Annotated in this window: 450 protein-coding genes, 2 pseudogenes and 1 riboswitch (2 of these 453 only partly in view); of the genes and pseudogenes, 239 read left to right on the top strand and 213 right to left on the bottom strand. The window is 46.7% G+C overall.

The window, feature by feature from the left end:
• Both ACXAC1_RS05235 and rpmE read right to left on the bottom strand, forming a co-directional pair.
• Positions 1-288 carry the 5' end (the start) of a thermonuclease family protein gene (locus ACXAC1_RS05235; RefSeq protein ID WP_133560955.1) on the bottom strand. It extends 480 nt beyond the left edge of the window, so only the first 288 of its 768 coding nucleotides appear in the window; its start codon is at positions 286-288; its stop codon lies off the left edge, out of view.
• A 16-nt stretch (positions 289-304) separates the two neighbouring features.
• The gene (rpmE, locus tag ACXAC1_RS05240; RefSeq protein ID WP_067332970.1) at positions 305-520 is read right to left on the bottom strand and encodes a 50S ribosomal protein L31; all 216 of its coding nucleotides are present in this window, start codon (positions 518-520) and stop codon (positions 305-307) included.
• A gap of 267 nt (positions 521-787) precedes the next feature.
• On the opposite strand from rpmE, the gene ACXAC1_RS05245 reads away from it, so the two are divergent.
• The 6 genes from ACXAC1_RS05245 to ACXAC1_RS05270 all read left to right on the top strand — a co-directional run bounded on the left by ACXAC1_RS05245 (position 788) and on the right by ACXAC1_RS05270 (position 6,709).
• Positions 788-3,028, top strand: a complete 2,241-nt coding sequence (locus ACXAC1_RS05245) for a primosomal protein N' (RefSeq protein WP_475059552.1) — start codon at positions 788-790, stop codon at positions 3,026-3,028.
• A gap of 29 nt (positions 3,029-3,057) precedes the next feature.
• Positions 3,058-3,681 carry an SPOR domain-containing protein gene (locus tag ACXAC1_RS05250; RefSeq protein WP_475059554.1) on the top strand — a complete coding sequence of 208 codons (624 nt, stop codon included), beginning with the start codon at positions 3,058-3,060 and terminating at the stop codon, positions 3,679-3,681.
• Positions 3,682-3,769: 88 nt separating this feature from the next.
• A complete protein-coding gene (gene hslV / locus ACXAC1_RS05255) occupies positions 3,770-4,321 on the top strand; it encodes an ATP-dependent protease subunit HslV (RefSeq protein ID WP_475059556.1) in 552 nt (183 codons plus the stop codon).
• Positions 4,322-4,340: 19 nt separating this feature from the next.
• A complete protein-coding gene (hslU, locus tag ACXAC1_RS05260) occupies positions 4,341-5,663 on the top strand; it encodes an ATP-dependent protease ATPase subunit HslU (protein ID WP_475059559.1) in 1,323 nt (440 codons plus the stop codon).
• A 28-nt stretch (positions 5,664-5,691) separates the two neighbouring features.
• A complete protein-coding gene (locus tag ACXAC1_RS05265) occupies positions 5,692-6,072 on the top strand; it encodes a gamma-butyrobetaine hydroxylase family protein (protein WP_475059561.1) in 381 nt (126 codons plus the stop codon).
• Positions 6,073-6,091: 19 nt separating this feature from the next.
• On the top strand, positions 6,092-6,709 hold the full coding sequence (locus tag ACXAC1_RS05270; RefSeq protein ID WP_475059563.1) for a ubiquinone biosynthesis accessory factor UbiJ: 618 nt from the start codon (positions 6,092-6,094) through the stop codon (positions 6,707-6,709).
• A 1,034-nt stretch (positions 6,710-7,743) separates the two neighbouring features.
• Here ACXAC1_RS05270 and ACXAC1_RS05275 read toward each other — a convergent pair.
• Complete coding sequence (locus tag ACXAC1_RS05275; protein WP_475059566.1) at positions 7,744-10,254, bottom strand: putative bifunctional diguanylate cyclase/phosphodiesterase; 2,511 nt, start codon at positions 10,252-10,254, stop codon at positions 7,744-7,746.
• A gap of 142 nt (positions 10,255-10,396) precedes the next feature.
• Between ACXAC1_RS05275 and ACXAC1_RS05280 the strand changes: the two genes are divergently transcribed.
• A complete protein-coding gene (locus tag ACXAC1_RS05280; protein WP_475059568.1) occupies positions 10,397-11,200 on the top strand; it encodes a substrate-binding periplasmic protein in 804 nt (267 codons plus the stop codon).
• 91 nt (positions 11,201-11,291) lie between these two features.
• On the opposite strand, the gene argS is transcribed toward ACXAC1_RS05280, so the two are convergent.
• Both argS and ilvA read right to left on the bottom strand, forming a co-directional pair.
• Positions 11,292-13,025, bottom strand: a complete 1,734-nt coding sequence (gene argS / locus ACXAC1_RS05285) for an arginine--tRNA ligase (RefSeq protein WP_199461995.1) — start codon at positions 13,023-13,025, stop codon at positions 11,292-11,294.
• A 260-nt stretch (positions 13,026-13,285) separates the two neighbouring features.
• Complete coding sequence (gene ilvA, locus ACXAC1_RS05290; protein ID WP_475059571.1) at positions 13,286-14,791, bottom strand: threonine ammonia-lyase, biosynthetic; 1,506 nt, start codon at positions 14,789-14,791, stop codon at positions 13,286-13,288.
• Between the two features lie 252 nt (positions 14,792-15,043).
• Between ilvA and rpiA the strand changes: the two genes are divergently transcribed.
• Positions 15,044-15,715, top strand: coding sequence for a ribose-5-phosphate isomerase RpiA (gene rpiA / locus ACXAC1_RS05295; RefSeq protein WP_228190032.1), 672 nt, complete (start codon positions 15,044-15,046; stop codon positions 15,713-15,715).
• Positions 15,716-15,821: 106 nt separating this feature from the next.
• On the opposite strand, the gene ACXAC1_RS05300 is transcribed toward rpiA, so the two are convergent.
• On the bottom strand, positions 15,822-16,781 hold the full coding sequence (locus ACXAC1_RS05300) for a zinc transporter ZntB (RefSeq protein WP_475059573.1): 960 nt from the start codon (positions 16,779-16,781) through the stop codon (positions 15,822-15,824).
• A 124-nt stretch (positions 16,782-16,905) separates the two neighbouring features.
• On the opposite strand from ACXAC1_RS05300, the gene ACXAC1_RS05305 reads away from it, so the two are divergent.
• Complete coding sequence (locus ACXAC1_RS05305; RefSeq protein ID WP_475059575.1) at positions 16,906-17,865, top strand: class 1 fructose-bisphosphatase; 960 nt, start codon at positions 16,906-16,908, stop codon at positions 17,863-17,865.
• A gap of 77 nt (positions 17,866-17,942) precedes the next feature.
• On the opposite strand, the gene ACXAC1_RS05310 is transcribed toward ACXAC1_RS05305, so the two are convergent.
• From ACXAC1_RS05310 to ACXAC1_RS05355, 10 genes are all read right to left on the bottom strand, one after another.
• Entirely contained in the window at positions 17,943-18,260 is a 318-nt protein-coding gene (locus tag ACXAC1_RS05310; protein WP_475059578.1) for a hypothetical protein, read from the bottom strand.
• Positions 18,261-18,409: 149 nt separating this feature from the next.
• Positions 18,410-19,384 (bottom strand): alpha/beta hydrolase family protein, encoded by a 975-nt coding sequence (locus ACXAC1_RS05315; protein ID WP_475059580.1) that lies wholly within the window; start codon positions 19,382-19,384, stop codon positions 18,410-18,412.
• A gap of 78 nt (positions 19,385-19,462) precedes the next feature.
• The gene (locus ACXAC1_RS05320; protein ID WP_475059582.1) at positions 19,463-22,603 is read right to left on the bottom strand and encodes an efflux RND transporter permease subunit; all 3,141 of its coding nucleotides are present in this window, start codon (positions 22,601-22,603) and stop codon (positions 19,463-19,465) included.
• A complete protein-coding gene (locus tag ACXAC1_RS05325) occupies positions 22,603-23,802 on the bottom strand; it encodes an efflux RND transporter periplasmic adaptor subunit (protein WP_475059584.1) in 1,200 nt (399 codons plus the stop codon). The genes ACXAC1_RS05320 and ACXAC1_RS05325 overlap by 1 nt, the downstream gene beginning before the upstream one ends.
• Entirely contained in the window at positions 23,792-24,568 is a 777-nt protein-coding gene (locus ACXAC1_RS05330; RefSeq protein WP_475059586.1) for a MipA/OmpV family protein, read from the bottom strand. The genes ACXAC1_RS05325 and ACXAC1_RS05330 overlap by 11 nt, the downstream gene beginning before the upstream one ends.
• A gap of 148 nt (positions 24,569-24,716) precedes the next feature.
• A complete protein-coding gene (locus ACXAC1_RS05335; RefSeq protein ID WP_475059588.1) occupies positions 24,717-26,012 on the bottom strand; it encodes a sensor histidine kinase in 1,296 nt (431 codons plus the stop codon).
• Entirely contained in the window at positions 26,009-26,677 is a 669-nt protein-coding gene (locus tag ACXAC1_RS05340) for a response regulator transcription factor (RefSeq protein WP_475059590.1), read from the bottom strand. Before ACXAC1_RS05340 ends, ACXAC1_RS05335 begins: the two co-directional genes overlap by 4 nt.
• A gap of 138 nt (positions 26,678-26,815) precedes the next feature.
• Positions 26,816-28,069: a hypothetical protein gene (locus ACXAC1_RS05345; RefSeq protein WP_475059593.1), complete on the bottom strand. Its 1,254-nt coding sequence runs from the start codon at positions 28,067-28,069 to the stop codon at positions 26,816-26,818.
• Positions 28,047-28,508: a hypothetical protein gene (locus ACXAC1_RS05350; protein ID WP_475059595.1), complete on the bottom strand. Its 462-nt coding sequence runs from the start codon at positions 28,506-28,508 to the stop codon at positions 28,047-28,049. Before ACXAC1_RS05350 ends, ACXAC1_RS05345 begins: the two co-directional genes overlap by 23 nt.
• Positions 28,501-29,421 carry a glycosyltransferase family 2 protein gene (locus ACXAC1_RS05355; protein ID WP_475059598.1) on the bottom strand — a complete coding sequence of 307 codons (921 nt, stop codon included), beginning with the start codon at positions 29,419-29,421 and terminating at the stop codon, positions 28,501-28,503. The genes ACXAC1_RS05350 and ACXAC1_RS05355 overlap by 8 nt, the downstream gene beginning before the upstream one ends.
• A gap of 293 nt (positions 29,422-29,714) precedes the next feature.
• Here ACXAC1_RS05355 and ACXAC1_RS05360 point away from each other — a divergent pair, with 293 nt between their 5' ends.
• The 3 genes from ACXAC1_RS05360 to ACXAC1_RS05370 all read left to right on the top strand — a co-directional run bounded on the left by ACXAC1_RS05360 (position 29,715) and on the right by ACXAC1_RS05370 (position 32,177).
• A complete protein-coding gene (locus ACXAC1_RS05360; protein WP_475059600.1) occupies positions 29,715-30,713 on the top strand; it encodes a branched-chain amino acid aminotransferase in 999 nt (332 codons plus the stop codon).
• 146 nt (positions 30,714-30,859) lie between these two features.
• Positions 30,860-31,693: a glutathione-dependent disulfide-bond oxidoreductase gene (gene yghU, locus ACXAC1_RS05365; RefSeq protein ID WP_475063779.1), complete on the top strand. Its 834-nt coding sequence runs from the start codon at positions 30,860-30,862 to the stop codon at positions 31,691-31,693.
• Positions 31,694-31,823: 130 nt separating this feature from the next.
• Positions 31,824-32,177 (top strand): FlxA-like family protein, encoded by a 354-nt coding sequence (locus ACXAC1_RS05370; RefSeq protein ID WP_475059603.1) that lies wholly within the window; start codon positions 31,824-31,826, stop codon positions 32,175-32,177.
• Positions 32,178-32,182: 5 nt separating this feature from the next.
• Here the strand turns inward: ACXAC1_RS05370 and ACXAC1_RS05375 are convergent, their stop codons facing one another.
• Positions 32,183-32,695 carry a M48 metallopeptidase family protein gene (locus ACXAC1_RS05375; RefSeq protein ID WP_475059606.1) on the bottom strand — a complete coding sequence of 171 codons (513 nt, stop codon included), beginning with the start codon at positions 32,693-32,695 and terminating at the stop codon, positions 32,183-32,185.
• Positions 32,696-32,907: 212 nt separating this feature from the next.
• Here ACXAC1_RS05375 and ACXAC1_RS05380 point away from each other — a divergent pair, with 212 nt between their 5' ends.
• Entirely contained in the window at positions 32,908-33,657 is a 750-nt protein-coding gene (locus ACXAC1_RS05380) for a DUF481 domain-containing protein (RefSeq protein ID WP_475059608.1), read from the top strand.
• Between the two features lie 51 nt (positions 33,658-33,708).
• On the opposite strand, the gene ACXAC1_RS05385 is transcribed toward ACXAC1_RS05380, so the two are convergent.
• Both ACXAC1_RS05385 and ACXAC1_RS05390 read right to left on the bottom strand, forming a co-directional pair.
• Positions 33,709-35,694: a methyl-accepting chemotaxis protein gene (locus ACXAC1_RS05385; RefSeq protein WP_475059610.1), complete on the bottom strand. Its 1,986-nt coding sequence runs from the start codon at positions 35,692-35,694 to the stop codon at positions 33,709-33,711.
• Between the two features lie 102 nt (positions 35,695-35,796).
• Positions 35,797-36,615: a helix-turn-helix domain-containing protein gene (locus ACXAC1_RS05390; RefSeq protein ID WP_475059613.1), complete on the bottom strand. Its 819-nt coding sequence runs from the start codon at positions 36,613-36,615 to the stop codon at positions 35,797-35,799.
• 126 nt (positions 36,616-36,741) lie between these two features.
• Between ACXAC1_RS05390 and ACXAC1_RS05395 the strand changes: the two genes are divergently transcribed.
• A complete protein-coding gene (locus ACXAC1_RS05395) occupies positions 36,742-37,872 on the top strand; it encodes a Gfo/Idh/MocA family protein (protein ID WP_475059616.1) in 1,131 nt (376 codons plus the stop codon).
• A gap of 123 nt (positions 37,873-37,995) precedes the next feature.
• Here the strand turns inward: ACXAC1_RS05395 and ACXAC1_RS05400 are convergent, their stop codons facing one another.
• The gene (locus tag ACXAC1_RS05400) at positions 37,996-39,039 is read right to left on the bottom strand and encodes a hypothetical protein (protein WP_475059619.1); all 1,044 of its coding nucleotides are present in this window, start codon (positions 39,037-39,039) and stop codon (positions 37,996-37,998) included.
• A gap of 144 nt (positions 39,040-39,183) precedes the next feature.
• Here ACXAC1_RS05400 and ACXAC1_RS05405 point away from each other — a divergent pair, with 144 nt between their 5' ends.
• Positions 39,184-39,897, top strand: coding sequence for a helix-turn-helix domain-containing protein (locus ACXAC1_RS05405; RefSeq protein ID WP_475059621.1), 714 nt, complete (start codon positions 39,184-39,186; stop codon positions 39,895-39,897).
• A 96-nt stretch (positions 39,898-39,993) separates the two neighbouring features.
• Entirely contained in the window at positions 39,994-40,932 is a 939-nt protein-coding gene (locus ACXAC1_RS05410) for a DMT family transporter (protein WP_475059624.1), read from the top strand.
• Positions 40,933-40,939: 7 nt separating this feature from the next.
• Here ACXAC1_RS05410 and ACXAC1_RS05415 read toward each other — a convergent pair whose 3' ends face one another.
• A complete protein-coding gene (locus ACXAC1_RS05415; protein ID WP_475059627.1) occupies positions 40,940-41,743 on the bottom strand; it encodes an AraC family transcriptional regulator in 804 nt (267 codons plus the stop codon).
• A gap of 151 nt (positions 41,744-41,894) precedes the next feature.
• On the opposite strand from ACXAC1_RS05415, the gene lhpI reads away from it, so the two are divergent.
• Positions 41,895-42,848, top strand: a complete 954-nt coding sequence (gene lhpI, locus ACXAC1_RS05420; RefSeq protein ID WP_475059630.1) for a bifunctional Delta(1)-pyrroline-2-carboxylate/Delta(1)-piperideine-2-carboxylate reductase — start codon at positions 41,895-41,897, stop codon at positions 42,846-42,848.
• Positions 42,849-42,868: 20 nt separating this feature from the next.
• The gene (locus tag ACXAC1_RS05425) at positions 42,869-44,161 is read left to right on the top strand and encodes an NAD(P)/FAD-dependent oxidoreductase (protein ID WP_475059632.1); all 1,293 of its coding nucleotides are present in this window, start codon (positions 42,869-42,871) and stop codon (positions 44,159-44,161) included.
• On the opposite strand, the gene ACXAC1_RS05430 is transcribed toward ACXAC1_RS05425, so the two are convergent.
• The gene (locus ACXAC1_RS05430) at positions 44,121-44,612 is read right to left on the bottom strand and encodes a hypothetical protein (RefSeq protein ID WP_273106034.1); all 492 of its coding nucleotides are present in this window, start codon (positions 44,610-44,612) and stop codon (positions 44,121-44,123) included. The two genes, ACXAC1_RS05425 and ACXAC1_RS05430, sit on opposite strands and share 41 nt — an antisense overlap.
• Positions 44,613-44,820: 208 nt before the next feature.
• Between ACXAC1_RS05430 and ACXAC1_RS05435 the strand changes: the two genes are divergently transcribed.
• The gene (locus ACXAC1_RS05435) at positions 44,821-45,594 is read left to right on the top strand and encodes a pyrroline-5-carboxylate reductase (RefSeq protein WP_475059634.1); all 774 of its coding nucleotides are present in this window, start codon (positions 44,821-44,823) and stop codon (positions 45,592-45,594) included.
• A gap of 108 nt (positions 45,595-45,702) precedes the next feature.
• Entirely contained in the window at positions 45,703-45,846 is a 144-nt protein-coding gene (locus ACXAC1_RS05440; RefSeq protein ID WP_475059636.1) for a hypothetical protein, read from the top strand.
• 1 nt (position 45,847) lies between these two features.
• Here the strand turns inward: ACXAC1_RS05440 and ACXAC1_RS05445 are convergent, their stop codons facing one another.
• Positions 45,848-46,435: a 4'-phosphopantetheinyl transferase family protein gene (locus ACXAC1_RS05445; protein ID WP_475059639.1), complete on the bottom strand. Its 588-nt coding sequence runs from the start codon at positions 46,433-46,435 to the stop codon at positions 45,848-45,850.
• A 43-nt stretch (positions 46,436-46,478) separates the two neighbouring features.
• Entirely contained in the window at positions 46,479-46,916 is a 438-nt protein-coding gene (locus ACXAC1_RS05450) for an excinuclease ATPase subunit (protein WP_475059641.1), read from the bottom strand.
• Positions 46,917-47,103: 187 nt separating this feature from the next.
• Here ACXAC1_RS05450 and ACXAC1_RS05455 point away from each other — a divergent pair, with 187 nt between their 5' ends.
• From ACXAC1_RS05455 to ACXAC1_RS05535, 17 genes are read left to right on the top strand one after another with little or no spacing between them, the layout of a single operon-like run.
• The gene (locus ACXAC1_RS05455) at positions 47,104-47,829 is read left to right on the top strand and encodes a beta-ketoacyl synthase chain length factor (RefSeq protein ID WP_475059643.1); all 726 of its coding nucleotides are present in this window, start codon (positions 47,104-47,106) and stop codon (positions 47,827-47,829) included.
• Between the two features lie 12 nt (positions 47,830-47,841).
• On the top strand, positions 47,842-48,609 hold the full coding sequence (locus tag ACXAC1_RS05460; protein WP_475059645.1) for a lysophospholipid acyltransferase family protein: 768 nt from the start codon (positions 47,842-47,844) through the stop codon (positions 48,607-48,609).
• Entirely contained in the window at positions 48,602-48,868 is a 267-nt protein-coding gene (locus ACXAC1_RS05465) for a phosphopantetheine-binding protein (protein WP_475059647.1), read from the top strand. The genes ACXAC1_RS05460 and ACXAC1_RS05465 overlap by 8 nt, the downstream gene beginning before the upstream one ends.
• Before the next feature lie 5 nt (positions 48,869-48,873).
• On the top strand, positions 48,874-49,119 hold the full coding sequence (locus tag ACXAC1_RS05470; protein WP_475059650.1) for an acyl carrier protein: 246 nt from the start codon (positions 48,874-48,876) through the stop codon (positions 49,117-49,119).
• Positions 49,119-49,658 carry a COG4648 family protein gene (locus tag ACXAC1_RS05475; RefSeq protein ID WP_475059653.1) on the top strand — a complete coding sequence of 180 codons (540 nt, stop codon included), beginning with the start codon at positions 49,119-49,121 and terminating at the stop codon, positions 49,656-49,658. Before ACXAC1_RS05470 ends, ACXAC1_RS05475 begins: the two co-directional genes overlap by 1 nt.
• A 6-nt stretch (positions 49,659-49,664) precedes the next feature.
• A complete protein-coding gene (locus tag ACXAC1_RS05480) occupies positions 49,665-51,341 on the top strand; it encodes an ApeI family dehydratase (protein WP_475059655.1) in 1,677 nt (558 codons plus the stop codon).
• Positions 51,319-52,089, top strand: a complete 771-nt coding sequence (locus ACXAC1_RS05485; RefSeq protein ID WP_475059658.1) for a glycosyltransferase family 2 protein — start codon at positions 51,319-51,321, stop codon at positions 52,087-52,089. Before ACXAC1_RS05480 ends, ACXAC1_RS05485 begins: the two co-directional genes overlap by 23 nt.
• Positions 52,082-53,041 (top strand): lipid A biosynthesis acyltransferase, encoded by a 960-nt coding sequence (locus tag ACXAC1_RS05490; protein ID WP_475059660.1) that lies wholly within the window; start codon positions 52,082-52,084, stop codon positions 53,039-53,041. Before ACXAC1_RS05485 ends, ACXAC1_RS05490 begins: the two co-directional genes overlap by 8 nt.
• A 5-nt stretch (positions 53,042-53,046) precedes the next feature.
• The gene (locus ACXAC1_RS05495; protein WP_475059662.1) at positions 53,047-53,454 is read left to right on the top strand and encodes an acyl-CoA thioesterase; all 408 of its coding nucleotides are present in this window, start codon (positions 53,047-53,049) and stop codon (positions 53,452-53,454) included.
• The gene (locus tag ACXAC1_RS05500) at positions 53,451-54,017 is read left to right on the top strand and encodes a LolA family protein (RefSeq protein ID WP_475059664.1); all 567 of its coding nucleotides are present in this window, start codon (positions 53,451-53,453) and stop codon (positions 54,015-54,017) included. The genes ACXAC1_RS05495 and ACXAC1_RS05500 overlap by 4 nt, the downstream gene beginning before the upstream one ends.
• A gap of 2 nt (positions 54,018-54,019) precedes the next feature.
• Positions 54,020-56,314, top strand: a complete 2,295-nt coding sequence (locus tag ACXAC1_RS05505; protein WP_475059667.1) for an MMPL family transporter — start codon at positions 54,020-54,022, stop codon at positions 56,312-56,314.
• A complete protein-coding gene (locus tag ACXAC1_RS05510) occupies positions 56,307-57,545 on the top strand; it encodes an NAD(P)/FAD-dependent oxidoreductase (protein ID WP_475059669.1) in 1,239 nt (412 codons plus the stop codon). The genes ACXAC1_RS05505 and ACXAC1_RS05510 overlap by 8 nt, the downstream gene beginning before the upstream one ends.
• Positions 57,533-58,090, top strand: coding sequence for a DUF3261 domain-containing protein (locus ACXAC1_RS05515; RefSeq protein ID WP_475059671.1), 558 nt, complete (start codon positions 57,533-57,535; stop codon positions 58,088-58,090). The genes ACXAC1_RS05510 and ACXAC1_RS05515 overlap by 13 nt, the downstream gene beginning before the upstream one ends.
• The gene (locus tag ACXAC1_RS05520) at positions 58,087-59,253 is read left to right on the top strand and encodes a beta-ketoacyl-[acyl-carrier-protein] synthase family protein (RefSeq protein ID WP_475059673.1); all 1,167 of its coding nucleotides are present in this window, start codon (positions 58,087-58,089) and stop codon (positions 59,251-59,253) included. The genes ACXAC1_RS05515 and ACXAC1_RS05520 overlap by 4 nt, the downstream gene beginning before the upstream one ends.
• Entirely contained in the window at positions 59,253-59,696 is a 444-nt protein-coding gene (locus ACXAC1_RS05525; protein WP_475059676.1) for a hotdog family protein, read from the top strand. The genes ACXAC1_RS05520 and ACXAC1_RS05525 overlap by 1 nt, the downstream gene beginning before the upstream one ends.
• 1 nt (position 59,697) lies before the next feature.
• Positions 59,698-60,423, top strand: coding sequence for a 3-oxoacyl-ACP reductase FabG (gene fabG, locus ACXAC1_RS05530; protein WP_475059678.1), 726 nt, complete (start codon positions 59,698-59,700; stop codon positions 60,421-60,423).
• On the top strand, positions 60,423-61,646 hold the full coding sequence (locus ACXAC1_RS05535; RefSeq protein ID WP_475059680.1) for a beta-ketoacyl-ACP synthase: 1,224 nt from the start codon (positions 60,423-60,425) through the stop codon (positions 61,644-61,646). The genes fabG and ACXAC1_RS05535 overlap by 1 nt, the downstream gene beginning before the upstream one ends.
• 61 nt (positions 61,647-61,707) lie before the next feature.
• On the opposite strand, the gene ACXAC1_RS05540 is transcribed toward ACXAC1_RS05535, so the two are convergent.
• Positions 61,708-62,361: a glutathione S-transferase family protein gene (locus tag ACXAC1_RS05540; RefSeq protein ID WP_475059683.1), complete on the bottom strand. Its 654-nt coding sequence runs from the start codon at positions 62,359-62,361 to the stop codon at positions 61,708-61,710.
• Positions 62,362-62,477: 116 nt separating this feature from the next.
• Here ACXAC1_RS05540 and ACXAC1_RS05545 point away from each other — a divergent pair, with 116 nt between their 5' ends.
• Positions 62,478-63,356, top strand: coding sequence for a LysR family transcriptional regulator (locus ACXAC1_RS05545; RefSeq protein WP_475059685.1), 879 nt, complete (start codon positions 62,478-62,480; stop codon positions 63,354-63,356).
• Here ACXAC1_RS05545 and ACXAC1_RS05550 read toward each other — a convergent pair.
• Positions 63,322-64,221: a LysR family transcriptional regulator gene (locus tag ACXAC1_RS05550; protein WP_475059687.1), complete on the bottom strand. Its 900-nt coding sequence runs from the start codon at positions 64,219-64,221 to the stop codon at positions 63,322-63,324. The genes ACXAC1_RS05545 and ACXAC1_RS05550 overlap by 35 nt on opposite strands.
• A 111-nt stretch (positions 64,222-64,332) precedes the next feature.
• Here ACXAC1_RS05550 and ACXAC1_RS05555 point away from each other — a divergent pair, with 111 nt between their 5' ends.
• A complete protein-coding gene (locus tag ACXAC1_RS05555; protein WP_475059689.1) occupies positions 64,333-65,058 on the top strand; it encodes a sulfite exporter TauE/SafE family protein in 726 nt (241 codons plus the stop codon).
• 347 nt (positions 65,059-65,405) lie between these two features.
• Entirely contained in the window at positions 65,406-67,298 is a 1,893-nt protein-coding gene (locus ACXAC1_RS05560) for a hypothetical protein (RefSeq protein ID WP_475059692.1), read from the top strand.
• Between the two features lie 55 nt (positions 67,299-67,353).
• Here ACXAC1_RS05560 and rarD read toward each other — a convergent pair whose 3' ends face one another.
• The 4 genes from rarD to ACXAC1_RS05580 all read right to left on the bottom strand — a co-directional run bounded on the left by rarD (position 67,354) and on the right by ACXAC1_RS05580 (position 72,290).
• Positions 67,354-68,256: an EamA family transporter RarD gene (gene rarD, locus ACXAC1_RS05565; protein ID WP_475059694.1), complete on the bottom strand. Its 903-nt coding sequence runs from the start codon at positions 68,254-68,256 to the stop codon at positions 67,354-67,356.
• A 117-nt stretch (positions 68,257-68,373) separates the two neighbouring features.
• A complete protein-coding gene (locus tag ACXAC1_RS05570) occupies positions 68,374-70,725 on the bottom strand; it encodes an ATP-binding protein (protein WP_475059697.1) in 2,352 nt (783 codons plus the stop codon).
• On the bottom strand, positions 70,726-71,562 hold the full coding sequence (locus ACXAC1_RS05575; protein WP_475059699.1) for a substrate-binding periplasmic protein: 837 nt from the start codon (positions 71,560-71,562) through the stop codon (positions 70,726-70,728).
• Positions 71,559-72,290, bottom strand: coding sequence for a response regulator (locus ACXAC1_RS05580; protein ID WP_475059701.1), 732 nt, complete (start codon positions 72,288-72,290; stop codon positions 71,559-71,561). Before ACXAC1_RS05580 ends, ACXAC1_RS05575 begins: the two co-directional genes overlap by 4 nt.
• A 730-nt stretch (positions 72,291-73,020) precedes the next feature.
• Between ACXAC1_RS05580 and nhaC the strand changes: the two genes are divergently transcribed.
• Complete coding sequence (nhaC, locus tag ACXAC1_RS05585) at positions 73,021-74,541, top strand: Na+/H+ antiporter NhaC (protein WP_475059704.1); 1,521 nt, start codon at positions 73,021-73,023, stop codon at positions 74,539-74,541.
• Positions 74,542-74,634: 93 nt separating this feature from the next.
• Here the strand turns inward: nhaC and ACXAC1_RS05590 are convergent, their stop codons facing one another.
• The 11 genes from ACXAC1_RS05590 to ACXAC1_RS05640 form a co-directional block, all read right to left on the bottom strand.
• Positions 74,635-75,951 (bottom strand): Na+/H+ antiporter NhaC family protein, encoded by a 1,317-nt coding sequence (locus ACXAC1_RS05590; RefSeq protein ID WP_475059706.1) that lies wholly within the window; start codon positions 75,949-75,951, stop codon positions 74,635-74,637.
• Between the two features lie 226 nt (positions 75,952-76,177).
• Positions 76,178-78,514, bottom strand: a complete 2,337-nt coding sequence (locus tag ACXAC1_RS05595; protein ID WP_475059709.1) for a glucose/quinate/shikimate family membrane-bound PQQ-dependent dehydrogenase — start codon at positions 78,512-78,514, stop codon at positions 76,178-76,180.
• A gap of 238 nt (positions 78,515-78,752) precedes the next feature.
• Complete coding sequence (locus tag ACXAC1_RS05600; RefSeq protein ID WP_475059711.1) at positions 78,753-80,072, bottom strand: hypothetical protein; 1,320 nt, start codon at positions 80,070-80,072, stop codon at positions 78,753-78,755.
• Between the two features lie 36 nt (positions 80,073-80,108).
• Positions 80,109-81,167 (bottom strand): methyltransferase, encoded by a 1,059-nt coding sequence (locus tag ACXAC1_RS05605; protein ID WP_475059713.1) that lies wholly within the window; start codon positions 81,165-81,167, stop codon positions 80,109-80,111.
• Positions 81,157-81,756, bottom strand: a complete 600-nt coding sequence (locus ACXAC1_RS05610; RefSeq protein ID WP_475059715.1) for a gamma-glutamylcyclotransferase family protein — start codon at positions 81,754-81,756, stop codon at positions 81,157-81,159. Before ACXAC1_RS05610 ends, ACXAC1_RS05605 begins: the two co-directional genes overlap by 11 nt.
• Before the next feature lie 108 nt (positions 81,757-81,864).
• Positions 81,865-82,410 (bottom strand): copper chaperone PCu(A)C, encoded by a 546-nt coding sequence (locus ACXAC1_RS05615; protein ID WP_475059718.1) that lies wholly within the window; start codon positions 82,408-82,410, stop codon positions 81,865-81,867.
• Positions 82,411-82,449: 39 nt separating this feature from the next.
• A complete protein-coding gene (locus ACXAC1_RS05620; RefSeq protein WP_475059720.1) occupies positions 82,450-82,848 on the bottom strand; it encodes a hypothetical protein in 399 nt (132 codons plus the stop codon).
• Between the two features lie 108 nt (positions 82,849-82,956).
• Complete coding sequence (locus ACXAC1_RS05625) at positions 82,957-84,486, bottom strand: DHA2 family efflux MFS transporter permease subunit (RefSeq protein WP_475059722.1); 1,530 nt, start codon at positions 84,484-84,486, stop codon at positions 82,957-82,959.
• A 12-nt stretch (positions 84,487-84,498) separates the two neighbouring features.
• Positions 84,499-85,563, bottom strand: coding sequence for an HlyD family secretion protein (locus tag ACXAC1_RS05630; RefSeq protein ID WP_475059725.1), 1,065 nt, complete (start codon positions 85,561-85,563; stop codon positions 84,499-84,501).
• 40 nt (positions 85,564-85,603) lie between these two features.
• Positions 85,604-86,014 (bottom strand): MarR family winged helix-turn-helix transcriptional regulator, encoded by a 411-nt coding sequence (locus ACXAC1_RS05635; protein ID WP_475059727.1) that lies wholly within the window; start codon positions 86,012-86,014, stop codon positions 85,604-85,606.
• A gap of 199 nt (positions 86,015-86,213) precedes the next feature.
• Positions 86,214-86,627: a GNAT family acetyltransferase gene (locus ACXAC1_RS05640; protein WP_133561066.1), complete on the bottom strand. Its 414-nt coding sequence runs from the start codon at positions 86,625-86,627 to the stop codon at positions 86,214-86,216.
• A gap of 200 nt (positions 86,628-86,827) precedes the next feature.
• On the opposite strand from ACXAC1_RS05640, the gene ACXAC1_RS05645 reads away from it, so the two are divergent.
• Positions 86,828-88,126, top strand: coding sequence for an MFS transporter (locus ACXAC1_RS05645; RefSeq protein WP_475059729.1), 1,299 nt, complete (start codon positions 86,828-86,830; stop codon positions 88,124-88,126).
• A 59-nt stretch (positions 88,127-88,185) separates the two neighbouring features.
• On the opposite strand, the gene ACXAC1_RS05650 is transcribed toward ACXAC1_RS05645, so the two are convergent.
• Together ACXAC1_RS05650 and ACXAC1_RS05655 are read right to left on the bottom strand one after the other, a co-directional pair.
• A complete protein-coding gene (locus tag ACXAC1_RS05650) occupies positions 88,186-88,968 on the bottom strand; it encodes a sulfite exporter TauE/SafE family protein (protein ID WP_475059732.1) in 783 nt (260 codons plus the stop codon).
• An 80-nt stretch (positions 88,969-89,048) separates the two neighbouring features.
• Positions 89,049-90,449 (bottom strand): M20 family metallopeptidase, encoded by a 1,401-nt coding sequence (locus ACXAC1_RS05655; protein WP_475059734.1) that lies wholly within the window; start codon positions 90,447-90,449, stop codon positions 89,049-89,051.
• 127 nt (positions 90,450-90,576) lie between these two features.
• Between ACXAC1_RS05655 and ACXAC1_RS05660 the strand changes: the two genes are divergently transcribed.
• Positions 90,577-91,494, top strand: coding sequence for a LysR family transcriptional regulator (locus ACXAC1_RS05660; RefSeq protein ID WP_475059736.1), 918 nt, complete (start codon positions 90,577-90,579; stop codon positions 91,492-91,494).
• Between the two features lie 99 nt (positions 91,495-91,593).
• Positions 91,594-92,082: a hypothetical protein gene (locus tag ACXAC1_RS05665; protein ID WP_475059739.1), complete on the top strand. Its 489-nt coding sequence runs from the start codon at positions 91,594-91,596 to the stop codon at positions 92,080-92,082.
• Between the two features lie 18 nt (positions 92,083-92,100).
• Here the strand turns inward: ACXAC1_RS05665 and ACXAC1_RS05670 are convergent, their stop codons facing one another.
• Entirely contained in the window at positions 92,101-92,853 is a 753-nt protein-coding gene (locus tag ACXAC1_RS05670) for a sulfite exporter TauE/SafE family protein (RefSeq protein WP_133561078.1), read from the bottom strand.
• A complete protein-coding gene (locus ACXAC1_RS05675) occupies positions 92,850-93,317 on the bottom strand; it encodes an Lrp/AsnC family transcriptional regulator (RefSeq protein WP_475059741.1) in 468 nt (155 codons plus the stop codon). Before ACXAC1_RS05675 ends, ACXAC1_RS05670 begins: the two co-directional genes overlap by 4 nt.
• A 126-nt stretch (positions 93,318-93,443) precedes the next feature.
• On the opposite strand from ACXAC1_RS05675, the gene ACXAC1_RS05680 reads away from it, so the two are divergent.
• A complete protein-coding gene (locus ACXAC1_RS05680; protein WP_475059744.1) occupies positions 93,444-94,670 on the top strand; it encodes an aminotransferase class V-fold PLP-dependent enzyme in 1,227 nt (408 codons plus the stop codon).
• On the opposite strand, the gene ACXAC1_RS05685 is transcribed toward ACXAC1_RS05680, so the two are convergent.
• The 5 genes from ACXAC1_RS05685 to ACXAC1_RS05705 all read right to left on the bottom strand — a co-directional run bounded on the left by ACXAC1_RS05685 (position 94,671) and on the right by ACXAC1_RS05705 (position 97,311).
• Positions 94,671-94,907, bottom strand: a complete 237-nt coding sequence (locus tag ACXAC1_RS05685; protein ID WP_475059746.1) for a helix-hairpin-helix domain-containing protein — start codon at positions 94,905-94,907, stop codon at positions 94,671-94,673.
• Positions 94,908-94,920: 13 nt separating this feature from the next.
• Positions 94,921-95,628 (bottom strand): hypothetical protein, encoded by a 708-nt coding sequence (locus tag ACXAC1_RS05690; protein ID WP_475059748.1) that lies wholly within the window; start codon positions 95,626-95,628, stop codon positions 94,921-94,923.
• A gap of 14 nt (positions 95,629-95,642) precedes the next feature.
• A complete protein-coding gene (locus tag ACXAC1_RS05695; RefSeq protein ID WP_475059751.1) occupies positions 95,643-96,065 on the bottom strand; it encodes a GNAT family N-acetyltransferase in 423 nt (140 codons plus the stop codon).
• A gap of 355 nt (positions 96,066-96,420) precedes the next feature.
• The gene (locus ACXAC1_RS05700) at positions 96,421-96,933 is read right to left on the bottom strand and encodes an outer membrane beta-barrel protein (protein WP_475059753.1); all 513 of its coding nucleotides are present in this window, start codon (positions 96,931-96,933) and stop codon (positions 96,421-96,423) included.
• 177 nt (positions 96,934-97,110) lie between these two features.
• Positions 97,111-97,311 (bottom strand): hypothetical protein, encoded by a 201-nt coding sequence (locus tag ACXAC1_RS05705; protein ID WP_475059755.1) that lies wholly within the window; start codon positions 97,309-97,311, stop codon positions 97,111-97,113.
• A 113-nt stretch (positions 97,312-97,424) separates the two neighbouring features.
• Between ACXAC1_RS05705 and ACXAC1_RS05710 the strand changes: the two genes are divergently transcribed.
• Both ACXAC1_RS05710 and ACXAC1_RS05715 read left to right on the top strand, forming a co-directional pair.
• Entirely contained in the window at positions 97,425-99,050 is a 1,626-nt protein-coding gene (locus ACXAC1_RS05710; protein WP_475059758.1) for a methyl-accepting chemotaxis protein, read from the top strand.
• An 86-nt stretch (positions 99,051-99,136) separates the two neighbouring features.
• A complete protein-coding gene (locus ACXAC1_RS05715) occupies positions 99,137-99,949 on the top strand; it encodes a MurR/RpiR family transcriptional regulator (protein ID WP_228190072.1) in 813 nt (270 codons plus the stop codon).
• A gap of 13 nt (positions 99,950-99,962) precedes the next feature.
• Here ACXAC1_RS05715 and ACXAC1_RS05720 read toward each other — a convergent pair whose 3' ends face one another.
• The 8 genes from ACXAC1_RS05720 to ACXAC1_RS05755 all read right to left on the bottom strand — a co-directional run bounded on the left by ACXAC1_RS05720 (position 99,963) and on the right by ACXAC1_RS05755 (position 105,472).
• Positions 99,963-100,172 carry a hypothetical protein gene (locus ACXAC1_RS05720; RefSeq protein WP_475059760.1) on the bottom strand — a complete coding sequence of 70 codons (210 nt, stop codon included), beginning with the start codon at positions 100,170-100,172 and terminating at the stop codon, positions 99,963-99,965.
• A 131-nt stretch (positions 100,173-100,303) separates the two neighbouring features.
• Positions 100,304-101,293 (bottom strand): isopenicillin N synthase family dioxygenase, encoded by a 990-nt coding sequence (locus ACXAC1_RS05725; RefSeq protein WP_475059762.1) that lies wholly within the window; start codon positions 101,291-101,293, stop codon positions 100,304-100,306.
• 85 nt (positions 101,294-101,378) lie between these two features.
• Positions 101,379-101,858, bottom strand: coding sequence for a nucleoside deaminase (locus ACXAC1_RS05730; protein ID WP_475059765.1), 480 nt, complete (start codon positions 101,856-101,858; stop codon positions 101,379-101,381).
• 23 nt (positions 101,859-101,881) lie between these two features.
• Positions 101,882-102,673 carry an ABC transporter permease gene (locus ACXAC1_RS05735; protein ID WP_475059767.1) on the bottom strand — a complete coding sequence of 264 codons (792 nt, stop codon included), beginning with the start codon at positions 102,671-102,673 and terminating at the stop codon, positions 101,882-101,884.
• Positions 102,651-103,442: an ABC transporter ATP-binding protein gene (locus ACXAC1_RS05740; RefSeq protein ID WP_475059770.1), complete on the bottom strand. Its 792-nt coding sequence runs from the start codon at positions 103,440-103,442 to the stop codon at positions 102,651-102,653. The genes ACXAC1_RS05735 and ACXAC1_RS05740 overlap by 23 nt, the downstream gene beginning before the upstream one ends.
• A 4-nt stretch (positions 103,443-103,446) precedes the next feature.
• The gene (locus tag ACXAC1_RS05745) at positions 103,447-104,430 is read right to left on the bottom strand and encodes an ABC transporter substrate-binding protein (RefSeq protein ID WP_475059773.1); all 984 of its coding nucleotides are present in this window, start codon (positions 104,428-104,430) and stop codon (positions 103,447-103,449) included.
• Between the two features lie 259 nt (positions 104,431-104,689).
• Positions 104,690-105,118: a DUF1294 domain-containing protein gene (locus ACXAC1_RS05750; protein ID WP_475059775.1), complete on the bottom strand. Its 429-nt coding sequence runs from the start codon at positions 105,116-105,118 to the stop codon at positions 104,690-104,692.
• 15 nt (positions 105,119-105,133) lie between these two features.
• Positions 105,134-105,472: a hypothetical protein gene (locus tag ACXAC1_RS05755; RefSeq protein WP_475059778.1), complete on the bottom strand. Its 339-nt coding sequence runs from the start codon at positions 105,470-105,472 to the stop codon at positions 105,134-105,136.
• Between the two features lie 193 nt (positions 105,473-105,665).
• Between ACXAC1_RS05755 and ACXAC1_RS05760 the strand changes: the two genes are divergently transcribed.
• Positions 105,666-105,935: a type II toxin-antitoxin system Phd/YefM family antitoxin gene (locus ACXAC1_RS05760; RefSeq protein ID WP_475059780.1), complete on the top strand. Its 270-nt coding sequence runs from the start codon at positions 105,666-105,668 to the stop codon at positions 105,933-105,935.
• Entirely contained in the window at positions 105,936-106,229 is a 294-nt protein-coding gene (locus tag ACXAC1_RS05765; RefSeq protein ID WP_475059783.1) for a type II toxin-antitoxin system RelE/ParE family toxin, read from the top strand. It begins immediately after the preceding gene.
• A 91-nt stretch (positions 106,230-106,320) separates the two neighbouring features.
• On the opposite strand, the gene ACXAC1_RS05770 is transcribed toward ACXAC1_RS05765, so the two are convergent.
• The 6 genes from ACXAC1_RS05770 to uraH form a co-directional block, all read right to left on the bottom strand.
• On the bottom strand, positions 106,321-106,755 hold the full coding sequence (locus ACXAC1_RS05770; RefSeq protein WP_475059785.1) for a hypothetical protein: 435 nt from the start codon (positions 106,753-106,755) through the stop codon (positions 106,321-106,323).
• A 117-nt stretch (positions 106,756-106,872) separates the two neighbouring features.
• Positions 106,873-107,948 (bottom strand): IS3 family transposase gene (locus ACXAC1_RS05775; protein ID WP_475058452.1). Its coding sequence is split into 2 segments (ribosomal slippage): positions 106,873-107,687 and positions 107,687-107,948, totalling 1,077 coding nucleotides; the frame shifts between segments, so codons are not numbered across the junction.
• A gap of 66 nt (positions 107,949-108,014) precedes the next feature.
• On the bottom strand, positions 108,015-108,920 hold the full coding sequence (locus ACXAC1_RS05780; protein WP_475059787.1) for a hypothetical protein: 906 nt from the start codon (positions 108,918-108,920) through the stop codon (positions 108,015-108,017).
• A gap of 595 nt (positions 108,921-109,515) precedes the next feature.
• Positions 109,516-110,538, bottom strand: coding sequence for an IS110 family RNA-guided transposase (locus ACXAC1_RS05785; RefSeq protein ID WP_475059105.1), 1,023 nt, complete (start codon positions 110,536-110,538; stop codon positions 109,516-109,518).
• A 186-nt stretch (positions 110,539-110,724) separates the two neighbouring features.
• Positions 110,725-111,879 (bottom strand): FAD-dependent urate hydroxylase HpxO, encoded by a 1,155-nt coding sequence (gene hpxO, locus ACXAC1_RS05790; protein ID WP_475059790.1) that lies wholly within the window; start codon positions 111,877-111,879, stop codon positions 110,725-110,727.
• Positions 111,880-112,077: 198 nt separating this feature from the next.
• Positions 112,078-112,434: a hydroxyisourate hydrolase gene (uraH, locus tag ACXAC1_RS05795; RefSeq protein ID WP_475059792.1), complete on the bottom strand. Its 357-nt coding sequence runs from the start codon at positions 112,432-112,434 to the stop codon at positions 112,078-112,080.
• A 169-nt stretch (positions 112,435-112,603) separates the two neighbouring features.
• Here uraH and uraD point away from each other — a divergent pair, with 169 nt between their 5' ends.
• The 7 genes from uraD to ACXAC1_RS05830 all read left to right on the top strand — a co-directional run bounded on the left by uraD (position 112,604) and on the right by ACXAC1_RS05830 (position 119,976).
• On the top strand, positions 112,604-113,146 hold the full coding sequence (gene uraD / locus ACXAC1_RS05800; RefSeq protein ID WP_475059795.1) for a 2-oxo-4-hydroxy-4-carboxy-5-ureidoimidazoline decarboxylase: 543 nt from the start codon (positions 112,604-112,606) through the stop codon (positions 113,144-113,146).
• Between the two features lie 79 nt (positions 113,147-113,225).
• Complete coding sequence (locus ACXAC1_RS05805) at positions 113,226-114,398, top strand: amidase (RefSeq protein WP_475059797.1); 1,173 nt, start codon at positions 113,226-113,228, stop codon at positions 114,396-114,398.
• A 3-nt stretch (positions 114,399-114,401) separates the two neighbouring features.
• Positions 114,402-115,988, top strand: coding sequence for a gamma-glutamyltransferase family protein (locus ACXAC1_RS05810; protein WP_475059799.1), 1,587 nt, complete (start codon positions 114,402-114,404; stop codon positions 115,986-115,988).
• 284 nt (positions 115,989-116,272) lie between these two features.
• Positions 116,273-117,091 (top strand): sulfite exporter TauE/SafE family protein, encoded by an 819-nt coding sequence (locus ACXAC1_RS05815; protein ID WP_475059802.1) that lies wholly within the window; start codon positions 116,273-116,275, stop codon positions 117,089-117,091.
• Between the two features lie 10 nt (positions 117,092-117,101).
• On the top strand, positions 117,102-118,352 hold the full coding sequence (locus ACXAC1_RS05820) for a pyridoxal-phosphate-dependent aminotransferase family protein (protein ID WP_475059804.1): 1,251 nt from the start codon (positions 117,102-117,104) through the stop codon (positions 118,350-118,352).
• Positions 118,349-119,575: an allantoate amidohydrolase gene (locus ACXAC1_RS05825; RefSeq protein ID WP_475059807.1), complete on the top strand. Its 1,227-nt coding sequence runs from the start codon at positions 118,349-118,351 to the stop codon at positions 119,573-119,575. The genes ACXAC1_RS05820 and ACXAC1_RS05825 overlap by 4 nt, the downstream gene beginning before the upstream one ends.
• A gap of 35 nt (positions 119,576-119,610) precedes the next feature.
• Entirely contained in the window at positions 119,611-119,976 is a 366-nt protein-coding gene (locus tag ACXAC1_RS05830) for an AraC family ligand binding domain-containing protein (RefSeq protein WP_475059809.1), read from the top strand.
• Positions 119,977-120,033: 57 nt separating this feature from the next.
• On the opposite strand, the gene ACXAC1_RS05835 is transcribed toward ACXAC1_RS05830, so the two are convergent.
• Both ACXAC1_RS05835 and ACXAC1_RS05840 read right to left on the bottom strand, forming a co-directional pair.
• Positions 120,034-120,318, bottom strand: coding sequence for an addiction module antidote protein (locus ACXAC1_RS05835; RefSeq protein WP_475059812.1), 285 nt, complete (start codon positions 120,316-120,318; stop codon positions 120,034-120,036).
• Positions 120,315-120,620 (bottom strand): type II toxin-antitoxin system RelE/ParE family toxin, encoded by a 306-nt coding sequence (locus ACXAC1_RS05840; protein ID WP_475059814.1) that lies wholly within the window; start codon positions 120,618-120,620, stop codon positions 120,315-120,317. Before ACXAC1_RS05840 ends, ACXAC1_RS05835 begins: the two co-directional genes overlap by 4 nt.
• A 128-nt stretch (positions 120,621-120,748) precedes the next feature.
• Between ACXAC1_RS05840 and ACXAC1_RS05845 the strand changes: the two genes are divergently transcribed.
• The 4 genes from ACXAC1_RS05845 (at position 120,749) to ACXAC1_RS05860 (ending at position 122,736) form a co-directional block, all read left to right on the top strand.
• A complete protein-coding gene (locus ACXAC1_RS05845; RefSeq protein ID WP_475059816.1) occupies positions 120,749-121,630 on the top strand; it encodes a hypothetical protein in 882 nt (293 codons plus the stop codon).
• 123 nt (positions 121,631-121,753) lie between these two features.
• Positions 121,754-121,996: a nucleotidyltransferase domain-containing protein gene (locus ACXAC1_RS05850; RefSeq protein ID WP_475059819.1), complete on the top strand. Its 243-nt coding sequence runs from the start codon at positions 121,754-121,756 to the stop codon at positions 121,994-121,996.
• A complete protein-coding gene (locus ACXAC1_RS05855; protein ID WP_475063780.1) occupies positions 121,986-122,090 on the top strand; it encodes a hypothetical protein in 105 nt (34 codons plus the stop codon). Before ACXAC1_RS05850 ends, ACXAC1_RS05855 begins: the two co-directional genes overlap by 11 nt.
• 76 nt (positions 122,091-122,166) lie before the next feature.
• Positions 122,167-122,736, top strand: coding sequence for a hypothetical protein (locus ACXAC1_RS05860; protein WP_475059821.1), 570 nt, complete (start codon positions 122,167-122,169; stop codon positions 122,734-122,736).
• A gap of 16 nt (positions 122,737-122,752) precedes the next feature.
• Here ACXAC1_RS05860 and ACXAC1_RS05865 read toward each other — a convergent pair whose 3' ends face one another.
• The 3 genes from ACXAC1_RS05865 to ACXAC1_RS05875 all read right to left on the bottom strand — a co-directional run bounded on the left by ACXAC1_RS05865 (position 122,753) and on the right by ACXAC1_RS05875 (position 125,182).
• Complete coding sequence (locus ACXAC1_RS05865; protein WP_475059823.1) at positions 122,753-123,511, bottom strand: EAL domain-containing protein; 759 nt, start codon at positions 123,509-123,511, stop codon at positions 122,753-122,755.
• Between the two features lie 106 nt (positions 123,512-123,617).
• Entirely contained in the window at positions 123,618-124,043 is a 426-nt protein-coding gene (locus ACXAC1_RS05870; protein ID WP_475059826.1) for a hypothetical protein, read from the bottom strand.
• Positions 124,044-124,282: 239 nt separating this feature from the next.
• Positions 124,283-125,182: a LysR family transcriptional regulator gene (locus ACXAC1_RS05875; protein WP_475059828.1), complete on the bottom strand. Its 900-nt coding sequence runs from the start codon at positions 125,180-125,182 to the stop codon at positions 124,283-124,285.
• A gap of 59 nt (positions 125,183-125,241) precedes the next feature.
• Here ACXAC1_RS05875 and ACXAC1_RS05880 point away from each other — a divergent pair, with 59 nt between their 5' ends.
• The 3 genes from ACXAC1_RS05880 to ACXAC1_RS05890 all read left to right on the top strand — a co-directional run bounded on the left by ACXAC1_RS05880 (position 125,242) and on the right by ACXAC1_RS05890 (position 126,664).
• A complete protein-coding gene (locus ACXAC1_RS05880) occupies positions 125,242-125,952 on the top strand; it encodes a carboxymuconolactone decarboxylase family protein (RefSeq protein ID WP_475059830.1) in 711 nt (236 codons plus the stop codon).
• A gap of 189 nt (positions 125,953-126,141) precedes the next feature.
• Positions 126,142-126,390, top strand: coding sequence for a type II toxin-antitoxin system Phd/YefM family antitoxin (locus ACXAC1_RS05885; protein WP_475059833.1), 249 nt, complete (start codon positions 126,142-126,144; stop codon positions 126,388-126,390).
• Positions 126,380-126,664 carry a type II toxin-antitoxin system RelE family toxin gene (locus ACXAC1_RS05890; RefSeq protein WP_475059836.1) on the top strand — a complete coding sequence of 95 codons (285 nt, stop codon included), beginning with the start codon at positions 126,380-126,382 and terminating at the stop codon, positions 126,662-126,664. The genes ACXAC1_RS05885 and ACXAC1_RS05890 overlap by 11 nt, the downstream gene beginning before the upstream one ends.
• A 12-nt stretch (positions 126,665-126,676) precedes the next feature.
• Here the strand turns inward: ACXAC1_RS05890 and ACXAC1_RS05895 are convergent, their stop codons facing one another.
• From ACXAC1_RS05895 to ACXAC1_RS05925, 7 genes are all read right to left on the bottom strand, one after another.
• Positions 126,677-127,462: a hypothetical protein gene (locus ACXAC1_RS05895; protein ID WP_475059839.1), complete on the bottom strand. Its 786-nt coding sequence runs from the start codon at positions 127,460-127,462 to the stop codon at positions 126,677-126,679.
• A gap of 42 nt (positions 127,463-127,504) precedes the next feature.
• The gene (arsJ, locus tag ACXAC1_RS05900) at positions 127,505-128,728 is read right to left on the bottom strand and encodes an organoarsenical effux MFS transporter ArsJ (RefSeq protein WP_475059841.1); all 1,224 of its coding nucleotides are present in this window, start codon (positions 128,726-128,728) and stop codon (positions 127,505-127,507) included.
• 207 nt (positions 128,729-128,935) lie between these two features.
• Entirely contained in the window at positions 128,936-129,952 is a 1,017-nt protein-coding gene (locus tag ACXAC1_RS05905; RefSeq protein ID WP_475063782.1) for an ArsJ-associated glyceraldehyde-3-phosphate dehydrogenase, read from the bottom strand.
• A 28-nt stretch (positions 129,953-129,980) separates the two neighbouring features.
• Complete coding sequence (gene arsB / locus ACXAC1_RS05910; RefSeq protein ID WP_475059843.1) at positions 129,981-131,000, bottom strand: ACR3 family arsenite efflux transporter; 1,020 nt, start codon at positions 130,998-131,000, stop codon at positions 129,981-129,983.
• Positions 131,001-131,012: 12 nt separating this feature from the next.
• On the bottom strand, positions 131,013-131,384 hold the full coding sequence (locus tag ACXAC1_RS05915; protein WP_228190094.1) for a metalloregulator ArsR/SmtB family transcription factor: 372 nt from the start codon (positions 131,382-131,384) through the stop codon (positions 131,013-131,015).
• A gap of 125 nt (positions 131,385-131,509) precedes the next feature.
• A complete protein-coding gene (locus ACXAC1_RS05920) occupies positions 131,510-132,442 on the bottom strand; it encodes a LysR family transcriptional regulator (protein WP_475059846.1) in 933 nt (310 codons plus the stop codon).
• A 96-nt stretch (positions 132,443-132,538) separates the two neighbouring features.
• Complete coding sequence (locus ACXAC1_RS05925; protein WP_475059849.1) at positions 132,539-133,627, bottom strand: NADH:flavin oxidoreductase/NADH oxidase; 1,089 nt, start codon at positions 133,625-133,627, stop codon at positions 132,539-132,541.
• Between the two features lie 331 nt (positions 133,628-133,958).
• Between ACXAC1_RS05925 and ACXAC1_RS05930 the strand changes: the two genes are divergently transcribed.
• The 7 genes from ACXAC1_RS05930 to ACXAC1_RS05960 all read left to right on the top strand — a co-directional run bounded on the left by ACXAC1_RS05930 (position 133,959) and on the right by ACXAC1_RS05960 (position 136,797).
• Positions 133,959-134,519 carry a hypothetical protein gene (locus tag ACXAC1_RS05930; RefSeq protein WP_475059851.1) on the top strand — a complete coding sequence of 187 codons (561 nt, stop codon included), beginning with the start codon at positions 133,959-133,961 and terminating at the stop codon, positions 134,517-134,519.
• Positions 134,520-134,592: 73 nt separating this feature from the next.
• Entirely contained in the window at positions 134,593-134,838 is a 246-nt protein-coding gene (locus ACXAC1_RS05935; protein WP_475059854.1) for a hypothetical protein, read from the top strand.
• Positions 134,835-135,326, top strand: coding sequence for a hypothetical protein (locus tag ACXAC1_RS05940; RefSeq protein WP_475059859.1), 492 nt, complete (start codon positions 134,835-134,837; stop codon positions 135,324-135,326). The genes ACXAC1_RS05935 and ACXAC1_RS05940 overlap by 4 nt, the downstream gene beginning before the upstream one ends.
• A gap of 101 nt (positions 135,327-135,427) precedes the next feature.
• Positions 135,428-135,760 (top strand): DMT family transporter, encoded by a 333-nt coding sequence (locus tag ACXAC1_RS05945; RefSeq protein ID WP_133561143.1) that lies wholly within the window; start codon positions 135,428-135,430, stop codon positions 135,758-135,760.
• 102 nt (positions 135,761-135,862) lie between these two features.
• A complete protein-coding gene (locus ACXAC1_RS05950) occupies positions 135,863-136,051 on the top strand; it encodes an EamA family transporter (RefSeq protein WP_475063784.1) in 189 nt (62 codons plus the stop codon).
• A 26-nt stretch (positions 136,052-136,077) separates the two neighbouring features.
• Entirely contained in the window at positions 136,078-136,422 is a 345-nt protein-coding gene (locus ACXAC1_RS05955) for a DUF6404 family protein (protein ID WP_133561147.1), read from the top strand.
• 21 nt (positions 136,423-136,443) lie between these two features.
• Positions 136,444-136,797 (top strand): putative quinol monooxygenase, encoded by a 354-nt coding sequence (locus ACXAC1_RS05960; protein ID WP_475059861.1) that lies wholly within the window; start codon positions 136,444-136,446, stop codon positions 136,795-136,797.
• Positions 136,798-136,799: 2 nt separating this feature from the next.
• On the opposite strand, the gene ACXAC1_RS05965 is transcribed toward ACXAC1_RS05960, so the two are convergent.
• From ACXAC1_RS05965 to ACXAC1_RS05985, 5 genes are all read right to left on the bottom strand, one after another.
• On the bottom strand, positions 136,800-137,678 hold the full coding sequence (locus ACXAC1_RS05965; RefSeq protein ID WP_475059864.1) for a diguanylate cyclase: 879 nt from the start codon (positions 137,676-137,678) through the stop codon (positions 136,800-136,802).
• 391 nt (positions 137,679-138,069) lie between these two features.
• A complete protein-coding gene (locus ACXAC1_RS05970) occupies positions 138,070-139,452 on the bottom strand; it encodes an ABC transporter ATP-binding protein (RefSeq protein ID WP_475059867.1) in 1,383 nt (460 codons plus the stop codon).
• Positions 139,449-140,237: an ABC transporter permease gene (locus ACXAC1_RS05975; protein WP_475059869.1), complete on the bottom strand. Its 789-nt coding sequence runs from the start codon at positions 140,235-140,237 to the stop codon at positions 139,449-139,451. Before ACXAC1_RS05975 ends, ACXAC1_RS05970 begins: the two co-directional genes overlap by 4 nt.
• On the bottom strand, positions 140,237-141,172 hold the full coding sequence (locus ACXAC1_RS05980) for an ABC transporter permease (protein WP_475059872.1): 936 nt from the start codon (positions 141,170-141,172) through the stop codon (positions 140,237-140,239). Before ACXAC1_RS05980 ends, ACXAC1_RS05975 begins: the two co-directional genes overlap by 1 nt.
• Positions 141,172-142,710, bottom strand: a complete 1,539-nt coding sequence (locus tag ACXAC1_RS05985) for an ABC transporter substrate-binding protein (RefSeq protein WP_475059874.1) — start codon at positions 142,708-142,710, stop codon at positions 141,172-141,174. Before ACXAC1_RS05985 ends, ACXAC1_RS05980 begins: the two co-directional genes overlap by 1 nt.
• Before the next feature lie 335 nt (positions 142,711-143,045).
• Here ACXAC1_RS05985 and ACXAC1_RS05990 point away from each other — a divergent pair, with 335 nt between their 5' ends.
• From ACXAC1_RS05990 to cyoE, 6 genes are all read left to right on the top strand, one after another.
• Complete coding sequence (locus ACXAC1_RS05990) at positions 143,046-143,405, top strand: hypothetical protein (RefSeq protein ID WP_475059877.1); 360 nt, start codon at positions 143,046-143,048, stop codon at positions 143,403-143,405.
• A 158-nt stretch (positions 143,406-143,563) separates the two neighbouring features.
• The gene (gene cyoA / locus ACXAC1_RS05995) at positions 143,564-144,526 is read left to right on the top strand and encodes a ubiquinol oxidase subunit II (protein WP_475059880.1); all 963 of its coding nucleotides are present in this window, start codon (positions 143,564-143,566) and stop codon (positions 144,524-144,526) included.
• Positions 144,526-146,502: a cytochrome o ubiquinol oxidase subunit I gene (cyoB, locus tag ACXAC1_RS06000; RefSeq protein WP_475059883.1), complete on the top strand. Its 1,977-nt coding sequence runs from the start codon at positions 144,526-144,528 to the stop codon at positions 146,500-146,502. The genes cyoA and cyoB overlap by 1 nt, the downstream gene beginning before the upstream one ends.
• Positions 146,503-146,504: 2 nt before the next feature.
• On the top strand, positions 146,505-147,113 hold the full coding sequence (gene cyoC / locus ACXAC1_RS06005; protein WP_475059886.1) for a cytochrome o ubiquinol oxidase subunit III: 609 nt from the start codon (positions 146,505-146,507) through the stop codon (positions 147,111-147,113).
• Complete coding sequence (cyoD, locus tag ACXAC1_RS06010) at positions 147,114-147,437, top strand: cytochrome o ubiquinol oxidase subunit IV (RefSeq protein ID WP_199461859.1); 324 nt, start codon at positions 147,114-147,116, stop codon at positions 147,435-147,437.
• 12 nt (positions 147,438-147,449) lie between these two features.
• Positions 147,450-148,385, top strand: a complete 936-nt coding sequence (cyoE, locus tag ACXAC1_RS06015) for a heme o synthase (RefSeq protein WP_475059888.1) — start codon at positions 147,450-147,452, stop codon at positions 148,383-148,385.
• 93 nt (positions 148,386-148,478) lie between these two features.
• Here cyoE and ACXAC1_RS06020 read toward each other — a convergent pair whose 3' ends face one another.
• Both ACXAC1_RS06020 and ACXAC1_RS06025 read right to left on the bottom strand, forming a co-directional pair.
• Complete coding sequence (locus ACXAC1_RS06020; RefSeq protein ID WP_475059891.1) at positions 148,479-149,471, bottom strand: NADP-dependent oxidoreductase; 993 nt, start codon at positions 149,469-149,471, stop codon at positions 148,479-148,481.
• A 297-nt stretch (positions 149,472-149,768) separates the two neighbouring features.
• The gene (locus ACXAC1_RS06025; RefSeq protein WP_475059893.1) at positions 149,769-150,779 is read right to left on the bottom strand and encodes a LacI family DNA-binding transcriptional regulator; all 1,011 of its coding nucleotides are present in this window, start codon (positions 150,777-150,779) and stop codon (positions 149,769-149,771) included.
• Between the two features lie 232 nt (positions 150,780-151,011).
• Between ACXAC1_RS06025 and ACXAC1_RS06030 the strand changes: the two genes are divergently transcribed.
• From ACXAC1_RS06030 to ACXAC1_RS06040, 3 genes are all read left to right on the top strand, one after another.
• Positions 151,012-151,950, top strand: coding sequence for a sugar ABC transporter substrate-binding protein (locus tag ACXAC1_RS06030; RefSeq protein WP_475059895.1), 939 nt, complete (start codon positions 151,012-151,014; stop codon positions 151,948-151,950).
• 150 nt (positions 151,951-152,100) lie between these two features.
• Positions 152,101-152,889, top strand: coding sequence for a TIM barrel protein (locus ACXAC1_RS06035; protein ID WP_475059898.1), 789 nt, complete (start codon positions 152,101-152,103; stop codon positions 152,887-152,889).
• Positions 152,890-152,956: 67 nt separating this feature from the next.
• Complete coding sequence (locus ACXAC1_RS06040; protein WP_475059900.1) at positions 152,957-153,973, top strand: Gfo/Idh/MocA family oxidoreductase; 1,017 nt, start codon at positions 152,957-152,959, stop codon at positions 153,971-153,973.
• A 201-nt stretch (positions 153,974-154,174) separates the two neighbouring features.
• Here ACXAC1_RS06040 and dld read toward each other — a convergent pair whose 3' ends face one another.
• On the bottom strand, positions 154,175-155,890 hold the full coding sequence (dld, locus tag ACXAC1_RS06045; protein WP_475059902.1) for a D-lactate dehydrogenase: 1,716 nt from the start codon (positions 155,888-155,890) through the stop codon (positions 154,175-154,177).
• A 244-nt stretch (positions 155,891-156,134) separates the two neighbouring features.
• On the opposite strand from dld, the gene ACXAC1_RS06050 reads away from it, so the two are divergent.
• Positions 156,135-157,331, top strand: a complete 1,197-nt coding sequence (locus ACXAC1_RS06050; RefSeq protein ID WP_475059905.1) for a putative manganese transporter — start codon at positions 156,135-156,137, stop codon at positions 157,329-157,331.
• An 80-nt stretch (positions 157,332-157,411) separates the two neighbouring features.
• On the opposite strand, the gene ACXAC1_RS06055 is transcribed toward ACXAC1_RS06050, so the two are convergent.
• Entirely contained in the window at positions 157,412-158,851 is a 1,440-nt protein-coding gene (locus ACXAC1_RS06055; RefSeq protein ID WP_475059907.1) for an NCS1 family nucleobase:cation symporter-1, read from the bottom strand.
• 280 nt (positions 158,852-159,131) lie between these two features.
• Between ACXAC1_RS06055 and ACXAC1_RS06060 the strand changes: the two genes are divergently transcribed.
• The 4 genes from ACXAC1_RS06060 to ACXAC1_RS06075 all read left to right on the top strand — a co-directional run bounded on the left by ACXAC1_RS06060 (position 159,132) and on the right by ACXAC1_RS06075 (position 162,242).
• Positions 159,132-159,797: a GntR family transcriptional regulator gene (locus ACXAC1_RS06060; protein ID WP_475059909.1), complete on the top strand. Its 666-nt coding sequence runs from the start codon at positions 159,132-159,134 to the stop codon at positions 159,795-159,797.
• Positions 159,798-159,801: 4 nt separating this feature from the next.
• Complete coding sequence (locus ACXAC1_RS06065; RefSeq protein ID WP_475059911.1) at positions 159,802-160,533, top strand: aspartate/glutamate racemase family protein; 732 nt, start codon at positions 159,802-159,804, stop codon at positions 160,531-160,533.
• Positions 160,534-160,549: 16 nt separating this feature from the next.
• Positions 160,550-161,479 (top strand): allantoinase PuuE, encoded by a 930-nt coding sequence (gene puuE / locus ACXAC1_RS06070; protein ID WP_475059913.1) that lies wholly within the window; start codon positions 160,550-160,552, stop codon positions 161,477-161,479.
• 127 nt (positions 161,480-161,606) lie between these two features.
• On the top strand, positions 161,607-162,242 hold the full coding sequence (locus tag ACXAC1_RS06075; protein WP_475059915.1) for a methyltransferase family protein: 636 nt from the start codon (positions 161,607-161,609) through the stop codon (positions 162,240-162,242).
• Between the two features lie 2 nt (positions 162,243-162,244).
• Here the strand turns inward: ACXAC1_RS06075 and ACXAC1_RS06080 are convergent, their stop codons facing one another.
• The gene (locus ACXAC1_RS06080; RefSeq protein WP_475059917.1) at positions 162,245-163,606 is read right to left on the bottom strand and encodes a formimidoylglutamate deiminase; all 1,362 of its coding nucleotides are present in this window, start codon (positions 163,604-163,606) and stop codon (positions 162,245-162,247) included.
• Between the two features lie 113 nt (positions 163,607-163,719).
• Between ACXAC1_RS06080 and hutC the strand changes: the two genes are divergently transcribed.
• From hutC to ACXAC1_RS06110, 6 genes are all read left to right on the top strand, one after another.
• Positions 163,720-164,475, top strand: a complete 756-nt coding sequence (hutC, locus tag ACXAC1_RS06085) for a histidine utilization repressor (protein WP_133561189.1) — start codon at positions 163,720-163,722, stop codon at positions 164,473-164,475.
• A 113-nt stretch (positions 164,476-164,588) separates the two neighbouring features.
• Positions 164,589-166,268, top strand: a complete 1,680-nt coding sequence (gene hutU / locus ACXAC1_RS06090; RefSeq protein WP_475059920.1) for a urocanate hydratase — start codon at positions 164,589-164,591, stop codon at positions 166,266-166,268.
• Positions 166,269-166,286: 18 nt separating this feature from the next.
• Positions 166,287-167,825: a histidine ammonia-lyase gene (gene hutH, locus ACXAC1_RS06095; RefSeq protein WP_475059922.1), complete on the top strand. Its 1,539-nt coding sequence runs from the start codon at positions 166,287-166,289 to the stop codon at positions 167,823-167,825.
• A 24-nt stretch (positions 167,826-167,849) separates the two neighbouring features.
• Positions 167,850-169,079, top strand: coding sequence for an imidazolonepropionase (gene hutI, locus ACXAC1_RS06100; protein ID WP_475059925.1), 1,230 nt, complete (start codon positions 167,850-167,852; stop codon positions 169,077-169,079).
• Complete coding sequence (gene hutG, locus ACXAC1_RS06105) at positions 169,076-169,885, top strand: N-formylglutamate deformylase (RefSeq protein WP_475059926.1); 810 nt, start codon at positions 169,076-169,078, stop codon at positions 169,883-169,885. Before hutI ends, hutG begins: the two co-directional genes overlap by 4 nt.
• 24 nt (positions 169,886-169,909) lie before the next feature.
• On the top strand, positions 169,910-170,386 hold the full coding sequence (locus ACXAC1_RS06110; RefSeq protein WP_475059929.1) for a GNAT family N-acetyltransferase: 477 nt from the start codon (positions 169,910-169,912) through the stop codon (positions 170,384-170,386).
• A 35-nt stretch (positions 170,387-170,421) separates the two neighbouring features.
• Here ACXAC1_RS06110 and ACXAC1_RS06115 read toward each other — a convergent pair whose 3' ends face one another.
• On the bottom strand, positions 170,422-171,309 hold the full coding sequence (locus ACXAC1_RS06115) for a DMT family transporter (protein ID WP_475059932.1): 888 nt from the start codon (positions 171,307-171,309) through the stop codon (positions 170,422-170,424).
• A 132-nt stretch (positions 171,310-171,441) separates the two neighbouring features.
• Positions 171,442-172,275 (bottom strand): helix-turn-helix domain-containing protein, encoded by an 834-nt coding sequence (locus tag ACXAC1_RS06120; protein WP_475059935.1) that lies wholly within the window; start codon positions 172,273-172,275, stop codon positions 171,442-171,444.
• Between the two features lie 216 nt (positions 172,276-172,491).
• Here ACXAC1_RS06120 and ACXAC1_RS06125 point away from each other — a divergent pair, with 216 nt between their 5' ends.
• From ACXAC1_RS06125 to ACXAC1_RS06140, 4 genes are read left to right on the top strand one after another with little or no spacing between them, the layout of a single operon-like run.
• Positions 172,492-173,631 carry a tyramine oxidase subunit B gene (locus tag ACXAC1_RS06125; protein WP_475059937.1) on the top strand — a complete coding sequence of 380 codons (1,140 nt, stop codon included), beginning with the start codon at positions 172,492-172,494 and terminating at the stop codon, positions 173,629-173,631.
• 22 nt (positions 173,632-173,653) lie between these two features.
• Complete coding sequence (locus ACXAC1_RS06130) at positions 173,654-174,076, top strand: RidA family protein (protein WP_475059940.1); 423 nt, start codon at positions 173,654-173,656, stop codon at positions 174,074-174,076.
• Between the two features lie 51 nt (positions 174,077-174,127).
• The gene (locus ACXAC1_RS06135) at positions 174,128-175,420 is read left to right on the top strand and encodes an NAD(P)/FAD-dependent oxidoreductase (RefSeq protein WP_475059943.1); all 1,293 of its coding nucleotides are present in this window, start codon (positions 174,128-174,130) and stop codon (positions 175,418-175,420) included.
• Positions 175,421-175,458: 38 nt separating this feature from the next.
• Complete coding sequence (locus ACXAC1_RS06140) at positions 175,459-176,850, top strand: APC family permease (protein ID WP_475059945.1); 1,392 nt, start codon at positions 175,459-175,461, stop codon at positions 176,848-176,850.
• Positions 176,851-176,925: 75 nt separating this feature from the next.
• Here ACXAC1_RS06140 and ACXAC1_RS06145 read toward each other — a convergent pair whose 3' ends face one another.
• The 3 genes from ACXAC1_RS06145 to ACXAC1_RS06155 all read right to left on the bottom strand — a co-directional run bounded on the left by ACXAC1_RS06145 (position 176,926) and on the right by ACXAC1_RS06155 (position 179,926).
• Entirely contained in the window at positions 176,926-178,092 is a 1,167-nt protein-coding gene (locus ACXAC1_RS06145; protein ID WP_475059948.1) for a cupin domain-containing carboxymuconolactone decarboxylase family protein, read from the bottom strand.
• Positions 178,093-178,224: 132 nt separating this feature from the next.
• Positions 178,225-178,821 (bottom strand): HD domain-containing protein, encoded by a 597-nt coding sequence (locus ACXAC1_RS06150; protein WP_475059950.1) that lies wholly within the window; start codon positions 178,819-178,821, stop codon positions 178,225-178,227.
• A gap of 43 nt (positions 178,822-178,864) precedes the next feature.
• The gene (locus tag ACXAC1_RS06155; protein ID WP_475059953.1) at positions 178,865-179,926 is read right to left on the bottom strand and encodes an NAD(P)H-dependent flavin oxidoreductase; all 1,062 of its coding nucleotides are present in this window, start codon (positions 179,924-179,926) and stop codon (positions 178,865-178,867) included.
• A gap of 150 nt (positions 179,927-180,076) precedes the next feature.
• On the opposite strand from ACXAC1_RS06155, the gene ACXAC1_RS06160 reads away from it, so the two are divergent.
• Positions 180,077-180,973, top strand: a complete 897-nt coding sequence (locus ACXAC1_RS06160; RefSeq protein ID WP_475059955.1) for an aldo/keto reductase — start codon at positions 180,077-180,079, stop codon at positions 180,971-180,973.
• 28 nt (positions 180,974-181,001) lie between these two features.
• Positions 181,002-181,754 (top strand): sporulation protein, encoded by a 753-nt coding sequence (locus ACXAC1_RS06165; RefSeq protein WP_475059957.1) that lies wholly within the window; start codon positions 181,002-181,004, stop codon positions 181,752-181,754.
• A gap of 1 nt (position 181,755) precedes the next feature.
• Here the strand turns inward: ACXAC1_RS06165 and ACXAC1_RS06170 are convergent, their stop codons facing one another.
• From ACXAC1_RS06170 to urtA, 15 genes are all read right to left on the bottom strand, one after another.
• The gene (locus ACXAC1_RS06170; RefSeq protein WP_475059960.1) at positions 181,756-182,670 is read right to left on the bottom strand and encodes a response regulator; all 915 of its coding nucleotides are present in this window, start codon (positions 182,668-182,670) and stop codon (positions 181,756-181,758) included.
• Positions 182,671-182,686: 16 nt separating this feature from the next.
• The gene (locus tag ACXAC1_RS06175) at positions 182,687-186,151 is read right to left on the bottom strand and encodes a hybrid sensor histidine kinase/response regulator (protein ID WP_475059963.1); all 3,465 of its coding nucleotides are present in this window, start codon (positions 186,149-186,151) and stop codon (positions 182,687-182,689) included.
• 97 nt (positions 186,152-186,248) lie between these two features.
• A complete protein-coding gene (locus ACXAC1_RS06180; protein WP_475059965.1) occupies positions 186,249-186,833 on the bottom strand; it encodes a HupE/UreJ family protein in 585 nt (194 codons plus the stop codon).
• Between the two features lie 41 nt (positions 186,834-186,874).
• Positions 186,875-187,522 carry an urease accessory protein UreG gene (gene ureG, locus ACXAC1_RS06185; RefSeq protein WP_199461832.1) on the bottom strand — a complete coding sequence of 216 codons (648 nt, stop codon included), beginning with the start codon at positions 187,520-187,522 and terminating at the stop codon, positions 186,875-186,877.
• Between the two features lie 85 nt (positions 187,523-187,607).
• A complete protein-coding gene (locus tag ACXAC1_RS06190) occupies positions 187,608-188,285 on the bottom strand; it encodes an urease accessory protein UreF (protein WP_475063786.1) in 678 nt (225 codons plus the stop codon).
• Positions 188,266-188,709 carry an urease accessory protein UreE gene (gene ureE, locus ACXAC1_RS06195; RefSeq protein ID WP_199461830.1) on the bottom strand — a complete coding sequence of 148 codons (444 nt, stop codon included), beginning with the start codon at positions 188,707-188,709 and terminating at the stop codon, positions 188,266-188,268. The genes ACXAC1_RS06190 and ureE overlap by 20 nt, the downstream gene beginning before the upstream one ends.
• Positions 188,710-188,739: 30 nt before the next feature.
• Positions 188,740-190,446, bottom strand: coding sequence for an urease subunit alpha (ureC, locus tag ACXAC1_RS06200; protein WP_475059967.1), 1,707 nt, complete (start codon positions 190,444-190,446; stop codon positions 188,740-188,742).
• Positions 190,446-190,766, bottom strand: coding sequence for an urease subunit beta (locus ACXAC1_RS06205; protein ID WP_228190133.1), 321 nt, complete (start codon positions 190,764-190,766; stop codon positions 190,446-190,448). The genes ureC and ACXAC1_RS06205 overlap by 1 nt, the downstream gene beginning before the upstream one ends.
• A 14-nt stretch (positions 190,767-190,780) precedes the next feature.
• Positions 190,781-191,083 (bottom strand): urease subunit gamma, encoded by a 303-nt coding sequence (locus ACXAC1_RS06210; protein ID WP_055463059.1) that lies wholly within the window; start codon positions 191,081-191,083, stop codon positions 190,781-190,783.
• Between the two features lie 58 nt (positions 191,084-191,141).
• Complete coding sequence (locus ACXAC1_RS06215) at positions 191,142-192,023, bottom strand: urease accessory protein UreD (RefSeq protein WP_475059969.1); 882 nt, start codon at positions 192,021-192,023, stop codon at positions 191,142-191,144.
• 26 nt (positions 192,024-192,049) lie between these two features.
• On the bottom strand, positions 192,050-192,739 hold the full coding sequence (urtE, locus tag ACXAC1_RS06220; protein ID WP_475059972.1) for an urea ABC transporter ATP-binding subunit UrtE: 690 nt from the start codon (positions 192,737-192,739) through the stop codon (positions 192,050-192,052).
• Between the two features lie 2 nt (positions 192,740-192,741).
• On the bottom strand, positions 192,742-193,599 hold the full coding sequence (gene urtD / locus ACXAC1_RS06225; protein ID WP_475059974.1) for an urea ABC transporter ATP-binding protein UrtD: 858 nt from the start codon (positions 193,597-193,599) through the stop codon (positions 192,742-192,744).
• Positions 193,596-194,729 (bottom strand): urea ABC transporter permease subunit UrtC, encoded by a 1,134-nt coding sequence (gene urtC / locus ACXAC1_RS06230; protein WP_475059976.1) that lies wholly within the window; start codon positions 194,727-194,729, stop codon positions 193,596-193,598. Before urtC ends, urtD begins: the two co-directional genes overlap by 4 nt.
• Positions 194,726-196,285, bottom strand: coding sequence for an urea ABC transporter permease subunit UrtB (gene urtB / locus ACXAC1_RS06235; RefSeq protein WP_475063788.1), 1,560 nt, complete (start codon positions 196,283-196,285; stop codon positions 194,726-194,728). The genes urtC and urtB overlap by 4 nt, the downstream gene beginning before the upstream one ends.
• A 123-nt stretch (positions 196,286-196,408) precedes the next feature.
• Positions 196,409-197,695 (bottom strand): urea ABC transporter substrate-binding protein, encoded by a 1,287-nt coding sequence (urtA, locus tag ACXAC1_RS06240; RefSeq protein ID WP_475059978.1) that lies wholly within the window; start codon positions 197,693-197,695, stop codon positions 196,409-196,411.
• 424 nt (positions 197,696-198,119) lie between these two features.
• Here urtA and ACXAC1_RS06245 point away from each other — a divergent pair, with 424 nt between their 5' ends.
• On the top strand, positions 198,120-199,823 hold the full coding sequence (locus ACXAC1_RS06245; protein ID WP_475063789.1) for a cache domain-containing protein: 1,704 nt from the start codon (positions 198,120-198,122) through the stop codon (positions 199,821-199,823).
• A 105-nt stretch (positions 199,824-199,928) separates the two neighbouring features.
• Complete coding sequence (locus tag ACXAC1_RS06250) at positions 199,929-201,260, top strand: IS4 family transposase (RefSeq protein ID WP_475059980.1); 1,332 nt, start codon at positions 199,929-199,931, stop codon at positions 201,258-201,260.
• 54 nt (positions 201,261-201,314) lie between these two features.
• Here the strand turns inward: ACXAC1_RS06250 and ACXAC1_RS06255 are convergent, their stop codons facing one another.
• Both ACXAC1_RS06255 and ACXAC1_RS06260 read right to left on the bottom strand, forming a co-directional pair.
• Complete coding sequence (locus tag ACXAC1_RS06255) at positions 201,315-201,650, bottom strand: zinc ribbon domain-containing protein YjdM (protein ID WP_228190154.1); 336 nt, start codon at positions 201,648-201,650, stop codon at positions 201,315-201,317.
• 84 nt (positions 201,651-201,734) lie between these two features.
• Entirely contained in the window at positions 201,735-201,923 is a 189-nt protein-coding gene (locus tag ACXAC1_RS06260) for a CopG family transcriptional regulator (protein WP_475059982.1), read from the bottom strand.
• 223 nt (positions 201,924-202,146) lie between these two features.
• Here ACXAC1_RS06260 and ACXAC1_RS06265 point away from each other — a divergent pair, with 223 nt between their 5' ends.
• The 3 genes from ACXAC1_RS06265 to map all read left to right on the top strand — a co-directional run bounded on the left by ACXAC1_RS06265 (position 202,147) and on the right by map (position 204,270).
• Entirely contained in the window at positions 202,147-203,184 is a 1,038-nt protein-coding gene (locus ACXAC1_RS06265; RefSeq protein ID WP_475059984.1) for a CobW family GTP-binding protein, read from the top strand.
• An 85-nt stretch (positions 203,185-203,269) separates the two neighbouring features.
• The gene (locus tag ACXAC1_RS06270) at positions 203,270-203,491 is read left to right on the top strand and encodes a ParD-like family protein (RefSeq protein ID WP_133561274.1); all 222 of its coding nucleotides are present in this window, start codon (positions 203,270-203,272) and stop codon (positions 203,489-203,491) included.
• Positions 203,488-204,270 carry a type I methionyl aminopeptidase gene (gene map / locus ACXAC1_RS06275; RefSeq protein ID WP_475059987.1) on the top strand — a complete coding sequence of 261 codons (783 nt, stop codon included), beginning with the start codon at positions 203,488-203,490 and terminating at the stop codon, positions 204,268-204,270. Before ACXAC1_RS06270 ends, map begins: the two co-directional genes overlap by 4 nt.
• A 55-nt stretch (positions 204,271-204,325) precedes the next feature.
• Here map and ACXAC1_RS06280 read toward each other — a convergent pair whose 3' ends face one another.
• On the bottom strand, positions 204,326-204,643 hold the full coding sequence (locus tag ACXAC1_RS06280; RefSeq protein ID WP_475059989.1) for an antibiotic biosynthesis monooxygenase family protein: 318 nt from the start codon (positions 204,641-204,643) through the stop codon (positions 204,326-204,328).
• Between the two features lie 148 nt (positions 204,644-204,791).
• Here ACXAC1_RS06280 and ACXAC1_RS06285 point away from each other — a divergent pair, with 148 nt between their 5' ends.
• Together ACXAC1_RS06285 and ACXAC1_RS06290 are read left to right on the top strand one after the other, a co-directional pair.
• A complete protein-coding gene (locus tag ACXAC1_RS06285) occupies positions 204,792-205,196 on the top strand; it encodes a DUF6088 family protein (RefSeq protein ID WP_475059992.1) in 405 nt (134 codons plus the stop codon).
• Positions 205,177-206,223 carry a nucleotidyl transferase AbiEii/AbiGii toxin family protein gene (locus tag ACXAC1_RS06290; protein ID WP_475059994.1) on the top strand — a complete coding sequence of 349 codons (1,047 nt, stop codon included), beginning with the start codon at positions 205,177-205,179 and terminating at the stop codon, positions 206,221-206,223. Before ACXAC1_RS06285 ends, ACXAC1_RS06290 begins: the two co-directional genes overlap by 20 nt.
• Here the strand turns inward: ACXAC1_RS06290 and ACXAC1_RS06295 are convergent.
• Both ACXAC1_RS06295 and ACXAC1_RS06300 read right to left on the bottom strand, forming a co-directional pair.
• The gene (locus tag ACXAC1_RS06295; RefSeq protein WP_475059996.1) at positions 206,209-207,072 is read right to left on the bottom strand and encodes a hypothetical protein; all 864 of its coding nucleotides are present in this window, start codon (positions 207,070-207,072) and stop codon (positions 206,209-206,211) included. The genes ACXAC1_RS06290 and ACXAC1_RS06295 overlap by 15 nt on opposite strands.
• A gap of 158 nt (positions 207,073-207,230) precedes the next feature.
• Complete coding sequence (locus tag ACXAC1_RS06300; protein WP_475059998.1) at positions 207,231-208,115, bottom strand: EamA family transporter; 885 nt, start codon at positions 208,113-208,115, stop codon at positions 207,231-207,233.
• 145 nt (positions 208,116-208,260) lie between these two features.
• Here ACXAC1_RS06300 and ACXAC1_RS06305 point away from each other — a divergent pair, with 145 nt between their 5' ends.
• Positions 208,261-209,670, top strand: a complete 1,410-nt coding sequence (locus ACXAC1_RS06305; protein ID WP_475060001.1) for an aminotransferase-like domain-containing protein — start codon at positions 208,261-208,263, stop codon at positions 209,668-209,670.
• A gap of 37 nt (positions 209,671-209,707) precedes the next feature.
• On the opposite strand, the gene ACXAC1_RS06310 is transcribed toward ACXAC1_RS06305, so the two are convergent.
• The 3 genes from ACXAC1_RS06310 to ACXAC1_RS06320 all read right to left on the bottom strand — a co-directional run bounded on the left by ACXAC1_RS06310 (position 209,708) and on the right by ACXAC1_RS06320 (position 211,968).
• Entirely contained in the window at positions 209,708-210,721 is a 1,014-nt protein-coding gene (locus ACXAC1_RS06310; protein ID WP_475060003.1) for a hypothetical protein, read from the bottom strand.
• Between the two features lie 7 nt (positions 210,722-210,728).
• The gene (locus tag ACXAC1_RS06315) at positions 210,729-211,241 is read right to left on the bottom strand and encodes a hypothetical protein (protein WP_475060005.1); all 513 of its coding nucleotides are present in this window, start codon (positions 211,239-211,241) and stop codon (positions 210,729-210,731) included.
• A gap of 133 nt (positions 211,242-211,374) precedes the next feature.
• Complete coding sequence (locus tag ACXAC1_RS06320) at positions 211,375-211,968, bottom strand: hypothetical protein (protein WP_475060008.1); 594 nt, start codon at positions 211,966-211,968, stop codon at positions 211,375-211,377.
• A gap of 197 nt (positions 211,969-212,165) precedes the next feature.
• Here ACXAC1_RS06320 and ACXAC1_RS06325 point away from each other — a divergent pair, with 197 nt between their 5' ends.
• The gene (locus tag ACXAC1_RS06325) at positions 212,166-213,518 is read left to right on the top strand and encodes a multicopper oxidase family protein (protein ID WP_475060009.1); all 1,353 of its coding nucleotides are present in this window, start codon (positions 212,166-212,168) and stop codon (positions 213,516-213,518) included.
• On the opposite strand, the gene ACXAC1_RS06330 is transcribed toward ACXAC1_RS06325, so the two are convergent.
• Positions 213,513-214,400: a LysR family transcriptional regulator gene (locus tag ACXAC1_RS06330; protein WP_475060011.1), complete on the bottom strand. Its 888-nt coding sequence runs from the start codon at positions 214,398-214,400 to the stop codon at positions 213,513-213,515. The two genes, ACXAC1_RS06325 and ACXAC1_RS06330, sit on opposite strands and share 6 nt — an antisense overlap.
• 117 nt (positions 214,401-214,517) lie before the next feature.
• Between ACXAC1_RS06330 and ACXAC1_RS06335 the strand changes: the two genes are divergently transcribed.
• The 5 genes from ACXAC1_RS06335 (at position 214,518) to ACXAC1_RS06355 (ending at position 218,878) form a co-directional block, all read left to right on the top strand.
• A complete protein-coding gene (locus ACXAC1_RS06335) occupies positions 214,518-215,936 on the top strand; it encodes a coniferyl aldehyde dehydrogenase (RefSeq protein ID WP_475060013.1) in 1,419 nt (472 codons plus the stop codon).
• 34 nt (positions 215,937-215,970) lie between these two features.
• Positions 215,971-216,648 carry a type 1 glutamine amidotransferase domain-containing protein gene (locus ACXAC1_RS06340; protein ID WP_475060016.1) on the top strand — a complete coding sequence of 226 codons (678 nt, stop codon included), beginning with the start codon at positions 215,971-215,973 and terminating at the stop codon, positions 216,646-216,648.
• Positions 216,649-216,723: 75 nt separating this feature from the next.
• A complete protein-coding gene (locus ACXAC1_RS06345) occupies positions 216,724-217,629 on the top strand; it encodes an efflux RND transporter periplasmic adaptor subunit (RefSeq protein ID WP_475060018.1) in 906 nt (301 codons plus the stop codon).
• Positions 217,629-218,639 (top strand): DUF2955 domain-containing protein, encoded by a 1,011-nt coding sequence (locus ACXAC1_RS06350; protein ID WP_475060021.1) that lies wholly within the window; start codon positions 217,629-217,631, stop codon positions 218,637-218,639. The genes ACXAC1_RS06345 and ACXAC1_RS06350 overlap by 1 nt, the downstream gene beginning before the upstream one ends.
• A gap of 62 nt (positions 218,640-218,701) precedes the next feature.
• Entirely contained in the window at positions 218,702-218,878 is a 177-nt protein-coding gene (locus ACXAC1_RS06355) for a DUF6435 family protein (protein WP_475060023.1), read from the top strand.
• Between the two features lie 28 nt (positions 218,879-218,906).
• Here the strand turns inward: ACXAC1_RS06355 and ACXAC1_RS06360 are convergent, their stop codons facing one another.
• Complete coding sequence (locus ACXAC1_RS06360; protein WP_475060025.1) at positions 218,907-219,800, bottom strand: LysR family transcriptional regulator; 894 nt, start codon at positions 219,798-219,800, stop codon at positions 218,907-218,909.
• A 116-nt stretch (positions 219,801-219,916) separates the two neighbouring features.
• Between ACXAC1_RS06360 and ACXAC1_RS06365 the strand changes: the two genes are divergently transcribed.
• Positions 219,917-221,047, top strand: a complete 1,131-nt coding sequence (locus ACXAC1_RS06365) for a TauD/TfdA family dioxygenase (protein ID WP_475060028.1) — start codon at positions 219,917-219,919, stop codon at positions 221,045-221,047.
• Between the two features lie 107 nt (positions 221,048-221,154).
• A complete protein-coding gene (locus tag ACXAC1_RS06370; RefSeq protein ID WP_475060030.1) occupies positions 221,155-222,891 on the top strand; it encodes a BCCT family transporter in 1,737 nt (578 codons plus the stop codon).
• A 455-nt stretch (positions 222,892-223,346) separates the two neighbouring features.
• Here ACXAC1_RS06370 and ACXAC1_RS06375 read toward each other — a convergent pair whose 3' ends face one another.
• Positions 223,347-224,138 carry an AraC family transcriptional regulator gene (locus tag ACXAC1_RS06375; protein ID WP_475060036.1) on the bottom strand — a complete coding sequence of 264 codons (792 nt, stop codon included), beginning with the start codon at positions 224,136-224,138 and terminating at the stop codon, positions 223,347-223,349.
• 56 nt (positions 224,139-224,194) lie between these two features.
• On the opposite strand from ACXAC1_RS06375, the gene ACXAC1_RS06380 reads away from it, so the two are divergent.
• Positions 224,195-225,067 (top strand): sulfite exporter TauE/SafE family protein, encoded by an 873-nt coding sequence (locus tag ACXAC1_RS06380; protein WP_475060038.1) that lies wholly within the window; start codon positions 224,195-224,197, stop codon positions 225,065-225,067.
• A gap of 214 nt (positions 225,068-225,281) precedes the next feature.
• Here the strand turns inward: ACXAC1_RS06380 and ACXAC1_RS06385 are convergent, their stop codons facing one another.
• From ACXAC1_RS06385 to ACXAC1_RS06395, 3 genes are all read right to left on the bottom strand, one after another.
• Positions 225,282-225,701 carry a VOC family protein gene (locus ACXAC1_RS06385; RefSeq protein WP_475060041.1) on the bottom strand — a complete coding sequence of 140 codons (420 nt, stop codon included), beginning with the start codon at positions 225,699-225,701 and terminating at the stop codon, positions 225,282-225,284.
• Between the two features lie 65 nt (positions 225,702-225,766).
• Positions 225,767-226,186: a helix-turn-helix domain-containing protein gene (locus ACXAC1_RS06390; protein WP_475060043.1), complete on the bottom strand. Its 420-nt coding sequence runs from the start codon at positions 226,184-226,186 to the stop codon at positions 225,767-225,769.
• An 85-nt stretch (positions 226,187-226,271) separates the two neighbouring features.
• Complete coding sequence (locus ACXAC1_RS06395; RefSeq protein ID WP_475060045.1) at positions 226,272-226,508, bottom strand: helix-hairpin-helix domain-containing protein; 237 nt, start codon at positions 226,506-226,508, stop codon at positions 226,272-226,274.
• A 248-nt stretch (positions 226,509-226,756) separates the two neighbouring features.
• On the opposite strand from ACXAC1_RS06395, the gene ACXAC1_RS06400 reads away from it, so the two are divergent.
• Positions 226,757-227,035 carry a type II toxin-antitoxin system RelB/DinJ family antitoxin gene (locus ACXAC1_RS06400; RefSeq protein WP_475060047.1) on the top strand — a complete coding sequence of 93 codons (279 nt, stop codon included), beginning with the start codon at positions 226,757-226,759 and terminating at the stop codon, positions 227,033-227,035.
• Complete coding sequence (locus tag ACXAC1_RS06405) at positions 227,028-227,297, top strand: type II toxin-antitoxin system YafQ family toxin (protein WP_475060050.1); 270 nt, start codon at positions 227,028-227,030, stop codon at positions 227,295-227,297. The genes ACXAC1_RS06400 and ACXAC1_RS06405 overlap by 8 nt, the downstream gene beginning before the upstream one ends.
• A gap of 125 nt (positions 227,298-227,422) precedes the next feature.
• On the opposite strand, the gene ACXAC1_RS06410 is transcribed toward ACXAC1_RS06405, so the two are convergent.
• Entirely contained in the window at positions 227,423-227,845 is a 423-nt protein-coding gene (locus ACXAC1_RS06410; RefSeq protein ID WP_475060052.1) for a UPF0158 family protein, read from the bottom strand.
• Positions 227,846-228,037: 192 nt separating this feature from the next.
• Positions 228,038-228,139: riboswitch (TPP riboswitch) on the top strand.
• A gap of 91 nt (positions 228,140-228,230) precedes the next feature.
• On the opposite strand from ACXAC1_RS06410, the gene thiD reads away from it, so the two are divergent.
• The 8 genes from thiD to ACXAC1_RS06450 all read left to right on the top strand — a co-directional run bounded on the left by thiD (position 228,231) and on the right by ACXAC1_RS06450 (position 234,290).
• Positions 228,231-229,040 (top strand): bifunctional hydroxymethylpyrimidine kinase/phosphomethylpyrimidine kinase, encoded by an 810-nt coding sequence (gene thiD, locus ACXAC1_RS06415; protein ID WP_475060054.1) that lies wholly within the window; start codon positions 228,231-228,233, stop codon positions 229,038-229,040.
• On the top strand, positions 229,003-229,791 hold the full coding sequence (locus ACXAC1_RS06420; RefSeq protein WP_475060056.1) for an ABC transporter ATP-binding protein: 789 nt from the start codon (positions 229,003-229,005) through the stop codon (positions 229,789-229,791). Before thiD ends, ACXAC1_RS06420 begins: the two co-directional genes overlap by 38 nt.
• Entirely contained in the window at positions 229,784-230,524 is a 741-nt protein-coding gene (locus tag ACXAC1_RS06425) for an ABC transporter permease (protein ID WP_475060058.1), read from the top strand. The genes ACXAC1_RS06420 and ACXAC1_RS06425 overlap by 8 nt, the downstream gene beginning before the upstream one ends.
• A 15-nt stretch (positions 230,525-230,539) precedes the next feature.
• Positions 230,540-231,490, top strand: a complete 951-nt coding sequence (locus ACXAC1_RS06430) for an ABC transporter substrate-binding protein (RefSeq protein WP_475060060.1) — start codon at positions 230,540-230,542, stop codon at positions 231,488-231,490.
• Between the two features lie 8 nt (positions 231,491-231,498).
• Positions 231,499-232,173: a thiaminase II gene (tenA, locus tag ACXAC1_RS06435; protein ID WP_475060063.1), complete on the top strand. Its 675-nt coding sequence runs from the start codon at positions 231,499-231,501 to the stop codon at positions 232,171-232,173.
• Complete coding sequence (gene thiM, locus ACXAC1_RS06440) at positions 232,170-232,964, top strand: hydroxyethylthiazole kinase (RefSeq protein WP_475060065.1); 795 nt, start codon at positions 232,170-232,172, stop codon at positions 232,962-232,964. Before tenA ends, thiM begins: the two co-directional genes overlap by 4 nt.
• A gap of 19 nt (positions 232,965-232,983) precedes the next feature.
• On the top strand, positions 232,984-233,604 hold the full coding sequence (thiE, locus tag ACXAC1_RS06445; protein WP_475060068.1) for a thiamine phosphate synthase: 621 nt from the start codon (positions 232,984-232,986) through the stop codon (positions 233,602-233,604).
• Positions 233,605-233,705: 101 nt separating this feature from the next.
• Positions 233,706-234,290, top strand: coding sequence for a hypothetical protein (locus ACXAC1_RS06450; RefSeq protein WP_475060071.1), 585 nt, complete (start codon positions 233,706-233,708; stop codon positions 234,288-234,290).
• A gap of 42 nt (positions 234,291-234,332) precedes the next feature.
• Here the strand turns inward: ACXAC1_RS06450 and fabA are convergent, their stop codons facing one another.
• From fabA to ACXAC1_RS06490, 8 genes are all read right to left on the bottom strand, one after another.
• The gene (gene fabA, locus ACXAC1_RS06455; RefSeq protein ID WP_475060073.1) at positions 234,333-234,827 is read right to left on the bottom strand and encodes a bifunctional 3-hydroxydecanoyl-ACP dehydratase/trans-2-decenoyl-ACP isomerase; all 495 of its coding nucleotides are present in this window, start codon (positions 234,825-234,827) and stop codon (positions 234,333-234,335) included.
• 38 nt (positions 234,828-234,865) lie between these two features.
• Positions 234,866-235,699 carry a helix-turn-helix domain-containing protein gene (locus tag ACXAC1_RS06460; RefSeq protein ID WP_475060076.1) on the bottom strand — a complete coding sequence of 278 codons (834 nt, stop codon included), beginning with the start codon at positions 235,697-235,699 and terminating at the stop codon, positions 234,866-234,868.
• 32 nt (positions 235,700-235,731) lie between these two features.
• Positions 235,732-236,037 carry a type II toxin-antitoxin system RelE/ParE family toxin gene (locus ACXAC1_RS06465; RefSeq protein ID WP_475060078.1) on the bottom strand — a complete coding sequence of 102 codons (306 nt, stop codon included), beginning with the start codon at positions 236,035-236,037 and terminating at the stop codon, positions 235,732-235,734.
• Positions 236,025-236,282 (bottom strand): type II toxin-antitoxin system Phd/YefM family antitoxin, encoded by a 258-nt coding sequence (locus tag ACXAC1_RS06470; RefSeq protein WP_475060081.1) that lies wholly within the window; start codon positions 236,280-236,282, stop codon positions 236,025-236,027. The genes ACXAC1_RS06465 and ACXAC1_RS06470 overlap by 13 nt, the downstream gene beginning before the upstream one ends.
• Before the next feature lie 126 nt (positions 236,283-236,408).
• Positions 236,409-236,918 (bottom strand): lipocalin family protein, encoded by a 510-nt coding sequence (locus tag ACXAC1_RS06475; protein ID WP_475060084.1) that lies wholly within the window; start codon positions 236,916-236,918, stop codon positions 236,409-236,411.
• 335 nt (positions 236,919-237,253) lie between these two features.
• On the bottom strand, positions 237,254-237,673 hold the full coding sequence (locus ACXAC1_RS06480; RefSeq protein ID WP_475060087.1) for a hypothetical protein: 420 nt from the start codon (positions 237,671-237,673) through the stop codon (positions 237,254-237,256).
• Between the two features lie 66 nt (positions 237,674-237,739).
• On the bottom strand, positions 237,740-239,152 hold the full coding sequence (gene pdxR, locus ACXAC1_RS06485) for a MocR-like pyridoxine biosynthesis transcription factor PdxR (RefSeq protein ID WP_475060089.1): 1,413 nt from the start codon (positions 239,150-239,152) through the stop codon (positions 237,740-237,742).
• 16 nt (positions 239,153-239,168) lie between these two features.
• Entirely contained in the window at positions 239,169-240,077 is a 909-nt protein-coding gene (locus ACXAC1_RS06490) for a choline sulfate utilization transcriptional regulator (protein ID WP_475060091.1), read from the bottom strand.
• A gap of 137 nt (positions 240,078-240,214) precedes the next feature.
• Here ACXAC1_RS06490 and betC point away from each other — a divergent pair, with 137 nt between their 5' ends.
• From betC to ACXAC1_RS06515, 5 genes are all read left to right on the top strand, one after another.
• Positions 240,215-241,741: a choline-sulfatase gene (betC, locus tag ACXAC1_RS06495; RefSeq protein ID WP_475060094.1), complete on the top strand. Its 1,527-nt coding sequence runs from the start codon at positions 240,215-240,217 to the stop codon at positions 241,739-241,741.
• Between the two features lie 109 nt (positions 241,742-241,850).
• Positions 241,851-242,792, top strand: coding sequence for a choline ABC transporter substrate-binding protein (gene choX, locus ACXAC1_RS06500; protein ID WP_475060096.1), 942 nt, complete (start codon positions 241,851-241,853; stop codon positions 242,790-242,792).
• A gap of 177 nt (positions 242,793-242,969) precedes the next feature.
• The gene (locus tag ACXAC1_RS06505) at positions 242,970-243,617 is read left to right on the top strand and encodes a pyridoxamine 5'-phosphate oxidase family protein (RefSeq protein WP_475060098.1); all 648 of its coding nucleotides are present in this window, start codon (positions 242,970-242,972) and stop codon (positions 243,615-243,617) included.
• Positions 243,618-243,841: 224 nt separating this feature from the next.
• The gene (locus ACXAC1_RS06510) at positions 243,842-245,581 is read left to right on the top strand and encodes a potassium/proton antiporter (protein WP_475060100.1); all 1,740 of its coding nucleotides are present in this window, start codon (positions 243,842-243,844) and stop codon (positions 245,579-245,581) included.
• Between the two features lie 186 nt (positions 245,582-245,767).
• Positions 245,768-247,177 (top strand): alanine/glycine:cation symporter family protein, encoded by a 1,410-nt coding sequence (locus ACXAC1_RS06515; RefSeq protein ID WP_475060103.1) that lies wholly within the window; start codon positions 245,768-245,770, stop codon positions 247,175-247,177.
• A 102-nt stretch (positions 247,178-247,279) separates the two neighbouring features.
• Here the strand turns inward: ACXAC1_RS06515 and ACXAC1_RS06520 are convergent, their stop codons facing one another.
• Both ACXAC1_RS06520 and ACXAC1_RS06525 read right to left on the bottom strand, forming a co-directional pair.
• Positions 247,280-247,576, bottom strand: coding sequence for a HigA family addiction module antitoxin (locus ACXAC1_RS06520; protein WP_273103622.1), 297 nt, complete (start codon positions 247,574-247,576; stop codon positions 247,280-247,282).
• On the bottom strand, positions 247,576-247,941 hold the full coding sequence (locus ACXAC1_RS06525) for a type II toxin-antitoxin system RelE/ParE family toxin (RefSeq protein WP_475060105.1): 366 nt from the start codon (positions 247,939-247,941) through the stop codon (positions 247,576-247,578). The genes ACXAC1_RS06520 and ACXAC1_RS06525 overlap by 1 nt, the downstream gene beginning before the upstream one ends.
• Before the next feature lie 226 nt (positions 247,942-248,167).
• Between ACXAC1_RS06525 and srmL the strand changes: the two genes are divergently transcribed.
• The gene (gene srmL / locus ACXAC1_RS06530; RefSeq protein WP_475060107.1) at positions 248,168-249,325 is read left to right on the top strand and encodes a PheS-related mystery ligase SrmL; all 1,158 of its coding nucleotides are present in this window, start codon (positions 248,168-248,170) and stop codon (positions 249,323-249,325) included.
• Positions 249,326-249,602: 277 nt separating this feature from the next.
• Here the strand turns inward: srmL and ACXAC1_RS06535 are convergent, their stop codons facing one another.
• The 6 genes from ACXAC1_RS06535 to ACXAC1_RS06560 all read right to left on the bottom strand — a co-directional run bounded on the left by ACXAC1_RS06535 (position 249,603) and on the right by ACXAC1_RS06560 (position 255,296).
• On the bottom strand, positions 249,603-250,124 hold the full coding sequence (locus ACXAC1_RS06535; RefSeq protein ID WP_475060110.1) for a hypothetical protein: 522 nt from the start codon (positions 250,122-250,124) through the stop codon (positions 249,603-249,605).
• A gap of 9 nt (positions 250,125-250,133) precedes the next feature.
• Positions 250,134-250,865, bottom strand: a complete 732-nt coding sequence (locus ACXAC1_RS06540) for a hypothetical protein (RefSeq protein ID WP_475060112.1) — start codon at positions 250,863-250,865, stop codon at positions 250,134-250,136.
• Positions 250,866-251,013: 148 nt separating this feature from the next.
• Positions 251,014-251,910: a hypothetical protein gene (locus ACXAC1_RS06545; protein WP_475060114.1), complete on the bottom strand. Its 897-nt coding sequence runs from the start codon at positions 251,908-251,910 to the stop codon at positions 251,014-251,016.
• Between the two features lie 78 nt (positions 251,911-251,988).
• The gene (locus ACXAC1_RS06550; RefSeq protein WP_475060116.1) at positions 251,989-252,618 is read right to left on the bottom strand and encodes a hypothetical protein; all 630 of its coding nucleotides are present in this window, start codon (positions 252,616-252,618) and stop codon (positions 251,989-251,991) included.
• 720 nt (positions 252,619-253,338) lie between these two features.
• Positions 253,339-254,337, bottom strand: a complete 999-nt coding sequence (locus tag ACXAC1_RS06555) for an AraC family transcriptional regulator (protein ID WP_475060118.1) — start codon at positions 254,335-254,337, stop codon at positions 253,339-253,341.
• Complete coding sequence (locus ACXAC1_RS06560) at positions 254,337-255,296, bottom strand: hypothetical protein (protein WP_475060120.1); 960 nt, start codon at positions 255,294-255,296, stop codon at positions 254,337-254,339. Before ACXAC1_RS06560 ends, ACXAC1_RS06555 begins: the two co-directional genes overlap by 1 nt.
• Positions 255,297-255,601: 305 nt before the next feature.
• Between ACXAC1_RS06560 and ACXAC1_RS06565 the strand changes: the two genes are divergently transcribed.
• The gene (locus tag ACXAC1_RS06565) at positions 255,602-257,611 is read left to right on the top strand and encodes a phytase (RefSeq protein ID WP_475060123.1); all 2,010 of its coding nucleotides are present in this window, start codon (positions 255,602-255,604) and stop codon (positions 257,609-257,611) included.
• A 135-nt stretch (positions 257,612-257,746) separates the two neighbouring features.
• Here the strand turns inward: ACXAC1_RS06565 and ACXAC1_RS06570 are convergent, their stop codons facing one another.
• The 5 genes from ACXAC1_RS06570 to ilvC form a co-directional block, all read right to left on the bottom strand.
• A complete protein-coding gene (locus tag ACXAC1_RS06570) occupies positions 257,747-258,139 on the bottom strand; it encodes a DUF2306 domain-containing protein (protein WP_475060125.1) in 393 nt (130 codons plus the stop codon).
• Positions 258,140-258,266: 127 nt separating this feature from the next.
• Positions 258,267-258,863 carry a class I SAM-dependent methyltransferase gene (locus ACXAC1_RS06575; protein WP_475060128.1) on the bottom strand — a complete coding sequence of 199 codons (597 nt, stop codon included), beginning with the start codon at positions 258,861-258,863 and terminating at the stop codon, positions 258,267-258,269.
• A 98-nt stretch (positions 258,864-258,961) separates the two neighbouring features.
• Positions 258,962-259,408 carry a GyrI-like domain-containing protein gene (locus ACXAC1_RS06580; RefSeq protein WP_475060130.1) on the bottom strand — a complete coding sequence of 149 codons (447 nt, stop codon included), beginning with the start codon at positions 259,406-259,408 and terminating at the stop codon, positions 258,962-258,964.
• Between the two features lie 641 nt (positions 259,409-260,049).
• Positions 260,050-261,492, bottom strand: coding sequence for a molybdate ABC transporter ATP-binding protein ModF (modF, locus tag ACXAC1_RS06585; protein WP_475060132.1), 1,443 nt, complete (start codon positions 261,490-261,492; stop codon positions 260,050-260,052).
• Positions 261,493-261,600: 108 nt separating this feature from the next.
• Positions 261,601-263,073 carry a ketol-acid reductoisomerase gene (gene ilvC, locus ACXAC1_RS06590; protein WP_475060134.1) on the bottom strand — a complete coding sequence of 491 codons (1,473 nt, stop codon included), beginning with the start codon at positions 263,071-263,073 and terminating at the stop codon, positions 261,601-261,603.
• 202 nt (positions 263,074-263,275) lie between these two features.
• Between ilvC and ilvY the strand changes: the two genes are divergently transcribed.
• The 5 genes and pseudogenes from ilvY to ACXAC1_RS06615 all read left to right on the top strand — a co-directional run bounded on the left by ilvY (position 263,276) and on the right by ACXAC1_RS06615 (position 266,581).
• Complete coding sequence (gene ilvY / locus ACXAC1_RS06595) at positions 263,276-264,151, top strand: HTH-type transcriptional activator IlvY (protein ID WP_475063791.1); 876 nt, start codon at positions 263,276-263,278, stop codon at positions 264,149-264,151.
• 282 nt (positions 264,152-264,433) lie between these two features.
• Positions 264,434-264,676 carry a type II toxin-antitoxin system ParD family antitoxin gene (locus ACXAC1_RS06600; protein ID WP_475060136.1) on the top strand — a complete coding sequence of 81 codons (243 nt, stop codon included), beginning with the start codon at positions 264,434-264,436 and terminating at the stop codon, positions 264,674-264,676.
• The gene (locus tag ACXAC1_RS06605) at positions 264,673-264,972 is read left to right on the top strand and encodes a type II toxin-antitoxin system RelE/ParE family toxin (protein WP_475060139.1); all 300 of its coding nucleotides are present in this window, start codon (positions 264,673-264,675) and stop codon (positions 264,970-264,972) included. The genes ACXAC1_RS06600 and ACXAC1_RS06605 overlap by 4 nt, the downstream gene beginning before the upstream one ends.
• Positions 264,969-265,208 (top strand): annotated as a pseudogene (locus tag ACXAC1_RS06610) (HTH-type transcriptional activator IlvY); the annotation flags it as partial. The gene ACXAC1_RS06605 and the pseudogene ACXAC1_RS06610, both read left to right, overlap by 4 nt.
• 41 nt (positions 265,209-265,249) lie before the next feature.
• Positions 265,250-266,581: an IS4 family transposase gene (locus ACXAC1_RS06615; RefSeq protein ID WP_475059980.1), complete on the top strand. Its 1,332-nt coding sequence runs from the start codon at positions 265,250-265,252 to the stop codon at positions 266,579-266,581.
• A gap of 257 nt (positions 266,582-266,838) precedes the next feature.
• On the opposite strand, the gene ACXAC1_RS06620 is transcribed toward ACXAC1_RS06615, so the two are convergent.
• The 4 genes from ACXAC1_RS06620 to ACXAC1_RS06635 all read right to left on the bottom strand — a co-directional run bounded on the left by ACXAC1_RS06620 (position 266,839) and on the right by ACXAC1_RS06635 (position 270,100).
• A complete protein-coding gene (locus tag ACXAC1_RS06620; RefSeq protein WP_475060142.1) occupies positions 266,839-267,558 on the bottom strand; it encodes a hypothetical protein in 720 nt (239 codons plus the stop codon).
• A complete protein-coding gene (locus tag ACXAC1_RS06625) occupies positions 267,555-267,935 on the bottom strand; it encodes a hypothetical protein (protein WP_475060144.1) in 381 nt (126 codons plus the stop codon). Before ACXAC1_RS06625 ends, ACXAC1_RS06620 begins: the two co-directional genes overlap by 4 nt.
• Before the next feature lie 74 nt (positions 267,936-268,009).
• Positions 268,010-268,828, bottom strand: a complete 819-nt coding sequence (locus tag ACXAC1_RS06630; RefSeq protein WP_475060146.1) for a hypothetical protein — start codon at positions 268,826-268,828, stop codon at positions 268,010-268,012.
• A 333-nt stretch (positions 268,829-269,161) separates the two neighbouring features.
• Complete coding sequence (locus ACXAC1_RS06635; protein ID WP_475060149.1) at positions 269,162-270,100, bottom strand: NYN domain-containing protein; 939 nt, start codon at positions 270,098-270,100, stop codon at positions 269,162-269,164.
• Between the two features lie 299 nt (positions 270,101-270,399).
• Here ACXAC1_RS06635 and ACXAC1_RS06640 point away from each other — a divergent pair, with 299 nt between their 5' ends.
• Positions 270,400-270,651, top strand: coding sequence for a type II toxin-antitoxin system Phd/YefM family antitoxin (locus ACXAC1_RS06640; RefSeq protein WP_475060152.1), 252 nt, complete (start codon positions 270,400-270,402; stop codon positions 270,649-270,651).
• A gap of 411 nt (positions 270,652-271,062) precedes the next feature.
• On the opposite strand, the gene ACXAC1_RS06645 is transcribed toward ACXAC1_RS06640, so the two are convergent.
• Together ACXAC1_RS06645 and ACXAC1_RS06650 are read right to left on the bottom strand one after the other, a co-directional pair.
• Positions 271,063-272,184 carry an extracellular solute-binding protein gene (locus ACXAC1_RS06645; protein WP_475060155.1) on the bottom strand — a complete coding sequence of 374 codons (1,122 nt, stop codon included), beginning with the start codon at positions 272,182-272,184 and terminating at the stop codon, positions 271,063-271,065.
• A gap of 83 nt (positions 272,185-272,267) precedes the next feature.
• Positions 272,268-273,611 (bottom strand): glutamine synthetase family protein, encoded by a 1,344-nt coding sequence (locus ACXAC1_RS06650; protein WP_475060158.1) that lies wholly within the window; start codon positions 273,609-273,611, stop codon positions 272,268-272,270.
• 213 nt (positions 273,612-273,824) lie between these two features.
• On the opposite strand from ACXAC1_RS06650, the gene ACXAC1_RS06655 reads away from it, so the two are divergent.
• The 4 genes from ACXAC1_RS06655 (at position 273,825) to ACXAC1_RS06670 (ending at position 279,511) form a co-directional block, all read left to right on the top strand.
• Positions 273,825-275,102, top strand: coding sequence for an NAD(P)/FAD-dependent oxidoreductase (locus ACXAC1_RS06655; protein WP_475060160.1), 1,278 nt, complete (start codon positions 273,825-273,827; stop codon positions 275,100-275,102).
• 68 nt (positions 275,103-275,170) lie between these two features.
• On the top strand, positions 275,171-275,824 hold the full coding sequence (locus tag ACXAC1_RS06660; protein WP_475060162.1) for a TetR/AcrR family transcriptional regulator: 654 nt from the start codon (positions 275,171-275,173) through the stop codon (positions 275,822-275,824).
• A 180-nt stretch (positions 275,825-276,004) separates the two neighbouring features.
• Positions 276,005-277,876, top strand: coding sequence for a methyl-accepting chemotaxis protein (locus tag ACXAC1_RS06665; protein ID WP_475060165.1), 1,872 nt, complete (start codon positions 276,005-276,007; stop codon positions 277,874-277,876).
• Between the two features lie 147 nt (positions 277,877-278,023).
• Positions 278,024-279,511 carry a Na+/H+ antiporter NhaC family protein gene (locus ACXAC1_RS06670; protein ID WP_475060167.1) on the top strand — a complete coding sequence of 496 codons (1,488 nt, stop codon included), beginning with the start codon at positions 278,024-278,026 and terminating at the stop codon, positions 279,509-279,511.
• Between the two features lie 81 nt (positions 279,512-279,592).
• Here ACXAC1_RS06670 and ACXAC1_RS06675 read toward each other — a convergent pair whose 3' ends face one another.
• Complete coding sequence (locus ACXAC1_RS06675) at positions 279,593-280,552, bottom strand: hypothetical protein (protein WP_475060169.1); 960 nt, start codon at positions 280,550-280,552, stop codon at positions 279,593-279,595.
• Positions 280,553-280,680: 128 nt separating this feature from the next.
• Between ACXAC1_RS06675 and ACXAC1_RS06680 the strand changes: the two genes are divergently transcribed.
• Positions 280,681-281,145, top strand: a complete 465-nt coding sequence (locus ACXAC1_RS06680; protein ID WP_475060171.1) for an Lrp/AsnC family transcriptional regulator — start codon at positions 280,681-280,683, stop codon at positions 281,143-281,145.
• A gap of 15 nt (positions 281,146-281,160) precedes the next feature.
• Here the strand turns inward: ACXAC1_RS06680 and ACXAC1_RS06685 are convergent, their stop codons facing one another.
• On the bottom strand, positions 281,161-281,376 hold the full coding sequence (locus ACXAC1_RS06685; protein ID WP_228190215.1) for a hypothetical protein: 216 nt from the start codon (positions 281,374-281,376) through the stop codon (positions 281,161-281,163).
• Between the two features lie 498 nt (positions 281,377-281,874).
• On the opposite strand from ACXAC1_RS06685, the gene ACXAC1_RS06690 reads away from it, so the two are divergent.
• Together ACXAC1_RS06690 and ACXAC1_RS06695 are read left to right on the top strand one after the other, a co-directional pair.
• Positions 281,875-282,135 (top strand): hypothetical protein, encoded by a 261-nt coding sequence (locus ACXAC1_RS06690; protein ID WP_475060174.1) that lies wholly within the window; start codon positions 281,875-281,877, stop codon positions 282,133-282,135.
• 57 nt (positions 282,136-282,192) lie between these two features.
• Positions 282,193-282,462 carry a hypothetical protein gene (locus ACXAC1_RS06695; RefSeq protein WP_475060176.1) on the top strand — a complete coding sequence of 90 codons (270 nt, stop codon included), beginning with the start codon at positions 282,193-282,195 and terminating at the stop codon, positions 282,460-282,462.
• A gap of 91 nt (positions 282,463-282,553) precedes the next feature.
• Here ACXAC1_RS06695 and ACXAC1_RS06700 read toward each other — a convergent pair whose 3' ends face one another.
• The 6 genes from ACXAC1_RS06700 to ACXAC1_RS06725 form a co-directional block, all read right to left on the bottom strand.
• A complete protein-coding gene (locus ACXAC1_RS06700) occupies positions 282,554-283,264 on the bottom strand; it encodes a glutamine amidotransferase-related protein (RefSeq protein ID WP_475060178.1) in 711 nt (236 codons plus the stop codon).
• 26 nt (positions 283,265-283,290) lie between these two features.
• Complete coding sequence (locus tag ACXAC1_RS06705; RefSeq protein ID WP_133561428.1) at positions 283,291-284,100, bottom strand: ABC transporter permease subunit; 810 nt, start codon at positions 284,098-284,100, stop codon at positions 283,291-283,293.
• The gene (locus ACXAC1_RS06710; RefSeq protein WP_475060180.1) at positions 284,100-285,038 is read right to left on the bottom strand and encodes an ABC transporter permease subunit; all 939 of its coding nucleotides are present in this window, start codon (positions 285,036-285,038) and stop codon (positions 284,100-284,102) included. The genes ACXAC1_RS06705 and ACXAC1_RS06710 overlap by 1 nt, the downstream gene beginning before the upstream one ends.
• The gene (locus ACXAC1_RS06715) at positions 285,035-286,189 is read right to left on the bottom strand and encodes an ABC transporter ATP-binding protein (protein WP_475060182.1); all 1,155 of its coding nucleotides are present in this window, start codon (positions 286,187-286,189) and stop codon (positions 285,035-285,037) included. The genes ACXAC1_RS06710 and ACXAC1_RS06715 overlap by 4 nt, the downstream gene beginning before the upstream one ends.
• Positions 286,190-286,259: 70 nt before the next feature.
• The gene (locus tag ACXAC1_RS06720; protein ID WP_475060184.1) at positions 286,260-287,351 is read right to left on the bottom strand and encodes a polyamine ABC transporter substrate-binding protein; all 1,092 of its coding nucleotides are present in this window, start codon (positions 287,349-287,351) and stop codon (positions 286,260-286,262) included.
• 120 nt (positions 287,352-287,471) lie between these two features.
• Positions 287,472-288,806 (bottom strand): glutamine synthetase family protein, encoded by a 1,335-nt coding sequence (locus tag ACXAC1_RS06725; RefSeq protein WP_475063793.1) that lies wholly within the window; start codon positions 288,804-288,806, stop codon positions 287,472-287,474.
• A 569-nt stretch (positions 288,807-289,375) separates the two neighbouring features.
• Between ACXAC1_RS06725 and ACXAC1_RS06730 the strand changes: the two genes are divergently transcribed.
• Entirely contained in the window at positions 289,376-290,194 is an 819-nt protein-coding gene (locus ACXAC1_RS06730; protein WP_475060187.1) for a LuxR C-terminal-related transcriptional regulator, read from the top strand.
• A gap of 34 nt (positions 290,195-290,228) precedes the next feature.
• On the opposite strand, the gene ACXAC1_RS06735 is transcribed toward ACXAC1_RS06730, so the two are convergent.
• A complete protein-coding gene (locus ACXAC1_RS06735) occupies positions 290,229-290,885 on the bottom strand; it encodes a nitroreductase family protein (RefSeq protein ID WP_475060189.1) in 657 nt (218 codons plus the stop codon).
• Between the two features lie 160 nt (positions 290,886-291,045).
• On the opposite strand from ACXAC1_RS06735, the gene ACXAC1_RS06740 reads away from it, so the two are divergent.
• On the top strand, positions 291,046-291,993 hold the full coding sequence (locus tag ACXAC1_RS06740; RefSeq protein ID WP_475060191.1) for a substrate binding domain-containing protein: 948 nt from the start codon (positions 291,046-291,048) through the stop codon (positions 291,991-291,993).
• Positions 291,994-292,056: 63 nt separating this feature from the next.
• On the opposite strand, the gene ACXAC1_RS06745 is transcribed toward ACXAC1_RS06740, so the two are convergent.
• Both ACXAC1_RS06745 and ACXAC1_RS06750 read right to left on the bottom strand, forming a co-directional pair.
• Positions 292,057-293,340: an NAD(P)/FAD-dependent oxidoreductase gene (locus tag ACXAC1_RS06745; protein ID WP_475060194.1), complete on the bottom strand. Its 1,284-nt coding sequence runs from the start codon at positions 293,338-293,340 to the stop codon at positions 292,057-292,059.
• Between the two features lie 107 nt (positions 293,341-293,447).
• The gene (locus ACXAC1_RS06750) at positions 293,448-294,938 is read right to left on the bottom strand and encodes an aldehyde dehydrogenase (protein ID WP_475060197.1); all 1,491 of its coding nucleotides are present in this window, start codon (positions 294,936-294,938) and stop codon (positions 293,448-293,450) included.
• A gap of 213 nt (positions 294,939-295,151) precedes the next feature.
• Here ACXAC1_RS06750 and aguB point away from each other — a divergent pair, with 213 nt between their 5' ends.
• The 4 genes from aguB to ACXAC1_RS06770 all read left to right on the top strand — a co-directional run bounded on the left by aguB (position 295,152) and on the right by ACXAC1_RS06770 (position 297,854).
• Positions 295,152-296,039 (top strand): N-carbamoylputrescine amidase, encoded by an 888-nt coding sequence (aguB, locus tag ACXAC1_RS06755; RefSeq protein ID WP_475060200.1) that lies wholly within the window; start codon positions 295,152-295,154, stop codon positions 296,037-296,039.
• Between the two features lie 13 nt (positions 296,040-296,052).
• Positions 296,053-297,126 carry an agmatine deiminase gene (aguA, locus tag ACXAC1_RS06760; RefSeq protein ID WP_475060202.1) on the top strand — a complete coding sequence of 358 codons (1,074 nt, stop codon included), beginning with the start codon at positions 296,053-296,055 and terminating at the stop codon, positions 297,124-297,126.
• 132 nt (positions 297,127-297,258) lie between these two features.
• On the top strand, positions 297,259-297,582 hold the full coding sequence (locus ACXAC1_RS06765; RefSeq protein ID WP_475060204.1) for a type II toxin-antitoxin system RelE/ParE family toxin: 324 nt from the start codon (positions 297,259-297,261) through the stop codon (positions 297,580-297,582).
• Positions 297,579-297,854, top strand: a complete 276-nt coding sequence (locus ACXAC1_RS06770) for a helix-turn-helix domain-containing protein (RefSeq protein ID WP_228191935.1) — start codon at positions 297,579-297,581, stop codon at positions 297,852-297,854. Before ACXAC1_RS06765 ends, ACXAC1_RS06770 begins: the two co-directional genes overlap by 4 nt.
• A 146-nt stretch (positions 297,855-298,000) precedes the next feature.
• Here ACXAC1_RS06770 and ACXAC1_RS06775 read toward each other — a convergent pair whose 3' ends face one another.
• Entirely contained in the window at positions 298,001-298,213 is a 213-nt protein-coding gene (locus ACXAC1_RS06775; RefSeq protein ID WP_475060207.1) for a DUF2798 domain-containing protein, read from the bottom strand.
• 108 nt (positions 298,214-298,321) lie between these two features.
• On the opposite strand from ACXAC1_RS06775, the gene ACXAC1_RS06780 reads away from it, so the two are divergent.
• Both ACXAC1_RS06780 and ACXAC1_RS06785 read left to right on the top strand, forming a co-directional pair.
• The gene (locus tag ACXAC1_RS06780) at positions 298,322-299,206 is read left to right on the top strand and encodes a LysR family transcriptional regulator (RefSeq protein ID WP_475060209.1); all 885 of its coding nucleotides are present in this window, start codon (positions 298,322-298,324) and stop codon (positions 299,204-299,206) included.
• 43 nt (positions 299,207-299,249) lie between these two features.
• A complete protein-coding gene (locus ACXAC1_RS06785) occupies positions 299,250-300,059 on the top strand; it encodes a TSUP family transporter (protein WP_475060212.1) in 810 nt (269 codons plus the stop codon).
• A 93-nt stretch (positions 300,060-300,152) separates the two neighbouring features.
• Here ACXAC1_RS06785 and ACXAC1_RS06790 read toward each other — a convergent pair whose 3' ends face one another.
• From ACXAC1_RS06790 to ACXAC1_RS06825, 8 genes are all read right to left on the bottom strand, one after another.
• The gene (locus ACXAC1_RS06790; RefSeq protein WP_475060214.1) at positions 300,153-302,225 is read right to left on the bottom strand and encodes an SWIM zinc finger family protein; all 2,073 of its coding nucleotides are present in this window, start codon (positions 302,223-302,225) and stop codon (positions 300,153-300,155) included.
• On the bottom strand, positions 302,209-306,066 hold the full coding sequence (locus tag ACXAC1_RS06795) for a type I restriction endonuclease subunit R, EcoR124 family (protein ID WP_475060216.1): 3,858 nt from the start codon (positions 306,064-306,066) through the stop codon (positions 302,209-302,211). The genes ACXAC1_RS06790 and ACXAC1_RS06795 overlap by 17 nt, the downstream gene beginning before the upstream one ends.
• Before the next feature lie 4 nt (positions 306,067-306,070).
• On the bottom strand, positions 306,071-306,490 hold the full coding sequence (locus tag ACXAC1_RS06800) for a nucleotidyltransferase substrate binding protein (RefSeq protein WP_475060218.1): 420 nt from the start codon (positions 306,488-306,490) through the stop codon (positions 306,071-306,073).
• Positions 306,491-306,510: 20 nt separating this feature from the next.
• Positions 306,511-307,188 carry a DUF4276 family protein gene (locus ACXAC1_RS06805; RefSeq protein ID WP_475060220.1) on the bottom strand — a complete coding sequence of 226 codons (678 nt, stop codon included), beginning with the start codon at positions 307,186-307,188 and terminating at the stop codon, positions 306,511-306,513.
• A complete protein-coding gene (locus ACXAC1_RS06810) occupies positions 307,181-308,287 on the bottom strand; it encodes an AAA family ATPase (RefSeq protein ID WP_475060222.1) in 1,107 nt (368 codons plus the stop codon). The genes ACXAC1_RS06805 and ACXAC1_RS06810 overlap by 8 nt, the downstream gene beginning before the upstream one ends.
• Positions 308,288-308,399: 112 nt before the next feature.
• Positions 308,400-309,248: a hypothetical protein gene (locus tag ACXAC1_RS06815; protein WP_475060225.1), complete on the bottom strand. Its 849-nt coding sequence runs from the start codon at positions 309,246-309,248 to the stop codon at positions 308,400-308,402.
• Positions 309,249-309,262: 14 nt separating this feature from the next.
• The gene (locus tag ACXAC1_RS06820) at positions 309,263-310,549 is read right to left on the bottom strand and encodes a restriction endonuclease subunit S (RefSeq protein WP_475060228.1); all 1,287 of its coding nucleotides are present in this window, start codon (positions 310,547-310,549) and stop codon (positions 309,263-309,265) included.
• Positions 310,546-312,153 (bottom strand): type I restriction-modification system subunit M, encoded by a 1,608-nt coding sequence (locus tag ACXAC1_RS06825; RefSeq protein ID WP_475060230.1) that lies wholly within the window; start codon positions 312,151-312,153, stop codon positions 310,546-310,548. Before ACXAC1_RS06825 ends, ACXAC1_RS06820 begins: the two co-directional genes overlap by 4 nt.
• Before the next feature lie 193 nt (positions 312,154-312,346).
• On the opposite strand from ACXAC1_RS06825, the gene ACXAC1_RS06830 reads away from it, so the two are divergent.
• Positions 312,347-313,372 (top strand): type IV toxin-antitoxin system AbiEi family antitoxin, encoded by a 1,026-nt coding sequence (locus ACXAC1_RS06830; RefSeq protein WP_475060232.1) that lies wholly within the window; start codon positions 312,347-312,349, stop codon positions 313,370-313,372.
• Positions 313,338-314,183 (top strand): hypothetical protein, encoded by an 846-nt coding sequence (locus tag ACXAC1_RS06835; protein WP_475060235.1) that lies wholly within the window; start codon positions 313,338-313,340, stop codon positions 314,181-314,183. Before ACXAC1_RS06830 ends, ACXAC1_RS06835 begins: the two co-directional genes overlap by 35 nt.
• Here the strand turns inward: ACXAC1_RS06835 and ACXAC1_RS06840 are convergent.
• The gene (locus ACXAC1_RS06840; protein ID WP_475060237.1) at positions 314,173-316,983 is read right to left on the bottom strand and encodes an FAD-binding and (Fe-S)-binding domain-containing protein; all 2,811 of its coding nucleotides are present in this window, start codon (positions 316,981-316,983) and stop codon (positions 314,173-314,175) included. The genes ACXAC1_RS06835 and ACXAC1_RS06840 overlap by 11 nt on opposite strands.
• 301 nt (positions 316,984-317,284) lie before the next feature.
• Between ACXAC1_RS06840 and ACXAC1_RS06845 the strand changes: the two genes are divergently transcribed.
• Positions 317,285-318,058 carry an FCD domain-containing protein gene (locus tag ACXAC1_RS06845; RefSeq protein ID WP_133561458.1) on the top strand — a complete coding sequence of 258 codons (774 nt, stop codon included), beginning with the start codon at positions 317,285-317,287 and terminating at the stop codon, positions 318,056-318,058.
• Here the strand turns inward: ACXAC1_RS06845 and ACXAC1_RS06850 are convergent.
• Positions 318,048-319,334: an MATE family efflux transporter gene (locus tag ACXAC1_RS06850; RefSeq protein WP_475063795.1), complete on the bottom strand. Its 1,287-nt coding sequence runs from the start codon at positions 319,332-319,334 to the stop codon at positions 318,048-318,050. The genes ACXAC1_RS06845 and ACXAC1_RS06850 overlap by 11 nt on opposite strands.
• A gap of 392 nt (positions 319,335-319,726) precedes the next feature.
• Here ACXAC1_RS06850 and ACXAC1_RS06855 point away from each other — a divergent pair, with 392 nt between their 5' ends.
• Positions 319,727-319,924, top strand: a complete 198-nt coding sequence (locus tag ACXAC1_RS06855) for a hypothetical protein (protein WP_133561460.1) — start codon at positions 319,727-319,729, stop codon at positions 319,922-319,924.
• On the top strand, positions 319,917-320,357 hold the full coding sequence (locus tag ACXAC1_RS06860) for a globin domain-containing protein (RefSeq protein WP_475060239.1): 441 nt from the start codon (positions 319,917-319,919) through the stop codon (positions 320,355-320,357). Before ACXAC1_RS06855 ends, ACXAC1_RS06860 begins: the two co-directional genes overlap by 8 nt.
• Positions 320,358-320,368: 11 nt before the next feature.
• Here the strand turns inward: ACXAC1_RS06860 and norR are convergent, their stop codons facing one another.
• Positions 320,369-321,943 (bottom strand): nitric oxide reductase transcriptional regulator NorR, encoded by a 1,575-nt coding sequence (gene norR / locus ACXAC1_RS06865; RefSeq protein WP_475060241.1) that lies wholly within the window; start codon positions 321,941-321,943, stop codon positions 320,369-320,371.
• A 217-nt stretch (positions 321,944-322,160) separates the two neighbouring features.
• On the opposite strand from norR, the gene hmpA reads away from it, so the two are divergent.
• Positions 322,161-323,354 carry an NO-inducible flavohemoprotein gene (hmpA, locus tag ACXAC1_RS06870; RefSeq protein WP_475060243.1) on the top strand — a complete coding sequence of 398 codons (1,194 nt, stop codon included), beginning with the start codon at positions 322,161-322,163 and terminating at the stop codon, positions 323,352-323,354.
• Positions 323,355-323,538: 184 nt separating this feature from the next.
• Here the strand turns inward: hmpA and ACXAC1_RS06875 are convergent, their stop codons facing one another.
• From ACXAC1_RS06875 to ACXAC1_RS06890, 4 genes are all read right to left on the bottom strand, one after another.
• Positions 323,539-324,696: a GNAT family N-acetyltransferase gene (locus tag ACXAC1_RS06875; RefSeq protein ID WP_475060245.1), complete on the bottom strand. Its 1,158-nt coding sequence runs from the start codon at positions 324,694-324,696 to the stop codon at positions 323,539-323,541.
• Positions 324,697-324,870: 174 nt separating this feature from the next.
• Positions 324,871-325,671, bottom strand: a complete 801-nt coding sequence (gene aroE / locus ACXAC1_RS06880; protein WP_475060248.1) for a shikimate dehydrogenase — start codon at positions 325,669-325,671, stop codon at positions 324,871-324,873.
• Between the two features lie 43 nt (positions 325,672-325,714).
• A complete protein-coding gene (hemF, locus tag ACXAC1_RS06885) occupies positions 325,715-326,647 on the bottom strand; it encodes an oxygen-dependent coproporphyrinogen oxidase (protein ID WP_280524918.1) in 933 nt (310 codons plus the stop codon).
• Between the two features lie 84 nt (positions 326,648-326,731).
• Entirely contained in the window at positions 326,732-327,334 is a 603-nt protein-coding gene (locus ACXAC1_RS06890) for a TetR/AcrR family transcriptional regulator (protein WP_133561473.1), read from the bottom strand.
• 262 nt (positions 327,335-327,596) lie between these two features.
• Here ACXAC1_RS06890 and ACXAC1_RS06895 point away from each other — a divergent pair, with 262 nt between their 5' ends.
• The 4 genes from ACXAC1_RS06895 to ACXAC1_RS06910 all read left to right on the top strand — a co-directional run bounded on the left by ACXAC1_RS06895 (position 327,597) and on the right by ACXAC1_RS06910 (position 331,880).
• Positions 327,597-328,556 (top strand): dihydrodipicolinate synthase family protein, encoded by a 960-nt coding sequence (locus tag ACXAC1_RS06895; RefSeq protein ID WP_475060250.1) that lies wholly within the window; start codon positions 327,597-327,599, stop codon positions 328,554-328,556.
• A complete protein-coding gene (locus ACXAC1_RS06900) occupies positions 328,547-329,491 on the top strand; it encodes a 4-hydroxyproline epimerase (RefSeq protein ID WP_475060253.1) in 945 nt (314 codons plus the stop codon). The genes ACXAC1_RS06895 and ACXAC1_RS06900 overlap by 10 nt, the downstream gene beginning before the upstream one ends.
• A 51-nt stretch (positions 329,492-329,542) precedes the next feature.
• A complete protein-coding gene (locus tag ACXAC1_RS06905; protein ID WP_475060255.1) occupies positions 329,543-330,796 on the top strand; it encodes an NAD(P)/FAD-dependent oxidoreductase in 1,254 nt (417 codons plus the stop codon).
• A gap of 67 nt (positions 330,797-330,863) precedes the next feature.
• Entirely contained in the window at positions 330,864-331,880 is a 1,017-nt protein-coding gene (locus ACXAC1_RS06910; RefSeq protein ID WP_475060258.1) for an Ldh family oxidoreductase, read from the top strand.
• 116 nt (positions 331,881-331,996) lie between these two features.
• On the opposite strand, the gene ACXAC1_RS06915 is transcribed toward ACXAC1_RS06910, so the two are convergent.
• Genes ACXAC1_RS06915 through ACXAC1_RS06925 form a run of 3 tightly spaced genes read right to left on the bottom strand, consistent with a single transcriptional unit; the run spans position 331,997 to position 334,810 of the window.
• Positions 331,997-332,971, bottom strand: coding sequence for a TRAP transporter substrate-binding protein (locus ACXAC1_RS06915; RefSeq protein WP_475060260.1), 975 nt, complete (start codon positions 332,969-332,971; stop codon positions 331,997-331,999).
• 12 nt (positions 332,972-332,983) lie between these two features.
• The gene (locus tag ACXAC1_RS06920; RefSeq protein ID WP_475060262.1) at positions 332,984-333,514 is read right to left on the bottom strand and encodes a TRAP transporter small permease; all 531 of its coding nucleotides are present in this window, start codon (positions 333,512-333,514) and stop codon (positions 332,984-332,986) included.
• Between the two features lie 9 nt (positions 333,515-333,523).
• A complete protein-coding gene (locus ACXAC1_RS06925) occupies positions 333,524-334,810 on the bottom strand; it encodes a TRAP transporter large permease (RefSeq protein ID WP_475060265.1) in 1,287 nt (428 codons plus the stop codon).
• Between the two features lie 166 nt (positions 334,811-334,976).
• Here ACXAC1_RS06925 and ACXAC1_RS06930 point away from each other — a divergent pair, with 166 nt between their 5' ends.
• From ACXAC1_RS06930 to ACXAC1_RS06950, 5 genes are all read left to right on the top strand, one after another.
• On the top strand, positions 334,977-335,714 hold the full coding sequence (locus tag ACXAC1_RS06930) for a TetR/AcrR family transcriptional regulator (RefSeq protein ID WP_475060267.1): 738 nt from the start codon (positions 334,977-334,979) through the stop codon (positions 335,712-335,714).
• Between the two features lie 12 nt (positions 335,715-335,726).
• Entirely contained in the window at positions 335,727-336,074 is a 348-nt protein-coding gene (locus tag ACXAC1_RS06935; RefSeq protein WP_475060270.1) for a RidA family protein, read from the top strand.
• A 32-nt stretch (positions 336,075-336,106) separates the two neighbouring features.
• Positions 336,107-337,357: an NAD(P)/FAD-dependent oxidoreductase gene (locus ACXAC1_RS06940; protein ID WP_475060272.1), complete on the top strand. Its 1,251-nt coding sequence runs from the start codon at positions 336,107-336,109 to the stop codon at positions 337,355-337,357.
• A 1-nt stretch (position 337,358) separates the two neighbouring features.
• Positions 337,359-337,955: a YitT family protein gene (locus ACXAC1_RS06945; protein ID WP_475060274.1), complete on the top strand. Its 597-nt coding sequence runs from the start codon at positions 337,359-337,361 to the stop codon at positions 337,953-337,955.
• Positions 337,956-338,066: 111 nt separating this feature from the next.
• The gene (locus ACXAC1_RS06950; protein WP_475060276.1) at positions 338,067-339,581 is read left to right on the top strand and encodes an amidase; all 1,515 of its coding nucleotides are present in this window, start codon (positions 338,067-338,069) and stop codon (positions 339,579-339,581) included.
• An 89-nt stretch (positions 339,582-339,670) separates the two neighbouring features.
• Here the strand turns inward: ACXAC1_RS06950 and ACXAC1_RS06955 are convergent, their stop codons facing one another.
• A complete protein-coding gene (locus tag ACXAC1_RS06955) occupies positions 339,671-340,543 on the bottom strand; it encodes an NAD(P)-dependent oxidoreductase (RefSeq protein WP_475060279.1) in 873 nt (290 codons plus the stop codon).
• A gap of 163 nt (positions 340,544-340,706) precedes the next feature.
• On the opposite strand from ACXAC1_RS06955, the gene ACXAC1_RS06960 reads away from it, so the two are divergent.
• Positions 340,707-342,050, top strand: a complete 1,344-nt coding sequence (locus ACXAC1_RS06960; RefSeq protein WP_475060281.1) for an aminotransferase-like domain-containing protein — start codon at positions 340,707-340,709, stop codon at positions 342,048-342,050.
• A 65-nt stretch (positions 342,051-342,115) separates the two neighbouring features.
• Here the strand turns inward: ACXAC1_RS06960 and ACXAC1_RS06965 are convergent, their stop codons facing one another.
• The gene (locus ACXAC1_RS06965) at positions 342,116-343,630 is read right to left on the bottom strand and encodes an aldehyde dehydrogenase (NADP(+)) (RefSeq protein WP_475060283.1); all 1,515 of its coding nucleotides are present in this window, start codon (positions 343,628-343,630) and stop codon (positions 342,116-342,118) included.
• A 166-nt stretch (positions 343,631-343,796) separates the two neighbouring features.
• The gene (locus ACXAC1_RS06970; protein ID WP_475060285.1) at positions 343,797-344,471 is read right to left on the bottom strand and encodes a GntR family transcriptional regulator; all 675 of its coding nucleotides are present in this window, start codon (positions 344,469-344,471) and stop codon (positions 343,797-343,799) included.
• Between the two features lie 289 nt (positions 344,472-344,760).
• Here ACXAC1_RS06970 and ACXAC1_RS06975 point away from each other — a divergent pair, with 289 nt between their 5' ends.
• From ACXAC1_RS06975 to ACXAC1_RS06995, 5 genes are all read left to right on the top strand, one after another.
• Positions 344,761-346,230, top strand: a complete 1,470-nt coding sequence (locus ACXAC1_RS06975; protein WP_475060288.1) for an NAD-dependent succinate-semialdehyde dehydrogenase — start codon at positions 344,761-344,763, stop codon at positions 346,228-346,230.
• A gap of 253 nt (positions 346,231-346,483) precedes the next feature.
• Positions 346,484-347,950 (top strand): NAD-dependent succinate-semialdehyde dehydrogenase, encoded by a 1,467-nt coding sequence (locus ACXAC1_RS06980; protein WP_199463211.1) that lies wholly within the window; start codon positions 346,484-346,486, stop codon positions 347,948-347,950.
• 87 nt (positions 347,951-348,037) lie between these two features.
• The gene (gene gabT / locus ACXAC1_RS06985) at positions 348,038-349,315 is read left to right on the top strand and encodes a 4-aminobutyrate--2-oxoglutarate transaminase (RefSeq protein WP_475060291.1); all 1,278 of its coding nucleotides are present in this window, start codon (positions 348,038-348,040) and stop codon (positions 349,313-349,315) included.
• Between the two features lie 229 nt (positions 349,316-349,544).
• Entirely contained in the window at positions 349,545-349,724 is a 180-nt protein-coding gene (locus ACXAC1_RS06990; protein WP_475060293.1) for a YhfG family protein, read from the top strand.
• Positions 349,724-350,323 (top strand): putative adenosine monophosphate-protein transferase Fic, encoded by a 600-nt coding sequence (locus ACXAC1_RS06995; protein ID WP_475060295.1) that lies wholly within the window; start codon positions 349,724-349,726, stop codon positions 350,321-350,323. Before ACXAC1_RS06990 ends, ACXAC1_RS06995 begins: the two co-directional genes overlap by 1 nt.
• A gap of 17 nt (positions 350,324-350,340) precedes the next feature.
• Here the strand turns inward: ACXAC1_RS06995 and ACXAC1_RS07000 are convergent, their stop codons facing one another.
• Together ACXAC1_RS07000 and ACXAC1_RS07005 are read right to left on the bottom strand one after the other, a co-directional pair.
• A complete protein-coding gene (locus ACXAC1_RS07000; RefSeq protein WP_475060297.1) occupies positions 350,341-352,836 on the bottom strand; it encodes a KAP family P-loop NTPase fold protein in 2,496 nt (831 codons plus the stop codon).
• A gap of 40 nt (positions 352,837-352,876) precedes the next feature.
• Positions 352,877-353,827, bottom strand: coding sequence for a LysR family transcriptional regulator (locus tag ACXAC1_RS07005; protein WP_475060299.1), 951 nt, complete (start codon positions 353,825-353,827; stop codon positions 352,877-352,879).
• Positions 353,828-354,203: 376 nt separating this feature from the next.
• Between ACXAC1_RS07005 and ACXAC1_RS07010 the strand changes: the two genes are divergently transcribed.
• From ACXAC1_RS07010 to ACXAC1_RS07025, 4 genes are all read left to right on the top strand, one after another.
• Positions 354,204-356,090, top strand: a complete 1,887-nt coding sequence (locus ACXAC1_RS07010; protein WP_475060301.1) for a methyl-accepting chemotaxis protein — start codon at positions 354,204-354,206, stop codon at positions 356,088-356,090.
• 428 nt (positions 356,091-356,518) lie between these two features.
• Entirely contained in the window at positions 356,519-357,544 is a 1,026-nt protein-coding gene (locus ACXAC1_RS07015; RefSeq protein WP_475060303.1) for a TRAP transporter substrate-binding protein, read from the top strand.
• 68 nt (positions 357,545-357,612) lie between these two features.
• On the top strand, positions 357,613-358,164 hold the full coding sequence (locus ACXAC1_RS07020) for a TRAP transporter small permease subunit (protein ID WP_133561503.1): 552 nt from the start codon (positions 357,613-357,615) through the stop codon (positions 358,162-358,164).
• Positions 358,164-359,483: a TRAP transporter large permease gene (locus tag ACXAC1_RS07025; protein ID WP_211342159.1), complete on the top strand. Its 1,320-nt coding sequence runs from the start codon at positions 358,164-358,166 to the stop codon at positions 359,481-359,483. Before ACXAC1_RS07020 ends, ACXAC1_RS07025 begins: the two co-directional genes overlap by 1 nt.
• Positions 359,484-359,550: 67 nt before the next feature.
• On the opposite strand, the gene ACXAC1_RS07030 is transcribed toward ACXAC1_RS07025, so the two are convergent.
• From ACXAC1_RS07030 to ACXAC1_RS07040, 3 genes are read right to left on the bottom strand one after another with little or no spacing between them, the layout of a single operon-like run.
• Entirely contained in the window at positions 359,551-360,942 is a 1,392-nt protein-coding gene (locus ACXAC1_RS07030) for a DHA2 family efflux MFS transporter permease subunit (protein WP_475060306.1), read from the bottom strand.
• Positions 360,939-362,198, bottom strand: a complete 1,260-nt coding sequence (locus ACXAC1_RS07035) for a cytochrome P450, cyclodipeptide synthase-associated (protein WP_475060308.1) — start codon at positions 362,196-362,198, stop codon at positions 360,939-360,941. Before ACXAC1_RS07035 ends, ACXAC1_RS07030 begins: the two co-directional genes overlap by 4 nt.
• A gap of 13 nt (positions 362,199-362,211) precedes the next feature.
• Positions 362,212-362,976 (bottom strand): tRNA-dependent cyclodipeptide synthase, encoded by a 765-nt coding sequence (locus tag ACXAC1_RS07040; RefSeq protein WP_475060311.1) that lies wholly within the window; start codon positions 362,974-362,976, stop codon positions 362,212-362,214.
• Positions 362,977-363,092: 116 nt separating this feature from the next.
• Here ACXAC1_RS07040 and ACXAC1_RS07045 point away from each other — a divergent pair, with 116 nt between their 5' ends.
• Positions 363,093-363,920, top strand: a complete 828-nt coding sequence (locus ACXAC1_RS07045; protein WP_475060313.1) for an AraC family transcriptional regulator — start codon at positions 363,093-363,095, stop codon at positions 363,918-363,920.
• Between the two features lie 32 nt (positions 363,921-363,952).
• On the opposite strand, the gene fabF is transcribed toward ACXAC1_RS07045, so the two are convergent.
• Complete coding sequence (gene fabF, locus ACXAC1_RS07050; protein WP_475060315.1) at positions 363,953-365,227, bottom strand: beta-ketoacyl-ACP synthase II; 1,275 nt, start codon at positions 365,225-365,227, stop codon at positions 363,953-363,955.
• A 91-nt stretch (positions 365,228-365,318) separates the two neighbouring features.
• Here fabF and ACXAC1_RS07055 point away from each other — a divergent pair, with 91 nt between their 5' ends.
• Entirely contained in the window at positions 365,319-365,927 is a 609-nt protein-coding gene (locus ACXAC1_RS07055) for a TetR/AcrR family transcriptional regulator (protein WP_228190664.1), read from the top strand.
• Here ACXAC1_RS07055 and cysQ read toward each other — a convergent pair.
• Positions 365,924-366,769, bottom strand: coding sequence for a 3'(2'),5'-bisphosphate nucleotidase CysQ (gene cysQ, locus ACXAC1_RS07060; protein ID WP_475060318.1), 846 nt, complete (start codon positions 366,767-366,769; stop codon positions 365,924-365,926). The two genes, ACXAC1_RS07055 and cysQ, sit on opposite strands and share 4 nt — an antisense overlap.
• A gap of 45 nt (positions 366,770-366,814) precedes the next feature.
• Here cysQ and ACXAC1_RS07065 point away from each other — a divergent pair, with 45 nt between their 5' ends.
• On the top strand, positions 366,815-367,234 hold the full coding sequence (locus tag ACXAC1_RS07065) for an RNA-binding S4 domain-containing protein (RefSeq protein ID WP_475060320.1): 420 nt from the start codon (positions 366,815-366,817) through the stop codon (positions 367,232-367,234).
• A gap of 9 nt (positions 367,235-367,243) precedes the next feature.
• On the opposite strand, the gene dprA is transcribed toward ACXAC1_RS07065, so the two are convergent.
• Positions 367,244-368,506: a DNA-processing protein DprA gene (gene dprA / locus ACXAC1_RS07070; RefSeq protein WP_475060322.1), complete on the bottom strand. Its 1,263-nt coding sequence runs from the start codon at positions 368,504-368,506 to the stop codon at positions 367,244-367,246.
• Positions 368,507-368,724: 218 nt separating this feature from the next.
• Here dprA and def point away from each other — a divergent pair, with 218 nt between their 5' ends.
• The 6 genes from def to ybaK all read left to right on the top strand — a co-directional run bounded on the left by def (position 368,725) and on the right by ybaK (position 375,235).
• Positions 368,725-369,231 (top strand): peptide deformylase, encoded by a 507-nt coding sequence (gene def / locus ACXAC1_RS07075; protein ID WP_133561515.1) that lies wholly within the window; start codon positions 368,725-368,727, stop codon positions 369,229-369,231.
• A 141-nt stretch (positions 369,232-369,372) separates the two neighbouring features.
• Positions 369,373-370,359, top strand: a complete 987-nt coding sequence (gene fmt / locus ACXAC1_RS07080) for a methionyl-tRNA formyltransferase (protein ID WP_475060325.1) — start codon at positions 369,373-369,375, stop codon at positions 370,357-370,359.
• A complete protein-coding gene (gene rsmB, locus ACXAC1_RS07085) occupies positions 370,356-371,675 on the top strand; it encodes a 16S rRNA (cytosine(967)-C(5))-methyltransferase RsmB (RefSeq protein WP_475060327.1) in 1,320 nt (439 codons plus the stop codon). Before fmt ends, rsmB begins: the two co-directional genes overlap by 4 nt.
• 182 nt (positions 371,676-371,857) lie before the next feature.
• Positions 371,858-373,231, top strand: coding sequence for a Trk system potassium transporter TrkA (trkA, locus tag ACXAC1_RS07090; RefSeq protein WP_228190668.1), 1,374 nt, complete (start codon positions 371,858-371,860; stop codon positions 373,229-373,231).
• Positions 373,232-373,301: 70 nt separating this feature from the next.
• On the top strand, positions 373,302-374,750 hold the full coding sequence (locus ACXAC1_RS07095; protein ID WP_475060330.1) for a TrkH family potassium uptake protein: 1,449 nt from the start codon (positions 373,302-373,304) through the stop codon (positions 374,748-374,750).
• A 14-nt stretch (positions 374,751-374,764) separates the two neighbouring features.
• Positions 374,765-375,235 (top strand): Cys-tRNA(Pro) deacylase, encoded by a 471-nt coding sequence (ybaK, locus tag ACXAC1_RS07100; protein ID WP_475060332.1) that lies wholly within the window; start codon positions 374,765-374,767, stop codon positions 375,233-375,235.
• A 90-nt stretch (positions 375,236-375,325) separates the two neighbouring features.
• On the opposite strand, the gene ACXAC1_RS07105 is transcribed toward ybaK, so the two are convergent.
• A complete protein-coding gene (locus tag ACXAC1_RS07105) occupies positions 375,326-376,228 on the bottom strand; it encodes a lysophospholipid acyltransferase family protein (RefSeq protein ID WP_475060335.1) in 903 nt (300 codons plus the stop codon).
• 154 nt (positions 376,229-376,382) lie between these two features.
• Here ACXAC1_RS07105 and gmhB point away from each other — a divergent pair, with 154 nt between their 5' ends.
• A complete protein-coding gene (gene gmhB / locus ACXAC1_RS07110) occupies positions 376,383-376,940 on the top strand; it encodes a D-glycero-beta-D-manno-heptose 1,7-bisphosphate 7-phosphatase (RefSeq protein ID WP_475060337.1) in 558 nt (185 codons plus the stop codon).
• Positions 376,941-376,997: 57 nt separating this feature from the next.
• Here gmhB and ACXAC1_RS07115 read toward each other — a convergent pair whose 3' ends face one another.
• A complete protein-coding gene (locus tag ACXAC1_RS07115; protein ID WP_475060340.1) occupies positions 376,998-377,396 on the bottom strand; it encodes a winged helix-turn-helix transcriptional regulator in 399 nt (132 codons plus the stop codon).
• 86 nt (positions 377,397-377,482) lie between these two features.
• On the opposite strand from ACXAC1_RS07115, the gene ACXAC1_RS07120 reads away from it, so the two are divergent.
• From ACXAC1_RS07120 to ACXAC1_RS07135, 4 genes are all read left to right on the top strand, one after another.
• Positions 377,483-378,337 (top strand): SDR family oxidoreductase, encoded by an 855-nt coding sequence (locus tag ACXAC1_RS07120; RefSeq protein WP_475060342.1) that lies wholly within the window; start codon positions 377,483-377,485, stop codon positions 378,335-378,337.
• A 99-nt stretch (positions 378,338-378,436) separates the two neighbouring features.
• A complete protein-coding gene (locus tag ACXAC1_RS07125) occupies positions 378,437-379,327 on the top strand; it encodes an AraC family transcriptional regulator (RefSeq protein WP_475060345.1) in 891 nt (296 codons plus the stop codon).
• A gap of 105 nt (positions 379,328-379,432) precedes the next feature.
• Entirely contained in the window at positions 379,433-381,574 is a 2,142-nt protein-coding gene (locus tag ACXAC1_RS07130) for a TonB-dependent siderophore receptor (protein WP_475060347.1), read from the top strand.
• 22 nt (positions 381,575-381,596) lie between these two features.
• Entirely contained in the window at positions 381,597-382,322 is a 726-nt protein-coding gene (locus ACXAC1_RS07135) for a (2Fe-2S)-binding protein (protein ID WP_475060350.1), read from the top strand.
• A gap of 82 nt (positions 382,323-382,404) precedes the next feature.
• On the opposite strand, the gene gyrB is transcribed toward ACXAC1_RS07135, so the two are convergent.
• From gyrB to dnaA, 4 genes are read right to left on the bottom strand one after another with little or no spacing between them, the layout of a single operon-like run.
• The gene (gyrB, locus tag ACXAC1_RS07140) at positions 382,405-384,828 is read right to left on the bottom strand and encodes a DNA topoisomerase (ATP-hydrolyzing) subunit B (protein WP_475060352.1); all 2,424 of its coding nucleotides are present in this window, start codon (positions 384,826-384,828) and stop codon (positions 382,405-382,407) included.
• Positions 384,829-385,923: a DNA replication/repair protein RecF gene (recF, locus tag ACXAC1_RS07145; protein WP_475060354.1), complete on the bottom strand. Its 1,095-nt coding sequence runs from the start codon at positions 385,921-385,923 to the stop codon at positions 384,829-384,831. It lies immediately after the preceding gene.
• 51 nt (positions 385,924-385,974) lie between these two features.
• Positions 385,975-387,072, bottom strand: a complete 1,098-nt coding sequence (dnaN, locus tag ACXAC1_RS07150) for a DNA polymerase III subunit beta (protein WP_199463185.1) — start codon at positions 387,070-387,072, stop codon at positions 385,975-385,977.
• A 33-nt stretch (positions 387,073-387,105) separates the two neighbouring features.
• A complete protein-coding gene (dnaA, locus tag ACXAC1_RS07155) occupies positions 387,106-388,656 on the bottom strand; it encodes a chromosomal replication initiator protein DnaA (protein ID WP_475060356.1) in 1,551 nt (516 codons plus the stop codon).
• Between the two features lie 529 nt (positions 388,657-389,185).
• Here dnaA and rpmH point away from each other — a divergent pair.
• The 4 genes from rpmH (at position 389,186) to mnmE (ending at position 392,954) form a co-directional block, all read left to right on the top strand.
• Complete coding sequence (gene rpmH, locus ACXAC1_RS07160) at positions 389,186-389,320, top strand: 50S ribosomal protein L34 (RefSeq protein WP_133561550.1); 135 nt, start codon at positions 389,186-389,188, stop codon at positions 389,318-389,320.
• 18 nt (positions 389,321-389,338) lie between these two features.
• Positions 389,339-389,722, top strand: coding sequence for a ribonuclease P protein component (rnpA, locus tag ACXAC1_RS07165; protein WP_323133257.1), 384 nt, complete (start codon positions 389,339-389,341; stop codon positions 389,720-389,722).
• A gap of 95 nt (positions 389,723-389,817) precedes the next feature.
• On the top strand, positions 389,818-391,473 hold the full coding sequence (gene yidC / locus ACXAC1_RS07170) for a membrane protein insertase YidC (protein ID WP_475060358.1): 1,656 nt from the start codon (positions 389,818-389,820) through the stop codon (positions 391,471-391,473).
• Positions 391,474-391,574: 101 nt separating this feature from the next.
• Positions 391,575-392,954 carry a tRNA uridine-5-carboxymethylaminomethyl(34) synthesis GTPase MnmE gene (gene mnmE / locus ACXAC1_RS07175; protein WP_199463181.1) on the top strand — a complete coding sequence of 460 codons (1,380 nt, stop codon included), beginning with the start codon at positions 391,575-391,577 and terminating at the stop codon, positions 392,952-392,954.
• 78 nt (positions 392,955-393,032) lie between these two features.
• On the opposite strand, the gene acuI is transcribed toward mnmE, so the two are convergent.
• Together acuI and acuR are read right to left on the bottom strand one after the other, a co-directional pair.
• Positions 393,033-394,010, bottom strand: a complete 978-nt coding sequence (gene acuI / locus ACXAC1_RS07180; protein ID WP_475060360.1) for an acrylyl-CoA reductase (NADPH) — start codon at positions 394,008-394,010, stop codon at positions 393,033-393,035.
• Between the two features lie 45 nt (positions 394,011-394,055).
• Positions 394,056-394,682, bottom strand: a complete 627-nt coding sequence (acuR, locus tag ACXAC1_RS07185) for an acrylate utilization transcriptional regulator AcuR (protein WP_133561557.1) — start codon at positions 394,680-394,682, stop codon at positions 394,056-394,058.
• A 696-nt stretch (positions 394,683-395,378) separates the two neighbouring features.
• On the opposite strand from acuR, the gene mnmG reads away from it, so the two are divergent.
• The 15 genes from mnmG to ACXAC1_RS07260 all read left to right on the top strand — a co-directional run bounded on the left by mnmG (position 395,379) and on the right by ACXAC1_RS07260 (position 409,542).
• The gene (mnmG, locus tag ACXAC1_RS07190; protein WP_475060362.1) at positions 395,379-397,268 is read left to right on the top strand and encodes a tRNA uridine-5-carboxymethylaminomethyl(34) synthesis enzyme MnmG; all 1,890 of its coding nucleotides are present in this window, start codon (positions 395,379-395,381) and stop codon (positions 397,266-397,268) included.
• A 37-nt stretch (positions 397,269-397,305) separates the two neighbouring features.
• Positions 397,306-397,932, top strand: coding sequence for a 16S rRNA (guanine(527)-N(7))-methyltransferase RsmG (gene rsmG, locus ACXAC1_RS07195; RefSeq protein ID WP_228190683.1), 627 nt, complete (start codon positions 397,306-397,308; stop codon positions 397,930-397,932).
• A 6-nt stretch (positions 397,933-397,938) separates the two neighbouring features.
• A complete protein-coding gene (locus tag ACXAC1_RS07200; protein WP_475060364.1) occupies positions 397,939-398,712 on the top strand; it encodes a ParA family protein in 774 nt (257 codons plus the stop codon).
• 28 nt (positions 398,713-398,740) lie between these two features.
• Positions 398,741-399,634 (top strand): ParB/RepB/Spo0J family partition protein, encoded by an 894-nt coding sequence (locus ACXAC1_RS07205; RefSeq protein WP_133561565.1) that lies wholly within the window; start codon positions 398,741-398,743, stop codon positions 399,632-399,634.
• Between the two features lie 180 nt (positions 399,635-399,814).
• A complete protein-coding gene (locus ACXAC1_RS07210) occupies positions 399,815-400,219 on the top strand; it encodes an ATP synthase subunit I (protein WP_133561567.1) in 405 nt (134 codons plus the stop codon).
• A gap of 48 nt (positions 400,220-400,267) precedes the next feature.
• Positions 400,268-401,089, top strand: a complete 822-nt coding sequence (atpB, locus tag ACXAC1_RS07215; RefSeq protein WP_133561569.1) for a F0F1 ATP synthase subunit A — start codon at positions 400,268-400,270, stop codon at positions 401,087-401,089.
• A gap of 66 nt (positions 401,090-401,155) precedes the next feature.
• Complete coding sequence (atpE, locus tag ACXAC1_RS07220; RefSeq protein WP_055462623.1) at positions 401,156-401,413, top strand: F0F1 ATP synthase subunit C; 258 nt, start codon at positions 401,156-401,158, stop codon at positions 401,411-401,413.
• Between the two features lie 60 nt (positions 401,414-401,473).
• On the top strand, positions 401,474-401,944 hold the full coding sequence (locus tag ACXAC1_RS07225) for a F0F1 ATP synthase subunit B (protein WP_133561571.1): 471 nt from the start codon (positions 401,474-401,476) through the stop codon (positions 401,942-401,944).
• Positions 401,945-401,955: 11 nt separating this feature from the next.
• On the top strand, positions 401,956-402,492 hold the full coding sequence (locus ACXAC1_RS07230) for a F0F1 ATP synthase subunit delta (RefSeq protein WP_133561573.1): 537 nt from the start codon (positions 401,956-401,958) through the stop codon (positions 402,490-402,492).
• A 36-nt stretch (positions 402,493-402,528) separates the two neighbouring features.
• Positions 402,529-404,073 (top strand): F0F1 ATP synthase subunit alpha, encoded by a 1,545-nt coding sequence (gene atpA, locus ACXAC1_RS07235; RefSeq protein ID WP_133561575.1) that lies wholly within the window; start codon positions 402,529-402,531, stop codon positions 404,071-404,073.
• A gap of 78 nt (positions 404,074-404,151) precedes the next feature.
• Positions 404,152-405,012, top strand: coding sequence for a F0F1 ATP synthase subunit gamma (atpG, locus tag ACXAC1_RS07240; protein ID WP_133561577.1), 861 nt, complete (start codon positions 404,152-404,154; stop codon positions 405,010-405,012).
• 28 nt (positions 405,013-405,040) lie between these two features.
• On the top strand, positions 405,041-406,417 hold the full coding sequence (gene atpD / locus ACXAC1_RS07245; protein ID WP_475060367.1) for a F0F1 ATP synthase subunit beta: 1,377 nt from the start codon (positions 405,041-405,043) through the stop codon (positions 406,415-406,417).
• A 60-nt stretch (positions 406,418-406,477) separates the two neighbouring features.
• Complete coding sequence (locus ACXAC1_RS07250) at positions 406,478-406,897, top strand: F0F1 ATP synthase subunit epsilon (protein WP_133561581.1); 420 nt, start codon at positions 406,478-406,480, stop codon at positions 406,895-406,897.
• A 175-nt stretch (positions 406,898-407,072) separates the two neighbouring features.
• Positions 407,073-407,510 carry a F0F1 ATP synthase subunit epsilon gene (locus ACXAC1_RS07255; RefSeq protein ID WP_475060370.1) on the top strand — a complete coding sequence of 146 codons (438 nt, stop codon included), beginning with the start codon at positions 407,073-407,075 and terminating at the stop codon, positions 407,508-407,510.
• 94 nt (positions 407,511-407,604) lie between these two features.
• Entirely contained in the window at positions 407,605-409,542 is a 1,938-nt protein-coding gene (locus ACXAC1_RS07260) for a propionyl-CoA synthetase (RefSeq protein WP_475060372.1), read from the top strand.
• Between the two features lie 89 nt (positions 409,543-409,631).
• On the opposite strand, the gene ACXAC1_RS07265 is transcribed toward ACXAC1_RS07260, so the two are convergent.
• Entirely contained in the window at positions 409,632-410,372 is a 741-nt protein-coding gene (locus ACXAC1_RS07265; protein WP_475060374.1) for a TrmB family transcriptional regulator, read from the bottom strand.
• A 221-nt stretch (positions 410,373-410,593) separates the two neighbouring features.
• Here ACXAC1_RS07265 and tcdA point away from each other — a divergent pair, with 221 nt between their 5' ends.
• The 3 genes from tcdA to ACXAC1_RS07280 are packed head-to-tail and all read left to right on the top strand — an operon-like array spanning position 410,594 to position 412,918.
• A complete protein-coding gene (gene tcdA, locus ACXAC1_RS07270) occupies positions 410,594-411,379 on the top strand; it encodes a tRNA cyclic N6-threonylcarbamoyladenosine(37) synthase TcdA (RefSeq protein ID WP_475060376.1) in 786 nt (261 codons plus the stop codon).
• Positions 411,380-411,418: 39 nt separating this feature from the next.
• Positions 411,419-412,276 (top strand): AraC family transcriptional regulator, encoded by an 858-nt coding sequence (locus tag ACXAC1_RS07275; RefSeq protein WP_475060378.1) that lies wholly within the window; start codon positions 411,419-411,421, stop codon positions 412,274-412,276.
• Positions 412,277-412,327: 51 nt separating this feature from the next.
• Positions 412,328-412,918 carry a LysE family translocator gene (locus ACXAC1_RS07280; protein ID WP_475060381.1) on the top strand — a complete coding sequence of 197 codons (591 nt, stop codon included), beginning with the start codon at positions 412,328-412,330 and terminating at the stop codon, positions 412,916-412,918.
• Positions 412,919-413,820: 902 nt separating this feature from the next.
• On the opposite strand, the gene ACXAC1_RS07285 is transcribed toward ACXAC1_RS07280, so the two are convergent.
• The 4 genes from ACXAC1_RS07285 to ACXAC1_RS07300 all read right to left on the bottom strand — a co-directional run bounded on the left by ACXAC1_RS07285 (position 413,821) and on the right by ACXAC1_RS07300 (position 417,110).
• On the bottom strand, positions 413,821-414,594 hold the full coding sequence (locus ACXAC1_RS07285) for a hypothetical protein (RefSeq protein ID WP_475060383.1): 774 nt from the start codon (positions 414,592-414,594) through the stop codon (positions 413,821-413,823).
• 17 nt (positions 414,595-414,611) lie between these two features.
• Positions 414,612-415,328 carry a tetratricopeptide repeat protein gene (locus ACXAC1_RS07290; RefSeq protein ID WP_475060385.1) on the bottom strand — a complete coding sequence of 239 codons (717 nt, stop codon included), beginning with the start codon at positions 415,326-415,328 and terminating at the stop codon, positions 414,612-414,614.
• A gap of 179 nt (positions 415,329-415,507) precedes the next feature.
• On the bottom strand, positions 415,508-415,900 hold the full coding sequence (locus ACXAC1_RS07295; RefSeq protein WP_475060388.1) for a SufE family protein: 393 nt from the start codon (positions 415,898-415,900) through the stop codon (positions 415,508-415,510).
• Positions 415,893-417,110, bottom strand: a complete 1,218-nt coding sequence (locus tag ACXAC1_RS07300; RefSeq protein ID WP_475060390.1) for an aminotransferase class V-fold PLP-dependent enzyme — start codon at positions 417,108-417,110, stop codon at positions 415,893-415,895. The genes ACXAC1_RS07295 and ACXAC1_RS07300 overlap by 8 nt, the downstream gene beginning before the upstream one ends.
• A 163-nt stretch (positions 417,111-417,273) precedes the next feature.
• Here ACXAC1_RS07300 and ACXAC1_RS07305 point away from each other — a divergent pair, with 163 nt between their 5' ends.
• A complete protein-coding gene (locus ACXAC1_RS07305) occupies positions 417,274-419,031 on the top strand; it encodes a GntR family transcriptional regulator (protein WP_475060393.1) in 1,758 nt (585 codons plus the stop codon).
• Positions 419,032-419,063: 32 nt separating this feature from the next.
• Here the strand turns inward: ACXAC1_RS07305 and ACXAC1_RS07310 are convergent, their stop codons facing one another.
• From ACXAC1_RS07310 to ACXAC1_RS07320, 3 genes are all read right to left on the bottom strand, one after another.
• Entirely contained in the window at positions 419,064-419,702 is a 639-nt protein-coding gene (locus ACXAC1_RS07310) for a DsbA family protein (RefSeq protein WP_475060396.1), read from the bottom strand.
• A gap of 80 nt (positions 419,703-419,782) precedes the next feature.
• Positions 419,783-420,979 carry an amino acid aminotransferase gene (locus tag ACXAC1_RS07315; RefSeq protein ID WP_475060399.1) on the bottom strand — a complete coding sequence of 399 codons (1,197 nt, stop codon included), beginning with the start codon at positions 420,977-420,979 and terminating at the stop codon, positions 419,783-419,785.
• 264 nt (positions 420,980-421,243) lie between these two features.
• Positions 421,244-421,438 carry a PA3496 family putative envelope integrity protein gene (locus tag ACXAC1_RS07320; protein ID WP_475060401.1) on the bottom strand — a complete coding sequence of 65 codons (195 nt, stop codon included), beginning with the start codon at positions 421,436-421,438 and terminating at the stop codon, positions 421,244-421,246.
• Positions 421,439-421,605: 167 nt separating this feature from the next.
• Between ACXAC1_RS07320 and uvrD the strand changes: the two genes are divergently transcribed.
• Complete coding sequence (uvrD, locus tag ACXAC1_RS07325) at positions 421,606-423,816, top strand: DNA helicase II (protein ID WP_475060404.1); 2,211 nt, start codon at positions 421,606-421,608, stop codon at positions 423,814-423,816.
• A 195-nt stretch (positions 423,817-424,011) separates the two neighbouring features.
• Here the strand turns inward: uvrD and ACXAC1_RS07330 are convergent, their stop codons facing one another.
• On the bottom strand, positions 424,012-424,911 hold the full coding sequence (locus ACXAC1_RS07330) for a DUF808 domain-containing protein (protein WP_475060407.1): 900 nt from the start codon (positions 424,909-424,911) through the stop codon (positions 424,012-424,014).
• A 167-nt stretch (positions 424,912-425,078) separates the two neighbouring features.
• On the opposite strand from ACXAC1_RS07330, the gene ACXAC1_RS07335 reads away from it, so the two are divergent.
• The 5 genes from ACXAC1_RS07335 to ACXAC1_RS07355 all read left to right on the top strand — a co-directional run bounded on the left by ACXAC1_RS07335 (position 425,079) and on the right by ACXAC1_RS07355 (position 431,630).
• Positions 425,079-426,131, top strand: coding sequence for a Gfo/Idh/MocA family oxidoreductase (locus ACXAC1_RS07335; RefSeq protein ID WP_475060409.1), 1,053 nt, complete (start codon positions 425,079-425,081; stop codon positions 426,129-426,131).
• Positions 426,132-426,402: 271 nt separating this feature from the next.
• The gene (locus tag ACXAC1_RS07340) at positions 426,403-427,527 is read left to right on the top strand and encodes a TRAP transporter substrate-binding protein (protein WP_475060411.1); all 1,125 of its coding nucleotides are present in this window, start codon (positions 426,403-426,405) and stop codon (positions 427,525-427,527) included.
• 216 nt (positions 427,528-427,743) lie between these two features.
• A complete protein-coding gene (locus ACXAC1_RS07345) occupies positions 427,744-428,868 on the top strand; it encodes a TRAP transporter substrate-binding protein (protein WP_475060414.1) in 1,125 nt (374 codons plus the stop codon).
• Between the two features lie 234 nt (positions 428,869-429,102).
• Entirely contained in the window at positions 429,103-430,224 is a 1,122-nt protein-coding gene (locus tag ACXAC1_RS07350) for a TRAP transporter substrate-binding protein (RefSeq protein WP_475060416.1), read from the top strand.
• Between the two features lie 173 nt (positions 430,225-430,397).
• Complete coding sequence (locus tag ACXAC1_RS07355; protein WP_475060419.1) at positions 430,398-431,630, top strand: GGDEF domain-containing protein; 1,233 nt, start codon at positions 430,398-430,400, stop codon at positions 431,628-431,630.
• A gap of 138 nt (positions 431,631-431,768) precedes the next feature.
• On the opposite strand, the gene ACXAC1_RS07360 is transcribed toward ACXAC1_RS07355, so the two are convergent.
• The 6 genes from ACXAC1_RS07360 to ACXAC1_RS07385 all read right to left on the bottom strand — a co-directional run bounded on the left by ACXAC1_RS07360 (position 431,769) and on the right by ACXAC1_RS07385 (position 439,695).
• On the bottom strand, positions 431,769-432,458 hold the full coding sequence (locus ACXAC1_RS07360; RefSeq protein WP_475060422.1) for a 1-pyrroline-5-carboxylate dehydrogenase: 690 nt from the start codon (positions 432,456-432,458) through the stop codon (positions 431,769-431,771).
• Between the two features lie 24 nt (positions 432,459-432,482).
• Complete coding sequence (putA, locus tag ACXAC1_RS07365; protein ID WP_475060424.1) at positions 432,483-435,605, bottom strand: bifunctional proline dehydrogenase/L-glutamate gamma-semialdehyde dehydrogenase PutA; 3,123 nt, start codon at positions 435,603-435,605, stop codon at positions 432,483-432,485.
• Between the two features lie 315 nt (positions 435,606-435,920).
• Entirely contained in the window at positions 435,921-436,697 is a 777-nt protein-coding gene (locus ACXAC1_RS07370; protein ID WP_475060426.1) for an AraC family transcriptional regulator, read from the bottom strand.
• A 109-nt stretch (positions 436,698-436,806) separates the two neighbouring features.
• Positions 436,807-437,763, bottom strand: coding sequence for an NADPH:quinone reductase (locus ACXAC1_RS07375; RefSeq protein ID WP_475060428.1), 957 nt, complete (start codon positions 437,761-437,763; stop codon positions 436,807-436,809).
• Between the two features lie 17 nt (positions 437,764-437,780).
• The gene (locus tag ACXAC1_RS07380) at positions 437,781-439,172 is read right to left on the bottom strand and encodes a TRAP transporter large permease (protein WP_133561637.1); all 1,392 of its coding nucleotides are present in this window, start codon (positions 439,170-439,172) and stop codon (positions 437,781-437,783) included.
• 1 nt (position 439,173) lies between these two features.
• On the bottom strand, positions 439,174-439,695 hold the full coding sequence (locus ACXAC1_RS07385) for a TRAP transporter small permease subunit (protein ID WP_133561639.1): 522 nt from the start codon (positions 439,693-439,695) through the stop codon (positions 439,174-439,176).
• A gap of 205 nt (positions 439,696-439,900) precedes the next feature.
• Between ACXAC1_RS07385 and ACXAC1_RS07390 the strand changes: the two genes are divergently transcribed.
• The 17 genes from ACXAC1_RS07390 to ACXAC1_RS07470 all read left to right on the top strand — a co-directional run bounded on the left by ACXAC1_RS07390 (position 439,901) and on the right by ACXAC1_RS07470 (position 458,379).
• Complete coding sequence (locus tag ACXAC1_RS07390) at positions 439,901-440,437, top strand: sigma-70 family RNA polymerase sigma factor (protein WP_475060431.1); 537 nt, start codon at positions 439,901-439,903, stop codon at positions 440,435-440,437.
• Positions 440,434-441,426 (top strand): FecR domain-containing protein, encoded by a 993-nt coding sequence (locus ACXAC1_RS07395; protein ID WP_475060434.1) that lies wholly within the window; start codon positions 440,434-440,436, stop codon positions 441,424-441,426. Before ACXAC1_RS07390 ends, ACXAC1_RS07395 begins: the two co-directional genes overlap by 4 nt.
• Before the next feature lie 135 nt (positions 441,427-441,561).
• Complete coding sequence (locus ACXAC1_RS07400) at positions 441,562-442,608, top strand: TonB-dependent siderophore receptor (RefSeq protein WP_475060437.1); 1,047 nt, start codon at positions 441,562-441,564, stop codon at positions 442,606-442,608.
• Between the two features lie 66 nt (positions 442,609-442,674).
• Positions 442,675-443,750, top strand: a protein-coding gene (locus ACXAC1_RS07405) for an IS3 family transposase (protein WP_475058452.1) whose coding sequence is annotated in 2 segments (ribosomal slippage) — positions 442,675-442,936 and positions 442,936-443,750 — 1,077 coding nt in all. Because the reading frame shifts where the segments join, the coding sequence is not laid out codon by codon here.
• 33 nt (positions 443,751-443,783) lie between these two features.
• Positions 443,784-445,202: a TonB-dependent siderophore receptor gene (locus ACXAC1_RS07410; RefSeq protein WP_475063797.1), complete on the top strand. Its 1,419-nt coding sequence runs from the start codon at positions 443,784-443,786 to the stop codon at positions 445,200-445,202.
• Positions 445,203-445,440: 238 nt separating this feature from the next.
• Complete coding sequence (locus tag ACXAC1_RS07415; RefSeq protein WP_475060439.1) at positions 445,441-445,872, top strand: hypothetical protein; 432 nt, start codon at positions 445,441-445,443, stop codon at positions 445,870-445,872.
• Positions 445,802-446,593, top strand: a complete 792-nt coding sequence (locus ACXAC1_RS07420; protein ID WP_475060442.1) for a PH domain-containing protein — start codon at positions 445,802-445,804, stop codon at positions 446,591-446,593. Before ACXAC1_RS07415 ends, ACXAC1_RS07420 begins: the two co-directional genes overlap by 71 nt.
• Positions 446,594-446,695: 102 nt before the next feature.
• Positions 446,696-447,211, top strand: coding sequence for a sigma-70 family RNA polymerase sigma factor (locus ACXAC1_RS07425; RefSeq protein WP_475060445.1), 516 nt, complete (start codon positions 446,696-446,698; stop codon positions 447,209-447,211).
• Between the two features lie 8 nt (positions 447,212-447,219).
• Complete coding sequence (locus tag ACXAC1_RS07430; protein ID WP_475060448.1) at positions 447,220-448,176, top strand: FecR domain-containing protein; 957 nt, start codon at positions 447,220-447,222, stop codon at positions 448,174-448,176.
• A gap of 112 nt (positions 448,177-448,288) precedes the next feature.
• Entirely contained in the window at positions 448,289-450,697 is a 2,409-nt protein-coding gene (locus ACXAC1_RS07435; RefSeq protein ID WP_475060451.1) for a TonB-dependent siderophore receptor, read from the top strand.
• 129 nt (positions 450,698-450,826) lie between these two features.
• Positions 450,827-452,032, top strand: a complete 1,206-nt coding sequence (locus tag ACXAC1_RS07440; protein ID WP_475060454.1) for a PepSY-associated TM helix domain-containing protein — start codon at positions 450,827-450,829, stop codon at positions 452,030-452,032.
• Complete coding sequence (locus tag ACXAC1_RS07445) at positions 452,029-452,568, top strand: hypothetical protein (protein WP_475060456.1); 540 nt, start codon at positions 452,029-452,031, stop codon at positions 452,566-452,568. Before ACXAC1_RS07440 ends, ACXAC1_RS07445 begins: the two co-directional genes overlap by 4 nt.
• Position 452,569: 1 nt before the next feature.
• Positions 452,570-452,887, top strand: a complete 318-nt coding sequence (locus ACXAC1_RS07450; protein WP_475060459.1) for a hypothetical protein — start codon at positions 452,570-452,572, stop codon at positions 452,885-452,887.
• A gap of 85 nt (positions 452,888-452,972) precedes the next feature.
• Positions 452,973-453,467: a sigma-70 family RNA polymerase sigma factor gene (locus ACXAC1_RS07455; RefSeq protein ID WP_475060461.1), complete on the top strand. Its 495-nt coding sequence runs from the start codon at positions 452,973-452,975 to the stop codon at positions 453,465-453,467.
• Positions 453,464-454,423, top strand: a complete 960-nt coding sequence (locus tag ACXAC1_RS07460; RefSeq protein ID WP_475060463.1) for a FecR domain-containing protein — start codon at positions 453,464-453,466, stop codon at positions 454,421-454,423. The genes ACXAC1_RS07455 and ACXAC1_RS07460 overlap by 4 nt, the downstream gene beginning before the upstream one ends.
• Before the next feature lie 110 nt (positions 454,424-454,533).
• The gene (locus ACXAC1_RS07465) at positions 454,534-457,029 is read left to right on the top strand and encodes a TonB-dependent siderophore receptor (protein ID WP_475060466.1); all 2,496 of its coding nucleotides are present in this window, start codon (positions 454,534-454,536) and stop codon (positions 457,027-457,029) included.
• A 274-nt stretch (positions 457,030-457,303) separates the two neighbouring features.
• Positions 457,304-458,379, top strand: a protein-coding gene (locus ACXAC1_RS07470; RefSeq protein WP_475058452.1) for an IS3 family transposase whose coding sequence is annotated in 2 segments (ribosomal slippage) — positions 457,304-457,565 and positions 457,565-458,379 — 1,077 coding nt in all. Because the reading frame shifts where the segments join, the coding sequence is not laid out codon by codon here.
• Between the two features lie 156 nt (positions 458,380-458,535).
• Here ACXAC1_RS07470 and ACXAC1_RS07475 read toward each other — a convergent pair.
• Positions 458,536-458,943: pseudogene (locus ACXAC1_RS07475) on the bottom strand (IS66 family transposase); the annotation flags it as partial.
• A gap of 356 nt (positions 458,944-459,299) precedes the next feature.
• Here ACXAC1_RS07475 and ACXAC1_RS07480 point away from each other — a divergent pair.
• The 3 genes from ACXAC1_RS07480 to ACXAC1_RS07490 all read left to right on the top strand — a co-directional run.
• Entirely contained in the window at positions 459,300-459,827 is a 528-nt protein-coding gene (locus ACXAC1_RS07480) for a sigma-70 family RNA polymerase sigma factor (protein WP_475060469.1), read from the top strand.
• Positions 459,824-460,783 (top strand): FecR family protein, encoded by a 960-nt coding sequence (locus ACXAC1_RS07485; RefSeq protein WP_475060472.1) that lies wholly within the window; start codon positions 459,824-459,826, stop codon positions 460,781-460,783. The genes ACXAC1_RS07480 and ACXAC1_RS07485 overlap by 4 nt, the downstream gene beginning before the upstream one ends.
• Positions 460,784-460,858: 75 nt before the next feature.
• Positions 460,859-461,373, top strand: the start of a protein-coding gene (locus tag ACXAC1_RS07490) for a TonB-dependent siderophore receptor (RefSeq protein WP_475060475.1). 1,900 nt of this gene lie beyond the right edge of the window; the window shows 515 of its 2,415 coding nt (coding positions 1-515); it begins with the start codon at positions 460,859-460,861; its stop codon lies beyond the right edge, outside the window.

Genomic DNA, 461,373 nt, shown 5'->3' on the forward strand with positions numbered 1-461,373 from the left:
TTCTTGGGCGCTTTGCCAATAAATATGATCTCCCGCAAGCACTTCCAAACGCTGTTTGGCTTCTAGCGCAAACGCATCGTGTTTGCCGTGTTCATGGTCTAATTCAGGTGTATTGATGCCGACTAAACGGACTTTCCGCCCATCAGTCAGATGCAGGGTATCACCATCAATCACACGTTTTACCGCAGCGCGATGAAGTTCCCCTTGGGCCAGACACTGAGCATAGCTATCAAGTGATAGGCATAAAAAAAGCGCCAAGAAAACTTGGCGCTTTTTTTGAATCAGCATACGTGCCATCCACCAATTACTTAGTAGAACGACGAGCTCCGAAACGCTTGTTGAAGCGATCAACACGACCACCTGTATCAACCATTTTCTGTTGACCAGTGTAGAAAGGGTGGCAGTTGCTGCATACGTCGATGTGCAGGTCGTTGCCTAGTGTTGAGTTTAGAGTAAGCGTGTTACCACAAGTACAAGTTGCAGAAACAGCTGAGTAATTTGGGTGGATATCTTTTTTCATCGTTTTTTACCTTAAGGTTTGGTGTGCCGCCACTTAGTCAGTAATTGTTGCTAAGCACCGCACGATTCGTTGTACATCAATTGTACAGTGGTACCAAGAGCCGCGTATTTTAGGCGTCTAAACGCCATTCGGCAAGCCCTTTTACGATAATTTCGCCCCTTGAAAACCCATGAAAAGTTCACATTTTCCATTCAGACTAACGTACACTTAACTGGTAATCTGTTACATGAAATCTTTTTGCTGATAAATCAAGGTATTAGTCTTTATATGGTCGATGCACTGCTTACTCAAGACCCGTACGTAAAAGTGGCGCTTAATGTGCCTTTACGGGCGACCTTTGACTATAAAGTCCCTAAGGCATTGGCTTATCGTCACCACATACGCCCAGGCATGCGCGTCAAAGTCCCTTTTGGTAAAGGGGATCGACACAGTATCGGCCTAGTGATTGAGACCTGCTCTAACAGCGACTATGACGATGCGCAGATTAAACCTATTACGGCACTATTAGATGAAAGCCCGATCCTCTCTAAAGAGTTGTTCGATTTATGTGCTTGGGCGGCACGTTACTATCACCACCCGGTTGGTGAAGTGTTTTTTCACGCTCTACCGACGAGTCTGCGCAAGGGTGAACGCCCAGAGTTTCGTACCGAAACCTGGTGGTTTTTAACCCCTGAGGGCAAAGCCACCACAACAGAGTCGCTGAAAAATGCCAAACAACAAAAAGCCTTTCTAGAAGCTGCTCAACAACATGAAGAACACGGTTTAAGCCCACACTTATTGACCGTACTAGAACTCACCACTGCCGCTGCCAAAGGTCTCGAAAAGAAAGGGCTGGTGCGCAGCGAGCAGCGTAATTTCATCAAGTCGGTTGAGACGCACGCTCATCAAAAGCAAGTACCGCCAACATTAAATCTTGAGCAATCTGCAGCCACTAAAACGATCTTAGCCATGCGCAATGAATTTGGCGTGGCCTTACTCGATGGCATTACAGGCAGTGGTAAAACAGAAGTTTTTTTGCGTGTGATCGACGCCTTGCTCAAAGAAGACAAACAAGTCTTGGTGATGGTGCCAGAAATTGGCCTAACACCGCAGACTCTGCGTCGCTTTGAAAATCGCTTCAATACCGACATTGTGCTGATGCATTCCAATATGACAGATCGCGAGCGATTGGATGCCTGGCTCATGATCGAACAAGGGGAGGCCAAGATCATCATTGGCACACGCTCCTCTGTGTTTATACCGACCGCGAACTTAGGGCTTATCATCATCGATGAAGAGCACGATGCATCTTACAAACAGCATGAAGGGTTTCGCTATCATGCCCGTGACCTCGCTATAAAACGTGCTCAGGGGCAAAATATCCCTATTCTCTTGGCATCAGCCACCCCCTCATATGAAAGCTTGGCAAACGCTCTACAAAAGCGTTATTTGTGGCTTAAATTACGCCAACGGGCGGGGGACGCTGAACTGCCGCAAATGGAACGAGTTGATTTGCGTGGCCAAAGTCTTAAACAAGGTTTTAGCGAATACACTCTGGAGCGTATGCGCCAAACCTTAGAGCGTAAAGAACAGGTATTGGTGTTTTTAAATCGTCGTGGCTACGCCCCCACATTGATGTGCCATCAGTGTGGTTGGATCGCGGCGTGCGATCACTGTGACGTCAATCTCACCGTCCATAAGCGAGCCAATAAACTCCACTGTCACCATTGCGACAGTCACAAAGCCCTACTGCATACCTGCCCTGAATGTCACAGCACTGAACTGTTTACAGTTGGTGAAGGCACGGAGCAGGTCGAGGGTGTGCTAAATCAAATTTTCCAACACACTCCGGTATTACGAATTGACCGGGACAGTACTCAACGCAAGTCAGCTCTGACCCAGATCACTCAGAAAATCCACGAACATGACCAAGCCATTCTGGTGGGTACACAGATGCTTGCCAAGGGCCACCACTTTCCGAATGTGACCTTGGTAGTGATTATGGATGCCGACGTGGGTTTATTCTCTTCAGACTTTCGCGGTATGGAACGCACGGCACAGCTTATTACACAAGTAGCGGGACGTGCTGGCCGCAGTTCAAAGCGCGGCCATGTTTTGCTACAAACCTATCATCCAGATCACATCGCAATACAGTGCTTATGTGAACAAGGCTATGAAGCCTTAGCCATAGATGGCCTGAGAGAGAGGCAGCAATTATCTTTGCCACCCTTTTATCACCAAGTCATTATCCGCGCTGAGTCTCAGCAAGAGGCGCACGCCATGGAACTTTTGATGGCGCTCAGACAAGCCTTATCAGTCCACTTGTCGGAGGGCATGCAAATAGTTGGCCCGTATGCCGCCATCATTGTACGTAAGGCCGGACAGCACCGAGCATTATTAAATGTAAAGAGCCCTCAACGAGGCAACTTGCATGCGGTGGTCGCTCAAGCCAGCCAATGGCTTGAGCAACACACCCGCAATCAACGAATTCGTTTCGCAATTGACGTTGATCCACTGGAAACTTTTTAGCGCTCTGCGCATAATGGGCGCACCAACCAATGACTATGATTGTTCACATGTTTAACTTGATGCAATTAGCGACCAAAACCAGCCGTTCTAAGAAAGGGGCGACTAGACGCGCTCCCACACCGCCCCCTAAACGCAGTGTGTCGAAGCTTTTGTGGGCGGCTGTCATTGTCTTGCTCATTGGTTTTGGCTTCATACTGTTCAAATTGGCTGAAGTTCAAACGCCAACAACTCCCGTTCAAAAAGTCACACCGGCCGCGCCAGTGACAAAAGCACCTGAGAAAATCGTCACGAAGCCTGCTGAAAGTGCCAACAAACGTGAGACTTTTGAGTTCTATCAGTTGTTACAGAATAGCGAAGTGGATACTAGCCATGTGGACTCTTACGGCTATCAACCTCGTGAAGAAGAAAATTTCAGCTACATGATTCAGGCAGCTTCATTTCGCTCCAATACTGATGCAGACCGCCTTCGTGCAAAATTAATTTTGTCTGGTTTAGAGGCTCATTTGAAAGCCAGCGAAAGCAAAGACGGTAGCGTCTGGTATCGTGTGACCGTTGGACCTTTCGATACTCGTTCAGCCAAGAGTCGTGCCCAAGACAAACTGGCGCAAATGGGACTCAACTCTTACACCTATAAAATAAAGAAAGAGCAATAATCGTTCAAAAGCGTTCTGTTTCGCACAGAGCGCTTGAAATCTTCCCCCTTACCCCCATTTTGATAAGTAATCGAATGTGGAGTAAATCATGACTACGATTCTAACCGTACGCAAAGACAACCAAGTCGTCGTGGGTGGCGATGGACAAGTTTCCCTAGGCAACACCGTAATGAAGGGCAATGCCCGCAAAGTTCGCCGCTTATACCGTGGTGAAGTGATCGCGGGATTCGCAGGCGGCACGGCAGATGCATTCACGTTGTTCGAACGTTTTGAAGGTCAGCTAGAAAAGCACCAAGGCCACTTGGTTCGTGCTGCCGTCGACTTAGCCAAAGACTGGCGATCAGACAAAGCATTGCGCAAGTTAGAAGCAATGCTGATCGTAGCAAACGAAGAAAGCACCCTAATCATCACTGGTAACGGCGATGTTGTAGAACCTCAACACGGCGCTCTCGCCATTGGCTCAGGTGGCAATTTTGCTGAAGCCTCAGCCCGCGCTTTACTTGATAATACAGAACTAAGTGCCCAAGACATCGTTGAGAAGAGCCTAAACATCGCCGCCGATATTTGCGTCTTCACCAATCATAATTTGACGATCGAGACCATTAACATCGATCCAAAAATTGAAGACCAAACCAAGTAACGAATTGAGAGATAACACCATGAGCAACATGACTCCTCGTGAAACGGTCAACGCTTTAGACCAGCATATTATTGGCCAACAAAAAGCAAAGCGTGCCGTAGCCATTGCCCTACGTAACCGCTGGCGCCGCATGCAATTACCTGAAGAAATGCGTGCTGAAGTCACACCTAAAAATATCCTAATGATCGGTCCTACAGGTGTAGGTAAGACAGAAATTGCACGCCGTCTTGCCAAGCTAGCAAACGCACCATTCATTAAAATTGAAGCCACTAAATTCACAGAAGTAGGTTATGTCGGTCGTGACGTTGACTCCATTATCCGTGACTTGGTTGAATCGGCGATTGTTATGTTGCGCAAGCAAGAAACCGAGCGCATGAAAGACAAAGCAGAAGATGCCGCAGAAGATCGCATTTTAGATGCCCTATTGCCACCTGCTCGTGGTTTTGAAGAAGATTCTGCATCAAGCTCGACTCGCCAGACGTTCCGCAAAAAACTACGTGAAGGTCAGCTAGACGATAAAGAAATAGACATCGAAGTATCCGATTCTCCTGCTGGTGTTGAAATTATGACACCGCCTGGCATGGAAGAAATGACCAGTCAATTACAGAATCTATTCTCTAATATGGGCGGCGATCGCACGAAAAAGCGTACGATGAAAGTCAAAGACGCTCTGCGTCAAATCCGCGAAGAAGAAGCGGGTAAATTGGTCAACGAAGAAGAGCTTAAAGCTCGTGCAGTAGAAGCCGTTGAGCAACATGGTATCGTTTTCCTAGACGAGATCGACAAAGTGGCTAAAAGCTCAGATCGTTCAAGCGGCGAAGTATCTCGTGAAGGGGTTCAGCGTGACCTGCTACCACTGATCGAAGGCAACACCGTTAGCACTAAATACGGCATGATCAAAACCGATCACATCCTGTTTATTGCCTCAGGTGCGTTCCATTTATCGAAGCCTTCTGACCTAATCCCTGAGTTACAAGGTCGCTTACCAATTCGTGTTGAACTAGACGCTCTTACCGTTGACGATTTTAAACGCATTTTGACTGAGCCAAGCGCGTCTTTAACAAAACAGTATGTGGCACTGGCGAAAACTGAAAACATTGATTTAAACTTCACCGAAGAAGGCATCACTCGTATTGCAGAGATTGCTTGCCAAGTGAACGAACGCACAGAGAACATCGGTGCGCGTCGTCTGCACACGGTACTAGAGCGTCTCTTGGAAGAAGTTTCCTACTCAGCGAGCGATATGCCAGAAGGTCAAACCGTAGACATCACCGCTGACTACGTGAACCAACAGCTCGGTGAAGTGGCTGAAAACGAAGACTTAAGCCAATACATCCTGTAATGGCCGCGATTTAAGAAGAGTACGCATCATGGCAACGCCAACGAAAATTCACTACCACAAGCAATCCCGTGAACTGGAGTTGGCCTTTGCCGATGGTGCAAGCTATCGCCTTAGCGCAGAATACCTTCGTGTTCATTCCCCTTCTGCCGAAGTGCGTGGACACGGCATGCAAATGCCGATACTGCAATACGGCAAGAAAGATGTGGCCATTATGAACATCGAAGCAGCAGGCAATTATGCTTTAAAAATCAGCTTTGATGATGGTCATGATACGGGCCTATATGCTTGGGATTACCTCTACAATCTCGGTAAAAATCATGATGAACTTTGGCAAATGTACCTAGATCGACTTACCAAAGAAGGTCGCACTCGCGAAACCTCTGCCATTCAAATTCATCAAGTACACTAATAAACATAGGCTTAACGTTATGACCATCAGCCTCGTCGCCCTGGCATCCATTGAACGTGCGGTAAACTATGCCCTCAAGCAAGATCCACCGTCGCAACGCCACCTAACTAAGTTAGCTGGCCAACAGATCTTTCTGGAAGTCGAAGACTTTAACCTAATTCTACAGGTTCATGTATTGGAAGAAGGCATTATGCTGGATCGTCCAGAAAGCATGGATGAGATAGAACTGGATGCTAAGCTCGATACCCATGTCAAAGGCCCAAGCAGTGCTTATCGTAAGCTTCTAGAAGGTGACGGCTTCTTTGATGGCGACTTGCGTATTCGTGGTAATGCACAAGCTCTGATGACGCTTCATAAGGTAATGCAAGGTTTTGAATTCGACTGGGAAGGCATCTTAGCCGATAAAGTCGGTGACCTACCTGCAGCGACATTCGCCCGTCTCGCTCGAACTCAATGGAGCGTGACAAAAGAACTGACCACCAATGCCCGCATTCATTTGGTCAACTATCTACAATCCAACAGTGAGCTTCTGCCCAGCAAAATCGAGTTCGACCACTTTGTCGATGAAACCGAACGTTTGGGCATGCAACTCGACCGCTTCGAAGCTAAGTTGAAGTTGGCTGAGAAACGACGCTAATGTCATTAAGCTAAACTAAGAAGACACCCTTAGTTTAGCTAGTCGCCCCTGAATAACTCTATATAACATTTCCGCCGCTTCTCGGCGAAAGATCATAACTATGCAATCCATTTTTATAACACATCAATTACACGCCATCTAGTGTTCACTATTGCTATACCAAAAAGACACTTTTTTGAACGATATAACTGACTTAATATTCATTTTAAAATAATTAAGTTCCTAATCTTTCCCTGTATCGCGAGAACTCTTTAAACATAAGAAAAGATATAATCATGCTCTGAAGAACAATAATATCGTTCCCATAACCATCAAAAAAATTCATATAAAGTAAATATAAAAGACAACCTAAAGAGGAAAATTTGAAGAAAAATATAACAAAATTTAAAGCTGTTTTTTCAAACTTTATTTTCATTGACATTCCAATTATAAATTAAAAAACCATTATTTTTCAGATCTATACCATTTGTACAAAATCATCAAGAAAACAACTTCATAGACATCAACCTGAGATTCAAGCTGCAGAACCCTTTCATCTATATGAAGATAGTATGAAAATTCTAAACCATTATAAATAGAGCATATAATTAGAGAGCCAATCACTAATATGTCTAAATAATTTTTCTTAAATAAACTTCCCATGAATAATTCCGACTATTTCTAGTTTTTTCTAACTTACTAATCTGCTCTCATCCTACTAATGATGAAGGGGTAATAGATTTTCAGGAACAAGAGATTAAAGCTATCCATAGATCATTTGAGAGCTGATGGACTAATGTATGCTCCATATGAGAATACTGCTGATTATCTAGCACTGCTTCTCGAAACAGAAGATCTGAAGACGGGTGACTTGAGTTTTCCATAACGTTCTACAACTAAATATCAAAATCCCATTTATATAAATAGTAAAGCGGTCATTAATGCAAATGAAAACCATTTTATGTAAAGAATCGTAAACCCACATAAGGCCTCTTGCTATGTGCTGAAAACCAGCAATCAGTCGACACATCCTATCAAAATCGAGTTCGATCACTCTAAGCTTTCACATCTTCAGCGTTAAGTGTCTGCTTGCGCTGCTCTAACCATACTTCCAAATCAGCGGCGGGCATGGGGCGCGCAAAACCATAGCCTTGTAAATAGTCACAACCATGCTCAGCCAGATACTGGGCTTGGTACTCTATCTCAACCCCCTCGGCGATCACTTCCATGTTAAGCCCTTTGGCCATGGCGATGGTGGCGCTGACTATGCATTCATCAGACTCGATATCACCAATACCGCGTACAAAGGACTGATCAATCTTTAGGTAGTTGGCCTCTAACTCTTTTAGATAACTCAACGAACAATAGCCCGTTCCAAAGTCATCAATGGCAATACTAATATTATTGGCGCGTAACATAGCGAGATTACGAGCCAGTTGCGCAGAGCGGACCATTAGCGTTGTTTCAGTAAACTCAATCGCAATCACCTCACTGGGTACCTTGTAGTGTTTCAACCCATTGAGTAACTCATAGGCGACTTCAGAGTTCGACAGTTGTACCGCAGAAATGTTGATCGACACTTTCCCAACCTCAATATTACGTGCTCGCCAATCTGCTACTTGGCTTAAGGTACGATCAATAATCCAGCGCCCCAGTTCAATGATTTGACCACTGTCTTCCGCAATAGGGATAAAGACCGCTGGAGAAATCCACTCACCCAAACGCCGCCAACGAATCAGCACTTCGACTCCAACGACTTGATTAGTTCGAGCATGTACTTGTGGTTGGAAGAAGACACTAAGCTGATCATCTTGAGACATGGCTTCCTCAAGGTGTCGCTGGATGGCCACCCGTCGCTGCATGCTTTCATCCATTGAATCGTCGAAGAAGCGATAGGTATTTTTACCGGAGTGCTTGGCTCGATACATTGCTAAGTCAGCTTGGCGTAATAATGACGAGCTATCGATGTCGGCAACATCGCTCATTGCCACCCCCACACTACAACTGACCGAAAAGGTGGTGTCTTGGTACTCAAAAGGCTGGGCTAATGCATCCACAATGGCTTGAGCCAAGTGATGAATATGAGACGCTTGCTGTGCTGGATGCAGAAATAAAGCAAATTCGTCTCCTCCTAGGCGTGATAACAGCGCTTCATCCGGTGCGACGCGTTCAAGCTTTTTAGCAACCCGTTTAAGCAGTACATCCCCTGCTTCATGGCCTAAGGTGTCGTTGATCTCTTTGAAACGATCAAGGTCTATAAACAGTAAGGCAATGCTACCGTAATGTCGCTGCAACACACACTCGTCCAAGCATTGCTCAAAATACCGCCTATTAGAGAGTCCTGTTAAGTCATCATGCTGTGCCATATACAAGACCTGTTGTTCAGCCTCTTTGCGCACCGTAATGTCTTCATGCACAGCAATGAAATATTCCACTGCGCCAGCACTGTCTAAAATAGGTGTGATCGTTTGCTCCACCGTAATAAACTGGCCATCCTTATGCCGATTAACTAACTCTTTGCGCCAGCTTTTACCTTGAGAGATCGTTTCCCAGAGATCTTGGAAAAATGGTCGCTCGTGAACACCCGAGTTCAAGATGCGTGGTGTCTTACCACGCACTTGCTTCAGGCTATAACCCGTTAAGGTTGTAAAAGCATCGTTTACCCATTCAATGCGCCCCTTGGGATCGGTTATAAATATGGCGTTTGCCGCACTACGGATCGCCATACTCAATAAGTGGTTGCTGCCTTGAACTTTGTCTCGTTTGTGTCGAAAAACCAGATACATCACCAGCATTAGCACCACAGCGATTGCCAGCACACTAAAGATTGTCCTGACGATTTGCGCATCACTTTGCCAGTTCGCTAATGCATCTTCGTTGTAGGATCGTAGAGAAATGACCAGTGGATAAAAAGAGGTAGCGCGGTAGCTGTCCAAATAACTACCTTGTTCATTTTGCTCACGAAGATCGCCCCATGAGCGGTCCATCATCACCTCACGACGGGCACTACTTAAAAAGTCAGCCCCTTCTCCAAGAATTTTCTCACCAGAGAATAAATAGAGAGAGACTTCGCGACGACTCGCAGAAACAGACTTAAACAAGCTTTGGAAGTAGTGCATATTCAAAGAGCCAATAACAAAACCTGCTAACGCCCCTTGGGAAAAATACGGCACACATACCGGCCAATACTGAAGCTCCGCTAGACGAAATGCATCGCCCCAATAGCGCCCCGCTTGAACAGGTAGGAATAAAACATCGGCATTGGATGCTCGCTCAGCGCAAAGGGAAGCCTGTTCATACGCCACCACATCAATACTGCGCAGCTGCGGTAAGCCTCTTAACAGTCGCTGAGTCAGCAAATTAGAGGTTGCTTTAGAGCGCGCGCCTGCATCGAGTGCGACCGTCTGCAACGCGCCAACAGCCGCTTGCAAAGAGCGGATAACGGAGTCTTCTAGGGCGTAGGCCAGAGAGGTGTTCGTCAGCATTTGCTCTTCAAGGGCTCGTTGGTGACCTCTACCGAGAATATGCTGCAAGCTGACCGTCATCACTAATAGGATTATGACCATGCTCACCACCACGACGGTTTGTCGCTGTATAAAATTTGAGAGTAATTTGAGCAAAGTTATTAACCTAGATCAGCACCTGACACATGAATTGCTTACATAATAAGCATAGCTTATCGTTTTAATTCGCTTGAGGTGTTGATTTATGTCGCTAAGACAAGGCTATCTGACGCTATTTTTCGCCATTTTCGCTGTTTTTCTAAATCCAGCATGGGGAGAAGACGGCAAAACCATTTCTAACATAGAAGCGCGCCAAGGCATCAACATATGCATTTGGCCAGATTACTTTTCCATCACCTACTTAAGTCCTCGCACACAACAGCTCGAAGGTATTGATATCGACCTGAGCCATGCCTTGGCCGATGACCTTGGTGTTCCAGTCAACTATGTCAAAACCCATTTTGGTCGATTTATGGAGGATTTAGAGGCAGGTAAATGTGATGTCGCTATGTTTGGTGTGGGCAATACAAAAGCTCGCCAGAAACGTGTCAACTTTACCCAACCGTATCTCGCTAGCAATATGTACGCGGTCACGACCAAGCAGCACCCTTTTATTAAAAGCTGGAGCGACATGGACCAAAAAGGCGTGATTATCTGCGTGCAAAAAGGCACTTACATGGAAAACGCTATGCGTAAGTCGCTTAAAAACGCCACACTCACCACTGTACTAAGGCCAAATGAGCGAGAACTTGAAGTGCTATCTGGACGCGCGGATGTCTTTATAACCGATTACCCTTATGGGAAAAAAATGGTCAGCGTCTATGATTGGGCTGAGCTGCTCGCACCGCCCGGTAAAACTGAGCAGTTTCAATATGCCTACGCCGTGGCCAAAGGGGACGATCAATGGCTACAACGTATGGATCAGTTCGTTTCTGACATCAAGCTAGATGGCCGCCTTGAAAAAGCAGCTACACATTACAACCTAACTCCAATCATCATTCGTGAATAGCGTGACACAGCGTATTTAAATACGAAAAAGCCCGAACATGTCGCCATGTTCGGGCTTTTTAATGTCTTTCAGCCATTAAGCGTTAAAGCGCTTACATACGCTCTAGAGTTTCGATACCTAGTAGCTCTAGACCTTGCTTCAGCGTTGCCGCAGTACTTAGGGCAAGCTGTAGACGGCTTTCTTTCAACGCGTCTTCTGCGTTCAAAATCGGGCAAGCTTCGTAGAAGCTCATAAAGATACCCGCAAGCTCGTATAGGTAAGCACACATAAAGTGTGGCATACCGTCGTTGATTACCTGCTGGATCGCTTCTTCGAATTGGCAAAGCTTCACAGCTAAGGCACGCTCTTGATCTTCTACGACTGTGATCGGTGCATTCAACGCAGATACGTCCATTTCTGAACGACGCACGATGCTCGCAACACGAGAGTAAGCGTACAACAAGTAAGGCGCGGTGTTGCCTTCAAAGCTTAGCATGTTATCCCAGTTGAACACGTAATCAGAGGTACGGTTCTTAGATAAGTCAGCGTACTTAACCGATGCGATACCAACGACACGGCCGATGTTACGCTGCTCTTCTTCTGGCATATCTGGGTTCTTTGACGCTACTAGCTGGAACGCACGTTCTTGTGCTTCTTCAAGTAATGCAGAAAGCTTCGCCACACCACCAGAGCGAGTCTTAAATGGTTTACCATCACTGCCCATTACCGTACCAAACGGCATGTGCTCAAGACTGATGCTTGGCTGAGCAAAACCTGCTTTGCGCGATAGCGTGAAGATCTGTTGGAAATGCAAAGATTGGCGAGCATCTACAAAGTACAGCGCACGATCTGCATTCAACACTTTCTGACGGTAGCGTACAGCGGCTAAGTCAGTGGTGGCGTACAGGAAACCACCACCGGTTTTCTGAACGATGATCGGCGTGATGTCACCTTCTTTATTGGCAAACTCTTCTAAGAAAACACACTTCGCGCCTTGGTCTTCTTTGATCAAGCCTTGTGCTTCTAGGTCGTTGATTACGTTCTGCAAATCGCTGTTGTAAGCGCTTTCTGGCATCACGTCTTTACGCTCTAGGGAAACACCCAACATGCGGTAAGTTTCTTCACAATGCTCAAGAGAGATGTTGATGAACTCTTGCCACAGTGCCATGCATTGCTCGTCACCAGACTGAAGTTCCACGACCAGTTCACGAGCACGTGCCGCAAAGGCTTCGTCGTCATCAAAACACTTTTTCGCTTCGCGGTAGAAAGACTCAAGATCCGACAGCGCCATACTGATTTCAGAGTTTTCCGCACGTAGACGCTCCATGTAGGCCAACAGCATACCAAACTGAGTACCCCAGTCGCCGACGTGGTTCTGGCGCACAACGTTGTGGCCCATAAACTCAAGAGTACGTACTACTGCATCACCAATAACGGTAGAGCGTAGGTGACCAACGTGCATCTCTTTCGCAAGGTTCGGTGCTGAGTAATCCACCACCACAGTTTGTGGTGCTTCTACCGTCGCAACATCTAGACGTTCACTGTGACGAAGATCCGCTAACGCTGATCCTAACCATTCGTTTTTCAAGAAGATATTGATGAAACCTGGGCCTGCGATTTCGACTTTATCTGCCACATCGGAAAGATCCAATTGCTCCAACACTTTAGTTGCGAACTCACGAGGATTGGTGCCGATTTTCTTTGCCGCGCCCATGATGCCATTGGCTTGGTAGTCACCAAATTGAACTTTTGCAGATTGACGAACGAGAGCCGGAGCATCGTCCGCCGCACCCGATGCGACCATAGCCGCTTGAATACGTTGATTAAGAAGCGTTTGAATATTCACAAGAAACCCATTTTAAAATACAGAACCCTCCGGCAAGGTCATGACATCAACTTTCAAAGGGGATTGATAAAGAAGCCGAATGATCACATGCATTAAGCCCATGGATGGGCGATACGCCTGTCGCGGGCAGGGATGCCCGTTCAGGCGGTGCTGTGATCACTCGGCGTATTTTTTACCAAGCTTATTCAGTCAATGACTTACTCACCAGAGGGTTGTCATGTCATTTGAAGTTGGCGCTATGATAACCGATTTTCGACTATTTAGCGAAAGAACAGCTTACAAGCTGGGTTATCATTTTCATCTTGGTAAGGGTAGCCTAACTCGTCTAAATAGCGCGTCACATCGGTCTCTTCGCCGACCGCCTGCAAGCCCACCAACACTCGACCGTAGGCATCACCGTGGTTACGGTAATGGAACATGGAAATATTCCACTGACCGCCTAAAGTATTTAGGAATTTCAGCAACGCACCAGGGCGTTCAGGGAATTCAAAGCTGTACAGCAACTCACCTTTTTCACTTCGCAAGTGACCACCGATCATATGACGTACATGTACCTTCGCTGTTTCATCATCAGTCAGATCAACGATTTCGTAATCTCTCAAATCATGTAACAGCTCTTCACGACTGTTCGGACTACCGCCTAATGCGACACCAACAAAGATCACAGCCTGCTTATCATCGCCGTAACGGTAGTTAAATTCTGTAATAGAACGGCCAACTAAGGCTTGGCAGAAGTCTTTAAAGCTGCCCGGTGCTTCCGGGATTTTAACTGCGATGATCGCTTCACGCTTCTCACCCAATTCCGCACGCTCAGAGACGTGACGCAGACGGTCGAAGTTAACGTTCGCACCAGAATTGATTGCTACAAGACGCTGACCTTTAGCGCCTTCACGCTCAATGTACTTTTTCAGACCCGCTAGCGCACAAGCACCGGCTGGTTCAGTGATCGCGCGGGTATCGTCGTAGATATCCTTGATCGCGGCACACATTTCATCAGTGTTCACAGTAATGACTTCGTCAACGCATTCTTTGGCAATTTCAAAGGTGTTCTTACCGATTTCGGCCACCGCGACACCTTCTGCGAAGATACCCACTTGAGCAAGACGTGTTGGTTTGCCTGTGTCTAAAGCGACTTTTAAACACGCCGCATCAGTTGGCTCTACACCAATGACTTTAATCTCAGGGCGTAGGTATTTGATGTAAGCCGCGACACCAGCGATTAGACCACCACCGCCCACGGGGATAAACACCGCATCGATGTCACCTTCGATTTGGCGCAATAGCTCCATACCGATCGTGCCTTGACCGGCGATCGTATCGAGGTCGTCAAATGGGTGTACGTAGACTTGGCCTGTTTGCGCCATGATTTCTTGGGATTTCGCAAACGCTGCATCAAAGGCATCGCCCGCTAACACCACTTCGGCACCACGAGCACGCACTGCGTTGACTTTTACATCAGGGGTCGTTTCTGGCATCACGATGGTGGCTTTGATGCCTAGTTTTTTCGCAGCAAGGGCAAGGCCTTGCGCATGGTTACCTGCTGAAGCAGCAATCACGCCTTTGGCACGGTCTTCTTCAGAAAGCTGAATAATTTTGTTGTATGCACCACGAATCTTAAACGAGAACACTGGCTGTAGGTCTTCTCGCTTCAAAATAATATCGTTGCCAGTGCGTTCAGACAGTTGCGTAGCACGGGAAACGGGGGTTTCTACCGCGACGTCATAAACCGGCGCTTGTAGAATTTTTTTGATGATTGTGTGGGGCATATACATTCCTGCTTTTTCTCCAAAGCACGCCTAGAATCGGCGTTTTAGGGGGTAACTCTGCTAATAAATGAACACGCAATATACTCTTTCCCACCTTCATGAGCAAAGGCTTGGGCGGGATTAGAGTGCTTTTCGACCATACTCGGCAACTTCGTCCTAGAGGGGTAACAATAGCTAAGGTAACTGACTATAATGTGCCCACCCTTTTGGGCAACACCATTACTCACACTCTAAGTCACAGGTTTACCCAGCATGACGCAAGACGAATTAAAAAAAGCAGTCGCTGAAGCCGCAGTAGAATACATTCTTCCACTGCTAGAAGAAGACACTATTGTCGGTGTAGGTACCGGTTCAACAGCGAACATGTTCATTGATGAATTGGCAAAGCACAAACAACTATTTGATGGCACGGTAGCGAGCTCTGAAGCTTCTGCAGAACGCCTAAAAGGTCACGGCATTCCTGTGTATGACCTAAACTCTGTGGACTCGATCCGTGTGTATGTAGACGGTGCGGATGAATCAAACGATCACCTTCACCTAATCAAAGGTGGCGGTGCGGCATTAACACGCGAGAAGATCGTTGCAGCCGTTTCAGAAGAATTCGTTTGTATCGCAGATGAGTCAAAATTAGTGAAAGTGCTAGGCGACTTCCCTCTTCCAGTAGAAGTGATCCCAATGGCACGCAGCTATGTGGCACGTGAATTGGTAAAACTTGGCGGTGACCCAGTGTACCGCGAAGGTGTGGTAACTGATAACGGCAACCATATCCTAGACGTTTACAACCTAGAAATCTTGGATGCAGTGAAGCTGGAAAGCCAAATCAACGAAATCGTTGGCGTGGTGACAAACGGTCTATTCGCATCTCGCCCAGCAAACGTTCTATTGCTAGGCACTCAGTCCGGTGTGAAAACACTTAAGGCTTAAGAAGACAGAGCCCAGTCTCATTTTTCAGCGACTCTTAGCACTTGCGTGTAGAGCGAAAAATAATGGCTGGGCTCTAGCTATCTAAACCACAAGCAGAACTAAAACACTAGAACCAGCGACTCTTGCGCATTAGAACGTACTGGCCAATCCCCATAAATACCAGCACGCCGACAAACAGCCAGAATGCTGCACCATTCTCCACGCCAGGCATACCGCCGATATTGATACCGAATAAGCCAGTTAAGAAGCCCAACGGCATAAAGATACCGGACAGGATCGACAGCACATACATGCGGGCGTTCATCTTCTCTGCTTGATGGTTGGCAAACTCTTCTTGCATCAGCAAGCAACGCTCGCGTAATGACTCCAAGGCTTCAACATAACGAGTAATATCGTTGGCAGCTTCTTGAATATCGGCCATCTGCTCTTTGGTTACCCAAGATTGAAGCTCTACCGCCAAGCGGCTAATAGCTTCTTTTTGTGGCACCAAGAAACGGCGCAAACGAACCGTCTGCAAACGGCGATCCACTAGGATGGTACGTTGCTCGGGCAATACCTGCTCGCTCATTTCCTCTTCAAGTTCGCCCAGTGTGTCCTCTAGACCATCGATAACTCCCGCCATGCGAGCGGTCAGTGTATGCGTTAATGTCGCAACAAGCTCGGCAATGTTTTCAGGGCCTTCGCCTTTCTCAAGATTATTGACTTGTTCCACAACAGACAGCAAACGACGGCGTCGCGTTGAAACAATAAAGTGCGGCGTGGCCCACAAGCGCAAGGACACCATGTCTGAAGGATCTGAGTCTGGGTTTAAATTGACGCCACGCAGGGTGATCAGAACACCTTGCCCCATTTTGACCGTACGTGGACGAGTTTCATCAGCAAACAATGCATCCACCACCGCTTCAGGGATATCCGCCATGTTATCCAGCCAATCTCGCCCATCATCTTTGGAGCAGTCGATGTGTACCCAATGGGCACCACTTTCAGGCAAAGCAGCTGGCAATTGCGTTTCACGGGAAGCGCCACCTTGACCGTCAAATTTTAAGTAGTGCAGTAAGTAATCCATAGTGTTCTCTTCTCTTTTGCAATGAGTTGAGCCATCAACTCATATTTATTGGCATTGTAGGCTGACGTGGAACTAAGCGGGTGGCATAATTTCCCAAGACGAATAAATAAAAAGGACCCTTGCCATGCAAAGCTTATCTCAGTTTCTTGCGTCCGATGCCTCAAGCGCATCATTGCAGGAAGTACTGTTAGTCACAACCCAAACTTGTATCGAAATCTCCAGCGCCCTGAAAAAAGGTTCGCTAGCCGGCATCCTAGGAATGGCTGGTAATGAGAACGTTCAAGGGGAAGAACAAAAGAAACTGGATGTGATCTCTAACAACATGCTTAAAAGTGCTTTGCTGGCCTCTCCTGCGGTGCGTGCTATTGCGTCCGAAGAAGAGGACGACATAGTCCCTGCCAACACTGATGGCGAATATTTGATTGCCTTTGATCCACTGGATGGCTCTTCAAACATCGACATCAACTCAATGGTAGGAACCATTTTCTCCATCTACCATCAGGTAGGTAGTGAGCCTGCAACGGAAGCAGACTTTCTACAACCAGGTAAAAACCAAGTCGCGGCAGGCTATGTACTTTATGGCCCATCAACGATGTTGGTGTTCACCACTGGTAACGGTGTGAACATGTTTACTTTGGATGTGGAGCAAGGCGAATTTATTCTGACTCGTGAAAACGTAAAAGTGGACGACGAGACGCAAGAGTTCGCGATTAATATGTCTAATCAACGCTTCTGGTCAGAAGCGATGCAAAATTACGTGAATGACTTGGTTGCAGGCAAAGACGGCCCTCGCGCTAAGAACTTCAATATGCGTTGGGTGGCGGCCATGGTGGGTGATGTTCACCGTATCCTTTGTCGTGGCGGCATCTTTATTTACCCTTGGGATAAGAAAGATCCAAATAAAGCCGGCAAGTTGCGTTTGATGTACGAAGCTAACCCTATGGGTATGCTGCTTGAACAAGCTGGCGGTAAAGCATTCACCCACACAGATCGTATTTTGGACATTCAACCAGAAGGTATTCACCAACGCGTTGCAGTGGTCCTAGGTGCTGCAAACGAAGTGGATAAGTGTTTAAGTTATTAACACTGACTTTGAAATAGCAAAAGACCGACTAATTTAGTCGGTCTTTTTCGTTCTAAACGATGAACCTTATCCGTGGATCAATCTGGCACCGCACCGGATAAGAAGATCTGTACTTGCTGGTGTTTATCACCCCAAATATGGGACTTCACATCTTGTAGGAATTTCTGAGCTTCGTTTAAGGTCACAATGCCGCCCATTAGCTCGACACCAATCCCTTCTTGAGTGAAAAAGAAGCGCCAATTATGGCCATCTACTTTTACTTCTCCTTCTCCGTTTACGTATGACACCTGCTCAAAGCTGTAATCCACTGGCACAAAGCACGCTAATTCTTGGCCAGCTTCTCCATAATTCATATCCGGAACATACCCTTGACGATCGACTAATCCGAATTTCATACTGCGCTCCTGTTGTTGTTTCCTTCAGCATAGTCCTATCCATCAGATCTTGCAGTATTTGCTCTACTTAATAAGGCATTACTATGACGTAAGTAGTTTGTACAAAGTATTCCTGCAGTAAAATACATAGCTCAAACACAATTAAAACTTTATCTACTTGACGTGTTAACAGCCTGTGTTGCCAACCAGTCAGTAATGGTAGATAACGCCGATGGTGCAAGGGCGTCTTCACCCTGCCACATCATTTTTATCCAAGCGCTGATGCCAAACTTTTGCTCGTTGAAATCGTCTGAATTGAGTAACCCATGACTCGCCTTAGGTATGAGCTGCACATCAATAAGGGGATGGGGCGCTTTCTTATGAGCGATATATTCGTGTTGCGCATCGACGTTTAGATCCTCTTGGCCCCATATCAGCAGCATAGGTACTGCAACCTTTTGATACGCCAAGCTGGCATCTGCTTGGAAATTACGAAACACAAATTCGAAACGTTCTTGGCTCATAGCGTCGCCTTTATTCTCATGCAGATACTCTTCGTAACTTGGATGCTTTTTTAACGACGTAATACTTTGCTCATATTCTTTTAGGGCGTTCGGGAGTTGAGTGTCATCAAGCTCTGCATTGTTCGCTTCCTGAATGGCATAGTACCTACCTTGCTCTAACCAGTTTGTTGCAAACCCAATACCGATAGCAAAAGCGATATTATCTGCTTGCTGCGCGAGCACAGGAACAACCCAACCCGCTTGGCTAAATCCAATTAAACCCGTATTGCTAGCATCAAAACCCAATTGGGTCCGAGTGAAATCTATCGCAGCTAAGACTTCACTTTGACGGTCTTGCATACTCTGCTGCAGCCAGTTTCCCTGTGAATCACCCACTCCGGGCTTGTCCCAACTAAAGATGGCATAACCTTGCTTACGAAGAGAATTCCAATACAGCTCATAATAGCCATGGGCATCGTAGGTCATAGCCCCATCGCCATGTACGAAGATCAATATTGCTTTAGCTGCACCGGAGCCATTATCCCGTGTGGGCGGCAAATAATGCCCTGCAAGCTGAACGCCGTGATGTGAAAACATATATTGCTGTGCACTCGCTGCGTGGGGCAACCAAAAAGCCGTCATTAAGACTGCCACAGCGAGTTGGCATCTAAGGTATTGAAACCGACTTTTAAAAAATATAACGCAAGAAAAAGTACTCATTTAAGCTTCTCCTGAATCCCTTAGGGCCTTGTACGTTTCGCGATGTCGTTTAGCACTAAACAACGCTTTTACATCATGAGTGATGGCGATTAGTACCGGAACTAGTAATACCATAAGTAGAGTTGAGAACAGCTCACCGAACGCAAGTGAAGCGGCTGCAGGTTTAAGGTATTGCGCCTGCTCCGAAGTTTCAGATAACAAAGGAATCAAGCCAATAACCGTCGTGGCGGTCGTCAAGAAAATCGCCTGAAAGCGGCTGGTGGCGGCCTTTTGAATCGCTTCGTGATGAGTCACACCTTGCTCAACAAGCTCGTTGTATCGAGTCAGCATAACCAAGCTGTCATTCACGACAACTCCCGCCAACGCGAGCATACCAAATAAAGACAAAACTGAGAGCGCAAGACCAAGGTAGAGGTGACCAAGAATCGCACCGACAAACCCGAAAGGAATGATGGCGAGCACGATAAAAGGTAGCCAATAAGATTTAAGCGGGACAGCCATCAAAACATAGATCAACACGAGTGCGATGAATAGGGCTTTTTTAAGACCTGCACGCATGCTGTCCATTTCTTCCAGCTCTCCACCTAACGCAATATCCAGCTCTGGATACTGTGCCTTCAGATCAGGCGCGAGATTTTCCATAACAGCTTGAGCCACTTCTTCTGGGGCCACAACAGCTCGGTTGATCGTCGCGTAAATGGCATTAATCTGACGGTTGTTTTCCCGTCGTAGCTGCTTTGGCTTAAGGGTATAGTTAAGTTCAGCCACTGAAGCAAGCGTCAACCAGCTCCCTTCAGAGTTTCTAATTTTCGTTTGGAGCAAGTCATCAATACTGTCACGTTGATCAGCTTTTAGTTTCACAACCACAGAAACTTCCTCGTCATTACGCTGTAGCTTGTAAATGTCTGCCCCACCGTAGGCGTAGCCGATTTGTGTCGCGAGGGTTGCTAAATCAAAACCTAATCGTTGAGCGACTGCGGTCGGTCGAACTTCGAGCTCTAACAGCCCCATCCCTATTGAGTCCCTTGGATAATACACACCATCAATGTTACTGAGGAAGTTTTTCAGCTGAGTACCCGCTTCCTTAACAACCGTCACATCGTGGCTGGAAAGCTTAATGGCAAAGCCACCCCCAATTTCTTCAGAACCACTCAGCTGTAATTCAGTCGCCCCTTCCAAGGAACCGATACCTTTGCGCCACTGCTGAATAAGTTCCGCCATCTCAAGCTGGCCTCGCTCTGAGATAGGTGTTAATTCAGCATAAAGTTGAGCAGAGTCTGCCCCCATAATCATTTGAAAACTCGTTTGAATGGGTGGCTTATCCAGATGGTATTTCGCTTGCAGTGCTAGGTTGACGGACTGTCCTACCTCTTGAATACGCTCCATGTTTGTTTGCGTTAAGCTAAACGGTGATCGAGGATCCATTTCAAGAGAGATCTGGACGATTTGACCAGGCACTTCCGGAAAAAAGACGGTTGCGACCTTTCCTTTCTCCGTTAGCCCTAGCGCGAGCACCGCGCAGCCGATAAATACGATTAACACCGCATAACGATGATGGACTGTCTGAGCAAGCAAGGGCACGTAAAGTCGATCCCTTACATAGTAAAGCGCCCCTCGTGCATTGTTTTGTACAACGCCCCAATATCTCATCCAAGAAGAACTCGATGGCTTAGCAATTGAAATAGCGGCTAGATGAGCTGGAAGAATGAACTTGCTTTCTAACAATGAAAACAACAAGGCAAAGATGACGACGCCAGAGAAACCTGAGAACACTCGCCCCAGAGGACTTTCCAGCATGAGTATCGGAAAAAATGCCGCCACAGTCGTCAGCACACCAAAAATGGTAGCGACCGCAACCTTAGCGACACCTCGCTCTGTCCCTATAATAGGGTCAGGGTGAAGGCGTCGCTGTTCGTACACGCTTTCTCCTACGACAACCGCATCATCGACTAAGATGCCCAGCGCTATGATAAAACCAAACGTCGTGATGTCGTTGAGTGAATAGTCGACCCATTGGGTACCGGAGACAGCAATAGCTCCCATAACCGAAATGGGAATCCCCATGGCGACCCAAAAAGCGAGTTTTACATCTAGAAACAACGCGAGAATTAAGAGTACCAGCAATAACCCTTGCAGCCCGTTAGTCGTTAATAGTGTCAGGCGATCTTCAATATATTCTGAACTGTCGCCCCAAATTGAGATCGCCACACCTGCAGGAAGCTGTGCTCGAAACTCATCGACAACACGACGGGTCACCTGCGAGACACGCAACAGATTCTCTTTGTGACCCACTAGGATTTCCATACCTGCGGTATTTGCGCCGTTGAACTTGAAAAGGTAGTCACCTTCTTCAAAGTCATCATAAATCTTGGCGATATCCCCAAGATAAACAGTATCGCCGTTGGCCATCTTGATAATTGGAATAGCTTGGTAATCAGGAAGATACTTAGCTTGCTGGTCTGTTTTTATAAAGATTTGGCCGGAATGAGTCCGCAGTGTACCCGCCTGAAAGTACAATGAATGAGCACGAATCTGTTGTATAAGATCTATGATTGTCAAGTTCAGAGAATAGAGTTTTTCGTGATCTACTTCGATGCGTAATTCTTTTTTATCCAGTCCCCAAAGCTTCAAGCGGGATAGCTCCGGCTCGGCCAATAATGCGTCTTTAAGCCGTTTTGCCAAGGTATTCAGCGTATTGCGATCCGTATCGCCATACAGATTGATATAGAGCGCTGGGAAATCAATACTGCTGGCATCGATACTAGGCCGCTCTGCTTTGGTGGGCAGTTCAATATCACCGTCCATCCGTAGACGAACCTTCTCTAGAAGCTTGTCGAGTGCCTGATCGTTTGCTCGGCGCACCGTCACACGCGATAGCCCCTCGACAGACAAAGTAGAAAGGCTACGCACGCCCTCTAATCCTTCTATGGCATTTTCGATTTTTTGACTTACCAAGGCATCAACACGTGCTGGTGGTGCACCGGGTAAAACCGTGGTAATGGTAATAGTATCGGGCTCAATACGCGGAAAGCCCTCGACACGAATGGTGCTAAGTGTCAGCAGACCAATGAATAAAATAAACAGCATCAACAAATTGGCTGCAACAGGATTGCGTATAAACCAAGCGGTAAGTACATGCATTATAAGGCCGCTCCGCTGCTGGCAGTGTTTTGACGACGAGTGGGCTGTTGGGATGGATTACGCTCTATAGGAGTCACTTTTTGTTTAGGCAGATAGCGGCTCAGGGGAGTGACGACGACAGCATAGTGTGTCCTTGTAAAGTCCGTTACTTTGACCACTACGGAATCGTCCTGTCGGTCCAAGATAATTGCAGGGCTGCGATTCAACTGGTCAGAATCGTCTACCCACCAAAAGTTGCCCTCTGGTGTAATCGCAGAGGCGGGAAGAGTCAGTACGTTATTGACTACTTTGCCCTTAAATCGAGCTTGTAGATACTCCCCAGCAACCGTTTCGACTTGGCTAGAGGCAGCAATAAGATGAACAAGGTAATGCCGCGTCGCTAAGTCGAGATACCCCCCTGCGCTATCTACTATTGCATCACCAACATAGATGCCTGATTCGGAGTACAACGCAACGTTTTGTCCCGCTAAAGGGTGGTGCAATTGTTGCCACTGGGACTTGCTCAAGCGTAACGCAAACTCAAACCTATCGTCTCCCTGCATCTGTGCCACACCCTCGCCCGCCAGTAGCATCTTGCCTGGACTCAATTGGTGGGAGAGCAGATAGCCATTAAAAGGAGCATAAACCTTGGTTTGCTCAAGGTTATATCGAGCGAGCTTTATATTCGCTTTCGCTGAGTTTACAGCGGCTTTGGCAATTTCAACTTGAGGTATATTCAACGCAAGTTCATTTGGCGCTTGCTTACCCATTGCTTTGAATTGCTCAGAGGCAACGTGAGATTCGTATTGCGCCCGCTGAAGCTCTAATTGGCGTTGGCGCAGTTCATATTGGGCAGCTGCGAATTCTGCTAAATAGCGTGTTGGATCAATTTCGAAGAGTAAGTCACCTGCTCGCAATTGCGCACCGGATGAAACCTTATCGCTGATAAATTTAACTTTACCTCCAATTTCAGTTTTAAGCTCCAGTTGCCATTGTGGTGTTACCTCGGAGTATGCCGAAACACGTATATCAACGGCTTCAAGCAAGGTGGTAACCACGGTGACTTGCGGTGGTGCCGCGGCACGATCCGCCTGCTGAACATCAACGGTATCCTCTAACTCATCCAATAAAACAAGGATGCTAAATAGAACGAGGATGGCTATGAAAAATACGAGAAAACGCTGGCTAAACACTCGCTTTATGATTGACTTAGAAGGCATAGAGATAACCCGCTGAAAGACTTACACTGCGCCTTTCGTTAACGATTGGACTGTTGTAAATCTCATTCGAAAAGTGGCGCAACGTCAGACCAGCATGCCATGTATGAGCTGATCTAAAGGTGTAGCTAAGATTGACGCTCGTATCGACCACATAAGCGTCTTTCGCGGTATATGCGGATCGTCCCTGTTGTGTTTGTGTTGTGGGCACGCCGTAGTAAGCGTTAACGAGTTTTTCCGGAAGGTAATATAGGCTGACCACCGGCTCTAGCGTCCAATCGCCCATGTTAATATCCAAGCCATAGCGAGTTCGGAAGAAATGACTGGAGTGGCGATCACTAATGTCTTGTTCTATCGAATACTCTAAGCTACCCCAATCTCCAGTCCAAGCCATTGACGCTGCTGCAGTATAGACATCCCCTAACGTCTTGAAGTCACTCAGTTCGTCACTGCTACCACGCTCTGAGTCGCCAAAACTTGCCACGCCCAATGACGCCGTAGCGCCCCAAGAATGGCCTCCACCCAAATAACTTCCCAAGCGATAGTTATGAACAAACCAATTTTCCCAAGACCACTCAACGGCTGGCATAAGATCTAGAGCATCTTTGGCACCGATATATTCAGATTGCGAAGCCTTGGTATATAGACCTATTGCCAGTGTGTAGTCTGAGACGTTATTTGTTGTTTGTGAGCGGCTATTGGCAAAACTTAAGTCGGTTGCAAGCAATGCACTCAAGCCAATAACACAGACAGCTCGATATTGAGTCACCAGAGGGACGTATGTCCTTCTTTTGGGTCGGTTATTTTGGGTAACAAATATATGTCCTAAGTGCATAATCCCTCCGAGTATTTGTCAAAGCATCGAAGGGATTATGGCTAAGGCCATATTAAGATCGTCTTAAGATTATGTACGGGGACTAAAGACTGACTGACGTCTGCATTGCTGACCAACGTACATTTATTAGGGCTTTTTGAGCATCAATTTGCGCATCAAATTGCCATGATAATTTGGTGGTGATTCGCTCAACAAGCTGCAACCCAAGCCCAAAACTGGTTATGGAAGGCTCAGGCTCAACTGGGTTCTCAATCATCACGCCATCTTGGCGAACGCTAATCAAGATGATCCCCTGAGCACTGTGTTGAAACGCGTTTCGGATCACATTCGCTAACACTATTTTGAGTAGCGGCGCTTCTATTTTAATAGCCTTTGTATCAGCGTTTACTTTGACCTGAATGGACTTGTCTTCTATCAGGTAACGCATATCCTCAATCAGTTCTGTGCACATCAATGCTGGATCGATCACTGCTTTAGGCAACGTATTACTGGACTGCCTACCTAGCCAAAGAAGCGCCTCTGTCAGTAGTATCATGTTATGACTGGCCCTCATCGCACGCTTGAGCGCTTTATAACTTGGATGCTCTTCTGGTGTGCGCAAACTGAGTGTATCGAGTGAGGCTTGTACAATAGCCAGAGGCGTACGCAACTCATGACTAGCATGTTTCAGAAATTGCTGCTCGCGCTCATTGTAGTCCTGAACTTGTTGCAGACTCTCCAATAAATGCTCCGCAATATCATTCAGTTCACGAATATTAAAGGTCACAGCTAAGCTTATGTCAGGGCGCTGCTTGATATCCTTAGACCACTCGATCAATAACTTCAGTGGCTTAAGCGAGTTGCCAAAAATCCAAGCAATCACCAGAAAAAATAACCCTATAAAAAGCCCAATTATGACGCTGGCATCCCATAAGGTTTGTACAAAGATTGAGTTTACCAAGGTGTCGATGACATTAGCATCTTCGATCTCAACGATGAACAGCCCCTCCGCTTGCCGGGTATTAGAGTACATAAGGTAGAGGTATTCACGTTTTCCAGATGGAAGGATTCGTTCACTATCTAGAATGTTGTCAGGCGTCGCCTCAGATTGAATAAATAGCGCTCGAATCTGCTCTGGAATGTCTTGCCAAGAACGGTAGGCCACCATACTTGAAGAGTGAGAGAAGATATCTTGACCTTCTAGAGCAACCCCTTGCTCAAGCTTGTTTGCCTCAAGACGCATATAGTTTTCCATAGCTTGATTAATTTGATAAAAACTAAACGCACTGACCAGTGACACCAAGCCGATAAAGATGACGACGGCCAGCAACACCAGCTGGCGTCGAGACTGAGCAGCCAGGCTTCTGATGGCTCGGTCAGGCTTATGTGGCTTGATCATTTGTTGCTTGATAGCGATAGCCCCATTCCAACATGTGTTTGAATAAGCGCGCCGTCGAACGGACGATCAATAATCTTGCGCAGCTGATGAAGATGTACATTTAAGGTGCCTTCATCGACGTCTTCGTCGGGCCAAATGGATGCCAACAAAGCCTGCTTAGCAACGACTTCAGGAGAATGCCGCGCGAGAGTCAAGAGTATTTTCCAACCAGTTGGAGGAATCTTCAAAACCTGATTTGCACGCAATGCTCGGCGCTCTTTGGGATAAATAACAAGGTCAGCGATTTCTATACAATCTCGTTCAGGTGAATAACGTCTATATAGAGCCTGCAAGCGGGCGAGCAGTATTAGCATTGGGCAAGGCTTAGTAACGAAGTCGTCCAGCCCTGCATCAAACCCAGTCAATTGATCTGCTGTCGTGTCGCACGCCGTGAGCATAAGTATAGGGCTTTGTACACCTTGGCTACGTAACGCTCTGCAGACTTCGATTCCCTGAGTCCTTGGCAACATATTGTCGAGAATAATACAGTCGAAACACTCGTTCAGGGCAAGCTCGATACCGGACTCTCCCGTGTAAGCAAAATCACATTGCAAATGATGAAGCTCCAAGTATTCCGATATCGCCAATGCAAGTTCGCAATCATCTTCAATAATAAGTACGCGCATTTCTATTTCCTAAATTCCCCCTTCAACAGCCCAACCAGCATGGTTTCGTCAGCCAATAGAAAGCATTAACCCCCAATGTGGTTTGCATCAATCAAGAACATCATGGGTTCTATAAAAAACGATACTTTTAGAGCCACTTCAGCCATGTTCAGGCTTACTGACACACGCATATGCTTCTAGTAAGGACCTCCATTGGTATAACACTGCCATAATAATCGACACTTCAAATAAAAGATGGACCCGATATGTGGAAGCGTAGACGGTTGGAGAAAAGCCCATCATCATGACACTGGCAACACCTAAAGAAAGTACAATTAAAGTTTGCTGACCATAACCGCTTAGCTGCCTTAATATCAAGGTTAAGCTAGCAACTAATACAAGTAAGAATACAAAGTACCAAATGTACATTTTTCCACCAACAATAGCATCAGCGTTGATTTTCCCAATATATTTTGCTTCTGCCAGTGCTCGGCTTGAAAATGGAAATTCTTGGGTATGCGCTAAAAAAAATGCCATAAAACAGGTTAGAATAACCAGTGAAAAACTCTCTGATAAGGAAAACTTATTAATAAAAATATAACGTCCGCAAAGAGCCCCTAAGAAGATAAAAACAGGCCAGTTATCAGAAAATATAAAACCTTGATAAAGCTTATCAAAGCCAAGTGCGAGCTGTTCTGCCAATCCAAAATCAAGATATTGAGGATACGCCCCCCAATAAGAAATCAAAAGACGATTTTCATTCCCGGGAGCTAAAAACAATACCGCCCCATTAATCATAACAAACAAAATCAAAGCAAGCTTAAATTTGTCTTTATAAAAATTTGGCACCATCAAACAAGCAAGTAAAAACAAAATAACAATTTGTTCTTGATAAGCAAAAATCATCACTAAAAGAAAGCTTAAAACAATAGAAACCTTATTTGGAGTGGCTTGCTTAAATATCGAAAAACAATAAAGGGCAAGAGATAAAGGCAGTAGATAATTATAAAAACCTGTCACCCAGTACAGAGATTCTGAAATAATCTCTACAGGGCTGATTGCCATAAGAAGCAATACTACTAATACACATGATGCCTCAACTTTATTAAATATAACCCTAGATATTGAGGTCGCCATTAAAAGCATTGCGAGAGGAATGAGTATTTTCCAAAATGCCGGATAATTAATAGTACCTAGCATTATAAAATCTATAGTGACTCGACCACTCCATTCGAAGTAGCGATTATAAAGCCAGTCTATGATATTAAAATTCGTTTGGTTAGCAATCGCCAGAAATGTTGCATCATCCCCCCAGTGCAATGTTTCAATTGAGTAAGAAACAATCAAAAGGTATAAAACGATAAACAGAGAGGAGAAATACCTAACCTTATTACTTACATGTGTATTCAACATTTGCTTTCTTTCCGTATGGGCCTCTCATCGTAAAAACAATCTCATTTGTAAAGTCATTTCCTTTCAAAACTCTTAAGGATGAGTTAAAACCAATTTTATCAAACTCTTCCTCTAGTTTTAAAAACTTTCGAGCATCAACCCGTTTTGTTCGAATAGTATTTAATTTATAAAAACCACCAGTTTTGCTTTTTACATAAACTTCATGTTTTACATAAGGCATATCTTCAAGATATCCCCACCCAGAAACAGAAATAGTATGCCCATCATGTTCAATTGAACATGTATCAATCCAGTAATTAAGTTCATCATTTTTATCAACTAGCTCTATTTCATCCAATTTTTCTTGATCATTCCAAACAAAGAATATGAATGCCACTAGCGCAACTGAGACCAACAATAAAAATAAAAAAATGACGTTGATAGCTTTATTACTAAACATCCTTTCGATCTTCCTTTATCAGATAACGAGGCCTACGCTTCGACTCCATGTACACTCTTCCAATGTACTCCCCTAAAACACCAATACCTATAAGTTGAATTCCTCCTAAAAAGAGAATCGAAACTAAAATTGAGGGATATCCTGGAACGCTATTCCCCCAAACCAACTTATCAATAATCATCCAGCTTCCATATAAAAATGCTAAACTAGCAATGGAAAAACCAAGATATGTCCAAATGCGAAGAGGAAACGTTGAAAAGCTAGTAATACCCTCTAAGGCTAAGTTCCACAGTTTCCAACCGTTAAACTTGCTTTCGCCAACGGAACGCTCAGGACGCGAGTATTCAACAATCTCAGTCTTGCCTCCAACCCATGACAACACGCCTTTCATGAATAAGTTATGCTCTCCTAAGCGTTTCACGTCGTCCACCGCTTTTCTGGACAGAAGACGAAAATCACCAACATTCTCTTCAATTTTGACTTTACTGATCATATTGTGAAAATGATAAAACCATGTTGCAGTCTGGCGCTTAAGCCAGCTGTCTGAGGATCGATCAGAGCGTTTAGCCAAAACAACATCAGCTCCAGCCTGCCATTTTTCAATGAGAAGAGGAATTACTTCAATCGGGTCTTGCAAATCCACATCAATAGGAATCACCGCGTCTCCAGACGCATGCTCTAAGCCCGCCATCAATGCGGCTTCTTTACCAAAGTTGCGTGTAAAGCTAATCACTTTGACACCTGAATCTTGCGCACTAAGGTTACGTGCTACAATTTCCGTATTGTCTTGGCTACCATCATCTACAAACAAAATTTCAATTTCATATTCTGCTAAATGCTCTTTTACCGCACGATGAAAAACAGGGATCGCTGCCTCTTCATTAAAAACAGGCACAACTAACGAAATTTTCAAGCTTTCTCCTTATCTAATTACCACACGTTTTGCTAACCACTTGTGCGGCTCATTCCGTTTATTGTTTGTTAGAAAGTTAGCGTACTTTGACACATTTTAGAGACCAAATCAGTGCCCTTTGTAGAATTTTTAAAGATAATTTGCTGCGGGGATGCTTAAACTAGGAATCTCCCTTTCTTACAAACCCATTCTGTTTTAGTATTTTGCAATTAAGTCTTGGACATCCATTCAAATCGCCTGGCCAAACTTAATCGCACACATTTTTTCGCAATTTCATTCAGTAGGAAATCATAATGGCGGCTTTTGGTAGCGTGTTTATGCCGAAAATGGCATTAGCAACATTCGAAAACAATCAATGGTCTGAATCCCAGATCACTGCTTCTGACAGCATCTCTCTACACCCCGGTGCACACGTTTTGCATTACTCAAGCACTTGTTTTGAAGGCTTGAAAGCATTCCGTCACGAAGACGGCAGCGTGCACGTCTTTCGAATGGACCAAAACGTCGAGCGTTTCGCACAGAGCAGCCGCTTGTTGTCACTTCCAGAAGTGAATAAAGAGCAACTGACGCAGATGATTTCTGACATCGTTGCAGAGTATGCAGCAGACGTACCAACGCCTCCAGGCTCTATGTATATACGTCCAACACACATTGGTACCGAGGCAGCCGTAGGTAAAGCCGCAGCGCCTTCTGATTCATCTTTGATGTATGTTCTATTATCTCCAGTAGGTGATTACTTCGCTGGCGGCGCGCGCGCGCTTCGTTTACTACTAGACGAAACTGGCCAACGTTGTGCACCGCATATGGGTATGATTAAGAGTGGTGGTAACTACGCAAGTGCCCTAGCCCCTACGCTTGAAGCCAAAGAGAAGTTCCAAGCAGACCAAGTATTGTTCTGTCCGAACGGCTATATCACTGAAACAGGCGCGGCTAACTTCCTCATCGTTGATGGCAACGAAATCATCACTAAAGCGTTGGATTCAAGCTTCCTACACGGTGTAACACGTTCAAGTATCCTACAGATTGCGAAAGATCTAGGTATGACGGTTTCCGAGCGTGAAGTATCAGTAGAGGAACTTCTAGAGCGTGCTAAGAAGCCAGGCGTTGAAGCCATGCTTTCTGGTACAGCAGCAGTTCTGACTTCTGTTGGCACTTTGATACACAACGGTGAAGACGTTCAAGTTGGCAATGGTGAAGTGGGTCCTATGGCACAAAAACTTCGTCAAGCGCTGAATGATATTCAATGGGGCAAAGCAACGGATACTCACGGTTGGTTGACTAAGATCGCTTAATGTCGATCATTCATTAACCGATAAAAAGCCAGCGACTGATTCAGTCGCTGGCTTTTTTGTTTGCACACAGTCTCCTTTTTCGAGCCTTGAGGTTATCGCTTGAGCACCATATAACCTATGTAGGCAAAATAATTAAGGAGTCTATGATGAGTTCTGAAAACGAATACACACCTGATAAAGTTTGGAAATGGGATGCAGAAAAGACCCAACAATGGTCAAAAACCAATCGCCCTTACGCTGGTGCAACCCATGAAAAAGAGCTGCCACAAGGTGAGCACCCGCTGCAATTGCACTCCCTTGCTACCCCAAATGGACAAAAGGTCACCATCCTTTTAGAAGAACTATTGGCCCTTGGTATTAATGAGGCTGAATACGATGCCTACATGATCAATATCGGTGAAGGCCAGCAATTTTCATCTGGCTTTGTTGAGATCAACCCGAACTCCAAAATTCCTGCCATGGTTGACACCAGCGTGAATCCACCGCTACGACTGTTTGAATCCGGCTCTATCCTGCAATACTTAGCAGAAAAGCACGATGTATTTATTCCTAAGGATATCAAAGCTAAAACCGAGTGCCGAAATTGGTTGATGTGGCAAATGGGCTCTGCGCCATTCTTAGGTGGCGGTTTCGGTCATTTCTATGTATACGCACCGTTTAAGCAGGAGTACCCCATCGAACGCTATACCATGGAGGCTAAACGCCAACTAGATGTGCTAAATAAGCACTTAGTGGAAAATAAATACATGGCAGGCGACGAATACTCAATTGCCGATATGGCCATTTGGCCTTGGTATGGCAAGTTAGTGTTGGGCGACCTTTACGGTGCGGCTGAATTCCTAGACGTTGGCGAATACCAATACGTGCAGCGCTGGGCAAAAATGATTGCCGAACGCCCTGCTGTTAAACGGGGCATACGAGTCAATAATTTGGGTGAGAACGGCATAAAGGAACGCCATAGCGCAGCAGACCTGGATTAGCTGTCACATATAATTGACTTTATCAACTAATGTAAAGTTACGTAAAGACTCTAAAACCTCCTGAAGAACTGTCGATAATCAGGTGAATCGCAGTCATTGTCGCTGCCGTCTTTTCTTCAGGAGGTTATTCATGAGTAGCATTTCAATGGATTTGAGTAGTATTGCCCAACAAAGCAGCCGCTCAACACAAACTTCATCCACCTCTTCTAGAATTGAAGCGCTCGAAGAAAAAGTCAAAACGCTTCAAGAAGAGCTCACTGATATCACTACCAGCACCGACAAGACCGAAGAAGACACCGAGCAAGCTGAGCTACTACAGCAACAGATCCAAATGCTGCAACAGCAAATTGCTCAGCTGCAAATGCAAGAAGCTAAAAAAGCTCAACAAGAGGAAGCCAAAGAGGCCTCCAAAGACAGTGACAAATCGACTACCGAGAAAGATCCAGAAGATCCATTAGGACAAACATTGGATACTTACGCGTAGTGCCTTTAAGGTAGCCACAGATCCCCAAAACGGTCTCTATGGCAAAGGTATACCCTCACTTCAAACTCAAGCTGATGATAATCTGGCGCCATATATTGGCAGAGTTTATAAAACGCTTTGTTGTGCTCTTTTTCACGAAGATGTGCCAGCTCATGAGCCACAATCATGCGCAAAAAAGGTTCCGGTACATGGCGAAACAATGCTGCGACTCGTATTTCATTTTTCGCTTTCAGCTTTTTACCCTGCACTCTGGATACAAAAGTATGCAGCCCTAAGGCATTATGAATCACGTGCAGTTTATCGTCGTAAAGCACCTTATTTATAGGCGCTGCGCTTCGCATGTACTCACGCTTCAGTTCTTGCACAAATTGATAAAGCGTTTTTTCACTACTCAAACTGTGTGGCGACGGGTACTTATTCAAGAGCCAAGCAGCGGTCTTTTCCGCGTCCAGCATACTTTGTACTTGCGCTTGCAAATCTGCGCTGTAATGACCTAAATATTGTTTAATTTCTGACAAAAAACTCTCTTCTTATCCATTGCTAAGCATTGGTTGATGGGGCCCTTAACGATGCCGCCCCGCAGTAGAGATTGCAAACTTCGCTTAAGCATTTTTCAAATAGTTAGGGGAATTAAGACCAAACTAAGTAACTTGATTTCCTCCTATCGGGCAAGCAAGTTGGCTTGTGATAATTTCAAATTATTCATAATGAAACGCCAACGAGGATGCCGATGAAACCCTTTATAATACCCTCTATACTGGCAGCGTCTTTTGCTGCCCCTTTTGCACTAGCCGACACCATCACACTAGACAGTAATAAAGATCAATGGTCTGGCTCCGCTGAGCTAGGCATGGTGTTAACATCTGGTAATACGGATACGCAAAACTTAAATGGTGCTTTGAACCTAACGCAAGAGTCTCTAAAGTGGCGCACCGACTATAGTTTGAAATCGCTATACAGTAGCTCTGATGACGATACGACCGCCGAACATTACAAAGGGGCCGTTCAGGCTAACTATAAGTTTGATACTGAGCAGTTTTGGTATGTACGCGGATCCTATGAGGAGGATCGATTTTCAGGATACCGTAGTAAAGGCTCAGGTTCTACTGGTTACGGGAATCGATTCTGGCAACACGAAGATGGATCATACCTCGAAGCATCCGTTGGAGTAGGTTATCGTGACTTTGCGATTGAAAAAAATTCAGAAGACGGAGAATCTGATCGAGGATCATTCGTACGATTAGCGGGTACTTATGAAAAACACTTCACTCCTACTTCACTGTTTAGACAAGAGCTCAATAGCGAAATTAGCACAAGTGGCGGCAACACAGTAAACGAGTCCATCTCATCGATCCAAGCAAACATTGTTGATAATCTTGCCATGAAGCTCTCTTATAAGGTTGAGTATACTTCCGACGTTCCTTCTGACACAGACACCACAGATACGGAGACAACTGCCTCAGTATTGTATTCGTTCTAATCGTCGAAAAGCCCACATTAAATGTGGGCTTTCGATAATTGTCTTCCTCGATTAACGCAGTTCGTTTAGCCTTCTGGCGATAGCATCGATCTCCTCACTCATACTGCTCAGACGGCTGGAGTCGTCCGCATTGCTGCTTGTTAACGCTTGAAGCCTCGATACAAACTCAGTCAAATCATTGGAAACCTTCTGCTGCTCATTAGCCGCGACAGATATCTGAGTCGCCTGATCCGTAATTTGAGAGAATGCGCTCACAACGTCTTGTAAGTGGCTAGCGGTTGCTTCGGCATTGTTCACCGCTTTATCTGTTTCCGCTTGGCCTGTCGACATAGAATCAACCGATTCTTTTGAAGCCTCTTGTAGACGATTGAGAACTTGTTCAATTTCTACTGCAGAGCTTTCACTTTTAGCCGCCAGATTTCGCACTTCATCCGCAACAACAGCGAAACCGCGTCCAGTTTCACCCGCACGCGCAGCTTCGATCGCCGCATTCAGCGCCAGTAAGTTGGTTTGTTCTGCGATGTCACGAATAACACTTAGCATGCCATGCGCCTTACGGCTATCCTCATCCAGTTTAAGAATATTCTGCTCAGCTTTATTCATCGTTTGAGCCAGTGAGCGCATAGTTTCAATCACGCCTTCCATTTCTCGGCCACTAGTACGAACATCCTGATGAATTCGTTCAACTGTTTCTTTGGTCTCATTTGAATACATAGCGACGTCTGCTGAGGTAGCACCGAACTCTTCCGTTGCAGCCGCTAGCATGTGGTTCTCGTCACTCAAGCTATTTGCTTTACTCAAAAACTCATTACTAAATAATTTCAGCTTACCAGCATCATCTACCAGTTTCGCAGACTCCTGATGAATGCTAGTTAAAAGTGATTTTAGCTTGGCACCGTAAGCGTTTACGGAAGTACGAAGTTCACCAATTTCATCTTGCTTTAGGATGGTAAGCTCTTGATCAACATTGCCTGACACCAAACCTTGTATTTGCTCCGTAGTTTGAGCAATGCGTGCCAGCAGACTTTGAAAGAATAGCCAAGCAACTATACTGACTATGACCAACAGAGCACCTAACGCCAGCATTAAAAATAGACTCATGCTATTTGCCACTTCCGTCATCACACCTTTCGGTACAACTAAGCCAATAGTCCAGCCTGTATTGGGTTCTTTTATCAAGTCAACGAAAGCCGATTGACCAAGAATATCATCATGTTTTAACTCAATGACCCCGGTTCCGGATTGCTTCGCCGCCAATAACGCTGGTGCTAACCAGCTTAATTGCTGTGCCAATTCGTCTGCGGTAACAATGCTATCATCTGCATTCACGATAGTAGCTGCCGCTTTAGGAAAACTAAGCATCTGGCCTTGGGCATCGAGGGCAAATACATAACCTTGGTTCTCCGCACCATATTGCTCCAAAATATCTGTAATGCCATCCAACATCATGTCCACTGTAGCAACACCAGAGAAGCGGCCCTTTTCTTTGATTGGGATGGTACAAGTGACCATTGGCACTTTCGAAACGGGGTCTGTGTAGGCTTCTGACCAAGCACATTGATCAATTGCAGCATTGCGCCCAGCGGTGTACCAACCTTCGTTGTGATAACCCGTACCGTTTGGATCATTGTAATCTTCAAGGAGTTCTAAACCGTTCCCAGAGCGCGCCCAAAAGAAACTGCGACGTTCAACTCCTGGTGTAAATGCGTTGGGCTCTGGCCAAATACCGCCCCCTGCGATGCTGCTGTCCCCGTGATTATCAATCAATGGTGGTAGCACCTGCTTGTACATCTCTACATCTTCTGGCAGCTGTGTCGCGGTTAATGCAATAGAGCTGGTCATCAGTTGCACTTGGTTGAGTGTCGCCTCTAACAGTTCCACTAGGCTTTGTTGGTTGACATCTATTTGTCCCTGACGCTCAGCAATCAAATCCGATTTCACTTTGCCTTCGACAACAGCGTAAACCACTACCATCGCGAGTACGAATATCGCAATCAAACCTAGACTAATCTTTTGACGTATCTTCAGTGCGGCCATTGAGGTCTCCTTTGCTTCAAAAAACGGCATACAGGTTTACGGTCTTACTAAGTTTTAGCACAAAGACTTTATAAAGGTATATCTAATATTGGCAACCCTCGCCTAACTATGACCTGACTCTTGTTGAGCCGCAAAACGAAACAGCTTAGGAGACAAGTCATAATGCTGCTTAAAGACACGCGAAAAATGAAATGCCGATGAAAAGCCGGATTGTTCCGCCACTTGGGCAATCGGAAGGCTGGTACGCCGCAATAATAATGCAGCGTGATGGGTCCGTAGCTGCCACAGATAGCGGCTTGGCGTCAGCCCTAAATGTTGTCGAAACAGGACAATTAAATGATTCACAGTGACATGGCTGTGCTCAGCCACATCCACAAGCCCCATACTCTTGCTCAGATTGGCCTTCATATAATCACATGCTGAACGAATAGCCCTTGAAGGAGGGGCTAGGTGCTGCTCATTAATACTCATGGATGCAGGCAAGGCCATGAAATAACGAAGCAACGATAACCCTAAAGCCTGCAATGTCGGCTGAACCGATAACTCCAGAGTTCGAGTGAGCGATAAACCAAGGGCCATAAAGCGCTCCATATCATTATTACATTGCACCACCGTAGGACCCTGTTTGAGCCATGCATTCAAGTGCTCTGGCCTAGTTTCGAAATCAAACTGACACCATGAATGCTGACTCTCTTCGGTATCGCTAAAGCGGTGATACTCTTGTTGCCCAGGCAATAAAAGACACATATCACCTGGTTTCAACGCAATTAGCTGACCTTCTATATCAAACGTCACAGCACCACTAATCAGGTGAAATAATTGAATGCCTCGCTGGATACGAGGTCCATGTGTGCCGCCTGCCGGATAGTGCACTTGGCCAAAGTACACCTCTTTGATTTCCTCAATCAGTATTTCAGACAAGTTTTCCTGCATTCCAGATATGTACCCATTTTCACAGCAACTTTACCTTATACACATAACAAGAAGCCCTAAACTGGCAACTTAATATACGAACAATACGACAATAAAAATAACGAGGTAACCTTCATGAACGCAATAAGAATTGGCTTAATTGGCACTGGCTACATGGGAAAAGCCCATGCTATAGCCTTTCAGACCGCTGCTGCCGTTTTCCCTCTTAGCCGTCAGATTATCTGTGAGATGGTCGCAGACATCACGCCTGAACAGGCTGAGTCTCAAGCGAAGCTGCTGGGATTTCATCGATCAACAGGAGACTGGCATGACATTATCAACGACCCTGATATCGATGTTGTAGATATTTGTGCTCCTAACCACCTACATAAAGAAATGGCACTGGCGGCGATTGCCGCAGGAAAACATGTTTATTCAGAAAAGCCATTGGCGCTCAACGCTCAAGATGCCATGGAGATGACTCTTGCCGCGGAACAAGCGGGCATTAAAACGCTAGTTGGTTTCAACTATACAAAAAACCCAACCATTCAATTGGCTAAAGAAATTATTGAGCGTGGCGAGATCGGAGAGGTGGTCCACTTTCGCGGTACCTTCAATGAAGACTACCTCGCTGATGCCAATACCCCGTTTTCATGGCGCTTAAAGCGTCAGTTTTCGGGTTCAGGGACGCTTGGTGACATGGGGTCTCATATTATTAATATGGCGCACTATTTGGTTGCTCCCATTACACAGGTTTGCGCCGATCTACAAACAGTACATAACACGCGACCGATTGCGGATAAACCTGGTGAAGTGGGCGCGGTAGAAAACGACGATCAGGTACACATGATGGTTCGCTTTGCCAATGGTGCAATCGGCACTTTAGAGTCCTCACGCATCGCGTGGGGGCGTAAAAATGGTTTATGGTTGGAAGTAACCGGCACCAAAGGCACCTTGGTTTACGACCAAGAGCGGCTCTCTGAGCTGCAACTGTATACCGCTACAGATGCCTCGAACAGACAGGGATTTCGTCGCATTCTAACAGGACCAGAACACCCAGATTACCGCAACTTTTGTGTTTCGGCAGGCCATGGGCTTGGCTATAACGATATGAAAGCCGTCGAGATAAGAGATTTAGTGGAAGGGATTGCTCAAGATGCGCCTCTTTGGCCAGATTTTCGTGCAGCCTGTGCCGTCAATGCTGTTTGCGATGCAGTAGAGCTTTCTCACAAAGAAAGTCGCTGGGCGTCAATCAACAACGACTAATCAACATAATGGCGTGCGAACGAGCACAGAGCACCCGTCGCACGCACTTATGCAGCGCTCCCCAAGTAACCTGGCAAGCGCCATATCCTTTTAGCTTAGTAGATTCTAGAACGCTCTTCCCCCCTACACGACCAAATCAACATGCTGCAGGCTATCGACCGAGCCATCATCTTTGACATAAAGACCCGTTTCTCGAATGACACCTGTACGTTCACCTTGGTCGTTGAAAAGGCTAAATGGGGAACTGGTGCGCTCTAATACAAAGGCACTAATTCCCACATCACTTAAACTTAACAAGCTTTCATTGCCTTGTTCGTCTCGCTGCACTAGAACCAACTCTTGCCAGATATCATCGAAACTATCGATCAGGCCATCTTGATTACTGTCATATTTGGCAAGGTCGGCAAAGCCACTGCCTGACTGGGGGCCAAATAACTCTGTTCCATCATCGATGCTACCATTGCTATTTTTATCAATGGCTAAAAACGCCGAGTCCCCGCTGGCAAAGGCAACCTGCTCCTCAACTCCGTCGCCATCAAGGTCAAAGCTAACGCGCTGATTCGTTAGCTGTGCAGCGTTACCATTTAAATTCACGACCAATGGGTCCACATTACGGCCTGTGAATGAAATCTCACCATAGAACTCTTCGTAGCGAGAACGAGACATATCCAAGCTAAAATCGACATTCAATGATCGGCCATCATTGAGCTCAAGCCGTCCTTGTATGCCCACATAGCTGGACTCTTGTTCCGTTATCTGGTGATACTCTCGCATGGCCATGGCGGTTTGACGTACTTGTCCTTGTGCCGAACCACTGTTGGCTGAAAGCTCACTTTGGTCGCCTCCTTTCCCTTCAAGTTCTGAGGCATCATATAGGGATATTTTGACACCAAACATCCGTTCAAGGATCGAAATCATGTTCTGAAAGCGCTTTTCGACATGCGAAATGCTCTCCTCTGCATCGTCTAGACCAAGCTCTTCGGTTTTCGCCTGAAAGCTCACCTCCTGCTGTGCAATGATGCGCTGACCTGCTTGAGCTTTAAGCTCCAGTGCTGCATCGTCTGTAGACGCAGCAGTTTGTGTCACACTGACCGCTTGCCGCGTCACTACCTCCTCTCTTTGATACTCATATCGAGATTGAAAAGACAAATTGCTCGTTGCCATCATCGTCACTCCATGAAACCATGCAAAGAGAAGCTATCGGCACACAACACTGTTTAATTAATAACCAGCACTTATATCTAATAAAACTGGCAGGATGCTAAATCTGTGCTTAGTGAAACGTCTTATTCATAATTGTTCGATAAAACCATGCAAAATACGCTAAGTCTTCGCGCCTACACCAAACGCACAGATACTCATATCCACTCTTATCATCAATTGGTACTGCCAACACAAGGCGCCATTGTGATCGAGATCCCCAATTTTCGTGGCAGCGTTTCGGTCGGAGAATGCGTGGTCATTAAAAAGGGACAAGAGCACCATTTTAAAGCTGACGAAGCCGCTCGTTTTGTCGTCGCTGATATGAATAGCCTGCCAGATCACCTTACTCAGAGTGAGCAGCAGGTCTTCGATATCAGCGCGCCACTGCAAAGCTTTTTGCTGTTTGTTGAAAAGCAACTCGTACACCAAGTGCACCCTGATATCGAGCAAACTCTGTTTCAATTGTTCGAGCAATTGCTGGCACAGCAGACACTCGGGCATCAAATTGATCCAAGAATTCGTCGTGCGCAAACCTACATGATTGAGCATTTAGCACACTCACTGGATATCACCATCCTGTCACAACATGCCCACCTAAGCGCTACCCAATTCAAGACACTTTTTAAGCGAGATATGGGGCAAAGCCCAATGCACTACATCACGAGTTTAAGGATGGAAAAAGCCAAAGCTCTTCTGACTCACTCCGATTTACCTGTCCAGCAAGTCGCTGAACAAGTGGGGTACAATGACTTATCCGCTTTTAGTCGACGCTTTCGTCAACATTTTGGATTATCCCCAAGCCAGCTGTCTGGACGCCATTAACTCCATCTTAACGGTCTACAAGAGCGTCTTTTCAGCACAATAGTGAGTGTCTTTTTCTCATATGATAATTCTCATAAAGACACAGAGAGCAGAATCATGCATACAGCTTCCATTAACAACGTTAATCACCAAACTGGTCACCTTGCCATATTGCTGGCCTCTTTTTTGTGGGGCACGACCGGCACGGTTGCTAGCCTCGCTCCTGACATGAGCCCACTGGCCATTGGAGCTTTTGCCATGGGCGTTGGCGGCCTATTACAAGCACTGGTAGCACTAAAGAACTTGCAGCGAGATGCCAAGCAGTTATGGCAGTTGAAAGCCTATGTTGTTGGCGGAGCACTCGGCATTGCCGTTTACCCACTAACCTTTTACAGCGCCATGCATTTAGCGGGGGTTGCGATTGGCACCGTTGTTACCATCGGCAGCGCACCTTTTGCCACAGCCTTATTGGAATGGCTAATCAGCAAAAAGAACCCTTTTAATAAAACTTGGTTAATCAGCTTAAGTTTTGGCTTGCTCGGCATTTTGCTACTGGCGTTTTCCGAGGCAGCCCCAACTCAAGCCGCTCACAGTCAATGGGATACCGTTATCGGCATCATTCTTGGGTTGGTCGCTGGTGGCTCCTATGCCTTATACGCATGGATCGGTAAGCATATGATTGAGCAAGGCGTTCATTCTAAAGCCTCAATGAGCAGCATGTTTGTAGTGAGTGCCTGCATTCTACTACCGTCATTAGCCCTAACAGGAGAGCATTTACTTGCCTCGATAAATAACATCAGTGTGGCACTTTATATGGCAGCAGTGCCGATGTTTCTAGGTTATGTATTATTTGGATTCGGCTTGAAGACAACCCATGCCAGCACAGCAACCGTACTCACCTTGTTTGAACCTGTGGTAGCAGCAATCTTTGCGGTCACCATCGTCGGGGAACATTTAGGATTCTCCGGGTGGTTAGGCATGGCTCTAATCGGTGCCTGTCTGGTACTACAAAGCTATACCGCTAAACCCTCCAGCGCGATTCCGGAAAAACCCTAGCAGCTTGTTAGTGCTGACGGCCTCGGGCTTGCGCTGGAGAGTGCCCCATCATTTTACGATACGCTCGGGAAAACGCTGAGGTGCTAGAAAAACCAAAACGATGTGCCAGCACAGATACCGGCATAGACGACTGACGCAATAGCATTTGCGCCTGCTGCAGCTTTCGCTGCAATATGTACTTTTGTGGACTTAAGCCAAGTTGCGCCTGACAGACTGTATAGAAATGGCTTTCGCTCATATTAAAGTGATGGGCGAGCCATTCATTGCTCCATTGTCGTTCTGGAGCTTGATCAATCAGGCGGCGAAACTCTGATGAGTTAAAACGCTGATGTTGAACCGATTGCCATAATCGATCTTGTTCTAACATGGCATCCGCCACCTGCAAAACAACCATAGGTAACATCTGCGCATTGATGCGCTGCTGCATGAACGGCGAAGCATTGCCCAATTGCCCTGCAGCAAACTCAAGACAAGGTAAAGACGCCAACGGCAACGTAGAAAATAAGTGTTGCTGACGAAACAGGTCTGCCACGGATACGCCCGTGCTGTCTTGAATATATCGTACCGTCGAATCATCCGCGGACAAATCCACCACCAATAACTCACAGTCTTGGGAGTCACCTGAGAATAGATGCGGTAATTGGTCTGGTGCCAGCGCAAAACGACCACGGGACAAGGCCCCCGTTTCGTGGGGTAACTCGCAAGTCATCTTTCCTTGCCAGCCGATCAATATTTGGGCGAAATCATGCACATGCTCACCGTGCTGCGTTGCAATCAGCTCACGCCGGATTCCACTTTGATGATTTTGCATATTCTCCTCCCCAACCGTCTACATTTTATAACAAGTCTTCTCGCAAATGCATAGCTTTGATCAACAGCGGCAGAGTTTCGGAACACTCTAGCGCAACCTTCAAGGCTAGCATTGACTGCAACATAACGATGAATTTACCAAGGAGCGCACCATGTACTTAACCGCAGAGCAATTAACCCAAAGCTTGGACTGGTCTGGACTCATCAAGGCGTTGCAGACGATTTTCACCACAGCGGTTCATTCCCCCGTACGCCACCATCATTTCATTGATGTACCTAACACCCAGCAAGCCACCCTACTATTGATGCCAGCGTGGACCGAAGGCAAGTATCTTGGCGTAAAACAGGTCTCGGTATTTCCCGGTAACAATGAGAAAGGCAAGCCAGGACTTACAAGCTTGTACACTCTTAGTTCTGGTGAAACAGGCGAAACCTTGGCACAAATGGACGGCAACATTATCACCGCACGTCGCACTGCAGCGGCTTCAGCTTTAGCATCAATGTATTTATCGCGCCCAGACAGCGACAGTTTGCTGATGATTGGTGCTGGGCGTATGGGGCGCTACTTAGTCCCTGCGCACATGAACGTTAGACCGATAAAAACTATCTGGATATGGGATCGAAACCTCGCCGCAGCGGAGCAATTCGCACAAGATCTTCGTGATCAAGGCCATAACGCCCAGGCGGTGACAGAACAGGAACTCGCAAGCACCGCCGCTCAAGCGGCCATTATTAGCTGTGCGACCTTAGCCAAAGAGCCTGTTCTAAAAGGAGAATGGTTGCGCCCGGGGTGTCACATCGATCTAGTCGGTAGCTTTACACCAACAATGCGAGAAGCCGATAACGCCGTGCTGCAAAAAGCCAATGTATTTGTCGACACGAGAGCCGGAGCATTAGCCGAAACTGGAGACTTAATCATACCGATGAACGAAGGCACTTTTCGAGCAGATGACATCGTCGCGGAATTGACTGAACTGTGCTCGACACAACATAAGGGCCGCCAAGCATTGGCAAATGCCAAAGACGCGATTACTGTATTCAAATCGGTAGGCGACTCTCGTGAAGACCTTGCCGCTGCCATTATGGCGTTTGAAGCGACCCGTTAATCTGTGCCAAAGGAGTTGTTATGAGTGCCTCATTATCTGCTACCCCGTTTTCCTTATCTCAGTCGCAGGGCAAGCCTACCTATGCCGTCGTCGGTGCGGGAGTGGTGGGACTATGCGTGGCGCTGGAAGCACAACGCCAAGGCTACCAAGTCACCTTATTAGATGGTAATGAACCAGGGCGTGCTGCCTCTTTTGGTAATGCTGGCTACCTAGCCACCGAAGTCATTGAGCCTCTAGCAACCCCTGCGACGGTGCGCAATGCGCCTAAGCTATGGTTAAACCCCGATGGACCTGTGTGTATTCCGTTTAAGTATTTGATCAAAGCCTTACCTTGGTATGCGAAGTTCCTCAAGGCATCCAGCGCTCAGCAAGCCGCTCTTGGCACACAAGCCATCAGCGCTTTAAATCAGTGCTCCCAGCCCGCATGGCAACGAACCTTAGCCGATATCGGCCAAGAGCATTTATTGATTAGAGCAGGTAATCTTGTGGTTTGGGAAAACGATCGTCAGAAGGTGGCAGCACACCAGCTTGCAAGCAAACTGCAACAACATAATGTGCCTTGTGAAGTGGTGGAAGGGCAGCGCTTAGCAGAGCTAGAACCTGAACTTTCTATGCAACTAAGCCATGCGGTATACATTCCAGAGATCTATCGTTTATCCGACCCGTACGAAGTGTGCCAAGCTCTACTTCAGGCGTTTAAAGAGCGTGGCGGTCATTTCATTAACGAGAAGGTGATGTCTCTGCAAGCCGCCACACAGCATATTGAGGTTCATATCCCAGGGCACCAACATAAATTTGATCATGTTAGTTTGTGTGCTGGGGCGTGGACAAAAACCCTACTTGAGCAAGTCGGTATTAACGTGCCATTGGAAGCGGAACGGGGCTATCACCTCACTTACCCTAAAGACCAAGCACGTATTCGACATACTATTTTGTCAGCAGATCGACGCTTTGTGATGTCACCGCTCAACAGCGGCCTGAGGATAGTCGGTATGAGCGAGATCGGCGGCACTGAATTACCTCCGATCGAAAAGCGTTTTAGTGTATTACGAAAGCATACCAAAGCACTGTTGCCGAAGCTGTTCGTTCCTGAGGAAGAGCAAGCATCAGAATGGATGGGACATCGTCCCACATTACCTGACTCTTTGCCGATCATCGATCAGCACCCTCGATTCCCATGTTTGAGCTTCGCCTTCGGACATCAGCACTTAGGTGTTACTCAAGCGGCCATCACTGCAGAGCTGTTATTGCAAAAAGTGGCGAAGCGCCCAACTAGCGTAGCACTTCGTCCTTATCGGGTTGACCGGTTTTAGCCGTCACTTTGGGGGCTGTGTCGCAAGGCACGTAATGCAGAAATACACCCAGTGCGAGCAACAAAAACGCGGCACTACCGACTATGGCCACAGGGTAATACAGATTACCCGCCATGTCGGCTTGGCTGTATTTGATCACCATAATCAGTCCCTCAAGGGAAAGAGCCACACACACGGTACTGATAAATCGGGGCAAAGTACGACGCAGCATAATGATGACATCATGCTCGTTTTTGTTGCCGTATTCTTTGTTGATCACCATCGCCAATTCGAAGACAGCGATGGCAATAATATTCGAGTTAATCACTTGAATAAGAGTCTGGGTTAACTCTTGGCCAGACTGATGTTGCGACACCGCCGTCATCAAACTGCTACCACAGACCATGGCCGCTAAAATGAAAAACAACAACGATAACGCCTTGGCGAAGATTTTTTGAATGGTTGCACTCATGCACCGATCCTTTAATTTCTGAATGTCTTTACAAACTAATCAACGTCAGCGAACTTCGCCAGAGCGTTCTCTTGAATGCCTGAATCCTTCCTCAGAGACAAAACTGATTTGGCTTTCTTTACAAAGCCATAACGATTGCGCAAGCCTTGAATTGCAAGATTCGTCTGTGAGATAACAAATACCATTACTTCATACAAAAGGACATCACATGAAATTAGGTTTTATTGGTACAGGGGTAATCTCTGATGCCTGTATTCGCGGCTTGTTTGACAGTGAACTAACACTCGAACAGGTTTCGATTAGTCGTCGCAGCAGTGCGATCTCGTCACAACTGGCAGCGGATTTTGACAAGATCCAGGTACTCGACGATAACCAAACGATCATCGATCAATCCGATGTCATTGTTTTAGCCGTCCGTCCACAAATTGCCGAAGAAGTACTAGCTGGACTTCAGATTTCTTCCGACAAAGTTGTGATCAGCCTTATTGCAACGCTCACTCATGCTACCTTGCAGCAATGGTTCGGTACTGACGTGGAGCTTTGCCGCGCCATTCCCCTTCCTTTCGTAGCACAACGTCTTGGGGTCACGGCTATTTATCCAAAACAGCAAGCCGCAGAGACATTATTCGATGCCATCGGGACGGTGATCAGCGCAGAAACCGAAGACGAGTTTGATCGCTACGCGGTTGCCAGCGCCACCATGGGCATTTATTTCGAATCATTAGCAACCTTGTCGGAATGGATGACCAAAGAAGGCACCCCACAAGAAAGTGCACAACGGTATTATGCTGCGCTGTTTAAAGGCCTAAACCACACCGCTCTTAACCACACTGAGCAGCCTTTTTCGGATCAAGTACCAGAGCATTGCACGCCAGGCGGTTTAAATGAGCAAGCCGTAAATGTCTTCACCCAGCAAGGAGGCAAAGACGCCCTGATTGCGGCACTCGACAGTTTGAAAGCTCGTTTACAAGGCGCGAAATAAAAGTACGGCGATAAGGAATCTATTGCTCGGTTTTGGTTCCAAAAAGATTATTCACTTTTTGGTAATAACTGCAGCCTCCATTCTCTACATCGAAACGCCAACAAAGTCATGCCCGTTCAACACGCGATTCAAGGGCATGACTGGCTTGAAGCACTAGGCGCCAGCACCACACTGGACACCTTTGACGGATTAGCGCACAGCATCAACCACGAAGAGTCCGTACGCTTGTTGGAGGTTTTGCAGCAGTCTTAGCTTAATAACTAAGGCTTTCTGCTCTCAGAGCAACAGACAATACAAACTGGTTGTTTAAACAGGAAGTCGTTCTAATTAGGCTTCCTGAGCGAACAAAATCAATTTGTCTTATATCTGACAAACCTAGGCCATACTGCTGCTTTCTCTCTAAAGACTTAAAAATAGCTTCTTTACTTGCCCATTCTTCATAAAAACTAACTAAGCGCGACTCCATATCCGCCCCCAAAAAACCATCTAACTCCTCTGGGGCCATAAACATATTTGCTAATTCCGCTAAGTTTTTACGAGGTTGGATATGTTCGATATCAATACCGACAGGTTCACTAGCCACTGCAACAGCAATTACACCGTGACTGTGTGATATCGAAATATGGTAATTAGTATTGTTTAATCGAGGGCCTGTATCTGTATCTTGGTAACTGCGCGCAAGACTGATACTTGGTAAGTGAGTTTGGATGATAAGGTTAAGCAATGATCGGCTAAAGCAGTATTCCTTTCTGCGCTTCACGCTTTTTAGTCTATGATAAAAACTCCACTGTTGCGGTTGAAGAGCTACCCGTTGTAACTTAACAGGCAGCTCATCCGACATTCTCGTATCGAGTAATGCTAGCTTTATCACGCCTTAGATAAGGTTATTTAAGAGTGACAACATCAGCGTTCAACGCTACACCGGCCATAATCGCACCCGCATGACACTCAAACTCTGAGCTGCTGGATACTTTGTTCTTCTTGTAGTAACTCGAAATATTAACGACAGCATTTGCTCCTTCCGCCTTTGCTCTCTCTTGAAGAGCTAACAAAGCAGAAAGAAATACCCAGTTACAGGCACGTTCGTCGCTTTTCCCTACAGCATTTGTTTTTTTATTAGTCGTGAAATTACCAGCTTTGCTCACCACTTTTGCGTGCGTTTGGTCGCCAAAATACAGTTTAATACTACCATCTAGCTTTTCTTGAAAGTCAGCAGACTGCATTGCGTCCGCAATAGACAGCATATGTTTTGTATCACGCGCTTGGGAAAGCGAAGGGAAGAGTAGACAAAGTGAGGTTAAAATTACAAAAAGTTGTTTCAAAGCATGCCTCCATGCAAATAATGACAAAAAAGAAGCGCAGATTATAGAGAACATTAATTAGACAAGTAAATCCTTTCAGCTATTGCATAAATTGCTTTTGCAGGTAAAATTTCGCCAGTTTTTCGCAAGAAATAAGAAAGAATGCTTCAGTGTTCTTTAACAGGGAACTTATTTTAACGAGGTTAATGTGTTGGATTTTAGGCTGGAGAAATGGAGTGCGGTAGCACCAGGCCTGACCTCTGAAAAGGATTGGAGCGACTGGCTAGAAAGCAGAATTTGTTCTGGCGACGAAGACAATATTAAGCTCGGCTTAAAAAAAATCTCTCCCATGCTACGCCGTCGTTTTACTAAGATGGGCAAAGTGGCAGCCGCTTCACTTTGCGGACTAGAGCTTGAACAGAATACCCCTCTCGTATTCGCATCACGTCATGGTGATGTGGATCTCACACTTTCATTATTACAAAATATCGCCTCTGACCAAGACCTATCGCCAACGGGATTTAGTTTAGCTGTTCATAACGCGGTTGCGGGACTGTTGTCTATTGCACAAAAAGACACCTCCCCCATCACCTCTGTGGCAGCCTGCCAAGACATGCTTCCTATAGCGTTGTTAGAAGCGATCACTCAGCTACAAGATTTTCCGAAAGTGGTGTGTTTGATATGTGATACGCCTGTCCCTGAGATTTATCAACCCTATACTGAATCGAGTGATATTCCCTATGCTATCGCACTACTGATCAGTCGTGATAATGGCGTGGCGCTAAGTCTCTCAAAAAGCAGTAAACAAGAAGACGGTCACGAAGAAACCGAATCTGATTACCAATCATTACTGGCTCTGCTTTTAGCGCAGCAAAGCGAAGTAGTGTTTTCCAACAGTAATGCTTCATACCAATGGAAGCTTAAAAGTATCTAGGCACGTCATCTTATGTTTACAAGAATTGAATTTTGTTGGCGCTGGTTTGCCACTGCATTTAGCTTTTTTGTATTTGGCGTTGGCGGTATAACATTAAGTATCGTGGCATTCCCTATTCTACGTTGTCTACCAGTCACTGCGTCACGCCGAGCCTATTTAGCCAAACGTCTCATCCATCTGATCTTTCGCTTTTACATTGAGATGATGCGATACCTTGGTGTGCTTACCTATGAAACGAAATACTTAGAACGGCTTCGGAACGCTAAACTAGTGCTTGCTAATCACCCATCATTGATTGATGTAGTGTTTCTAATCGCACTAATTCCTAACGCAAATTGTGTCGTGAAAGGTAAGTTAACGCGTAATATTTTTACTCGCGGCCCAATCAAAATGGCTGGTTACATCATTAATGAAGAAAATGAAAATGTGATTGAACTGGCTCGAGAAGCCATTGCCGAACAAGATGCACTGATTGTTTTTCCTGAAGGCACACGCTCAATACCCAATGAGCCAATCACATTAAAACGTGGGGCGTCACAGATTGCGTTACGTGTTCCAGCAGACATTACGCCGGTCGTCATCCAATCTTTTCCGTCAACCCTGACCAAACAAGACCGCTGGTATCAAATTCCGAAGACCCGTGTACACTTCACACTAGAAGTAAAACCAGTCGTTACTATTCAACCTTATATCTCTGACATGCGACTCCCCGTTGCGGCACGACGTCTGTCATCAGATTTAGCAGCATTTTTCAACAAGGAGCTCAACCTGAATGCCTGACCTAAATACCGAACTTAAGCAAATGATCATTGATGCGCTTGATCTAGAGGATATCGATACCGACGATATTGAAGACAACGCACCTCTTTTTATCGAAGGTCTTGGCTTAGACTCAATTGATGCTCTTGAAATCGGCCTAGCGTTGCAACAGCGTTATGGCATCAAATTGAAAGCCGATTCGGAAGAAACTAAAGCACACTTCGCCAGCATTAATACGCTTGCAAAACTTGTTCAACAACACCAAACAGCTAACGTGTAAGCACTATGAACCAGCAAGAAATTTACCAACGCGTTTCCGAGGTTCTGCAAGAGTTATTTGAACTGCCTGCAGAAGACATCACACCAGAAGCGAACCTATACCAAGATTTAGACATTGACAGCATTGATGCCGTGGATTTGATTGTCGAATTAAAGAAAATGACCGGCAAAAAACTACAACCTGAAGACTTCAAAGCCGTTAGAACAGTTCAAGATGTGGTCGTTGAAGTTAAAAAATTGATGGCTAAGTAATGGTGCTGAAGGTGGTTCTAGGGCTGCTGACAATCGCCTACCCTTTTTTGGTGTATTGGGTGGGCACAACGTATAGCAATACCTTCATCCTTCCTATGCTGGTGCTCATTTTATTGTTACGGTTGAGGCACAAATCAAGCGCTAATACACGCAGTAGCATTTTATTTATTGCCGTAGCTATGCTTTTCAGTGTGATATTTTTTGGTCCAGATATCAGCGTCAAATTATATCCAGTGCTCGTCAATCTGAGCTTACTCGGCCTCTTTACTGGCAGCTTATTCACGCAGCAATCCATGGTAGAACGCCTAGCTCGTCTTCAAGAGCCAGACTTACCTCCAAGTGGTGTACGTTATACTCGTAGTGTCACCAAAGTATGGTCCGTGTTTTTTGCCTTCAATGGCACCATTGCGCTCGGCACAGCGCTTTGGGCCAACATGGAAATCTGGACATTTTATAACGGATTTCTTGCCTACCTTCTGATCGCCACATTGGCTGGCGCAGAATGGCTAGTCAGGAAGAAAGTGAGAGCAAAGGAATAGATTGTCGTGCTATCGTTATCAAGCTGGTTTGATTCAGCCCTAAATAAAGCCATCGCGTGTTCACCAGATGCGTCTTACAACAAAGCAGACTTAACGGCCCGTGTTAATGCATGGCGAGGGGTTTTGCCACTAGAACCTGGGCAACGATGGGTTGTTTATCATTCTGATACGTTTGAATTCATCGCCATTCTATTTGCTTTATGGCAATCAAAGTGTGTAGCGTGCTTACCCAGCGATATCTGCACAGATACGATTAATCGCCTAACACCGAATTGCGCTGGTTTTATCGGTGAATTTCCCGACCTTGAACAAGCCTATTTATGTCCTCTAAATGTCTTACAATCTCATCCATTTCAGCCCTTAAATAGGGAGCAGGTGGCAATTGAAGTATATACTTCTGGCTCGACAGGGACACCAAAGCCCATTCTAAAGACCATTGCAATGATAGAGGATGAAATTGCCTCGATTGATCAACTTTGGGCAATACCAGAACATACCACCCTCGTATCAACCGTCCCACATCAACACCTTTTTGGGCTCACATTTCGCTTATTTTGGCCGTTATTAACAGGGCGCGTGTTTCAGACCAAAGCATGCACCTTCACGGAAGATATTTTTCACCAAGCTCAAAGACTAAGTAGCTACGTTTTAATCTCAACACCATCACATCTTAAGCGTTTAAATGACCAACTTGATTGGGGTTTGGTTGCAGGACGTTGCCATCAAGTCATCTCATCTGCAGCGCCTTTAGCACAGCAGGACAGTCACTTCGCTGCCCACTTGTTAGGTACGCCTATTCATGAAATTTACGGCAGCTCCGAGACTGGCGCTTTAGCCTGGCGCTCACAAGCGAATAACAATGAGCATTGGCAATTGTTACCTAAGCTTACCATGCAGTTCACCCCTGATCATGTAGAGATTTCTGGCCCCTATATTGAGCCAAAATACGCACGTTTAAGCGACCGTATAGAAGTATCTACCTCAGGAGCTTTCCGCCTTCTTGGACGCCAGGATAGAATCCATAAAGTAGAAGGTAAGCGCCTCTCTCTTACCAAAATGGAACATGAGATTGAGCAAACCGAGTGGATCAACACCGCCAAGGTACTTGTCTTAACACGTAAAAGAGATGAAGTCGTTGTTGTCGCTGAGCTATCCGACGCTGGTAAGCGAATACGCTCATGCGAGTCACAAAAAACGCTGATCCAACACCTTAAGAACGTATTACGTTCTTCTTTTGAAGCAGTGCTATTACCAAGACGCTGGCGTTTTTTGTCATCGCTCCCTTATAACTCACAAGGCAAACTCTCTATGGAACGATTACATTCGTTATTTGACAACCAAGAGGTCAAATGGCCAGTAGAACTGAGCCAGAATACTCTCGATGAACAAGTCCAGCTAACCTTTTACATCCCAAAGGAGCTAATCTATTTCGAGGGTCATTTTGACAAACACCCTATTCTACCCGGTATTACTCAAACCCATTGGGCACAACATTTTGGCCGAAATCACTTTGCCATCGAAGGGCGCTTCACACGTTTAGAAGTCGTTAAATTTCAGCATGTCATCCTACCTGACACAGAAGTGACTTTATCCTTAAGTTACAACAGTGCATCGCAAAAGCTGACCTTCCAATACCTTTCTAACAAAGGAGTTCACTCAAGTGGTCGTATCTGTTTCGCCTAATAGCGAATTTAATCCTGCAATTTTAATCCCGGTATACAACCATGAGCACGCCATTGGAATTACTCTAGAAAGCGTGCTCTCTTATGGTTATCCAGTTCTACTAGTTGACGACGGCAGTTCAGCTGAGTGCCATAGCGTACTCAAAGACTTGGCTAAACAATACGCTTCACAGGACGTTAACCTCATTCGCTTGCCCATCAACCAAGGAAAAGGCGGTGCAGTGAAGGCTGGCATTGCCGAGCTCTTTCACCACGGTTTCAGTCATGCCTTACAGGTCGATGCTGATGGCCAACACAATTTATCGGACATTCCCGATATGATGACTGAAGCTCAAAAGCACCCTAAGGCGATTATTGCAGGTCACCCAATTTACGATGAAAGTGTCCCGAAACATCGATACTACGCACGCTATTTGACCCATATTTGGGTGTGGATAAATACGTTGTCTTTCGCCATCAAAGATTCTATGTGTGGCTTTCGCGTCTACCCGACTGCTGCTTGCCGAGAGCTGACTTCACGTCATAGCTGCGGCAACCGTATGGAGTTTGATACTGAAATTCTGGTGCGTTGGGTTTGGGAAGGTCACACGATCGTGAATCGAGCAACAAAAGTACATTACCCTATTGATGGGGTATCTCACTTTAATAAGCTAAAAGACAACGTGCTTATTTCAGCAATGCATACTCGCCTATTTTTCGGCATGCTCAAACGCTTACCAGCATTGCTGCATGGTAAATGCCGTGTCTAAGCCTACGCAGCATTGGTCTAAGATTGGCGAAGCCGGTTCGATCCTGGGTATGAAAACCCTATTGATCTTCTATAAGTTATTTGGCCGCAATGTATTTCGTGTCGCCTTACTTCCTGTTATTGGCTACTATTTTTTGGCCAATAAGCGAGCACGGCAAGCGTCACAAGCTTATCTCAAAAAAGCTAAGCCATTATGTCCAGTGCAATCGGAAAAGCTCACGTCATTCCGACATTTCTGGACCTTTGGTGAGCTGCTTTTGGATAAGTTCTTGGTCTGGATGGGGCATATACAGCCGCAAGATGTAGCTTTCCACAACCAAGCTACTATGCAACATATGGAGCAACGTCAGAAAGGAGGGATTATTGTTGTCTCTCATCTCGGGAATACGGAAATCTGTAGTGCACTGGCTCATCAAATGCCAAACGTCAAAGTGACAATGCTCGTGTATACCCAGCATGCAGAAAAGTTTAATCGCATGCTTAAGCAAGCAAATGCCAGCGCCAATATTCGTATGATGCAAGTGACTGACATGTCACCAGCAACCGCTATGACTTTATCTGAGCGTATTGAAGAAGGTGAATTCATCGTCATTGCGGGAGATCGCACGCCTGTGCAAAGTAACGCACGAACGACTGTGGTGCCTTTCCTACAGCAGCCAGCCCCATTCCCTCAAGGAGCGTTTATTCTCGCTAATTTACTGAAGTGCCCAGTCTATTTAATGTTCTGCTTGAAACAAGAAGCCAAATACCACATTTACATTGAGCTTTTTGCCGAACAATTAACCGCTCCTCGAAAAGCGAGAGATCAGCTTCTCAATAATGCTGTGTATGATTATGCAAAACGGCTAGAACATTATTGTCTTATGCAACCCTTACAGTGGTTCAATTTCTATGACTTTTGGCATATCGAACCACTAAACAGTCGCACCAAACTTCATAAAAAAGGACATTAATAGCCATGTTAGAACATGAAATCGAGTTAGAAATTCCATTTCATGATGTCGATGTCATGCGCATTGCATGGCATGGCCATTACGTAAAATACCTAGAAATTGCCCGTTGTGCATTACTAGAATCCATCGACTACAATTGCGATGAGATGGAACAGACTGGCTATGTTTGGCCTGTTATTGAACTAAATATTCGCTACGCTAAGCCATTGCGCTTCAAGCAGAAGATCCGCGTTCTAGCAAAAGTAATAGAGTGGGAAAATCGACTCAAAATCGCTTATACATTATTTGACAGTGAATCCGGTCAACGCTTAACCAAAGCCTACACTGTACAAGTAGCAGTTGATGCTGCGAACGGTGAGATGCAGTTCGCTTCCCCACAAATCCTGTTAGATAAACTAGGCGTCAGCGTATGAAGTCAGCGATTCTCTTTTTGATATTTTTTAGCCATGCTATCTGGGCAGCTTCAGTAGACGAGCTCAAAGAATTACTGCACACTCCAGAACAACTGTCAGGGCATTTTGATCAAGAAAAATACTTAGCGGCTGTAGATACATCACTTAAGTCTTCTGGCACTTTTGCCTACATTGCCGAGCAAGAAATTTCTTGGCATACCTTAGCGCCAATTGAAAACACACTTACTCTTACCCCTAACCAAATTATTACAGCTCAAAATGGACAACAAGTGTCCGTCTTAGATAGTCAAAACAATCCTGTAGTACAGGTTTTTTCTGACTTGTTTTTTGGTGTGATGACTGCTGACTGGGATCTGCTTCAAGCCTATTTCAATATTGAGATGAGTATTTCTGAGGGACAATGGCAAGCAGAGCTAACGCCAAGTGACGCCAATATCGCTCAGGTGATAAATCAAGTCACGCTCTCAGGAACAGACTTTTTGCAGCAGGTTGAATTAATGGAGGTCAATGGCAACTCCACTTCCATTCAGTTTTCAGGGCTATTATCTGAGGGTTCTCATTAACCATGCGTAAAGCGGTAGCGTTTATTTGGTTAACGATTGTAGTCGGAGTGTGCTCTTTTGCATGGCATAAAGGGCCAAGCTTTGAATCGAGTATTATGGCACTCTTACCTCAGTCCGAACAAAGCCCTTACAGCGCGGCGGCTATGCAGTCTCAGTCTGATGCCATGGGGCAATTATTGACGTTAATGATTCTGCACCCTGAAGTCGAGAAAGCGCGTACAGCAACCCTTAATATTCAGTCTATTTTAGCGGACTCACCTATACTGCTTGAGCAATCTCCTGAGCATTTACAGCAGCAGTCTCTCAACCCTAAATTCCGTTTTAGCGTACTCAGCGATCAAGTGAAGCGACGACTTGAAAACGGTCAATGGCAACAACAATCTGATATCGCTCTAGGACAATTATTTAATCCCGTTGCCAGCGCACCGGTTGATTTAAAAGCCGACCCTTTTGGCCTTTATGGCAGCTTTTTGCAAGACAGTGTTCTCAGTAGCAACATAAAAACTCAGCAAGGCTTATTCCGACTATCATCTACACCTCAACCGGCTTTTGTTTTATTTTATCGTTTATCAGAAAATGCATTTTCATTGTCCACACAAAGTCAATTAGCGCCACTACTTCAACAGGTGAAAGACTATGCCTCAGCTAATCAAGTAACCGTAAAAATGTCGGGGGTAGTGATTCATGCAAGCTATGGAGCTAACCAAGCAAAACAAGAAATTTCGAGCATTGGCGTTGGCTCTGTTCTTGGCATTGTATTACTGATTTTAGCTGCCTTCCGTAGTCTAAAACCGCTGTTCTATACCTTAGTGCCTATTAGTGTCGGAGCCATGGTCGCTCTGGCAATCACAACGCTGATATTTCCTAGTGTACACTTGATCACTTTTGCCTTTGGCGCAGGTCTCGTTGGCGTCGCTGTAGACTACTCAATGCATTATGTCTGTGCCCAATCGGGGCAAACAGAGAACCGTTTAACTAAGTCACTATTTGTCAGTCTATTGCTAGGCTTAATTTCAAGTGTATTAGCTTACGCAGGCCTCGCTTTAACACCATTCCCCGGGCTTCGCCAAATTGCCTTGTTTGCTAGCATAGGTCTCGTTGCCTCATGGTTAACCGTTCTATTCTGGCTGCCGCTGGTCTCCAATCTGTCTAACATGCGGTTACATCCATCAATTATTGATATGTGCCAGCGCCTTACGCCTGTTTACTCTTCAAAGCGACATCTGCAAGCAGTCTTCGCTGCTACCACTCTTTCAGTTATTGGCAGCGTATTTATTTACTGCTCTTCCGCTAAAGATGACTTAGATACGCTTCAGACTTCTCCTATTCAGTTACTTAATGAAGACCGAACTGTTCAACAAGCAATGGGGAATGGCTACCAGAGCACCTTCCTATTAATCACGGCGACGGGGATTGAAGCGCTACTACAAAGAGAGGAGCAGGTTCGCTTAACTTTGGATCGTCTGCGCTTTGAAGGTGATCTCGGTAATTACCTCAGTATCAGTCAATCATTGCCCTCTCAAGCACAACAGCACCGTAACATCACGTTAGTTAGCGAATTGTATCGAATTCAGTTAGCCCCATTTATGAATAAAATTGGTGCATCGGCTCTCATCAAACAGGAAGCGCAGCAGTCCTTTAATCAGAATCACACAATCTTGACCCTCTCTGAATGGCAAACCTCCCCATTAGGGCACATGTTAAGTAGCCAATTGATTCGACATAAAGACGGTCATATTTCCAGCGTTATACGTATCCAAGGCAAGTTCAGCCAAGCCGCCAAGAGCCAACTACAAGAGCTTGCCTCGCATACAAACTTAGTCGAGTATATTGACCCTATAGCAGATATTAGCGATACCCTTGCACGTTATCGGACACAGCTCACTATGTGTCTTGTGATCGCTTATCTCGTTGTCTCAAGCGTCTTATTGCTGCGCTATCGTAAGCAGCTCTGGCAAATTATTTTGCCCCCGTTAAGCGCCTCTATCATGGCATTCGCCCTCGCGACTCTACTCAATGGTGGCTACAACTTGTTTAACATCGTTGCCCTCATGTTGGTGTTTGGTATCGGTCTGGATATGGGTATTTTTATCAAAGAATCCCACGGCAGTGCTCATACTTGGATCGCGGTCTCCCTTTCAACGCTTACCAGCTTATTGGCGTTTGGCTTACTTGTATTAAGCGAAACGCCTGTGCTGTATCACTTCGGTGTTATTGTTTTACCTGGATTACTTTTTGTGTGGCTGCTAACCCCCTTTATTCAGCCCATTTCTTATGGAGAAAGTCGAAATGCATAGCGCAAACGGAAGTTTTGATGTGGTGATTATTGGCGCGGGCCCGTCTGGCGCCGTCGCAGCCGCCAATCTAACGCGCCGCGGTCATAATGTTTTAGTGCTGGAAAAACAGTTTTTTCCACGCTTTTCAATTGGAGAAAGCCTGCTACCGCAAAGTATGGAGTTTTTACAACAAGCAGGCATGTTACAAGCCGTGATTGAAGCAGGGTTTCAATTCAAAAATGGAGCTGCTTTTGCCAAAAAAGAACAATATGACTTCTTCGACTTCCGTGAAAAATTCTCGTCAGGCTGGGGAACGACATATCAAGTTCAACGCGCGCAATTTGATAAAATTCTTGCCGACTGTGCAGCGAAAGAGGGAGCAAAAATTCGCTATGGACACACCGTCGAATCCTATACAGAGTTAGATGAAAACACCGTCCAACTCCACGTGACTGACGATCAAAACAACGAATACGATGTCACCACTAAATTTGTGCTAGATGCCAGTGGCTTTGGTCGAGTCCTACCCAAGCTGTTAAATCTAGAGAAAGCATCCTCTCTATCAACCCGGGTCTCTTTGTTTACTCATGTTGAGGATCGCATTGGCTTAAAAGACTTTGACCGCAATAAAATCCTGATTTCTGTACACCCTGAAAACAGCGAAATTTGGTATTGGCTAATTCCATTTAGCAACGGTCGTGCCTCAGTTGGCGTCGTTCTGCCGCGTTCGGTTTACGAACAGCATCAAGACCAAGAAGACGACCAGATACTGAAGCACTTCATAAAGCAAACAGGTAAAATGTGCGAGAGCTTAACAGAAGCTCAATTTGATACCGCCGTAGGGAAGCTGGCCGGCTACTCGTCTGATGTTACCCAAATGTCAGGGAAGCATTTTGCTCTTCTCGGGAACGCTGGGGAGTTTCTAGATCCAGTATTTTCATCTGGCGTCACCATTGCTCTTAAATCCGCATCCCTCGCCTCAACCGTCTTAGACAAACAATTACGTGGCCAACAAGTAGATTGGCCAAACGAATACGAACAGCCGCTAAAGTTGGGGATCAACACATTCCGAACCTTCGTGGAGGGTTGGTATGATGGAAGCTTGCAGAGCGTCATTTTTACAGAACAGAAAAGCCCAGCTATCAAAGAAATGATCAGCTCCGTTTTAGCCGGCTACGCTTGGGATACGGATAACCCATACGTAAAAACACCAAAACGTCTTCATGTGTTAGCTCAGCTATGTCAAAAGTAATGAAACTATTCAACTTAGTTGTTCTCTGTTTGACGATCAGTGCGTGCAGTCTCTTTCCTAGGGAGCAGCACCAGGCACCTACTCCAGTTCTGCTGGCGCCATCGACTGAGTTAGCCCCTCAGATTTTAAAACAACATCTGACCTTAACCACCTCACAGCAGAACAACAGTTTTATTGCGATACTGCGGATCACTCACAAACAAATCAACATGGTTGCGCTGACTTTAGCTGGACAGCCATTTCTGAATCAGTCATTTGATGGGCAGCATTGGCAAAGTCAAAATTTATCAGGACAAGAGCTGCCCGAAAAGGAAATATTCAGCATGATGCAATTTGCACTATGGCCCGAAATATCACTGCAAGAAGGTTATCTTGCAGAGAATGGCTGGACGTTGCTTTTTCAAGATAACAAACGCATAGGGTATTATTATGGCATCCCATATTTTGTCGTAACGAAATCCGCAAACAACACGGTCATAGAACACAAAATGGGGAACTATCAAGTCGCCATCAACACTTTTGAAACGGAGCCATTGCGCGAATGAAACAATGCTATCTAAATGCTATGGGTATGCTGAGCGCTCTAGGTGATGGACAACAAGCGACCCTAGAGAATTTACACCAAAGACAAACAGAGCTTTGCCTAAGTAACGCTTATCATAACGGCGAGCCACTGCCACTTGGTATGATTCAACAACGACTACCAGAGCTGCCCTTACAAGATGCAAAGTGGCAAAGTCGTAACAATCAAGTCACTTGGCATATTGCCCAACAGTTCCAATCAGAGATTGAAAGCGCAATCGAGATGTTTGGCGCTGACAGAATTGGCGTTGTGATCGGCACATCTACTTCAGGTATTGCTGAAAGTGAAGCACATATGCGCACGCTCGTAGAAGAAGGTTCACTGCCCGATGCGTATCATTACCGCCTCCAAGAGATGGGCGCCCCTGCAGACTTTCTCGCGCAAGCATTTGGGTTAACCGGTCCGTCTTTCGGCATCTCAACGGCATGTTCTTCTGGAGCTAAAGCGCTTGCATCGGCTCGCCGCCTGATTCGATCAGGAGTATGTGATGCCGTTATTGCCGGTGGCGTCGACACCATGTGTCGTTTAACCGTACAAGGGTTTTCATCTCTAGAAGCGGTGAGTGCAAAGCCATGTAATCCATTCAGTACTAACCGCGATGGTATTAATATCGGTGAAGGCGGTGCGCTTTTTCTCGTGACAGCCGAACCCAGTGACATTGCTTTATCCGGTATTGGGGAAAGCTCAGATGCCCACCATATTTCAGCCCCTGATCCATCTGGACAAGGAGCCATTCGAAGTATGTCTTGCGCTCTGGTTGATGCCGGTATTCAAGCCGATGCAGTGGGTTACATTAATTTGCATGGTACGGCTACGCCGCTAAATGACCAAATGGAATCTATCGCTGTCAATGCCCTGTTCCCATCAAGCACACTTTGCAGCTCAACTAAACCTTTTACGGGCCATACATTAGGTGCTGCAGGAGCTTTAGAAGCGGCTATCTGCATGCTATCGCTGCAACATAACTTTCAGCCAGTGCATATTTGGGATGGTATACCTGATCCAGAGCTACCCGCCCTAAGTTTTGTGCCAGCGGCCTCAGAGCAGATTACAAAATACGCGCTCAGTAATTCCTTTGCCTTTGGTGGCAATAACATTTCTCTTATTTTAGAACGGATTTCCTAATGCAAACATACAGCGTTGAGGAGCTAGTACCTCATTCAGGACGCATGAGTCTACTTAGCCGCATTATTCAAGTCGAGGGCGACACCTTAGTCGCCGAGGTGGACATAAACGAACACGCTACTTTTGCGGAGCCTAATGGCGTACCCGCTTGGGTCGGTTTAGAATACCTTGCTCAGGCAATAGGCGCTTACGCGGGTTATCAAGAGCGTACTCAAGGTGGAGAGCCCAAAATTGGCTTTTTATTGGGCACACGCAAGTACAGCAGTGATTGTGAGTATTTTCCGCTTGGCACAACGCTAACCCTAAAAGTGACACGCAACATGCAAGCGGAAAATGGCCTAAGTGCTTTTGATGGCGAGCTATTTGCCGCAGATATTAACGCCAGCGCTCGACTGAATGTCTTTCAACCAGATGACGCCGCACAGTTTTTAAAGGAAGCATAACGTGAGTAATACTGTTTTAGTGACAGGCTCAAGCCGAGGTATCGGTAAAGCCATCGCCCTTCGACTAGCAAAAGATGGCTACGATATCGTGCTGCATTGTCGCAGCAACGTAACGGAAGCAGAGCAAGTGGCAGAGCAAATCAAAACCATGGGACGAAACACCCGCGTGCTGCAATTTGATATCAGTGACCGAGCGCTAGCTTGCCAAACTCTTGAGCAGGACATGGAAGATCATGGCGCTTATTATGGTGTTGTTTGCAATGCTGGTATTGCTCGTGACAATGCCTTCCCGGCCATTCCGGGTCATGAGTGGGACGAAGTATTACGTACCAATCTAGATGGCTTTTACAATGTTCTACACCCGGTCTCGATGCCTATGATTCGCCGTCGTAAACCTGGACGTATTGTAACCCTGTCTTCTGTTTCAGGAGAAATGGGGAACCGCGGACAAGTCAACTACAGTGCAGCCAAGGCAGGTATTATTGGTGCAACCAAAGCCTTAGCAGTAGAGTTGGCAAAGCGTAAGATCACCGTAAACTGTGTAGCACCTGGCTTTATTGAAACAGATATGACTGATGACCTTTTGGTCGATGAAGCACTAAAAATGATCCCCATGCAACGCGCTGGTTCCCCTGACGAAGTAGCGGGCACAGTAAGCTTTTTAATGTCCGAAGATGCGGCCTACATCACACGCCAAGTCATCTCTGTAAACGGCGGTATGTTCTAATGAAACGAGTAGTAGTAACAGGCATGGCTGGCCTTTCTCCAATTGGCAACGACTGGCCAACAGTAGAACGCAATCTGAGAACTCAAAAAACGGGTATCGTGCACATGCAAGACTGGGAAAAATACGATGGTCTTAATACACGTCTCGCAGGACCTGTCATGGAGTTCACGATGCCAAAGCACTACACACGCAAACACTTACGTAGCATGGGACGTGTAGCACAGATGGCGGTTTACAGTACAGAGCTTGCCTTAGAAGATGCGGGATTGCTTGACTCAGAATTACTTGGTAGTGGCAAAATGGGCGTTGCATTTGGCTCCTCAGCAGGTGATACCCGTTCGTTTATTGACTTTGGCAACATGTTGACCAATAACTCGGCAGATGGTCTCAATGCTAACTCGTACATAAAAATGATGGCGCATACGGCACCAGTAAACATTGGTGTGTATTTCGGACTAAAAGGGCGAGTATTAACCACTTCAAGCGCGTGTACATCTGGTAGCCAAGGTATTGGTCTTGCTTACGAAGCCATAAAATACGGCATGCAAACAGCCATGGTGGCAGGCGGTTGCGAAGGACTTTGTGCTACTGAAGCTGCTGTATTTGACACACTTTATGCGACCAGCACAAAAAATGACACACCTGAGCTGACGCCTCGCCCATTTGACCGTGACCGCGATGGCCTAGTTATCGGAGAAGGCAGTGGTACTTTAATACTTGAAGAATACGAACACGCTAAAGCACGTGGAGCAAAAGTCTACGCAGAGATTGTCGGCTTTGGCACCAACTCTGATGGCAGCCATGTAACCCAACCCAATGCGGATACCATGGCAGAAGCCATTCGAATGGCGCTAGCCGATGCTCAACTAGACAACTCTCAAATTGGCTATATCAACGCTCATGGCACAGCGACAGATCGTGGTGATATCGCAGAAACAAATGCTACTGAGGCGGTTATGGGCTCAAACATTCCGATCAGCTCCATGAAAAGCTATACCGGTCATACCTTAGGCGCTTGTGGTGCATTAGAAGCGTGGTGGTCCATTGAGATGATGCGCAACAATTGGTTTTGTCCAACCGTTAACCTTGATCATGTCGATGAAGCTTGTGGCAAACTGGACTACATTATGCACGAAGGTCGTTCAATCGAGACCGATTACATTATGAGTAATAATTTTGCCTTCGGCGGAATCAACACCTCGTTGATCATTAAACGTTACTAGGAGTAACCCTAAAAGCCTCATAAGCACCTGTTTATGAGGCTGACTGAAGGTGTAGCGCTAGTTAAACCGGCTCGCCGGCTTCATCTTCTTCGACGATATCGGTTTCAGTCAAAGCATCCGCTAACCACTCTTGCATCGCAGGGTGGTTAAGCATCGCTTGATGGTAGTCTTTAGCGACACCTTCTAACTCAATGCCGTAGGTGACGAAGCGAAAGGCAACCGGTGCAAAAAACGCGTCGGCCAAGCTAAACTCGCCGAACAAATACGGCCCTTGGTCTTGATGCTGCGATCTCAGCTTTTCCCATAGGTGGCTGATGTTTTCGAGATCTTGCTGTGCTCTTTGGGACAGTTCGATTTTGCGCTTCGCACGACAATTCATCGGCATTTCATTGCGCAGGGCGCTGTAACCACTGTGCATTTCAGCAACCACTGAACGGGCTAATGCGCGTTTTTTCGGCTCAGCAGGCCAGCCTTTTCCTGATAAATAGGTCTCATTGACGTACTCCGCAATCGCCAAGGAATCCCATACACTCAAATCACCATCGACCAATACTGGCACCTTCTGCACAGGACTATACAAAGATAAGGTGTTGTAAAAGTCTTCTGTGAAAAGCGACAGCTTGATTTCCTCAAATGGGACGCCGAATGCTTTCAGCGCGAGCCAACCGCGTAGGGACCATGACGAATAGTTTTTGTTGGCAATGATCAGTTTCATGTGGGCAATTCCTTAGCAAGTGGTATGAAGAGATTTGATTGTGCGCCCTTGCTATTCATTTGACTAACGAATAGTTTTAATGAATTACTTTCGTTTTTCTAATGAGTGGACAGCCCATGGATATTGATGCATTACGCAGTTTTGTCGCCTTTGTCGATACTGGCAGCTTCACACGAGCCGCCATGCAAACCTACCGTTCGCAAAGTGCGATCAGTATGCAGATGAAAAAGCTCGAAGAAGAAACCGGACAAGCGTTATTTTCTAAAAGTGGCCGAAATGTCGCTTTAACAGAGCGGGGCCAAGAGCTGGTAAGTTATGCACGACGCATCTTATCACTACACGATGAAGCCATTAGCCACTTCAAACATTCTGTGCAGCATCGACCTTTGATTGTTGGCTGTCCTGATGATTACGCAGAGTCTGTACTGCCTGACGTAGTGGCTCTGATTCGTCAGAAGCTTCCACAACAAACTATAAAAGTGGTCTGCGACTGTAGTACACAGCTACGTTTGATGATGGACCAAGGCAAAGTCGACGTCGCCATTTTAACGCGCGCACCCGATGCCGAAGAAGGCTATTTGTTAAAGCATGACAAAGGTGTCTGGGTGCATGGTGGCCAAGACATGAATGTGACACCACTGCCATTGGTATTGTATGAACCCGATTGTAAATTTCACAGTGCTGCCATTGATGGCATGGAGAAACAAGCTCGCGCCTACACCTTAATGGCCAGTTCCTCCAGTGCAACCGCAATCAAGAGCATTTTGAAACGCGGCATTGGAATCAGCGCCATGGCCGTCTCAAGTGTCTCTGATGGCTTAACAACTCTCCAAGATCACACATTGCCCCCCTTGCCTGCGGTGGATATTGTCTTGTCAGTGGCACCAGTTCCTCATCCTGCCTTTGGCGCTCATCTGGCAGCCATCATCAGTACGGTATTTCAGCAAGAAGACCTCGCTTCTAAGACTCCAGAGAAGGTTTTAGCGCCGCTTTAACAAAACGCCAAAACACATTGGCTTCGTGACTAAGCGTTTGGTTGCGTAAACGAATCATAAATACGGGAAACTGGCTGTGGGAACTGAAGTTCTCGACATCCATACGCACCAGACGCCCTTCTTCTAAAGAATCTTTGATCATGTAGTTAGGCATACGCGCCCAACCCATACCTGCTTGAATCAAGGTCTTTTTCGCTTGGAAATCGTTCACATGCCAGCGCTTCCCTGTTGGCAGAACAAAGCGATGTTCTTGATCTTCCGCTGTTCGACTGACCAGGATCTGGGGTAACGAGTAGAGCGCTTGTTGCTTCACCTTCTGGGCACCTGCTTGAAGCTCGGGCAGTAATTCAGGATGAACAACACAGGTCATTTCCAATTTTCCCACTTCGACAAAAATATGTCGATCATCAAGGCCATAGCTTGGTCCGATAGCAATGTCTGACTTGCCTTTAATGAGATGTTCTTGCACGCCGTTTAAGTGGTCGGTCGTCAGCTCAAGGGCGATATTAGGGTGAGCCTCTTCGAAGTCCTTTAATATCTGTACAATAGGCTCGGTCAAACTCATTTGACTGATACAAAGCCTGAGTGGCTGTTGCTCTTCCCCTTGGGCGAGGTGATGTCCTAAATGCTCAAGTTGATTTACCTGCAACAACAGCTTCTTACTTTGTTTGAAAAATGCGTTACCTTGAGCCGTCAGAGTTGGGCGATAGCTGTCACGATCCAACAGCACAATACCATACTGTTCTTCCAACGCTTTGACGGCGGCACTGACACTGGGCTGCGTTTTATGAATGGCCTCCGCCGCAGCACGAAAGCTACCACTTTCTACTACAGCGATAAACGCTCTTAGCTGATCCAATTTCATGATTGACTTTTCCTTTCATGATAATCAAAAAATGAAATTATTTTTATTTCATTATTGGCGCTATTCTATAGCCAATCAAGTAACACTTTCGAATCAACAAGGAGGACCATTGTGACAACCGCATTAGTGGTGATGTTTATCGCTGGTTTAATCACCGGCTTCTCTAAATTCTCTGTCGGCGGCATGGGGCTGCTGGTACTGCCAATCGTCATGATTGCCTTTCCGGGACCTGAATCACTTGGGGTGCTGTTACCGCTTTATATCATTACCGACATCATGGCCGTTTACAGTTATCGCAAACATATTTCTTGGCCTGTTCTGGCACGCTTTTTACCCTTAGGTTTCTTGGGCGTGTTTGTCGGAGCGCAACTGTTATCAGGTATTAATGCCGATCAGTTCGTCGCTTTGCTGGGTGGCATCATCATTGCCATGATTGCACTGGGCTTATATCTGGATGCACGTCCGGCAACCTTTATGCAAAAACCAATTGCCGCCTACTCTATGGGCTTTGCTGGTGGTTTAGTCAGTATGATCGCCAATGCTGCGGGGCCGCTGTTCAGCTTATTTTTGCTCGAACAAAAGCTCAGTAAAGACAGCTACGTCAGCACCAGAGCTTGGGCTTTCTTCATTATCAACCTAGTGAAATTGCCCATGTATTTAAGCCTTGGCTTACTAACACAGGAAAGTCTTACCATCAGTGCCTACGCCATACCAGGGTTACTCGTTGGTGCCGTTATCGGCTATCACTTCTTGAAGCACGTTAAGCCAGCTCACTTTAAATGGTTGATTCGCATTATGTCGACCATCGCAGCGATGAAGTTAATGTTGTTTTCTTAAAGATTGTATCAAGCATTGCGGTGAGTAAAGTCGTAGTGCTTGCAATATCTATCCAACCCAAATCTATTTGAGAACAATTCTCAAGCTTAATAATTCAGCATAAAAGAGAAATAAGGCAGATCTAAAACCCTAAATAAGCATATAAATCATAAACTTAATAAACATAAGTTTAATAACAGTGGATTTACATTGACTCTTTTCATACGTAAATTTTTTAGATTCTAGCTTTTCCGAACCTTAACAATCACCTGACACCCTCTTGGAACAGAATCCTCTACCTTGGATGGCGTGCAAGCAAATAACTTAACGCTTAGCACTCTGAAACCAAACTTAGGACGGAGGTCTTCATGAAATCTGAAAAGCAATTTTCGAATCAGGGCAATGCTTTTGACACTATTACACAAGGTAATTTGAGTACACCGGAATCTTTACTCACTAACCTATATCAACAAAATCTTACTTCAGATGGCGTTGCCCAGATTCTTGATAGCTTACCGCCTGGTCAAATTGTGCGTTACTTTGCACAAAATGGACTGGAGGCATTATTCGAGCTACAGGAAGAAACGACCGAAGACAATTATGGTAGCAACGCGACCGCACTAGAGCTTGATACACCTCTAGAAGCAAGCATTAGCACTGGCATGGAAAATGACCTGTATTCAATCGAGCTAGAAGAAGGTGTTACATATACATTTGACATTACTAGCGGCGACCTTTCTTCTGCTTATCTTGTACTACGTGATGCAAACGGAGAGCGAATCGCTAGCGATCTTCAAGAAGATGACAGCACAACATTAAGCTTTACAGCCCCTGCGTCAGACACTTTTTACTTAGATCTCTCTGATCTTGAAGACGAGGCTTCGGGCACCTACAACATCAGTGTCACTAGTGAGGAACCACAAGACGGTTCTGACACAGATCCAGTGGATGAAACTGAGGAACCACAGGACGGCTCTGAAACGAATCCTGTAGACGAAAACGACGATAATTCAGAAGAAGATGGCTTGCCAGTCACTGATGAAGATACAGACCTAGAAGAAGACAATTCGACCAACCAAGACGGTTCCGAAGTAATCTCAGGCGAAGACAGCACATCTCAAGATGAAGTAGACGTAGAAGACGGCACTGATGTCATCGCTGATGAAGATACCGAAGCAGTAGACGACACAGAAACAGAAGAAAGCAGCGCTGACACTGAAGGCGATTCAGAATCACCTGTTGAAGACGACTCGACCAATCAAGATGGCTCTGACGTTATCGCTGGTGAAGAAGCTGATGCAGATAACTCTGAAACAGAAAATGGCACTGCTAACCAAGATGGTTCAGATGTCATCGCCGGTGAAAACTCTGAAGCAGAGGACAATACCGATACAGTAGAAGAAACAGTGGATCAAGATAACTCAGACACGGTCGTAGATGAAAACTCCGATACAGTGGTAGACAATGATGTGGAGACGGATCCGGCTGAGGAAACGGAAGTACCTCAAGATGGCGAAGCCGATAACGAAACCACTGCAGAAGACTTAGCTGCTGACAGTACGACAGCTGGCGCTCTAGCTGCTAATGCAGAAGTTGAGGGCACATTTGAACAAGCTAATGATTCTGATTGGTTCGCAATGGACCTAGAAGCTGGGACAGATTACACCATGACATTCTCTGCTGAGAATGCAGAAATCCCAGCACTAGTGCTACGTGATGCAGAAGGTCAGACGATCGAGAATAACTTCAATGTTACTGGCGACTCGGTCGAAATCAGCTTTACTGCAGAAGAGTCTGGCTCTTTCTTCCTTGATGCAACGGATTTGTCTGGTGGAGTGACTGGTGACTACACACTTGCACTAACCACAGCTGAAGACGACGCCATTGAGATTCCCGAGCTTGGGGAAGATGATATCTCTGCAGATATTCTGACGACCAGCCTTCTTGATGTAGGAAGCACAGTTGAGAGTACTCTTGACTTCGGCGGCGATGAAGACTGGTTCGCAACGTCTCTAGAAGCAGGAATGACTTACGACGTATCTCTAGAAAGCGATATGCTAGAATCCGGACAGCTATCGGTGATGGATAGTGAAGGCGAGCTTGAATTTGCCCTAGAGGAAGGAAATGAAAATGGCGTATTGTCATTTACTGCCGAAGAGTCAGGTACCTACTTTATCGCCGCATCTGACGCTAATCCTGATGCAACAGGTGACTACCTAATCGGTGTGCAGCAACAATCTGAGACAGACGTAATCGCTTAATTTTCAGACATTCAAACTGCTTTCCCACAAAAGCCAACACTATGTGTTGGCTTTTTTATGCAGCGGGCGCTACGACTTCTGGACGCTTTCGTAGCTTGTAAATCGAGTCAACAATTAAGATCACCAGAGCACTCCAAATTAGAGCAAAAGTAATCAGCTTCTCACTCGAAAAAGCTTCGCCATAAACAAAGACAGCCAAGATAAGCATACCGCTTGGGCCAATATACTGGAAAAAGCCAAGGGTAATTAAGCTCACACGATTCGCCGCAGCGGCAAATAACATCAAAGGCACCATCGTCACAGGTCCAGCTGCGACCAATAGCAAATTCATTGTCCAGTCATTATTCAGCATATTGCTCTGCGGATCTGATGACCACAGTAATTGCAATGCTGCCAATGGAAGCATTAACCCTGTTTCCAAAGCCATGCCAGTAAAACTGTCCACTGCTAGTTTTTTTCTTACTAAAGCATAGATTCCAAAACTCACAGCCAGCACTAAACTAATCCAGGGAAGACGACCAAATTGCGTAATTTCAAAGATAACGGCAACCACACACAAGGCGGCAGCCAGCTTGCGCGGACGATCTAGTTTATCCTGAAAAAAAACCATGCCAATAATGATACTGACCAAAGGATTGATATAGTAACCAAGGCTCGCACTCAGCATCTGGTTACTATTAATAGCGTAAATAAATGTTCCCCAGTTCACTGCAATTAGCGCCGTCGAGGCACAAAGAGCAAGAAGCTTTCGAGGAGAACGAATGACATTTATAAGTACATTTACTTTGCCCATTGCCGCAATCAGTAGCATCACGATAACGCATGACCAAATAACACGATGAGCCAGAATGTCTAGCGCTCCAATGTCAGATACGGCTTTGAAGTAAATCGGCGCGATCGCCCACCATACATACGCTGTAAGCCCGTAGAAAATACCCGTTTTTGTCGACTGATCCATAATGCATTCTTCTTATAGTATGTCTGGGCTACGCTACCCAGAGGACCATTGACTATAATCGCTTCCAGTCGACAAAAGCGTTACCCAAATCATCTTGCACGAAGTTTACACAAACGGTCAAGCTGAGTGAGATTCGAAGAGTTGCTGATAAGCCTCAGACGTGGCTTGATAAACCTGCAACAACGCGGTGATATCTTGCCCATAATCACGATTCGCCCCTTCGCTAGACAGCACTTCAATGGTTCGTAATGACTGAGCCACGGCTTGGGCGCCAACAGCGTCAGCATCCCCAGCCAAGCGATGGGCAATTTCCGCCAACTCGTAATGGTCCTTCTCAACGTTCATTTTTTGAAGCTCATCGATACCTTGATCCAGAGCGCGCTCAAAAGACTGCACGAGATGACTTAAACGCTGCTTACCCAGTGCCGTGAAGTGGGAGCGTATCAGTGCCATATCCAACAACTCATCCGTGGTATTTGAAACAGGCAACGTCATGGTCTCTGTCGTTTGTGCTCGCATCACCTGATGCAAGACATCGCGACTGAAAGGCTTAGGGATCACGGCCCAAATACCCGCATCATGGCACTTTTTGACATTACTTGGCTGGACATTGGCGGTTAATGCCACCATTGGAGTATGCACATTTAAACCAGCATCAGCGCGAACTCGTGCGGCCACCTCTAAGCCACTCATACCTGGCAGATGGATATCCATGAGGATTAAATCAAAGGACTCCTTTGCCGCCCAAGTCAGGGCTTCAGGGCCATCTTTCGCCAGCGCCACACTGTGGCCATCTTGCTTGAGTAATTCCATGGTGACGGCTTGGTTAATTGGCGTATCTTCAACCAAGAGTATCTTCATAGGTGCCAGAGGCTCTTCGTCACTGGAGGCTGTATGACCTGTCATCACAGGCAAGGCATCAATCTTGGCAAGCGGTACATAAAACCAAAAGACACTACCATGGCCAACACGGCTTTCCACACCAATTTCACCCTCTAACAAACGCACCAATTGCGCCGTAATAGCCAGCCCTAACCCTGTACCGCCAAAACGCCTTGTGATGCTGTCATCCGCCTGACTAAACCGCTCGAAAATATGCACCAAGTAGTCTTCAGGGATACCGATGCCAGTATCCTCAACTTCAAACAATACCCCTGCGGCATGCTCAGGGTCTTCATTAGCAGGCTGCACGTTGATAGTGACCTGTCCCCCTTCGGTAAACTTGATCGCATTGGACACCAAATTCGACAGAATCTGACGTACCGCGCCCGCGCCACCTTGGTAAAACTCGTCCAGTTCGTCACTGATGCGAATGTTTATCTGGGTTCCCTGCCGCTCTGCTTGAGCCGAAAACAGCAAGCAAGTGGAGTTGACTAACTCACCGATAGAAAATGGCAAGATTTCGGGGCTATACATGCCCTCTTCTAAGCGAGCGTAATCTAATAGGCCGTTGAGTATCTCCAACAGCGCTTCACCAGACTGATAAATGGCCGCCAGTTTTTCTTGGCTATCTTGTGGCTGCGAGGCACGTTGCAGCAATTCCACCATGCCCAAAATACCGTTCAGTGGTGTTTTAATTTCATGACTCATGGTGGCCAAAAACTGACTTTTGGCCACATTGGCTTCTTCTGCCGCTTCCTTCGCATGTTGTAGACGCTGGGTCCGACGCTGTACTTGCTCTTGCAGCTGATCTCGGTGGAAACGTAACTCTGCCTCGATGCGATCTTTCTGTTTGATATCCGCCAAAATCGCCTCGCGCATATCATTCATAGCACTGACCACCGCATCAATTTCATCGTCCTGCTCAAGTTTTGTTTTGTGAGGCAGGACTAATTTGAGCTTGAGATTCCCCGCGCCAATCGAGCGGGTATAACTGGACATGTATTCCAAGTGACGAGTCACCATAAAATGCACGATTAATAGCAAAACCAGTCCATTAATCAGCACTAGAATACTTTGGAACATGGCAATTTCGATTGCCGAACGCAGCAGGCGTGATTGAATCGCAGCCATGTCGTGATAAACCGTTAACTCTCCTAATAAGCGATCCGTTTGCTGCCCTTGACGATCAATATAATAAATCGCAAATGTCGTACCATAGTCAGAGGACGCTTGCGCTGGAGGATGCCCCACAACAATGTCGTCTTGCCAATCTTCAGAGTGCAAGGTCACCGCACTGACATTGGAGAAGTTCATAATGCCTTTAAGCTGCAGTAGCAGTTGCTCGCTGTCTAGGTCCCACAACCCTTTTCGAATCCCTTCAATATGAGAAGACGTGATGTAATCCGTTTGCTGCTGCATGGCCGCACGTTCTCGACGGTATTCGTTGTAAACCTGAATGCTGGTGGAAATCAGCGCCAGCAATAAGCTAAGAGACAAGAGTTTGATAAAGATGCGATAAGCGAGTGGGCGATTCTGCTTGTAGCGCACCAGGCGAGAAAACAAGGATAAACGAGGCGAGTTATTCATCTAAGGAGCGCCCTTTTGTTGACGTTGTTCCGACTCTAAATACAGTGCCTGCTGCCTTTGCAGGAGACTATTAATCAGCGCAGGAGATTTAAGCAGCTGCCGTAAGCGCTCATTAAGCTCTGGTAGCCAGTCATGCAATGGAGATCGATTGGACACCCCAACGTACCAGTAATCACTCACATCCGTTGCGGTATAGCCGATCTTGCCTTGTAGCCCTAAAGAGGCAATTTGCAATTGGCCCGACAGTTTCCCCATCGGCACAGCATCCAGTCGATTATCCGCCAGCTTTAGTAAGTTCTGATCTTGGGTTGAAACTTGCTCTAGCTCTGGGTAACGGCGCAACGCCTCATCCGGCCCATCGCCAAAGCTATCGCCCATCAGCACTCCTACTCGTAACCCAGATAAATCTTCCCAAGAGAAGAATGGTACGGGAGCATCAACGGGATAATACAAGTAGATGGATTCGGTAACGATAGGCGTTTCAAGAAAGCTCATATATGCCTGACGCGCTTCCGTTCGAAACCCTGAAATGATATCGACATTACCAAGCTCAACTTCTTTTAAACAGCGGCGCCAGTTACTGTTCTGTAGGTCATCCACTTTGACACCTAAGGGCTCTAGTAACGCTCTGATCACCGCAGCATTTACCCCCTGAACACGATCATCTGGGGCAATCCATGACACAGGAGGATACGCAGGGTTACCGCAAAGGCGCACCGACAAGCCTTGCAAGTCGGGACGAGTGGACGGCGTCACATCTGCCGCTAAGACATTCACCGTGACCGACATAAGCAGCCCAACAGCCGTGAATGCTGCTGAAGAAAGCCAGCGATTCATGGCATATCAGTCTGAGGCGAAGGGCTCAGCAAATACCCCACTCCATGGACGGTAATGATCAACGCAGGGCACTGAGGGTCTTCCGCCAACTTACGGCGTATCCTACCTATCAAAACATCAATCGTACGATCCGTCGCATTCCATGTGCGGTTTTTGATTCGATCCATCAATTGATCACGGGTCAGCGCCACCCCTTCGTTTTCCAGTAGAGCACTCAGTAACTGGAATTCCCCTTCCGTTAATTGGCTGATGCTTTTATCCGACTTAATGAGTACACGGCGTGCCGTATCTAGCTGCCAAGTCCCTACTGTACGAAGTACAGGCTCCTCCACAGGTTTGTGGAGACTGCGCTGTAGGTGAACACGACGGATTAAGTTTTTGCCACGGGCAAGGATTTCTCTAGGATTGAAGGGCTTACTGACGTATTCATCAGCGCCACATTCTAGGCCAATAATACGATCTATTTCGTCTTGCTTACCGGTCACTAAGATAATGCCAACCTCTGAGCGAGAACGCAGTTCGCGGGTCAGCGTTAAGCCATCCTTACCAGGTAAACGGATGTCTAGTAATACGAGGTCAAATTCATGCTCGCTGAGCAGCGTCTCAGCCGCTTCGGCAGTCTCTGCCGTAGACACAGAGTAGCCTTCCTCGGCGAAATAACTTTGTAGCATTTCTCGGGTCACGCTCGAGTCGTCAACCACGAGAATTTTAATGTCGGACATTAACATAGAATATGCACTTAAACGGTCAGAGGAGATAGGTTTTTATTATCGTTTCCCCTCTGTTAAAGAGGGGTTGATCGGACCACCTTTGAAAGAACTATACCAAGTCACTGCAAAAAACATAAGAGCCAAGCGCGGAAGAAAAAACCACGACTACATATAAACAAGATGTAAACACAAACAAGAAATATAAACAGCCATTTACACTTGTATCGAATATAATGACAGGATGCATCTGACTTTTAATATAATGGACCAAAGCAACCACATTCTTGTTAATCACTCAGCACGGTTAATCCAGTAAACATCCCATAGCGCACCAATGTCGTCTGTTAACGAGCCATTATTGTGCGTTTTAGTCCCGTAGCTCGGCCCATGTCATACCTAGGCTACAGACAACTCCGATAGACGGGCTCATTTACACAAATAAAAGTTTTATTCTGGTGCATTGCTTTTCAAAGACATCACTTTCTAAGTATGCCTTTTTTCACTATCAGCGTATTTATACGCATCATCTCATTCAAAAAAATCGTAAGGATCTCGTGCTTTTATTAAAAAACCGTACGAAAACCTGTCATAAAACAGTATTTTTGCCTTTCACATTGTTCATACAAGTTATTACGAGCTGTTTGCGAATTAAACAAATCTTCCTGCTAAAACGTTAGCTATAGAAAAGACGTCTTCTGTTCAGACGATTTTTCAAAATAAGACAAAACAAAAGAAACAGGAACATACTATGGCGACAAACTCTTCTCGTACGGCGAATATGCCAAGCCTCGGCTTAGCTCTTTTGCCCGTCATTCTTACCCTTGCTTTACTAGGCGTACAAATCTTCTACTTTGGTGATTTCACTCCGCATATTCCCTTAGCCATTGGCTTGGCGATTACGGCTCTGGTGGGGATCAAACAAGGACTGCGCTGGAAGGACATTGAGGAAGGCATCTTCCACGTTATTCACGTTTCCATGCCATCAGTCTCAGTATTGATTCTAGTCGGTATGATCGTTGGGGTTTGGATCGCTTCTGGTACAGTTCCAACCTTGATTTACTACGGACTTACCATTTTGTCGCCGCAGATTTTCCTAGCGGCTGCCATGATCCTTTGTTCTGTTGTATCGCTATCTTTGGGTACCTCTTGGGGAACCGTTGGTACAGTGGGTCTTGCGCTAATGGGTATTGGCGCCGGATTTGAAATCCCAATGTATTGGACAGCGGGTGCCGTTGTTTCGGGTGCATTCTTTGGCGATAAAGTATCTCCTCTTTCTGATACAACAAACCTTGCGCCAGCGGTTACTGGCACAGATGTGTTCTCGCATATCAAAAACATGATGCCGACAACGGTCCCATCCATGCTAATAGCTTTGGTGATCTACCTGATCGCAGGTTTCACGCTGATCGATAACAACAATGCATCTTTTGAGCGTATCAATGCTATCACTACATCTCTACAAAACAACTTTGAAATCTCTGCATGGTTACTACTTCCAGCTCTAGTGGTTATCGTCTTGGCCGTGAAACGCATGCCGCCGATCCCTTCTTTGTTCGCTGGTGTACTAACTGGTGCTGCGGTTGCCATGTTTACACAAGGCGCTGGCGTACACGATGTACTGACGTACGCAAACAGTGGTTACTCTATTCAAACCAGCTCAGATGCGATCAACAGCCTACTTAACCGTGGCGGTATCCAGTCTATGATGTGGACCATCTCATTGATCCTAATCGCTCTAGGCTTCGGTGGTGTACTTGAGAAAACACGTTGTCTTGAAGCGATCATCCGCGCCATCATGTCTAAAGTTGACTCATTCCGTGGCATCCAGTCTTCAGCAACACTTACATCGGTTGCTACAAACCTAGTCGCAGGCGACCCATACCTATCTATCGCACTACCAGGTCGTATGTACGCACCGGTTTACCGTGGCATGAAATACTCAACCTTAAACCTATCTCGCGCTATCGAAGAAGGCGGTACTTTAGTATCTCCTCTGGTTCCTTGGAACGCGGGCGGTGCATTTGTTATCGGCGCACTAGGTCTAAGCATCGGTAATGGTAACTTCGAAAACTTGTTGTACATCCCACTTGCCTTCGCATGTTGGATTTCACCAGTACTCGGCTTAATCTACGCTCAAATTGGTGTCTTCTCACCAAAAGCGACGCAAGAAGAGCAAGAGCGCTGGGAGAAACAAGGCGAAGCGATTGCCGACTACGCAACAGGGTCTGCAACCGACCGTAATGTTTCAGGTGCTTACACGGCAAAGTAAAACCTTCCTCCCTAAAGGCCTGTTTGTACACGCCTAAAAAAAGCGCCTCAGGATAACCTGAAGCGCTTTTTTGTTTTTCATATTATGACGTTGTTACACGCTGCGGTTTTTCGGCCAAGCTAAGACGATGGATAGCAAACCAACCACAGCGAGCACCCAGCTGTATTGTACGTGGCCGATCACTTCTAACGGCGAGACTTTAGCCATGGAAGAAGCCAATAGGATTTGGGCCCCATAAGGAATCAAGCCCTGAACAACACAAGCAAAAATATCCAGCAAGCTAGCACTGCGGCGTGGATCAACGTTGTAACGGCTGGCAATGTCTTTTGCGACCGAACCATTAATCAGAATAGATACAGTGTTATTTGCCGTACATAGGTTCGTTAGAGCGACTGAGGTGCTAATGCTGAACTCACCCGCTCGTTGAGAGCCATCTTTTGCGCCCAAGGCACCGCTGATACGTTCAATACTTTGAACGATCCAGTCCAAGCCACCTTGAGATTTCATCAGTGCACCTAAACCACCGATCAACAGGGATAGGATCATGATTTCTTGCATACCAGTGTAACCGGCATAAATATCTTTGGACCAATTCGCAACGCTGTAATCTGGCATAGTAGCTAAGCCAACGCCTCCGGCCAATACGATGCCAGCGAACAGCACCAACAGGACGTTAACACCTAAAATCGCTAGCACTAATACTGCCACATATGGCAACACTCGCCATAAATCGTAATCACCGACTTCGCTAAGATGCGCTTCAGAGCCTTGGAAATATAGCCAAATTAGTACCAGTATCGCAGCGGGCAGTGCGATCTTAAAGTTCATGCGGAACTTGTCACGCATGTCACAGCCCTGCGTACGAGTAGCGGCAATAGTGGTATCGGAAATAATCGACAGGTTATCACCAAACATTGCGCCACCGATCACGGCTCCAACGGTTGTCAATAAAGGCAGATCAGTTGCCTCTGCGACACCAATCGCAATGGGGGCAATCGCAGCGATGGTACCCATTGAGGTTCCCATCGACGTCGCAACAAAAGCGGTGATAATAAAGATGCCAGGTAAAATAAAGCTTGTGGGAATAATGCTTAAACCAAAGTTCACCGTTGCATCAACACCACCAATGGATTTCGCCACACTGGCAAAGGCACCGGCAAGCAAGTAAATCAGCACCATAGTGATGATGGTCTGATCTCCGACACCTTTCATAAAGGTATCAATACGCTTATTCAGTTCACCGCGACTTAGAAGAATCGCCATAACTAAGGCAGGCAGAATCGCCACTGGTGCTTGAATTTGGTAAAAGGCGAAGTCGACACCTTGGCTTTGATACCAAAGGCCGCTACCAACGAAAAGAACTAAAAAGAGAAGCAATGGCAATAATGCCAAAGGAGTGGGTTTCGTCATGATTACTGATGTTTCCAGCTTATATTTAATTGATTCGCAGCTTTTGGCCACTGTTAAGGCGGGCATAATAGAGAAACATTACTTGTATCTCCAATACTTAAATGGTCTTTCTAAAAGCAGTTTCGTTATAACTTAAAGTTTATTAGAACAAGAAAATAAAACAATTAAGTAATAAAAAGCTCGACATCTAAGCCGAGCTTCTCAAATGACTCATTAAACAAAACAATCACTTAGCAAGTTTGTAGGCGACAACATAGTCTCCAATAGTGGTGCCAATAGAGCCGTGACCGCCCGCTACCTGAACCACCATTTGCTCACCTTGACTGTTCATATAGGTCATCGGTGTGGCTTGTCCGCCTGCCGGAAGACGCGCTTGCCATAATTGGGTACCCGTTTTGACATCGTAAGCACGCAGGTAATTATCAACACTGGCTGCCATAAAGGCGACGCCACTGTCGGTGATAATCGGCCCACCAATGCCTGGTACACCCATTTTGATTGGTAGTTTCAACGGGGTTAGATCTTCGATAGTGCCGTTTTTATGCTGCCAAGCGGTTTTACCGGTTTGCAAATCAACACCGGCTACATAACCCCAAGGCGGTTGCTGACAAGGCACACCTAATGGCGATAAAAAGGGCCCCATTTCTACCGCGTAAGGAGCGCCTGCATTTTCGTTGACACCTTGCTCACCTTGGTTAGTCGCGCCAAGATCTTGACCACCTTTTGCCACCAACTTAGAGGTAAACGCTAGATAAAGCGGCATTCCAAACATGACTTGTCGTCTAGGGTCGACCGCTACACTGCCCCAGTTGAAGACCCCGAAGTTACCCGGAAAAATGATCGAACCGTTTTCAGAAGGTGGCGTGTAGCGTCCTTCGTAATCCAAACTGTTGAATTCGATGCGGCACAACATTTGATCGATTGGCGTCGCGCCCCACATTTTCGCTTCGGTCAGAGGCTCGGGTTTAAACGTTACAGCCGAAGTCGGTTGCGTTGGCGCAGTGAAGTCCCCAGGAATAGCACCTTGCGGAGCTGGTTCTTCCGTAATTGGGAAGATGGCTTCACCTGTTGCTCGATTCAGCACATAGACATCCCCTTGCTTGGTTGGTACAACCAACGCAGGTTCAACGCCTTTATCTGTGTTTAGATCCAACAGCACGGGCTGAGCAGGGGTATCCATATCCCAAAGGTCGTGATGCACAAATTGCTGTACCCACTCAACCTGACCCGTTTCAAGATCTAGCGCCACCACCGAGGTCGCGTATTTTTCTTCCGCTGGAGTTCGATACATCCCCAACTGATCCGGAGTACGGTTGCCCATCGGGAAATAAGCTAGACCCAATGCTTCATCGGCACTGGCCACAGACCAGCTATTCGGAGAGCTGACAGCATACGTTTCGCCTTCTCCAATCGGAGCCGTTTCGTCAGGGTTACCGGCGTCCCAATTCCACTGTAAGGTACCCGTTTTCGCATCGTAGGCACGAATGACACCCGATGGGGAATTAATATCGTAATTGTCATTCACTGACCCTGAGACGATGACATGACCACCCGCTACCAATGGGGGAGAAGTTGAGTAGTAATAACCTGATTGGGTATAAGGCATGTTATGCATCAAATCCAACACACCGTCGTCGGCAAAGTTTGCGCAACGAGCCCCCGTTTTAGGGTCAACGGCAATCAAACGCGCATCAGAGGTTGGCAAGAAAAGCTGTGCATCACATTGCATGCTTGCAAGCGTTTCTGCAGGTTGTGTAGCAGGTTCAACGATATTCGTTGCCGTATCATTTTCTGGTGCAAGGTAGGAAACCCCACGACAGGTTTGGTGTTGTCGCTGGCTATCAGCAGGCACTTTGGCGTCATAAACCCAAAGTTCTTTGCCTGTATCTGCGTTCAGTGCGATTAACCAGTTATGCGGCGTACAGATATATAGAGCATTACCAATCTTAAGAGGTGTTGCTTCGTAAGTGGTTTCACCGACATCATTCGGACCTTTCAGGTCACCGGTTTGATATTCCCAAGCCAGCTCAAGATCCGTCACATTTTCGGTTGTAATTTGATTGGCTGGAGAAAAGCGCTGGCCTAAGTTTGTACGCCCATAAGCCTGCCATTCGTCATCTTCCTGAAAACCAATGTCCGCCGACGGTGTCACTACTTTTTCAGCCATGGTGCCTTTCACGGCAGTAGGCTCATCCATTGCTAATGGGCTAAGAGTTACCACTGTACAAATGGCCCAAACAGGGAGTAACAATCGATTTACGGAAAGGCGATTGCGAGCAAATATCAACAACGGCAAGGCCAATACGAGCCATGCGCCCATGCGGCTTGCCAGAGGCCACCAACTTAGTCCCGACTCCCACAAGGCCCATATCAGTGTGCCTAACAACAAAGCCGCGTAGGAAATGTTGGCAAGTGTACGTCTCTTACGAAGTGTCATCGCAACGAGCAGAAACACCACACCTGCGATCAAATAGTAAAGGCTACCATCCAGCGCCAACAACCAAATACCGCCGACTGTTAACACAATACCGATTACAAAAAACAGCACTGTTAAAAGTAACATGGCAATTTAGTTCTCCCTGAAAATTAAGATTTTTGTTTAACAACTTCATTAGAGTTAAAACCATTTTCAGGAAAGTGGGAAGTGAATTGAGAATTATCCCCGATTGTTAGCATTTAGCTTAAAATGTGCATTAAGATTGACACCCAGTCATATGCTGATGAAAAATCCGCCTTGTACGTAGCAAATCAAAAATCGGATCACATTAAAAAATAAATTACATGTATAAACATATTAACCATCACAGCGGTAGCACACTGGAAAGAATCAACATCGCAACAGCGACCCAAAAAGACATCACCGCGCCATACCACCAGTTTGACTTCGCCAGCTGATAGTTATCCACTGCGTACTTACCGGATATAGAAAGGTTAATCCCTGACAACGGACTAATAGATGTCCCCACCGCCCAAGCGCAAAGTGAGACAAAAGCCAATAAAGTATTGTTCACATCATGGTAAGGCACCATCGAACTCATTAGGGAGATGCCAACGATCGGATGCAGTCCCAATAATGCAATGCCACAGATCGCGAGATAACACAGATAAGCTTCGAAGAAGCCAAATTGATCGAACAACGACCACCCTTCCCCTAGCCACCCTTTTAAAGCCAAGCCCACCGTCGTGGTTAAGAAACCTGCCGCCAGAAACAGGGACAATTCGTTCGCCATATTCGCTAAACGGATGTCGGCATGATTTTGCAAGCGTTGCTTGGTCTGACGAGGCCCGCCCCGTAACCATAACCAAAGGATCACCGACACCGGACTCAGGAGAGTTACGATCGATAAGATCGCCACATCAGGCAAAACATAGTAATGGAAGAACAGTACCAAGATGGCCAACACAACAGGAAACGTGAGCGACTGCAATGTCAGAGGAAACCCGACAAAACCAGTTAAAACGTCACGTCGTTTGAACTCCCACCAAGAAATGACGCAGGCCAAGACCGCGATTGGCAAGCCAATCATCGCCAAATGATGAAACTGCGCATTCGGAGCAACCGATAACGCTACTGCAACGGAAGCAAAGAACGGCGACCACCATCCGGCGCTGGTCAACGCACGAATCAGCACTGAGAATTGAGCAGACGACATCTGCGACGACAGTCGCTGTAACTTGTCACCGACCACAAACACAGCAGACATATTAATGACTGCTCCAAGCAACTGCACACTTGCCCAGGTGCTAAACACTCCACGGCTAGCCAAGACTGGTTTTTGAGATTTCAGCGTATCGGGCAATAAACCGAGGAATGAAACACCGGTCAGCATTGCCACAATCGCTAAATTACCTTCCAGTAAGTGTATGGCAGGAATGGATACATCAGTGGGCACAGCGACCAGCAACGCCACCGTCCCAACCGCAAGTAAAAAGCCGATTTGACGCTTATTACGAGGATTAATTTTCGCCCAAGAGGAGGCGCACACACACCAATACACCAACGCAGACACAACCGATAAGCCATCAAGTCCTGGAATCAGAGCCATCAAAAAGCACACACACCCTACGGCGACACCATAACCGGCGGTGCGTGCTGATATCTCCCATCCTTGGATGCTCATACTGTCTCGTTTCCCTTATGCGTTGGTTACCGCTATCTACGGCTTTTGTTGACGAGCGTGGTAGACCGCAAATCCACGACCTTTGTTAAGCGTTTGATGCTTGCCCAATGCCGCATCGATCAATGGCGGGTAGCGCAGGAAATCATTAGCCACGACAAATAGTTCGCCATTCAGCGTTAGATGTTTCTTCACATCAATAAAGAAGCGCTCGGCAATGGAGTAGTCCGTACTAATCCCCGTGTGGAATGGCGGATTCGTGATCACATAGTTAAAGCGGCCCTTCGCCTCAGATAAACCATTTGAAGGCACTAAAGTCAGAGCTTCGCTGGCGTCATTGGCTGAAAAAGTCAGCTCAGTCGCTTTAATCGCCAAAGCAGAGTCATCCAAGGCACTGATGTTCGCCCCAGTCCGTTTATGCAACCACATACTGATGACCCCATCCCCACAACCAAAATCCAGTAAACGGGCATTGGCCACATCACTCATAAAGCGATGCTGTTCCAGTTGCTCTAGTAACAGAGCAGTGCCTTTATCCAGCTTGCCATGACCAAAAACACCAGGAATGCTGCACAGAGTAAAGCTCTGACCTGCAACGTCTTCTTGCCAACGGGTAATCCAATCGTTTAACGCAAATGGCTTCGCTTCACCACGAAGATAGCCATTAAACAGCAAGCAGTGTTTAGCACTGTCGACCTTACCCACCTCTTCCAGTGGTGCTGTTAAACGCTTAACGGACGATTTAACGCCACTTTTGTTATCTCCTACCAACCAAAGCTGTCCACCTTGTTTAAGGTGTGGCAAGGTGGCCGCAAGCAGGTAATCAAGCAACTCTTTCGCCTTTGGCTGATAGATGATGACATGGTCGAACGCTTCGACTCGTCCTGCATCCCACTCTGCTCCGAAATGACGTTGCTCGTCTGGCAGGCCAACACGAGCCAATTGCTCGTCCACCGCTTTAGATTGACACCAAGTATAAACGTTCGCTTGTGACATCAGTGTCTGCGGGTAAGTGTCTTCAGGGTTGGCAAACAGTACATTGCCCGTAAACTGCGCCTCGTTGCGCGCCAGCAATAAGCTGGGGGGATTAAGCGTCATAAGTGATAGCTAACTCATTTAAAGTCAAAGTGGAAACAGGCGCCAGTAAATGACTAAAGCGCTCTGTCGATAATTCAGTTTGTGCTCTTGGATACACCGGAGCACGTCGGTCATTCACCAGCGGCGCACGCCAACCTTGGGTTAACGATAAAAAGTCATGCAAAAAGTGATCGCCATGCTCTAAGCAACCCGACAAGATCACATCAACGTAACTCAAGACAATGGGGTAATGCTGGCAAGGCGTGACCACTTCTTTGGTGTGGTATACCCAATAGGTGCCTTCAGGTAATTCTTCTTCATGGTAAGAGTGAAGCTGTGCACGCGAGACTTGTGCGCGTTCATAACCATGTTCGCGTTCATCAAACAATGGAAACTGGTCTTCTGCCACCTCAATTAGCACCCCATTACAGGCCTTATCGGATGCTTTAATAACCGCCACAGAGCTCATGCCCAGTGCTTGGGACATCACTGACCAAGTTCGCTCATACCCTTTCAGTTTAACAGGCCATACTTGGCCAGTTTCACCGGTCTTTGCACGGCTAGTAGAACTGATCAGGCTGCCATAACCTAGGATAAAATGACGACTCATAAGCACTCCTTTTAAGGTGAGAGCAATTTAAGGAGCACTGATCATAACGCGCCCAATGATTGGCGGCTAGGCCAGAGAGGTCCCATCTGCCTAGCCTAAGAACTTCACTTAGTGATGACTAGAGTGCTCGCCTTCTGCCATTTTCTTATGATTACCATGGTTCATTTTCGAATGATCCATAGACTTCATTTTCATACCTGCTGGCATATATTGTGTCATTTCTTCTGGCGATAATACTGGAGCGGTCAGAGGTAAACGCTCGCCATTTTTCATGACCAAGGTAAATACCACCTGATCGCCTGCTTTCAAAGGCTTTTTTAGTCCCATCATCATAATGTGGTAGCTACCAGGTTTGAGTTGCGCTTGGCCATGAGCAGGCACCAAGACTTGCTCCACTTGGTACATTTTCATGGTGTCACCCTGCATTTCACTCAAATGCACTTCTACGGCATCTGCCACATCACTTTCTGCCGCAACTAAATAACGATCTTGATCGGAGTGATTCGTTAAAGTGACGTAGGCACCACTCGCTGGCGCACCTGGCGGCATAGCACGCACCGCAGGATTGCTCAGTTGGATATCACTTGCTAAAGCAAGGTTTGATGCGCAAAGGGTAACAACTGCCGCAACAGTCGTTAAAAAACGTGAAGACATAATACATTCTCTTATAGTGGATTAATGGTTAAAACAAATTCAGCTATAAAAGAATGGCGGGGCTCTCGGGTCATAATGAGCATCGAAAGTCGCAATAACGTGCCCACTATAGGGTTCGCTCCAGCGAACAGGCACAAAAGGCGTCGCTGCAACGGAGTAATCTGCCCCTAAAATCGATAAATGATCGACATTTAAGCCACACTTGCAACTGGCGTGTAACTGGCCAATGTGATCCTTAACTTGGGTGTCAGAAAACTCAGAAAGGGGTACTTTGATAAACTGGACACCGTTCATCAGAGTACAAACACGCAATACCACGTAATCGTTTTGCACGACAGGCTGTGTTGGCACCACAAGTGGACCAAGCAATGACACACACCAAGCAAACAATACCCAGCGTCCGTATTGACGTAATCGTGCAAGCAACGAAATTGGCATAATCAGACCGGAACTAAACGTGGCCTCATTGTAGAGAAAACCAACAAGAAAACCTAGAACCTTGATCAGGATGACACCACCTAAACAAGGTTCTATCGCTTAAGTCGTTTACGCGCTCGTGGCTTTAGGTTGTGGCCGCCCTAAGGCAAACACCAGCGGTAGCGCAGCAACCGTCACCCACATCATCAAACGAAAGTCCTGCAGATAGGCCATGGTGGCCGCTTGAGCACTGACCATTTGATTCAGTGCAGCCAGTCCTGCTACAGACTGTGTAGAGTATGCCCCCGCCTGCTCAGCAAGTTGCAGCCCCATGTTAAACGGGTTGATGGATTCGGCAAAAATCGCGTGATTAATCTGCGTATGCTGAGTCAGATAAGTAGCGACTATAGAGATGCCAATACTACTGCCGATATTACGCAACAAACTGAATAACGATGAAGCCTCGGTACGCAAATGCGGCGCTAAAGTTGAAAAGGCAATCGTCGAAAGCGGCACAAAAATCAGCCCTAATCCAGCACCTTGCACAACGCCCGTTCTGACAATATCCGCAGCAGTCGTATCCAAAGTAAACTGTGTCATCTCCCACATAGATGAAATGATCAACAGCAACCCAACGAAGATAAACAATCTCGGATCGACTTTACCCGATAGCTTTCCCACTAGGATCATCATTGCCATGGTTCCAAAACCGCGAGGGGCTAAAATCATGCCAACATCAACTACTTGATAGCCCATCAGGTTTTGCATAAATGGCGGCAATAATGCCATAGTTGCCAGCAAAATAATGCCGACGATAAAGATGAACACGAGACCTACCGAAAAATTACGATCACGGAACAGAGCGGTTTCAATAAAAGGACTGCTGTGCGTATTGATGTGCACCACAAACATATACAAGCATAAGGCTGCCAAGCCCGCCTCAATGAGGACCTCTAAACTACTGAACCAGTCTAAAGTTTCCCCTCGGTCCAGCATCATTTGCAACGCACCAATGCCAAGTGCCAGCAGTAAAAAACCGTAAAAATCGAACTTACGTTGGCGATTAAGATCCGTTTCTTTAACAAAGCTCGTGATGCCTAGCCAAGCCAAAATACCAAACGGCACATTGATGTAAAACACCCAACGCCAGCTGTAGTACTCCGTCAACAAGCCCCCTAAAAAGGGACCAAGAATAGGACCGACCATAACACCTACCCCCCACATAGCCATCGCTGAGCCATGCTTTTCTTTAGGGTAACTGTCTAACAGAATGGCCTGAGAGAGCGGTACTAAACTTGCGCCAAACACGCCCTGTAACAGACGAAATAGGATGATCTGATTCAGGGATTGAGCCATACCACACAATACTGATGTCACGGTAAAGCCAACAACTGACCACAGAAATAATCGCTTTCGACCAAAGCGAGCGGATAAAAACCCAGTCAAAGGCATACAAATCGCTGCAGCAACGATATAAGAGGTTAATACCCAAGAAATTTGGTCCTGTGTCGCCCCCATCGCGCCTTGCATATGCGGCAAAGCAACGTTGGCAATCGTCGTATCCAATGCTTGCATAATAGTGGCAAGCATGACCGATACGGTGACCATGATACGCTGAAAAGATTCATCTCCCGCGCGTTTTGATTGAGTGAGGGTCATGCCACACCGACCTTAAAGCTTCACGCCAAGTAAGCTGGTTTGATGCTCTGTATCAACGGTAACTAGCGTACTTAATCCTGCTCGTAACACTTGTTCATTATCATTAGCATCGATATGAATGCGTACCGGAACACGCTGCGTCACTTTCACCCAATTACCGGTCGCATTTTCAGCTGGAATCACCGAAAACTCCGAGCCTGTCGCAGGGCTAATGCTTTCCACGGTTCCCTTCCAAGTCACGCCAGGGTATGCGTCCACTTCGACTTCAACCGTTTGCCCTGGTTTCATGTAGGTCATGTCTTTTTCAGTGAAATTGGCTTCAATCCATGGATTTTGGTTAGCAACCAAGACCATCGCACTGGCACCTGTCGTTATGTATTCACCGGCCGTCGGCACATTGGTAACGATTCCGTTTGCCGGTGCATAAACCTGTACATGGGAGAGATTCAACTTTGCTTGTTCCAGCTGTGCCAGCGCTGCTTGATAACTTGGGTGCTCCGTCACTGGACGCGAAGCATCTCCACCCAACGCTTCACGTAAGCGACGCAAATCTTTTTCTAACGCATCGATTTGTAAACGGCTGGTTTTCGTCGTGTGAGTGGACGCATCGTACTGTGAATCTGAGATGTAGTGCTGTTTTAGCAAGTCAGCCTGACGCTTTTCGTCGCGCTGATTGTAGGCAAAAGTACTCTGCGCCAAAGTGATTTCAGCTTCTTTTTCTTCGTAGGCCGCCTGCTGGGACAATAGCTCAATACGCACCTGCTCCAACTGCGCCTGAGCTTGTACCACGGCAGTTTGATAAGGTACTGGATCAATCGCGAACAGCAACGCCCCTTTCTCAACGGCTTGGTTTTCTTTTACCGCCAAGGTCTGAATCGATCCGGAGACTTCTGCTGTGATCATCGTCTTATCGTTTTTCACAAAGGCATTGTCCGTTTCAACATAACGACCGCCGTGCAAGTAAACATAGGCCGAAGCCGCCACAGCAACAACGGGCACAACAAATAACAGCAAACGACGCTTGTTTCGCTGTGTGACTTGCTTAGGTTCTACGACAGGGGTATTGGTTTCACTCATTCTTTAATGTCCTCTCGAAAGTGACGCCATGGCATTAGTCTTAGCTGAGGTTGCTATGCATCACTTTTAACAAATGCAGTAATTGATCGATTTCATCCGCACTTAGTCCAGCGACAGCCTTTCGGTTGACGTCTTCGACCACGACGCCAATATCATCTAAAAGCGCCTGTGCCTGATCCGTTAAATACAAACAATGGGCGCGTCGATCCGTTGGATCTGGGTGGCGCTCCACCAAACCCTCGTCGCTCAATTGGTCAATCAAACGTGCGGTGGTAATCGGTTGAATTTCTAAAATATCGGCCAGCGCCTTTTGGCGTAGACTTTCAAAACGCGACACATAAACCAATGCACGGGCTTGCATTGGGGTGATGGGTAAATCGCTTTTCAGATACTCTCGGCGCAATAAACGCTTCACATCCATTAATAAAAAGCTCAGTTCTCTAACGCTCATAAGGGGATCCATAATGGTATAAATTGATTATTGTATACTTTGCTTACTATAAACAATATATAGCTTTATATCTGCACGCTTGTTCCTCGATAGCCACTGCGGTTCCGATATTTCTTGCACAAATCACAGGCATAAAAAAAGCGACCCGAAGGTCGCTTAGTCGCTTTAGCATTTTATAGTGGGTAGTTGCGTCTACCTATCAATCTATGAGCTTGCCCATGCTAATACGCTGCTCTACCTTGAAGCCCAGTGACTCATAAAATGCCACCACTTCAGGGTTGTTTACTTCACGCACCTGTAAGTTAACTTTAATGCAGCCAAGAGACTTTAAGGTATCAAACGATGCATTAATCAAGTTGGTGCCTACGCCTTTGCGGCGATGATCAGGATGCACCGCCACGGCATACAGCCAGCCTCGGTGACCATCGTAGCCAACCATACACGCACCAATCAGCTTACCTTCTTCCCACGCAACGAGGATTAAATCGTCTACGTCCAGTTTGGTTGGCAGCATCGCTCGTGGCGCGTTGTGAGACGGATCGTCTGGAAAGACCATTTCCCACAGTTCTACCAAGGGTTCTAAATCAATGGGTTGTACCCTTCTTATTGTCATAACACCCACTCCTCTGAGTACACCTCAACATTGACAATATATACAAAAGCGTCGGCCATGCCCATCATGCCCTAAAATAGTTACTTATTGCCTTCTAAAAATAGCAACAATGCATTAGGAAATGAATAATTGTGCAAAACCAAAGGACTCCCTAGTATCGATTTACACCTTTTCGATCACCTAGCATCATGGAGAGCCCCGTGACGGACACTTATTTAGGTAACAATAATGCCTCAAGCGCTAGTGAAGCGCCATCAGACAAAAAGCTATATAAGCTGATTATTGCCTCATCCATTGGTAATGCTTTGGAATGGTTTGACTTAATTGCCTACGCATTTTTTGCCAGCACGATTTCTAAGCTGTTTTTCCCAACCGACAACGAAACCCTTTCGTTAATGATGGCTTTATTTGCTTTTGCCATGTCTTATCTCATTCGCCCTCTAGGCGCCGTAGTTATTGGCGGCTACGCGGATAAAGTCGGTCGTAAAGCCGCCATGTTGCTAACGATTTGGCTAATGATGGCGGGCACCTTTTTGATCGCGGTTATGCCAACCTACGAAAGCATCGGCTTGCTCGCCCCCATTGGCATTTTGCTAGCACGCTTGATGCAAGGCTTCTCAGCCGGTGGTGAGTTTGGCAGTGCCACAGCTATGCTGGTAGAACAATACCCCGAACGCAAAGGCTTCATTTCCAGCTTTATGTTTGCCAGCCAAGGTATCAGTGGGCTTCTAGGGGCAGGATTTGGTCTTGTGCTAACCGCCACTCTGACTACCGAGCAACTGGAAGACTGGGGCTGGAGGGTGCCTTTCATCTTTGGTTTGCTGATCGGCCCTGTGGGTCTATACATTCGCCGTCACATCGAAGAAGCAGAGTCTTTTGCTGAGAAAGAAGAAGTGAAAGTACCGGTTGCTGAGCTGGTAAAAACCCATAAACGCGGCCTATTTTACAATATTGGCGCCATGGTGCTGTCTACCTCTGTAACTTATTCGATTATTTTCATGCCGACTTACGCCACGAAATATCTCGGCCTAAGTGGCTCTATTGGCTACGGCGGCACCTTGATCAGTTATGCGGTACTGACCGTCCTAACGCCTTTCATCGGCATATTGTCTGACCGAATCGGTCGTACCAAATTGATGATGTTTGCAGGTGCTCTGTTCTTCGTCACGGTTTACCCAGCCTTCATGTTGCTGTCAGCGAATGCAACCTTACTGGTTCTGGCTTCGGTATTGTTCTGGTTAAGCGTGTTAAAAGCGATGTACTTTGGCGGTCTGCCAGCACTGATGTCCGAGCTCTTTCCGACCCACGTTCGCGCCACAGGCATGGCATTAAGCTACAACATTGCGACCACAGTGTTCGGCAGCTTCACACCCTTCCTATTAGTTTGGTCGATCAGTGCTACCGATGATTTGATGGCTCCAAGTTACTACTTATTGTTCACTTGCTGCGTGAGTTTGATCACCATGCTGGCGATCCGTAAGCACTTCAAGATTGGTTAATATAAGACTCAGAAAAGGCAGTGATGTATGCATCACTGCCTTAATGAACTGACTTCGAACTAAATTAAAAAGTTCGCCCCAACCCCTAGTAGTAACACCGCAAATAACTTCTTCAACAATACCGCATCCAAGCTATGCGCAAGCCTTGCCCCCAAGCGAGCACTAAAAAAGCTGGTCGCGGCGATCCCTACTAACGCAGGCAGATAGACAAAGCCCACGCTGTATTCAGGCAGAGCCTGATGCCCCATCCCCATCACAATAAAAGAAAACGCTCCAGACAGGGCAATAGGCAAACCACAAGCCGCTGAAGTGGCTACGGCCTTTTTCATATCGATCCCTTTCCAGGTTAAAAATGGCACCATTAAAGAGCCACCACCGATACCAAAAATAGCCGACGCCCAACCAATCAAAGCGCCCGAAACAGATAGCGTAGGTTTAGACAGTGATCCAGTATTGCCCTTGGGCTTCCAACCAAACCACATTTGTAGCGCCATCAGTACCGCAAACACACCGATAATCTGCTGCAGGTCATCCCCGTCAATATAAGAGGCCGTCACACCACCTAAAGAGCTGCCTAACAAAATACCCACGCTCAACCACGCAACGAGAGACCACAACACCGCACCTCGCTGATGATGTGCCCACACTGAATTAATGGAGGTGAACAAGATACACGCTAACGACGTGCCCACAGCGAGGTGTGTCAGCACATCCGCAGAGACGCCTTGAGCCGAAAAGCTAAACACAAGTACTGGGACGATAATCAGCCCGCCACCGATACCAAATAGCCCAGCCAACACACCGGAACACACACCAAGTACCAAATACATAATAAAATCCATGCCACACTCCCCATGTTTGCATGCAAAAAAAGAAGCCCCTCGTTATCAGGGGCTTCATCAGATCGTCACCATATGGTCATTTAGTGAGGCCAATGCTCACCTAAATCCCAAAACACGCCCGCGGCACAGGCCAACCCTTGTTGCGCCACACTCATTAATAAATGCTCGTCCGGCGCATGCTGTTTACACGACGGATAAGAATGCGGCATCCAAACGGTTGGCAATGACAATACATTGGCAAAGCAGTGATTTGGAATGGTCCCGCCTAAGTTCGGCAAGACACTGACCGGCTGCCCAAGGGAAGCCTCCATGGATGACTGTACAAAGTGAACCCAAGGATGAGCTGGATCCAAGCGCGTGGCATTGTAACCACCCTCATACAGAATCTCGATATCTTTAAAGCCTAAGTCACTAAAGTGGCGTTCAAGATTGGCAACTAAGTTACTCCAATCCGTCCCTGGCACAAGACGTAAATGACACACTGCTTCGGCGCTATTGGGTATCGCCCCAACAGGCTTATCAATGTTGCCAGCCCCAAGCGCTATCACTTCGAGAGTATTACTACCAAATAAGCGTTCACCTGGGCTTAGGTGTGCTTCGCCCCATAAAGCGTTCAACTCTGGATCACCTTCATACCCCCCAACAGGCAAAGCCTGCATCATCTGCGCAGTGATACCAGTAGGCTCTGGCGCTTTTAAAAAGTCAGGCAATAATTTCCCTGTTGGCGAGACCAAGGTGCTGAGCGCATGTTGCAGACGTATCGCGGGATTGGTGATGACACCGCCCCAATTACCAGAATGACGTGCGCCATTGTCCGTTGCACAACGTAAGCGGAACTGACAAACACCACGGGAGCCGAGGAAAATGGTCGGCGTCTTAGCATTTAAGCGTGGTCCATCTGACGCTAGAAACAGGTCCGCCTGTAACGTCTCGGCATGCATACGACAAAAGTCTTCCAGCCCCTTTGAGCCCACTTCTTCGCTCATCTCAAACAAGACTTTCAGGTTGTAGCCCAGCTTGCCTGAGCGCGCCTTGATGGCAGCCTCCAATCCTAAAAGGTTAATCGTATGCTGGCCTTTGTTATCCGCGGTTCCTCGGCCAAATAGTTGGTCACCATGCAAACTCAGATCCCATGGATGCGTTCCAGCTCGCCATTCATTTTCCTGACCATTTGTCACATCACCATGGCCATAAGTCAGCAAGGTCGGCAGCTCGTCCCCTTCATGGCGCACGCCAATCAACAGCGGCGGTTGGCCCGCCATCGGGTTGTCATAAACTTGGCACTCGAAGCCAAGCGCCATCAGCGTCGGTTGGATCTCATCCACCAAATAGGCTCGAAGAGGTTGTTGCGCCTGCGGATTCTGACTTTCGGTCGGCATCGCAACGCGACGTGCCAGGGTTTCCATAAATACCCCATTGCGGATTGTCTCTACTGCCGCCTCAAGCGCTTGTTGACGCCCTGCGCGTGTTTCATCATTCATGGGATTCTCTCCATCCTTTAAGGCGTTGACTCGATTTTTGAATGGGGTTTAGCTTATGATGTCACTAGGTTTGCAACAATTATCAATTATGGAATCAATGCTTCCATAAAATAGAAAGCTGATCATTATGTATGAAATCTCTCTGCGCTATTTCCACGCCGTCGCTCAAACGGGCTCTCTTTCTGCTGCATCTGAAGAGCTGCACGTTGCTGTGTCAGCTATCAGCCGCCAAATTAGCCAGCTGGAAGATCAATTACAACTGACGCTATTCGAGCGCAAACCCCGTGGCATGGCGCTGACCTCTGCGGGCGAGATTCTCTACACCTATGCGCTGCGCAACTCGGTTGAATTAAGTAATGTCATCGCAGAAATGAAAGGCTTAAACAGTCTACAGCAGCAAACCATTACTCTGGCTTGCCCAGAAGGCATGGCATGGGACTTCCTTCCTTATGTGATTGCTCAGTTTCGTCAGCAATACCCCAGCGCCATAGTCTCGCTACAGGTCGTTGACTCTGGGAAGGCAACTCAGCTAGTCAAAGAAGGCAGTGTTGATGCGGCACTGACCTTTAGCTTGCAACCGGAACAAGGAGTCGAAGTGGCCCTCCAAGTCCCCTCTCCTATCTCTGCATTGTTATCCCAGCAACACCCTTTAGTCCAAGCAGAATGTCTAAGTGTGCGCGATTTAAAAGACTATCCGATTGCGTTATCTGAACCTGGCACAACCCTCAGTTACCTGTTTGACATTGCCTGTCATTTGGAAGGCATCCAAATTGCTCCGGCTCTGACCAGCAATGCTATGGGGGCGATCTACACTTACACCAAAGAAAGCCCTGATGCGATTGCCCTATGCGGTGAACTCACGGTGCAACGCCAAGCCCTTCGGGACGGGCTCGTCCTGCGCCCAATGCAAGAGCCGTCCTTAGTTCAGCGCAGCCTGCAATTACAGGTGATGTCGCGACGAAAACAGCCGGCCATTGTGCGCTATTTCCTCGACTTTTTAACCGCTGCTCTCACCGAGCACAGTGGACGACAAGAGAGTAAATAAAGGAATGACCTTTGTTTATCGAACTCTTCCCTGCCTTCGTGGTCTGTATCGGGGTAACATACGTAATAGATAAGCAACTGATCAATTGAATAGCGTCTTATGAAATTTTTTAGCAAAGCCGAACTGATATTTTACGCTGGTGCCTTCGTGTCCGTTTTTGGTGTCGCAGCCCTCGTTAAAATGATTCACTCAGAAGACCCACTGCCGGATGCCTTGGGGCCGTGCAATCTAGACACTGGCCTTTGCACATTGCAGGAAACACCTGAGCGGTTTAATGGCGCGACGATCCAATTTGAGGACGGTATTCGTTTGAACCGTCGCATCAGCACTACTTTGGACTTACCAAAAGCCGTACAAAATGCCCAAGACATTAAGCTAGTGCTTGAAGGTCGAGACATGTACCTTGGTGTATATGAATATCCACTGCGAAAGCTGCCAGATAATACATGGCATAGCCAAGTGGTGGTTCCTCTGTGTACCGATGAGCGCATGCAATGGGTTCTGAAAGTGCAGATGAAAGATGCCATGGGGCGCGATAAAGAATGGGCTTACCTATTCGATATCGACAATCCCAATGAGGCTATTTAATGTGTTCGCTCATCCTTACTAACTTGAAATGGACTGGATGAGCATCATACCGCCGCGTAATAGCAAAATAATGGACAGCAAAAACAACATCCCCTGAATGACTTTGATGTAGGTCTGATCATGCAATTTCTTAGTCAGCCAACGTCCAATAAATGTCCCGATAATACCGGTAACAGCCAACCCCACGATTAACGACCAGTTCAAACCATCCATTTGTCCGATGGAGTAGTAAGCGGGTATCTTGACCACATTACCAATGGCGAATGCAATCGCGATGGTGCCAGCGAACTCCAACTTAGGCAGTTTCTGCGGTAACAAATACGCTTGCGCTGGCGGCGCTCCTGAATGCGTAATAAAACTGGCGATCCCAGTTAATGTCCCCCAAAACACACCGGGGCCGATTTCAGCTGTTTTCACGGCAGTGGAAGGTTTGGAAAACCAAGCTCTTACACTGTACCAAAGCCCTATTAAGCCAGTAAAAATTAACAAACCAAATTCGGGGGTGTAAGGGGTAATGACGGTGGCGATGGCTAATCCTAACAAGATAGCAGGCGTCAAAATCCAAACATTTCTTTTCGAGTAATGCTTACGATACAGCCAGACGCCAACCCAATCCGTGACAATGTACACGGGCAGTAACGTTGCCGCCGCTTGCACGGGGTTCATAAACAATGCCAGCATGGGTACTGCAATCGCTGCCATAGAAGCCAAACCACCTTTGGATAACCCGACAATCAGTGCCGCGATAATAAGAAGCGTCGTATCCATCATGTAATAATCCCACCGTTGAGTTTCGCGGTGTCGAGACGAATATAGGATTTGGTGCTCACCACTTGCTCATGGGCATAAATCCCTTTAACGACAAAGTCACTAAAAGCTGCCATATCCTTTGCGCGAATTTCCACCATCAAATCCACGTCTCCTGTGACACCAAATACGGACACCGTCTGTTCTTGTTCCTGCAAATAGCGAGTGACGTTTTCTCGCGCTTCGGGCACATCCTTGCTAATGGTCACCAAGGTCCACGCGACCACCGTATAACCCATTTTTTCATAGTCAATCTGCGCTCGGTAGCCACGGATAATGCCGCATTCCTCCAAACGCTTGATACGCCTTAAACACTGGGATTGTGACAGGTTCACTTGCTCTGCAATCAATGCATTGCTGGCCCGACCATTGTGCTCCAATGCTTTTATAATTTTATAGTCCGTACGATCTAAGGCAATTTCTGTCATTTGGCATCTCAATAATGAAAGTATCTTGTGAAACCGTACGAGTAAGCCCCCTATTATGCAAGCACATTGCGGTCCAATGCTTCTAGAATGAAAGGATCTTGCACACTTATTTATCAGGGGAAGGTTATGTTGTTGGATCAAAATTTTGTACGTCAGCAGTTTCCAGCGTTCCAAGAAGCATCATTACAAGGACAAGCGTTTTTCGACAATGCAGGTGGCTCTTACGCTTGCGCTCAGGTGATTGAGGCACTGAGTAACTATTATCGCGAAACCAAAGTGCAGCCTTACCACCCGCATCCTGCAGCGCTCAAAGCAGGAGCACAAATGGATGCCTCTCATGCCCGCTTGGCAGCCTACTTAAATGTGGATACAGACGAAGTGTATATGGGCCCCTCAACCTCTCAGAACACTTATGTCCTAGCCCAAGCCTTTGCCAATGTGCTACAAGCAGGCGATGAAATCATTGTCACCAACCAAGATCACGAAGCCAACATTGGTGTTTGGCATCGTCTTGCTAAACATGGCATTGTTATCAAAGAGTGGCAAGTTGACCCTAAAACGGGTGCGTTATCGGTAGACGATTTAGATGAACTGATCACACCCAAGACAAAGCTGTTAGCGTTTAACCACTGCTCTAACATTGTCGCTTATATTAATCCGGTGGCTGAAATTTGTGCCAAAGCCAAAGCAGCAGGAGTGATCACGTTAGTCGATGGTGTATCGTATGCGGGACACGGTTTGCCAGATGTCGGTGCACTTGGAGCGGATATTTACTTATTCTCTCTCTACAAAACCTTCGGCCCACATTTGGGTGTGATGGTCATTCGCAATGCCGTGGCAGAGTTACTGGGTAATCAGGCGCATTATTTTAATGGCACTTACAAAACCAAATGGTTTGTCCCTGCAGGTCCTGATCATGCACAAGTCGCCGCTAGCCAAGCCGTATTGGATTACTTCGAAACGGTTCACAACCACCATTTTGCAGCAACCAGCGACGTCAAACTTATCGCAGAAAGAGTACGTAAGCTCTTTCACGAGACTGAACAACCGCTTTTAGATAAGTTACTGACCTTCTTATCGAATCACCCTAACGTTACCTTGCTTGGCTCAGACCAAGCCAGCGAACGCGCGGCGACCGTGTCGATTGTATCAACACAGCAAACACCTCAAGAATTAGGCCGCAAGCTTGTTGAACAAGGCATCATGTGCGGCGTAGGACATTTCTATGCTGTACGACTGCTAGAAGCCATGAATGTCGATCCCGACACGGGCGTCGTTCGCCTATCCTTTGTACACTACACTACCCCAGAGGAAATCGATCAGCTTATTATCGCTTTAGAAAAAGCTCTGTAACTAGAGCCCCTGCTTGGCACGATCAATCGCGGCATCAACTGCCGACAATGCTTTTGGGCTATTCTTCCAGCAGGTGGTGTTCAACATGGATGCCACCTGCTCTGCAATGTCCTGCGCTTGATACTGAGCCAGCTCTAAAAAGCTATTGATGCCGATTTCTTCAAAACGCTTTAACACTGTAGGTCCTACGCCTTTTACCGCTAAGAGCGCTTCTCGTTCTATCGTTGAAAATGCCATATTCATTCCTTCGTTATAAATATTCTCTTAAAATTGGATTAGGTTGAAAGATTGGAGCGACAAGTTTTTCATCCTGATCTAGAACCGCTATATCGTGAGGATGTAGGAGTTTATCATGCACTCGTATTTTTCCACTGGCAGGCAAAGCCCATTTAACCCCACCAATAGACAGCAGCTCTTTTTCCAAAGACTTAGATATTAATAGAGTGAAGCCATCATAATTTATCGAATTAGACCGATTGATAGGCTTGTTAAGATAGGGGTAGTCTGGGCTGACCAGCTGATATCCCGCACCAAAAGAAGGAATCAAAAAATACTCATTTTTAAATGCTGGATTTTTATAGTAGTCCCAGTATTTTTTAGGCACGACAACATAAACAGCATTGCTCCAATAAGGTTCTGACTCAGTGTTGGACAGGTACTCTATATAAAAGCTATGGCTCTGTGCATATACGGCCTTGAAACTCGGATTAGAGGGCAGAGAAAACACTTTTCCTAAACTGCGCTCCTTCCAGTTATCCATAACAAGGTCTAGAAAAGTGTCACTGAGGTACGTTGGAAACATAACATGGTCTATTTCCAATTCGCGTTTATTATCTGCAAAAGAAAGACTGGATGCGCCTATCAATAGACTCAGCACAAACATCTTAATCACGAACATCACTGATTTATTATTTTTAATCAATAAGGCTCGGGGCGTATTGGTATATTTCTCACTCATGCACCAAGTTTCCTTTAGATAGCCAGTCGGTTGATATCCTTAAGAATCCAAGCACTATTATGTTGTTCAAAGCCGATCTTAGGGTAATAGCCAACCGCTTGAGGCGCTGCTAAAAGGTTGATCATACAATCTGGATGCAGATGCTCTTTTGTGATTCGAATAAGCTGCTTACCGATACCTCCTACTTGAAGGCTTTCATCAACGGCTAAATCAGATAAGTAACAGCAAAAATCAAAATCAGTAAGCGATCGAGCCACGCCCACCAGCTTGTCACCGATCCAAGCGGTCACCAATAAATTGCCATGCTTCAACATAGACTCAGTGACTTCAGGGCGGTCAACAGGGCGTCTAGCACCAAGAGAAGTACGGTTTAGCAAATCAATGAACTGCTGACTAGTAATAGACTCATTGATTTTGTATTCCACCATTGCACTCATTGCTTTTTTCCCTACTGAAACCATAATTTGAAATAGCATGAATTTGAGCATTCAGACTCAGCTATGCTCCCAATATTGATACTAAGATAGCTATTAATGTACTTCGATTATAGGCCATCTTTAGCTCCTTCAATCGCAGCCTCGACGGCTGACAATGCTTTTGGGCTATTCTTCCAACATGTGCTATTCAACATAGATGCCACCTGCTCGGCAATGTCCATCGCTTGATAACGAGTCAGTTTGGATACCTATTTCTTCAAAGCGCTTCAGTACAGTCGGGGTAACACCTTTTACTGCTAAGAGCGCCTCCTTTTCAGATTTTGAAAAAGCTATACTCCTCCTGTTTTAGCGCTATTTACATTGGGAACTCTAAATCGACAGACGTAATTTTTGTTTCGCTAAACTTTTCATACGAGAGCTCTACCGCCATGCCATTTCTAAAGACATAACCCGCGCCAAAACCAAGAGCAAACTGTGAATCAGAGTCTGAAACGCTGACAAATCCAGAGGATGTCTTAACATCACTAAAGGCGTAGGTTGGCCCTGCGAAGGCGTAAAAAGACTCCGTCACATCAAATTGGGCGTTTGCGGACAGTGCCATGAAGTAATTAAGTTTATAATCTACGCCAGCAACAGAGTCTTCATCAAGACCCACCCCCAGACGTAACTCAGGTACAACAGAAAGTTGACGGTACAGACTATGCTTTGAGGAAAGTGAGCCAACTAATGCACTAACATCAGCATCCCCTTCACTTAATCTCATGATCCCCAAACCGCCAATCTGATGATCAGTAGGCAGATAAGACTCTGCCGCAAAAGAAGAAGTAACAGATAAGCTAAGTACTAGATAGGCCAATTTATTTTTCATCAAATAATCCTTTGGGCTTTTGTGCCGTCCTAAAATATAAAAAGCACTCTAGATTAGATCCTTTTTTATGACAATCCTCTTGGTCATTTTTCTAAAAGATAGGTTGCTCTAAAAAAACGGTGCTTTATCGCTAAAGCACCGTTTTGATAGGACAGAAACACCGCTAGGCAAAACTGATTACAACACCGCACCAATAAACTGCTTTAGTTCTTCCTTTTCTGGCTCTGAGAGTAGCTTTTTAGAATTACCTTCTTCCCAGACTTTCCCTTGGTGCATAAAGACAACGCGGTCACCCACGTCACGAGCAAAGATCATTTCATGGGTTACCAAGATCAATGTCATGCCCTCGGCAGCTAATTGCTCCAGGACTTTTAACACTTCTTCAACCTGCGCTCACTTAATTTTCTTGCTTAACGTGTAATAGATCTTTGTTAGCGTTCGTCTAATAAACGGGAGCTTACCATTGATCAATATCGCGCGAGGAAACAGCTATGGGCTTAAAAACCATCAAAGGGAAACTGATAGCAAGTTTTATGGCCTTGCTGATTTTACTATCAGTGATTACTGGCGTCGCGATCACCCGACTACATCAACTTACAGGAAGCTTGGAGCACATTGTTGAGCGCAATGCTCTGCTGGTCGAATCCAGCACCGAGCTCACCAACCTAGCGGAGGGGCTAGCGAGCCGTTTACTACTTCTGTTTGTTCTGGATGAGCGAGAACAACGCATCGCCATTTACAAAGAAATTGATGCCAAAAATGCCGCAATGGATCAGCGTATTGAAAGCATGCTAGCACTCACTGAAATGAGTGACGACGCCCCGATATTGACTCAACTTGGCGAGCAAAAAACGCGTTACCAAGGTGCCTTGCAAGCCACAGTGGAAGCTCTTGAATTTGGCGAGCTCGGCGATGCCAAACAGCAAATGGCAGGCGATACCCGAGCGCAGCTTGAACGTTTTATTAATATGGCCCAAGCGTTTGCAAACAACCAACGTACAGCTATGTCTGAGCAACAACAGGCCGTCCTTAAAAGCAGCGATCAAGCCATTATTGTAATGATCAGCCTCGGACTCATTGCCTTAGTGGCTGGGTTTATGATGACATGGTTGATCACTCGTTCTGTGGTAAGGCCCATCCATTCTGTAGGCGTTATTTTAGACCATGTCGCTGATGGAGATGTTTCAGAGCCCGTCAAATTAAACACTTCTGGAGAATTAGCACAGTTAAGCCATAGTACTGAGAAAATGCGCCAAAGCTTGGTCGATTTGCTTAAGCAGATCGGGCAAAGTGTCGACACCGTTTCCCACTCAGCCCATGCGATTAATGACACCGTGACAGGCGTTCGCACTGGAGCCCAGACACAAGAAAGCATGGCAACAAGCATCGATACCTCGATCACACAGTTAAGCCATGTCTCCGAGCAAATTGCCTCACACCTTACCTCTGCAAAAGACCAAGCAGGGTCTGCACACCAACTGGCTCAACGTGGTGTGGTGGTGATTAATGCAGCGTCCGCGGATATTCATAATGTTGCGAACTTTATGGCAGACAGTGCTACATCTGTCGCCAACTTAGAACAAAGCGCAGCCAAAGTAACGGACTTCGTTGATCAAATCCGTGAGGTAGCGGACCAAACTAACCTACTAGCGTTAAATGCTTCCATTGAAGCGGCTAGAGCCGGAGAAAGTGGTCGTGGCTTTGCGGTAGTGGCCGATGAAGTGCGTAATTTGGCAAACAATACCGCCTCGGTAACAGAGTCAATTGACCAAGTTCTCACTCAAATCAGCCAACTGGCTACTCAGGTTGCCACTGAGTTAGAGCAAGGTCGAACAAAAGTTAACCAAGGCATGGAGCAAATTGAACAAGTTGTAGCACCACTCTCACAATTAGAACAAGACTCTGCGCATGCCCTGCATAGCCTGAACGACTTGACGCAGTTGGCGACTCAACAAAGTCATGATGCAGCCAATATTAGAGAACAAGTGCAGGCGATTGTAGACGTCACACGTAACAACACTCAGACCTCAGAGCAACTAGAGAGCCTAACCACCACCTTACAAACCGCGGTTCAACATAGTGAATCCGCCACAGCCAACTTCCATTTGCCATCTTAAGGCAGAATTCCAAAGACGGAGTTGGCACGACTGCTGCTTTCGATTAACGTATACCTATTCGTTTTTATTGAAGGCAGCACATCATCGTGAAGCAGGATGTTCTCTCGCTTATTGAGCAAAATTACCCAACACTGTCGCCCTCGGCGCGCACCATTGCTAACTACCTACAGCAACACCCACTGGCAATTGTGAGTCAAACGTCTGCGGAAATCGCCGAACATACCCAGACATCTAAAGCGACTGTCAGTCGTTTTTTCCGCCAGCTCGGATTTGAATCACAACAAGATGCCAAACAGGCCCAATTACAACTGCGTCAACAGGGTGTTCCAGTGTTAACGCAAGGCCAATCCATCGATCAAACTGCGGAAGAACTGAAGAACCTATCCCTGACATTTGAAGGACTACGAACAGAGCTGCTGGATGAGATTAGCGCCCAGTTAGCCAACGCAAGTCGTGTCACTTTAATTGGCTTTCGAAACTCTTACCCTGTTGCACTGCATTTTCGTCAGCAGCTACAGCAGATCCGAACGTCAGTTCGGCTGTTACCCCAACCAGGGCAGACGCTAGGTGAAGATCTGCATGATATTTTAGACGACGAAGTCATAGTACTGTTTGGCTTCCGCCGAAGAACGCGCATCTTTAAGAAGATTGTTGAAGCACTAGAAGGTCGCAACACCATACTCGTAACCGACCCAACGGGACAGGTCTACAACCAACAAGTCAGCAAAGTCTTGGTCTGCCACCTCGGCAACGACAACCCATTCTACAGCTATGCAGCCCCTATGAGTCTCGTTTCGATGCTGTGTAATCGCGTCTACAGCTACATTGGCGAAAACGCGCAATACCGTACCCAGTCTATTTCGAACCTGTACGATGACCTAGATGAGATGGAATTGTAGCTATTAGTGAGCGTTATGTATTATCAGTAATGGCCGCAACCAATGAGTCTTTCGCTTGCATCATAGTGTCATATAATGCCCCAGAGGATGGGTTAAATACTACAGCAATGACCGCTACTAGAGTCACCGCCACCACTGCATATTCCACAGCAGTCACGCCCTCGCGGCCTTTTATGAAGCTCAGTAATGTCAACCGTAACTTGTAGAATAAGCATGCAAACATAAAAGGCCGCCAATAAGAGTTAAAGTATGTATAACTTAGCGAAATCCTAATGATTAACCAATTATTTCAATCAAGTTTTTGTTAGCTTTTTGTACATTTACTCTTTTTTATAGCCAGTTTTTTAGACTTGGCTAGCGATCTGCTTTGGCAAAGTTCGCCTGAATGCGTTGATTCAAGAAATCCTCTGCGCTGATTGGCTCATAGTGCTTGTTTGGCCCTTGGATCATCTGCGTTTTATTGGCTTGGCAGAAGAAGGCAACGGAGTAACGACTGCCGCAATATTCGTCTACACGGGGTAAACGCACACGGTGCAGGTTGGATTTTAATTGGTCTTCGCTCCAGCGCATCAACATATCACCGATGTTGCAGGTAATCACATCGGCAATAGGTGGTACGCTGGTCCACTGTTTCGCATCCGCATCTTTACCTGGACACACTTGCAGACCACCATGACCTTCGTGCTGGAACAACAAGGTTAAGCAGTCAAAATCCGTGTGTGCCCCTGCGCGCCAGATATTGCCCTGCTCAGTCACGCCTTCGGTTGGATAATAGTGCAACAAGCGCAAGGTGCTTTGGTAATCGCTTTGTTTCGGGTCGTGGGCTTTGGTGAAGAAATCTCGTTCAAAACCAAGTTTGTCTGCAAAGCACGATAGGACTTTCATGCCGACTTTCCAACACTGCTGTTCAAACGAAAGAATATTATCTTGGAAGTTAGGTAACTCAGCTTCTGTGGGCCACAGGCCATCCATATGATATTGAGTGATTTGGTAGGATTCTTTTTCGTCAGCGGTACCTGTGGACGGTCGAATTTGGCTACGGGTTTCGTAACCAGCATTAACACCTTTTGGCCGAGGCCATTGAGACTTCACGTCATTGGGAAGCTTAAAGAATCGATCGGACTCTTTAAACGCCGCATCGATCTCTGATCGAGCGATACCGTGGTTTTTAAGTTGGAAGAAGCCAATTTCCGTGGCTGCATGCCACAGTTCATCCGCGATTTGCTCGCGACGTTCTTCGAAGTTACTCAGGTCAATAACTGGCACGTCGCGTTTCATTTCAGAACCTGCGCCACCAAAGGTCGTTTCACGTTGTAGTTCTTCCAGAGCATAGGATTGAGTCATAGTGCATCTCCTAAAAGCTCTGGAGCAATGACCCAGCCATTGGCCTGCCTGCTTCTACTCCGTTCAGTTAAATTGTTGATTAGGACTACCAAACGCCCTCTTGTAATGCCGCTGCCTCGTCTTCTAAACAAGGGCCGATGACTTCTACTTTACGTTGACCCGCATCGAATACGGCTCGACAGGGTAAATCTAGCGTTGGGTTTTCTGGATGGTTACCGGTAATCGTTTTCAAACGTGCTTCACTTAGACCATATACCACTCGCCCTAGACCGGCCCAATAAGCCGCCCCAGCGCACATCGCGCAAGGCTCAGCCGACACGTACATGGTACAACGTGCTAAGAAATCGGGGCGATAGGTTTTACTGGCACGGGTCATTAGCTTGCGCTCTGCATGACCTGTCATGTCCAAGTCGGGCAGGTAGCCATTCACCTGAGACATCAACACTTCACCGTTTTCATCCACTAATACTGCCGCAAAGGGATGAATTCCTTGCTTCTTAGCATCGTCTGCTAACGCAAAGCTTTGACGTAACAAAGCTTCATCTTGTGGTGTTAACTTGCTCATAAGGCTCTCATCTTTAATCATTGTTATTTCTTCTTCGGCAAGCTCCAAGGAAACAACCACGCTTGAATCCACTGCACAGATTTGAACAGCAACAAGCTAATAACGGCTAAGAAGATCAAGCCAGCAAATGCCTGTGGGATTTTAAAGAACGACGTTGAGAACTGAATGAAGTACCCTAGGCCTTCTTCTGCTGCGACAAACTCCGCCACGACTGCGCCAATGATCGCCAACGTAATCGATACACGTAGACCACTGAAGATATGCGGAATGGCATAAGGGATTCGGATCTGCCAAGTTTCACGATAACGCGGCGCACGAAGAGATTGGCTTAACTCGATCATTTCAGGTGGCGTTTCCAACATGCCCGTGGTCGCAGAAACCACCAATGGAAAGAAAGTAATCAGGCAAGTAATCAACACACGAGAGGGATCATCCGTACCAAGTAACACAATAATCAAAGGAGCGACTGCAACGACAGGTGTTGACTGAATCACAATCAAGACAGGGTACAGCGTTCGGTTCATTAACTCAGAGCGAATCATGCCAATCGATAACGGCAGGGCGATCAGTATTGACAAAGCGAAGCCCATCAATGCCACTCGAAGCGTTGCCCACAAATGCCCCATCCAGCGGGAGAACTCCACATCAAAGAACGCTTTAATGATTGCTGACGGCGAGGGGAGGATGTAGTTGGGCACGTTGCCTACCTGACAAATCAGCTCCCAAAGAGCTATCAACCCGACAAAGAACAACACCGGCGCAAAACGATACGCCTGTAGCCCGACCCAAGTCTTAGGCTGGTACGTTTGGCTCATAAATATGTCCTCGAATTAAGTCAGTCAGTTCAGCAAAACGCGGTTCATTTATGGTTTTACTGGTACGTGGGCGGGGTAAATCTACTTCGATCAAATCCAGCACTGTGCCAGGGCGTTTACTCATCACCAAAATCCGATCTGATAGCAACACAGCCTCGCTGATCGAGTGAGTAATAAACAGCACGGTTTTAGGGTTCTCTTCCCAGATTTTCAGTAGATCAAAGCCAATCTGCTCACGAGTCAGTGCATCCAGCGCCGAAAAGGGCTCATCCATCAGCAAAATATCGGGGTTCAACAACAACGCTCGAACAATACCAACACGCTGCTGCATGCCGCCCGATAGTTCATCTGGCATTTTGTCTGCAAACTGCGTCAAACCAGCCATTTTTAGCAACTCATCAGTACGCTTTTCGTCTTCTGGGGTGTAATGCCCATATTTATGTTTCAACGGAAACAGGACGTTTTTGCGCACCGTCAGCCAAGGAAGTAAATTGGCTTTTTGAAAGACAATACCCACATCGTCACGCGGCTCCGTCACTCGTCGGTTAAATACCGACACCTCTCCATGAGACGGGATCAATAAGCCAGACACCATACGCAGTAACGTCGACTTACCACAGCCTGAGGGGCCTACCACCGCCACAAACTCGTGACGATGAATATCTAAATCAATACCCTGCACCGCCATCGGTGCATCAGGACGAGGGTCATAGCGATGCCCCACCCCTTGCATACTGACATAAGCGGATTTATTACTTACTTCTGTCAAAATATCACTCCGCCAAGTAGGTGAAATCCACCGCTGTTTGTGGATCTAATGCGTCTTCGCTTAACTCATTAGCCGCGGCAACATATTCCCATGTTTGCTGGATACGCTCAGGGGTAAATACCCCAAAACCATCTGCTTTAGTGACACCGTTATAAACAAGGTTGGTAATACTCTTGATTTGTGCTGCAGCGATCTTGGCATCCACTTCCGGCACCATCGCATGAATCGCTTCCCCAGCTTTGTCGGGATGCGCATAAGTAAACTCTAGGGATTTCGCGAATGCTTTCACAAAACGCTCAGCCACTTCTGGTCGCTCAGATAAGAAACGTTCAGAAGCCAATAATGAAGAGCTATACAAAGACAAGCCCGCACTAGACCATGGCATCTCGACGATTTCCTTGCCCGCTTCAGCAGCCTGAGTGGTAAACAATGCCGTATTCGTTACCCAGGCAATGATCACATCAGCATTACCCGTAATCATCATTGGCCCCAATGCACCAGGATCGGTTTTCACTAGACTAATATCGTCTTCGCTCAAACCATTCTCTTTTAAAACCAAAGGTAAAAATGCATTAGAAGAGGTAAAAGGAGATGTGGCGACCTTCTTACCTTTTAAATCTTTAATCGAGCTAACACCTGAACTTTTTAATGCAAAAAACGCATGAGGAGCTTGAGTAAAATAAGGGTAAATCGCCACAACCGGAACGCCATCTTGCGCCTTAGCAGCCATTAAAGCACCAATATCTGAGCTGCCCACATCCGATTGACCAGTTGCCATTTTGGTCAGAGCGTCGGTAGAACCACGGCCACTGGCAATCGAAACATCTAGGTCTGCTTCGGCAAAAAAGCCTTCTTGAATACCCACGTAAACTGGAGCTTTATCGCCACCTGGTAGCCAATCCAACTGAAAGGTTACCTTGTCAGCAGCCATCACGGACGAACTAGAGATCAAACCGGCCAACAGAGATAACTTCAACGCTGCTTTCATACTCAAACTCTCCTGTGTTTCTTTTAAAGATACTTTTGTTTCACTCAGGCAAAGAGAGCAACATTCATTCCAACTTTATCAAGACAAACAAAACTTTATTAAAAACAGTTAGTTAAAGATTTCCCTCAACCTTTCAGTACTCTTTTTCTAAAAATGATCGTGCAAGGTGACTCAAAAGAGAGCGAAACAAATGTTTCATGGATAGGAATTGCCAAAAAGCGGGGCATGATCAAGCTGTAACAACAGCTCCGTATTGCTATTAAGGAAGAATAGAGTGAACTACGGTAAAAACATCCTGCAGAGTGTTCCGAAATATGAGGTTAAGACTCCACATCACAACACCGCAGTTCACTAAAATCATTATCCAAAGGATCGCTTTAAAAGGCTGCTTAATGGTCTTATGTCGAAGACGGTGCTGAGCGAGTAACGCCCCAGGCCAACCGCAGAAGAGTGATAGCAAATGTAATGTTTTCTCAGATATACGACTCTGACCTTTTTGCGCGGCACGCTTATCAAAGCCATATACCACATACGTCAGCAAAGACATGACCGCATAAATCGCCAACAAGATTGCCGGTCCATCTAGTAATACGAGTGCAACCGACAGCAGCAGGCAATATGCTGCACAAAATAACAGGGAGGCGGGCGTTTTCTTTTTAGGGTGGGAAGTGACACTAGGTTTCGCCATGACAAGCTGGAACTCTTAAACAGCCTTTAATGCAGCATCGAGCTTTTTCGTATTACGAGCCTGAAAGTAGAACTGAACCACATTTAAAAAGGCTAACCCCAATATAATCAGACCAAGCGCATGCCATTCCTTTGATAACGAGTGGTACAGTGCAGCGGCATAAACCAAAGTATTAAAGATGGCGACCCAATAAGGTAATCGAGTCACTACCAGCTTCTTCGCACCATAATCCCATTTGACTGTCAGCTGATAAAACCACCACCACTTACCTACAGCTATTCGATGCCCCTTGGTCGTCAGTCGTGCAGGCCATCCGTCTTGGTTCAATTTTGACACGACATTAGATAATTCCATTTAGTTTATCGTCCTATTATTACAATGATGGCTAAAGCTTAACAGATAAGAGTGCTTAATTAAAAAGCGTTATAGGTAAAGGGTTAGCGATGTTTTCCAGCGTTAGGGGGTATAAGCGTATTGCGTATCTTCGCTTGAATAGACCTGTTAACAGGTGCTATAAAATGTACTATAAATTTTCTAGGTCAAAATTATGAGCGTTAAATTTTCCGAAGATGTTGTGCCTCTATCTGATTTAAAGGTCAATCCAGGGCGGATCATCAATCAAGCACAAGATACACATCGACCGATCTTGCTTACCAGTCGAGGGCGCGGTGTGGCCGTTGTTCAAGGACTGGAAGATTATGAAAAAACAGCTGAAGAGCTGAAATTTGTGAAAGCCGTTGCGCAAGGTTTAATGGATGTTCGTGATGGCAACACGGTATCACTGGAAGACGCGAAAAAAACTCTAGGCATAAAGTAAATGGAATTACGTATCGCCCAGTCTGCACTTGAAGACTTGCAGGCCATAAAAACCTACTACACAGAGCAGGATGCGTCTCATATTGGCAATGAATTTGTCTCTGCGATTCTAACACACTGCGAAATGCTTCTAGCTCATCCTAATGCCGGCCGGGTCGTACCTGAGTTCAATACGGATCAAATCCGAGAGCTTGTCCATCCGCCTTTTCGCGTAGTGTATTTAAAACAAAAGCACGAAATTGTATTAATCCGAGCATGGCGTAGTGAAAGGTTATTAGTGCTACCTGATAAATAGGGTGGATTGACTGGGTCGCTTACAACCCGGTTTTATTAGTGAAACTATGTGTATCTGTCCTTAGTTTCCGCTTAGCTGCCGTTTCATTGCTCTATTTGGCTGCTCCATGCTTTTCTCCATATACATCTTTTGCTTTAAACACTTCCTTTTGAAGAACTTTAACGTAACTTGGTTCGAGCCATTCATCCCTATCTTCTCTTCGATGGGATTCTTTCCAAGGTATTCCTAGGAATGAGCATGCGACCTTTTCAGCCAATATAGACAAGTGAAAAGTGGCTACAGCCAAGCTCTGGTTATTAATGTAATGAGCACCGCCATGAGCTAACTTGTTTCTAATACCAACTAATCCTTTCTTGCCTTCGATATCCCACAAGTCTTTAAAACTAACACTTCGTGAATACAGAAAGTTGACTATTTTCTCTGTTACAGGCAATTCACCATTGGTAAATTTTTTAGCGAAACCTTTCACCCGTGAAGATGTATCTAATCCCATTTCTTCCATTGAGTCCGCAAGATCTTCAAGCATTTTAGCTGCAACTTTATTAGCATCAGTTGGGGCCTTTGGCTCATACGATTCACTTGAAATCTTCTCTAAGGTTCTAAAGGTAATCCTCCCTTTTTTAACTTAGCTCAAAAGTAGAGGTTAAGCAGCCATTAGAGGTGGCTTGCCTCCGTTAGCTGTATGTGGTCTTTCGTGATTGTAAAACCACAACCATTTCGTTGCATAGTCTTGCACTTCCTCAAGTGTTTCAAAAAGATGCTTGCTTACCCATCCATATCTAGCTGTTCGATTATATCGTTCAATATAAGCATTTTGTTGTGGATTGCCAGGTTGGATGTATTCAACTCTAATGCCTTTCTTTTTAGCCCAACGAGTAAACTCATGACTCACAAATTCCGGCCCGTTATCACAACGCAGTATCTGTGGTTTATCTCGCCATTCAAGCAATTGCTCAAGCGTGCGTATCACCCTCAAGGTCGGTAAGGAAAAGCCTGCTTCCATCGCTAGTCCTTCGCGCTTGAAGTCATCGATTACGTTAAATAGACGATAGTGGCGACCATCGATAAGTTGGTCATGCATAAAGTCCATAGACCAAACCTGATCTCGTTTGGTTGGCTCCTTCAAGGGTTCAGGTACGTTCCGCTTTAAGCGTCTTCTTGGGCGGATTCGTAGATTCAACGCCAACTCGCAATAGATTCGATAGACACGTTTATGATTCCAAGTGTGGCCTTTTACGTTTCTTAGATAAAAGAAGCATTGCCCAAACCCCCAATCCGTTTGAGTCTCTGCTAGGTCAACTAAAAGTTTAGCGATCAAAGCATTGTCATCATTCAAAAGGCTCTTGTAACGATAACAGGTTTCACTGATCATAAAAGCAGAGCAGGCCAAACGAATGCTCACCGCCTTATTCGCTACAGCATGAAGTGCCATCTCTCGTCGAAGGGATGGCTTCACCACTTCTTTGCCATGGCTTCCTGTATGATCTCCGCCTTTAACCGTTCTTCTGCATACATCTTTTTAAGACGACGGTTTTCTTCCTCAAGTTCTTTCATACGAGCCATTAAAGAGGCATCCATATCACCATATTTGGACCGCCATTTGTAAAATGTTGCCGAGCTCATACCATGCTCTCGACATAGCTCAGGAATGGGTGTGCCTGCCTCTGCTTGCTTTAGTATGGCCATGATTTGGCTATCGGTATAACGTGATTTTTTCATGCAGAACCTCCTGCGTTTAGAGTACGAGAAAATTCTACTTTTGGCTGCTGTTATTTTTCGGGGGGATTACCTAAATAACGACATAAACCTTTCTGCATCACGTAACTGAATTGCAGGACTCAAGCCATAGCTCAAGAAAAATAGCCACTGCCGCTCTCTACCCTGCAATAGTTTATGCGTATGGATTGCCTTATTAACTACTTCTGAAAGATCATTGATTGAAGCGACATACTTTTTAGGCTCAAGACCTGCATAATGAGTTTCAGGAGGCTCAATGGGATAAATCCAATACCTTGTTCTTACTCCGGACTGCAATGACTGCCACCCCACTACAGAAACCCGTTGCCTGAAAATAATCGAGAGAATATCTAAAATAGGAGAGATCATCTGTAAAATTTGATTGGCTTCGTATTTGTGCATATCGGCAGATACTTCCAGCCAATATCCAGACTTCAAAGTATAGTCATTAGAATTGCTAACGCGTGACTGCTCCCAATACCTTTGTAACTTAACTTCACCAAGAGTCGAGCAATGAAAAGAAGTTAGCTCCTCAAGCATCTTTCGAGAATCTAATGGAGAGTTATCTGTCAGATAATCATTCGGGGTAATGCATATGTAGAATCTGTTTTCACCATTTGGATATTTATCGACGATTTTCAAGTGAGCAACATGCGCAAGTACAATAGGAGATGATCCAAATTTTCTAGTCTGATGGAGATCAGTGATTATTTTCCTATAGCACACCTCCCCCATTTCAACTCGATAATTCGGTACATCTTGCAAACTAGAAAGCTGGCATGGATTCTCGAAAACATTAATTGGCATCTCCGAGTGAGGTATTCCAATATTAATCTCAACCTTTTCACCCCATATAGCTGGAAGCCAAAGGTTACAGTCGACAAGGACCTCCCTGCCTGATGAATCCAAAAGATTCGCATCAAAGGAAACCTTTTCTCTATAGTAGCTATCCAAAATCCCCGCCCTTTTACTTCATCAGGTTTACACTAGTTAGCCATCTAGCCATTACGCATATCAGAAAAGAAATAAATTCTTAATGTCATCCATGACAACAGTTAACCAAACTTAGCTTATCTTTTTAATAGAGCCAACCTGATCTTAGCGATATCCAATGCATTTGATACGCGCTGACAGTCGAGGAAGGCAAGACCATAGACGTGCGCAAGCGAATTGCATTGCATGGAATGGCGTAGCAAAGTTCTTAATAAGCACCGAAGCTAGTGCAATAGCAACCTAGAAAGACTGCCTAGTTTGAGAATTGATCCCTCGGAAACCGAGGTTATATGGACCCGCCCGACTGTTGCAAGCTATTTCGATAAGACAGAGTAAAGTTGCACGCTTATATTCGGCCTACTTTTTTGAGCATATCTGCCCGGCCATAAAGAGATGTGCTCCCATTTTCCTAACTTCCTACTCGGCTTCTAAGAGCCACCTCGCTTTCTAGGGTAAATGAGTCGATTTTATCTGTTTTGTCTTAATAGTCTGCGCAACGCTTTGGGTGTGCCTGTTTAACTTCTTTGGGTTGTCTATTGTTGTACGGTTTTAGCTTTTAGCGTTGATAATTCGTTTCTTTCATCATTAAGCACCAAACGATACGAGCCATTTTGTTCGCTAGAGCTACAACTATCTTATTAACGTGTTTGCCGCTGTCTTTCATGCGCTTTGCCCAATCACTTAAACGTCCACTGGTCTCTTCTTTTAACAGAACCCGATAAGCCGATCTTGCTCCATGCACTAGTTGTTTTCGTACATGTTTATTTCCTCGTTTACTAATGCCTAGCAATCGGTTTTTACCGCCACTAGAAGCCTGCCTTGGGACTAAGCCTAGTGAGGCAGCAAAATGTCTGGCGCTGGCAAAACGCTTTGCGTCTCCTGCATAACTTAGAAGCAACGAAGCATTGATTGGCCCGATCCCTGGAATCTCTAATAGCTTTTTGCAGTCCTCATTCTCTTTCACATAGGTTTGAAGCATGACGTCATAACGGTGTATATGCGCTTCCGTTTCCAACCACTGCTCTCTCAGATCAGATAGCAACTGTCTACCTTGGTAAGTAATCGGCTGCTCTGCATCTTCTAGAATGCTAGGTAGCAGCACTCGAATACTGGCATGACCTGTTGGGATAATGACGCCCATGTCAGCTAATATGCCTCTAAGTTCATTACCAATGGCTGTTTTCTCACGTACTAAGCGTTCTCGCACTCGATGAATCGCCTGTAGATCAAGCTGCTCTTCACTTTTAACCATGACTGAGGGAACACCTTGGTGTGATGCAGCCATGGCAATCGCTGCGGCATCCCGCATGTCATTCTTGTGAACCTGAACAAAAGGCTTCACGTACTGGGGAGAGATAACTTTGACTTTATGCCCCATCCTTTCGAACATTCGAGCCCAAGCATGAGAGCCACTGCAGGCTTCCATTGCGATCAAACACGCTGGTAGTTTAGCAATGAACTCTTTTAGCTCTGATCTGTTTAAGCGTTTTTTTAGAACAGCTTTACCGCTTTTATTAACACCATGTAATTGGAAAACATGTTTCGCCAAATCAATGCCTAGGATGCTAATATTTTTCATAGGACTCGCTCCTTTTAACTTAGATGCCGGTTTGCTTGGTTTGCACATTAAGCATGGCACATAGTTAGGAGGGCGGGTCCATCTCATTTCCTACAACGTTGGGACTTCGGTTTGCCTCAGGCTTTGCAGTGAAGAGTCGCGGGGCGGAGACCGCTCCTACAAAGAAGGGCCTCCGACCGTATAGGCTTAGCCCAGTGGGCCACCGAGGATGGTTTTTGACAGTCCTTTCATGATGCCTTCGCCAGTTTCGCTACGCAGTTCGTCGTACCATGCTTGGGTGGTTTCTGGGTGGTAGCCGTGGGTCACGTCGCAGCGGGCACGTGCTTTCAGCACTAGGTCTTTCACGCGATCCACTCGTGCGTCGTTATACTCAGCAAGGGCCAGTTCAATGCTGTCTTCTTCTGCAAAGCATTGTCCTAACACCACAGCGTCTTCAAGCGCGGCGCAGCCACCTTGGCCGATATCCGGCGTGGTGCTGTGACCTGCGTCTCCAAGTAAGGCGACTCGACCTTTGACCAATGGTTTAAACGGTTCTACATCATGGATTTCAATGCGGTTCGTAGTTTCAGAGTCGATAGCATTAATTAGTGTCTGCACTGGTTGCGCCCAATCTTGGAAGTAGCCTGTTAAGTCATGTTTAACGGTACTGCGATCCTGCGGCAGCCCAAGAGGTAGTGGCACATCAAAGAAGAAGTAGAAGCGGTTATCGGCAATCGGCATAACGGAGACACGCTTGCCATCGGCGACAAACATGGTCCATTGATCAGCTGGGGCAATGGCTTCATCGATTTCTACCAAGCCATTCCAGTTTACATAGCCTGCATAACGACGTTCCACTTTGTGTCCGAGTACGTATTCGCGGGCAATGGAGTGCGCCCCGTCTGCCGCAATCATAAAGTCGCCCGTTACCGTAGAACCGTCGGTAAAGGTCGCTGTAACACTGGTATCCGTTTGTGCGACAGCTTCTAAGCGCTTACCAAAATGAACCTTTTCACGGCCCCACCAGTCGATCATTTGCGCTTGCAGGTCTGCACGCGATACTGGACATGGTCGCTCGCCCACTTCGGCTACCAACGGCGCTAAGCTGAATTGCGTCATGGTGGCACCGCTAATACCTTCGTTGTAAGCCATTTTATGCATCGGGCCACCCAAGTTATCCATGATGCTGCCCATGCCTAGGTGGTTCATGCATTTGACGCCATTAGACCAAACAGAAATAGCGGCCCCAACGGGTTTCATTTCTTTAACGGCCTCAAAAATCTCGCATTCGATGCCTTGCTGTTTTAAAGCGGCTGCGGCGCTCATGCCACCAATGCCTGCGCCAATGATGATTGCTTTCATGGTATTCCCCTTGCTCATTCGGTGTTTCCTTACACCCTAATGGCAAGATTCGTACCCAAAACGTTTGTTTCTACCAAAACCCATATGAAACAATGGTTTCAGAGCTTTACTGTAGCCATCGACTCTGATTGCGCAATCATTGGGGCTGCACAACCATGATGCGCATGCACTAGCATGACGCAAAAATTAACCGATCGATCAACTTCCACGATAGGTGCTGTAGGAGTATGGTGTCACGAGCAGTGGTACGTGGTAATGGCTGTCTTCGTCGGCGACACCGAAACGCAATACCACCACATCGAGAAAACGAGGCTCAGGCATTTCGATACCTTGCTCTGCGAAATAATCACCAATGGCGAACTCTAATTCGTAGCGCCCAGCTTTAAACTCTGCTCCTTCCAAAAGCGGTGCATCGCAGCGACCATCATGGTTGGAGAAGGTTTTGTGAACCAAGCTTCGCGTGCCGTCTTCGGCTAATTGGTAAAGTTCAATGGCGACACCTGACGCGGCCACACCACGAGTCGTGTCGAGAATATGCGAGGTTAAATAACCCATAAAAAAATCCTTATAAAAAATAGCCAAGCTGACCCACTTGGAAAAATACACTTGCACTTTGCCATGCTTACAGCGGAAAGTGTTAGAACAAAATCTATGCCAGTAACGACACCCAAACTTGGCATCAGCTAAGCACACTTAAACCATAAATACCAAGGAACACCGCGTTATGAACACAGCAAGCACATCTCTGCTTGAGCAAGATAAAGACTGCTTTATCAACCACTTAAAAGACATATACGAGCATTCAAAGTGGGTTGCCGAAGCGTTATATGAAAAGCGTGATTCGCTAAAGCATCACCCAGAAGGCCCACAAACTGCGGTCACTCAAGCCATGCATGACATCATCGAAGCCGCCGATCACAGCACTCAGCTTGTCTTACTCCGAGCCCATCCAGACTTAGCAGGCAAGGCTGCTTTGGCGGGGGAGTTAACCGACGCTTCCACCAGCGAACAGGCTGGTGCAGGGCTAGATCAACTCACTCCGCCAGAGCTTGAACGCTTCCTTGGTTTGAACGAAAGCTACCGCGATAAGTTTGGCTTTCCCTTCATCATGGCGGTGAAAGGCGCCACCAAAGAGCACATTCTTGAAGGCTTTGAAGCACGCCTACCTAACTCCGTCGAGGCTGAGTTTCGTCGCGCTTTGAACGAAGTACACAAAATTGCAGGCTTTCGGATCGAAGCACTCCCTAAGTCATTTTGGTCAGCATAGTTTTTGCATTAGTACTGTTTGTTTCAGTTGACAAAATAAAGAAACAATTGTTTCATAACTTAAGAGACAGGAGCAAACCATGAAACACTTCACCGCCCAAAGCCCATTTTTGACGCCGACAAAAGGCAAAGCGTTTGCGCATAAAGCGCCGACATCAGACGCTTTGTCGGGTATGCGCCTCGCGGTGAAAGATTTGTTTCATATGGAAGGTTTGCCAACCACAGCGGGCAACCCAACGTGGCTTGCCACTCACAACCAACCCACGGCAACGGCGTCATGCGTTAGCGCTCTGCTCGATGCAGGAGCAAGCTTCGTAGGCAAGACCATCACTGACGAGTTGGCTTACAGCTTAAACGGGCAAAATATTCATTACGGCACGCCAGAAAACCCAATAACACCTGAGCGTTTACCGGGTGGCTCCTCTTCAGGCTCTGCTGTTGCCGTATCAGGTAAGCTGGCTGAAATTGGTTTGGGCACTGACACTGGCGGCTCCATTCGTGTGCCATCAAGCTACAACGGCTTATTTGGCTTGCGCCCAACCCATGGTGCCATCGCGGCCGATAACATGGTGGCATTAGCGCCGTCGTTTGACTCCGTTGGTTTTATGACTCGCAGCCTTGATGAGTTAATCAAGGTTGCCAAAACACTACTACCTAACCAGCAGCCAAAGCTTGCTAAGACACTGATTGCCAAAGCATTAATCGAACAGGTTGAACACAAAGATGCGCTGCTTAAGCAGCTAGATACTTGGGCAAATCAAGGCAATCTCAACATAGATGAAAGCTTTGAAATCGACCCTGTGTACTGGCAAACCGGTGCAACGTTTCGCACTTTACAAGGAGCGGAAATCTGGCAAACCCACGGCGCTTGGATCACGCAGAATGATCCCGATTTCGCACCGGATATTGCCAGCCGTTTTGAGTGGACCAAAACCATCAGCGCAGACGACGTCAGCGACGCCAAAGCACAACAAGCGAAGTTTCGCGCATGGCTCGACGAGCAGCTTGAAGAGGCGGTCTTGGCTCTGCCAACCACACCGGGTCGATCACCGCTTTTGACCATGCAAGACAATGAGTTAGCAGAATATCGCAACCAACTTTTAGAACTCACAGCGATTGCTGGCTTATGTGGTTTACCACAATTACATCTACCCGTTTGCAGCATTGACGGCGCACCGTGTGGTCTATCCCTTATTGGCCCTCGTGGTAGCGATTTAAGTTTGTTAGCCCTAGCCCAAGACCTAATGGAGTAACGCATGTCTTCGATCTCGCCATCTATTGCCTTTACTGCACCACATCACGAAGCCACCAAAGCCGGCCAAGCTATCCTTGAACAAGGCGGCACAGCAATTGAAGCCATGGTCGCAGCGGCCGCAACGATTGCAGTGGTGTATCCACATATGAACGGTTTAGGTGGCGATGGTTTTTGGCTCATTAGCGAACCTGGCAAAGCACCCATTGGCATCGACGCATCCGGTAAAGCGGCACAACTCGCGACCTTGGATTTCTTCCACGGGGAACAAGCCATTCCTGCTCGTGGTGGCAAAGCAACCGTGACCATGGCGGGCGCGGTAGCCGGCTGGCAAAAAGCCTTAGACATTAGCGCGTTCTGGCAAGCACCTAGGCCACTAAGCGAATTACTGCAAAATGCCATCGATCATGCTGAAAATGGCATTGAAATTACGGAAAGTCTGCAAGCAGCCAGTCAGAAAGTACATGAAGATTTGTCAGCGTTACCGGGCTTCGCGCAGTTCTTAGATCAAGGTGAAACACTCACCCACGATAACCGCTTAACGCTGAGTACCTTGGCGCAAACACTAAAACACTTAGCCGGAGTCGGCTTAGAGGATTTCTACCACGGCACGGTTGCTGAGAAGCTGGCAGCCGACCTTGAAGCGGCTGGCTCGCCAATTCGTCTGACAGATTTCCACGATTACCGTGCCGAACAAGTCACGCCGATAAGCGTAGAAACAGGAGTAGGTAAGCTTTACAACCTACCTGCACCGACCCAAGGCATTGCGTCCTTGATCATCTTGGCGCTGTACGATCGCATTCATCAGCTAGGCGATGGCAGTGAAACCGATATGGCGCATCTACTGATCGAAGCCACCAAACAAGCCTTTATCGCGCGCAATGAATACGTCACTGACCCAGCGCGTTTAAGCATTGAGCTACAAGATTTATTGAGCGAGGACAGCCTAGCTGCCATGACTGACAAAATTGCCATCGACCAAGCCCAAACTTGGCCACACCCAGCGAAGCACGGCGATACCATTTGGATGGGCTGCTGCGACAGCGAAGGTCGTATGGTGAGTTATATACAGAGTCTGTACTGGGAGTTTGGCAGCGGCATCGTCAGCCCAAGCACCGGCATTGTGTGGAATAACCGCGGTTCATCGTTCAGCCTTGAAAAAGGCCATTTGCAAGAACTTAAGCCGAATTTAAAGCCATTTCACACCCTAAATCCTGCGTTTGCAGAGCTTAACGATGGCCGTCGTATCAGCTACGGCACCATGGGCGGTGAAGGCCAACCACAAACTCAAGCGGCGCTGTTCAGCCGTTACGTGTACCACAAGCAACCGCTGGCGCAGAGCATCGCCGCAGGCCGTTGGTTACTGGGTCGTACATGGGGAGATGTGAGCCACAACTTAAAAGTGGAAAGCGATTTCGCGGCCGATGCCGCACAAACATTGATTGCCCGCGGCCACGACTTAGTTGCCGTACCTGCGTGCAATGAATTAATGGGCCATGCGGGCGCGGTGGTGTTGTTCCCAGAGGGCAATACCGACGCCGCCACCGACCCACGCAGTGATGGCTTAGCCGTCTCTTCGGCTAGTCATTGAGTAGCGAGTTAAGTCTGAGAGTCGTCGAAGTCGATTATGAAAGCGCCGTCCGTTGGGCATCCCTGCCCAAAAGTCCGGCACGCCCATCCATGGGCTTACGCTTTTCATAATCAGCTTCTCGCTAAATAGTCTGACTTAAATAGGAACAGACAACCCTTCGAGACCAGCAATCAGGATGATTGCGTAGGCTTAATCGGCACATGGATGTGCCGTCTAAGCCGGGTCGTGAAGGCGTTGCTGTTCCGAGAACACAACAACATATTTAACGTTAAAGAGAGCAAAACATGTCGTTCATAATGGAAAACTATTCCATGATTTTAGCCATGATGGGCACAGGCGTGATCGCCGGTATCTTGGCAGGTCTGTTAGGCGTTGGTGGCGGTATCGTAATCGTGCCAGTGCTGTTTTTCTTATACCAAGGCCTTGGTGTCAGCGCTGACTCTGCCATGTTAGTCGCCACAGCCACCTCTCTGGCAACCATTATTCCGACATCGATTAGCTCGATCCGTGCCCACAATGCGAAAGGCAATGTGGACTTTGAACTACTGAAAGCTTGGGGCTTCTTTATTTTCCTGGGCGTGTTGATTGGTAGTTTTGTGGTGACGCGCGTAGAAGGCCAATGGTTAACGTTGTTATTCGGTGTGATTGCGACTCTCTCTGCAATCAATATGCTACTAGGCAAAAAAGACGCCTTGTTTAACTCTCTACCAGGTAAAGGCGGTCAGAGCATCATTGCCACTTGTATCGGTTTCTTCAGCTCTATGGTGGGGATCGGTGGCGGTACGCTAACCGTGCCAACACTAACCTTCTGTAATTACCCAGCGCACCGTGCCGTCGGCACAGCCGCAGCCGTGGGCCTGATTATTTCTTTACCCGCAGCGGTCACTATGTTGGTCGTGGGACAGACGCCAGCAGACGCACCATTTGGCACATTTGGCTTGGTTAACCTTGTCGGTGCCGCCTGCATCATTCCGCTGACGGTATTGTTCGCACCAGTGGGTGCGGGCCTTGCGAACCGTTTAAACGCTGCCATGTTGAAAAAAGTGTTCGCGGTAACACTGATCTTCACTGGTCTTCGAATGCTTTATCAAGTTTTAGCGTAGGAGCTACCCCATGCAACCTCTACAATTTCCACCACGTTTGCTAATGGGCCCTGGCCCGATCAACTGTTATCCAAGTGTGTTGCAAGCCATGTCAACGCAGCTAGTGGGTCAATACGATCCAACCATGACGGGTTATATGAACGAAGTGATGGCGCTATACCGCCAAGTCTTCAACACGCAAAACGAGCAAACGTTCCTTATCGATGGTACGTCTCGCGCAGGCATCGAAGCGTCTTTGGTATCCATATTGGAGCCAGGCGATAAAGTGCTTGTGCCGATCTTCGGACGCTTTGGCCATCTTCTAACAGAGATTGCAGAGCGCGCCGACGCGGAAGTACACACCATTGAAGTGCCTTGGGGCGAAGTCTTCGATCCTCAACAAATCGAAGAAGCGATCAAACGAGTGCAGCCGAAAGTATTGGCCATCGTACAGGGTGATACCTCGACGACCATGTTGCAGCCATTGAAGGACATCGGCGGCATCTGTCGCACCCACGATGTGCTGCTGTATACGGATGCAACGGCTTCCATTGGCGGTAACTCATTTGATATGGATGCTTGGCAAATCGATGCGGTATCAGTTGGTCTGCAAAAATGCCTTGGCGGTCCCTCAGGCAGTGCGCCAGTCAGCTATAACGACCGTTTTGTTTCTGTAGTACGTAAGCGCCACCATGTGGAAGCCGGTATTCGTGATGCACACCATACAAAGTCTATGGGTTCGCGCATTCGCTCGAACTACTTCGACCTTGGCATGATCATGGATTACTGGGGCGAAGAACGCCTTAACCATCATACAGAAGCTGCAACCATGCTATTCGGCTCGCGCCAATGTGCGGTGGAACTGCTACGTGAAGGCCAAGATGCGGTCATCGCCCGCCACCAATTGGCAGGCAATGCCATGCTTAAAGGTATTCAAGCAATGGGCTTGCAGCCTTTTGGTGATCTAAGCAATAAAATGAGCAACGTGGTGGGCGTTCATATCCCTGACAATGTCGATGGCGAGAAAGTGCGCCACGATATGCTCAACATCTTTAACATCGAAATCGGCACCAGCTTTGGTCCATTAAAAGGCAAAGTGTGGCGTATCGGCACCATGGGCTACAACGCGCGCCAAGACGCGGTATTGCATACGATTCAATCCCTTGAAACCGTGCTTCGCAGCCAAGGCTTTGCTCTGCCGAATGGTGAAGGTGTCGACACGGCTCTGGCAGTCTATGCCTCTGCAAAAGAAAGTGCTTCAGCGCAAAAGGCTAGCCTATGATGGATTTCAAACGCCTTGGCCAAGAGGTTATGGAACGCTTGGAGACGCTTGGCAAGATTAGCCAATCATCCGAGCACCTCGACCGTCGCTACCTGACTGAGCAACATAAAGAAGCCAACCAACTGGTCGGCAGCTGGATGGAAGCTGCAGGTATGCAAACTTGGCAAGACCAAGCGGGTAACCTATGGGGCCGCTTTGAGGCGAAATATGCCGACGCTCCGCGCTTTATTATGGGTAGCCATTTGGACACGGTACCCAATGGCGGTAAATACGATGGAATGCTAGGCGTGGTTGCACCCGTTACACTAATCGAAGCCTTCCAAGCGGAAGGTATCCGTTTACCTTTCCATTTAGATATCGTGGGCTTTGGTGACGAAGAAGGCACACGCTTTGGCTCGACATTGCTAGGTAGCCGCGCCTTAACCGGACAATGGCCAGCAAGCTGGGTGGAGTTAAAAGACGAGGACGGCATTAGCCTTGCTGAGGCGTTGGAAAACTTCAGCTTAAACTTCGATAAAGTCTCCGAAGCAGCAATTCCTACGGACAATTTGAAAGGCTACCTTGAGCTGCATATCGAGCAAGGCCCTGTTTTAGAAGAGAAAAACCTCCCTATCGGTGTGGTCAGCGCCATCGCGGGTGCTAAGCGTTTTGAATTTACCGTTACCGGTATGGCAGGTCATGCGGGCACTGTGCCCATGCCAATGCGTTTGGACGCACTAGCGGCCAGCAGTGAAATGATTTTAGCGGTGGAAGCCGTTGCTAAAGAGCATGGCCTCGTCGCAACGGTGGGCCAGATCAGTAACCGCCCAAATGGCGTCAATGTAATCTCTGGCAAAACCGTTTTCTCATTGGATATCCGTAGTGAACACGACCAACAGCGTGACGCTGCCTTGTCAGATTTGATGGAACGTTTGGCGAAGATCACCGCAAAACGCAACATTATCTTAGAATATCAGCAAACTCACAGCGCCAACGCCGTACATTGCGACGCTGGGCTACAAAGCGTGTTGCGTGATGCCATCGCCGCACAAAACATCGATGTGCATACCTTGTTCTCAGGTGCCGGCCATGATGCCATGGCCATGGCGGAGATTTGCCCAGTAGCCATGCTGTTTATGCGCTGTGACAAAGGCATTAGCCACCATCCAGCGGAAGCGATTATGACCGAGGATGTGGTCGCCACTTTGGCGGTGTTAAGTCATACATTGCAGAGCCTAAAGTAAGCTCTGACCCCTAGGATAGTTACAGGGATTTCTCGATGCAATTTACTCGAATTTATAATGACGATCAGGGCAAGAGCCATTTTGGTGAAGTGAATATTGATGTACGCGATGGCGGGCCGATCGGTATGTTGTCAGAACGTTTTGCCGCGGGAGAGATGATCTTTCGCGAAACACCAGCGGACTACGATTTCAAATGGCACCCAGCGCCACAGCGTCAGCTATTATTTATCATCAAAGGCAGTTGTGAGTTTAAAGTGTCGAACGGTGAAACTCGCCAATTTAAAGGCGGAGATGTGCTACTGCTAGAAGACACCGAAGGCGAAGGCCACTGTTCAAAAGCCCTCAACAACGAAATCCGCCACTCGATATTTGTCACCCTTCCAGAAGGGACAGTGTTGTAACCCTCCTCCTTTATCTTTGTCCCTGTACGACCTGACTCTGTCAGGGACAAGGTTTGGCTAGCCCACAATTTTTAGCTCTAATCCAAGGGCTTTTAACACTTTTAAAATCGTGTCGAATTGCGGCCGCGAGCCAGATCGTAGCGCCTTGTATAAGCTTTCTCGCCCAAGGCCACTTTCTTTGGCAATTTGGGTCATACCCCGTGCTTTAGCGATATGCCCAATCGCTGCAATTAACTCTTCGGTATCACCTTCTTCCAGAACCATCGATAAGTATGCCGCGATATCAGCGTCATCACGCAGTTGTTCAGCCATATCAAAGCTTTTCAATGCTGTGCTGCTCATGATAGAACCTCGTTTAAATTGATCGCTATTTGCTTAGCTTTTGTTATATCTCGGCTTTGAGAGGACTTATCACCGCCAGCCAGCATGATGATTAAGGTGTCGCCTTGCTGAACGTAGTACATACGCCAGCCAGCCCCGAAATGCTCTCGCATTTCAAACACACCTTCGCCAACTGGCTTCACATCACCCAATGCTCCACGCGAACCTTTTTCCAAGCGTCGAGCAAGTCGTAAACGAGTGATATTGTCTTTTAAACCATGGAGCCAAACATCAAATTCATCCGTGAGTTTAATGTTGTACATAGTTGATATCCGTATCCAAGTGAATACAGAATAGTTACTTATTCATCGTTATGCAACTTGAACATCTATAGCCACTCCACAGATATTAGACAAGATGACTAACTAAGGGCTAAAGAGAAGGATCTAACTTGTTTTCTTATTATATTTGTACTGGTTATATGGGGCAGGCTGCTTACCTGTGGATTGGGGAAAGCGAATTTGAAGCCATACGAAATGCTCAAAAAGCACTTTTCTCAATTTCTGAGCTTGAGGAAAAATACAATCTGATTATTAGCGCTTATGCTGACTTAGAAAAAGAAATACACAGCACTAATATCGAGTATGTTTTACAAGGCAATGCATTGTTCGACCAGAATCACTTTTCTGCCAGAGATCGCTTGAATCTCAAAATCATGAGCTTGCTTACATCAATTCGGCTTTTCCAAGACAGAGCACCAAGCTGGCTATCTACTATTTCTGATGAGTCTAAAGAAGCCTTTTGCATTAAACGAAGCGAAATTTTTGACCAAAACATTGATTACCAATTCATCGAAAAGTTTAGAAATTACGCTCAGCACTATCAAACTCCAATCGATACCATTCGATATAAAGGTGAGTGGATAAATGATAGAGAAACTTTGAGATATACTATTAAAATCCAATCGTTTAAAGAAAAACTATCCAAAGCTAATACTTTCAGCTCATCTCTTTTAAATAAAATTGGCGACGATATTGATCTGTTGAAGTTGATAAGAAGCTATATTTCTCATCTTTCGGTCTTAACCAAGTTCTCTAGAGCTGAGCTAAATGAACACTACCTGAACAGCACCCAAATCTTCCAATCTTATATCAACGAATATAAAGCTGGTTTTGGCAACCCTATTGGCCTGAAGGGGTGTAAGTACTCTGTTGCAGAGCAGATAAATGTTGAAGAAATAAACATCTCAGAGAGGCTTCTACACTACATTGAAACAGCAAGATCAATCAGGGATGTTACACCTCAGCTAAAGAAGATTGAGATTTCCATTTAGGAGGCCTTATCTGGTCTAATTCAATTTGCAGCGCCTCAAAACCACACTTTCAGCATCAAATAGCTTAGGATAAAGTCATCTCACTTACGCTCCATCGCCCAAGGCCTAGAGGAAGCAATCGATTTGAATGACAGCATCACTGACAAGCTAGTTGCTTTAGCAACTGATGCCAAGAATATCTCTGCTCTGTGGCTATACGACTCGCGTGCTAAAGACAATCACCGTCCTGATAGTAATTATGATCTGGCGGTGCTGTTTACCGAGCGTGTGGATGATCCATTGGATCGCCGCCTGCGACCTGAACTACTGGCAATGGATTGGGCTACGCAATGCGCTTGTTCACGATTACCTAAACATCGACCCTAACATTGTCCGCTCCATCATTGCTCAGGGTTACTACCAGCAGATTTTTGAGTTTATAATTCTCGGTACAGATGCTTTAGAGTCTTTTAAGGACTAACAAGTTAGCCGCGTACAAGAAGCTTCTGGTATATTTACCCGCATTCGTAATCAAATGCTGTTTTTATGGAGCCATTATGAAAGGAATTCTCGCAACTGCCCCTGTTTTAATTCTACTTACAGGCTGTGCTAGTCAACCTGATGATTCATTACCTGCAATCCCAACTGAACCAACAGCGCCTTGTCTCGGGACAACTGACTTACCAGAGCATCTAGTCCCTTATTTCGATGAAATCACAGATCCTGAGTTATTGTCAGAAGCGCTGGGAGAGGAAGATCAAGGCAAGTTATGCCAAGGAAAAGTATATCAGGCAAAGGCTAATACAAAAGTTCCTGTCTACCGAGCTTGGAATAGCACGAACCCTGGCAGTCAATTTGGGCAATGGTGGTCATTTTACCAACCTAGTGGCTTAGTTGCCGATTACAGAAAAGAATATGAAATCTGTTACCAATGGTCCCCGTTAGACAAACTCGTTAACTGTCAATTAAGTGCTGGAAGCAAGATCGTCTTGGGGAATGGGCAAAGCGCTGTCTGCTCTGACTATCTGACTTATGGAAAGTCTGCCGCACAACAACTCTACTTATCTGAGGCTTCTGAGCAGACATTAAAGTGCGACGTGAAGAGCGCCGTTTTTTCGTGGCAATAATGTATACCAGTAAAACTCAACTCCAATTAATCTCAGGCAAGCCTTCAAAGGTAGGCTTTGCAAAGTAGTACCCTTGAAACAAGGTAACACCCAATTGAAGCAGCATGTCACGCTCTTCCGCTGTTTCAATTCCTTCTGCTATAACTAACATATCTAGCTCTTGAAGCATCTTTACACTCTGACGAACAATGATCTGACGTTTTTTGTCCTGATCAATATTTCGTATTAAATTCATATCTAACTTAACAAAGTTAGTTGATAAATGCGTTAAAAGTTCGAGCCCATTATAGCCAGCTCCGAAGTCATCAATCGCAGTCAAAAAACCTTGTTCAAGATAATGCTCAACGATATTGCGCAAGTGTTGTTTGTCGATGATCTGCTCATTCTCGGTAAACTCAAAGATAATACGCCTCTTATTAAAGCCGTATTTCTCGGCTGCCGCTAAAGTTGTTCGAATACACAACTCAGGGCGATAGACTGCATTCGGCATAAAATTAATACTGAGGTAAGCATCAATTCCCAACTTAGCTGCTAGTTGAATCGCTTTCACTCGACAACTTTGATCAAAACGATAGCGGTTGTCATCGTTCACTTGAGCAAACACCCAGCCAGCACCTTGCCCTTCTGGGCCTCTCGCCAACGCTTCATAAGCGAAAACACGCTTATGTGCCCAATCAATAATGGGTTGGAACGCCATCGAGAATTCGAAACCTAAATCACAGGCCTTAGCACATTGTTGACAGCTTAACTCAGCAAAGTCAGGTGGTTTCTGCATAGAATCGATTTCCTTGGCAAATAGTAGGCTTTTCTATAATTCGTTTAACATTAGCATATTCTTATCAGTAAGAGCTTCTTGGTAAAGAGCAGGGAAGCACCTACTTTCAAGAATATTTAGGTAACCTTACCGAGATCAAAGCCGTTAAACCAATAAAGCCAGCGGATACCCACAAACAAATCGCTAGACTATAATCCTGATACAGCCAACCTGATCGCAAAGTACCAATCAGGCGCCCCATGGCATTGGCCATATAGTAAAAGCCTACGTCAAGTGATACTCCATCTTTACCAGCGTAGCTGACAATAAGGTAACTGTGTAGGGAGGAGTTGATGGCGAACACTGCACCAAAAGCAAATAAGCCTGCGATCACGGCGAATTCAATCTGCCAATCAAAGGTTAAAGTGAGGGCAATGGGGATAATGCCAAGCACTAACTCCCAACTTAGGGCTTGGCGACCATCAGGTACTTTGCCAGAGGCTTTACTGGTAAAGCGTGGTGCGAAACCTTGGACAAAACTGTATGCAATCACCTATGCCGCTAGGAATCCACCATATATTGGCGGATCGCTGGCGAAGGATTGACTAGTGCTCCCATGAGATATTGATTCCGTTTATGAACAAAGTAAGTGGTTAACGCCTAACTTGATGATGACAGCAGAGATCATTCGCATTAGCTCTGCGGTACGGTTAGCGTAGCCCCATTCGTTATCGTACCAAGCGTACAGCTACACTTATGCCTGATTGATGACCATCGTAGACGAAGCGTCGATCACGCTAGCGCCAGCTCAGATTGGTCGACAAGCCCTGCTAAAAAATCGGCGACGCAGCGAACACGTTTGCTGTGGTGTAAATCGCTATGAATGACCAAATAAATGGGCTGGGTTAACTCGGGCAGTGTTTTTACACAACGGACAGGTTCGTTGTTGGCGACGATCTGAGGTAGAACGGCGATACCTAACCCCCCTTTGCAGGCGGCTAATTGCGTGGCGACTGATGTGCAACGTAACGCAGGCGTCGCGCTATGTAGCGCGTGGCTTAGCCATTTGGCGGGAGGTAAGTCCTGATAATGGTGATCCCAACCAATCGCATTATGGGGATCTAGCGTCAGCGTCTCAGGCAGTTGGCTTGATTGATACAGCCCATAGCGCAACTCGCCAATCCGCCGAAAGGTCACATTACCCTGAGTCGGCCTAGTCATACGTAAGCCTAGATCAGCATCGTGCCGATGCAGGTTGGCTGTGCGGATATCGGTCACGATCTCTAGGTTGAGTTCAGGATGTTGCTGTCTTAGCTGAGCGAGGTTGGGCAATATCAATTGCGTAGCGAGATTTTCTGCTGTGGCCAGACGCACCGTCCCAGAGATCACTGTATCCAATGCTTGCTTAGAAAATCCGAGTATGGCCGCTTCCATTTGCTCAGCATGGGCGACCAAGGCTAGACCTTCCTCCGTCAGTTCATAGCCAGTTTGCGAGCGTATGAAAAGCGCGATACCAAGGGCTTTTTCAAAGCGCTCAATACGCCGCGACAAGGTTGCAATGCCTAATTCCAACTGCTGGGCCGCCGCAGTGAGTGTGCCGGATCGCGCCAGCGCCAGAAAGACCCGCGAATCGTCCCAGTTCAATGCACTGCTTTCCATTTTTGAAAACCTATATTGATTTTTTGGCTGCATATTCGGTTTGTGAAAAATGCCATGCTACGCCTCTCAACGTCAAATAAACAGAGGTGGTTATGCATTCGGATCGTTATCAAATAGGTTGGCAAAAACTAGCAGAGATCGATGGGGCGCAAGGTGAGAAAGTGATTCAAGCGATGGAAGGTATTGCGCCGGACTTTGCCCGCTTGCTGATCGAATTCCCATTTGGAGATATTTACAGCAGAGAGGCGTTGGATCTAAAGTCTCGCGAGATCGCAACGATCGCGGCCTTGGCGGCGATAGGTAATGCTACGCCCCAGCTAAAAGTCCATATTCATGGCGCTCTCAATGTCGGGTGTTCGCCCCAGGAAATCATTGAAGTGATGATGCAAATGGCGGTCTATGCGGGGTTTCCTGCAGCACTCAATGGATTGTTTGCTGTTCAAGATATCTTGCAAGAGCGAGGCTTAAATCCAGACTCGGCACCGTTGCCTAGCAAGCAGTCGTTATCGACTCTAGCTGGCGGCTACTTCGCCACAGCTGAGCTTGCAATCACCGATGCTAGTCGAGTCGAAGAAACTAAAGCCGCTCTTAAGCAGCTATGTGAGCAAACACGTACGGAACCCGGCTGTCGCTTATTTGAGCTGCATGAAAATCCATATGAGCCGACTCAGCTTTTATTATGGGAGTGCTTCGCCACCGAAGCAGACTTCCATAAACATCATGCAATGGACTATACCAAGGCTTACATAGAACGAGGATTATCCGAAGTTGTTCGAATCCACCATAGTTATTTGATGCGTTGAGTTACTCCGACTCTTGAGCTTGTTACTGACTGAAATAGGTATTGGCGTCATCAGGGCTTTGCAGCACGATGACGCGTCTTAAATAGATTTATAAAACATAGAGTGGTCACTTCTGGGGATAGGAGGCTTGTTTAAAAAATAAACTATGCTTAAAATGACCGAATTTAAGACCTATTTAGAGAGCTTTTTATGACAACTCGAATCTTAGCTGATGTTGCTGCCAGCATCACAGAATTCAAAGTGAATCCAATGAAGGTGGCGTTAAGTGCCTACGGTGAAGCAGTGGCCGTTCTGAATCGCAATGAGCCTGCATTTTACTGTGTGCCCGCCGAGGCGTATGAATTAATGATGGATCGTTTAGAAGATCTGGAGTTAGTTGCCACAGCGAAAGGGCGCGAAAACGAGCCGTCGGTGGCGGTTAATATAGATGACCTATAAATTAGAGTTTAAAAAGAGCGCTTTAAAAGAGTGGTCCAAGCTTGGCGCGACGCTGCAAACTCAATTTAAGAAAAAACTGAAAGAGCGATTGGAGAATCCCCATATTCCGGCCGCTCAACTCTCAGGAGCGGATAACCTTTATAAGATTAAGCTTCGACAATCAGGCTATCGTTTGGTCTATAAAGTCGAAGATGATGTTGTGCTCGTTGCCGTACTTGCTGTGGGCAAGAGGGATCGCAGCGAGGTATATGGTAAAGCCATGGGGAGGCTATGAGTGCTTGAGTTATTACTTTGGTAGCTTAAACTTCTTTAACTCTGAATCGTGCAGAATTAAATTACCAAGCTGATTTAAATATTCCTTTGCCAAATTAGAGACGAATGCGTAAGCCTCATCTAATGTCATGGTTGGTGTTTTGGCGTTTTTAATTGCTGTTGTGAATCCGTGGCGTGATAGTAACCCTGAGTACTGGTACTTATTTGCAGTGAAGGTGAAAGAGCTTTTTGCGCTTTCATCTGGATTAAATGGTAACTTTGTTAAATGTGAAAAGTTTTTTAGAGTCTCAAATATTTTATACAAACCGACCCAGTCTAAAGGCATTTCAAAGTATTTTAACAGTAAATAAACATCTTCTCTTTCTGTTGCCAAATTTAGCATGTATGTACGAGGGTCTTTCTTTGATAAGTCCAACTCTTGTTGGATAGCTTCTATTGATAAGGTTTGAGGTGAGTTCAGAAGAGCCAAAATGTACTCTTTCTCAGGCTTTTGAGCTACTACTGGTGAGTTATTGAGCAGTAGCTTTTCTAGTGAAATCGGTAGATGTTTTTGGTCTAGTATTTTTGAAACACCATTAAATAATGAGGTTAATTCGTAACCTAACTGCCAAACTAGCTCAGGATCGTTCTGTTCTTCAAAGTAAACTGATGATAGTCTGAAGTCATCATTTCTACAGTCATGCCAATGATCAATCCCCCCATGGATGCCAAAGTATCTTGACCTCATGTGCTCTGAGTCTTGGCGTAATCTTTGTGGGTGTCCATTGATGCAAAACTGCCACTTCAAAATATCGTCCATTATTTATACCTCGGATCAAATGTTTTTCCATCAGAAGTGCTTTTAATATATAGCAGCTTCATTCCTCGGCAACCTCACCGAGATCAACGCAGTTAAACCAATAAACCCAGCTGAGACCCACAAGCAAACGGCTAAGCCGTAGTCCTGATACAACCAACCCGATAATAGCGTGCCAATTAGGCGGCCCATGGCGTTGGCCATGTAGTAAAAGCCGACATCAAGAGACACACCATCTTTGCCTGCGTAGCTGACGATAAGATAACTGTGTAGGGAGGAGTTGATGGCGAATATAGCACCGAAGGCAAATAAGCCTGCGATCACGGCGAATTCAATCTGCCAATCAAAGGTTAGGGCCAGAGCAATGGCAACGGGAATCACGCCGAGGGCTAACGCCCAACCAAGGGCTTGGCGACCATCGGGTACTTTGCCAGAGGCTTTACCGGTAAAGCGTGGTGCGAAACCTTGGACAAAACCGTATGCAATCACCCAAGCCGCGAGGAATCCGCCCACGTACCAATGATCCCAACCAAAAGTGCTGGCCAAGAATACTGGCAAAGCCACCACAAACCAGACATCACGAGCGCCGAACAAAAACAGACGAGCAGCTGAAAGGTAGTTTACCGCCGCACTTTTCGAGAAGATATCACCAAATTTTGGCTTATTCTTCGCTTTTCCGAGGTCCTTTTTCAGCGCTAACATGCTGGCAACCCATACCAGCGCAAGTGCGACGGCCATGCCTAATATCGCGCCTTTAAAGCCAAACAAGCTGAGTAATGCGCCGCCTAAAAAGAAGCCCACACCTTTCAATGCATTTTTAGAACCGGTTAGCAGCGCCACCCATTTATACAGCTGACCTTGAGCATCACTTGGCACAAGAAGCTTAATCGAGCTTTTGGCGCTCATTTTATTTAAGTCTTTGGCGATACCCGATAATGCCTGTGCGCCCATGACCCAGGGTACGCTTAAAAAGCTGGCGGGCACCAGCAACATGCTCAGCGCCACCACCTGCATAAACAGGCCAATATTCATGGTGCGATTTAAACCAAGACGAGCGCCCAACCAACCGCCGACAAGATTGGTCACCACGCCAAAAATCTCGTAGAACAAAAACAGCATGGCGATTTGCAGCGGGCTGTAACCCAAACCGTGGAAATACAGCACCACCAGCATCCGCAGTGCGCCGTCGGTTAAGGTAAACGCCCAGTAATTACCGGTCACCACCATATATTGGCGGATCGCTGGTGAAAGATTGGCTAGTGCATTCATTGGCGTTTGTTTCCAGAAATCTTGTGCGATGTTTGTTAGAGACGCTTAGGTTATGGCAAGCGCTAAGCCCATGGATGGGCGATCCGACCGTCACGCACAGGGATGTGCGTCGGTCGGCGCTGTCATAACTAAGTGTCTATTCTCAGGTTATCTTGCGCAGCCTGCGAGCCGGATCGAAGGCTGGATTTATCAATACAATAAGAAGAACTAGTTAGAGCTCTGATCCAAACGACCAACCATACGCATCAGCTCTGCAGTACGGTTGGCATAACCCCATTCGTTGTCATACCAAGCGTACAACTTCACTTGTGTACCATTGATGACCATGGTCGAAAGCGCATCGATGATGCTAGAGCGTGGGTCAGTTTTGTAATCCACCGATACCAATGGACGCTCTTCATAGCCAAGGATGTCTTTTAGCTCGCCCTCTGCTGCTTCTTTTAGGAAGCCGTTAACTTCCGCTTCGGTCGTTGGGCGGCTGACTTCAAACACACAGTCAGTTAGAGAAGCGTTGGCCAATGGTACACGCACCGCATGACCGTTTAGCTTGCCTTTTAGCTCAGGGAAAATATGGGTGATCGCGGTAGCAGACCCCGTCGTCGTTGGGATCAGGCTGGCACCACAAGCACGCGCACGACGTAAATCTTTATGCGGTGCATCCAAGATAGTTTGCGTATTGGTAATGTCGTGAATCGTGGTCATGGAACCGTGCTCAATGCCCAATTTCTCATGAATCACTTTCACCACTGGTGCTAGGCAGTTCGTGGTACAAGACGCTGCGGTAACGATTGGGTAAAGCGCTGGATCGTAAAGCTCTTGGTTAACGCCCATCACTACGTTTAGCACGCCATCTTCCTTCACTGGGGCGGTCACCACCACGCGTTTAACGCCTTGGTCAAGGTAAGCTTGTAGCAAGGCTTTGGTTTTCATCTTGCCGCTGGCTTCGATCACCACATCACAGCCTGACCAGTCAGTCTCGCCAATGGCTTTGTTCTGCGTGCAAGGAATACGTTGACCATTGATGATCATCTCGTTGCCTTCCGCAGTGGCTTCGTGGTGCCAACGGCCGTGAACAGAGTCAAACGTGATCAGATGTGCGAGCGTTGCCGCATCGCCTGCTGGGTCGTTGATCTGTACGAATTCCACATCATCCCAATCAAATGCTGCACGGAACGACAAACGTCCCATACGACCAAATCCATTAATGCCTACTTTAATTGTCATCATTACCTCGCGTATATCGCGTAAAAAATTAGTGAGTAAACCAGTGGCGTGTGCGGTTGGCGAACCACACCAAGCTCAGCATCACAGGCACTTCGACCAAGACCCCGACAACGGTCGCCAAGGCAGCCCCTGAATGCAAACCAAACAAAGAGATCGCTACCGCAACCGCCAGTTCAAAGAAATTAGACGTACCAATCATGCAAGCCGGAGCCGCTATACTATGAGACAAGCGTATCTTTCGAGCTACCCAGTACGTAATGGCGAAAATTACGTAGCTTTGAATTAGCAGCGGGATGGCAATCAATACAATGGCTTGAGGCTTCGCGAGAATGGTCTCTGCCTGAAAGCCGAACAACAGTACTACGGTAGTTAATAAACCAATGATGGACCAAGGCTTCAGCCTAGCCAGCCATTGCTGCAAACGTTGTGGGTTCTCCCCTCGATTCAAAGTACGACGAGTGAATGCCCCAGCGATTAAGGGCAACACCACATACAGCACCACAGACAGCGCTAATGTACTCCAAGGGACAGTGATGTCTGTGACCCCTAATAAGAATCCCGCGATCGGTGCAAAAGCGAAAATCATAATGACATCATTCACCGAGACTTGGACTAAGGTGTAGTTAGGGTCACCTTTGGTAAGCTGGCTCCAGACAAAGACCATCGCCGTGCAAGGCGCAACACCCAATAAAATCATGCCCGCGATGTATTCAGACGCGGTCTGAGGGTCGACCCATTCCGCAAAGAGTCCCTTAAAGAATAGCCAGCCTAGCAACGCCATGGTGAACGGTTTGACCAGCCAATTCACCACTAACGTCAGAACTAAGCCTTTCGGCTTTTTACCCACGTCTTTGATGGCTGCAAAGTCGACTTGTACCATCATGGGATAAATCATCAGCCAGATCAGTACCGCGATGATCAGATTAACGTGCGCATACTCAAAGCTCGCCACCATGGCAAACATATTCGGCAGCCACAGACCAAGAACAATCCCTGTGACAATGGCTAAAGCGACCCAGACACTCAAGTAACGTTCAAAGATGCCCATGTTAGTCACCCCTTACTCACAGCACGCATTTGTGCGTTCAGGGCGATCCCCCATACTCTCTAATCGAGCTAAGTCTGCGGCGATGGTCTCTAGGTTTTCGGCCACAGTGACTTGCAGAACCAGTTTTGCCCAGTCCGGCAAGGCTTCGTTGATGCTGTAAAACACCCACTGCCCTTGACGACGGTCCGTCAGCAGACCACAGCCTCGCAGCTGTGCCAGATGACGAGATACTTTCGGCTGACTTTCGTCGATGGCTTCCATTAATTCACAAACACAAAGCTCTCCTTGCAGCTGGATTAGCAGCATACTTTTGAGGCGCGTGTCGTCCGCTAGACATTTGTAAAATTGGATAGGGCTAATGTCTATTTCTGGTACTGAAGTCATATCGATTACTCACCATATCTTTAAAATCATATATATGAAATTAAGGATATATGAATAATCAAATATATTAAAGAGGCAGGGATAAAATTGAGGTCAATTTATCCGCAAAGCGGCCGCCATGCTCATCAAAGCAATGCTTCATAAGGGCAGGTTTGCGAGACTTGTGCGATCAATTGTCGAATCCAGCGTCGAAGTGGATCGGCGTGGGTACGCTCATGCCAGACTTGGAACAGGCGCACATTGGGAATCTCGATCGGGGGTTCGTGAACACGCAATTTAGGATTTTGCGCTGCGGCGCTATTCGCCACATGATCGAAGCACGTTGAGATCATTTCTGGACGATATTGTATTAAATGCATCGGTGATAGATGACTCGACAAGCCCGCCACCACATTGCGTTTCAAACCCTGTTGTTCTAGATGCAGATCAATGTCGCTGATTAAATCACCGGTTACTGAAATCACCACATGCTCGCACTTTAAATAAGCCTCCAGATCCAAGCTATCCCCAATATGAGGGTTATCCACAGAGGACAAGACACGATATGGTTTTTCACCAATAAACTGCTGACGCATAGTATCCGGAAGGTCCGTATAGAACCCAGCGATTGCTAAATCACATTGGCCATTTTCTAATTCATTGCGAGGTAACTCGCCACGGGTATTACGGATCACAAAGCGGACGTTTGGAGCACTTTGTTTGACGCTATCCAATAGATGAGCGAGATAACACATCTCAAAATAGTCATGAGTATAGATAATGATGCGATCATCGCGATGCTGAAAGTCCGGCTCAATTTGCGTGCTGTAAAAGGACTCCAAATCCGGTATCAACTCACCTAACTGACGAGCAAGATCGTGGGCTTTGGGGGTGGGGGTTAAGCCACGCGGTGCTTTGATAAATAACGGATCGCCCCACTCATCACGCAGCTTATTCAACTTATGACTTAATGCAGGTTGGCTAATGGACAGTAGCTTTGCTGCACGGGAGGCATTACGTTCTTGGTACAGCACGTGGAACAGCAACAGCAGATTGAGATCGCGACGCAGAATATTCATAGCAAGCACCTAATAAAAAACCGATGCAGGCCCTAGCCTACATCGGTGAAGTGTAACATGAGGCGAAACCTCACATGCGTTTGCAATAACGAGACCTTAGTAACGCTCTAACCAGTGCGCATAAGGCGCAGGCAAGGTCCAAGAAGGCTTTTCAACCTTCAGTGATTTGGCTAATTCATAGGTGTAATGGGGGTTCGATAAAAACGCACGACCAATCAGCACTTGATCCATTTGACCTTCGACAATAGCGCGCTCGGCATCGTTTGGCTGATCAAAGCCCCACGCTGATGACACCGGTAAACCAGTCTCACGGCGCACGCGCTCAGACACTTGTGCCAACATCGCAGGGCCCCAAGGGATATTGGTTTCAGCAATGGTAAAGCCGACACTGACGCTGAGCATATCCAAGCCTTGTTCTTTCATTTGCTGAACCAGCCAGATGCTTTCTTGCAAGGTTTCTTCATCACGACCGTCGTATTCCAGCACACCAAATCGAGCCGTCAGTGGCAAATGCTCAGGCCATACTTGGCGTACCGCTTTAAGGGTATCCAGTAAGAACTTGCCACGCCCTTCTTTGTCACCACCGTATTCATCGGTACGCTGGTTAGAATGAGACGAGAAGAACGACTGAGCTAGATAACCATGGGCAAAGTGTAGCTCTAGCCACTCATAACCCGCGTCCAGCGCGCGCTGCGCTGCATCAACGAAGTCTTGTGTGACACGCTCAATATCTGCCTTCGTCATGGCTTGAGGCTCTTTGCTCAAATGTTTGCCAAAAGCGATCGCAGACGGAGCAATGGTTTGCCAACCGCGAGGATCGTCTTCGGCAATGTGATCATCCCCATCCCATGGGCGGTTAGCGCTGGCCTTACGACCTGCGTGGGCAATTTGGATGCCCGGTACACTACCGTTGGCCTTAATGCTCTGCGCTACCTTCGCCAGTGCTTCAGCTTGCTCATCATTCCAAATACCCAGACAGTTTGGCGAAATGCGACCTTCTGGCGACACCGCCGTGGCTTCCACGATCACCAAACCTGCACCACCACGAGCCAACCCTGTGTAATGCACTTGATGCCAATCATTCGCCAGGCCTTCCTCGGCGCTGTACTGGCACATGGGAGGAATCGCTACGCGATTTTTCAGGGTGATACTTTTTAGTGTAAATGGAGTAAAGAGTTGTGCCATGGAGAGGCTCCTTACTCAATAGGTTAACTGACCGATAGGTCATGTTGATAGAAGCATCATACGGGTGTTTTATTATTCATAAATTTATATTTTTAAATAACAGCTATTCAATATTTGGATGGCTATAAGATGAGATTTCTCTAGCTGTAAGTTAGTTAAGCGAAAAGGTTTTGTAAGATTTCTTCAAAATAAAAGAATGTTCACTAACGAAAGGGTATCCTACATCGCTCTTATATTTGGTGATCGGAAAAGGAATTTTATGTACCCAGCCGCAGAACATGGAAATGAAAAACTTAGAAGTTAAATTTTAGCCAATAGCCACGAAATCTATGTGTATTCCTTTGAAGCCATGGATGAATTGGTCAAGCAACATGCGAAAGGCCGAAAAGCTATCATGGAGCAATGGGAGACGATCAAAAAGGGACCTGAGGCAGCTGCCAATTATGCGCCACTTATCGGTGATGGCGTAGTTTTAGGTAAATTAATGAAGGACCTAGGTGGCTGGAACGTTAAAGCCTACATTAAAAATTACGGTGGCAAACCGCATATTGTCATCAAAGGCTACCCAGGGCTTAGAAAGGTATTAACGGGCACTGTATATGGGATAGCCAATCCTAAAGTCATTAAAATGGGGCTAGGTAAGCACGCAGCCCAAGGCATCGCACGCCAAGGCGGTATTCTTTCCGTTGTGTTAATGACCGCCTATCGCGTTGCGGACTATGTGTTAACCGATGAAGCAACCTTAACTAGTCTCATTGGTAATCTTGCAGTCGATATTGTCAAGGTGGGTATCACAGTAGCCGGATCGTTTTTGCTTATTCAAGGAGCAGCTATATTCTTTTCATTAGCTATAGGCCCTATCGCGCGCCTGGAAGCTGGGGCCCCTTTTTAAAGATTATGAGGTAACCAATAGAGTGCTCGCTGGCCTGGATGAATTAGCCTTTAAGATGGGCATTGGAGCTCAGGTGTATCAATCCTATCTTGAATGGCAATATATCTCACGCTCCAAGCAAGCACTGACATTCATTGAAGACTTTATCGAAGAAACAGGGGAGAAGCTTGATAAAGCCCAGCAACGAGCCTTGGCAGCATTTCATGAAGTTCAAGAAACGGTGTTTGACTATATGGTGGACAGCGCGCAAAGAATTGTAGTTAAAACAGCTAATCATGTTATGAGTGATTTACTAAACTCAGGCAGGAAACTCAAATGAAGATCGAAGAAGAAAAACTGCCCGGTTTTACCTATTTTTTATTTGCCACAATTTTTCTGCTTGCTCTTAGTATATTTGCGATCATAGGTTTTTCGATCTTCTGCTATCATCTAGCCGATCACTTTATCAACAACACTTCAACGATTACCTTTGACCGAGGTGGGACTTTTGGTCTTGGAGGGGGGATTGGAGCAGTATCATTGGCGATGGGGGGAGTAATTGTTGGCTTATTGAGAAAAAAACTCACAGAAAAAATTCAAAAAACTCTTACCTTTGGCATGGTGATTGGTATCGTGATCATGCTTTCATTACCCATTATCAGCTCAATCGCTGTGAGCGTGTATGCCTATAACAAGGGCTATATTGATTGTGATGAAGCAGAGAAAAAAAATAGTTGGCCGATTTATAGAACAAACTATTACACCAAAAATGAAGCGACCTGCATTGAGCTGGTCGAAGAAGTCAAAAGAGACAGACCTTTTCTGTAGATCGCAGCCGATTTTTCCAATAAAAAGCTCCAACCGGAGCTTTTTTTATGGGGCGACTACGGCTCGTTACGTTATGTGTTTGCTTGTGAATGAGGAAGTATATGAAAACATGGATTATCTTACTGGTGGCGATTTTATCCGAAGTCATTGCTACCTCAGCACTTAAGGCGAGCGAGGGTTTTACTAAGCTTGGGCCAAGTGTACTGGTCGTAGTCGGCTATGGACTGGCGTTTTATTTCTTGTCTCTTACGTTAAAGGTCATGTCAGTAGGCATCGCCTATGCCATTTGGGCTGGACTGGGGATTGTTCTAACAGCCGTGATCGGCTGGTTTATGTTTGGCCAAAAGCTGGACACGCCTGCTCTGCTGGGTATGGGGCTGATCATCCTGGGGGTTATTGTGATTAATCTGTTTTCCAACGCGAACGGGCACTAATCCGTCATTTTACAGAGAGTTTTAGTATGAGCAGTCCGCATTAGCTCTTGAAGTTTCTGTACCAACTCAGCTTACATTCTGTATTTCCGGCTCGTTGACGACATCGGCGCGGCCTCAGCGTTATCGGTTACCTTTTTGGTGCCGGTCTTTGGTATCCTGTGGGGGCATTTATTTTTAGGGGAACCTGTGGGTTGGAATACACTCATAGGTACGTTACTGGTTCTCGCGGGAACCTCTTGGGTCACAGGCTTCTCTGTTACCCAACTTATAAAAAACACCCGCTCATCGTAGCGGTGAGAAATCGAAAGGAACACAACGTGGCATTTGAAGACAAATTAATGAAAGCCCATGCTGAGCTACAAGCGCAAGGCGTATGGCTATCCAACTATAAGCCTCCGATGTTTAGCTTATTACGAATGCTGGGCATTAAAGTCCCACCTCCGTACTACTTAGGCTTCCACCTAAATGCTGTGATTGCTTTCTGGTACTTTGCCATCATCATTTTCTTAGTCATGTATTTTGGCTTGCTAGGTAGCCAAGACACCATGAAAACGGCCATGGACAAGGCGGCTGTTTGGGGTGTGGTCTATGGTATAGGCATGGCAGTGTTTTATTCGGTGCGTCGTCGTAAGCTTCAGCTGAGTGAATGGTCATCACTCTAAATAATTTTATAAGGAATATTTATGTCTAGTACGGTTTATTGTGTCGCACAGTTCCTTCCAAAAGAAGGCAAAGAGCAAGAGTTGTTTGAAGTTCTACAGAGCCTTGAGCCAAATACTCTGCGTGAGGACGGTTGTCTTCAATATCGCGTGACACGCCATATCCAGAGCCCGTTTGCTGACGGTAAAAGCTTTCCGATTGCCTTCAATGAACAATGGGCAAATATGGCAGCGTTCGAAGCACACTGTCAACGCAAAGAGATTGCCGCGTTCTTCGAAAAGTACTGCCAAGCAGAAGATGGCTTAGCGGCTGACTGGAATGTGTGCATTTATACAGATGAACCAGAAGGTTTCGACGCTCCAATCTTAGAAGAATAACTTCAATTTAAGTTTTCTAAATAGATGACGCGGTTACGTCCTTGCTTCTTACCAAGGTACATCGCATGGTCCGCTCGTTCGATTAGGTTAGCGAGCGGCTCGCCTTCTGATGCAATGGCAACGCCTATCGTCACACTGATCGGTATGGTATCGCTATTCTCAATCTCAACCGGCGTATTAAAAAGTGATGCTCGAATTTGTTCAGCTAGTTCTAGAATGTCATTCGACTCACCTAAGTCACTGAACATTACAATAAATTCCTCACCACCATAGCGATACATTGATTGGTGGGAGTCTAGTAGGCTGTGAGTTTGCTGTACTAAATGCTGCAGCACTCGATCACCCATACTGTGTCCATACAGATCATTAATCGATTTAAAATGATCAACGTCCATAAATATAAGCCCCACCGCCCAATTGCCACGATTTTTTTTCGCCTCAAAGTCTTGCGTTAAACGCTGACGTAAAGGTAAACCCGTCAGGCTGTCGATCTGAGTATATTGATGAATGGCATTGGTTTTGAAGTAGGCAAGGTGCTCTAACATTGCTTCTTGCGAGGTCTCGAACTCATTCAGGTCAGACTCGCTACCAGATATCCCTTGACTAATAGGAATGGCAATGGATCGAATCGCATCATGCATTTGTTTATGAACCAGAAACAACTGCTCAGCTCTTTCAGCGTTAATGGTATAAAAAGCTATTTGATGTTGCTCTAGGAACTGACCGAACAAGCAAATGTTATGAGCATTCTCTCGCATCATATCTTCTTGTGGGCGCGTGTGCAGCACCGCACAACGCAGAATACGCCGAGACCACTCGAAGTGCGCTTGCTGCGCCTTATCTAGAGCAGATACAAAGTTTTGAAAGTCGAAAGTTTGCACACCTGTTCCATAATGTTTTTATGCTTTATAACCAACATAGTAACTTAAAAAGGCGTTTGTTTTCTAAAAAGAAGTGAAAGCAGATTTATGCTTTATCAGCAGGCTTTAACACGTTTCAGATAAAAATTTGCCCGAAGTGAAAAGCACTATCGGGCAATAAAAACGCATTTTAACCGTATCTCCAGTCACGCAAATGGACAGTATGCGAGCGAATTGCTCTTTGTCTGTAGATACATGTTAGCGTTGGAGTTGCCAAAATTTCAGACAATCCAAGTTGGCAGCGAAGTTCACTTGTTTCAAAAGCCAACTTGGTTTATCTTCAACCTCAAGCAAATGTTATATTATAACATTCTATTGTGATTGCAAGCGCTTTCCTTGTAAGACTCTGTTTTTACTGGCTTAAACTGATCACTCGATCACAGCGTTTATGAATCATGGCTGGATCGTGGCTGACCAACATCACTGCACAACCATTTTGTTTCGCAACATCTACCAGCAGCTGGCTGACTTCCCTTTGAGTAATGGGATCTAATCGAGAAGTTGGCTCATCGGCAAACAAGAACACTGGTTCCAACAACAAGGCACGCAGCATGCAAAATCGCTGCAGTTCGCCGCCAGATACCCCTTCAGAGTTGCGATTTAGCAGATCATCACTTAACCCTAACTGTTGCATCAGCGGTGCAATACGAGAACGATCAATATTATGCAGTGACACCATATCATTAAGCAAAATACGCAACGACACCGCCGAACTGACGGCCGCTGTAGGATCTTGATAGAGCTTTTGCCATTGATGCAGCGGCGCATTGCTATGGCGTTCTATTTTACCACCAAGCGCTTTATGAACACCAAGCAACGTATCGCCTAATGTGCTCTTACCGCAACCACTATCCCCCACGACACCGACCACTTCCCCTTGATGCAGGGTAAAGTTTAGATGCCCAGTAAGCGCTTGCTTACCATGACCTATGGTTAAGTCTTGCACGGAGATCAACGGTTCACCGTGGCGCATATCGCGTGTCTCATCCGCCCAATTAACAGGATCGGCATCGATCAATGCTTTGGTAAAAGGATGCTGAGGCGCATTGAGGATGTCTTCGGCATTACCTTCTTCCAGTAATTCGCCAGACTTAATCACCATCATGCGACCACCAATCTGACGAGCCACAGCAACATCATGCGTAATGGTGATCAGAGCGCCTTGTTCGGATTGCGTCATCAATTGCTCGACCACTTGGTCGCGACGGGAAACATCCAAACCTTTCGTAGGTTCGTCCGCCAATAACACTGGTGCACCACCCGCCATGGCACACGCAATGGCAACACGCTGTGCCATACCGCCAGACAGCTGATCAACCCGCTTGTGGCCGCTTTCTTGCAGCCCCTGAAGTGCCAATGTGTAGTCCGCACTTTGTTGGGCTTGAGCAGAACTCTCGCCAGCGACCAGGTGATAAGTTTGTGCCAGCTGTTGCTTAGCCCCCATTAACGGATCTAGAGAATTCCAAGGTTCCTGCGGCAGCATACTGATCTGCTTACCCCAAAACGCTTGACGTTCCTCAGCATTAACTCGCTGATCAAACAGTCGCACGTCGCCCTCGGTACGCAAACTTGTAGGTAAATTTCCCATAATGGCCTGTGCGAGCAGGCTTTTGCCTGACCCCGTTTGACCTAGAATGGTCAAACGTTCACCTTTTTGCACGGTGAGACTAATGGGCGCAAGCAGTTCAACAGAGCCCGCATGTACCGACAGATTTTCGATATGAATTAAACTCATAGTGCTTTACCTCGGCCCATTAATTGACACGCCAATACGACTAGGGCCAATGCAGCTAAGGGCTGTGCCAGCAACCAAGGTGCATCGCTGTAGTATGGAAAATGCTCGACAATCATTAACCCCAGTTCAGCCAATGGCGGTTGAATCCCGACATAGACAAAGCCCAACGACGCCATCATCAAAATGGCATTGGCGGCACCAAAAGCAGCAATGGTAAACAACTGCGGCATAATGGCAGGGAAATAATGACGTCGAAAAATATACCATTCCCCAAAGCCCATTAACTTTGACGATTGCACCGCAGGAGATTGCGTCAAACGTTGAGTGATGGCGCGACTGATACGGAAGTATTCAATCCATTGAATCAATGAGATCGCCACATACAGCATCCAAAAAGAGCCCGGCACAATCGCAGCGAAGATCAACACCAGAACCAGACCCGGCAACGCCAAAATCATAGTTACGATGCCATCCATCACTCGATCAAACCAAGGTGCTCGCGTCGCCGCAAGCACACCAGCAGTGACACCGATAATCGCAGACGTCATCACACATAAGGCTGCCATCATCAGCGATAGCTGCATCGCTTCGGCTAAACGTAGCCACATATTACGGCCAAAATGGTCGGTCCCTAGCCAGTAATCAGCATTAGGTGACGTTAAGATCTGGCTTAAGTTTTGCGTTGTGGCATCGCCCGCTTGTAGCAAAGGTGTGCACAATGCATAGGCGATCAACAGAACGAGTAACGCCAGACCTGATTTTTGCGTAGTAGAAAGAGCAAGCATTAGGCGATACGTCCTCCACGTGGGTCGAGATAATGACAGGCAATATCAACCAAGGTATTCAATACAACAAACATCACGCCCATCATCAAGGCAGCCCCCTGAATCAGGGGAATATCACGGGCAAAGATAGCGTGAGCAAGACCATGGCCGATACCAGGCCATGAAAACAAGGACTCGATCATCACCACACCTTCCACAACGGTAATCAACTGAATGCCTAAGAACGCCACCACGGGTACGGCAATATTACGGATACCGTGATGCTGGAAAGCCTGCCAAGGCGACAGCCCCTTCATGCGAGCAAATTCATAAAACGAAGAACCAAACACACGTTTGGCTTCCGTATGAATCACACGATTAGAAATGGCAGCGAGGCTTAATGCTAAGGTCAGTGCCGGCAGTACAAGGTGAGCCGGTGTGCCAAAACCCGCCACGGGAAAAAGATTCCACTCTAGGGCAAATACAATCACCGCCAGCAAACCAATCACAAACACAGGGACAGCACGCATAACCGTCGATACCGTTAGTAACGCTCTGTCTAGCCACCCTCCCCAGTAAGCACTTGCCAACCCCAGAGGTATAGCAATGATCAGCGCGATGGCCATGCCCACCCCAGCCAACAGCAAGGAGTGCCCAAGCATATGCCAAAGGGATTCCGATACTGGTGCACCACTCACCAGCGAGTTGCCTAGATTCCAGCTCAGCAGGTCAGTAAACCACTGCCAATAGGCGGATAACGCCCCTTGGTCAAGGCCCAACTCTTCGCGAACCATTTCTGCGGCACGATTATCCACCGCATCCATACCATAACGACTGGCTGCAATACGATAAGCCATATCACCCGGTAACGAGCGCATCAAAATGAAGGTCAGCGTACCGACCCCCCATGATACGGCAATCAATTGCAGCAAACGCTTCAACAACAGTTGGCGCATTATTTCACCCAAGTCAATTCATTTAGGAAGAAGCTGCGCTCATATGGATCGAAACGGAACCCTTCAAGACGCTTGTTCACCGCCGTTTGCTGAACGTAGTAAGCTACTGGAATCAAAGGTTTTTCATCATAAATAGCCTGAGCAATACGTTGTGCCTTTTGCGTGAAAACACTCGCATCGGTCTCACTTAATAGCTCTGTCAAAGTGCTTTGCACGTAACTATTTGACCAATTCATCGTGCCCCAATCACCGCCTTTAGCTTGGCCCATATCTTTGATCAAAGTTCCTAAAGGACTCGCAATCGAACCGTAGTTACGAGCGATCAATGCCGTATCCAATGAATCATCCGCATGACCTGCAGGAATGGCGCTGGAATTGGTGATATTAACGTTTAACTTCACGCCAACTTGCTTCCATTGGTCTTGGATCGCCGTCGCAACAGTAGTTAGCTCTGGGCGGTCAGCGTAAGTGATCATGTCGATTTCAAACAGTTGACCTTCTTTTTCTAACCAGCCATCACTGTTTTTCTGCCAGCCTAACCCTGCCAGCAAGGCATTTGCCTTCTCAAGGTTCTGAGACATGTCTGAGTTGGCTACATACCAGTCGCTCATGTAAGGCGGTAAGATTTGCGCCGTAGCAGATTCTGGAGAGCGCAGTACCGCCATTGCAATTCCTTGGCGGTTGAGGGCATAGCTTAGGGCTTGGCGCGCTTCAACAGTGTCTAGAAACTCTTGGCCCGCATTGACTTTCACAATCAAGGTACGAGGCAAATCGGAACGGACAATCTCTAGGTTAGGTAAGCGTTTTAGCGTTGGCACAGCGGCAGGGGCTAAGCCAAAGACAATGTCCGCTTGCCCGCTGCGGGCTTGCAAAACACGTGCTTCCGCGCGATGGCCTGTTGAGTAACGAGCGTATTCGATTTGTGCTTTTTGTCCCCAATATTGGTCAAATTTTTCTACTACTAGTCGATGAGGTACAGTCACTTCGTAGACAGAGAACGGCCCTGTTCCAATTAATTGCGTCGCAACATTGTCCTGTCCATACGCCTCAGGTGCTAAGATCGAGCTCGCATAGTTTGCTAAGATCGCTCCCAATGGCTGGTATGCTTGGGTTAGTTCAATGTCGATTTGGTGGTCACTGACTGCTTTAATGGCTTGAACAGGAACGCCCTGCCAAGCACCTGGCTTCTCTTTGGCGATATTCAATGCCGCTACCACACTGGCTGCTGTCATCGGCGTGTCGTTGTGGAAAACAACATCGTCGCGCAGCGTCAAACGCCAGCGTTTACCTTGCTCTAGTATCTCCCAGTCACTCGCTAAACCAGCCGTTAATGCGCCTTTTTCATCAACGTTTAGCAGCGTTTCCAGCACCTGCATACGCGTAAAGACATAACCGCTACGGGAAGGATCTATGCTTGAGAACTCAAATGCCGCATTGATCTTAACGGTATTTGATTCGGTGGGAGCAGCGTTCAAATTCAAAGCCGTGAACGTTACTAATGAAAGCAGGCCAAGCTTACGGGCGTTAAGATAGCGCATAAAAAAGACAGTCCTTAAATAAATCAGTTATTTAAGGCGCAATGTTACGATATAACATTATTATTGAGAATCCTTTTTATTTAATTTTCATCATGAAAGATTCTCAAGTAGAGATCGCTCATAAACACCAATTATCGAATAAAAACGGCTTATTTATGAATCCCAAGCAGGTTGCCATAAGATATGCGAAATTTAAGGTGGAGAGATTGCGAACTAATGTGTACAATTTTCGGTCGAAATTCTGATTTATGTCATAATTGATCAAATGTTGAGCAATTATGGTCTGTCACAGGTCAAAAAGTAGGTATCCAAACGTGGATGTGAAGCAAACCAGCATGATGAGCAATCTTGACGAACTGCGCCAGCCTCTTCAGTCTATGAAGTGGGCGGCTCGTTTGAACGCGTTTGTTTTAGCTGTGGTTGCGGTCAACTTAATTATATTCCCGCTAGGCGGCGCTTACGACCCAAGTGACTTTTTCCAAACGGTTTTTAAAGACCTCCCTCTTATCTCCCTGTATGCCTTTTTCGGCATTATCAGCCTCTTTGTGTTTGTCTACTGGTTGCTTATGCCCAGTGGACAATTTGTGTTGCCGAAAAAAAACCGACGCAACATAAAGCCACCTCGTCAGGTGGCCATTCGACAAGTCTGCCAACGTGCGGTTTTAGCTTGTCGCGCACCCCCAGTTTCTGCTTAAAGAGTTTGGTCGATCATTTTTTACTCATCCGAGTGAATCATTGATCACGTACTCTTTGAGTACAGACTTAACTCCTCCGCGGGAAAGTTACCGGCCTGAGCCGGTCTGAAATCCTGTCATCGTTTCGATGTCAGCCTACGTCAATCTAGGGTTAGAGGATGAATCTCTTGTTAACTCGTAACTTAAGTAAAGTCGCTTTGGCAGCACTAGTAGCTCTACTAGCTGGTTGTCAGGGTGGTGTGCTTGACCCGAAAGGACAAATCGGTGTTATGGAGAAGGAGCTGATTATCACAGCGACTATCCTAATGCTGCTTGTTGTGGTTCCGGTGATTCTCATGACACTTTACTTCGCATGGAAATATCGCGAAGGTCGTGGTGAAGCATATGAACCAAAATGGTCACACTCCACAAAAATTGAAGCCGTAGTATGGATTATTCCAATTATCATTATCGCGATTCTTGGTGTAATTACTTACAAATCAACGCATGCGTTGAATCCATACAAGCCAATCGAATCTGAAGAAGAGCCAATCACTGTTGAAGTGGTTTCTCTTAACTGGAAATGGTTATTCATTTACCCAGATCTTGGTATCGCAACGGTAAATGAGTTGGCATTCCCAGCGAATGTTCCTGTGAACTTCCGCATTACTTCAGCGGGCACAATGAACTCGTTCTTCATCCCACAACTAGGTAGTCAAATCTACTCTATGGCAGGCATGGAAACGAAACTTCACTTAATCGCTGATGAGCCGGGTACTTTCAAAGGTATCTCTGCAAACTACTCAGGACATGGTTTCACTGGCATGCAATTCGAGACAATTGCAACGCCAACACGTGAAGACTTCCAAGAGTGGGTTGAAGGTGTGAAAGCTAACGGTGAAGCGCTAACAACTGAGCGTTATGAAGCGCTTGTTGAGCCAACTGAATACCACCCAGTTGAGTACTTCGGAACGGTTAAAGACGGTCTGTTCTTTGACATCATCTGGGAATACATGGGCGACATGGGTCGTATCGAATTCTACGGTAAGCCTGAATACGGTGCACAGCTTCCTGAGGGCGTAATCTTGCCTCAGCGTGAGCGTACAAGCACTTCCCATGAGTCTGAGGAGGCATCTCACTAATGAATCTTCTAGGTAAATTGTCTTGGGACGCGATCCCACATGACCCAATTGTCCTAGTTACCCTTGCTATTGTAGCAGTCGGTGGTGCGGCATTATTCGTATTCATGACGCTAGCAAAGAAATGGGGCTGGCTATGGCGCGAATGGTTGACGTCTGTTGACCATAAACGCTTGGGTATCATGTACATCATCCTAGCGCTAGTAATGCTTTTCCGTGGTTTCGCGGATGCCATTATGATGCGTACGCAGCTTGCTGTAGCAACGAACGGTTCGGAAGGTTATTTACCGCCGCACCATTACGACCAGATCTTTACGGCACACGGTGTCATCATGATCATCTTCATGGCAATGCCATTTATGATCGGTTTGATGAACATCATCGTTCCACTTCAGGTCGGTGCTCGTGACGTTGCATTCCCATTCCTGAACAACCTATCTTTCTGGTTGGCAGTATCTGGTGCGTTGCTAGTAAACATCTCTCTAGGCCTAGGTGAGTTCGCTATGACAGGTTGGGTAGCTTACCCACCATTGTCAGGGCTTGAATTCAGCCCCGGAACCGGTGTGGATTATTACATTTGGGCATTGCAGATATCGGGGATCGGTACAACGCTAACAGGTGTTAACTTCTTGGTTACTGTACTTAAGATGCGTGCACCTGGCATGAAGTTGATGGATATGCCTATCTTTACTTGGACTTGTACATGGGCCAACGTATTGATCGTAGCATCTTTCCCGATCCTGACTGCTGCACTAGCAATGCTAACGCTTGACCGTTACTTGGACTTCCACTTCTTTACTAACGACCTAGGCGGGAACTCGATGATGTACATCAACTTGTTCTGGGCATGGGGTCACCCTGAAGTGTACATCCTAGTACTGCCTGCATTCGGTATGTTCTCGGAAATCGTATCGACCTTCTCAGGCAAGCGATTATTCGGTCACAAGTCAATGATTTATGCCTCCGGCGTTATTTCACTGCTAGGCTTTATCGTATGGCTACACCACTTCTTTACCATGGGTTCAAGCGCGAACGTTAACGCATTCTTCGGTATTATGACGATGATCATCGCCATTCCGACAGGTGTAAAACTGTTCAACTGGTTGTTCACAATGTACAAAGGTCGCATCCGTATGGAAGTACCTATGTATTGGGTAATTGGTTTCATGATCACCTTCTCAATCGGTGGTATGACAGGTGTACTACTTGCGATCCCTGGTGCAGACTACGTTCTACACAACTCATTGTTCCTAATCGCTCACTTCCATAACACGATTATCGGTGGTGCAGTATTCGGTTACCTAGCAGGCTTTGCGTTCTGGTTCCCGAAAGCAATGGGCTTCCACCTAGATCCAAAACTGGGCAAAGTGTCTTTCTGGTGTTGGTTCATCGGCTTCTTCCTAGCGTTCATGCCACTTTACGTGCTTGGATTCTTAGGTATGACTCGCCGTCTAAACCACACAGACAACCCAGATTGGAACGTTTGGCTTTACATCGCAGCAGTGGGTGCGTTTGTAATCGCTATTGGTATCGGTGCGTTCGTTCTTCAATTGATTCTTGGCTTCAAGAACAAAGACAAGAACTTGGACAAAACTGGTGACCCATGGAACGGCCACACTCTAGAATGGTCTCTAGCGTCTCCTCCACAGTTCTACAACTTTGCTAAATTGCCACAAGTTGAAGACTTGGATGCGTTCACTGACATGAAAGAGAAAGGCACTGCTTACCAGCGTCACGCAAGCTACGAGCCAATCCACATGCCAAGCAACACCAATGCTGGTCCGATCATGGGTCTTCTAGCTACAGCTATGGGCTTTGCATTGATCTGGCACATCTGGTGGTTAGCTGGTGCAAGCTTCATCGGCTTGATCGTTGCCTTCATCTGCCGTGCTTACGCAAGTAATACTGATTACTACGTACAGCCTGATGAAGTAGCACGTATCGAGAATGCACACCTAGATAACGTGGCGAAGGGGTAATCATGAGTACTTCTGCAACTGCGCATCACGATGCGCACCATGACGAACACCACGATACCGGGCGTAACACTACGTTAGGTTTCTGGATTTACCTGATGACTGACTGCATTCTGTTCTCGTGCTTCTTTGCGACGTACGCAGTACTGTTCATGAACACTGCAGGTGGTGTCTCTGGTAAAGATATTTTTGATCTTGATCTGATCGCTGGCGGTACGGCTGCTCTATTGTTGAGTTCGATTACATTCGGCTTCGCAATGATCAGCGCATACAAAAAGAACAAAGGCGGCACGCTACTTTGGTTAGCTGTGACGTTCTTGTTTGGTGCAGCCTTCATCGCGATTGAGCTTTACGAATTTAATCACTTAATCCATGCGGGTCACGGACCAAGCACAAGTGCGTTCCTTACAGCGTTCTTCTCGCTAGTTGGTTTGCACGGCTTGCACGTAACTGCAGGTCTGCTATGGATCACAGTTATGTTTATCGATGTTGCTAAACGCGGCCTTCAAGACCGTACTGTAACTCGCTTAGGCTGCCTAAGCTTGTTCTGGCACTTCCTAGACGTAATCTGGATCTGTGTATTCTCTTTCGTCTACCTAATGGGAGCTATGTAAATGAGTCAACATGATCACGATGCACATTCTCACGGTAGCGTAAGTTCTTACGTAGTAGGCTTCGTACTATCCGTAATTTTGACTGTGATTCCATTTTGGGCAGTAATGACAAGTGCTTTTGATCGCGCAACGCTGTTCGCAATCATTGTTGTAACGGCGGTTGTACAGATCGTTGTGCACCTTAAGTACTTCTTGCATCTAAACTTCACGAAAGAAGGCAAGATCGATACTTTGTCATTCATCTTTACGGCTATCGTTATCGTAATGGTTGTAGCTCTATCCATTTGGATTATCTACGAATCTGTTCTGATGATGATGTACTAGGCGAAGAAGCGTATGTTTAAGCGGATCTCATCGTCGTCAAAACCAGAACAACATAGTGTGTTTGACCGTTACCTTAAGGTAACCAAGCCGGGCATCATTATGGGTAACTTGATCTCCGTGGCGGGGGGGTACTTTCTCGCCGCTCGCGGTGACATCGATTGGCTGCTTATGCTGGTGACAATCATTGGATTGTCACTAGTGGTAGCTTCTGGTTGTGCGATCAATAACTGCATCGACCGCGACATTGACGCCAAGATGCAACGTACTCGCAACCGCGTAACAGTTACCGGTGAAATGTCGCTTAAAGCGGCGTTAGCACACGGACTGGTACTAGGCGTGGTCGGGTTTAGTTTACTTGCGTACTTCACGAATGAAGTCGCTGTGTTCTTCGCAGCATTTGGCTACTTCGTGTACGTAGGTCTTTACAGCCTGTACTTTAAACGCAATTCGGTTTACGGCACGTTGATCGGTAGTTTGTCTGGCGCAGTACCACCTGTGGTAGGTTACTGTGCGGTCACCGGTCAGTTCGACGCAGGTGCGGCGATTTTGTTGGTAATGTTTAGTATTTGGCAGATGCCTCATTCTTACGCCATTGCCATCTTCCGCTACAAAGACTACGCAGCGGCAGGTATTCCTGTATTGCCAGTGGCTCAGGGCATTCAAAAAGCGAAGCACCACATTGTGTTGTGGATCGCTGTTTTCGCTGTAGCGAGTGCCATGTTGCCTTTAACTGGTTACGTAGGTGTGGGCTTTATGGCCGTTGCTGCGTGCACTAGCCTTTGGTGGCTAGGCATGGCGGTAAAAGGCTATCGTGCGGACATTGATGTGAACCGTTGGGCACGCCAAGTGTTCTTTTTCTCCATCATCACCGTAACGGCCCTCAGTATTACCATGTCGTTAGACTTTCGTGCGGTAGCCCCTGACTACTTAGTTATGCTGACACACTAAGTCTCTTTTGCTAGAAGAATCAAAAATGCCCCACAGGGAAACCTGCGGGGCATTTTTATGAGCACAAGACAGTTTTTCTAAAAGACTTTCATCCTAAAGCTCGACGATCAGTTTACCCTGATTTTCACCGCTAAAAAGTAGGCTTACCCCCTCAGGCGCTTGATCCAACCCTTTAAGGACGTGTGCTCGATAGGTTAACTCACCATTCGCAAGCATTTTACCAAGCGCTTGACCATATTCGCCGATTCGATGGAAGTGATCGGGCATAGTAAAACCTTGAATGCTTAGGCGTCGCTTGATAACCCCCACCCAACTTGGCCCAGGTGCAGGTTCTGTCTTATTATAATCTGCAATCATGCCACAGACAGCGATTCGTCCATGGGCATTCATACGTTCAAAAATTGGCGTTTGCGCAGTACCACCCGTATTTTCAAAAAATAAGTCTATACCTTGCGGAGTAGCGTCTTGCAGCTGACGCTCAAAATCTGTGTCTTTATAATTAAGAGCTTTATCAAAGCCCAATGTATCCGTCAGCCAGTCGCATTTTTCCTGTGAACCTGCCACTCCCACAACGGTCAACCCTTTATTTTTTGCCATTTGTCCAACTAATGAGCCGACAGATCCAGCTGCAGCAGTAATGGCTATAGTTTGCCCCGCCTCAGGTTTAAGCACCTCGAATAAGCCGTGATAAGCCGTAATGCCGGGTAACGCAATGACACTCAAAACGGCATCAGCAGAAACCTCTTCTGGAATAATATTTAAATTCTTTCCATCGCTAACAGCATACTCCGTCAGCCCCATTAACCCCATTACTCGAGTGCCTACTGGTAAATGATCTAGTTTCGATTCAACGACATAACCTATACCACTGGCACGCATTGTATCGCCTAAGTTAACAGGGGGAATGTAGCTGTTCTGATCAGCACTCATCCAGCCACGCATTGCTGGGTCCAAAGACACATGAGTCAACTTGATGAGCACCTCATTTTCTTGAGGAGTGGGAATATCTTGATTAACCTTCTCAAACATATCAGCAGAAATGCACTCTGTTGGACGTTTAATAAGCTTTAGCGATTGATACGACACGGTTCGGTCTCCTCTATATTCATGTAATTCAAACAGAATAGAGATTCTTAGGTATCAAAGTCACCCTTTAAACTACGGTTGCCATTGTTTTACACGTTTCCCTCGCATTTCATATAACAACTTAGGAAAACCTTGGTGAAATGATCTCTCATTGCATATAGGGGAGTTACTGATTTCATTTTAGCCTTATGAGAACGCAACCTGTAAGTCCATGCCCATTGCAGTCAAAGGATTGGCTGCCAGAATGGATTCCACCCAATACCTGTGGCAATCATTCATTTCAGCAGCCTTTTACGTTTATGGGGTAAGAATATGTGAAGACCTTAAAATAAGCTCACCACTAAAACGTTTTAGCTTAGGGCTTTCTCCTAACATTGCCGCCACCGTTTCTTTAATAATGGTATCAATAGGCGGTGCATAGGTGGTGAGTTGGTAACTGTTACTGGCAGCATAAGGCACGTCGTCAAAACCAACCACAGCAATCTCTTGCAAACATTCATAAGTACGCATTGCGTCAAGTACCCCAAAGGCAATGGCATCATTCTCACAAAAGATCGCATCTACTCGTTTCGGCTTATCGGTATCGGCCAAATAACGCTCAAAAATAGAGCAGGCCAAAAACTGATCATAGTTATCACAATGAAAGGTTTGCGTTAGCGAAATACCGCTTTGCTTGAGCTTTGCTTCAAAACCCTCTTGGCGTCGAACAAAGGTTGACACACCAGGGGGGCCACCAAAATAGGCAAAACGTTTGGCCTGTTGCTGTAGCAATAACTCGGCGATCTCCTCTCCTGCCGCATAGTCCTCTGTTGTGAATACGTATGGCTCTGGGAGATCACAATCTCGAAAAGCAATGACGATTGGGATCCGTTTAATCTTGCTGATCACAGAAACGAAATCATCGGTAAGAGTCGCTCCCAAAAAGATTACACCATCACACTGAAGCTGATCTGCATGCTCTACTAGCTCAGAGACGCGTTGATAGTGCGTGACGTTTAGTACAACGGCTCGCAGCTCTTGCGCCTGAAGTTCAGCCGTTAAACGATCTAATAACTTGGAGACATTGTGATTAATAAAACAATCTACAACGACAGCAATCAGACCTGTTTTTTGAGTTGATAAGCTTCTCGCTATCAAATTGGGGCGATACCCTAATTCATCAGCCGCCTTGAGAACTCGCTCACGTACAGACTCGGAGATTGATTTTCCTGGAGTTAAAGCGCGCGAAACAGTCCACCTTGAGACACCTGCACGCTCAGCAACATCTACAGATGTTACCTTGTTTGGTTTGGAACTAGATTGCTTCATAACAACTTATTATTGTTGTGACCATGATGAGTTATTTTGACATTCTGATACGCGCTTCACCAGCTTTCCATTCAATTAAATGTAAATGTATTTTCCCGACAAACAAAAAATGGAAAAAATATTCTAAAAATAAGGTTGACTATTTTTTGCTCTCGCGTGCATACTTTCCTTGTTGGACCTTGCACGCGAGTGCAAACAAACAAAAAGCTAAATATGCTAGGAGAATAAAAATATGAAGAAACTAGTTCTATCCACTGCACTTGCTACAAGCCTACTAAGCACGAGCGCGCTCGCCTCTGATTTACGTATCGGGGTTTCAATGGCCACTTTTGATGATAACTTCATCACCCTTCTACGAAATGCTATCGAAGAACGTGGTGGTGAGCTGGATGGCGTTGAGCTTCAAGTAGAAGATGCAAAAAACCAAGTGGGTACTCAGCTTAACCAAATCCAAAACTTTATTGCAGCGGGTGTCGATGCCATCATTGTAAGCCCTGTTGATACGGATGCGACCGTTTCAATGAGTGATGATGCTCAAGCAGCAGATATCCCGCTAGTCTACGTAAATCGTCAACCAATCAACGTAGATTTACTTCCGGATAATCAAGCCTTTATTGCCTCTAACGAAGTCGACTCAGGTACATTACAGACTAAAGAAGTTTGTCGTCTGATGAATGGGCAAGGGGAAATCGTCGTACTGATGGGGGCATTAACCGATCAGACTGGTATACAGCGCACACAAGACATCTATGACGTATTAGAAACGGATGAGTGTAGCGGTATAAAAATTGTTGAGAAACAGACAGCTCTTTGGCAACGCACCATGGCGAACGATATTATGACAAACTGGTTGTCAGCAGGCGTTGAATTTAGCGGCGTTATTGCTAACAACGATGAAATGGCAATCGGTGCTATTCAAGCGATGAAAGCTGTGGGTAAAGAGATGGATCAAATTGTTGTAGCGGGTGTTGATGCTACCCAAGACGCACTACAAGCGATGCGTGAAGGTGATCTCGACGTAACAGTTTTCCAAGATGCCCATGGTCAAGGCGCTGGCTCGGTTGACATTGCAGTCAAACTGGCGCGTGGCGAAGAAGTCCCACAAAAAGTGTGGGTGCCATTTGAACTTGTAACCCCTTCTAATATGGAAGATTACGCCTCGCGTAACTAATTTTTCATACCAATTTGCACTCGCGTGCAATATGGGCAGTAGGTCATTGTCTACTGCCCACCTCGAAACCTTTAGGCGGTTCCATACCGCCTCTTTTTTCGTGGCCGAACGCTTTACACGTAACACCTACTTACTTAGAGATCAAACGATATGAGCCATCAACCTTTTCAATTGGCTGCCTGCGCAGAAATGCTTTGGCGTGACCAACCAATAGAATGGCGCGCCTCACGCCTACATGAAATGGGCTTTGGAGTTGGGCTATGGAATTGGCCTGACCACGACCTTCAAAAGCTAGAGAAAACAGGGGCAACATACACCATTATGAATGGTTACTTAGAGGGTCGCCTAGCAGATGATGAAGGGGCTGAAAAACTACTGCAGTCCGCGGCAGAAACCATCACTGTTGGTAAACGTTTAGGCGTACAGCGCCTTAACCTTCATGGCACAGGGCTAGGTGATGGCGGTATTCCAATTTGGCAACATGAGAATGTCACTGGAGCGATGTGGTTAAAAGCTCAGGATACTCTGAATCGTATTTGTGACCTTGCTGAAAAAGAGAACGTTGTGTTCACTCTGGAGAATTTAAACCTGCTGGACCATCCAGGTTGTCCATTTGGTAGTACCGAGGATGTCTTAGCCCTCGTATCCGCGGTTAATCGTCCGCAACTGCGTATCAACCTAGACCTTTATCACACTCAAATCGGTGAAGGTGATTTACTGCGCTGGTGTGATAAGTGTCTCCCTTGGATTGGAGAAGTACAAGTGGCCGATAACCCAGGTCGATGTGAGCCAGGAACTGGCGAAATTAACTACGCTGGTGTAGCAAAAGGTCTTTACGACATGGGCTACCGGGGCCCCGTCGGTATGGAGGCCTTCGCTAAAGGTAATGACGAAGCAGCACTCGAAGCCTTCCGCTCTGCCTTTACACTAGACCTTTAATACGTTTAGCCAACGCAAACTTTGCCAGCGTTGGCCACTTCCAATGGTTAAAAAAGAGATAACAAAAATGAGTAAGAAAACTGCCAATCTAGTTCTTGTCGGCGCAGGTCGTATGGGTTCTCACCATGCAGAGAATGTTGCGTTCAAAATGGCTAATGCAAACCTATTTGGGGTGTTGGACATGAACCTCGACGGCGCCAAAGCATTAGCAGAAAAATTGGGTTGTGAATACGCTACTGATAGCCAAGAGGAGATCGCCAATCATCCTGATGTGGATGGTGTAATCATTGCCTCACCAGCGCGCTTTCATGCCAGCATTTCCAAATACTTTATCGAGCATGGCAAAGCTGTATTCTGTGAGAAACCAGCAGGACTGACTCTAGCAGAGATAGAGGACGTTAGTGCTGCCGCTAAGAAAGCGGGTGTTGCATATCAAATTGGCTTTAACCGCCGTTGGGATCGCGCTTTTGCCGATGCTAAAGCAGCCATTAACGCTGGTGATATTGGTGAGCCACAGCAACTGCGTTCACTAACTCGTGATCCAGGTCCATGGGGGGGTGACCCATTCAAGATTCCTACTTGGACAATTTTTTACGAAACACTGATTCATGACTTCGACACCTTATTATGGCTTAACGAAGGCGCCAAAGTGACCGAAGTACGCGCGATGGCTGACGCCCTCGTTCGCCCAGATGCGAAAGGTCATGGGCACCTTGACGCAGCAACCGTGACCTTACGTTTTGATAACGGCGCCATGGCCGTAGCAGAAGCCAACTTCTGTGCCATGTATGGCTACGATGTGCGAGCAGAAGTACTTGGCTCAAAGGGCATGGTGCAAATGGGCGATGTACGCAAAGCCAACATGACATTGTTCAATCAAAATGGCGCAGAAGACGCCACATGGCGCATGGACTCGCACATCTTTGCGGAAGGTTACACGGCACAGGTTCGCGCCTTTGTGGAAGCAATCTTAACGGGCGAGCAAACAGGTCCAAATGGCAACGATGCACATCGCGCCCTCGCCGTTGCTCTAGCGTGTATTGAGTCAGTGCAAAGCAACCAGCCAGTCGCGACTGACATTTAAGCATCTTAAAGCTGTTTTAATAGGTGTGAGCCCCCTCAAAAATTGGAGATTTGAGTTAACTCCTGAATGATCTGCTAGACGATTACCTGATTTTGGATTTGCGCTGACGCGTCGAGGGACGAAGACAATGCGCAAGCAAATTAAAAGCAGGTAAGTGTCCACCAAAGAAAAGCCCGCTTCGATTGAAGCGGGCTTTGTTTTTTAGGCTTCCCAGTTTTTCTTTTTACTGGTCTTACCGATACCAGCGTTAAAGCTGTTAGTCGGGTCAATTTTCTTATAGAACGAGCTTAAGCTTTCTTCCGCTGCGTACTCATGGCCGACGTTATGCTCCGCTGGGTACTTCGCACCACGAGCATCGAAGGTTTCCAAAATCTGCTGCTTCAGAGCCTTAGCATCCACACCTTGTTTAAGAATGTAGTTTTGGTGCATGACGTGACAGAAGAAGTGACCGTAGTACATCTTCACGGCAATCTGCTCATCAATCTCAGGTGGTAGTGTTTCGTACCAGTCGCGTTCGTTACGTGGGAAAGCCACGTCGATGGTCATGATTGAACCAAGGTTTTGCGGTTTGTTTTGAATCAGGTGGAAGCGGCTTAGTGCACCACCGGCTACGAAACGATGCAAAATGGCTTGTTCCGCTTCACGCTCAGTACACTCAAAGAATCCACCTTTGCCTGGGTTATCTTGGAAATATTGCGTCAAATAAGCACGCGCTTCGTCGACCCCAGCATTTGCCGTTTCAATAATCCAATGATGATCATACTGCTTACGGAATGACTCCATGCGCTCAGGCAAGTGGTTCGGGAAAAACTTACTCATAAACTGCAAAGCACGATCTGAGAACTGCTTAGGAATGAAGCTAAACTTCCCAGAAATACGATCCACCGTTCGCTTCACCGCAAACAGCTTTGGCATGTATTTGGTGCCCAGTTTGTCGATCACAAGGAAAGTATCCTTGCCGTATTCTTTACTCAGGTCATAACAGGTTTTATGCATGTATTCGCCAGAGACAGGAATATTGTCGAACTGAGACAGCATATGACGACGGATATCTTCCATCACACTTGGGTCGTTGGTACCCATGTAGAAAACTTGCTGTTTTTCCGGGATCGGGAAAGTGTCCATACGTACCGCAAACACGGCCAATTTACCGGCACAACCCGCCGACTCATGTAGACGACGCGGATCGGCGTTAAAGCGTGAAGGCGTATCCGCATCCACGTCTCGCACACGCTGTTCATACTCCACATCTGACGCACGCTGTTCCGTGTCCAACACATCAGACTCTTGGTAACGTTTGTGCTCTAGATTGTGTAAGATTTCTTCTGGAGAATTGCCAAGCTTAATACCTAGGTGATTCACCAGTTCCAGTTTGCCATCTGGCGTAACTTCCGCGTACAAAGACATTTCTGTGTAAGCTGGACCACGCTGAACCAAGGCACCACCTGAGTTGTTACAGATACCACCGACAATCGACGCACCGATACAAGATGAGCCAATCACTGAATGAGGCTCGCGACCGTGAGGCTTTAAGTCTTCTTCCAAGCCAAACAAAGTACTGCCTGGTAGACCAATGATCTGCTCACCGTTTTTGATAATCTGAACGCCATCCACTCGCATAGTGCTGACAACCACCACTGGGCGGTCATAATCACTGCCACTTGGTGTTGAGCCACCCGTTAGACCGGTGTTCGCCGCTTGCATAATGACGATGACATCAGCGTCAACACACGCCTGAAGCACATGCCAGATCTCAACTAGACTGCCTGGACGGACTACGGCATAAGCGCCGCCGCTGCCAAAGCGAAAGCCTTTACAGTAAGGCGCTTTCTTTTCTTGATCGGTGTAGATGTACTTAGGCCCAACAATCGCCGCTAGGGTTTCGGCCAGTTGGTTAGGGGAATGTTCTGCGTTCATGAATTTCAATACCACTGCTTAGTAAGTCGAAGATGCTCTATGGATGAATAAGGCTTATCTTTTTAATAGGGGTGTGCCAACAACGTCAACATTGTACTACTTTAAAGGCTTTTTTGTGCGATCGATAATCATCTCTAGCTATATGTGAACTAGAAAAAGTTGATAGAAGCCACGAAAAGCTTTGACTATATGCATAATATCGATAATCATTATCATTACCATATGCAAATAAAGCACTTCAATCATGATGGCCACTATTAAGCTCACTAACCCACATTCGTTACTGCTCGTTATGTCTAATAAGCGAGCCATCATACCTCTGCTAGTCGGCTGCCTCTGGCTGGTTCCAGGGCTGCAATCCACTATTAGCAGCGTTCTATCCGAAGCGTTTATACAAGTCTCTGCATTCGTCGCAGCCACGTTAGCCATCTACTACGGTATTAGCCACCATCTAAATACTCTAGGACTGCAGAAATGGATTAATAATAAGCCTTACCGAGAAGTATTGTTCGCTAGCCTTATGGGGGTATTACCTGGCTGTGGAGGCGCCATTGTTATCATCACACAATACACCAAAGGCCAAATTCGCTTCGGTGCGGTGGTTGCTGTACTCACAAGTACAATGGGAGACGCAGCGTTTTTATTGGTCAGCCAGCGTCCCCAAGATGCTCTGATCGTTTTGCCTTTATGTATGGCTGTTGGGGTAATATCTGGATTGTTCACCAACCGCTTCCTGCCTTCACCGCCATTAGCCATGCCCTCAACTAATGAACAGAATGGGGACACTACCGCAACGTCAAAACCCTCGCTGCACACGATAGATATTTTGATCGCGAAACTAAGCATTGTCTTCTGGTGCGTCTTGATTGTTCCTATGACAGCGGTGGCATTACTGGTCGCCATGCAGTATGACGTCAATGGTCTTATTGGATTGCCAGAGCATAGTATCGAGACACTTGGAGCCATGGCAGGTTTTAGCTGTTTGTTGCTTTGGGCGCTGTCTGCCAAAAGCGACCGCTACTCAGAATTGACTAGGGAGAACGCCAATGAGCTTCCTAAACATTGGCTCAGGAAAGTAGCTCAGGACACTCAATTTGTGACCAGCTGGGTGGTGCTCGCATTTATCGCTTTTGAGTTGATCATGCTCGCTGGTGGTGAAACGATATTTGAGTTTCTGCACACTTGGCAAAGTGGTTCCATTTTAGTCGCAGCACTTATTGGTTTGCTACCGGGGTGCGGTCCTCAGATCCTTGTGACCAGTTTCTATATTCAAAACACCATCCCTTTGTCGGCTCTCATCGCTAACGCCGTCAGTAACGACGGCGATGCACTCTTTCCAGCCATCGCTTTAGCACCGAAAGCCGCCTTTTTAGCGACCCTTTACTCATTTATCCCCGCACTGATCGCAGGCTATGGCTTTTATTGGCTGGTTGAAATGTAAAAAAGCCTGCTGATTCGAAGAACGCAGCAGGCAAACGAGGCAAGGTCAGTCATAGGGACAACAGACCTTTTTTGAAGCAATTAGCTTTGCTTGGCAAGGTCTAAGCCGTGCAAGGCGACGCGCTCAGGCTCCATTAGATAGCGGTATAAGAACGCTGCGGTGAAGCCGCCGATAAACAGTGCGTAGTTCGCCAATGCGGTGAAGACGAAGCTACAGAAGATGGCGACGATACCGGCAATCACTAGAGCGTAGACACTTTTCTTATTGATACCGTTGTCGTACCAGTAAATGCCCTGCTCAGATTCTGTATACAGGGAATCGATATCGATTTTGCCTTTCTTAATAAAGAAGTAGTCAACAATGATAATGCCGTATAGCGGGCCAATCATGGCAGCAAGCACATCAACCGTGTAATGAATCACTTCTGGGTTATTAAATAGGTTCCAAGGCATTAGCAGCACCGAACCAAATGCTGCGATAAAACCGCCCGCTTTGAAGCTGATCTTCTGTGGCGATACGTTAGAGAAGTCGAACGCTGGTGCGACGAAGTTGGCGACGATGTTGATACCCACGGTCGCGAAGATAAAGGTCATTGCGCCCAATACGGTGATCATACCTGAGTCGAGGCGACGTACCGTTTCTACTGGGTCCGTGATCATTTCACCAAACACCGGAATCGATGCAGATACAATCACCACGCTGAACACTGAGAACAAGATAAAGTTGAATGGCAGGCCAAGTAGGTTGCCGAACTTCAATTGCTTGTAACTAGCACAGTAGCGCGAGAAGTCACTAAAGTTCAGCGTTGGCCCTGCAAAGTAGCCCGCTACCAGCGCAATCGCAATGATCATCTGCATGATGGCATCCATACCAGAAAGGCTGGCATCGCCTAGAGTAAAGCTAATGTTTTCCCAACCTGCTAGGTTCACCATGTACACACATAAGGCAAACATCGCCACGTAAATAGCAGGGCCAGACCAATCGATCACTTTACGGATCATGTCCATACCGAACATGAAAACAATGCCTTGTAGGATCCACATAGCAGTGAAACCAATCCAGCCAAGGTAAGAAAGACCAAGGAAACTATCGTCTGCCAGCGTCGCCATACCTGGGAAGAAATACAACAGCAAAATAATGAAAGAGCTGGACGCTAGGAAGGTTTGAATACCGTACCAAACAACTGCGATCAAACCACGAATCACCGCAGGGATATTGGCACCAAAGACACCAAATGACATACGAGCGATCACAGGAAAGGGGGCACCTGCTTTTTGTCCAGGTTTGCCCATTAAATTAGCAAACACCAAAACAATCGAGATACCGACCAATAAGCTGATAAACACTTGAATGCCATTTAACCCTAAGGCAAATAGACTGGCAGCAAATACATACCCCCCAACGCTATGCACATCCGACATCCAAAACGCAAAAATACTGTACCACCCCCACTTTTGCTGGGTATCAGGCTTTAAGTCCTCATTACTGAGCCGTGGGCTCACCGGTAGTTGTGATTTCATCCGCAGGTTCCTTTTGTTTAATTGTATACAATCGTTGAATACAATTTATATGCCAACTCATCAGAACCCAAAACCACACATCTTTTCTCCAATTTAAGCGATAAAACATTCAAATTATGCCCCAAAAGGTAACACGCAAAGCATTAAAAGCCTCATGATTGTGCGCAATTTAATGACCACTAATTAAAGATGCTGAAACATTATTGACGTGCTATATTGAAATCAATGTATACAAATTTATCCGATACATCGTATACAATTTATATAGGTGTTAGCGTATATGTCGAATGACGAAAAGATTTACCAGAAGATATTAAAAGCCATCGTCGAACATCAATTACCCCCTGGTGCTCGCCTGCCAGAAGACCGTTTATCCGAAGCGTTTGGCGTCAGCCGCACGGGAATTCGTAAGGTGCTGCAACGCCTCGCGCTAGAACATTTCGTCGTCATTGCTCGCAACAAAGGCGCGCAAGTCAATCACCCAAGCGAAGAAGAAGCCCTCGAAGTCCTCGACAGTCGTATCTTAATCGAGCCTCAACTGATCTCCTCATTACAGCAACACTGGAGCAAAGACCACTCAGAGTACTTTCGTGATCTAGTGGAGGATGAACACCAAGCTGAGCACCAAGGGGATATGGCCACCCAAATCCAAGCCACAGCTCGTTTTCACTACGAGCTAGCCAAGATCGCAGGCAATAGTGTGCTGGCCGCCTTTGTTGAGCAACTGTGCTATCGCTCCTCGTTGGTCATTGCCGCGTATGGAACCCGTAGTAGCGTGAGTTGTGATTGCGGTGACCATGCCCAACTTCTGGACTTACTGGATCAACAGGAAACGAAGAAAGCTCGCCAGTGGATGACTCATCACCTGCAAGACATCAAAGCCTCGTTAGTTCTGGAAAGCCAAGAAGAACAAAACATCGACTTCCATCGTCTGTTTGCAGAGTGACCCCATGCGTATCCAAATTATTAATCCAAACACCAGCGCGGGTATGACCGACGCCATGGCGGCTAGTGCGCGCCAGATCGCATTGCCAGACAGTGACATCATTGCCAGCACACCAGAGCATGGCCCTAAAAGCATCGAATGCGCGTTTGATGAAGTCATTGCCGGCGCGGCAATGTTGGATCAAGTTCAAAAAGGCAAAGCAATGGGCGTCGATGCGCACATTATCGCCTGCTTCGGTGATCCAGCACTGGATGCCGCCCGTGAACTGGCAGATGCCCCTGTGATCGGTATTGCTGAAGCCGCTTTCAAATTCGCCAGCACGGTCGGCCATAAATTTGGCGTGGTGACGACGTTGTCTCGAACAGTCCCAGCTAGTGAGCACCTACTACACAAATATGGCTACCAGCACCTGTGCAGTGGCGTGCGAGCAACGGATATACCAGTACTGGCGTTAGAGCATATTGAACCAAGCGCCTACCGTCAGTTACGCGATGAATGTCTGGCGGCTATCAATGAAGATGGTGCAGAAGCCATTGTTCTGGGCTGCGCAGGCATGTCCGCCCTAGTGGACCGCCTTAGAGCTGAACTGCCCGTACCAATTGTGGATGGCGTTGCCGCGGCGGTAAAACTGGCAGAAAGTTTGCACCAGTTAGGACTTAAGACCGCCAAAACTGGTCAATATGGCGCGCCTGTCAACAAACCTTTTATCGGCCGCTATGAGCATTGGAATCGCTAGCATAAGGTAGTACAGCATGAAACATTATTTAGAACGAGATTACGCCGGATACGGTCGCGACAACTTACCCAAGGTAGAATGGCCGAATAAAGCCCGTATCGCACTGCAATTTGTACTGAACTTCGAAGAAGGTGGCGAGAACTGTGTGTTACACGGAGATGAGCACGCCGAAACATTTTTATCTGAGATCTTTGGTGCGCAGCCGTTTAAAGATCGCCACATGAGTATGGAGTCCCTATATGAATACGGCTCTCGTAATGGTGTGTGGCGCATATTGAATGAGTTTGAAAAGCGCGGCTTACCCTTATCAATCTTCGCCATCGCAACGGCGCTGCAACGTAATCCAGACGTCGCAAAAGCCTTTGTCGAAGGCGGCCACGAATTAGTGTGCCACGGTCTGAAATGGATTCATTACCAAGAAATGTCCATTGAAGAAGAACGCCAGCACATGCAACAAGCACTACAAATCATCAAAGACATTACTGGCGTCATGCCAATGGGCTGGTACACGGGCCGTGACTCACCAAACACGCGTAAGCTGGTGGCAGAGCAGCCACAGCTAAAATACGACTCTGACAATTATGGTGACGATCTTCCTTACTGGGTTGAAGTGCCTCACCACGAGGATGAAAGCAAAACCAAACCGCATCTGATCATCCCGTACACACTGGACTGTAACGATATGCGCTTCGCATCACCCTATGGCTTTAGCCATGGTGATGAATTCTTCCAGTACCTAAAAGACAACTTCGATTGTCTCTACGCCGAAGGTGAAACAGCACCGAAGATGATGTCAATTGGTATGCACTGTCGCACCCTGGGGAAACCTGCACGCTTTATGGCACTAAAGAAATTCCTTGATTACGTGCAGTCCCATGACGATGTGTGGATAACACGCCGCTGTGATATCGCTGAACACTGGATGACCCATCACCCAGCAAAATAACGGCGGTTGAACCTAAACCACACTTCAACTCATAAAGGTTTAGGTTCAGCACATTCTGTGGAACAATGGCTTACCTTGTCTGTGATCGCTCTGCGGGCACCCTATCCAAACGGAGTTCGTTTTCGACATGTCTACAGCCTTATCCATTGAATTCACCAGTGATGTGATCACATTCAACCGCGCTTATCTGGCTTGCTTTTATACCTTTGTGGCGCTGTTTTATACCACGCGGATTTTGTATTTAAAGCGTGTGACACATACCGAGCGGGTGTTTCATGGTTCAGTGTTTTCCGCCAATTGGTGGCATCACAAGATATTTGATGTCTTTCGGGTGTGGATCTGGCTTACCTGCGTCATCCGTTACTTTTATCCCAGTGTCGATCAATACCTTGGCCTCTTGCCCGTTCTCTTGGCAGATTGGATCATCCTTGCTGGTACTGCACTGTTAACCACTGGGTTCGCATGGGCCATCGCTACGCATTTTATGCTAGGCCGCTGCTGGACGTCTGGGATCAATCAACAAGGTCCGACACGATTAGTCACCAGCGGGGTATATGGCATCAGCCGTAATCCGATTTACCTTGGCGTTCTTGCCTCCCAAGTGGGATTCTTCTTTGCCTTACCGTCCCTCTTTTCACTGCTGTGTCTTGCGGTCGGTGTGATCACCATTTTGCGTCAAACAAATGAAGAAGAGCGCCATCTAGCACAGCAGTTTCCAGATACCTATCGACAGTATCAAAATGCCGTACCTAGATGGCTATAAGATTATCCGAAATACTTGTCTACGATCTTCGCAAACGCCTGATTGACGCCTGTATCAAGCTCATGCTGTCGATCAGTGATCACTGCTTGGCCTGCAACATAAACGTCTTTGATCGGGTTATTACTTAAGGCAAACAACCAACGGTTGAGCAAGTCTTTCGACTGACTGGAATGAACAAAAGGCTCAGTTTTATCCCACACCATAAAGTCGGCGCGATGACCAACGCGAATACCCAACTGTACATCACAGGCTTGATTGCCACCCTGTAATGCTTTGGCAAATAAGTGATCCGCAATATGAGGCTGCTGCTCACTGTATAAGCGATTGCGCTTTTGCTGGGCTAAGCGCTGACCGTATTCAAACCAGCGAAGCTCTTCTTGCAAGGAAGTGCTGACATGACTATCAGAACCAACGCCCCAATGACCTCCAGCTTGTTCATAAGTGGTACCGGGAAAGATCCCATCGCCCAAGTTGGCTTCCGTGGTTGTACAAATACCAACGGTCGCACCTGACTGTGCAATGCTTTGCACTTCACTGTCTGAAAGATGCGTCGCATGTATCAAGGTCCAGCGCGGCGATAGGCCCATTACTTGAGCCAACCATTCTACTGGGCGCTGACCAGAGAACGCCAAGCAGTCTTGCACTTCTTTGTTTTGTTCTGCGATGTGAATATGAATCGGCTGTCCGGTATCCACTGCCTTGAGCACGTCCTTCATAGCCTTAAAGTCGGTAGCCCGAAGGGAATGAAAGCACACACCTAATTTGTGCAGCGTCGATCCGGCCACTCGCTTTTCGTAGCCCTTATATTGCTCAATATATTGTTCGGTGGATTGAATAAAGCGTTGCTGCCCTGTATTGGCAGTTTGTTGGCCAAACCCCGCGTATTGATACAAGGCAGGTAGCAATGTGATCCCCATTCCTACTCGTGAGCCAGCACTCAGTACCGCTTCGCCCAAGGCGGTTGCGCTGGAATACACTTGTCCATCAGCTTGGTTATGCAAGTAATGGAACTCTCCAACTTGGCTAAAGCCCCCTTTAAGCAACTCGATGTATAGCTTACTGGCAATGACTTCGAGTTCTTCTGGTGTCAGCTGTGTCGCAGTCTTGTACATGACATCACGCCAACTCCAAAAACTGTCTTCAGGATTAGCGGCGATTTCTGCCATGCCCGCCATTAAGCGCTGAAAAGCATGGGAATGCAGATTGGCAACCGTCGGTAGAACTGGGCCGTCCAATACAATATCTGCTGAAGTAGGAGAAACATTGACGTCTACTTGAGCAAAGTGTCCATTTTCCACCGTAAAGCAAACATTGTCGGCCCAACCGTGTTCTAAATAAGCCCGTTTTGTAAAGTAGCGCGTCATAGCAAATCACCTAAACTAAATATTTACTAATTGTATATACAACTTAATGTTTTTAAATACAAGTAACCAAGGTATACTTTTGGTTTGTTTTTAATCGCGATGTAGGACGATACGTGGCCAACTCGATCCATCCTTTGCTAGTGAACTTCTTTGCCGATCTGCCAGACACGCCTGCGCCGATTTATGCCAGACTCAAACAAGCCATCACTCAAAAAGTGACTTCTGGGGAATGGCAAGCGAACCAACGTGTGCCATCAGAGGCAGAGATCGTTAAAGCGCTGAATGTCAGTCGAATGACCGTAAACCGTGCCCTACGTGAGCTCACGGCAGAGGGGCTACTCACTCGACAGCAAGGGCTCGGTACATTTGTGGCACAAAAAAAGGCTCACTCTGCCCTGTTTGAAGTGCACAACATCGCCGAAGAAGTGGCCTCACGAGGCGGTCAGTACCACGCAAAACAATTGCAACTCACCAAAAGCAAAGCCTCTGTAGAAGAAGCCATCAACTTAGGGATGCGCACCAACCAAGAGATTTTCCGTTCAGTGATCCTGCACTTCGAGGACAATCAACCGATTCAATTGGAAGAGCGTGTCGTCAACGCTACCCTTGCACCAGAATATGGCGAGCAAGATTTCACCCAAGAAACGCCGTACGTCTACTTGATGAAAGCCGCGCCAATGACCGAAGGGGAACACTTAGTCGAAGCAGTATTACCTAACGCTAGAGAGTGCGAGCTGCTGGACATTAATGACCACGAGCCTTGTCTACAGATCAAGCGCCGCACCTGGTCTGGGGATCAAATCGTCACCGCTGCGCGCCTACTTCATCCAGGTAATCGCTTCCAATTATTCGGACATTTTTCCAGCTAAGGGACTTCCGCCGTAAAAAATCCTTGCGCAAAGCAGAAATTCCTTTTATGTTTAAATTAAGTTGTATATACATGTTTACACATAGAGCACAGATTCATTAAAAGGAACACATCATGTCGAACAATCGCTACCGTCAAGGTGAAATTCGTGCGCCACACGGCACCACTCTTAATGCAAAAAGCTGGCTGACTGAAGCGCCGCTGCGCATGCTAATGAACAACCTAGATCCAGATGTGGCCGAAAACCCAGAAGAACTAGTAGTGTACGGTGGTATCGGCCGCGCCGCGCGTAACTGGGAATGCTACGACAAGATTGTTGAAACACTGAAAAACCTAGAAACCGACGAAACGCTACTCGTGCAATCTGGCAAGCCTGCTGGTGTGTTCAAAACCCATGAGAATGCGCCGCGTGTATTGATTGCCAACTCCAACCTAGTGCCACACTGGGCGACTTGGGAGCACTTCAACGAGCTAGACGCCAAAGGCTTGGCTATGTACGGCCAGATGACGGCGGGATCTTGGATCTACATCGGCAGCCAAGGCATCGTGCAGGGTACGTATGAAACCTTCGTAGAAGCAGGTCGCCAACATTACGATGGTAACTTAACAGGACGCTGGATTCTGACAGCAGGCCTTGGTGGCATGGGCGGCGCGCAACCTTTAGCAGCAACTTTAGCTGGCGCTTGTTCTTTAAACATTGAATGTCAGCAGAGCCGTATCGACTTCCGTCTGCGTACACGCTACGTGGATGAGCAAGCGACCGACCTAGACGATGCCCTAGCCCGCATCAAACGTTACACCGAAGAAGGTAAAGCCATCTCTATCGCGCTGTGTGGTAACGCAGCGGATATTTTGCCAGAGTTGGTAAAACGTGGCGTTCGCCCAGACATGGTCACAGACCAAACCTCTGCCCACGACCCGCTAAACGGTTACTTGCCTCAAGGCATGAGCTGGGATGAATACAAAGCCGCAGCACAGAAAGACCCAGCAGGCACAACGAAATCCGCGAAACAAACCATGGCGGTACACGTTGAAGCCATGCTTGCCTTCCAAAAAATGGGCGTACCGACGTTTGACTACGGCAACAACATTCGCCAGATGGCTTTAGAAGAAGGCGTCGACAATGCGTTCGATTTCCCAGGTTTCGTTCCTGCTTACATTCGTCCGCTATTCTGTCGCGGTATTGGCCCATTCCGCTGGGCAGCCCTATCCGGCAACCCAGAAGACATTTACAAAACCGATGCCAAAGTTAAAGAGTTGATTCCAGACGATGAGCACCTTCATCATTGGCTAGATATGGCTCGCGAACGTATTCAGTTCCAAGGCTTGCCTGCACGTATTTGTTGGGTAGGTCTTGGTCAACGTGCCAAACTTGGCCTAGCCTTCAATGAAATGGTGCGCTCAGGTGAACTGTCAGCGCCAGTTGTGATTGGGCGAGATCACCTAGACTCAGGTTCGGTTGCCAGCCCTAATCGTGAAACGGAAGGCATGCAAGATGGTTCGGATGCAGTGTCCGACTGGCCATTACTTAATGCGCTGCTTAACACAGCCTCTGGCGCAACATGGGTATCACTGCACCACGGTGGCGGTGTCGGCATGGGCTTCTCACAACACTCAGGTGTGGTGATTGTCTGTGACGGTACCGACGAAGCCGCTGAGCGCATTGCTCGTGTCTTGCATAATGACCCAGCAACTGGGGTAATGCGTCATGCGGATGCCGGTTACAATATTGCCGTTGATTGCGCTAAAGAGCAGGGTTTGCACCTGCCAATGATTACTACTCCAGCAAAATAATAAGAGCGACGAAATAACATGTTTGAATTCACTATTAATCCCGGCCAACTTACCCTAGCGGACTTGCGCCAAATCAGTCGTCGTAAGGTGAAATTAAGCCTAGACCCAGCAGCGATTCCTGCGATCGAAGCCAGTACTAAAGTCGTCGATGATGTGATCCGAGAAGATCGCACCGTTTACGGCATCAATACGGGCTTTGGTCTATTGGCAAATACGCGTATTGCCCCTGATGATCTCGAAGAGCTACAACGCAGTATCGTGTTATCCCATGCGGCGGGTACTGGCGATTTGATGGACGATGCCACCGTAAAAATGGTGATGGCCCTTAAAGTGAATAGCTTGGCGCGTGGTTTCTCTGGCATTCGCCTTTCTGTGATCGAAGCCTTGATCACACTGATTAATAAAGAAGTTTACCCATGCATTCCGAAAAAAGGCTCGGTAGGCGCGTCAGGTGACTTGGCTCCTTTAGCGCATATGAGCGCGGTATTACTCGGGGAAGGCAAAGCGCGCTACAAAGGCGAAATCCTATCTGGCCAAGCAGCTCTTGCGGTAGCGGGATTAGAACCAATTACCCTTGCACCAAAAGAAGGTTTAGCCCTACTTAATGGTACTCAAGCTTCGACAGCATTTGCCCTAGAAGGTCTATTTGAAGCAGAAGACTTGTTTGCCAGCGCCATTATCTGTGGTGCGTTTTCGGTCGAAGCGGCTTTGGGTAGCCGTCGTCCATTTGACGAGCGTATCCACCTTGTTCGCGGTCATAAAACTCAAATCGATGTAGCGGCGGCATACCGTCATCTTCTCGGTGATACCAGTGATATCGGCAGCTCCCATGTGGGCTGTGAAAAGGTGCAAGACCCATACTCTCTGCGTTGTCAGCCACAAGTCATGGGCGCTTGCTTAGAGCAAATCCGCAATGCGGCGAACACACTGCGTGTGGAAGCGAACTCGGTGTCGGACAACCCATTGGTATTTGCTGAAGATGGCGACATCATTTCAGGGGGTAACTTCCACGCTGAGCCCGTTGCTATGGCAGCCGATAACTTGGCCCTCGCCATTGCTGAAATCGGCAGTCTTTCGGAGCGTCGTATGGCACTTCTGATCGACAGCGGCCTAAGTAAATTACCACCGTTCCTAGTGGACAATGGCGGCGTCAACTCTGGCTTTATGATTGCGCAAGTCACCGCGGCAGCGCTTGCCAGTGAGAACAAAACCTTTGCTCACCCTGCTTCAGTAGACAGCTTGCCTACCTCAGCCAACCAAGAAGACCATGTCTCGATGGCCACCTTTGCGGCACGCCGTCTGCGCGATATGTCAGAAAATACCCGTGGTATTTTAGCCGTCGAAATCTTGGCTGCGGCTCAAGGTCTGGATTTCCGTGCGCCATTGAAATCGACCACAATCCTTGAACAAGCGAAAGCGGAACTACGTTCCCATGTACCGTTCTACGACAAAGATCGTTACTTCGCTGCGGACATTGAGAAAGCCACGTCCTTGTTAAAAGAAGCCGCGCACAATGGCTTGATGCCAGCAGGCTTGTTACCAAGCTTGAGCGCATAAAAAGAGAAGGACAGACCAAACAAAATGAGTAAGGCAGACACCATGATGGATTGGGACAGTGTATGGATTGGCGCTCAGATTGCGACCTTAGAAAACGGTCAATACAACGTCATTGAAGACGGTGCGTTGGCGGTTAAACAAGGCCGCATCGCTTGGCTGGGCGCAAAGCAAGACTTGCCCGCGCATCAAGCCCAACACACCTATCAACTGGAAGGTGGGGTAATCACACCAGGCTTGGTGGACTGTCATACCCATTTGGTCTTTGGTGGTAATCGCGCCAATGAGTTTGAAATGCGACTCAATGGCGCAACTTACCAAGAGATCGCCAAAGCCGGAGGCGGCATTGTCTCTTCTGTTAATGCCACCCGTGCTGCCAATGTTGCCGAACTGGTGAACTCTGCACAGAAACGTCTGAATAGCTTGATGGCGGACGGTGTGACAAGCATAGAGATTAAGTCCGGTTATGGCTTGAACGCTCAAAGTGAAATAGCCATGCTGCAGGCGGCCAAAACTCTGCTCGACAATAATCCAGTGGATATCAAAACTACCTGCCTAGCCGCCCATGCCTTGCCACCAGAGTTTGCTGGGCGTCCAGACGATTACATCGATTATGTGTGCCAAGAGATTCTGCCTCAGGTTGCTCAACTCGGGCTAGCCGATGCAGTGGATGCTTTTTGTGAAGGCATTGGCTTCTCTGTTGAACAAACGCAACGTTACTTCGAGGCGGCGAAAGCGCTTGGTTTACCGGTAAAACTGCATGCGGAGCAACTTTCTTCCCTAGGTGGTTCCGCAATGGCAGCCGGTTATCAAGCTTTATCAGCAGATCACCTAGAGTACGTGACCGAGGACGATGTCAAAACCATGGCGGATGCTGGTACCGTCGCCGTCATTTTACCGGGCGCCTTCTATGTTTTACGTGAAACACAAAAACCGCCCATTGATTTGTTCCGTAAGCACAATGTACCCATGGCCATCGCGACCGATGCCAACCCTGGTACAGCCCCTGTTTTGTCCTTACGTCTGATGATGAACATGGCCTGCACCTTGTTTGGTATGACCCCAGAAGAAGCCTTAGCAGGAGCGACTATTCATGCCGCTAAAGCATTGGGGATGGAACAACAGGTCGGCACGTTAGCGGTTGGTAAGCAAGCCAACTTTGTCCATTGGGATGTGCAATCCCCCGGAGAATTAAGCTATTGGCTAGGGGGACAATTTGTCTTACAACGGGTTTATCAAGGGGAGGTTTGTTCATGAGCGCAGTACTGAAAACACCAGCCTTTCACTTTCAACAAGGTGATACACCCTTATTGGTCAGCATGCCTCACTCAGGCACGCAGCTCACCGATGAGGTCAACGTAGGACTGACCGATGACGCTCAATGCTTGCCGGATACAGATTGGTTTATTCCCGAGCTCTACCCATTTTTAGAAACTTTGGGCGTCGGTGTTATCCAAGCCAACTATTCTCGATTTGTCATCGACTTAAACCGCCCCTATGATGATAAACCTCTGTACCAAACGAAAACCACTGGCCTGTTCCCAGACATTTTATTTGCCGATCAGCCCGTGTTCCAGTCGGGCCATGAGCCTTCTGCAGAACATCGCCAGTTTTGCAAAGACCATATTTGGCGCCCTTACCATGAAACCATCGCCCAAGAACTCGCTCGGCTAAAGGCCAAATTTGGCTACGCCATTTTATTTGATGCCCACAGTATCGCGGCGCAGGTACCTATGTTGTTTGAAGGTACCTTACCGGACTTTAACTGGGGCACGAATGAAGGCTTGTCTTGTGATGAGCGTATTCGTCATGCGGTGAATCAAGTGATCGAGCCACACTACAGCCAAGTGACCAATGGCCGTTTTAAAGGTGGCTACATTACTCGTCATTTCGGACAGCCTGAGCAAGGTATCCACGCTATTCAACTAGAGCTTTCCCAAGCCACATACCTCGACACTGACAAAGCCGCCCATCATGAGTACGGTTTAGACCAGAATAAACTGCCTCATATACAACACCAGCTACAAAAGGTCATTGGAGCGATTCTTGCTACAAAGCTATAGCCCTATTTAAAAAGAGTTGTAGCAATGGATATTAAAATTGATGATCTTTCTTGTGGTGAAGTGATCAAATTATTGGAAGAGCACCTTGCAGATATGTACGCAGTATCTCCTCCTGAGTGTGTCCATGCCTTGGATGTAGAAGCATTGAGTTCACCAGATATCACCTTTTTCAGCGGCTGGATAAATGGCGTGTTGCAAGGATGCTTAGCAATTAAGCAACTCACGCCAAACCATATTGAATTAAAATCAATGCGAACCTCCAGCGCAGTACGTCAATCTGGCATTGCAACACAACTCTTGAGACATACTTTGAACGTTGCAGCAGAACGTGGCTATTCATATGCAAGCCTAGAAACAGGGACACAAGACTTTTTCCTGCCAGCGCGCAGACTCTATGAAAAGTTTGGCTTCGAGTATTGCGGCCCCTTCGCAAATTACAAAGAAGATCCGCACAGCTGCTTTATGACAAAGTGCCTGACAAAAAGATTGGAGACTCACTGACTACGCTAAAGGCAGCTGCGTTGAAGACTTCACTGTTACGCAGTTTTAGCCTTGGTTTGAATCACTAGGTAAATCCCACCTAGGATCAATGCGGCTGAGATGATCAGCCGCATACTGAGTGGCTCCGCCACAAAGAGAACGCCGCCGATCGCGGCGATTACTGGTACCAATAATTGCAGCACACCTGCTTGGGTTGCACTTAAGTGTCTCAGTACACGATACCAAATACTATAGCCGACACCAGAAGCCAGACCGCCAGATAGCGCAGCCAAGAGCAGGCCTTGTGGTGTGGCGAACCATTGATCCAGCGTCATCACCCCAAGTAAAAGTGCCATGGGTACCGTTCGTAAAAAATTGAAGCTGGTGTCTGCCAAAGGTGCGTTAGAGCCTCTGCCTAATAAGGTATAACCGGCCCACGCCATCCCCGCTAACGCCATAAGCACTACACCCATAATCGAAGGCGTTGATACTTGTGGTAGGACTAAATACACCAGTCCTGCAAAAGCGATCAATATGCCTATGACCTCAAGCCCTCGCAATCGATGCCCCTCTACAAAGGTGGCAACTACCATGGTGAGCTGCACCATACCGAATAACACCAAGGCACCACTGCCGGTTTCCAGTTGCAAATAGGCGTAAGAAAAAGCCACCGCGTAGACAAACAACATCAAGGCCGCTAGCCAGCTACCTCGTTTAGAAGACGCTGCTTCAGAGCCCATTGGACTCGTTGCCTTTAGCGCACGTTTAGAAGAAGACAAGCGATTAAAGTACAGCAACAGCAGTAAAACCAATGCGCCTGTTACAAGCCGTACCATGGTAAACCCCGCTGCATCAATCCACTGCTCAGCCAACGCCAGTCGGGAAAAAACAGAGTTTGCAGCGAATGCAACAAGGGCCAAAATCGTCAACCAAACCGTGGTCATAAGCGGAAAATCGTCCGAATTATTCAAAAAGAGCCATGGTTATATCATGTTATTTGTTCAACAGATGCCCGAGAAGCGAGAAAAAACCGCACAAGGAATGTGCGAGGCGAGCACAACGCGCCCTAGTCTTGATCAAAAATGCTGTATACGTTCGAGGTAAGTTTGCTGTTTTACACGGTTTTGATAAGTCATTGGCGTAGCATGCACCAGTTTTTTAAACTCTCTTAAGAAGTGCGGTTGGTCACTAAAACCTAGATCAAACGCCATATCAGAAAACACCACCTGATCACTGTGATTGATCTGATAAACCGCCGATTGGCAACGTACAATCCGTCCAAATTGCTTGGGGGTCATGCCCATATCTGCTCGAAATTGACGTTGAATAGTGCGTGTAGTGTAGCCGGTTAATTCGGCTAACTCATCGATCCTAACATTGCCCTGTAAAGCAAAAATTCGCTGCACCACAGCCTGTGTTAAAGGGGCCAATTGACGAGCACTTTTGCCTTCAAAAAACTGCTGAAATGACGCTACCTGATCGGAAAAGTTGGACTGACTGACAACCGTCTCAAACAGTTGATTTGCATGGGGAATCACGTCTTGTAAGCTAAAGTGGTGCTCTATTAACTCCTGCGCTGACACCCTTAAACAATCTGGAATTATGCCTGACGCAAATCGAACGCCGAAGTAACGATGATCTTCGACCAAATGAATATCAATGGCCTCCATGGGCGTACCAAACACTTCTGCTGTGGGACGACTCGCATCGCAGTCAAAGATGATGTCGACACAACCATCAGGTATGGCAATGGTTTCTTGCTTGGAGCGAGACATTTCAAAACTGTAAAAATGCGATATGGCTGGGTTCGTAGAACTGGCCACCGAAAACTTTTCTGCCGCACTTAATACCAGCCAAGGCTGCTTCGAACGAATTTTACCGAGACGATCAATCGTATTTTGATGAGCCATACCCACACCTTGCAAAAATAGACGATAGCGTCACGTTGCAAGCAAGATGCCATATTTTCTATCAAGTTAAAGACATTTAATCGTGTCGCAAAAGTTCAATACCCGCCATTTTTTACGCCCTAGGATGAAATAAATCCGATCCGAAGCACATTTCTTCAATCAGTAAAACAGCACATTAGACGTTCTCGTCATGACCAAATTTGAGGGGTTAAAACCATGTCCGACAACACAAAAATCGATTTCATTTACCTATCAGAACCAGACATGATCAAAGCTGGCGTGACCAACATGCCGACTTGTGTCGACACAATGGAAGATATGTTCGCCCTACTGCACAAAGGCGACTACCGCATGGCGGGACCAAACAATGACTCTCACGGTGCCATGGTCACCTTTCCTGAGCAGCCTGACATTCCAACCATGCCACGACACACTCCTGATCGACGCTTAATGGCGATGCCTGCGTACCTGGGTGGCGACTACCAGACTTGCGGCGTGAAATGGTACGGTTCCAACATTGAAAACCGTGAAAAAGGCTTACCTCGCTCGATTTTAATGTTCACTTTGAACGACGCCGACACCGGAGCACCGCTTGCTCACATGTCCGCTAACCTACTGTCTGCGTACCGCACCGGTGCCGTTCCAGGTGTTGGTGCAAAACACCTCGCCCGTAAAGACTCAAAAGTGGTTGGTTTGTTAGGCCCAGGGGTGATGGGCAAAACGTCTATCGCAGCCTTCATGGCCGCTTGTCCAAATATCGACACCTTGAAGGTAAAAGGACGTGGTCAGAAAAGCTTGGACAGTTTCTTAACATGGGTTAACCAAACCTTCCCGCAAATCACCAATGTTCAAGTGGTGGATACCTTAGAGGAAGTCGTCCGTGACGCCGACATCGTTACCTACTGCAACTCTGGTGAAACCGGCGATGTCAGCACTTACCCAATCGTAAAACGCGAGTGGGTCAAACCTGGCGCGTACATTTCCATGCCCGCCTATTGCCGCTTTGATGCGGAGCTAGAAGCCAATGATGTTCGCAAAGTCATGGACAACATCGGCCTGTACGAAGCGTGGCATGAAGAAGCACCAAAACCTGCTCACATGTACATCCCAATCATTGGTTGTCGTTTTATGGACATGATTGACGAAGGCTTAATGACCAAAGATCAACTGGAAGATCTGGGGGCCATTTGTGCTGGCGAGGCACCTGGACGTCAGAATGACGATGAAATCATCGTACTCTCAGTTGGCGGTCTACCCACAGAAGACGTGGCTTGGGCGACCAAGATTTATCAAAACGCCATTGACCAAAACATAGGCGTCAAACTGAACCTTTGGGACACACCAACCCTGCGCTAATCAAATACGCTGAGAGCATTTTATGACCGATATTATCAAAGTAAAAACAGGCAACGTGTTTGAAGAGAAAGCCAGTTATTCAAGAGTGGTGGCGGTAGAAGACTGGATCTTTGTTTCCAATACCGCCGGCAGACACCCTGTTACCAAAGAGATTCCCGAAGATGTAACGACACAGACACTACAAGTCTTTGCCAACATCGAAAGCGCCCTACACAGCGTTGATGCTTCTCTTGGTGATGTGGTGATGTCTCGCGTGTTTATTCAAAACCCAGCGGATACCGAGGTTGTGATGGCCGTCATTGGTGAGAAGTTTAAAGGCATCAACCCTGCGACGACCGTGACTTGCCCACCACTTGGTTCAACCATTTATAAAGTGGAATTAGAGCTGACGGCTTATCGCGGCTCCGCTAAAGCAAAAGTCAAAGAAGTCCTATTGACCCAGTAATACAGCCAAAGCGCTAAGCCCTCTTAGCGCTTTTTTGTTTTGGAAAACGCCATGTTAAAAACACTTGTCAAAGTTAACACCACCAATCAACTGCCGGATTCAACCTCTGTCGTTATTATTGGCGGTGGCATTGTCGGCATTTGTGCGGCCCTGACACTAGCAGAGCGCGGAGTACCCGTCGTGGTTCTTGAAAAAGGTCACATTGCTGCCGAGCAGTCTTCACGAAATCTGGGCTGGATTCGTAAAACCAGCCGCCACGCAGAAGACGTTCCATTGGCGCAAGCCGCTGACAAAATTTGGAGCAACCTGTCTGAGCGAGTTGATGCGCCCGTTGGCTATCGTCAGGCAGGCATCATGTTCCTTGGGGACACCGATGAGCAGATGGCCATTCATGAAAAATGGTTGAACTCTGTCGCAGGTCTGGATCTCGATTCCACTCTCTTAAGCAAAGCAGAGCTAGATAAGCTTGTCCCCGGCGGTAATGGCACTTGGAAAGGAGCGGTATATACCCCATCGGATGGTCGCGGTGAACCAACGTTAGCAACCAGCGCCATCGCAAATGCTGCCATCAAATATGGCGCGACCATCGTGCAGCAGTGCGCCGTTCGAACGTTGAGTATGCAAGCCGGCAAAGTTTCTGGTGTTATCACCGAGCTGGGGGAAATTCGCTGTGATCAAGTCCTCCTAGCAGGTGGCGCTTGGTCCCGAAGATTTTTAGGTAATCTGGGAGTGCAACTGCCTACGCTACCGGTCATTGCTTCGGTATTAAGAACCAAGCCGATCAAAGGTCCCACTGAGATTGCCGTAGGTGGCTCAGACTTCTCATTTCGTAAGCACCAAGATGGTGGCTTTATCATCATGCAACGGGGCAAAGTCGATGCCCCATTGACCTTGGATCACCTTAAGATCGGTCTGCAATTCAAAGACCAATTACGCTTCGGGAAAGACGCGTTAAACATTTCATTTGGCAAAGAGTTTTTTGAAGACTTATCGACGCCTCGATCTTGGACAGCCAACAAGCGCTCTCCATTTGAATCCATTCGTGTTCGCGAACCCAGAATAAATCATGGCTTATTGGATGATGCCATGCGCAATACCATCAACGCTTGGCCCATTTTCAAAGACGCAGAATTAGAAGAATCGTGGGCAGGTTTGATTGATGTGACCCCGGACTCCATGCCGGTGATTGACCGTGTCCAAGACATTCCTGGATTGACTGTTGCGACAGGCTTCTCGGGACATGGCTTTGGTACTGGCCCAGCGGCGGGACAACTCGCAGCGGATATTGTCATGAATGACTCGCCGCTCGTCGACCCCGCTCCGTATCGATTTAACCGATTTTAGGTTTAGCACATTGTGTCATTCACAAGAGGAACAGAATAATGAGTGATATTACCACCACCGATGAGTTAAGCATGGCGTCATCTTCGACCATGCAAAAAAGTACTAAGATAGGCTTAATCACGATGATGGCGATCTGTATAGGATTGGTCATTGTCCAAGGCGCGATGATTTCGGCCCTGCAAGGTATCGGAATGGGCGGCACGACGTTTGTGTTTGCAATGATTGCGGCTCTGATTATTTCCCAGTGTAATGCAATGAGCTTTGCAGAGCTCTCACTAATGTTCCCCCAAGAAGGCACGTTAGCCACTTACACGCAAAAGGCCATTGGTCACTTTCCGGCAATCGTTGCGGTCTTTGCCGGATACGTTATCGTCGCTAGCCTAGCGGTTCCTATTGAAATGTTTCTAGTAGATGCCATGCTCGCAGAACTCCTGCCAGGTATGTTTCCAGAAAAGCTTGTTCCTCTACTGATCTTAGCCGTGCTCGCCATCACTAACCTAGTCGGGGCGGATGTGTTTGCCAAAGTGCAAAACTTCATTGCCTTTGTTTTGGTTAGCGCAATGGTTTTGCTGGGATTAGCTGCCATTTCGGGTGGTTCGGAGTATGTTCAAACGTTACAAGGCACTTCAGTCGACTGGGGATTTGCTGGGGTGCTAGACGGTAGTTTCATTGGTCTAATCGCGTTGGCAATGTGGCTGTTTGTGGGGGCCGAATACATTTGCCCTATGATTAACGAAGTCAAAGACCCTAACAAAAATATTCCAAGAGCAATGAACCTATCTTTGTTCGCTATTTTCGGAATATTTTTGGCGTTTGTCTTTGGTGCCAGCTTAGTTCTTGATACAGAAACCCTGCTTGGCTCACCAATCCCTTACTTAGATTATGCCAATGCGGTATTTGGTAAATCGGGGCTGTTTATCGCCACAGTAATGGCCCTTGCCGCTACCTGTAGCACAATCAATACGATCCTAGCGGGTCTTCCGCGTATGCTTCACGGTATGGCCCAACAAAAACAAGCGTTCCCAATGCTAAAAGCGGTCAACCGCTATAATACGCCTTGGGTAGGCATTGTCATGATGGCGCTGTTTACGTCTATCCCGTTTGTGACGTTGGACATCGACTCTCTGATCGTTCTCGTCATTGCGGCGACCACCAGCTACCTATTGGCGTACATCATCTCTCATATTGATGTAATCGTACTACGACGCCGCTTTCCTAACCTGAAGCGCCCATACAAAACGCCGTTTTACCCCATTCCGCAAATTGTAGGGATCGTCTCAATGCTGTATGTCATTATCAATAACTCTCCCGCACCAGAAATGACCCAAATGGTCTTTACCATTGCAGGAAGCATGCTGGCGGTCGTTGCCATCATCGGCGCACTTTGGGTGAAGTTCTACATGAAAAAAGGGCTATTCGAAGCCGATTAATCTCGCCTGATACCGTAAGCGCTCCAGATATTTGGGGCGCTTACAAAGAGGCGTAATATGACGTTAAAAGACTGTCTATTGGTTCAAACGTTGTACAAGGCGAGCGCCTGCTTGAGTAGTAATACGCTGGGTTAATAGCTGACCAAGCTCTGCCATTTGATCGTCTGAAACCCCTGCGTTTCGTGCCATATTGATGTGTGCATTCAGCTGACCATCGGTGTTTGGCATCACCGCTAAAATGGCTAAGGTCAGCAGCTCCCGATCCTGATGGGATAACACACCACGGGCAAAGACATCACCAAACAAGTGCTTTTGCAGGAACACATTGGCTCCCGGAGCGAAATCAAACAATGGACCGCCCACTGGCGCACCGACTAGGGCCGTTTGTACCGATTGCCCTAATGCTTGTTCGTCATCATTATCTGATAAAAGTGTCGCTGGTTGGCCTTCCGTCGTGTCATATCCTGCAGCGTTACGGGCCTCGACTACTTGCATCAGAGTGTTCAAAGCATTCAGAGAACGGGGAAAACCTGCGTAGGGATACAAGTGAATCAGAGCTTCTCTCAAATCACTGACTGGGACACCGTTTGCAAGAGCCGCATCCAACGTATCCATTAACGCATGAGACTGACCTAATGTTGCCAAGGCAATGGTGTAAGTCAGATGCTGCTGTCGTTCATCTAAAGCTTTGAAGTGTGTATGTTCATCCTGCAACGATGCCACCGCGGCCAGATACACCTCATCACTGACCTTATCTTTCCAGTTAACATTTTGTCCGTCTTGGCTCGCTGTCACGACAAAGTGCGTCATCGCAGCATCAGGGGTTGCCCCATGCCAATGATCCACACCATCAGGACACCAAACAGCCTCGCCTTCATGGAATTGGATCACCTGCCCATCACGGGTTCCGGTTAAAGCAGTGCCTTGGGTGACGATCATATGTTGTCCTGCGGGGTGATCATGCCAAGCAGTTCTCGCCCCAGTTTGAAAGGTGACATAAGCGCCAGAATAGGGCACGCCTTCGCGCTCAGGAAACACTACTTGTACATCGACTTGACCATCGAATAATGCCTCAGGCCCAGAAAAAGCTGGCTGACTGCCTGCAGGATATATTTCCTGCTCCTTTGCGATGGCCTCCCCTGATAGCCCCGCGAGGGCTAGCAAAGCCGCAGGACTGAGTCGTGCCTTACGGGAACGTGCTTTATGAGCGTTTGTGTCTTGAGCGTTTGCTTGGTTAGACATCGTGACCTCCAATATCGTTGTGAAATGGTTAACACAAGATCATTAGAGCATCAGCGCCTTAGGGACATTTGAAGGATTCTCCAGCATTTTTGCCTAATCCTCTAAGCCCCTTAATAAGTCACGATTGCTGCATTATTGTTGGGATTTGAAGTGTTGTGCGACCAATTGCTTAGCATGCTGCCACAGCGCTTTAGAGCCTTTTACGATGACTTGGCCATACCGTGTCTGCACTTGCGGCTCGGTTACTTGCCCTTCGACCCAAGTGCCACCTTGCGTGGCGACGTTATGAATCAGAGGCTGAAGGCGGTCGAGGGATTTAGCGAATTGCGCGTCATCCGTTTCAGCGGCCTCAAACTCAAGCCACAGCGCTTTCAGCTCTTCCCCTTGCGCCTTAGGCAATAAACCAAAGATACGCTCAGCCGCCTGCAGCTCTGCGGCTTCTTGCGCGGAAGTATCACCGGTTTCATGAATTGGGTGATCGCCCGCATCAATTTCCACTACGTCATGCAGTAGCAGCATCTTGATCACACGATCGATGTTCACCGTCGTATTCGCACTGTCTTGCAGAATGAGCGCATACATTGCCAAATGCCAAGAATGCTCCGCCGAATTTTCTTTGCGGGACTGATCAATCAGAGGAGATTTGCGCACGACGCTTTTAAGCTGATCGATTTCTCGTAGGAAGTTTAACTGCTGTTCTAAATGAGAAAGAGGCGTTGCATCGGACATAGGGATAAGCTTCCAAACAGGGCTTCAAAGAGAATGCGCTACCCTAACGCATCTCTTCAATATTCGCCAAGGCTTGTGTTATGGCCTGGGCTGAGACGGCGCGACACCCAGTCACATTCTGCCCTGCCCAAAGCGGTGAAAAGTCGCCTGACTGCTGCGCTTCGGCCGCCGCTCGCAAGGGCGCTATCGCAGGTGTCGCCAAGGGAAACGGCGGTGCGTCTGCACTCATCGGACCGAGCTCTTGCATGACACGATTAACGATGCCACGGGCCGCACCGCCACTGAATAAATTCGTCAATGCAGTCGTGTTAGCGGCGTCAGACTGAAGTGTAGTGCGATGTACTTCACTGGTTTGCGCTTCATCGCATAGCAAATAAGCCGTACCCACCTGTACACCAGCGGCCCCTAGGGCCATCATGGTCGCCACGCCTTGTGCATCCGCAATACCGCCTGCCGCGATGACTGGCACGGACACCGCTTGAATAATTTGCGGTAACAGCGCAAAGATACCCACTTGCGTGGCAATGCTTTTGTCTAAGAAAAAGCCGCGATGGCCACCCGCTTCTAGGCCTTGAGCAATAATCGCATCTACCCCATGCTGCTCTAGCCAGATGGCCTCTGGCACCGTTGTCGCACTGGCAATGATTTTCCCACCCCATGCGCGGATAGGAGCCAGCAATTCTGGATCTGGCAACCCGAAGTGAAAGCTCACCACAGGGGGCTTAAAGGCTTCTAAAACCGCCAAGGCTTGCTGATTAAACGGCGTACGACTTGGGCCAGAGGTAATGGAGGTCAGTTCAAGTCCAAGCTCTTCATAGTAAGGTAAAAGCGCAGCACGCCAGCGCCCTTCGACGCCACTATCGGGTTCAGGCGGTGTGTGACAGAAGAAATTTACGTTGTATGGACGATCCGTCTGTTGGCTTAAGCTTTCCAGCTCCTGCGCTAAGCGTTCTTCACTCAGCATGGCACAAGGTAAAGAGCCGAGCCCTCCGGCATTGGACACCGCAACAGCTAAGCGGTGGTCTTGAACGCCCGCCATGGGCGCTTGAATAATCGGCAGTTCAATTCCAAACAATTCCTCGATACGCACAGTCAAACCCTCCATGAAATCTACTCACTAGGCTAGCACGTCTCATGCTGAAGTCATATGACAGCAAAGGAATCCTCATCTGGGAACCTTTCGTCGCTAGGCAGTCCAATAGTGAGTTGCTACAGTTACCACACATAAATTTTGTGATCACCTAAGGATTATCCAATGACGCACACCTATCACCCACTAGGTTTTACCGGCTCTCGCATTGCTCAAGGCTACTGGCGTTTGGCCGAATGGGGCATGTCAGATCAAGAATTGCTTAGCTTTATTGAGCAAAGCCTTGAAGCCGGGATCACCACCGTCGACCACGCTGATATTTATGGTGATTATCAGTGCGAAACTTTATTTGGCCGCGCTTTAGCATTGAAACCCTCATTGCGCGACAAACTGCAAATCATCAGTAAGTGCGGCATCTTACTTCCAAGCCAGCAACGTCCAGAGATCAGCAGCCACCGATACGATCAAAGTACCGGACACATTATTCAAAGCGTTGATCAATCTCTTAAGAACTTAAACGTCGACTCACTGGATATGCTCTTGATTCACCGCCCTTCGCCACTAATGGATCCAGACCATGTGAGCGAAGCGTTTGAACACCTTTATACCGTCGGAAAAGTGAAGCACTTTGGCGTGTCGAATTTTTCTGCACAGCAGTTTGATTTGCTGCAATCTCGTATCGATATGCCTCTGCTCGTCAACCAAGTGGAGCTGTCACCTTTGGAGCTAAAACACTTCAAAGACGGCACCCTAGAGCACGCTCAGCAACATGCTGTGACGCCTATGGCTTGGTCGCCCTTTGCTGGCGGTGATTTATTTAAGCTAGAAGGCATTAACCCAACCCTTTACCAAGCCATGTCTGACGTAGCAGAAGCTCATCAAGCCAGCTTTGATCAAGTCGCCCTTGCTTGGCTAATGCGCCACCCTTCTGGCATTGCCCCCGTACTTGGTTCAGGCAAAATTGAGCGCGTATTGGCTGCTCAGCAAGCGTTGACAATGACATTAAGCGACCATGAGTGGTTCGCCATTTGGGTGGCATCACAAGGTCATCCTGTCCCTTAAACGTTCCGCAAATAACTAGAGACATCCTATGTTTAAAAAATTACTCGCAAGTGTTGGCATTGGCAAAGCCAATGTGGATGCCATCTTGAAAAGTGACAGCCTGCAAGCTGGCGCACCGTTTGAGGTAGAAGTCGTCATTAAAGGCGGCGATGTCGCGCAGGAAATCCAAGGGCTGTCTTTTGCCGTGATGACCAAAGCAAAAGCTACCGTTGAAACCAAAGAACATGAGCGTGAGGTGCAACGCAGTGTCGTGCTACAAGAATGGTGGCAACCGTTGGCGCTGACCGTAGAGGCGGGAGAAACTTTAACGAAAACATTCTCACTGATGCTACATCCAGAAATCCCTGCCAGCGAATTAGCGGGGGTGACGATTGCAAAAATGTGGCTGCAAACAGGCATCGACATTAAAAACGGTATCGATGGTTCTGACAAAGACCCTCTGACGATTCTGCCGTCGGCAACACAACGAGCCGTCTTAGACTTCATTAGCCAAAGCGGCTACCGCTTGTTCAAATCGGACATTGAAGCGGGCAAAGTATCGGCACCGGGCTTCACCTCACACCTACCTTGTTATCAAGAGTACGAATTCAAACCGGACAATTTTTCATTGTTTGGCGTGCGTGAAATCGAAGTCACCTTCGTCGACAACGGCCAAGAGACAGGCGTCTTACTCGAAGTGGATCGTGCCTTCAAAGGCGATGGCTACCGCAGTATTTCCATTCCGAATCATTGCACCACCGTCGCCGACGTTAAGCCTTATGTTAAGAGGATATTGGGGTAGTTTAGGCGCTCTCGCGCGTCATGATACGTAATGCCACCCCCGCAGCCGCCGTACGGTTTTCAACGCCAAGTTTGGGAAAGATTTGTTCCAAATGCTTGTTAACGGTACGGGGGCTCATTTCTAAGATTTCTGCAATCTCGCGGTTGGTCTTGCCGTTCGCTATCCAGTGTAAAACGTGGGATTCACGTTCGGTCAAACCCAGCTCGACTTTGAGTAACTCCGGCCCAAGCGGACGGTCTCCGTCCTCCAGTTTTACCAATGCTTCAGACTGTTCGGTGTATCCCAGAAACTTCAGTGTTAGTGGATAGTCGAGCTCTTGAAGTGGTAGGCGACTCCCTTCTTCAGGTCGATGACTTAACCAGCTCCGTACCTGAGGTGCTAGATGCTCAACCTGCCAAGCGGACGTTAAGCGAGCCTTGGCTAATAGGGCATGCGCTTGTGGTGTGGCCCAAGCAATGTCGCCTTGCCCATCAAACGTCATCAAAAATTGCCCCATGCTATCAAGAGCGGACTGAGCGTTATTACTCAAACGGGCATTGTTTAAATGCACTCGCATGCGCGCGATTAACTCATTCGGCTGAATCGGTTTAGTCAAATAATCCACCCCACCCGCTTCAAGACCGCGAACGATATCATTGGTATCAGACAAGCCCGTCATAAAGATGACAGGAATACTCGACAAATTGGGATCCGCCTTGAGCGCATGGCACGTTTCGAAACCATCCATATTTGGCATCACCGCATCCAGCAAAATAATGTCCGGTCGAATTCGCTTCGCTATGGTTAATGCCTGTCGGCCTTCTAAGGCGACTAAAACATCCATATCGGCTTGCTCCAAAGTGTCATGGATCAGACTCAGCGCATCAGGAGAGTCGTCTACTACCAACACAATGTCATTCTTAGGGTTCGCCTTCATTTTCAAATGTTCCACATCACACGGTGTGCTGTTTTAAGTAAGTTGCAATGCCATCAAATTGGAAGCTTTTATAGAGCGCTTCCAACTGTGCTAAATGTTGTTGATCAACAATCCCCTTGTCAGGAAGCTGATCCAATACGCCACGCACTCCCTTTTTATACCCCATTTCCGCAAACGCCGTTAGCTCTCTGATCATTTCATGATCGGGTATGGGGACAGGCAACTCATCCGTCGCCGCACGTTTAGGAGTTTGTTTAGACATATCCTCTAAAGCAGACAGCGAGACGGAGTCTTCTGCTGAAACGGTTTCTTGATACACCCATTCGATCTTCAACCACTGTTGAATTGCATCCAATAAGGCAGTGTTTTTAATAGGTTTGACAAGATATTGGTTAAACGCATTTTGCTCGTCGGGGCGCCTTTGGTTCTCCTGCGCATCCGCTGACAGCATGACAATCGGCACAGCATAACCTTGCTCACGCAAGACTTTAGCAAGACTTAAACCGTCCATGCCTGGCATCGAGACATCCAGTACAAATAAATCAGGCGAGCACGAATCCAACTCATCCAGACACAGCTTTGCATCGGCCGCTTCAACAACGTTAAAGCCTATGGGGGTTAAAATATCCGCTAGCAGACCACGCACCACAGGATCATCGTCGACCACCATAATGGTTCTTTGGTAACCACGATAACTGACTATTTTCTTGGACATTGGTGTTGCTTCTTGTCCTTGTGATACCCATGGCAACATCAAGCTTACTTTAAATTCACTACCTTCTCCGACCACCGACTTGGCTTGCAGGTCGCCCCCCATGATTTCAGTCAGTAGCTTAACAATGGTCAACCCTAAGCCCGTCCCCGGCAGGTTAGCGGTGGCGACATCTCGCACCCTCTCAAAAGGATCAAAGATTCGCTGTAAATGCTCCTGCTTGATCCCAAGCCCGGTATCACGAATCACGAACTCAGCCACTTGGTTACGATAATTCACTTCAAAAACCACGCCACCTTTAGGCGTGTACTTCACCGCATTGGACAGCAAATTAATCAGAATTTGTCGCAAGCGCTTTTCATCTGTGACCACTTGGTTGGGCAGCGGTGCTAGGATTTTTGCCTGGAAGCCAATACCTTTGCCCTGCGCCTGCATAGCAAACATACTGTTGAGTTGATCAATCAGCTTCGGGAAATCCACGGTGTTTCGGTATAAGTCAAATCGCCCCGCTTCGATCTTAGAAATATCCAGTAGCCCTTCAATTAGGTCGGCTAAATACAAGCCGCTACGATGAATAATGTCCAAGCCATTTTGATGCCCTGATGGCGTATTATCTTTTTCGGAGAGTAATTGAGCATAGCCAATGATCGACTGTAGAGGCGTGCGCAGTTCATGGCTGATCCCGCTTAGATAACGGCTTTTGGCTTCATTTGCCTGCTCTGCTTGTTCTTTCGCACTTTGTAATGCCAAATCCGTTTCTTTGTGAGCTTCCACTTCTTGGGTCAATTTACGGGTTTGACGGTTCGATTCTTTTTGCGCCACCACTCGGCTTTCATGGGCCAACAAAAACAACCACGACAACACGCCAGAGACAATCAGTAAAGTGAAGAACAACGCATACATGGCTTGCTCTAGCAACGCTGCTTCGCTCTCTGTTTGCGGTGCCATTTGCCGATAAATCAGCATCATCAACGCCGCGTTAATAATGTTGATCACCACCAACATGGAGGCAAAACGCCCGAGGCGAGAGCTGATCGCGCGCACCAGTCGCTTTGGTAAAAACAGTTTCAGAAAGTAGTCACTTTGTTGAGAAATGCTGGCCTGCGGCTTACAACTGTCCAAACAACGCACGTCGAGGGAACAACAAAGAGAACAAATCGGCTGTTGGTAAGCAGAGCAGAAGCTCATGTCTTCGCTTTCAAACTCATTTTCACAGATACCGCACTTTAACGTGACCACAGAGTGTCCGTGAGGGTGAGAAATTGGATTGGCTTGCTTCGCTGTTTCTATCAGCGGGATTAACTCAGGGCTTTGTCGCGCAATGTAATACTTTCCTTTGGTAAGCATCGCAATCAGCGGTACACAAATAAAACAGGCTGCAATGGCAATAAAATGCGACAGACTTTTTGCCACCTCACCAAAGATGCCCAAATAACACAGCAATCCGAGCGTGGTGGCGATTAACATCGAACCAGTACCTACTGGGTTAATGTCGTACAGATGCGCACGTTTAAACTCCACATAGTTTGGACTTAACCCTAGGGGCTTATTGATCAATAAATCCGCCGATAAACTCGACAACCAACTCACGGCACTGATGGCAAATACGCTTAAAATAGCACCTAACGCTTGGTAAATACCCAGCTCCATCAATAGGAGCGCAATGGTAACGTTAAAGATTAGCCAGACCACGCGACCGGGGTGAGAGTGCGTAAGACGAGAGAAGAAATTCGACCACGCGATGGAGCCTGCATAAGCATTGGTCAGGTTGATTTTCATCTGACAAATAAACACGAAGACAGCGGCTAAAATCAAAGCCGTCGTCGGAGAAGTCGTTAAGAACAGAAAGATTCGTTGATACAGATAAGTCGGATCGGTTGCCTGTAGGACCGTGGCACCGTCTGAAATGGCTAAATACGCCAGAAATGACCCCAGCAGCATTTTGATCGCACCAATAAACACCCACCCTGGCCCCGCCAATACCAGCCAAAACCACCAGCGATTGCGATTCTCTTTGGTCTTTTTCGGAAAGAAACGAAGGTAATCAACCTGTTCACCGATTTGCGCCATCAGTGCAAACAACACCGAGGCCGCCGCGCCAAACAGCAGCCAATCAAACCCTGTGTCTTGAGGCAAATGGCCGGGGACATACTCCGTCCAACCATAAAAATTTTGATATTCCTGCGTCACCACCACACCAATGGCCGCGACTTGTAAAACCAGCCAAATCCATTGGGTGCCAGTTTGAAAGCGACTGATCGCCCTAATACCATGGGTCACAATGGGAATGACGAATAACGCTGATAAGGCATAACCAATGGGTAAGGGAATCCCAAGCAAGACTTCCAATGCAGAGGCTAAAATGGCTGCTTCGATAGCAAAAAAGATGAAAGTGAAAGTGGCATAGATCAGCGAAGTAATCGTCGAGCCAAGATAGCCAAAGCCTGCCCCGCGTGTCAGCAGATCAATGTCTAAGCCATGTTTGGCTGAGTAATAAGCAATGGGAAAGCCAGTGATAAAGAAAACCGCAAGCACTGTCAAAATAGCGGCTACGGCATTGGTGAAGCCATAGGTTAGCGTAATAACCGCTGCCAACCCTTCTAACGCCAGAAATGCCGCCGCGCCTAGGGCGGTATGACCAACGCGGTCAATACTCATGGAATGGCCTTGCTTAGCCGTATAACGCAGCGCGTAATCTTCCATGGTTTGGTCAGCGACCCACTTGTTGTAGTGGCGCCTTACTTTGAAGATTTTCTGAGCAGCAGCCATCTCACTTCACCCCATCGTAAAACGCCAAGAACAGACAAGTTCTTGGCGTTTATTTTGGGTGTCGAACTACATTACAACACCCCTATCTACTGATAGATTACGCGATTACTAACACCATACCCAATACAGCAATCACCGAGCCGCTAATACGTGTCACAAGTGGCGTACCCAGACGAGCCATTAGTTGACCAAAGCCAACACCCACTAAATGAAGAGCAGTTGTCGCAACGGCAAAACCTAGAGCGTACTGAGCTGCTGCACCGTTCGCAGGCATCTCCATACCATGCGCCACACCGTGGAAAACTGCAAAGCCGCCAGCAATGGCTGCACAGGCTGCCACAGGTAGACGTTTCGCACCCAATACCAATGCACCTAATACCATCACAGATAATAAGATACCTTGCTCAACAAATGGCACTTCTAGACCAGCCATCGCAGCACCGCCACCTAATAGCATCATGGCAACAAATGCCATCGGCACAGCCCAAAGAGCGCGGCCACCCATACTAGCAGCCCAAAGACCTACCGCAACCATCGCCAACAAGTGATCTAAACCGCCCATTGGGTGCAGGAAACCAGACATAAAACTAGACGTGTGCTCGTGTCCTGTGTGCGCCATCGCGACTGTTGATCCGACTGTTAGCGCTGTGACCGTCGCTGCTTTACTCATTGATATACGCATTAAATTTCTCCTAATGTTGCGTTAGCCGTAGGGATTCTACCTTATACCACAGCTTTTGCAGGTGGGATTTGTTTCGCTTCAAGCATGCCTTCTGAGACAATGAACTGAATGATGTCATCCAAGCCTTGTGCGGCTTTTAAATTCGAGAACACAAATGGGCGTTCTCCACGTTGCGCTTTGGCATCTTGATCCATCACCTCCAGTGATGCCCCCACCAATGGCGCAAGATCAATTTTGTTGATGATCAACAAGTCTGACTTGGTAATGCCTGGGCCACCTTTGCGTGGAATCTTATCTCCGGCAGACACGTCGATCACGTAGATAGTCAAATCAGACAATTCCGGACTAAACGTGGCACTCAAGTTATCACCACCCGATTCTACAAACACTACATCCAGCTCACCGTGACGATCCAACAGCTGATCAATCGCCGCCAAGTTCATCGACGCGTCTTCACGAATCGCTGTATGAGGACAGCCACCGGTTTCCACACCAATGATGCGATCGGCTTCTAACGCTTCATGACGCGTTAAAAACTTGGCATCCTCTTGGGTATAAATATCATTTGTTACCACAGCGATGTTGTAGTGTTCACGCATCGCAGAACACAAAGAGCGCAATAATGCTGTCTTGCCCGAACCGACTGGGCCACCTACACCTACTCGTAGGGTTTGCTTTGGTTTACTCATGTTTCGCTCCTATTGCGATATCACTTTGTCAGTTTCGAATGGATGTTAGCCCGATCAATTACCCTAACTCTTTAAACAGAATCCTCTAAGACCGGAACAACCTCGAATATTGGGTTTCATGTAAACAACTGGCGATAGCTACCGCTGGTAGGCCCGCGCCGATATCGTCTTCATCGATGGTTTTCGACAAGGTAATTGCCTCCGATAAAGTCGGTTGCAATTCCCCCAGTAATAACTGTGCTTGGGTCTGCCCTAATGGCACCAGCTTGGTCGCTGCGGCGATTTGGTTTTCCAGCCAAGACCATGAAAAGCCCAGTGCTGCACTATCAAACTCCACTTGCCAGTGCATCGCCGCAATCGCAAACAGCACGACAAAGCTAATGTCTTCCAAGCGTACAAACGGTGTTTCAATCTCCAAACTACGCAACAAACGCGCCAAGGCTTCGCCCATGGCCGTGTCGTTTAGGCGTAATTCTTTGGTCTCACGACACGCTAAGATCAAATCGTTCAGCTCTACAATGCGCACTTCATCACGTTGCGCCCAAGCTGCCATGGCCAAGCGCAACACAGGTAAATCCACACGCGCTAACGACTGCAATAACTGAAGCTGTGTCCAATCCGCGACCTGCGCTTGCTTGGTCACCCAACCTTTATCGATGGCGTATTCCATGCCTTGTGAAAAGGCATACCCACCAACAGGCAAGCTGACACTACTGAGCTGCAATAAGCGCAGCAGACCGTGATCAGTGGTGGTGATGACCATGGCTGTACGCTCCAGATTCTGGATTGAAAATGCCTTGCTCATGAGTGACGACCAATCCTAGCAAGTGCAGCATTTCTTCCAACACGTGATCCGGCTTAATGCGTAACCAACGCTCACCGACTTCCACTTTGGTGTGACGGTTGCCTAAGTGGTAACAAGCTTTAGCAAAGGTCGTCCAATCCTCGCAGCTGGCATGGGCGATGTCTTCGACCGCGCCAACAATTTGAATGGTCTTGCCGCATTCAGAGCGCAAGTATTCGCCCACTAACAAAGGTTTACCGCGGTCTAAAAACACACGAATCTCTTCACCATTTTCGCCAACAAGTTTTAGGCGGCCGCGTTCGCGTTGCTCATGGGTCAAAATCACGGTGGTGTACACCTCATCGTGGCAATGTGTGCCGAGGCGAGTGTAAATATCTAACATAGGGCTACCCCAATTTTTCGCGTTAAGCGATTAAAACAAGTTATACAGTTGCGCCAATGGCAAGCTTTCCGCTGGCTCACAGGTCAGTAACTCCCCATCCGCACGGACTTCATAAGTCTGTGGGTCGACGGTGATATTCGGCATCCACGCATTATGAATCATGTCGGTTTTACGGATGTTGCGGGTGTTCTTACACGCTACCAACGTACGATCTAAACCAAGCGATTCTTTAATGCCGTTATTCAATGCCGCTTCTGAAACAAAGGTCACAGAGGTCGCCGCGGGGGCTTTACCGAACGAGCCAAACATAGGACGGTAATGCACCGGCTGTGGCGTTGGGATAGAGGCATTCGGATCACCCATCGGAGCGCTGGCGATCATGCCACCTTTAATAATCATCGAAGGTTTCACCGCAAAAAACGCAGGCTTCCATAACACCAAATCCGCCAATTTACCCGGCTCAATTGAGCCGACTTCGTGACTGATGCCGTGCGCAATGGCAGGGTTGACGGTGTATTTGGCCACATAACGTTTGGCTCGAAAGTTATCCGCACCCACCTCTGTGTCTTCTGGCAACAAGCCAAACTGTTGCTTCATCTTGTGTGCCGTTTGCCAAGTACGCGTGACCACTTCCCCCACTCGGCCCATGGCTTGGGAGTCTGAAGAGATCATTGAGAACGCTCCGCGATCGTGGAAGATGTCTTCCGCGGCAATCGTTTCTTTACGAATACGCGAGTCTGCAAAGGCCACGTCTTCTGGGATGTTGCTGTCTAGGTGGTGACACACCATCAACATATCCAAATGCTCATCCACGGTATTATGCGTGTACGGACGTGTTGGATTGGTGGAAGACGGTAAAACGTTCGCTAAGCCTGCCGCACGAATGATGTCCGGTGCGTGACCGCCGCCTGCGCCTTCCGTATGGTAGGTGTGAATGACACGGTCTTTGAAAGCATCAATGGTACTGTCGACAAAACCTGACTCGTTCAAGGTATCCGTATGGATCGCCACTTGTACGTCGTACTTTTCGGCAACCGATAAACAGCAATCAATCGAGGTCGGTGTCGTACCCCAGTCTTCGTGCAGCTTTAGACCACAAGCGCCCGCTTCTAACTGCTCTTCCAAAGCATCAGGCAAACTCGCGTTCCCTTTACCTAAGAAACCTAAGTTCATCGGCATGCTATCGGTCGCTTGCAGCATCTTGCCCAAGTACCAAGGACCAGAGGTACAAGTCGTTGCATTGGTACCCGTCGCGGGACCCGTACCGCCACCGATCATTGTGGTCACACCTGAGGTCAGGGCTTCTTCGATTTGCTGTGGGCAGATAAAGTGAATGTGCGCATCAATGCCGCCCGCGGTTAGGATCGAACCCTCACCGGCAATCACTTCTGTGCCTGGGCCAACCACAATATCGACATTGTCTTGAACGTCTGGGTTACCCGCTTTACCGACTTTAAAGATACGCCCATTTTTGATGCCGACATCGCCTTTGACGATGCCCCAGTGATCCAGCACAAGGGCATTGGTGATCACTAAATCTACCGCCACATCATTGGTTAATTGGCTTTGTCCCATGCCGTCACGAATGACTTTACCACCACCAAATTTCACTTCGTCGCCGTAGGTGGTGAAATCTTTTTCTACCTGAATCCAAAGATCTGTGTCACCTAAACGCACGCGGTCGCCGGTCGTTGGGCCGAACATCTGTGCGTAACTTTGTCTATCCATTGTCGCCATTATTCTGCTCCCTCTGCCAAGCTGCCCATCACTTCACCACGGAAGCCATAAATCGTTTTCGTGCCCGCGTATTCGACTAATTCCACTTCACGCCCTTGGCCCGGCTCAAAACGTACTGCGGTTCCCGAAGCAATGTTCAAGCGATAGCCTTTGGCTTGGTCGCGATCAAATACCAGAGCAGGGTTCACTTCATAAAAATGGTAATGGGAGCCAATTTGTACTGGGCGATCGCCGGTATTTTCAACACGTAATGTCCGTGTCTTACGGCCTTCGTTTAACTCGATCACCCCATCAGCGACCTGAATTTCACCTGGAATCATGTTGCCTCCGTGAGTTAGTTAATCGGGTTATGCACAGTGACCAATTTCGTGCCGTCTGGAAACGTCGCTTCCACCTGTACTTCGTGGATCAAATCTGCGACACCGTCCATCACTTGTTCCGCACTCAATAAGGTCTTACCAAATGCCATCAGCTCGGCCACGGTTTTACCATCGCGTGCACCTTCAATAATTTCCATGGTGATGTAGGCCATGGCTTCGGGGTAGTTCAACTTCAGGCCACGATTTAAACGTCGCTCAGCCAACAAGGCTGCAGTAAACACCAGCAGCTTGTCCTTTTCTCTTGGTAGTAATTCCATCGTTCAACCCTTTATTCGTTATCATTTTGCTTCGCGCATGGCGATAGCAGCCTTTGGTTTAGGTTGCCCAAATTCTCGGCGCACACGCAGTTTTATCAATCAAAACTGGGCGTAGCACTTCCCAGCATTGCGTAAACAATCGCTTCATTTTCTCGCTGTCATGACTCAAACTACGCAGCACAATAAATTCATCCACCTGAGTCACGCCTGACAAGCCATCGTTGTCTTGGCAAAGACTTCTCAGGGTTTCCAGCACACTCTCTTTCACGTTCAAAAACGGTCCAGCCAGCAATAAGCCGTTCACTGGCTTGCCTTGCAAACCCGCTTTGCCTGCCATCAGGCCACGACTGTGTTCGTCGACCAATAAGCGTTCGCGTAAGCGTAAACGCCCATCGACACGAATCTGAAAGCTTTGATCGGCTTGCCCTGTTCCAAAATCCAATCGGTTAGCCGGTAAGCCAAAGCAGGTGATCTCCCAACCTATGAAGCGCGCGCTACCGTGCAACTCAATCTGGTTACGTAGTCGTGTGTTGGCATCTGGGTAAAGAATGGTTTCTTGTGGCAGCCATTCCATGATGGCGTCTTTCGGTACCTGCAAACGAGTCGTTTGACGTTGTAAGGTTCGGTCTGGTCGCGCTTTGTAAACGCGCCCTGCCCCAGGGGTAGTAATCAGCACATGGGTGTCAGGGGCTTGGTTGGATTCAATCACTAGCTCATCACCCGACACCAAACCACCAGGAGGGTGCAATAAATACACGTGGGCCGTGTCTTTTCCTTCTGGATAAAAGGGCTTTTGCACATACAAAGGCCCCTTGTGATCGCACGTTTTTAATACGGTGCCACGAGCACTCTTTGTGAACCCGAGTGTTAAATACGCCTGCCACTGACTGGCAGGTGAAACGGTTTCTATTGAGGGCAACGCATCTTTTACAACACTCATGCAACTCCTTAGCTTGCTTTCAAGATCTATACTGCGAGGTATTGCTTAATCAGATCGTCATTCAAGTTTTCCATCTTGTCAGCGGCAACGATGCGGCCCTTTTCCATCAGACGAAACTCTTTGCCGACACGACGGGCGAAGCCCAATTTCTGTTCAATTAAGATCACGGTGAGGCCTTCCTCCTCATTGAGCTTAAGAATCACATCGCCAATCTGCTTTACAATGTTTGGCTGAATGCCTTCATTTGGCTCATCCAAAATCAACACCTTTGGCTCAAGCACTAAAGCGCGGCCAATTGCTAATTGTTGTTGCTGACCACCGGATAAATCACCGCCGCGGCGATGCAACATTTCTTTAAGTACCGGAAACAACTCAAAAATCTTTTCCGGAATCTCTTTGCTTTTGCGCACTGGTAATCCAATCCGGAGATTTTCTTCGACCGTTAGCATGGGAAAGATATCGCGCCCTTGGGGCACATAGCCGATCCCTTCATAAGCTCGACGTTCAGCACTCAGCTTGTGCAGCGCTTGGTTATTCATGGTGATTTCACCGCTTTTAATCGGTAACAACCCCATGATGGCTTTCATTAACGTGGTTTTGCCCACACCGTTGCGCCCCATGATGCAGGTGATTGAGCCCGACTCGATGTCTAAGTCCAAATCCCAGAGTATTTGCGTGCCACCGTAAAGTTGGCTCACTTTGTTCATTGAAATCATGCTTAGGCCTCCGCCGCTTCTTCACCGAGGTAAACCTCGATCACATCTTTGTTACTTTGAATCTGATCCATAGTGCCTTCTGCGAGCACCGAGCCTTGGTGAAGCACCGTTACAGTGCGCGCAATGCTGCGCACAAACTCCATATCGTGCTCTACTACAATCACCGTTCGCTCTCCTGCTAACGATGTCAGCAGCTCTGCGGTACGCTCAGTCTCTTGTGCGGTCATCCCAGCAACCGGTTCATCAATCAGCAACAAGCGTGGATCTGCTGCCAATAACATGCCAATTTCGAGCCATTGTTTCTGACCGTGGGACAAAGCCCCCGCCTTCATAAAACGCTGTTGCTTCAAGCCAATGATGGCGAGCACTTCATCAATACGATCAATTTCAGAAGGAGATAAGTTGGCAAACAATGTCGGCAACACACGCTTGTCGGTTTTCAAGGACAGCTCTAAGTTGTCAAACACGGTCTGCTCTTCAAACACGGTCGGCTTTTGGAATTTACGCCCAATGCCAAGTTGCGCAATGTCGGCCTCGTCTTTGGTCAGTAGGTTATGGGTCTGACCAAAATACACTGACCCTGCATCGGGTTTGGATTTACCTGTAATCACGTCCATCAGTGTGGTTTTGCCCGCGCCATTGGCGCCAATTAAGCAACGCAATTCCCCATCGTTGACATACAGATTCAGATCATTAAGCGCTTTAAAGCCATCAAAGCTGAGGTTTAAACCTTCCACGTACAGAATCATTTGATTCGATACGTCGACCTTAGCCGCTTGTTCCGGCGCTAAGAATGGCCAAACTTGATCTCGACGAAAGGTCTCTCGTAGCCCTTGGATCGAGTTATCGAATGCACTCATGATGTCACCTCCTGAGATGAAGCGGGCTGACGTTTCGATTTCAGCTGGCCGTACAGGCCAATCAATCCTTTTGGTAAGAACAAGGTGACTAGGACAAATAGAGCCCCCAGTGCAAATAGCCAACCGTCCGGCATGATGGCGGTAAAGCGGGTCTTCGCGTAGTTCACCAGTAGCGCTCCGATAATGGCGCCAATCAAGGTGCCACGGCCACCAACCGCTACCCAAATCACCACTTCAATGGAGTTGATAGGAGAGAATTCACCCGGGTTAATGATGCCTACTTGTGGCACGTACAAAGCCCCTGCAACACCCGCGATAACAGCTGAATAGACAAACAACCATACCTTGTAGCGCTCAGTTCTGTAGCCAATAAAACGGGTTCTTGCTTCCGCATCGCGCACCGCCAAAGTGACTTTACCTAGTCTAGAAGACAAGATTCGTTGGCTGAGCATCAACACGGCCGCTAATAAGACCGCGGTGATGATAAACAGCGACACTCGCGTGCTATCAGACTGCAAATCAAAGCCTAAGATTTCTTTAAAGTCGGTCAAACCGTTGTTACCACCGAAGCCCATTTCGTTGCGGAAGAAAGCCAGCAACAGGGCGTAGGTCAAGGCTTGCGTCATGATGGATAGGTACACGCCCGTCACACGAGAACGGAACGCCAGCCAACCAAAGACAAAGGCCAATAATCCTGGAACCAGAACTGCCATGATCATGGCAAACCAAAATTGATCCATACCATGCCAGAACCAAGGCAACTCCTGCCAATCTAGAAATACCATAAAATCAGGCAGGATCGGATGCCCGTACACACCACGATCACCGATCTGACGCATGAGGTACATACCCATGGCATAGCCGCCCAGCGCAAAGAATGCGCCGTGGCCTAAGCTCAAAATACCGCAGTATCCCCAGATAATATCCACCGCCAACGCCAGCATGGCGTAGCACAAATATTTGCCTAACAAGGTAATACTGTAAGTACTCACATATAGCGCAGAGTCTTGTGGTAATAACAAGTTAGCGGCTGAAGCCAATACCGTAACCGCCAAAAGAAGGATGACAAACGGCAGCGTGTATTTGCCTGATGAGCGACCTTCGGAAAACCAGTTGATCAGCTTGCTCATTCTGCTGCTCTCCCTTTTTGTGGGAACAATCCTTTAGGACGTTTCTGAATAAATAGGATGATGAAGACCAATACCAAGATCGCAGCCAACACTGCGCCCGTGGTCGGTTCTAGGAATTTGTTCGCGATACCCAAAGTAAACGCCGCGACTAACGTACCCAATAAGTTACCCACGCCACCGAAGACCACCACCATGAACGAATCAATGATGTACGCTTGGCCAAGGTTTGGCCCAACGTTGGTTAATTGAGACAAAGCCACCCCAGCGATACCCGCAATGCCTGAGCCCAAACCAAAGGTCATCGCATCGACCCACTCGGTTTTAACCCCCATGGCTTTGGCCATACTGCGGTTTTGCGACACAGCACGAACGTTTAGACCTAATGAACTTTTCTTCAAAATGAACACCAGTGCCAAGAACACCAGCAAGGCAAACGCTAAGATGTATAAACGGTTCAACGTCAGAGACAGCACTGGGTTAATTTCCCAAGAGCCACTCATCCAGCTCGGCGTCGATACCTGACGATTAAGCGGAGAGAAAATCGTACGCACCAGCTGTTGTAAAATCAGGCTGATACCAAACGTCGCTAACAAGGTTTCCAATGGACGCCCATGCAGACGACAAATAACTAGGCGCTCAATCAATACGCCCATCAAACCTGAGACAAGGAACGCAGCAGGGATCGCTACCCAAATGGAGTAGTCGATATAATTCGGCATAATCAACTGCACAACGTAAGTGGTGTAAGCACCCAACATGATCATTTCACCGTGCGCCATATTGATCACGCCCATCACACCAAACGTGATCGCCAAACCAATCGATGCCAACAGCAAGACCGAGCCAAGACTCAATCCAAAGAACAGCTGATCCACCAAGGCGTAACGCTCTACCTGTCGGTTAATGTTCACGAGCGCCTTGTCTGCCGCCGCAGCCACGACTTCATTGCTATCTCGAGACAGTTTTAATAAGACGTTTCTAACGTCGTTTTCTAAACTGCCACCCAAAAACTCAATCGCCGCCACGCGAGACGTTTGACTGCTACTTTTGTCCATCGCAGTGTAAATGGATAATGCCGTTTGCATCATCTCTTTCACATCGTTGTTTGACTCTTTGGGGTATAAAACTTCTAGGGTTGCAAAAGTGTCCTCATCAATGTCTGACAACAGCTCACGCACCGCCCCTTCGCGCACATCAGCATTGTTTGAGGTTAACTGGATACGCGCGATCACACCGCGCAATAGGCCACGCAACTTATTGTTTACTTTGATTTTCTTGACGTCTTTGCTGGAAAGACCCGATAGCTGCTCTTGGCTAAATGGGTCAACATAGACCTCTTTACCTTGCACATCGGTTTCCACCACAATGGCTTTGCTGTCTTTAACATAATGCAGGTCACCCGCGAGCCAAGCACGAAATACTGGCAACAGGGACTCGTCCCCTTGCGCTTCGAGTTGCTCAACCATATCGGGTAATTTGGAAAGCTTGGTGGTTGTTAATTGCTCAAGCAGAACTTCAGTTGTCGCCGCATGCACTGGCATCCAACTGGCAAACATTAACAAACAAAATGAGATGAGATATTTCACGAAAATACTCCAGGATTGAGAAGAATGGGGCGTTAGAAAAGACCCTCAGAACACGCTCTGAGGGCCAAGTTTTAACCCTGGGACATGGTCAAATTAGTAGTTCTGACCTGAACACGTTTTCGTTTCCGTGTTGTAGTTGCCACACTTCACTGGATCCGTCCAATCGGCAATCAGGTCTTTAGAACCTGGTAGGAAGTCAGACCACGCGTCGCCTGGTACAACGCTTTCTGTTTCCCATACTGTCTCAAACTGACCGTCGTCTTGGATTTCACCAATCAGTACCGGCTTGCTCAAGTGGTGGTTTTTGTTCATCACAGCCACACCGCCCGTTAGGTTAGGTGTTTCTTGACCGATCATTGCTTGCTCAACCGCATCCACGTCCGTCGTACCCGCTTCGGTTACCGCGTTAGCCCACATGTTGAAACCGATGTAAGTTGCTTCCATTGGGTCGTTCGTTACACGGCCTGGGTTCTTAGTGAAGGCTTTCCACTGCGTGATGAACTCTTCGTTTTCTTCCGTCTCAACGCTCTGGAAGTAGTTCCAAGCCGCTAAGTGACCTACTAGAGGCGCGGTATCTAGACCAGAAAGCTCTTCTTCACCTACAGAGAATGCCACCACTGGGATGTCTTCAGAAGAGATACCTTGGTTACCTAGCTCTTTGTAGAAAGGAACGTTTGCGTCACCGTTGATGGTAGAAACAACGGCTGTTTTCTTACCTTCAGACCCGAATTTAGCGATATCCGCTACGATCGACTGCCAGTCAGAGTGACCGAAAGGCGTGTAGTTGATCATGATGTCTTCTTCTGCGACACCCATGTCTTTTAGGTAAGCTTCAAGAATTTTGTTAGTGGTACGTGGATAAACATAGTCCGTACCCGCTAGCACCCAACGCTCCACACCTAGCTCGTCTTTTAGGTAGTTAACCGCTGGAATCGCTTGTTGGTTCGGCGCAGCCCCAGTGTAGAACACGTTTTTAGACGACTCTTCACCTTCGTACTGAACTGGGTAGAACATCAAGCCGTTAAGCTCTTCGATAACCGGTAGAACCGATTTACGAGAAACCGATGTCCAGCAACCGAAAATCACGTCTACGTCTTTTTCAGTAATCAACTCACGCGCTTTTTCTGCAAACAAAGGCCAGTTTGACGCAGGGTCAACCACCACTGCTTCCAGTTTCTTACCTAGCAAACCACCTTTCTTGTTTTGCTCTTCTACCATCATTAGAACTGTGTCTTTTAATGTGGTTTCAGAAATCGCCATCGTACCCGACAAAGAGTGCAACACACCTACTTTGATCGTGTCATCAGCAGCCATCGAAGGAAGAGCGATAAGCGTTGCACCGGAGAGCGCAATCGCAGAAGCAAGCGTTTTAAGTTTCATGATTGGAGTCGTCCTTTGTGATAATGATTTTGGGCTGATATGCAGACCTAATGTGAAACCTGCGACGCTGCATATCAGTACAACCAGTATTCAAAAATCACATCCAAAACGGTATGCGCGAAACACCCTAGGCGACTACGTCATTTGACGTAGTGGTTCTTAAAGTGCGTTCGTTATTAAGTGGGTATGAAGAGTTAATATCTGAGCTCTATAATTAAAAGCTAGAAAAGTCAATAATTTTTAAGTAAATGTAGGATGTTTTTTGTTAAACAGCGCTTTAAATAAAATATACATGGCGGTATCCTTAAACAATTGGTCGAAAAAACGACTTTTCCTAATACCGCACCTTTAATGCCAATCTCTTTATAGCAAGGATGAATGAATGAAAAAAAAGCGCCTCGCTTACTATGTTTTTTTCAATGTCATGCTAATTGGTATTACAGCTTTAGCCATCACTTCCTATCTATGGATCAATAACATTTACGACACTTATGCTCGTGAGTCTGCACGAATCCAAGAAGAGTATACAAATAAGGTGCGTGATGAGCTGAAAAACCGCGTCGATACCATTGTCAGTTTTATTAACTATCGTAAGGCTTCTACAGAGGCACTTCTTCAGCAAGACGTCCGTAACCGAGCTAATGAACTTCATAGCTTGATGACTTACTTGTATAGCGCCAATCAGGGGAAGCTAAATAATCAAGAAATTCAGACGCTTATAACCGAATCCGTCAGGGGGCTGAGGTATAACAATGGTCGCGGTTATTACTTTATTGATACCTTGGCAGGAGATGTTGTGCTCTACCCCGTTGCCCCTGAAAGCGAAGGTAAAAATTTATATTACTTACAGGATGAGCGAGGGAATTTTTCTCTACAGCAAGAAATTGCACTGGTTAAGCAGCATGGTCAGGGGTTTATCGAAGGTTATTGGAAAAAACCTGGCAACGATGCAGGCCATGACCACAAAAAAATTACCTTCGTAAAAAAGTTCGAACATTTCAACTGGTATTTTGGTACAGGTGAATACACAGATGTCATTGAGCAACAAGTAAAAGATGAATTAAAAGGGTATGTAAATCAGCTCACTTACGGCACAGACCGAGACCAGTATGTTTTTATTCATGACTTTCAAGGAGTGGAGCTTGCCAATGGTTTATACCCTTCTCTTGTTGGACAAAATCATTTCCAATTACCTTACAGCCAAGGTGCGAATTTCGTTCACACGCAAATTAAGCTGGCGAGTACGCCGCCTTACTATGGCTTTTTAACACACCTTTGGCCGACTCCCGACGGGACTGAAAAAGATAAACTGACTTACGTTGCTGGCATCCCCCAGTGGAATTGGGTAGTAGGTTCTGGTGCGGACATGGAGGCCCTGAATACTGTTATTGCTGCACACCAAGACGAGCTGTATCAACAACTTGTAGCCAGTTTAAAAAATGCGATTATAGTGGCTATAACGATTTTAGCATTAAGCCTACTCGCCGCACGCCATATATCCCGTAAAATAAATAACAGTTTGCGCCTTTTCACTTTAAATATGCAACAAAGCTCCGCACAGCTTTCCGTAATAGATCACGATAAAGTTGTCTACAAGGAGTTCGAAGAGCTTGCTAACGTATCCAACGATAAGACAAACAAAATCAATAACTTACTTTATAAAGATGAACTTACTGGTCTTTATAATCGGCGCTATATAAATCAGCTACTGAACCAATTAGTAGACACCTCCCAGCAAGAGCAAAGTCCGTTATCACTGGTTATGATTGATATCGACCACTTTAAACAAGTCAACGATAATTATGGCCATCAATTAGGCGATGAAGTTCTGATTGCTATTGCTCACATCATTCATAATTACACCAAAGATAAAGGGATTGTCGGACGCTTTGGTGGAGAAGAGATTCTCGTCATCCTACCCAATACAACTGCAGATCAAGCTTTCCAGCTTGCCTCGAGCATTCGAAAAAAGATTGAGCTGCAACATTTTGATCATATTAAACATACCATCACAATCAGCGCGGGCATCAGCTCAGGCAAAGAACACACTGGCTTCGAACTCATCCGCCAAGCAGATGATAATTTATATAAGGCAAAGCGTAATGGGCGTAATCGTGTTGAAAGATGAATCTGCAACAATAAAAAGGCCCCTAATTAGGCAATGCTGTTCACTTAAGGAAAAAACAGCATAATTAGTTAAAATCCAGTAACCATCAGGCTACTGGATTTTTTTATGCCTCTTCACCAAACCTTGCTTGAAATCGACGAACTACACCAATTCTCAGACCAAAGTACTTTTACTCAAAACATCCCTGTTGAATGGGTCGAATCCGCCCTTACGCTCACTCAGAGTGCAACCATTCGTAGGCGGCGATTACCATCAGATCAGGTGCTTTGGTTAGTGTTAGGCATGTCGCTCTTCAGAGATGAACCTATTGCTGATGTGGCACGACGTTTAAACATCTGCTCCCAAGGCTTGGCTAATGACTGTTTACTAGCAAAAAGTGGCATTTCTTCCGCTCGCCAGCGGTTAGGTCCCCAGCCTCTTGAGTGGTTATTTCGCAAAACAGGTTATCATTGGGGAAGTGAGCGTTACCCAGCAGATGACTGGAATGGACTGCAAGTTTTCGCTGTTGATGGTGCGTTGTTCCGAACGCCTGACACGCCCGAGTTACGAGAGCACTTTGGGTCTGGTAACACCTCGACTAACCGTCAAACACCTTATCCTATGCTAAGGCTAGTCAGTCTTATGAATACAAGGTCTCACATCATGCTTGATGCCCAAATCAGTCCCTATCGCAAAGGTGAAATTCGAATGGCTGAGAACTTTGTATCTCGTATCCCTGACCACTCTGTAACACTGCTAGATAAAGGTTTTTGGGGAGCCGACCTTTTGCTTAGCATCAATCGTGACAATGACAATCGCCATTGGTTAATCCCTGCCCGTAAGGGGTTGGTTTATGAGGAGGTTGAGCAGTACAACTCACGGGATAGATTACTGCGCATGAAGGTCTCAGATCAGGCTAAAAAACGCAATTCAAGCCTACCTGAATACTGGGATGTCCGCGCGGTGACTTATGAAATCAATAAGGTTGAGAAGACGGTTTATACTTCCTTGCCCTATGCGAAATTCAATACAGAAATGGTGAGCAAGTTATACCATGAGCGCTGGGAAATCGAACTAGGCTTTAGAGATATCAAAAGCTCAATGAACAATAATGCTCTCACTCTTAGAAGCAAGAAGGTGGAACTGATTTATCAGGAGGTTTGGAGTTTATTACTAGCCTACAATGTTGTAAGGCGTGAAGCAGGGCAAGCAGCCATTGCTTATCAGAAATCCCCAAGTGAAATAAGCTTTAAGGCGGCATACTGCTATATTGCGAGTCAGCTCATTGTGATGGCACAAGCACAACCAGTATCAAAGACAGGAACTCGCTTAGCTCACCTAAGATCAGGTATTGGAGAGTTGTGTATAAACTACCGTTCTAGGCCTTCTAGACCTAGGACGGTAAAGATAAACAAGACCCGTTATCCGGTGAATCGCAATGCTGCTCCCCTTAAGTGAACAGCATTGCCCTAATTAGGAGCCTTCTTAAATCATTTTAATTCGCTGAACAGATTACGCTTTCTTAACGAACTTAGATTTCAGCATCATGTCACCAGCACCGTCGACTTTACAGTCGATGTCGTGGTCGCCGTCGACGAAGCGTTTGATCGTCGCTTTCGTGCCGACTTTTAGTACTTGAGAAGAGCCCTTTACTTTTAGATCTTTAGTCAAAGTGACTTTATCGCCTTCCGCTAGCAGGTTGCCAACCGCGTCTTTTAGGATCAGTGCGTCTTCATCTACCACTTCTTCGTTCGGGTTCCACTCGTAAGCACACTCAGGGCAGATCAACATAGCCTGATCTTCATAAACGTATTCAGAGTTGCACTTTGGGCAAGCTGGAAGACTCATACTTCAATAACCTCAATAGAAATAGGGAATAATTTTTGCGGCATTATAACGCAATGACAATAACATGATAATGTTTTTAGGGAATTAGCCTTTTTTAGGGGCTTCTTCTAGCACTTCTTTGGTGAAATCCACATCGTGATCGTCTAAATAACCACGTATCAGCTGACGCACCACTTGTGAAGGTGTTAAGTCTTTTTCAGCACACAGCTTCTCAAACGCCTTCTTTTTACGAGGGTCGAGCAATACAGTAAAACGAGCAGTTTTGCTTTCCATTAGGCATCCTTAGAACGTCTATTCATTATCATTTGATTATAATACCCGATAAGGAATTTCATCTCTATACATTGTATTTTCTCCTTATGATCGCAATGAACAGGGCAGGGTATTAAAGATCATGAAAAAACTGTCGGGATAGGGATAGTCCGCCCACGTAAAACGTTTCAAACTATTCGTCATAGCCGTCGCCACCCGTACCATTGATAAACGAAGAGATTTTATGAACGAGCAAGCCAACGCCATTCCTACCAACATCATCACTGGGTTTCTTGGTGTGGGGAAAACCACGACCATTAACGGACTTTTGGCAAATAAGCCCGAGGGCGAGTCTTGGGCAGTACTGGTCAATGAGTTTGGCCAAGTCGGTATTGACCAAGAAATGATGCCCAATGAAGAGGGCCTTCATATCAAAGAGCTAGCGGGTGGCTGTATCTGCTGTACCATGGGCGCATCCTTAACCCCCACCTTGAAGTCTCTGATTGAGCATGCAAAACCTGACCGCTTGATCATCGAGCCTACTGGTATCGGCCACCCAGAGGGGATTATCGATACGTTAATGGGGCCGTCTTTCAAGGACAAGCTCGACCTACGCGCCACTATTTGCATCCTTGATCCCCGCTCGCTTGAACTGGAAGACGTCGCCAACAGCAATATCCTTCACGACCAGCTGAACTTGTCAGATGTGGTGATCATCAACAAATGCGATATCGCAGAGCCAGAGATGGTCGAGTTTGTGGAACAGAGCTTAAACGGCATGTTCCCACCGAGACAGCATATTGGTCGAAGTATCAAAGGCGAGATCGCCCCAGCGCTATTGGACTTGGTACGCAATGGTCAGCTGAAGGCACAATTTCCTGAAGCCCATTCTCATACTCATCATGATCACAGCCACTCACATAGCCATGATCACGGATATGAGCACCATCTCCATGCGCCAGAAGCCATCGCAGAACCTGGCAAACCCATTCGAAAAACGGGCAACGGCAGTGGCTTATTCAGCTGTGGTTGGATTTTCCATCGAGACGATTGCTTCGATTATTGGCAACTGGAAGAAATCCTAAACGGCCTCGAAGGTGTTAGTCGCATCAAAGGGGTGATCCGCATTGGGCATGCTTGGGTGTTCTACAACCGAGTGAACGATGAACACGACTTCGACAAAGTGGCCTACCGCCGCGATTCACGCATTGAAATCATCAGCCCACGGGAGCTGGACTGGGAAGCATTAGAACAACAAATGCTGGCCTGTTTGCAAAAATAGGCCCCCATTTTCTCTTGATTTACGCATTTCAAATGTGAGACTTAATATAATATGGTTCATATACGATTTATATATGGATCATATTATGGGAATCATCAAAATCTCCGACGACGTACATGATGATGTGCGCCGCGCCTCTCAAGTCATGTCACGCTCCATCAATGCTCAAGCTGAGTTCTGGATTAAGATTGGCCGCCTTGCTGAACGAAATCCAACCATGAGCTTCTCGGAAATCATTCAAATGGAGTTGGACAAAGCCGATGCCCTAGAAGCGGCTGAAATGATCGATCAGCAGGCCCTAGCATGAGCAGAGAAACCGTTCATATCAAAAGCCCTGCAGAAATCGAGCTAATGCGCGAATCGGGCCGACTACTTGCGAAGGTCTTTAAGCACCTAGACAGTTTTGTCAAAGAAGATGTCACCACCATGGCCATCAATAATGAAGTAGAGCGCTACATTCGTCAGGAGCTCAATGCTCGACCAGCCAGCCTTGGCCAATATGGTTATCCGTACTCACTCAACACATCCGTCAACGAAGTCGTCTGCCACGGCATGCCCAGTGAACACTATGCCCTACGCCCGCGAGATATTATTAATCTAGACATCACTTTGGAAAAGAATGGCTTTATTGCTGATTCAAGCAAAATGTACGTGATGCCTAGTGCAGGGCCTGAAGCCAGACGCCTCGTTAAAGCCACCTATGAGGCCATGTGGCAAGGCATCAAACAAGTGAAGCCTGGTGCAACACTAGGGGATATCGGTCATGCCATCGCCAGCTTCGCACAAGCGAATCGCTACACCGTCGTACAAGAATACTGCGGCCACGGCATTGGCCGAGAAATGCACGAAGCACCACAAGTCATGCACGTAGGACGCCGAGGACAAGGCTTAACACTAAAACCCGGCATGACGTTTACCATCGAACCCATGATTAATCAGGGCCGAGCCAAAACGAAAACCAAGAAAGACGGCTGGACCGTTATCACCGCAGATCGCAAGCTATCCGCCCAATGGGAACACACGATTCTCGTCACCGAGACTGGCTACGAAGTGTTAACCCTTCGAGAAGAAGAACAGGCGCTTTAGCTGTCATGGCAAGAGTTAGTAAAGGGGTTTCCTTTACTAACTCAACACGTGATCCCTAAAGGCCGTAATCTCGCTCTACCTTTGCAATACGGACTTTGAAGGTTTCATACCACTGCTCACGGCCCATTTTCTGAGCACTTAAATGCTCTACATTTTGCTTCCATTGTCTAATCGAATCCAAGTCTTGCCAGTAGGAGACAGTGACTCCCACGTCCTCCCGCGCTGACTCTATTCCTAAAAAACCTGGCTGCTGCTCAGCAAGCGTGACCATCCTATCCGCGACCTCACCGTAGCCGTTATCGCCAGCGGTTCGAACCGATGTAAAAATCACCGCATAGTAAGGCGGTGTGGGGGTCTTTGCTAAAAGCGTCATGGGTTGTCCTTTGGAAACTTTATAAGCAACTTATAACAGAAAAACACTCTAAAAGTGACCGTTAATTAAAACCAGAATGTCGTATTTTTGCTTTTGAGAAATGTCGTATTTTTGTCTATTATATAGACAACATTAACGAGGTGATGATATGACCATTCAAAGCAGAATCGAAACCAGAGTAAAGCGCTCTAAGCGTTCTGTTTTTATGCGCTCAGACTTCAAAGATATCGCCGATTACGATCAAGTTGGCCGCTGTTTGAGACAGCTTGTTCGCGCAGGCCTGCTGTTAAAAATCAGCTATGGATTGTACGCGCGAGCACGCCTTAATCGCATCACTGGCAAGCCAATGCCTGATAACCCAGCAGGTTCAGACGGCGTGATCATTGAAGCGCTTGAACGATTGAATGTTGATTACTCGTTTGACGAAGTTTCTCAATCAAGCCTCTCAGGACAAAGCACTCAAATTCCAGCCAACGTTAAGGTCATACCTAAAAGTGCGCGCTTTACCCGAAAGATCAAAGTAGGAAGTCAAAGTGTCAACGAACTTCGATAGCTCGTTATTTGTCGATATTGCCGATGCCATAGGCCTTGGCAACCCCGCAATCGTTGAAAAAGACTACTATATAGTTGAGCTACTGAAGCTCATTTCCAAACTTGATTTGGACTACCATCAAATCGTATTTTCTGGTGGTACAGCATTAGCAAAGTCGTCTATCAAAACCCACCGAATGTCCGAAGACATCGATCTAAAGCTTATTCCTAAATCAAACTACGTCGAATTAGTCTCAAGAAATGCCAAAAGGAATGCGCGTAAAAAGGCGAAGTTGCAGGTAGAAAACTTACTTGAGCAAAGTACTTTATTTTCAATAGAAGGCACGCCATCAATACAAGATGAATACCGCTATTCAGCTTTTGAAGTGAGATACCCTCAGGAATACCAACAAGCTCCCTGTCTAAGACCTTTTATTAAGCTTGAATTGATCGAATCGACGACTCTAAGCTCGCCAGAAAAGAGGCTAATCCAATCCATTTATTCTGAAGTTCTAAAAGAACACGAACAAAAAATTGAGATGGATTGCGCTGCAATTATCGACACTCAAGCAGAGAAACTGGTCTCAATGCTTCGAAGAACCGCAAGTGCCACACGAGATCAAATTCGAGACGATGACGAAACTCTCATCCGCCATATCTATGACACTTACTATATCCAAATGGCTGAGCCTTCGGACAAAACAGCTCTAGCCGTGCTGGTAGATAAAGTAATAAAAGCCGATGTTGAGCAATACGGCAAACAGCACCCTAAACTCGTCGAGTCACCACTTGAAGAGCTGAATTTTGGGTTAGAGCAACTCATTCATAATGAGCTTTTTAAAGAGCGCTACGAACGGTACGTTAGCCCTATGGTCTACGCCGAGCATCCTGTAACTTGGCAAGATGCTTTGGCTACTTTCCACAGACTAACGCTAGAAGTTTTCGAAGAGATTAAAGAGAGCTATCTAAAGGATTGCTTTGCATCGACCAAAGAAGATTTAGACAACGATGATGCTGTGGACGGGCAGAATTTCTTAAAACTTAATTAAGTCTATCAGCGTTTCTTCACCCTCGAATGACGCATCAATCCTTACAGCAGATATTGATAAGACAACACATGACAGACCATTTAATTCTGCTGACAATGAAGACTTAACGTATAACTCGAGAGCCGGATTGCTTTTATGACAAATTAGAACAGATTCTGCAGTTGTAATAATGTCTAAACCATCAATCTCTTCAAATTTTTCAAAGAATGTTTTCTCTACAAAGAAACCTTTAACGTTAAAACCAGACTTAGTGCCCTGCGCATCAATAGAGTAAGCTTTAGCAAAAGCAGTATTCATTTGAAACTCGGCAGGATTATAAAGAAAGTTTTTTTCTAGTAGCTGTTTGCTATGTTCATTTGGCTCTTCTCCATGATAGAGAAAAGAATTTCCTGTATGGATTTCAGGTGAATATTGAATCCTTTCCCCACCAGCTAACACCGTTCTAATACCTACGCCGTAACGTTCAGTAAGACGCAGTAAACTAAGATGCCCAAGCACTAAGTCTCTTATGTAAAAAATAGCGGAGGAAGCCTGTATATATTCAGGTTTATCTAAATCTACTGTACGAGCAACGCCATCATTAATAATTAGGACATTTTCAAATGCCATTGGGGGCAAATTCACCAAAAATGGATGGCCTACTCTGTCATACACTTCGCTTAAAAGTTCTAGTGCACCATTCTTTTGCAAGCTCATTAAGTCCCATTGAGACTCTTTTAGCAAGCCTCCAAATCCACAAACATCCATCCATGTACTTACGCACGGTATAGGCTTCAATTCTCCACGGTGTGCTTTGCCTCTCCATTCAATAGCCGCGTAAAACTCTTCTTTTTCCCAAGGAGTAGGCATTTCAAACATCTCCATATGATTATGACTTAACAATAACTTTAGTTAAGCCATGGTAATTGAATGCTTAGCACTGTGCACTCACTAGAGTGGGTCAGATTCCTTAAATACCGAAGCTTAAGTAGCGTTAGATGGTGCAGGAATCTGCCCCCCTCACCACCTTAGCCTGCTTTGACAGCCACACCCCGTCCCTTCGGCAGTTTAATCTCGCTCACTGCCACGCCTAATAAGATCACCACGGCAGCAATACTTTGTGCCATATCTAAGCTTTCACCAAAGAAAAGATAGCCGCCGATTAGGGCAAATACCGGTACTAGCAAGGTCATGGGTGCGACGCTTGAGACGGAGTATTTGACGATCATTTTGTTCCAGAACCAGTAACCTAGCAGCGTGGTTGGATAAGCTTGGAAAGCGGCGGAGAACAGCACCGAGCCGTTGATTTCTAAGATAGATTGCGCCACTGAGCTTGGGCCACTGACAGCCATCGCTAACAACAGTAATGGAACCGGTGCGAAGGCCATGCCCCAGATATTGAAGGCGAAGATTTCGCGGGTACCGGAGCGTTTGACGATTAAGCCATTCACACTCCAAAACACCGAAGCGCTGAGCACCAAGGCTAACCCTAACACCGTCACGGTGCCGTCTTGGTTCCAGATAATAATACCCAAGCCGATCAAAGCGAGTATCGAGCCTAGAACTTTACTCACGGTGACTTGTTCTTTGAGTAAGTAACGACCCACTAACAAGCTGCTGATTACACTCATATCCAACAGTAAGGAGGCCAAGCCAGAGGAAAGACCCGCGCCAACGGACAAGGTGGTCAAGCCCCAAACTCCAACGCCAAAGGTTAATCCATATGCCATCAAGTAACGCCATGGCACATTGGGACGACGAATAAAAAAAATCAGCGGCAATACGGCCAAAGTAAAGCGCAACGCAGTCAGCAAAAAGGGATCGATATTGTTCACCCCCAGCTTGATCACGCTGAAGTTAAAGCCCCACAAAGCCATCAGTAACACCAGCAACAAACTGTCTCTTTGATTCATGATATGGCCCTCTCGTTTATTAAGCCGTTCTGATCCGAATGAGGACCAAGTATGAGGTGATACTTGCCAAGAGAGCAGATTCAATTTTTAATAAAATTAAGAGTACAATTTTAACAACCGTATTTTGAAAGGGCAGGATCACACGATGACTTTATATGAAACGCTCGCTCGGACGTTTATTGACGACATTATAAGTGAGCGTTTACCAACTGGTTCTCGACTGCCAGCTCTTAGGAAATTGGCTAAACAGCAATCGATCAGTTTGACGACCGCCGGAAAAGCCTATGCGTACTTGGAAGATCGAGGCTGGATTTACGCGCGTCCCCAAGCGGGCTACTTCGTTGCCAATCGAAGCAAAAAGACCGCGTTCCCAGTTCTTTCTAATCAGTCTTTAGTCCCCCGAGATCCAAGCCGCTTTGCGCCACAACAAGGTTATGATGCAGCGGCGACAGGCTTTGCACCGCTTGGAACGTCTTTACTTGCGCCCGAGTTACTGCCCGAAACGGACTTAACTCGAACCATTAAACGCGTCACCCAACGGGCCAGCCAGAGTATGTTTAGCTACCCTGAATCCCAAGGGGCCGCCAGCTTGCGTGATGCTCTGTCGGAACATTTTAGAAGCCAGCATTTTGCCTTTAACCCAGAGGAGTTGGTGATCACTAACTCCTGCTTAGAATCGGTGCGGGTCGCTCTGGAAAGTGTAAGCAAGCCAAACGATACCATCGCTGTCTGTTCGCCTTGCTTTAGTGGCTTGCTCGATCTTTTATCTACTTTACAGCGTCAGATTATTGAGATCCCCGTCACCCATGAGGGCATTGATCTCAGCCTACTCGAAGCCTGCTTTGCGGAACAAAAAGTCTCTGCGGCGTTATTAAGTACCACTCACATAAACCCTCTAGGTATTACGCTGCCAACAGAGCAAAAGCAGGCCATTGCAAAGCTTGCTGCTCAATATCAGATGCCAGTGATTGAAGATGATGTCTACTTTGAGCTTAGCCACAACAAGGCTCAGCCACTACCTGCGAAATACTGGGATAAGGAAGGCTATATTCTGTGGTGCAGCTCCATTTCGAAGACGCTTGCTCCAGGCTTGCGCCTTGGTTGGTGTTTACCTGGACGCTATTTTGATCGATTTTATCAACAGCATCACAGCTCCAGCATGGGGGTAAACAGCTTGGTCCAAGACTGCATCGCAGAGTTTTTGTTGTGCGGGGATTACCGTCGACACCTCAATGCACTTAGGCCCATTTTACAGTCACAAATGCATCAATATCGACAGTTCTTAGCTGAGCATTTGCCAGACTCCACGCAAATCAGTGCACCGCAAGGAGGGCTTGTACTGTGGCTGCGTGTTCCAAATTTAGATACCAATGCTCTCGCCGAGCAAGCATTACAACAAGGCATCGACATTCGTCGCGGAAGTTGTTTCAGCACGCATCCAGATTACAACGATTGCTTCAGAATTAACTGCGGCTGGCCTCTCTATTACGAGCAACCGGGCAATTCTCCAATTCTGCAGTTGAGGGCATTGTGTTCATTAATTTCTGAGCGGTAAGAAAGAGCGCTGAGGCTTAGCAGCCCCAACGACAATTTTATGGAAAGTAGAAATATATTTTTCCAGCAGGGAGATCCACCGTGACATGATCAAATGCATTGATCATATTCATTCCCATCACAGGCAACGGCTCACCATCGATTTTACGACTTGTGTGTGTGACCACTGAGCTATGCATACTGTAATCGCCAAACTTAAACTCGTTTTTACAAAGCCGAGCATCATCACCCACATCCAGTCCACGCTCTTCAAGCTCAGAGAAATCTACCTTTTCCGACACACAGTTTTCTTCGACAGCAAAGGGGACGGTGGAAATGGAGCTACCCGTTTCGAAACTCACGCGACGCTTGGTTTCATCATTGAATGGGTAATAGAAATGTAGGTTCTCACCATCAAAATCCGCATCATAGGAAATGCATTTATGAGTACAAGTGATGCTTTCTGGCTGAATCACAATACCACTAGAGTAAAAAGAAAACTGCCCGTATTGACCAATGAAATCAACACCTAGCACTCCTGAACTACGTCCTTCCTGAGTAATGATAATCTTATTTTTCATGCCACTTACATTTGAATTCATATCCACTATTGCTAAACTTGCAGTTATTTTCAGTCCAAACGGGTCTTTGAAATGAAATATCGAATCAACAAGATTAGGGCTAATATCCGCAATACTCATAAAAGAAGACGTATCTATCGTTGCATCAAAGCTCTCTCCACCTCGGGTATAAACCTTAGTATTATGAAATGAAAAGTCTTCTTCTGAATAAGAAGAAAATACAGTTTTTTCTTCTTTAGATGTTTTCTTCAACTCATTCTCAGAAAACATCAAAGAGATTTTCTTCCCTTCTAAATCGGAAAACACCTCACAAAAAAGAAGATCATCATCTACATATTTCGATTTATCATTACAAAAATCTACAGCCTCTCCAGCCAAAGGGAGAGCATTCAAAAAAATTATATCGTAAAAGTAATTTTCAACTTCAAAGGAGGTTTTAGAAAAAGAAGCTCCGGATACAAAAAAGCTTAATAGAAAAAATAGTTTCTTCATGACAACCTTAATTACAGTTTTTTCTTTTAATACTTAAGCCTACAATTTTGGCATTAACATCGTAGCTTACGGTTTTTTCAGCATCTATTTTAAAGCCTTTTCCTTTACCTCGAAGCTGTGGTTTAGACACAGTTGCGTCATTCTTCCACTCATCATTGATGGCATTATACTCGACACTACCTTCCGCTTTCCCGAAAGACATTTCTACCCCATTACCCAAATTTGAGCTTGCTTCTATAGAGGCTCTTGTAAATACATCAGCGTCGAGCGATTCTTCTGGTTTTTTAGTGTACCGGAAGCCTGCAACAGCCTCCGCTGTTACATCCAATATTGCCTGCTTATCTTGCAAGCCTTTATGCCAGCCCACAGAAAGCTCGACGATTGTCATCCGACACTGACCAGATCCATCGCTGATAATTTGATAGCGAATAGCCTCTCTGGCTTTCATACCTTTTTGAAGGTTGTTTACTTTATGTGCTTGCCTAGAAAGGGCCAAATCCCTAGCTTTAATGAACTCCATTACCACGTCCTGTTTAGTTATCCTGAAATTGAATCATAGCATTCGAATCGAACTGACTACGACATTAGCACCTCAACTAGAGCATATCCTTACACAGGCCTTACCAAAAACTGACTCAAGAACACCGCAAGCCTTACTGGGTTTTAGGCGTCAGAGTAATACGTCGATATTGCATCATTGCTAATAGCAACACACAGGCGAGAGCCATCACAAATGGGAACAGAACAGTAGCAAAGGAATACGCCTCTAACGCGATGATTGCGCAGGCATTGCGTAAGATGATTAACAAGAAAAAGGCTCGACTCTCTTCAAACGGATGATGGTAGGCTTTGCGTGCAGTAGGACCAAAACCGATCACATCAACGACCGTAAGTATGATGACCGCCCACAAAGGGTCTTGGGTGAGATACCAGAGAGGCAAAGACGCGAGTGCCGCAGCCAAAAACCACCAGTCTAACGCCGTGGAGGAGGCATCCCCTCGCTTCAAATAGGCTAGAAACGCGACATACAGGGTGATAAAGCCAGACACGCCAATTGGCCAAGCGCCAATGCCGCCGTCCGCTTGCAGCTGTGCAAAGAAGACGATCGTCGTAGTCAGGCCCCAGATCAGCCAAGAAAACACATGCGGTTTTACACGCCCCTTTAAAATCTGCACGATGTAAGGCACAAAGCCCGCAATCGCGAGCACCATCGCTGCGGCGCCCATGCTCCACTTTATCCAATCCATACCCATCATCCTATTTTGTCATGGCCATGTTAGCGGGCATTTCACATCACTGCTATGCCAATTACGCCATCTCCCAATGCTTAGCACACGATTTAGGACATCTAAGATCAATAGTTTGATGCAGAAACAAATGTCGTTATTGAGAGTCGCTTTCATTTGTGAAATGATTTTGCCCTTGCTAACACAGGAGTGTATCCATGGATCGTCGTCAATTTTTAAAGTCCAGCTCAGCATTGTTAACGCTGGGTGCTATGCCAAACATCCTTTTAGCGACGCCAAGTGAGGGGGTTGATTATGAACTCATCGTCGCACCTGCCGATGTGCGCATCGCGCCGGATGGCAATACCCCTGCTTGGTGTTTTAATGGGCATTTTCCTGCGCCGGTGATCCGCGCCAAACAACATCAGCCCGTGCGTATCCGTGTGGTGAATAAACTCGCGGAACCCACGACGATCCATTGGCATGGGTTGCGCATTCCGATTGCTATGGACGGTGTGCCCTTTTTGAGCCAAGCACCGATTATGCCGGGGGAAACCTTTGACTACGAGTTCACGCCACCTGACGCGGGCACCTTCTGGTATCACCCACATATGAACAGTGTTGAACAGCTTGGCAAAGGCTTAGTCGGAGCGTTTATCGTGGACGAAGCCGAAGATCCGGGCTTTGATGCCGATGTGGTGATGGGATTGAAAAATTGGCATATCCGCGACGATGGTTCTTTCACTGCGTTGACGACTCCGCGTAACGCCTTTCGTATGGGCACGCCAGGGCGCTTGATGACCGTAAATGGCAAAGTCGCACCAACCTATTACATCCCTACTGGTGGTGCGATCCGCGCTCGCCTCGTGAACATTGATAACACACTGACTTACAACATCCACGGCGACGGTAGCGACCTCACCATTGTCACTGTGGATGGAAACCCCATCGCAACACCTCGCCCACTGAAACAGCACTTAATGGGCCCAGGCATGCGTTTGGATCTAGGCTTTATTGCCCCGGATGAAGCGGACCAGATCGTCACCTTGTACCATAAACACGAAGTGCTAGTACGCTTTAAAACCGTTGGCGAAAGCAAGCAACGTCGAGCTCTGCCGCGCTTACCTTTAAACCCGATTCCAACGCCTGACCTCGACAATGCCGAGACCATTCAATTCGCGTTTGAATGGGATGCCTCCATCAACCCAGTGAAAAAAGACGGCAAGGTCAATTACCGCTTCTGGACCATCAACCGCAAAGCATGGGACGGCATGTCAGCGAAACATATTCCTGAACCGCTCGCCAGATTAGAACGGGGCAAAACCTACATCTTTGAGTTAGCCAACCTGACTCAATACCACCACCCGATCCACCTGCACGGCCACACCTTCACCGTCTTGGATTCTAATAAGCAACGTATCGAACCGTTTCACACCGACACCGTATTACTTGGGCAAAATGAAACCGCGAGAATCGCTTTTGTTGCGGATAACCCCGGCCGCTGGATGTACCACTGTCATGTGATAGAGCACCTCAAGACTGGGCTCATGGGGTATATTGAGGTGTCATAGTGACCTTAATTGAGTAAGCAAGGTCTGTCTTGCATGGGCAACTCGGACTTGGCGTAAAGCACTCGGTAACCAAATTAGATAATAATGAATGTCACGGGTGCCAACTGGCGAAGGAATCTCCATAAGTTCGCCCTGAGCAATTTGCTGCTGACATAAGAACTCCGGCATAACGGACCAACCAAAACCTTGTGTCAGCAACTTACGCTGGGCACGCAGATCTTGACTCACAACAGCAGGCACCAACGATGCAATACTAATTTGATTTTTTAGCAACCAAGGTTCGATCAACGATAATTCCAAGTTATAAGCCAATAAAGGCTCGGCACGAATCGCTGCGCCAAAGTCTTGTGCTGACATGATGCGCTTTACGACACTGGGAGCGGCCACTGGGAGTACTTTACTGGTATAAATCAGCTCGCTTTTCAAACGATCATCTAAAACAGGATGAGCAGAGACCCCCAAATCACAATGCCCCTCAAGCAACATGCTCGACACCATACTGCCGTTACCAGTATGCATACGAATTTTCACCCCCGATTCCAATAACGGTAGCATCTGTACACTGAGTATCTCCGCCATAAAATCCGCATGTCCGACTATTTGCAAGACACCAGAAATGTCCATTGATCGTGCTCTTGCTGAGGCTAAAGCCGCCTCTGCTGCTTCCAGCTTATCACCAATGTCCATGGCTAATTCATCCGCTGTGGAGGTAGGCTCAACGCCACTAGAGGAACGCTCAAATAACGGTCGCCCAATGGCTACCTCTAGTCCTGCAATGTGCTGCGATACAGCAGGTTGCGTCAAATTAAGTGAACGCGCTGCACCGCTAATAGAGCGCTGGCGATAAACTTCTATAAATGTGCGCATTCTTGCAAGAGACATTTCGACACCCCATAAATTTATTTATACCCTCTGAAAAATAGCATTGTTACCCCTCTCCTCTCAATCGCTTCTACTATGTAGGCATCAAAAGCAAGCCATCCAACTACAGGGGGATGTATGTCAAAAGAAACAATTCAAAACGAGCTAGAGAAAATTCTCAGCAGCATGAAACGCCAACAACTTCGTTCTGGCCCAGCGTCAGTCGAGTTACGAAAAGACCGTTTGCAGCGCTGCATAAAATTAATCCGTGATAACCATAAAGCCATTGCTTCTGCCATGAGCGAAGATTTTGGGCACCGTAGCTTATATCAGTCCTACGTGGCCGATATGGTAACGACCAGCAAGATGCTGCAACACTCGATCGATAATCTAGAAACTTGGATGAAGACAGAACAAACTGCCTCACCTGACCCTGAAATGCGCACAGAAATACAGTTTCAGCCATTAGGGGTTGTTGGTGTCATTAGTCCTTGGAATTTTCCAATCAATTTAGCATTTGGACCGTTAGCTGGCGTATTCGCAGCCGGTAATAGCGCTATGTTGAAGCCTTCTGAGTTGACACCTAAGACTTCAGATTTATTGGCTGAATTAGTGGCCCGTTATTTCGGCCCTGAAGAGCTAACCGTCGTACTAGGAGATGCGGATGTTGGCCAAGCTTTCAGCCACTTACCTTTCGATCATTTAGTCTTTACTGGTAGCACCGCTGTGGGTAAGCATGTGATGCGGGCTGCTGCAGAGAACCTTGTGCCAGTGACATTGGAGCTGGGCGGAAAGTCACCAGTTATGGTGGCCAAAGGTGCTGACCTGAGCAAAGCCGTTGAACGCACATTAACGATTAAATCCTTTAATGCTGGTCAAATTTGCCTATCACCAGATTATGTTTTGCTGCCTACAGAACAAGCTCAAGCGTTCAAAGACCAAGCGCGAGAATTCATGGGAAAAACTTTCCCAAGCATTCAAGAAAATACCGATTACACCGCGATCATTAACGAACGCCATTACCAGCGCTTAGTCGATCTATTAGAAGATGCACGTCAAAAAGGCGCCGAGATCATCAATCTTGCGCCGCAAAATGAACCGGCTTACGACGCCTCTAGCCGTAAAATCGCTCCGCATTTGGTGATTGGGGCAACTGACGACATGGCGATCATGCAGGAAGAAATATTTGGTCCATTGTTACCCATTCGTCTGTATCAAGAAGAAGACGAGGCAATTAAGTACATTAATCAACACCCTCGTCCTTTGGCCGCCTATTACTTCAATGAGGACAGCACAGCACAGCAAGCGTTTGCACAACAAACGACTTCTGGGGCGCTGGTCATCAACGACGTTATGACCCATGTATCTATTGATGAGCTACCTTTTGGTGGTGTGGGCGCATCTGGAATGGGGGCTTACCATGGTATTCATGGCTTCCGCCAGTTCTCTCATGCCAAGGCGGTGGTAGTACAAAGCGAAGCGGGTACATCAAACCTTCGCTTGCGAGCACCGTATGCAGACAAACAAGCAGCCGTAGACGCTTTTTTTAATCACTGATTCACCCATATTGATAAAGGATAGAGAGGTTTATATGAAAATTTTAATGGTTCTTACATCACATAATGAGCTGGGCAACACTGGAGAAAAAACAGGCTTTTGGTTAGAAGAGTTTGCCGCACCTTACTACACCTTTTTAGATGCAGGAGCTGAGCTTGTGTTGGCTTCACCTATGGGCGGCCAACCGCCTCTGGACCCGAAAAGTGACTTGCCTGACTTTCAAACCCCTGCTACCGAGCGATTTAAACAAGACGAACAGGCGCAACAAGTACTAGCAAACACCGTCAAACTTGAAGACGTGTCACAGGCAGATTTTGATGCGGTGTTTTACCCTGGCGGTCATGGCCCTCTGTGGGATCTTGCAGAGTCAGATCAGTCTATTGCCCTGATCGAAGCGTTTGAACAAGCAGGCAAGCCAATCAGCTTTGTTTGTCATGCGCCTGGTGTACTGCGTCATGTGAAAGCAGCTAACGGTGAGCCGCTGATCAAAGGACGTAAAGTCACTGGCTTTACAAACGGAGAAGAAGCGGGAGTGGAGCTGACTGATGTGGTGCCATTCTTGATCGAAGATGAATTCATTCGTCTTGGTGGTCATTATGAAAAAGGCGCTGACTGGCAGCCTCACGTGGTTGAAGATGGTCGTTTGATTACAGGCCAAAACCCAGCCAGCTCAGAAGCGGTAGCACAAGCTTTGATCAAACAGCTGGCCTAATTCTCCTCAAATCTCGTCGAGGCGGCATCCCATATGGGAAGCCCCTTGGCGGCTATTTCTTGATAACGAGCCCTCATGAAACGCGATATTTATGCTTATCTAACGTCTGTCGTGCTGTTTTTGGCGATTGCGTTCAGTGTCTTTTTAGTCATTAGCGATAACGAAATACCCTTTACTACCCAAGCGCGACTAAAAACTGCCCCCTTAGACATCTCAACAGAAGTATCTGGGCATATCGCGCAAGTGCTGGTAAAAGAAGGTGAACAGGTAACAGCCGGACAACCTTTATTCGAACTAGATTCCAGTCAATACAGTCTGGCTGCGGAAAAAGCTCAAGCTAACGTCCTTCTGGCCCAAAGCCAATGGCAGCAGGCAGACCGTTATTTAGCTCGGATTCAATCTTTATACGAGTCTTCTTCCACTAGTAAAGAGCAGCTAGATGAAGCTACCGCGAACAAGCAAACTAAGGCGGCCACGTTACAAGCCGCAAAAGCAGACCTGAAAACAGCCCAGCGTAATCTGCAATTGACACACATCGTCGCCACGAAAGCGGGCACAGTGACCAACCTAACCTATCAAGAAGGCATGTACGTCACGCCATCCGATACGCTAGTCCACATTGTCAATCAACAGGATCTATGGATTGCAGCAGACTTCACAGAAAAAGGGCTACCTGCATTAACCAAAGGCCATGCGGTAAACATTGTCTTCGATGCATATCCGAATCAAGTATTTCAAGGCCACATTCGTTCAGTCGATCCAGCCATCTCTACAGGAGCGGAACAAGTAACGAGCTTAGCGCAAGTTGAAGAGGAAACTCGCTGGATTCGTCCGCAACAAAAAATTCGTGTACGAATCCAAACCGACCAAGCTCCAACACTACTGGTTGCAGGCAGTCGCGCAAGCGTCATGATCCGCGATGACTATCATGTGGCAGACATTTGGATGACAATTTTAAGCTGGATGAGATACATCTACTAATGTACGAGCTCATTCGCAAAAGTCTTATCATTGTGATGTGCTTAATGCTAAGCAAAATGCTGCACTTAGACGTCAGCGTCTATGTCGTTCTTTTTGCGATAGTTGTTGCCACGACCAGTTTCTCTAAGCACTTCCATCACCTATTGCAGCGCCTGGCACCCTCAGTATGCGCTGCCATCGGAGCGGTATTTGTAAATCAGCTGTTCGCATCGCATCCGTTTATTATCTGGACTTGCAGCATATTGTACTTTGATCATGTCCGTCGCCACGCTGACAATAATCTACGTATCCGTATGGCCACTTTGCCACTGTTTATGATCATCTTCATAACGACCTATCACAACAGCAGCGATTACACCTTAGCCATACCCAATATTATCCGCGATGTGGTATTAAGCGCCTTGTTGGCTGCGCTTGTGGCGAGTTTTATCAATCACTTAATGCCGATCAAAGCACACCCTCCCAAACCTACGGTTATCTCCCAACCTGTCACAGGTACTGATCGCCTTAAAATGCTGATACTGGTTGGTGGCGGCTTGGCCTTCATCATGATTAATGAAGTGACCAGCGCGGTGTTTTGCTTAGTTCCATTGATTACCTCAGCGATGCAACCCACTCATGCACACATGAAACAACACGCCACAGAAAAAATCCTATCTCAAGTTGGTGGATGTAGCCTCGCGGTAATCGCTTCAATTATGTACTCAGGTACTGAAGTCAATGTATTCACCTACTTTGTCGTCTCTTTTTTGATGGTGTATCTAATATTGAAGTGGAGTCATTACTCCGAACCAAGAGATCGCGCTATTCACGCTGACGCATTGATGGGCTTTTTGATACCGTACCAACTCTATGTGGCGCACTATGGTAATGACTTTGGCTTAAGCTCAATTGCCTTAAGGGCAATTGAGTTAGTGATTGCTCTATTGATTATCTATACGCTAGCGCACTGGTTGAATCACCTATCGAATTATCCAAATAATGATAAAGCAAGACACGGAAGGACTTAGAATTGAACCAAACTAGACGCTAGCTCGTAAAACAAGGGCAACTTAAATAAAGGAGCGCTTCAATGCTGTCATTGTTCAAATCTAACCCGACCAAGAAACTTGAAAAGCGTTATTCAGAACTGCTTGAGCAGGCCATGCAAGCACAGCGCAAAGGCGATATCAGAACCTACTCAATGCTGACAGCGGAGGCCGAAGAAGTGCACGAACAAATAAAGGCGTTAGCGACTCAGAACTCTTAGCACCTAGCTCATTAACATGATGCGCAGGCTAAGTCGTAACGAGGTTGCTCATTTCTTCTAGCAACCATTTGCGGAATACGGTAGCAGACTTCGATAAAGGTTTGCCTTGCGGGGATGCTAAAAAATAGTTGTCTTGCGTCCCAAGCTCAATATCAATTGGCGCAATCAATTCCTGTTTAAAGAATTGAGTATGCAGTAAATTGGGGTATCCCAACATAGCACCAAGCCCTGACTCAGCCATCAGGGCAGCTGACAATAGCGTGTCGACTTTATGGTAGCTTAATTCAACCCCTTCAAGGCTAACACCAGCTTCCTCAAACCAGCCCACCCAAGAGTGATGCGTGCCCACTACCTCAATTAAAGGCAATGAACATAAGTCTTTTGGCTGAGTGATCAATTTAGCGTTCTTACCAGAGCAGTAAGGCTTTACCTGTGTACGGATAAGTGGATCAAGCGATAAACCTGGCCAATCACCATGACCATTAATGATAGCGATATCATGAGCGCCATCGAAAAAGTCTGTATCCCAGTTTGCATGGATGATTTGCAACCCAATACCTGGATATCGTGCACAAAATTTATATAAATTGTGAGATAACCATAATGACGAAAATGCATAGTTAACCACAATCACAAGCCTACCTTTACCTACTGGGGAAAAAATATCGGACGTTTTACGTTGTAAGTTTGTTAGTAAACTCTGCACCACCGGGAGATAAGCTAATCCACTATTCGTTAACGATACTTTGCGATGGTTTCTAACAAAAAGTTCGTCACCTAAATGGTTCTCCAATAGTTTAATGTGCTGACTTACAGCAGACTGCGTCATATGGAGCTCTCGTGCGGCTGCACTAAAATTAAGCAATCTCGCTGCTGCCTCAAACGTCTTGACCCAATTTAGTGGGGGTAAGTCACTTTTCATATCTATCCATCACAATTCCTTATCGATAAGCCAAAAATAAGTTGTTTGTATAAATAATTCAATCTAACTAGCATGAATTGCGTAATCAAATTCATCTAGGTATAGGGTTCTAGGGTATGGCCGAAGTCAATGTTCCATTAATTGAAAAAAAAGATCACAGCCTCGTTATTTCGTGGGATGACAACTCAAAAGCTGAATTTCACTATTTGTGGCTACGGGACAATTGCCCTTCTGCTTTTCACCCGAAAACAGGAGAGCGTGACTTTGATCTGTTGAGTGTTAGCTCGGATATTTACCCTCTTGAAAGTCACATTAGCGAAGATGGCCTAACTATCCTCTGGTCAGAAGGAAATCACAAAAGTACGTTTGCGCTAGAATGGCTTTATCAACATGGTTACTCGCAAAATAATTCAAACCGTTACCAAAGCAGCTACCAAAGCTGGGATAGTGCCTTTGCCCATAGCATTCCACGTGCTCAGTATGACCAAGTATTGAAAGACGACAAAGCACTGTATGACTGGATGACAGAACTGGATAAGTTTGGCTTAACCATTATCGACGCCATGCCGAGTACGCCAGAGGCTACTATTTCGCTCGCAACCCGAGTGGATTACTTGAGAAAAACCAATTTTGGCACAACATTCGATGTTGTTTCTGTTGAGTCGCCTATCAACCTTGCTTACACCTCTATCTCACTGCCATTGCACACAGATCTAGCAAATCAAGAAACGCCTCCGGGCTATCAATTCCTTCACTGCCTAGCCAACGACTGTGAAGGTGGGGAATCTAGGTTTGTTGATGGACTTCGCGTTGCTGAAGAATTACGAGATCAATGTCCAGACCACTTTCAGCTGCTATGTGATCACGCTATTCCGTTTTGCTTCGAAGATGAAGACCATGATATTCGCCAGCACCACCCAGTTATCAATGTTGACACCTTCGGCAATATTGTCGAAATGAAGTACAACGCCCATCTTGCCAGTACTTTCGACCTGCCTTCAGACATTATGTTCGAGTACTACCTAGCCTACCGAAACCTGATGGCAAGATTGCGAGACGAGCGCTTTAAGATTGAGATTAAACTCGAAGCAGGCCAAATGGTGGTCTTTGACAACCGACGCGTTTTACATGGTCGAAACAAGTTCGAAGACACGACGGGGCGTCGCCATTTGCATGGTTGCTACGTAGACCGTTCTGAATTTAAGAGCCGACTACGCATGCTTGGAAAAAAATACGGTACTCAATAAATCATTGAGTACCGCAATATCAAATACTGGCTAACCCCTGGAGTCACTCAGCAAGTTTACAAATATCACTATAAAAGGCTCTAAAGAGCTATCGAGAGGAACACCAAATGATAAGCAAAAAAAAATTAGATGAATTAATAGAGACTCGAGGGGTCCTGAAAGGGCTCAACTCGACGCTCGGTATCACAACGATAAGCCTAGTAATCGTATTTGTCTTGTACACAGTATTACTCGGAAAAACGGCAAGCGCTCAGTTTCTTGGGCTTAAAAGCTGGATAGAACACACATTAGGTTGGTACTACATCGCAGTGATGTTGGCAGCCTTTTTAGTCTGTATCTTTTTTATGTTTTCCAAAGCGGGGTCAATTCGCCTTGGCCGCGATGATGAAAGACCTGAGTTTTCGAACTTTGCTTGGTTCTCCATGCTATTTGGCTGTGGTACTGGTGCAGGGATGCTGTTCTTCTCCATGTCAGAACCCATGATCCACTTTGCTAGCGGTTGGAGTGGTGGTAACCCATTCATGAGTGCTGAAGTAAAGGCCGCCACAAGTGAGTTTTTTGCTGCCAAGCAAGCCGCATTAGCGGCTGGTCTTATGCCAGGTGACGCAGGCTTTCCTCTACCGAATGATTTAGTATCTGAAGCAGCAGCAGGCGGTTTGACACTGACTGTATTCCATTGGGGTACCGTAGCTTGGGGGATGTACGGCATTGTTGGCCTATCTCTAGCCTACTTCTCTTTCCGTAAAGGGCTGCCTTTGTCCATTCGTTCAGCGCTATACCCTTTGATCGGCAACCGTATTTACGGACCAATTGGTAACGCGGCGGATATTTTGGCCGTATTAGGCACGATATTTGGTATCTCTACGACATTAGGTCTTGGTGTCCAACAGATTGGCGCCGGTCTAGTATCACTTGGGATAATCGAGCAGACCAGTCAAACCGTGACTGTTTGCTCAATTATTCTAGTTACTTTTATGGCAACCCTTTCTGCAACCAGCGGTGTATCGAAAGGCATCAAAATTTTATCCACTCTCAACACCTACATTTGTATTGCCATTTTGCTTTACTTCTTACTCGCGTCCAGTGGCACAAACTATATTATTGCCAGCACGTTGACGACGCTAGGGGATTACCTGTCTAACGTTACGTCTATGACGCTGTGGACTGCAAGAAGCCCTGAAGAACGCACTTGGCAAGGTGGATGGACTATCTTCTACTGGGGCTGGTGGATCGCATGGTCAGCATTTGTTGGCCTGTTTATTGCCCGTATTTCTCGTGGCCGCACCATTCGTGAGTTCGTGCTTGGTGTTATTATCATTCCCTCCATGGTCGCGCTCTTGTGGTTTGGTATTATCGGTTCCGCTGGTATCTACGAATCCATTTATGGTGCAGACATGACGATCTACAATGCAGCGGTTCAAAACTGGGACTACGCAGGTACTATGTATGCCTCTTTCGATGCTCTCACACCTGGTTTTGCGGCGATAATTGCTAAAATATGTGCATTAGTTGTGGTTGTTATCTTCTTTGTCACCTCTGCTGACTCAGGTACGTTAGTGCTAGGTCGATTGCTTGCTTTTGGTCGTCGCCCGCCTACACAGCAGCGTATTATCTGGGGTAGTGTACTAGGTGCTGTGACACTCGTTGTACTGTTAATGGGTGGTAATGAAGCATTGAAAGCTCTACAGGCCGCGTCTATCGCTGGTGCGCTTCCATTCACTTTTGTATTAATTGCAATGATGGCGGGATTGATCAAATCGCTTCGCCAAGACAGTGAACATCTCGTTGCTGATGAAGAAGCCGTCAAGAAAATGATTGAAAAAGAAATCGCTGATTTGTCCTAGAGACAACACTTAACTCTACTGCTGTTTGCTAAGGCGCAGCCCCAAACACGTTGGAGTTAGATGGAAAGAAAACTTTCTCTTTCCCCTAACTCCAACGAATCTTTGACCGCTTTCATACTTTCTTACCGCAATATATTTGATTACCAATCCTGTAATTCATTGGCACTATGTCGCACTCTACTGCATCCGAAGCAAAGGTAAGTGCTTTCGCTTTTGATAGGTTAGTGCCAATTCTAAACGGGCTCCCCCCTCTGACGCTAAAACTTAATTCCCCATTTTAGAGACTCTTCTACTTTCCCCAACGCCAACTCAGCTGCGGTTTACAAAATCAGACGTTGCAGCTCTTCTTAAACGCACACGGGCAATTTCAGGATAATTTTCGAACGTATTCTCAAAAGGATTAGTCATGGAAAGCCCTATATTTACGCTTTTAAATAGATACTATAGTAGTGATATCAGAGCTCTTTTGAATGAGAAAAATAATGTGCTGGAGAATCACCCATCATCTTTTTAAACATCGCAATGAAGTTACTAGCGGTCGTATAACCTAACGCAAACGCAACATCTCCCACAGGCATGTTCTGAGACAACAGAGCCAACGCATGATTTAACTGAACCTGAGTACGCCATTGCCCAAACGTTAACCCTGTCTCCGTTGGCATTAAGCGCCTTAGCGAACGTGCTGACAAAGCCCCCAATTCAGCCCATTGCTCTACGGTCTTAGAGCTCCCTGGCTCACTTAGTACTGCTTCTGCTATTCGTAACAAGCGAGGGTCTCTTGGCATAGGCAAGTAGAGTTTTTCAGCATCTGCGCTTCGTATTTCATCCTTCATAACATCAACAATGCGTGTATTCTCTTCTGTAAGGAGATCCTTACTCCAATCTCGGCTTCGAATCACCATAGACATCAATAGCGGATTCACCCCTAACACAAAAGGTATGGCTGGCAACGAGTCGCAAAGCTCAGGCTGAAATAAAACTGAATAGCCCGAAACGACACTACAAAATAGGATACTATGCTGTGCATTCGGAGGGATCCAGCCTGCTCGGTGCGGAGGTAAAACCCATGTCCCGGACGCTGTTTTGATTTGCACAACACCTGATTGAATACATAGCAGCTGGCCCCTTAAATGACTGTGCCATCGATAAGGTTGTTGAGCTTTGTTTTCTAGAGGGGCGCTGTTCGACCATTCACACGTAATCACTTCGGCACCAGCGGTGCTATCTCCAACCTGTCTCACTCTCATTGTTAAACCCTAAAACTTGGCCACTTAGCATTATATTAAGGCCATACCTGATTAACATGCCAGAACAGAAAGACTCTAAAGTACAGCTATCTTATTTGTATCTTGAAGGTATTTGCTTGATGATCGATGTTAGTTTTGCTGTTTATTACGCTTTATTAGGGATAGCCGTGGGTTTTCTTGCCGGATTAGTAGGTGTTGGCGGCGGAGGTATAACCGTTCCCGCATTCACGATGCTTTTTACCGCGCAGGGTATTGCGAATCATGAGGTCGTCCATATGGCACTCGGTACCTCTATGGCCGCAATGATTTTTACAACCTTCAGCAGCATGAGAACTCATTACACTAAAGGAAATGTGAATAGTTTCCTTGCCATCAAAATGGCAACTGGCGTTATGCTTGGCACGTTTATCTCCACCACCATCGCAGCCAAGATTAATGGCGTTATTCTAGCGCTGTTTTTCAGCCTGTTTATGTTTTATATCACTTATAAAATGTTCAGCCCTAAAAATCATAAAACGAATACATCGCCTCATACCACAATGGGCAATGTTTTTATTGGTACCTTGATCGGCTCTATATCAACATTGGTTTCTGTCAGTGGTGCTGGAATGCTTGTCCCTTATCTAATGAAACAAAATCTTAATGTGAAACTTGCCGTCGGCACTTCTGCCGCGATAGGTTTTCCATTAGCCGTCACAGGGACATTGGGGTATCTCATTAATGGTTGGCAAAATAGCTCGTCTGAACAACTTACCCTAGGCTATATTTATCTCCCTGCTTTTGCGCTGTTTGCTGTAGCCAGCTATATATCTGCGCCCTTGGGTGTGGTTTGTAGTACACGCCTTCCAGCGGAGCATTTAAAAAAGATTCTTGGAGTGCTGTGCCTTCTGCTTAGCATAAAAATGCTGACTTACGTTTTATCGAGTTGAGGACTTTCATAAACTCACTCGCAGTGGCTACTGTTTATAAGGTTTTAATAAAACTCCGATTGAAGCGATTTCATCGGAGCTTTTGTAGGAGAGAATGGGGCTTTTAAGTCTTACCATGCGCGGCCATCATACGTCCGCTATTTGTTTATCGAGCTCTCTTAATTTTTATCTGTTCCTAACTGTATTCATAGTGAACAGTTATCTATAGTGAGGTTTATTTCTTCCGTTGGACCAAGCTAAACCAGTTCCCAGAATTATCTACCCCCATAGCTTCAACACCATAAAGCTGCTCTGTAGGTGGTTGGATAAAATCAACCCCTTTAGCCAAAAGCTCTGCATATGTTTTTTGGCAATCTTCTGTTTCAAAAACACCTGCTCCAAATGCACCTTCTTCTATCAAGCCTCGTATTTTTTCTGCGGCATCTTTGCTAAACATTGGGCCTTCTTTCGGCTCAGCCAATACCAACTGAAGTTGTGGTTTAGATTTAGGGTATACCGTAAGCCATCGGAATCCCCCTTCTACTTGCATATCATCCCCGACTTCAAAGCCGAGCCTATTTTTGTAAAAGTCTAGTGCTTCGTCCTGATTGAGGACATAAATCGTTGCATGTGCTATGGATGTAATCATTTTCATACTCCCTGTTGTTAAATCATCTTGATTCTATAAGAAGAATCAAAATGATATTTCTCCAATATTGCTCATCTAGGCCACTTCCCCAAAAAGCGGTAGGCATAGCATGCAGGTATCACCTGGGAGGGGAAACGAAATGCTTCAGAAGATAAAGCCCAAAGCTTACGACGATATAAAGTAGGAGCCATACCCGTTTGTTTCAGAAACAATGAAGAAAAGCTACCTAAGCTCGTGTATCCCACTTTCTCACATACTTCTGAAACACTGAAGTTTTCTGTTATGAGCATATTCTTAGCTTGTTCGACCCTAAGCCGAATCAGGAACTCGTTAGGTGTTTCTCCATAACTTTCCTTGAAGGCACGTAAAAAATGATATTGAGACATATAAGACTGACTTGCCATTTCAGACAAGCTAAGACTTGTTTGAAAGTTGTCGGCAATATAGTCCCTACTCACATGTAATCTTCTAAGTTTATCGTTCGACACCATGAAAGATACCTATTAATCCACGTAACGTAACGCCCAGATTTGAGTAATCCTAGCGCCAAATCTTGCTATATATAAGTACTGGAATCTACAGTTCTAGCCTTGCCCGTTCTATAGCGGATTTGACTGCTGATAAGGCTTGAGGACTGTTTTTCCAACAGGTAGTTCTAAGCATTGAGCCAACTCTTTCAGCAATTTCCTTTGGCTCATATCTCGCCAGCTCCGAAAAAGAATCAATACCGATTTCCTCAAAACGCTTCACGACGGTAGGCCCAACGCCTTTTACTCCAAGTAGCGCTGCTTTTTCTTGTTCGCTAAATGCCATACGAAAATTCCTTTCACCAGGTAACGTCCAATTCAGTCATGAGCGCCTTAGAAGTACATAACCTTCTAACGAAGCGCATCTGTGCTAGTGAACTTAGCGCACTTATCCTAGAACACCAACTAAGTACTAGGGTTTCATACTTTAATAATCTGCAACTACCTTGTTTACCCTTTTTATTGAAGCATCTGACATCTCTATCTATAATATATGTAATACATTGTTATACATATAAACAAAAAGGTAACACAATGAGATCTGAAATGTTAAGCACACGCATTGATCACGATACTAAAGTTGCTTTTACCAGCATTTGTGAGGAGATGGGGCTAAGTACATCGCAAGCCCTCAAGCTGTTTGCCAAAGCCGTTATCAACCACGGCGGCATTCCATTTGAGCTGCGTGTTGCTAAACCAAATGAGACAACCGCAGCTGCGATGCAAGAACTAGTGGATGGCAAAGGCCACAAAGCTGAGTCAGTAAATGAACTACTCGATGAGCTAACAGAGAGCAAAGTATCCGGTGTATAGCCTAAGTTACTCATCTCAGTTTAAGAAGGACTTCAAAAAAGTCACCAGAATGTCCATTCCTGACATAGTTGAAGTAGGTCACGTCATTGCTCAACTACAGAGGGGTGAAACACTACCTCCTCATAATGTTGATCATGCGCTCACAGGAAACTGGGCCGGATTCAGAGACTGCCACATCAGACCGGATCTAGTTCTGATTTACAGAGTATTTGACGATCAACTACAACTGGCTCGAGTTGGTTCTCATAGTGATTTATTTTGAGATTAGAAGAGCGACTAGCAACAAACATCTTGATGTTGCGTTTATAAAAACGTGCTGTGCGCAGGAAGCTACGATTAGTTAATAATTTACCTCGTTTACAGTCCATTCCCTCGGAAACCGAGGTCCTACAAACTTGGCGCATCGCTAAATCGAAGGTTATTTTCTTGACCCCATTCTATAATAGCCTCCCGAAGCACCAGCGCTTCATACGAGTACCAAGCTTCCAGTTTATCGGCTGTATTGAGGAAGTCTTTGAAACGTCTGTAAGCGCCCTTTTTACTGAAGGTTTCATAGGCGAGATCTAGCTGCTCAGGTAGGTTTTCAGCGACAAATTGGATGGCAATGCTCTTATCCAAACCTAATTCCTGTTTGTTTGGGACAGCAATGTATTGGGTACTTTCATAGAGATTTTCAGGAAGGCTCTCTTCTATAGCATCGTCAATGTAATAAATCGCGTCTGTACACCTATCAATATAAACTTCAGACATCCCCTCTCCAGATGTTACAAACTCAACTGCCGATTCAATGTCTGAAAGTGTCGCTGTCATAAAAGCCTCGCTAATCAAATTCATACCGTGGGAATGATTCATAAACAAACTTAGCTTATTTATGCGAAGGGGCCAATTATGTTTAAGCGGTATTCCAAACATGAACGCGGTTCCCGTGAAAAGCGCAGTCCTCCAAAAATCGAGGGCCTAAGAGGTAGCTAGTGTCAGGGGCAAAGAGCTGATAACATCGTGATCACATAGTCGGGGGGCAGTTTTGCTGCTGAGATCGCTTAAGCGAGACCCGTTGAACCTGATTCAGTTAGCACTGACGTAGGGAACTATGGGGACAAAGTTAGTTGAGTTTTGCGATGTTTGCATCCCATGTCGCTGGCTCCTGCACTCCGTGCATTTCGCCCCCATTTTCCCTTCGTCCGAGGGGAATATCATGACAAACACTCCTATTACGTTAAGCATCGCAGGCTCGGACAGCGGCGGTGGAGCAGGCATCCAAGCCGATATCAAAGCCATCTCTGCCACGGGCAGTTACGCCTGTACAGTAATCACGGCGACCACAGCTCAAAACACCCTTGGTGTAACCGATGTCCACGCCATTCCCCTAGAGCATATCGCAGCACAATTGGATGCGGTCTTTACCGATCTCAACGTGCAAGCGGTCAAAATCGGTATGTTGGCGAACTCAGAAATCATCCAGCTTATCGCCCGCAAGCTGCGCCAACACCAACCAAAACACATTGTGCTCGACCCAGTGATGGTGGCGACCAGTGGCGACTTATTGCTACAACAGACCGCCATTCAAACTCTAATAGACGAGCTACTGCCGTTAGCCACGCTGATTACTCCCAACCTGCCTGAAGCAGCTACCCTGCTGAACACAAACGTTCCAGACTCTGAAAAAGCTATAAAAGAGCAGATCCCAGCGTTACAGCAATTGCCAACAAAAGCGGTGTTGCTAAAAGGAGGGCACCTTGAAAGCTTGCCAGTCAGCAACGATTGGTTGATCGCAAATGGCGATGTGCAAACCTTTACCGCACCTCGCATTGATACACAAAACACCCACGGTACAGGCTGTACCCTATCGTCAGCGATTGCCTCCTATCTTGCTCAAGGCGCGGACCTAACGTCGGCAGTACAACAAGCCAAAGACTATTTAACCGGCGCCATTGCTGCCTCAAACCAGTTACGGATTGGTCAAGGTCATGGTCCTGTTCATCACTTTTATCAATGGCAGCGCTAAGCCTATGCACCAAGGATTTGCGATCTCGATTCAAGCGGATGCCCTACGCTATACAACAAAAGCGCAGCCAGTGTTGCAGGACTTAGTCATGCAGCTGACAGCTCAGCAATGGACATGTCTATTGGGCCGTAGTGGTTGTGGTAAGACCTCGATTTTGCGCAAGCTCGCAGGGTTATTAGAAAATGCCCAATGGCAAGGAAAAATCGAGACAGACGGCCAATCACTGTCTGGCAATATTGCTTACATGGCGCAGCAGGATTTACTGCTGCCTTGGTTGTCTGTACTTGATAACGTCTGCATTGCCGAACGCTTACAAGGTCGCAGCTTGTCCCAAGGCATACGTGATAAAGCCTTGTTACTGCTGGACAAAGTAGGCCTCAAGGCGCACGCCGATAACTACCCTCACACGCTATCTGGTGGCATGCGCCAGCGGGTTGCCTTAGCGCGAACCTTACTGCAAGAACGCCCCATTGTATTAATGGATGAGCCGTTCTCAGCCTTAGATGCGGTGACGCGCCACAAGCTGCAAAGCCTTTCATTTGAGCTACTACAAGGCAAAACCGTGTTGCTGGTGACTCATGATCCGCAAGAAGCAGTGCGCTTGGGTCATCAGATCTATGTGATGGAAGGCTCTCCCGCCAACGCACATCTTTTAGCGGGTTTAGCAACTTCGCCACCTCGGCAATTGGATGAACACAGCGCCGCACTTCAAAACGATATTCTGCATCGACTTGGAGGTGAACATGTCTAATTGGCTTCGTGGTGCCACAGCAAGTCTTGTGATACTGGGCTTATGGCAAGGGGCGATCCTGATCTGGTCGTTACCCAGCTTTATTTTGCCCGCTCCCATGGCGGTGTTTGAGGTGTTGATCTCACGCTGGCCAATGCTTTGGTCACATACCTGGGTCACGGCACAAGAAGTACTGATTGGGCTAGCCCTCGGTGTCAGCATTGGTTTGTGCTTCGCCTTGCTGATGCTGCTGTTTCGTCCGGTAAAACAATGGTTGCTGCCGATTTTGATTGCCAGCCAAGCCATTCCGGTATTTGCCATCGCGCCGATTTTGATGCTTTGGCTGGACTACGGCATCGCCTCAAAAGTCGCCATGGCGGCGATTATTATCTTCTTCCCCGTGACCACCTGTTGTTTCGATGGCCTGCGCAGCACGCCGTCCGGCTATCTGGATCTCGCCCAAACCCTTAACGCGAACCGCTGGCGCACCCTTTGGCACATTCAATTGCCTGCCGCGTTACCTGCTTTAGGCTCAGGACTACGAGTCGCGGTGGTGGTTGCACCGATTGGTGCGGTGGTGGGCGAATGGGTTGGCTCCAGCGCTGGCCTTGGTTATTTGATGTTACAAGCCAATGCCCGCATGCGCATCGACGAAATGTTCGCCGCGCTGTTTATTCTTTCTCTGTTTTCGGTCGCCCTGTATTTCAGTGTCGATTGGTTATTAAAACGCTCGTTACCTTGGCATTCCCAATAAGGATGGATGACTTCTATGAATACTTTTACACGTTTCAGCACCACTGCTCTGCTAGGCCTTTCAGCCAGCTCTTCATTGTTTGCAGCCGACCATGAGCTGTCGCTGATGCTGGATTGGTTTGTGAACCCAAACCATGGCCCCATCGTGATTGCACAGGAAAAAGGCTACTTTGCGGAACAAGGCCTAGATGTCACTATCCAAGAGCCTGCTGACCCAAGTATGCCGCCCAAGCTGGTCGCTGCGGGCAAAGTCGATATGGCGATTTCCTATCAGCCAACGTTGACCATTGATGTGGCGGCGGGCTTACCCTTGATCCGTTCTGCTACCTTGATTGCGACGCCGCTGAACACCTTAATGGTAATGGACGATAGCAAGATTGAATCACCAGCGGATTTGAAAGGTAAGAAGATCGGCATCGCTATCGCTGGTACAGAAGAAGCCACCGTTGGCACCATGCTTAAACACCATGGTGTGATGTGGGATGAGGTCGAGATCATCAACGTCGGTTGGTCTTTGTCGGCATCGTTGGCTTCTGGCAAAGTGGATGCGATTTGGGGTGGTCTGCGTAACTTTGAAACCAATCAGCTAAAACTTGAAAACTACGCTGCGACAGCGTTTTTCCCAGAAGAGCACGGTGTACCGGCCTACGATGAATTGGTGTTTGTGGCGAACAGAAAAACCTACGATAAGGAGTCGATTCAAGCCTTTAACCGTGCCTTAGAAAAAGCCACCACCTACATCGTAAACCACCCAGAAGCGGCTTGGAAAGAATTCATCGCCTACTCTCCTGATACCTTGGACAACGAGCTGAATGCTCTAGCATGGAAAGACACCTTAACGCGTTTTGCCCTACGCCCAGCGGCGATTGATCTGGCCCGTTACGATGGTTACGCCGAGTTTATGTTTGAGCACGGCATCATCGAATCGCTACCCAAAGCCCAAGACTACGTGCCAAACCTTAACTAGGAGCCATTATGCAATATCAAGATCTGATTGAGGCGTGCCAGCAAGAGTGGCAAGCCTATACGGAACATGATTTCGTACAGCAGTTGGCCAAAGGCACCTTAGCAAAGCCAAGCTTTCTGCATTATCTGAAGCAAGACTTCTTGTTCCTCAAGCACTATGTACGAGCCTATGCTTTGGCCATTTATAAAGCCAACAGCCTAGAAGACATGCGCCAAGCGTTGCCAACCGTACACGCGTTGCTCGACAGTGAAATCGCGCACCATGCGGCATGGTGCGAGCAATGGGGCATTAGCGAACAAGATATGGAACAAGAGCCAGAGGACTTTGGCACTGTGGCCTACACGCGCTTTGTGTTGGACGCTGGCATGAGTGGCGATTTGGTCAGCCTCTATGCAGCCCTAGCACCTTGTTCCATTGGCTATGCCGTCATCGGTCGCCAACTGGCACAACAGCCTGACACAGTATGGGAAGGCAACCCTTATCAAACGTGGCTTAAGCTCTACAGTGGCGATGACTTCCAATCCCATGTGGCACAAGGCGCAACGCACTTTAATAAATTACTTGCCGATATCGAGCTAACCAGCCAAAAGGGCCAGCAGCTAATTGAAACCTTCCGCACGGCCACACGTATGGAAATTGCCTTTTGGCAACAGGGCCTTAACCAATCCGGAGCCAACCTATGAACGTAAAAGCTATTTGTACCGCGCTGGCGCAACTGCGTGAACAAGCGCCATTAGTCGTCAATATCACCAACTATGTGGTGATGAATAACTCCGCCAACGCATTGCTCGCTATTGGCGCCTCACCCATCATGGCGCACTCGCGAGAAGAAATGGCTGAGATGATGGCCTTTGCTGGCGCCTTGGTGATCAATATCGGCACCTTGGATCGTACTTGGATTGAGCGCATGACCTTTGCCGTGGAACAAGCCAATGAAGCGGGCAAACCAGTGGTACTTGATCCTGTAGGATGTGGTGCGACCAGCTTACGCACCCACACCGCAAGTCATTTGGCCGCCCTTGCCAAGCATTTGATCATTCGTGGCAATGCGTCGGAAATCATTGCGTTAGCGGGACAGGCCTCACAAGGGAAAGGAGTCGATTCGCAAGACCCTAGCGAAGCCGCATTGGAGGCGGCTAAGCAATTGGTTGAACAATACCAAGCGCAAGTAGTTATCTCTGGTGCAACCGACTACGTCGTCAGCAATGAAGGTACTTTTGCACTGAACAATGGCCACCCAATGATGACGCAAGTAACTGGCACAGGTTGTTCACTCAGCGCGATCACCGGAGCATTCGCAGCCATTGGTGAAACCAGCGGATTATCCGCCGCAGCGGTCATGGGTGTGGCAGGTGAAATCGCCGCAGAGCAGGCCAATGGCCCTGGCAGTCTGCAAGTGGCCTTGCTCGATGCCTTGTATAACTTAGATGCCGACACGCTAACGCAGCGCCTGAAACTGTCGCAACTGGCCTAATACTTTAGAAGGAAACACCATGTCACCCTACGAACTGTATCTCGTTACCGACGACAACCAAGACCTCGACACATTAGTACGCGTCGTCACTCAAGCGGTCGCCGGTGGGGTGACCATGGTGCAACTTCGGGAAAAGCATCACGATGTACGTGACTTTATTCGCCGTGCCCGCGCCATTCAGCCGATACTCAAAGCCGCCAACGTTCCGCTTATTATCAATGATCGCGTCGACGTTGCCCTAGCCGTGGATGCGGATGGCGTGCACCTCGGACAAAGCGATATGCCCGTGCATGACGCACGATATTTATTGGGACCAGAGAAAATTCTAGGGCTCTCAATCGAGAGCTGGCAACAATTGGAAGAAGCCCAACACCTGCCCATTGATTACATTGGTTTAAGCGCTATTTACCCCACACCGACCAAAACCAACACCCAATACCACTGGGGCCTAAATGGTCTAAAAGAAGCCTTAGCGGCCTACGATAAACCCATCGTCGCCATCGGCGGAATTCGACACGACAACCTAGCCGACATCGCCGCAACAGGCGTACACGGCATCGCACTGGTCTCCGCCATTAGCCATGCCGACAACGTCACCCAAGCAACTCGTAGTTTAAAGACAGTGATTCAGAGTCGTTAGTCCATAAAACTTTACAAATCTATTTAACAGGCATAAATGCAAATAAATCTCGTTTCTGTTATGTTGATCATAAGGAAATACGTTTTTGACAGGGATGAAAAATGAGATTGAAATTAGCTTCACTTGCGCTAATAACATTGTGGTTAAGCGCCTGTGCTCAGCAACCCACTAACCAACCTGAATATCAGTCATTCGCGCGAGTCATTCCATCAAAGGGTGGAATGGAGCATTACACCCCCACCATCAGAAAGCCATACAATCACGGTATCAAAGCCATTGCCTTCATGATGACAAAGAACCCTGACGCCTTAGAAGCACAATTCATCAAAACGGGAATTATTAAACCTGAGTTAGGCCCGTTCGTTAAAATGAATGAAAGCGTCTACAGCGCGATTATCTTTGAAGGCTGCCAAACCGACAATCAGGGCAAGTGCCAACTCGATGTCGACCTCTACTTCATTACACCAGATGGCAAAAAAAGCATGCTTGGAAAGAACATAGAGCTTTGGCAGCGCGCCCCACTCAAACAACGCTATACACTCGGTACGAGTAGCGTCAAAATCACCATAGAAGCAACCTTTTCCCCTGGACGTTACTCAGTACAAGCCGCCGTACATGACCGAATCGCTAAACAAACCTTCTACGTAGAGAATTTATTTGGGGTGGTACCGAATACCCCCGATTAAAACGTTAATGTTAGCGAGAACTTGTAGGACTGTCATACTAATTCAGCCCTGCTTAATCATCCCTACCTTTAGGTCTTTTGCGGTGTAAATCACCTCATTGTTCAGCAAAACATAGCCATCAGCGATGCCCATTCCTAAAGGTTTTTTGATAAATCGCTTTACGTGAACATGGTATTCGATCTGCTTAGCGTCTGGGTAAATCTGACCTGTAAACCGCACTTGCCCCACGCCTAAGGCGCGCCCTCTCCCAGGTACGCCTAACCACCCGATGTAAACACCGAGCAATTGCCACAGCGCATCCAGTCCCAAGCATCCAGGCATTACAGGATCGCCTTTAAAATGACAGGAGAAAAACCACTGATCGGGATGTATTGCCAAATTAGCTTTGAGTAAACCTTTCCCATAGTCACCACCGTTTTGATCAAGGTGAGTGATTTCATCAATCATAAGCATGGGAGCACAAGGAAGCTGAGCATTCCCCGCCCCAAAGAATGTCCCTTGGACCATGGCTATAACATCGTTGTGTGAAAATGACATACTGACTCCTTAATTCGTGGAGGCAGTATGTATGCTGGCTAGTTGGAAGGATTGTAAAAAGTGGACATGGCCTCTTTAGCAACCTGAGAGAGACCATTTAAGTTGTGCTGTTTGAGTGTTCTCATCAAGTGGGACTGATCATAAAAACCGAGATCCAAGCCATGATTTAATGGCTTTTCTTTCGCGTTATAACAGCGTTTTAAATATTCATTTACTCGAATAGTTTGCGCAAATGCCTTAATGCTCAACCCCGTATGTAAGAGAAACTGCCGATTTAGATGTCGCTGACTCCACCCTATTCGTTCTGCTAGCTTACCAAGAGAACAGTGGCCGTTAGATTGATAAATGGCTCTAAAAGCGAGTACAAGTTTTTCCGGCATCGGTGTCGCTAAGCTGGATAAACGTTGTGAGAACAAGTGCTCGCATATACCAATACGAGCATCAAAGCTTGTTTGTTCATAAAGGCGCTCACCCAAATGATGCAAATCACCAATCGTCGAGATTGGCTCTAAAAAATTTAGGCTAGTAATGCCATTAGTGACATCTGCTAAGTCCACATCAAACACACGCCGAATAGCACCTGGGTGGAACCAAATACCAAAGTATTCACCCTGTTCGACAGTTAAAGGTACTTCCAAGATGGTTTGTTGTGTGCCACCGAACGACTGGCGGCAAGGAGAAAAGAATAGGATATTCGTACCATCAGGTACGATGGGGTACACTGTTGCTTGCTTGACGGTCACCTGAACAAAAGCGTAGACCATCATACTTAAGCGCTCATCTGGTGCTCGTAGAACAACGTCTAAACCAAACAACTGTTGTCCATGCATCGTCAGTGTCGGTTGAAATGGTGTATAGAATTGACTACTCATAGCTCAGCTTAGATAACCGTTAGCCACCGATTTTAAATAACACCATTCAAAATAAATTGGCGTAGGTCTCTTTCTTGTCGCATCACGTGCAATATAATAACTTTGCTCTGCTCGCATTTGTAGAATACTCGGCATGGGCTGGTGACAACTTCTCGATAGTTTAAATGTTCGAGTTCAGGTGGAGTCCGCCCAGATTCTGGGAACTGTCCTAAACGCCCTACTTTGTGAAATACCTCTTGCACGAGTTTTTTGGCAGCGGACTCATTCGATAAAGCGATATACTCAGCGATTTCAGACAGATCAGATAGCGCAGCTTCAGTCCAAATTACTTCAGCCATTTGGACATTTTATCCTGAGCTTCGGCATGACTGAGCACATTGCCTTCTTGTACCGCTCGTTCACCGCGAGCGATACCTTCTAAAATGGCTAAGCGGTTTTGCATAAACTCATAGTCGCTCACATCAACAAGGTAAGCAGAAGGTTTGCCATGCTCCGTAATTAAAACTGGCTCCTTCGTTTCATGAAGGTCCGCAAGGATTTTGGTCGCTTGTCGCTTTAAAGAAGTCACTAATTCTACTTTCATTTTAAACACCCAAAGTGATACTTAAGTGATACTAGTAAAGCCTCTTTGATTAAACAAGCCTCCATGCGCTTTAGGACGTGATCGATCTATTCACCGCTAGCGAGAGTCAGTGGATAAACGCCCTTTTCACTGCTCAACAAAGATCAATTCATCGGTATCAAACCCCTTAGCTTGAGCAGCTTGGATAAAGCGTTGCTTATCTGCTTCAGAAACCGTTGGGGTACGAGACAAGAACCATAAGTACGAGCGATCAGGTCCAGAAACAAAGGATTGCTGATAGTCTTCATCTAAATTAAACACAACGTAAGCTCCATAAAATGGTCCGAAAAAGCTCACTTTTAAATGTCCTGTGTCGCTATCTTCAACGAAATAGGCTTTTCCCTCTGCCTGCTCCCATTTCCCTTCTTCTGCAGAATAGCCTCGGTTAATCACTCGCACACCACCGTCTTCGCGTAAGCTGTATTCCGCCGAGACATTAGACAAACCACGCTCAAAGCTGTGATCCAAACGAGCGATTTCGTACCAAGTGCCTAAGTACTTCGACAACTCAAACTCTTGCACCGGCTCAATACCTTTTGGCGCAGACGTACACCCTGCGAGTAGCAACACCAATAAAACCCATACTAAACGAAACATAAACTGACCTCCTAATCATCAGCCCTTATACGTTACCAGTAGCGATTTGGTCTCATCAAACTCCTAGAGTTAGAACAAGACACCGTACGTGCCATCATGATGATCGAAGTCACAGGGCGGTCTACCTCGCAAGTGATTCAGAAATTACGTGGCCGAATTGCAAACCACCAGCCTTGGAGAGTTTGATCGCGTACTTAGGCGAGTACGTGAAGTGGAAGGGATTTTAAACAGTGAAACCAGTATTTTGCTGAGCAGCTTGTGAACACTCTTGCTCAGTAACTATAGGTGTTACTGACACACCCGACACATTCTTACTAGTTCTAGACGTTGCAGCCTTAGGTCACGAGGTCCAATAACGGATGAGATGCCGCCTTGGCACGAGGGATAGCCAAGATGTCATAAGCGTAGACTTTCGTTAGCGTAAGAAATTCTTGTTTAATACGAGTAAGCGAACGCGCCACGATACCAACAATAGGGTTGCTTGGCGCGAAGCTACACTGAAATTTACGCAGTGCTAGGTTTAAGGATGCATAGGTGTCGATCGCCTGCTCATATTGTTCAAGTCGACATTGGGTCTCAGCTAGGTTCAAATCGCTGACTACCAGCGCATTGATGGCGGCTTCGGTGTCGTACCAACAGTCAATCATCTCCAAAGCAATATCAGACGCTTTCTGATAATAGTCCGCAGCTTTGGCATTTTCACCACATTGAAACGCTTGATTACCAGCAACAATGACACGCTTCCAATCTTCCATGGAAAACCCTCGCTAAGTGTGAGCAATGCATTAATGATAATAACTATCATTTGTATTTGTCTAGCGCTAAAGCATTATTTTTTTCGCGTGCAGGGCAATTAAGCGCAACCATTGATCCAGCTGCTCAGTGCTTGGGCCAGTAAAACCGAGCAAGACCCCCGGTCTCGGCAATGGTTCAGGCAGGGAATGATAGTGCTGATGCAGCCATGACAAGGCGAGCCCATGTTCTGCACAGGCCTGATCAAGCTGCTTCCATGTTTGCTCGGGCTGGCGGACTTGGCTTTTGAAATACGCAATAACATGCATGCCACCACTTGGCTTATCCCACTCAAACCAAGGCTCCAAATGCTGTGACAACAGAGCTAACAGAGCATCCCTTTTTTCACGATAATGACGTCTCATACGGTTTAAATGCCGATAAAAGCTGCCATTTGTCATAAAGTCTGCCACAACAGGCTGCATCGGCAGAGAAGCCGACACACCTAAGGCTTGCTGACTGGAGAGCAGGTGATCGACTTGGGATAACGGCGCGATGATAAATCCCATGCGTAGCCCTCGAAACAACACCTTAGACAAGCTTCCAACGTAGAAAATACGCTCTTGGGCTGAGCCTCGATGTTGCGCTAACTGCATCAAAGGCACCGATGCGCGACCTTGATACAAGAACTCGTTGTCGTAATCGTCTTCGATGATAAAACCCTGTCCGGCTTGTAACGCATCCAGCCATTGTTCTCGAACGGGTGAGCTGTAACTGATACCCAGTGGATATTGTCGGTTAGGGGTGAGCACCGCCGCCCAATCGGATACTTGAGTAGGGGGCAGAGCACCATCGCTCTGAACAGCCAAAGGCTGCACCGCAACATTGGCCAAACTTGCATGCAGAGGAGGGTAGGTGGGTTCTTCTAAGAACCAGTGTCGACAACTAGCCTGCAAGGCGTGAGTCAGCAACGCCATCGCATCTCGGCTACCGGCAGTGATCACCACTTGCTCAGGTAAGCACGATAAACCACGTAGAGCGTACAAATACGCCACAATCGCTTGGCGCAGTGCCGGTAAGCCTGCTCGATAGCTGCCCGTCAAGACATTGGGATCAGGGTTTAACCAAGCACGGCGCATGCTGGCCGCCCACTCCTTACTCGGAAACTGACTGACATCCACCCCAGAATCAAAGCCGTCTTTACGTGACGACTCAACCAATGTTGCAGCCGGTTCAGCACTGACCGAAATACGCTCCACAGGCGCAACAAAAATCCCACGTTTTGGCTCACTGCGCAGCACTCCTTCCGCAATCAGCTGCTCATAGGTTTGAATCACCACACTACGAGACACACCTAAAGAACGAGCAAAACTACGGCTAGAAGGCAACTTATCCCCAACCGCCAAGCGACCTTGCTCAATGGCCTCAAGCAACTGCTGCTGTAATTGCTGATACCTTGGCGTCTCATTGGATTCCAAACTAAATGAAAGGCTCGCGATCATAGTCAGGTCAGTCCCTTCAGCGTTGCTGGTGCTGTTGATGAACCCAATCTTTGAAAATCGTCACGACGTCATCCTCCATACGCGAATTAGGTACAACAGTGAAATAGCCATTCGAAGAATGAGTTCTAAACATTGGGAAAGAGACTAACAGTCGCTTATCCAACATGTCGTCCACTAAGGACCCCCAGCCTAACGCGACACCTTGACCTGCAATGGCGGCTTGTAACACTAAAGTGTAGTTATCAAATTCCATCACCGTTTGGGAAGGAGACCAAAGCTGGTTGTGCTGTTCGAACAAGCGCTCCCAAATCATCCACTTTTCGTCCGATTCGGCATGCAATTTCAACAATGGCGCATTGCTGATATCCGTCAATTGGTGAAAGGGGCCGTACTCTTCTAGGAGTTTTGGGCTACATACTGGAAAGACTTCTTCTTCGAACAGTTTTTCCGAAACAAAGCCTTTGTGAATGCCATCACTGAACACAATGGCGAGGTCGATGTCTTGCAAACCCACGTCCACATTGTTCTGTGCGGTGTGCAGGCGAATCTCTATTTCTGGGTGCTGTTTGCGAAACTCAGGTAAGCGTGGCATCAACCAATAGGCGGCAAAAGCAAAGTCCGTTGCGACATTAATGCGCGGCGTTTTGGTTTTTTTACGAATAAATCGCAAGGTTTTTTGCAACTCACTTAAACTCGCTTGTGTCGTTTTTAGTAGCAAGTGCCCATCGTCCGTAAGCTCCACGCCACGATAGACTCGACGAAACAGCTGCGTATTTAAAAACGTCTCTAAGGCTTTGATTTGCTGACTTATAGCAGGCTGAGTGGTGCCCAATTCTCGCGCCGCAGCGGTGAAGCTTAGGTGTCGTGCAGAGGACTCAAATACAACCAGCATTTGCAAAGGCGGCATGTCGTTTTCAGTTAGCATAAGTTCAAATTATCTCATTCATAATTTTTCAGTCAGTTTACAAGCCTTTATATAAGGTTCAACCTAGTTATAACTGGTTTACACACTGTTCAATAACATTATTTCAACTTATTTTTTAAGCCAATCTGGAGTGTTGCATGACGACTCGCAAAACGCCTAATATTCTTTTTATCATGGCCGATCAAATGGCCGCTTCGGCGCTACCTTTCTATGGTGGTAAAACGGCTAAAGTACCGAATCTAGCATCACTAGCCGAACGTGGGGTTGTGTTTGATTCAGCGTATACGAACAGTCCTCTGTGCGCACCATCGCGCTATGTATTGATGACGGGGCAACTCCCAACACGTATTGGTGCATGGGACAACGCCGCCGATTTCCCAGCGGACATTCCAACTTTCCCTTACTACCTTCGCTTGAAAGGCTATAAAACAGCCTTATCTGGCAAAATGCATTTTTGTGGTCCTGACCAACTTCATGGCTTCGAAGAACGCCTGACAACAGATATCTACCCAGCTGATTATGGCTGGTTCCCAAATTGGGACGACCCATTCACACGCCCAACGTGGTATCACAACATGTCTTCTGTTTATCAGGCCGGCACGTGTGTGCGTAGTAATCAACTAGATTTCGACGATGAAGTGGTTTTCCATGCTGAGCGTTACCTGTACGACTACGCTCGCGGTAAGCAAGAGAAACCATTCTGCTTGACGGTATCCATGACACACCCTCATGATCCGTATGCGATTACTCAGGAATACTGGGATCGTTACGATCATGACGAAATCGACATGCCGCAAGTGCGCATTGATAAAGAAGATCAAGATCCTCATTCTCGTCGCTGCCAAGACGTATTTGCTTACTACGATCAAGAAATCACAGACGATCAGATCCGTAACGCTCGTCACGCATACTACGGTTCATGCAGCTACGTAGATGATCAAGTAGGCCGTCTACTAAAAGCATTGAAAGAGTCGAATCTAGACGAAGACACTATCATCGTTTTTTCTGGTGACCACGGCGATATGCTAGGTGAACGTAACCTATGGTATAAGATGTCGTACTTTGAAGGCTCTGCACGTGTGCCATTAATCGTTTGTGCGCCAAATCGTTTCCAGCCTAAGCGTGTGAAAGAGTCTGTCTCGACAATGGATCTATTGCCTACGTTCGTTGATTGGGCAACGGAAGGAGAAGGGACTGAATACGCCATGCCGATCGATGGCAGAACCTTAGCACCTCATATAGAAGGCAAAGAAGGCGGTCACGATGAAGTCATCGGTGAATATTGTGGCGAAGGCGCGATCTCACCATTGTTCATGATCCGCCGTGGTCAGTACAAATACGTTCACTGCGCTATCGACCCAGACCAGCTGTACGATCTAGAGAAGGACCCACTAGAGCTAACCAATTTGGCAAAAGACGAAGCTTACGCAGAGGTTGTTAAATCTTTCCGCGAAGAAGCGCTACAACGTTGGGATTCTGAAGCCATTTCAGAAGCCGTGAAAATCAGCCAACGCCGCCGTCGCTTAATTGTTAATGCCGTGAACGAAGGCGATACCCGCATTGCTTGGGATCATCAACCTCATTTCCCAGCAACGGAAATGTACATGCGCAATCATATTGATCTGGATGATCTGGAAGCCAAGTCGCGTTACCCAAAAGTGTAATGTTATGCTCTTGGGACGGTTTTTAGCTGTCCCAAGAGCAATATCCCTGATTTGTCTGAACCCACTCGTTTCACTCACTAATAACTCGCTATTACAAAGGAACCGATTCATGAAAAATCCGAGCTTACAGAAAACGTTTTTCACCGCTCTTGCCACCGCTGCCATTTCCAGCGGAGCGTTAGCTGCCGTTCCAGAGCAATGCCAAACGATCACTATGACCGACCCAGGTTGGACGGACATAGGGGCCACTAACGGTTTAGCTACCACGGTTCTAGAAGCGCTGGGCTATAAAACGGATATTAAATTGCTTGCGGTTCCGATTGGCTTTGAAAGCATCAAAAACGGTGAAATCGATGTATTTTTAGGCAACTGGATGCCTGCGCAAAAGACCTTTGTTGATAAGTATAAAAACGACCTAGATATAGTTCGTACCAATCTGACTGGCGTGAAATTCACCCTAGCGGTTCCGAAATATGTCGCCGACCAAGGTGTGAAAGACTTTGCCGACTTGGCAAAACACAGCAAAGAATTTGGCGAGCGTGTATATGGCATCGGTGCAGGCTCTCCGGCGAACCAAAACCTAATGGACATGATTGAAAAAGACGATTTTGGCTTAGGCGAATGGCGAGTGGTGGAGTCTGGTGAGCAAGCCATGCTGGCACAGGTCGCACGTGCGGTGAAGCGTGAAAAGTTCATCGTCTTCCTTGCGTGGGAGCCACACCCAATGAACGTCAACTTTGATCTGCAGTACCTATCCGGTGGCGACGACTACTTTGGCCCGAACTACGGCGGAGCCACGATCCATACCGTGACACGTAAAGGCTACAGCCAAGAATGCGGTAATGTCGGTAAGTTGCTGCAAAACATGGAATTTTCACTAGATATGGAAAACACCGTGATCTCTATGACCGATGAAGGCATGTCTGCTAACGAAGCCGCTAGCACCTGGCTGAAGAAAAACCCTGCCGTGCTGGATAAGTGGCTGGATGGTGTGACCACAACTTCAGGTCAATCGGGGTTAAGTGCCGTCAAAAGCTCCCTAGGTCTTTAAGTTTTAACGTTTCATAACTGTTCCTGTGGACGTCTGCTTGCACTTGTGTGAGTAGGCGTTTTTTTATCTTTTCACCTAATCTGGACTGCAATAAAAATACAAATCTGGTTATTTTTGACAACACCAAAAAAGCGTAATCTAAACTCATCCATGAGACAGTAGAAGTTAGGAAGCCAGATGTCAGACTCATTACAAACACCAACCAGTACCGTAAAGCGTGGGGCAGGCCGCGCCCAGTACGATCAAGCCACCGTTTATAAAATCATTGATGACACCTTAATGTGTCACATTGGTCAGCAAGCAAATGGCCAAGTCTTTGTCACACCCACATGTCACTGGCGTGAAGGGGAATACTTGTACTGGCACGCACACAGCAAAGCCCGTAATACCCACGGCGCAGTCAAAGAAGGGCAAAAGGTCTGTATCAATATCTGTGAACTAGACGGTCTGGTGTTAGCACGCTCGGCATTTCACCACTCGGTTAACTACCGTTCGGTAACCCTGTTCGGCGTACCGGAGCCGATTGAAGATTACGATGTCAAAATGCATCACTTTAAATTGTTTCTCGATAAAGTCTCGCCGGGACGTTGGGACAGTTTGCGCCCTGTAAAAGACATTGAAGTGAAAGCTACTGGCTTGGTTCGTATCAAGATCGAAGAAGCCAGTGTCAAAATGCGCGCAGAAGGTGCGATCGATGACGACGAAGATTTTGATTGGCCAGTTTGGGCCGGTGTACTGCCGCTAGAAAAGCAATGGCAAGCACCGCAGCAAAACGCCGACCAAAGCCAAGAATATCCATTGCCCACAGCACCAAACGCGAAATAACCTACTTGGATAGCACGCTCCTTTTAAAGTGATCTAATGAGATGATGTCCTCCCCGACAAGGGGAGCGTGCCCAACCATTCACTTCCCCCCTTCATACCGATCACCGACCTGCAATTGCGGAAATCCAGCAGAAGCCTAAACCTCGCTGTAGCTCGCTCTGATGGTATTTCATACACTGGAATATCGAAGCCCCTGACCAGCCACCTCTAATGTAGATCGCCTTATGACGATAGAAATCTCAAGCCAATATATTTTCCTAGCGGGATTACTCGCATTACTGAGTATCCTTGCCAGTGTTTTCTCTAGCCGCCTTGGCACCCCTTTGCTGTTGGTATTTCTATTAGTTGGGATGCTCGCCGGTGAAGACGGTATTGGCGGGATTCATTTTGATAACTCTGGACTGGCGTTTCTATTTGGTAACTTGGCTTTGGCGACCATATTGCTGGACGGTGGCTTGGGAACAAGAAAAGAGTCCTTTGCCATCAGTTTACGGCCAGCCTTTTTACTGGCCACATTAGGTGTGCTGGTGACCGCTGGGATCACTGCGGGCGCAGTGTATTGGTGGCTGGATTTATCGTGGCAGGATAGTCTGCTTTTAGGTGCCATCATTGGCTCAACGGATGCCGCGGCGGTCTTTGGTCTAATTCGTAATGCAGGACTGCGCATCAAAGAGCGAACCGGTGCCACGCTGGAAGTCGAATCCGGTGCCAACGACCCGATGGCGATTTTCTTAACCATCACCATGGTGCAACTGATCGGCCAACCGGAAGGGGGACTAGGCTGGTCTTTATTAACCGAATTGATCCAACAAATGGGTCTTGGACTAGCAATGGGCGTCGCGGGCGGCTACCTATTGAAGAAGCTGTTACCTAAACTACAACTTGCCAGCTCCTTGTACCCTCTTTTGGTCACCAGTGCTGGTTTGAGTATCTTCGGCATCACCAACGTCTGGGGCGGCAGTGGCTTCCTCGCCATCTACATCGTTGGCGTCACTTTGGGCAATGCCTACAATATGCCTTACAAGCGTGATATCCACCGCTTCCATGATGGTATGGCTTGGCTGAGCCAAATCGGCATGTTCTTAATGCTGGGCTTGTTGGTCACACCGAGCCAAATTTGGCCAGTTATCCTGCCAGCGCTGGCCATCGGCGCGGTGCTGATTTTCGTTGCCCGTCCGATTGCCGTGATCTTGTCGCTGTTGCCGTTCCACTTTCCTTGGCGTGAGCAAGCCTTTATCAGCTGGTGTGGTCTAAGGGGAGCGGTGCCGATTATCTTGGCCATGTACCCATCACTCTCCGGTGTGGAACAAGTACCGATTTACTTCAACCTTGTGTTTGTCGTGGTGATTATGTCCCTAGTACTACAAGGATGGAGTATTCCTGCTATGGCTCGTTGGCTCAAAGTGGAACTGCCCGATAAAGAAGCCACACCGAACGCCTTTAGCATTAACTTTGACGACTTTCACAACCGGCACATCCTGATTTATGAAGTGCCAGAGGACAGTCAGTTTATTGGTTGCTCCGCGGACTCTCTGCCTTCTACCACTTATTCACGACCAATGGGCGTGATGCGTGGTGGACAACTGCTAACAGACGTTGATGAATCCCTGCGTGCGACGGACAAAGCCGCCTTTTTCTCCCAACTAGAAAGCGACGCCGAGCTGAACAAATACTTCACATCAGGTCAACATCAGCAACACACGTCAATGTGTCAGTTTTATGGTGACTTTGTGGTCAATAGCGACGCCAAAATGCGTGATTTGGCTTACTTATATTTCTTCACCGTAGAAGACGCTTACCTAGATTGCAGTGCTCGCGATGTATTCATCGATAAATTTCATGGCCGAGTCGTGGTGGGGGACCGTTGCCGTTTCGGAGAAATAGAACTGACCGTGCGAGAAGTGAAGTCAGGTGAGATTACCCAGTTTGGTTTGAAAATACTCAGATCAAAAAACGCACCATAAAGTCACCTTTACTGTCATAATGCACCATTAATGCTCATTTTTTTCTTATTTACCCTTGCCAAATTTAACCAAACCGCTAGTCTTGCTCCCTTTTTAGAGGAGACGCATCAAAAATGCGCCTCTTCTGGGGGCTCTACCCGAGCCCTTACCCCCTCACAAATAATCACAACATAATGGGAGTGCCGTATGGCAACTTTAATTGATTCCCTCAATACGCTGTTTTGGGGCTATATTCTGATTTATGGTCTGTTGGCCGTTGGTGTGTATTTCACCCTACGTTTAGGATTTATCCAAATCCGCCACTTTCCTGAATTTGTCCGCACCGTATTCAAAGCCCCACAAAGCGACCGTGGCGGCATTTCCCCCTTCCAAGCTTTATGTACCAGCCTAGCGTCCCGCGTCGGCACCGGTAACATGGCAGGTGTGGCCGTTGCACTGGCATTAGGCGGCGCAGGTGCCATCTTCTGGATGTGGGTTGTCGCGTTGATCGGTATGGCAACCGCTTACGCAGAAAGCACCTTGGCACAGCTTTACAAAGTACGTGACCAACACGGCCAGCTACGCGGTGGCCCGGCGTTCTACATCAGCAAAGGTTTGAAAGCACCATGGGCGGGTGCCATCTTCTCCTTGGCGTTGATCCTTGCTTTCGGTCTAGTATTCAATGCGGTACAAGCCAACTCGATTGCCGGAGCAGTAGAAGGCGCATTTGGTGTACCTAAATTGACGACTGGTCTGGTGATTATGGTACTGGCCGCGATTGTTATCTTTGGCGGCATCAAGAAAATCGCACGCTTCGCTGAGATCGTCGTGCCTTTCATGGCGATTGCTTACTTAGCGTTGGCGCTGTACATCATTGCTATGAACATCGAGGAAGTACCCGCGATGTTTGCGCTGATCTTCAAGAGTGCCTTTGGTATTGAACAAGCCGCTGGCGGCATCGCCGGTGCATTGCTAAACGGTGTTAAACGAGGCCTATTCTCGAACGAAGCCGGTATGGGTTCTGCACCAAACATCGCCGCCGTCGCAACGCCTAACCCACACCACCCAGCTTCTCAGGGCATGGTGCAATCACTGGGTGTGTTCATCGATACATTGCTCATCTGTACCGCAACCGCTTTGATGATCCTGCTATCCGGTGTACTTGGCAACGGTGAGTCAGGCATTGTCTTGACGCAAACCGCGATGTCGCACCACGTCGGCAGCTTTGGCCATTACTTTGTTGCCATCGCGATCTTCTTCTTTGCCTTCACCTCGATCATCGGTAACTACAGCTACGCGGAAAACGCTCTGACGTACCTGAAATGGGCGAGCAAACCAGGTATCTTCATCTTGCGTGTCCTAGCGCTAGCGATGATCCCTTGGGGCGCGTACGAAAGCGTAGCCATGGTCTTCAACGCAGCCGATGCCGCGATGGGCCTTATGGCAACCATCAACTTGATCGCCATCGTATTGCTGTCTGGTTTGGTGGTGAAACTGACCAAAGACTACTTCGCTCAGAACAAGACTCGTACTCCTGTCTTCAACTCAGACGACTACCCTGAAGTTCAGAAAGACATCGACCTGAGTGTTTGGGACGAAAAGCCTAAACAAGATTGATCGTGTTTAAGATCTGTTGAGAATTGGATGTTGATAAAGCCTGCCTCGTGCAGGCTTTGTTTTTGGGGGCTTGTGAGTCTGCGACCGACCTAATGTCGTTTGTTATAGCGCAGCCAGATTGTAAGGCGAGACATGTAAAGAGCTTTGATATTGTCGTGTTTGCCATAAATCAAAAGCATTTTGTAATCGTAGCCAATGGGCAGCTGAAGGCTTACCAAAGACTAGTTCTAAACGAAGTGCCATCTCTGGCGTGATGGCTCCTTTACCATTAAGAACTTTTGACAATGTTTTACGGCTAACGTCTAAATGCTGAGCCGCATCAGTAATAGTGAGTTCTAGCGCATCAATAACAAGTTCTTTGAGTATCTCACCAGGGTGTGCTGGGTTATGCATATTCATTAGTGATAATCCTCGTAGTTAACGATTTCAACATCTCGTCCAACAAAGCGATATGTAACTCTCCAATTACCACTGACTCGGACAGACCAAATGTCATCTCTGTTACCTTTGAGTTTATGCATATAAAGGCCAGGCAAATCCATGTCATCAGGCATTTCGGCTTGATCGAGATTGGACAAAATCAGACGAAGCTTGTTTTCATGCTTCTTCTGAATTCCTGATGTGGTTCCTTTAGCGTAAAACTTCTGGAGGCCTTTATGTATAAAACTCTTAATCATACATTCATTGTAACCCCATAGGTTACGATTTACCAATGGAAGATAGCCTAGGATCTGATCCAAGTTATTCTCTGCACACCGAAGCATACCTTGACACAAAATAAGCAGTCCCTGTAATCTGCAAAGCTATGAACATCATCAACCCTCCATACGACAAGCTTTGGCTTGTTACATCACGATTTATCAGCCTCCGAGTCCCGTTTGCGGACCCGGCGGCTTAGCGTCATTTAAATAAAACGCAGCTCCGGGATCTACTGTAAGACTCGGAGGTTAAGCCCAATTTTTTCATTATCGGGTTTAAGGAGCGTTTACCATGTCCCAATTGCACTCTCAAACAAAGGCGATCACGCCAAGCTACATTTCACATACTCAGTTAACTAACGCGCTTAACTTGCGTGATCTATCAGATCAACAGCAAGGCGCGCACGCCATGCAACGACTCATCGAAGAAATCGAGCAGGTACTCATGGTGCTCATACCAACCTTGCTAATTCAGCGTTGTCAGCCAAAGCCTCTGGTTAGCATCTGTGATAACTACGATGCTTTAGGTTATCCCGCAGAAGGCGCCGCCCGTGAAGCTCGCTACAGCCGCTACCTAGACAACACACACATGCTGCGCACTCAAATGTCTTCCGCCATGCCAAGCTGGTTGCGTAGCTGGCGAACGAAGCCCACACAACCCATTGCCATTTTGCATCATGGCCTTGTCTATCGGCGCGATTGTATCGACCGCTGGCATTGTCCAGAACCACATCAACTCGATTTATGGTTGATCACACCAAAGCAACAAGACAACGTATCGAGTGAAGAACTATGGTTGCGTATCAGTCATGCGGTATTGGGCCGAACCTTGCCAAAATACAGCGTTGAGCGTACCGCCACACAACACCCTTACACGGAAAATGGTCAACAACTGGATATCAAAATCGGCCATCGTGAGTATTTAGAAATAGGCGAAGGAGGGTTAATCAGCGCTAAGCTACTCGCTCAGCATGGCTGGGATCCAGAGCAATACCACGGCATTGCCTTAGGACTAGGGTTAGACCGACTACTGATGTTACGCAAAGGCATTCCAGACATTCGTTTATTACGCGACCCCGAGCCAAGAGTGCAACAACAAATGCAAGATTTAGCGCTTTGGAAAGCGGTTTCCAGACAGCCCAAAACAGAACGTGATTTATCTCTAGTGGTCGATAATACGCTGGATATGGATTTACTTGGCGAGACAGTGCGGGAAACATTGGGCGAGCAAAGCCAGTGGATTGAAGAGCTCAAACTGCTATCGACAACACCCTATGAGCAACTGCCTCCTGCGGCTCGGCAACGCTTAGGAATGCAGCCTCATCACGTTAATCAGCTATTGCGCATCGTCTTGCGTCATCCTACCAAGAGCGTCCCAACACAACTGGCGAATGAGATACGCAACCGCGTTTATCTCGCTCTGAACCAAGGAATACATCATTTGGCTTAGCGGAATGAACGAAAAGCCTAAACAGGATTGATAGTGTTTAAGGTCTGTTGAGAGTTGTATCTGTTGATAAAGCCTGCATCGTGCAGGCTTTTGGGAGCAGATGAAAATTGAGTTAATGTTCATCTGCTCCCGATTACTTATAGAGATGACTATCAAGGCTTCTTTCAGGACCTGAATCTTGCATTGCCATAGCTCTCCGGTTCTTTCTGTTCTAACGCCGGCGTCACAGGTGGAGGCGCGGAAGCGCCGGAATCCTGTGCACGCCCTTGTTATACGTTCATCTTAGTAGAGACTTAAGATGACTTAGGCCGTCTTGACTAACTCTCATAAATCGAATTTTTGGGCCCTCTTTACGCGTCTGAAATAAGTATTTTTTAGTCTCCAGTTTCTTTAATGACTGGGATGGGTTAGAAAGCTTAATTCCGTGATCTCTAAGAGACTTATTAACCTCTAATGTTTTAAAGTCGTTTTTATCAGACTGGTTTTGAACATAATATGCTGTGAGTAAAGCCTTTTCTAGGTCATTGATACTATCTTTAAACTTATGCATCCATTCACCGAATGAATCTGGAACCTGAAGATTACTTTGGGAAGGCTCCCCATTTTCAGGTTCTTTTACTGGTTCAACAGATGCATCACCTTCACCCTCCATTATCGCGGCTTCAGACTCGGGAATACCTGACTCTATAAGGTCTAAAATAACATCTAAGTTGTCCATCTGAGATTGGACGAAACTTTCGCTACCTTCGAACTCAATCTCACCACTTTTTAAGTTTATTTTTACTCGTGTATTTTCCATTACAATTCCTTAGGTCTTAATGCCAGATTTATACAACAACTCTTCAACTGATGCTCGGAACTCTTTTTGTGCAGCGTCGATATCCTTTCTCTTGGCATTGTAAAATATCTTATGTGCCGAAAAGTTTCCAAGCGTTCGGTAAGTCTCCATTGACTCTTTCGTGTTTCTAGAAAGCGCCAAAACACTATTACCTTTTGCATTGGCAACAATGTGATTCAGCATCTTATAATTGCCATCACCATCTTTTATTTCTGCATCAATCCCATGTTGTTCATAGGAATGAATCAATAGTATTTCAATTAGCCTGCGCATCAGTACAGCACAACCATCAAATATATTATTCTCATAGGATGCATTAATTTGTTTAGATAACGATTCTATATAGCCCCGAGTCCCAGTAAATAAAGACTCAGGCAAAAGTGCATCATCAGAAACAACATCTTCGGACTTGCTCTTTAATTCAGGGATATCCTTGTCTAAAGATGAAATCGATTTCGAGTGTAGTTTAAATCTATTCGGCCCACTTCCAGCTATGAATAATTTGGACTTTTTCAGATTACCTTTAAGTCTTGATACATTTGGCTTGGAAAAATGCAATTCATCAAAAGCCTGGATAAGATCATCAATAGAGAACTCGACCTGCTCCTTTTTTACGATAAAGTAGTAGGCCAGATAGAGGCACTTATCTAGTTCTTTCTTTTCTTCTATCGCATGCTTATCTGAATATGTAGCTAGATTCATTTACTTCTCTATGCTTATCTTTCGTATAACACCGCGCTCAGGGGCAAAACGTAGTGGAGCTAATTTGTGGTAATGTGAGTGCAGCGAACCACAAATTAGTGTGGCGTAGTTTTGTCCCTTGCAGCGTTTTGTTATGCGCGCAGCTAACTTATAGGTCAGGAACAAGTATACCATTGGAGTATTTAAAACCTTTTACCTCCAGACCAACACCTTCGTATATGATTGAATCAGGTTGTGCACGCCCTTCGTACCACATTTTTATATAGCTGTAGTAATCATCTACATTTCTTTGATCTTCTCCAAGCATTTCTGGGCTTTTGATAGAATCTTCGAGTCGATCCTTTTCGCTTAGGTCAATTTCATGATTCTTATACATTTGTCGAATGATGTTGTAGCACACCTCTACACTATGAATTCCAGTGTCATGTCTTAAGAAGCTAACTACATGGCTATATTTACCTGAAATCAACGGCTCAATAATCTCAGCTTTTTCATTACCAGTTATCGCCTTTATTTGAACCCCTGCATCTCTAGTGGTACCCAAGACAGTTGCCGATTCATAAACGCCATCCTTTGGGTTCTGCCGGATAAATTGAATATCAAATCTATGCTGAAAGCTATACAAAGAGGGATAAGATTGACGCGTGGATACAAAGCCCGTTCCAATTGCCTTAAATTGCTCTAAATAATCGTTTTTAGTTCGTTCTCGTTTTGTACACCATTCAAATGCGCGTCTACCAATTGTACGCCAACTATCATTAAATATTCGAACAGCTAAAGCTTCAAAAATAAATCCTGAAAAAGAATGATAAGGAAGATTTGTTCTGAAATTCACAGAACCGTCTTCGTTCATCGTGAAATTTCCCGTCTCCAAACCATCCTGTATAAGTTGATCATGGTATCTGTTACGTAGAATTTGCTTTCTAACTTCGATTGAAATATTAGGATGATTTGGATCTAAAAAACCTATCGGAACCTGAAATAACAGCTCAGATTCGGAATCACTTTGTTTTTCTAGTTCCGACAAAATTATTAAATTGCCCATCGTACCACCAAACAGCCCCTGTAGACTTCAAAAAGCGCATAACGCCGCAATCACGCGCTTGTCGTGTGCATTGCTTTGTTAAGCTACTTTTTCCTTTCCTTTCGTATTATTGTTCTGGGTTTGCAGGTACTCTACAAACTCTTCGATTGCAGGGAAATGTCTTGCTCCTCCGGCAGCCTCTCTAAATTCTTTCATAATGAAATGCCCTTCCTGTGGCGAAACTAGGAAGTGATACTGTTCCTCTATCATTTCACGATCGGCAACATTATGGCGCCAAGCAGAAAGCACCGACTCCAAATTATTTAAATAGGAAACTACCTGCCACCGAATATCAGCTGATTCTTTTTCGGTAAGAGTTAACTTTTCATTTTTTATTCTCTCATTTCCAAAATCCGCTTCACTTTGCCCTGAGAGGCAGCCGAGAATAAGATCTTTATATTTAGCATCAACAGAAAATGACTCCTGATTGAGCAGTGACTTAGCCTGATCAAAACTCAATCTTTCAACGAACTTTCTGGCAGTGGCCCCTTGCCTTCTCCTGCTTATATCCATATGCATCATTAATTCTATGGCTTTTTCCCTACGAGATCTTTCATGGTCAGCCAAGAACTGTTTAGCAGCCAATCTTACCTGCCAATATATAAGCCCGATACCCAAAGCTGAAATCGCACTCGCGGCAGCGACTACATGGTTAGTTGTAATATCCAACCCCCCTCCTTATCTAAGATCAAGCATTGCTTAACATTTTAATAGTGCGCATGCGCGTTTATCCAATAAACCGTGCGTGCGCATTATTCTGTACTTGGTTATCAATCAAAAATCTAAGCTATTGATTAAATTAGATTTATCATGCTGAGCAAGTATTTTAAGCATGTGAAAATACGCATGCTTGTTTTGATAGATAACCGCGTCTGTCAGAAGAAGAAAGAAAGGTGTGCTCTCGTCATCCGTGACAGTGTTGATTAGAGGTTAAGCTATTTCTCATGCTGTTGCCAATGTTCTGAGATCAAAGTCTTAGCCATTTTAATCTAGGCTGCGAGCCAGCTCCCCGATACAATCGGGTCGTACAAAGGCCAATCGAACAATACTTCATAGAGATTCCATGCGTTTGATTCACGTGCTTTTTAAATATTTGAATTGCATGGATGCTCGAACCCGAAGCAATCAGGCGAAGCGCATTGCTGCGGAGGATGCAAGGTTGTTCCCGCGCGCAGCGCGGTCCTACAAAAGCCTTTATCCCCGATAGAATCGGGTCGTACAAGGGCCAATAGAACAATGCTTCACAGAGATTTCACACGTTTGATTCGCGTGCTTTTTAAATATTTGAATTGCATGGAAGCTCCAACCCGTAGCATTCAGGCGAAGCGCATTGCAGCAGAGGGTGCGAGGTTGTTCCTGCGCGGTCCTACAAGAGCTGAAGCCTAGGGTTTAGGAAGCTAAGATCCAGCGTTTCATGGCGCGGCGAAAGTTGCTGGTGTCGTAGAAGTTGAGCGATTCGGCGACTCTTTCGGAGCTGTAGCCGAGTTTGTGGCTGTAGTGGTAGCTCATTAAACTGCGCGCTTGGTCCATTTGCTTTTGATAGCTGGTGCCGTGGGCTTTGAGTTTACGTTTGAGGGTCGCGGGGCTGATGGCCATTTCTTCTGCCAAGGTTTCTAACGATGGCATCTCGCGTATCTCTTGCAGCAAACGTTGCTGTATAAAGCCTAAAAAGCTAAGCGGGAGCTGGGCGACTTGCTGTTCACTGACGTGAAAGAGGCTGCTTGATGCTTGTTTCAGCGGTTCGTGCAGCAATGTGTTAGGTAAGGTCAGTACAAAGCGCTCACAGTTTGTCTTTATAGGGCTGGCGGCCCATCGGCTTTGGCATTCAGAGAGGGTATTGGTAGGTAGGCTTTTCAGTTCAAATGTCCACTCAGCTGCATGCAGATCAACGCCTAACCAGAGCAATATAGAGCGCAGGGCTTCCATGTCCATCAGTACCGCTAAGGTGAATTCCTCTGGGTCAAGATGAGCACCCGCATCGCTCCAATACAAGGATAAATGGCCTTCGTGTTTGAGTGCAGTCACATGCAGTAGAGGCGACCAAAGGCTTTGAGCCTTTAGCAAATAATCCAATGCCTGCGTTACGTTTGCAGCATGCATCACCCCTAAACCAAAGTGTTGCAGGCTGATGGGCAACAACTGCTGGCCGATGACCAAGGGTAAATCTGGGCGAGATAATAGAAAGCTGGCGTTACGAAACAACTGCGCCAGCTGTTTCGCTGATAATAGCGTACTCGGATTTTGTAGATCCGTGGCGAACAGTTTGGTTTTATTCAGCAACACGTCCATCGGTATTGCGCGCTGAAGCGCCACATCGCCCATTTGCAAGACACCTGCTTGCAGAACAACAGTCGCCTCATGGGATTCACACCAAGATTTGGTCATCATTACACCACATGAACATTGGCAATCGACTGGCTATTCTGAATGCCATCGCATGTCATGGCGAGGTCGGTTTGTACCTCTTGTACTTTGCTGCGTAGCTCTGAATCGGACAAGGCATTTTCAAATATCAAAGTACGCGATTTCACCTCTAACAATGTTGCCTGTTTGTGGCCTTTGCCACGAAAACGCATGGAACGCAGCAGTAACACCACATCATTGATCTGTTCTTGAGAAACCGGGGACGCCGATAACAGGGCGTAACCTTCCCCCGTCAGTTGAAAAACTTGGCTGGCATCAGGGCTGTTCCAAAGTAGCATTTCAGCGATTAAAAAGCGCAATTTGCTTTGATCTTGCAGCGATAATGGCAGTTGGCTGCGTACTTCGGGGGCAACACGCAGCACAACTAGGGTAGGCTGATGCGCAGGAGCGTCTTGCACTGCTTTGGCTAACGCTGACCATTGTGGCAACAGGCTATCTTCGTGTAGCGCCAAGTCGTTTTGCAGCACGCCCGAGCGTTTATTTAAGTATTTCTTTAACTGGCGCTGTTCGCGATACCAAAGGATCAATCCGATTACTAACGACACTAAGCCCACGGGAGCCGACTCGATCCATTTGTCCCATGAGACAGCATCTGGCAGTACATAGATTTCATCCAGCATGTCTTGAAAGCTGGAAGCACACAGGCATAGGAAGCCAAATGCCATCCAATTGGTGATAAATCCCGGCTCACGGGTCGCCAGTACAATCAGCATCCACATCACCATAAACAGCGCTAAGCCGCCTTCGCCAACAATATCCATCCATACCCAATCAACGGTAGGGATCGCGGCACCTGCGGTTTTATTCAAAAGGACGATAACCGCCATGCTCAATGGCAGACCGATCAACCACGGCCAGTGTGGCATCAGCATTTTGGCAAAAACATAAGTGTGTAGCAGTGTGTAGCGAACGCGACGAATCATTTAGCTCTCCTCAAGACAGCAATGTTTGTACGCGCATCATGTGACACTTATATGACAGGCAAAGTCCGATCAGCTCACATAAGAGCTGATTTTTCTTCAAAAAGAACTGAACGGAAGATAAATGTGACGATAAAAACTAATTAAAAGTGGATAAATGGCCGCTAAAAAGCTCAAAAGTCTACCAAACTACACGAATCGACTTTATTTCAAGAGTCTCAAAAAAATCTGTCACAAATCTGCCACAAAACCTTTTTACAGTGACCCTAATTCTTATGACCAACCCTTATTTCATGATAGGAGCCTTTATGCCTCGTTTCCAACACACTCTGATTGCCACCGCTTTATTGGCAGCCAGCAGCACTTACGCAGCGACCACATCCACTAGCTATGAAGACATTGCCGACAGCGCGGTATGGCAAGCCGCAGACGGTCAGCAGTCTTTATTGATCAGCTCTTTAGAAGGCGACGGCATCGCGGTGTACGACGCATCAGGCAAAGAGCTTCAGCATATTGAAGATATTGAAGCACTGGGCGCAGACGTGCGTTATGGCTTGCGCTCAAAAGATGGTAAGAAAGCCGACATCGTAGCCGTTGGCCTGCCCGATGAAGACGCCATCGCGTTCTACCAGATCAACGGTAAAGCCAAAGCACCGCTAACGGAAGTAGGGCGCTTGCCACTGGAGATCACCCCTGAAGGCGTCTGTTTGGGCAAAAATGCTACCTCGGGCGATATGTTTGTCGCCAGTTACGACGAAGCAGGCAACCTCGTGCAATACAAACTGGCGTTTGATGGCAAACAGGTCATCAGTGCCATTCAACATAACGGCAAACCAACGTTTGTTCGCTCTATGAATGTAGGCGGTGAACTCAGTGGTTGTGCTATGGATGATGAAACCAACACCTTGTACGTGGCAGAGCAAAACGTCGGTGTCTGGGTATACGGTGCCGACCCTGAGAACGTCAAAGACCGCGCGTTGCTGGATGTGGTTGAGCCGCTTGGCCATTTAGAAGAAATTGAAAACCTAGACATCGTTTATCAAGCGCATGGCAAAGGCGCTATTGTCATCGCTGATGAAGGCCAAGGCTTTGTGCTGTACGACCGTGTTAGCCATAAATTCCTTGGTAAGTTTGATGTCGCAGGCGTTGAAGAAGCCAAGCTGGTCAGCGCGTCCACTCAGCAGCTTTGGATCGGTAACACCGAACTAGACGAGCCGATTTACCAAACGCTTTCTTGGAACGAGCTTGAAAAGCTTTCGGGCTACAAAGCAGAAAACACCTTGTCACCACGTGAGCTTGAAATCAAAGGCGTGGAACTGGTGCGTGCTCACGGTGAAACCAAAGCCGTAGATAACCATGGCGACGCAGCAGACGATCCGGCTCTTTGGTACAACACAAAATCCCCCAAAGACAGCCTGATCATCGCCACCAATAAAAAGGGCGGCTTGATGGCTTATGACCTGCAAGGTAACGAGATCCAATACCTAGAGGGCGGCAAGCCCAACAACGTCGATATTCGCCAAGATGTGGTCGATGCTGATGGCAACCCAATCGCGCTAGCAGCGGCTTCAAACCGTAAGAAAAATACCGTGACGCTGTACACCATCGATGGCTCTAGCACACCGATCAAAGCACTGCCTGCCACACAAGGCACAGTACATCCAAAAGCCCCTGAGCTACTTTCCAGCGTCGATGAAGTCTACGGTCTGTGTATGTCTCGTGGCGAAGACGGCAAGCCCTATGTGTTCGTGAACGGCAAAGATGGCCAAATCGAGCAATGGCGCATCAGTGTGAAGAATGGCGAGGCTAAAGGCACCGTTGTACGTACACTGAATGTACCATCACAGCCAGAGGGTTGTGTGGTAGATGACCGTACACAGACTTTGTATGTGGGTGAAGAAGACCACGCGATCTGGACGTTCGATGCTCGAGAAAACGGTAGTACCGAAGGTAAGATCTTTGCCAAAGTCGATGGTAAACACCTAATCGACGATATCGAAGGTCTAACCCTTTACCAAACCAAAGAGCAAAATCTGCTGATCGCTTCAAGCCAGGGCAACAACACCTACGCGGCGTTTGATCTAAATGACCAAGGCAAATTCGTGAAAAGCTTCGCCATCATCGGTGATGACGAACGCGGCACGGACGGCGCTACCGACACTGACGGGATTCATGCGGTATCGACAAACCTAGGAGAAGAATTCCCGAACGGCCTGTTCTTAGCACAGGATTGGTACAACATTGATAGCCAATACAAAACCGAAAACCAGAACTTCAAAATCGTCGACTGGCGCGATATTGCAAAGGTTTTAAAATAAGCCTGATTTAGATAATAAAAAGCCGCTAATTCGATGGAATTAGCGGCTTTTTTATTCCCGCGCGCAGCGCAGTCCTACAAAACGACTTTATCTCCGATAGAATCGGGTCGTACAAGTAGCTCTATTCGCATCGGCTTACTCGAGTGCTATTAACCACGTATGTAGAAGCCTTCCTGGACTAAAGGCAAATGCTCCAGCGATTAATATTCCACCAACATACACGCCTATCATATAGCCTCTGTGCAGTTTCATGTTTTTGTTTTTTGCTGCCAGATAGGCAGCAGGAACAGCGCATAAAACCAGAACACTAAACAAATGAATAAATCCAAAATGCCCTAGCAAGGCTGGTCCAACTTCTGCTGACATGAAAAGAGTAATAAAAGCGGTCAGCAACATTAGAACCATATACATTTTTCCAAGAAGCTTATGATTCAAAGTACCCTTTCGATTGACCAATAGAACAGCACCAATAAAGAAAGCGGGCACAACAGTTATCAGGTGCAAATAAGACAGTTGAATGTATGTCATGTCTTGTCTCCTAACGCCCCATTAAATAATGAGCAACGCTATTGCCAATCTAAGTCGTTGTACCAAAACCACTGAATATGATTCAAGCCCAGAATATCGAACGCTGTGAACCTGTTTGAATCGTTTGTTATGTACGCTTTACCGCAATCACGGAATATGTATGCCAGTGCTTCATTCTACCCAACGAGGTTTTTGCAGCTTCATCGCGTTCAAAGAACCTGATTATTTCAAACCCCGAGAACAAAGCCTTTACTTCTGATTCTGATAAGGGTGCTGTTGGGCTGCGATAGCTATGAGCCCAACTGTCTTCGCAGCCCATGAAGTCACCTGCAAACACCCCACCGATTTCAATGGAAGATTTAATGTTGTGCCAAGTCGATTCAAATTGGTTTGGGTCAGCGAAGAACAAACTAGAATTTGCGATAACAACACCAGATTTTGGATAGTCGAACGACTCAAACGAAGATTCAGTAACATTCACCAATGACTTTGCCCTGAATCTGTCTCGACAAATAGCGACCGCGTCAGGGTTGATGTCAAAGCCATGAACTTGAAAGCTCTGTTGCGCTAGGTATTCGATATCACTACCTGTTCCACAACCACAGTCGGTGGCTATTTTGAGATTTGATTCATTGAGCTGGACTGCAAACTCAGTACGTTCTGAATGGGGGCGAGACAGTGCCTTTTCGTAGTACTGACGCCAAATTTCAGTGTTCTCATCCATAAATCTCTAATTTCCCGTCAAAGTACACAGTGCCCGCAAAAGTTGAGCAACAAAGCTTGGCTGTAAGTCCGCTCCGCTGTTAATACGTTTTTATAGAACTATTGCACCGCAATATGGACTTCGATTTCATTACCATTTGGATAATATTCAAAGTCTGTTGTAAATAGCCTTTGATGCTCACAGTGTTCATTAGAGAAGTATTCCCAAACCTCTGTCCACGCATCGATAGCGATTTGAGGCATTTCCCCTTTATGGGTGAACACTAGGTACTTACCTTGAGGGATAGTTAATTGTTCAATATCTACATTTGCAGGGTATGACTGGCCATCAAAACCAGCGAGAACCGTGAACATACCGTTCTGATCTGACTCGTAGTTATAGTAAGCGCCGTAAACACGCTCACCATTTTTATAGTCAACAGGGATACTTTCATCGAAAGATTGCCATAATGTGGGTATTTTTCCATTGGGACTCATTTCTGCCGCATTATTTGTTCTGATCGATATGCCGTTAATGGTTTTTTCTGAAACGAACCTTACTTCCATCACAATATTCCTTTAGGTACATAAATTTATTAATACGCATGCGCGCCTGTCAGGAGGGAAGAAAGAAAAGGGTATTCTAGTCATCCATGACAGTGTTGGTTAGAGGTTAAGCTATTTCTCTTACTCTTGCCAATGTTCTGAAATTAAAGTCTTCGTATACTTTCTCCCCGATACAATCGGGTCGTACAAAGGCAAACCCTACAATACTTTCTCAGAGATTCCATGCGTTTGATTCGCGCTGACGTTTCGAGCTGAGGAACGAAGCGAAGAAGTTGCGCAAGCGAATTGAATTGCATGGAAGCTCCAGCCAGCAGCAATCAGGCGGAGCTCATTGCTGCTGAGGATGCTAGGTTGTTCCCGCGCGCAGCGCGGTCCTACAAGTCGGATTTATCCCCGATAGAATCGGGTCGTACAAAGACTAATATTACGGCCTTCATTAGAGGTTTCATGCTTTTGATTCACGCTGACGGTCGAGGGGAGGGGCGACCCGAGAGATACGCAAGCGAATTGAATGCTTGGAAGCTCCAGCCAGCAGCAATCAGGCGGAGCTCATTGCTGCTGAGGAAGCTAGGTTGTTCCCGCGCGCAGCGCGGTCCTACAAGGCGGATTTACCCCCGATAGAATCGGGGCGTACAGGTGTATTAAGCGTTTTTCTTGAGTGCTAGGTAGTGTTCGATGCCTGCGATTTGGTCTTCGGCATGGTGGTTTACGTACAGCACGGTGGTTTCTTTCCCGGCACAGATCTTTTCAATCAGCGCCAAGACTAGCTGGCGGTTCATGTCGTCCAAACCTAAGCACGGCTCATCTAGGATCAATAGCGGAGGGTGTTTGACCATGGCACGGGCAATCAATAACAAACGCTGGTCACCGTAGGACAGCTTGTTAAACGGTTGATCGGCACGGTCGCTCATGCCCAATAACGCCAACCATTCATCAGCGATCTTTTTCTGATTGTCAGTCGATTTGGTGTACATGCCAATGCTGTCGTAGAAGCCGGAAATGATGACGTTTTTACAGCTCACGCTAACGCGGTATTCCCACTGCAACGCGGTGGAGACATAGCCGATAAACTGTTTAATCTGCCAGATGCTTTCGCCGTTACCACGTTGGAAGCCAAACACGAAAATATCGTTCACATAACACTGTGGGTGATCGCCGGTAATAAACGACAATACACCGGTTTTGCCACTGCCATTAGGACCGCTGAGCTGCCAGTGTTTACCTGGTTCAATGGTCCAGTTGAGTTTATCCACAATCACCGTATCGCCGTACTTGATGGTTGCATCGGTGAGTTTGACCAAGGGCTGCTGGGGGTCTAACGCTGGCAGTTTGCTGGCAGGATCGGTTTCAGGGACTTGCAGATCCGAGGTTTTCAGGTGCAGTAACTGGTACAACTCGGCAAACGCTGATTCGTCGTTGCGGTCCACTTTAAACGCCAACTTACCGCCATCGTGACCGTCTTTTTCCAAGTAGGCCACATGGGTAATAAAGCTTGGCATTTCATCAAAGCGGTTCAACACCATCACCATGGGCGTGGTATCGATGATCGATGCTAGGTGCTGTTGCAGCATTGCCAAGGTGTCCGCGTCTAAGCCATCAAATGGCTCGTCTAAGATCAATAAATCCGGCTTGCTTGATAGCGCACGGATCAGCATGACTTTACGGGTTTCGCCCGTCGATAGCTTACGAAATGCTCGGTCTAGCAAGTGGCTTAGGCCAAACTTTTCCACCAACTCTGCGGCCAATTCAGGGTCCGCACAGTTTTCAAAAATCATTTCTTGCACCGGTGTACCGATGGCAATGACATCCATGATGTCGGCGTCATCTTTCTTTAACTCTTTGGCAATTAGTTCCGCTTGCGCTTCAAAAGACACCAAACCGACACGGCTTGGTAGGCCCGATAACTGACCTGACTCGATCTCACCCACACCCGCAAGCACCGCTGCGAGGGCTGACTTACCTGACCCATTCGTACCTGTAATCACCCAATGCTGGCTTGGCTCAATCGTCCAATCAATGTTGTTCAGATGAAAGCGTTCATCAAAGTTCACGCTGAGGTTTTCTAGGCAAATACGAGAGTCCATGTGTGATTCCTTACCGATGTCGAACTAATTGCAAAAAAGAAAGCGACAAAAAAGCCGAGCGCTCTTTCGAACTACTCGGCTTTTTAAGTGTTTAATTTCTAATGAAAATTAAACAATCTTCTTCATGTCAGCCATGTGGCCACGTAGAACTTTACCGATTGCTTCTACTGGGTGGCTACGTAGTGCTTCGTTTACTTCGATTAGACGAGCGTTGTCTACGCCGTTGTCATCAGACTCAAGACCTTTACCGATTACATCAGTCTTGATGCCTTTCATGAAGTCACCTAGTAGAGGTAGACAAGCGTGGTTGTATAGGTAACAACCGTACTCAGCTGTATCAGAGATCGTCGCGTTCATTTCGTAAAGTTTCTTACGAGCGATCGTGTTCGCGATTAGCGGAGTTTCGTGTAGAGACTCGTAGTAAGCAGATTCAGCGATGATGCCTGCAGCAGTCATTGTTTCGAATGCTAGCTCAACACCTGCTTTAACCATTGCAACCATCAAGATACCTTTGTCGAAGAACTCTTGCTCAGAGATTTCTACGTCGCCTGCTGGCGTTTTCTCGAAGTTCGTCTCAGCAGTTTCTGCACGCCATTTTAGAAGGTTAGCGTCGTCGTTCGCCCAGTCTTCCATCATCACGCGAGAGAAAGTACCGTCGATGATGTCATCTTGGTGCTTGTTGTATAGAGGGCGCATGATCACTTTCAACTCTTCAGAAAGATCGAATGCTTTGATCTTAGCTGGGTTAGAAAGACGGTCTAGCATGTTTGTCACGCCGCCGTACTTAAGTGCTTCAGTGATTGTTTCCCAACCGTACTGGATCAACTTAGATGCGTAACCTGCGTCGACGCCTTCTTCAACCATTTTATCGAAGCAAAGGATCGAACCTGTTTGCAACATACCACAAAGGATAGTTTGCTCACCCATAAGGTCAGACTTAACTTCCGCGATGAAAGAAGACATTAGAACGCCTGCTTTGTGACCGCCAGTACCTACTGCGTAAGCTTTTGCTAGTGCAAGACCTTCGCCTTTAGGATCGTTGTCTTCGTGAACAGCGATAAGCGTTGGTACACCGAAGCCACGAACGTATTCTGCACGTACTTCAGAACCAGGACACTTAGGCGCAACCATGATTACAGTTAGGTCGTCACGGATTTGCATGCCTTCTTCAACGATGTTGAAACCATGCGAGTAAGATAGGCAAGCGCCTTCTTTCATAAGAGGCATAACTGCTTTTACTACAGAAGTGTGTTGCTTATCTGGAGTCAGGTTAAGAACCACGTCAGCTGTTGGGATTAGGTCTTCGTAAGTGCCAACAGTGAAACCGTTTTCAGTTGCGTTTTTCCAAGATTGACGCTTCTGCTCGATTGCTTCTGGACGTAGCGCGTAAGAAACGTCTAGACCAGAGTCACGTAGGTTAAGACCTTGGTTAAGACCTTGTGCACCACAGCCTACTACTACCATTTTTTTGCCTTTTAGCGCTTCTACGCCATCAGCAAATTCTGAACTATCCATAAAACGACATTTTGCTAGTTGAGCTAGTTGCTCACGTAGCGGCAAAGTATTGAAGTAGTTAGCCATGGTTAACACATCCTAAATTTTTATGATTAAAGTACCGACATCTAAGCACGTCGATATTAAAAAAGAGTGACACAAACACACCTAAAAACATTCAGGCTGTGCTGCGAGTAGGTTCAATGTATAGAAGAGCGACCCTTTCGTAAATTGATATATTTGCAATATAACGTCCCATTTTTTGCAAAACAGAGCTATCATGGCTTTTATGAATACAAAAGCCCTCAAACAATTCCTCGCATTAGCCGAAACACTGCACTTTGGCCGCGCCAGCGACGAGTGCAACATCAGTGTTTCTGCACTGTCGCGCAACATTCGCCATTTGGAAGAAGAAGTGGGGGTAGACCTATTCAGCCGCGACAACCGAACCGTGGTACTGACCCGCGAAGGCCAGCGTTTTGTGAAATACGCCCGCGAAACCACCAGCCAATGGAACCTGATTCGCCACGAACTCACCGACCACTCGGATCAACTGAGCGGTGAAATCAGTATTTACTGCTCCGTCACCGCCAGTTATAGCTTCTTGTTTGAACTGCTCAACCGCTTTCGCCAAGTGCATCCGCATATCGAAATCAAACTGCACACTGGCGATCCAGATAAAGCCATTACCCGCATCTTGGACGGCAACGAAGAAATCACCATCGCCGCACGCCCATCCTCCATGCACAAAGGCTTAGCGTTCGCACCGATCACCAAATCGCCGTTAGTCTTTATCGCTCCCGTTGAGCAACAACCCAACGTCCCTACCACCTCACCTGCTTCGCCGAGTGACTGGGAACGAGTGCCGATGATATTATCCGAAGGCGGGGTTTCAAGGATTCGCGTGGACGACTGGTTAAGCGAGCAAAACATCACGCCAAATATCTATGCTCAAGTGGCAGGTAACGAAGCCATCGTTAGCATGGTCAGCTTGGGCTTTGGCATCGGCATCGTACCGAAAATCGTACTCGACAACAGCCCACTGATGGACCGCGTTCAGATACTCGACGTCCAGCCCGAGCTAGAGCCTTATGACATTGGCTTGTTCACCTTGAAGAAGAGTTTGAAAAACCCACTAGTTGAGGCGTTCTGGGCGCTGGTTTAAGCCCTTGTGGGACCCCGCTGCGCGCGGGATTTTGTAATATGTACGACCCGATTCCAATCGGGGATGATGCTGATTCCCCGTCCTGTAGGACTGCGCTGCGCGCGGGAGTCTTTCTAGTTTGCGAGGCCTTTGGAGGCTCTCTTCCATGCAATTCAATTGGTTAAAAGGCGCTCCAATTAAACGCATGGAAGGGTGTTGTAGGTGTTTGTTATGCGCGCCTTGCCCAAAATGCCACTGGATACCATAATTAGGTACTTTTTGGTATAAAATGGAGATGAGCTCATGGCTAAAAACACAAGTATCACTCTTGGTGAACACTTCGATGGCTTTATTACAAACCAAATAGAGAGTGGACGTTACGGCTCAGCAAGTGAAGTCATTCGCTCCGCACTGCGTCTACTCGAAAACCAAGAAACCAAACTACAGTCACTCCGTCAACTACTTGTTGAAGGAGAGCAAAGTGGTGACGCTGATTATGATCTTGATAGCTTTATCAATGAACTTGATCGTGAAAACATTCGATGAAACCATTTAATTTGACTGTCGCCGCTAAAACCGATTTACGGGATATTGCTTTATTCTCTCAACGACGCTGGGGAAAAGAGCAGCGAAATGTCTATTTAAAACAGTTCGATGATTCCTTTTGGCTTTTAGCGGAAAACCCCGACATTGGTAAATCATGCGATGAAATCAGAGAGGGATACAGAAAATTTCCCCAAGGGAGTCACGTCATTTTTTATCAGCAAACCGGCAGCCAACAAATCAGAGTGATTCGAATTCTTCATAAGAGCATGGATGTGAACCCAATATTTGGCGAATAACGCCAAATATCTATACACAGGTCGCCGGTAACGAAGCCATCGTCAGCATAGTGAGCTTTGGCATCGGCGTCGTACCAAAAATCGTACTCGACAACAGCCCCTTGATGGATCGCGTCCAGATCCTTGACGTACAGCCAGAGCTAGAGCCTTACGACATTGGCTTATTTACGTTGAAGAAGAGTTTGAAAAACCCACTGGTTGAGCAATGCTGTTCACTTAAGGAAAAAACAGCATAATTAGTTAAAATCCAGTAACCATCAGGCTACTGGATTTTTTTATGCCTCTTCACCAAACCTTGCTTGAAATCGACGAACTACACCAATTCTCAGACCAAAGTACTTTTACTCAAAACATCCCTGTTGAATGGGTCGAATCCGCCCTTACGCTCACTCAGAGTGCAACCATTCGTAGGCGGCGATTACCATCAGATCAGGTGCTTTGGTTAGTGTTAGGCATGTCGCTCTTCAGAGATGAACCTATTGCTGATGTGGCACGACGTTTAAACATCTGCTCCCAAGGCTTGGCTAATGACTGTTTACTAGCAAAAAGTGGCATTTCTTCCGCTCGCCAGCGGTTAGGTCCCCAGCCTCTTGAGTGGTTATTTCGCAAAACAGGTTATCATTGGGGAAGTGAGCGTTACCCAGCAGATGACTGGAATGGACTGCAAGTTTTCGCTGTTGATGGTGCGTTGTTCCGAACGCCTGACACGCCCGAGTTACGAGAGCACTTTGGGTCTGGTAACACCTCGACTAACCGTCAAACACCTTATCCTATGCTAAGGCTAGTCAGTCTTATGAATACAAGGTCTCACATCATGCTTGATGCCCAAATCAGTCCCTATCGCAAAGGTGAAATTCGAATGGCTGAGAACTTTGTATCTCGTATCCCTGACCACTCTGTAACACTGCTAGATAAAGGTTTTTGGGGAGCCGACCTTTTGCTTAGCATCAATCGTGACAATGACAATCGCCATTGGTTAATCCCTGCCCGTAAGGGGTTGGTTTATGAGGAGGTTGAGCAGTACAACTCACGGGATAGATTACTGCGCATGAAGGTCTCAGATCAGGCTAAAAAACGCAATTCAAGCCTACCTGAATACTGGGATGTCCGCGCGGTGACTTATGAAATCAATAAGGTTGAGAAGACGGTTTATACTTCCTTGCCCTATGCGAAATTCAATACAGAAATGGTGAGCAAGTTATACCATGAGCGCTGGGAAATCGAACTAGGCTTTAGAGATATCAAAAGCTCAATGAACAATAATGCTCTCACTCTTAGAAGCAAGAAGGTGGAACTGATTTATCAGGAGGTTTGGAGTTTATTACTAGCCTACAATGTTGTAAGGCGTGAAGCAGGGCAAGCAGCCATTGCTTATCAGAAATCCCCAAGTGAAATAAGCTTTAAGGCGGCATACTGCTATATTGCGAGTCAGCTCATTGTGATGGCACAAGCACAACCAGTATCAAAGACAGGAACTCGCTTAGCTCACCTAAGATCAGGTATTGGAGAGTTGTGTATAAACTACCGTTCTAGGCCTTCTAGACCTAGGACGGTAAAGATAAACAAGACCCGTTATCCGGTGAATCGCAATGCTGCTCCCCTTAAGTGAACAGCATTGCACTGGTTGAGGCGTTTTGGGCGTTGGTTTAAGCCCTTGTAGGACCGCGCTGTGCGCGGGATTATTTCAGGTTTGCGAGGATTTTGAGGCAATCTTCCATGCAATTCAATTGGCTTGCGCACATCTCCGGTCGTTCCTCCCTCCGACCGTCAGCACCAATTAAACGCATGGAATAGTGTTAATGGGATTATTTAATTTTAATACCGCATCTGCGGCTGGTTTGGAGCGCAGCGTTATGCAGTCGTTTGTTAGGCATTTTTACGCACCAGAGCGCGAGTAAGCGCAGTCTTTAGCTCGCTCTTGAACTCGCTTTGATCTTTAAATAGAAGCAATCTATTTGATTTTAGGTCGATGGGGACTTCGTCTAGTGATTGGGAAACCAAGATAGTTCCTTTATCAATTGCGTGAGCAATGCCTAGTTCGTAGAAAACGTTCGAGTTTCTTCCGTCAATATTAGCGATGACCAATCTAGCCTTACAAAGCTGCTTGAGCGTGTGTGGCAACAAATCTCCTGATATATGATCTTCGTCTCCCCTGTAGCAACGAAGACCTACTTCTCGGCATACCTCAGCTATTGTGTTAAAAGTATCTTGATATTTAGGGTGAAAAGGTGTCAGAACAAACACGCTATCATTTTCAACCTTCATATCGCTCTCGGTTAAACCATGAGCTTTAAGAAATTCAGTCAATGTACTATTGTGCTTTTCATAAGGAGACACCTCCCGCTTTTGCGCGGAAAGAACAAGGTGATTCATGTCTTTCCATCGTTCTTCGGTTCTAACTAAGCGGTCCATCATTTCGTACATCTTTTTTTCGTAGGACTCACGAAGCATTTCTAGACTTGCTCTATTCCTATCCTCATCATACTGGCGTTGTCTATTACTCTTGTAATAGATCAAAGCTGCAAATGTAACTGACACCCATATTCCAGACAGTGTGAGGACAGTAAGAAGATCAATTTCTATCATTTAGTTACGATCTCCTTTACGAGATTTACTGCGATATAAACACCGCTTATTGATGCAAGATAATTTATTGAGGTTAAACAACCTACCCAAAAATAGCTATCACTCTCAAAGAAGGAATTAGAGCGCCGCCAAAAGAACACAATCATGATTGAGCTAATGACGTATATCAGAAACAGCAATAGTCCTTCTCCAACTTTGTCACCTGCATTAATGGTATATGCAATAACAAAAGACATTGCTAAAAATGCAATATCAACCGGAAGCTCCAGCAATGACTGAATAAAAATAGGAGCCGTAGATGCCCTATCAACTAGTAGTTTCAGTAAAAATGCCAATACAAGCAAAACTACTGGTAGTGATATTTCCAACGAATTCATCGTTATTTAAAATTCCTCATATTTAGTACCTAACGCTGCGCTCAGCGGAAAATTTGCCCGATAGCAGCACCCTGTTAGCCCGCTCTTGCAACAAGATGCTGATAAGCAGTGCCATTCAATGCAAGATAAGTAAGACTACCTAAGGCAATTAATGCAACCCAAACAAACTTGCCGGAAAACGCATTAGTAAGAATGTAAATAGACCGCCAAAAAGGCCTCATGGCACCGTCGTACACCACCTGTAGCGCTGATAAATTGTGGACAACCAAAACTGAAGAAAAGAAAAGGAAAGCGATAGTGCCGAGCAATCCAAGCAGCTGAGGGATTATCCAATTACGCTGTTCATCATCAAGGACATCAAAATAAAACTTATAAGCTCCTGCTGACTCGGCGGCTTCTCTTGCACCAGGTATAATTCCCGTTTTTGCTTGGTAAAGAAGGATAAGAGTAAATGATAGAATGCCGATAGGTATAAATGTATAAGCAAACCATTCACCGCTGCTTAAACGCCCTTTGATAGCGGAAAAAACAAGCGCTGCAATACCAAAGGTGATTACGTTAAAAGCGACCAATGATGAATAGTAAATCACATCAGCCGCATATACTGCATAAAGATAGATAGAAACAACCATTGCAACAACAAGTAGTATTATGATGGCCATTGGATCATCATTTGACTGAGGTCTATTGGAACCACCTATTTCTCGTATAACGATGCGCTCCCTAATTATTAAAATGGTTTCCCTTACAGAGGCCTCCCCACCTTCTTTATTACCTCTGGTAAGGACAGAAAAAAGCAGACCAAAAATCACTCCCATTAGAGGTGAAAGCAATAAACTTTGAGTCAGCGAATCTCGTATCCACAGTTCGAATGTTTCTAGCATTTGAGCCATTTTCTCCTTTTAATGAGAAACATATTATTAATGCACGTTATTCTGTTTTAGCTCTTTGTCAGTAAGACCATAGTAAATTGAAATTAATAGCTATTTTTACAATGACAAACATTTCAGACATATGAAAAAACGCTTGCCCATTTTGGTAAATAACCTTGTAGCACAAGGAAGAGGTGTGTTCTGGTCATCCTTGACAGCGTTACTCAGAGACTAAGCTATTTCTCATGTTGTTGCCAATGCCATGAGATCAAAGTGTTGGCGATTTATCATCTAGGATGAGGGCTTGCTCCCCGATGTAATCGGGTCGTACAAAGCCCAATACTACGATAAGCTCTAGCCTCTAAGTCTATGCCCTGCATAAGCTTTTACATGCTGAAGCGTAATATCCAACCGCTTCTCATCATCCATATGTTCAGCAGGAATACCATCAAAGTTAGGAAGGCTATCAACTAGATGCAGTGGACGTTCGAGCCATTTCCAAGCTTTTGGAATACTGCCTTCCACACCTCTTTGGCTGAGGATACTAAGGATTTCTTCTACTTTATCAGCATACTTGAACCAGCCTGTGGGCTTTATCGCCGTTTTCTTATCACCAAACACTCGGCATGGTAATTGGGCCTTTTCAAGCTCCCAGTCATGTATGAATTCAATCGTCCAATCGGCAAGTTCTTTTAAGCTCTTATTCCCTCTACGCTGGGAATCACTTTTTCTAGCAGGGATGATTAAGCCGATTTGAATTGGATCTCTAGCTTGCTGTTCGTTGTGATGACGAAGTTTTCTGAAAGCTGGAATGATGTCTGTGTCATTCGTGACAAAGATAATATGTTCTAGACTCGTATCTGTCACACCATCGTAAACAGCCTCTAGTGCAACATTCACATCACTTTGCTTTTCCTCCATCTTCCAAATTTTTACTCGCTCAGAGAAACGAGGCTCTTTTTCTTTGCCGTCGTCATCAAGCTCAACTTTAGGAAATTTGGTTTTATCGATGGAGTAATTGCCCTTCACTGTGGCCAGTTTGCTTTGACAGTGATTGTTCAACGCTAGGTGATAAGAACGCTGGTCGTTTAAGGAACTGCTATCTGATGCAGCACGCTCAGATATTTCAGCCGTAAAGAATTTAATTGCTAAATCATCTAGCTTTGATTCAGGAGCACCTGAACGAACTAACAGAGTCTCCATCAGCTTAATCAGGTCAAGCCATTTATGAGGTGTTCCTTTTAAGCAACCAAAATAGAAATTATAGCCGTCAATATAGACCCTAGTTTTCATAGATGATCATTCCAATTAATGGACGACACGATGGGTAGCGAGCTTAAAAAGATATGTGAATAGGGCTATCCATCCCCGTAACTATCGCCTTCCTAGGCTTTAGATGTGAAAAAACCGGCACGGGGCCGGCTTATTCGTCCAACTCCAGGGGTCTGTATGTCGCCACGCGTGGAAGAAGGATAAGTTGTGCTCACATTATAGCCAGATATGAAGGAACTGCAAGACTCTATCCTTTAAGGAGTCGCTCAATCATGAAAATCGACTTATGCTTTCTAAGTACTTAATGAAAGGCTTTCTTTATGAAAACGATTACAGCTACAGACGCTCAAGCTTCACTTTCTAAGTTGATAGAGCAAGTGAACAAAGACAATAAGATTATCGAAATCATAAGTGAGACAGACAGGGTCGTTATGATGTCTCGTGAGCACTATGAAGGCTTGCAGGAGACGCTGCATTTGCTTTCTCAATCAGGCTTTAAAAGCGACTTTGATCAATCTGTTGAAGAGGCAGATCAAGGACATACTGACAGCTTTGAGCATGTTTTTGGTTAGTCTTAGTTCCTCTCGTTTCCCGAGAACTTAAAGGCTTCTCCCCGATGCAATCGGGTCGTACAAGACCCAATTTCCCGCGCAAAGCGCAGTCCTACAAAGATTCCATGCGTTTGATTCGCGCTGACGTTTCGAGCTGAGGAACGAAGCGAAGAAGTTGCGCAAGCGAATTGAATTGCATGGAAGCTCGTGCCCGCAACAATTTGGCGAAGCTCATTGACGCTGAGGACGCTAAGTTGTTCCCGAGCACAGTTCGGTCCTACAGAGGCTTGGGGAACATCGGTTTGCCTCAGAGGTTGCAGGGAAGTTTCCCCGATACAATCGGGTCGTACAAAGTCCGAGGATATAGGTAAATCGGGGCGTACGGGGTACTTAAACGGAGGGGAGGCCTCCGTTTAAGTGGGTTGTGGGCGTTTAGCGGCCTGTTTTGATGTCGGTCCAGAGGCGGACCATTAGGCGTTCAATTCGCATGCCGCGGACTTTCTGTGCGAACAGTTTCTTTTTCACATCTTCTGGTGGGTAGATACCTTCGTTATCGCGGATTTCTTCGTCTTGTAGGTCCATTGCGTCAACGTTCGGGTTGGCGTAGGCGACATAGTTGGAGATATCTGCGATGACGTCAGGGCGTAGCAGGAAGTCGATGAATTTATGTGCTGCGTCTTTGTTTTTGGCATCTTTTGGAATCGCTAGCATGTCGAACCAGACTTGTGTGCCTTCCTTTGGAATGCTGTATTCGATGTTGATGCCGTTTTCCGCTTCGATGGCGCGATCTTGTGCTTGGATCACGTCACCCGACCAACCGATGGCAACACAAGCATCGCCGTTTGCTAGGGCGCTGATGTATTGAGAAGAGTGGAATTGGCTAACGTATGGGCGCACGCTTTTCAGCAGTTCAACCCCGTCGCTGTCCAAGGCGTAATCCGATTGGGTGCGGCTGTTTGGATCTTTGCCAAGGTAGTTTAAAACCAGTGGGTAAAGCTCGTCTGGGGAGTCTAGGAACATGACGCCACAGGACTGTAGCTTTTCCATGTTTTCCGGTTTGAACACCAGATCCCAGCTGTTAACTGGCGCGTCTTCGCCCAGTACTTCTTTCACTTTATCTACGTTGTAACCAATCCCTGTGGTGCCCCAAAGGTACGGTACGCCGTATTGGTTGCCCGGGTCGACCGCTTCTAGGAAGGACAGCAGTTCTGTATCAACACGATGTAAGTTAGACAGTTTTGACTTGTCTAAGGTATCAAACACACCCGCTTGGATCTGGCGGCCCATAAACGAAGCGGTCGGTACGACCAGGTCGTAACCTGAGTTGCCGGCCAATAGTTTGGCTTCTAGCACTTCGTTGCTGTCGAAGACGTCTTCGATCACGTCGATGCCGGTTTCGGCTTCAAAACGTTCGATGGTGTCTTCTGCAATGTAGTCAGACCAGTTGTAAAGCTTGAGTGTCTCCGCCATGGCAGGCGCAGCGCCTGCGCTCAACGCACAGACTAAGCTTGCAATGGGTACTACACGTCGCATTTTTCGTTGTGGGTGTGTCATGGTTGATTCCTTTAGTGATGTCATAAGGATGCCCACGCTTGGCTTTTCTATCCAAGTCATTGGGCATCACGGTTTGAAAGTTATTACACGTTCAATAGCAGGTGCTCACGTTCCCATGAGCTAATCACGCGGTTAAACGTTTCGAATTCGCTACGTTTAACGCCCATGTAAGCGGTGACAAAGTCCATGCCTAGGATTTCACACAATGGTTCGCAGTCTTCTAATAAACGAAGGCCTTCTTCCAAGGTGCGGGCAATTTCCACTTCTTGGTATTCAGAAGGTGGTTGGTTGCCTTTGGTGGGTTCGGTAGGGCGCAGTTTTTGTTTCATGCCCAAGTAACCACAGGCCAAGGTCGCGGCGATGGCTAAGTAAGGGTTACAGTCCGCGCCAGGGAAACGGTTTTCGATGCGTGTCGCTTGTGGCGGCGCGTACGGAATACGAAGACCTGCTGTGCGGTTGTCAAAGCCCCATTGCATGTTGATCGGTGCTGCCATTTCAGGGGAGAAGCGGCGGTAAGAGTTAACGTTCGGCGCAAAGAAAGAAATCGCGTTCGGCGTGTATTTCTGCAAGCCACCTAGGTAGTGGTAAAACAATTCACTCGGCTCACCATTGTTATCAAAAACGTTTTGACCCGTTTCAGCGTCCACTAAGCTTTGGTGGATGTGCATCGCGCTGCCCGGTTCGTTTTTCATCGGCTTAGCCATGAAGGTCGCGTAGACACCGTGTTTCATCGCGGCTTCACGTAATGTGCGTTTGAACACAAACACCTGATCGGCAAGATCCAGTGGATCACCGTGAATAAAGTTGATTTCCATCTGTGCCGCGCCGGATTCGTGGATCAAGGTGTCCACGTCCAGATCTTGCGCTTCGCAGTAGGCGTAAAGGGTGTCGATGATGGTGTTGAACTCGTTTACCGCATCAATGCTGTAGGAACGACGTGAGGTTTCACGCTTTCCAGAACGGCCTGCAGCGGGTTTTAGTTCGTAGTCGGGATCGGTATTCGGTTGAATCAGGTAAAACTCAACTTCTGGAGCGATAATAGGTTTTAAACCTTCTTTCTCATAAAGAGACAGGATATGACGCAAGATCGTACGACTGGCCAATGGGTGTAATTCGCCATCTGTGTTGTAACAGTCGTTGATCACTTGCGCCGTTGGTTCATCCGCCCAAGGTACCATTCGTATGGTATTTGGATCAGGCTTGAGCACCATGTCGCGGTCGCTGGCGTCAACAATCTCGTAGTGGTTGTCTGCCCAATCACCTGTCACACTTTGCACCAGTACCGTCTCTGGGATACGGCCTGTTTTCTCAGCTAAGAACTTAAACGTCGGGTAGAACTTACCCCGTGCGTTGCCCGTCATATCTGCTAACGTTGACTCGACTTCTGTAATTGCATGCTCTTTTAAAAAAGCTTCAAGCTCTGTCATAACTCACCTTGGTATGGATGGATCTTAAATTTCCTGTTGCGATCTTTTTTGTTTCGGTTATTCTTTGCGCTAAACCGAATAATGTTTCGGTTTAAAAACATATTTCAGTTTGATTATTAAATCAACACTTTGTTAGAGATAGGTTTTCAAAAGATTTATTTTCAACAAAAACCGACTGATAATTCGGTTAATATTTGAAATAGGAGTGCCCCATTGAGCACACATGAAGCGTCTTATTACGCTGCCACAGCCAAAGCCTTAGTCGATCGTCCGCAGTTAGTGGGCGATCACGAAAGTGATATTTGTATCATTGGTGGAGGCTTTACTGGGGCTTCCGCCGCGCTGCATTTGGCCGAGGCAGGGTATCAAGTCACGCTTCTGGAAGCTCATAAAATCGGTTGGGGGGCATCAGGACGCAACGGCGGACAAATTTGCCAAGGCCATAATATGGGCCATGAAGAGATGGTGAAGCAAGTTGGCAAAGAAGCGGCGGATCTGTTGTGGCAAACGTCAGTCGACTCGGTCACCTTAGTCAAAGACTTAGTGAAACAGTACCAAATCGATTGTGACTTGAGCGACGGGGTGTTGCATGTGGCGAATAAGCCAAAGCATGCACAAGAAATCCGTGACGCGGTCGCATACAAGCGTGACATATTGGGCTATCAAGGTGTGTCCTTTCTGAACGCAGACGAGGTCGCACAGAAACTTGGGACGGATCGTTACCACGGCGGCGAATGGTACGCAGAAGGTGCCCATTTGCATCCCCTGAATTTTGCACTGGGCTTAGCCAAAGCGGCAGAAAGACATGGTGCGAAGCTTTATGAAAACTCGGCTGTGATTGACTATCAAGCGGGTGAAAAACCCGTAGTTAGAACCGCAAAAGGCCAAGTGACCTGCCGCTATATTCTGTTTGCCTGCAATGGTTATTTAGGCCATCTAAATCGGCCAGCAGCCCGTAAAATCATGCCGATCAATAATTTTATTATTGCGACCGAGCCATTGCCACCAGAGGTGATCGGGCGCATTAATCCTGACAACATTGCCATCGCTGACTCGAAGTTTGTGGTGAATTACTATCGTCTGTCAGCCGATGGTCGCATGCTGTGGGGTGGCGGCGAGAATTACAGTCCACGCTTTCCAAAAGACATCGCAGGTTTTGTGAAGAAACACATGATCGAGACGTATCCTGAGCTTGACCGTTATCGTATTGATTACGCTTGGGGTGGCACTCTAGCGATTACTTTGAATCGAATGCCGCATATCGCGCGCCAAGATGAGAATATTTTTGTCGCTCATGGCTATTCTGGGCACGGTGTGGCCTTAGCCACTTTTGCGGGTGCGGTGTTTGCAAAAGCGGTGCAAGGCTCGTTAGAAACAGTCGATGCGTTTGAAAAGCTACCCATGCGTGACTTCCCCGGTGGTACCTTACTACGCTGGCCCGGTCTGGTGGCAGGAATGCTGTACTATTCCATGTTAGATCGGTTACCGTAGCGATCTTAGCAACCGTTATCGCGACTTATATTGATGCCTTATTTGATAGAAGGACACCCTCACATATCATGACCAAAAAACCGACGACGATGAAAACCATGCAACCCGTGTCTCCGCGCAGTGAGCCAGTGCAGTCACGCTCTATCAAGCGCACTCAGCAGATCTTAGAAGTCACCAGCAACTTGCTGGAAACCGTTGGCTTGAACGATCTGAATACTGCCATCATCGCCAAGGAAGTCGGGATTTCAGTCGGTTCGCTTTATCACTATTTTCCCAATAAACACGCTATTTTGTACGCCATGGGCAAAAGCTGGCTAGACAGCATTGAAGAAGTCTTAAACGACATCGAAGAGTGGCCTGTTGAAAGTCTGTCCTTAGAGGACTTTATTGATCAAGTTGTCGACATCAACTTACGTACTTATCGCCAGCAGAAGGCGGTGCTTCGCTTAGTGCAAGCCATGTTCTCAGTGCCTGAGCTAAGAGAGCTGGATGAACGTCATGATGATATGGTGATCTCACAAATGGCTAAGGTGTTTAAACGACTGGGCATCAACAAGCACATTCGCGAACGCGAACGTATCGCACGTCATTATTTAGAGGTCACTCACAGTAGTTATCTAGTGATTGTTAACCAAAACGAACAACGCGCAACACGAACACTACAGGATTTGAAAATAATGTTACAAAGCCTGCTCACACATCATTTAAAATCACCTGAATAAGGTAATTCTTCCTACCTCGATCCGCACTTGACTGAAGAAGGGGCCTCACTATACATCGCCCCTAACAAAGAGTCATTTGTATCTACTCTTAATATATTTGTCATCTATAATGCAAAGAATGTGATCAATAAGTGAAAATTGATATATTTCCAACTCTAATCAATGAAAAGTGGAGCCAGCATGCGTTTCAGCCATAAAGTCGTTGCGATGTCATCGCTATTGTTAGCCTTAACCGTTGGCTTGTTGAGCATTCAGCAGTTATTGACTGTTCGCTCAGAGGTCGAAGGTTTAGTAAAAGTCAGCCTGAAGGAAATGGTTGTCGGAGTAGGGAATACAATTAGCGCAGAATTGTCTAACAAACGGGCTTTGGCGCAGAGTATGACCGAGAGTATTGAACTCAACCCTAACGATCGCACATACGTTAAACAGCTTCTGGAAAAACCAGCGATCAAAAACAGTTTTCTGGCAATCGGCTTAGGTTACGAGTCCGATGCGGTCGTGGTTGAAAATGACGACGGTTGGGAGCCTGATGCGAGCTATGATCCACGTAAGCGCCCATGGTATATGGATGCTAAACGCGAGCGTCAACAAGTAGTCACTGCTCCTTATGTCGATGTATCCACCAAACAAACGATTATTTCCATCGGTAATCCCGTTATGGATGGCAACCGTTTTGTCGGTGCGATGTTCTACGATTTAGAGCTAGGTGGTTTGTCCGAATTGGTTAACTCGGTCAATATCTTTGATGCAGGCTACCTGTTTCTTGTCACCGATAAAGGGCAAGTGATCGCCCACCCTGAAACAGAGAACAATGGCAAATCGCTTTCAGAGGTCTTACCTTCCGCTACGTTAAAAGAAGGCTTACAAGAAACCAAAGTTGATGGTGTAAGCAGCCTCATCAGTATAACCCGAGAAGCGACTCAAAACTGGTATGTCATTGCAGTCGTTGATGAAGACAAAGCCTTCTCAGCGCTCGCAACCCTTCGTAATAATGCCGTGATATTTGGTATTATAGGTATACTGGTAAGCGTTATCGTGATGACCGTGTTGATTCGTACGCTATTGCGCCCTCTTGGCGAGCTTAATTCAGCAATCCAAGACGTTGCCACGGGAGAAGGCGACTTAACGAAACGCATTGCACCTAGCAATACTCCAGAGTTCGCGGAGCTAGCACAGGGATTCAACCAATTTGCTAGCAGCCTGCAAGAACGCATTACTCATCTAAAATTGTTAGGTGATGAGGTGGTCGCAAGTGGTGCTAAGACAGTCTCAAGCTCTCATGAGTCGTCACAAGCCATGAAAGATCAACTAAAAGAACTCGAAATGCTGGCCACGGCTATCCATCAAATGTCATTGGCGTCCAACGAAGTGGCTGAAAACGCACAGCGTGCCTCTGAGTCTGCCACCGAAGTGGATCGTACCACCCTTGAAGGTTCTGCAGTGGTCAGTGACACCGCGAAATCAATCGATGCGTTGTCGAATCGAATCGATCAAGCGGTTGAACAGGTCAAAGGCTTGGAGCATGCAACCAGTAATATCGAAACCATTTTGGCCGTGATTAACGAAATCGCAGATCAAACCAACTTGCTTGCTTTGAACGCAGCTATTGAGGCAGCTCGTGCAGGGGAGTCCGGTCGTGGTTTTGCCGTGGTTGCCGATGAGGTTCGAACCCTAGCACAACGTACACAGGAATCGACCACAGAAATTCGAGGCATGATTGAGCAATTGCAGAATGGCTCAGCAGCGGTTTCCCATGCAATGACTGAAAGTCGTGATACCGCTGTAAAAGCGGTTGAGAATGCACAATTAGCCGATGCTGCATTAGTTCGAATTCGCCAGTCTATTGAGCAAATCAGCGATATGAATGCGCAAATTGCTTCAGCAGCACAAGAGCAAAGTCACGTGGCGGAAGAGATCAATCAAAATGCAGTGAAAATTAAAACACTGTCCACCTCTGTGGTAGATCTTGCTCAAGACTCCAGTAACGCCATGGAACAACAGCGTTCACATACCGAGTCACAGAAATCGATTCTAGACCGTTTCAAAGTCTAATCATCACTTCCTTTGACAAAAGCCAGCTGCCTAGCTGGCTTTTTTATACCCCTTATGGGCTAACCCCTAGGGGATATATGTTCCAGTATTTGTTTCAGAGTATTTTAAATGCTTATAAGAATTATGCTTTAAAATCGGGAACACTCTATGGAACAAGTTATAAAAGCGTTGAATACTATTCGTCCTAAACGCTCCCTTTTGCTGTCGGTCATGGTGACTCTTGGCGCCATCGCTTTCTTCTGGTCATTGTCTTACGCACATCAACCTGGTGAAGACTGGGGCTTTAAATCGCTACTGCCCACGCTGTTTGTCCTCTCCATTGCTCTCATTTCTCGTGCACCGTTTGAATCCTTATTAACCGGCGTGGTCGCTGGCCTGATCATGCTTGATCACACCTCAGTAGTCACGTCTCTTGCCGACACGCTGTCTGCGGTGATGGGCAATGAAACTATTATTTGGATCGTGTTGGTCTGTGGTTTGATGGGCGGCTTGATCGTATTGCTAGAGAAAAGTGGCTGTCTAAACAGTTTCAGCGATTGGTTAAAAGGCCGTATTAAGTCCCGCCGCCAATCATTGTTAACAACCTTTTTTATTGGCTTAGTCGTATTTATCGATGACTACCTAAACTGCTTGGCGGTGTCCTCGTCCGTCAAACAAGTGACCGATCACTACAAAGTTTCCCGTGAAAAATTGGCGTATATCATCGACTCAACGGCCGCACCGATGTGTATTTTGGTGCCAGTTTCCACTTGGGCCGTGTTCTTTGCAGGCTTGCTCGAAGAAAACGAGCTTGCAGCTGATGGCCAAGGTCTCGCGACGTATATTTCAGCCATTCCTTTTATGGTCTATGGCTGGGTGGCGTTGATCCTGGTGTTTTTGGTGACATTAGGTGTGGTCGGCAACCTAGGGGCAATGAAAAAGGCGGAAGCTCGCGCAGCAAGCGGACAGCCTAAGCCTTTGGACTATACTGGCGATACCATGGAAGCGGCCGCTACCAGCCATCGCAAGACCAGCAGCCTAGTGGGCATGTTGAACTTTATCGTACCGATGTTGATCTTGATTGCGGCAACGGTTTACTACGATATCGACCTGTTAAAAGGCGTTCTGGTGACCTTAGCGATTACCGTGGCAATGTATTACGTACAGGGACTGTTATCGCTAGAAGAGCAGTTCAAAGGCGTCTTTGAAGGCTTCAAGGTCATGCTCTACCCATTGTCCACGGTGATTGCCGGTTTCATGTTGAAAAGTGTCAACGACGAACTGGGTATGACCAGCTATATCGTTAGTGTGGTCGCTCCTATCATGACCGCTGAACTGATGCCGGCTTTAGTATTTGTCGTCATGGCAGCCATTGTGTTCGGTACGGCATCGAGCTGGGGCTCATTTATTATCGCTATTCCCATTGTTGTGCCAATTGCCTTGGGTGTGGATGCTAATATGGCATTAGTAATTGGTGCACTGCTGTCTGCGTCATCGTTTGGTAGTCATGCTTGCTTCTTCAGTGACTCTACCGTGCTAGCCGCACAAGGAGCAGGGTGCTCGCCCATGGCACACGCGATGACCCAGCTACCTTACACAGCATTGGGCGCGATTCTGAGCTTTGTCCTTTTCATTATCCTAGGGTACAGCGTTTAATTATTTAGCAACTCGCTAGACAGTAGAACTATACAAAGGGCCGTTAAACGGCCCTTTGTATATTCAAACAACATGTTTTTATTACGTCTGCGGTGTTTCTTGGCGGTCGTTTAATTTTCGCGTCACATATGACCAACGCGCTAAGGCTCCAATGACGACTAACGCAAACACCAGTCTCGCCCATAGAATTCCTGAAAGATCCGCCCCTATCAGGAGAATCAGCATAGTGTCCTCGATGACACTGTGAAACAGCCCCAAAAAGCCAATCGTTAAGAAAATATCTCGCTGACTCAGACGGCCTGATTGCGCTTCTTTAATCAGTAGCCCCGCACCAAACGTCAGACCAAGCACCACGCCGATCACCGCCACGTTTGCAGCGTCTTTGCCGATACCCAGCCAGCGCAGCACAGGGTAAAGCAAGGTATGCATCATACGCTCAATACCAATGGCTCTAAGGACTCTTAGCAACACCATCAAAGCGAAGATAATCACATAAATCCAAGCAAGGGTTTCAATCTGGCCTAATGCCCATGACACTAAGCTATCATCTACAGGCGCATCGGGACGCCACAAAGAGCTGGCCGGTTGCTGCAACCAGTTCATTGAGCTATACAGGAAATGTAGGGCACCGCCTAAGATCACCGCTCCACCAAAACGAAGTGCTAGGGTAACACGCCAGCTGACGCCCATATTCTTCGCCACCGCCCCTTCTACGGGTAGAGAGTGCGATAACAATGCCAGCACGCCCAATACAGTGACTTGCGCAACGCTCAAGGCTTGCGTCAGCTCCAAGTTAAAGTAAACAATCAGTCCGGTATAAATGTTCGTGAGCATCAAGGTCGCCCAGACCAACCCCAACTCATTTGGCAATCCGACCCATTGCATCATAGGCGACAGAATGTCACCGAGCAGCGCCACACCACCGATCATTTCCAGCCCCTTGACGACTACTAAGGCGGGCACCATGACTTTTAACAGTACCCAATACACCTTGGCCGCTTCTTTTAACAAAGTCAGAACAACGCTTAATACCGATTTCATAACGTTCCACAAAGATCATTTAACAGAGACAGTCATTGTAAAGACGCTAGGAAAAATAATGTCACGCTTTACTTATAAAACATTTCATTTAATTTGTTTGTTAGGTGATAAACAAAATATTATTAATCATGAACGCTTTAGATCGAATCGACCGTAATATCTTGATGCAACTACAACAAGACAGCCGCCTGACAAATGTACAGTTAGCGGCGCAAGTAGGGCTGTCGCCACCAGCGTGTTTAAAGCGGGTGAAACGTCTCACTGAAGAGGGATATATCAGTCGCCAAGTTGCACTGATCGCGCCACATAAACTCGGTCCCATGCTGCACATGGTGGTGGAAGTGTTTATGGAAAGGGATCATAAGCAGCTGTTTCAGGAGTTTGTGAAAAGCATCCAAGCCACACCTGAAATTAAGCAGTGCTACCAAGTCACTGGGGAAGTCGATTTTGTCTTGATCATCATGGTGCGGGATATGGAAGCTTACGAAAAGCTATGTGATCGTCTGCTGTACAGCAATCTTAACGTGAGGAAGTTTCGCACGCTGATTTCGATGAAGCGGGATAAGTTTGAAACCGCTATTGAACTCGAATGATACTGGCGCGTCGCGTTAGTCATCATCCTGCATCGGAATGCTGGACTGCCCTGTCATGAGCTGAGCTAACTTAGCGGCAATACTCGACTGTTCGGCTTCCGTTAACTGTACCGATTGGGCGGCAGCAAAGCTGTATTCATCCTGACCGCCCTGAAAAACGATTTGTCCAAGTACTTGGCCGCTATCGCTAATACAGTCCAAGGCTTGTTGATTAGGAAAAAACAATACCATTTATACACATCTCATTTGGGCTGGAGAAACTCCATCATAGCACCTCTTGCTCATTCATTTGCTTCCAAATAGCGCAACCTATCGATGAATTCGATCATAGTAGATCGATTTAATCGATTTCAATTAAGCATATGTCAGTGGCTAAAACCAAAAGTTTTCCTGAAGTGTGCTTTCAATGTGCATGCTGTGACTCCGTATTTCTGCATAGTCGCATATTTTTTATACTGAATTGTCCAGAACTCGACGCATAGCGTCATTAATATTTGCCAATTTTTATTGATTAAGAATAAACCACCGGAGTTGTCCTTGATTGGTTCTTTTAATGGCGATTTAGGCTGTTTTTTCATTTTGAGGGAAGAACTTTGGAACAGAATTTTTCGCTCTTTTTTTATTTTTTTTCATAGCTAATATTAACTCCATCGAAACGCGAAACACATTTCGCAAAACAATTTAAACGCTTTATTAAATTTAAAAGAGACCCTTTAAAGGAGGCTCCACATGAAAAAACTAATCGCACTTACATCTGCTGTTCTAGCCACTTCTGCAATGTCTACTGCTGCATTCGCTGACAATATCAGCGATGACCTTCGTATGGCAGAATCTCGCTACAACGCACTGGCTACCGAAGCTTCAGCGGAAGGCTACCAAGTGGACGAACTATACGGTCAGCCAATGACGACTTCTCAAAAGCTTGATGTTATCAGTGAGAAAAATGCTGAGTTGAAAAACCTGCTGAACACTCAATATTCAGCTAACTAATTTAGTGAAGTTTTCAGAAAGTATTGAATCGAATTTAAAAATTTAAAGGTGAATTATATGAACATTAAAGCATCAGCACTTATTGCAGCATTAACTCTATCTACATCTGCTTCTTTTGCAGCGAGCGATAACAATATTCAAGATGATATTTATGACGCGCAAGCACATGCTAAGGCTATCTCAGCTCAACTAGAAACTATGGGGGTTGAAACTAACCCTAATGTTGAGTTTGCACAGCCAACAACGCTTTCTCAAAAGCTAGATGCTTACGAAGCCAAAATTGACGACCTACAAGGTCAGTTTGACGCAGTTCGCGCATCGAACTAATCCAGCAAAACCCGGATTCCCCTCCAGTTTTGTTATGTTTTGGCCCGATCACAAGCCATTGTGATCGGGCTTTTTTATTGCCTATCAGCAGCTAAGCCTTCGCTTTTAAGAACTGTCCAATCCAAGCCATCAATTGTTGGTTCTGGATCGTATCTTGCTCCACCGTTTGACGCGCTTTGTCGGCCACCTCTTGCGTTAACGTCACCCCGTCATACATATTGATGAGTTCATTCTCATAGGCTTTAGAGAACTCTGGGTGCCCTTGGAACGTCAGAATTTGATCCTTATAGATCAATCCAGCGTGCTCACAAAAGTTACTTGTTAGAAACGTGGTCATTTTGGCTGGCTTTTCCAACACCTGATCTTGGTGGAAAGCACAAAAAGCCACTTTTTCCACCGCCGGCAGAGTCGGGATCTCTTCCACCACTTGGTAGTGATGAACACCAACACCCCAACCACCGTCGAATTTCGCCACACGACCACCTAACGCACGGGCAATCACTTGATGCCCAAAGCAAATACCCACTAGAACTTGGCCTTTAGTATCCACTTCACGGATGAACTCACACAATTTGAGAATCCAAGGATCGTCACCGTATGCATCTGACTTAGAGCCAGTGATTAACCAGCCATCACAGCTGTCCGTGCTCTCTGGGAACTCATCTAGGCGCACGTCGAAAATTTCAAACGTTAGCGAAGGCTCCAAGGCCGAGATTTGCTGAGCAAACATCTCAGCATAAGTCGGATACTCAGAAAGCAATGCATCTGGCGTAATACCCGCCGCAAGAACACCTATTTTCATTTATTACTTACCTCAAACATACAGCGTTACGGTCCCTGAAAGCGATTTTGGCGACGCATAATGACGATCGCTGCAATCACTGCAATAGACACCGCTAAGATCATCAAGGTCGCTAGGGCGTTGATTTCTGGGGTTACACCCAAGCGAACTTTGGAAAAGATCACCATCGGCAGTGTCGAATTCCCTGGCCCTGACACAAAGCTCGCAATCACCAAGTCATCTAGGGATAAGGTAAACGACAACAACCAGCCAGACAATATCGCTGGCGCAATCAGTGGTAATGTGACGAGGAAGAACAACGACACAGGCTTCGCACCCAAGTCCATCGCGGCCTCTTCCAAGGTGTCATCCATGGATGCCAAGCGGGATTGAACCACTACCGCCACATAGGCTAAACAGAACGTCGTGTGAGCGATAACAATCGTCGTCGTGCCACGACCAGCGGGCCAACCAAACATGCTTTCCATCGCCACAAACAACAGCAATAACGACAACCCCGTGATGACTTCAGGCATCACCAGCGGCGCAGTTACCCAGCCTGCCATGATGGTTTTACCGGTAAATTTGCCCATACGGCTTAAAACAAACCCAGCCAGCGTCCCCAAGACCGCCGCGAGGGTGGCACTGATAAAGGCAATTTTTAAGCTAACCCAAGCGGCATTCATAATCTGCTCATTCTGGAACAGCTCGACATACCATTTGATCGACCAGCCTCCCCACACGGTCACCAGCTTGGATTCGTTAAAGCTGTAGACAATTAGGGCAATGATTGGCGCGTAAAGGAATAAGAAGCCAAAGCCCGCGCTTAATTTAAGCGCCCAAGAGTTGCCTTTCATTACATGGCCTCCTTATTACCGTTACGCATAAACATAATCGGTCCAACCAGTACAATCAGCATGATGATCGCCACCGCTGACGCTAATGGCCAATCTCGGTTCAAGAAGAACTCATCCCACAACACGCGGCCAATCATCAAGGTGTCCGATCCGCCGAGTAACGCAGGGATAACGAATTCCCCTACGGCTGGGATAAAGACCAGCAAACAACCGGCAATGATGCCTGGCTTCGCCAATGGCAAAGTCACCAGACAAAACGCTCGCCAAGGCTTGGCACCTAAATCTTGCGCCGCCTCGATAAGGCTCATGTCCATTTTTTCTAGGGTGGTATAAAGGGGCAAAATCATAAAGGGTAGGTAGGTGTAGACGATGCCCAGATACACCGCGAAATCTGTCTGTAAGATTTGTAGCGGCTGATCGATCAGGCCAATCGCCATCAAGGTTTCGTTCACCAAACCATTCTTTTTAAGTAAGGCCATCCACGCGTAAACACGCAGTAGAAATGAGGTCCAGAACGGCAGAATTACCAGTGCTAATAAAATCGTACGCTGAGTCGGTCCACTGCGTGCAATCAAATAGGCAATCGGAAAGCCAATCAACAAGGTGAAAAAGGTCGATACCGCCGCAATACGCAGAGAGCTTAAATACGCATCTAGGTAAAAGCGGGACTCAAACAAAAACAAGTAATTGCCAAAGGTCACTTTTAGGGTGGCGTAAGCATTACTCGGATCCCACTCAATAAGCGGAGAATAAGGTGGCACAGCAATCATGGCTTCCGCTAGGGAGATTTTAAATACCACCAAGAATGGGATAAAAAAGAACGCCGCCAACCAAAGCATGGGAATCAAAATGACACACCAGCGTCCTAGACGAATCTGGCGCAGGCGTTGAATCACACGTAAGCGAGTCGAATCGGAGGAAGCGGTTGTGGTCATCATGATGTCAGTACCACGCTGCTGTCCGCATCCCATGCAAGGTATACATGATCATCCCACGTAAAACGATCGTCTGAATCACGCTGAACGTTTGGCTGAGTAATACGCACTTCTTTGCCGGAAGGTAAGCGTACTTTGTAGATAGATTGGCTACCCATGTAGGCCACTTCCGTGACGATACCTTGGGTGGTATTTACCAAAGACGCAGGGGCTTCTCGGGTAATACGGAATTTCTCAGGGCGAATGGCCACGCTCACTTGCTGGTTAGGCGCACAACTGATGCCATGGTCCACATGGATTAAGTTTTCCGTGTCTGCACAATGAATGGACGCGCTGTCCCGCTCATCGCCGACCACTGTCCCTTCGAAGAGGTTTACGTTACCAATGAACTCCGCGACAAAGCGATTATTCGGATACTCATAAACTTCGTGAGGCTCCGCCGTTTGCACAATCACCCCATTGTTCATCACACCAATGCGCGTGGCGAGAGTCATGGCTTCCTCTTGATCGTGGGTGACCACGACAAAAGTAATGCCCAGTTCTTCTTGCAAACGCATCAATTCAAACTGCGTTTCTTCACGCAATTTCTTATCCAATGCGCCTAAAGGCTCATCCAATAACAACAGCTTTGGGCGCTTCACTAATGAGCGCGCCAGCGCCACACGTTGGCGTTGACCACCGGATAGCATATGCGGTTTGCGCTTGGCCAAATGCCCCAGCTGCACCATATCCAAAATGTCTGCTACACGCTTTTGAACTTCACCACTTGGCAGGCCTTCTCGTTTCAAGCCAAATGCCACGTTAGCTGCCACGCTCAGGTGTGGGAACAAGGCATAGGATTGGAACATCATGTTGACTGGACGCTCCCAGGGGGGCGTATTCGACATGTCGACGCCATCAATCAGAATGCGACCCGAGGTTGGGGTTTCAAATCCAGCCAGCATACGTAGCAAGGTACTCTTACCAGAGCCTGAGCCGCCCAGTAGACAGAACAATTCATTTTTGTAGATATCCAGCGACACGTTGTTCACCGCGGTGAAGTCGCCAAACTGCTTATTGATTTGCTCAATGCGAACAAACGGTTCCGAAGTGCTTTGACGCCACGTTGGTGCCGCTTTTGGCACGATTTGAGGCGCAACAGAAGATACAGACATAACCCACCTGTCAGTCAATAAAAGAGAAGGTAGCGGAGCCAAATGGCTCCGCAGGGCAGAAACACAGGGTTTAGCGACCGGTTTTGATGTTGGTCCAAGCACGCGTTAACGAGCGATCAAAACGCGCAGTGTGCGCGACTTGAACGTACAGTTTTTCTTTTACCGCTTGCGTTGGGTAAACACCTTTATTGTTGGCCACATCTGGGTCTAACAAAGGTTCAGCTGCAGTATTCGGTACCGCGTAGTAAACGTAGTTCGAAATCGCAGAGGCAATCTCAGGCTTCAAAATGAAGTCGATGAACTTATGCGCCGCTTCTGGGTGTGGTGCGTCCGCAGGTACGGCCATTAAATCAAACCATACCAAGGTGCCTTCTTTTGGAATCACGAAATTGATATCAACGCCTTGGCCGGCTTCTTCGGCACGGCTTTGTGATTGCAAAATGTCTCCGTTGTAACCAATCGCGACACACACGTCACCGTTAGCAAGGTCAGAAATATATTTGCTTGAGTGGAAGTATTTGATGTTATCGCGGGTACCAGACATCAGTTTAGTAGACGCTTCCAGCTCAGCTTTGTCTTCAGAGTTCGGATCCACGCCGCGGTAGTTATTGACCACGGACATCATTTCAGCAGGCGAATCAAGCACTGCAATGCCACAGTCTGACAGCTTAGCCGCTACGGAAGGATCAAACAGTACATCCCAAGAATCAATATCGGCTGTTCCCAAGCGCTCTTCGATCATCTTGGTATTGTAACCAATACCAATCGTGCCCCACGCATAAGGAATATTGTACTGGTTGCCCGCATCATGTTTTTCGATTTGCTTGGCAAGAGTTTGGTCTACATTAGCGTAATTGCTCAGTTTGTTCTTATCGATGGTTTGGTACACGCCCGCTTTTACTTGGCGTTCAAAGAATGAGTTAGAAGGCATCACAACATCGTAGCCGGAACCACCCGCCATTAGCTTGGCTTCCAGTACTTCGTTGCTGTCGTACACATCGTAGTTAACCTTAATACCGGTTTCTTTGGTGAATTGCTCTAGGGCACCCGGCGCCATGTAGTCAGACCAGTTGTAGATGTTGATCACATCTTCTGCAAAGCTGCTGCCTGCAAACACTGATGCACTACCAGCAATTAACACACTCAATGCATTACGTTTCATGTAGAGTTCTCCTATTTGGCCCAGGTCGGCCATTGTTCCAGTTGTGAGGTGATTGAAGTCGTTGAATGAAGCCCTTTTTCGGGCTTTCTTATCTTTTATTCCTATGAGTACGACACCTATCTATAAGTAGGCTTCGTACTCCACGTTTGAAATCCGGCTATGAATCTTTTGCTGTTCTTGCTCTTTGGCTGCGCCAAATACTCGAACAAACTCTTCGCCTAAATAATCACGTAAGAAGCTGCTGTCGCTGAAAGCTTCTGAGGCCAATTCCCAACGATTAGGCAGTGGCTCAAAGCGTTCAGACATAGCGTAAGCATCCCCTTCAATTGGCTGTGGCGGAGACATTTTCGCTTCAATGCCGTGCAGTGCTGCGCCTAGCACCGCGGCCAGCACTAAGTATGGGTTGGCATCCGCACCAGCTACACGATGTTCGATGCGGCGCGCGATGTTTTCACTTTCCGGGATACGTACCGCGACGGTACGGTTCTCATAGCCCCAGCTTGCAAATGTTGGCGCGTGGGCACCCGTTTGAAAACGACGGTAAGAGTTCATATGTGGCGCGAAGACTAGCATCGAATCCGACATGTGGTTCAGTAGGCCAGCGACCGCTTGCTGCAACAAACCTGAGCCTTCATCTGTGCCATTGTCGAACACGTTGTTGCCTTGCTCATCAAGCAAGCTGAAGTGAACGTGGAAGCCGTTGCCGCTCTTGTCTGCATAAGGTTTCGCCATGAAGGTCGCGCCGAAGTCATGCTGGCGCGCCACGCCTTTGATCAGGCGCTTGAACATGATCGCGTGATCCGCCGCCTGCACCGCATCGTTGGTGTGCTTCATATTGATTTCGAACTGACCAGGGCCTAATTCTGAAATGATGGTGTCCGCTGGAATCCCTTGCGCTTCACAAGCTTGGCGTACTTCTGCGAAGAAGCTTTCTAAGCCGTCCATTTCTTCGATGGAGTAACAGTCGGTTTTATTCAAACGCACACCATTCCCTTCCACAATGATAGGTGGAGAAGGGCGACGTTGGGCTTCGGAAGTGCCATCTAGCAAGTAGAATTCCAGCTCTGTCGCCACTACAGGTGTGTAACCAAGCTCTTTAAAGCGATTCACAATGCGTGTCAGTACTTGGCGTGGATCTGGGTAGAATGGTGTGCCATCGGCGTTGTACATCATGGCAAGAATTTGATCACGAGCGCTTTCCGCCCATGGCACAGGAATCGGCTCAGGATGAACGGCTAAGCAGATGCCATCACTGTCGCCAGTTTCGAACACCATACCATTGTCGAGTACGTCATCGCCCCAGTGGTCAAAGCCAATCACAGAGTGAGGCAACTTCACCCCCTGTGTCATGACACTCTTTAACCCACTAGCTGGGATACGCTTACCGCGCAAGTTACCGTTTAAATCCGTAATAAACAGATCAAATTCGTTTTTCCCTTCATACATATCCGACATAGAAAGTTCTCTCATGAAATTAGTCTTACCGCTGGAGAACTTGAACTCTGGAATAGCCGACACTTCATTCGCTTTTTCAGTTTGAAAGCGTTGCTCTAGATCAAGTTCTCTCTATGAAAATCACCTTAACCCGAGCAAATGATGCGAGTAACTATCCCCGAGTGGGTATATGAAAACAAAGAGGAAATTGGGTAAATATTCTTCTAAGGCAATCCACAACCTATTTGAGAGAAAACCTATCTTGCTGATAAATAATGGCTAAATGATTGATTTATGCATTCTAGGTGTTATCTGGCAACTCATAAGCCGAAGCATTATTCGGGTTATTAAGCACAGTTTTACACTATCTAGGATCTTAAAGTCGACGAAATTTTTTAGGTAATGAGAGAAAAAATAGCCATCGGATTGAACAATTAAAACCGATAAAAGCGTCGAATTAGTGTATGTTTCATTAAGATGTTTTTTGGCCTAGTAATTGCTTTTACTGTAACCATTTGTTTTAAAGTAATGGCTAGCGCCCCAAGATAGCGCACGATAATAACAACGCGCACAGGAGAGGATACAAAACGATGCACAGTTCCACTTTACGAGGGCAATTGGCCTTACCCGAGTTGATGAAAGACTTAGGGCAATTAACCAGTCATGTTCGCGTTCCCAGTTTCCCAACTGTGCTAGAAGATTTCCTGCGCAAGCTTTGCTACTTCGACACCATCATCATGGTGACCTATAAGAAAGCGCTGAAACCGCTGTTGATTCATCCGAGCGACCTGTCTGAGCAGAGCAACACCCTGCGCATGTACCTCAATCAAGCCTATTTGCTCGACCCATTGTTTAACTCGCTTCAACATGGCATTGCTCCAGGCGTTTACCGCCTAGTCGATATGGCTCCTGATTCGTTCGAAGAAACAGAGTACTATCAAACCTGCTATCGCGACTTTGACCTGGTGGATGAAATCAATATTTTGGTGGATTTAGATAAGACCACGACGTTTGCTGTATCACTGGGCCGTCAAAAGGCCGTCGGGTCGATTCGACGCACCGAACTGAATAATTTAAAAACGGTTTTCCCAATGATAGAAGCCTTGATTAACCAATTCTGGCTGGCTCAATCCGGTGGTTTTGTAGATCGTGCGCCGAGCTCAGGTCCATTGAAGCAAGCGCTGAAGACATTTGCCCATGGGGTACTGACGACCCGCGAGCAGGAAATTTTGGGATTATTGCTGAAAGGTCACTCATCCAAGTCTATTGCCAATGAGTTAGGCATCAGTGCTGGTACTGTTAAAGTACACCGCAAGAACATTCACGCACGCTTGGATACCTCAACCCAGTCTGAGATTTTTACACTATTCCTCAGTCACTTAGATGCACTCGACAGAGAAGCGCATTAGCTTCTCTGTCTGTACACTTATCCTAACGAAACACTTATAGAACGGTAATCACTTGTTCGCGGTTCAAGCGTGACTTAGGCAATGGCGCATTGTAATCAGCCGCGTCATCACGATAGCCCATCGCTAACGCCACATCGCACTGATAGCCTGCCAATTCGTCCGCGAACAACTCACCAATTAGCTCAGGGTCAACACCTTCCATCGGCGTTGAATCAATGCCTAGGCGCGCTAGGGTATGCATCGTATTTCCTAATGCCAAATAGGTTTGAGCTTTCGTCCACGCAGCCGTGTTACCTTGATCATCGGTGTTTAACTCAGCAAACGCAAACGCACCAAATGCTTGCTCTCGCTGTTCCGCTGGCGTTCGCCCTTGGGCGATATCTTGATCGATCACTTTTGCGTAGTCATCACGGTTGTAGTGTGTTTTGTGGGCAAATAAGATGATATGCGACGCTGCTTTCGCATGTTTCTGGTTGAACTGAAACTTATTCGCAAAGGTATCATGGAAACGCTGTTTGGCTTCCTCGCTTTCGATTACTACGAACTTCCATGGCTGGGAATTAATGGACGACGCAGACAAACGCAAGGCTTCATAAATCACCTCCAGCTCTGCCGCTGGGATTCGCTTACTCGCGTCATAGTGTTTAGTGGTGTAGCGTTTGCTTAAATCTTCAATAATAGTGTGCGACATAATCTATCCTCATCATCAGCAACCAGCCCTGAGGGCCTTTGAATAACCGAGATAGTAGCGCCCTGAATAAGAGAGAAAAATACGCTTTAGATTGAATCATTATCAAAAAATATTTGATAATAAACATTGCATTCACAATCTATTAGATAGGTAAAAATCTGTGCAAATTGAAGATTTGGAAGTGGTTCTCAAGATATCAGAGCTGAGGAGCATCACCGCCGCAGCCACACATTTGGATATGCAATCAGCAACCGCCAGCGCTGCCCTAAAACGTGTTGAAGCAGCCCTTGGTGCCGAGCTGTTCATCCGTTCAACTCGGCAACTGCGCGTCTCCAGTGCTGGCGAGCGCTTTTTGCCTTTATGCGCTCAATCCTTAGAACAATGGCAACAGGCCAAACAAGCCGTTACCACAGACAATGAGACCATCTCTGGAGAAATGCGCATTGCAGTGTCTTCCGACCTAGGGCGTAACGTCATCGCCCCTTGGCTCGATGCTTTTATGGCGGAGCACCCTGACATCACTCTGAGAATGCATTTAAGCGACAGCAATATAGACTTTTACCGGGATGCATTAGATATGGCACTGCGGTACGGGGCACCTAATGACGCCTCGCTGTACGGCTTTAAAATTTGTAATGTGCCACGCTTACTATGTGCCAGCCCAGAGTATCTAACCAAGCATCCTAAGCCACAGCACCCAAACGATCTCATGCAACATAATGCTTTGTTCTATCAGCTGCGTGACATACTTAACGATGCCTGGGATTTTCAAGATGAACAGCGCCGCTACAAAATCAAACCCAAAGCCAATCGCGCCGCCAACGATGGCGATATGGTACGACGATGGTGCGTGGCAGGACACGGCATCGCCATGAAATCCGCATTGGACGTGGCAGATGACATTCTAAGCGGTCGACTTATGTCACTATTACCAGACTACACCGTACCTTGCGGCGAACTTTGGTTAATCTGCCCAAGCCGCCAATCCATCACGCCCAGCATGCGACTACTACGAGACGCACTGCGAAAAAACACCCAGCAAAGCCTACAACGTCTAGTGGAAGCGGGCATCCTGCCACAGTCACTGGTCGAGCGAACCGAGACCTAAGCGATAGACAACAAAAAGCCGCTCGAAAGCGGCTTCTTTGTGAACCTTAACGCTCTGTACTCATTAAATACCTAGCTGGTCACGCATGTTGTAGTACGCTGCGCCAATCGCTGTGTACGGTACTCGTAGCATACGACCACCCGGGAATTGGTACTGAGGCATGCTGGCGAATACGTCAAAGCGTTCCATATCGCCATCGATCGCATCAGACAAAATCTCACCCATTAAATGAGAGTTGGTCACCCCATGGCCTGAGTAGCCTTGTGCGTAGTATAGGTTTTCGCCGATTTTACCTACCTGAGGCATACGCATCATGGTCAGTAGGAAGTTACCAGTCCATGCAAAGTCAATTTTCACGCCTTTTAACATCGGGTAAGTTTTCAGCATTTTCGGCACGATGATCGATTCGATCTTACCTGGATCACGGGCACCATAAGTCGTGCCGCCGCCGTAGATCAGGCGACCATCGCCCGATAAACGGTAGTAATCCAAAAGATAGTTACAGTCTTCTACACAGCGATCTGTTGGTAACAGTTGCTTCTGTAGGTCTTCTGGAAGCGGCTCTGTTGCGATCACTTGCGTGCCACATGGCATGGCTTTTTTCTCAACTTCTGGAAGCAAACCAAACACATAGGCGTTACCCGCCACCACGATTTTATCGGCAATCACGGTGCCTTGCTTGGTGACCACTTTCCCTGGAACACCTTTCTCTAAGCGCACCACTTCAGAATCTTCAAAGATCTGACCGCCTAACTCTTCAAACGCACGCGCTTGGCCAAGCACCAAGTTCAACGGTTGAATATGACCGCCTTTGCGATCCAGCAGACCGCCAGTGTAGCGATCCGTACCAATGTGATCTTGAATCGATGAAGCACTCAGTAGTTCAAGCTCATTGTGGCCATGGGATTCCCATAGGGCTTTTTTGGCTTTTAGCTCTTCGAATTGCTTCTTATTGCAGGCCGCAAATACGTTGCCATGCTTAAGGTCACAGTCGATGTTGTACTTTTCAATACGGTGACGAATCAGTTCTGAGCCAGCGAAGGCCATTTTCGCCATTTTCTGACCAATGTCGTCTCCGTAGTTTTTGAATATATAATCAATGTCTCGGTTAAAGCTGTTAACAATCTGACCACCGTTACGCCCAGAAGCACCAAAGCCAATACGGCTACCTTCTACAACGATCACACGTTTCCCTTTTTCGGCCAAACTTAAAGCCGTGGATATGCCCGTAAAACCCGCCCCCACAACACAAACATCGCAACGATGTTCGCCGGTAAGCTGTGGACGTAACGTCTTGTCGTTGGCAGACGCTGCGTAGTATGAATTTGCATGAGTAGGGGATGACATATAAAACCTCTCCTATACACGTAGGCGACCCTATTGGTACGCGAACTTTGTGTGAACAGGGCGGTCCTGCGACGGCCCTGTATGGTAATCAATGAAAGTGGGGCTTGTTACTTCAAGCTAATCCAAGTGTTTTTAATCTCGGTGTATTTTTCCAATGCATGCCAAGATTTATCACGGCCATTACCTGACGCTTTAACACCACCAAAAGGCACCGTGGTATCACCATCACCCCAGGTGTTAACCCACACCATGCCCGACTCAAGACGTCGACTAACACGGTGAGCGCGGCCCAAATCGTTGGTCCAAACCGATGCACCTAAGCCATATTTGGAATCATTGGCTAGGGCAATGGCTTCTTCTTCGGTATCAAAGCCCATCACCGCCAATACTGGACCAAAGATTTCTTCGCGAACGAATTCCATCTCGTGATTAGCATCTGTAAAGATGGTGGGTTTCGCGTAGTAACCTTTACCCGCTTGATAATCTGGCACGCCACCCAGCGCAAGGGTTGCGCCATCGGCCATGGCGCTCTCAATAAAGCGTGTCACCGTATCCAGTTGTGCTTTATCAACCATTGGCCCCATTTTGGTCGTAGGATCGAGAGGATCACCAGGCACGTAGGCTTTAGCGGCTTCTAATAGCGCGGCCATAAACTCGTCTTTGATGCTGTTTTCCACATACAAGCGAGAACACGCGATACACACTTCACCTTGGTTGGTGAAGATCGCTGTTGCCGCGCCTTGCGCCGCTGCTTTTACATCTTTGCAATCTGCGAACACTAAGCAAGGGGATTTACCACCTGCCTCAAGCCAGACCCGTTTCATATTCGACTGTCCGGCATACTCCATCAGCATCCCCGCTACACGGCTTGATCCCGTGAAAGCTAGGGTGCCAATGTCATGGTGCAACGCAAGGGCTTTACCAGCTGTGTGACCAAAACCGGGGAGGACATTGAAGACACCATCTGGGACCCCCGCTTGCGTTGCTAACTCAGCTATTCTTAACGCACTTAAAGGCGATTTTTCCGATGGTTTTAAAATCACGCTATTGCCCGCAGCCAAGGCTGGCGCAATCTTCCACATCACCATCATCAGTGGGTAGTTCCAAGGCGTAATAATCGCCACCACGCCCAGTGGTTCACGGCTAATCAGCGCCAAATTATCTGGGTTGGTCGGTGCGATTTCGCCATAAAGTTTATCGATGCATTCTGCTGACCAACGTAGGCAATCAATCGAGTCTGGCACATCAATATTGACCATCTCTGAGATCGATTTACCCATGTCTAAGGTATCAATCAGCGCTAGCTCGTCTTGGTGAGCTTCTAATAAATCCGCCCACTTTTGCAGAATGCGCTTGCGCTTACCTGGCGCCATTTCAGACCAAACACCACTCTTAAACGCTGCTTTGGCAGCCTCGGTGGCAAGGTTCACATCGGCTTCATCACAGCTGGCCACTTTGGCCAGCAACGACTCATCGGTCGGGTTGATACAATCAAATGTTTCCCCACTCTGTGCCGCGGTAAACGCACCATTAATGTAGGCGTCTGAGTGCAAACGAATGTCTGAACGCAGGGCTTGCCATTCTTGATAGGTCTTCATAGGTAATTCCTTCCTCTGGCGTTTATCAAAACGCGTCATGAGTTGTGATCAATCTAAACTAACTGAGCGTCATCCTATCGCACCATATCCCCGTGGGGGTATATCGTTTTTTTCATGGGGAACTAAGATGAAGCACTCACATGACACATCCTGTACTTCTGTGACTTGATAACGATAACGTACCCACAAGGGTAGCTAATTGGAGAACACACCATGTCAAAAATTACGGTGGCAGCCACGCAAATGCACTGCACGTGGAACCAACAGGAAAACGTTGACCGAGCAGAAAAACTAATTCGTCAAGCGGCGGCTCAAGGCGCACAAGTCATTCTTATTCAAGAATTATTTGAAACGCCGTATTTTTGTATCGAAATCCATGAGTCATACCACGATCTCGCCACCACTTTAGAAGAGAACGAGGCTTTTAAACGTTTCCAAGCTCTTGCTAAAGAATTAGACGTTGTACTGCCATTCAGCTGGTACGAACGTGCCGGACAAGTACGCTTTAACTCACTGGCGATGATTGATGCAGGCGGTGAACTATTAGGTGTTTACCGTAAAACGCACATCCCTGATAGCGACGGCTACCTTGAGAAGTACTACTTTAGCCCTGGGGATACCGGCTTTAAAGTGTGGCACACCAAGTTTGGCTGTGTGGGTGTTGGTATTTGTTGGGATCAATGGTTCCCAGAAACAGCTCGCGCCATGGCACTGATGGGCGCGGATATTCTATTGTTCCCAACGGCAATTGGTTCTGAACCAAGCCAACCTGAGATGGACAGCATGCCACACTGGACGAACACCATGCGTGGTCACGCAGCAGCCAACCAAGTACCTGTGATCGCATCCAACCGCATTGGTACAGAAACGGCGCAACACCGCGATCTTGAGTTAACCTTCTTCGGTTCGTCATTTATCTGTGATGAACGTGGTGAGCTTATCGAGCAAGCGGACCGCAGCTCAGAAGGCATCTTGGTTCATACCTTTGACCTTGACCATGTGCGCACCATGCGTAAAGCGTGGGGCTTGTTCCGTGACCGTCGTCCAGAACACTACGACGTGCTAAAAACCCTAGACGGCCAAGTAAAGACCGCCCATTAACACAGGAGGCACTATGACAACGCCACAGCAGGACGGCTTTTGGATGCCAGGTGAGCACGAACCACAAGACAGTGTTTGGCTAGCTTGGCCCACTCGCCCAGACAACTGGCGCGAGCAGGCACTGCCCGCACAAGCAACCTTTGCCCATTTTATTGAGCGTTTAAGTGGTTATGTCACGGTGAAAGTCGCGGTATTACCAGAATATGAGGCACAGGCGAGAGCCATGCTACCGTCTCAGGTACAGCTTTTCCCAATGCAGTATAACGATGCTTGGATGCGCGATATCGGCCCAACCATGGTGATCAATGGCCAAGGCGAAAAACGCGCCATCAACTGGGGCTTTAATGCTTGGGGTGGCGAGCTAGACGGTCTATACGACGACTGGTCAGATGATGAAACCGTTGCAACACGCATTGCAGAACTAGAAGACGTTCAGCGTTACGACGCGCCATTTATTCTAGAAGGTGGTTCTATCCACAGTGATGGCGACGGCACGGCTTACACCACGGAAGAATGCTTGCTACATCCAAGTCGTAACCCAGATCTTAGCCGTGCCGACATTGAAGCGCAGCTGCAGGCGTACTTAGGTATTGAGAAAGTCATTTGGCTCCCCCTTGGACTGTTTAACGACGAAACCAATGGTCACATCGACAACATCTTGCATGTGGTCAAACCAGGGGAAGTCATCTTAACCGTCTGTGATGACCCAAGTGACCCGCAATACGACATCAGCCAAACAGCATTGAAAGTATTGTCCGAAACCACCGATGCCAAAGGACGCTCGCTAATCGTTCACAGCATCCCAATGCCGGGACCACTGTTTATGGGTGAGGAAGAAGCCAACGGCCTGGTACAACCGGACCGCATGGCCCGCGAAGCAGGGGAGCGCCTAGGCGCATCCTACGCTAACTTCCTGATTACCAATGGCGCCGTGTTCTACCCGCAACTGGACTCAGAGAAAGACAGCGAAGCGGAGCAAGTACTACAAACAGCCTTCCCGTCTCATACCATCGTTGGTATTCCAGCACGCGAAGTCCTGCTAGGCGGTGGCAACTTGCACTGCATTACACAACAGATACCGGTTTAGACTTTCTATCGGAAGAAGCGTTAAAAACCACGTCAGGGGATAACCCTGACGTGGTTTTTTTTTCATTGGCTTGTTTGTTGAAAAAATAACCAGCCATAGTTATCATAAAAGATAACTTCCATGGAGGGAACCATGCGTTGGAACATACAGTTTTACGGCGGTGTTGAGGAGTCGATCCTTTCAATGCCACCAAAGATACAAGCAAGAATGATTCGATTATTAGAACTCATGGAGAGTCATGGGGCGAACCTAGGATCACCTCATACAGAACCTATGGGTGATGGATTATTCGAAATACGAGCAAAAGCACAGGAAGGCATAGGCAGAGGCTTGTTTTGTTACTTAAAGGGCAATGAAATTATTGTCCTGCATGCATTTGTTAAAAAAAGCCAAAAGACACCTAAAAAAGAATTGGCTGTAGCCAAACAAAGACAGAAAGAGGTGCAACCGAAATGAGTTTAAAAGATCTCAAACAACGTGCTTTATCGAACCCTGAAGTACGTGATGAATACCACAACCTAGAAAGCGAGTTTTCCTTAATTGACCAACTGCTTTCCATGCGAACCGAAGCTGGCCTGACTCAAGAGCAAGTCGCCGAACGCATGCATACACAAAAAAGCAATATCAGCCGATTGGAGAGAGGCAACGCTAATCCAAGCTGGTTGACCTTGCTTAAGTATGCTGAGGCCTGTGGATTTGAACTGAGCTTAGGGGTTAGGAAGCGTTGAGAAGACTTAATGGTCTAGGTGCATATATGGGGTCAGATTCCTTTAATGATTCATCTCTCGCAAACGATAAATTTATTTATAAGGAATCTGACCCCTTGATAGTTAAGCCAAGTCGTACAAGGGCTTTTCCCGCGCACAGCGCGGTCCTACTTGGTTGCTAGTTTGGTAGCAAGCTGGTGTAAGTAGGGGCCAAAGATAAACGAGATGGTGCCTGCTGCAGGCCATGCGAGTATCCAAGATTTCATCCAGAATGAGACAAAGTCAGGATGCATGCCTAAGTTCACAAAGGTCACCCAGGCTGTCATGAGTAGTGATAAAACGAATGACATCAATGCCGCGAATATAATGCGATGTTTCATGTGGAAAACCTCTTTGCTCAACCACTTAATGCTATACAGTAAGCTTACCAAACCGCTATATTAGTAAAAATAGACAGTTTCAATAACCTTTTTTACATATATGCAAAAATGCTCGACGATCTGAAAATCTTTATAGCCGCTGCAGACACTAAGAGCCTGACGGCGGCCGCAGATAAGCTGGGTATGACCATCGCCACGGTGTCACGACGGGTTTCGGCTTTGGAAGCCAAGTTGGGCTCGGTGTTGCTTCATCGCTCCACTAAAGGTTTAACCCTAACAACGGTGGGAGAGCGTTATTACCGTGAATGTGCGGAATTTATCGATGCCTTGGATCAACGGATTTCCAATCTGGATCACACATTGAATAGCTTGGAAGGGGACGTGAAGATCCTTGCGCCAACCAACCTAGGATCAGGGCCACTTGATGAATTTTGGGTGCAGTTCGCGGCACAATATCCTCAAATCAGCTTAAGAATAGAGCTAAGCAATCAATACGAAAGCCTACAAGACACTCAAGCGGATTTGGCCTTGCGTTCAGGGCAATCCTCAAACTTATCACTGATTCAGCGTAAAGTCGGGGAGATTCAGGGCGTGTTGGTGGCATCTCCGGAGTTTTCACCACGACCAAGCTCCCTTAGTGAGTTAGAGCAAACTGAAAGTGTTGCGGGGCAATTATTTACTGATTGGCATGTCATTCATGAATCCGGCCAAGAACATGCCGTTTATAAGACGCACCGCCATACAGGTAATGATATGCGAATCGCCGCTAATCTGGCCAAACATGGTCATGGCGTAACATTGTTACCAGAAAGCATTGTCTATGAGGATATGCAGCAGGGGCGCTTGATACGAGTGATGCCGGAGTGGCATGGCCGTCGCCGTGAGATTTATCTAGTCTGGCCCTACCGACGTAGCCTGTCAGTCAGAGCCAAACTTCTACGGGATGAATTAACCAAGTTTCTCCATAGCCAAGCGTGGCTTATCCCCTCATAATTTAGGCTTATCACCCAAACCTAACCAATAAGGATCACATTCTATGGAACAGTTACTTTGGTGGCAGTACGCCGCCATCGCAGGGATATTCGTTTGGAGTGGTTTTGTTCGCACGGGGTTGGGCTTCGGCGGTGCAGTATTGGCGTTGCCGTTTTTACTCTTGGTTCACAACGATCCTCTGGTGTTCCTACCAATCATTTCCATTCATCTGCTGATCTTTTCCAGCTGGATCGCTTGGCGAGGTGCGCGAAAAGCCAAAGCAGAAAACAAAGCCACGATTAGCGAAGCATCAGAACAACCCGCTACAGAGCAGGGCAATATTGCTTGGGGCTATTTGCGCAAAGCATTGGGCATCATGATCGTACCCAAGCTGATTGGCGTGTTCGGCTTATTAACCCTGCCCAATGACATTGTCACTGGTGTGATTTTCGTAATCGTCGCGGTGTTTGCGATGTCGTACATTATCAATAAACCGTTCTACAGTAAGAACCCTATCGTCAGCACGGGGCTACTCATGATGGGCGGTTATGTTAGCGGCACATCTTTGATCGGTGCGCCACTGATCGTCTCAGTATTCGCCACCAAGGTGCCTCGTCATCAGCTGCGCGATACCTTATTCGTACTCTGGTTTATCTTGGTATGTATCAAGATGGCGTCTTTCCTAATCGCGGGAGTCGATTTACAGCTCATTCATCAACTTTGGTTACTACCTTGCGCCTTTGTCGGCCACTTGATGGGACAGCATTTCCATGAACGAATCCAAAAAGCTGAAACGCCCACCTTCTTTAAATTTATCGGATGGGCGTTGTTACTGGTCTGTGCCTTCGGCATGTACTCGACGTTTTGGTTGTAGCGCTTAAACACGTTAATCCCTCCCTAACTCTCCCCTTAAAGAAACAAGGGGAGGGAACTCGAAACGCTACAGTGCTAGAGTGGGATTTAAACGCTAATCAATCAGTTTTTTGCTTGGAACAGTAATACGTTCCAGAACTTCCATTAAGCGAATCTTGCGTTTGTGCTCAGTTTGCAGTGCAACGATATGCTCATGCCATTCGTTTAAACGGCCATGTTTCTCTAACACTGCTCGCATTTTTCGTAGCTGCTTACCCGCTTCTTGGTAAGCTGTTTTATGTCCTCTACTAATCTCTTTTTCTGCCAACTTTTGATAGTAGTTGGCGGCCGCATCTGGATAATCTGCAGCGACCTTAAGGGCAAACTTCTCGCTTAAATAAATCTCGTCTGAATGGGCTTGATAAATTGCCACCGCATCACTAATGCGCTCTTCATACAAAGCAATGTCCAGTGTTAAAGTATTTTTATCCATACGAACGAAGCGATCCATTTTATTCGCAGTCGAAGCCTTCCTAAAATTTGCATTGTAATTAAGCTGTGTTAGAGGTGGCTTGGGTAAAGGCCATTGTTCCGTGTCAAAATCTGGATCTGGTAACGTACCAGACTGAATAAAAGCAAGCAGACTAGAGCGTACTTGTGACCACAGACCTAGTGGCTCACAGGCTTGCTTGACCGTTTTATAGGCATCTAGTCTAGGCATCTCAAAGAAGTCATCCGCAATCAAAGCCGCTGCCGCAAGATGATTACTGTCTGCCATAAACAAATCGCAAAGACGACTTTTTAGCGTACTGGCAGTACCAGGTTCTTTTTCAAGAACATTATGGTAACCCAACGCTATCCATTGCTCGGCCTCGCTCCGTCGATCTAGTTTAAGCAAGTCATCTATCAGCTTTACATAGTCCCGTGTTTGCACAATATGCACCATTTGTACCCGAATGGCAGATTCCATATCGCCCTGTTTTTCCAAGGCAAATAATAGCTGCCTTACATCACGACCATATGCATAGCGTTGCTCCCAACCAAGAACAGCATTTGTAGGGTACTGATTGTTCAGCCGATTCTCTAACACTGTACTGACATCGCGCCAAACAGACGGCAAATAACGTGTGTCGTTGTACACTAAATCTGTATCTTGCAATATGTGGTAATCATCTTCTTGTTCCAAATCCATAAGCCAAAGAATCTGGATCGCGGGTTTCATCGAGCTTTGGGGTAACGCTGCCATCACCGGAATCATAGCTTGGCTAACTTCGAAAGCTAGTTCTCCTTCATCATTGCTGTACTCTACCTGTTCAATAGCAAGAGGCCACATTTCCTTTGCTAACTCAATTACCTCATCAAACTTTTCGTGTTCGAGCATTTGATTCAAACCACGTTCGATCGGGCCATAGTCAGGTGTATGACCAATGCCCTTCCAGTTATCTCGCCAACTCTCTTCCGCAGTAATTTTCTTAATTTGACGACGCAATACACCAATTTGACTTTTTGAGGCGGGCTTTTTCCGAGACAGCACACTTGCCCTTTCTAATAGGTCATAAAGCAAGGTATCCGGGTGGTCCATTGCCAATGTCATCAATAGCTGTACCAATTTGGCTTTTGTGAGGGTGTTAAAAGTTGTTGAAAGACGATGGTTAAGCTCATCTACCGACATGTCTCCTAGATATTCATCAGGGTCATAATCAGTGGCCTGCTCTCTATCGGGGCACGTGAATGTTTCCACCTGTTCTAGGGTTAATCCTGTATCTGACATGGCTTGTTGGATTTTCTCAACCATTTCAAGCTGAGAGTTACACTCATCGTCATTAGGTGATTCAGCAGCCAGCTCATTTTGAGGCTCTTCTGCTAATTCGTTCTTTTCTTTAGTAACTGGAATCTCTTGATCTGAGTTAATGGCTTTTGCTGCCGCCAAAACAACCGCCACAACATGCTTACAGCGCTCGTAGTAGGGACATGTACAGTCTGATTCCAACTCTCCATCATTCAGTTGAATGGAACAGTCATACCACTCTGTGCCTTTCACTTTGGCTGTTAACTCGCTTTCACCATGTTGTTCTAACTGGCTTACTTTATTACCGAGGCCTTTACCACGCGTGAAAATTTTCTCATCGGCCCATTCTTCTAGGTCGTCGTAGGTAAGTGTGTGTAAATGCTCAATGATGTTGGTCACGTTCGGCCTTTGCTTGCTTTAGCTCTTGTTCAATGTTTTCAGTGATGATCATGGAAGGCACTTCTTCAGGCTGCTTCTTCGAGCATAAGCTCGCTATGTCATCACGTAGGCGTTTAAACCCGTCTGAAATCTTAGGGTATGATGCGAGGAAAGCACCGATACCACCGCCTGCTACCGCTGCTGTTTCCCAATACTGCAAAACAAATTCCAGTACGGTGCTGCCTTCACGGGCTTCTGTCAGCGTCCAGAATAAGCCATTCTCATCATTAGCAGACGTTATCAGTGGTAGATCACAGTCTTGTAGTGTCTGATTGAGTCGCCCTGTAATCATCAGGTATTGGCTTAAAATATCGTCATTCACCACACCATGGGCCAGCAGCGCGTTACCTAGTTCATAGTGCTTTAAAGTGGACAGTTGCTTACTATAGGCTTGATCAAGATACAGATTAAAGGTCGCTAATCGCTGACTACGAGTACTGCGCTGGACTTCATCACTAAAGAAGATAATGCGATCTCCGACAGAATGCGTCACCGCCTCCAGCGTTGTGTTGTCATAGCCTGCACTGGCTTCGCTAATACCGATTAAGCCAGTGTGATCCTCGTAGGTTTCAATCAGCTCTTCAAATTTAGCCAGCAGACGCTCGAATACTTTCTTTCGCTCTAATAGCTTAGGCTTGTAAATTAGAGCGTCAAAAAACTGCTCCCGCAGTGGTGGCTTCGCCGTAAACGCGTATTCATCCATCAGCTGATAGAACGCTGCTTTATCTAACTGCTCTTCCTGACACAGTGTGTGAATGGCTAAACGCTTTTGCTGCTGCCAGTAGGCCGCAAAGGTTTGTTCGACACTTTGCTCTGGAGACAGCGTTGGTAAGTAATCGGTAATAAAGCGTTCAATCAGCTCACGTTTACCACGCAGCTGAACCTCATTGCCCAGTAGCTTCATCACTTCTTCACGGCGTGCATCGGTCTCGGTGCTGCGTCCATGGGTCGCCTCTGCGTCTTTGATCTCGCCAAGCAGGCGTAAGATGTAGGCCACATTGATTTCATCGTGCTGAATCAGCTCCAGCTCAAAATCAATGGTATTAAGCTCGTCTGGCTCACCGTCTTTTGGCTGGCGATGGCGGTCGTAAAGATCCTTATAAGCCCCTGCAAAGTCAGCAAACGTTTGTGCATTGAGATCTAAATCATCCCACTTAAATTCAGTAAAGGATTTTAGCTTATTGGCATCACGCATCAACTCACGAAACGCTTTGACGAATGCTAGCTGAGCATCTTCGCTGATCAACTTGCTGACATCATCAGGCGTTGCCACCAGCTTGTGTAGCCTAGCCACATTGTCATTAAACTCATCCACATAGAACTCATACGGTTCGAGTAATACGCGATCTTCGGCATTGCTATCGCAATACATGGTGATGGCTTCATCAACGTTAGCTTTCAAGTTACGGAAGCAGACAATATTGCCCTGAGCTTTTTGATCACCAAAGGTACGATTGGTACGAGAAAAGGCTTGAATCAAACCATGGTGTTTTAGGTTCTTATCGACATATAGAGTATTTAGCTTCTTAGCATCAAACCCCGTTAAGAACATATTCACCACCAACAAGATGTCGATGCGATCCTTATCTTCAAAGTCATCACGCTCACGTTCTTTCATACGCTTAGCGATGTCTTTGTAGTAGGTATAGAACTTCACGCTGTCACTGATGCTGTGGGCGGTTTTGTAGCGTTTGTTGTAGTCTTTTACGTATTGTTCTAACTTATCTCGGCTGACTCGATGTTTGCCGCTGCTATCAGATACATCAAAACTCGGCGTGCCAGGGTCACCGTTTTGGTCGTTTTCCGCTTCGTTATCGGCAAACGAAAAAATCGTCGCGATACGCAAATCATGTTCGCCCGCTTGGCGTTTCGCTTCAAAGGTATCGTAGTACTTGATCAAGGCCTCTTTACTACCGACACACATCATCGCCGAGTAGGCGCGGTTGTACGTCTTACGATCATGATTCGCTATGATCCAGTCCGTCACACGTTCAATGCGCTGATCACTTTCCCAATCGTCTTTTCTTAGCTCACTTTCATCAATGGGATTGCCGTCCACATCTTTCAGGCCAGACCAATACTCGACTGAGAACTTCAGCACGTTGTCATCAGCAATAGCGTTAGTAATCAGATACTTATGCAATGGCTCGCCAAATAATTGTTCGGTGGTACGGTAGTTATTGTGGTTACCTTTTTTAATAGGTGTACCCGTAAATCCAAATAGCTGAGCTTTGTCACCAAAGAAGCGTTTAATATTGGCGTGAGACTCACCAAATTGTGAACGATGGCACTCATCAAAAATCAGCACCACGCGCTTACCTTTAAGGTTTTCTAACGCTTTCTCATGTTTGCTCTTGCTTACCGCCACATTAAGCTTTTGGATAGTGGTGACGATCAGCTTATTTTTACCTGCCAACTGACTGACCAGCTCTTTAGTACTGTCGGTACTGTCCACACAACCATCACTAAAGTGGTTAAACTCTTTAGAGGTTTGATAATCCAAATCAGCACGGTCAACGACAAACAAGACCTTGTCCACATGACCTTTACCGCCCAGCTCACAGATCAACTGAGCGGCTTTGAAACTGGTTAAAGTCTTACCTGAACCCGTGGTGTGCCAAATATAGCCATTGTTTGCATCACCTTTTTCCGGCGTGAAATGACGAACTTTGGTCATCAAGTTTTCAACGGCATACACTTGATAAGGGCGCATCACCATTAGCAGCTTATTAGACTGATGCAGCACCAGATACTTGCTGATCATCTTAGATAGATGACATTTTTCTAAAAAAGCATCGGTGAACTTGTCCAAGCGAGTGATTAGATTGTTGCCTTCATCTGCCCAAAAAAATGTCTGCTTAAAGTCTAATTTACGATTATTGGCGAAGTACTTGGTATTGACGCCATTGGAGATAACAAACAGCTGCACATAGTTAAACAAGCCATCTTCCGACCAAAAGCTATCCCGTTGGTAGCGATTGACCTGATTAAAGGCTTCTTTTAACTCCACACCACGGCGTTTTAACTCGATTTGCACCAAGGGCAAGCCATTAATTAACAGGGTCACATCGTAGCGATTAACACAACCGCCTTCTTGGCGCACTTGGCTGGTGACTTGGTATTGGTTTTGGCACCAGAAATCCGTATTAAAGAATTGTAGATACAGATCCGGCTGACCATCCCGTGGAATATGGCAGCGTTTACGCAAGGTTTCCGCTCGCTGGAAGATATTGCCTTTATTCAAGTAATTGATAACAAAGTTAAACTCACCATCCGTCAAAGTAACTTTGTTGTGAATCTCCAGCTGGCGCTTTAAATTGGCCTTCATTTCCTTGCCATTACGGATCGACACCCGCTCATAACCCTGCTGCGTCAAACGCAGAATAAAGTTCTCCTCCAGCTGCGCTTCGGACTGCACCTCGGCAGGATCATCGGGGATACCGTCAAACTCGTGGTTAAGCTGCTCGACGAGCTTAGCTTGCTGCGCACTGTAGATTTCAATACCGACCCGCTGGATATGGTCGAGCAATGATTCACTATCAATATGCTGATGCAGCGATACATCAAAGCCATAAATCAAATCTAAGTTATCCAACGCCTCCATCACCTGAAACAGCAGGTTATTGGGCGCATCATTAGCGGTATAAAGCGTGATATCAATATCTGAAGCGGGGCGATAATTGCCCTTTGCACGAGAACCATAAAGCACCACGGATGTGATTGCAGGGAAGCGTTTAAACACCGCTACAATCCGGCTGAGTTCATCCTTTTTTAAACCGTACATCACATCCGTATCACTCATTTTGTTACTGTTTCTCTTCTAGTTGGCGGGTTAGGGCGGCTTTTAACGCTTCAAATGCTAGGTAATAATCATCAATAATGGCGTTTAAGATTTGTTCGCTGGTCTCACGGTTGTAGGTATGCACCGTCAGCTGACGCTTTTTAATCATATCCATCCACACCTCACCGTTGTCGATCAAACCGCGATTCGCAGCCAAACGAAACGCATCACGACTACCTTGAATATCCGCCACACCTTGATACTGATAGAAATCTTTGATCGTATTCCACGCCAACTCGTAGTTGTATTCAAAGGCTTGGATCACACCTTGTTGCTCCAGCTCATTTAGCTCACGCTCTTCCATCCACGCGAACGCCATCTCAAGCTGCTTTAAGGATCGTTTAAAATTATCAAAGCGCTGCACCCAGCGGATATCTTGTGTCATGTCATACCTGTAAATTTGAATTACGTCAGTTTTGATTCAATATCATTGAGCCAGCCATCAAATAGGGGGCAAGCTTGGCGCATTTTGCTAATACCGATTTTCTCGGCAATGGAAATACCTTGCGTTGTCTTCGCAAATTTATTTCGAGGTGACCAGCTGTCTAGTCTTTTAGAAGGGGCTGTTTCACGACCGTTATTAATAGCCTCCGGCTCGCCACACTCATCTAAGACGGCCTGTACTTTATCTTCTTCTAAACCTAAGCTTTGCGCCAGAATCTGACTGTCGCTAAACAATAGCGCCTCAAACTCATGCATTGCCATGTAAGGAATAAAACGCTGGTCTGGCTGCTGCGCTCCAAGCAAAGCCAACACTTGTTCACGAGTTGCTTGGCACAACAAGTGTGCAATCTCTTGAGGCGTATGACGCTCGTTAAGCTCATCTAATGCAGGCCATTCTTTGATGCCATAATAATCCACAAACACAGTGATATACGTATTTTGTCGCTGCTTTAGATGATTGCCGATATCCTGAGACACGCGAGAGAACTTCACATCACCACCCTTTTGTCCGGGCTTTGATACTTGTGTGGCAGAAATAAAAATATTCTTACTGGCTAGGTAAGGCTGTAAAACACGCTCAATAAACACTTGCTCGGTTTTGCCTTCTACGATGGCGATCACCTCAATGAAATCACTCATAACGAGGGCCTCCAGCAATCACATTCTTCTCCCACAGCTGACCAATGGAGTAATTCTCTAACCAATGACTAAAATCTTTCTCTTTTAGTCGCTCAAACGTAGAAGCACCCTCTTTGCGATTGACCACCAAAATGTCTTCTATTTGAAATTGGTTGATCAAAGCAGGAGACTGAGTCGCGATAATCACCTGAGTTCGCTCTGACGCCAGCTGAATTAGCTCCGCTAATACCTCGATAGCTGCCGGATGCAAGCCCAGTTCAGGCTCATCGATAATAATGGTCGAAGGTGGATTAGGCTGTAATAGAGCGGTTGCCAGACAGATAAAACGAATGGAACCATCGGATAAATGATGCGGCTGCATCGGGTAGTCAGAGCCCTTTTGCCGCCAACTAATGTTTACTTTGCGATCTTCACCAAACTCACTCGGTTCCAAGACAAAATCATCAAAAAACGGGGTTACTAAGCGAATCGCATCTATAGTCGCTTGGTAAGCGTCTTCGCTGTTTTCTCTTAGCTTTAATAGAAACGGGCCGATATTCGCCGCATCGCTGCGCAACACTTTTCGATCTTGCACAATCTCATATTTACGCATCGGCGCACTGGCGCTGGTATCGTGAAAGTGATAAATCTGCCACGAGGCAATAGCATCATAGATGGGCTTGGAGTATTTAGCATCGGGGCGTTGATTCGTGACTTCTGCCACCATTTTTGACTGTCCACTATCGCTGTCACCTAGCTCCCACCAACCGGTATTACCGTGCTGATAAAAGCGTGCCTCATCTTCAATCGCACAACCACTATTGGGCGTAGGCACTAAAGTAAAGCGAAAGCCACGCGCCCCAAAGCGGGTCTCGAAGGACATTTTGGGCGTCTCTTTCGGGCCAGAAAATAGAAGATCCTCTATGCCGCCACTGTCACGTACATAGCGATTTAACTGACCATCGATTAAGGCCCGTAGCATTTTGAAAAAAGAGATCAGGTTACTTTTACCGGCACCATTGGCCCCAACGATCACATTGAGATTAGACAGCTCTAAATCCTTCAACGTACGAATGGATTTAAACCCTTGAATCGTTAATTTATCTAATGGTGTGCTCATAAATCCCCACTGCTACACTCGCGCGTCTTTCTAAATTCTTTTAAGAAAATGTAATCAAAAACAAGATCACTATGCTGGATGATACCAATCATTTCCAACTTAATTAGCATGACTAGTCTCTAAACAACTTAATTAGCTGCTCATACTCTTCTGAATGACGGTCAGCGAGCTGTTGCATGTAACTGTCTCGGTCTTGGTCATAAAGCGCACGACTATAGCGAGTTTTTTCGGAAAGGGACCACTTCTGATCTAATTCTTCGTTAAAAGCACTTAAAGTCTTCTCAAGAGGGCTATCAATTTTTGAGCCTTCAGAAAACACTCGATCAAAAAAATCGCTAAAAGTATCCGTTTCATCATCAATGGAAAAATTAGTTATAGATAAGAACTCGAGCATTGTTGAAACCAAGTAGTCCGTATTTACAACAAGTATGTTCGATAATTCCAAAGTACTATTGTCGTACTTTGGGGCAGCCTTTCCATGCGAAATATCGCCTCTACTATTTCTAACATCTTGAAGAGAGCCACATACACCACTGCTAAATTTTTTTAATATCTCTACATATTTATCTGCGAAGCAATCAGCTACATACTTTCCTAGAGGCTTCATCCCTACCTTATCAAAACCACTATTGTAAGCAGCTAGAACGTCTATAGCATAACTCACCAGTGTAGAGGTTGTTGTTTGAGTTCTAGATTTGTTGTCTTGCTCCTTACTTAGATAGTTAGTTATGTTGTTATATACCGCACTATCAAACCTGTCTTTAACTTTAGAAGATGAAAAACTAGGCTGTTTCAATATAGTTTTACTTACTGCTTCGAGAAGAGCCTTGCAAACTTCAATAACATTATCTGGTGTAATTTGCTTTTCAATTAGATCGTAATAAATACGATGATCATCGAAGTAACCGTAATCTTCAAAGCTATCTCTATTCGCTACTAAAAAGGCTTTAGTCTTTTCCATAAGAAGTTACAACCCTAAACAAAAAGTTTCTGTAGCAACCCTTTCTTGAAGGATTCCAACTGCTCAATCTGTTTCGCCATTACATCAATTTTTTGATCGCACGAAGACAGGAAATTGGCGATTTTTTGTTGTTCTTCGTATATAGGTAACCTAACTTCAATTAGCCCAATATTTGTTTTAGAAATTCCCAAAACTGATACGCCTTGAGCAATTTTTTGAATTGACTTTCTCACATCAGAGGAGCGCATCAGGTAGCTTGAAAAACCAAGCGCCAGCTTTTTCTTAGGCCTAGCAATATACGTATGTAATCCTGCGACTAATGAGTGCTCTTCAACCTGAATGATTTCAATTGCTTTACCAATATCTAAGTAATCTTCCGAAGCATCAGCTATGACAATATCACCAGCTCGACAGTATTCCTCATCCTGAATGGTGCTTATGAACGTTTCACTTTCGATATAAGGAATAGAAAGATCAGATTGTTTAAACAAAGCTGGAAAACGAGTGTGGATATCACCGTAATGTATGTTTTGCACTCTGCCTACCTGATTTGTAAGGTACTCTCGTGACAAGTTATTAGTTCGCACCCAGCTATAGAGATCACTAAAGCGAAATATTTCCCACTCCGGAAACTCACTCCCATCATCCCGTTTAAAGCGCAGTTTCTGGCTAAAAATCTGCTGCATCAAGCCGCGCTTATAGTCTTCTAGCAGTGCTTTTATGCGGCCTAGCTTAGCTAGCTTAGCATCTAAAGAGGATAGAAAATCCGCGATTTTTTGTTGCTCTTCTAAATCAGTAGTCAATATTATGCTCACAGAACTAAGCGACTCCTGACCAACATTAAAGCGGGTGCTACCTCCGCTTTTAGTAGTTATTTCCTTTCTAGATTTGCTCGTCTTAAGCAAAGAATCAAAATACATTGGGTTGAATTTTACGGTTGGTCGGCCTCTTATAACAAAACCACCAAAGGTCGCCGTTTTATCTTTATCTAGATAAATGTTGGATTGACCTGCTTCTTCTCTTGTTTCAGAACTACGCTGAAATAGTATGTCTCCATACTTAACTTCATTCTTCTCAAACTCTTTGTCAGAAACGCTTACGGAACCAATGATTTGGTCATGGTAAATAGGTTTATCTGCAATGATGTCCAAAACATTGATGAACTTTCTTCCATGACCATATTGTCCTTTATCTGCATTGATCCCATTTTTGAAACTCATGAAATCGCCTAAAGTTTTACTTTCCCACTCCCCCTCAAACTCCGGAAACCGTAACTCTGGCACTAGTTTCTGTTCACTCATACCGGAGCCTCAATACCTAGCTCTTGGCAGTAGCGGCGGATCTGTTCATCAATGGGAGCCATTTCCTGCTCAATCGCCTGTAGCTCTGAGACCACAGCGCTTAGGTCAACCGGTTCTTCCTCTTCAAAGGTGTCCACATAGCGGGGAATATTCAGGTTGTAGTCGTTTTCAGCGATCTCGGCGAGGCTGGCAACATGGGCGTATTTATCAATGTCCAATCGCGTTTCGTAAGCGGCGATAATATCGTCGATATGCTCTGATTTTAGCTCGTTTTGATTCTTGGCTTTTTCAAAGCTTTGACTGGCATCGATAAACAGCACATCGTCTGGATTCTCGCGGCATTTTTTAAACACCAAGATACAGGTAGGAATGCTGGTGCCGTAGAAAATATTCGCAGGCAGGCCAATCACGGCATCCAGCCAGTTACATTCTTCGATTAGGTAGCGGCGAATGTGGCCTTCCCCAGCACCACGGAATAACACACCATGAGGCAGTACGACGGCTAAAGTGCCGTTGTCACTGAGGTGATGCAGCATGTGTTGCACAAAGGCAAAGTCCGCTTTGGAGCTAGGAGCCAGTTTGCCATAAGGGGCGAAACGGTCGTCCGTTTCAAAGTGCTTTTTCGCGCTCCACTTTGCGGAGAAAGGCGGGTTAGCAACGATGGCATCAAACTTTTTATGAATATGCTGGGGGCTTTCTAGGGTGTCGTCTTGCTTTAGGTCGAAGTTACGGTAGCTGACTCCGTGCAAGATCATATTCATACGCGCCAAGTTAAAGGTAGTGCGGTTCATTTCTTGACCGTAGAAATGATTCACATAGTCCACTTCTTTGGCAACGCGTAGCAGTAGGGAGCCGGAACCACATGTCGGGTCATAGACTGACTGTAAGCGCTGTTTGTTATGGGTGACCAGCTTTGCCAAGATCGTCGAGACGCTTTGTGGCGTATAGAATTCACCGGCTTTTTTACCTGCCCCTGCAGCAAATTGACCAATCAGATATTCGTAGGCATCGCCTAGAACATCGCTTTCACTATCGGACAATTTAAAGTCGATGCTGTTGAGATGAAACATGATCTTGGCGATCAGTCTATTACGGGCATCGGGATCACGACCCAGGCGAGAGGCGTTTAAGTCCAACTCTTCGAATAGGTGGTCGAAGTCGTCTTCGCTCTCTGTACCCATGGTGGAGCGTTCGATATTGTTTAGGACTTCTTGTAAATCACCCAAGATAAACGCATCGATCACCACATCGTCGTCTTCGCTTTCTTCCGCTTCATTTGGCTCATGAGCACCGCGTTCTGCCAGCGTGCTAAACAGCTCCGACGGTTTTAGAAAGTAACCTAGACTCTCGGTAATCTCATCCTGCAGCTCATTTATAATTTCTAGATGTTCGTCGTTCGTTTCATCCAGACGCTCGTAAGGGGGGAGCTCCGCCTCGTCTTTTAGAATGTCGTTACAGGCATTAACCAAGCGCTCAGAGAGGTATTTATAGAAGATAAAGCCTAGGCAGTAGTCACGGAATTCATCCGCATTCATCTTGCCGCGTAGCTCGTCTGCAATGTTCCACAGCTTCTGCTTTAGCTGGCGTTTATGGTCTTCGGTCATGGGGCTAATATCCTTAAAACAGCGTGATGTATCCGATTCAGTTGGACTAAAATCGATACAAGTTATCACGCTATTGTAAGGAGTTAAGCAGATAGGGGCTATAGGAAAGGCTGATGACCTAGCCCGCTGGCTGCCCAAATAAAAAATTAATTGTGCTCCTCTTTGTTCATGACTATAGTTTTGTTCATGAATCATGAACAAAAAATTAATCGTGAACAAAATGGATCATAACTCTAAAGAAAACCTCATCACGAGTGTTATTGCTATGCTACCTGCTCATATCAAGGCCAATGTAGTCATGAATGATACTTGTAAATCAGAGCCTTTTTGTGATGCTGAAATAGAGCTGACATTTGGCCAGCAAAAAATCCATTTTTGTGTAGAAGCCAAGAGAATTCACCGCAAAGAAAGCCTAATACCTCTCTTCAAACATGCGGGCCCAAACACCTTACTTATCTGTAATGGTCTTTCGAAGTTTCTGCTGGAGCAATGCCAGCAGAATAGCCTCAATGTGATTGACTCTTTTGGTAATATTTCTATTCAAGCTGATAATGTGATGATTTGGGCTCAGCAAACTAAAGCTATTGAAGGTACGTTTCAGCCAACAAACATAAGCCGAAACTCACTTATGTCAGAAGGCGTCTGTAAGCTTCTATTTATACTTGCGGCAGCGCCCCACAGCATAAAATCTACCTACCGAGAACTCGCTGAAATGGGGAATATTTCTCTTGGTATGGTCAGTAAGGCATTGAAGCTTTTAGCAGAAGCAAGGGTGGTGAGCATTAAACCAAAGAGAGTCTTGGACGAGAAACGCTTAATACAACTTTGGCTAGATGCTTATCGATTAACTCTACGTAAGTCACTGGGAGGCATTCGCGTTGCGTATCCCGATTCATGGCAAAATATAGCACTGGAACAAGATGATAAATGGGGCGGAGAAGTTGCTGCAGAACAGCTTACAGCTTATTTACATGCCCATGATTGGCAGCTATTTACACACCTTCCCCTACAAAAAAAACTCGCTCAACTGAAATGTCGACCGGATGCAGAAGGAAAACTTTGGTTAGTGCCTGCATTTTGGAGTAAGAGTCTTACATGGAACGATCGCACACAAGCATTGCTAGCCATCGCTGAACTAGAGGCTAGCTTGGACAGTCGAAATCATGAAACAGCAAGGATGCTACATGAACAATATCTATCAACTAAAGAAACCAATTAACCAAGCTTTTCAGCCTGTTCTTAAAATAATCATAGATGCAACCAGCGCTCTGGGTATTCCCGTTTTTATCGCAGGCGCTACAGCACGAGACTTAGTTCTGCACCATGTCTTTGAACGAAATATTGGTCGTAAGACCTACGATATTGATACTGCAATACTGATTTCTAGCTGGGGTGTATTTGACGAGCTACGAGAACAGCTCATCAATGAAGGGCTCGAGGAAACAGCGGTTACTCATAGGTTGCTTCATCAAGAAACAGGCTTACCAGTTGATGTCATTCCATTTGGGGAGATTACAGGAGCTAATGATCAGATTGAGTGGCCGCCAGAATATGCGATCAGCATGTCTGTCGCAGGTTTTATCGAGGCTTATAACCATGCTCTTAATATTGAGATAGCGCCTAATTACAACATCAAAGTCTCGTCACTTGCGGGACTAGCTTTGCTCAAACTCATTGCTTGGGGAGAGCGACGTCACGAAAGTAACAAAGACGCTCAAGATTTCCTGACCATTTTAAAGGAATACTCGAATATCGAACTAGATCGCCTTTACGAGGAGTATGTGCCTGGCGACGCTTTAGAGTTCGATCCTGATAGACTAGGGGCATTCTTATTAGGCTATGATATCGGCATGCTTTTTGGTGCTCAAAAGCCGACGAATACTCTGGACTCCTTGAAGACCGTTTTAATCACACAGAAAGAGCCATTGCTCAACAGTCTGCTCAAAGAGTCGAATAGCCACGATTCCAATCATATTGAACAGTGGCTAAACGACCTTCAGCTTGGGTTAAGTAGGAGTATTAACGACTAAGCTGATCCACTAGATACACTATCGATTGATATTCAATCCCCGAATGTTCGGTTAGGCCTATCTCGCAGGTACGGGAGTTGGAATAGCCGACTTCACATTCTTGTACAGCGGTTTTGAGGGTTTTCAGGGCGCTTTGATTTAACTCTGGCGTGCTAAAGCCTTTGTCGCCAGCAAAGCCACAGCAGGTGATATCTGGTGGTATGACCACTTCGTCAGCCAGTTGCTGTGCTAAGTTCACAAAGGTTTGCCCAAGTCCCATGCGAGTGGTGCTACAGGTGATGTGCAGTGCCATTTTAGGGATTTTGCTTTCGATATTTAGATTCGCCATGACGAATTCAGAAAGGAACTGCACTTGTTCGTAAAGCTTCAAGGCTGGATCTAAGGATTCCTTCATACGTAACAAACACGGGCTGGTGTCACACACTATCGGCAGTTCGCCTTGTTGGCTGGCTTGCATCAGTAAAATGTTGAGATCGTTAGCTTTTTGTTCTGCTGCGGCAAATTGTCCTTTGGATTGAAAGGCCATACCACAGCATTGGCTTTCGATACCATTAGGTACAATCACGTTGTAGCCCGCTTTTTCCAGTACAGAAAGCATAACATCCATGACAGGACGTTTGTCCTCAGCATTTGGCCCTGCGCCCATCACACGGGTAGCACAGCTTGGTACGTAGACCACGCTTGGGCGGCCTGCTTGTGTGACCGCTATACGTTGTTTAGGCATGGATGCAGCCGTTGGCATTTGTGGGTGCCATTTTGGAACCACACCGCCTGTTACACTATTGGCAACACCAGTTACGGCTTTCATACCCACATTGCCTAAGACATTACGCATACCACCTGCCGCCGCAAGGCCAGCACGAGCGGTCTTTGTGACACCTTCAAAGTGATCCGCCACCCAGTAGCCGACTCTTGTGTCATCGTATCGATCATGGCGCAGTTCACGGGTCAGATCACCGGTATTGATACCGACGGGACATTGCATCGAACACAGGCCGCAAGCAGCACAGGTATCCACTCCTTGGTAAGCGTATTCTTCGCGTAACTCTGCCAGACGTTCTGGTGATTCACCCGAGCGCTCTAAACGCTGAATTTCTCGCCACAATACAATACGCTGACGCGGCGTTAAGGTCAGTGCTCGAGAAGGACATGCATGCTCACAGAAGCCACATTCGATACAAGTATCCACTTTATCGTTTGCCTGTGGCATTGGCTTAAGGTTCTCAACGTGAATGTTGGCGTTGTGCGTCAAGATGACATCAGGGTTGAGTAAACCCTTGGGATCAAAGGCTTTTTTCAATTGCCACATGATGTCGTAGGCTTGTTGCCCCCACTCAAGCAAGACATACGGCGCCATATTGCGCCCAGTGCCGTGTTCCGCTTTCAAAGAGCCGTTGTATTTCACTGCGACCAGCTGTGCCACTTCGTCCATCAGGGCTTCGTAGCGTTTTACTTCCGCGGGATCATCAAACCCTTGAGTAAAGACAAAATGCAAGTTGCCTTCTAAGGCATGGCCAAACAAGATCGCTTCGCTGTAGCCGTATTTTTGGAATACGCCCTGAAGCTCTAAAACCCCTTCCGCCAATTGTTCCACGGGAAACGCCACGTCTTCGATAATCACCGTAGTGCCGACTTTACGCACCGCACCAACCGCTGGGAACATGCCTTTGCGGATCTTCCAATAGGTGTCGTACAAGCCTTTTTCTTGAGTAAATTCAAACTCATACAGTGCACTCATCCCCTGTAGAGACCGTGTTATCTCAGTCACTTTTTGCTCTAGCTCTGCCGCGGTTGAGCCTCGAACATCCACTAGTAAGCCCGCTACCTCATCGCCAAGGTCTTTGAGCATTTCTGGCATGCCAGGTTTGCCTTCTACGGTACGAAGGCCAGCACGGTCGATCAGCTCCACTGCGGATACAGGCGTGCTTTTCAACACAGTCACCGCACGACACGTGGTTTCCATATCGGGGAAGTAGATCAGAGCTGCAGCTTTGATCGGGTGCTCTTCGACCGTGTGGTAAGTCACTTCACTGATAAAGCCTAAGGTTCCTTCTGAGCCGATCATTAAGTGCATCAGGATCTCAAATGGATCGTCAAAATCCACCAAACTGTTCAAACTGTACCCAGTGGTATTTTTCAGCCTATATTTGTGTCTTATTTTTTCTGCTAAATCGCTGTTATTTTGTACACCATAAGCAAGTGTTTCCAATGTAGATAGCAAATCTGAGTGGCTTTCTCGAAATGCTGTGCGACTGTTCTCATCCGCCGTATCGAGCAATGTGCCATCTTCAAAGATAATGCGCATGCTTTTCACAGTGTGATAGCTATTTTGCGCCGTACCGCAACACATGCCACTGGCATTATTCGCGGCAATACCACCGATCATGCAGGCGTTAATCGACGCTGGATCAGGGCCGATCTTGCGCTGATAAGGTGCGAGCAATTGATTGGCACGAGCACCGATGATGCCTGGCTGTAACGATACGGCATGACCATGATCGTGAATGCGGTAGCCTTTCCATTGGTCTGACAATTGAATCAGCACCGAATCCGTCACCGCTTGACCTGATAAGCTCGTCCCTCCTGCACGAAACGTGACTGGAATGTCCAGCGCTCGGGTACATTGCAGTACGAAGCGAACCTCATCTTCGTTGTGCACGCGCACCACCAATTGCGGCACCATACGATAAAAGCTGGCATCGGTTCCGTAGGCAAGGGTACGCAAAGGGTCATGGATAAGTCGTTCGTCATCGATACGCTCGACGAGCTGGGTGTACAGAGCTTGATAGGGCGGTTTCATAAGGGCATCCAGTTTTTATGAGGAGGACTGGCAATCACTCATCACATAACTTATTAAATACTTTCAATATAAATTGGTAATACCAATTTACCTTTGTTATTTTGCATGACAATAGAAACCTTTTTGCAAATTGTCAAACTGTACATTTATAAGAAATTAGCGACTTTTAGGCTATATTTTTACTGGTTTTACCAATTTTATGGTTATTAACAAAATTCTATTTCCCTGTTGATAAGCTTAATATTGGTCATACCAATAATAATTTTATCTTTTAAAACAATACGTCTAGTAAGAGAAAAATATGACTCAGCGCCCCTTTCAGCGAGCAAAACAGACCAAAATATCCGATCTCATCATGCAAGAGCTAGAAAGTATGATTTTGGACGGTACGTTTAAAGCAGGGCAAAAATTACCGCCAGAACGAGAATTAGCAGAACGCTTTGAAGTGTCACGCCCATCATTAAGAGAAGCGATACAAAAACTGGCTGCTCGCGGCGTGGTGGCCACCAAGCACGGTGGAGGGACTTACGTATCCGACCAGATCGGCTCTTCGTTTACCGACCCGCTGCAAGCCCTGTTAAGTTCACATGATGAGTTTTTGTATGATCAATTAGAGTTTCGCGATGCTTTGGAAGGGTTATCGGCTTACTATGCAGCGCTGCGTGCGACCGATGCGGACAAGGCGATGCTCACTCAGCGTTATGAAGCCTTATTAGAAGCAAACCGCCAGCAGGATGCTCAGCAAGAGTCCAAGCTAGACGCTGAATTTCATATGGCCATCGCAGAATGCGCCCACAATGTCGTGTTATTGCACACCTTGCGTAGCTTATTCGCGATTTTAGAGAACAGTATTTCCGCCAATTTAAGCAATTTGTTTGAGAAGAAAGCGGCTCGCGGGCAAGTCATGACACAACACAAAGCGCTTTATGAAGCGATCATGGCAGGCAAACCGGAAGAAGCCCGCGCTGCCGTACACTCGCATTTAGTCTTTGTCGAAGACCATTTATTGAAGATGCGCCGCGAGGAATCGCGAATACAACGCTCCCTGCGACGCAGTGAAAACGCTAATCGCTGAACCACACACCTTTTATAAGGTTACGGCGATAACACCACCACAGCGTCACGGCGCGGGCGATAAAGAACAGCGCCATGCTGAGCCAGAGGCCATGATTACCCAGTCCTTGGGTGATAAACCATAAAGGGAAGAAGATCCCTAAAACGCTGATAATCATGGTGTTTTGCATCTGCTTAACACTGGTGGTGCCGATGAAAATGCCGTCGAGCATGTAGGACCAAATACCCAACAGAGGAAAAGCAATCAACCAAGGTAGGTACAGTTTTGCTTGCGCTCGAACCGACTCAACGCTGGTCAGCAAATCAATAATTAAGCCACCGAAAGCAGTGAAAATCAGCATCAGAAGCACGGCTGCGACGACTGCCCAATAGGTCGATAAACGGATAACTTTTTGGAACAGCTCGCGGTTTTTACGGCCAAGATATTCGCCACATAGGGCTTCCACGGAAAAGGCAAAACCGTCCAAGGCATTGGAGATAATCATTAAAAAGGTCATAAGCACCGCGTTGGCAGCAAGTATAGCATCCCCTTGACGTGCGCCTTGAGCGGTAAAAAAGGTCATTACTGTCAGTAGCAAGATCGTTCTCACAAACAAGTAACGATTTACCTGTACCAATTCGATATAAGTCCGCCATTTCGAAAGGTCAACTAGCGGTACATGACCATCAAAACGCTGTAACTGCTTCGTAGCTAATAACAGCGCAAACACTACGCCCAAATAGTGCGATGCGACAGTCGCCCAAGCCACACCAACACTGGCCATTTCCCATTGGTACACTGCGATGTAGTCGAGCACCATATTGGCTAGGTTAATCACCAATAGCATCCAAAGAGGGCCTTTGGAGTATTGCACGCCAAAGAACCAGCCCATCAAGGCATAACCCGCCAGCACCGCAGGAGCACTGTAAATCCGTGCTTCGCAATAAGCGCGTGCCCAAGGCTCTAATTCTGCACTTGGCGCCATAAAGTAGATCGCCAATTCGATAATGGGTGCTTGGAACACAATCAGCAGCAAACCAATCCCAATCCCCATCGCAAGGGACTGCAATAACAAGGCACGCACTTGTCGGCCATCTTCACGGCCAAGCGCTTGAGCCGTTAGTCCAGTAGAGCCCATGCGCAAAAAACCAAATGCCCAAAACAAGAAACTAAAGATGCTAGCACCAATCGCGACCGCACCAAGGTGAATAGCAGTGCCTAAATGTCCCACCACCGCGGTGTCGACTAAGCCCAACAAAGGCGTAGTGATGTTAGACACCATTGGTGGCCACGCCATATGCCAGATCTTGCGGTTCAATTCACCGTCTCGTTTAAAGCGCTTTACAAGCTGTTGAAAACTCAAGCTAAGCCTCGGAAATTGCTAATCTGTGAATATCCACTAATTGTGGATAACTAATTTTCTCTATTCGCCACTCGCACAACAATCAGCCTGTGGACATTATCGTCTGTTATACACAAAACCGCTTATATTAGGCAGTTTTCAACTGTAAGTAGAATAAAATCGTGTTTTTATATCCACAAAAGCATCGTTATCCACAGACCAGCAGGAAAGGTTACGTCTGTACCAAAATGTATTGACATCTGGATAACTGAGCGTTTTTTCCACAATTTGCTTTAAAATGGTCGGTATTTTGCTAAACTCGGCGGCGAAAATTTTGGGGAATGGTTATGAAAAAAACATTAAAGCCGATTTTAGAAGGCCTTGCAGTAGGCTGTGTCTTTATCAGTATTACCATGCTGTTTGAGATTCCATTTTACATGAGCTTAATCATCGGTGCATTGGCTGCGCTCGGTGGCTACCGTAACTCGATAAAAATGGACAAAGAAAAGTCAGAAAAAGCAGCGGCGAACAAACAAGATGACTGAGGCTTCAACTCAGCCGGCATTCGGTGAGGGCGATGCGACTCTGCAAGCGGTAGGGGGCATGGAAGGCTTAACGAAGCTGGTGCATAACTTTTACCGTATTATGGCGGAAACATCAGACTACCGTCCGTTATTTGATATGCACCCACAGCCCATCGATACCTCTATTGATAAATTGGTGCTGTTCCTGCACGGCTGGATGGGCGGTGAGCGAATGTACGCTAAAAAGTACGGTCAAATCGCTTTGCCACGGGCCCACGCACACTTAAAAGTGAACGATAAAGAGCGCCTGATGTGGCTTAACTGCATGTCTGATGCCATCCGTGATCTTGGCTATCCAGAAGAGCTACGAGCTTATTTAGTCTCAGCGTTTAGCGTACCGGCAGGACGTATTCAGCAGGTGAGCCAAGCTACGCACGGCCAAGGATCTGAATAAGCGCGCTAGCACTATGAGTTACGTTGTTTCGTGACTTCAATGCCTAAACGTTTAGCCAAACGAACCAAGTTCGCACGGTCCATCGCCAGTGCTCGTGCGGCTTGCGCCCAATTCAGCCCCGCCTGATCCAACGCCTGTTGGATAGTTTGACGTTGAAAATCTTCTGTTGCCTGTTTTAGATCGTGGATCTCAGCTGTATCTAACTCTGCGTTGTCGGGCGACGCTTGGAGTGATTCTTTTGGCACTGAAAACGCGTCCACTAGCCCTGTTAAATGCATGGGCTCAATTCTCGTAATCCCTTGATTAGTATTACTTTTTGCCAATAACGCCGCACGAGACAAGACATGTTCTAGCTCGCGAACATTACCAGGCCAACGATACGCTTTCAGCCACTCACTGGCTTTAGGGGAAAGGGTTAATTGCTGCAGGCCGAACTTACGACGCAATTGTTCTGCGAAAAATCCCGCCAATAGCAGTACATCACCATTACGCTCGCGCAAAGGCGGCACAGTAATCGGAAACACACTTAAGCGATGGTATAAATCGGCGCGAAAGCGCTTTTCCGCCACTTCTTGTTTGAGATCTCGGTTAGTGGCCGCGATGATGCGCACGTCCACGTATTCGATCTTATCTTTGCCTACGGCTTGGATTTCTTGATTTTGAATCGCCCTTAACAGGCTGCCTTGGGCTTCCAGAGGCAGTTCACCAATTTCATCAAGAAACAAAGTGCCGCCGTGAGCCAAGGTGAACTTACCAACACGGTCACGATCCGCGCCAGTAAACGCCCCTTTAACATGACCAAACAGCTCACTCTCAATCAGGCTTTCCGGAATCGCGGCGCAGTTTACGTACACCATAGGTGCTTGAGCCCGCTTCGAAGCACGATGTAGGGTACGCGCGACCAGCTCTTTACCCACACCGGTTTCGCCTTCGATCAATACTGCCAGATCAGCAGGGGCGACCAGCTCCAAGTGCTGCTTCAAAGTCAGCATGGCTTGGCTTTGACCAATCATTTCCGTGGCTTCTTTGTTCAAAGCTTCTTCACTGAGCTCGACAAGCAATTCTTCGGCATGTTTCGACTTACGTTCCAAACGCGCCAGCAACATGGCGGTATTTAAGCTCATCGCGGCCATGGTACCAACAATTTCCAAAGCTCGGGCATCAATCGAGTCAAACGCTCCAGGCGTCATACTGTCGAGCGTCACCACCCCAAGCATATTGCCTTGCACGTACAAAGGAATGCCCATGCAGGCATGAACGGGCAGGCCATCATCAAAACCAGACACCATGCCATCGTAGGGATCGGGAAGGGTGCAGCCAGTCGGAAAGCGTACCGGTTGATACGCATCGCAGATCTCGGTAAAGCGTGGATGCTCGCAAATGTTAAAGCGACGCCCCATCACATCGTCCATCAAGCCCTGCTGGGCCAGTGGCAATAGCAAATCACCTTTACGCTCTAACAAAACCACCGCATCACAATCAACGGCTGCGCGTATAGCGCGAATCAGTCGCTCAAAGCGATCTTCTAGGGTAACAGCGCTGGCCAAATCCAGAGCAAAACGCAGCAAAGCATCCGTGGAAATCATGACATAACTCGTATTTATCAGATAAGAGTCATTATGACTCGAAAGGATTAAAATGACACTAGATAAAACGTGTCACTTTGACATAAATCAGATTTATAAAAAACAGTAAACATATGATTTATATAGGTTTTATTTTTTGGCATTAAATTCGCTATAAGTAAATCAAATAGCTCATGTTTAGAGCCCTTGAAACACCTACTTACAGTGGAGACGTTAAATGCTTTCTCAAACTCATATCGATACCGTTAAGGCAACCATTCCTGTTCTAGCATCCGCTGGCACCGCCATTACTGAACACTTTTACATCCGTATGTTTACCCATAACCCTGAGCTAAAAGACGTATTCAATATGTCGCACCAAGCCACAGGACGCCAGCCAGCCGCGCTGTTTAATGCTATTGCCGCTTACGCTACTCATATCGATAACCTAGAAGTGCTCACTGGCGCGGTGATGCGCATTGCTCATAAACACACCAGCTTTAACATTCAAGCGGATCAATACGCTATCGTCGGCCACCATCTGATTGAAACCCTACGTGAGCTACTCGGTGACGCTTTCACACCAGATATTGAAGAAGCATGGGGCGCAGCCTACCAGCAACTGGCTGATATCTTTATCCAAATCGAAGGCGACCTGTACAAAGCCAATGCAGCGAAAAACGGCGGTTGGGAAGGCTTCCGAAAATTCCGCGTTGCCAAAAAGCAAACTGAATCTGAATTGGTCACAAGCTTTACATTTGTACCCGTTGACGGTGGTAATGTGGTGGACTTCCAGCCTGGTCAGTACTTAGGTATCAAAGTTCACCCGAACAACCATGAGTTTGATGAGATCCGCCAGTACAGCCTTTCTACCGCAGCGAACGGTCAAAGCTACCGCATCAGCGTCAAGCGTGAGCTAGGAGACGTAAAAAATGGTGTGGTTTCCAACTACCTACACGACAGTATCGAAGAGGGCGATGAAGTCGAATTAATGCCACCTGCAGGCGACTTCCATTACCAAGAACGCCAACGCCCAGTGGTTTTAATCTCCGCAGGCGTTGGTTTAACTCCAATGAATGCCATACTTGATACCTTAGCAAGTCAAGGTAGCCAGAACCCAGTTTTCTACCTACACGCTTGCCGTAACCCACAGCAACACTCGTTTGCAGAGCATGTGGCAGGTTTGACTGAGACGCTCAACCTGACTCACTACACTTGGTTGGAAAACGATGCGCCAGAGAATGCTGAGCGTGTCTTAGCAGGCCAAATGCAGCTAGGACAGATCTCAGAAATCCTGCCGCTAACAGACGGTGATTTCTACTTGTGTGGCCCAGTCGGCTTTATGATGTTTATCAAAGAACAACTGCTCAGCCTTGGCGTCAGCGATGATCGCATCCATTACGAAGTCTTTGGCCCACATCAAAGTTTTTAGGCACCTCGGTAAATAGACAAAATCCAGCCTTCGACCCGGCTCAGACGGCACATCCATGTGCCGATTGAGCCTACGCCGTCATCCTGACGGCTGGTCTTAAGGCTTAGGATTCTGTCATAACTCGCAACCAGAGATATGCGCAAGCCAATTGAACTGCATGGGAGTATGCATCACATACGTGGGGTTAACCCTGCTTAAACGGCAATAACGCGAGGGTATCTTGATGGTACTCACGTACTGCTTTGGCTTCTTCTTGGCAGAAGTTGCCGATGGCATCGCGAAAGCCGGGATTGTCGATGTAATGTACGCTGTGGCTAAACACGGGCTCAAAGCCACGGGCGATTTTGTGTTCCCCTTGAGTGCCTGGATCAAAATGCTGTAACCCTTTTTCAATACAGAATTCGATACCTTGGTAGTAACAGGCTTCAAAGTGCAGGCAGTCAAATTCCTCGATACAACCCCAATAGCGACCATAAAGTGAGTGATTGTCGAAGAAACACCAAGAAGCGCCTACCGGCTGATCGCCTTTGTACGCCAGCACCAATAGGATCTGCTCGGCCATACTTTTCACCAGCTGTTGAAAGAAAGCTTCGCTTAAATAACCCGTCTGACCGCGTTTGGCATAGGTGCTTTGATAGCAAGCATAGAAGAATTGCACTTCTTCAGGCGTTAATTCAGGACCCAGCTTGCGCTCTAAACGAAGGCCCTGCTGAGCGATCTTATCACGCTCTTTGCGGGCACTTTTACGCTTACGGCTGGAGAAGTGGCTAAAGTAGTCCTCCATGGACTGATAGCCTTTGTTAAACCAATGAAACTGGCAGGAAATACGGTGCAGATACTCATCGGATTGCCCTAAATGCTCGGCCAAGAGCTCACGACAAAACAGTAAGTGCCAGCTGGAAAACTCACGCTCTTGGTTAGCTTGAGTGATAACAGGCGCCAGCGCCGCGTACAAAGACACGTATTCTTCCGAATGCCCGGTTGGATCAAGATGGGTAAATAAGCGTGGGCCCGTCACCGGAGAGTAAGGCACCGCCCAAACGCGCTTTGGGTAATACTGATAACCATAGCGTTGATAAGCATCGGCCCAAGACCAATCAAACACGAATTCCCCGTGAGAATGGGTTTTCAAGAAGGTTGGGGCAATGGCTAATGGCGCGTCATCATCTTCCATCACCAGCAAATACTCTGGATACCAGCCTGTACCATCGCCTAGACAGCCATGTTCTTCCAAAGCTTGGTAAAACGCATACTGCGCAAAAGGGTAAGAGGTCTCACCAATGGCTTGTTGCCAGCGCTCGTAGCCAATATCGGCTACCGATGCGAACCATTGTGCTTTCATAGGACCTCCATTCATTTTGGATCTTTCAATCTACAAGTCGACTAAACAGCCTAACAAAGATCATAAACTCATCTGAGCACAGTCGTCAGGATGACGACGCTGACTAATAGGCACATGGATGTGCCGTTTAGTCAGTGCGAAGAGAGTTTGTGATCTAAAAGCCAGCCGAATGCCTTACATCTCAGCACGAAGCTTTTCAATCACTGGTGCTTGAGCTGGGCGCTGGTGCAGCCACATAAAGAAGGCTTCCGCCGCTTGGCCAACCAACATTCCTAAACCATCGGCACCTTGCGCACCACGAGCAAAGGCCCACTGCATAAATACGGTTGGTTCCGCGCCATAGACCATGTCGTAGACCCAGGTTTTATCGTTCACGAGGCTATCTTGCAAAGGAGGAAGCTCGCCGCCAAGGCTGGCAGAAGAACCATTGATAATAATGTCGAAAGGTCCTTTTAGGTCATCAAAGCTTGCATAGTCGCAGTTGAAAAGCAGTGCCAGTTCTTCGGCTTTCGCGACCGTTCGGTTCGCAATCACTACGATATCAGGATTTTGTGCCATCACAGGCCCTAACACACCGCGCACTGCACCACCGGCACCGATCACCAAAATGCGTTTGTCTTTCAGCGGCTGCTCAAGCACTTTAACAATGTCTCGCACCATACCCGCGCCATCGGTGTTGTCGCCATAGAGTTCGCCATTTTTGCCCATCATTAGCGTATTCACCGCGCCAGCCTGCTCAGCACGCTTGCTTAGCTTGTCGCACATATCGAAGGCACGCTGCTTGAAAGGAACAGTGACGTTCATGCCCACCCCACCGTCGGCAAAGAAGTCGCGCACTTGCTGCTCAAAGCCTTCTAAATCGCCCAAGATTTTACGATAGTTCACCGCCAGCCCCAGCTGCTCAGCAAACGCATGATGGATTTCTGGGGATTTACTGTGTTCAATTGGATTACCGATAACCGCAAGCTGTTGCACTTTAGAACCTCTAACTCAGAAAAATATTACTTAATAGAACCCATTACGCTGTGTGGCGATTGAGCCAATCACGTCCAGTGAGATAATAATCCGTCAACGCCGCTTCAGGGCTGCCTTCTTCAGGCTCGTAGCCATAGGTCCATTTTACTTCCGGTGGCAACGACATCAGGATGGATTCCGTACGACCTGCGCCGCTTTGCAAACCAAAGTGGGTACCACGGTCAAATACCAGATTAAACTCCACGTAACGACCGCGACGGTGCAATTGGAAATCACGCTCGCGCTCACCAAACGGTGTGTCTTTGTGTTTAGCCAAGATAGGCTCATAAGCTTCAATGTAGCCGTTGCCGACCGCTTGCATCAAGGCAAAGCTCTCTTCGAACGGTAACTCATTGAAATCATCAAAGAAAACACCACCGATACCACGATGTTCTTGGCGATGTTTTAAGAAGAAGTACTCATCACACCAGGCTTTGAAGCGGTCGTAATACTCCTCGCCAAATGGCGCAAGAGAGTCGAAGGCTTGCTGGTGCCATTGGATACAGTCTGCATCATCACCGTAATATGGGGTCAGATCAAAGCCACCACCAAACCACCATACGGGATCGAGCCCTTCTTTATGAACCACGAACAAGCGCACGTTAGCGTGAGAGGTTGGGGCATAAGGATTATTCGGATGAATGACTAAGGAAACGCCCATGGCTTCAAAGCTGCCGCCAGCTAATTCTGGGCGGTCTGCTGTGGCTGAAGGAGGCAGTCGATCGCCACGAACATGAGAGAAGTTTACCCCACCTTTTTCGATGACATCCCCCGCCAACACACGCGTACGCCCCATGCCACCGTTATCACGTTGCCAAGCGTCTTCATGAAAACGTGCCTCTGGCTCAAACGCTTCAAGACGCTGACAAATCTGGTCTTGCAGGCCCATCAAATAGGTTTTGACGGCAGCAATTTTATCCTCAGTTAATACAGTCACACAGGGCTCCAATCCATCCGATACAAAGTCTCTGCATTCTAACATTCTTACAGGGCAACACAGAATGACTGAAATGCAATAAGCTTAAATGCGATCTACTAAGGTACGCCAAGGCGCAACCGCTAATTCAAACTCTTCTGCCTTGCCCGTTGCAGAGGCCACAACCGTCGCACCATGTAGGCTAGCGAGAATTTGACTGGCGTAGGCACGTGCTTCTTCGGTCGGCATCCAGTCTTTTTTCATGTACGACACCACGGTCGACAACCAATCCATTTTCAACTCGTAAAAAGCGGTAAGCTCTGCTTGGGTTGCCTCATCTAGCAGACTTTTCTCTGCTGTCAGGACCGTTGATAAGCCCAACACATCCTGCTTGACCGTTTCTTTTGCCATGGCATCAATAAACTTATTCAGTGCTTTCTGCGCTGCTTGTCGTTTTTTCTTAGGCAGTTTTAGGCCTTGCTCAAAGGTTTCTCGATGACGTCGCATCACGGCTGTAGCCAGATCCCCTTTGGTTGGAAAATGGTAGTGAACACTCGCACTTTTGATCCCCACTGCTGCCGCCACATCGCGAAAACTCATCGACTTATAGCCATGTTCAATAATCGCCTGCTCGGCCACATCCAGAATCTTCACCTTGGTTGGGTTTTCTGGTTTTGTGGGGGCATCTAAGGTGGACTGCATATCCATTTCGCTCGCTCCTTATGCTGTGCTTGATCGTATTTTCACCACTAAAACCCTATCAGAAGATAGAGACATAGTCCTACTTTATAAGCTAAATGATTAATTTTTCTGACTTTCCTACAAAAAAATTACCTCTTTTATAAAAAAATCACTTCTAGTAACCCTTACTCATTTTGAATTTTTTTTGAACAACATTATTGACTCTAGAATGAGCGGGGCGTAATTTTGGATACAAAATACATAATTATTTTCCCATGAGGATTCCTCCATGAACAAAGACGTATTCAACGGCGTTATGCCAGCTCTAATGACACCATGCAAAGCCGACCGTACTCCGGATTACGATGCATTGGTTAAGAAAGGCCATGAAATGATCGCAGCGGGTATGTCAGCAGTGGTCTACTGCGGCTCCATGGGTGACTGGCCATTGTTAACAGATGAAGAGCGTATGGAAGGTGTGGAGCGCCTTGTGAAAGCGGGTATCCCTGTTGTGGTGGGTACTGGCGCGATCAATACGAAGTCCGCTGTGGCGCATGCAGCGCATGCACAAAAAGTAGGGGCAGCGGGTGTGATGGTCATTCCTCGCGTGCTGTCACGCGGCACTGTGATTGAGGCTCAGCGTCATCATTTCAAAGCGATCCTAGAAGCGGCACCAGATGTACCAGCGATCATTTACAACAGCCCTGTGTACGGCTTTGCAACACGCGCAGATTTGTTCTTCAACCTGCGTTCTGAGCATCCAAATCTCATCGGTTTCAAAGAATTTGGTGGCGATGCAGACCTACGTTACGCAGCAGAAAACATTACTTCTAAAGACGACGAAGTCTTGTTGATGGTGGGTGTGGATACGGCGGTATTCCACGGTTTCGTTAACTGTGGTGCGGTAGGTGCTATCACGGGTATCGGTACCGCGTTACCTAAAGAAGTGTTGTTGCTTGCCAATCTTTCTCGCATGGCAGCGCAAGGCAATGCGGAAGCGCGCGTTCGTGCCAAAGAGTTGGAAGAAGCGTTTAGCGTCTTGGCAAGTTTTGACGAAGGCCCAGAGTTGGTACTGTTCTTCAAATATCTGCTTGTCCTAAACGGTGAAGAAGAGTATCGCTTACACTTCAACGAAACAGATGAACTGAACGATGCTCAGCGCCACTACTGTGAACAACAGTACTCGCTGTTCAAAGCTTGGTTTGCGGACTGGTCTAAACAAGGTGGAGTGATTGCTCAATGCTTGTAGTTGTCGATAGCCATACTGAAGGCGAACCGACCCGAGTGATTCTAGAAGGAGGCCCTGATCTTGGATCAGGGCCTTTGTCAGATCGGGCGAAACGTCTTGCAACAGAACATAAGGATTTTTACCGCTCCTTAGTAGTAGAACCCTACGGACAAGAAGCCATGGTCGGCGCGCTATTGGTAGAGCCTACCGATCCGAGCTGTGTCACCGGCGTGATTTACTTTGATGCCGCGGCCGTTATTGGTATGTGTGGTCACGGCACCATTGGCCTAGCCGCAACGCTGGCTCATATTGGCAAGATCGGTGTCGGCACTCACAAGATCGAGACACCAGTGGGCATTGTCGAAGTCACGTTAAGCGACAAAAACACCGTTACTGTGCAAAACATCGAAAGTTACCGCTTTAAGAAAGGCGTCGAGCTGGATGTAGAAGGCGTGGGTAAAGTGGTAGGGGACATTGCCTACGGTGGCAACTGGTTTTTTATTGTCGATGACAGTCCAACCCCAGTTCTGCCAAACAATATTCGTACCCTCACCGAGGTGGGTATTAAGGTCAGAGAAACCATCTATGCCAACGGCATCGAAGGGGAACATGGCGGCATCATTGACCATATCGTGTTCTATGGACCGGCGTTAACGGATAAGGGTCACACCCGTAACTTCGTATTGTGTCCAGATGATGCCTACGACCGCTCCCCTTGTGGTACGGGTAGTTCGGCGCGCTTGTCCTGTTTGGCGGCCGATAACCGTTTAGCGCCAGGCGAGGAAATTTACCAAGAAAGCACCATTGGCAGTGGCTACACCTTAAGTTACCAAACAAGTAGCCAAGCAGGTGGCATTATCCCTTCTATTACTGGGCAAGCATTTATTACTCGAGAAGCAAAAATGGTCGTGAATCCCACAGACCCACTGCGCCATGGAGTGACATTAACCGTGTGATGGCACGCGGTTAATCGTTTTTATATCGGATTTTTCTCGTTGAGGTGGGCTGTGAGTGATTCTCCTATGTATGACGTGATCGTCATTGGTGCCGGCATTATCGGCATTAGTAGTGCGTTAAAGTTACAACAAGAAGGCAAGCGAGTTCTGGTGTTAGACAGCAAAGGCGTCGCAGCTGAAACCTCCGCAGGCAATGCGGGGGCGTTTGCCTTTGCCGATGTCATTCCGTTGGCAACACCTGGAATTATGCGCAAAGCCCCCAAATGGTTGCTCGATCCACTGGGCCCTTTGTCGATTCGCCCAGCCTATGCTTTTAAAATCTTACCTTGGATGATGCATTTTTGGCGTGCTAGCTGGAAAGACCGCTATGCGGCGGCGCTCAAAGCCCAAGCCGACTTGATGGAACTGTCAAAAGCCGCTTTAGAACGTCAAATTAAAGCGGTTGATGGGGAACACCTCATTCGCGGAGAAGGCCAGTTACAGTTATATGAAGGGGCTACCGAGTTTCAAGCCGCTTGGCCAAGTTGGCAAACGCGTAAGGCTCATGGTGTCAAATTTGAGCTACTCGAGAGCCCTGAAGCCATCGCCAAGATTCAACCCGGTATTGATCCGCGCTTTACTCATGCGGGCTTTACCCCAGAGTGGAAAAACGTCGTCCATCCAAAAACTTGGACTGAGCATCTTGCCAATGCTTTTATAGAGAAAGGTGGCGAGATCCAGTGCCATCAGGTTGACGCCATCGCACCTCAAACCGATTACGTAGTGGTATTTACCGAAGGCCACTGCTTCCAAGGGCGCCAACTGGTGATCGCTGCGGGCGCTTGGTCAAAGCAACTCGCTTCGCAATTAGGTGACAATGTACCTCTTGATACAGAAAGAGGGTACAACACGACCCTGCCTGCCGGTGCTTTTGAGCTAAAGACCCACATTACCTTTAGTAATCATGGCTTTGTGGTGACCAAAGCGGGAGACGGTGTCCGTATTGGTGGGGCAGTGGAATTAGGCGGACTGTCCCTTGCGCCCAATTACCAGCGCTCTAAGATCCTGTTAGATAAAGCAGCGAAATTTTTGCCAGGACTCAAAACAGAGCGGGGCGAACAATGGATGGGCTTTCGTCCCTCAATGCCAGACAGCTTGCCAGTGATCGGCTTTGCCAAGGACTGTTCAAGAGTTATCTATGCCTTTGGCCATGGGCATTTGGGGCTTACCCAAGCAGCCGGTACCGCAGAGTTGGTGCATGACTTAGTTATGGGGCACAACCCAAGTATTTCGATATCTGCGTACTCTGCACAACGCTTTTCATAAACTTTGTATCCAGTATACGTAGTATGCTTTAATCCTATATCAACATCCTGTGACGGACGGAGATTCCATGAGCGAGAACATTACCCTTAGCTTGGCGGAAGTACGCGAGCTAAGTGAGTCTGTACTAACCAGTAATGGCTTCAATGAAGCTCATGCTCAAGCCATTACCGACATCATCTACACGAACCAACTTGGCGATTGTCAGTCGCACGGTTTATACCGCCTATTTATGTGTACCGAGAGCATTCGTTCAGGACGCGTCAGCGGTACGGCTGACCCCACCATTACCGATGCTGGCCCAGCAGTGGTTCGAGCCGACGCAAATGACGGCATTTCATTACTCGCAATGAAAGTCGCGATGCCTATGTTGATTGAAAAAGCGAAGAAAAATGGCGTCGCAGCACTGGCCATCAATCGCTGCTTCCACTTTTCTGCGCTTTGGCCAGAAGTGGAAATGCTCTCCGAAGCAGGCTTAGCCAGCATGGCAATGCTACCAAGCCACGCTTGGGTGGCTCCAGCTGGCGGCACACGCGGCTTATTGGGTACAAATCCGTTTGCATTCAGTTGGCCACGTCAGGGTAAAGCACCGTTTACATTCGATTTTGCTACCAGTCAGTTCGCACGAGGTGAAATTGAGTTATACCGCCGCGCCGGTAAGCCATTACCAGAAGGTGTCGCAATAGATAAAGACGGGCAACCAACCACCGACGCCGAAGCAGCAATGGACGGTGCCATGTTGACCTTTGGTGGCCATAAAGGCTCTGCGCTTTCACTGATGATTGAATTGATGGCTGGCCCATTGATCGATGACCTCACCAGCAAAGAAAGTATGGAAGCTGCTGGCGGCAAACCAGAAGCACCTTATCATGGTGAAATCATCCTTGCCTTCGATCCATATTTATTGAGTGGCGGTCGAGTGGCCGAAAACAATGACCGAGCGGAACGCTTATTTGCGGACGTCATCGACCAAGGGGCACGTCTACCTTCTCAGCGTCGCCAAGCCGCACAGGCGTTTAACACGGAGCGTGACGCAGTGGAAATCCCCAAAGCGCTTTACGACGATTTAGTCGCACTCAAGGCTTAAATCCATCGACTTAAGCTGGATACCAGGTTCGTTGCTCCGACAGGTAGGAATGGAAGGGGCAACCAAAAAAGCGGTGTAGGACATCCCACACCGCTTTTCTTTTGTGTAATTTAGTACTAGTACTCAGCAATCATCGCTTGGATTTCTTTAACACGGTCAACACTCACACCTTTAATATGTTGGCTCATCTCTGCAGTCGAGTCTTTAAAAGATTGTAGGTCTTCGGCCGTTGGCTCGTAGACTTCAATACCAGCTTCGACAAGTTCGTTCTGATGCTCTATTTCTGATTTATTGATCCACGCGAATACTTCTTTTTGCGCGGCCACAGATGCCTCATTGAATTCTGCTTTTTCTTCATCAGATAGGCTTTCCCACCAGTAATCTGATGCCAGCACCAATCGCGCAGACATGATCAATTTAGCGTCAGTGAAGTAGTCCAGCAAATCGGTTTGACCAAACATAAGAGGAACAGAAGAAGCATTGATGTAGCCATCAGCAATCCCTGTTTGCAACGCATTCGGTACTTCTGAGAAAGGAATCACAACACCACTTGCCCCCATCATTTCAAACATCTCCAACTGCGCTGGGTCCAACGCGCGCATACGTAGGCCAGCCATATCCGCTGCATTCTTAACCGTTTTTTGGTTGTTAAAGATACCTAGGAAGCCACCGGTTGGCACAATCGCCATCACACGCATGCCTTCAGACGCTAACTGGTCATTTACTTTCTCTAGGTAATCACTCTCCAGCATGAACGCTAGCTGATGATCAGAGTCACGGAACGTGTAAGGCAGCTGTAATACCTGCATTTCAGGAATGAACTGCGTCGCAGCCGAATACTTAGACAAAGACAGATCCAGAATACCTGAACGAATTTGGTCAAGACGCTCGTCCTCTCCACCAATGGTATCGCGAGCGAAGTAATCGGTGTCCCAGCCTTGCTCGCCAAGCGCTGTCAGCAAATTATCGGCATAACGATACGAACCTGATTTATCTCGATCTGGGTTGGTATCCAATGCGATGTTCACAGACGCCGCATTAGCGGCAAATGAGCTGATCAGGAGAGACGAGATTGCGATGAGTTTTTTCATATTAATACCACCTTAATTATGATCTTCAGATTGCAAAGAGAATGACGCTTCACGGTCATAAATTTGTTTTGAAAAAAGCACACCTAAGCCTGCTAGGCCGTGGATCAGAATCAGAACAATCGCCACTGGCAATGCTGAACTCATCCAAACCGTTGACACATGTAAGCCTTCAGACGTGCGGTTAATTTGACGTTCAAGATACGGCAGCGTGTACCACAAAACTGGAGCGAAAAAGCCCCAAGATGCCGCAAAGCGGGCACAAGCCTGTATCTTTTGACGGATCACAGAATCCGCAGGAGGGTGAACCATGGCGGGATCTGCATGCGTGTGGAACGCACACGATGCCCCCAATAAGCCCCCCCATACCATTAACCAGCGCGCCAATTCTTCAGTCCAGAATGGCGGAGAATCAAACGCATAACGGGCCAACACCTGCAGCATCATGACCAGCAACATTGAGAAGATACAGATCGCAGCAAGGCGCAAAGCAATGCGGTTTAATAAAATGGAGAGGTCGTATAATTTTTCAAATAAATAAGTCATTGCTCACTCCTAATCCGCAAACCCAGTTAAACGAGGTAAAAACATCGTAATCTCAGGCACAAAAGTCAGTAGCATTAACACGCATACTTGAATGAATAGGAACGGCAATGCCGCTTTGGCAATTCCCCAGTAAGGTGCACGCGATACGGCTGATACGACCAGCAACGCAGCACCAAAAGGTGGTGTCACAATCCCCAGCATGAGATTCACCACAATCACAATGCCCAAGTGAATCGGGTCAGCGCCCATCGCGATACCAGGTGGCACCAATAATGGCACCAACAGCGCTAGCGCAATCGGTACTTCTAAGAACATACCAGCAATTAAGAAGATCACGTTTAGCAATAACAGATATTTCCAACCGGTAAAGCCTAAGCCCGTCAAGGTATCGGCCAGTAATGTAGGCAGCTTTTCAAGACCCGCTAAGTAGCCGAAGATAGCGACCGCTGCAAGCAAGATGAAAATTGAGCCCGAGATGATCGCAGTACGCTCCAAGCTTTTAATCAGTTTGGTAACAGTCATCTGCTTATACATCATGCCCGCAGCAACCGCACAGACCACTGATACACCTGCTGCTTCCGTCGGTGTCATGATGCCAAACACAATGCCCGACATAATCACGACTGGAATCACCAAAGCCGGTAAAGCGTAGAAAGCTCGGCGACCCACTTCTGGCAATGGCACCTTTTCACCGCGCGGGTGATCGTGCTTATGTGCGAGGTAGCTGTTCATGGCAAACAAGGCCGCGGCCATAATCACACCAGGAATAATGCCCGCAATAAACAGAGCCGACACCGAGGTATTCATTAAAGCTCCGTAGAAGATCATCACGATAGATGGCGGAATAATGGGGCCAATAACCGACGAAGCCGCGGTAATGGCACCGGCGTATTGAATGCTATAGCCGTTTTTCTTCATCGCAGGAACAATGGTATTGGAAACCGATGCTGCATCGGCCATAGCTGAGCCCGAGATACCAGCGAAGAATACCGAAGTCAGAATGTTCACATGACCTAAGCCGCCTTTAAGTCTTGCCATTAAAGCTGTCGCAAGATCCAACAACGCATTAGTCACGCCCGAACGGTTCATGATTTCACCCGTTAAAATGAATAACGGCATCGACATGATGGAGAATAAGTCCAAATGCGCGATGATCCGCTGCGGTGCTGCAGCTAAGAACCGTACTCGGTCCGCTGCTATAAACGAAAGGACGGAAGATGCACCAATCAGATGAGCTAAAACCCCTCCGCCGATCAGCAACAACCCTGAAAAAATGACAATCAATACGCCAGCCAAAATATGTTCCTCGAATTATAAGAATCTTGCTTCATAACGGTGCATGTAGCACTGCTATGATGCTTTAAAAGCCATTTGTAGACAATAGAACACTGTGCTATAAATATCTTTATCAAATCTCAGCAAGAATGATGCCCATTCTAAAAACCCCTAGGAGAAAATCGTTTTGAGCAACAAAGATTCTGCGGTTGAACCATCGAAAAAAGGTCGTGCAGCATCCATTGGCTTAACCAAAGAACGGGTGGTTTCAGCTGCTTTAAAGCAAATAGATGAAGAAGGTTTAGCGAAATTTTCTATTCGCAAATTAGCTTCCCAACTGGGCGTTTCAACAGCGGTCATTTATTGGCATGTTGGCGGCAAACAAGAAGATCTTTTCTCGGAGATATCCGCGGCCATTACAACCGCTCTGACCGATGGCATCGATGAAAACAGTGACTGGCAAACGCGTTTACGCAGTATCTTTAGACGCTATAGAAAGCTGGTCCATCAACACCCTAATGTCTCACCTCTACTCGGCGCACAAATGAAATCAAATGGCGTCGCGAACCTTGTTTGGGTGGAAGCTGTGCTGTCTTCTCTGCATCAAGCAGGATTTTCAGGTGAAACATTAAAGAGCGCTTTTAATTCTTTAATCGGTGGCTTGTCAGGCTTCGTCACCATGGAGCTCGCGCCAGCACCTGCAGAAAAAAATGACGCATGGCACAAGACATTTGCCCAACGCTTAAATGAAATTGACCCAACTGAATACCCACTGACCCATGCCGCGCTGCCATTGATAAGCAATCAAGTGTTTGTCTTGCGCTGGCAAAATGGCGTTGATGTGTCTTATGACAGTAGCTTTGAGCTACTGCTGGATTTACTGATCGATGGGCTTGCATACCGTGCCCAGCAACTTAAAAAATGAGAGGACTTAACCATGGCTATCCCTAAACTTCCGTTCGCAAAAGTACGCCGCATTAGCAACACTGTTTACCTTGCCGGAGAGCTTGGCTTTAACGATGACGGCTCACTACCAGAAGGCATTGAAGCACAAACACGTCAGTGTATTGAACGTATTCAAGCAACCCTAGAAGCAGAGGGCCTTACTCTTAAAAGTGCGATTTCCTTGTCTTGCATCTTAACCGACGTTGAAGACTTTGGCGCATTCAATACCGTTTTTGCCGAATACTTCAATGGCGATGTTTTGCCTGTCCGTACCACTTACCAAAGCGGTTTGATGCTACCTGGCGCAAAAGTAGAAATTACGACTATCGCAGAAGCTTAACGCTTCATTAAGCAGTAAAAAGGAACAGCAATATGGCAGAGGCTTTTGTATTCGGTGCAGGCATGGTCGGCGTTTCGACAGCGCTTTCGCTACAGGCTCAGGGGGTCGACGTAGTATTGATCGACAAAACCGCCCCAGGCACTGCAGCAAGTTATGGGAATGCCGGTATCATTCAAGCAGAAGCGGCGGAGCCTTATGCTTTGCCTCAAGACCTCGCCACATTGCTTTCCTACGCTTTAGAAAAAAGTAATGACGTGGTTTGGAAACTCGCACCCGCACTGAAAATGTCGAATGCTCTTTGGCACTATAATCATTTTTCGAAACCAGATTCACATCAAGCAATTTCCAAAATTTATTCACGCTTAACCGCACGTTCTACCCAAGATCATCAACCGCTCATTGAGGCCGCCGACGCAGAGTCACTGATCAGTCGAAACGGACTATACATGCTATACAGAAGTGAGCAAAAGTTTGAAGCCGCAGCAAAAGATGCGACTCGAATCAAAGCTCTTTACGGTACTAAAAATCTTACTTTGAGCGGTGCTGAATATCGCAAAATCGAACCTGCATTGTGTCAAACTCCAGCTGGCATGGTGCATTGGCAGGACAGCTGGAGCTGCTCCAGCCCTGGAGAGCTAACCGAACGCTATGCACGCTTATTCGAACAACGTGGTGGCGAAATCATACTTGCGGATGCTAATCGACTTGAGCGCACATCCCATGGCTGGCAATTACAAACATCGGGGCACGGAAAATTAACGGCAGAACAAGCCATTATCTGTTTAGGTGCCGACTCTCCAACTCTATTAAAACGCTTCGGGTTTGATATCCCAATGATTTATAAGCGTGGTTACCACGGCCATTACCAGTGCTCAAACGCGCCAAAAACACCGTTCTTGGATGTTGAAAATGGTGTACTGGCTTCCGCAATGACCAAAGGCTTGCGAGTAACGTCAGGCGCTGCCTTAGTGGATTTGCAATCGGAAGCTGAACCAAAGCAGCTTAACTACGGCGTATCACAGCTCAAATCCTTGCTGGATATTGGTATGCAAGTATCTGAACCTCAATGGTTTGGCACACGTCCATGCTTACCCGACATGCTGCCTCTTGTCGGTAAAGCACCAGGTGAAAATCGTTTGTGGTTTAACTTTGGCCATGGCCATCAAGGTTTTACATTAGGACCAACCACGGCAGAATTGCTTACGCAAACCATGCGAAACGAGCCTTCCGACCTCGCTAACGCTTTATCTCCCGAGCAACGTAGCTGGCTTAAGAGGTCTTAAAATGGAACGTTTACGATTGGTCTCTTACGATATTCAGGGAATGTTATTTGGCATTCTCATGACAAGTTTTGGTGTAACCCTGCTGCAAGCCGCATTATTAACAACAGGACAGTTAGCAGGCTTATCAGTGCTCCTTTCGTTTAACACCGATGTATCATTTGCTTGGATCTTCTTTGTTATTAATGTGCCGTTTTACTTCTTGTCCTACCGTAAAAAAGGTCTGAAATTCACGCTTAGAACCATCACCTCGGTTATCGGAATCTCTTTAGTCACACCCATAATCGGTGCCAATATTGCCTTTTCTGAATTACCCACTTGGCTTGCCGCAATCTTAGCCGGATGTTGCACTGGCGTCGGACTAATTGCGCTATTTCGCCATCAGGCAAGTGCCGGAGGTATCGGTATTTTTGCTCTATATCTTCAAGAAAAGATGCATATCAAAGCAGGCTGGACGCAACTTTTTCTCGATGCGCTGATATTTATCTACGCGAGTTTTACCTTATCGCTAGAAGCCGTTTTCTTTTCATTCATCGCTGCGCTGATTATGAACCTCTTGATCGCTTGGAACTTTCAAATTCAAGCACCCAAAAAGGTATAGAAAACAACTAAAGAAAATAGTACATCGATCTATTGCTGACTATTTAGACAAAATTAACGGCGTGCGTGGCATGCCAACCACGGACTTTAAAGCGCGCTTTTAGGAGGCTTTATGACAACCCATTCAGACGTTTCATCAGACCCTGCAGACTTAACTGCCTCACAAGCCATCAGCTTAATCAAAGAGCGCAAGCTTTCCTCCAGAGAACTGATTGAAGCCAGCATCAAACGCGTCGATCAAGTAAACCCGGCTGTCAACGCTTTGGTTGCTTATAACTTTGATGCGCTGCGCAAAGAAGCTGACGCTGCGGATCAACGTCAAGCAGCTGACCAAGATTTACCTGTCTTGCACGGTATTCCTTTTGGTGTAAAAGACATGATCGATGTGTCGGGGCTACCCACTACGTTTGGCTCTGAGTTATTCAAACATAATATTGCCAAAAAAGATGATGCAATGGTCGCAGCCATGCGCAGCGCTGGCGCTATGCCACTAGGCAAAACCAATAATCCAGAGTGGAGTGCCGGAGGTAATACACGCAACCGAGTGTATGGCGTTACAGCCAATCCATATGATTTAAGCCGTAATTGTGGTGGATCTTCGGGCGGCTCAGCTGTTGCTTTAGCATGTGGCTTCAGTCCTTTAGCAACAGGATCTGATACTGGCGGCTCTCTACGCACACCTGCTGCATATTGTGGTGTGGTAGGTTTTCGCCCAAGCCCTGGCGTAGTGCCAGGCAATACCCGTGCAATGGGTTTGCTGCCATTTTCTACTTCCGGTCCAATGGCTAGAACGGTGGAAGACTGCGCCTTGATGTTATCAGCCTTGGCTCGTCCTGATCAACGAGATCCCTATACCAATGTGATGGGTAACCAAACACTTTGGAAACCAGAGTCATTTCAATCATTGGCATCGATTAAGCTCAGTCAGTCCAAGTTCGCCATCACAGAAGACTTTAACTTTGCACCGGTAGAATCCGCCGTGCGCCAGCAATTCCGTAACGTGATCGCAAAACTCGAGCCTTTTTTACCTACCCTACACGAGGCCACACCCAACTGTGATCAAGCCGATCGCATCTTTTCAGTACTGCGCGGCGTATTATTCTTGGGTATGCATCCTAAATTTGTCGACGAGCAACCAGAGCTTGTCGGGCCGAACGTTACCGACAACGTTAAAGAAGGACGTAGCTACTCAGCGGAAGACGTTGCTCAGGCAATGACGGCACAGGGTCGATATTATCAAGCATGGCAAACATTCTTTGAAAGTCATGACTACATCATCACACCTTCGGTAACAATCAACAGCCGCGACTGGCATGAGCTTTACCCAACGCATATCGATGGTAAAGCAACAAAGAACTACTACCACTGGTTATCCATGGCCTACGCTTCGACCATTGCTGGGCATCCTTCCATCACCATCCCATGTGGACGCGACATTAATGGACTACCATTTGGAATTCAAATCATCGGCAAGCGTCATGATGATTACGGTGTGCTATGTGTCGCTCAAGAGCTAGAGAGCATTATCAAAGGCATTTCAGACCTAGCACCACAAACTCCGAACTTTGAACAGTTGATGAGCGCCACCCCTATCAGCCAAGTTAAAGGCTTTTTAGACTTTGAATAAAAGGCTATTCAATCATGTTCGTTGCTCCGACAGGTAGGAATGGAAGGGCAACCAAAAAGCGGTGTAGGACATCCCACACCGCTTTTCTTTTATTTCAAAATGCCTTTAACCAATACAGAGGTGTCCATTCGCCCCAAGCCTTCTTGTTGTAAAGAAGCGTAGTATTGATCGACCTCTTTCACCATTTTTAAGTCTAAGCCATAGCGATCCGCTTGATCTAAGCAAATACCAAGGTCTTTACGCATCCAATCAATGGCAAAACCAAAATCGAATTCGCCTTTGGCCATGGTTTCCATGCGGTTAACCATTTGCCATGAACCAGCGGCACCGTGTTGTAGCGTATCGACTACTTTTTCAATATCTAAATCGGCTTTCTGAGCCACTGCTAGGGCTTCGCTCAAACCGTTTAGAATGCCAGCAATACAGATCTGATTCACCATTTTACAGCGCTGCCCCTGACCCACGGGTCCCATGCGCTCAACCTTTTGTGAATAGCAACGAATTAGCGGAGCCGCTTGTTCAAAGACCGATGCCTGTGCGCCGCACATAGCCGTCAATACACCGTTTTCTGCACCTGCCTGCCCCCCTGAAACAGGCGCATCCATGAAATGAACGCCTGCGGCTTCACAAGCTTTCTCTAGCTCTTCAGCCAATATCGCAGAGGTTGTTGTATGGTCGATGACAGTAGCATTAGCTTTTACTCCGGCTAAGACGCCATCTTCGCCCAATACTACACTTCGAACATCGTTATCATTGCCCACACAAATACAGATAATGTCAGCATCATGGACGGCTTCTGCTGGTGTTTGCACAGCAGTGCCTTGGAATTCTTCAGCCCATCGTTCCGCTTTACTAAAAGTACGATTGTAGACCGTCACATCGTGCCCAGCTTTCGCCAGATGGCCGGCCATGGGATATCCCATTACCCCTAATCCTAAAAATGCAACCTGTTGTTTGTTCATGATGGACTCCTTTGTTAAGCACTGCACTGATAATGACAAAGGTTAATTCAAATAAATAACATATGTCAATTTGATTATTTTAAAAGTTTTTTGTTTACCTAAAGCCTAATTTCCATCATTGCTTTATTATGCCCACACTCATCTTTAACTCTGTGGAGCTTTTATGGCAAAGGCTAAGTATCTGGAAATTGCAGATGCCATCATTCATCAAATTGACATAGGTCACTATCATGAAGGACATAAACTTCCTACGCATAGGGCACTCGCAGAAGAATACGGCACCACCGCGGTCACGGTTGCAAAGGCTTACTCGTATCTTGCTGAGCAGGGGCATATTGAGTCGTTTGTAGGTCGTGGAAGCTTTGTCAAAAGCCGTTCAACATTAAAACAGGCAATACAGTCGCAATTAATTGAAAACGAATGGAATTTTTCAATTCTCCAACCATGCTTGGGCAGCTCATTGGAGCAGATACATAATGCAATGGGCCAATGCTTTCGCGAATCGTTAAAGCCGGAACTGTTTGGTTATATCGAAAACACTGGCAGTAGTACCCATAAGCAAGCAGGTATGCGTTGGCTGCAACAGTCTTGTGGCTTGCAGATCCGCTCTGCAGAGCATATTTTGCTGACCAATGGCGCACAGCACGCATTGTCGACACTGATTGAACTCTACTCTGAGCCAGGCGACTGTATTGCTGTGGAGGCACTGACCTATCCTGGTATTTTATCAATCATCAACATGCTTGGACGCACAGCGGTTGGTGTAGAGTTAGACGAGCAAGGAATGTCGCCAAGCCATTTACAAGCGATCTGCGCGCAGCATCAGCCCAGCTTAGTGGTGATCGTACCCTCACATCAGAATCCGACGACAAGAACGCTGTCTTTAGAGCGACGTAAAGCCATTGCCAATGTGATTCAGCGACACAATACATGGCTAGTGGAAGATGATATTTACAGTTTTCTAAATACCGAAGTGACTTCCCCAATCACAAATTTCATACCAGAGAAAAGCTTTTATATCAGTAGCTTATCAAAAGCGATCAGCCCTGGTTTGCGCACCGGCTTCGTCAAGGCCCCACAAAGCCAGGTCGACAAGTTAGCCGCTCATATCCGCTCCATGGTATGGCTGGCTTCACCGATGACTTTTGAGGTTGCCGCACAATTGATTAGCTCAGGTGTCGCCTTTGAGTTGGCAGAAGGTCAAAAGCAAATTGCCGAACAAAGGCAAGCTATTGCTCGTAATATTCTTGAGGGAGAAATCCTGGAGAGCCAATACAACAGCTTTCACACTTGGTTGACGTTACCAGAGCACGTCAATACGGATGAGTTCGTAAATACCGCCAAAGAACGGGGTATGTTTCTGAGTAACGGACGCTTCTTCTGCCATAATGAAAGCTACAGCCAAAGCGTCAGACTTTCGCTCATGTCGATCCCTGATCAAACTCACTTCGAAACGGGTTTACGTCATTTAAAGACTCTCTTAGATCAGTATCGAGAACCAATCTAAACATCTCATGATATGAAAGGCGCTGTTACTACATGACAGCGCCTTTGTAAGTACTTACCTTTAACCTATTGTAAGTCTTGCGGTAACAGTGCCGCAGGAATGTCTTGGAAACACACGGGACGAAGGAAGCGGCGAATTGCCATGGTGCCAACGGAGGTCGCTCCAAAGTTTGTGGAAGCAGGGTACGGGCCACCGTGAACCATGCTGTCACAGACTTCTACGCCAGTTGGGAACGCATTCGCTAGCACACGGCCAGCCTTACGCTCTAGGATTGGCATAAAGCGTTTTGCGGTATCTATGTCGGCATCATCTAAGTGCAACGTACAAGTTAGCTGTCCTTCTAAGCTTGACGCGATGGCTAACATTTCTGCTTGGTCTTCGGCGATGACGACCACTCCCAATGGGCCAAACACTTCTTCCGCTAAGGCTTCATTTGCGAGCCATTCTTTTGCAGTGGTTTGATACAAGTAGGGCGTTGCATCACGCAAATCACAGCTGGTAGTCAGCACTTCACGCACACCAGCGCTTTCGGCAATACGCTTTTGGCCAGAGCGGTAAGCGTCGGCGATACCATCTGTTAGCATGGTTTGAGCAGGTACAGATGCCAGTGCCTCTTTTGCAGTGGTCACAAAATTTTCTGCTGCTTCACCTTTAACCATCACTGCAATACCTGGGTTGGTACAGAACTGGCCCGCGCCCATGGTTAATGAACCTGCCCAGCCTTTGGCCAGAGCCTCACCTCGATTTGAGATGGCACTCTCGAACAGAAACATAGGGTTAACGGAGCCCAGCTCACCAAAGAATGGGATCGGTTCAGATCGAGCAGCACACAAGTCAAACAATGCTCGACCACCCGCTAGAGAGCCTGTGAACCCTACAGCTTTGATAAGCGGGTGCTGCACCAGCGTTGAACCTACCTCACGATTACCACCTTGGATCAAGCTAAACACTCCGGCTGGCATGTCACATTTCTGAATGGCGGCATGAATCGCTTCGGCGATGATTTCTCCCGTACCAGGGTGGGCACTGTGACCTTTCACCACAACAGGACAGCCTGCAGCCAAAGCAGAAGCGGTATCACCACCTGCTGTAGAGAAAGCCAACGGGAAGTTAGAAGCACCGAACACCGCCACCGGGCCGATCGGACGTTGCATTAGACGAAGATCCGCTCGCGGTAAAGGCTGACGCTCAGGTAAGGCTTGATCATGACGACGGTCCAAGTACTCGCCATCAAGGATATGCTGAGCAAACAATCGTAATTGACCGCAAGTTCGGCCACGTTCGCCTTCTAGACGTGCCACAGGTAAACCGGTTTCCGATGTGCCGATTTCCGTCACGGCTTCCGCACGGGCTTCGATTTCCTCTGCAATGGTATTTAAGAACGTGGCACGCTGTGCTCTAGACGTGGTACTGAACTCATAAAAAGCGCTCTCTGCTGCTTGCACCGCCTGATCAACGAAGTCAAACGACCCTACGGAGAATGAGAAGGCATCTCCATGAGCAGGGCTTGAGCTAAATTGTTGTGCTGAGCTGACCCATTGGCCGGCAATCAAATGTTTTCCGTGGGGCGTGAACGTCATGGGGTTTCACTCCAATTAGATTAAAAACGTATTTTGTATCCAATTTAATTGTTCACTATTTTTATTAAACTGGCAAGGGGCAAAACAGATTGCTAAGAGCCGTAAAGAAAAAGACCCACGGATGAAGTCATCGGTGAGTCTTTTAAGAAATAGAGCTGGGCTAAAGTCAGTCGTTTAAGCGATTCTGCTTCACCAGTTCAATGACTTGGTTTTTGGTATTCACCAAGTGTGTTCGCAGCAATGCCGTCGCCCCTAAAATATCTCGCTCGCGCGCCAATTTAAGTAATTCGTGGTGATCGTGGCTAGCGTTATCGCGTTTATCGAGCTTGCCGATGTGCATGCTGACATAACGGTTTGCTTGTAATGTCACGCGTTCTAGTAGTTGCTCGGTTAAATGACGTCCAGCAGCTTCATAAAGTTTACCGTGGTACTCCGCATTCAACGGCCCCCAATCGGCGACATTGCCCGTTTTATAGGAGTCATCCATTTCTTTGAGGATGGTTTCACAGGCTTCAAAATGGGCGTCCGTCATATTAGGGATAGAGCGAGCGAACAAATCCACTTCAAGCAGTGTTCGAACATCGAAGATTTCCGCAATTTCTTCAATCGTATGTTTCGTCACCGTAGCGCCGCGGTTGTTTTTAAAGACCAGCAAGCCTTCCGCATCGAGGCGTTTCAACGCTTCACGCACAGGCATACGAGAAACATCGTATTCTTCAGCAAGCAACTCCTGTCGAATCAAAGCGCCTTCTTCTAGGTCTCCAGATAAGATGCGCTGCCGTAGGTCGGCGACAATGACATCTGGCAGACTTTGTCTTACCACTGCACGCTTAGGGGCCAAAGGAGTCTCCTTATCTTTATCTTAAAATTAGGGGGTAAGTGTATTATACCCAATAAATTCCCCAACATCCCAAGTGTTCTGTGTGCACTTTATTGATTTCAATTGCGCTTTTCTTATGCACGGTTTCATTTTTCTTGAATAAAACTTGGAGCGTTGAAGCGATATAGTGAAATGAAGCGATTGGAACACAAGGCATAGGTGGGTTTCCGAGTCCGCCAGTGTTCCTCTTCACACACCTTTTCAAGTTTCGCTTGAAGACACCATGCTCAGATGAGACAGGAGTTACATTATGGACGTTACACTCACACAACCTAATTTACTTCGCCACCAATCGTACATTAACGGTCAATGGGTCGATGCTGATTCTGGTAAATCCTTCGCCGTAACCAACCCTGTTAATGGTGAAACAGTTGTTAACATCGCTGATTGCGGTGCAGATGAAACGAACCGTGCCATTGCTGCGGCCGATGACGCTCTAAAAACATGGCGTAAAAAAACCGCTAAAGAGCGTTCTATTGTCTTACGTAAATGGTACCAGCTGATTCTGGATAACCAAGAAGATCTCGCTAAAATCATGACTCTAGAGCAAGGTAAGCCCGTTAAAGAAGCGCAAGGCGAAGTGCTTTATGGCGCTTCTTTTATCGATTGGTTTGCTGACGAAGCACGTCGCATCAATGGCGATGTCATTCCGACCTTTGCTGAGGGTAAGCGCATACTGACCATTAAACAGCCGGTGGGCGTGGTCGCAACCATCACCCCTTGGAACTTTCCGAACGCTATGATCGCACGTAAAGTCGCACCTGCTTTGGCTGCTGGCTGTACCATTGTGGCGCGCCCATCTAAGGAGACACCGCTCAGCGCTTTGGCATTAGCCGAGCTGGCTGATCAAGCAGGTGTGCCAGCTGGGGTATTAAACGTAATCGTGGGCAGCAACTCTAAAGATGTTGGTAAGGCCATGACCAGTAACCCAATCGTACGTAAGTTGAGTTTCACAGGCTCCACACCGATCGGAAAAACATTGCAGGCGCAATGTGCTGACACCGTAAAAAGGACATCAATGGAACTGGGTGGTAATGCTCCTTTCATTATTTTTGACGACGCCGACATTGATGCCGCGATTGATGGCTTGATGGGCTGTAAATTTCGCAATGCTGGTCAAGTTTGTATTAGCGCCAACCGCATTATGGTGCAAGATGGTATTTACAATGAATTCGCTAAGAAGCTAACCGAGCGTGTTAAGCAGTTGAAAGTAGGTAATGGTCTAACAGACGAAGTCGATCTTGGGCCGCTGATTAACACCGGTGCCGTCGAAAAAGTCGTAGAACTGGTAGACGATGCAACAAGCAAGGGCGCCAAAATCACTGTAGGCGGCCACAGCCAGCAGGATGATAAACGCTTTTATCAACCTACTGTTTTGACTGATGTCAGCGATGATATGGACATATTCTGTACCGAAATCTTTGGGCCAGTTGCTGCTCTGTATCGCTTTACAACCGAAGAAGAAGCGATTGAGCGTGCTAACAATACCCCATTTGGTCTTGCATCTTACTTCTATTCCCTAGGTTTAAGTCGTATTTGGCGCGTATCGGAAGCTTTAGAGTACGGTATGGTCGGTATTAACGAAGGCAGTATCTCTACCGAAGTGGCACCATTTGGCGGTGTCAAAGAATCCGGTAATGGTCGTGAAGGCTCGAAATACGGCATCGATGACTACATTGAGATCAAGTACCTGTGCATGGGAAACATAGACGAGTCATAACGAATTCATTGTTTTAGGAACGGAAGGGCAGGTGATGACAAGCACTCTGCCCTTTTTATGTTTTAGTGCTTGCTCAGTGTAACTCCAAAACACATCAATGATTGATCACATCCATCTTCCCTAATGTTTGAGTAGCATCAAACAAAGCATTGATAGCTTCACATTTTCCAACCAAGGTGGATCTCCTACTATCAATCTATTACGGACTGTAAAGGTTCGAACACTGACATCTCATTATGAGTCTGGAGTTATTATGCAAGTAACATTAGCTCAACCAAACCTACTGAAAAACCAATCTTACGTGAACGGTGAGTGGGTAGCGGCTGATTCTGGTAAAACGTTCGCGGTGATCAACCCTGCTACAGGTGAGCACATTGTTGACGTTGCTGATATCGCAGCGGACGAAACAACTCGCGCTGTTGAAGCTGCCAATGCAGCACAGAAAGCTTGGCAGGGCAAAACTGCGAAAGAGCGTGCCACGCTTCTACGTAAGTGGAACCAGCTGATTCTTGATAACCAAGAAGATCTTGCGAAGCTAATGACTCTAGAACAAGGTAAACCATTCGCAGAAGCGAAAGGCGAAGTGCTATACGGCGCGTCTTTCATCGACTGGTTTGCTGACGAAGCACGCCGTTTGTACGGAGATGTGATCCCAACTTTCGCAAACGACAAGCGCGTTTTGACTGTCAAGCAAGCTGTTGGCGTTGTTGCAGCGATCACACCTTGGAACTTCCCAATTGCCATGATCACTCGTAAAGCCGGTCCCGCGCTCGCTGCAGGCTGTACGATCGTCATCAAGCCATCTGAAGAAACACCTCTTTGTGCGCTTGCACTGGCTGAGCTTGCGCACCAAGCAGGCATCCCAGCAGGTGTTCTAAACGTCGTGGTAGGTACTGATGCGAAGTCAATTGGTGGCGTCCTAACCGGCAACCCAATCGTGCGTAAGTTGAGCTTCACTGGTTCAACGCCAGTGGGCAAATTGTTGCTATCTCAGTGTGCGCAAACGGTTAAACGTACGTCAATGGAATTGGGCGGTAACGCACCTTTCATCGTATTCGACGACGCTGATCTTGATGCAGCAGTAGAAGGTGCTATCGCATCAAAATACCGCAACGCAGGCCAAACCTGTGTTTGTGCGAACCGTATCCTTGTACAAGACGGCGTTTACGATGCCTTTGCTGAGAAATTGGCGAAGCGCGTAGCCGAATTCAAAACAGGCAACGGTTTCACTGAAGGCGTAAACATCGGTCCTTTGATCAACAAAGCAGCGGTTAACAAGGTTGAAGAGCTTGTGAACGATGCCGTGAGCAAAGGTGCGAAAGCATTGGTTGGTGGCGCGAAAGCAGAGCAAGCGGGCGAGCAATTCTTCGAGCCAACGATCCTAACGGGTGTGACACCAGACATGACGATCTTCTCTAGTGAGATCTTTGGTCCTGTGGCTCCGTTGTTCCGCTTTAGCACAGAAGAAGAAGCAGTAGAGATGGCAAACAATACCCCATTTGGCTTGGCATCTTACTTCTATTCCCAAAATATCGGCCGTATCTGGCGTGTTTCTGAAGGTTTGGAATACGGCATGGTCGGTATTAACGAAGGCATTATTTCCAGCGAAGTTGCGCCGTTTGGTGGTGTGAAAGAGTCTGGCAGTGGCCGTGAAGGTTCCAAGTACGGTATCGACGAGTACGTGGAAGTGAAATATCTATGCATGGGCGGCATTAACTAAGCCGACTTTTTCGCAACAGAAGACACATCTAAAGGCCAGTTGAACGTCAAGATGTGTCTGCTTTCTAATGTAGAGAGAACAAGACAAATGAACAACGCTAGCTTACAAGAACGCAAAGTAAACGCCATTGCACGTGGCCAAGGTAACATGGCTCCTGTGTACGTAGACCGTGCTCAGAACGCTGAGATTTGGGACGTAGAAGGCAACCGTCACATCGACTTCGGTGCAGGTATTGCCGTAGTGAACACGGGCCACAACCATCCAAAAGTTAAAGCTGCTGTACAAGCACAACTTGAGCGTTTCACACACACTTGTGTCATGGTTAGCCCTTATGAGTCTGCTGTTGCACTAGCGGAAAAACTAAACGCTGCAGCGCCTGGTAACACGCCGAAGAAATCTATCTTCGTAACAACCGGTGCGGAAGCGGTTGAGAACTGTGTGAAAATCGCACGTGCTTACACGGGTCGTCCAGGTATCATCGCATTCAACGGTGGCTTCCACGGTCGTACGAACATGACCATGGGTCTAACGGGTAAAGTCAACCCTTACAAGATCGGCTTTGGTCCGTTCCCAAGCGACATCTTCCACGTACCATACCCAAATGAATACCTAGGTATCACTGAAGAGCAAGCGCTTGCTGACCTGAAAATGCGCTTCACTTGCGACATCGAGCCATCTCGCGTTGCGGCAATCATCATCGAGCCAGTACAAGGTGAAGGTGGTTTCTACATGGCTTCAGCAAGCTTCATGCAGAAACTACGCGCACTATGTGACGAGCACGGCATCCTATTGATCGCTGACGAAATCCAAGCAGGTTTCGCACGTACCGGTACCATGTTCTGCCACGAGCAAGCTGGTATCGAAGCTGACCTTATGACCGCAGCAAAAGGTATCGCGGGTGGTTTCCCTATCGCAGCAGTGGTTGGTAAAGCAGAGATCATGGACGCGCCAATCCCTGGTGGTCTAGGCGGTACTTACGGTGGTTCTCCAGTAGGTTGTGCAGCCGGTCTTGCAGTATTCGACGTGATCGAAGAAGAAAACCTATGCGAACGTGCTAAGCAAGTTGGCGCGCGTTTCGTTGAGCACCTAAAAGGTCTACAAGCTGAATACCCACAAATCATTGGCGACGTGCGTAACGCTGGCGCAATGATCGCAGTGGAATTCGTACACGATGGTGACGTAAGCAAGCCATACCCAGAGCTAGCGAAAAACCTATCTGCAAAAGCGGCAGAAAACGGTCTAGTACTACTGTCTTGTGGTATCCGCGGTAACGTTATCCGCTTCCTACCTGCATTGACGATTGAAATGGAAATCATCGATGAAGGTATGGAAATCTTCAAGCGTATCTTCAAAGAGCTTGTTTAAGATTTCAGTTTTAACGGTTTAGTCCACCTAGACTTCCGTTCACAAGACACACCCTCCAGGTCCTTGTCTTGTATTTTTAGCCCCCATCCTAGCGGATGGGGGCTTTTTTATATGCGCCACAGCTCACTTTCCAAAACACATCTGTGTATTTTTTATACACTATAGAGCTTATAAACTAAGTCAGATATACTTATATATTATGAAAACGCCTATTTACTAGGAAGACAGTATGAAGCCAAATCAATTAAATCATGAGCAAAAGTGCGGTGTGTATGCGCAAAGAAAAGTGGATAACTTTGTCGAAAGTATGCGCTTAGAAGGCTACTCTGTTGATTCATCTTTGCTGTCTTTGACACCAGCTGAACGCAAACAAAAAAAGGCTGAGTTAATAAAGCAATTCACTAAATAATGGACAAGTACGGTACTGGGAAAGACCCGTATACTTACCCTAACTCTTCTACTTTGATAAACAAGCTCAACATCTCAGACCAAAATGAGTTGAGCCTTGCCGAATCTCAGTTTTCTACATTAGCTCTTCAAGATATCGATTTTCAGTCTCCACCGTACGACTTCTCTTATCTCTGTTCACTTCATCGACAGCTGTTCGAGGACTTGTATCCATGGGCAGGCAAGATCAGAACCATAGCAATCTCTAAGCAAGATACTCGCTTTTGCCAGCCTGAATTCATCGAGAGAGAAGCAAATAAGATTTTTGCTCAATTAGAAAATAAACAGTTTTTGGTAAATTTAGCCTTTGAGGCTTTTTGTTTAGAAATGGCAGAGTTCTATATCGAACTCAATATGATTCATCCGTTTAGGGAAGGGAATGGTAGAGCACAACGTCTACTATTCGAGCATCTGGCTGTTGCCTGTGGTTACAACCTAAGCTTTAAAGGCATATCCAAAGAGCAATGGGTTAAAGCTAATATTTTAGGCTGCCTTAGATGCGACTACTCAGAGATGACAGAAATCATGTTTAAAAGCCTGACCTCTTTAAGCGATCTTTAATCCATTTCGCACCACTATCAGCTCTCTGATGAAGAAGGCAATACAAACGGTTCGACCGCTTTGTAGGCCGTGATCGCCCCTGTTTGGGTATTGAACTCTATCCCAGCTAAAGCAATAACACTCTCCGTTATTTTGCTTGATTCTCTTTTTTCTTTGTCTTCTTTTAAAATCGGTGAAAAACCACCGACTATTTCAAGCTGCTGTTTTAGTACATGCCGTAGCTTTCTATCATCCAAATCGTTTAAGTACTCTAAAGTACAAAGTGTCGCTAATATCGGAAAACCACTTTCTACAGGAGAGTGCACGCTGGTAGCTCGATCAGGTAATTCGTCATTTTTATGGTAGTTCAGTAGGAAAATGTAGCTATTGTTAAGGCGTTTAAGTTGTCGAGGGTTGGTCAAGTCAAAATACAAGACCCAGTGCTTAAAAGCCTCTTGCTGAGCAGGGCTTAAGCGCTTAATAACGGTGATTTTCTTTTCAACACTATCCTCTCCAGGCGCTCCAGGTTTAAACTCATTACGCTCATCATCTTCGAGATCGCTAGGTACTTCAGCTGGAGCTGGTAACTCTTTCTCTGGCTTTGTACCAACTGCTTCGGCAGTGTTAGTAGAGCGGTTATCTGGAGCATTAGTTATTATTTCTTCCACCTTGTCATGCTGCCATAAGGATGCTAGATATCCAGAAACGGATGCTTGGTCTGGTTTCGTTAACTGAATAGGGAAGTGAATAATTTTTGCCAAATAGTCTCGTGCGATCTGCCGAGCATCACCTTTTGCATGGTAGGGTTCTAGCTCTTGGTAATGCAGCGCTAAGGCCGCCATGGCAATGCGCTGGTCTACAGCAATAATCACTGTAACATTCTTCAAATCAAGCACTAAACGTACAGCTTCCAGAACCTTTACGATCCCTTCATGACTACAGCGGTCAAGATCATCTATGACATAAATTAAGCGCTTTTTAGACTTTGACGTATTTAAACGAACATCAACGAGTTTTTTAATATGATCTTGCATCACCGGAATCATTCCTAGATGCTTAGCATAGTCAGGAAGCTTTAGATATGTACGGAGCTCTTTAGCTAAAGGACCAGCAAAAACTTTCTTACCCTGTTGCCAAAGAGGGTAGCCAATCCCAATAAGCCAAGCTATTGGGAACAGTGATTTAACTTCTTCACCAACCCCATTAAGAAGACTTTCTAATGGCAATAACTCTAATATTGGGGGGCATATGGGTAGAAGCGCACTGAAGAATAACAGTATAAGCCAAATCAGTTTAAAGCCTTGTATACGCCGAGCAAAGCAGCATATCAGCTTTGCTCGGTAGAGTTTCCAGCGTAGCCATTTTAAAAGTTTGACAGTCCATTTTAGATCATCGCGAGATGTATCTTGCGCCGCCAACTCCTCTTGGCTGGTCAAGGCTTGAATCATCTCCTGAGCAATGCCCGCCTGTATATTATCCGTATGTTCATATTCCCAAGCATTAAACTCAGCAAAGAGAAAGGGCTGTTCATCTTTTTTAGACAGTAAGGTCTCTTTTAATTGAGCAATAATACTGCTTTTTCCCGACCCCCAATCGCCTAACAAGCCTATTGTTTGATGGTGTGGAGTATCACCTTCTTTATTGCTTTTTTGAGTGTTTTCTAACAACATCTCCGCAAGCGTTGCGACTAATTTTGCTCGATTGAGCTTATCGTCCTTAGCAACGCCATCTTCATTTTGAAGCAGAGAGCTCAAGTATTGACGCTCTTCAGTTTTTAATCGGCCGCCCAACTCACTATTTCTACGCAGTCCATCACTTAGGTAGTTACTCAGCCGATCAAAGCACTCTCCAATAAATCCTAAATCAGGATTTCCATTGAAAATATCCATAAAAACAGAGTGAGCATCACGTATTAGATCTGCTGCTTTGGGGTCTTCATTTCGGTAGTGTTGCTCGTATTGATACGATAACTTTGATAAGTGGGTATCTGCTAGCGCCATATACTCAGAACTTATCGGCGTGTTTCCCCACAATGATCGAGTTAATAAAGTTTCCCTGCCTGCATTCTCTAAAGTGGAAAGATCTTCCTCTAACATCGCAGACATCGACATACCAAAGTGGGCTGTCGCATTCATAGCTGCCTGAATTGCTTTAACTATTTGGCGCTCTGTATTCGTCGTAATGCCGCCATAATCAGCAGCACTAATGGCTTCAGGTATAAAGGACGGAATAGCTTGATTGAGCGAAGACCGAAGGAAGATATTATGCGTGGCAGCAGCCCATGCCCCTTCTCGCTGCGCATTTCTCTGATAACCAGATAAAGCACTCATAAATACAGTATAAAAACTTTCTAACTTTGAGTCAGGCCAATAGAAAAAGTACTCACTATCTGAATATCCCAAGGTAGGTAAAGCCCTTAACGCCGCTCGACTGGCTAATAAATATGGCGCATCTTTATCTTTGTTAAGTAAATCCTCAATGCGGTGCTGGAGCTCTTTCGCTTGCGCTAAACTTAATCCGTTTGCCTCTGACACAATTCAATCCTTTAAAAGTCAATATACTTGAGCAACGGACCTAATAAGGTGCAGCTTCAGCTTTGTCATGGGCGACAGCAAGCTGCTCACGTAATACTTGTAGGAACAGTTCACGAGGCTTATTAGGCTGGGCGGTTTTCTTGTAGATAACGGCCATGCCTAGTGTGTAATGACGTTGTTTGGTTGCCACGGCGACGATTTCACCTCGATTAACGTACTCTGATGCGTATTCTTCCGGTAAAAATCCAATGTAACGACCAGATAAAATCAAAGCTAAGCGGGTATCGTAGAAGTACGAAATCGCAGACAAGTTCATATTAGAAATCTGTTCGCTGACGCCTTCGTGTGGCTTCAAGCCTGCATGAGATGCAGGATAGCTGTCCACCTCTGCCACTTGCTCAGCTTCGCTTAGTTTAGCAATTGGGTGATCTTTGGCGACGTAGATGTAGCAATTATCACTGTATAGGTGAATGTACTCTAAGCCATCCAATTTACGGTGATAGGGGATAAAGCCCACATCGGCCTCATCGTTGAGAATGGTGCGCTCTATTTTGGCCATAGACGCCACATTAGTATAGAGAGTGACCTCAGGCGCACGATCGGTGAAGTGCCTAATTAGTTCAGGCATACGACAGCGAGGGTCCAAGCTAACCGAATCCGATAAAGTGATACGCAGTCGACCGGTTAAACTAGCGTTTAGATTATTGACGGTAATACGGAAAGCGTCCAATGACTCCAATAAGGTTTCCGTCATGCGGTAGATGATTTCCCCTTCTTCTGTCAGAGAAAAACCACCACGGCCACGCTTACACAACGTCAGGTTGAGGCGAGACTCCAAATTGGAGATATGCAAACTGATGGTCGAACGCCCGATATTCAGCATGGTTTCAGCAGCTGAGAAGCCACCACAATCCACCACGGTCTTAAATACTTTTAGCTGTTTGATCTCATAATCGCCGACTTGGCCCAGCGAATAATTGTTTGCACTCATCACACCTCCTAACTGCAGCGTCAGACGTTTTGACCAGTATATCCGATACCAACCCTTACGACATGGCTATATTAAGCTTCCCGAATCCATCCATTGTGCCTAAGTGCATTGTTTGGTCAACGCCTAACTTTAGATTTAGACAACGACGTTTCAATCATAACCGAGCTTCTCTAAGGTGGAATGACTGACTTTGATGAATTCAATCACCCTTGTTGATCAGGTCGGTGGCTCTTAAGAAGCTCCTTTCATGCTTCTTAAATTGAGAATCTTCGTACTTACTTCTTAGCCCGCGCACTCGCTCGGGCTTTTTTTTAGAAAGCGCTAAGCCTGTCGTTTAGCCCTACATTAACAGCATTACACTGATTTAGGAGTTATTGTGTCGATATCACTTTCTGTGCGACAAAAATTGATCGCTACATTAGTTTTAGTTTGCTTAGGGTTTGCAGGCTTTGGCCTTTACGCCGTCATCAACTTTCAGCAAATGCAACAAGCTGGCTTAAAAGCTAACCGTATCGCGGACAGCTACGCCAATTTAAGCAATCTGGAAATTACATTGCTTAAATTTGAACGTCATGCGGCGAATCCATCGGTCTCAAGTCTGCCCAGTTTATATGAAGAACTGGATCGCTTAGCACAGCAAACAGCACTGCAAGAGGCTCAAGCTAATCCATATTTAGATGCTCAAGCAAAACAAGGTGTTACAGCACTAGGTAAAACTTTGCCGGAGTATTTATCAAGCCAGAAACAAGCCTTAGACTTGAGGCAGAAATTGGGTACAGATAACCAAAGCGGAGCATTATTGAGCTTAAATGAGCAAGCCAGCCAAGCAGAGCAGCAACTGGCAATGTTGGCTCAATTTGCCGCGACGTTTAAAGAAGTACGTGCTAAAGAGAAAGATTTTTTAGCGTACTCCACACCTGATAATCTGTCGGTATGGCAAGACAGTATTGCGCGATTAATGAAGCAGGTGAACGATATTGGCTTTGGCGATGACTTTAACCCTTTGATTGAGTCTTACCAAACGGCTGGTCAGCAGGTGGCAGACTTAGCAATGTCGCTAAAATCGTTAACTCAACGCTTAGATACCTTGCGCGAGCAGAACTCAGCAACACTTGGTCGTACCACCGAATACCTTAAAAGCCCTTTGCTTGAAAATGCCCAACAGCAAGCCCAAACAACTGCCAACGAGGCGCGCCGTGACTTAATTATTGGCAGTGTCATTTTGACACTGTTAATTGGCGCCTTGATCGCGACCGTTATTTTTACCCTTAACCGCAAAATCCAGTTGATCCTAAAGCGTTTACAAGACGTTGCCGCTGGGAAGCTGAAACGTCATCCTTCTAGCTCTCTCAATCAACTTGACGAGCTCGACCAGATCCTAATCACATCCAACGTGATGACAGATAACTTAAGCCAATTAGTACAACAGCTTCAGCAAAGTAACCAAGCGTTAGTGCTCACCGCCGATCATCTTAGCGATAATGCCTTTACTATTGTCTCCAGCAGCGAGCAAATCCGCGATCGCAGTAATACGCTGGCCACCGCCACTGAAGAGATTTCTCAGACCTCAGCAAACGTCGGTGATATGACACGTCAGGTAAACGATGCGGCGAATCATGCTCATCAATCGGCGCAAAGTGGCGCACAGGTCATTGGTGATGCCATCCATTCGATTCAATCTGTGGCCGACTCCATCGAACACACCCACAGCATTGTGGCAAAACTAGGCGAGCGCTCAAAAGAAATCGACTCGGTTATTGATCTAATAGTCGGGGTTGCTGAGCAAACTAACTTACTTGCCCTTAACGCTGCCATCGAAGCCGCACGAGCAGGAGAAGCTGGCCGAGGTTTCGCGGTGGTGGCCGATGAAGTACGCACCCTCGCAGAACAAACCGTTCAAGCGACGACGAATATCACTGGCAAGATTGAAGGGATTCAACAAGAAACACAGCAAGTTATCCAAGCAATGCAAACCAGCTTGCAGCAGGTAGCCGTAGGTCGAGAAAAAGGCGAAAGTGCAGTGAGGACGATCAAAGAAGTCGAGTCTTTAACCATGGATGCGGCGCAACAGACGCACACTATTTCTTCTGCCATTCAGGAGGTCGTTTTGACCACACAAACCATGGCCAAAGATATGGACGATATCGCTCAAAGCATCGAACATAACCATCAAGCGACGCAAAATATCAATGCTTCTGGCAAAGAAATCAATCAGCACGTGACCAATTTAACGGGCCAGATGGAACGCTTCGAGCTAAATTAGCTATTCATTTTTTAGAATGCTTAAAATTTCAAAGGAGAGCTTAGCTCTCCTTTTTATATTCGAAGAAAAATAAAAACGCACTATTATGGTGCTAAATTATGACAAAATCATGTCGTACAAAGTTTCAATCGATTATCCTTACAAGCCGTTCTGAAAATGCTTTAATTATCAAATCACTAGATCGTTCCATTGCAGTCAATCTTGTACCCTTAAAATAGCACTGTTTTGGGGCGCCTATGCACCAATAAAAAGACTATACACCTGATTTATAAAGGCTTTTGAATACGCACCTATTGTTTGGTCAAAACAAAACTTTAGGGTGATTTTGCATGGTTTAATTTGTGCAAGCTTTTTGAAAGTATCGATTTAAGCCGCCATCGTCGGGGAGGACATGGCTAAATTAGCAACTCTCATTCAAGAGGTTACTCATGTTAAAGACACTACAAAAAGTAAAAAAACAGTTAGTTGCGAGTTCTCTTGCTGTCGCTTTGGGCGCTGGCGCAGTAGCAACTTCTGCTCACGCAGCTGACCAAAACTGGCGATTTGCAAACCTTTACGGTCGTGGTACCGCTTTCGGTGAAATCTACGAAAACCTAGCGAAGAACATCGAAACAAACACTGACGGTGCAGTAAAAGTACAAGTACTTTACTCAGGTGAAGGTGTTGGTACGACGGGCATCCTAGGCGCAGTAAAATCTGGTCTAGTAACCATGGGCGCACCGTTCCAATCTATGCACGCTGGTGAACTTCCAGCAGGTGTTGTTGAGATCGGTCTGCCAGGCGGCACAGACAACACTGATGAACTACATGAGTTGTTCTACGACAAAGGCTGGGGTGAGATCCTAAAAGAAGCTTACGGCTCTCAAGGTCTAGTATGGCTTGACCCATACATCCAACCACCTGTTTACATCATCACAAAAGAGCCAATCAACTCTGTTGAAGACTTCAAAGGCTTGAAGATCCGTGCGCCAGGCGCATACGGTAAGTTCCTACGTAACCTAGGTGCTTCACCAGTATCTCTTGCTTGGTCTGAGATCTACACGTCTCTATCAACTGGCGTAATCGACGGTTCTATCGGTTCTAACATGATCGACCACCGTGACGGTAACCACGTTGAAGTTGCGAAATACATGTACAAACTGCCTCTAGCTGGCGCTCAAGTACTGCCAATCGTTGTTAACCGCAACGCTTGGAACAAGCTGACTGACGAACAGAAAGAAGAAGTTCGTGCGGCGACTAAAACTCACGCAGAAGAGCAGCTGACTAAATCTAAGAAATGGGAATCTGAAGCGGTTGCAGAAATGGAAGCGAAAGGTCTGAAATGGTCTCCAGAGCCATCTGAAGCTGACAAAAAAGCTTGGGCTGCAGCAGGTGCAGGTCTATGGGACGAATACGCTGCCTCTGATGAGTACAGCAAGCGTCTAATCGACGTACTTCGCGCTGAACAGAAGTAATCGATACTCCCTCTAGAGGCGAGCGCTTATGCGCTCGCCTTTTTCGTTTCTAATCGAGGTACATTTCCATGTTATTGACTGCGATGAGGCTATATTGCGCCGTGGTTCACCGAGTGGTGGAATTCGTCGGCAAATCTGTTTCTTATGTCATGCCAGCCTTGGCGTTTGTCGTAGCTTTCGAAGTATTTTCTCGCTACTTCCTAAATAAGCCAACTATTTGGGCTTATGACTTATCGTTGTTTATGTTCGGCTACATTGCCGCACTAGGCGGTGCCTACGCACAACAGCGCCGCGGCCATATCAACGTAGATATTCTTTATAACAAAGTGTCACCACGCGTACGTAGTTTGTTCAACATGTTCTCGTTTGCATTGGGGATTTTCTTCTTGGTGATCGTTTGCAAAATGAGCATTGGCAAGTTCGAAGAAGCACTTGAATTTAACTACCGCCGTCAAAGCGAATGGGCACCACACATGCACCACTTCTGGGTCATGATTGCCATCGCCAGCACACTACTCATCGCTCAGTTATCTAGCGACTGGTTAGATGATGCGGTGCATTTATTTACTGGTAAACGTCTATTACCAGAGCGTAATTTTGACGACGAGGACGACGCGTAATGATGAGTATCGAAGTGTTAACCGGCGTTTTGCTGGTCTGTATTTTAGTAAGCTTCGCACTTGGCGCTCCAGTGGGTCTTGCGCTAGGCGGTATTGCCATGGGTGTGGGTTACATCACATGGGGTGATGCACTGTTTAACGTGATTCCTACCACGTTAGAAGGCACTTACTTCAGCTTTATCCTATTGGCCATCCCATTGTACATCTACATGGGGCAATTACTGACACGTTCGGGTATCGGTGATGCCATGTTCAGTGCCAGCCAGTTGATCATCGGTAAAGTGCGTGGTTCCCTAGCCATTAGCGTTATCATCGTTTGTTCAATGATCGGTGCCATGGTCGGCATCATCGGTGCCGGTATCATGACTTCAGGTAGTATCGCGCTGCGTCCAATGCTTGAACGTGGTTACGATAAGCGCCTGGCCCTAGGTGTCATCATGGCCGGTGGTGGTCTAGGTATCTTGATCCCACCAAGTATCCCAATGATCATGTTCGCATCGTCTACGCAAAACTCCGTAGGTCGTATGTTCATTGGTGCTTTGGTACCTGCTTTGATCACGATTATCCTACTGATCGCATACGTAGTGATTTCTTGTAAGCTAAACCCGAAGAAAGCACCGCTTGATAAAGTACCAGAAGTACCACAAACACCGAAGCAGAAGCTACTAACGCTGCGTGACGGCGGTTTGTCTCTGCTACTGATCGTTGCAGTACTTGGCAGTATCATCATGGGTATCGCCACACCAACAGAATCCGGTGCAATCGGGGTAGTGGGTGCGATCATCCTAGCGATCTTCTTCAAACGCTTTAAGCCTAAAATGGTACAAAGCGCAGGCCTTCGCGCTGCCGTCCTAGTGAGTGTGGCAATGTGGATCATCTTCGGTGCCACAGTGTTCAGTAACTTCCACCTATTAATGGGCGTTCAGAACATGGTGGCAGGCTTTACTGAAGATCTTGGTCTACCGCCAATGATGGTCATCGTACTGTTCCAAATTATCATGCTGTTGCTCGGTTTCATCATCGATGAATTCATCATCGTTTTGATGTGTGCACCGATCTTCACACCGATTGCTGTGTCACTTGGCTTCGACCCAATTTGGTTTGGTATCTTGATGATCCTGAACATCGAAATCGCGGTACAAACACCGCCATACGGTTTCGCTTTGTTCTACCTAAAAGGTATCGCACCTCCAGGCATCACAATGCTGGACATCTACCGTTCGGTCACACCGTTCGTATTGATCAAACTCTTGGTATTGATCATCGTAATGTTCAACCCAGAGCTTGTGACTTGGTTGCCTGATAAGCTAATGAATTAGCGACTCTCAGAATAGCTGCAAACATTGAAAACCGCCTAAGGGCTACCTTAGGCGGTTTTTTTGATTGCTATGCTCTTAACTTCCAAGCAGGAAATACACAACATAAAGTACCTGCCAATAACCCATAAATCACCCACTCATAACCATTCTGTCCGCCGTACATAGAGAATCTTTCCAGCAAAACAACAGCAGCAGCACCAAAAGCAGCACCAAGCATTGTCATGGTGCGGGAAAGTGAACTGGCATCAGCAACCTTTTCTGTTGGCACATCGTGATAAACATGGGTCATGGCTAGAAGTGTCAATATGCCAAGTCCACCACCTCTGATAAACATACAACCTGCTAGCACAATGAGAGCGTTAATCGTTGTGAGAGAAAACAACAGAGGAGTAGTCCCAAGCACAGCAAGGGCAATACCTAAATAGGCCGTCCAAGAAGCGCCTAATTTGCTTACAAGCTTAGTAATATAAGAACGAGCAAACAGAGCACCAAGACCACTCACACTAATCATAACGCTTGCTAAAAAAGGAGACAATGCAACTTTTTCAATAAGAAATAGGGGCAAAATAAACAAGCTACCATAAAACATACTGCTTGATATTAAAAGCAACCCACACGACGAAAAGAAGCTTGAGATAGAAAAGAGTCGAATATCTACAATGGGGGCAGCCTTGTTCGATAACGCATGTCTAATAAAGGCAATAGTTGCTATCAAACAAACAGCCAGCATTATGAAGTTTAATTCAAGAGAGAACGTATTCGAAACAGCCTGACTCAAATTAGACAATAGATACAATATTAAACCAATGCTGATCGAAAACAGTAACCAGCCTTGCCAGTCCAACGCTTCTTCTGTTGTCTTGGTCCCTTGGGTTAACAAAGCCCTTGCCAATACTAACGCAAGTATCGCGACGGGCAGATTAATAAGAAAAACCCAACGCCAACTACCAAACTCTATTAACCACCCAGCCAAAACAGGCCCTAATATTGGTGCAATGACTGCCGGCACCGCTACGGCAGCCATTGCGGCTTTAAAGTGACTGCGTCCCACTTCAAATAGCAATACAGACTGCATCACAGGAGTAATAATTCCAGCACCGATACCTTGAATAAGTCGAGATAAAATTAACGTCTTGGGAGAGTCTGATATACCACACAGTAAAGACCCTAAAAGAAAAACGCTAAGCCCTAAGAGCCAGATATTTTTACTGCCAAAACACCTAGTTAGCCATGCTGTTAGCGGAATAGTACAGGCCGCGGCCAATGCATATAACGTAGCTACCCATTGTAACTCACTAAGCGAAGTCGAAAACTCTTGTGCTAATACTGGTAGCATGACTCCAACGACCGTCGCATCTAACAAGGGTAAGACACAGCCAACAATTAAACACAAAATAACCCGATGATAGTGTTGCCTTGTTAAGCCAGTATCATTTATTAACTCATGAGTTACATTCATATCAACTCCTTTACCCTAGTATTTCCAATATTGTTTTCATTAAATTTGGGTAAAGCATCAAATGTTAGCAAAAGAGAATTAGGTCCTCTTGTATACAAACCACTTTCAGAAAAGCGATATTTTTCTGATATTTTTAAATTTTTAAGTGAGTCTAATATAACATTAGCTGTTATTTCTATTTGTCGAAGAGAGAATTCTGCTCCCAAACAAGCATGCATACCAGTACCAAATGCCAGATGACGTTTTTTGCAGAAACCTTCTTTATTCTTGGCTCTTCTGTCTAAGATAAATAAGTTAGGATCATGAAATACTTTAGGATCACGATTAGCTGCTCCAATCATATTAAAAATAATAGAGCCTTTCTTTATAGAAATACCGCCAACAATACAATCCTCAGAAGCTTCTCTAGGAATGAGTTGAACAGGGGAATTAAGCCTTAATGTCTCCTCAATAGCGGCTCTTATTTTTTTTCTATCATTATAAACATCATCAAAAACTTCAGGCTGTTCTAGCAGATTTTTAAAAAGCATAGCGAGACTTTTATCTGCTGGCTCAGTTGCAGCCAATAATATATTTAAACATAAAGCAATAATCTCACTATCTGTCATAAGATTTTCGCTGTTATTAAGGTTGCATAATAGTGAAATTAAATCGTCTCTTGGATCTATTTTTCTTTGCTCTATTATAGGCAAGAGAAAGTCACTTAGATTTTTACTATATTGTAAACTTGTATTTTTTTCTTCCTCGGAAAGATTTAATTTTGTAATATAATCAGCAACACCTTTATGCCATAAGGCTATTTCCTTATAGTTATCTTTTGGTAAACCTAATATTCCCAATGTGACTAATATAGCATAATCCTTCCCGAACTCACTTACCAAGTCAATAGAACCTTTATATAAATAAGGGGTAATTAACTCTTGACTGATTGTTTTAATTAATGGTTGGTACTGATTTTTAAAATATTGACCGCTTAGTCCATGTAATACCGCTCTACGCTTTTCCGAATGCTCTTTACCTTCCATCTGAGCGAGTACTCGATCTCTCATGACTGGTTGAGCCCTTACGGATAAAGGCGCAGTGGTAAATGAGGGATCTTTTAAAATACGCTCCACTTCTGCATATTCGCCAACAAAATATGCGCCTGTTGCCTTGTCACAATATATAAGATCTTCATTATGAAGTGCTTGGTAAAAAGGATATGGGTTCTCTTGAAAAATAGGATCAAGAACATCAAAGAAACATAATTTAGACATATTTTTCTCCATATCAAAATAAATTAGAAGTGGGAGTGACTACGCCGTAGCTTTGTTTATCACTCACTTTTAATAAATAACTGCCTGAGAATAACCCTTCGCCAATAGGCCATGATCTATGATAAATAAGAGTAGACTTACTCACATCAAGGATTGATGGTGTATTAAGATAAAAAGGCAGTTCGGAAAAAATATAAGGCAGCGCTAAATCTATGTTGTCTTCTTCTAAATCTTTTTCATCTTGACCAACACCTCTTAGACGGCCAAGAATCGCTTGGCGGGACATATCTAAACATGACTTTCTAAATAAAGCGTCATTTTGATAAGCTTCTTCAACCTCTTTTCTTAAATTTATATAATATTCTGATTCATAAAAATCAGAAAATTTAATAACCCTTACAGAATGATACTCAATAGTAGATGATGATAAAATCTCATCTAGATTTTTAAGATGCCTTTTTATCTCTCTGTTGGTCTTTTTTAACGCTTTATGTTCGGAGTATCCACTTGCAATTAATAGTCTAGAGGCCTCTTTTTCACAAGGAATGAGAACATCAACCTGATTGAATTTAGTTAATGACCAGTTGATTAAAGCACTAACATATTCCTTTGAAAATCTAGAGTTAAATGGGCTTATTCCAACAAAAACATGCTCGCCCTCTTTAATAATTTCATCACATCGAACGGTTTCGCCTTCTATTGAAAATAAATCGTTTATATTAACTTCCCAACCAGACTGGTTCACATACGTATTATCACTTGCATATAAATTTTCCATTAGCATTATTTCCCTTACAGTATTTGAGATTAATATGAAATGAGTTAGAAACTATGAATAGTCGTCATTCTCAAGTATATTTGTAGCAAATTTCGAAATGAGCGGATTACGAAGGAATGTCAAAAACTATCGAGAAGCCATCAAGAATTGATACAAGAGTCGTTTCTTCCATTGAAGAAAGAAGTTTGCAGCCCAGTCAGTTAATGCCAATTAGGGCTATATCACGGCATATGACGACAACAACTAAGGTAATCTCCCATCATCATCACTGGGCTCAAGTGGTTTTTTCGAATACGGGCGTTGTTAAAGTCAGCAGTACCACTGGTGTGCATATTGTGCCTCCCAGACACGCTGTCTGGATTCCACCCAATGTTGAGCATGCGGCAACCTTACTGGAAAATGCTCAGTTGTTATCTATCTATATAGATGTTTCGATCAAACATTTACCACATTGGCATCAATGCCAAGTTTTCAAAGTGAGTTCACTTCTACATGAATTAGTAGTTGCTTTAGAACTGTTGCATGGGCATGAAAAAACACAGAGATATCATGCATTATGTGAGGTGATTTGCAGTGAGTTTGAGCATTTAAAAGCGCTTTCAATAGGAATTGTCATGCCAAAGGAGCGACGTCTAAAAGCCATATGTGAAGCGTTTTTAGAAGCGCCAAAACAAGCGACTACACTCAAATATTTATGCTCGCGGTCAGGAGCCAGTTTAAGTACGGCAACTCGGCTTTTTGACAAACATCTTGGTATGAATTTTAACCAATGGAGACAGCAAGTGCTTTTATCCCAAGCCGTAGCATTAGCCGCCCAGAAAATGCCTATCCAGCGAATTGCCTATGAACTAGGGTACACTTCTCCTAGTGCCTTTACCGCGATGGTGACCAATGCTGTTGGTATTCCGCCCAAACAATTTTTATACCAACAGACTGATCGATAAGCGAGATAATAGGTTGGCTATCTCCTTTTCTATTACTCCGAGTAACGTTTTAAAATCAACGCTGCATTCACACCACCGAAACCAAAGCCGTTACACAGTACATAGTCGACTGATTGCTGACGAGCATGCTTAGGAATCAGGTCAAGGTCTCTCATGCTTTCATCCGGCTGCTCTAGGTTCAAGGTCGCGGGTAGGGTAGACGTGCGTAGCGCTTGCGCACTGAAGATCGTTTCTACGCCGCCAGCGGCTCCTAGCAAATGACCTGTCGAAGACTTCGTCGAGGAAATCGCAACTGAGTTGATCGCCTCACCAAACACTGAGCGTAGGGCGTTAATTTCACCTCGATCGCCAACAGGCGTCGATGTTGCGTGGGCATTCACATAACCAATATCCGAGGCTTTAACACCCGCCATATTAATCGCTTGTTGCATGGCTCTGGCGGCACCTTCACCTGACTCAGGGCCAGCGGTAAGATGGTAAGCATCGCTGCTGGTACCGTAGCCGACAATCTCAACCAACGGCGTCGCTCCACGTTCTAAAGCATGCTCTAAGGTTTCTAACACCACTAGGCCTGCACCTTCTCCCATCACAAACCCTTCACGACCTTGGTCAAACGGACGCGATGCATGCTCTGGTGCATCATTGCGAGTAGAGAGCGCTTTCAATGCGCCAAAGCCCGCTAACGATAAAGGATCGATACAGGCTTCTGTACCGCCTGCTAAAGCCACTTTGGCTTCACCAGTTTTAAGCAAGCGAAGGGCATCGCCAATGGCTTGAACGCCTGCCGCACAGGCAGTAACCGGTGTGCCTAACGGTCCTTTAAAACCAAAGCGAATCGAAAGGTTACCGGCAGCCAAATTGGCTAAAAAAGCTGGTACCGTAAACGGCGATACGCGTCTTGCGCCTTGTGCTTTTCGTACCTCTTCCGCATGGGTGATAACGGGTAAGCCGCCAATGCCTGTGGCGATGATGGTTGCCGTCGCCTGTTTGTCTGCTTCAGACTCGGGATGCCAATTTGCCTGCTGCAGCGCTTCCTCAGCGGCAGCGATGGCAAATAAGGTGAACAGATCAATGCGCTTACGATCTTTTGGTGACAGATAGTCCGCTTCATTTAAGCCGTTTTCCAGTTCCTGATGGCTTGGAACTTGACCAGCAATCTGTGTCGTAACGCCTTCGCATAAGTTGGCAGGTAACAGACGTATGCCCGACTCACCTCGAATCAAACGTTCCCATACAGCTTCGACACCTATGCCCAAAGGCGAGACCATGCCCATTCCGGTGATCACATAACGTTGGCTTGCTAACATCGAGTTCTCCACATTTGTTTGCGAATTTATATAAACTCGTATGCTAAAGTTGAGCTATTTATGATCAAGATAATATTTTGCAGGGGGCAATATGCCTTATTCGCCGAAACATAAAGAACAGACTCGTCAGCGTATTTTGCAGGCTGCGGCAAAGTTATTTTGTTCAAAAGGGTTTGATCGGGTCACACTGAATCAAATTATGAAACAGGCCAATATGACCCATGGGGCTTTTTACGCGCACTTTTCCGGTAAGAGCTCTTTGTACGAAGCAGCGCTAAAGTTTGCTACGGCAAAAGGATTTTGGGCGCGTGCTGCGAAGCAAACCGAAGACAAAGAAACGCATTTAAAAGCGCTGATAGCGCGCTACCTGAGCTGGAGCGATCCCAACCCTGATTCACCATCGCCGTTAGAGTTCTTAGTCACCGATGCGGCGCATCAAGATGAAACGGTTCGTCAAACTTATCAGGAATGCTTTGATAGTCTTGTCGATCGGTTGGCAAACATTTTAGAAAAGCGTGGAGTGAAGCATGCTAAATGCCTCGCGGAAGAAACGGTTGTGTCTCTGGTAGGCACCGTATCAATCGCGCGTTCAGTCACTCAACCACTACGACAGGATTTTATCAAACGCGCCCAAGGTAGGATTCTGACGCGTTTGAATCAGGGGTTAGCCTGCAGGACGATGGTCGGTGACGTTACTTAGTCATCTTCTCGTTGTTGGTACCAATCAAGAATCACGGGCGCAACTTCAGGTCCCGCCACGATAAAGTGACCATTTAGCAGCGTATCCCGTTGGTTATAACGGAATGGCTTGCCACTTGGTGCTACTAACATCCCACCAGCGGCTTCGATAATGGCTTGCTGGGCAGCGGTGTCCCATTCGCTTGTTGGGCCACGACGCAGGTGCAGGTCTGCAATTCCCTCGGCAATACGACAACCTTTGATCGAACTCCCTTTAGGTAATTCACGTACCTGCTCGTAGGCTTCTTTGAGCGCGTCTTTCAAGTCTTGTGGCAGGGCAGGTCCATGACTTCGACTGGTCATCGCCACGAGCGGCTCACGGGGCTCACGTACTGAAATATTCTCGATGTCATCGTCATGCCATTTGATGGCACATGGTTCAATGCCTTGCCACTCAGTTGTCACACCAAAATAGCCTTCTCGCGTGGTAGGTAAGAAGACGATACCAAGAATCGGAGCACCGTCTGCCACGAGGGCAATGTTGATACTAAATTCACCATTACGCTTAATAAACTCTTTCGTACCATCCAGAGGATCAACAACCCAAAGCTGCTGCCAGTCTTTGCGCTCTTCGAAGTCCACGACTGCTTCTTCCGATAAAATTGGAATATCGGGTGTCAGGGCTTTCAGACCAGCCATGATAATGCGATTAGCAGCGATGTCCGCCGCAGTCACAGGGCTGTCGTCAGACTTGTGCTCTACGCCTAGGTCGGCTTTCTGATAAATCTCCATGATCGCATCGGATGCATCGTGTATGATTTGTTGCAGTGCTAGAAAAGTAGGGTGGCGACTTACATCCATCATAATAGTACTGGTTTCTTTCGTTTCATTTTTTCGTGTGTTCAATTTATGAGTAAAGCAGAAAAACAGCCAGATTCACAAGCGGTAAGATTAGATAAATGGCTCTGGGCAGCCCGTTTTTTCAAAACCCGTACACTTTGCAAAGAAGCCATCGACGGTGGCAAGGTGATGTACAACGGTGCCAAGGGTAAAGCCGCTCGTACGGTTGAGCTGGGCGCACTGATTACCATCCGTAAAGGCTGGGACGAAGTCACTGTAGAAGTGAAGGGCCTGAGTGAGCAACGCAAAGGCGCTCCTGAGGCTCAAAAACTTTACAGCGAAACATCCGAGTCCGTCGAGAAACGTGAACGTCGTGCTATTGAGCACAAATCTTTTGGTGGCCGCATCATGGCGGATCACAAACCCAACAAAAAAGAGCGTCGCGATATCAAACAGCTTAAACGAGACATTTTCGACTCGTCTTTTTAAAACTCCCCACTAAGTGGTTGGGGCGTATTGATAGTGCCCCTGCGTATTAATCACTTGGCCAGATAACTCAAGCTCCATAAGTGTCTGAGCTAAGTCCGACGCGCCCATGCCCGTTTTTCGGATCAAGGCATCAAAGTCCAAACCGATTCGCTCTTGCCAAAACAACTGCAACAGAGAAGAGGCTGGAGCTGATAAGCCTTCAGACTGAGGTATAGACGAAACCAGCTTAGAAGCCGCTGTATTAGCAGGGCTAACGCGCACTGTTTCCTGTGGCGCAGTGGCCTTACGAGCTTCTCGTGGTAACTCTTCGAGCATATCATCCGTCGAACGAACTAAGGTTGCACCTTGGCGTATCAGGTGGTTTGTACCACTGGATTGTGGATCGCCAACGCGCCCAGGAATGGCAAACACCTCCCGGTTTTCTTCCAATGCATAGCGCGCACTGATCAAAGATCCACTTTTTTCAGATGCCTCAACAACTAACACCCCATGACTCATGCCGCTAATAATACGATTACGAGGAGGAAATAGATTAGGCTTAGGGTGAGTGGTTAATGGGTACTCACTAACCAAGGCTCCACCGTGTTCAATAATACGTTCAAACAAAGCGTAGTTCTGCCGTGGATACCAGTTCAAAAGTCCAGTTCCCATGACCACTACGGTATTGCCTCGAGCCGCTAAAGCGCCTTGATGGGCATAGGCATCAATGCCTTTTGCTCCACCACTGCAGACCGCATAGCCACCAGAAGCTAAACGCTCACTCCACTCTTGCGCTAGCTTTCTACCATAGCCAGAGGCATTGCGAGCGCCCACCACACCAATACAAGGTTGCTGCCATGCCTCAATAGAACCTTTCACAAATAAAAATAAAGGCGGCACGGCAATCTGTTTAAGCAATGTCGGGTAGGTGGCTTCATCGCGAAATACGATCGACTGGTCGGCTTCGCTTAACCAACGCTCGGTTTGATTCAAGCGCTCTTCTAAGTCATAAGGAAGAGTACGGTATTTTAAGTAACGTTCGGCTGACTTGGCGACATGTTCTGACCAGCCTAATGCGCGTAGCACTTGAGCATCAACGGACTTAGCTGCAGCCTCAAGCTCAGAATCGTCGTTGCTGTTCAATGTATCAAACAGTGAAGCTTCTTCTTCCTCAGAAGAGCTCCAAGCGGAAAGATAAGTCCATAAACTTGCGAGACGCTTAGCGCCGATACTGGGTAATAAACTGAGTGCTAACCAGTCGCGCTGACTGAAGCCGTGGTGTGAGGTATTCATGCGGCAATCCTTGCAAGCATTGAGTGAATCCATTCAGTCACTGACAAAAGCTGTCAGAGTAATCGCTAAAATTTGCGGCGTATTTAACCATATTGCATAAAATTTAGCCAGTCTCATGCAGGCATTTCGAGCTGAATACGTTACAATATAGGCAACGCTAAATAACCCGATGGTGCTTATCCTTCGGGTACTATACGAACACTGTACTGGAAATCCCTATGGCTGTATTACCCATTTTAGAATATCCAGATCCACGTTTGCGCAAAGTGGCAGAGCCGGTCACAGAATTTACCGACGCCTTGCAAACAAAGATCGACGACATGATTGATACCATGTATGACGAGCAGGGCGTTGGCCTTGCTGCAACACAGGTAGACTACCACTACCGCATCGTTGTTATGGACTTCTCTGAAGAACGCAATGAGCCTATCGTGTTCATTAACCCTGAGTTCGACGTGCTAGACGAAGAGCCAAACGAGTTCCAAGAAGGCTGCTTATCCGTACCAGGTTTCTACGAGCACATTTACCGTGCTGCGAAAGTACGAGTCAAAGCTCTGGACCGACATGGTAAGCCGTTTGAAATGGACACGGATGAGTTGATGGCCGTTTGTGTACAACACGAGATTGACCACCTAGACGGCAAGCTGATGGTGGATTACTTATCGCCACTAAAGCGCAACCGTATCAAGACTAAGCTGCAAAAAGCACAGAAGAAACGTGCCTAGAAAGTAAATCGCACGATGCTATGAACGTCAGCGATTAACTTGTATTGAATAGTCACAACCATCTTCTTTTCAAAAATCAGGCTCCGGCCTGATTTTTCGTTACATGAAACTGTTTCGTTACATGAGGGCATTAGACGCACCATGACAGATACTACTCAAACGCCTCTACGCATTGTTTTCGCTGGCACACCGGATTTTGCTGCCGCCAGTCTTCAAGCTGTACTAGATCACACCGCACAGAATCAATACGAAGTAATCGCGGTTTACACTCAACCAGATCGCCCTGCGGGTCGTGGGCAGAAATTGGTTGCTAGCCCTGTTAAACAGCTTGCCCTGACGCACGATATTCCCGTTTATCAGCCGCTGAATTTTAAAGACGAAACCGATCGCCAAGCGCTAGCGGATTTGAATGCTGACATAATGATTGTTGCTGCCTACGGTCTGATTTTACCGAAAGCCGTATTGGACACACCTAAGCTTGGATGCATTAACGTACACGCTTCATTGCTGCCCCGTTGGCGAGGTGCCGCTCCCATCCATCGTGCTGTTATTGCCGGTGATACATTAACTGGTATTACCATTATGCAAATGGACGTAGGGCTTGATACAGGTGACATGTTGCTTAAGAAAGAATGCGATATTAAACCGGAGGACACATCAGGCTCATTACATGACCGCCTGGCAGTACTGGGTGGCGAAGCCTTGATCGAAGGTTTAGAAGCGATTAAATCAGGACAAGTGACACCTGAGAAACAGGATGAGTCACTGACTTGCTATGCAGATAAATTAACGAAGCAAGAAGGAGAAGTGGATTGGACTCAAGATGCTTCGGTGATCAGTCTTCGCATTCGTGGTTTATTGCCATGGCCTGGAGCTTATACTCAGACCCCAGCAGGGGTAATGAAGATCCACGCTGCAAAGCTGCTTAACACCGAAGACCAAGACTTCGAATGTGGCGAAATCACGATGGTCAGCAAAGAAGGGATCGTTGTGAACACCGGCAAAGGCTCCATTCTAATCACTGAACTACAATTCCCTGGCGGTAAACGTATGGCAGTGCAAGATGCACTGAATGGCAAATTTAAAGATCAACTGCAATTAGGCAAACGACTTGGGAGCCAAGCATGAGCCAATCCGCTCGCTTAGTCAGTGCGAGAATTCTTGAGCAAGTACTTTTACAGCGCGGCTCTTTGTCCACACAGATTAATAAGCAAATTAGCCAGGTCGAATACGACGAACAAGGTTTAGCCAAAGAACTGTGCTTTGGTGTGTGTCGCTTCTATCCGCAGCTGAACACCGTCGCTCTGAGTTTATTAAGCAAACCGTTTGAAGAAAAAGACTTTGATCTGTATGCCGCATTACTGATAGGGCTCTATCAAATTGAACATATGAGCACCCCTGATCATGCTGCGGTACATGAGTCAGTTGAGCTCTGTCGTCAGTTAGATAAAGAGTGGGCCACAAAGTTAATGAATGCCGTCTTGCGTCGCTATCAGCGAGAGCGTGATGACATTCTTGAGAACTTATCTTCTCAACCTTCCATGGCACACAACTTGCCTAAGTGGCTAGTGAAGCGATTTAAGAAACATTGGGGTGCGGAGCTGGACTCAATTATTGAAGTTACCAATGCTCACCCACCGATGTGTATCCGAGTCAACGAAGCACATGTTTCACGTGAAACGTACAAACAGAAATTAGCAGAACAGGGCATTGTTTCACGTGAAACGTCCTTTTCAGTATCAGGTTTGTACCTAGAATCCGCTGTACCGGTCACTATGTTACCTGATTTTGAAAACGGTCATGTCAGCATCCAAGATGAATCTGCTCAATTGGCGGCAAGCTTATTGGCTCCCAAAACAGGCGAGCGAGTGCTCGATGCTTGCGCAGCGCCAGGAGGTAAAACAGGTCACTTACTGGAACTCGCGCCTGACTTAGATTTAACGGCCGTCGAATTAGAGCCTTGGCGATTAGCTCGCATTGAATCAAACCTAGAACGCATAGGTGGATCAGCGGCGTTAATCTGTGGCGATGCCAGTCAGCCAGATCAGTGGTGGGATAAAACTGCGTTCGACAAAATCCTATTGGATGCTCCCTGTTCTGCAACAGGTGTTATCCGCCGTAACCCGGATATTAAGATCAACCGTAAGCCAGATGACATTGCTGCGCTCTGCGACATCCAAGCCAGTATTTTGGATGCCACTTGGCAAACCTTGAAGCAGGGCGGCTACTTGCTTTATGCGACGTGTTCTTTGATGCCAGAAGAAAACGAGCAGCAGATCGCAAGCTTTTTGGCTCGTACCGAAGACGCCAAGGAATGTCCTCTGAACCTACTTAATGACAAGTTATCTCTCAGCTTTGGTAAAGCTGTTTCCCATGGGGTACAAATCTTTCCGACACAAAATGGCCAAGACGGCTTTTATTACTGTCTAATCAAGAAAGACTGATCCTCTCTCCAATACGAACCCTCTTATGAAAAAAGGAGGGTTCGTATTGCTTCAAAATATATAGATTATTCGCCAAAACAACGTTAAATATTTCTTCAATCGCGTTTAAAATGTGTACGCAATAGACTCTTATTTTAAGACGTTCTTTCACATGCGATGAGCACAATGCTCTAAGGCTGACCATGAAGATCATAATTATTGGCGCGGGCCAAGTTGGCGCGACGCTGGCTGAGAACTTGGCAAACGAAGACAACGACATCACAGTCATCGATACCGATCATAATCGTTTGCGCGAGCTACAAGATCGCCTAGACATTCAAACAGTTCATGGCAGCGGCTCCCACCCAGACGTATTGGACCAAGCAGGTTGTAACGATGCCGATTTGTTAATCGCCGTTAGCAACCAAGACGAAACCAATATGATTGCCTGTCAGGTCGCCTATACGCTGTTTAAGACCCCAACGAAAATTGGCCGTATTCGTTCCAATGCTTACTCGAAATACCCAAAGATATTCGCCGATACGGCTTTGCCGATGGACGTTCGTATCAGTCCTGAAAAGGAAGTAACGAAACACTTGAGTCGCTTGATTCGTTATCCTGGTGCGTTACAAGTGATGGAATTCGCCGAAGGTAAAGTTCAATTAGTGGTGGTCAAAGCAGAAAAGGGCGGCCCTCTGATCGATCGCCCAATTAGCTTTTTGCGCGAACACATGCCATCTATTCAGACTCGTATTGCGGCTATTTATCGTAATGGTCAGTCCATCAAGCCAGACGGCAATACGCATATTCATGCCAACGATGAAGTGTTTTTCTTGGCCGCACAGCGCGATGTAATGGATGTGATGAGTGAGCTGCGTCCATTGGACACACCTTATCGTCGTATCATTATTGCCGGAGGCGGTAATATCGGTGAGCGTCTGGCACAAAGTCTTGAGAAAGAGTATCGGGTGAAAATCATCGAACGCGATCCAGAACGTTGTCGCGTACTTTCTGAAACCCTAGATAACACCATTGTGTTAAATGGCGATGCTTCAAAACAAGAGCTACTGCTGGAAGAAAACATTGAATCCACCGATGTGTTTTGTGCTATTACCAATAATGATGAAGCCAACATTATGTCATCGATGTTGGCCAAAGTGCTTGGTGTACGTACGGTAATGACCATCATCAATAACCCAGCCTACGTCGACATTGTTCAAGAAGGCATGATTGATATCGCTATTTCGCCGCAGCACACGACGATCAGTTCGCTATTGAGTTTTATCCGTCGTGGTGACGTGGTCAATGTTCACACCATGCGTAAAGGTGCAGCGGAAGCACTCGAAGCGGTCGCGCACGGTGACCATCGCTCCTCGAAAGTTGTGGGGCGTTCGATTGCAAATATTCCACTACCGGAAGGGGCAACCATAGGTGCCATCGTGCGTGAAGACGAAGTGATCTTAGCCACTGGAGAAGTCGTCGTTCAAGCAGAAGACCATGTGATTATTTTTGTCTCGAACAAGAAGCAGATCCCGGCAGTAGAGCAACTGTTCCAAGTTGGCTTAAGCTTCTTTTAACATGCAAACTAACTTCTTTTTACTAACGTCCCACGCTTCGGCTGGGACATTTTTTTCATAAGGCCAAGACATGCATATTCAGGTAATCCTGCGCGTTATCGGTTTGCTTATTATGATCTTCAGTTTGACGCTGTTACCACCGATCATCGTTTCATTGATCTATCAGGACGGCGCACTGCAGGCATTCCTATATGCCTTGCTCATCAACTTGGCAAGTGGTTTGGTCATTTGGTTTCCGTTTCGAAACCATCGTGGTGATTTAAAAATTCGCGACGGGTTCTTGGTAACCGTCTTGTTCTGGACGACTCTGGGCCTGTTCGGTTCGGTGCCATTCTTTCTCGCGACAGACCCACATCTGAGCTTCACTGACTCTTTGTTTGAATCCCTGTCTGGTCTAACTACAACCGGTGCCACTATTTTAACGGCCATCGATGACTTGCCGCAGTCCATCTTATTTTACCGTCAATGGCTTCAATGGTTAGGCGGTATGGGGATCATCGTCTTGGCGGTAGCCATCATGCCGATGCTGGGCGTCGGGGGCATGCAGCTTTATCGAGCCGAAACGCCAGGGCCAGTAAAAGACTCAAAACTGACGCCACGTATTGCCGAGACCGCTAAGGCACTTTGGTATATTTATGCGTCGTTAACCATCGTCTGTACGCTAAGCTATTGGGCGGCGGGGATGAGCTTCTTTGATGCCTTGTGCCATAGTTTCTCCACAGTAGCGATTGGTGGTTTCTCCACCCACGATGCCAGTATTGGCTACTTTAACAGCGTCACCATTGAAATCATCTGTACGGTATTTATGGTGATCGCCGCACTGAACTTCGGCTTGCACTTTTATGCTTGGCGTATGCGCAGTGTTTGGCATTACTTCAAAGATCCTGAAGCACGCTTCTTTTTCTTCTTACTAGGTAGCGCTATTTCCTTATCCACTTTGGTACTGATTTTAACTGAAACCTTTGATTGGCAGACGTCATTGCGCTACGCCATTTTCGAAAGTGTTTCCATCGCAACCACGGCCGGATTCAGTACTTCGGACTTCTCTGTATGGCCGCATTTCTTACCGTTCTTATTGATCGTAACATCCTTCGCTGGCGGCTGTGCTAGCTCAACCGGTGGTGGTATGAAGGTGATTCGTATTCTACTGATTCTGAAGCAGGGCTTCCGTGAGATTCAACGTCTGGTACACCCAAACGCTGTCATCCCCGTTAAGGTAGGCGGTAAAGCAATTCAAGAGCGAGTAGTGTCAGCGGTATGGGGATTCTTCTCTGCCTACTTGCTTGTGTATGTCATTCTAATGATTGGTTTGATGGCCACAGGCATCGATCAAGTTACCGCTTGGTCCGCCGTGGCGGCGACGCTAAACAACCTAGGCCCAGGTTTAGGGGAAGTGGCTGCAAACTTTGCGTCCATTAATGATCCGTCGAAATGGATGTTGTGTTTCGCCATGCTGCTTGGTCGTTTAGAAGTCTTCACTTTACTGGTCTTGTTTACCCCGATGTTTTGGCAGAAGTAGCAAAGGAATAACCGATGACACCCGCAACGCAAATACTAAAGAAGCGTAAGATCACTTTTACTCAACACGAATACGAGCATGATCCTAGCTGCCAAAACTTCGGTCAGGAAGCCGCAGACAAACTTGGCTTGGCTCCAGAACAGGTCTTTAAGACGTTACTGGTTACGGATGACAAAGACGTTTTCGTAGCCATTGTGCCGGTGACCGGTAAGTTGAATTTAAAGCGTACGGCGGCCGCGCTGAAAGTCAAAAAGCTGCGCATGACTGAGCCAAAAGACGCAGAACGCTTAACGGGATACATCGTCGGGGGGATCAGTCCAGTAGGGCAAAAGAAAGCGTTAGTCACCATCATCGACAGTAGTTCTGAAGCGTTTGATAAAATCTACGTGAGTGGTGGTAAGCGTGGCTTCGATATTGGTTTGGCCCCCAAAGACCTGGCCAGTGTTTGTCGACAAACCGTTTTCTCAGATATCGCTGAGTCTTGATACGACATGGCATTGTCAGCAACAAGATGAGATAAAAAAAGAAGGAGCTAATGATTAGCCCCTTCTTTTCATTTACTGGTTACATATTCGTTAAACGTGTTGATGTTCTTTATAAGGATTTAACGCACCATGAGGCTGTAATTTGAAGCGCTTGTATTCCCATTGATATTGACTCGGAGCACGTTCCACCAGCTTTTCAATCGAAGCATTCAGCCCCGTTAAAGAGGTCACTGTGTCCTCATCGTAAAAGCGGCTGTCCACTTCAAAGGCATTTACCTCAAATCCTTTAGCCGTTTGAATACAACCAACAACAAATGCTTTGGCGCCAGTCTTTTGAGCTAGCTGACCCGCTAACGTCATAGTGTAAGCTTGATGGCCATAAAATGGAGCGAAGTCACCGCTTCCTTTTTGCGGAACTTGGTCTGGTAACATACCCACCACACCATCGGCATTAAGCGCTTTAACAATCTGCATCACCCCACGTCGGTTAGTGGGAACCAATTCGCCACCCGCGCGATTACGAGCTTCGAGAATAAAGGCATCTAGGCTTTCATCTTTGTTAGGGCGATACATCGCCGTCATAGGACGAATGGCACTGACAAAGACATTCACCGCTTCCCAGTTACCAATATGAGGCGCTAAAACAATCACACCACCTTTACCTTCCACCGCTTGTTTTAGCTCGGCTGCGCCATCGCCTTCATAGCAACGATCAAGGATGTATGACACATCACGGGTCCATAAATGCCCCATCTCAGCGAAGGTCTGACCCATATGTTGTAGGCGGCTGTTACGCAATCGAATACGTTGCTCCTTGTCTAAATGTGGCAAACATAATTCAAGGTTACGATCAATCGCTCGGCGCGTTCGACGATCAAAGCGAAGCCCTAAAAACCCCACCATACGCCCAATACGACGTACAAATGGAAACGGTAACTTCCCCATGGCTTTTATCAGCTTTGTCATTGGAGAGGAGGTAACTTGCTCGGACATAACACCCACTTAATTTGATCAATCTATATCTTTAGCCGAAGGAGTAAGCGAACTGCACTTAAAAAGTGTTTCACGTGAAAACACTCACCCAAGCCAATCTGAAACCATTATACTACCACTTAATGCAATTCATTAATCTGAGGTAGGCACATTTATGGCGAATAACAAGCCCGTCATCATTCTCGATCGTGATGGCGTCATCAACCAAGATTCCGATGCGTACGTTAAATCCGTTGATGAATGGATTCCGCTACCAGGTAGTATTAAAGCCATGGCGGCATTAAGCAAAGCTGGTTTTCAGATCTTCATCGCAACGAACCAATCAGGCATCGCACGGGGCTACTACAATGAAGCCACCTTGCATAGCATGCATGAAAAGATGCTCGGGCTTTTAGAAGCAGAGGGCGGCCATGTGGAAGGCATCGAATATTGCCCACACGGGCCCGATGACGCGTGCCACTGCCGAAAGCCTAAGAGCGGTATGATTGAAGCCATCGAAGCACAGCTCGGCGTAGACTTTACAAAAACGCCTGCCATCATGGTGGGGGATTCATTGCGTGATCTTCAAGCCGGTTATGCCCGAGGCTGTGCACCTGTGTTGGTATTAACAGGGAAAGGCCGTGATACCCAATACAAAGAAATCGATTTCTACTTTGATATCTACACTGATCTAGCTGCCTTTGCGATCGCAACGCTGCATAAATATCAATAAGGCAAAGCTCAACTCACTATGATTTTGCTGCTGACTTATATAGCAAAGTCATAGTGCTTACGCAGAAGCTTGCTGTTGCTCAAGAATCTCGAGCAAGTTATTTTCCAGCCAACCGATTAAACTCATTACCCGTTGACCAAACTCGATCCCCAGTGGCGTTAATTGATATTCCACATGAGGTGGCACAACCGGATACACAATACGCTTCACAAACCCGTCACCTTCTAACTGCTGTAATGTTTGCGCAAGCATTTTTTCACTAACGCCTTTGATAGTGCGACGCAACTCACTAAAACGCTTGGCTTCACCGTCCTGCAATGCAAAGAACACCAACATGCCCCATCGTCCCGTGACGTGGCGCAAAATCTCCCGCGAGGGACACTTATCAGAGAATACATCCCCTCGATCAAATGAGAACTCAGTGCCCTCAGGAGCATTTAATTCATGTTTTTTCATACTTACCTTTTTGTACGTACTTACTAAAAGTTAGCTAATAGTCTAGCCTATCTCTTATTCACTCACCATCCTTATAGGAGATCAGTATGATTTTAGTCACCGGTGCATCAGGCCAGCTAGGTAATTTAGTCATTAACAGCCTTTTAGCAAAAGGGGTCGCAGCAGACCAAATCGTCGCAGCCGTTCGTAGTCCAGAGAAAGCGACTGCGCTGCAAGAGCGAGGCGTTGTGGTGCGCAAAGCCGACTACACAGACCCAGCCTCTCTGAAAGCAGCCATGAACGGTATTAAGCGCGTCGTTTTAGTATCTTCTAGCGAAGTCGGCCAACGTGCCGCTCAGCATCAAAACGTGATCGACGCAGCTCAAGCAACAGGCGTAGAACTACTGGCTTACACCAGCATCCTACACGCAGACACATCACCACTTGCTCTAGCAGAAGAGCACGTAGCCACCGAAGCGGCGTTGAAGGCCTCCAGCGTGCCACATGTAGTGCTACGCAACGGCTGGTATTCAGAGAACTACACCATGAGTGCAGGCATGGCAGTTGAACACGGCGCGGTACTGGGCAGCGCAGGCGAAGGTAAATACTCAACCGCCGCTCGTGCAGACTACGCCGATGCGGCAGCGACCGTGATCACTTCAGAAGATCAAGCAGGGAAGGTATACGAGCTGGCTGGAGATGAAGCGTTCACCCTAGCGCAATATGCGGCCTACATTGCAAAGATCAGCAGCAAAGAGGTGATTTACCAAGACCTTCCTGAAGCCGAGTACGCTAAAGTATTAGTGGAAGTAGGATTGCCAGAAGGTTTTGCTGCCGTACTAGCTGACTCCGATGTTGGTGCCTCTAAAGGTGGCTTATTTGATGACAGCCAAACGTTGTCTAAATTGATTGGTCGTCCGACTACGCCGATTCAGGACAGCATCAAACTAGCGCTCTCTTAATTACATCGTTCCCCTGACTGCCTATCAGGCATCAAACAGGCTTGGCATCTTCATTGAAAAGCATAATAATGATTTTCATTTGTAAGCTTTTCAGAGATTATGTCCAAGCCTCAGCGCTTTTCCCGTATTGATGCGGTTCTGCAATACCTGCATGACCATTTGTCAGAACAGCATACCGTTGCATCTCTCGCTGAGATCAGTTGCTGGTCACGCTGGCAGTTTCAGCGCGTCTTTAGCGATGCGACAGGACTGTCGGTTGCTCAATACATCAGAGAGCTACGTCTAAGCATGGGGGCCGAAGCGCTACTAGACAGCCAAGCCAAACATATCGATATAGCGCTAATGTGCGGCTTTGACTCGGAAATTAGCTTCCATCGAGCGTTCAAACAGCATTTCCATTGCACACCAGGACAATACCGCAAACAGGGCAAACGTGTCGGTATCAAAAAACCGCTACAAATCATCACGCCTGATACCTCGGAACATCGCCCTTTATTTCAGCAAATTCGCATTGAAACTCGACCTGCTTTCTCCCTCACGGGTCTAAAAGGGCGCATATTAGGGCCGTTTTCCAGTGCTCCAGATTTCACAGAAACTGTACCTGAATTGTGGCATCAGTATGAAACTGTTCTTAATGAAGACATAGAGCCAAATAGCGCGCCACGTATTGGTGTGATTGATACGAGATCTTCTCCTGAGCAGGAGGAAAGCCTGTGTTACTGGGCCGGGCAAAGCCTCTCAAGTTTGACGACTTGCGCCAAGTTAGACGTTTTAAAGGTTCCAGAACAGGTGTATGCGGTTATTCCCATTCACGGTAGTGCTCGTCATATCGAACTGGCTTTTCTATGGTTTCTCCGTCATTGGCTACCTAGTTCACGTTATCGTGGTATTTCTGGCTTTGAGCTCGAGGTGTATCCACACGATTATCAAATAGACGATGACAAAAGCCATATGGAGTATTGGTTGCCCATCCAAGCTAGAGAGCTGTAGAAATATCCTTCACTTTAGACTTGCACCAAATGGTTAAGTAAAGAATAATTAAAACCATAAAATGAGACTCATTCTCAAAATACTGTTTCTGGAGAACTTTGTTTCATGAGCGCTCATCACTTTACAAAAGGACAGGGCATCCTTAAGCCCAGTGCAATTGCTCTCGCTGTGACCAGCGCATCATTCGCCTTAGCGGACGAGCCTAATGACCTGTCATCTACGACATTGGATACGCTCACCGTGAGTAGCGAAACCTATCGAAATACGGCCACTAAAAACCAGCTAGATAACCAAGTAACGCCGCAAAGCATCAGTGTCATTAGCGGTGAAGCCTTGGATCAGCAGGGCGCTGACTCTCTTTCTGAAGCGGTTCGTTACACATCGGGCATAAATACGGAGCTACGTGGCGGTGCCGTCACCCGTTTGGATCTGTTTAATATTCGTGGTTTCATCAACTACCAGAACTACTACGATGGTCTGCAATTGCTATACAACGATTGGAACTTACAGCCACAGATCGACGGCGCAGCCATTGAGCAAGTCGAAGTGTTCAAAGGTCCAACATCAGCACTGTACGGCTACATGCCCCCGGGTGGCATGGTGAATATCATCAGTAAAGCGCCACATGACGACCCAGAGCACAGTGTCGAACTCACTGTAGGTTCCGATAACAAGCGTGAAGCTGAGTTTGACAGTACTGGCGCCATTAATGAGCAACTGAATTATCGAGTGGTCGGAGCTATACGCCAACAAGACGCCCAAGCGGTGACCGCAGAAGAAGAGCGCATAATGATTGCCCCATCATTGGATTGGCAAGCCAGTGACGATACCCTTGTAAACGTTAATTTCTATTATCAACAAGACCCTAAAATGGGTATCTATACCTCTTTACCAGCCAAAGGAACGGTTCTGAGTAACATTAACGGCCCTCTGAGCAGTGATGCTTATTCTGGTGATGCAAATTGGAACACTTACGATAAAGAGGTCGCGTTGCTTGGCTTTAAGGTCGACCATAAGATCAATGATCAATGGCACTTCCTGCAAAATACCCGAATTATGGACGCCACGGCTTACCAGGAAAATACCTACTCAACTGGGCTTGCTGCCGATGAGCGCACACTCTCTCGTCGCGCGTATTTAACCGATGAACACAGCAAAGGCATCACCTTAGACAACCAGTTTGCAGCGGAACTGCAACAGGGTGACGCAACTCATCACCTGTTACTGGGCTTAGATTACAGCAAGCTTAAGTCTGATATTCGCTACGAAGATGCCGCGATCGGTAGCATTGATCTGTATAACCCTGACCATTATCAGGTCAATCGTGGATCGTTAGATTTTGCCGCATCAGGTTACTCTAGCGATTTCACCATTGAAAAAGAGCAAGTAGGCGTTTACCTACAGGATCAAATCGAGTGGGGCAATTGGGTCCTCCTAGGCGGCCTGCGCCATGACCGTTTTGAATCAAGCGAACAAGGCATCAAATACGAAGCCAACCAAGATACGCAGTTAAGCCAGCGCTTTACCAGTGGTCGTGCAGGCGTGTTGTATCAGTTTGACAACGGCATAGCACCTTATGTGAATTATGCGCAAAGCTATGAGCCTGTGTCAGGTTCTGATCGCCAGGGTAATACTTTCGAGCCTTCTGAAGGGGAGCAAGTCGAGGTGGGTATGAAGTTCAGCGGCCGCGATACCGTCGCAACCCTTGCTGGCTATCAAATCGTAAAAACCAAGGTCGAGACAAGAGACCCAGACGGCACCGCTTATGACTTGATTCAAGTGGGTGAAGTACGCTCTCGCGGTATAGAAGCGGACGTCACACATTATCTGAACGACGAATGGGATATGCGCCTTGCCTTGACCGTTCAAGATTCAGAAGTCACTAAAGACAATAGCGGCCTACAAGGCAAAACGCCAATTTGGGTTCCTGATCGTCAGGCAAGCGTGTGGCTAAACTATCAACCTATTGACGGCGCTCTAGCAGGCTTCGATGTTGGCTTGGGAGCACGCTATGTTGGCCAGATGCAGATCGACGCACAAAACTCAGGAGAAGTGCCTTCTGTGACGCTATTCGATGCTTCGGTAGGCTATGACTTAGCCAGCCTAGCGCCAACCCTTGATGGCGCCAGTGTGCGTTTCAGCGTGAACAACCTGACCGATGAAACCTATTACAGCTGCTACGACAGCGATAACTGCTGGTTCGGTGCAGAACGAAGCCTTGAGCTTAGCGCTCGTTACCAATTTTAAGAAGAGATACCTTTGAAATAGAATGCAAGCACTCACTAACTTAACAAACTCTATTATTCCGGGTTTCTGCCACCTAGGAGCAATAAAAGAGAGTGCCTGCATTCAAGCAGGGCAACCCCATCAAGGCATTGCTCAGCTGGTCGATGCCATTGCCAAAGGCGCACCCGAAGCCGGTGCGCCTTTTTGGCGTTTACGGGTTTGGGGAATGCTCATCTGGCAACCCGTCTACCTTGCGATCCTAAGCGCCTATCGCTTACAGGCCAGCATTGACAATTTTGAACAGCTGACGTTAAAACAAAGTGCTCATTACACCCTTGGCTATCAACTCCCAGAAAACAGTCGACTCATTCACCACGACAGCATAGATGAGGCAATTGATCAGCTAGCGCCAGCTTTAACAACACTCTGCCAAGGTTATGTAGAAGCCTTATGCGAGCAAATGGCGGTCCGTCAGCCACTCCTAATGGCCATTCTAGCTGACACGCTATTTACCACCTTAGAGCACTTGATCAACCAAAATATCCTCGTGGTTTCTGATCATAATAAAGCCCAATGGCTTTTCCATCAGGGTCAAAAATGGTGTCAGTTAATGAACTTAACCGTGCCCAAAACCGCGCAGCGGCTGCTCGTTCAAGAGACAAGCTTTCAGCGTAAAACCTGCTGCCTAATCTACCGCTGTCATGGTGCGAAAGAGTGCGCTAATTGCCCACGCTTAGCCGCGAAGCAAAAAGATCCGATCGCTCTTTAGACAACACTACTTCAGGAAATAAAAAAGCCAGTGTCGAGACACTGGCTTTTGAGAGTTTTGATACGCTAAATAAGCTTGAGGCTTATACGTCCAAGTTGGCAACTGAAAGAGCGTTGTCTTGGATGAAGTTACGACGAGGTTCGACTTCGTCGCCCATCAATGTGGTGAACATCTGATCCGCGGCCACCGCGTCATCGATGGTCACGCGCAACATACGACGTGCGTCTGGGTCCATTGTGGTTTCCCAAAGTTGCTCAGGGTTCATCTCACCTAGACCTTTGTATCGCTGGATCGTTAGGCCGCGAGACGCTTCCTTCATCAACCAAGCTTTCATGCCTTCGATGGTTGTCACCGGCTCACGACGCTCACCACGCTGGATGAATGAACCTTCTTCAAACAATTCATCAATAGTTTGCGCCATCGCGACAATGCGTTTGTAATCCGCAGACGTGAAGAACGCCGCTTCAAAGCGGTAACGGGTGCTTACACCGTGAGACATAATATCTACGACTGGTAGGAACTGGTTTCGCTCAGCGTCTTTCTCAACACCAAAGTCGAAACGGAAACCCGTACGGACGTCTAGTGGCATTTGTTGTGCCAAGGAATCAACCCAAGACTGAACCACAGACTCGTCGTCCAACTGCTCAACGGTTAACTCTTTACAGTACAGAAGCTTATTCATAACATCTTTCGGGTACACACGAGACATGCGATCGATGTCTTCTTCGATACGGATGTAATCACGAATCAGCTTCGATAACCCTTCACCTTGGATACCGGGTACATCTTCGTTGACAAAGAATTGTGCGCCATCAAGCGCCACTTCGATCAAATGCTGCTCAAGAGCTGGTTCGTCTTTAATGTACTGCTCTTGCTTACCACGCTTGATCTTAAATAACGGGGGCTGAGCGATAAAGATGTGACCACGTTCGATGATTTCAGGCATTTGACGGAAGAAGAACGTTAGCAACAGCGTTCGAATGTGGGAACCGTCCACGTCGGCATCGGTCATGATAACGATGCTGTGGTAGCGCAATTTGTCCGCATTGAATTCGTCACGACCGATACCACAGCCAAGTGCTGTGATTAGGGTGCCGACTTCTGCAGAAGACAGCATTTTGTCGAAACGTGCTTTTTCAACGTTCAGGATCTTACCTTTAAGCGGTAAGATCGCTTGCGTGCGGCGGTCACGACCTTGCTTCGCAGAACCACCCGCAGAGTCACCCTCCACTAGGTAGATTTCAGAAAGCGCTGGGTCTTTCTCCTGACAGTCCGCCAATTTACCAGGCAGACCGGCGATGTCTAGAGCACCTTTACGGCGGGTCATATCACGGGCACGACGAGCTGCTTCACGGGCACGGGCCGCGTCTAGCATCTTGTTAACGATGGTTTTCGCTTCGTTTGGTTTTTCCAATAGGAATTCAGAGAAGCGCTTACTCATCTCTTGCTCAACCGCAGTTTTTACTTCTGAAGAAACCAGTTTGTCTTTGGTCTGAGAAGAGAACTTTGGATCAGGTACTTTTACCGATACGATCGCGGTTAGACCTTCACGGCAGTCATCACCCGTAGTCGCCACTTTTTGTTTTTTCGCTAAGCCTTCGGCCTCGATGAAGTTGTTAAGCGTACGGGTTAACGCACCACGGAAACCTGCTAAGTGGGTACCACCATCCCGTTGTGGGATGTTGTTGGTGTAACAGTAGATATTTTCTTGGAAGCCTTCGTTCCACTGAAGCGCCACTTCTACCGCGATGCCATCTTCTAGATCTTCGCGCTGACAGATAAAGTGGAAGATATCGTTAATTGGCTGCTTGTTGGTGTTCAAGTGCTCAACGAATGACTTCAAGCCACCTTCGTAGTTAAAGAATTCTTCTTTACCTGTACGCTCGTCTTTTAAGTGAATTGCCACACCAGAGTTCAGGAATGACAGCTCGCGTAGACGCTTCGCTAGGATATCATAGACAAACAGGATGTTAGAGAAGGTTTCCGCAGACGGTTTGAAGTGTACCGTTGTACCTGCACCATCAGATTCACCGACAACCGCCAAAGGCGCCTGTGGCACACCATGAGCGTAGTTCTGTTCATACACTTTGCCATTCTTACGAATTGTCAAAGTCACGGTTTCAGAAAGGGCGTTTACTACCGAAACACCTACACCATGTAAACCACCAGAAACCTTGTAAGAGTTATCGTCGAACTTACCGCCAGCGTGCAATACCGTCATGATAACTTCGGCTGCCGACACGCCTTCTTCTGGGTGCATTTCAACCGGAATACCACGACCATTGTCCGACACGGAAATGGATTCGTCAGGGTGAATGATGACTTTGATGGTGTCACAGTGACCGGCCAATGCTTCATCAATGGAGTTGTCCACCACCTCAAATACCATGTGGTGTAGACCGGTACCATCGTCCGTATCACCAATGTACATACCAGGGCGCTTACGAACAGCGTCTAGCCCCTTGAGCACCTTGATACTGGACGAATCGTAACTATTTTCACTCATTTAACTCTCCTGTGCGTTTCGGGACAATTCGCCTTGTTTCATGGAAAAGTGACGAACATCGATCTGATCAGACCAAGTAAAGTCCATACTATCTGGCCCAACGCTAGTAATAAAAATTTGGCTGTCCAATGATTCCAACAGCTGACACAACTTGCGGCGATGATTGGCGTCCAGTTCGGCGGGCAAGTCGTCCACCAAGAACACCAATTGTCGGCCACGTTCAATCAGTAATTGCCCTTGAGCTATTTTCAGAGCCGACACGACAAGCTTCTGCTGCCCGCGGGACAAGGTATCCAGAGCATCCCCAGTTGGGGTTTTAACGCGCAAATCGGCTCGCTGCGGGCCGGTATTGGTGTAACCTACATCAATGTCACGCTGATAACTGTGCTCAATGGCTTCGCTTAACGTTCTCTGAGCATCCCAACCTTGGAAAAAACCAAGTTGTACCTCAAGACCCGGCGCCAACTGCTGTAACACGGATTCAAAGTGCGGCGTTAAGGCTGCCACATAGGCTTTTCGAGACAGATTTACCTGCTCGCCTAAGCGGATCAACTCTTGATCAAACGCCGCTAGTAAATTGGGCGATATTTTACCACGTCTGAGCAAGCTATTCCGCTGTTTTAATGCTTTTTGCCAACCTCGCCACGCACTAATAAATTGTTCGTCATAGTGGAATACGCCCCAGTCAACAAATTGGCGACGAATCTTCGGCGAACCTTCCAATAATCGAAACGCATCAGGGTTAATCAGCTGCACCGGTAAGCATTCGGCAAGCTCTACAGCGGATTGGGCCGCGCGCCCTTGAATACGCACTTCTACCGCGCCATCGCGGGTACGTTTGATGCCTATCGGGAGTTGCTGAGTGCCTTGGTCCACTTGCGAGAACACCACACATTCCGGCTGTTCATATTGGATGTAGGTTTTGTGTTTGTGACTGCGGAATGAGCGACCAAACGAGAGCAAATAAATGGCTTCCAACACCGAGGTTTTGCCGCTGCCATTTTCGCCAACGATGATGTTGACCTGAGGTGAGGGTTCAAAACGTACATGGGTGAGGTTGCGCAGACGGGAAATGTCGAGGCGAGCCAGTGGCATATATAAGGCTTATAAGGGCAAGAGGGTGCCGAAACACCCTCTTAGACACTATTACAGACGCATAGGCATCACAACGTACTGAGACGCGTGGCCTTGGCCTTCTTCGATCAAGGCACTGCTGTTGGAATCGTTCAAAGAAATACGAACTTCTTGTGAGTCGATTACACCCAATACATCTAGTAGGTAGCCTACGTTGAAGCCCACTTCTAGATTGTCGCCTTGGTACTGAACCAATACCGATTCTTCTGCTTCTTCTTGTTCTGGGTTGTTAGCAAATACTTGCAACATGCCGTTCGACAAGATTAGGCGCACACCGCGGTATTTCTCGTTTGACAGAATCGATGCACGTAGGAAAACTTGGCGCAGTTCCAAACGATCCGCTGCAACAACTTTTTCGTTATTACGTGGGATAACGCGGTGATAATCAGGGAATTTGCCGTCAACTAACTTAGAAGTGAAGGTGTAGTCTGCTACTTTGGCACGGATGTGGTTCGAACCAATGGTTAACTCGACTTCATCTTCAGAGTCATTTAATAGACGGTTCAGTTCCAGTACACCTTTACGCGGTACGATGACTTGCGTTAGATCGCCTTTGACGTGGGCGTCTTCGATAGCCGTCGCCAGACGGTGACCATCGGTTGCTACCACACGCAATTGACCATCCGCTACTTCGAACAGCATACCGTTTAGGTAGTAACGTACGTCTTGGTTAGCCATGGCAAAACCGGTACGGTCGATCAGTTTGCGTACACTGCCTTGGGCAATGTTCACCACTAAATCGCCTTGCATGTCCTGAATGTTCGGGAACTCTTCAGCAGGCAATGTCGATAAAGTGAAGCGTGAACGACCAGAGCGAATCACGGCTTTTTGATCGTCTAATGAGAACTCGATCACTGCGCTATCCGGTAAGCTTTTGCAAATGTCCATTAGCTTACGGGCAGGCACGGTAATACGACCTTCTTGGCATTCATCAAGTGGCGCACGACCCACCAATTCCACTTCTAGGTCAGAACCTGTCAAAGTGAGAGTTTGGTCTTTTACTTCTACCAAAACATTGGCCAACACTGGCATCGTTTGTTTACGCTCAACGACACCGGCAACCAGTTGCAGTGGCTTTAGTAACGTTTCGCGGACGACTGAAAATTTCATTCTTTTCCTCGTTAATTCAATGTCTTAGACCGATTAGGTGGTCAATATGCGCATCAGTTGTTTGTAGTCTTCTCGGATATCCGAATCGGTATCCTGCAACTCTTTGATTTTACGAATCGCGTGCAACGCCGTGGTATGGTCTCGACCACCAAAGGCATCACCAATCTCCGGCAAGCTATGGTTGGTCAGCTCTTTCGCCAGCGACATGGCCACTTGACGTGGACGTGCGACTGAGCGACTGCGGCGCTTCGATAGTAAATCACTGATTTTAATCTTGTAATATTCAGCAACAATTCGCTGGATATTATCAATGTTCACCAACTTGTCCTGCAAGGCCAATAAGTCTTTTAATGACTCTCTAACAAAATCAGGTGTGATAGAACGACCTGTAAAGTGAGAGTTGGCAATGACTCGTTTTAACGCACCTTCTAACTCACGAACATTGGAGCGAATCTTTTGTGCGATAAAGAATGCCGAATCATAAGACAATTTCACACCGCTTTCTTCTGCTTTACGCATCAAGATTGCGACACGTGTTTCCAATTCGGGTGGTTCAATGGCGACGGTTAAGCCCCAACCAAATCGCGACTTAAGGCGATCTTCGAGACCTTGAATCTCTTTTGGATAGCGATCACAGGTCAAAATCATCTGCTGACCACCCTCTAACAAGGCGTTAAAGGTGTGGAAGAACTCTTCTTGAGTTCGATCTTTACCAGCAAAGAATTGAATATCATCAATCAGCAAAGCATCCACAGAACGATAGTAACGTTTAAAGTCGTTAATCGCGTTAAGTTGCAACGCCTTGACCATGTCCGCCACAAAACGCTCGGAGTGCAGGTACACCACTTTAGCATTCGGATTATGGCGCATCAGTTCCGTACCGACCGCTTGCATTAAGTGGGTTTTACCCAGGCCAACCCCACCATAGATAAATAGTGGGTTGTAAGCACCACCTGGGTTTTCTGCAACCTGTTGCGCAGCCGCATGGGCCAATTGGTTCGATTTACCTTCGACAAAGTTTTCGAAGGTAAAGGAATTATTCAGATTGGCACCATGGTTGATACCACCTTCTACTTCTACCTTACGGTTTGGCGGTGTAAGCGGTAACTGACCTTGTTCATAAGGCTCTGGCTCAGGGCGTACATAGTGATCCCCTAAGCTTAATGGTGCTTCGAATTCTATTTCAGGTCCGTCTCTATCATCGTCCATTAAGCTAAAACCTGGGCTATAGCCTGACTCGAACTGAGGTTCAGCAGCTGGCGCCACACGGGGCGTCGGCTCAGGTGCTTTTTGAACTGGCGGTGGTGGAGGCGGAGGAGTGGGCTTAGAGAAGCCCGCTTGGCGTACAGCAAGCACTAAATTTGGAGCAGGCTTATCTCCTGCAAATTCAGACAACAGCTCTTTAATACGTACTTGGTATTTATTGGTGACCCAATCAAGTACGAAACGATTGGGAGCATAGAGGCACAGATCGCCATTGGACTCGACCTCCGCTTGCAGCGGACGAATCCATGTATTGAATTGCGATGAGGAAAACTCTTCCTGCAAGGTAACAAGACAGCGTTCCCAATACTGCAAAGACACGATAAACGCTCTCCCTGATTGAGTTTCTAATTCGGTAAATTTTAAGCAAGAGGAGGATTCTAACGTGAGGGTTAGCAGTTATCCACAAAAATATGGGTTATCCACGTTATTTTGTTTGATAAGAAAATTTGTTAATAACAATCAAAGTTACCCACAGCAGTGAATGAACATCCCCGACTGTGCATAATCAAATAGGTTATCAACATATTAACAAGCAGGTTAGAAATATTTTATTCACACCTAAATCAGACTTCAAGATCATGTTAATAAAAGTATTTTTTGGCTTTACGGAACCACCTGTTAATAACTATTAAGGATGATGTTTTTTGTTATTCACATTGCTTGTAGAAGTCTGTGAATAATTTATGGAGGGATTTGTTGGTTAAATTTTTCACAGAAAAGCGTTTCAGGCAGATTGAATTGTTGCAACAAACCCTCTAAAATCCGCGCCCTGATTTTGTAATCAAAACCAAGAGGCTTGGCGGACGCTAACCCTCACACTCAGACACTGATTCAGTGAGATATAGAAATGAAAAGAACTTTCCAACCTAGCGTACTTAAACGTAAACGCGTTCACGGTTTCCGTGCTCGCATGGCAACTAAAAACGGTCGTAAAGTATTGGCGGCTCGCCGTGCTCGCGGTCGTAAGGTTCTAAGCGCGTAATCTTTGATGTCACGCTTTATGTTTCCCCGGCAGGTCAGACTCCTGAATGCCGGGGACTACCAATCCGTCTTTAACGACACCTCTACTAAAGTCTTCGCAGGCGAATTTCTTCTATTAGCACGCAAACATGCCGACAGTGGTCGTCTTGGGCTAATTGTCTCAAAGAAAACCGACAAACGAGCCGTAGGTCGTAATCGCATTAAACGCGTTGTTCGTGACTCGTTCCGTCATCACCAAGAGCTATTAAATGGTCTCGATATCGTCTTCCTTGCCCGCCAAGGTATTCGCGATGTGGAAAACCCTGAGCTGCACAAACGCTTAGAAAAAGCTTGGAAACAACTCGCGAAGAAGGCCCAAAAGCCAAATTTTGAACAAAAACAACGCAAGTCAAAGCAGAAATAGGCTGAAAAGTCAGCTAAAGGCTGGTTTAATACGGCGTGATTTTTAAAAGGGTGTTTTCACCTCCATTGTCCAACCAAACAAACTAGTTGAATACCATGGATTTCAGACGTTACTTTTTATGGGGAGCGCTGTTTGTCAGTGGCTACCTGCTGTTCCTGCAGTGGAACCAAGACTACGGCACAGCTGCAACAGCTCAAACTGCCAGCACAACCAGCGAAAGCTCAGTTGTTACCAGTGCAGATTCCGATCTTCCAAGCGCTAGCACTACGACTCTAGCGGCGAGCGACGCCGATATTCCAGATCAAGCAACAACCGTTGCCAAAGGTCAGCTGATCCACGTTAAAACGGATACGCTTGATGTTGCCATCAACCCTGTTGGCGGTGATTTAGTGGAAGCCTCTTTGCTGCAATATTACAAAACGCTAGAAGGCAAAGAGCCTTTTGTGATTTTGGATAATGGCGGCGAGCGTATCTACGTGACGCAAAGTGGTTTGATTGGTCGTGATGGCCCAGACGCCAGCGGCGAGCGTCCAGTTTACAGTACTGAGCAGACGTCATACACCATGACTGAAGGTCAAGACACTCTAGATGTAAACTTATACTTCACCGATGCTAAGGGCGTGAGCTACACGAAAACGTTCCAATTCACTAAAGGTGAATACAGCATTCGTCAGTTGATCACCGTAAACAACGCGAGCAACGACACTTGGCGTGGTAACTTGTTTGCGCAGATCAAACGTGACAGTTCAGAAGACCCAAGCACAGCGACTAACATGGGCTTACAGCCTTACCTAGGCGGTGCAGTGTCAGATGAAGACAACAAATACCGCAAAGTGTCTTTCTCAGATATGGAAGAAGAGCCGGTTAAGGAAACTACAACCAAAGGTTGGGTAGCGTTGTTACAACACTACTTCGTTTCTGCTTGGATCCCTGAACAAGGCCAAAAAGTAACGCTGCAAGCACGTACGAATAACGGCTTTAACCTCATTGGCTTCACAGGCCAAGCGGTTGAAATCCCAGCAGGCCAACAAGGCACTTTGAGCTCTACGTTCTACGTAGGTCCAAAACTGCAAGACAAACTTGAAGCAACCGCTGAGAACCTAGACCTAACCGTAGACTACGGTTGGTTGTGGTGGTTGGCGAAACCACTGTTCTGGTTGCTAACAGCGATTCAATCGTTTGTCGTGAACTGGGGTGTTGCCATTATCTTGATCGTAGTCTGTGTGAAGGCACTGTTCTTCAAATTGTCTGCAGCCAGCTACCGTTCAATGGCGAAAATGCGTAAGTTCGCACCAGAACTAGCACGCCTACGTGAACAACACGGCGACGACCGTCAAGCCATGTCACAAGCGATGATGAGCCTGTACAAGAAAGAGAAGATCAACCCACTGGGTGGCTGTCTTCCAATCTTGGTACAAATGCCAGTATTCCTATCTCTGTACTGGGTATTGATGGAATCCGTTGAATTGCGTCATGCGCCATTTATGCTATGGATCAACGACCTTTCAGCGATGGACCCTTACTTCGTACTACCGATCCTAATGGGTCTAAGTATGCTAGGTCAGCAAGCGTTGAACCCAACTCCGCCAGACCCAATGCAAGCCCGCATTATGAAGATTATGCCGATCGCATTTACCTTCTTCTTCTTGTGGTTCCCTGCAGGTCTAGTACTTTACTGGGTAGTGAACAACACATTGTCGATCATCCAGCAGTACGTCATTACGAAGAACATCGAGAAAGGCGAAGGTTAATACAGCCTACTCTCTGGTTCGAAAAAGGCTTCCTACGGGAGGCCTTTTTGCTATGAACGTCTTACACTTAGCTTAATTCTTAATTGATTGCACAGGTCACCATGTCAGATTTTCAACAGCTCATTGACCAAGATACCATCGTTGCTCAAGCCACTGCGCCCGGTCGTGGCGGCGTTGGCATCGTGCGCCTTTCTGGCGCTAAAAGTCTTGAGATAGCCAAGGCTATTATCGGTTTTGAACCCACACCGCGTCATGCTCATTATGTCCCTTTTAAAGATACCGAAGGTGAACAGCTGGACATGGGGATCGCGTTGTACTTCCCAGGCCCGAACTCCTTTACGGGTGAGGATGTATTCGAACTACAAGGCCACGGTGGCCCAGTTATCATCGATATGCTGCTAAGCCGCTGTATGGCGCTCGGCGCACGTCTAGCACGTCCTGGTGAGTTCTCAGAGCGTGCTTTCTTAAACGATAAGATGGACCTTACTCAAGCCGAAGCCATTGCCGATTTGATCGACTCATCATCAGAGCAAGCCGCCAAATGCGCGCTGCGATCCTTGCAAGGCGCTTTCTCAAAACGCATTGATGAGCTGGTGGAAGCCTTGATTCATCTGCGTATTTATGTGGAAGCCGCCATCGATTTTCCGGAAGAAGAAATCGACTTTATCGGTGATGGTAAAGTGGCCGCAGACCTTGAAGACATTCGCCATAAACTGCACGGCGTGATGAAAGAAGCCAACCAAGGGGCTTTATTACGCGAAGGTATGAGTGTGGTGATTGCAGGGCGCCCAAATGCTGGTAAATCCAGTCTATTAAACGCCTTATCAGGTAAAGAATCCGCCATTGTGACGTCCATTGAAGGCACCACTCGAGATGTCTTGCGTGAGCACATTCATATCGATGGCATGCCGCTACACATCATTGATACCGCGGGTTTGCGAGATAGCCCTGACGAAGTGGAACGCATTGGTATTCAACGTGCTTGGGAAGAAATTCATAAGGCGGATCGCATTCTATTGATGGTTGATAGTCAATCAGTCGATTCCAATGACCCGAATGAAATCTGGCCTGAATTTATGGGGCAGCTGAAGTCACGTGATCACTTAACCTTGGTGCGTAACAAAGTCGATCTGACGCAAGAAAACACAGGCTATGAAGACATCAACGGCCTACCTGTCATTTCGCTTTCCGCCAAAACCAATGATGGTGTTGAAGCATTAAAAACCCACCTAAAAAGCATCATGGGCTTTGACAGCACCACAGAAGGGGGCTTTATCGCCCGTCGTCGTCATATTGAAGCGCTGCAAAAAGCCAACCGTTTCTTGGACGCAGGCTTTGAGCAACTTCATGGTTATGGCGCAGGGGAGCTATTGGCCGAAGATTTAAAAGAAGCCCAAGAAGCGTTAAGTGAAATCACAGGTGCGTTTACCAGTGATGATTTGCTTGGACGCATCTTTGGATCGTTCTGTATCGGTAAATAATCGATAGTCAGCAAAATATTTGCAAAACGCCCGCACAACACGGGCGTTTTTGTAGCAAATGAATGATGTAAAAAACGATTAGATCTTTACAATCACACGACCACGCACAGAACCATCTAGCAATTTTTCGGCATAGTCTAAGCTCTCTGCAAGGCTAACCGTCGCGCCAATTTGATCTAAGTCTTCCGACGACAACAGTTCTGCTAAGCGTTGCCACGCCGTTTCTCGGTCTGCAAGTGGGCGCATGACACTGTCAATGCCGTACAAGGTAATACCGCGAAGAATGAAGGGCATCACTGTAGCAGGGAAGTCCATGCCTTGAGCGAGACCACAGCTCGTCACAGCGCCACCGTAACGAGTGCTAGCACAAGCATTTACCAAGGTGTGACTGCCGACACAGTCCACTACGCCAGCCCAACGCTCTTTCTGCAGTGGTCGACCAGATTCGCTGAGTTCAGATCGATCAATGATATCACTCGCTCCAAGACGTTTTAGATAATCAGACTCTTCTGGACGTCCCGTGCTGGCCACCACATCAAAGCCTAATTTACTTAGGATACGCACCGCATAGCTGCCCACCCCACCATTCGCCCCCGTCACTAAAATAGGGCCATGAGCAGGGGTTAAGCCATGCTTTTCCAGCGCTAAAACACTTAGCATAGCCGTATAACCCGCGGTGCCAATGGCCATCGCTTGTTCCGGTGTAAATGCGGTTGGTAAAGCAATCAACCAATCGCTTTTTAAGCTAGCGCGCTCAGCCAAGCCTCCCCAATGGGTTTCACCTACGCCAAACCCATTCAACAAGACTTGATCACCCGCTTGGAAGCGATCACTGTCCGAGGACAACACTTCTCCAACCAAGTCGATACCAGGCACCATCGGAAATTGGCGAACCACTGGCGATTTACCTGTTATAGCAAGTGCGTCTTTGTAGTTCAAAGTGCTGGCGATAACTGCAATTTGTACATCCCCCTCCGGTAATTCCTGTTCTGATACCTTGCTCAGAGTGGCTTGATAACCCTGTTCGCTTTTATTAATCAGTATTGCGTTAAACATTAATTCCTCCTGATTAGACCAAGTGTCTAGAAATAGATAAATGTATTAGCGGGGCAGTCCCGCTAAGTAAAATTTTTCAAACTGTAGCAATGGGCTACTCGATCTGGTTAACCGAGCACGTGCCACAGCGCCTTCCCATCCCACCCAAAACACGTGAGCGAGTGCTTTCACATCAGCATGCTCGTCAATCAGTCCTTGTTCTTGTGCAAGTGTTAAGCAGTCCGCGACTTTGTTTTGCCAACTTTGGTAGGTATCTAATACCGCTTGGCGAATCGATTCGGGTAAAACAGTCGCTTCCTGCTCTAAGTTGCCCACTAAACAACCTCGCTTAAAGGCATACTTTTCCATTCCAGCTTTCGCTGATTCAATAAAATTGCGCAGACGTGTTAACGGTGGCAGTGTTTCATCCAGTAAGTAGCGATCAAGCTTCGCCTCAAAAAACGACCGATATCGCTGTAGAACGGCTAAGGCAAATAGCTCTTTACTCTCAAAGTAATGGTAAAAAGAGCCTTTCGGAACTTGCACAGAGCGCAACATCGGCTCAAGTCCCGTGCCTTGAAAGCCTGACTGGGTTAACCAAATCACTCCCGCCTGTAACAACGCTTCTTGAGTATCTTGATAACTAAGATCCGTCGCTTTAGGTCTCCCTCTGCGATTTTTTACACTGTCCATCATGTCTCCAAAATTAGACCAACCGTCTAAAAATAGGAGTTTACTCACAAACAAGCAAGCATGTAGCGGGTTCAATCTATCCACATTTGAAGAGAAAACTGGATTTTCTATATTTGTTCACATTCGATTTTCATCCACATAGATGCTGTCAAGTTGTTTTATTCACAAATATTTTGAGTTGAATCGTACAAGATGAATTTTTTTCTTATCTTTTTATCTGTGGATTATTTTTATTAAAAAAAGCTGTATGTATCCACAAAAAATATAAAAATATATATGTAAAACATATAGTTATGACAAATAAACTTTCTTGAAATGCTTGTGGAAAAAAACGGGGGTAAGTGGATAAGAAGTTTTGCACAGATTGGTACTGTTCCACATCAAAAAAATCGGCTTGTATAACTCACACTTTTATCAACAAGATCCTTTTATCCACATAACAGGATTTGGCACCATAACTTAACAGGTTTTCATGCCTGTATAGTAATGATATATATGGATTTTTTTAGATTATTAACAGATAAAGGCGTGACATATAAATAACTTAAACATAAGAAAACACTATATAACACTCTTTATTTTATTTTTGATGACCGGGAAAGTCCCCTTAGCTTCTCTTTCAATTTGCAATTTAACGGATATACTTAGCGCCCTGTTAATTTAACTGTTCGTTTTTTATTCATTACTGAGGTTTGTGTGGATTTCCCAACTCGCTTTGATGTGATTGTTGTAGGCGGCGGCCATGCTGGTACAGAAGCCGCGCTTGCAGCAGCACGTATGGGTGTCAAAACCCTTCTTTTAACTCATAACATTGAAACGCTAGGACAGATGTCCTGTAACCCAGCGATTGGTGGTATCGGGAAGTCCCACCTTGTTAAAGAAATTGATGCGTTAGACGGTGCCATGGCGTTGGCAACGGATATGGCGGGTATTCAGTTTCGTACATTAAACAGTCGTAAAGGCCCCGCAGTGAGAGCAACACGTGCTCAAGCCGATCGTATTTTATACAAGGCTGCTGTGCGTCATATGCTGGAAAACCAAGAGAACCTTTGGTTGTTCCAACAATCTTGTGAAGATTTGATTGTTGAAGATGGCGCTGCTCGTGGCGTAGTGACTCAAAGTGGTATCCGCTTCTTAAGCAAAACTGTCGTTTTGACGACAGGTACATTCCTAGGTGGCGTCATCCACGTAGGTATGCAGAACTATTCCGGTGGCCGTGCAGGAGATCCTGCATCCATTGGCTTGGCCCAAAAGCTACGTGCTTTACCATTCCGTATTGATCGTCTGAAGACTGGTACACCACCGCGTATTGATGCTCGATCTGTAGACTTCTCTGTCATGCAAGCACAACCTGGCGATGACATCACACCAGTAATGTCTTACATGGGCAGTCGAGCATTTCATCCTAAGCAAATTAATTGCTTTATTACCCATACCAATGAACAAACCCATGACATCATTCGTGCGGGTATGGACCGTTCGCCAATGTACTCTGGGGTGATTGAGGGTGTTGGTCCGCGTTACTGTCCTTCTATTGAAGACAAAATTGTGCGTTTTGCGGACAAAAACTCGCATCAAGTGTTCATCGAGCCTGAGGGCTTAACAACCCATGAACTGTATCCTAATGGTGTCTCAACTTCTTTGCCATTTGACGTACAGCTAAATTTGATTCGTTCTATGAAAGGTTTGGAAAATGCGCACATTACCCGTCCGGGATATGCCATTGAATACGATTACTTCAATCCTCAGGACCTGAAGTACTCTTTAGAGACCAAACACATGGAAAGTCTGTTCTTCGCAGGGCAAATTAACGGTACCACAGGCTACGAAGAAGCCGGTGCACAAGGCTTGTTAGCAGGCATGAACGCGGCACTACAAGCGCAAGGCAAAGATGCTTGGACACCTCGTCGTGATGAGGCTTACCTTGGCGTCTTGGTCGATGACTTAATTACGATGGGAACGAAAGAGCCATATCGTATGTTTACTAGCCGAGCGGAATACCGTTTGATCTTGCGTGAAGACAATGCCGATATGCGCCTGACTGAAAAAGGCCATGAACTTGGTTTAGTCAGCGAAGAGCGTTGGGCGGCATTCTGCGAAAAACGTGAAGCGATCGAACAAGAAACCCAGCGCATGAAGTCATCATGGATTGTGCCGAATACACCTGAAGCTGAGCTGATTAATCCGAAGCTAGAAACACCGATTTCTCACGAGTACAGCTTATTAGACCTATTAAAACGTCCTGGTGTCGAATATGCAGACGTGGCGAATTTGAAGAACGCCCCTGAGCAGCCTGTGTCAGAGCAAGTTTCCGAGCAGGTACAAATTTCGGTGAAATATGCGGGCTACATTTCCCGTCAAGCTGAAGACATTGAACGTTTGCGTCGACAAGAAAACACGCCACTGCCAGAGAATATGGATTATTCGGTGATTGACGGTTTGTCGAATGAGGTAAAACAAAAGCTTTCAGAAGCACGCCCTGCAACTCTTGCGGCCGCTTCTCGTATCCAAGGTGTAACACCTGCTGCGGTGTCTTTACTCTTGGTTCACTTGAAAAAACGTGCCATAAGCAGCAAAAGTGCCTAGAATCAGCAACCAATAGAATTGCACTCTAGGAACGATTGTGAGTTATTTTGATACCCTCAAGCGAGGTGCCAACGACATGGGCATCTCGCTTTCTGATGAGACCGTTGAGCGTCTTGTTCAATACTTGGGCTTACTGCAAAAGTGGAACAAAGCCTACAACCTGACGGCTATTCGTGATGCTGACAAAATGGTGTCGCTGCACCTTTTAGACAGTTTGGCGACCTTGCCATTTATTACAGGTAAAAAAGTCATCGATGTAGGCACTGGTCCTGGTTTGCCAGGGATGATTTTAGCCATCTGTTTGCCAGATCATGATTTCACTTTACTCGATAGTAACGGCAAAAAGACGCGCTTTTTGACGCAAGTTAAGATGGAAATGGGGCTAGACAACGTCACCGTTGCCAATGAACGAGTGGAAAAGCATGCACATCAAGGTGTTTATGACCATGTGACATCGCGTGCGTTTGCATCACTTGAAGACATGATTAATTGGTGCTTACCATTACCGTCGGCAAATGGTAATTTCTTAGCTATGAAAGGTGTCTACCCGGATGATGAACTGGCCCAACTGCCAGACACCGTGGTAGTACAAGAGATCAAACCATTGAGCGTTCCTACCATTGATGCTGAGCGTCATATGGTGATCATGACTCGCAAAGGATAGTTAGCTATGGCGCGTATCATCGCAGTGACCAATCAAAAAGGTGGTGTTGGCAAAACGACAACTTGTGTCAACTTGGCCGCTTCCTTGAGTGCCATGAAACGTCGAGTATTGCTGATTGACCTAGATCCGCAGGGCAATGCCACCACAGGCAGTGGCTTGCAGAAAGACGATCTTGAAAAAACTGTGTTCGATGTCTTGGTTGGCACCCATGGTGTGAAAGAGGCGATGACCTACAGCGAAACGGCTGGGTATACCGTGTTGCCTGCAAACGGTGATTTAACGGGTGCTGAAGTCATGCTGTTGGATTTGCCAAGTAAAGAAACGCGCTTGCGGGCCAGCCTATACGAAGTCGAAAGCGACTTTGATTACGTGCTACTGGACTGTCCTCCATCGTTGAATATGTTGACGGTGAATGCGCTGGCAGCCGCTCAAGGCGTATTGATTCCGGTACAATGTGAGTATTACGCATTGGAAGGCTTAACAGCCTTGTTGCAAACCATTGAAACGATCTCGACGGCACTGAACCCAGCCTTGGCAATCGAAGGGATCTTAAGAACCATGTACGATCCTCGTCCAAGTTTGACCCATGATGTCTCGACACAATTGGTGGAGTACTTTGGCGATAAAGTGTTCGACACTGTGATTCCAAGAAACATTCGACTCGCCGAAGCGCCAAGTTATGGTTTACCTGTCCTACATTATGAAAAACAGTCCCGTGGCGCGGTTGCTTACCTCGCTTTGGCGGGAGAATTTATTCGCAAACGCGCAGTGGCTGCGTAGTCACCATTCTTAATAAAGGTTGATTAGAATGACGATGAAAAAACGCGGCTTAGGTCGTGGCTTAGATGCTCTGCTAGCACCCAAAGCGGCTCCTGCTCAAGATGGTGACGGAGCAGACAATACCTCTGCAACGAATGATCAAACCATTCAAGGTTTGACTTACTTGCCTGTTGATTGGCTGAGTAAAGGTAAATTTCAGCCGCGCCGCGACATGAACCCAAACCAGCTAGATGAACTAGCGAACTCGATTCGTAATCAAGGCATCATGCAACCGATTGTGGTTCGCCCTCTGGGAGAGCAACGCTACGAAATCATCGCTGGTGAGCGACGCTGGCGCGCGGCGAAAATCGCTGGGCTTGATAAAGTGCCAGTCATCATTCGTCATGTAGAAGACTCGGATGCAGTAGTCTTAGCGTTAATTGAAAATATTCAGCGTGAAGATTTAAATCCTATCGAGGAAGCGGTTGCGTTACAGCGTTTGGTCGAAGAGTTTAGCCTAACTCAACAGCAAGTGGCTGATACGGTTGGTAAATCACGTTCTGCCGTGGCCAATTTACTGCGCTTACTTAACTTAACCCCTGATGTACGTCGTTTGGTTGAGCACGGTGACATTGAAATGGGTCATGCCAGAGCTCTGCTAGGTCTAGAAACCGAGTATCAAGCTCAGGCAGCGTCAATTGTTATTACAAAATCGTTGTCTGTTCGCGAAACGGAAAAGTTGGTGAAATCTTACCAACAGCCTCAGACTGCGCATGAGAAACCATCATTACCGGATTACAGCGAACACGCGGCGCGCATTGCAGATAAAATTGATTCTCAAGTGAAAATCCAAGCCAACGCTAAAGGCAAAGGGAAATTGGTGATTGAGTACCGCGACCAAGCACATTTAGAGTCCATGATGAGCGAACTTTTCGGACTTTAAACACAACTTTGGTGCGATAACGCATCAATATAGTAGACATTAGGCTAATAGTGCACTTTCTGTGCCGTGTTTGTATTGAACCGCCTGAATATAACCCATATAATGCGTCGGATTTTAAATTTGATCACATTGTGTGCTTATTTCGATGCGTCACAATGGTGCGTCAAGCTAGGGGAAAGAATGGCTCATAGCAAACCGCTCAAGGCGAGTGCTTTATTAGCCGCCAAAAAACGTGCCGTGTTTCGCTTTATTGCAACACAATTAGTGTTAGTTTTTTGTCTTAGCGTTGGAATTTTTGGCATTTATGATGGTCTACACGCGTACTCATTTTTAGCGGGTGCTCTGGCTAGCATAATTCCAAGTTTATACATGGCGTGGCGTGTGTTTGGCCACTCCGGGACTCGCCCAGCCAAAGATGTGGTGAAGTCATTTTATCGAGGTGAAGCAGGCAAGTTGGTGCTCACGGCAATACTGTTATCGGCCGTGTTTATTTTTATTAAGCCCATTGCCCCCGGCGCACTATTTGCCGGCTTCGGTATCGCAATTTTGAGCCATTGGCTCAGCCCACTGCTGTTAAAGTACTGACCGCAGAAGGGAAACGGTTTTAATCATTGAAAAAGTGTGGATGTAAATATGGCAAGTGAAAATCTCACAGCGTCAAGCTACATACAGCACCACCTTCAGAATTTGACCTTTGGTCAACATCCTGATGGTTCGTGGGGCATTGCCCACGGTGCTGAAGAAGCTGCGGCAATGGGGTTCTGGGCGATTCACCTGGACACGATGTTGTTCTCGATCGGCCTAGGTATCCTATTCCTATGGTTATTCCGTAAAGCAGCGAAGAAAGTATCGGTAGATACACCTTCTGGTCTTCAGAACTTCGTTGAGCTAATGGTGGAATTCGTTGACAAGAGTGTCAAAGAAACATTCCACGGTAAAAACAAAGTCATCGCGCCTTTGGCACTGACGATCTTTGTTTGGGTCTTCTTGATGAACCTTATGGACTTGGTACCGGTAGACTTTTTGCCGCACCTAGCATCATTGCTAGGCGTACCATACTTCCGTGTGGTTCCGACTACAGATTTGAACGCAACTCTTGGTATGTCGATCTCTGTCTTTGTTTTGATTGTTTACTACAGCATCAAAGTAAAAGGCCTAGGCGGCTTCGTTGGAGAGTTGACTTTACAGCCTTTCGGCAAATGGATGATGCCTTTCAACCTACTGTTGGAAGGGGTTGGTCTTCTTGCTAAGCCAGTTTCTCTAGCGTTACGACTTTTCGGTAACTTGTACGCTGGTGAATTGATCTTCATCTTGATCGCGATCTTGCCATGGGGCATTCAATGGGCTCTGTCTGTGCCTTGGGCGATCTTCCACATTCTAGTAATCGTACTGCAAGCATTCATCTTCATGATGCTGACCATCGTTTACTTGAGTATGGCGCACGAAGATCACTAAGATCGCGTTGTAATAACGATTTTTTAAACCTTGAAATCTTAAAAACTGTGAAAATTAGGAGTTAAAATGGAAACTGTAGTTGGTCTAACCGCTGTTGCTGTAGCCCTTCTTATCGGTCTAGGTGCCCTAGGTACTGCGATTGGTTTTGGTCTACTTGGTGGTAAATTCTTGGAAGGCGCTGCGCGTCAACCAGAAATGGTTCCAATGCTTCAGGTTAAAATGTTCATCGTAGCGGGTCTTCTTGACGCCGTAACAATGATCGGTGTTGGTATTGCATTGTTCTTCACTTTCGCAAACCCATTCATTGCTCAGGTTGCTGGCTAATATTTCGCTTTGACGAAAAGTGAATTATTAATTTTGAACGACTAGAGCGAGGATATTTGCGTGAATATTAATCTCACACTAATAGGCCAAGCTATCTCGTTTGCGATTTTTGTGTGGTTCTGCATGAAGTTTGTGTGGCCACCAGTGATTGCTGCGCTCGAAGAGCGTAGCAAGAAAATCGCGGACGGTTTGGAAGCAGCTAACCGCGCCTCACGTGACCTAGAGCTAGCTCAAGAAAAAGCTACTCAAACGCTACGTGAAAGCAAGGAACAAGCGGCCGAGATTATTGAACAAGCCAACAAACGTGCTAACCAAATCATTGATGAAGCGAAAGAGCAAGCGCTAGCAGACGGCAAACGCCTACGTGATGCAGCTCAAGCAGAGATTGAACAAGATGTTGTACGTGCTAAAGAAGCACTACGTACTCAAGTTTCAGCTCTAGCTCTTACCGGTGCAGAGAAGATTTTGGGCGCCAGCGTTGACGAAAAAGCACACAGCGAGATCGTTGAACAACTCGCCAAAGAGCTATAAGCGAGGGTCCTATGGCTGAATTAAAAACAGTCGCGCGACCATACGCCAAAGCCGCTTTTGAAGTCGCTCGTGAGCAAGGCCAAGTAGCTGAGTGGGCCAATATGCTAAGCATATTGGCTACTGCTACAGAAGAAGCCAAGCTAAACGAAGCGCTTCAGAACCCAGCTTTTAGTGCGCAAGAGAAGGCAACAGCTCTAGCGGAAGTGTGCAACGAAGTAGTCACTGAGCAAGGCAAGGCTTACTTGTTAGGTCTTGCTGAGAATAAGCGTCTAACGCTTCTTCCAGCGATTTCTGAGTTATTTGAGCAGTTCAAACTGAACTACGAAAAAGCAGTTGATGTGGTTGTCACATCCGCTTTTGCGTTATCAGCAGAACAAGAGCAAACACTGGCCGCTTCACTGAGTAAAAAATTGGACCGTAACGTCAATTTAAGCAGTGAAACAGACGCAAGCCTTATTGGTGGCGTGGTAATCCGTACCGGTGATTTAATCATCGACGGTTCAGTACGCGGAAAACTGGCGAAACTGGCCGAAGCGATAAACTCCTAAGGTTTCATCTGTGAAACCAGGGTTGAGGAATTTAGCATGCAGCAACTGAATCCATCTGAGATCAGCGAGATCATTAAGAAGCGCATCGAGTCACTTGATGTGTCTTCAGATGCCCAGAATGAGGGCACAATTGTCAGCGTTGCAGACGGTATCGTATTGATCCACGGTCTAGCTGACGTAATGTACGGGGAAATGATTGAATTCCCTGGTGGTGTCTATGGTATGGCATTGAACCTAGAGCGTGACTCTGTAGGTGCCGTAGTACTAGGTAACTACCAAGACCTTGTAGAAGGTCAAAAAGCAAAATGTACTGGTCGTATCCTTGAAGTACCAGTAGGTCCTGAGCTACTTGGTCGCGTTGTTGACGCACTAGGTAACCCAGTAGACGGTAAAGGCCCAGTAGAAGCGAAAATGACTGATGCAGTTGAAAAAGTTGCACCAGGCGTAATCGCTCGTCAAGGCGTTGATCAGCCAGTTCAAACTGGTTACAAAGCGATTGACTCAATGGTGCCAATCGGCCGTGGTCAGCGTGAGTTGATCATCGGTGACCGTCAGATCGGTAAAACCGCTCTAGCAATCGACACTATCATTGCTCAGAAAAGCTCTGGCATTAAGTGTGTGTACGTTGCGATCGGTCAGAAACAATCTACTATCGCTAACGTAGTACGTAAGCTTGAAGAAAACGGCGCAATGGAATACACCACTGTTGTCGTAGCGGGTGCCGCTGATCCTGCAGCAATGCAGTTCTTGGCTCCATACTCTGGCTGTACTATGGGCGAATACTTCCGTGACCGCGGTGAAGACGCATTGATCGTATTTGATGACTTGACGAAACAAGCTTGGGCTTACCGTCAAATCTCATTGCTACTACGTCGTCCACCAGGCCGTGAAGCCTACCCAGGTGACGTTTTCTACTTGCACTCTCGTCTACTAGAGCGTGCGTCTCGCGTAAGCGCAGAATACGTAGAGAAATTCACTAACGGTGAAGTTAAAGGTCAAACAGGTTCTTTGACTGCTCTACCTATCATCGAGACTCAAGGTGGTGACGTATCTGCGTTCGTACCAACGAACGTAATCTCTATCACTGACGGTCAGATCTTCCTAGAAACTAGCTCATTCAACGCCGGTATCCGTCCTGCGATGAACGCTGGTATCTCGGTATCTCGTGTAGGTGGTGCAGCGCAGACTAAGATCATCAAGAAGCTAGGTGGTGGTATCCGTCTTGCTCTAGCTCAGTACCGTGAATTGGCGGCATTCGCTCAGTTCGCTTCTGACCTTGATGATGCGACTCGTAAGCAACTTGAGCACGGTAAGCAAGTAACTGAATTGATGAAACAAGCTCAGTTCAGTCCAATGTCAGTAGGTGACATGGGCGTAATTCTTTACGCTGCCAACGAAGGCTACCTTGCAGATGTTGATACAAGCAAAATTGCTAGCTTTGAAAAAGCATTGTTGAGCTACATGAACAGCGAACACAGTGCGATGATGCAAGACATCAACAAGTCTGGTAATTACAACGACGAAATCGCTGGTACATTTAAGTCAGCGATTGAGAAGTTTAAAGCGACACAAACTTGGTAATGACTTGGTGGCTGGCGTGCCAGCCACCAATCATCTCTGCAGTTTGTGAATTAACATTCTCACAAGGGCAGGTCTAATATGGCAGTCGGAAAAGAGATACGCGCTCAGATTGGGAGCATTAACAATACGCGAAAAATTACCCGCGCAATGGAAAAAGTTGCTGCGAGTAAAACGCGTAAGGCTCAGGATCGTATGGCCTCTTCTCGTCCGTATGCAGATCGTATTCGTCAAGTGATTGGTCACTTGGCTAACGCGAATCCTGAGTATAAGCACCGTTACCTAACCGAGCGTGAAATCAAGCGAGTTGGTTACGTCATCGTATCCAGTGACCGTGGTTTGTGTGGTGGCTTGAACGTAAACGCGTTTAAAGCTGCGATCAAAGACATGAAGCAATACGTTGAAGCAGGGGTTGAAATTGAGATCTGTGCTGTTGGCTCAAAAGCTGTGTCTTTCTTCAAAAACTACGGTGGTAATGTAGCTGCGGCAGTAACTGGCCTAGGTGATGCGCCTGAAGCGTCACGTTTGGTTGGTAGTGTTAAAGTTATGTTGGATGCGTTTGATGAAGGTCGCATCGACCGTCTAGTTATGGTGTCTAACGAGTTCGTTAACACAATGACTCAGAAACCAAATGTCGAGCAACTTTTGCCGCTACAAGCAGAAGAAAATGCAGAACTGAAACACCACTGGGACTACTTGTACGAACCCGATGCAGTCGAGATCCTAAACGATCTTTTGGTTCGTTACATCGAATCTCAGGTGTACCAGGCCGTTGTTGAAAACATTGCGTGTGAACAAGCCGCTCGAATGCTGGCTATGAAGAACGCAACCGACAACGCGGGCAACATCATTGATGAGTTGCAGTTGGTATACAACAAGGCACGTCAGGCAGCCATTACTCAGGAAATTTCTGAGATTGTTGGCGGCGCGGCAGCGGTTTAAGGTATCAAGGTATTAAGAGGATCCGAACATGAGTAGCGGACAAATCGTACAGATTATCGGCGCGGTAATCGACGTGGAATTCCCACGCGACAATGTGCCAAAAGTATACGACGCCCTCACTATCGAGGGTAAAGAGCTGGTGTTGGAAGTTCAACAACAGCTAGGCGACGGTATCGTACGTACTATCGCCATGGGTTCTACAGAAGGTCTTAAGCGTAATCTAGAAGTTCAAAACACTGGTAAGCCTGTGTCTGTGCCTGTTGGTACAAAAACTCTAGGTCGTATCATGGACGTTCTAGGTAACCCGATCGATGAGAAAGGCGCAATTGGTGAAGAAGAGCGTTGGTCTATCCACCGTGAAGCTCCATCTTACGCTGATCAATCATCAGGTAACGAACTTCTAGAAACGGGGATCAAGGTAATCGACCTTGTTTGTCCTTTCGCGAAAGGTGGTAAAGTTGGTCTGTTTGGTGGTGCCGGTGTAGGTAAAACCGTAAACATGATGGAGCTTATCCGTAACATCGCGATCGAGCACAGCGGTTACTCTGTATTCGCAGGTGTAGGTGAGCGTACTCGTGAGGGTAACGACTTCTACCACGAGATGACTGACTCGAACGTAATCGACAAAGTATCTCTAGTATACGGGCAGATGAACGAGCCACCAGGTAACCGTCTACGTGTAGCACTAACTGGTCTTACAATGGCGGAAAAATTCCGTGATGAAGGCCGTGACGTACTATTCTTCGTCGACAACATCTACCGTTACACACTAGCGGGTACTGAAGTATCAGCACTTCTAGGTCGTATGCCTTCTGCGGTAGGTTACCAGCCAACTCTTGCAGAAGAGATGGGTGTACTTCAAGAGCGTATCACGTCGACTAAGACTGGTTCGATCACGTCTATCCAAGCGGTATACGTACCTGCGGATGACTTGACTGACCCATCTCCAGCGACAACGTTCTCGCACTTGGATGCAACAGTTGTATTGTCTCGTGACATCGCTGCGCTAGGTATCTACCCAGCAATCGACCCACTAGACTCTACTTCTCGTCAGCTTGATCCACTAGTAATCGGTCAAGAGCACTACGATGTAGCACGTGGCGTACAAACAGTACTTCAGCGTTACAAAGAGCTTAAAGACATCATCGCGATCCTAGGTATGGACGAGCTATCTGAAGAAGATAAGCAGACAGTAAACCGTGCTCGTAAGATCCAGCGTTTCTTGTCTCAGCCTTTCTTCGTTGCGGAAGTATTCACTGGTGCTCCAGGTAAATACGTTTCTTTGAAAGACACTATCCGTGGCTTCCAAGGCATCCTAAACGGCGAATTCGACGAGCTTCCAGAGCAAGCGTTCTACATGATCGGTAGCATCGAAGAAGCGGTTGAGAAAGCTAAGAAACTTTAATCCACGCAGTGTCAGCGAGTTACGGCTCGCTGGCAACGCCTGACTTGAAAGAGGCAACTTATGGCTATCACGGTACAATGCGATATCGTAAGCGCTGAACAAGAGATCTTCTCAGGTTCTGTTGAGACTCTTGTGGCTGCAGGTAGTTATGGCGATCTAGGTATCTACCCAGGTCACGCGCCTTTGTTGACTACGTTGCAACCAGGCCCTGTTCGTGTGATTAAGCAAAACGGTGAACAAGAAGTTATCTTCGTTTCTGGCGGCTTCCTAGAAGTTCAGCCACACCGTGTAACTGTCTTAGCAGATACCGCTATTCGCGCGGACGATCTTGATGAGGCAGCAGCACTTGAAGCTCAGAAACACGCTCAAGATCTGTTGAATCAGCAACAATCTGATTTGGACTACAGCCGTGCAACGGCTGAATTGGCGGAAGCCGTAGCTCGTCTACGTACTATCCAACAATACCGTCACGTAAAATAATCGCGACGCTTCAGTCCTAAAAAGCAGCCATTGGCTGCTTTTTTTATGCCTGCCGTTTTTGATAATCCTTTTAATGGTCACATTATATGTGAGTATTTGGAGTACATTGACCAAACTTGGAAGGATTTATGCATTCCAATTAACCCGCAAGTTAATTAAGTAAAAGGGAGTTTTAATGAGCCGTACCATTTTATGTGACATCGTAAGTGCCGAGCGTACTCTGTTTTCCAGTCCCGTACGCTATATAGTCGTCGCAGCGGAGCTTGGCGAGGTTGGTGTCTTCCCAGGTCATGCACCGCTTCTCACCATGTTAAAAGCTGGCAGTGCGCGTTTGGTAAAAGAAGATGGCAGTGAGGACATGATCTTTATTTCAGGTGGCTTTATGGAAGTGCAGCCCCACAAAGTCATTTTATTGGCGGACTTTGCGGAACGTGCGGGTGAGCTGGATATGGAAGAAGCACTGGCTGCTAAGCTGCATGCAGAGGAGCATTTAGGCTCTTCGAGTAATGACCTAGACCATACTCGAGCTTTGAAAGAGTTGAACGAAGCAACGGCACGTATTAAAGCGATTGAGCAAAGTCGTAAAATAGGACACTTTGTCGACAAAAAATAAACAAAATCCAAAAATTAGCCTTTAGTATTAGATTTTTTGGCTAATATTTAGTCTATATTTGATTCTGACGTTTCAGATTGTCAACAATCTGAGTTTGGCAAAGAATAAACATAAAAGGTCTGCCTGCATGTCATATCAAATAGAATATCAACTAGCCTGCGCCGAGCCAGAGGTGTTTTGGCGTGAAAAAGCTCAAGCCTTGGAATGGTTTAAATTCCCGAAAACAGTATTATCTCAGGACGAACAGGGCATGGATCGATGGTTTGCCGATGGCGAGTTAAATACTTGCTACTTAGCGCTCGATTACCATGTGGCGAATGGCCGTGCCGAGCAAGCGGCTCTAATCTACGACTCTCCCGTCACCGATACGAAGAAGACTTACAGCTACCAAGAACTACTTAATGAAGTATCTTTGTTTGCTGGTGCGCTGAAACAGCAAGGTGTCGAAAAAGGCGATACCGTTGTTATCTACATGCCCATGATCCCCCAAGCTTTAATCGCCATGCTGGCTGTCGCTCGTCTGGGTGCTATACATTCCGTGGTATTTGGTGGTTTTGCTGCTCATGAGCTTGCGGTCCGTATCGACGATGCCAAGCCTAAAGTCATCGTCACCGCGTCTTGTGGCATCGAAATTTGTCGTGTCATCGCCTATAAGCCATTACTTGACGAAGCTCTTAAACAAGCTGATCACACGCCAAACGCTTGTATTGTTTATCAGCGAGAACAACAACTTGCAAAGCTTAAAGAAGGTCGAGATATTGACTGGAGCGATGCGGTGAGCGAGGCAACCCCGACTGACTGTACCCCTGTAAAAGCCACAGATCCGCTCTATATCCTCTATACCTCTGGTACGACAGGTAAGCCAAAAGGTGTGGTGCGTGATAACGGTGGCCATGCCGTAGCACTCAATTATTCTATGCAAGCCATCTACAACATGAGTCCAGGAGAAGTTTTCTGGGCGGCATCCGATGTGGGTTGGGTAGTGGGGCATTCTTACATTGTCTACGGTCCGCTGATTTATGGTTGCACGACATTGATGTACGAAGGCAAGCCGATTATGACGCCCAATGCGGGGGAGTTCTGGCGTGTCTGTAAAGAGTATGATGTAAAAACTCTGTTCGCCGCGCCAACCGCCTTTCGTGCCATTCGTAAAGAAGATCCCAACGCAGAACTGCTCAACAAAGAAGACCTTGCTGGCCTTCGAGTAATCTTTATGGCGGGCGAGCGTCTAGATCCACCCACTTATGAGTGGACCAAAGCGGTGACTGGTAAGTGCATTGTTGATCACTGGTGGCAAACAGAAACCGGCTGGGCGATCTGCGCGAACCCGATCGGCCTTGAAATGAAAATCGCCAAACCAGGCTCTTCGACAGTGCCTTCTCCTGGTTTTCAAGTTCAGGTACTGGATGACCAAGGGGAGCCTTTACCGCCGATGGAGCAGGGCAGCATTGCGCTAAAGCGTCCGCTACCACCAAGCTGCTTACCAACCATTTGGGGCGATATGGAGCGCTTTAAATCTGGCTACTTAGAAGCTTATCCAGGTTACTACACTTCGGGCGATGGCGGTTATATTGATGAAGACGGCTATGTCTTTATTATGGGGCGCACCGACGATGTGATTAATGTGGCAGGCCATCGTTTATCAACCGGCGAAATGGAAGAAGTGGTAGCCATGCACGATGCCGTTGCAGAGTGCTGTGTTATCGGGATTAACGACGACCTCAAAGGGCAGTTACCGTTAGGTTTGGTACTTTTGAAAAATGGTTACGAGGATCAAGCAGACAGTATCCAAGAAGAGTTGGTAGCCTTAGTGCGCCAAGAAATCGGTGCTTTAGCTTGCTTCAAAATCGCTATGGTGGTGCCGCGTTTACCGAAAACCCGCTCCGGTAAAATCCTACGTAAGCTATTGCGCCAGATCGCCTCCGGTGAAGAGTTCACTATCCCATCGACGATTGACGACCCCAACAGCATCTATGATATCCAAGAGCTGATGGCTGAACGGGGCTTAATCGTCGACCAGCTCGCTGGCTGAAAAAAAAGCGCTTTTTAAGCAAGCCAACATGGCCTAGCCATGTTATTCCACTGTTGCCCGAGTGAATGCTCGGGCTTTTTTAAGGTTCTTTACAACAAACGCCATAAGGTATCGAAAATAATCTGCTGGGCTTTGGCAATATCGTTTGATTCCAATACCACGGCAGAAGGGAAGTTATCTCGCGCTAGAGAAATGATGGCACACTTCGGCGGATAGATAGCGATATAGCTGGCGTCGACACTGTCTTCGGTTTTGATCCACTTACGCTCCGATAGCTCAGCGTCTTCACCACCGTCCCCAAGCGCAATAACTTTTACTTTGATGCCCAGCTTAATACGCTGCTTGGTGTATGTTGGAAAGGGGCGATATAGATAAGGACGGATCGGTTTCGAGGAAAATACGCTGTATTCCTTATGGTCTTGCTGAGACACCACGTTTAAAATATCGCGCAATACCCATTCGATGCCATCATCGCCTTCATAGTAACGTACATCGGTATGATGGAAAGTCGGCTGGGACTGCACCAAGCTTGGAATAATAGTGTGCTTGAGCGAGTCGATGGTTTTCTCGATGTTTTGCTTACGCTCTTCGGCGAGATTAAGCAAAATCTCAGGGTTCTCCGCCATAAAGAAACGGCGTTTACCTTTCGGAAAATAGCTGACGACCCCTTTGCTTTGCAGCTGCTTCAACGACTCGTAGGCAGAACCGCGGTTGACCCCGGCTTGCTCGGCGATATCACGAATCGAAGCTGGCCCCAATTTCAGCAAGGTTTGATAAAGAATGGTCTCACGTTCGGTAAGGCCAAGTTGTTCTAAGACTTGATGCAGCATAAACCCTAATTAATCGTATAGATGTAGAACCCACCCAAAAGAGTGGTGAAGTGTAGACCTCAGTGTGTGCTCGCCTAGATATGACAGCACCGCCCTACGGACGTCCATGTCCGCGAAGGGCGGACACGCCCATCCTTGGGCGTTGTGCTTGCCATATCTAGACTCTGCCTAACTAAGCCAACATTCTGCCTCATTGGTGAGATTCTGCAAGGAGTTCAAGAGTGAGTGATGATCAGCGTTTTGGCGGTATTAGCCGCCTTTACGGTCAAACAGCCTATGAGTTTTTCCAGCAAGCCCACGTTTGTGTGATTGGTATTGGTGGGGTTGGCTCATGGTGCGCGGAAGCGTTAGCACGCTCTGGCATTGGTCAGATCACCTTGATCGATATGGACGATGTTTGTGTCACCAACATCAACCGCCAAATTCATGCGCTAGATGGCACCATTGGTAAAGCCAAAGTGGACGCGATGGCAGAGCGTATTAAGTTGATCAACCCAAACTGCCAAGTAAACTGCGTGGAAGACTTTATCACCACGGATAACGTGCCTGAGCTCTTGAATCAGCCGTTTGACTACATCATTGATGCGATTGATAGCTTAAAGCCAAAAGCCGCTATGATCGCCTGGTGTAAGCGCAATAAGCGTAAGCTGATTACCGTCGGTGGCGCGGGTGGTCAGATCGACCCAACTAAAGTACAGATCGCGGATTTATCTCGTACCGAGCAAGACCCGCTGGCAGCTAAGCTGCGTAACTTCTTACGTCGAAACTATAACTTCCCGCGCGATACCAAAAAACGCTTCGAAATCGAATGTGTGTACTCATTGGAGCAACTGAAATACCCACAGACAGACGGTACAGTGTGCGAAACCCGTGAGAAAGGGGATACAGAAACCAAGATGAACTGCGAAACGGGCTTTGGCTCCAGCACCGTCGTCACCGCCACCTTTGGTTTTGTTGCAGTAGGGCGAGTGTTAGAGAAGCTTGCACTTAAAGCGAATCAATCCTAAGCAATTTTTTACAAGAGCGTTCTCTACTAAGCTGGTAGTGTGGCACTAACACCACTCTACCTTGGAGGCTGGATGCACGCCAACGAATACTGCAATGTTTCTACTAGCCAAACTTTAGGCGGATTGGAAATGATTGAAGCGCAGTTTACCGAGACGGTCTTCGGTAAACATGCCCACGCAGGTTTTGTGATCTCCGTGGTGGATGCGGGTGTAATGCATTTTAGTCATCGTGGCGCGAGCCATAACGCCTTGCCGGGGCAGCTTTCAGTCGTGGCACCAGATGAGCTACACACGGGCTCTAAGGGTAAAGGAGAAGGCTGGCGTTATCGTGCGTTGTATCCGTCTGAAGAGCGTATGAGCTCATTAAACCAATCCTTGTTCGGTGCTTATCAAGCGCCGCATTTTCGTCAAAGTGTCATCAGCGATGGGCGTTTAAGTCTACAAATGCAGAGCTTGCTAGATAAGATCCGTCATAATGCGAGTGCATTAGAGATCGAAGAACAGTGGGAATTGCTACTGGTGAACTTGTTATTACAAGAAAGCCAACACAGCAGTATGCCGACATTCAGCAAAGCACAATCGAATATCGAGTTCGTGCGAGACCTTTTAGCAGATTGCTATCAGCAAAAGCTTTCTCTAGAGGTTGTTGCAGAGCAGGCTGGTATCAGTAAGTTTCATTTAATCAAAGAGTTCAAACGCTGCTATCAGCTAACGCCTCATCAATACCAAATCCAACAGCGCTTAAACCACGCCAGAGCACAACTTAAACGCGGTATCAGTGCGGTTGATGTGGCCCTGAATTGCGGCTTTCACGATCAAAGTCACTTCAGCAAGGCCTTTGTCAGTGCCATGGGAATTTCACCAAGCGCTTACCAACAGCAATTTTTTACAAGATAAGATTGTGTGACCGACTTACTCTAACGGTCTTAATTGATCAACGGGAGCATTATGGAAAGCCAATTAGCCTTTTTAGCCGTTTGTTTGGCGTCTGCTGCCTCCCCAGGCCCTGGCGGTTTAGCGGTGGTGAGCAACAGTATTAATCATAATCTTCGTCGGACTTTGCCTGTGATCTTTGGTATTGCGACAGGGCTCATATTGGCCTCGGTATTGGCGAATACTTGGTTACTGGCGGTGATTCATTCCAGTGAAATGGCGTTTCAGGTAATGACCTGGTTATGCAGCGCTTACATTGCTTATTTAGGATGTAAGGCGCTGTATTATGCCAAAAGTGAAATAACCATTGCCGCACAGGGTTACAGCTTTAAAAATGGCGTACTGATTTCATTATTGAACCCGAAAACCTTAGTATTCTTCGGGGCGCTCTTTCCAATGTTTATTCCCTCAAATGAGCATTTCGCGGCATGTGCGGTTATGCTCACCATCGAGCTGGTAGTGATTACCTTGATCATTCATGTATTGACATCATTGGCGATTGATAAGGTGTCTCATCTATTGAAACACCATATCGTACTTATTAATCGAATTACGGGATTGTTATTTATCGGACTTGGAGTCAGTGGTTTTATGCTTCAGAAATAAAGTAGTAGAGATTAGAAAATAAAAAAATACCGTAATAAAAATAATGATTAAAGCCCACTCTAAAAAATTTAGGTTATATAAATAGCCTGTAGGCAAGCCTATAGCTAAGCCAAAATAATATGAATAAATAACTTTTTGAGAGTGCTCAGGCTTATTTTCGCCAAAGATATAATGCCTCTCATTATAAGCTCTTTTTAAGCTATATATAGAAATTGCTAGAAACAAGGCTAAAGTTAAAAAATTCATTACTTCAAACATCTGATACCCTTAATATCCCTTTCTGTATCAGCTCTTTTATAGCTCTTGACTTATCATGCTCGGCATTATGATATAAAAGTGTTGCCATGATGGTTACGTAAGAAATATGCGAATAAGTTAAAATCACGGTGCCTTTGAATAAATAATTACATGCAATTTCAATAGGATAGAAAAGATAGATTCTCCGTGAAAAACTTGTTCGCATCTTCCCATAGCAACGGGTGAAAAAGCCTATTAATCGCAACTAAATTTATATAGCTTAGCTTCCCCTCTGGAGATCCTAGAAGGATAAGGCTCTACGGCACACTTCTGATAGCCTTTACGCTCTAGTTGCTTAACTAGGAGATAAGGGGCCGTGTAAGCTAATGCCAGAGATGCAATAAACCAATATATAATCATTTTCGCAGCATATTTTTTTATGAATACCGGATACTTTCGATGTATTCCAGAGTACTCAATAAAGCAGAATAACCAAAATTCCGACATCAAGAATAAGAAGAATATTCCGCTATCAAACTCTATCTGGCTTTCATGATTTTGCGTAGCAATTATTACCCTAAAAAATTCATAAAAAGGAAAGAGTGCAGCAGGTATAGATATGCATATTAAGAAAATAAAAATACACTTCGCTAATTTAAGGGGCATCAGTATCCTCTTACAGAGCAAGGCCCAAATAAGCACGGAATATACTGTGGGTTCCGCTCTAAAAAGTTAAGGTTTCTATTAATATCAGATTTTATCTCTCGTAAGCTTATACCCATTCTCGCGTATGCTTTAATAAGAGCATTTGTAGCACCAATATGCTTATCAATTTCCTCAAGTACCAGTCCTGTAATAATACCAACAGCAACCGCAGCTATTAAAGGGCCAGCCGCAATGGATCCAACGATAGCTGCAGATCCTACCGCACAGCCAGCAACGGCAGCAGCAATAGAGCTAATGCCTAACTTAACTAAATCTCCTGTAACAGTACCTAATAGATCTGATAATGTTGCTGTATCTCTAATAAGGTAGTCAAAAACCTCTATTCCTACGAAAAGAATTGCAGTGACAACAGTCCCTCCTTTTACAGACGTAGTTATTCCTTTAGGGCCAATTGCCATTCTTACTACTTTGGGATTATCGATTAGGTAACGAGTACCAGTAAATACCTCTCTGTTGCCCGCATAACCCCGAAAAACAACGTACTTTTTTCCATCAGCATATTGCTTAATTACTACTTTTTCTGCTTTAAATCCAAATTCTTCTATAAGATTTTTGACAGTTTTTGTGTCCATTAATGGCGCAACATACCCTGATCCAGTTTTTATTCTATTTTGGTTTCTAGTGTATGCTTCTAAAAGTATGTCTAGTGATATAACTTGGATTACCTGCTCTTGTCTTTTTAGCTCTGTTACTAGTTGGTCATCTAATCTCATTTTTTATACCTTCCTTGTTATTTACATTTAGCATCACTGTTGGATCTAGTGAGCCAAGCATTTGCTGTTTTAATATTTCTAGCGACATAAATGCCACGGCAGAAGAAGTACCCCAGCAACTGTTGTGAATAGCGATGCCCGCTCTCAGCTGCAATTTGATACCACTCTATAGATTTGTTGTCATCTTTAATGCCATGTATGCCAAAATCATAGCTTTTTGCTACTTTGTATTGTGATGTGATGTTACCGATTTCTGCTTCCCTTATTAAAGATTCGAGCAGCGTTCTAGGATCTATGGTTTCAGTACTATTGCCATCTGTAGCCACGTAATAAATATCAGAAAATGAGCTGTATGAGGAGCTTTCGGATTTTCTTTGCCAATCCATAGCTTTTAGAAGATCTTTTTTCACACCTTCGCCGTTTGCATACATACTTCCAATTTCAAACATTGCCTCAGAGTTGCCCTCGTTCGCAGCGTGTTTTAGGTACTCTAGCGCTATGTCAGGACTATCGCCCTCCTTTTTTGCAATTAGAGCTAAGTAGTAGTGGGCGTCGCCATTACCTTCCGCTGCTAATTGCGTGAACAGCTCTTTAGAATGAGCTGTTTGTCCAGAGAAAAATAGCTCAGTAGCCAGAGCTATTTTTGAATAGTCATTCGCTAATAAAAGTGATGAGAAAAGAGTTAAAGATGAGATAAAGATAGATAATAAGAGCTTTTTTTTTGTATAGATCATTATATATCAGTCCTTTGATCTTGAGATTTTGATTCGCAGAATAATAAAAATTAATCAAAAATAGTAGTACAAAACCTACTCTTTACCCATTACTTACATTAAGAAAAAGCAAGTATGTGGTTATTTTATTTTCATGGTGTTTTTAAATAAGATCCACTCGACTTTAGATCGCTTTATTATCAGTTTTGAATCTGCTGTAAAATACCCAACACACCATTGGTACGAGAGCTGGTGAGGTAGCTGGAAAGGTTAAACTGGTTTAGCTCTGCGGCTAAGTCCATGGTTTGTAGTTCGGCTTTGCTGTGGCCATTTACTAAGCTCAGGATGACCATAAGAACACCGCGCATCAGTTTGGCGTCGCTGTCCGCTTGGAAGGTACAAACACCGTTTTCTTGGCGCTCAATCAGCCAGATGGCGCTTTCACAGCCTTTTACCTTATTCTCTTCAGTTTTGTCTGCATCCGTTAGGCGCTCAAGCTGTTTGCTAAGGCTCACTAACTCTTTGAAGGTGGCTTCTTTGCTGGTGCAGGCTTGCAGTCGTGTTTGAATGGCATCGCGGGTTAAATCAGTCATCACCTAGGATCTCAATGGCTTCGAGTAAAACATCACAGAAGCGGCGTGCCTCCGATAGGGTATTGTAACAAGCAAACGACGCTCGTAGGGTGCTGCTCACGCCCAGTTGCGCCATTAATGGGTGGGCACAGTGACTACCAGCACGTACGGCGACCCCTTGGCTATCGAGATAACCGTTTAGGTCTAATGTATGAATGCCCGGTACGCTAAGGGAGACCACGGTGGTGTCTGCCGCCGGTGAATAGATTTCAATCGAGGTATTAAACTTTAGTTCATCATACACATAGCGCGCGAGCTTCTGCTCCCATTCAATCATCGCTGTTCGATCTTGATTAGCTAGAAAATCACAGGCTGCAGTCATACCAATAACACCTTCGATGTTGGGCGTGCCTGCTTCAAGGCGATAGGGCACAACATTGAACTCTGTGCTGTTGTACGTCACATGGCGTACCATTTCGCCGCCCGTCTGCAGGGGTGTCAGCACTTCTAGGGCATGAGGTTTACCATACAGCACGCCAATGCCTGTTGGAGCGTACATTTTATGGCCTGAGAAGACATAGAAGTCGCAATCTAAGTCTTGTACATCGACAGGGTAGTGAGCGACCGCTTGCGCGCCATCGACCAGAGTAAAGGCCTTGACGGCTTTCGCGGCAGCGAGCATTTCTTTGATAGGTGTTTTCACACCAATGGCATTGGAGATCTGAGTGCAGGCAAAAATACGGGTGTGTTCATTAAAATAACGCTCGTATTCAGGCTCCCATTCTCCCTTAGAGGTTAGGGGTAATACTCGCAAACGAGCACCAGTACGAAACGCCAATTGTTGCCACGGCACAAGGTTGGCGTGATGTTCAAGACTGGTGATCAGGATCTCATCGTCGGGCTTTAGACACCATTCCAAACCATAGGCCACCAAGTTAATGGATTCTGTGGTGCCTTTAGTCCAAATGACATGGTCTGAATCCGCCGCATTAATAAAACGCGCAACACGATCACGGGCGTGTTCAAATTGCGCTGTGGCGCGATCACTCAAGTAATGGGCACCACGGTGAACATTGGCGTTACTGGTGGTGTAATAGGCCATTAATGCATCCAGCACAGCCTGTGGTTTTTGCGTGGTGGCGGCATTATCGAGATACACCAACGGGTGATCATTGGCTTCCAACTGTAAAATCGGAAACTGAGCTCGAAGGGTGTTTGCATCAAATGCCATACGCAAGGTTCCACTGCTGTCTAAAAACGGAGCTAAATTGTACCTTAAATTTAGTGAATCTCAGTAATATTGCACGTTACAGCGGTGAAACACTTGTCATTTCAGCGTTATTCGCTAAGGTTCATACAGTTATTTTGATTTTAAAATTAAAGGTACAGAGACCGTGGCGGACTTTCTTTATAAAGGCGTAGTGGATTGGTTTTTACAGCAAATGAGCCAAGGCGAGCTATCGCCTGGTGATAAGATGCCATCCCTACGAAAACTGGCGAAGCAGCTTGAATTAAGCTTGAACACCGTCATTCACGGCTATGATATTTTGGCTGAAGAAGGGTGGATCGAGTCGCGCCCCAAATCGGGCTATTTCGTCTGTCATAAGCCCACGGTCAAACATGCGCACTTATTGGCGGGGGACCGAGCGGTACGTTTTGACGAAGCGTTAAGTAAAAAGCTAGCTTGGTCGGCTTTGTCTCATCGCGCAGCATTAGTAGATCAGAGTGATGACTTTCTTCATCCGAGTGTACGCCAAGGAGAAACCGATTTACCCGTTCTTGGAAAGGGGCATTTGGCAGTAAGGGAAGCCGTTAGTGAGCACTTACGTAAGGTAGCTATTCAGATACACCCATCACAGATTTGGCTGGGTAGATCACCACTCGCCATGTATACCCAAGCAGTGCAAACTCTGACACAAGTAGGGCAGGCGGTGATGGTGATTACGCCGTGTGATCCTCGTTTAACCTCCACCTTAATCAGTTTAGGTCGCGATGTCGTGACTCTGGCCGCTGGCGATCGTGGTGTGGATTTGGATGAAGCGGTACGCTGCCTTCGTGATGACGCGATCAAGATGGTGGTGTTCCCAAGTCAGTTTGGTTTTCCTAGTGGCAGCGAGATTTCAAACCTGAGTTTGCGCCGTTGGTTAGCGATCGTGCAACAGCTTGAGATTCCAGCGATTGAATGGGATATGACGTCCCATTTGAGCTACAAGCCCAGCACATTAATGACCTATAAATCCTTGGATGAGAAAAACCAGATTGTCTACATAGGAGGTGTTGAGTCCAAAGGTGTAGATCGTAATGCGGCTTGGTGTTTGCCGGGTAAGTACCAAGCCTTAGAGGGTGCTTTATTATGTGCCGATCTGGCTTTGAGTGACCCTCAGCAACAAGCTCTGATGGATGCGCTGCAGCCTAATCAGCGCCATTCTCTAATGCGTCGAGCTCGCCAAATCTGGTCAGTGGCTGAGAAGTCGAAAAGCCTTTTAGAGAGCGCCTTGGGAGATACGGTCCGCTTTGCTAACACTAAAGGTGGCTTAACACTTTGGTTGCAACTCGATATCGCACTAACGGAAGCTCAATTGACAACGCTGTTTGCCAAACATCGTCATGGTCTTGTACCTGGTAGCTATTTGTCTGCGCAAGCTGAAGCTAATCATTGGTTAGCGGTCAATGTGACCTATGAAGGTATTGAGAAGCTTGCTGCACAGTTAAGAAGCTGTATTGATGCGGCACATCAAGAGCAAGCAACAGTAGCGAGTGTAGAAACTGATGAGACGACGCCTGAAGCGCTTGATGAAGCACTGAGCGAAACACAAAGTGTTGACGAAGTGATGGAAACGGAAGTTGCTGAAGACTTAGAGCAGGAAGTTGAAACCACTTATCAGGAAAATGAACTCAATGCAGAGACTGAGGCCGCAGAAGACGTCACTGAGGCAAACCAGAAGGAAGAGAGTGGGCAACCTGAGCCGGCGGGCATGCTGCTTGAGCCAAGTGATTTTGCTATAGAAGATGTGATGTTAAAGCAGGAAGATGAAGTGTCGCCTGATAGCGAAGTATCACAGAAGCCTGATGCTGAAGAGAAACCAAAAGAGAATAGCACCAAGACGGTTTATAACCCGATGCTTGATCTCATTAATCACGATTTTGGTTAGTTCGTTAAAGTATGTGAAAGAAGCGGAGGCCGTTAGGCATCCGCTTCTTTCAAGTAGTGTTCTATCTGGGCTTGCATAGGCTTGTGGTCTTGGTAATTGATGGGAATATTTATCAGCTTTTCCCCGATCAATAACGCCAGCGATGGAAATGAGTTCAGTCCAAGATGGCGCGCATTCTCGATTTCTTCTTCCACTAGTCCGTGCTGTTTGATGTAGTCCATGCTCTTGAGAAACCCTGTTCGACTCAGACCAATATGCTCTGCGCAATCGGCTAAGACATCGAGATCGGATGGGTTTTTAGCCTCTAAATAATAGGCTTTCTGGATCGCGTGATACATTTCCATTTCTAGATTTTCATCACGTGCTACGAGACAGGCACGATTGGCTGGGTAGGTTGAACGACGTGGCTCTGTATGACGCCAGAAGTCATAGTTAAATTCTGCACCTAATTCTGACGCAATACGTTGCCAAGTGGCTTCTAGTTTCTGACGCATTTCCATCGGCATGGGCACATCAGAGTCCGGTGCTAAGCCTCCGAGCATGGGTTGAATCGTCAAATCTTCCCGATCGATACGTTTTGCTAGGGCTTTTTGTAAGGCGGTCCATGTTGGGCGAAAGCCCCAACACCAGCTACACATAGGGTCATAGCAGTAAATCAACGTAGCGGTCATGTTTGCTCCAGTTATTCGAGACAATAAAAAAGCCAGCTAGACGACGCCTAGCTGGCTTTTCATTATTAAGCGATTACGACTTAGTTCGCAAGAACCTTCGCAATGGCTTCACAAAGTGGTTCCATATTGTCTTTGGTCATACCTGCTACGCTGATACGGCCTGAGCCAACAATGTAGATACCAAATTCGCTGCGCAGTTGCGCAACTTGATCTGGATTTAGGCCAGAGAAAGAGAACATGCCATTTTGTTGCGAGATGAACGAGAAATCTTGTTCAACGCCTTTCGCGCGCAGTGTGCTAACGAATAGGCTACGCATTTCGTGAATACGTGTACGCATTGCTTGAAGTTCCATTTCCCATAAGCTGCGTAGCTGAGGGTTGGTAAGTACTTCTGTGACCACTGCGGCACCGTGAGAAGGCGGATTCGAGTAGTTTGCTCGAATGCAACGTTTCACTTGTGAGAAAGCTGCGTCTGCGTGTTCTGCTGTTTCACAGATGACGGTAATCGCACCCACACGCTCGTTGTATAAACCAAAGTTTTTCGAGAAAGAGTTTGCGATCAGCATTTCTTGAACTTGATCCAAGAACACTCGTAGGCCTGCTGCGTCTTCTTCTAAGCCTGCACCGAAACCTTGGTAAGCGAAGTCGAACAATGGCAGGAAGCCTTGCTTGCTGCAAAGCTTTGCTAATTGTGCCCACTGTTCTTTCGTTGGATCGATGCCTGTTGGGTTGTGGCAGCAGCCGTGGAACAGTACGACATCACCTTCTGGAACTTGCGATAGGCTGGCTAGCATCGCTTCGAAATCTAGCGATTTAGACGTTGCATCGTAGTAGGCGTAGCTACCGACTTCCAAACCAACAGATTGGAAGATTGCTTGGTGGTTTGCCCACGTTGGGTTGCTGACCCAAACGGTTGCACCAGGCATGTGCTTTTTAATAAATTCAGCCGCGATACGCAACGCGCCAGTACCACCTGGAGATTGTGCCGTGTGAGCACGCTGTTTCGTAATTACATCGTGATCTGCACCGAACAGAAGTTCTTGAACTGCTTGACGGTACGCTTCGGTACCTTCAATGCTCAAGTAGCTTTTGGTTTTCTCGGTTTCTACTAAGCGCTCTTCAGCTTGCTTAACAGATTTTAAAATAGGCGTCGCGCCGAGCTCGTCCTTGTATACACCAACACCCAAGTTAATTTTATTTGGGTGTGGATCGTTACGATAAGCGTCATTTAAGCCGAGAATAGGGTCAGCTGGTGCAACTTGAATGTTTTCGAACATGGTGACTCCCCGCAAGGGTTTTAAGTACTGTTTTTATTATTCGTTAACGTTTAAAAAATCAGCCGTAATGGTACTCCAAGCAGGTCTCTTCCGCTAGAAAAACAACCCTAGATAACGTGTAAAGGTAAACGATTTACATCAATAAATGAGATGTATTGAGTGCACAAAAGACATAGGCCCAATCCGAACAGGGTTGAGCTAAGGTGAAGTGAGCCAGTCTCCCAGAGTGATCTGAGAGACTGTTATGGGTGCAGCGGAGCGGTTTTAATCGTCCCAGCCGTCTGAAATCGCGTGATTGAGACGTTTTTCTTCCAGATAAGCTTCGATGGCTCGACGTGCTTTTAACATCCTTGCACTGTCTTCTTTCTGGTGACGTTCGTTCTCTTCTTTCTTTAAGCTGATAGAAGCGTATAACAAATCAGTTTTAACTTCGGAAACAGTTTCCGCTGGCGTACTCATCATTTTTTCCTCACAGGTCCATTTCGGATGACAGAAATGCACACATCACTGTCATCGACAGGTGAAAAAAGTCAAAATAGACAGACATCAAGACTTCAGTGATATAAAAAACGCAAGCTGGTCAAAAATCAACCTATTTTTTATGAAATTTTTATTGGCGGATACGAATGGATGTTTCTTTTATCCTCGATGCTTTGAACGATAAGCAGCGGGAAGCGGTGGCAGCACCTCTACAAAACAGCCTAGTGTTAGCAGGCGCTGGGTCCGGTAAAACACGAGTATTAGTGCATCGCATTGCTTGGTTGATGCACGCCTACGAAATTTCCCCTTACAGTTTGATGGCCGTGACGTTTACCAATAAAGCAGCGCGGGAAATGCAGGCACGTATCGAGCAGCTGGTTGGCGTACCACCTCAAGGGATGTGGGTGGGCACCTTCCACGGTATTGCTCACCGTTTGCTACGGGCCCATTGGCGCGATGCAGGATTGAAAGAAAGCTTTCAAATCATGGACAGTGATGATCAGCTACGTTTGGTGAAGCGCATTATGCGTGAGTTGAGCATTGATGAAACGCGCTGGCCACCCAAGCAAGTGTGCTGGTTTATCAACGCGCAAAAAGACGAAGGTCGCCGTGCGGCGCATGTGCCGGATAGTCATGATCCGTTTTCCCGTGGTATGCGTGAAATGTATTATCACTACGAAGAAGCCTGTGAGAAAAACGGCTTACTCGATTTTGGTGAATTGCTGCTGCGTGCCCATGAATTGATGCTCACCAATCCAGCGTTACTGAAGCATTACCAACAGCGCTTTGTGCATGTGCTAGTAGACGAGTTTCAAGACACCAACACCATCCAATACGCTTGGTTGCGCTTGATGGTGGGAGAGGAAGGCTCCATTACCGCTGTCGGGGACGATGACCAATCGATCTATGGCTGGCGTGGTGCGAAGATTGAAAACATCCAAAATTTATCCAAACACTTCAAAGACTTACACACGATTCGCCTAGAGCAAAACTACCGCTCAACGGGGCATATCCTAAAAGCCGCCAACGGTTTGATCAGCAACAACGATGATCGCTTGGGTAAAGAGTTGTGGACTGATAGTGGTGAAGGTGAGCCGATTTCGGTATACGCGGGCTTTAACGAGCAAGACGAAGCGCGTTTTATTATCGAGATCATCAAAAAATGGCGTGATGATGGTAACGCATTGAAAGATATGGCGATTCTGTATCGTTCCAATGCTCAATCACGGGTCATAGAGGAATGTCTTGTTAGGGAACAAATTGCTTATCGTATCTACGGTGGGCACAGATTCTATGACCGTTTAGAAATCAAAAATGCTTTGGCCTACGCTCGCTTAGCGATTGATCCAAACGATGACGGTGCGATGGAGCGTGTGATCAACGTACCTACGCGCGGCATTGGCGAGCGTAGTATCGGCACTATCCGTGAGATCGCTCGTGATCAAGGCTGTTCGATGTGGCAAGCTGCCGATCAAATCGTGACGCATAGCCTGATGCCTGCCCGTGCTGCCAATGCCATCAAAGGCTTTATGCAGTTGATTCAAGGCATGGCGACCTCGTTGCAGAACCCTGACCTTGGTCTAGGCGATATTTTCGACCAGATCATCGCTGAGGCGGGTTTGATTCCTTATCACGAAAAGGAAAAAGGTGAGAAGGGCGAAGCCCGTGTAGAAAACTTAAAAGAGTTAGTGAATGCTGCCAGCGGATTTAATTGGCTGGAAACCGATGAAGAATTCAGTTCACCTATGATGGCGTTCTTAGATCAAGCGGTGCTGGATGCGGGCGAAGCTCAAGCAGATGAATACCAAGATTCGGTGCAGCTTATGACCTTGCACTCAGCGAAAGGTCTGGAATTTCCATTGGTATTTATGGCTGGTGTCGAGGAAAACCTCTTCCCAAGTCGTATGTCGTTTGAGGAGCCGGGGCGTCTCGAAGAAGAGCGTCGTCTTTGCTATGTGGGCATCACCCGCGCCATGCAAAAGCTCTACATCACCTACGCGGAGTCACGTCGTTTACACGGCTCAGAGTCATTCAACAGCCCATCGCGCTTTATTCGCGAAATCCCTGAAGAATGTTTGGAAGAAGTCCGCTTACGCTCACAAGTGGCACGTCCTGTATCCATGCAGCGCCCGGACTACTCGGCTTCGATTCAGCGTCAGAACCAAAACATCATGCAAGGTCACACAGTGCCTGAGACCAATGTCTCCATGGGCGACCGAGTGAAGCACCCGATTTTTGGTGAAGGTTTAGTCGTGAACTACGAGGGCCAAGGCCCACAGGCGCGCGTTCAGGTCAACTTTGACGATGCTGGCTCCAAGTGGTTGGTGTTGTCTTTTGCTAAGTTGGAAGTTTTGTAGATTCGGTGATTGATAGTGGGTCATTCACAGTCAGTGGGTGGCCTCTTCCCGTTACCTGATTTGCTTGCGCAACGTCTTTGCTTCGTGCCTCAGCTTCGACACGTCAGCGCAAATCAGGCAAACGGGAAGGGCTTAATCAGTTTCAAAGCATTAAAAGAAACTTCTTCCTTGGTAAAGCGGCGGGCCACCTGAGGTCTAGCGGCTCCGAGAAACCAAAGGCCCCACGACATATTCCCAAGCCAGATACACCAAGGCGCCGGCTAATAAACCAATACCAAAGTTAATCAGCATCGGGACGAGTCCAGAAACGATGGCTTCTAGGGCGGGTGGTAGAGAGTCTAATGGTGCTTCGATATGTGGCAACGCATGGGCGATGATACCGCCGCCGACTAGGAACATAGCGATGGTGCCAACAATAGATAGAGTTTTCATAAGCTTAGGTGCGAAGGTTACCAGCCCCATGCCCAGTGTGTTGAGTAAGCCGTCTTGGTGCTTTTTTGACAAGTGCAGCCCAAGGTCGTCTATTTTAACGATACCTGCGACCAGGGCGTAAACGCCAATGGTCATGGCAATAGCAATCAAGGACACCACCAGCACTTGGCTGATAAAGTCAGCGTTTTGAACAGTACCAAGGGCAATGACGACGATTTCAGCGGAGAGAATAAAGTCGGTACGAATAGCCCCTTTGATTTTATCCTTCTCATAGGCGACTAAATCTGTACCCTCTGGCAGGTTTTGCTTATCACTGTGCTCTTTTTTGTGGGTTAGGCTATGAAGGATTTTTTCGAAGCCTTCAAAGCAAAGATACAAACCACCAATCATAAGCAGAGGCGAAATCAGCCAAGGTGCAAAGGCAGAGATCAACAGCGCCAATGGCACTAGAATCAGCTTATTAATCAAAGATCCCTTCGCTACAGCCCAGACAACTGGCAGTTCACGGTCTGCACTGACCCCTGTGACTTGCTGGGCATTCAACGCTAAATCATCGCCAAGTACAGCACCGGTTTTCTTGGCTGCCACTTTTGACATCAAGGCGATGTCGTCTAATAACGTTGCAATGTCATCAATTAACGCGAGTAAGTTAGTGCCGGCCATGGTGAACTCATGTTTCAGGTCTAGTTAGCCATCATAGTGCGGGGGAGATTGATAAATTGAAAGACTCTCGTGCGCAAGCTTGAAGATCCTTTCACACTTCACCCGTCTCTACAGGATCAGCAAACCTGCTAGTATGTAGCAAATAGAATAAAACATAAGGAAACGTTATGACCATCCGAGTGGGTATTATTGGTTTTGGACTATCGGGCCGTGTATTTCATGCGCCGTTTGTGATGAATCAGGCAGACATGACTTTGTCGTATATTTGCTCTTCGAAACCTGATGAGGTTCATAAATACTGGCCTGATGTGTCGGTGGTGAATGACGCGGATGCTTTAATTGCTGGTGATGATATCGACCTTGTTGTGATTACCACGCCAAATGCTTTGCATTTTCCTCAAGCGAAGTTGGCGCTGGAAACGGGCAAGCATGTTTTGTTGGAAAAGCCATCAGTGACAGAAATTGAACAGATCGAAGAGCTGTGCCGTATCGCCCACGATAAAGGTTTAATCTTCACGGTGTATCAAAATCGCCGTTTTGATGGGGACTTCCTACGTCTTAAGGAACTGGTTGAGACACGAGAGTTAGGCAATCTGAAGCAATTAGAAAGCCGCTTCGACCGATTCCGTCCTGTGGTGCAGCAGCGTTGGCGCGAGCAGCCGGGAGTGGGCACGGGTATATTTTGGGATCTTGGTCCGCATGTGGTGGACCAAGCGCTGGCGCTTTTGGGTACACCTGACTGGCTCAAAGCGAGCATAGATACACTGCGAGACGAAGGCGCGGCGCCGGACTGCTTTGAAATTGAGCTGGGTTACGGCAAAACACGCGTGCGTCTTGGCGCGAGTCTATTTGAAGCAGGTGAGATGCGTCGCTACAACGCGCGATTTGATGCAGGATCGTGGCATTGCTATGGCTTAGATGCCCAAGAAGATGCACTGCGTGCTGGTGAGTTACCTGGTGATGAAGACTTTGCTAGCCCTGAGCAAACAGCGGTACACTACAACGCGCCTAGCCAAGATGACATCAGTGCATCGCAGGAGTCACTAAAATCGGGGCGTTACGTAGACTTCTATCAGCAGCTTACGGATGCTATTCAAGGTCGCGGTGAAGCTCCTGTATCATCTCGCCACGCCTGTGAGTTGGTGTATGCCATGCAATTGGCGGAGCAGTCAGCTCAGTCTGGCGAGCGTAAAGCATGGGACTACCACAGTGCTTTCTAATTAAGCTGTAAACAATCTTTGACAGATCACTCAACGAACTTTTGGTGACGTTTTAGAATTTCGTTGAGTTGATCTAGTTTCCAGCATACCATTTCGTTCCGCTCTCGTTTGAGGGCATACAAACGCCTACAAAAACAACAACATCGCGAATTATAAACACTTCTAATCATGTCTGGTGATGAGCCTGTGCATGAGTCAGCTCTGTCTTTGTTTGTCATGCAATGTGTGCCGTGCAAAGAGAGCGCTGTAACTAGCTTTTCTGAGGAATACCATGCAAAAACTTGTGAATTTGAGCAAGCTGGCTTTGGCTGGTTTGTTTTCTTTGTCATTGGTGGCTTGTGGCGGCAGCAATGAATCTAAAACGAATGAAACGGCTCAAGCAGTACCTGCTGCAAAAGTAGAGCCGATCGAGTGGAAAATGGTCACTACTTGGCCGAAAAACTTCCCAGCATTGGGAACGGGCGCTGAAAAACTGGCGACCAGTATTACTGAAATGTCTGGCGGTCGTTTAAAAGTAAAAGTGTACGCAGCGGGCGAATTGGTCCCAGCATTGGAAGCATTTGATGCGGTGTCACGTGGTACAGCGCAAATGGGCCATGCAGCTTCTTATTACTGGAAAGGGAAAGTACCAGCCGCGCAATTCTTCACAACTACGCCGTTTGGCCTTACCGCGCAAGAGATGAACTCTTGGTTATACAGCGGTGGTGGTATGGAGTTGTGGGAAGAAATCTACTCACCATTTAACATTGTACCCATGGCAGCAGGTAACACTGGTGTGCAAATGGGTGGTTGGTTTAACAAAGAAATCAACTCCGTAGCCGATCTAGATGGTCTGAAAATGCGCATGCCTGGCCTAGGTGGTGAAGTGATTGCGAAGGCCGGTGCAACGGTTGTTAACATGCCGGGTAGTGAAATCTTCACAGCCCTGCAAACCGGTGCGATTGACGCAACCGAGTGGGTAGGTCCATACAACGACCTAGCGTTCGGTATCTACAAAGCAGCGAGGTACTACTACTTCCCAGGTTGGCAAGAGCCCGGTTCTACGGTTGAAACCTTTATCAACAAAGATGCGTTTGCAGCCTTACCAAAAGATTTACAGCAGATCGTTCGTGCGGCAGCGCGTCAGGCTAACGCTGACATGCTTGATGAGTTTACGGCGTTGAACAACTCAGCTCTTGAAACATTGGTTAATGAGCATCATGTGCAGCTGAAGCGCTTCCCTAACGATGTATTAGCCGAGCTACGTACTGCGTCTGATGAAGTGATGGCAGAGGTCGCAGCCAATGACCCGGCTAGCCAAAAAGTCTACGATTCGATGAAAGCGTTTAAAGAGAAAGTGATGAAATGGCATGAGATCTCTGAGCGAGCCTTCATCAATGCTCGTGCCGGAGAGTAATCTCAGTCGGTAAACACTATTTTGAGCCTCTTAATTCTTTGAGTTAAGAGGCTTTTTTAATACTAATAGCTAATAGAAGCATTGAGCTATTACTACGCAAATCATAGTATCCTTAACCCCCAGATAAACGACCACTGCCTCGGATTACTGAGTGCTTTCTCGTCATCTGGTTGGCATGCTAAATAAACAGTAATGAGTTTTCCAAGGGATATATCCATGATAAATGCAAACGCTCTTAGCAAGTGGACGCTTGCTGGCATTACCGCTGCCACGTTGATGGCTTGTGGTGGTTCAAACGAGCCATCGAGTAATACCGAAGCCCAAGCTGCTGCGCCAGCTAAACCCGAAACCATTGAGTGGAAAATGGTTACCACTTGGCCGAAGAACTTTCCGGCGTTAGGTACCGGCGCTGAACAGTTAGCAGAGAGCATTAATGCCATGTCTGGTGGCCGTATCCACGTTAAAGTTTATGCAGCGGGGGAGTTAGTACCAGCGCTAGAAGCGTTTGATGCCGTGTCTCGTGGTACGGCCCAGATCAGTCATGGGGCGTCCTATTACTGGAAAGGTAAAGTACCTGCGGCACAGTTCTTTACCACCGTTCCTTACGGCCTAACAGCGCAAGAGATGAATTCTTGGCTAACCCAAGGTGGCGGTATGGAGCTGTGGGAAGAAGTGTATGAACCTTTTAATGTGATGCCATTAGCGGCTGGCAACTCAGGCACACAAATGGGTGGGTGGTTCAACAAAGAAATCAACTCCGTGGCGGACCTAAACGGTTTGAAAATGCGTATGCCAGGCCTTGGTGGAGAAGTCTTGGCAGATGCAGGTGTCACAGTTGTGAACATGCCGGGTAGCGAGATGTTCACGGCACTGCAGACGGGCACCATCGATGCGACAGAATTCGTAGGACCGTACAATGACCTTGCGTTTGGCTTGTACAAAGCTGCGAAGTACTACTATTATCCAGGTTGGCAAGAGCCAGGCTCGGCGATCGAAACGGTGATCAATAAAGACGCATTTACGGCGCTACCTGAAGACCTTCAGCTGATTGTTCGAGCGGCGGCACGCCAAGCCAATGCGGAGATGTTAGATGAGTTCACCGCGAAGAATAACAGTGCTTTGGAAACGCTTGTGAACGAGCATGGTGTGATTCTGAAACGCTTCCCAGACGACGTATTAGCAGAGTTCCGTTCGTCAACCGATGTGGTGATGGATAAAGTCGCAGCTAATGACCCGATGAGTCAGAAAGTGTACGACTCAATGAAAGACTTCAAAGAAAAAGTGATGAAGTGGAGCGATATTTCTGAGCGAGCATTTGTGAACGCACGCGCTGCTGAATAAGCTGTTTCAAAAAAGACTGTTTTGATGAGCCCCTTAGTCGTTGGATTAAGGGGCTTTTTTACGTCAATTGAGTCAGAGGGTGTTGAGCTATTGATGGGCAGAGCATAGTATCCTTATTCACCAATGCGAAAAGAATATGCAATTTCGCACGGTGCGGAGTGAAATCACTCTAGCGCAATCCAGTCGTGAACTGACAAAAAGAATAATGTAACTAGTTTTCTGAGGGATACACCAATGATCAACGCGAAAGCATTCAGCAAGTGGACGCTTGCTGGGATCACTGCGGCAACACTTGTTGCATGTGGTGGTTCAGAGCAGTCTAGCAGTACCGAAACCGCCGCCGCTGCGCCCGCTAAACAAGAAACCATCGAATGGAAAATGGTCACCACTTGGCCGAAAAACTTTCCAGGTTTGGGGACAGGCGCGGAAAACCTCGCCAATAACATCACTGAGATGTCTGGTGGTCGTTTAAAAGTCAAAGTTTATGCTGCCGGGGAACTGGTGCCACCGCTAGAAGTGTTTGATGCAGTATCTCGCGGTACGGCGCAAATGGGTCACGGTGCGGCGTATTACTGGAAAGGTAAAGCTCCGGCTGCGCAATTCTTCACAGCAGTACCGTTTGGTATGACGGCTCAAGAGATCAACTCTTGGATCTACCATGGCGGCGGTATGAAGCTATGGGAAGAAGTGTACGAACCGTTCAATCTAAAACCACTGACTGCAGGTAACACTGGGGTACAGATGGGGGGTTGGTTCAATAAAGAGATCAACTCTCTGGATGACTTCAGTGGTCTGAAAATGCGTATCCCTGGTTTAGGTGGCGAAGTGCTAGAAAAGCTAGGTGGCTCACCGATCAACTTACCTGGTGGTGAAATCTTCACAGCACTACAAACGGGTACCATCGACGCAACAGAATGGGTAGGTCCATACAACGATCTAGCATTTGGTTTGTACAAAGCGGCGAAATACTACTACTACCCAGGCTGGCATGAGCCAGGTTCTGAAATGGAGTTGTTGGTTAACAAAACCGCGTTTGAAGCACTGCCAAAAGACCTACAAGCCATCGTTCGTTCAGCGTCTCGTCAAGCGACTCAAGACATGTTGGATGAGTTCACTGCATTGAACAATGATGCCCTACAAACGCTTGTTAACGAGCATAATGTAGACCTGCGTCCATTCCCTGAAGACGTTTTGAAAGCCCTAAAAGTGGCATCTCAAGAAACTCTTGAAGGGGTGGCGGCAAGTGATGAGATGAGTAAGAAAGTGTACGAGTCTTTCAAAGCCTTCCTTGATAAAGTATCACAATGGCACGATGTGTCTGAGCGTGCGTATATCAACGCGCGTGACAGTGAGTAATTTGACTATAAAGCGTGAGACAGTCTTACTATCTGTATGAGTAAGACTGTTTCAGGTGTTAACAAATTTTTTCACATTGCTACATCCTTACATCAAAAGAAAAAAGGTTATTTATTGACCATGTAATGTGTGTGCTTATAGTTAGATAAAGCATTTTATTTGGTCTCTCGATTATGAATCCTTCCATTATTTATTACTCAGCTGCGCTTGCCCCATGGAAGGAGGCATTGAACACACTACTACAAGATACCACCCAATATGAGCATCAATGGCTTCCTTTTTCGAGTCTAGCTGAAACCCCCGTATCGGCGATGATTATTGCCAATGAGGAAGATTTGAACGAAGTCGATATACCCTATGTCGGCGCTCGTAAGGTATTGATGCTAGTGAAATTATGGAGTCTAAAGCGATCTGTATCTGCTATCGCGATAGGCGCAAATGATTGTGTTGCCTATGATGATTTACCACGTATCGCATCATGGGTTGTTGCAGAACTTGCGCGCAATAGATGGCAAGCGCAATCTCTCGATCATCCAAGCTCTTTACAAACAGTGTTAGATGCCATCCCCGTACCGATCTTTTATAAAGATGAATTACACATATATCGTGGTTGTAACCGCGCTTTCTGTGAATTTATAGGCTTACCGAAAGAGCGTATCGTTGGACACTCGGTTTATGATATCGCCCCCAAAGAGCTAGCTGATATTTATTTTGAAGCGGACCAGACCTTACTAGCAAAAGGTGGAACGCAAGTTTATGAAGCGCAAGTAAAAAACGCGTTAGGCGAAACATTTGATATTGAATTCCATAAAGCTGTTTTCTATAAGTCTAACCGTGAAAAGGCTGGTCAAGTGGGTGCGATGCTTAACATTACTGAGCGAAATCAGTTAATGCGGCGGCTTGAGAAGGCGAGCCGCACAGACCCTCTCACGGGGGTTGGGAATCGTAGAGAGTTTAATATAGCCGTGACTGTAGCATTAGAAAAGGCCCAGCATTGCTTAAGGTCGACAAGTTTGCTCACTATTGACGTTGACCATTTTAAACTGGTCAACGATAAATATGGTCACAGTGGCGGCGATCAAGCACTCAAGTTTCTGGTAGATCGTATCCAAGAGGTTCTCCCGCAAGGTGGACAAATATTCCGCATCGGTGGAGAAGAGTTTTATGTTTTGCTACCGGCATGCGATTTATCTGAAGCGCGGGTTATTGCAGAGCGTGTTCGCCAGCATATTCCTGATCAGACACTCCCCCTTCGTAATGGTGAGTTGGCGATGACAGTTTCCATCGGAGCTATTCAATTAGTGTCTGAAGAGCAATTAGAAGAATCGTTTAAGCGTGTCGACCAAGCACTTTATGAAGCAAAAAGTTCTGGGCGCAATAGAGTATGCTTGGCTTATTACGATTAAAGACTGACTTTATAACCGGCTAAAAAAAAGCCCACTGCAAAGTTAGGGAGGGCTGCAGTGGGCTTAATACACTGAGAAAGATAACGCGGTGAGTACCAGGTGGAGAGCCTATCCCAATCACGTCATCTATCGCAGGGGTTACTCCGCTTTACTACCTAGTTCAAGTAGCGTTGCGTTACCGCCAATGGCAGTGGTATTCGTTGACACAGTTTGCTCTGTCACAAAACGAAGAATGTAGTGTGGCGCGCCAATGGTGCTTAGAGAGCCAATGCTCGTCTCTTCGACTAATTGACATAGCAAGCCAGACTTCTCCGCTAAACGTTTGCTCAACTGCTGGGCATTGTCCACGTCACAGATGATTGCCACACCAGCTAGATCGGTTGCTTCAATGATGGAATCTTGTGCCGACTCCGCCACATTTTGCACCACGCCTTCTGGAACAAACTTCGCCAGTGTGTCCATGATTTGTTGGCCTTCTGGGCCTACTGTAATCACAGGGTTACCCGCTACCAGCGCCGCAAAGATTTGACCGACTAGGCCAACAGAGACAAGATCGCCTGCGATGCCCGATTGCACGGTAGTTAAAAACACACCGCGACCGTGAGTCGATAGGACGTTGCTTTCACCAGTTGGTCCTGGCAATACAACGGCTTCGCCAATTTCGTGTTGGGCATTGTCTAACTGCCACTTGGCCATATTGGCTTGCTCGTGTGTTAGACCAAAGATCGCTTTTTCCAGCTGTGCAACACGGCCAGCAACACCTAATTGGTTCCAGGCTTCAAAGACTTGGTTAGCCACTTCGATTTGGATAGGTTTTACGATTGTCATGGGTTATTTCTCCTGTCAGCCTGATTAAACCAATTGCTCTTTCGCAAAGCGTGGTAGGTAGTGTGGGCCACCGGCTTTTGGACCTGTACCAGACAGACCTTGGCCACCAAATGGTTGTACACCTACGACAGCACCGACTTGGTCACGGTTAATGTAGAGGTTACCAACGCGCGCTCGATTAGCAATGTGAGCACAAGTGGTTTCGTTACGGCTGTGAACGCCCATGGTCAAGCCAAACCCTGAGTTATTAATCGTATCGATGATCTTATCTAGGTCTTTTGCTTTGTAGCGAATCACGTGCATGATCGGACCGAATTTCTCATCTTTTAGCTGGTCGATGCTGCTGATTTCAAACGCAGTCGGCGCAACAAAAGTTCCTTTGTCTGCCCACTCTGGTAGCTCGGCTTGAGCGATCAAGCGACCTTCTTTTTTCATCACTTCGATGTGGTCAAGCAGCATCTTCTGTGCTTTTTCATCGATTACCGGACCTACATCAGTTGAGTGTAAGTAAGGTAGGCCAACCGACTGCTCTTTCATGGCGCCTGCGATCATTGGAATAACACGATCAGCGATGTCCGTTTGAACGAACATAACACGTAGTGCTGAGCAACGTTGACCGGCAGAAGCAAAGGCTGAGCGAACGGCATCTCGTACCACCTGCTCAGGTAGAGACGTCGAATCTACTAACATCGCATTCTGACCACCAGTTTCTGCAATCACAGGGACTGGGGCAACACCACGGCTTGCCAAAGTACGGTTGATCAACTGTGCTGTACCTGTCGACCCTGTGAACGCTAGACCTGCGATGCGTTTGTGTTGCGTCATTGGCGCACCTACGGTTGCACCATTACCAGGTAGGAAGTGCAAGACGTCTTTGGGAATGCCTGCTTCGTGCATCATTTGCACAGCACGGAATGCAACCAAAGAAGTTTGCTCCGCTGCTTTACACACGACTGCATTACCTGCTGCAAGAGCTGCAACGACTTGGCCAGAAAAGATTGCCAATGGGAAGTTCCATGGGCTAATACAAGCGAATACACCACGACCAGTCAGTTGTGACTGTTGAGTCTTGCCTTGGAAGTTGGTGAAGACTTTTGGTGCGGCAAAGTTTTGACGAGCCTGTTGCGCATAGTAGTTACAGAAATCGACCGCCTCACGCACTTCGTCAATACAGTCTTGGATGGTTTTACCTGCTTCGCGGTGACAGATGGCAACCAACTCAGCGTAGTTTTCTTCCATCAACTCTGCCAAACGTTCTAGGCAAGCAGCACGATCGGTTGCAGGGGTTTTAGACCAAGCAGGGAAGGCTGCATCGGCTGTATCGATGGCTTTGTTCACGATCTCAGCATTTGACCAGTACACTTTACCCACGTTTAAGCTGTGATCGTAAGGGCTGTTTACTTCACGAACTTTATCCGTTTCTAAGTTTTCACCGCCCACGATTGGGTAAGCTGTCCACGTTGTGCCTGCACCCATGAAGGCATCGACAGACGTTTTAAATGATGTCCATTCAGATTCAATCTCGATGTTGGGACCATAGGAGTTTTTACGGTCAACAAACATGTCTTTTGGTAGATTGATGAATGGGTTACGCAGTGTTTTACGGGCCTTTAGAGTCGTCACTGGGTGATCGACTAGCTCAGATACTGGGCAACGTGCATCCACTAGACGATGTACAAATGAGCTGTTAGCACCGTTTTCTAGAAGACGACGAACCAAGTAAGGAAGTAAATCTTTGTGGCTACCAACTGGCGCGTAAATACGAACACAAACGTCTTTGTCTTTGATCAGACGGTTGTAAAGCGCATCGCCCATGCCGTGTAGACGTTGGAATTCGTACTCGTTAGTGGTTGCGCCCAAGTTTTCTGCAATCGTAGCAATGGTCGCAATCGTGTGCGCATTGTGGCTTGCGAACTGTGGGAAGATCCACTGACGTGTGTGTGCACTTAATAGGAAGTTTGCACAAGCAAGGTATGAAACGTCGGTTGATTCTTTACGTGTGTAAACTGGGTAACCACTTAGGCCACGTTGCTGGCAGAGCTTGATTTCAGAGTCCCAGTAAGCGCCTTTTACCAAGCGCAGAGGAATACGATCACCCACGTCTTTTGCAAGCGCTGCTAGCCAGTTTAGAACAGGAAGACAACGCTTCGAGTAGGCTTGTACAACGAGGCCAAACAGTCCCCATCCTTTTGTGCTTTCGTCACGGAACAACTTTTCAAACAGGTGCAGCGACAGCTCTAAGCGGTCCGCTTCTTCTGCGTCGATGGTGATGCCAACGTTCAATGCGCGGGCTTTTTGGATCAAACCTTTTACGCTTTCAAACAGCTCTGTCATGACGCGCTCTTCACAGCCCACTTCGTAACGTGGGTGTAGGGCAGACAGTTTGATTGAGATCGTTGGGCGGTGGCCCTTGTTGTAGGTGTCTTGACCAACGGATTCGATGGCTTGTTCGTAAGACTTAAGGTATTTGTCGGCATCAGCAGCAGTCAGAGCCGCTTCACCTAACATGTCGAATGAGTAAGTGTAGCCTTTGTCGCGGTAGCTCTTACCACGTGACAATGCTTCGCTGATAGAACGACCAAGCACGAATTGGTGACCCATGATCTTCATAGCTTGGTTCATGGCTTTACGAATCACTGGCTCAGAAACACGGTTTACCATGCGATTGATCAGGTTTGCTGGCTGACCATCTTTGGTTTCGTCCATAGTGACGATTTTACCCGTCAACAATAGACCCCAAGTCGACGCGTTAACGAAGAATGAGTCCGAGTTTTTAACGTGAGATGCCCAGTCAGCAACACTTAGACGGTCTTTGATGAATGCATCAGCGGTTTCTTTGTCTGGCACACGCATCAAGGCTTCTGCCAAACACATTAGCAAGATACCTTCTTTAGTATCTAGGCTGTACTCAAGCAACAGTGAGTCAATCATTGACATGGACTCATCGTCTTTACGCACTTGCTCGATCAAGGTTGTCGCGGCATCTGTGCTGGCTTTTAGCTGCGCATCAGTTGGTTCAGCTAGCTTTAATAGCTCCGTTAGCCACAGCTCTTCATCCGCACTGTACAGCGGTGAAATGCGCTGCCACAGTTCGTTTAGGGGGCGCTCAAGAATAGTTGGTTGTAAAACCTCGAGTGCGTTAAACATAGTTAGATTCTCCCACGACAACCGGAAATCGTTGTTTCCGTATAAAACCGTTTTGTATTGTTATGAAGACGTTCTACGTAAAGTGTTGCAAAGGAAGAGGAAAACTCAAGCCAGCAAACGTGCAAAAAACGTCATCTTCGTACTGTGAGAGAAATATAGTGACAGAGTGGTGACAGCGTCTTTCGTAATACTCGGCTTTTTTTATAAGAAAATCCGACAGAATTTATTAGTGTTGTAAATAAGTCGATATCTGCGCCAATTAAGAGCATAAAAGGCGCGAAATGCTAAAAACTAGTGCGAGGGTATGGTTGGTAATCAGCTATTACGGAACTGTTTTTGATATTTCAGGGGAGTGATGCCAAGGGTCTGAGAAAAGGTGCTGGTCATGGCGCTTTGACTGGAAAAGCCGCACATTTCCGCCACTTGAACTGGGGTATGGCCGTCACGCAATAACAACTGCGCTCGTTCAAGACGTTTACGGATCAGATATTGGTGTGGTGTCATGCCTGTACGTTCTTTAAAGCGCTCGTGAAATTGGCTCACACTTAAAAAACAGAAGTTAGCGAGTTGGCTGATTTGTACACGACGAGATAGGTTAAGCTCAATAAACTGGTCAAGCTTTTCAATATCTAACTGCTGGCCACGAGTTTTAATGTTTTGGTTGTTTAGCTGATGGCGAATGGCGCTGAGTAATGTATTGCCACAGGCGCGTGCTAGCAGGATATCCTCTGGATATTGCTGTAATTCTCCTGACAGGGCTGATGCCAATACTTGTAACCGTGGATTTAGCTCAAAGTAGGCTGCTTGATCAAACAATCGTGACACCACTTCGTACTCTTCGTCTGTGATGGCTTTTTGTGGTGGGACTGGCAAGTTCACTACCATGATGCGATTGTCACCGAGACCAACAAACTGATGGCCTTCGGCAGACGGCACAATGCAGCCACTGCCAGAACGCATTTGACGACCGCCGCGACTTTCCAAATCAAAGTCGGTGTTACCATCAAGTACGACAACTAGCTGGTGGTAGTTGTGCTCATGTGTGTCAGCCACATCGGGCAAACTTAAGACATCAGAATCAGAAGGGGTCAATTAAATTGCCTATTTTTCATTCAATCAAACAGTGAAAGTATAGCGGGGTCGCGGGAAATTGAGTAGAGGGAAAATGAAAGAGGGCAGATTCTCTGCCCTCTGACGCGGGTTACAAGACAACGACTAGGTTCCCTTGAGCACCACTTTTTAGAACATCTTCATGGGCTTGCGGTAATTCGGTCAGAGCGTACTCTTTACGAATAACGGGTTTCAGCACACCCTTTTCGAACAGTGGCAACATCGCTTGGGCGATACGTTTCAGCGCATCGGGTGTTGCGTTTGCCAAGGCCACACCCATCACCGCTGCATCGCGTGCCATGAGATCACGAGGGTTGATGTCCACGGTGCCACGGTTACCAATCACCGCTACACGGCCACCAAATGCGAGTGCTTTGAGGTCCTGATCAAGGTTCTGGTTAGCCAGCATCTCGATGATCACATCAAAGCCAGTTTGCAGTGATTGGTAGGGTGCTAGATAGCCTTCTTGGTTGTGCATGATGACTTCTTGAACACCTTGAGCACGTAGCAAGTTTGCGCCTTCAATAGTGCCTGCAGAAGCCACAACGTTCATACCAGCCGCCAGTGCAAGCTGAACCGTTGCAATACCCACTGCACCGGTTGCACCGTGCACCAGAACACGCTCGCCCGCTTGGGCGTGAGCACGGCCAAATAGAGCACGATGGGCTGTGGTGTAAGGAACACCTAGACAAGCCCCTTCAGCGAAACTCAACGCATTTGCTAACGGAAAGGTATGCGTCGGTAGGGTGGCGGCATACTCTGCAGCTGAGCCAGTTAGGTTGCGTGAGAAATAGACGCGTTGGCCAATGCTAAACCCTGTGACATTGCTACCGACTTCGACAATCGTACCCGCGCCGTCATTGCCTGGGGTATGAGGAAATGACGCCGTGTAGTTATTGATGCCAGAACGAATGTAAGTATCGACTGGGTTAACCCCAGAGGCTCCGATTTGAACCAGTATTTGATCATCGTTGATGGTGGGCTTTTCAGCATCTACCAGCGTTAAATCACTTGCTGGTCCATAATCGTTCACTTGCATAGCTTTCATAGCATCTCCTCTTATTATTAGTCTGCGTAGACCGTTTCAGGCAACCAAGTTGCCAGATCAGGCCAAATAGCGAGCAGTAACAGTACGAACAATTGAATCAAAATAAACGGAATCACACCTTTATAGATAGACTGCGTTTTTACTTCTGGTGGCGCAACGCCACGTAGGTAGAACAGGGCGAAACCAAACGGTGGTGTTAGGAATGACGTTTGTAGGTTAATCGCCATCATAATACCTAACCAAATTGGATCTAGGCCCATTGCCAACAATACTGGGGCAACGATAGGTACCACAACGAAGGTGATTTCGATGAAGTCTAAAATAAAGCCTAGGAAGAACATCACCAACATGACGATCAAGACTGCGCTGATGACACCACCAGGCAGTTGGTTAAAGAACTCATGAATCAGTTCTTCACCGCCAAAACCACGGAAGACCAACGAGAACAGTGACGCACCGACTAGGATCATAAATACCATGCCGGTGACCTTTGTGGTCGACAGTACACACTCTTTAAGAGTTTGTAACGACAGCTTACCGGATGCCCACGCTAGGATAGCGGCACCGAATGCGCCAACACCTGCTGCTTCTGTCGGTGTTGCTAGACCGCCAAGGATCGAGCCTAATACCGCAAGGATCAGGAGCAACGGTGGCAATAAGCCTTTGATGATCTCAAGTGCTAAAGAAGAATCGTCCACACCACGGCGCAGCTCTTCTTTTGGTACGGCTGGGGCCTTATGCGGTTGTAGCCACGCCACACCAGCTACGTAAGCAATGTACAGGGCAACCAAGATTAAACCAGGGATCAAGGCACCGACGAATAAGTCGCCTACGGAAACCGTTTTAGGAGAGAACACGCCCATTTCCAATTGTGCTTTTTGGAAGGCATTGGACATGACATCACCTAGTAGTACGAGGGCGATTGACGGCGGAATGATTTGGCCAAGGGTTCCGGTCGCACAAATAGTGCCGGTTGCCAGAGCGGGATCGTAGCCACGGCGTAGCATGGTTGGCAACGAGATCATGCCCATAGTTACCACGGTTGCACCCACGATACCGGTACTGGCCGCCATCAACATGCCAACTAGGATTACCGAAATGCCCAAACCACCGCGCATGGTGCCGAATAGCATCGCCATAGAATCCAATAGGCGCTCAGCTAGCTTAGATTTTTCTAGCAGAACACCCATTAAGACAAACAGTGGTACAGCAATCAGGGTTTCATTGCGTACGATACCAAACAAGCGGTTTGGTAAGGCTTCTAGGAATACCGCATCGAACGTTCCAAACATCGCGCCACCGGCAGCGAACAGCAGTGCTGTACCACCGAGAGAGAAGGCAACCGGGTAACCGAATAGAAGAAACACACAGACACCGGCGAATAGCCATAAAGGTAAAAACTCAGCCACCTTATTGTGCCTCCGTTAATTGCTGTTTATTGAATACCACACCTAGGTTCTTAAGAATGTCAGCGATGCCCTGAATAATCAGTAGCGCCATCATAATTGGAATCAGTGTTTTTAGAAGGTAGACGAATGGCAGACCACCTGGCTCTTGTGATGTTTCTAACACACGCCAAGAAGCGGCGACGTAGTCGATACTCATGTAGGCGGTGTAAGCACAGAATGGCAATAAGAAGAACAAGCCCCCTAAGATATTCACCCAAGCTTTTTTACGCGGTGAGAAATCTCGGTAAAGCACGTCTACTCGCACGTGTTCATCGTCTTTGAAGGTGTACGCTGCGCCGAGCATAAACACCATAGCATGCATATAAAGCACAGACTCTTGCAGAGCGATGGAGCCGATGCCCAGCCCATAGCGTAGCAACACTATTAGACAGGTCAGCAACATCATAAGAAGGGTAAGCCAAGCGACACATTTCCCCACAACGGAGGAAATGCCTTCGGCACCGCATACGATTTTGTTAAACATAGTTAAACCCACAGGCTATTTTTTGCTTTTGTAATATAGAAAGGCGGAAAAATCCGAGGCGTCAGTCTATTGGATATCAAAAGAATAGTGAATGATACGACAGTCTATAAATATAAAATTGGTTAAAAAGTAAGCATTTTTATTTGCACTGCTGATATCATGATTTATAATGCGAATCATTTTCAAATGAGGTGTGGCTAGAACCATGGCAGAATCTTTGGTGCAATCAGCGCACTCGCAGCAAACGTTCGAGCAATTGTATACAGACCACCATAGCTGGCTGTATCGTTGGCTATGCAAAAAAGTTAACTGCTCCCATCAAGCGGCTGACTTTATGCAAGACACTTTCTGTCGTTTGCTGAAGTTAGACGTTAGCCAGATACAAGAGCCGCGCGCTTTTTTAACAACGACTGCAACGCGTATCGTTATTAATGATGCGCGTCGCAGACAAGTAGAGCGGAGTTACTTAGATGCGATCCGTGAATTTGATAATGGGGAGCTCGTTGAGCCTACGACGCCTACTCTTGAGCAACACGCAGTCATAGTTGAAACGCTAACAGCCATAGCGGAGATGCTTGAAGGGTTGTCTGATAAGTGCCAGCAGGCCTTTTTACTGTTCCGTTTAGATGGAATGAAACAGGCAGACATCGCTCAAGCAATGAATATTTCCGTTAGCATGGTGAAAAAGTACATTGCTCAAGCCATGATGCACTGCTATCACATCATGCATCAAACTCCATGACCGCAACCAACACACCCCAAAACGCTAGCTCTGCGACAAGTGCACTCGAACAGGCAGTAGAATGGTATCTACGTAACAGTGATGGCGAGTTGAGCCAAGAAGAGCGTACCGCATTTCAACAGTGGCTTGATCTTGGCGACAATGCCCAAGTCTATGCCAAGCTAGATGATGTCTGGCGTCAGTTTGATCAAGTATCAGAGCCAGTAGAGCGTCATGTCTTACATCAATCGCTACATAGAAAACCTGAACAAAGCGCTTATACGAAAGCTCTAAAAATATGTGCCATAGCAGGGTTGTGTGTTTCTCTATGGCTTGCTTATCAAAGCCCAGTCGGACAAATGGCTAATGCGGACCATATCGCACTGACCGATCAAAAGACACTGTATTTAGATGACCAAAGCACGCTCCGTCTGGCGCCCTTTAGTGCCGTCAATGTTCGATACAGCGCGGGGCAACGACATATTGAATTAGTCCGGGGAGCGCTGCAAATTACAGTGGCTAAAGATAAGACTCGTCCTTTAATCGTACAGACAGATCAAGCTACAGCAGAGGCCCTTGGCACAATTTTTAGTGTGATACGAGAAGCAGAGCAAACTCAGGTAAAAGTCTCCGAGTCGACAGTGCGTGTTTGCCCTATCCTCCCAACCAACCCAACGCAGCCTATATGCACGATAGCAAAGCAAGGAGACAGGGTAATGGTCAGAGCAGGTCAAGCTCAGATTCAGCCACCCATGCAAGGCTCGATCACCATGAACTGGGAGCGTCAGTTACTGATAGTTGAGGACCGTCCCATACTTGAAGTATTAGATATTTTGCAAAAATATCATCTGGGATACTTGCATGTAGAGCGTGATAGCTTGTCGGGTGTGACCGTATCTGGAGTCTTTCCATTAAACAAAGTCCGAGCTTCCCTAGATGTCATGGCTGCAAGCTTAGCGCTAAAGGTGACTAAGTTTACGCCAGCTTACACCGCGATAGGCAAACCTTAGATTGATGTTAAAAAACTTATAAATACTACTGTCCTTTTTTTGTGGTCACGGGTCATTACTTATAACAACCACATCAAAAGTTGTTATGACTGCAGGCGTAACGGCTTCTGAAGACCATTTAATCAAGGATATTTTATGAGTTTTAAATTCACACTAACACCATTGGCTCTCGCGTTGGGGATAGGTGCAAGTCAGCTGCTATTTGTGACGCCAGCTTCTGCAGTGGGCAGCGAGATCCAACAGACCATCGCGATCAATATTGCTCCAGGGTCTTTGACACAGGCGCTGAGCTCTCTCGGTACTCAAGCAAATATTGCGATTTCCTATGCTCCTAATATAGCTAGTGGCATTCGTACTCGTGGGATGGCCGGTCGATACACGCCAGAACAGGCGTTGCACCAGCTACTACAAGACACAGGTTTGCGCGCTAGCAAGCAAGGCGATAGTGCCTATTCTCTAAGTAAAGTACGAGAGAACGGTGCAACGCTGGGTACGATTCAAGTAGACGGGCAATCATCCACATTATTTGGGGATGCCCCACCGGAGCCAGGTGGCTTTAAGGCTGAGTACCAAACCACAGCAACCAAGCTTGCCATGCCGATAAAAGAGACACCACAAGCTATTTCAGTTGTCACCAAAGACAACCTCGAAGCACGACAAGCAAATGACCTAGCTACAGCACTGGAACTAACGTCGGGAGTGAGTTCTAGTGCAAATGGGTCAGGGATTGGCGTTGGACCTGGAATGTTTGGTGGTGATGGCTTTTACGGACAAAAGTTCACTTTACGAGGGCAATACTCACCAGTATTGAATGATGGCTTTACTATTGGTACATCACAAGATATCGATTTAGCAGCCTATGAGCGCATAGAAACAATAAAGGGTCCATCAGGTTTTTATGGAAGTGGTTATTTAGGCGGCTTTATCAATCGAGTACGAAAAAAACCAGAAGCAGAACAATATACTGAATTGTCTTTACAAGCAGGCTCTTTTGATACATATCGTACGGCATTAGATACCACAGGAGCCTTATCCTCAGATGAGAATATACTGGGACGAATGGTTATTGCTTATGAGGATTCTGGCTCTTTTGTTGATAAAGTTGATACTGAAAATCTAATGATTGCACCCAGTTTGGAAGCAATAATCGATGATAGAACTCGCGTTCTAGTTCAACGGTAATCCCCCCGAAAAATAACAGCAGCCAAAAGTAGAATTTTCTCGTACTCTAAACGCAGGAGGTTCTGCATGAAAAAATCACGTTATACCGATAGCCAAATCATGGCCATACTAAAGCAAGCAGAGGCAGGCACACCCATTCCTGAGCTATGTCGAGAGCATGGTATGAGCTCGGCAACATTTTACAAATGGCGGTCCAAATATGGTGATATGGATGCCTCTTTAATGGCTCGTATGAAAGAACTTGAGGAAGAAAACCGTCGTCTTAAAAAGATGTATGCAGAAGAACGGTTAAAGGCGGAGATCATACAGGAAGCCATGGCAAAGAAGTGGTGAAGCCATCCCTTCGACGAGAGATGGCACTTCATGCTGTAGCGAATAAGGCGGTGAGCATTCGTTTGGCCTGCTCTGCTTTTATGATCAGTGAAACCTGTTATCGTTACAAGAGCCTTTTGAATGATGACAATGCTTTGATCGCTAAACTTTTAGTTGACCTAGCAGAGACTCAAACGGATTGGGGGTTTGGGCAATGCTTCTTTTATCTAAGAAACGTAAAAGGCCACACTTGGAATCATAAACGTGTCTATCGAATCTATTGCGAGTTGGCGTTGAATCTACGAATCCGCCCAAGAAGACGCTTAAAGCGGAACGTACCTGAACCCTTGAAGGAGCCAACCAAACGAGATCAGGTTTGGTCTATGGACTTTATGCATGACCAACTTATCGATGGTCGCCACTATCGTCTATTTAACGTAATCGATGACTTCAAGCGCGAAGGACTAGCGATGGAAGCAGGCTTTTCCTTACCGACCTTGAGGGTGATACGCACGCTTGAGCAATTGCTTGAATGGCGAGATAAACCACAGATACTGCGTTGTGATAACGGGCCGGAATTTGTGAGTCATGAGTTTACTCGTTGGGCTAAAAAGAAAGGCATTAGAGTTGAATACATCCAACCTGGCAATCCACAACAAAATGCTTATATTGAACGATATAATCGAACAGCTAGATATGGATGGGTAAGCAAGCATCTTTTTGAAACACTTGAGGAAGTGCAAGACTATGCAACGAAATGGTTGTGGTTTTACAATCACGAAAGACCACATACAGCTAACGGAGGCAAGCCACCTCTAATGGCTGCTTAACCTCTACTTTTGAGCTAAGTTAAAAAAGGGAGGATTACCCAACCTCTTTATCAAAAGAAACGTTATCACGCCAATCCAGGAGTCCCGCTACAGTTGGAAGGTAATCAAGTTACGACTTTTGACGATTGGGATACACGAGACACTTTGTATGGTCAGGTAGGTGCTCCATCTACCAATGAGTTATTAGAATTATCGGTCGCAATCGATCATGAAATCAATAAAGACTGGAATGCAAGCCTACTTTTGTATGGAGCAAATAGCCAACGAGATGCTATCGATTATGGTGTTTGGATAGAGCCAGATATCTTATATTTTAGTGGAACTACTGATAAAAGAAGTACAGATATATGGTCATCAGAAGCCAAACTAACGGGTCATTTTAAGGCTCTAGGGTCAAGTCATGATGTGGTTTTTGGAGTCATACACCAAAATGAAAGTTCAAGAAGGCAATATGGAATCTATGATTCAATTGTAGGAAGCTACGGCACTACCTCATTAAATGATATAAGAATAGCTTCTATTCCATCTAAACACGAAGTTCCAGATATGGTTGATAGAACCAGTGACTACTCAACTAATTCTGCATATGCTCAGCTGAAGCTCAACTTAACAGATAGAACAAATCTGTTATCAGCTATTCGATACGATGAAATCGATACAAGAGTAACTAGTAATCCTACTATTTACTCTTCGTCCACTTCTGTTATAACCTCAGGTGATACTGAGCTAACTTGGCGTGTGGGACTAACTCATTCTATAAATGAAGCGCATTTGCTCTATACAACTTACGCACAATCATTTAGTCCAACCTTAGCTGAGGGTAGGAATGGTATTTTAGATCCCAATACTGGTGAGGGTTACGAGATAGGCTTAAAATCCGAATGGTTTGATAAGAAACTTGGATCGACAATTTCGATATATCGGCAAGACCTTAATAATATTCCTATCACTGACCCTAATAATGGACCTGGGGAGTCCTACTCGATATCTAGTGGCTTAAACAGAACAAATGGCTTAGAAATTGAAGTAAATGGCTCTCCATTACCAGGCTTAACGATTGGTGCCGCAGCCCATTGGCTAGACAATGAGTATATAGAAGAGAATGACTCCAACTACGGTTTAACTACAGATGGAACGGCAGATGAACAATACTCTGTTTATGCAAATTATGAGATAGGAGACGGTATCTTAAAGGGATTGGGAATAGGTGGCACCATTGTAAGAGTAGGTGAGCGACAGTTTATTGCTTCTGGTTCGCAGGTTTATTTAGACGGCTACCATCGAGCCGATTTGAATCTTTCCTACAATGGTTTACCTAACTGGGATTTTTCACTCTTAGTGCGTAATGTGACCGATGAAGAATATATTGAATCTGCCAGCTCGGCTTATTACGTAAGAAACTATTGGGGCTCCCCTCGCGCCGCGTTGCTAAAGGCAAACTATAGTTTTTAGAGTCAATACATCCTAGCCCCCTGCTTCCAGCTAGCTACTCACTATTGACGAGTGGCTAGCTGGAATTGGATATTTGAATTTGCAGAGTTCCTATCCTTAGAATGGTTTTTTGCTTCCACCGTGCCATTGATTTCCAGTATAGCAATAGCTTAAAATGAAATTAATTCTCATTACTTATTGGCGGAGGCTATCAGGCGACTGGTTAAGCCAAGCCCTGCTTCACTGAAAGGAAAGTGACATGGATGGCTTCACGAATGACACCATTACGACACACTCATTGCCTGATCTTAAAGGACTGCCAACGGAGCCAATCTCGTTAACCTACAGAACTTACCATATTGCAGCCACGCTGTTGTGTGTGGTGCTACCTGTACTCGGTTTATTGAGCGCTATACGTTTTAATCCTGTATTCCCTTTGCCAGTATTTTTGCAAAGCGCTTATCCCTATATTCTATCTGTGGTTGTAGCGCTGAGTGTATGTTATTTAGTCTACGCGTACTTGGCGTGTGGCCGTATTCGCTATTCATTGCGAGAACATGATCTGACGTTGAAAAAAGGCGTCATCTGCATCTTGGTGGCAGATCAGTGCAGCCGCTTTGATGCTATTTTTGCTGTTACTGATCCCGCTCTCACTTTTATCGGTACTCGGCTCGATCATCGTATTTTATAACTATCGCCTAAGTCGCTTGAACGATCGTTATATCCGTCGCTGCGGTCTGTTTACCCGCCAAGAGGTGAGTGTACGGCTTTCCCGTATTCAAATGATTGAGAGCAAACAAGACTGGTTAGACAGGTTAATCGGGCGCACTAATCTCGTGTTGCAACAAAACCTCAGTGGCTCTGAAGTTCGCAGTGTCGAAACTGTCAGCAACCTAATGGTTTCCTCCATAAAAGCCCATGAGCGAGACGCGCTGATTGCAGACACATGGCCAGATGCTCAGCCGTTCGCTAAGGTGCAATATCGCTCCGCGAGCCCGTATTACTTTTTATATTTTCTGACTCTTGTTGTCTTACCGCTGAGCGTTGTGACGAGTACTGCTTTATGGGTGTACCTAGACGTTGGTTATGTGCTCGCGGACGTGAGTGTATTGACTATCATTACCTTATTGTTTTTCTGCCACTGGCGTCGCCTAGGGTTTGCAGCAGATGACCAATATTACTACGTACGCAGCGGCATCCTTGGGTTACGATATGTGTGTTTTCTGATTTATAAGTTACAACAGGTGGGCATTGAGCAAAGCCTCATGATGAAAAAGCGCAAGCTAGCCTCTGTCAAATTTGTCCTAGCCAGCGGTGCCGTTGTAGTCCCTTATATCGATGAGTCGCTCGCATACGATATAGCGAACCAAGCACTTTATAAAACCGAATCTCTGAAGAAATCATGGATGTAATGCCGTAGAGATTTTTAAATGTTTACCATTGCTTACGTTGATATCAATAGATTAAGATGAAAGTAATTCTCATTACTATATATCTTGCTTTAGGTGTTCAATGTGTCTGATTCAAATTCGATGGAAACAACGAAACTGCACGATCTCTACAGCGATCATCACGGCTGGTTGCGTGGTTGGTTATATAAGAAACTAGGCTGTAGTGAACGGGCGGCGGATCTAACGCAGGATACATTTGTTAGGCTAATTTCGTCGCGTCGCTCAGTGGATCAAATGGGTCATGAACCACGAGCGTTGCTAACTCATATTGCTAAGAACTTGGTGATTGATTTTTGGCGGCGCCAAGATGTTGAGCGTGCCTATCTCGCGAGTATCGCACATTTGCCAGAACAAGAAGCACCTTCCAGTGAGGAAAAGCTGCTCATCTTAGAGACCATTTATCGAATCGAAGCTCTTCTGCGTCAGTTGCCCGAACAGACGCGAACTATTTTTCTGTTGGCTCAGTTAGACGGTTTAAAGTACCAGCAGATAGCGGATCAGTTTGAGATTTCTTTGGCGACGGTAAAACGCCATATGCGAACCGCCTTCTTAGCCTGCCTAACACTTGATTTAGAATAAGCTCCAGTATGCACAAATATCCTCAAGAACCCATCGATTTAGTGGTATTAGAAGAAGCTGCAGACTGGTTGACGCGAATTGGAGCGGAGGATGTATCGCCCGACGATTATCAAGCATTAGAGCATTGGCGACAGCAAAGCCCTATGCATCAAGTGGCATGGCAACGTGCAGAACTGGTTATGGCGGACTTCACTCAAGCCTGTCATCCAATTGCGCGTCAAACCATAGAAAATTTAGAACAACCAGAACGTCGTCAGTCCCTCAAAGCATTGGCTTTACTGCTTGTCACTGCGCCAGTAATAGGTTGGATGGGATACCAGACAATGCCGTGGCGCGAATGGCAATCCGATATACGCACCGCAAAAGGTGAGATGCGTACCTTAGATTTAGAAGATGGTACTCAGCTTATTCTCAATACGGATACAGCGGTCAATATTGATTACAGCGTTGATGCACGACGTATTACCTTAATTGCTGGAGAAGTGCGCATAACGACGGGACATATAGCGTCTACGCCATTTATTGTGCAAACAACAGAAGGTCAACTGAAACCATTGGGAACGCGCTTCTCTGTTTATCATGAACTAGGGCAGACGCAAGTGGCTGTTTTTGATGGCCGTGTAGAGATTCGCACCACGCATGCAGGCGCCGCTGTAGTTCCAGCCGGAGAGCAGCGTTGTTTCAACCGCGATTTGATACAATCTGCTCAGTCAACCATCGAGCCGACAAGTTTATGGGAGCATGGCATGCTGCTTGCTCAAGGCATGCCGCTCGGTGATTTAATCGAGCAATTAAGTCGTTATCGCCACGGTATCTTACGCTGCGATGCTACTGTCGCCATGCAATCTGTATCGGGGGCGTTTCCGGTAACCGATAGTGATTTAAGCCTACGGCTGATCGAGCAAAGCTTGGCAGTACAAGTTCGCTATATCACACCTTGGTGGGTCACAGTGAAAGCTCTTTAATCCGTGTTATCAATTTTTTTAAATTTCTTTGAGACTTTTTTTGTTCTCGTTCGGTGTAGTGGATAGCAGTGCACATGCTTCCCAAATAGACTGACTTAAGACGAGAACTTTTATGAACCGCAATCAGCTTCGGCCCAATGATAAACTGCCAACACTCAAGCCCATCGCTATAGCATGTGCTCTCGCTTGCTCGACAGGTGGCATGTTATTGCTACCGCAAATTACCTACGCCCAAGAAAGTCACGAGCGCCAGCAAGTATCTATTCCTGCAGGGGAACTAAGCTCAGTATTGGCAACCTTCGCCGCACAGGTTGGTGCCCCCTTGTCATTTGACCCAAGCATGTTTTCAGGCAGACAAAGCTCTGGCCTCAAAGGACGTTACAGTGCTGTTGAGGGGTTCACTGTTCTCTTGCAAGGAACTAGATTCCATATTGAAAAGCAAAGCAATGGTAATTATGTCATTCGTAAGACTTTAAACGATGGCATCATGCCAGCCATTCAGGTGAATGCTGGCTCCGAATTTGGTTCTGCGAATGATGCTTATCGGATGAATGACAGTAACGTTGGCGTGCTTGGTGACCTTAGTTTGCAAAACACGCCTTATAGCGTTGAAGTATATTCAAGAGACCTAATTGACAATCTACAAGCAAACTCTCTATCTGGGGTGACTAAGTTAGACGCCTCCGTCAGCCTTTCAGCAGATGATATGGTAAGTGAAAACAACTATTTGATGATAAGAGGGCTATCTCCTGGTGGAACTACGGCACAAAAAATTGATGGGTTAACCCTACAGAGTCGCGCAAAAGATTTACCTATAGAACATATTGATAAGATAGAAGTTCTAAAAGGAGCCAGTGGCTTTCTTTATGGCTTTGGTGCTCCCGGTGGAATAGTAAACTATTCACTTAAAAGGCCTACCGATAGTCTAACACGAAGTGTAAAAGGGCAGATTATGAATGATAATTTGATGCTTTTTCATGGAGATGTGGGCGATCGGTTTGGTAAAAATGATCAGTTTGGGTATAGGCTAAATATTGTTAATCAAACGGGGGACTCCTATGTTGACGATGCAAAGTCTCAGCGTCAGTCTGGTTCCATAGCGGTTGATTGGAAAGTTAGTCCAACGCTACTTTGGCAGGCAGATGCTCTATATGCCAATCGAAAAAGTTACGGTGGCTATTGGGCTATAGTACCTAATACAGATGGAGGACTTAATAACTGGGAAGTTGGGGAGCCTTTATCTCCAATTAATGGTTCAAAGCGCCTTATGCCGGATTGGATGGTTTACGAGTCCGAACACAAAACATTTGGATCAGAGCTGACTTGGAAGTTTAAAGAAAATTGGGATGCAAACATTAGTGCTAGGTACTCAGAAAGCTATAGAAACCTACCCAATCCAGCTATTTTTGCTAGCAAGGATGGAAACTATTCAGTGAAAAGCTGGAATTATAATAATATTTTTGAAAGTTTCCAAAGTCAGGTTGTTATCAATGGTTATGTCGATACCGATATTATATCCCATAACATATCTTTCGGAATGTCTAATACAAACAGCACAGCATCCAATAGTAGTAATCTTGGAACTGATATCAACTTGGAAAACATTGGTAATTTATCAGACCCATTATACTTCTCAAAAGATATTAATATTTTGAGTAAGAGTGACGCCAGATACGACAAATATTCAGAAATTAATAGAAATGAATTGTTTATATCTGATGTGTTAAATGTTGGGCATAACTTAGATTTTATTTTGGGTGCTCGCTATGGGGAGATCGATAATAAATATTCTCAATATAAAGAAGATGCTGTAACGCCAACAATAGCTGCGGTATATCGCCCTAAAGATTGGATCTCTCTATACGCTAGCTATGTCGAGGCTTTTGAACAAGGCACTATAGCGCCAGATACATCTGCCAATGCAGGAGAAGTCTTTTCGCCTAAGATTAGTAAACAGTATGAGACAGGCTTTAAAATCGAACAGCCAAGCTGGTCAACTAATTTTGCGATCTTTAAGTTAGAGCGAGCACTTTCGTACACAGATTCGAATAATGTTTATAGTCAAGATGGCGAAGCTGTTTTTCAAGGAATTGAAGCTTCTACAAAAGCAAAAGTAAATGATAATTTGCTCTTTGGTGTTAGTGCTATGGTATTAGACGCACACAATAAAAAAATAAGCAGTCCAGAGCTAGTTGGGAAGGATATTCAGGGTGTCGCATCTAAACAAGTAAGATTATATGGAGAGTATGAAGTCCCCAATTCTAATTGGGCTATTAGTGGCGGTGTGCAGTATACAGGTGATCGACCCATTGACGCGAATAATGATTGGTATGTGGACTCAGTTACATTGTTAGACCTAGGTGCAAGGTACGAAATGGATTTCAACCAGTCTTCTATGGTTGTGAGACTGAACATTGAAAACCTGTCCGATGAAGCATATTGGTTAACTGCTTCGGGAAGCAGTAACCTTCAGCAGGGAACGCCAAGAACATTCAAGCTTAGTGCACAGCTAGATTTTTAAAGCATAAATAAGCAAAAAATAAGGAAGGCGCTTTTTAAAGTACCTTTTTTATATGCCTCATACGTCATATAGGATGTACCCCGCCAATTTACTGTTGGCGGTTTCTAATTTTCTAGCTAGGTCTCGTTTATGAATCCCGATACGCAAGCCAATGCGCCGAAGAAGCGGACGCAGTGGTGGTTTTTGCTGCACAGCTGGTTGGCGATGCCAATCTGGTTGTTTCTATTTTTTATCTGTTTAACGGGCACCATTGCCACGGTGAGCCAAGAAATTGTCTGGCTGTTTGATTCGAGCGTGCGTGCCAATCCGCCAGAGGACGCGGGTGAGATGCTGACCTTTGATGAAGTTATCCAAGTAGTTGAGCAGGAAGCCCCAGAAGCCTATATCGGTAGTATCTCGCGCCCCGTGAAGTCGCAATTCGCTCTGATGGCAAATATTAGCTATCCCGATTCTCGTTCTGAGACGGTGTACATCAATCCATATACCGGTGAGATCCAAGGGAAAACGTCTTCTGGGTTTAACTTTCGTCAGTTTATTCGCGCGATACATGGTTGGTTGTTAGTGCCTTTTAATGTGGGGTTTGCAAAGTACAGTTTCGGTTGGTATCTGGTCAGTTTCCTTGGCTTACCCATGTTGCTATCTCTGATTACTGGGCTGGTTGTATATAAGAAATTCTGGCGGGGATTTTTACATCCACGTCTCCGTTTTAACCGCGGTGCACGCGTATTTTGGGGCGACTTTCACCGTTTAGCGGGCATCTGGTCCATCCCGTTTATATTGATTATTTCAGTGACGTCGATTTGGTTTTTAGTTCAAGCTTTGCTAACTGAAGCGGAAGTGCCATTGCGTGGAGCGAATAGTACCCCGATTTTTGTGGAGCGAGATCAAGTGCCTGTGTCCGACCAAGGGAAGCCAACGCTTATCTCACCTGATGCCGCCGTGGCAGCTGTAACAGCACGCTATGACAATGTAAAAGCGGAGGGGATTCAGCTACCAGCGAATGCTTTTGGTCACTATAGTGTCTTTGGTCGCAGCCAAGCGTATCCGCTGATGTTGGAGTCTTTTATGGTGAACCCCTACACTGCTGAAGTGGATCGTGCGATGCGGGTATCAGATCAAGCACCTTTAATCATAACTGCGCGTTCTATGCGTGCACTGCATACAGGGGATTTTGTTGGGTTGAGCTTGAAGCTTGTATATTTCTTCTTTGGTATCTTGCTGACCATGATGGTGTTTAGCGGTATGCGCATCTGGGTAACTCGTACTTTCAAGTCGACAAAAGCGGCGATACGTCAAAAGACTGCTCGTATGCAAGCAAAAGGAGGTCAGGCATGAGTTCTGCGGTGAAGACAAGAAAGCCTCATAAAACGCACACACGCTGGTTTCGCTGGCGTTTTCATTTAACTGGACTGTTGATCTTAATTCCGGTGATTTTAACCCCCTATTATATTGAGCTTGCAAGCATCTTTAGTGGCAACGCAGGACTAGGGGAGCGTATTACCGGCACCAAGGCGGTAGGCCCTTGGGAAATTACGCTAGCTGAGCAGCGAGAAGTGGCGCCGCGTCTAGATGGTGCAGCCGGATATATGAAAATTCTGAATGCCGCCCTGTGTCAAGAATGTGCTCAAGAGGTAAAGGCCGTCTATATGCGTATAGGTAAGCCTCGTAGTCTTCGCACGGCGGGTGGCATAGGCTTTGGCTCACCATACTCCATGGTATTTAGTATTCCTATCCCAGAGAACACTCCGCTGGATGCGGACATCTGGCTGACGCTAGAAGGTTGGGATGGATCCTTGCATCAAGTGCAGTTTCCACTCGCGGACGTATCGCCTTCAACGATTGAATTCTTAAAGCAGCAACAGGAGCAATAGTATGTTGAAACAATCTCTTCGGATGATAGCGGCCTCAGCTATGCTTATTGGTTTGCCATCCATATCATTTGCTCATTCTCCTTATGTGGAATGCGTGAAAGAAACCCCTGACATTATCTGTAAAGGCGGCTTTACCGATGGCTCTGGTGTGGCTGGTGTGACAGTCGATTTAATCAGCTATGACGAAGAAATCGTCGCCAGCAAAGAGTTTGACGAGCAATCTAGTGTTCATTTTCAGCCATACGATGGTGAGTTTTATATTTTGATGGATGCAGGGCCAGGCCACACGGTTGAGGTGGAGTGGAGCGAAATTAAATGACACTTCGCTAGGTCAGATATTTACTTTCTCGCTATTTTGCATTAAAAATGCAAATGATTCTCAGTAAATGAAGAGGAAGTAGAGCGTGTCAGACATCGATCAACTTTATCGCAGCTACCATTCATGGTTGCAACGTTTACTAGTGAGTAAGTTGGAACAGAAGTCTGACGCGGAAGACTTATCCCAAGACACCTTTATCCGAGTGCTCAACCGGAAGTCTCAAGAGCCCATCCAAGACCCGCAAGGATATCTATGGACAGTGGCTAAGGGGCTAACGGTTGATTTATATCGGCGCCGATCTTTAGAGCGGCATTATCTTGAGTGCTTGTCGTCGCTCCCTGAAGTTGAGCACCCTAGTGCGGAAGAGCACCATCTGATTTTAGAAAGCCTACTGGAAATTGATGCCATGCTAGATGGGCTAGGACGCCAAATCAAAGCGGTATTTATCCTGTCGCAGTTAGAAGGCGTGACGTATCCCATTATTGCCGAGCGGCTGGGGATCTCAAGGCGCACAGTGGTCAATTACATGGCTAAAGCCATGGAGCATTGCTGCTTATATCGCATAGAGCATGGTTTATGAGTGCGAAACCGAGTAAGGCGCTCGTCTTGGCGGTAGCTGAAGCGTCTCAATGGTACGCTTTACTATCTGATCCTGATGTCAGTAAACAAGAGCGCGAGCATTGGCAGGCATGGTTGCAAGCTTCAGAGAATAATCAGCAAGCTTGGCAACAAATGTTAGCCGTCAGTCAGCGTTGCCAAGAAGTGCCAGGTCAAATTGCTGCTCCAGCATTAAGCCAGTCTCAATTCTCACGACGCAAAGTGCTGCAAACGATGCTGTCCATTGCAGTATTATCTCCTGCCGGTTGGTTGGCTTATCGTTACCAAACATCCCCACGCTATCAGGCACAATATACAACGGCGATTGGCGATATTCGGGATTTAACCCTCGCGGATGGTAGCCAGCTAACGCTCAACACAGATTCCGCTGTGGATGTTACTTTTACTGAACATGAGCGGTTGATCACCCTTCATGCAGGGGAAGTCTTTGTGTCTACCAGTAAGCACTACAAGGGTGCTGCTCCCTTTGTTGTGGCGACTCCTAATGGACGTATTCAGGCACTAGGAACTCAGTTTAGTGTGCGTGTTTTTGAGGATCATACTCAGGTTCAGGTATCGCAAGATAGCGTGAAGTTCCAGACGGCCTTGGGGCTTAGCGGAGACGTTGTTAGCTCTGGTGAGCAGGTGACCTTTAACTCATCACACATGATGACCAAAGATACCTTTGATCGTGAACGCCTAGGCTGGGTCGACCGCAGTCTAGTGGTGGTAAATAAACCCTTGGCTGAATTGATAGATGAGCTGAGCCGTTATCGTAGAGGCGTCTTGTCTTATTCAGATGAGGTCGCTCAAATTAAGGTATCCGGTGCCTATCCATTGATGGATACGGATCTATCATTGTCCGTACTGGCCGAGTCTTTCCCTATTAAAATTCAGCGTTATAGCCCTTACTGGGTTAGAGTCGTAAGCTCAGATTGAGCAAATAGATGGTGCGTGCCGAAAATATTTACAGATGCTTTGCACTTTTTTAAACACTTGCTCGGCCTTGGTAGTGATTGTCATTTATATTAACCAAGGAAATCCATACGATGAGTGTAACGCTTGCGCCTAACTTTCCCTATTCACCCCTAAAAATAGCCATCGCCGCGGCGTGCTTATCTTTTGGGGCTATCTTGCCATTAGACGTGGCCATTGCTGCCACTGAAAGCACCAGTTCCAGCCAAAGAACGTTTTCTGTGTCCGTTGCCCCAGGATCTCTGGCGAAAGTATTGGGCCAGTTCGCCTCTCAGACGGGGACAGCCCTATCATTTGATGGCACGTCTGATGCGCTATCAAAGCGTTCACGTGGTATCAAAGGTCAATACAGTGTGGCAGGCGGATTTCAACAGCTTTTACAAGGAACAGGGCTGATCGCGACCTCCAAATCCGGCAACGGCTATACCGTGAAACAGGTCTCTACTGATGGGCAAAATACACTACCAGTGTTGGATATCACGGCTAATGCCTTTAGCAATACAACCGAAGGCACCGGCTCCTATACGACAGGCTCTATGAACACCGCTACAGGCCTTGACCTATCAATTCGCGAAACGCCCCAGTCGGTAACAGTTGTCACCAGTCAGCAGATGGAGGATAGAGGCTCAACGACGATCAAAGATGTTTACAATAATACCGCTGGTATCACCGCAGGCTCCGCGGGGACAGGAGCTGACCCTGCTGTATTTTCTAGGGGCTTTAAAGTACGTAATTTACAATACGATGGAGAAGCTGTTGATTTTAGCGCTTTTGTATATGAAGGGGGATCCCAACCAGATCTTTCTACTTATGATCGTGTTGAAATTGTTCGAGGTGCTGCAGGACTTCTTAATGGGAAAGGTACACCCTCCGCAGCCATAAACTTGATCCGCAAAAAGCCAACAGAAGAGTTTCAAGCATCCACCAGCGCTTCGATAGGTCGCTGGGATAAACGACGCATAGAGGCTGATGTCTCTGGAGCTTTAAGCCAAGATGGTAACATTAGAGGGCGACTGGTTGCCGCCCATCAAAATAATGAATCTCATATTGATTACTTTGAGCAAGAAACGAATGTTCTATATGGGGTAACGGAATGGGACTTAACGCCCGATACCCTAATTACGGTTGGTATAGATTATAAAAAAAGCGATCAAAAAGGTGTAGGTTACGGCGCAAATACGCCTTTATTCTTTTCTGATGGCAGTAGGGCAAATTTACCTATATCAACATCAACCTCTTGGAAAGATGCCTTTAATATTTCAGAGAAAACTAACTTTTTCACTGCTTTAGAGCATAATTTTTCAGATGCTTGGAGTAGTAAAGTCGCGATCAGTCATACTAAAATAGAAAATCCATTTGCAAAAGCATATATGGTTGGCTTTCCCGATAAAGAAACTGGTTTAGGAATGACAGTAAGTAATTTATGGGGCGGTGATTTCGAACGAGATATTACAAATATCAACTTATCTTTAGAAGGTAATTATACTCTTTTCAACCGGGAGCATGGCCTCACTCTCGGATGGAGTTACGCTTCTAATAAATTAGATGGAGTACAGTATGAAGCAAGAAATACTGGAGGAGCATCTTCAATACCGAGAGGTAGTATTTATGACCTTAATTGGGATGGGATTTCTTTTACGACAAACCCTAATGCATATAGATCATCAAAGGTAGAGCAGTCAGGATTTTATATAGCCAATATATTTAGTATAACTGATCATTCGAATATTGTACTCGGAGCAAGACTAAGTAGCTGGAAAGAGAGATCTAATCATAACTTTCTTAGTGAAAATTTTAGCATAACTAGCGATGAAGAAGACAGTGGCATTATTACTCCATATTTTGGTGTAACGTATGATATTAGTGAACACAACACAGCTTATGCAAGTTACACCAGTATTTTTGAGCCTCAATTTGACTATGATATAGACAATAAAATATTGGACCCTATTGAAGGTAATAATTATGAGATAGGTTTAAAATCAGAGCGTTACGACGGCAAGTTAAATCTAAGCGCGGCAGTATTTAGAATTGAACAAAAAAACTTAGCTGAGCAGTTATTCGATGAAGATGGCGCTCCTATTACGATTAATGGTGTTTCAAGATACACAACTGTTGATGGTGTGACATCTGAGGGCGTTGAGTTGGAAGTCTCTGGAGAAGTCTATCCAGGAGTCCAAGTCTACGGTGGTTACACTCATACATCAATCGAAGACAATGAGGGGAAGAAATACAATACAAGAATCCCTCGCGATACGTTTAGCTTATTTGCGACGTCAACATTAAAAGGAGATTTGGCGGGCCTAACTCTAGGAGGTGGGGTTCGCTGGCAGAGTGATATTAGTGGTGAATCAGATACTTGGGCTCGAGGACCAAATGGCGAGGTTCTTAAACAAAAAAGTTACTATTTAACTGACGTATTTGCCAATTATCACTTCAATGATAACTTGTCAGCCAATATTGCGATTGGAAATTTATTTGATCAAAAGTATGTTGAGCGAGTTGGAGAAACGTCTGTAGTCTATGGAGAGCCTCGTAACATCACCGCCAAAGTTAAATATGATTTCTAAGAAATATGGAATCATATAAGGTATAGACTTTGTAATCTAAGGAACATGCGAACAAGCCGGCTATATGAGGTAGCCACTCGTGAACAATGGCGTTTTTAGTCAAAAACGCCATTTTATTTTCTAGCCTTCGCGGCAATAGTAATCCCCCCCGAAAAAATAACAGCAGCCAAAAGTAGAATTTTCTCGTACTCTAAACGCAGGAGGGTAATCCCCCCGAAAAATAACAGCAGCCAAAAGTAGAATTTTCTCGTACTCTAAACGCAGGAGGTTCTGCATGAAAAAATCACGTTATACCGATAGCCAAATCATGGCCATACTAAAGCAAGCAGAGGCAGGCACACCCATTCCTGAGCTATGTCGAGAGCATGGTATGAGCTCGGCAACATTTTACAAATGGCGGTCCAAATATGGTGATATGGATGCCTCTTTAATGGCTCGTATGAAAGAACTTGAGGAAGAAAACCGTCGTCTTAAAAAGATGTATGCAGAAGAACGGTTAAAGGCGGAGATCATACAGGAAGCCATGGCAAAGAAGTGGTGAAGCCATCCCTTCGACGAGAGATGGCACTTCATGCTGTAGCGAATAAGGCGGTGAGCATTCGTTTGGCCTGCTCTGCTTTTATGATCAGTGAAACCTGTTATCGTTACAAGAGCCTTTTGAATGATGACAATGCTTTGATCGCTAAACTTTTAGTTGACCTAGCAGAGACTCAAACGGATTGGGGGTTTGGGCAATGCTTCTTTTATCTAAGAAACGTAAAAGGCCACACTTGGAATCATAAACGTGTCTATCGAATCTATTGCGAGTTGGCGTTGAATCTACGAATCCGCCCAAGAAGACGCTTAAAGCGGAACGTACCTGAACCCTTGAAGGAGCCAACCAAACGAGATCAGGTTTGGTCTATGGACTTTATGCATGACCAACTTATCGATGGTCGCCACTATCGTCTATTTAACGTAATCGATGACTTCAAGCGCGAAGGACTAGCGATGGAAGCAGGCTTTTCCTTACCGACCTTGAGGGTGATACGCACGCTTGAGCAATTGCTTGAATGGCGAGATAAACCACAGATACTGCGTTGTGATAACGGGCCGGAATTTGTGAGTCATGAGTTTACTCGTTGGGCTAAAAAGAAAGGCATTAGAGTTGAATACATCCAACCTGGCAATCCACAACAAAATGCTTATATTGAACGATATAATCGAACAGCTAGATATGGATGGGTAAGCAAGCATCTTTTTGAAACACTTGAGGAAGTGCAAGACTATGCAACGAAATGGTTGTGGTTTTACAATCACGAAAGACCACATACAGCTAACGGAGGCAAGCCACCTCTAATGGCTGCTTAACCTCTACTTTTGAGCTAAGTTAAAAAAGGGAGGATTACCTGTTGTTCAGACAGAGAGCCATGGATGGTTTACGCTCCCAGGATGGGAGCTCTGTCTTTCTTCAGGGCGATCAATGAGCCGCATGGAAGCGGCGGAGAGTCTCTTAAGGCGTTAACGTCACATTCCAAGGCAGCAAGGCAGCAAGTCATCGACGTCTGCACCTGTTTTGCGTTTTGGTAGTTCTTCAAACAATGTCGCCAAGTAGTCGTAAGCGATCAAGCCATTGGCTTTGGCGGTTTCGATCATACTATAGAGCCTCGCACTGGCCAGGGCACCATTTTCCGTATTTGAGAAGAGCCAGTTCTTTCGCCCAATCACAAACGGCTTGATGGCTCGCTCGGCACGGTTGTTGTCGAAGTTGAGGTGTGGATCGTCAACATAGCGAATAAGCTTATCCCATTGGTTGAGACAGTAATTTAAAGCACTGGTGAGCTTGTCTTTTGGCGGCTTGTTTTTCACTGTTTTTTCTAGCCACTTCTTAAAGTCGTTTAGCACTGGGATCGACTGTTCACGGCGATAAGCAAAGGCCTTTTCCGTTGTCTCGCACTATGCCACTCTATTTTGGGGAAGATCAGTGTCGAGCTAGACAAGGTTATGCGGCAGAAAACCTAGCGACCACCCGACAAATCGTTCTAAACCTACTAACAGCAGGAAACCAGTGTAAAATTGGGTATCAAAAACAAGCGTAAGGCCTGTGGTTGGGATGATGCGTATCTGTTCAAGGTGATGGTCCTGATCAAATAATGTTCATGCGTTTGCCCTGGCAGGGAGGTGTCACCTTAACCTTGCTTCTTATTGATTGCTTTTTGAGAGTACTTTGCTCTAAGATGCGACTAATTCTCATTATCTGTAAATATTTGGTTAATTCCTAGGTGCTTGGTGTGTCGGATCCAAAAGCGGCGGAAACAACAGTAATACATAATCTCTACAGTGATCATCATAGTTGGTTACGAGGGTGGCTAAAGAAAAAGCTTGGCTGTGGCCAACGGGCGGCAGACTTAACCCAAGATACTTTTGAGCGTGTATTGATGCGAGGTGACGTAAGCTCTGTGAGGGAGGCACGCCCTTGGCTGGTAACGATCGCGAAACGCCTGTTGATTGATAAAGGTCGCCGTGCCCGTTTAGAGCAAGCTTATCTAGAAGAGTGTGCTGCGCTCGCGGAGCAACGCCCTGAATTTGCGCCTTCTGCCGAAGAGTTACACCATGCTTTACAAACCTTGCAGTTGATTGCCAAAGCTTTGGAACAACAGTCTGACAGTGTACGCCAAGCTTTTATTTGGCGTCACCTTGATGGCTTGAATCAAGCTGATATTGCAGAGCGTTTACAGGTATCAAACACCATGGTGCGTAAGTACCTTGTGCAAGGCTTAGTCGCTTGTTATGAGGCATTCACGGAGGATGGCATATGAGTAGTATTGCCGCGCAAGCTGCAGAATGGGTCCTGAGATTATCAGAGGAGGGCGCTGCATTGAGTCATGATGAGCGTCAATCCTTTGAAGGTTGGTATGCCGCCGATGAGCGCCATCGTAAAGCTTTGGATGCAATGCAGGGCTTGGTTGGGGCGATGCACACTATGCCGACAGAAGCCGCCCATGCTGCGTTGAATGCAGGACAACAACAGCCTCAGCAAAATAGCTGGTCTACGCTATCAAAAACGCTGCTTGTGACCATTATGTTGTTGATGCCGATTAGTTATATGTTTGGGCTACAGCAACAGGTGCAGGTTTGGCTGGCTGACAAGCGTACAGAGGCGAATGAGTGGCGTAGTTGGACATTAGAAGATACATCTAAGCTAACGTTAGCGGGTAACTCGGCGGTGGATATTGAGTTTGATGCAGCGCTGCGTCAATTTATATTATTGCGTGGTGAGCTGCTAATTGATGTCGCCCGTGATTTGGATAGACCGCTAAGGATTGAAACTCAATATGGTCTGTTCGAAGCCCTAGGAACGCGCTTTACTGTCCAGCTAAAAGAGGATCACGCGATAGTGACTGTTCTAGAATCTAAGGTCAAAGCGACTTTGAATAACAAGGATGTAACGGTCACCGCAGGTCAGCAATTAAAGGTGTATTCGGACCATTTTGCAAAGCCTCAGACACTAGACACAAAACGTTTTGAGCGTAATTGGAAAGCTGGCCAGTTTGTGGCAAATGGTGTGCCGCTGACAAAGGTTTTGAAGGAGTTGTCGCACTACCACAAAGGCCGTTTATTGTTTGATGAAGTGGCGTTGTCCAGCATTCCTGTGATGGCCGTCCTGCCAATGCAGGAACCTGAGCGGGCGCTGGCTTTATTAAAAGAGAGCTTGCCTATCGAGGTACAAGAGTATTCCCCTTGGTTAATTCATATTGCCAATAAGGAAAAATAATTTTCCAGTATGGTTCCATTTGTCTGTCTTTATTCGTCAAGTAAGTATAGACACCCAACATAAAGGACAGACTCAATGACATACCCTTCTTATAAGCGGGGCCAACGTCCCGCTTTGCTTTTTGCCTCCAGTATATTGCTCGCGCCAGTGGGACTGGCCTTAGCACCCCCTAGCTGGGCGCAGACGTCGATACATCAAGTATTGCAGGTAAATGTACCCGCAGGTGCGTTGGGACCAGCGCTCAATGAATTTGCGCAGCAAGCAGGTATTGCCATTTCTTTTGATGCACGTTTGGTGACAGGAGAAAAGAGCCAAGGCCTATCCGGCTCGATGAGCGTCGATGAAGGCATCAAGCGCTTGTTAGCCGGTACAGGGTTACAAGCGATATTGTCTAACGCTGGTTATCGTATTGAGCGTAGCCATTCAACACTGATTGCGATCAATGTGGAAGCAGATGAGCTGCGCAGTACAACCGAAGGCTCTGGTTCTTATACGACAGGCTCTATGAACACTGCTACAGGGCTTGACCTATCGATTCGCGAAACGCCTCAGTCGGTGAGTGTATTGTCAAGCCAGCAAATCAAGGATCA

This window comes from Marinomonas sp. AWM4_232 (assembly GCF_056158325.1).

Excerpts from the sequence above, each read along its gene's own strand:
- rpmE (WP_067332970.1), bottom strand. The coding sequence starts at position 520 with ATGAAAAAAGATATCCACCCAAATTACTCAGCTGTTTCTGCAACTTGT.
- ACXAC1_RS05245 (WP_475059552.1), top strand. The coding sequence starts at position 788 with ATGGTCGATGCACTGCTTACTCAAGACCCGTACGTAAAAGTGGCGCTT.
- ACXAC1_RS05250 (WP_475059554.1), top strand. The coding sequence starts at position 3,058 with ATGACTATGATTGTTCACATGTTTAACTTGATGCAATTAGCGACCAAA.
- hslV (WP_475059556.1), top strand. The coding sequence starts at position 3,770 with ATGACTACGATTCTAACCGTACGCAAAGACAACCAAGTCGTCGTGGGT.
- hslU (WP_475059559.1), top strand. The coding sequence starts at position 4,341 with ATGAGCAACATGACTCCTCGTGAAACGGTCAACGCTTTAGACCAGCAT.
- ACXAC1_RS05265 (WP_475059561.1), top strand. The coding sequence starts at position 5,692 with ATGGCAACGCCAACGAAAATTCACTACCACAAGCAATCCCGTGAACTG.
- ACXAC1_RS05270 (WP_475059563.1), top strand. The coding sequence starts at position 6,092 with ATGACCATCAGCCTCGTCGCCCTGGCATCCATTGAACGTGCGGTAAAC.
- ACXAC1_RS05275 (WP_475059566.1), bottom strand. The coding sequence starts at position 10,254 with ATGGTCATAATCCTATTAGTGATGACGGTCAGCTTGCAGCATATTCTC.
- ACXAC1_RS05280 (WP_475059568.1), top strand. The coding sequence starts at position 10,397 with ATGTCGCTAAGACAAGGCTATCTGACGCTATTTTTCGCCATTTTCGCT.
- ilvA (WP_475059571.1), bottom strand. The coding sequence starts at position 14,791 with ATGCCCCACACAATCATCAAAAAAATTCTACAAGCGCCGGTTTATGAC.
- rpiA (WP_228190032.1), top strand. The coding sequence starts at position 15,044 with ATGACGCAAGACGAATTAAAAAAAGCAGTCGCTGAAGCCGCAGTAGAA.
- ACXAC1_RS05300 (WP_475059573.1), bottom strand. The coding sequence starts at position 16,781 with ATGGATTACTTACTGCACTACTTAAAATTTGACGGTCAAGGTGGCGCT.
- ACXAC1_RS05305 (WP_475059575.1), top strand. The coding sequence starts at position 16,906 with ATGCAAAGCTTATCTCAGTTTCTTGCGTCCGATGCCTCAAGCGCATCA.
- ACXAC1_RS05310 (WP_475059578.1), bottom strand. The coding sequence starts at position 18,260 with ATGAAATTCGGATTAGTCGATCGTCAAGGGTATGTTCCGGATATGAAT.
- ACXAC1_RS05315 (WP_475059580.1), bottom strand. The coding sequence starts at position 19,384 with ATGACGGCTTTTTGGTTGCCCCACGCAGCGAGTGCACAGCAATATATG.
- ACXAC1_RS05320 (WP_475059582.1), bottom strand. The coding sequence starts at position 22,603 with ATGCATGTACTTACCGCTTGGTTTATACGCAATCCTGTTGCAGCCAAT.
- ACXAC1_RS05325 (WP_475059584.1), bottom strand. The coding sequence starts at position 23,802 with ATGCCTTCTAAGTCAATCATAAAGCGAGTGTTTAGCCAGCGTTTTCTC.
- ACXAC1_RS05335 (WP_475059588.1), bottom strand. The coding sequence starts at position 26,012 with ATGATCAAGCCACATAAGCCTGACCGAGCCATCAGAAGCCTGGCTGCT.
- ACXAC1_RS05340 (WP_475059590.1), bottom strand. The coding sequence starts at position 26,677 with ATGCGCGTACTTATTATTGAAGATGATTGCGAACTTGCATTGGCGATA.
- ACXAC1_RS05345 (WP_475059593.1), bottom strand. The coding sequence starts at position 28,069 with ATGTTGAATACACATGTAAGTAATAAGGTTAGGTATTTCTCCTCTCTG.
- ACXAC1_RS05350 (WP_475059595.1), bottom strand. The coding sequence starts at position 28,508 with ATGTTTAGTAATAAAGCTATCAACGTCATTTTTTTATTTTTATTGTTG.
- ACXAC1_RS05360 (WP_475059600.1), top strand. The coding sequence starts at position 29,715 with ATGGCGGCTTTTGGTAGCGTGTTTATGCCGAAAATGGCATTAGCAACA.
- yghU (WP_475063779.1), top strand. The coding sequence starts at position 30,860 with ATGAGTTCTGAAAACGAATACACACCTGATAAAGTTTGGAAATGGGAT.
- ACXAC1_RS05370 (WP_475059603.1), top strand. The coding sequence starts at position 31,824 with ATGAGTAGCATTTCAATGGATTTGAGTAGTATTGCCCAACAAAGCAGC.
- ACXAC1_RS05380 (WP_475059608.1), top strand. The coding sequence starts at position 32,908 with ATGAAACCCTTTATAATACCCTCTATACTGGCAGCGTCTTTTGCTGCC.
- ACXAC1_RS05385 (WP_475059610.1), bottom strand. The coding sequence starts at position 35,694 with ATGGCCGCACTGAAGATACGTCAAAAGATTAGTCTAGGTTTGATTGCG.
- ACXAC1_RS05395 (WP_475059616.1), top strand. The coding sequence starts at position 36,742 with ATGAACGCAATAAGAATTGGCTTAATTGGCACTGGCTACATGGGAAAA.
- ACXAC1_RS05400 (WP_475059619.1), bottom strand. The coding sequence starts at position 39,039 with ATGATGGCAACGAGCAATTTGTCTTTTCAATCTCGATATGAGTATCAA.
- ACXAC1_RS05405 (WP_475059621.1), top strand. The coding sequence starts at position 39,184 with ATGCAAAATACGCTAAGTCTTCGCGCCTACACCAAACGCACAGATACT.
- ACXAC1_RS05410 (WP_475059624.1), top strand. The coding sequence starts at position 39,994 with ATGCATACAGCTTCCATTAACAACGTTAATCACCAAACTGGTCACCTT.
- ACXAC1_RS05415 (WP_475059627.1), bottom strand. The coding sequence starts at position 41,743 with ATGCAAAATCATCAAAGTGGAATCCGGCGTGAGCTGATTGCAACGCAG.
- lhpI (WP_475059630.1), top strand. The coding sequence starts at position 41,895 with ATGTACTTAACCGCAGAGCAATTAACCCAAAGCTTGGACTGGTCTGGA.
- ACXAC1_RS05425 (WP_475059632.1), top strand. The coding sequence starts at position 42,869 with ATGAGTGCCTCATTATCTGCTACCCCGTTTTCCTTATCTCAGTCGCAG.
- ACXAC1_RS05430 (WP_273106034.1), bottom strand. The coding sequence starts at position 44,612 with ATGAGTGCAACCATTCAAAAAATCTTCGCCAAGGCGTTATCGTTGTTG.
- ACXAC1_RS05435 (WP_475059634.1), top strand. The coding sequence starts at position 44,821 with ATGAAATTAGGTTTTATTGGTACAGGGGTAATCTCTGATGCCTGTATT.
- ACXAC1_RS05440 (WP_475059636.1), top strand. The coding sequence starts at position 45,703 with ATGCCCGTTCAACACGCGATTCAAGGGCATGACTGGCTTGAAGCACTA.
- ACXAC1_RS05445 (WP_475059639.1), bottom strand. The coding sequence starts at position 46,435 with ATGTCGGATGAGCTGCCTGTTAAGTTACAACGGGTAGCTCTTCAACCG.
- ACXAC1_RS05460 (WP_475059645.1), top strand. The coding sequence starts at position 47,842 with ATGTTTACAAGAATTGAATTTTGTTGGCGCTGGTTTGCCACTGCATTT.
- ACXAC1_RS05465 (WP_475059647.1), top strand. The coding sequence starts at position 48,602 with ATGCCTGACCTAAATACCGAACTTAAGCAAATGATCATTGATGCGCTT.
- ACXAC1_RS05470 (WP_475059650.1), top strand. The coding sequence starts at position 48,874 with ATGAACCAGCAAGAAATTTACCAACGCGTTTCCGAGGTTCTGCAAGAG.
- ACXAC1_RS05475 (WP_475059653.1), top strand. The coding sequence starts at position 49,119 with ATGGTGCTGAAGGTGGTTCTAGGGCTGCTGACAATCGCCTACCCTTTT.
- ACXAC1_RS05495 (WP_475059662.1), top strand. The coding sequence starts at position 53,047 with ATGTTAGAACATGAAATCGAGTTAGAAATTCCATTTCATGATGTCGAT.
- ACXAC1_RS05500 (WP_475059664.1), top strand. The coding sequence starts at position 53,451 with ATGAAGTCAGCGATTCTCTTTTTGATATTTTTTAGCCATGCTATCTGG.
- ACXAC1_RS05505 (WP_475059667.1), top strand. The coding sequence starts at position 54,020 with ATGCGTAAAGCGGTAGCGTTTATTTGGTTAACGATTGTAGTCGGAGTG.
- ACXAC1_RS05510 (WP_475059669.1), top strand. The coding sequence starts at position 56,307 with ATGCATAGCGCAAACGGAAGTTTTGATGTGGTGATTATTGGCGCGGGC.
- ACXAC1_RS05515 (WP_475059671.1), top strand. The coding sequence starts at position 57,533 with ATGTCAAAAGTAATGAAACTATTCAACTTAGTTGTTCTCTGTTTGACG.
- ACXAC1_RS05520 (WP_475059673.1), top strand. The coding sequence starts at position 58,087 with ATGAAACAATGCTATCTAAATGCTATGGGTATGCTGAGCGCTCTAGGT.
- ACXAC1_RS05525 (WP_475059676.1), top strand. The coding sequence starts at position 59,253 with ATGCAAACATACAGCGTTGAGGAGCTAGTACCTCATTCAGGACGCATG.
- ACXAC1_RS05535 (WP_475059680.1), top strand. The coding sequence starts at position 60,423 with ATGAAACGAGTAGTAGTAACAGGCATGGCTGGCCTTTCTCCAATTGGC.
- ACXAC1_RS05540 (WP_475059683.1), bottom strand. The coding sequence starts at position 62,361 with ATGAAACTGATCATTGCCAACAAAAACTATTCGTCATGGTCCCTACGC.
- ACXAC1_RS05545 (WP_475059685.1), top strand. The coding sequence starts at position 62,478 with ATGGATATTGATGCATTACGCAGTTTTGTCGCCTTTGTCGATACTGGC.
- ACXAC1_RS05550 (WP_475059687.1), bottom strand. The coding sequence starts at position 64,221 with ATGAAATTGGATCAGCTAAGAGCGTTTATCGCTGTAGTAGAAAGTGGT.
- ACXAC1_RS05560 (WP_475059692.1), top strand. The coding sequence starts at position 65,406 with ATGAAATCTGAAAAGCAATTTTCGAATCAGGGCAATGCTTTTGACACT.
- rarD (WP_475059694.1), bottom strand. The coding sequence starts at position 68,256 with ATGGATCAGTCGACAAAAACGGGTATTTTCTACGGGCTTACAGCGTAT.
- ACXAC1_RS05570 (WP_475059697.1), bottom strand. The coding sequence starts at position 70,725 with ATGAATAACTCGCCTCGTTTATCCTTGTTTTCTCGCCTGGTGCGCTAC.
- ACXAC1_RS05575 (WP_475059699.1), bottom strand. The coding sequence starts at position 71,562 with ATGAATCGCTGGCTTTCTTCAGCAGCATTCACGGCTGTTGGGCTGCTT.
- ACXAC1_RS05580 (WP_475059701.1), bottom strand. The coding sequence starts at position 72,290 with ATGTTAATGTCCGACATTAAAATTCTCGTGGTTGACGACTCGAGCGTG.
- nhaC (WP_475059704.1), top strand. The coding sequence starts at position 73,021 with ATGGCGACAAACTCTTCTCGTACGGCGAATATGCCAAGCCTCGGCTTA.
- ACXAC1_RS05590 (WP_475059706.1), bottom strand. The coding sequence starts at position 75,951 with ATGACGAAACCCACTCCTTTGGCATTATTGCCATTGCTTCTCTTTTTA.
- ACXAC1_RS05595 (WP_475059709.1), bottom strand. The coding sequence starts at position 78,514 with ATGTTACTTTTAACAGTGCTGTTTTTTGTAATCGGTATTGTGTTAACA.
- ACXAC1_RS05600 (WP_475059711.1), bottom strand. The coding sequence starts at position 80,072 with ATGAGCATCCAAGGATGGGAGATATCAGCACGCACCGCCGGTTATGGT.
- ACXAC1_RS05605 (WP_475059713.1), bottom strand. The coding sequence starts at position 81,167 with ATGACGCTTAATCCCCCCAGCTTATTGCTGGCGCGCAACGAGGCGCAG.
- ACXAC1_RS05610 (WP_475059715.1), bottom strand. The coding sequence starts at position 81,756 with ATGAGTCGTCATTTTATCCTAGGTTATGGCAGCCTGATCAGTTCTACT.
- ACXAC1_RS05615 (WP_475059718.1), bottom strand. The coding sequence starts at position 82,410 with ATGTCTTCACGTTTTTTAACGACTGTTGCGGCAGTTGTTACCCTTTGC.
- ACXAC1_RS05620 (WP_475059720.1), bottom strand. The coding sequence starts at position 82,848 with ATGCCAATTTCGTTGCTTGCACGATTACGTCAATACGGACGCTGGGTA.
- ACXAC1_RS05625 (WP_475059722.1), bottom strand. The coding sequence starts at position 84,486 with ATGACCCTCACTCAATCAAAACGCGCGGGAGATGAATCTTTTCAGCGT.
- ACXAC1_RS05630 (WP_475059725.1), bottom strand. The coding sequence starts at position 85,563 with ATGAGTGAAACCAATACCCCTGTCGTAGAACCTAAGCAAGTCACACAG.
- ACXAC1_RS05635 (WP_475059727.1), bottom strand. The coding sequence starts at position 86,014 with ATGAGCGTTAGAGAACTGAGCTTTTTATTAATGGATGTGAAGCGTTTA.
- ACXAC1_RS05640 (WP_133561066.1), bottom strand. The coding sequence starts at position 86,627 with ATGACAATAAGAAGGGTACAACCCATTGATTTAGAACCCTTGGTAGAA.
- ACXAC1_RS05650 (WP_475059732.1), bottom strand. The coding sequence starts at position 88,968 with ATGGATTTTATTATGTATTTGGTACTTGGTGTGTGTTCCGGTGTGTTG.
- ACXAC1_RS05655 (WP_475059734.1), bottom strand. The coding sequence starts at position 90,449 with ATGAATGATGAAACACGCGCAGGGCGTCAACAAGCGCTTGAGGCGGCA.
- ACXAC1_RS05660 (WP_475059736.1), top strand. The coding sequence starts at position 90,577 with ATGTATGAAATCTCTCTGCGCTATTTCCACGCCGTCGCTCAAACGGGC.
- ACXAC1_RS05665 (WP_475059739.1), top strand. The coding sequence starts at position 91,594 with ATGAAATTTTTTAGCAAAGCCGAACTGATATTTTACGCTGGTGCCTTC.
- ACXAC1_RS05670 (WP_133561078.1), bottom strand. The coding sequence starts at position 92,853 with ATGATGGATACGACGCTTCTTATTATCGCGGCACTGATTGTCGGGTTA.
- ACXAC1_RS05675 (WP_475059741.1), bottom strand. The coding sequence starts at position 93,317 with ATGACAGAAATTGCCTTAGATCGTACGGACTATAAAATTATAAAAGCA.
- ACXAC1_RS05680 (WP_475059744.1), top strand. The coding sequence starts at position 93,444 with ATGTTGTTGGATCAAAATTTTGTACGTCAGCAGTTTCCAGCGTTCCAA.
- ACXAC1_RS05685 (WP_475059746.1), bottom strand. The coding sequence starts at position 94,907 with ATGGCATTTTCAACGATAGAACGAGAAGCGCTCTTAGCGGTAAAAGGC.
- ACXAC1_RS05690 (WP_475059748.1), bottom strand. The coding sequence starts at position 95,628 with ATGAGTGAGAAATATACCAATACGCCCCGAGCCTTATTGATTAAAAAT.
- ACXAC1_RS05695 (WP_475059751.1), bottom strand. The coding sequence starts at position 96,065 with ATGAGTGCAATGGTGGAATACAAAATCAATGAGTCTATTACTAGTCAG.
- ACXAC1_RS05700 (WP_475059753.1), bottom strand. The coding sequence starts at position 96,933 with ATGAAAAATAAATTGGCCTATCTAGTACTTAGCTTATCTGTTACTTCT.
- ACXAC1_RS05710 (WP_475059758.1), top strand. The coding sequence starts at position 97,425 with ATGGGCTTAAAAACCATCAAAGGGAAACTGATAGCAAGTTTTATGGCC.
- ACXAC1_RS05720 (WP_475059760.1), bottom strand. The coding sequence starts at position 100,172 with ATGTTTGCATGCTTATTCTACAAGTTACGGTTGACATTACTGAGCTTC.
- ACXAC1_RS05725 (WP_475059762.1), bottom strand. The coding sequence starts at position 101,293 with ATGACTCAATCCTATGCTCTGGAAGAACTACAACGTGAAACGACCTTT.
- ACXAC1_RS05730 (WP_475059765.1), bottom strand. The coding sequence starts at position 101,858 with ATGAGCAAGTTAACACCACAAGATGAAGCTTTGTTACGTCAAAGCTTT.
- ACXAC1_RS05735 (WP_475059767.1), bottom strand. The coding sequence starts at position 102,673 with ATGAGCCAAACGTACCAGCCTAAGACTTGGGTCGGGCTACAGGCGTAT.
- ACXAC1_RS05745 (WP_475059773.1), bottom strand. The coding sequence starts at position 104,430 with ATGAAAGCAGCGTTGAAGTTATCTCTGTTGGCCGGTTTGATCTCTAGT.
- ACXAC1_RS05750 (WP_475059775.1), bottom strand. The coding sequence starts at position 105,118 with ATGGCGAAACCTAGTGTCACTTCCCACCCTAAAAAGAAAACGCCCGCC.
- ACXAC1_RS05755 (WP_475059778.1), bottom strand. The coding sequence starts at position 105,472 with ATGGAATTATCTAATGTCGTGTCAAAATTGAACCAAGACGGATGGCCT.
- ACXAC1_RS05760 (WP_475059780.1), top strand. The coding sequence starts at position 105,666 with ATGAGCGTTAAATTTTCCGAAGATGTTGTGCCTCTATCTGATTTAAAG.
- ACXAC1_RS05765 (WP_475059783.1), top strand. The coding sequence starts at position 105,936 with ATGGAATTACGTATCGCCCAGTCTGCACTTGAAGACTTGCAGGCCATA.
- ACXAC1_RS05770 (WP_475059785.1), bottom strand. The coding sequence starts at position 106,755 with ATGCTTGAAGATCTTGCGGACTCAATGGAAGAAATGGGATTAGATACA.
- ACXAC1_RS05785 (WP_475059105.1), bottom strand. The coding sequence starts at position 110,538 with ATGAAAAATATTAGCATCCTAGGCATTGATTTGGCGAAACATGTTTTC.
- hpxO (WP_475059790.1), bottom strand. The coding sequence starts at position 111,879 with ATGAAAGCAATCATCATTGGCGCAGGCATTGGTGGCATGAGCGCCGCA.
- uraH (WP_475059792.1), bottom strand. The coding sequence starts at position 112,434 with ATGGGTTATTTAACCTCGCATATTCTCGACACGACTCGTGGTGTGGCC.
- uraD (WP_475059795.1), top strand. The coding sequence starts at position 112,604 with ATGAACACAGCAAGCACATCTCTGCTTGAGCAAGATAAAGACTGCTTT.
- ACXAC1_RS05805 (WP_475059797.1), top strand. The coding sequence starts at position 113,226 with ATGAAACACTTCACCGCCCAAAGCCCATTTTTGACGCCGACAAAAGGC.
- ACXAC1_RS05810 (WP_475059799.1), top strand. The coding sequence starts at position 114,402 with ATGTCTTCGATCTCGCCATCTATTGCCTTTACTGCACCACATCACGAA.
- ACXAC1_RS05815 (WP_475059802.1), top strand. The coding sequence starts at position 116,273 with ATGTCGTTCATAATGGAAAACTATTCCATGATTTTAGCCATGATGGGC.
- ACXAC1_RS05820 (WP_475059804.1), top strand. The coding sequence starts at position 117,102 with ATGCAACCTCTACAATTTCCACCACGTTTGCTAATGGGCCCTGGCCCG.
- ACXAC1_RS05825 (WP_475059807.1), top strand. The coding sequence starts at position 118,349 with ATGATGGATTTCAAACGCCTTGGCCAAGAGGTTATGGAACGCTTGGAG.
- ACXAC1_RS05830 (WP_475059809.1), top strand. The coding sequence starts at position 119,611 with ATGCAATTTACTCGAATTTATAATGACGATCAGGGCAAGAGCCATTTT.
- ACXAC1_RS05835 (WP_475059812.1), bottom strand. The coding sequence starts at position 120,318 with ATGAGCAGCACAGCATTGAAAAGCTTTGATATGGCTGAACAACTGCGT.
- ACXAC1_RS05840 (WP_475059814.1), bottom strand. The coding sequence starts at position 120,620 with ATGTACAACATTAAACTCACGGATGAATTTGATGTTTGGCTCCATGGT.
- ACXAC1_RS05860 (WP_475059821.1), top strand. The coding sequence starts at position 122,167 with ATGAAAGGAATTCTCGCAACTGCCCCTGTTTTAATTCTACTTACAGGC.
- ACXAC1_RS05865 (WP_475059823.1), bottom strand. The coding sequence starts at position 123,511 with ATGCAGAAACCACCTGACTTTGCTGAGTTAAGCTGTCAACAATGTGCT.
- ACXAC1_RS05875 (WP_475059828.1), bottom strand. The coding sequence starts at position 125,182 with ATGCAGCCAAAAAATCAATATAGGTTTTCAAAAATGGAAAGCAGTGCA.
- ACXAC1_RS05880 (WP_475059830.1), top strand. The coding sequence starts at position 125,242 with ATGCATTCGGATCGTTATCAAATAGGTTGGCAAAAACTAGCAGAGATC.
- ACXAC1_RS05885 (WP_475059833.1), top strand. The coding sequence starts at position 126,142 with ATGACAACTCGAATCTTAGCTGATGTTGCTGCCAGCATCACAGAATTC.
- ACXAC1_RS05890 (WP_475059836.1), top strand. The coding sequence starts at position 126,380 with ATGACCTATAAATTAGAGTTTAAAAAGAGCGCTTTAAAAGAGTGGTCC.
- ACXAC1_RS05895 (WP_475059839.1), bottom strand. The coding sequence starts at position 127,462 with ATGGACGATATTTTGAAGTGGCAGTTTTGCATCAATGGACACCCACAA.
- arsJ (WP_475059841.1), bottom strand. The coding sequence starts at position 128,728 with ATGAATGCACTAGCCAATCTTTCACCAGCGATCCGCCAATATATGGTG.
- ACXAC1_RS05905 (WP_475063782.1), bottom strand. The coding sequence starts at position 129,952 with ATGACAATTAAAGTAGGCATTAATGGATTTGGTCGTATGGGACGTTTG.
- arsB (WP_475059843.1), bottom strand. The coding sequence starts at position 131,000 with ATGGGCATCTTTGAACGTTACTTGAGTGTCTGGGTCGCTTTAGCCATT.
- ACXAC1_RS05915 (WP_228190094.1), bottom strand. The coding sequence starts at position 131,384 with ATGACTTCAGTACCAGAAATAGACATTAGCCCTATCCAATTTTACAAA.
- ACXAC1_RS05920 (WP_475059846.1), bottom strand. The coding sequence starts at position 132,442 with ATGAATATTCTGCGTCGCGATCTCAATCTGCTGTTGCTGTTCCACGTG.
- ACXAC1_RS05925 (WP_475059849.1), bottom strand. The coding sequence starts at position 133,627 with ATGGCACAACTCTTTACTCCATTTACACTAAAAAGTATCACCCTGAAA.
- ACXAC1_RS05940 (WP_475059859.1), top strand. The coding sequence starts at position 134,835 with ATGAAGATCGAAGAAGAAAAACTGCCCGGTTTTACCTATTTTTTATTT.
- ACXAC1_RS05945 (WP_133561143.1), top strand. The coding sequence starts at position 135,428 with ATGAAAACATGGATTATCTTACTGGTGGCGATTTTATCCGAAGTCATT.
- ACXAC1_RS05960 (WP_475059861.1), top strand. The coding sequence starts at position 136,444 with ATGTCTAGTACGGTTTATTGTGTCGCACAGTTCCTTCCAAAAGAAGGC.
- ACXAC1_RS05970 (WP_475059867.1), bottom strand. The coding sequence starts at position 139,452 with ATGAGTTTAATTCATATCGAAAATCTGTCGGTACATGCGGGCTCTGTT.
- ACXAC1_RS05975 (WP_475059869.1), bottom strand. The coding sequence starts at position 140,237 with ATGCTTGCTCTTTCTACTACGCAAAAATCAGGTCTGGCGTTACTCGTT.
- ACXAC1_RS05980 (WP_475059872.1), bottom strand. The coding sequence starts at position 141,172 with ATGCGCCAACTGTTGTTGAAGCGTTTGCTGCAATTGATTGCCGTATCA.
- ACXAC1_RS05985 (WP_475059874.1), bottom strand. The coding sequence starts at position 142,710 with ATGCGCTATCTTAACGCCCGTAAGCTTGGCCTGCTTTCATTAGTAACG.
- ACXAC1_RS05990 (WP_475059877.1), top strand. The coding sequence starts at position 143,046 with ATGATGAGCAATCTTGACGAACTGCGCCAGCCTCTTCAGTCTATGAAG.
- cyoA (WP_475059880.1), top strand. The coding sequence starts at position 143,564 with ATGAATCTCTTGTTAACTCGTAACTTAAGTAAAGTCGCTTTGGCAGCA.
- cyoB (WP_475059883.1), top strand. The coding sequence starts at position 144,526 with ATGAATCTTCTAGGTAAATTGTCTTGGGACGCGATCCCACATGACCCA.
- cyoC (WP_475059886.1), top strand. The coding sequence starts at position 146,505 with ATGAGTACTTCTGCAACTGCGCATCACGATGCGCACCATGACGAACAC.
- cyoD (WP_199461859.1), top strand. The coding sequence starts at position 147,114 with ATGAGTCAACATGATCACGATGCACATTCTCACGGTAGCGTAAGTTCT.
- cyoE (WP_475059888.1), top strand. The coding sequence starts at position 147,450 with ATGTTTAAGCGGATCTCATCGTCGTCAAAACCAGAACAACATAGTGTG.
- ACXAC1_RS06025 (WP_475059893.1), bottom strand. The coding sequence starts at position 150,779 with ATGAAGCAATCTAGTTCCAAACCAAACAAGGTAACATCTGTAGATGTT.
- ACXAC1_RS06030 (WP_475059895.1), top strand. The coding sequence starts at position 151,012 with ATGAAGAAACTAGTTCTATCCACTGCACTTGCTACAAGCCTACTAAGC.
- ACXAC1_RS06035 (WP_475059898.1), top strand. The coding sequence starts at position 152,101 with ATGAGCCATCAACCTTTTCAATTGGCTGCCTGCGCAGAAATGCTTTGG.
- ACXAC1_RS06040 (WP_475059900.1), top strand. The coding sequence starts at position 152,957 with ATGAGTAAGAAAACTGCCAATCTAGTTCTTGTCGGCGCAGGTCGTATG.
- dld (WP_475059902.1), bottom strand. The coding sequence starts at position 155,890 with ATGAACGCAGAACATTCCCCTAACCAACTGGCCGAAACCCTAGCGGCG.
- ACXAC1_RS06050 (WP_475059905.1), top strand. The coding sequence starts at position 156,135 with ATGATGGCCACTATTAAGCTCACTAACCCACATTCGTTACTGCTCGTT.
- ACXAC1_RS06055 (WP_475059907.1), bottom strand. The coding sequence starts at position 158,851 with ATGAAATCACAACTACCGGTGAGCCCACGGCTCAGTAATGAGGACTTA.
- ACXAC1_RS06060 (WP_475059909.1), top strand. The coding sequence starts at position 159,132 with ATGTCGAATGACGAAAAGATTTACCAGAAGATATTAAAAGCCATCGTC.
- ACXAC1_RS06065 (WP_475059911.1), top strand. The coding sequence starts at position 159,802 with ATGCGTATCCAAATTATTAATCCAAACACCAGCGCGGGTATGACCGAC.
- puuE (WP_475059913.1), top strand. The coding sequence starts at position 160,550 with ATGAAACATTATTTAGAACGAGATTACGCCGGATACGGTCGCGACAAC.
- ACXAC1_RS06075 (WP_475059915.1), top strand. The coding sequence starts at position 161,607 with ATGTCTACAGCCTTATCCATTGAATTCACCAGTGATGTGATCACATTC.
- ACXAC1_RS06080 (WP_475059917.1), bottom strand. The coding sequence starts at position 163,606 with ATGACGCGCTACTTTACAAAACGGGCTTATTTAGAACACGGTTGGGCC.
- hutU (WP_475059920.1), top strand. The coding sequence starts at position 164,589 with ATGTCGAACAATCGCTACCGTCAAGGTGAAATTCGTGCGCCACACGGC.
- hutH (WP_475059922.1), top strand. The coding sequence starts at position 166,287 with ATGTTTGAATTCACTATTAATCCCGGCCAACTTACCCTAGCGGACTTG.
- hutI (WP_475059925.1), top strand. The coding sequence starts at position 167,850 with ATGAGTAAGGCAGACACCATGATGGATTGGGACAGTGTATGGATTGGC.
- hutG (WP_475059926.1), top strand. The coding sequence starts at position 169,076 with ATGAGCGCAGTACTGAAAACACCAGCCTTTCACTTTCAACAAGGTGAT.
- ACXAC1_RS06110 (WP_475059929.1), top strand. The coding sequence starts at position 169,910 with ATGGATATTAAAATTGATGATCTTTCTTGTGGTGAAGTGATCAAATTA.
- ACXAC1_RS06115 (WP_475059932.1), bottom strand. The coding sequence starts at position 171,309 with ATGACCACGGTTTGGTTGACGATTTTGGCCCTTGTTGCATTCGCTGCA.
- ACXAC1_RS06120 (WP_475059935.1), bottom strand. The coding sequence starts at position 172,275 with ATGGCTCATCAAAATACGATTGATCGTCTCGGTAAAATTCGTTCGAAG.
- ACXAC1_RS06125 (WP_475059937.1), top strand. The coding sequence starts at position 172,492 with ATGTCCGACAACACAAAAATCGATTTCATTTACCTATCAGAACCAGAC.
- ACXAC1_RS06130 (WP_475059940.1), top strand. The coding sequence starts at position 173,654 with ATGACCGATATTATCAAAGTAAAAACAGGCAACGTGTTTGAAGAGAAA.
- ACXAC1_RS06135 (WP_475059943.1), top strand. The coding sequence starts at position 174,128 with ATGTTAAAAACACTTGTCAAAGTTAACACCACCAATCAACTGCCGGAT.
- ACXAC1_RS06140 (WP_475059945.1), top strand. The coding sequence starts at position 175,459 with ATGAGTGATATTACCACCACCGATGAGTTAAGCATGGCGTCATCTTCG.
- ACXAC1_RS06145 (WP_475059948.1), bottom strand. The coding sequence starts at position 178,092 with ATGTCTAACCAAGCAAACGCTCAAGACACAAACGCTCATAAAGCACGT.
- ACXAC1_RS06150 (WP_475059950.1), bottom strand. The coding sequence starts at position 178,821 with ATGTCCGATGCAACGCCTCTTTCTCATTTAGAACAGCAGTTAAACTTC.
- ACXAC1_RS06155 (WP_475059953.1), bottom strand. The coding sequence starts at position 179,926 with ATGGAGGGTTTGACTGTGCGTATCGAGGAATTGTTTGGAATTGAACTG.
- ACXAC1_RS06160 (WP_475059955.1), top strand. The coding sequence starts at position 180,077 with ATGACGCACACCTATCACCCACTAGGTTTTACCGGCTCTCGCATTGCT.
- ACXAC1_RS06165 (WP_475059957.1), top strand. The coding sequence starts at position 181,002 with ATGTTTAAAAAATTACTCGCAAGTGTTGGCATTGGCAAAGCCAATGTG.
- ACXAC1_RS06170 (WP_475059960.1), bottom strand. The coding sequence starts at position 182,670 with ATGAAGGCGAACCCTAAGAATGACATTGTGTTGGTAGTAGACGACTCT.
- ACXAC1_RS06175 (WP_475059963.1), bottom strand. The coding sequence starts at position 186,151 with ATGGCTGCTGCTCAGAAAATCTTCAAAGTAAGGCGCCACTACAACAAG.
- ACXAC1_RS06180 (WP_475059965.1), bottom strand. The coding sequence starts at position 186,833 with ATGCGTATATCAATGAGTAAAGCAGCGACGGTCACAGCGCTAACAGTC.
- ureG (WP_199461832.1), bottom strand. The coding sequence starts at position 187,522 with ATGAGTAAACCAAAGCAAACCCTACGAGTAGGTGTAGGTGGCCCAGTC.
- ACXAC1_RS06190 (WP_475063786.1), bottom strand. The coding sequence starts at position 188,285 with ATGGTCATCACCACCACTGATCACGGTCTGCTGCGCTTATTGCAGCTC.
- ureE (WP_199461830.1), bottom strand. The coding sequence starts at position 188,709 with ATGTTAGATATTTACACTCGCCTCGGCACACATTGCCACGATGAGGTG.
- ureC (WP_475059967.1), bottom strand. The coding sequence starts at position 190,446 with ATGGCGACAATGGATAGACAAAGTTACGCACAGATGTTCGGCCCAACG.
- ACXAC1_RS06205 (WP_228190133.1), bottom strand. The coding sequence starts at position 190,766 with ATGATTCCAGGTGAAATTCAGGTCGCTGATGGGGTGATCGAGTTAAAC.
- ACXAC1_RS06210 (WP_055463059.1), bottom strand. The coding sequence starts at position 191,083 with ATGGAATTACTACCAAGAGAAAAGGACAAGCTGCTGGTGTTTACTGCA.
- ACXAC1_RS06215 (WP_475059969.1), bottom strand. The coding sequence starts at position 192,023 with ATGAGTGTTGTAAAAGATGCGTTGCCCTCAATAGAAACCGTTTCACCT.
- urtE (WP_475059972.1), bottom strand. The coding sequence starts at position 192,739 with ATGATTTCAATGAACAAAGTGAGCCAACTTTACGGTGGCACGCAAATA.
- urtD (WP_475059974.1), bottom strand. The coding sequence starts at position 193,599 with ATGAGTGCATTCGATAACTCGATCCAAGGGCTACGAGAGACCTTTCGT.
- urtC (WP_475059976.1), bottom strand. The coding sequence starts at position 194,729 with ATGAGCAAGCTGATCAACTGGTTTTCCGAAGGTCGCTCATCAGGCAAA.
- urtB (WP_475063788.1), bottom strand. The coding sequence starts at position 196,285 with ATGTTTGCCAGTTGGATGCCAGTGCATGCGGCGACAACTGAAGTTCTG.
- urtA (WP_475059978.1), bottom strand. The coding sequence starts at position 197,695 with ATGAAACTTAAAACGCTTGCTTCTGCGATTGCGCTCTCCGGTGCAACG.
- ACXAC1_RS06245 (WP_475063789.1), top strand. The coding sequence starts at position 198,120 with ATGCTAATTGGTATTACAGCTTTAGCCATCACTTCCTATCTATGGATC.
- ACXAC1_RS06250 (WP_475059980.1), top strand. The coding sequence starts at position 199,929 with ATGCCTCTTCACCAAACCTTGCTTGAAATCGACGAACTACACCAATTC.
- ACXAC1_RS06255 (WP_228190154.1), bottom strand. The coding sequence starts at position 201,650 with ATGAGTCTTCCAGCTTGCCCAAAGTGCAACTCTGAATACGTTTATGAA.
- ACXAC1_RS06260 (WP_475059982.1), bottom strand. The coding sequence starts at position 201,923 with ATGGAAAGCAAAACTGCTCGTTTTACTGTATTGCTCGACCCTCGTAAA.
- ACXAC1_RS06265 (WP_475059984.1), top strand. The coding sequence starts at position 202,147 with ATGAACGAGCAAGCCAACGCCATTCCTACCAACATCATCACTGGGTTT.
- ACXAC1_RS06270 (WP_133561274.1), top strand. The coding sequence starts at position 203,270 with ATGGGAATCATCAAAATCTCCGACGACGTACATGATGATGTGCGCCGC.
- map (WP_475059987.1), top strand. The coding sequence starts at position 203,488 with ATGAGCAGAGAAACCGTTCATATCAAAAGCCCTGCAGAAATCGAGCTA.
- ACXAC1_RS06280 (WP_475059989.1), bottom strand. The coding sequence starts at position 204,643 with ATGACGCTTTTAGCAAAGACCCCCACACCGCCTTACTATGCGGTGATT.
- ACXAC1_RS06285 (WP_475059992.1), top strand. The coding sequence starts at position 204,792 with ATGACCATTCAAAGCAGAATCGAAACCAGAGTAAAGCGCTCTAAGCGT.
- ACXAC1_RS06295 (WP_475059996.1), bottom strand. The coding sequence starts at position 207,072 with ATGCCTACTCCTTGGGAAAAAGAAGAGTTTTACGCGGCTATTGAATGG.
- ACXAC1_RS06300 (WP_475059998.1), bottom strand. The coding sequence starts at position 208,115 with ATGAATCAAAGAGACAGTTTGTTGCTGGTGTTACTGATGGCTTTGTGG.
- ACXAC1_RS06305 (WP_475060001.1), top strand. The coding sequence starts at position 208,261 with ATGACTTTATATGAAACGCTCGCTCGGACGTTTATTGACGACATTATA.
- ACXAC1_RS06310 (WP_475060003.1), bottom strand. The coding sequence starts at position 210,721 with ATGAAGAAACTATTTTTTCTATTAAGCTTTTTTGTATCCGGAGCTTCT.
- ACXAC1_RS06315 (WP_475060005.1), bottom strand. The coding sequence starts at position 211,241 with ATGGAGTTCATTAAAGCTAGGGATTTGGCCCTTTCTAGGCAAGCACAT.
- ACXAC1_RS06320 (WP_475060008.1), bottom strand. The coding sequence starts at position 211,968 with ATGGATTGGATAAAGTGGAGCATGGGCGCCGCAGCGATGGTGCTCGCG.
- ACXAC1_RS06325 (WP_475060009.1), top strand. The coding sequence starts at position 212,166 with ATGGATCGTCGTCAATTTTTAAAGTCCAGCTCAGCATTGTTAACGCTG.
- ACXAC1_RS06330 (WP_475060011.1), bottom strand. The coding sequence starts at position 214,400 with ATGTCTCTTGCAAGAATGCGCACATTTATAGAAGTTTATCGCCAGCGC.
- ACXAC1_RS06335 (WP_475060013.1), top strand. The coding sequence starts at position 214,518 with ATGTCAAAAGAAACAATTCAAAACGAGCTAGAGAAAATTCTCAGCAGC.
- ACXAC1_RS06340 (WP_475060016.1), top strand. The coding sequence starts at position 215,971 with ATGAAAATTTTAATGGTTCTTACATCACATAATGAGCTGGGCAACACT.
- ACXAC1_RS06345 (WP_475060018.1), top strand. The coding sequence starts at position 216,724 with ATGAAACGCGATATTTATGCTTATCTAACGTCTGTCGTGCTGTTTTTG.
- ACXAC1_RS06350 (WP_475060021.1), top strand. The coding sequence starts at position 217,629 with ATGTACGAGCTCATTCGCAAAAGTCTTATCATTGTGATGTGCTTAATG.
- ACXAC1_RS06355 (WP_475060023.1), top strand. The coding sequence starts at position 218,702 with ATGCTGTCATTGTTCAAATCTAACCCGACCAAGAAACTTGAAAAGCGT.
- ACXAC1_RS06360 (WP_475060025.1), bottom strand. The coding sequence starts at position 219,800 with ATGAAAAGTGACTTACCCCCACTAAATTGGGTCAAGACGTTTGAGGCA.
- ACXAC1_RS06365 (WP_475060028.1), top strand. The coding sequence starts at position 219,917 with ATGGCCGAAGTCAATGTTCCATTAATTGAAAAAAAAGATCACAGCCTC.
- ACXAC1_RS06370 (WP_475060030.1), top strand. The coding sequence starts at position 221,155 with ATGATAAGCAAAAAAAAATTAGATGAATTAATAGAGACTCGAGGGGTC.
- ACXAC1_RS06375 (WP_475060036.1), bottom strand. The coding sequence starts at position 224,138 with ATGAGAGTGAGACAGGTTGGAGATAGCACCGCTGGTGCCGAAGTGATT.
- ACXAC1_RS06380 (WP_475060038.1), top strand. The coding sequence starts at position 224,195 with ATGCCAGAACAGAAAGACTCTAAAGTACAGCTATCTTATTTGTATCTT.
- ACXAC1_RS06385 (WP_475060041.1), bottom strand. The coding sequence starts at position 225,701 with ATGAAAATGATTACATCCATAGCACATGCAACGATTTATGTCCTCAAT.
- ACXAC1_RS06390 (WP_475060043.1), bottom strand. The coding sequence starts at position 226,186 with ATGGTGTCGAACGATAAACTTAGAAGATTACATGTGAGTAGGGACTAT.
- ACXAC1_RS06395 (WP_475060045.1), bottom strand. The coding sequence starts at position 226,508 with ATGGCATTTAGCGAACAAGAAAAAGCAGCGCTACTTGGAGTAAAAGGC.
- ACXAC1_RS06400 (WP_475060047.1), top strand. The coding sequence starts at position 226,757 with ATGAGATCTGAAATGTTAAGCACACGCATTGATCACGATACTAAAGTT.
- ACXAC1_RS06410 (WP_475060052.1), bottom strand. The coding sequence starts at position 227,845 with ATGACAGCGACACTTTCAGACATTGAATCGGCAGTTGAGTTTGTAACA.
- thiD (WP_475060054.1), top strand. The coding sequence starts at position 228,231 with ATGACAAACACTCCTATTACGTTAAGCATCGCAGGCTCGGACAGCGGC.
- ACXAC1_RS06420 (WP_475060056.1), top strand. The coding sequence starts at position 229,003 with ATGGTCCTGTTCATCACTTTTATCAATGGCAGCGCTAAGCCTATGCAC.
- ACXAC1_RS06425 (WP_475060058.1), top strand. The coding sequence starts at position 229,784 with ATGTCTAATTGGCTTCGTGGTGCCACAGCAAGTCTTGTGATACTGGGC.
- ACXAC1_RS06430 (WP_475060060.1), top strand. The coding sequence starts at position 230,540 with ATGAATACTTTTACACGTTTCAGCACCACTGCTCTGCTAGGCCTTTCA.
- tenA (WP_475060063.1), top strand. The coding sequence starts at position 231,499 with ATGCAATATCAAGATCTGATTGAGGCGTGCCAGCAAGAGTGGCAAGCC.
- thiM (WP_475060065.1), top strand. The coding sequence starts at position 232,170 with ATGAACGTAAAAGCTATTTGTACCGCGCTGGCGCAACTGCGTGAACAA.
- thiE (WP_475060068.1), top strand. The coding sequence starts at position 232,984 with ATGTCACCCTACGAACTGTATCTCGTTACCGACGACAACCAAGACCTC.
- ACXAC1_RS06450 (WP_475060071.1), top strand. The coding sequence starts at position 233,706 with ATGAGATTGAAATTAGCTTCACTTGCGCTAATAACATTGTGGTTAAGC.
- fabA (WP_475060073.1), bottom strand. The coding sequence starts at position 234,827 with ATGTCATTTTCACACAACGATGTTATAGCCATGGTCCAAGGGACATTC.
- ACXAC1_RS06460 (WP_475060076.1), bottom strand. The coding sequence starts at position 235,699 with ATGAGTAGTCAATTCTATACACCATTTCAACCGACACTGACGATGCAT.
- ACXAC1_RS06465 (WP_475060078.1), bottom strand. The coding sequence starts at position 236,037 with ATGGCTGAAGTAATTTGGACTGAAGCTGCGCTATCTGATCTGTCTGAA.
- ACXAC1_RS06470 (WP_475060081.1), bottom strand. The coding sequence starts at position 236,282 with ATGAAAGTAGAATTAGTGACTTCTTTAAAGCGACAAGCGACCAAAATC.
- ACXAC1_RS06475 (WP_475060084.1), bottom strand. The coding sequence starts at position 236,918 with ATGTTTCGTTTAGTATGGGTTTTATTGGTGTTGCTACTCGCAGGGTGT.
- ACXAC1_RS06480 (WP_475060087.1), bottom strand. The coding sequence starts at position 237,673 with ATGGAAGATTGGAAGCGTGTCATTGTTGCTGGTAATCAAGCGTTTCAA.
- pdxR (WP_475060089.1), bottom strand. The coding sequence starts at position 239,152 with ATGATCGCGAGCCTTTCATTTAGTTTGGAATCCAATGAGACGCCAAGG.
- ACXAC1_RS06490 (WP_475060091.1), bottom strand. The coding sequence starts at position 240,077 with ATGCTAACTGAAAACGACATGCCGCCTTTGCAAATGCTGGTTGTATTT.
- betC (WP_475060094.1), top strand. The coding sequence starts at position 240,215 with ATGACGACTCGCAAAACGCCTAATATTCTTTTTATCATGGCCGATCAA.
- choX (WP_475060096.1), top strand. The coding sequence starts at position 241,851 with ATGAAAAATCCGAGCTTACAGAAAACGTTTTTCACCGCTCTTGCCACC.
- ACXAC1_RS06505 (WP_475060098.1), top strand. The coding sequence starts at position 242,970 with ATGTCAGACTCATTACAAACACCAACCAGTACCGTAAAGCGTGGGGCA.
- ACXAC1_RS06510 (WP_475060100.1), top strand. The coding sequence starts at position 243,842 with ATGACGATAGAAATCTCAAGCCAATATATTTTCCTAGCGGGATTACTC.
- ACXAC1_RS06515 (WP_475060103.1), top strand. The coding sequence starts at position 245,768 with ATGGCAACTTTAATTGATTCCCTCAATACGCTGTTTTGGGGCTATATT.
- ACXAC1_RS06520 (WP_273103622.1), bottom strand. The coding sequence starts at position 247,576 with ATGAATATGCATAACCCAGCACACCCTGGTGAGATACTCAAAGAACTT.
- ACXAC1_RS06525 (WP_475060105.1), bottom strand. The coding sequence starts at position 247,941 with ATGCTTCGGTGTGCAGAGAATAACTTGGATCAGATCCTAGGCTATCTT.
- srmL (WP_475060107.1), top strand. The coding sequence starts at position 248,168 with ATGTCCCAATTGCACTCTCAAACAAAGGCGATCACGCCAAGCTACATT.
- ACXAC1_RS06535 (WP_475060110.1), bottom strand. The coding sequence starts at position 250,124 with ATGGAAAATACACGAGTAAAAATAAACTTAAAAAGTGGTGAGATTGAG.
- ACXAC1_RS06540 (WP_475060112.1), bottom strand. The coding sequence starts at position 250,865 with ATGAATCTAGCTACATATTCAGATAAGCATGCGATAGAAGAAAAGAAA.
- ACXAC1_RS06545 (WP_475060114.1), bottom strand. The coding sequence starts at position 251,910 with ATGGGCAATTTAATAATTTTGTCGGAACTAGAAAAACAAAGTGATTCC.
- ACXAC1_RS06555 (WP_475060118.1), bottom strand. The coding sequence starts at position 254,337 with ATGATGACCAAATCTTGGTGTGAATCCCATGAGGCGACTGTTGTTCTG.
- ACXAC1_RS06560 (WP_475060120.1), bottom strand. The coding sequence starts at position 255,296 with ATGATTCGTCGCGTTCGCTACACACTGCTACACACTTATGTTTTTGCC.
- ACXAC1_RS06565 (WP_475060123.1), top strand. The coding sequence starts at position 255,602 with ATGCCTCGTTTCCAACACACTCTGATTGCCACCGCTTTATTGGCAGCC.
- ACXAC1_RS06570 (WP_475060125.1), bottom strand. The coding sequence starts at position 258,139 with ATGACATACATTCAACTGTCTTATTTGCACCTGATAACTGTTGTGCCC.
- ACXAC1_RS06575 (WP_475060128.1), bottom strand. The coding sequence starts at position 258,863 with ATGGATGAGAACACTGAAATTTGGCGTCAGTACTACGAAAAGGCACTG.
- ACXAC1_RS06580 (WP_475060130.1), bottom strand. The coding sequence starts at position 259,408 with ATGGAAGTAAGGTTCGTTTCAGAAAAAACCATTAACGGCATATCGATC.
- modF (WP_475060132.1), bottom strand. The coding sequence starts at position 261,492 with ATGGACTCTCGTATTTGCCTAGAAAACCTCAGCGTGAACTTTGATGAA.
- ilvC (WP_475060134.1), bottom strand. The coding sequence starts at position 263,073 with ATGGCTAACTACTTCAATACTTTGCCGCTACGTGAGCAACTAGCTCAA.
- ilvY (WP_475063791.1), top strand. The coding sequence starts at position 263,276 with ATGAATACAAAAGCCCTCAAACAATTCCTCGCATTAGCCGAAACACTG.
- ACXAC1_RS06600 (WP_475060136.1), top strand. The coding sequence starts at position 264,434 with ATGGCTAAAAACACAAGTATCACTCTTGGTGAACACTTCGATGGCTTT.
- ACXAC1_RS06605 (WP_475060139.1), top strand. The coding sequence starts at position 264,673 with ATGAAACCATTTAATTTGACTGTCGCCGCTAAAACCGATTTACGGGAT.
- ACXAC1_RS06615 (WP_475059980.1), top strand. The coding sequence starts at position 265,250 with ATGCCTCTTCACCAAACCTTGCTTGAAATCGACGAACTACACCAATTC.
- ACXAC1_RS06620 (WP_475060142.1), bottom strand. The coding sequence starts at position 267,558 with ATGATAGAAATTGATCTTCTTACTGTCCTCACACTGTCTGGAATATGG.
- ACXAC1_RS06625 (WP_475060144.1), bottom strand. The coding sequence starts at position 267,935 with ATGAATTCGTTGGAAATATCACTACCAGTAGTTTTGCTTGTATTGGCA.
- ACXAC1_RS06630 (WP_475060146.1), bottom strand. The coding sequence starts at position 268,828 with ATGGCTCAAATGCTAGAAACATTCGAACTGTGGATACGAGATTCGCTG.
- ACXAC1_RS06635 (WP_475060149.1), bottom strand. The coding sequence starts at position 270,100 with ATGAAAACTAGGGTCTATATTGACGGCTATAATTTCTATTTTGGTTGC.
- ACXAC1_RS06640 (WP_475060152.1), top strand. The coding sequence starts at position 270,400 with ATGAAAACGATTACAGCTACAGACGCTCAAGCTTCACTTTCTAAGTTG.
- ACXAC1_RS06645 (WP_475060155.1), bottom strand. The coding sequence starts at position 272,184 with ATGACACACCCACAACGAAAAATGCGACGTGTAGTACCCATTGCAAGC.
- ACXAC1_RS06650 (WP_475060158.1), bottom strand. The coding sequence starts at position 273,611 with ATGACAGAGCTTGAAGCTTTTTTAAAAGAGCATGCAATTACAGAAGTC.
- ACXAC1_RS06660 (WP_475060162.1), top strand. The coding sequence starts at position 275,171 with ATGACCAAAAAACCGACGACGATGAAAACCATGCAACCCGTGTCTCCG.
- ACXAC1_RS06665 (WP_475060165.1), top strand. The coding sequence starts at position 276,005 with ATGCGTTTCAGCCATAAAGTCGTTGCGATGTCATCGCTATTGTTAGCC.
- ACXAC1_RS06670 (WP_475060167.1), top strand. The coding sequence starts at position 278,024 with ATGGAACAAGTTATAAAAGCGTTGAATACTATTCGTCCTAAACGCTCC.
- ACXAC1_RS06675 (WP_475060169.1), bottom strand. The coding sequence starts at position 280,552 with ATGAAATCGGTATTAAGCGTTGTTCTGACTTTGTTAAAAGAAGCGGCC.
- ACXAC1_RS06680 (WP_475060171.1), top strand. The coding sequence starts at position 280,681 with ATGAACGCTTTAGATCGAATCGACCGTAATATCTTGATGCAACTACAA.
- ACXAC1_RS06685 (WP_228190215.1), bottom strand. The coding sequence starts at position 281,376 with ATGGTATTGTTTTTTCCTAATCAACAAGCCTTGGACTGTATTAGCGAT.
- ACXAC1_RS06690 (WP_475060174.1), top strand. The coding sequence starts at position 281,875 with ATGAAAAAACTAATCGCACTTACATCTGCTGTTCTAGCCACTTCTGCA.
- ACXAC1_RS06695 (WP_475060176.1), top strand. The coding sequence starts at position 282,193 with ATGAACATTAAAGCATCAGCACTTATTGCAGCATTAACTCTATCTACA.
- ACXAC1_RS06700 (WP_475060178.1), bottom strand. The coding sequence starts at position 283,264 with ATGAAAATAGGTGTTCTTGCGGCGGGTATTACGCCAGATGCATTGCTT.
- ACXAC1_RS06705 (WP_133561428.1), bottom strand. The coding sequence starts at position 284,100 with ATGAAAGGCAACTCTTGGGCGCTTAAATTAAGCGCGGGCTTTGGCTTC.
- ACXAC1_RS06710 (WP_475060180.1), bottom strand. The coding sequence starts at position 285,038 with ATGATGACCACAACCGCTTCCTCCGATTCGACTCGCTTACGTGTGATT.
- ACXAC1_RS06715 (WP_475060182.1), bottom strand. The coding sequence starts at position 286,189 with ATGTCTGTATCTTCTGTTGCGCCTCAAATCGTGCCAAAAGCGGCACCA.
- ACXAC1_RS06720 (WP_475060184.1), bottom strand. The coding sequence starts at position 287,351 with ATGAAACGTAATGCATTGAGTGTGTTAATTGCTGGTAGTGCATCAGTG.
- ACXAC1_RS06725 (WP_475063793.1), bottom strand. The coding sequence starts at position 288,806 with ATGTCGGATATGTATGAAGGGAAAAACGAATTTGATCTGTTTATTACG.
- ACXAC1_RS06730 (WP_475060187.1), top strand. The coding sequence starts at position 289,376 with ATGCACAGTTCCACTTTACGAGGGCAATTGGCCTTACCCGAGTTGATG.
- ACXAC1_RS06735 (WP_475060189.1), bottom strand. The coding sequence starts at position 290,885 with ATGTCGCACACTATTATTGAAGATTTAAGCAAACGCTACACCACTAAA.
- ACXAC1_RS06745 (WP_475060194.1), bottom strand. The coding sequence starts at position 293,340 with ATGTCATCCCCTACTCATGCAAATTCATACTACGCAGCGTCTGCCAAC.
- ACXAC1_RS06750 (WP_475060197.1), bottom strand. The coding sequence starts at position 294,938 with ATGAAGACCTATCAAGAATGGCAAGCCCTGCGTTCAGACATTCGTTTG.
- aguB (WP_475060200.1), top strand. The coding sequence starts at position 295,152 with ATGTCAAAAATTACGGTGGCAGCCACGCAAATGCACTGCACGTGGAAC.
- aguA (WP_475060202.1), top strand. The coding sequence starts at position 296,053 with ATGACAACGCCACAGCAGGACGGCTTTTGGATGCCAGGTGAGCACGAA.
- ACXAC1_RS06765 (WP_475060204.1), top strand. The coding sequence starts at position 297,259 with ATGCGTTGGAACATACAGTTTTACGGCGGTGTTGAGGAGTCGATCCTT.
- ACXAC1_RS06770 (WP_228191935.1), top strand. The coding sequence starts at position 297,579 with ATGAGTTTAAAAGATCTCAAACAACGTGCTTTATCGAACCCTGAAGTA.
- ACXAC1_RS06775 (WP_475060207.1), bottom strand. The coding sequence starts at position 298,213 with ATGAAACATCGCATTATATTCGCGGCATTGATGTCATTCGTTTTATCA.
- ACXAC1_RS06780 (WP_475060209.1), top strand. The coding sequence starts at position 298,322 with ATGCTCGACGATCTGAAAATCTTTATAGCCGCTGCAGACACTAAGAGC.
- ACXAC1_RS06785 (WP_475060212.1), top strand. The coding sequence starts at position 299,250 with ATGGAACAGTTACTTTGGTGGCAGTACGCCGCCATCGCAGGGATATTC.
- ACXAC1_RS06795 (WP_475060216.1), bottom strand. The coding sequence starts at position 306,066 with ATGAGTGATACGGATGTGATGTACGGTTTAAAAAAGGATGAACTCAGC.
- ACXAC1_RS06800 (WP_475060218.1), bottom strand. The coding sequence starts at position 306,490 with ATGACACAAGATATCCGCTGGGTGCAGCGCTTTGATAATTTTAAACGA.
- ACXAC1_RS06805 (WP_475060220.1), bottom strand. The coding sequence starts at position 307,188 with ATGAGTGATTTCATTGAGGTGATCGCCATCGTAGAAGGCAAAACCGAG.
- ACXAC1_RS06810 (WP_475060222.1), bottom strand. The coding sequence starts at position 308,287 with ATGAGCACACCATTAGATAAATTAACGATTCAAGGGTTTAAATCCATT.
- ACXAC1_RS06815 (WP_475060225.1), bottom strand. The coding sequence starts at position 309,248 with ATGGAAAAGACTAAAGCCTTTTTAGTAGCGAATAGAGATAGCTTTGAA.
- ACXAC1_RS06820 (WP_475060228.1), bottom strand. The coding sequence starts at position 310,549 with ATGAGTGAACAGAAACTAGTGCCAGAGTTACGGTTTCCGGAGTTTGAG.
- ACXAC1_RS06825 (WP_475060230.1), bottom strand. The coding sequence starts at position 312,153 with ATGACCGAAGACCATAAACGCCAGCTAAAGCAGAAGCTGTGGAACATT.
- ACXAC1_RS06830 (WP_475060232.1), top strand. The coding sequence starts at position 312,347 with ATGAACAAAAAATTAATCGTGAACAAAATGGATCATAACTCTAAAGAA.
- ACXAC1_RS06835 (WP_475060235.1), top strand. The coding sequence starts at position 313,338 with ATGAACAATATCTATCAACTAAAGAAACCAATTAACCAAGCTTTTCAG.
- ACXAC1_RS06840 (WP_475060237.1), bottom strand. The coding sequence starts at position 316,983 with ATGAAACCGCCCTATCAAGCTCTGTACACCCAGCTCGTCGAGCGTATC.
- ACXAC1_RS06845 (WP_133561458.1), top strand. The coding sequence starts at position 317,285 with ATGACTCAGCGCCCCTTTCAGCGAGCAAAACAGACCAAAATATCCGAT.
- ACXAC1_RS06850 (WP_475063795.1), bottom strand. The coding sequence starts at position 319,334 with ATGGCGTGGCCACCAATGGTGTCTAACATCACTACGCCTTTGTTGGGC.
- ACXAC1_RS06855 (WP_133561460.1), top strand. The coding sequence starts at position 319,727 with ATGAAAAAAACATTAAAGCCGATTTTAGAAGGCCTTGCAGTAGGCTGT.
- ACXAC1_RS06860 (WP_475060239.1), top strand. The coding sequence starts at position 319,917 with ATGACTGAGGCTTCAACTCAGCCGGCATTCGGTGAGGGCGATGCGACT.
- norR (WP_475060241.1), bottom strand. The coding sequence starts at position 321,943 with ATGATTTCCACGGATGCTTTGCTGCGTTTTGCTCTGGATTTGGCCAGC.
- hmpA (WP_475060243.1), top strand. The coding sequence starts at position 322,161 with ATGCTTTCTCAAACTCATATCGATACCGTTAAGGCAACCATTCCTGTT.
- ACXAC1_RS06875 (WP_475060245.1), bottom strand. The coding sequence starts at position 324,696 with ATGAAAGCACAATGGTTCGCATCGGTAGCCGATATTGGCTACGAGCGC.
- ACXAC1_RS06890 (WP_133561473.1), bottom strand. The coding sequence starts at position 327,334 with ATGGATATGCAGTCCACCTTAGATGCCCCCACAAAACCAGAAAACCCA.
- ACXAC1_RS06895 (WP_475060250.1), top strand. The coding sequence starts at position 327,597 with ATGAACAAAGACGTATTCAACGGCGTTATGCCAGCTCTAATGACACCA.
- ACXAC1_RS06900 (WP_475060253.1), top strand. The coding sequence starts at position 328,547 with ATGCTTGTAGTTGTCGATAGCCATACTGAAGGCGAACCGACCCGAGTG.
- ACXAC1_RS06910 (WP_475060258.1), top strand. The coding sequence starts at position 330,864 with ATGAGCGAGAACATTACCCTTAGCTTGGCGGAAGTACGCGAGCTAAGT.
- ACXAC1_RS06915 (WP_475060260.1), bottom strand. The coding sequence starts at position 332,971 with ATGAAAAAACTCATCGCAATCTCGTCTCTCCTGATCAGCTCATTTGCC.
- ACXAC1_RS06920 (WP_475060262.1), bottom strand. The coding sequence starts at position 333,514 with ATGACTTATTTATTTGAAAAATTATACGACCTCTCCATTTTATTAAAC.
- ACXAC1_RS06935 (WP_475060270.1), top strand. The coding sequence starts at position 335,727 with ATGGCTATCCCTAAACTTCCGTTCGCAAAAGTACGCCGCATTAGCAAC.
- ACXAC1_RS06940 (WP_475060272.1), top strand. The coding sequence starts at position 336,107 with ATGGCAGAGGCTTTTGTATTCGGTGCAGGCATGGTCGGCGTTTCGACA.
- ACXAC1_RS06945 (WP_475060274.1), top strand. The coding sequence starts at position 337,359 with ATGGAACGTTTACGATTGGTCTCTTACGATATTCAGGGAATGTTATTT.
- ACXAC1_RS06950 (WP_475060276.1), top strand. The coding sequence starts at position 338,067 with ATGACAACCCATTCAGACGTTTCATCAGACCCTGCAGACTTAACTGCC.
- ACXAC1_RS06955 (WP_475060279.1), bottom strand. The coding sequence starts at position 340,543 with ATGAACAAACAACAGGTTGCATTTTTAGGATTAGGGGTAATGGGATAT.
- ACXAC1_RS06960 (WP_475060281.1), top strand. The coding sequence starts at position 340,707 with ATGGCAAAGGCTAAGTATCTGGAAATTGCAGATGCCATCATTCATCAA.
- ACXAC1_RS06965 (WP_475060283.1), bottom strand. The coding sequence starts at position 343,630 with ATGACGTTCACGCCCCACGGAAAACATTTGATTGCCGGCCAATGGGTC.
- ACXAC1_RS06975 (WP_475060288.1), top strand. The coding sequence starts at position 344,761 with ATGGACGTTACACTCACACAACCTAATTTACTTCGCCACCAATCGTAC.
- ACXAC1_RS06980 (WP_199463211.1), top strand. The coding sequence starts at position 346,484 with ATGCAAGTAACATTAGCTCAACCAAACCTACTGAAAAACCAATCTTAC.
- gabT (WP_475060291.1), top strand. The coding sequence starts at position 348,038 with ATGAACAACGCTAGCTTACAAGAACGCAAAGTAAACGCCATTGCACGT.
- ACXAC1_RS06990 (WP_475060293.1), top strand. The coding sequence starts at position 349,545 with ATGAAGCCAAATCAATTAAATCATGAGCAAAAGTGCGGTGTGTATGCG.
- ACXAC1_RS06995 (WP_475060295.1), top strand. The coding sequence starts at position 349,724 with ATGGACAAGTACGGTACTGGGAAAGACCCGTATACTTACCCTAACTCT.
- ACXAC1_RS07005 (WP_475060299.1), bottom strand. The coding sequence starts at position 353,827 with ATGAGTGCAAACAATTATTCGCTGGGCCAAGTCGGCGATTATGAGATC.
- ACXAC1_RS07015 (WP_475060303.1), top strand. The coding sequence starts at position 356,519 with ATGTTAAAGACACTACAAAAAGTAAAAAAACAGTTAGTTGCGAGTTCT.
- ACXAC1_RS07020 (WP_133561503.1), top strand. The coding sequence starts at position 357,613 with ATGTTATTGACTGCGATGAGGCTATATTGCGCCGTGGTTCACCGAGTG.
- ACXAC1_RS07025 (WP_211342159.1), top strand. The coding sequence starts at position 358,164 with ATGATGAGTATCGAAGTGTTAACCGGCGTTTTGCTGGTCTGTATTTTA.
- ACXAC1_RS07030 (WP_475060306.1), bottom strand. The coding sequence starts at position 360,942 with ATGAATGTAACTCATGAGTTAATAAATGATACTGGCTTAACAAGGCAA.
- ACXAC1_RS07035 (WP_475060308.1), bottom strand. The coding sequence starts at position 362,198 with ATGTCTAAATTATGTTTCTTTGATGTTCTTGATCCTATTTTTCAAGAG.
- ACXAC1_RS07040 (WP_475060311.1), bottom strand. The coding sequence starts at position 362,976 with ATGGAAAATTTATATGCAAGTGATAATACGTATGTGAACCAGTCTGGT.
- ACXAC1_RS07045 (WP_475060313.1), top strand. The coding sequence starts at position 363,093 with ATGTCAAAAACTATCGAGAAGCCATCAAGAATTGATACAAGAGTCGTT.
- fabF (WP_475060315.1), bottom strand. The coding sequence starts at position 365,227 with ATGTTAGCAAGCCAACGTTATGTGATCACCGGAATGGGCATGGTCTCG.
- ACXAC1_RS07055 (WP_228190664.1), top strand. The coding sequence starts at position 365,319 with ATGCCTTATTCGCCGAAACATAAAGAACAGACTCGTCAGCGTATTTTG.
- cysQ (WP_475060318.1), bottom strand. The coding sequence starts at position 366,769 with ATGATGGATGTAAGTCGCCACCCTACTTTTCTAGCACTGCAACAAATC.
- ACXAC1_RS07065 (WP_475060320.1), top strand. The coding sequence starts at position 366,815 with ATGAGTAAAGCAGAAAAACAGCCAGATTCACAAGCGGTAAGATTAGAT.
- dprA (WP_475060322.1), bottom strand. The coding sequence starts at position 368,506 with ATGAATACCTCACACCACGGCTTCAGTCAGCGCGACTGGTTAGCACTC.
- def (WP_133561515.1), top strand. The coding sequence starts at position 368,725 with ATGGCTGTATTACCCATTTTAGAATATCCAGATCCACGTTTGCGCAAA.
- fmt (WP_475060325.1), top strand. The coding sequence starts at position 369,373 with ATGACAGATACTACTCAAACGCCTCTACGCATTGTTTTCGCTGGCACA.
- rsmB (WP_475060327.1), top strand. The coding sequence starts at position 370,356 with ATGAGCCAATCCGCTCGCTTAGTCAGTGCGAGAATTCTTGAGCAAGTA.
- trkA (WP_228190668.1), top strand. The coding sequence starts at position 371,858 with ATGAAGATCATAATTATTGGCGCGGGCCAAGTTGGCGCGACGCTGGCT.
- ACXAC1_RS07095 (WP_475060330.1), top strand. The coding sequence starts at position 373,302 with ATGCATATTCAGGTAATCCTGCGCGTTATCGGTTTGCTTATTATGATC.
- ybaK (WP_475060332.1), top strand. The coding sequence starts at position 374,765 with ATGACACCCGCAACGCAAATACTAAAGAAGCGTAAGATCACTTTTACT.
- ACXAC1_RS07105 (WP_475060335.1), bottom strand. The coding sequence starts at position 376,228 with ATGTCCGAGCAAGTTACCTCCTCTCCAATGACAAAGCTGATAAAAGCC.
- gmhB (WP_475060337.1), top strand. The coding sequence starts at position 376,383 with ATGGCGAATAACAAGCCCGTCATCATTCTCGATCGTGATGGCGTCATC.
- ACXAC1_RS07115 (WP_475060340.1), bottom strand. The coding sequence starts at position 377,396 with ATGAAAAAACATGAATTAAATGCTCCTGAGGGCACTGAGTTCTCATTT.
- ACXAC1_RS07120 (WP_475060342.1), top strand. The coding sequence starts at position 377,483 with ATGATTTTAGTCACCGGTGCATCAGGCCAGCTAGGTAATTTAGTCATT.
- ACXAC1_RS07125 (WP_475060345.1), top strand. The coding sequence starts at position 378,437 with ATGTCCAAGCCTCAGCGCTTTTCCCGTATTGATGCGGTTCTGCAATAC.
- ACXAC1_RS07130 (WP_475060347.1), top strand. The coding sequence starts at position 379,433 with ATGAGCGCTCATCACTTTACAAAAGGACAGGGCATCCTTAAGCCCAGT.
- ACXAC1_RS07135 (WP_475060350.1), top strand. The coding sequence starts at position 381,597 with ATGCAAGCACTCACTAACTTAACAAACTCTATTATTCCGGGTTTCTGC.
- gyrB (WP_475060352.1), bottom strand. The coding sequence starts at position 384,828 with ATGAGTGAAAATAGTTACGATTCGTCCAGTATCAAGGTGCTCAAGGGG.
- recF (WP_475060354.1), bottom strand. The coding sequence starts at position 385,923 with ATGCCACTGGCTCGCCTCGACATTTCCCGTCTGCGCAACCTCACCCAT.
- dnaN (WP_199463185.1), bottom strand. The coding sequence starts at position 387,072 with ATGAAATTTTCAGTCGTCCGCGAAACGTTACTAAAGCCACTGCAACTG.
- rpmH (WP_133561550.1), top strand. The coding sequence starts at position 389,186 with ATGAAAAGAACTTTCCAACCTAGCGTACTTAAACGTAAACGCGTTCAC.
- rnpA (WP_323133257.1), top strand. The coding sequence starts at position 389,339 with ATGTTTCCCCGGCAGGTCAGACTCCTGAATGCCGGGGACTACCAATCC.
- yidC (WP_475060358.1), top strand. The coding sequence starts at position 389,818 with ATGGATTTCAGACGTTACTTTTTATGGGGAGCGCTGTTTGTCAGTGGC.
- mnmE (WP_199463181.1), top strand. The coding sequence starts at position 391,575 with ATGTCAGATTTTCAACAGCTCATTGACCAAGATACCATCGTTGCTCAA.
- acuI (WP_475060360.1), bottom strand. The coding sequence starts at position 394,010 with ATGTTTAACGCAATACTGATTAATAAAAGCGAACAGGGTTATCAAGCC.
- acuR (WP_133561557.1), bottom strand. The coding sequence starts at position 394,682 with ATGGACAGTGTAAAAAATCGCAGAGGGAGACCTAAAGCGACGGATCTT.
- ACXAC1_RS07200 (WP_475060364.1), top strand. The coding sequence starts at position 397,939 with ATGGCGCGTATCATCGCAGTGACCAATCAAAAAGGTGGTGTTGGCAAA.
- ACXAC1_RS07205 (WP_133561565.1), top strand. The coding sequence starts at position 398,741 with ATGACGATGAAAAAACGCGGCTTAGGTCGTGGCTTAGATGCTCTGCTA.
- ACXAC1_RS07210 (WP_133561567.1), top strand. The coding sequence starts at position 399,815 with ATGGCTCATAGCAAACCGCTCAAGGCGAGTGCTTTATTAGCCGCCAAA.
- atpB (WP_133561569.1), top strand. The coding sequence starts at position 400,268 with ATGGCAAGTGAAAATCTCACAGCGTCAAGCTACATACAGCACCACCTT.
- atpE (WP_055462623.1), top strand. The coding sequence starts at position 401,156 with ATGGAAACTGTAGTTGGTCTAACCGCTGTTGCTGTAGCCCTTCTTATC.
- ACXAC1_RS07230 (WP_133561573.1), top strand. The coding sequence starts at position 401,956 with ATGGCTGAATTAAAAACAGTCGCGCGACCATACGCCAAAGCCGCTTTT.
- atpA (WP_133561575.1), top strand. The coding sequence starts at position 402,529 with ATGCAGCAACTGAATCCATCTGAGATCAGCGAGATCATTAAGAAGCGC.
- atpG (WP_133561577.1), top strand. The coding sequence starts at position 404,152 with ATGGCAGTCGGAAAAGAGATACGCGCTCAGATTGGGAGCATTAACAAT.
- atpD (WP_475060367.1), top strand. The coding sequence starts at position 405,041 with ATGAGTAGCGGACAAATCGTACAGATTATCGGCGCGGTAATCGACGTG.
- ACXAC1_RS07250 (WP_133561581.1), top strand. The coding sequence starts at position 406,478 with ATGGCTATCACGGTACAATGCGATATCGTAAGCGCTGAACAAGAGATC.
- ACXAC1_RS07255 (WP_475060370.1), top strand. The coding sequence starts at position 407,073 with ATGAGCCGTACCATTTTATGTGACATCGTAAGTGCCGAGCGTACTCTG.
- ACXAC1_RS07265 (WP_475060374.1), bottom strand. The coding sequence starts at position 410,372 with ATGCTGCATCAAGTCTTAGAACAACTTGGCCTTACCGAACGTGAGACC.
- ACXAC1_RS07280 (WP_475060381.1), top strand. The coding sequence starts at position 412,328 with ATGGAAAGCCAATTAGCCTTTTTAGCCGTTTGTTTGGCGTCTGCTGCC.
- ACXAC1_RS07285 (WP_475060383.1), bottom strand. The coding sequence starts at position 414,594 with ATGAGATTAGATGACCAACTAGTAACAGAGCTAAAAAGACAAGAGCAG.
- ACXAC1_RS07290 (WP_475060385.1), bottom strand. The coding sequence starts at position 415,328 with ATGATCTATACAAAAAAAAAGCTCTTATTATCTATCTTTATCTCATCT.
- ACXAC1_RS07295 (WP_475060388.1), bottom strand. The coding sequence starts at position 415,900 with ATGACTGATTTAACCCGCGATGCCATTCAAACACGACTGCAAGCCTGC.
- ACXAC1_RS07300 (WP_475060390.1), bottom strand. The coding sequence starts at position 417,110 with ATGGCATTTGATGCAAACACCCTTCGAGCTCAGTTTCCGATTTTACAG.
- ACXAC1_RS07310 (WP_475060396.1), bottom strand. The coding sequence starts at position 419,702 with ATGACCGCTACGTTGATTTACTGCTATGACCCTATGTGTAGCTGGTGT.
- ACXAC1_RS07315 (WP_475060399.1), bottom strand. The coding sequence starts at position 420,979 with ATGTTCGAAAACATTCAAGTTGCACCAGCTGACCCTATTCTCGGCTTA.
- ACXAC1_RS07320 (WP_475060401.1), bottom strand. The coding sequence starts at position 421,438 with ATGAGTACGCCAGCGGAAACTGTTTCCGAAGTTAAAACTGATTTGTTA.
- uvrD (WP_475060404.1), top strand. The coding sequence starts at position 421,606 with ATGGATGTTTCTTTTATCCTCGATGCTTTGAACGATAAGCAGCGGGAA.
- ACXAC1_RS07330 (WP_475060407.1), bottom strand. The coding sequence starts at position 424,911 with ATGGCCGGCACTAACTTACTCGCGTTAATTGATGACATTGCAACGTTA.
- ACXAC1_RS07335 (WP_475060409.1), top strand. The coding sequence starts at position 425,079 with ATGACCATCCGAGTGGGTATTATTGGTTTTGGACTATCGGGCCGTGTA.
- ACXAC1_RS07340 (WP_475060411.1), top strand. The coding sequence starts at position 426,403 with ATGCAAAAACTTGTGAATTTGAGCAAGCTGGCTTTGGCTGGTTTGTTT.
- ACXAC1_RS07345 (WP_475060414.1), top strand. The coding sequence starts at position 427,744 with ATGATAAATGCAAACGCTCTTAGCAAGTGGACGCTTGCTGGCATTACC.
- ACXAC1_RS07350 (WP_475060416.1), top strand. The coding sequence starts at position 429,103 with ATGATCAACGCGAAAGCATTCAGCAAGTGGACGCTTGCTGGGATCACT.
- ACXAC1_RS07355 (WP_475060419.1), top strand. The coding sequence starts at position 430,398 with ATGAATCCTTCCATTATTTATTACTCAGCTGCGCTTGCCCCATGGAAG.
- ACXAC1_RS07360 (WP_475060422.1), bottom strand. The coding sequence starts at position 432,458 with ATGACAATCGTAAAACCTATCCAAATCGAAGTGGCTAACCAAGTCTTT.
- putA (WP_475060424.1), bottom strand. The coding sequence starts at position 435,605 with ATGTTTAACGCACTCGAGGTTTTACAACCAACTATTCTTGAGCGCCCC.
- ACXAC1_RS07375 (WP_475060428.1), bottom strand. The coding sequence starts at position 437,763 with ATGAAAGCTATGCAAGTGAACGATTATGGACCAGCAAGTGATTTAACG.
- ACXAC1_RS07385 (WP_133561639.1), bottom strand. The coding sequence starts at position 439,695 with ATGTTTAACAAAATCGTATGCGGTGCCGAAGGCATTTCCTCCGTTGTG.
- ACXAC1_RS07390 (WP_475060431.1), top strand. The coding sequence starts at position 439,901 with ATGGCAGAATCTTTGGTGCAATCAGCGCACTCGCAGCAAACGTTCGAG.
- ACXAC1_RS07395 (WP_475060434.1), top strand. The coding sequence starts at position 440,434 with ATGACCGCAACCAACACACCCCAAAACGCTAGCTCTGCGACAAGTGCA.
- ACXAC1_RS07400 (WP_475060437.1), top strand. The coding sequence starts at position 441,562 with ATGAGTTTTAAATTCACACTAACACCATTGGCTCTCGCGTTGGGGATA.
- ACXAC1_RS07415 (WP_475060439.1), top strand. The coding sequence starts at position 445,441 with ATGGATGGCTTCACGAATGACACCATTACGACACACTCATTGCCTGAT.
- ACXAC1_RS07420 (WP_475060442.1), top strand. The coding sequence starts at position 445,802 with ATGCTATTTTTGCTGTTACTGATCCCGCTCTCACTTTTATCGGTACTC.
- ACXAC1_RS07430 (WP_475060448.1), top strand. The coding sequence starts at position 447,220 with ATGCACAAATATCCTCAAGAACCCATCGATTTAGTGGTATTAGAAGAA.
- ACXAC1_RS07435 (WP_475060451.1), top strand. The coding sequence starts at position 448,289 with ATGAACCGCAATCAGCTTCGGCCCAATGATAAACTGCCAACACTCAAG.
- ACXAC1_RS07440 (WP_475060454.1), top strand. The coding sequence starts at position 450,827 with ATGAATCCCGATACGCAAGCCAATGCGCCGAAGAAGCGGACGCAGTGG.
- ACXAC1_RS07445 (WP_475060456.1), top strand. The coding sequence starts at position 452,029 with ATGAGTTCTGCGGTGAAGACAAGAAAGCCTCATAAAACGCACACACGC.
- ACXAC1_RS07450 (WP_475060459.1), top strand. The coding sequence starts at position 452,570 with ATGTTGAAACAATCTCTTCGGATGATAGCGGCCTCAGCTATGCTTATT.
- ACXAC1_RS07460 (WP_475060463.1), top strand. The coding sequence starts at position 453,464 with ATGAGTGCGAAACCGAGTAAGGCGCTCGTCTTGGCGGTAGCTGAAGCG.
- ACXAC1_RS07465 (WP_475060466.1), top strand. The coding sequence starts at position 454,534 with ATGAGTGTAACGCTTGCGCCTAACTTTCCCTATTCACCCCTAAAAATA.
- ACXAC1_RS07485 (WP_475060472.1), top strand. The coding sequence starts at position 459,824 with ATGAGTAGTATTGCCGCGCAAGCTGCAGAATGGGTCCTGAGATTATCA.